Origin of the sequence: Citrobacter sp. CFNIH10, from assembly GCF_002934585.1 — a bacterium.
GTDB lineage: Bacteria > Pseudomonadota > Gammaproteobacteria > Enterobacterales > Enterobacteriaceae > Citrobacter_A > Citrobacter_A amalonaticus.
In genome coordinates this window covers 3,221,001-3,673,510 of the sequence record NZ_CP026216.1, presented here as the reverse complement: position 1 = coordinate 3,673,510, position 452,510 = coordinate 3,221,001, and the positions used below count along the sequence as shown (strand labels likewise).

Genomic DNA, 452,510 nt, shown 5'->3' with positions numbered 1-452,510 from the left:
GCCACCTCCTCCTCTGACAAAGAAAAGAAAGTCACCCGAATCCTCTATATTTCCCCGATAAAAGCCCTGGGTACGGATGTCCAGCGCAACCTGCAAATTCCCCTGCTGGGGATTAGCGAAGAACGGAAGAAATCCGGCGCGCCAGAGGTGGCTATTCGGGTTGGGATCCGCACCGGCGATACGTCGCCTCAGGAGCGTGCGAAGCTGAGTCGTCATCCGCCCGATATTCTGATCACCACGCCGGAGTCGCTTTATCTGATGCTCACCTCCCGCGCCAGAGAGACGCTGCGCGGCGTTGAAACGGTGATCGTCGATGAAGTACATGCGGTAGCTGGCACAAAACGCGGCGCGCATCTTGCGCTGAGTCTCGAACGTCTGGATACGCTTCTGGCAACGTCGGCGCAGCGCATTGGTTTGTCGGCGACCGTACGTTCGGTTACAGCCGTTGCCGCTTTTCTGGGCGGCGATCGTACGGTTACCGTTATCAATCCGCCTTCTACCCGTCACCCGGATATCCACATCGTCGCTCCAGCCGCCAATCTTGATGACGTCTTAGCGGACAATAGCGACAGCGGCGAGGCCATTCACAAGGGGCGAGAAGGTTCCATCTGGCCGCGCATTGAAGCCGGTATTCTCGATCAAATCCTTAGCCATCGTTCCACCATTGTTTTCACCAACTCGCGTGGGCTGGCGGAAAAGCTGACGGCCCGCCTGAATGAACTGTATCTTTCGCGACAACAAGCGTTGCCCCAACCGCAGGCAGAGCCGGTGCACTTTGACTCGCTAACCGGGTCCACCAGTAACCGGGCGCAGGACGCCGCAGAATACATTGCCCGTTCGCATCATGGTTCGGTGTCCAAAGAACAGCGTGCCGTCACCGAACATGCGCTGAAATCCGGCGAACTTCGCTGCGTGGTGGCGACCTCCAGTCTGGAGCTGGGGATCGACATGGGGGCGGTTGATCTGGTGATTCAGGTGGCGACGCCCCTTTCTGTCGCCAGCGGCCTGCAGCGCATCGGGCGCGCCAGTCACCAGGTCGGCGGGGTATCAAAGGGGCTGTTCTACCCCAGAACCCGTCGGGATCTGATTGACTCTGCCGTCATCGTCGAGTGTATGTACGCCGGACAACTGGAAACGCTGACGCCGCCACGCAACCCGCTGGATATTCTGGCGCAGCAAACCGTTGCTGCCGTATCAATGGATCCACTCAATGTTGATGACTGGTATGCCCTCGTCCGCCGGGCTTCACCGTGGCAGGATTTGCCGAGAAGCGCATTTGACGCCACGCTGGATATGCTGGCAGGGCGCTATCCCTCCGGCGATTTTGCCGTCTTCCGACCACGCATAATCTGGAACCGCGAAACTGGGTTATTAACGGCCCGTCCTGGCGCGCAGCTTCTGGCGGTAACCAGCGGTGGTACCATTCCGGACCGCGGCATGTTCAGCGTGCTGCTTCCCGAAGGGGATGAACAAGCCGGATCGCGTCGCGTAGGCGAACTGGATGAAGAAATGGTGTACGAGTCACGCGTCAACGACATCATCACGCTGGGTGCTACCTCGTGGCGAATTCAACAAATCACCCGCGATCAGGTTATCGTTGTCCCCGCGCCCGGACGCTCAGCCAGACTGCCGTTCTGGCGCGGCGAAGGCGTCGGACGCCCGGCGGAACTGGGAGAACGCATTGGTGATTTTATCCATACGATGTCCGATGACAACGCAGAACGCCGGCTCTCACCCCGACTGCGCGATGACAATGTTCTGTCAAATATCAAAGGGTTAATTGACGATCAAAAAAATGCCACGGGCGTGCTCCCCTGGAGTCGTCATCTGGTGCTTGAGCGCTGTCGCGATGAAATGGGTGACTGGCGGGTTATTCTGCATTCCCCTTATGGTCGTCGGGTACACGCGCCCTGGGCGCTGGCGATTGCCGGACGCCTCCATGCGCAGTGGGGGGCTGACGCGTCGATTGTTGCCAGTGATGATGGGATTGTCGCGCGCATACCGGACAGCGACGGGAAACTGCCCGATGCCGCTATTTTCCTGTTTGAACCGGAAAAACTGCTGCGCATTGTCCGGGAGGCCGTCAGCAGTACGGCGCTGTTTGCTGCCCGCTTCAGAGAATGCGCCGCCCGCGCCCTGCTGATGCCGGGCCGCACGCCAGGGCGTCGTTCGCCGCTCTGGCAGCAACGCCTGCGCGCCAGTCAGCTTCTGGAAATTGCGGCGGGCTATCCTGATTTCCCCATTATTCTGGAAACGGCTCGTGAGTGCCTGCAGGACGTTTACGATCTCGACGCACTTGAGCAGGTCATACGCCGGTTGAACACCGGCGAGATCCAGATGTCTGAAGTGACCACGCCAACCCCCTCACCCTTCGCCACCGATCTACTCTTCGGCTACGTCGCGGAATTTATGTACGCCACCGACGCGCCGTTGGCGGAACGTCGGGCTTCGGTACTCGCGCTGGACAGCGAACTGCTGGGCAACCTGTTAGGCCAGGGCGATCCACTGGAGTTGCTTGACCCGGAAATTATCCGCCAGGTTGAAGATGAACTTCAGCGGCGGGCGGCGGGCAGGAAAGCCCAGGGGATGGAAGGCGTTTACGATTTACTGCGCGAACTGGGACCAATGAGCGTCGACGAAATTGCCGCCAGACACGAAGGAACGCTCGCTGACATCAGGACGTGGCTTGATGAGCTGTCCGCTGAAAAACGTATCTTCCCGGTCGTTATCGCGGACACGGCGCAGATGGCCTGCATGGACGATGCAGCCAGACTTCGTGACGCGCTGGGAATTCGCCTGCCTGCGACGATTTCACCGGCGTGGCTGCATCCGGTGAACGCGCCGCTGCGCGATCTTTTCCTGCGCTTCAGCCGTACCCACACGTTGTTTACTCGCGCCCAGATTGCGCAAACGTTCGGGTTGGGGGTAGCCGTCGCCGGCGATCAACTGCGTCAATTGCGCGATGAGGGTGTCCTCATTCCGTTGCGTGCCGGTACTTCTTCCACGCCTGACGAAGCGTCAACGTGGGTGAATGAGGACGTATTTCATCGTCTTCGCATCCGCTCGCTGCATGCGGCAAGAGAGGCAACCCGTCCGGTTCCGGCAACGAGCTACACCCGACTGTTGCTGGAGCGTCAGGGACTTATTTCATCCGCCGACGGCAGCCCTGCGCGCCTACCGTCCTCCTCCACGGGTACGCTGGAAGGAAGTGACGGCGTCACGCGTGTTATTGAACAACTGGCCGGAGTCGGCCTGCCTGCCTCGTTGTGGGAAAGCCAGATTTTCCCTGCTCGTGTCCGTGATTATTCACCGGATATGCTCGATGAGTTGCTGGCGACGGGTGAAGTCATCTGGTCAGGACAAAAGAAACTGGGCGACGATGATGGACGGGTGGTACTGCATTTACGGGATTACCTTGCAGAAACGCTTTCCCCGCCATCCGGTGACAGCGAGGCGCTTTCAGACTTACAGCGCGCAATTTTGGACGTTCTTTCTGGTGGTGGCGCATGGTTTGCGCAGCAACTTAGCGCGTTGATTCAGACGCGTGCGGCAGACGCTGGCGGTGACGAATGGTTAACGCCAGCCACGCTGCATGAGGCACTTTGGGGTCTGGTCTGGCAAGGGTATATCACGACCGATATCTGGGCTCCGCTGCGTGGCCTGACGCGTACTGTCGCCGCATCGCGCCAGCCGTCACGACGTTCGCCGCGTATGCGTCGTGGACGCCCGGCTTATGCCGCGCCGCGCCTCTCGTCCATCGCTGTACCGGTTTCTTACACCACGCCTGCGCTGGCCGGTCGCTGGTCGCTGCTGCCGCGAGAGACGTTGAATGATACTGAAAGGATGCTGGCCTGTGCCGAGAATATGCTCGATCGCTACGGCGTAATTGGTCGCCAGGCCGTGATTGCCGAGAATGTGCCTGGCGGCTTTCCCGCCATGCAGACGCTGTGCCGAAGCATGGAAGATTCTGGGCGAATTCTGCGTGGGCGGTTCGTGGAGGGAATGGGCGGCGCGCAGTTTGCCGAGCGGGACACTGTCGATCGTCTGCGCGATCTGACGCCGTCGACGTCTGAACAACAGGCGTTTACGGCGGTGGCGCTATCTGCGAACGATCCCGCTAATCCCTGGGGAACGCTACTACCGTGGCCGACGCATCCGTCATCTCTGGTCCCCGGGCGGCGTAACGGCGCGTTTGTCGTGATTTCCGCTGGACAGTTGCGGCTGTACCTTGCTCAGGGAGGAAAAAAGATGATGATCTGGACAGAAAATGAGGAAATGCCTTCGCCGGAGATTTTCAGGGCGCTGACGAGCGCCTTACGCCGTGAACCGCGACTGCGTTTCACACTGTCGGAAGTTAACGATAAACCGGTACGGCAAACCCCTCTCTTTACCCTGCTACGGGAAGTCGGGTTTTCCAGTTCGCCGCAGGGGCTGGACTGGGGATAGGAAGCGCAGAAATGAAAAGGAGCTTAACCTGAGTCAGGAAAAGCTCCCCTTTAACCGTCAACTGATTACTCAGCGTCTGATTCTTCAGATTTGTATTTTGCAGCGGTCTCTTTGATCAACTGCTGCAGTTCGCCGCGCTGGTACATTTCGATCAAAATGTCGCAGCCGCCAACCAGTTCACCGTCAACCCACAGTTGTGGAAAGGTCGGCCAGTTTGCATATTTTGGCAGTTCTGCGCGAATATCCGGGTTTTGCAGAATATCCACATAGGCAAAACGCTCACCACAGGCGGAAAGTGCCTGCACAGCCTGGGCGGAGAAGCCGCAGCTTGGCAGTTTTGGAGAACCTTTCATATACAGGAGAATCGGGTTTTCAGCGATCTGGCGCTGGATTTTTTCGATAGTGGTGCTCATTGTCTTGCTTCCTTAACTTCTTTTACGGCAGTCGACTGACATTGTAGCGTTTCAGAGCGACATCGGAAAATAACATTTTCATTACGCTTTACTATTTTATCGTCTGAACGCATAAGTTGCATTCCCAATAATAGTTTCCTCAGTGCCTGTGTCGAAAGTGTGCGCTAAATAAGCAGATTTAGCTTTGGCTGCTGTTTTTTTTTGCACTCAATAGCGAAACCGTATTTTTAACAATAAAAGCTATTAACTTTATTCGTTTCTATAGATTAGAATCATCAGGTTTTGTAAATCACACGCAGGTATGATTGCGACCTGCCTTAACAGAGGAATGCTCAGTGGCGCGGATAAACCGACTTTCCCTCACGCTCTGTGCTTTGCTATTTACAACGATTCCCTTTATGCCGATGGCACATGCGTCCAAGCAAGCCAGGGATACGGCTGGTCTTACGGATAGTAAGAAAACCAGCAACAAAAAGAAAAGTACGGCAACAGCAAAAAAAACGAATAAAACCAATCAAAAAACCGCCAGGAAAACGACCAGCAAAACCAGCACGAAAACCGCCTCTTCTTCTAAGAAAAAAATCACCGCCTCTGCCAAAACCAGCAAAACAGCCAGTCGCAAAAGTAAAACCGTCGCTGCGAAAAAGACAGCCGCTGTCAGCTGGAGTGAAAAGTGCACCCCGCGTAAAGGACACAAGCCGACGTGTGTGAAAGTGAAGAACACGGCGTCAGGAAAGATTGCGGATGCCCATAAAGTGAAAGTGCAAAAAGCGACCAGCACGGCGATGAACAAATTAATGAGTCAGATTGGCAAGCCGTACCGCTGGGGTGGTACGTCTCCGCGCACCGGTTTCGATTGCAGCGGTCTGGTTTATTACGCTTATAAAGATCTGGTTAAATTCCGTATTCCGCGCACAGCAAATGAAATGTATCACCTGCGTGATGCCGCACCGATTGATCGTGGGGAATTGAAAAATGGCGATCTGGTGTTCTTCCGCACTCAGGGACGTGGTACTGCCGATCACGTCGGCGTTTATGTCGGCAACGGCAAATTTATTCAGTCACCGCGCAGCGGTCAGGAAATCCAGATCACATCGCTCAGCGAAGATTACTGGCAACGCCACTATGTCGGCGCTCGCCGGGTCATGACGCCCAAAACCATTCGTTAAAACTTTACCCTGTTGTTAACGCAACAGGGTAAGTTCATCTTTTGTCTCACCTTTCAATTTGCTACCCTATCCTTACGCACAATAAGGTTATTGCGCGAAATACTATTAATAATAAGGAGAGAAGCAATGTCGTTCGAATTACCTGCACTACCGTATGCCAAAGATGCGCTTGCGCCGCACATTTCCGCCGAGACGCTGGAATATCACTATGGCAAGCACCATCAGACCTATGTCACCAACCTGAACAACCTGATCAAAGGCACCGCCTTTGAAGGGAAATCACTGGAAGAGATCGTACGCAGTTCGGAAGGCGGCGTGTTCAATAACGCTGCTCAGGTCTGGAACCACACGTTCTACTGGAACTGCCTGGCACCGAATGCTGGTGGCGAGCCAACCGGCGAACTGGCTGACGCGATTGCCGCCTCTTTCGGCAGCTTTGCCGAGTTCAAAGCGCAATTTACCGACGCGGCGATCAAAAACTTCGGCTCTGGCTGGACCTGGCTGGTTAAAGGAAAAGAGGGCAAGCTGGCTATCGTTTCCACCTCCAACGCTGGCACGCCGTTGACCACCGACGCCACGCCGTTGATGACCGTCGACGTATGGGAGCATGCATACTACATTGACTACCGCAATGCGCGTCCTGGCTACCTGGAACACTTCTGGGCGCTGGTAAACTGGGAGTTTGTAGCGAAGAACTTCGCCGCGTAAAAAAGATAACGCAGAAGGGAATCCCTTCTGCGTTTTTGTCCTGCCGTTAACTGGCGACGCACACCTGTTCAGGTTGTTTTCTCGCCGAGATAAACACCAGCAACAGCGCCATACCCGCCACAATCGCCCCCATCACAGGAACAAAGCTGTAACCTAATCCGCCTGAAATGACGGCCCCGCCAGCCGCAGCGCCCAGCGCATTTCCAAGGTTAAACGCGCCAATGTTCACGGAAGATGAGAGACCCGGCGCTTCATGAGCCACACGCATGACGCGCATTTGTAACGGAGGGACGACCGCAAAGGTTGCCGCCCCCCAGACCACCATGCTGACCGCCGCGCCCAGTTCATTCTGCGCCAGGAAAGGGATCGCCAGCATAATTACCATCAGCAGCAGCAAAAAGCCCTTCAGCGTGCCGTTAACCGAGCGATCGGCCAGTTTCCCTCCGAGGTAGTTGCCAATGGAGAAGCCCACACCGATCAGAACCAGCATCCCGGTCACAAAGGCCGGTGTCGCATGGGTGATGCTTTGCAGAACAGGCGAAATATAGGTATAGAGCGTGAACATGGCGCCCGCTCCCAGTACGGTAGTCAGTAGCGCGGAGAGCACCTGAGGACGCATCAGCACCGCCAGCTCTTTTTTCACTTCCGGGCGCGCCCCGGCACCGCCTTTTGGCAATGATAAGAAGAGACTCAACATCGAGATAACCCCCAGCCCCGCTGTCGCCATAAACGACATTCGCCAGCCGATGGTTTCACCCAGCCAGGTCGCCGCCGGCACACCGCCGATATTGGCGATGGTCAGCCCCATAAACATGGTCGCAACGGCGCTCGCCTGTTTGTGCTTCGGCACCACGCTTGCCGCCACCACCGAGCCCAGGCCGAAGAATGCGCCGTGGTTAAGGCTGGTTAAAATACGTGACAACATCAGCGTGGTGTAATCCGGTGAAATCGCCGAGAGCACGTTACCGAGCGTAAAGATAGCCATCAGAAAAATGAGCGCATTACGGCGTCCGCGATGTGACAGCAACAGCGTCATCAACGGCGCGCCGACCATCACGCCGACCGCATAGGCACTAATCAGCATACCTGCCGCGGGAATAGACACATCAACGCCACGCGCGATGACGGGCAGCAGACCCATTGGCGAGAATTCGGTGGTACCGATGCCAAACGCACCAATGGCCAGCGCCAGTAACGGATAATTGATTTTCATGCAGTGATGACTCCGGCTCTTCGCGACAGGGCGCGATGCTTAACAAAGAGTCAAAAGCATGACATCAATCACAAAAAAAGAGAAGTTAACAAAAATACAAAAGACTTTTGCAAATTCAATAACAATATGGCGGGAGGTTCGAGGGAGCAGGAACTCCCCCGAGGGGATCAGTGCAGTGCCGCCGTCAGGCCGCCCGCAACGATTAAAGCCAGGACAATAAACGTGGTCACTAATGAAAATTTCAGATCGGTGCTCATCAACTTTTCTCCTTTTTATACCCACACAAAAAGTGATATAGCGCATTTTTACACACTTGAGTGTAAAAATCTCCCACGATTTAGAGTGATATGTGCTTTTAATACTTCCCCTTTTCGTAAAGATCAGACAAAATTCGACGCTTACTTGATTAGCGTACCGGCCATTGACCCCTTCCTGACGTTCCGTGTCGTTTCCCGGCGTGCCGCAGCCCTGACGTTGGGCACAGGATGAGTAAAGGCAAACGTTTACTTGGCGTAATTTAATGTTCAGGTTGGGTCTGGAGTGAGATTTAATGGCAACAATTAAAGATGTAGCGAAGCGCGCAAACGTTTCCACTACAACCGTGTCACACGTAATTAACAAAACGCGTTTCGTCGCTGAAGAAACACGCAATGCAGTGTGGGCGGCAATCAAAGAATTGCACTATTCCCCCAGCGCGGTTGCCCGTAGCCTGAAAGTTAACCATACCAAATCTATCGGTTTGCTGGCGACGAGCAGCGAAGCCCCCTATTTTGCTGAAATTATTGAAGCGGTTGAGAAGAACTGCTTCCAGAAGGGCTATACCCTGATCCTCGGCAACGTCTGGAACAACCTGGAAAAGCAGCGTGCCTATCTGTCGATGATGGCGCAAAAACGCGTTGATGGCCTGCTGGTAATGTGTTCCGAATACCCCGATCCCCTGCTCTCGATGCTGGAAGAATATCGTCATATCCCAATGGTGGTGATGGACTGGGGCGAAGCCAAAGCCGACTTCACTGATACGGTGATTGATAACGCCTTCGAGGGCGGCTACATGGCAGGCCGTTACCTCGTCGAGCGTGGACATCGCGAAATTGGCGTGATCCCAGGACTGATGGAGCGTAACACCGGCGCAGGCCGTTTGGCCGGATTTATGAAAGCGATGGATGAAGCGCTGATTAAAGTGCCTGAAAACTGGATTGTTCAAGGCGACTTCGAGCCGGAATCCGGCTACCGCGCCATGCAGCAAATTCTGTCGCAGGCGCATCGCCCAACGGCGGTCTTCTGTGGCGGCGATGTCATGGCGATGGGCGCCCTTTGCGCCGCTGATGAGATGGGTCTGCGCGTCCCGCAGGACGTGTCGCTGATTGGCTACGACAACGTGCGCAACGCCCGCTTCTTTACACCAGCGTTGACCACCATCCACCAGCCGAAAGATTCACTGGGTGAGACGGCCTTTAATATGTTACTGGACCGTATCGTCAATAAACGCGAAGAGTCGCAGTCTATTGAAGTCCACCCGCGCCTGGTGGAGCGCCGCTCCGTGGCGGATGGCCCGTTCCGCGACTACCGTCGTTAAGCCTCTTCTGCGGGAGTCTCATCGGGCTCCCGCAGCCACTCTTTGTTCAGCGTTTCACTGTCTCCCAGATAATCCAGCAGCCAGATCAGCGCAGGTGACATATCATTCTGCTGCCAGGTCAGGCAACAGGCCGCATCCGGGAAAGGATTCTCCAGATTTAACGCGACCCACTGCCCCTTGTTGAGATACGGCTTGGCGAAATGTGTCGGGACCATGCCGACACAGAGTCCGGCGCTGATACAAGTCGCGGAAGAATCCCAGTCCGGCACCACCACCCGCTTCTGATTGTCCAGCAGCCAGGTCACGCGTTTCGGCAGCGTGCGGGAGGTATCTTCCAGCACCAGCGACGGCCAGTTGCGCAACGTGTCATCGCTTAACGGCCCGCTCATGGCGGCCAGCGGATGCGTACTGGCAACGACACAACACCAGCTCAGCTTACCCATATCGCGGAAAGTGTATCGTCCGCCAACCGGGATCGCCTGGGTTGCCCCGATGGCGAGTTCGACCCGACCATCTGACAGCGCGTCCCACACGCCATTAAACACCTCCTGGAAGACCAGTAGTTCCACGTCATCAAAGTGGCGGTAGAAATCGACGATCAATTGCCGCGTGCGTTCCGGGCGCACGATATTGTCCACCGCAATGGGGAGTTGCCCACGCCAGCCGTTAGCGATCTGCTGACACTGTTGACGCGTGATCTGCATTTTTTTGATGACAGAGCGGCCTTCTTTCAAAAACCAGGCGCCCGCCGGGGTTAACACCACATCACGATGGCGACGTTCAAAAAGCGGGACGGCCAGCCACTCTTCCAGTTGGCGAACCGTATAGCTGACCGCTGAAGGCACCCGGTGCAACTCCTGGGCCGCGGAACTGAAGCTCCCGTTGCGTGCCACGGCATCGACCACTTCCAGCGCATATTCTGACCACATAATCTGCCTACAAAATTTTTGAATGCAATAAACAAATATTACCGTTTCACAAGCCCAAATTCACTCCCTACACTCTGCGCCAGTGTGATTAATCAAAATTAGAGTACAACTATGCAACCAGGAAAAGGGTTTTTAGTCTGGCTGGCAGGGCTCAGCGTGTTGGGTTTTCTGGCAACCGACATGTATTTGCCCGCTTTTGCCGCCATTCAATCTGACCTGCAAACACCGGCCTCTGCCGTCAGCGCCAGCCTGAGTCTGTTTTTAGCAGGCTTTGCCGTCGCCCAACTGCTGTGGGGACCCCTCTCTGACCGTTATGGCCGTAAACCGATCCTGTTGCTGGGTCTGTCTGTCTTCGCCCTCGGTAGCCTGGGTATGCTGTGGGTGGAGAGCGCAACGGGCCTGTTAGTACTGCGTTTTATTCAGGCCGTGGGAGTCTGCGCGGCGACCGTCATCTGGCAGGCGCTGGTTACCGATTACTATCCTTCTCATAAAATTAACCGCATTTTCGCGACCATCATGCCGCTGGTCGGGCTGTCTCCTGCACTGGCGCCGTTATTAGGCAGTTGGATTCTGACCCATCTTTCCTGGCAGGCGATCTTTGCCACGCTGTTTTTCATCACGCTGCTGCTGATGCTGCCCGCCCTGTTTTTAAAGCCCACCACCCGGGCTCGCGATGACAGCAAGGACAAACTGACGTTCACCACCCTGCTGCGTGCGAAAGCGTACCGCGGCAACGTCCTGATTTACGCCGCCTGTTCTGCCAGCTTCTTTGCGTGGTTGACCGGTTCCCCGTTTATTTTGAGTGAAATGGGCTACAGCCCGGCGGTGATTGGGCTGAGCTACGTACCGCAGACCATTGCTTTTCTGATTGGCGGCTATGGCTGTCGCGCCGCGTTGCAAAAATGGCAGGGACAACAGCTCCTGCCCTGGCTGCTGGTTATCTATGCGCTGAGCGTGGTGGCAACCTGGGCGGCAAGTTTTATCCATCACATCACGCTTGCAGAGATCCTGATCCCCTTCTGCATAATGGCGATTGCCAACGGGGCTATTTACCCGATTGTGGTTGCCCAGGCGCTGCGTCCATTCCCGCAGGCGACGGGTCGTGCCGCAGCCCTGCAAAATACCCTGCAGTTGGGTCTGTGCTTCCTGGCAAGCCTGGTCGTTTCCTGGCTTATCAGCACACCGCTGTTGACCACGACCAGCGTGATGTTGTCTACGGTGGTACTGGCTGGACTGGGCTATAAGATGCAACTGCATCCTTCTAACGACTGTGCGCAGCATGATAATTGCGGGATTGCCCACAGCGAATCCCATTGATATCACTCATAATCACCGTTAATTAGTCGGCTAACAATTTTTGGTTGTATCATCGTTTTTTGAGGCCTATACTAAATTTCGGTTGTTAAAAATTACGATAATTATTATGTGTTAACGGGAACCGGAGCGTTCCCGGTTCCCCATGGATGGCCTTTTCGGCAAGGGGTCCTCCCTTCCTCTGTTCTACGTCGGATAATAGACTCGCGGAATGTTTCCGTGAGATTTCTCACAAAGCCCAAAAAGCGTCTACGCTGTTTTAAGGTTCTGATCACCGACCAGTGATGGAGAAACTATGAGTTCATCGTGTATAGAAGAAGTCAGCGTACCGGATGACGACTGGTACCGTATCACTAACGAATTATTAAGCCGCGCGGGCATTGCCATCAACGGCTCTTCACCAGCAGATATACGCGTTAAAAACCCCGATTTTTTCAAACGCGTTTTACAAGAGGGGTCGCTCGGTCTGGGTGAGAGTTACATGGATGGCTGGTGGGAATGCGATCGGCTGGACCAGTTTTTTAGCAAAGTTCTGCGAGCAGGACTGGAAAACCAACTTCCCCATCATTTCAAAGATACCCTCCGCATCGCGGCCGCTCGCCTGTTCAATCTGCAAAGTAAAAAACGAGCGTGGATCGTCGGTAAAGAACATTACGATCTCGGCAACGATCTATTCAGCCGTATGCTCGACCCCTTTATGCAGTATTCCTGCGCGTACTGGAAAGACGCGGATACTCTGGAGGCGGCGCAGCAGGCCAAACTGCGGTTAATCTGCGAGAAATTGCAACTGCAACCCGGTATGCGTGTGCTGGATATTGGCTGCGGCTGGGGGGGGTTATCGCACTATATGGCGACGCATTACGGCGTCAGTGTGGTTGGCGTGACGATTTCAGCCGAGCAGCAGAAAATGGCTCAGGCCCGCTGTGCCGGGTTGGATGTGTCGATTCTGTTGCAGGATTATCGTGATTTGCACGATCAGTTTGACCGCATTGTCTCGGTAGGCATGTTTGAGCACGTCGGCCCTAAAAATTACGCGACCTATTTTGACGTGGTTGATCGCAATCTGAAACCCGAAGGGCTGTTCTTATTACATACCATCGGTTCGAAAAAAACCGACAATAATGTCGACCCGTGGATCAACAAGTATATCTTCCCGAATGGGTGCCTCCCGTCAGTACGTCAGATAGCCAACGCCAGTGAATCGCACTTTGTGATGGAAGACTGGCATAACTTCGGCGCGGATTACGACAAGACGCTGATGGCATGGTACGAGCGTTTTCTCGCTGCCTGGCCTGAAATTGCCGAGAACTATTCCGAGCGTTTTAAACGGATGTTCAGTTACTACCTCAACGCCTGCGCCGGCGCGTTTCGCGCCCGCGATATTCAGCTCTGGCAGGTGGTATTCTCGCGCGGCGTTGAAGACGGCCTCCGCGTAGCCCGCTAAACTTTCTTATGCCCCCGCCGTCTTGCGGGGGCTGGAGGGTTTTACGCTTCGCTGGCGGTTTTCGTTACCGCCGCTTCACGCGCAGCCAACACGCGTTCTACCGTATCCACCACCGCCTGCGTTTGCGGATCGATTTCGATATTGACGCGCGCGCCCAGTTTTTTCTTACCCAGCGTCGTGCGTTCCAGGGTTTCCGGAATGAGATGCACGCAAAAACGCGTCGCGGTGACTTCTCCGACGGTCAGGCTGATCCCATCAATCCCGATAAAACCTTTGTACAAGATGTATTTCATTAGCGTCGGATCCTGGACTTTGAACCAGATCTGACGGTTGTTTTCGGAGGTTAAAATCTTTGACACTTCCGCGGTGGTCATGATGTGACCGGACATCAGATGCCCGCCAATCTCATCGCTGAATTTTGCCGCACGCTCGACGTTAAGCAGGTCGCCCACCTTCAGATCGCCCAGATTGGTGATCCGCAGCGTTTCTTTCATCAAATCAAAACTAATGCGATTGCCGTTAATTTCTGTGACGGTCAGGCAGCAGCCGTTATGCGCCACCGACGCGCCCGTTTCCAGCGCGTCCAGCATGTATTCAGGTAATTCCACTACATGGGTGCGAAAATTGGGTTTTTCATCGATCGACACCAGTTTTGCGGTGCCCTGTACAATACCTGTAAACATACCTACAACTCCTGAATTCAGTTAAGCCATTTCTGCCTGCCACAATAGCAGTTGGAAAATCAGGTTGCCAGTGAAGTGCCCCTTGGCCTGTTTTTTTCACTGGTGAAATTAGCATTCATCGCTACAATAGACTGAAATTTCCCCTTACATCTTCTTCTTGCTGCCACCCGTGGCGGCTTTTTTAGTCTCTCAAATAAAAACAAAATGATAGGTGTACACGTGCAGAAGTATATCAGTGAAGCGCGTCAGTTATTGGCTCTGGCAATACCGGTGATTCTTGCGCAAATCGCCCAAACCGCAATGGGGTTCGTCGATACCGTGATGGCGGGTGGTTACAGCGCCACCGATATGGCGGCCGTCGCCATTGGGACCTCCATCTGGCTGCCCGCCATTCTGTTCGGCCACGGGTTGCTGCTGGCGCTGACTCCGGTGATTGCTCAGCTCAATGGTTCCGGACGCCGCGATCGCATTGCGCATCAGGTACGCCAGGGCTTCTGGCTCGCGGGTTTCGTCTCACTGCTGATTATGATTGTGCTGTGGAACGCCGGTTATATCATCCGCTCTATGCATAACATCGATCCGGCCCTGGCGGATAAAGCCGTCGGTTACCTTCGTGCATTGTTATGGGGCGCGCCGGGCTATCTGTTCTTCCAGGTTGCGCGTAACCAGTGTGAAGGTCTGGCGAAAACCAAACCCGGCATGGTGATGGGTTTTCTTGGCCTGCTGGTCAACATCCCGGTGAACTATATCTTTATCTATGGTCACTTCGGCATGCCGGAACTCGGCGGTGTCGGCTGCGGCGTGGCGACTGCGGCGGTCTATTGGGTGATGTTCAGCGCCATGCTCTGGTACGTGAAACATGCGCGTTCAATGCGCGATATCCGCAATGAACAGCGTTTCAGCAAGCCGGATAACGTGGTGATGAAGCGCCTGGTGCAACTGGGTCTGCCGATTGCGCTGGCACTGTTCTTTGAAGTCACATTATTCGCCGTGGTGGCGCTCCTGGTTTCACCGCTGGGTATTGTCGATGTCGCCGGTCACCAGATCGCCCTGAACTTCAGTTCGCTGATGTTTGTTTTGCCGATGTCACTGGCGGCGGCGGTCACTATTCGCGTGGGCTATCGTCTCGGACAAGGTTCAACGCTGGATGCGCAAACCGCCGCGCGTACCGGTTTAGGTGTTGGCGTCTGCATGGCGTGCCTGACGGCTATCTTTACCGTGACGCTGCGTGAGCACATCGCCCTGCTCTATAACGACAATCCTGAAGTGGTGACGCTGGCGGCGCAACTGATGCTGCTGGCGGCGGTTTATCAGATTTCGGACTCCATCCAGGTCATCGGCAGCGGGATCCTGCGTGGTTACAAAGATACGCGTTCGATTTTCTTTATCACCTTTACCGCCTACTGGGTGTTGGGATTACCGAGCGGTTATATTCTCGCCCTGACCGACCTGGTGGTGGACAGGATGGGGCCGGCTGGATTCTGGATGGGCTTTATCATCGGCCTGACGTCGGCGGCGGTTATGATGATGCTGCGAATGCGCTTCCTGCAACGTCTGCCTTCTACGGTAATTCTGCAGCGCGCTGCGCGATAAAACGACGATAGCCGCCAGCTGGCGGCTATTCTCTCGACATTTTGCGCACTTCCTCCGCAATCGAGTGAAATCCGGAAGAAAATTACCATTTCCCTCTTGCCACCTCCCGGCTCTGCCGCTAATATTCGTCCCCGTTGTCACACACAACGTTGCGTTCATAGCTCAGTTGGTTAGAGCACCACCTTGACATGGTGGGGGTCGTTGGTTCGAGTCCAATTGAACGCACCATTTTGCGTCCGTAGCTCAGTTGGTTAGAGCACCACCTTGACATGGTGGGGGTCGGTGGTTCGAGTCCACTCGGACGCACCATTTCACCGCCTGGTGATAGGGTGCCTGTTCTCTTTCCCTGCTTTCCTATTTTTCTCTGGTATTATTTCTCATCACTCAGTTTCGCGTAATAAAAATCAATAAATTACCCATTCATTGATTCATATTCCTGACTTGCGGGTGTGGGGGGAAGTCTTCGCTTACCTTCCCATTAACCGTGTTGTATTGATGCAGCTTATTAACTACTTTCACTCCTCGCTTGCCATGACCTCCACTGCAGCATGAATGGGGTTTGCGCGCCCTGATTCTGGTACACTCCCCGACATAGTGTCAGGGAGAAGAGTTCAGTTCATTGTCACTGTGAATGATCATTACGTCGTTGAATGGAGAATGGATATGCCGAAATTGTTACAACTTCACTTCGCTTTTACTGGCCCATTTGGCGCAGAAATGGCTGAGCAACTGCGTGGTCTGGCGGAGTCGATTAACCAGGAGCCGGGATTTATCTGGAAGGTGTGGACGGAGAGTGAGCAAAACAAGGAAGCGGGAGGGATCTATCTTTTCGAAAGCGAGGAGACCGCGCTGGCTTATCTGGATAAACATACCGCGCGTTTAAAAAACCTTGGCGTTGACGAAGTCATCGCGAAAGTGTTTGATGTGAATATTCCATTGAGCGAAATCAACAACGCCAGAGTGGGTTAATAATGCCGCAGAGGGGGATTTTCCCCCTCTGCGGATTTAACGTGACGCCAGGCTGGAGAGATATTTTTCCCCCGAGCGTTGCACGATTTGACTGGCATTGTGGGTAATATTCTGCCCTTCAAATGCCCCGTACAGACTGGAAAACGTCACCGTGTTTAACCGCTGGATGATCCCACCGACGGTTTTCGATGACAGCGGCAACATGTTCGGATAGCTCCACATAAACGACACCGCGTCAGCACCGGGAGTGACCTGCAAGATATCTCCGGCGAGGATCGTCCCTTCCCCCTCCTCCAGATACAGAACCGTTCCCCCCGCAAAATGGCCGCCCAGACGCAATAAGCTGACGCCAGGAAGCACGTTGTGTTCTTCCCCTTCCCATAGCCGAATCCAGGGGCTGTCGCGCATGATCCAGTCCCTGTCAGCCGCGTGGAGCCAGACGGGAGCGTCAAACGCCTCCGCCCAGTCCTGCATGGTGGTGTAGTAATGAGGATGCGAAATCGCGATGGCGCTCAATCCCCCCATAGCGCGGATGAGCGTTCGGGTTGCCGGATCCAGATTCGCAACGCAATCCCAAAGGATATTTCCCACCGGCGTCCTGAGCAGAAACGCCCGCTGGTTTATGGCAAAGGAAGGAACCGTTTTCAGACTGAAAAGTTGCGGCGTATGCTGCTGCCACTTATTGGTATGGCTGGCGATGAGCTCATCAAAGTCCATCCAGGCCTGCCCGGATACAGGGATATATTGCCGCTCATCGTCGCAGATTTTACAACGTTTAACGTTGCCGTGGTGGTTATCGTATGAGGTGCCACAGGCTTTACACAGCGTTATCATCGTCACTCCTTTCCTCACAATAAACACCGTTAAGTATGGCAGAGGACACCGCTCGTCAGGCACGTAAGCGATTCCAGACCGAAACATCCGGGCCTTCCTCAACTACACTGACATGATGTAACCGCAATCCCAGCGGCAAAATAAAAATAACAGGACGGACAGGAGTATGAAAAAAATCGCGATTATCGGAGCTGGCCCCACAGGCGTCTATACCTTTTTCTCATTACTAAAAGAGGAGCAGCCACTGGAGATCGTCGTTTTTGAACGCGGAAACCGGGCAGGAATTGGTATGCCTTACACCCATTCTGATAATAGTCCAATGATGTTGGCAAATATTGCCAGTATTGAGGTCCCACCTCTTTTTGACACCTGGCTTGAGTGGTTGCAAACCCAGGAAGCGCAGTACCTTGCACAGTTTGCCGTTAAGAAAGAAACGCTGCACCAGCGTCAGTTTCTGCCACGCATTCTGCTCGGCGACTATTTTCGCGCGCAGTTTTTGCAGGCCGTCCACCACGCAGAAAATCGAGGATTTAAGGTGAGGTTGTACGAATCCTGTGAAGTCACGGATGTCTCAGCTGTGTCCACTGGCGTACAACTCTGGACCGATCAACACACGGAGCCGCTGCATGTCGACTTAGCAGTGATTGCCACGGGACACGTCTGGCCGGACGATGACGAATCCACGCACGCATTTTATCCCAGCCCCTGGTCCGGCTTGATGGACGCGGACGTGCCCGCCGCCAGAGTGGGCATTCTTGGAACCTCATTGAGCGCTCTGGATGCCGCAATGGCGGTTGCGGTACAGCATGGAACCTTTCACGAAACAGAGGAACATCAGGTCAATTTCACACTGAATAAAGGCAGTGAAGCGCTGGAGATTACGCTGATGTCCCGTTCCGGCATTTTGCCGGAAGCCGACTTCTATTGTCCTATACCCTATGAACCGCTGGAGTACGTTACCGATGAGGCTATTCAGCGCGAAATCGCTGCCGGTTCAACAGAACTCCTCGATCGCGTTTTTAGACTGATGCAGCAAGAACTCGCCTTAGCCGATCCCAAATGGGCCAGGCAAATGTCGCTCTCCTCACTGGATGCGGATAGCTTTCCCGTCGCGGTGTTTGCCGACAGAGCGCGCAGCGATCCGTTCGAATGGGCGGCTGCAAATCTGAAAGAGGTCGACGAGAATAAGCGTAACAAACACACCGTTGCCTGGCGCTATACCTTGCTGCGTTTACATGAAAAGGTTCAGGAGATCGTTACGCACCTGAATGAACAGGATAGTGAACGATTTAACGTCGGTCTCGCTCGCGTATTTATTGATAATTATGCGGCGATCCCCTCAGAGTCAGTTCGCCGAATGCTGGCGTTGCACGCAGCCGGTATTCTGCGCATTCTCACGCTGGGACAGGATTACAGGAAGGAGATAAAAGCGGATCGTACTGAGATTACGACGCACAACGATCGCCTGTCCTTTGACGTATTCATCGATGCACGTGGCCAAAAACCCCTGAAGACCAAAGACTTACCGTTCCCGCGATTACGCCAGCAATTACTGTCGTGTGGAGATGCAATTCCGGACGTTGGCGATGATTACACGCTTCAGGCACCAGAGAACGTTCGCGGACGAATTGCCTTTGGTGCCTTGCCCTATTTAATGCACGATCGGCCCTTTATCCAGGGACTCGTCGCCTGCCAGGAAATTGGCAACGCGATGGCCAGGGCAGTATCAAAACCGGCTTCCCGCCTGCGCAGACGTTTATCGATTTACGATCGCTAACGCCGCACGCATTGTGGATGCATCCAGATTCCTATTTGCTCTATACTTGTCGGAAGTCAAAAACGAGCGAAGAAAGGTGAATAATGGAAATTGATCTCGATAATCTGGTCTTTAACGGACTGGAAGAGGCGCAGGAACGTAACGCTGAACGTCTGGACGATGCGGACAAAAAAGCAGAATCGGTGATTGCCGATGATGACTGCGGCGACGCCTGCAAAATCTGATTTGTTTCAGCCTACCGCGCAGTTCTGCGCGGTAGTTCCTTCAACGTCTTTTATTTCCTTTGCATCTCCGTGGTGAGTGCAGATTTCATTCCAGTACACCTCGCGCATCCGACGGTGTTCAGCGTGTTGTTTGATCACGAAACCACTCCGGGTCAATGTTAGCAATGTCCACGCCATACAGGCTGGCGACAGGAAGAATGGACTCCACAACGCGCTGCAGATTGACCTCTGCACCGGGCTGTCGGGTCCGCTTTGGCGTGATGGCAACTCGCATCCAACGACGCGCCATCTGCATGTTTACCTTCTCCATCTCCGGCTCCTCTGTTTTGTCAGGTGCTTTTCATTGCAGCGCAAACCGCACAAAAAATGAAATGCGAATTCTGCGCACCGTTATCTGTTTTTGTTCGTTAGTAACCCTTCGTTAACACACTGTTCACTAATAACTTTTTGCATATAAATAAGACTTTTTTCTTCTTTTGCTGCGGGTTCGGGTTGTGGGAGCGTAAAAGGACAAACCAATAATTTCAGGGATATCAAAGAAAATGATGGCAACGAAAACACAACGTACGAAAAAAACGATTCTCGCCCTCGGCGTCATGCTCGCCACGAGTTTTTTGAGCATTCAGGCGCAGGCCGATCAACTCGCTGATATCAAGGCCGCAGGCGTGGTCAAGGTTGCGACGTTTGACGCTAACCCGCCGTTTGGCTCCGTCGATGCGAAAACCCATCAGATCGTGGGTTACGATGTTGATTTCGCTCAGGCGCTGGCAGCATCGCTGGGTGTGAAACTGGAACTGGTCGCCACCAATCCCGCTAACCGTATTCCGCTGCTGCAATCGGGGAAAGCCGATCTGATCGTTGCTGATATTACGATCACCCCCGAGCGCGCCCAGGTCATCGACTTCTCTGTGCCCTACTTTGTCACCGGTCAGCAATTCCTGGTGCCTGCCTCGTCACCCGATAAGCTGGATGAGTACAGCCGCGCACGCATTGGCGCAGTGAAAGGAACCACCGGTGAGCAGGCGCTACATCAGCGGTTCCCGCAATCCCGTGTGCTGGCCTATGATGATATCCCGCTGGCGTTAACCGCCCTGCGCAACGGCAACGTGCAGGCTATCACTCAGGACTCCACTATCCTGGCAGGTTTGCTCAGTGGCGCACCGGACAAAGCGCAGTTTAAAATCCTGCCGGATTTACTCAGCAAAGAGGAAATCGGCGTGGGCGTGAAGAAAGGCGAACCGGCGTTGTTGAAAGCGGTTAACGATGAATTATTGCGACTCGAATCCAGTGGGCAGGCAGGCAAAATTTATGATGTCTGGTTTGGCCCGGAAACGAAAAATCCGCAGCCGCGCGCCTTTAAAATTGAGGCCAGATAAGATGCTGGCTGGTTTATTCACCCCGTCCGCAGCCGGAGCTGCGGATTTCCACACATTGCGCCAGGCGCGAGTTGAGTTACGCGACGTGGTGAAAGCGTACGGCGATCACCGGGTACTCAACGGCGTCAGTCTCACCGTCGAACCCGGTGAAGTTGTGACTATTCTTGGCCCCTCGGGATCGGGGAAATCGACCCTGATCCGCCTGATTAACCAACTGGAATCATTGAGTGGCGGCGATATCTTTATTGATGACAAACCGGTCGGTCAACTTAAGGGGGCCGCGCTGCGACAGCTGCGTAGCCGCATTGGTTTTGTATTCCAGCAGTTCAATCTGTATGCCCATCTGACGGCGCAGCAGAATATCACCCTCGCGCTGGAGTACGTCCACGGCTGGAATAAAACCGACGCCACACAACGCGCTTATGCCCTGCTGGAACAGGTTGGGCTGGAAGAGAAGGCTGGCGCTTATCCGGCACAGCTTTCCGGCGGTCAACAGCAGCGGGTGGCGATTGCCCGCGCGCTGGCCTCTTCGCCGCAAATTCTCCTGTTTGATGAGCCCACCTCTGCACTCGATCCGGAAATGATCGGTGAGGTGTTACAGGTCATGAAACGTCTGGCGCACAGCGGTATTACAATGATTGTGGTCACCCACGAGATGCATTTTGCTCGTGAAATCGCCGACCGGGTGGTGTTTATCGACGGCGGCGATATTCTCGAAATCGCCTCCCCGGAGGCCTTTTTTACCCGGCCGCAGCACCCGCGCACCCAGCGTTTTCTGCAAAAAGTGCTGGATCCGTTGCATCAGGAGTTATCACGATAATGCCGTCAATGGACTGGCAGGGAGTGCTCACCGGCCTGCCCCTGCAATGGATCCTCTCCGGATTTCTCACCACGCTGTGGGTCAGCGCCGCAGGCATTTTCCTCGCCACGCTGTTGGCCATTTTGCTGTTAGCCCTTCGTCTTTCCGGCCATCGCATGGGCCGTCGCCTGGTGGCTGGTTGGGTATCGCTGTTTCGTAACACCCCGCTGCTGGTCCAGTTGCTGTTCTGGTACTTCGCCGGCTGGAACCTGCTGCCGCGCAGTTTTATTACTTTTGTCAACGCAGAGCATGGCTGGTCAATCCTGCCCGGCAACGTCTGGTGGCTGACCCCCGAGTTTCTTTGCTCAGCGTGGGGACTCGGCGTCTTTACCTCGGCATTCCTGGTCGAAGAAGTCGCCTCCGGATTGCAGGCGGTCTCCGCCGGACAACGCGAAGCCGCGATCTCACAGGGATTTTCCTCATGGCAGACCTTCCGCCATATCCTGCTGCCGCAGGGACTAACCAATGCCTGGCAACCGGTGGTGGGGCAATATCTCAACCTGATGAAACTATCGTCATTAGCCAGCGGGATTGGCTTTGCGGAACTGACCTACCAGGTTCGCCAGATTGAAAGCTACAACGCCCATGCGCTGGAGGCCTTTGCCGTGGGCACTGCGCTTTATCTGTTCGCCGGCGTGGCGTTCGGTCTGCTGTTGACCCATCTGGGGCCCGCCCCCCGACTGGAAAAAAAGCCGCAACTCCGCCGGTTCCGGTTCAGGAGTCCCCAGCATGATCGCTAATATTGCGGTGATAACCGACAATCTGGATTATCTTCTGTGGGGACGACTGGCCGACGGTCAACCTGGCGGTGTATTGTTGACCCTGATGATGGCGCTGGGTGCGGCGGTGCTGGCCTTACCTGCCGGTATTGCCCTTGCCGCTCTCGCCTGGCGTTTTCCGGGCGTTATCCGTAAGGGATTATTCATCTGGGCAGAGCTCATACGCGGGATACCACTGATCTTCGTTATTTTCTGGATGTGGTATCTGCTCCCTATGCTTACCGGCAGCGATCTGCCCGGTGCGGCAACGGTGACGCTGGCGCTGGCCTGGTTTACCGCTGCGTCGGTGATGCATTCTGTGTACGCGGGACTCAACGCACTACCCGCCGGACAATATGATGCGGCAGTGGCGCAGGGTTTTAGCCCTGTTCAGGCATTAAGAAGGGTTCTGCTACCGCAGGTGTTACGCCATATCCTTCCCTCCCTGACCGGGATATGCATTGGTCTGCTGAAGGACACATCGCTGGCGTTTATCGTCAACGTGCCGGAACTGACGACGGTGGCGGGACAGGTTAACAGCCGGGAACAGATTTACCCGGCGGCTATCTTCATCTTTACGGGCCTGGTCTACTATCTGCTTTGCTACGGGCTGGAGAAAGCGACCCGGCGACGGTTTGCGCTTCGTTGAACGATCAGCACTCAACAAACTGGTGCGCGTCGTCGAGTCGGTATTTCACACCGGCGCGGATCCCGGCTTCACCTTCAACCGCGACGGCGAAACGCATGCGTTTGCCGTCATGATACGCCAGCGCCGCGCAGCCGCCCGGTCCCAGCACGACGGAATCCACCACCCCGGTACTGGCAACGATCGCGTTATCGCCGTTACAGATGATATGCACATTATCGCCGCTGTTAGCGATTTTCGCATTGGCGCCAAAGCTCACTATCTGGCTCAGGTCACCGTTACTGGCGACATGATTTCTTTCACCGAGCGAACTCACCCGCACACGCATCCCGCTGCTGGCGATCCGCGTTCCGTTACCGGCGCTGCTGATTCGCGTGGAGTTTCCTGCGGCGGCCAGCCGCGCGCGATCCCCGGAACTGCTGATATGGCTGTTGTAGCCAACGCTGCCAATGCGCACGCAGTATCCCGCACTGGCAATTTGTGACGCATAGCCTGCGCTGGCGATCTTCATGTTATCACCCGCACAGCCCAGATTCGCGTTATCATCCGCGTTCGCCACCTGCTGATCGCCCATTGAGATATCTGGCCGCGCCAGTCGCGACATGGCGGAGATATCCTGGCGGGCAAAATTTTCTTCATCCAGCCAGCGCGACCAGGCGTATTCCACCAGGCTGTTCGCCCAGTCGAGATAACCTTCGCGACTCAACGCCCGATGCACATCAGCGTAGTTGCCGCCTTCAGGAAAACGGCGCAGAAACCAGCGGTACATCACCGCGCCAACCCGCCAGTTGCGTATATCTTCTCGCGTGATCAGCATACGTTAATGCCGGTGATAGCCATCGACCATGCAGCGGAACGTTTCGCCAGGCGTGCGGCCCGTAGTGCACAGGTAGAGGTGACCAAAAATAAAGAACAGGCTGATGATTGCCAGCGCGAAATGCGCCTGCAACAACCAGTAGCGTACGCCGGGGAACAGGTCGCCCACGACCTGCGGATAGAGCGCCAACAATCCGCTCAGCAGCAACAATGGCAACAATCCGTACATCACCCCGACATAGGCCGCCTGCTGTAACGGATTAAACTTCGAACGCGGTGTTGCCGGGAACGGATGCGCTTCCCCCTGCATAATGCCAAACAGATAGAAACGGGTCTGTTTCATCGCTCGCGCCACCCAACCCTGGGGACGGATAATGTAATGATGACCGTTCCCGCCCAACGCATTGATCAGCACGAAACCGACCCAGCACGCCAGCAGCAAAAATCCGCAGACTTCGTGCACCGTCAGCAAGCTTTTCATTACCGCCGCGCTGACCAGAGAGAAATGGTTGATTAGCCCGCTACCGAGCAGGAGTAAAAACAGCAAGGCATTCGACCAGTGCCACAAGCGTACCGCGCGAGAATACAGGTAAACCTTCTCACCATGCCCGGCGGCTGCCTTGTTGGCCGCGCGAAAGCGAAGCCAGGCGTGTAACCCCAGCACCAGCCACATCGCCACCAGCAGAAGTCCGGCGATCACCAGCCAGACGGGCCAATACTCGGGAGAAAATACCGGCACATAATTTGCCAGTTGGGCCTGGAACTGTTCAGCATTCTGCGACGCGTTCATACATTATCCTTTTTAATCAAATGTTGACCGAACCGACGATACAGATGGGGTTTGCCCGCGCCCGGAAGTTGATACTGGTAATAGTTATTTTCCTGTAGCCAACGCTGGATGTCCGGGCTGTCTTCGCGTCCAAACAGCAGCGCATGTTCCGGGCAGGCGGTCACGCAAATGGGCGGAAAGCCTTTTGCCAGTCGCGACTCGGCGCAAAAATCGCATTTGTCCGCTACTTTGGTTTGCGGATTCAGGTAACGCACCTGATAGGGGCACGCGCCGATGCAGTAACTACAGCCAATGCAGCGCGAACTGTCGACACGAACGATCCCGTTTTCATCGCGCCACGACGCACCGGTCGGGCAAACCTCAATGCAGGGCGCATCATCGCAGTGCTGGCAGGACTGACGGAAGTAGTGATACAGCGTCTCGTTGTCATTATCTGAAACGGGAATATGCGCAATCGACAGGCGACTTCCCTGCGCGGGAACATGATTCGTTTTGCGACAGGCGCGGGTACAGATGTTACAGCCATTACATCGCGATTCATCATGGATCATGACGTAACGAACGGGGCCGCTGGCTGTTGTCTTCGCCAGCAGCGTCTGGCCGGGTCCGCTGAAGAAAATGACCGTTCCCATGCCAAGCACAAATTTTCGTCGAGTGAAGGACATCTTGTTATCCTCTAATGCTGTGGTCGCGCTCGTCCACGCTTTCCATGAATTCAGGGATTCTGAAACTGCTCAACTTCCAGCCATTCGCACAAGCCGTATGCTTTGCCGTAACTCATAAAGCGTTCGCTGAATAAATACGGCACGTCGTTCGACGACGAGACCGGGCGAATATCGGCATAGTCGGGGTGCGTTTCAATCGCGGCCAGCGCGGCTTCTATCTGCTCAGGCGCGAAACCGTAAGGCGATTGTTCCAGCATGGCGATTTTGTACGGACGCGGATAGGTCTGACAGTCAAAGCGCACCGCCAGTGCGATTGCCCGACAGATATCCTTTTCCACCACCTGAACACACATGCCGGCATAGTTGGCGGTCATGGTCTGGGTTGAGTAGTAATATTCATCCTGAGAGCCCTGCACACAGGCGATATCCTCGCCGGCGAGCCCCTCTTTGAGCGTGTCCAGTAGCGGTGTGAGCGCCGCCTCTTCTACGGAGTACGGCGGCTGCAAGAACAGCTCGCGCGCGACAAGCTGGCCGTTCGCCGAATGCTGGCGGATAAAATCCGCCATAATCTCAGCAGGGCTTTCTGCTACCGCCTGTTCATCCGCGCAGGCTATCGGCTCATGTCGCCCCTGCAACCACTGCCGCTTTTCGAGATCGACATCCGGCGCGATAAGTTGGCTCACTTCCTCTGGTTGGCTCATGTTTTTTCCTTACGCCGGCAACAGATTCTGCGCGGCCAGGTCATCGGCGACATCTTCCAGGCCGAGTCGATTCAACGTCTCACGTGTCGGGCAGCCCAATTCAGGGTGCCAGCCCATCTCTTTATAAAACAGCGTCAGGGATTCACGCATATCGTCGCGGTCCATCTTGTCGGTGCCTTCGCTAAAGACCGGAATCTTCGGATCCTTATCAAACACCCACGAGCAGATCAGATCGTGCGCATTGCGCATATCGTTGGTCTGCATCAGTTTCACCGTGTAGGCGCGATGTAGAGTGAAGATACGTTCTGCGGCTAAATCGAGACTGGCCTGAGTGGTTTCATCACCGGTTACGGCCTGAAAGAATTTGGCTTCCAGATCGAGATCCCCGCGATAGTTACGACTTTTCAGCGGCGACACGGTCATCGGCCAGACCCAGTTACACAGCGTGACGGCGTTATGCAGACACACTTTCAGCAACGTCCATTTGGCATATTTAATTTTTGCCGCGTTGATGGGCGTGTAATTTTTCGTTTCATCGTAGGCGTCTGGTGAACCAAACAGTTCCGCGGCGACTTCCCGCTGGAGTGTTAAAGGCAAACCCGAGCCGATGAAATTGATGTGGGTGTGGGTCATACAATCGCGGTTGAACATGCAGTTGGTGATGGCCCCCACCTGCGCCGAGGCTTCGTTGGCGTGGTGAACCGGAAAACCAAACGGTGACCACAGTTTATTTTTTTCATACGCCCAGTATTCATCACCCAGTTGCCAGCGCTCGGCAATGGCATACGACCCATCCGCCAGATGGCTAAGTTCACCCACGCGATGCGCCAGACGATAATAGAAATCCTTGATGAAATTCGGATCGCCCGCTTCCAGTTGATCCCAGCGGATCTGGGCATATTCTTCCGCCGGCAGCACGCGTTTAAACACCCCTTTGCTGTAGCAATACGTAAAGTCGCGGTGCAACTGGCCATAGTTACACCAGATGCCGTAGTCATCAAACAGATTCAGACCCACCAGGTTGCCGATGACCCGGCCATCGCCTTTGTCTTCAAAGTCCTTCGGACCGTTCGGGAAAATGGTGGTATGGACGAAGTTCGCCACGCAGGTATTCCCGCCGGTGCTCGGCACGCCAAAGTCCTTCACGCGAGGAATGTTCATCTGCGTCATGCAGCGAATCGGACAAGAATGGCAGCCGCTCATTTTCACCGTGTACTTTTCCGCTGCCGGACCTAAATCGAAGACCGATTTGTAGGTCCTGAAGCCGACGGTGTTCTGATTACCCGGCGGGATCTCGCCGGTCTCGATCGGCCCACCTTCCGCCGCGCCCCAGAACAACCCTTTGCGTGCGGTCCAGCGTGACGCGGGCGAGGAATATTCCGCCCATGCCTGCGGTGTGCTGGGCACAACATGGTTATTATTCGCGCCAATCAGCTCCGTCATCATGTAATCATTCAACCGCTTCATCTCTTTGCGATCGGCAATGTTGACGCCTTTGGTCCCTTCCACGGCGATGGCTTTCAGATTTTTCGACCCCATCACCGCGCCGGTCCCTGCGCCACCGCTGTGGTTGCGGCTATTGAGCATACAGGAGAGCGGCACAAGGTTTTCACCCGCCTGACCAATCGCCGCCACGCAGGTTTCTGGTGACGTCATCCGGCAAATTTCTTCCGTGGTTGCACGGGTGCCTTTCCCCCACAGAAAATCGGCTTTTTCAATCGTGACCTTGTCGTCTTTAATATTGAGCCAGACGGGGGATGCCGCCTTGCCTTCAATGATGATGGCGTCATAGCCGGCAAATTTCATTTGTGCGGCAAAAAAACCGCCCATATGTGCATCGACAACCAGATTGCCTTTTGTGAATGTAGAGAGCGACGTGATATTAACGCGAGAACTGCATGGAGCGCCGGATCCGGTAAGCGGTCCCGTCGCAAAAACTAATTTATTGCCTTCATCAAAGGGTTTAGTGCCAGCGGGAACTTCGTCGTACATAATTTTGTAGCCGAACCCCATACCGCCGACAAATTTTTTAAATTTACTGGAATCTTCAAGGGTAATATCGCCTGTTGTAAGATTGACCCGTAAAATATTACCTGTCCAACCGTTAGCCATAATGTTTTCCTTTGCAAGATTCAAACAGTAATATCTTTCCACTCGATGATTTTTAATGCCCCGGTCGGGCAGGCACTGGCACACTCACCGCATAACACACATTTTGATGATTTCTTCGTTTCGGTATTGACGGTGGCCATCATCCAGGGACACGCGGTAGTACAGGCGCTGCAACCGATACAACGTCGGTGGTCAACGGCAATGCAACCGTCTTCCTGGCTCCAGGTAATCGCCCCAATGGGGCACACCTTCATGCACTGCGGATCTTTGCACTGACGACAGGTGTCCGGGGTGTAGTTCAGATCGCCATACAGGCCGCCGCCGGAGCCTGGTCCCTTGTCGCCAAAGAAATAATGACGGTGAATTTTAATGCGGGAAAAGAAGGTGCCGACGGCACCATCATTGTAATTGGTACAAGAAATTTCACACCGATGGCAACCGGTACAGCGGGCGCGTTGGGTTACCAGCACCCCTTTCGGCGTGGAGATCAACCCCACGGTGCCGCTATCGATATCTTCTTGCTTACAGCCAAAAAGTGACAGTAACGCGGGCGCGATGGTTAACCCTGCCAGGCCTTTTCCTGATATACGCAGGAATTCCAGCCGCGTTAAGCCAGTATCTAATAATGGACGATCAACCTGGTTCATTTATTTTGCATCCTCTTCGCAAACGCAGTGCCGACAACACGTCCCAGGCTGATGCTAATTATGCTGAAACAGAGCCTCTGATGTTGCCTCCCACAGCTGAAGTTCTGCCATAACCGGATTGCATAAATAACGCAACTTAACGCAAATAAACTAATCCTTTAGGGTTAGGCGAAATAAATAATGGGAGTTATTGGTAGGTATGACTTTGATCATTATCAATTAAAAATGGGAAGGGAAATATTAAATGCGTAGTGATATTTATTATCATAAAGACAGTGAAACACTGTTCCACCAGATTACAAATAAATGTGAAATTGTTCCCAACTATAAATTAAAAAGCGGTCGTGATATATTAAAAAATATAGCGAATTAGCCAATAACGGTAATATTGCCCCTGAATAATTCGCGTTTCAGGAAATAAGGGATGCGTTCATCCCCTAATGCGGTTAGCTGGCCAGCGCTTTGATTACCGTTTCCATTGCCTGTTTTTCGAGGTCGCTACGCTGAATACGCTGGTTCGCCAGTGCGGTTCTCAGTACCCCGGCAATCACGATATGTTTGGGTTCCTGTCCCAGATCGCGCATTTCCAGCACCACTTTGCCAACCACTCTGCACATCTCACGGTACAGTTCATCGTCTTTTGTCAGGTTTCCCATTATTGTCTCTCATTGCTAGTCCAGTTAAACAGCATATATCAGACTGCAGGGGATGACAAAAAACAAAGAAAATCAAATAAATAACTCACGGTACTATTCAACGATATGCGTTTCTTTCAATTGTTGCCATTTGTTGACCAGTGCCGCCAGATTTGCCGCCTGCATTTTTTCCATCACCCTGGCGCGATGTACTTCTACCGTGCGTACCGCGATGTTCATCACCTGCGCAATCTCGCGGTTCATCAGTCCATTAACGACGAAACCTGCTAACTCACGTTCTTTTGCCGTAAGTGCGCGATAACAGGTGATGATCTGTTGTCGGGCTACGGCCTGTTCCGATACCACCAGCGCACGCTCCAGCGCCGTTTGCAGCGGTCTGGCACTGACCGGTTTTTGCAGAAAGTCTACCGCCCCCTGCTTCATCTGCTCGACGGCCATCGGCACGTCGCCATGTCCGGTCAGAAACACCACTGCCAGCGTACTTTCGCGCTGGCGCAACACCGCATGGACATGCTTACCATCCATGACCGGCATCCGCATATCCAGCAGCAGTACGCCCGTCTGATACAAATCGGCCTGCGCAAGAAAAACAGCCCCTTCTTCCCAGCACGTGACCGGATAGCCCAGGCTCTCCAGAAGAAAGGCGCAGGCATCGGTGACCGCCACATCATCATCCAGTAAATGAATTATCGTCATTGCCGCTCCTGTCCTCCCGTTGAGTAAAATCCAGTACAACCGCCACGCCAGGCAACCCGTCAGGCGCGGTCTGATTTCGCAGGTTAATCTCTCCCTGACCGTAACGTACCAGCCGCTGACAAATCACCAGCCCCAGTCCCATCCCCTCTTTCCGACTGGTTTTGAAGGGCTGAAAGGCTTGCTGCAATAAGGCATCGTTGATACCGCCGCCATTATCCTGCAACGTCATGTGCACGCCCTGTGTCGACGCTGAGGCGTCAATCCACAACGCGGTGGCACCCGCCTGCGCCGCGTTGAGGATCAGATTAGCCAGCACCTGCTCCAGCAAAACCGGCGGCAGCAACATCGTCAACGCGCGATCGATATTGCTGTGTAAAATTAACATCGGAAACTGCTGTGCCATGCGTAACAGTTGCCAGACATGTTGAACCGCCTCGCGAATGCTGATGTTCTCCCACTCTTCCGTGCGGATCGGGCTTCCCTGAGCCTGACTCACCCAGCGCCGCAAATTACGCAGCGTCTCGGCCCCGCGCTGCGCCTGCCGATCGATATGCTCGAGCGCAGGCAGTAACGCGTGCGCCGGATCCTGAGACTGCAGGCGAATCAGGCTGCCCTGCGCGTAATGGCGAATAGCCGACAGCGGTTGATTCAGTTCGTGCGCGAATCCGGAGGTCATTTCGCCGAGAACGCTCATCTGCCTGGCCGTTTCCAGCGCCTGCTCCTGCTGGCGCAACTGGACGCTGTTGCGTTCAAGTTGTTTACCACGGCGACGAACCAGCAGCATCACCCAGATGTAGTTCAGGGTCAGCAAAAGCAGGATCAGCGCAGTCCCGCCCATCAGCCACTGATGTTGTATCAGCCAGCTTTTCACATCCAGCCATAAGCGTCGCTGCTGTGGATGCTGCTGTACGTCGCGCAGTAACGCCTCCACCTGGCTGGTCGACGCCGGCGCTCCCCAATGGAACGCGGAGGTGTCAGGTGCAGCCAGCAGCGCGCGGGTGACGCGATCGGCCAGCGCATCACTGACCGCAGGCAACGCGGCAAACGACCAGTCAGGATAGAGCGGCGTACTGGCTAAACAGGCAATATTTCCGGGACGGTTGAGCACCGCGACAAAATCGGTTTTATCAACCAGTCCCTCTTCGTCCATTTTTTCCAGCAGGCAGACCGGAACAATCACCGCCTGCACCGCGTTTTCACGGAGTAAATAAAGAAGCGCATCGGCTGGAAAACCAGTAAAACGCAGGTTGAGGTCGCGCTCCGGGCGCAGGCCGGCGTCGCTCAACGCTTTGTATCCCAGCAGGTAGCCGCCGAACGCCTGAGGATCAATGGCCCCCACTGTTTTACCGATCAGATCGTGCACGCTGGTGATACCGCTGTCGCGCCGGGCAAGGATCGCACTACCAATGACGTTCCCCGTGCCGCGCGCAGAACGCAGAGACGCCAACCAGCGCAGCGGTGAATGGCTGTTCAGTTGCACAAACTGTGCCGGGTTGGTCACCACAAATTGTACGCTTGCGTTGTTGACCGCCGCCTGCATCTGGTGCAGATCCAGCGGCAGAATGTGGAACCGTTCTCCGGGAATCTGCTGATTAAGCTGCGTTTCCAGCGCCTGCCAGTGATTACGGGTGGAGACCTCACCCCGCATCGCCAGAATCCCGATATTCCATGCGCCCGCCAGCGAAGCGCCGCTGAACATTAAGGCCGACGCCAGCAGCGTCAGCCTCATCACCTTTTTACCTCTCACACCCTTATCCCCGTTGATTATGTTGTTTTAGATCAACAACCCGCCGGGTATGTGGTTAACCACAATAGAGCTGCCCCCGCCTCGATTTTTACACTGTAAATCATCGACATTCTTTATTCATCACACGCAACCCAATGGCGTGACAAATGTTTCGTTGTTGCCTTGAGACGGGAGAAAAAATGGACAGCAGTAAACGGCAGTTTCTCCAGCAACTGGGCGTCCTGACCGCAGGCGCGTCGCTGGTTCCACTGGCGCAGGCGAAATTTTCTTTTTCACCTGAACGCCACGGTGGTTCCACACAGCAGCGTTACGCGATGCTTGTCGATCTGCGCCGCTGCATCGGCTGTCAGGCCTGCACCGTCAGTTGTGCGATTGAAAACCAGACGCCGCAGGGCGAGTTCCGTACCCATGTGAATCAGTATCAGGTCCAGATGGCGGATGAGGTGACCAATGTGCTGTTACCGCGTCTGTGCAACCACTGCGACAATCCGCCCTGCGTACCGGTTTGTCCGGTGCAGGCCACCTTTCAACGCAAAGACGGTATCGTCGTGGTCGATAACACCCGCTGCGTCGGTTGTGCCTACTGTGTGCAGGCGTGTCCTTATGACGCCCGTTTTATCAATCATGAAACGCAGACCGCCGATAAATGCACGTTTTGCGTCCATCGTTTAGAGGCCGGACTTCTCCCCGCCTGCGTGGAGTCCTGTGTTGGCGGCGCGCGCATCATCGGCGATATCCGCGATCCGCAAAGCCGTATTTCGCAATTAATCCGCACCCATCATGACACCATCAAAGTGTTGAAACCGGAAAACAACACCGTGCCCCATGTCTTCTATCTGGGACTGGATGAGGCGTTTGTCTCCCCGTTGATGGGCCGCGCACAACCCGCACTCTGGCAGGAGGTCTGATAATGTCACCCTTAATCATTGAAGAGGTGCTGACCCGTCCACAGGCGGTGAGTTGGCTTCCCTGGGCAGTACAGTATTTCTTTTTCATCGGTATTGCCGCCTGCGGGGCGCTGTCTGGTGCCGTCCTGCACTGGCGGAAAAAGGATAATCCCGCCCTGGAAAACCTGACGCTGCTGATTACGCTAACCTGCGCAATCACCGCACCGCTGGCGCTAACCGCCGATCTCCACCAGACAGCCCGTGTCTGGCATTTCTATGCGTACCCTACGCCGTGGTCATGGATGCCGTGGGGCGCCCTGTTTTTGCCGCTGTTTACCGCGTTCCTCGGACTCTGGTTTCTGGCGCAGATTTACAGGCAACTCACTGGTAAAAGTTACGCTGTCACAAAATGGTTCGCGTGTGCCAGCGCGCTGACCGCGATAGGATTGTTGCTCTATACCGGGCGGGAAGTCTCTGTGGTGCAGGCTCGCCCCGTCTGGTTCAGTTATGCCTTTGTGCTGGTGATGTTCCTGAGTGCGCTACAAACCTTTTTAGCGTTGTTAATCGTCGGGCTGCGCGATGATTTTCCAACGCAAAAGCGCCTCGCGCTCGGACAACTGCTGACACTGCTCGCCCTTGCAGCCGTCATTATTTTCTGGATCTGCGGCGATACGCTTTCCGGTATGGCCATCCGCCAGTGGCTGGCAATCTCCGCATCGGCACGCCATTACGCCTCAGGCTGGCTGGCATTCTGGCTGATCTCATTGCTGTGTAGCGTTATCGCCCTGCGTCGTCCGCTGTCATTGCCTCTGCGTAGCCTGCTGGCGTTGAGCGCGATGGCGCTATGCTGGCTCATGCGCTGGACGCTGCTGATTCAGGGGCAGACGCTGCCGAAATTCAACGCCCAGTTCAACCCATACGCCTTGCCCGCCGGAACCGACGGTTGGCTTGCCATCCTCGGCACCTTCGGCCTGTGGATAGCGCTGCTTATTATTATTCGCGAAAGCGTGAACGGACTCGCAAGGAGACTGCAACATGGCTAATTTAACCCGTCGTCAGTGGCTCAAAGTCGGCCTGGCCGTCGGCGGTATGGCGACATTCGCCCTCAGCTATCGTGACGTCGCGAAGCGTGCCATTGACGGCTTGATCAACGGCACCTCGGGTAAAATCACCCGCGACCACATCATCGGTAACGCGCTGATCCCGGAAGCCAACGCGCACCCGCGCTGGCAGCAGAATACGCAGCAAACCATCGCCATGACCCAATGTTTCGGCTGCTGGACACAGTGCGGCGTCAGGGTACGCGTTGATCAACAAACCAACCGGGTGCTACGTATTGCCGGCAACCCATATCATCCGCTTTCTCATGAGCATCATATTGACGCGTCGGTGCCATTCAGTACGGCGATGGCGCAACTGGCGGGCGAGAACGGTCTTGATGCTCGCTCGACGGCCTGCGCCAGGGGCGCGACGCAACTGGAAGGCCTGTACAGCCCGTTGCGTATTCTTGAGCCGATGAAACGCGTCGGTAAACGCGGCGAAGGTAAATGGCAGCGCATCAGCTTTGAACAATTGATCAATGAAGTGGTGGAAGGCGGCGACCTGTTTGGCGAGGGTCACGTTGACGGCCTGCGCGCCATTTACGCCCCGTCGACCCCCATTGATCCGCAACATCCGGGGTTTGGTCCTAAATCCAACCAGCTTCTGGTCACCAATACCAGCGACGATGGGCGAGATACATTTTTACGCCGCTTTGCTCTCAACAGTTTCGGTAGCAAGAACTTTGGCGCGCATGGCTCCTATTGTGGACTGGCCTATCGCGCAGGTTCCGGCGCGCTGATGGGCGATCTCGATAAAAACACCCACGTAAAGCCCGACTGGGATAACGTCGAGTTCGCGCTGTTTATGGGCACCTCTCCCGCACAGTCGGGCAACCCGTTTAAACGCCAGGCCAGACAGCTTTCCAGCGCACGCCTGCGCGGTGATTTCAGCTATGTGGTCGTCGCCCCGGCGCTGCCGTTAACCACCGTGTTAGCTGACGATCACGGTCACTGGTTACCCGTGATCCCCGGCAGCGACTCTGCGCTGGCGATGGCAATGATCCGCTGGATTATCGAAAACCAACGCTACAACGCCGATTATCTGGCGCTGCCCGGCGCAAAGGCCATGCAACACGCTGACGAGAAGAGCTGGACCAACGCCACGCATCTGGTGATCGCCGACGATCTTCCCGGACTGGCGGGACAGCACTTAACGCGTCGCCATCTGGACCCTTCCGCGGCCAATGATCCACTGGTTGTTAATGAACACAACGAGCTGGCCCCCGCCAGTGATTGTCTGCACGCCACGCTGTTTGCCACGCGCCAGGTCACGCTCGCCGACGGACGTAGCGTGACGGTGAAGAGCAGCTTCCAGTGTCTGAAAGAATCGGCGGAAAAAATGACGCTCACGCAGTACAGCCAACAGTGCGGTGTGGCTGAGGACAACATCATCGCGCTAGCGGATGCCTTTACCCGTCACGGACGTAAAGCGGCGGTCGTCACCCACGGCGGCATGATGGCAGGAAATGGTTTCTATAATGCGTGGGCGGTGATGATGCTGAACGCGCTGATCGGCAACCTCAGTCTGGAAGGCGGCGTCTTTGTCGGCGGCGGAAAATTCAACGGCGCAACGGACGGCCCACGCTACAACATGGCGAGTTTTCAAGGAAAGGTGAAGCCTAAAGGGCTGAGCATCGCGCGAAGCAAAACGGCGTATGAATCTTCTGAAGAGTACCGTGACAAGGTCGCCGCCGGGCGTTCCCCCTTCCCGGCTAAAGCACCGTGGTATCCGTTTGTCGCCGGTCAACTGACTGAGTTGCTGAGTTCCGCGCTGGAGGGGTATCCGTACCCGCTGAAAGCGTGGATCTCCAACATGACCAATCCCTTGTATGGCATACCCGGTTTGCGCGCGGTGGCTGAAGAAAAGCTGAAAGATCCGGCACGGTTGCCGCTGTTTATTGCCATCGACGCGTATATGAACGAAACGACGGCCCTTGCGGATTACATCGTACCGGACACGCATAATTTCGAAAGCTGGGGATTCAGCGCGCCGTGGGCTGGCGTCGCCAGTAAAGCCACCACCGCTCGCTGGCCGATTGTTACCGCTGCCACCGCCACAACCGCCGACGGTCAGCCGGTTTCGATGGAGGCATTCTGCATCGCGGTGGCAAAGCAACTGCATCTGCCGGGGTTTGGCGACAATGCGATATCCGACAGCGCAGGGAACCATTATCCGCTCAACCGTGCCGAAGACTACTATCTGCGCGTTGCCGCCAATATCGCGTTTATGGGGAAGGCCCCGGTCGCCGAAGCGGTAACGGAAGATATTGAACTCACAGGCGTCCGCCGCATTATGCCCGTCATTCAACAGACACTGAAAGCGGAGGAAGTCCGTCGGGTGGCGTTTATCTATTCACGTGGCGGTCGGTTCGCACCGGACAAGAGCGGACGGGCAGAAAACCGGGTCGGCAACGCGTGGGAAAAACCGCTGCAAATCTGGAACGCCGAGGTTGCCGCTCATCGTCATGCTATCACTGGCGAGCGCTACAGCGGCTGTCCGGCGTGGTATCCGGCAAGGCTCTCTGACGGACGTTCGGTGGACGACCTGTTCCCGCTGGCACAGTGGCCGCTCAAACTTATCTCGTTTAAGTCCAATACCATGGCCAGTGCGTCTGCGGTGATCCCACGTTTGCACCACGTTAAACCGGTCAATCTGGTGGCGTTGAACCCGCAGGACGGTCAGCGTTTCGGGCTTTCCCATGGCGACACGGTGCGGATCACCACGCCGGGTGGACAGGTTGAGGCGCAAATTAGTTTGCTGCACGGCGTAATGCCTGGAGTCATCGCGATCGAGCACGGCTATGGGCATCGGGAGATGGGCGGTGCGCAACACACGCTGGACGGTGAACCGCTGCCGTTTGATGCGAAAGTGAAATCGGGGATTAGCCTGAATGACCTGGGGTTTGCCGATCCGACGCGAAAAATCAGTAACACCTGGCTGGACTGGGTGTCCGGCGCCGCGGTCCGTCAGGGGCTGCCAGCAAGAATTGAGCGGGTCTGACACTTGCACGGATGGCAATGCTCGCGCGTTTTACCCGGCCTACAGGACAACGTAGGCCGGGTAAGGCGAAGCCGTCTCCCGGCAAAAACGGATCAGTTATTCACCGGAATGACCGCACCTTTGTATTTGGTGCGGATCCACTCCTGAATCTCTTTTGAGTGCAGGACGTCAACCAGTGCGACGATATCCTTTTTCTTCTCGTCGCCACGATGCACAGTAATGATGTTGGCATACGGGTTGTTCTCACCGCTTTCCACCGCGATCGGGTCGTGTACCGGATCCAGACCAGCGTCGATAGCGTAGTTGGCGTTAATCACCACCGCATCACCTTCATCGTTGTTGTACATTTGCGGCAACAGCGCGGCTTCCACGTTAGGCAGGAACTTCAGCTTCTTCGGGTTATCCACGATGTCGCTGATGCGTGCGGTCACTTTGTCCACGCCCGGCTTCAGTTTGATTACGCCTTCTTTCTCGAAGATAGACAGAATACGCCCCTCTTCCGACACCGCATCACGCATGATGATTTTGCCGCCTTCCGGCAGATCCTTCAGTGATTTAACTTTTTTCGAATAGATGCCGATAGGCTCAATGTGGATGGCGCCCGCACTGACAAAATCGTAGGTCTTATCCCCGGCATGGTCTTTCAGCACACTGTTCAGATAGGGAATATGCTGGAAGTAGTTGGCATCAATCTCACGGCCCGCCAGCGCGGTGTTCGGCAGGATGTAGTCCTGGAACGGTTTAATCTCCAGATCGATCCCCTGTTTCGCCAGAATCGGTTTGGCCTGTTCGAGGATTTCGGCATGCGGTACGTTGGACGCGCCCACGGTCAGCGTGTCCGCCCAGGAGGCGAAGCTCAGGGCACTTAAGGTGGCTGCGGCGAGAAGTGTCAGTGATTTTTTCATGATAATGGTTTCCGTATTTTATTAGCGTTTATCTAACAGAGAAGTGATCACATCGCCGCAGAACTGGATAATGAAGACGATAACCAGAATGGTCACTGTCGCCACCAGCGTGACGTCGTTGTGGTTGCGCTGGAATCCTTCCAGATAAGCCAGATTCCCTAAACCACCTGCCCCGATCACCCCAGCCATCGCGCTGTAACTGACCAGCGCAATCAGCGTCACGGTGATACCGGACACCAGAGCGGGTGACGATTCAGGTAACAAAACCCGAAAAATTAAGGTGCTGAGACGAGCGCCCATTGAACGTGTGGCTTCAATGACGCCCTTATCCACTTCGCGCAGGGCGATCTCAACCAGGCGCGCGTAGAATGGCGCGGCACCGACAATCAGCGCCGGTAAGGCGGCATTCGCGCCAAGAATGGTGCCGACAATCGCTTTGGTAAACGGGATCAGTAAGACGATCAAAATAATGAACGGGATCGAGCGGAAAATATTCACCACCAGCGAAATGCCGCTGTACAGCACACGGTTCTGGAATAGCCCGCCGCGTGCGGTAAGAAACAGCGCCAGTCCGAGGACGATACCGAGAACAAAGGTCGCAATCCCGGAGAGCGCGGTCATGTACAGCGTCTCCTGAGTAGCGGCAAACAATTGATCCCATTTCAGATGGGGAAACAGACTCTCAGCCATGTTGAATCACCTCACCGTCAATGCCGCTTTTTTGCAGGTCGTCCAGAATGTTATTGAGTTGCTCTTCCGACGCCACCACGTGCAGCCACAGCTGGCCGAACACGCCATGCGCCGTCTGGGTCATTTTGCCGTGCAGGATATTGAATGGCAGACCGTAGCGCAGGGTCAGTTCGCCAACGATCGGCTGATGCGTGCTGTGCCCGGTAAAGGTTAATTTAATTACCGTGCCGCCCAGTTCGCTCGCCAGTTGTGGGTTAAAGGCTTCTTCATCAGCATACTGTCCCACCTGGCGGACAAACTGCCGGGTAATCGGCTGTTGCGGATGCGTGAAGACGCTCAAGACGTCGCCCTCTTCCACCACCTGACCGTTCTCCATCACTGCCACACGATCGCAGATTTTGCGCACCACGTGCATTTCATGGGTGATCAACACAATCGTCAGTTGGAAGCGGCGGTTGATATCAAGTAGCAGATCAAGAATTTGATCGGTTGTTTGCGGGTCCAGCGCCGACGTGGCTTCATCGCACAGCAATACATCCGGGCTGTTGGCCAGCGCGCGTGCAATCCCCACGCGCTGCTTTTGCCCGCCGCTCAGCTGTGACGGAAAGGCATTTTCGCGCCCCGTCAACCCTACCAGTTCAATCAGTTCCGCCACGCGAGCCTGAATTTTTGCTTTTGGCGCACCGGCGATTTGCATTGAAAAGGCGATGTTGTCGCGCACGGTGCGTGACCACAGCAGATTAAAATGCTGGAAGACCATGCTGATTTTCAGGCGCGCCTGACGCAGGGATTCGCCGCGAGCGGCAGAAATATCATGACCGTTGATGGTCACGCTGCCCGTGGTTGGTTTTTCCAGCCCGTTGAGCAGACGAATCAGGGTGCTTTTCCCGGCACCGCTGTAGCCAATAATTCCGTAAATCTGTCCCTGCTCCACGGTCAAATTGACATTATCAACCGCAGTAATGGATAGCCGGCCTGGCGTGAACACTTTCGAAATATTTTTCAGGACAATCATGTCGTTTGGGTATCCGCGGCTGCTTATTGTTATCCTGCCAGCGCTTTCAGCTATTTAGCAGTATGGATGTCCAAACGAGTGTAATCAGGGTAATTTAGATTTGAAATGATTTAAAAGTCATTTGTTATAACTTGAAGGAATAAGTTGGGTTGCGCAACACAGCCTGGTTTTTGCGTTTGCGCAATTGGCAGACACGACTTGTTTAATAACAATTTGTTGTGTAACTGCCTGGATGTATTCTGAAACACCGTTTCCATTTTCCTTTTGTGTCTGTTTCAGCGTATAATGCGTGACAATTGTCACTTGAATGGTTTCAGCACATTGACCTGTCATACTCAGAGACTACAAAACGTCCCTTTTTGTCGGGCTGAACGACGAGCACACATTCCTCTGCACGCTCTATCGATGTCACCTATCCTTAGTGCGAGGCATCACAACTTTCGTAATACAGGTTTAGCTTCCAGTCAGTGCGTTCCGGAAGCCGGCTTTCCATATCCTTCTCAACTTAAAGACTAAGACTGTCATGAAAAAGACGAAAATTGTTTGCACCATCGGTCCGAAAACCGAATCTGAAGAGATGTTAACCAAAATGCTGGACGCGGGCATGAACGTCATGCGTCTGAACTTCTCTCACGGTGACTATGCAGAACACGGTCAGCGTATCCAGAACCTGCGCAACGTGATGAGCAAAACCGGCAAGAAAGCGGCCATCCTGCTCGACACGAAAGGTCCGGAAATCCGTACCATCAAGCTGGAAGGCGGTAACGACGTTTCCCTGAAAGCGGGCCAGACCTTTACCTTCACCACCGATAAATCCGTGGTGGGGAATAACGAAATCGTTGCCGTGACCTACGAAGGTTTCACCTCCGATCTGTCCGTGGGTAATACCGTACTGGTCGACGATGGTCTGATCGGTATGGAAGTCACCGCGATCGAAGGCAACAAAGTCATCTGTAAAGTGCTGAACAACGGCGACCTCGGCGAAAACAAAGGCGTTAACCTGCCAGGCGTTTCTATCGCCCTGCCGGCGCTGGCAGAAAAAGACAAACAGGACCTGATCTTTGGTTGCGAACAAGGCGTTGACTTTGTTGCGGCCTCTTTTATCCGTAAGCGTTCTGACGTGGTTGAAATCCGTGAGCACCTGAAAGCGCACGGCGGCGAGAAGATCCAGATCATCTCCAAAATTGAAAACCAGGAAGGCCTGAACAACTTCGACGAAATCCTCGAAGCGTCTGACGGTATCATGGTTGCCCGTGGCGACCTGGGCGTTGAAATCCCGGTTGAAGAAGTGATCTTCGCGCAGAAGATGATGATCGAAAAATGTATCCGTGCGCGTAAAGTGGTTATCACTGCGACCCAGATGCTGGATTCCATGATCAAAAACCCGCGTCCGACTCGCGCTGAAGCAGGCGACGTGGCGAACGCCATCCTCGACGGCACCGATGCGGTGATGCTGTCAGGCGAATCAGCAAAAGGTAAATACCCGCTGGAAGCGGTCACCATCATGGCGACCATCTGTGAGCGTACCGACCGTGTGATGACCAGCCGTCTGGACTTCAACAATGACAGCCGCAAATTGCGCATCACTGAAGCCGTCTGCCGTGGCGCGGTGGAAACCGCGGAAAAACTGGAAGCACCGCTGATCGTGGTGGCCACTCAGGGCGGTAAATCCGCTCGCGCAGTGCGTAAATACTTCCCGGACGCCACCATTCTGGCGCTGACCACCAACGAAGTCACAGCCCGCCAGCTGGTGCTGAGCAAAGGCGTTGTGGCGCATCTGGTGAAAGAAATCGCGTCTACTGATGATTTTTACCGTCTGGGTAAAGAGGTTGCTCAGCAGAGCGGTCTGGCTCAGAAAGGTGACGTAGTGGTGATGGTTTCTGGTGCTCTGGTACCGAGCGGCACGACTAACACAGCATCTGTTCACGTACTGTAATAATTCTCGAGTGAATTAATTCGATTAAAAAGCGCCCTCGCGGCGCTTTTTTTATTTTTCCAATAGCCACTATTAATAAAAAAGCAAATCGGATTGAGCTATCTAATTACAGATTATCTAAGACGAATCCGATGGAAGCAGCCTGTTTTCACACGGTTTTTTAGCCGTTTTTGCGCATTTCGATGCTTCTTTGAGCGAACGATCAAAAATAAGCGTCTTCTCATCAAAAAAATATTCTCAACATAAAAAAGTTTGTGTAATACTTGTAACGCTACATGGAGATTAACTCAATCTAGAGGGTATTAATAATGAATCGTACTAAACTGGTACTGGGCGCGGTAATCCTGGGTTCTACTCTGCTGGCTGGTTGCTCCAGCAACGCTAAAATCGATCAGCTGTCTTCTGACGTTCAGACTCTGAACGCTAAAGTTGACCAGCTGAGCAACGACGTGAACGCAATGCGTTCCGACGTTCAGGCTGCTAAAGACGACGCAGCTCGCGCTAACCAGCGTCTGGACAACCAGGCTACTAAATACCGTAAGTAATAGTACCTGTGTAATAGAAATGGCGCACATTGTGCGCCATTTTTTTGTCTCGCGTTCTTCCTTCCCGCTACTCTCACTACTGCGTCTGCGTCTCTTCCTGTACTGATCCATTTTGCGCTGACTGAACAGCAGGTGTAGCTTCAACCGTTGGCGTTTGCCCGGCAGAGACCGCCACCGGATAACCCGCGCGACGATACAACGCTTTATCCACCAGAGCGTCATCCACCTCTTTCGTCGCCTTAAACTGGCTGAACCCGGCAGGCAGCACATACGGCATCGTCTGTACGTTTTGTTCTTCTTCCGGCGACAGTGGTCGGTGGACCTCAACGTAGCGCAGTCCGCTCGGCTCCACGGAATATTTCACCGGTTCATTAATCACTCTCACCGGCGTTCCCGTGCGAACCTGGGAGAACAGCGCTTTGATGTCCGGGGCATTCATCCGGATACAGCCGGAACTGACGCGCAGACCCACGCTGTCTGGTTGACTGGTGCCATGAATGAGATACTCGCCATTACCGTGCGCCAGACGAAGTGCAAAGAGCCCCAGCGGGTTATTCGGCCCGGCGGGGACCACCGGCGGCAACGTAATGCCTCGCTCCAGAGAGCGCTTACGGATGCCTGCCGTTGGCGTCCAGGTCGGATTCGGGATTTTCTGCCCAACGCGGGTTTCCATCACCGGCGTTTCCAGTCCCTGTAAGCCAATACCGATCGGATAGACCTGGACGATATTTTCGCCCGGCGGATAGTAGTACAGCCGCAGTTCAGCCAGATTAACGATGATGCCTTCTCGGGGCGCATCGGGCAGCAATAGCTGTGACGGGATCGTTACCAGGGTGCCCGGCTTTGGCACAGGCGCAATGGTATTATTTGCCTCCAGAATAAGCATCGCGGCAGTATCAAAACGACGGGCAATGGCCTGCAGGTTTTTATCGCCTTCCTGCACCGTATACGTTTGATTCTGTCCAACAAGGCGACTGCCTGCTGGCGGTAAGGGGTAATCCACCGCCCAGGCAGCCTGTATGGCGCTGTAAGCGCCGATAAGCATTAGAGTAATAAGAGACGCGCGTTTCATACCCAACCTCCTGTATTCACTGGCATGGCCAGAATGCTGATAATCCTGTAAGACAGCCGGCTGCCTTACCTGACAGGATGAAAGCTGTCTATTGAGTTTAGCTAAGCGTTGCTGCTTTGGTACGGATCGCGCGAATCATCGCTTCCAGACCCTGCGACCGAGACGGTGTGAGATGCTGCGCGAGCGCCATCTGTTCAAACCACGGCCGCACATCAAAATTCACGATATCCTGAGCCGTCATCTGGTGATACAGAATGAAGACGACCGCAATCAGCCCTTTCACAATGGCAGCATCACTGTCGCCCTGCAGCTCAATAACGCCTTGCGCATTCTGGCGCATCACTATCCAGACCTGACTCTGACATCCCTGAATCGTATTTTCAGGACAACGGTCCGCTGCGGATATTTCCGGCAATCGCTGTCCCAGCTCAATGATGTACAGATACTTCTCTTCCCAATTAGCGCAACGCTGAAAATTACGCAACAATTTTTCTCTATCCGGCAGCGCAGCCATAGTGCCTCCCTGTTACCCCAGTAAGCGATGAATTCGTTGCAAGCCTGTCACCAGGCGATCCACTTCTTCATGGGTGTTATACATTGCCAGCGACGCCCGGCACATCGCCGGCACCTGATAAAAAGCCATCAGCGGCATCGCGCAATGGTGTCCGGTCCGCACGGCGATCCCGTAATTATCGAGAAAACTGCCGACGTCATAGGCGTGATGTTTGCCGAGATTAAAGGCAATCACACCCAGACGGTCACTGGGGCCGTACAGCGTGAGATCCGGCACCGCCTTCAGTTGCTCCAGTGCATAGTGCATCAGGTTCTGTTCGTATTCGTTAATCGCCTCCAGTCCCAGCGCTGAAACATACTCCAGCGCGGCGCCAAAGCCGATAATCCCGCCGGTATTCGGCGTCCCCGCTTCGAAGCGCCACGGCGCTTTCGTCCAGGTCGTCCCCTGCGTCAGGCTGACGGTGGCGATCATCGACCCGCCCCCTTCCCAGGGCGGCATCTGTTGCAACAGCGCCTCTTTGACATAGAGCACACCAATACCGGTCGGGCCATACAGCTTGTGACCCGAGAAGACGTAAAAATCGCAGTCCAGCGCCTGAACGTCTACCGGGTGGTGCATCACCGCCTGCGCACCGTCCACCAGCACCTTTGCGCCATGCTGATGCGCCAGCGCGATCATTTCGGCGACAGGGTTTTCCGTACCCAGCACATTAGAGACGTGCGTTATCGCCAGCAGCCGGGTTTTCTCATCAAACAGGGTGGGTAGGATCTCCTGTTGCAGTGTACCGTCGGCGTTCAGCGGGATCACCCGCAGCTCAGCGCCCACCCGCGCGCACAGCATCTGCCACGGCACAATGTTGGCATGGTGCTCCATCTCACTGATGATGATGTTATCGCCCGCGTGGACGTTCTCTGGCCCCCAACTGTTGGCGACCAGGTTAATGCCTTCCGTTGTACCGCGCACAAACACCAGTTCTTCCGCAGAGCGTGCGTTAATAAACAGCGATGCCAGCTTGCGCACGTTCTCCATTTTTTCGGTGGCCTGAGCGCTGAGGGTGTGGATCCCCCGGTGCACCGCCGCATAACCATGACGATAAAACTCAGCTTCCGCGTCAATCACCTGCGCCGGTTTTTGCGCGCTGGCGGCGCTGTCGAGATACGCCAGCGGCAGACCATTCACTTCGCGCGTGAGGACTGGAAAATCCGCACGTACTGTGTCGATGGGAAATGTCATGCTACGCCTCCCGGCAGACGTTGGCCGATCCGCGCCAGCACCTGTTGTTTCAATGCCTCGTCGCTCAGCGCTTCCGTCAGTTCTGCGGCAAAGGCATAAAGGATCATCTGTTGTGCATCCCGTTGAGCAATCCCGCGCGAGCGCAGGTAGAACATCTGCTCATCGTCAATACGCCCTACCGTCGCCCCGTGACTACACTTCACGTCATCAGCGTAGATTTCCAGCTGCGGTTTGGTATCCACTTCTGCAAGCTTGCCGAGCAGCAGATTATTGTTCGTCATCTGCCCGTCCGTTTTGATCGCGTGTTGGGCAACGTTAATCAGCCCGTTAAATACCGCCCGCCCCTTATCGCTGACGATGGTTTTATGCAACTGTCGGCTGTTGCAATAGCCTTTGTTGTGCTCAAGCCATGTGCGGGTATCGCAGACCTCATTTTTCACCGGCATGGCCAGGCTGTTGATCCTGAGAGTCGTGTTCTCGCCGTTCAGTTGTGTGCTGGTGTTGTGACGCAACACCGCATCGCCGAGCAGAAAGCTGTGGCTGTGCGCCGACGCGTCTGCCGCCAACAAGATATCGTTATGGGCGAAGTGATGGCTGAGCGGGTTTTCAAATACCAGCTTGATGTGATGCAGGTGCGCGTTTGCCGCCACGTTCATGGTCAGGCGCGCGCCGGTGAAATGTCGGGCATCATTCAGACTGACGTAATGCTCGATAATCGTCGCCTCCGCCCCTTCCGCCAGATCAAGATGGTGACGATAGTGCGCCGTGTTCACCTCTTCTGCGGATACGCCCTGGGTGATGTGCATCAACAGCAGCGGTTTTGCCGGGCGCTGGTTACGCTTAACGCGAATATGGGTCACGCTACGCGCCAGGCTTTCGGTGAGATGCAAAAACACTTCCGGTTGTACCGCGACCGGCAGGGTCTGGCGCTCGTCGTTGATCGCCACCTCAAAACCGCTGTTCTCCCAACTGTCGCTGAGCGTCGGGTTGAACTGCCCGTCGACAAACACCAGTCGCAATGCCTCCACGTTAAGCGCTAACGCATCGCGCTGCGCCGGGGAAACATCGGCAGAACGACTGACGAACAAGCTGTTGCTGAGTCCTTCCAGCGGAGTGTATTTCCAGTTCTCATGTTTGCGCGTTGGCAGCCCCAGACGCAGAACCTGCTGGAGATGCTGTTGTGCCTGTTCAGAACGCGTCTCACCCTGTGCTTCAAACAGGTGATGCCATTGTTGCAGCGCATTACTGCTGTTCGGTAAGCCAGCCATATCCCTGCTCCTCCAGTTGTTTGACCAGCGTGAAATCGCCAGACTTCACAATCCGTCCCTGATACAGGACGTGGACAAAATCCGGCTTGATATAGTCAAGGATGCGCTGATAGTGGGTGACAATAATGAACGAGCGCTTACCGTCACGCAGTGAGTTGACCCCATCGGCAACCACTTTCAGGGCATCAATATCCAGCCCGGAGTCCGATTCATCGAGAATGCACAGTTCCGGCTCAAGCACCGCCATTTGCAGAATGTCATTCCGCTTCTTCTCGCCGCCGGAAAAACCGACGTTTACCGAGCGGGTTAGCAGATCTTCCGGCATCTTCAGCAGCGCGATTTTCTCTTCCATCAGATCCTGAAAATCGAAACGATCAAGCGATTCCTGGCCGCGATACGTACGCACCGCATTGAGCGCTGTTTGCAGGAAAAACTGATTGCTGACGCCGGGGATTTCCACCGGATACTGGAAGGCCATAAAGATACCTTCGCCTGCTCTTTCTTCCGGCGCCAGGTCGAGCAGGTCTTTCCCTTTAAACATCACCGACCCGCCGGTGACCTCGTAATCTTCACGCCCTGCCAGCGTCGCAGAAAGCGTACTTTTCCCGGAGCCGTTCGGTCCCATAATGGCATGCACTTCCCCCGGACGAACCTCAAGGTTCAACCCACGCAGGATGGCTTTTTCTTCCACACTGACCTGTAAATCTTTAATCGTTAACATGTTTCTTCCTTAACCGACGCTGTGTTCAAGGCTAATGGCTAAAAGTTTTTGTGCTTCGACGGCAAACTCCAGCGGCAACTCGGAGAACACGTCTTTACAGAACCCGTTGACGATCATTGAGATCGCATCTTCTTCGCTGATACCGCGCTGCAGACAATAGAACAGCTGATCTTCACCAATCCGTGAGGTGGTCGCTTCGTGCTCCAGCTGCGCGCTGTTGTTGCGGCATTCAACATACGGGAAGGTATGCGCTCCGCAGTCGGCGCCAATCAGCATCGAGTCGCACTGGGTAAAGTTACGGGCATTGGTGGCGGTCGGCATAATTTTGACCAGTCCGCGGTAGCTGTTCTGGCTGTGTCCGGCGGAAATCCCCTTCGAAATAATGGTCGAGCGGGTGTTCTTGCCGATGTGGATCATCTTGGTACCGGTGTCCGCCTGCTGATGACCGCTGGTTAACGCCACCGAATAAAATTCGCCGATCGAGTTGTCGCCGCGCAGAATACAGCTGGGGTATTTCCAGGTGATGGCTGACCCCGTTTCCGACTGGGTCCAGGACATTTTGCTGTTCTCGCCCTCACACAACGCGCGTTTGGTGACGAAGTTCAGAATGCCGCCGGTGTTGTTATCGCCAGGGAACCAGTTCTGGACGGTGGAGTATTTCACCTCGGCGTCTTTATGGATGATGACTTCCACGACCGCCGCGTGCAGCTGATAGCTGTCGCGCACTGGTGCAGAACAGCCTTCGATATAGCTTACATAGCTGCCTTCATCCGCTACCAGGATCGTGCGTTCAAACTGCCCGGTCTTTTCGGCGTTAATGCGAAAATAGGTTGAAAGCTCCATCGGGCAGCGCACGCCTTTCGGCACATAGATAAAAGTGCCATCAGAGGCGACTGCGGCATTCAACGCGGCGAAGAAGTTATCGTTGCCGGGCACGACGGTGCCAAGATACTGTTTCACCAGTTCGGGATGATCGTGTATCGCCTCACCAAAGGAGCAGAAAATGATCCCCTGCTCCGCCAGTTTTTCACGATAAGTGGTGGCAACAGAGACGGAGTCAAAAATGGCATCCACCGCGACTTCACGGCCTTCGCGTACCGGTACGCCAAGTTGTTCAAACGCGGCCTCAACTTCTTTGCTGAGAAAGGCGTTTGCCCCGGTTTGCTGGACCGCCCCCGGCTCAGAGGCGCAGGTCTCATCGCAATTCCCGCACGACGGCGCGGAATAGTAGCTGTAATCCTGATAATTCAGCTTCTCGTAGTGCGCCTTCAGCCAGTGCGGCTCCGGCATGTCGACCCACGCTCTGTACGCATTAAGGCGAAACTCCAGCATCCACTCCGGTTCATTACGTTTGGCCGAAATGGCGCGCACCACCTCTTCGTTGATCCCTTTCGCCAGCTCGTCTGTTTGCAGTTGGGTAAAGAAACCCTCTTTATAATTCAGGGGGCCGCCGGTCCAGGTTTTGACATCGTCAGTTGCTTCAGTATTACGAGACATAGTACCGCCTATACCCCAAAGCTTTCGCCACAGCCGCATTCGTTCTGGGCTTTCGGGTTATGAAATTTGAATAACTGGTTTAATCCTTCACGGACGTAATCCACTTCCGTGCCGTCGATAAACGGCATCGCCTGTAACGGGACATAGAGCTTCGCGCCTTCAACCTCAAACAGCAGATCGTCTTTTTCCGGATCGCTGACGGTATCCAGCACATAGCCAAAACCCGCGCATCCCGTCTGTTTAACGCCCAGGCGCACGCCCAGCATGCCCGGCTGCTTTGCGACCAATTCGCGAATATGGGCCGCTGCCGCCGGGGTTAGCGTCAATCCGCGCTAGGCAAAATCGTCCGGATTAAATGTTCCTGAATGCAATTCCATAGGGTTACCTCGCATAGTGAGCCATCAGGCTATAACACCATGTTAGTGATAACGATTCTCACTTCAACCCCTCAACAGCAGGGGCATTACGGTGTTTCACCTGTTTTGACCGCTTTTATTAAGCATAGACCCTGCCACGTGGGTTAAAAGGAATGGATGAATTTGTTCAATATACTGATTAATAATGACTTTATCGTCTGTCATCGACCGGACTGGTCAAAACAGTAAAGATGTATAGAAAATGACTATTTCAGGGATAGGAATGACGTGAGAAGCGTGAAAGCACAGAAAAACAAAACCCTTAAGGTTGTCAGTAACAGCCCTAAGGGTTCCGGCCCCATCCGGCGCTTATCTCCGGCACTCATGATGGCTTAGCTCTTGAAGGGGCGATAAGAATAGTCTCATATCGGCAAAGGTCATTTTTAACACAAATTGCTATCTGCTGTTTTATACGTCAGATCAATTCATGGATTTTACGGCATGGCGGTCTGGATCGCCTCCAGAAACAACCGAAGCCCGGCGGGCTGATGTTCACGGGAAAGATACAGGCCGTACACGGCAAGGCGTCGGGGTTGCAAGGTTGGTAGCAGGCGAACCAGTCGTCCCTGAGCCAGTCCGTCACGCGCTTCCTTTTCCGGCACCAGCGCTATCCCCATGCCTGCCAGCGCGGATTCACAAAGTAAAGACGAGATCCCGGCACTCAAATTCCCCTTGATCGCCACCGAGACCGCCTCGCCCTGCTCGTTGAGAAAGTGCCACGATTTTCCTGCAAACCCACTGTAATACAGACAGTTATGCTGAGTGAGATCCTCCAGCGTCTGTGGGGTGCCGTGCTGACGCAAATACGCCTCTGATGCGCAGAGAACCGATTCGCAATCGCCAAGCCGGCGGGCAATCGCGCCAGGCTCCGGGTTATCGGTAATGCGAATGGCGACATCAATACGTTCACCGACCAGACTAACTGGCTGATTGTTTATCTCAACTTCAATGCGCAGTTCGGGATAACGCGCTAAAAATCCCGGCAGCATCGGGGCGAGAATATGCATTGCCGTAAAGTGCGCGCAGGCGACGCGTAGCGTTCCGCTGGGAATGTCTGCCGCCGACGCCGCGCCAATCGCTTGTGAGAGTTGCGCCAGCGTTCGCGTCTTCACCAGCGCCTCCTCCCCGGCGGGGGTAATTGTCAGCCTGCGCGAGGTGCGATGAATCAGCCGCGCCCCGGCCCATTTCTCCATCTCATCAAGATAGCGGCTCACCATCGGCCTGGAGAGACCCAGTGCCCGCGCCGCCGCACTCAGACTGCCTAAATCGCAGATATGATTGAATACCGTCGCCGCCATCACTCTGTCCATCGCCACCCATCCGATCGTTTTATGAAACTCAGCATGTTCTGATACGGGAATTCTAACAGATCTCAATTCCCTTAAAATACAGACCACACACAAGACCATTTCATCTGCATAAGGCTATTCCTCATGAAAAGTAAACTGCTGGCCCTGCTGTTGCCTGCTGTCGCCTCCCCCCTGTTTGCCGCGCCGCTGCAACTTGACGTCTATAACCCGCAGGAGAACGCCATTTTCCCTGTCTCCTCAACGTTAGTATCCGGTCCGACGGAAGCGATATTGTTTGATGCGCAGTTCAGCACTAAAGACGGTGGAAAGCTGGTGGAGATGATTAAATCCCGTGGCAAGACGCTGAAAGCCATCGTGATTACCTCCGGCGATCCGGATTTCTATTTCGGCCTGCAGCCGATTGTGAAAGCCTTTCCTGACGCGAAGGTACTGGCCACGCCACGGGTCGTTGAGCATATTCGAGCCACCAAAGAGGCTAAGTTGCAGTACTGGGGACCCCAGATGAAAGAGGGTGCGCCAACGGCGCTGACCGTCCCGCAGGCAACCACAGAAACGCGTTTTCGCATCGATGGTGAAACGCTGGAACTGCGTCATCCCAGTGATTACGCGGCCTATGTTTGGGTGCCAGCGAACCGGACCATTCTCGGCGGCACGGGCGTGGCGTCAGGCATTCACGTCTGGACCGCTGACACCCAGACACCAGCGCAACGCGCATCATGGCGTCATGTTCTGACTGAAATGGATAGTCTAAAGCCTGCACAGGTTATTCCGGGTCATTACCTTGGTGAGCGCCCTGAAGGCGATCGGGCCATCCGCTTCACGCAGGATTATCTGCAATCGTTCGAACAGGCGCTGGCGGCGAAGCAAGGTTCGCCCTGGGTCATTAAAACGATGAAAGCGGCGTGGCCGGGACTGGCAGAGGAAAGTTCGCTGGAATTGAGCGCGAAAGTGAATTCGGGCGAGATGGCGTGGTAATACCGCCAGTGAGGAACAAAAAAACCCGACACGAATGTCGGGTTCTTTTTACGTTAACGATCGCTGAATCAATGAACGCCAAGGCGCCAGGCAAAGTAGATCTCTTCTTTTAATTCAGTGGAAGAGAGCGTCAGTAAATCGGCAAATTCCAGCTCAAGTTGTTTCAGTCTTTTGAGATACTGGGCTGGAGAAAGCTCTGTTTTATCACGACGTAAAAACTCAATTGCCAGTTGGGCCGGGTCTAGTTGGCTAGTCATATCATCCTCGCTTATGGTCAAAACCTGCACAGTATATCACCTTTCGCTGTGCAGATTATGACCAAAAGCAATACTGATCACACTTTTTTGGTGACAACGTCACACAACTGCCGTGGTCAGCCGCGAAGTACAGCACAGTCGCTGCTGCTCATCATAGATGTCAATCTGCCAGACCTGATGACGGGCGCCGGTATGAATCGCCTTACAGATCCCCTGCACGCGCCCTTCCCGCGCAGAGCGAACATGGTTAGCGTTAACTTCCAGCCCCACCACTTTCTGCTCGCCCTGGGTGCACAGATAACCGGCAACCGAGCCGATGCTTTCTGCCAGCACGACAGAAGCGCCGCCGTGCAGCAGACCGAACGGCTGCTTCGTGCGTCCGTCGACGGGCATTGACGCTTCAAGCGTATCGTCGCCGATATGCTCAAAGCGAATATCCAGCAGGCCGACCATATTGCCTTCACCCATCGCATTGAGGGCGTCGAGGGTCACTTCACGTTTCCAGATCATCCAATAATCTCCAGTAATGCCTGTACAGGATGACGCACGCCCGTGCCTTCAACCCGTTTCACCTGGCTACGACAGGAATATCCCGTTGCAAGGCAACGGCTACGCGGTAGCCGTTCCATCGCCTGATGCCATGACAGTTCATAAATGCCCAGCGAACTCGCATGGTTCTTCGCCTCATGACCGTAAGTACCGGCCATGCCGCAACAGCCCACGCTCACGTTTTCCAGCTTCGCGCCAACGCGGGCAAAGATCGACGCCCATTGCGCGGGCGCGCCGGGCAGCGCGGTCACTTCGGTACAATGGCCAAAGAAATACCAGGATTCGCCGCTAACCTCGCGCGGTTCCTGCGAAGCCAGCGCGGTTGCCAGCCACTCATTGGCGAGCTGGACGTGGAAATCGCCGCGCGCGTCGCCTAACGCCAGCTTGTACTCATCGCGATAACAGAGCACCAGCGCCGGATCAACACCGACCATCGGCATCCCCAGTTTTGCCACGCGGTTCAAAAACTCAGAGGTCTTTTTGGCGGTCTTCGCAAAGCGGGTCAGGAATCCTTTAATGTGCTGCGCTTTACCGTTTGGCGAGAACGGCAACAGAACCGGCTGCATCCCCAGCTTCTCAATCAAACGGACGAAATCAGCCACCACCTGCGCATCGTAATAGCTGGTGAACGGGTCCTGCACCACCAGCACCGTATTGGCTTTCTGCGCAGCCGACAACGCTTCAAGCTGTTCCAGCGTCATATTCGCCGATCGATGCCCGACCATCTGTTGTTGCAGCGACGGCGTCGAGAGCAATGGCAGATCGACCATGCCAATATGCTTTGCGGACAGCTTGCGCACCAGCGGCTGATTAATAAAGAAGTTAAAGGTTTTCGGCGCCCGGGCCATCAACGGCGCATAGGTTTCAACCGTCGCCACCAGATGGTCACGCAGCGGACGCAGGTAGCGGGTATGGTAAAGTTGCAGGAAACGCGAACGGAATTCCGGCACATCGATTTTGATCGGACACTGCGTCGAGCACGCCTTACAGGCCAGACAGCCGGACATCGCCTCTTTTACTTCATGCGAGAAATCATACTCGCCCTTGTTGGCGTGCCAGGTGTTACGAGTACGCGCGATCAGAGAACGCAGGCTGGGTCGTTTACTTGCCAGCGCATTTTCCAGTCGCACCGGATCGACACCGCGATCCGCCAACAAACGTAACCATTCGCGCACCAGCGTCGCACGCCCTTTGGGTGAGTGGATACGATTGAGGCTGATTTTCATCGATGGGCACATCGGGCTCTTCGCATCGAAATTAAAGCACAAACCGTTGCCGTTACATTCCAGCGCGCCGCGCCAGGTCTGGCGCACGGCCAACGGAATTTGCCGGTCCCAGGTGCCGCGTTTAACCGCGTCGACTTTCATCATCGGTGCGTCGATGCCTTCAGGCGGACATATTTTCCCCGGATTCAGCCGGTTTTGCGGATCGAACGCCGCTTTAATCTTCCGCAGTTCCGCGAAAAGTTCATCACCGAAAAACGCCGGGCTGTACTCAGCGCGGAAACCTTTGCCGTGTTCCCCCCACAGCAGACCGCCATATTTTGCCGTCAGCGCCACCACTTCATCGGAGATTTGCTTCATCAGCACCTCCTGCTGTGGATCGCACATATCCAGCGCAGGACGCACATGCAGCACCCCGGCGTCAACGTGACCGAACATGCCGTAGCTCAGACCGTGACCATCAAGCAGCGCGCGGAACTCCGCGATGTAATCAGCAAGATGTTCCGGCGGTACGCAGGTGTCCTCGGCAAAGGGAATCGGTTTTGCCGCCCCTTTCGCATTACCCAGCAGGCCCACCGCTTTTTTACGCATGGCATAGATACGCTCAACGCCCGCCAGTTCAGTGCATAGCTGCCAGCCAATCACGCCCGCCTCTTCACGGGCAATCAGTTCATCAAGCCGCTCGCACAGGGAAGCCACCTGCGCGTCGATAACCGTTTCATCATCCCCGGCGAATTCGACAATGTTCAGGCCGAGCATTTCTTTGTCCGGGACATCGGTAATCAATTCGCTCACTGAATGCCAGACGATGTCTTCACGCGCCAGGTTCAGCACTTTTGAATCAACCGTCTCCACCGACAGCGCGCGCGCGTCCACCATAAACGGCGCATTGCGCAGCGCGGAGTCAAAAGAGTCGTATTTCACGTTCACCAGTCGACGCACTTTCGGCAGCGGCGTAATGTCCAGTCGCGCTTCCGTAATGAACGCCAGCGTCCCTTCCGAGCCGGTGAGAATTCGGGTCAGATCGAATTCGCTCATGTCATCGTTAAACACATGACGCAAATCGTAGCCCGTCAGGAAGCGGTTCAGTTTGGGAAATTTATCAATAATTAACTGACGGTTATCGCGGCAGCGTTCAAACACAGTGCGATAGATACGGCCAATCGTGGTGTTGCTCTGACCGAGCGTTTCCGCCAGTGCGATCGGCAGCGGCTGCGTGTCGAGAATATCGCCGCCCAGCAGCACGGCCCGCACCCCCAGCACGTGATCGGATGTTTTCCCATAGACCAGAGAACCCTGTCCGGAGGCGTCGGTATTAATCATCCCGCCCAACGTTGCCCGGTTACTGGTGGACAATTCCGGGGCGAAAAAATAGCCGTATGGCTTCAGAAACTGGTTCAGTTGATCCTTGATCACCCCCGCTTCCACCCGCACCCAGCCCTCTTCCGGGTTGATTTCGATGATGCGGCTCATATAGCGGGACATATCGACAATGATGCCCTGATTGAGCGCCTGTCCGTTCGTGCCGGTACCGCCGCCGCGCGGTGTGAAAATCAGCGAGGCAAAGCGCGGCAGCGCCGCCAGGCGGGCAATGAGCGCCACATCAGCCGTTGAACGAGGGAAAACCACGGCATCGGGGAGAAGTTGATAGATACTATTATCTGTCGACATTGTCAGACGATCGGCATAACTGGTTGCCGTATCGCCGGTAAATCCTTGTTGCTCCAGCTCTTGCAAAAAATTGAGCACCAGCTGAACGACGCCGGGTGCCTGAGAAATTTGTGGAATCATTATCGTGACCCTTTCCTGCGGTCTGTGTGTTGTGGGAGTTAATCGTTTGCTTATTGTTGTATCACATTTTTTTCTAATACACCCAACAGAAATACTGGCAGAATCCGCCTGTCAAAAACCGCTGAAATTGCTCATCATTATGAGACGTGTTTCGAGCGGTCGCGTCGCGTCAACGATCTGACGCACTACATAGGTGAAAAGAGTTTATGGTCAATATTCGTCAGCCCAGGGATATCGCACAAGTGCTGCTGTCGGTGCTGTTTTTAGCCATCATGATTGTGGCGTGTCTCTGGATTGTTCAACCTTTTATTCTGGGCTTTGCCTGGGCCGGGACGATCGTCATTGCGACCTGGCCCGTTCTACTGCGCCTGCAAAAATTACTCTGGGGCCGCCGTTCGCTGGCGGTTCTGGTGATGACACTTTTATTAGTACTGCTGTTTGTGATCCCGATTGCCCTGCTGGTCAACAGTATCGTTGACGGCAGCGGACCGCTGATCCACGCCGTCACGAGCGGGGATATGACGTTGCCGGACCTGGCCTGGTTGAACAGCATTCCGCTGGTTGGCGCCAAACTGTATGCCGGCTGGCATAACCTGCTGGATATGGGCGGTACGGCGATTATGGCGAAGGTTCGCCCGTACATCGGTACCACAACAACCTGGTTTGTCGGTCAGGCCGCTCACATCGGTCGTTTTATGATGCACTGCAGCCTGATGCTGTTATTCAGCGCCCTGCTGTACTGGCGTGGAGAGACGGTGGCGTTGGGTATTCGTCATTTTGCCTACCGTCTGGCGGCAAAACGCGGAGACGCAGCGATGCTGCTGGCCGCCCAGGCGATCCGCGCGGTGGCGCTGGGCGTGGTTGTCACTGCCCTGGTGCAGGCGGTGCTGGGCGGCATCGGTCTGGCCGTGTCCGGCGTACCCTATGCCACACTGCTCTCCGTGGTGATGATCCTCTCCTGTCTGGTTCAACTGGGGCCGTTACCGGTATTGATTCCGGCTATTATCTGGCTTTACTGGAGTGGCGATACGACCTGGGGCAGCGTGCTGCTGGCCTGGAGTTGCGTGGTGGGCACACTGGATAACGTCATTCGCCCGATGCTGATTCGTATGGGCGCGGACTTGCCGCTGATCCTGATCCTCTCCGGCGTCATTGGCGGCCTGATTGCGTTTGGCATGATTGGGCTGTTTATCGGTCCGGTACTGCTGGCCGTTTCATGGCGACTGTTCTCGGCCTGGGTTAACGAAGCGCCTGTGCCGACCAGCGAACCTGAAGAGATCCTCGAAGAACTGGGTGAAATCGAAAACCTTAAAAAATAGCACGACAGCAGGCGACTGTGGTCGCCTGAATGTTTAGCACAGCTAATCAATAGTGTAGCGCGATGCCTCTGTCTTTCCTGTTCCCGCTTCGTTGTCCCTGATTTGTATCGCAAATTCTTTACAGTCTTTAAACTATTGAGACGAATCTGATCGACGCTAAAACACCCCATACCCTATTATTAGCTCACGGTTATAGATCAAGACATTGATTTATAAGTATGGAAATCCCCTGAGTGAAACAACGAATTGCTGTGTGTAGTCTTTGCCCATCTCCCACGATGGGCTTTTTTTTATCCTGACATGGCGGCTGTCTCACCGCAAAATAATCCTTCCCTCTGCCTTTATCCCTCTTTTTTTCATGGGAATTCCCCTTTTCACATGCCGATAACAAATAATATTGCACAAGATACTGCGACTCTCTTCACGCCGAAATCAGCCTGATAATGTTATTTATGCTTTACTGTTTTTTAATATGAGGTCATTCAATGATGAACGCTTATGAGCTACAGGCATTACGTCATGTTTTTGCAATGACCATTGAAGAGTGCGTATCGTGGATTGCGCCAGATTATAATGCCGCCGACTGGCAGCGGTGGGAAAATGGCGAATGTGAACTCCCTCCCGCCATTGTTGAAACGCTGCTGGAAATGCGTAGAAAAAGAAAATTACGTATTAATGCTATTATAGAGAAGATAAACAATCGCATTGGTAATAATACCATGCGTTTCTTTTCTGATTTAACCGATTTTCAGTCGGTCTATCGTGATGGCAGTTTTCTTGACTGGAAGATTTATCAATCCGTTGCTGCCGAACTCTATGCCCACGACCTGGAACGATTGTGTTAGACCACATATTTCCTGCCATTGGCGATTCATACTAAGAAACTTCAAATATAGAGACTCATTGTACTTTTAAGGCACGGGTATTTACCCCGTACCAGGGAAAATCATTAGCCATTTCGCTGAGCAGGCATCATGAAAAATCACTATTTCCCCACTGCGATGGGGCTGTATCTCAATTACCTGGTGCACGGTATGGGAGTCATCCTGATGAGTCTCAACATGGCATCGCTCGAACAACAGTGGCAGACCAATGCCGCTGGGGTGTCAGTCGTGATCTCCTCATTAGGCATCGGGCGCTTAAGCGTGCTGTTTTGCGCCGGATTATTATCCGATCGGTTTGGCCGCCGCCCCTTCATCATTCTGGGGATGCTTTGTTATGTGACGTTCTTTTTCGGTATTCTGACGACCCATAATATCATCATCGCTTATGCGTTCGGCGTCCTCGCGGGCATGGCGAACAGTTTCCTGGACGCCGGGACCTATCCCAGCCTGATGGAGGCCTTTCCCTCTTCGCCGAGCACCGCCAACATTCTGATTAAGGCGTTTGTCTCCGGCGGACAGTTTTTACTGCCCATCATCATCAGTCTGCTCGTCTGGGCAGAACTGTGGTTTGGCTGGTCATTTATCGTTGCCGCCGCCATCATGCTGGTTAACGGTCTGTTTTTACTGCGCTGCGCCTTTCCACCGCATCCTGGACGCCGCCTCGTGCCGGTCGCACCGACACACGAACCGCACCAGCGCCCGGCTGAAAGACATCGCTGCGCATTTATCGACCTTGCCAGCTATACGCTGTACGGCTACATCTCGATGGCGACGTTTTATCTCATCAGCCAGTGGCTGGCGCAGTATGGTCAGTTTGTCGCCGGGATGTCGTATACCCTGTCGATCAAACTGCTGAGTATCTACACCTGCGGTTCGCTGCTTTGCGTTTTGATTACCGCCCCGCTGGTGCGCAAAACGGTGCGTTCAACCACCTTGCTGATGCTGTACACTTTTGTTTCGTTTGTCGCGCTATTGACGGTGTGCCTGCATCCCACGATGTATGTCGTGATCGTCTTTGCCTTTGTGATCGGCTTTTCATCAGCCGGGGGCGTAGTGCAAATCGGTCTGACCCTGATGGCCGCCCGCTTTCCGCATGCCAAAGGGAAAGCCACCGGCATTTATTACAGTGCGGGCAGCATTGCTACCTTTACGATCCCGCTGGTCACGGCCCATCTCTCACAAAGGAGCATCGCCGATATTATGTGGTTCGATACCGGTATTGCCGCCGTGGGGTTCTTGTTGGCGCTATTTATTGGCTATCGCAGCCGTCTCGAAACGAAACGTCAATTGATGATGTCACCGGTGGCGGAATAAGGCTGAATCCGCCGAATGCAATATTCTTATCACTGACTGCAATATAGTTTGTATAACACCGTTATTAACAATAAAACGTCGCAGGATACGTGGGTTTTCACACTTTCGTCTGCAATATACCTGGTTACTAAAACGTCATGTTATGTAGTTCATGTCGTTTCACCATCGTATATTAATAAAAAATCGCCGGATATAAAAACGCTGGCGAAAGCAGAATTAAATTAACCGGCAAGGAGCTTTGAAAAAATGTCACAGAATAAGGCTTTCAGCACGCCATTTTTCCTGGCGGTCATCTGTATTTATCTCAGCTATTTTCTCCACGGTATTAGCGTCATTACGCTGGCGCAAAATATGACCTCACTCGCCGCGAAGTTTTCTACTGACAGCGCAGGGATCGCCTATTTAATTTCCGGCATCGGACTTGGTCGTCTGGTGAGTATTCTGTTTTTTGGCGTCCTGTCGGATAAATTCGGTCGTCGGGCGATCATTTTGTTGGGTGCCGCGTTATATATTCTCTTTTTCTTCGGCATCCCTGCCAGTCCTAACCTGATGGTGGCCTTTGTCCTCGCCGTCTGCGTTGGCGTGGCCAACTCTGCGCTTGATACCGGAGGCTACCCGGCACTGATGGAATGTTTCCCGAAAGCGTCAGGTTCCGCGGTGATCCTCGTCAAAGCAATGGTCTCCTTCGGACAGATGCTCTATCCGATGCTGGTCGGCTATATGCTGCTCAACAACATCTGGTACGGCTATGGCGTGATCATTCCTGGCATTCTGTTTGTACTGATCACCCTGATGTTACTGCGCAGTCAATTCCCCGGCCAGTTGGTGGATGCCAGCGTCGCTAAAGAGTTACCGCAGATGAACAGCAAACCGCTGGTCTGGCTGGAAGGAGTGGCTTCCGTCATGTTTGGCGTGGCGGCGTTTTCCACCTTTTACGTTATCGTGGTCTGGATGCCGAAATACGCCATGGCCTTCGCCGGAATGGAAGAAGCGGATGCGCTGAAAACCATCACGTATTACAGCCTGGGTTCGCTGGTCTGCGTCTTTATCTTTGCCGCACTGCTGAAAAAAATGGTTCGCCCCATCTGGGCTAACGTCTTTAATGCCGGACTGGCCACCGTTACCGCGGCCGTCATTTATCTCTGGCCGTCACCGCTGGTGTGTAACGCGGGCGCGTTTGTGATTGGCTTCTCTGCCGCGGGCGGGATTTTACAACTGGGCGTGTCGGTGATGTCGGAATTCTTTCCGAAGAGCAAAGCCAAAGTCACCAGCGTTTATATGATGATGGGCGGCCTCGCGAATTTTGTTATTCCGCTGATTACCGGTTACCTCTCCACCATCGGCCTGCAATACATCATTTTACTGGATTTCGCTTTTGCCCTGCTGGCCTTTATCACCGGCATTATCGTTTTTGTTCGCTATTACCGGGTCTTTAATATTCCACAAAACGATATCCGTCTGGGCGAACGTTATTTTTCAACAAAAAGTTAAGCGACAATTTAAGGAGTCATGTTATGGATGTAACCGCGAAATATGAACTGATCGGCTTAATGGCTTATCCCATCAGACACAGTTTGTCGCCTGAAATGCAAAATAAGGCGCTGGAGAAAGCCGGATTGCCGTTTACCTATATGGCCTTTGAGGTCGACAACAGCACCTTCGCTGGCGCTATCGAGGGGCTGAAAGCGTTAAAAATGCGCGGGACCGGCGTATCGATGCCCAATAAACAGCTGGCCTGTGAATTTGTTGATGAACTGACCCCGGCGGCGAAGCTGGTTGGCGCGATTAATACCATCGTCAATGATGACGGCTACCTGCGTGGTTACAATACCGACGGCACCGGTCACATTCGCGCAATTAAAGAGAGTGGTTTCGATATCAAGGGTAAAACCATGGTATTACTGGGTGCAGGTGGCGCCTCCACGGCCATTGGTGCGCAGGCAGCCATTGAGGGGATCAAAGCGATTAAACTCTTTAACCGCAATGATGAATTTTTCCAGAAAGCAGTGGACTTCGCTAAGCGGGTGAATGAAAACACCGACTGCGTGGTGACGGTGACAGACCTTGCTGACCAGCAGGCCTTCGCTGACGCGCTGGCGACAGCGGATATCCTGACCAATGGCACTAAAGTCGGCATGAAGCCGCTGGAAAATGAATCGATTGTCAGTGACGTGAGCCTGCTACGTCCGGAACTGCTGGTTACCGAATGCGTTTACAACCCGCATATGACGAAGTTATTGCAACAAGCGCAACAGGCCGGTTGCAAAACAATCGATGGTTACGGCATGTTGTTGTGGCAAGGCGCTGAACAGTTCAAACTGTGGACCGGCAAAGATTTTCCGCTGGAATACGTAAAACAGGTGATGGGGTTTGCGGCCTGACGGCCAGGAACTAAGACTGATAAAAGGTATTAAATGAAAACCGTAACCGTAAAAAACCTCGTGATTGGCGAAGGGGCTCCAAAAATAATCGTCTCGCTGATGGGCAAAGATATCGCCAGCGTCCGCGCAGAAGCGCAGGCCTATCGCGACGCGGATTTCGACATTCTGGAATGGCGCGTTGACCATTTCGCCGATGTCGCCTCTGCCGATGCCGTCCTGGAGGCTGTCCGCGCAATCCGCACTGAACTGCCCCAGACTCCCCTGCTGTTTACGTTCCGTAGTGCGAAGGAAGGGGGTGAACAGGCCATTTCAACCGACGCCTATCTCTCGCTGAATCGCGCGGCGGTCGATAGCGGCCTGGTGGATATGATCGATCTCGAACTGTTTACCGGTGATGAGCAGGTCAAGGCGACGGTAGACTACGCGCACAGCAAAAACGTCAGCGTGATCATGTCCAACCATGATTTCCACAAGACGCCAGCAGAAGAAGAGATCGTTGCACGGCTGCGCAAAATGCAGGAACTGGGTGCCGATATTCCGAAGATCGCCCTGATGCCGCAGAACCACAGCGATGTTCTGACGCTGCTTTCCGCTACGCTGAAAATGCAGGAACAGTACGCTGACCGTCCGGTGATCACCATGTCGATGTCCAAAACCGGTGTGATTTCGCGCCTGGCCGGTGAAGTCTTCGGCTCCGCGGCGACCTTTGGCGCGGTTAAAAAGGCTTCGGCACCGGGACAAATATCCGTTAGCGATCTGCGTACGGTATTAACGATATTACATCAGGCGTAATTAACGAAATAAAGGCGGGACAGATTCTCTCCCGCCATTAAATATATATTTTATTCCACAGTGAATATTCCACATGAATATTCAGCGGAGGCCTGCGCCTGAACACAGCGGCGTAGGGTTCTGCCGGGTATCCAGGAGTTTATATGAAACCTGAAAGACCACCACGCGTTAATGGTCGCGTGCCTGTGCTCTCGGCCCAGGACGCGGTAAATTATATTAAAGATGAAGATGTACTGTGTATATTAGGCGCAGGCGGCGGTATTCTGGAAGCCACCACCTTAATTACCGCTTTAGCCGATAAATATAAGCAAACGCAAACGCCACGGAATTTATCGATTATCAGTCCGACGGGTCTGGGCGATCGCGCCGATCGCGGAATCAGCCCGCTGGCCCAGGAAGGCCTGGTGAAATGGGCTCTGTGCGGGCACTGGGGGCAGTCGCCGCGTATTTCGGATTTAGCGGAACAAAATAAGATTGTCGCCTATAACTATCCACAAGGGGTGCTGACTCAGGCTCTGCGTGCGTCTGCCGCCCACCAGCCGGGGATCCTCAGCGATATCGGGATTGGCACCTTCGTCGACCCGCGCCAACAGGGGGGCAAGCTCAATGAGGTCACCAAAGAAGACCTCATCAAGCTGGTGGAGATTGATAACAAAGAATATCTCTACTACAAAGCGATTGCGCCTACCGTCGCGTTTATCCGCGCCACCACCTGCGACAGCGAAGGCTATGCCTCGTTTGAAGATGAGGTGATGTACCTCGACGCGCTGGTGCTGGCTCAGGCGGTGCACAACCACGGTGGCATCGTGATGATGCAGGTGCAGAAAATGGTCAAGAAAGCCACGCTGCATCCTAAATCCGTACGTATCCCCGGCTATCTGGTGGATATCGTGGTGGTCGACCCAGACCAGACGCAACTGTACGGCGGCGCGCCGGTGAACCGGTTTATCTCGGGCGATTTCACCCTCGACGACAGCACCCAGCTCTCTCTGCCCCTCAACCAACGCAAACTGGTTGCCCGTCGCGCCTTGTTTGAAATGCGTAAAGGTGCGGTCGGTAACGTTGGCGTCGGCATCGCGGATGGCATTGGACTGGTGGCCCGTGAGGAAGGCTGTGCAGATGACTTTGTACTGACCGTTGAAACCGGCCCCGTGGGTGGGATCACCTCCCAGGGTGTCGCTTTTGGCGCAAACGTCAACACTCGCGCCATTCTTGATATGACCTCACAGTTTGACTTCTACCATGGCGGTGGGCTGGACGTCTGCTATCTGAGCTTTGCGGAAGTTGACCGCCATGGCAACGTCGGGGTGCACAAATTTAACGGCAAAATCATGGGAACTGGCGGCTTTATCGATATCAGCGCGACCTCAAAGAAAATTGTTTTCTGCGGCACGCTAACCGCTGGCAGTCTGAAAACAGAAGTGGCCGACGGTAAATTAACCATCGTCCAGGAAGGCCGGGTGAATAAATTCATCAGCGAACTGCCGGAAATCACCTTTAGCGGAAAAATCGCCCTCGAGCGCGGTCTGGACGTGCGCTACATCACCGAACGCGCGGTATTTACGCTAAAAGAGGACGGTCTGCATCTTATTGAAATTGCCCCTGGAGTGGATCTGGAGCGCGATATTCTGGCGAAAATGGATTTCGCACCGGTTATTTCACCAGACCTGAAACTGATGGATGAAAGATTATTTATCGACGCCACCATGGGTTTTGAACTGCCGGAAGCGGCGAATTAAAAGGAGTATGATGATGGACTTTTCTTTAACCGAAGAGCAAGAGCTGCTGCTTGCCAGTATCCGGGAACTGATCACCAGTAATTTTCCAGAGGAGTATTTCCGCACCTGCGACCAGACGGCGACCTACCCCAGAGAGTTTATGCGTGCGCTGGCGGATAACGGGATTTCCATGCTGGGCGTACCGGAAGAGTTCGGCGGTATTCCGGCAGACTATGTCACCCAAATGCTGGCCCTGATGGAAGTGTCAAAATGCGGCGCCCCGGCCTTTCTGATCACCAACGGGCAGTGTATTCACAGCATGCGCCGTTTCGGCTCGCCAGAACAACTGCGGAAAACGGCGGAAAGCACGCTGGAGACCGGCGATCCGGCCTATGCCCTGGCGTTAACCGAGCCAGGTGCGGGTTCTGACAACAACAGCGCCACCACCAGCTACACGCGCAAAGACGGCAAGGTGTACCTGAACGGCCAGAAGACGTTTATTACCGGCGCCAAAGAGTACCCATACATGCTGGTGCTGGCGCGCGATCCCGAGCCAAAAGATCCGAAGAAAGCCTTTACCCTCTGGTGGGTGGAGTCCAACAAGCCTGGGATCAAAATCAATCCGCTGCACAAAATCGGCTGGCATATGCTCAGCACCTGCGAAGTCTATCTCGACAACGTTGAGGTGGATGAAAGCGACATGGTGGGCGAAGAAGGCATGGGCTTTCTCAACGTGATGTATAACTTTGAGATGGAACGTCTGATCAACGCTGCGCGCAGTACCGGCTTCGCCGAATGCGCCTTTGAGGATGCCGCACGTTATGCCAACCAGCGCATTGCGTTTGGCAAACCGATTGGACACAACCAGATGATCCAGGAAAAGCTGGCGCTGATGGCAATCAAAGTCGACAACATGCGCAATATGGTGCTGAAGGTGGCATGGCAGGCCGATCAGGAGCAGTCACTGCGTACCAGCGCCGCGCTGGCGAAACTGTATTGTGCCCGCACCGCGATGGAAGTGATTGACGATGCAATTCAGATTATGGGCGGGCTGGGTTATACCGACGAAGCGCGTGTCTCCCGATTCTGGCGCGATGTCCGTTGTGAACGGATTGGCGGCGGGACGGATGAGATCATGATTTATGTCGCAGGTCGGCAGATCCTGAAGGATTATCAGAACAAGTAAGCGACAGGCCGGATACGGTACTTGCATCGTATCCGGCCATTCAAACGCTTACCGATGATGACACATATACTCAGACGTCGGACAACAGGCAGGCCTGCTCTGTCAGGCTGTTTTTAAACTGTTTACGATAATCGCCTGGCGAACAGCCGACGTGGCGCAAAAAAAGCTTCGCGAAGTGGTCGACATTTTCATACCCGACGCGCCAGGAAATTTCGGCCTGTGAATAATCAGTATTGGTTAAGGCAAATTTCGCTTCGGTCATCCGCCGCTGAATCACATAATTAATCGGTGAAATATGGTACTCGCGGGTGAATTCGTGACAAATATAGCTGACGCTGGCACGAAATTTTTTTGATAACTGCTCAAGCGTAATTTTCTCCCGATAATTATTATTGAGATAGACCAGAATATCTTTAATCAGAACATCTTTTTTAATATGTCCTTGTTCCGAACGATATGCATTTTTAAAGTTCTCAAAGAAGAGCACCGTCAACGCATAGGCAAAAGCATCGCAGACGGACGACGTCAGGCCATTTTTACTTTGCGGCAGCATCACCCCGAGCTCATTAAAAATACTTTTGATCACTTCTTTTCCCTGGCCGACGGCAACCACCGGACAGGAATGCGATTGTAGCAGTTGGTTTTCCTCCCAGCCCTGAAAGCGAAAGCCATACAGCGCACAGGTGTAGGTGGTGGCTGGCGCGTTCACATCCGATGTCACGGCGTGTAACCGCCCCCGCTCCACCACGACAATATCATCTTCGTGAGCCACATAAAGGGAAGAGTCGATCGTTAATCTGACGATGCCTTTTTTGACATAAATCAGCTCGGTCTCATTGTCATGAACATGATGACCGGACTCCCAACGGGGATCATCACTAATGACAAATCGGGAAAATCGCGGGGTTTTGCCCTGGTCAAAAAGGCTTTCCATGGCATTATCAAAGCAGCGTTGATACATGACAACCTCCACAAGCAGAAATTTATCCTGAACAATATAATGAGGATAAAATAAAGCGAGTATGGCGGTTATACAACTGTATTTAGTAAGGGCAAAACAAGATTATTTCCCTCACCTGCAAGATAATACGTTTAATTTTCTCAAATGATTTTCTACTCATTTCTTTTGTACGAGCGATCCCACTTTTTTTGCAAGATACCTGGTAACGAAAACAGATTGCTCCGTCGATAAAAAGCCGCCGTCTGTCGCACACTATTTCCAGTCAATTTTCACTTTCCGCCGGGGTGGCCTGATTGTCACTGTCGGTATGCGACTCACAGGAGATGCCATGAAAATAATAACCTGCTTTAAGCTGGTGCCTGAAGAACAGGACATTGTTGTTACGCCCGAGCAAGCGCTGAGCTTTGACAATGCGGACGCCAAAATCAGTCAGTTCGATCTCAACGCCATTGAGGCCGCAACGCAGTTGGCCACCGAGGCAGAGGATGAGATCGCGGCACTGACGGTGGGCGGCTTATTATTGCAAAACTCTAAAGTGCGTAAGGATGTGCTCTCCCGCGGGCCACATGCACTGTATCTGATGCAGGATGCACAGCTGGAACACGCGCTGCCAAAAGACACGGCGCAGGCCATTGCCGCCACAGTGGAAAAAATCGGATTCGATCTGCTCCTGTTTGGTGAAGGGTCTGGGGACCTTTATGCACAACAGGTTGGTCTACTGGTCGGTGAGATCCTGCAACTGCCAACCCTTAACGCCGTCAGCAGCCTCCAGCGTCAGGGCGATAAGCTGCTTGTAGAACGTACGCTGGAAGAGGACGTTGAGGTGATAGAACTGACACTTCCGGCCGTTATCTGCGTGACATCGGATATTAACGTGCCACGCATCCCCTCAATGAAAGCCATTCTTGGCGCCGGGAAAAAGCCCGTACACACATGGCAGGCAAGCGACATCGGCTGGAGTCAGGGCGAGCTGCGAGCAGAACTGGTTGCCATTACTGTACCACCACAAACGGCGCGTAAGCACATCATTCTGGATAACGATTCGCCGGAAGCCATCGCCGAACTGGCTGAACACCTGAAAAAAGCCCTGAACTGAGCCCAACGGAGAACACAATCATGAGTCAATTAACCCACGTCTGGGTATTTAGCGATAACGTTGAACGCTACGCAGAGCTGATGGCTGGCGCACGTCAGTGGGGTCAACAGGTCTATGCCATTGTTCAGGGTTCTGAGCAGGCGGCGCAGGTTAAGCCGCTCGGTGCTGACGGCATCATCGTACTGGATAAACCCTCCGACCTACAGCGAATCGAAAATTACGCCGAAACGCTGGCCGCGCAAATCCGGGAAAAAGGCGACGGTCTGCTGCTGATGGCAGCAACCAAGCGCGGCAAAGCGCTGGGCGCGCGTCTGAGTATTCAGCTGGATGCGGCCATGGTTAACGATGCAACGGCAGTGAGCGTTGAAGAGAACGCGCTGTTTGCCGAGCATCGTATGTATGGCGGCCTGGCGTTTGGCAAAGAAAAACTGAACAGCCCGCTGGCCATTATCACTCTCGCCCCTGGTGTACTGGAGCCGATTGAGGCGGATCCCACGCATGACTGCCCGGTGGTTACCGCCGAGTGGGTGGCCCCGCGCCAGGAGATCTTGTGTCAGGAACGTCGCGCCAAATCGCTCAGCAGCGTTGATTTAAGCAAAGCAAAACGCGTGGTAGGCGTCGGTCGCGGCCTGGCGGCACAAGACGACCTGAACATGGTGCGCGAACTGGCCACCGTACTCGGCGCGGAAGTGGGCTGTTCACGCCCTATCGCCGAAGGGGAAAACTGGATGGAGCGCGAGCGTTACATCGGCGTTTCCGGCGTGCTGCTGAAGTCCGAACTGTATCTGACGCTGGGTATTTCCGGACAGATCCAGCATATGGTGGGCGGCAATGGCGCGAAAGTGATTGTCGCCGTGAACAAAGATAAAAACGCGCCAATCTTTAACTATGCCGATTACGGACTGGTGGGCGATATCTACAAAGTGGTCCCTGCCCTGATCGCGCAGTTGCGCTAATTCTCACCTTGACCCACATCTCCCGCTGTGCAAACGGCGGGAAGGGAGCTTTAAGCATGTCGGATGAAAAATTTGATGCCATCGTCGTCGGTGCTGGCGTAGCGGGCACGGTGGCGGCGTACATCATGGCAAAAGCCGGACTCGATGTTCTGGTCATCGAGCGCGGTAACAGCGCGGGCAGTAAAAATATGACCGGGGGGCGTCTCTACGCCCATGTGATTGAGCGGATTATGCCCGGATTTGGCGAGAAGGCGCCCGTTGAACGCAAAGTCACCCGCGAGAAAATCTCGTTTATGACGGAAGAAAGCGCGATCACGCTGGATTACCATCGCGAACAGCCGGATGTACCGACTCAGGCATCGTACAGCGTGTTGCGCAACCGTCTCGACCCGTGGCTGATGGAGCAAGCCGAAGCGGCTGGCGCACAATTTATCCCTGGCGTGCGCGTGGATGCGCTGATTCGTGAAGGCAACCAGGTCACAGGCGTACAGGCTGGCGACGATATTCTCGAAGCCAACGTGGTGATCCTCGCTGATGGCGTCAATTCAATGTTGGGCCGTTCGCTGGGCATGGTACCTGCCTCATCGGCGCACCATTACGCTGTCGGTGTGAAAGAGTTGATTGGCCTCTCCCCGGAACAAATCAACGACCGTTTTAATCTGTCCGGAAATGAAGGCGCGGCGTGGTTATTCGCAGGATCACCGTCAAACGGCCTGATGGGCGGCGGGTTCCTTTATACCAATCGCGATTCCGTCTCCCTCGGGCTGGTATGCGGGCTGGGCGACATGCCCCATGCGCAGAAAAGCGTACCGCAGATGCTGGAAGATTTTAAACAGCACCCTGCCGTTCGTCCGTTGATTCAGGGCGGCAAATTGCTGGAGTACTCGGCACATATGGTGCCAGAAGGCGGACTGGCGATGGTGCCGGAGCTGGTAGGCGACGGTGTGATGATTGTCGGTGACGCTGCGGGCTTTTGTCTGAACCTCGGTTTTACGGTACGCGGAATGGATTTAGCCATCGCCTCTGCCGAAGCGGCGGCACACGCCGCGATTGGGGCCAAAGAGCGCAAGGACTTCTCTGCCCGCACGCTTGCGCAATACAAACACGAGCTGGAGAAAGGGTGCGTTATGCGTGATATGCAGCATTTCCGTAAGATCCCGGCGCTGATGGAGAATCCGCGCCTGTTCACCCAGTACCCGCGAATGGTGGCGGACATCATGAATGACATATTCACCATTGATGGCAGCCCGAATCAGCCGATGCGCAAAATGATCCTGTCACATGCAAAACAGATCGGGCTGATGAATCTGCTCAAAGATGGCATTAAGGGAGTCACGGCGCTATGAGCCAGGAAAATCGCGTTAACGTCGACGTCAAACTGGGCGTCAATAAATTCCATGTTGATGAGGGCCATCCGCACATCATTCTGGCGGCGAACCCGGACAGCAAAGAGTTTCAAAAATTGCTGAATGCCTGCCCTGCCGGACTCTATAAGCAGGATGAGGCAGGTACGATTCACTTTGATTCCGCGGGCTGTCTGGAGTGCGGAACCTGCCGGGTGCTGTGTGGTGAGACGATCCTCGAAAAATGGGAGTACCCCGCAGGCACGTTTGGCGTGGATTTCCGCTACGGCTGAAACGACGGATGGGCACAAATGCCGGAGAGTGACGCCAGGCGTCTTATCCGGCCTGCAATCCCCTACTCCCCCCTTGATAGACCGGGAACCTCCGATGAGTGTCACATTAACGTTTGACGCCGGGCGGCGGGACGCATACCGCAAGCTTGGCTTTTGGGGCGATGCCTCGCTGGGAGACTACTGGCAACATACCGCACGCAGCGTGCCAGACAAAATCGCCGTCGTGGATAACCACGGTACGGAATTCACTTACGCCGCCCTCGACCACGCGGCAAGCTGTCTGGCGAGCTGGATGTTGGCGAACGGCATTCAGCCCGGCGACCGCGTCGCTTTTCAGCTTCCCGGCTGGTGCGAATTTACCGTTATCTATCTCGCCTGTCTGAAAACCGGCGCCGTATCCGTTCCCCTGCTGCCCGCCTGGCGCGAAGCCGAGCTGGTGTGGGTGCTGAACAAATGTCAGGCAAAACTGTTTTTCGCCCCAACCGTGTTTAAACAGACGCGCCCGGTCGATTTGATCTTGCCCCTGCAAAACCAGTTGCCACATCTGCAACACGTTATCGGCGTCGATAAACTGGCACCGGCGACAACCTCGCTCGCGCTCAGCCAGATCGTTGCGGACAACGCGCCACTTGCCTGTCATATTCAGGTTCACGGCGACGAGCTGGCCGCCGTGCTGTTTACCTCTGGCACCGAGGGACTGCCAAAAGGCGTCATGCTCAGCCACAACAATATTCTCGCCAGCGAGCGGGCCTACTGCGCGCGTCTGAATCTGACCTGGCTGGACGTCTTTCTGATGCCAGCGCCGCTGGGACACGCCACCGGTTTTTTACACGGCGTGACGGCACCGTTTCTGATCGGCGCGCGCAGCGTGCTACTGGATATTTTTACCCCAACGGCCTGCCTTGCGCTTCTGGAGCAACAGCGCTGTACCTGCGTCTTAGGGGCGACGCCGTTTGTGTACGACCTGCTCTGTACTGTGGAACGGCAGCCTGCCGATCTCTCTTCGCTGCGTTTCTTTTTGTGCGGAGGAACGACCATTCCGCAGCGCATTGCTCGCGACTGCCAGCAGCGCGGCATTAAACTGCTCAGCGTTTATGGTTCGACGGAAAGCTCGCCGCATGCGGTAGTGAATCTCGACGCCCCCCCTTCCCGTATGATGAATACCGATGGCTACGCGGCGGCAGGCGTGGAGATCAGAATTGTTGATGAGGCGCGTAATCCCGTGCCTCCGGGCGTTGAAGGGGAAGAGGCATCGCGTGGACCGAACGTCTTTATGGGCTATCTTGACGAGCCTGAGTTAACCGCCCGGGCGCTGGATAGCGAGGGCTGGTACTACAGTGGCGATCTCTGTCGGATGGACGAGGCGGGCTACATTCAGATAACCGGGCGCAAGAAAGATATTATCGTTCGGGGCGGAGAAAACATCAGCAGTCGCGAAGTGGAAGATATTCTGTTGCAGCACCCCCGCATTCACGATGCCTGTGTGGTTGCTATGCCGGACGAACGTTTAGGCGAGCGTTCCTGTGCCTACATCGTGCTGAAAGCGCCGCATCATTCACTGTCGCTGGAAGAAGTGGTTGCCTTCTTTAGCCGTAAACGGGTAGCGAAATATAAGTATCCAGAGCACATTGTGGTGGTCGAAAAGTTACCCAGAACGGCATCCGGGAAGATCCAAAAGTTCCTGTTACGCCAGGATATTATTCAGCGGTTAGCGTCGGAATGCCGTGAGGCATAAATTGCCGGATGGCGGCGCATCGCCATCCGGCTGTACCTTACTTCTTCAGTTCCGCCAGGCTCAGCCAGGTCTGGACAACGGTATCCGGGTTCAGCGACAGGCTGTCGATCCCCTCTTCCATCAGCCAGGCGGCAAAGTCTTCATGGTCAGACGGACCCTGACCGCAAATCCCGACGTATTTACCCTGTTTCTTCGCGGCGCGAATCGCCATCGACAGCAGCGCTTTCACCGCGTCGTTACGCTCATCAAACAGCTCTGATACCACACCAGAGTCACGATCCAGACCCAGCGCCAACTGTGTCATGTCGTTAGAACCGATCGAGAAGCCGTCAAAGTATTGCAGGAACTGTTCAGCCAGCAGGGCATTGGACGGGATCTCACACATCATGATGATCTTCAGACCATTTTCGCCGCGTTTCAGCCCCTGACGCGCCAGCTCTTCCACGACCGCTTTTGCCTGCTCAACGGTACGGACGAACGGGATCATGATTTCGACGTTAGTCAGTCCCATCTCATTACGCACGCGTTTCACCGCGTCGCATTCCAGCGCAAAGCAATCACGGAAGCTGTCCGACACATAGCGACCCGCGCCACGGAAGCCCAGCATCGGGTTCTCTTCCTCTGGCTCGTAGCGTTCACCACCCACCAGGTTTGCGTACTCATTCGACTTAAAGTCGGACAAACGCACAATCACGCGTTTCGGCCAGAACGCCGCGCCGAGGGTGGCGATCCCTTCCGTCAGGCGACCTACGTAAAATTCACGCGGAGAATCAAAGCCTTTCATCATCTCGCGGATTTCGTTTTGCAGTTTGGCATCTTGATCGTCAAACTCCAGCAGCGCACGCGGGTGGACGCCAATCATACGGTTGATGATAAATTCCAGACGCGCCAGGCCAACGCCTTCGTTTGGCAGACAGGCGAAGTCAAACGCCCGATCCGGGTTACCGACATTCATCATCACCTTCAGCGGCAGATCCGGCATCGTATCGACGCTGGAGCTCTTAACGCTGAAGTCGAGCATGTCGGCGTACACGTAGCCTGTATCGCCTTCTGCGCAGGAAACGGTGACCTTCTCGTCATCCTTCATGCGCTCAGTGGCATCGCCGCAGCCTACCACCGCCGGGATCCCCAGTTCACGCGCGATAATGGCCGCGTGACAGGTACGACCGCCACGGTTAGTGACAATCGCCGCCGCTTTTTTCATGATCGGTTCCCAGTCCGGGTCGGTCATGTCGGTGACCAGCACGTCGCCAGGCTCAATGCGGTTCATCTCGCTTATGTCGTGAATGACTTTTACCGGGCCTGCCCCGATGCGGTGACCGATAGCACGGCCTTCCGCAATGATTTTGCCCTGCGCGTGCAGCGTGTAACGCTCCATCACCTGGCCGCGAGAACGCACGGTTTCCGGACGTGCCTGGACGATGAACAGTTTGCCGGTATGGCCATCTTTCGCCCACTCGATGTCCATCGGACGACCGTAGTGTTTTTCAATCTGTACCGCCTGCTTCGCCAGTTCCTGCACTTCGTCGTTGGTGAGGGAGAAAATATCACGGCTTTCCTGCGGCACATCTTCAATGGTGACCTGTTTGCCGTGTTCCTGGGTCGGCGCATAGACCATGCGGATTTTTTTCGAGCCCATCGTGCGGCGCACAATAGACGGGCGATTGGCCGCCAGCGTCGGTTTATGGACATAGAACTCATCCGGGTTTACCGCGCCCTGCACCACCATCTCGCCCAGCCCCCACGCGGAGGTGATAAACACCACCTGGTCAAAGCCAGATTCAGTATCGATGGAGAACATCACGCCGGACGACGCCAGATCGGAACGCACCATCCGCTGGACACCCGCAGAGAGCGCCACGCCACGGTGGTCATAGCCCTGGTGAACGCGATAGGATATTGCGCGGTCGTTAAACAGCGAGGCAAACACGTGCTTCACGGCGACCAGTACGGCGTCAAAGCCCTGGACGTTGAGGAAGGTTTCCTGCTGCCCGGCAAAAGAGGCATCCGGCATATCTTCCGCAGTGGCAGATGAACGCACGGCGAAAGAAGCATGTTGATCGTCCGCGGAGAGTTGTGCGTAGGCATCGCGGATAGCATTTTCCAGCTCAGGCTGGAAAGGAGTGTCGATAATCCACTGGCGGATCTGCGCGCCGGCCTTCGCTAACGCGTTAACATCGTCAATATCCGTTTGATCCAGCAGTTCATAGATGCGCTGGTTTACACCGCTCTGGTCCAGAAACTGGTTAAACGCATCGGCGGTTGTGGCAAAACCATTCGGTACCGATACACCCATACCGGAAAGGTTAGTAATCATTTCACCCAGGGAGGCATTTTTGCCCCCAACTCTGTCTACATCATTCATGCCGAGTTGGTTATACCAAAGCACCAGCGGTGACGAGCCATTGTTGGACATCGAACAATCCTTTTGTGATAAATGAACGAGTTTAGGAAACGCTTAATTACGTATTTATCTTTGCATATTTAACCCGCTTAAAAAAACGGTGAATCGTTCAAGCAAATATATTTTTTATTTTTTCGGACAGTTTACCCATTTGCGCAAACCCGCGAATGGCGGGCGATCCCCACAAAATGTGTCGGTATAAACATCTGTTCCATAAAATGAAATGCACTTTTCATAAAATATAAAAATACCATTTCATTTTCAAAATAAGCGTTATTTTCTACGCTTCAGAGTAATTTTAATTTATGCTTTCAGAGAATTATGACTGACTTTCAGGGTGTGAAAATGGATAATGCTGTAGATCGTCACGTGTTTTATATTTCCGATGGAACAGCAATTACCGCTGAAGTGTTGGGCCATGCGGTGATGTCACAGTTCCCCGTCACTATCAGCAGTATTACGCTGCCGTTTGTTGAAAATGAGAACCGCGCCCGCGCCGTTAAAGACCAAATCGACGCCATTTATCAACAAACCGGCGTGCGCCCTTTGGTGTTCTATTCGATTGTATTACCGGAGATCCGTTCCATCATTCTGCAAAGCGAAGGCTTCTGTCAGGATATCGTGCAGGCGCTGATCACCCCGCTACAGCACGAGATGAAACTCTACCCCACGCCGATTGCTCACCGGACGCACGGGCTGAATCCGGGTAACCTGAACAAGTACGATGCGCGAATCGCCGCCATTGATTATACCCTTGCCCACGATGACGGCATTTCGTTGCGCAACCTGGACCAGGCGCAGGTGATTTTGTTAGGCGTCTCGCGCTGCGGCAAAACGCCCACCAGCCTCTACCTGGCAATGCAGTTTGGCATCCGCGCGGCAAACTATCCTTTTATTGCCGACGACATGGACAATCTGGTTCTGCCTGCATCGTTAAAACCCCTGCAACATAAGCTGTTTGGTCTGACGATTGACCCTGAACGTCTGGCCGCCATCCGCGAAGAGCGCCGGGAAAACAGTCGCTATGCCTCCCTGCGTCAGTGCCGTATGGAAGTGGCCGAAGTCGAGGCGCTCTACCGTAAGAACCAGATCCCGTGGTTGAACAGTACTAACTATTCAGTTGAAGAGATTGCCACCAAAATCCTCGATATCATGGGATTAAGTCGACGCATGTACTAATAAACTAGTTCACGAGTTCTGTTTTTTTGTTATCATACCGTTCTGCCGCGAGGTGTGACGCACCTCGCACTTGAAATCAGCAGGGATTGGTTTAAGGTTGTGCCCATCACTTCCCGGTACCTCTGCCGTAGAAGCCACAAATTTCTGAGAATTGTCATGAACAGAACCGATGAACTGCGTACCGCGCGTATAGACAGTCTGGTCACGCCCGCTGAACTTGCGCAACGGCATCCTGTGTCGACCGCCGTCGCCAGCCACGTCACCGACTCCCGACGCCGGATAGAAAGAATATTGAATGGTGAAGACCGCCGCTTGCTGGTTATTGTAGGTCCGTGCTCCATTCACGATCTCGATGCCGCGCTGGAGTATGCCACGCGTTTACAGGCGCTGCGCACGCAGCATCAGGCGCGCCTGGAAATCGTCATGCGCACCTATTTTGAAAAACCACGTACCGTTGTCGGCTGGAAGGGACTCATTTCCGACCCGGATCTCAACGGCAGCTATCGCGTGAATCACGGCATTGAACTGGCGCGTAAACTGCTGTTGCAGGTCAATGAACTGGGCATCCCAACCGCGACGGAATTTCTCGATATGGTGACCGGTCAATTTATTGCCGACTTGATCAGTTGGGGCGCCATTGGCGCGCGGACCACCGAAAGCCAGATCCACCGCGAAATGGCCTCGGCGCTCTCCTGCCCGGTCGGCTTTAAAAACGGGACCGACGGAAATACCCGTATCGCCGTTGACGCGATCCGCGCTTCCCGCGCCAGCCATATGTTCCTCTCACCCGATAAAACCGGTCAGATGACCATTTATCAGACCAGCGGCAACCCTTATGGCCATATCATTATGCGCGGTGGCAAAAAGCCGAACTACCATGCTGAAGATATTGCTGCAGCCTGCGATACGCTGCATGAATTTGATTTACCAGAACATCTGGTCGTCGATTTCAGCCACGGCAACTGCCAGAAGCAGCATCGCCGTCAACTGGATGTCTGTGATGATATTTGCCAGCAAATCCGTAACGGATCGACAGCCATCGCCGGCATTATGGCGGAAAGCTTCCTGCGTGAAGGTACGCAGAAAATTATCAGCGGGCAGCCGCTGGTTTATGGTCAGTCGATAACCGATCCTTGCCTTAATTGGGAAGACACTGAACTGCTGCTGAGCAAACTGGCCTCGGCGGTGGACAGCCGCTTCTGAACGTCCGCCCATCCGTACAGGGTGGGCATATTCTCTCCCCTTTTCGCAAACTACCACATTTAATACTTGTTGTTATCGTGCACTTTATTGATAATAAAAATCATTGTTACATTAATTATTATTAATAAATCGTGATACCCGTATGGATAACATTGAATCACCCCGCCTTAAGGAACGAGAAAACGCGGCTCTCCCACCTGCGCCCATCCGCAAGATCAGCAGTCAGAAACTGTTAGGTGATGACGGTAAAGTGATTATCGATCACAACGGTCAGGAATACCTGCTGCGTCAAACGCAGGCAGGTAAACTCTTGCTGACCAAATAGCGCTTCAGCTTGAACAGCTGACTTCCAGGCGTTTGCCCCAGTCCGGCGGACGCTGGCTGTAGTCATCATCGCGATCGCGGAAAGGCTCGCGCAATATGGCATGTAAGCGATGCAGTTCACTCATGTCGCCTTTCTCCGCCGCCGCAATCGCCCGCTGCGCCAGCCAGTTACGCAGCACCACCGCAGGATTGGCGCTCAGCATTAGCGACTGACGCGCAGCATCATCGACTGCATCGCGCTGCAAACGCGTTCTGTAACGTGTGAACCAGTCATCAAAGGCGTCGCGATCGATAAATTCGTCGCGCAGTGGAGAGGCGGCATTCTGCTGCTCTGTCATGCTTAGCATGCGGAAAGTACGGGTATAGTCACTGTGCTCGCGGGCCATCAGGCTGAACAATTCGTTCAACAGATCGTTGTCATCTTTTTGTTCGGTCATGAACCCCAGTTTCTGCCGCATCCGCTGACCGTAGCGCGTCAGTAGCGCCACCTGGTACCCGTCGAGGGCATCATTGAGCGCCTCAACGGTGATGAAGGGCGACAGACTTTGCGCAAGGCGCTGAAGATTCCACAAACCTACCGCCGGTTGATTGTCAAAGCTGTAGCGCCCCTGGTGGTCAGAATGGTTGCAAATGAAGCCCGGTTCATAGTCGTCCAGGAACCCAAACGGACCGTAGTCCATCGTCAGCCCGAGGATCGACATGTTATCGGTGTTCATCACCCCGTGCGCGAAACCCACGGTTTGCCAGTCGGCGATCAGTGACGCGGTCCGCGCGACCACGTCGCGAAACCAGAGAATGTACTTATCGGCGTCTTGCTGGAGATGCGGCCAGTAATGACGAATGGCGAAATCCGCCAGTTGCTGAACTTTTTCCGGCTCGCGACGGTAATAGAAATGCTCAAAATGACCGAAGCGCAAGTGGCTTTGCGCCAGTCGCATCAGCATCGCCCCCGCCTCCACCGTTTCGCGGTAAACCGGTGTTTCGCTGGTGACAATCGTCAGCGCCCGGGTCGTCGGTATCCCCAGGTAGTGCATCGCTTCACTGGCAAGGCTTTCACGGATCGTGGAGCGCAATACCGCACGACCATCACCCATGCGTGAATACGGCGTCAAACCCGCGCCTTTCAGGTGCCAGTCCATTGTGCTGCCATCGGCAAGCAACTGCTCACCGAGCAGAATGCCGCGCCCGTCACCCAGTTGACCCGCCCAGACGCCGAACTGATGACCGCTATAGACCTGCGCCAGCGGAGACATCCCCGGCAACAGCGCCTCGCCGCCCCAGACACCCACCGGGCTGTCAGGATGAAAAAGGGAATCGGGGATGCCCAGTTGTTCGGCAAGCGCATCGTTGTGCCAAATCAGTCGCGAGTGATTCAGCGGTGTTGGCGACAGAGCGGTAAATGTTGCTGGCAGTTCATCGCGCCAGCGGGTTGTAAAAGACAGGGTCATAGGGCCTCCTGCCTGTAGTGTAGACGGTTATTTCCGTCATAAACACCAGCAAACAGAAAGGTTATCCGTGGAGTAATTGGGTGACCTGACTGGCCGTGACGGCAGGCCACAGCCCGCCCTGCATACCGCTAAAACCGAATGGCGTCACGCGGGTCAACATCGCTTCGCTGTCGATACCGGCGATCATCAGCGATTCGCAATAAGGCGACACTTGCGAAAGGATGGCGCGCATGAACGGTTCGAAGGAAAGACGAGTGGCCCGACGATGGACAAAATTCCGGTCGAGGATAATTCGTTTAAATAATCCATCGAATATGGCTTTGTTGGCACTTTCCCCTGCGCCGAAATTGGCCAGTACCAGAGGAAAACGTTCAGCCAGCGCATGCAACGTTTTATTCTCTTTGCCTTCAGACAGTTCGGGAAAATTCTCATTTATCATGAGTTCGAGAAACGAAAACCGTTTAACGGCAGAAACGCACTCACTATTGGTTAATAATAACGGTACAACTGCCGGGGTTATATAAATCCAGGCGACAAGTTTATGTTGAATAAAAAAATGTTGGCACGTTTCGATCAGCGCCAGCTTTTCGATAAATAACTGGCACTGTTCTTCGGGAGAAAGTCGCGGAAGCACCAGTTCAGTTGGGATACGAACGTCACCGTCTTCACTGACAAAGTTTGCGATAACGCTTAAACCGATAAGTTTTCGTTGTACATTCCTGGCGGGCTGAAAATAGAGTTCAGAATGATACACATTATCCAGTGAAACATTCATCACGGCAGTCCCACATACAGGGAGTGATTCGGCAACCTATTACACAGGATGTCGTCATCCATCTTTTTTAATGCCAGAAGGAAAATGTTCATGTTGTCCTTTTCACCCGGAGCCCCGGTTCCTTAGTATTCAGCTTATCCTGATTATAAACGCTTATCCAGCATTGTTCTTTTTTCGACAATAAAAGCGAGGGACATCCTCAATCGAAATAACGCCCTACGACTAAATGCGTCTCGCCTGCCAAAAGTTTTTCCGCCAGTAGACATTATCCAGCGACGAACGCATCACACCACGACTGGTTGATGCATGAATAAACTGACCGTTAGTATCATAAATACCCACATGTAAACCGCTCTCTCCCGACCCGGTTTTGAAAAACACCAGATCGCCAGGCAACAAGTCGTCCTTATCGATTTCCGTCCCCAGTTTTGCCTGTTGACGGGTTTCGCGCGGCAGCTGCAAAGAGAACTGATCGCGCATGGTCATCAGCACAAAACCGGAACAATCCACACCACCGCGACTCATGCCGCCGTAACGATAGGGCGTCCCGCGCCAGGTCTGGAGTTGATCATTTAAGCCGGCAATCACGGTAATGGAATCAGAGAGCCGGGCATTGGGCGGCGGCGCTCGGTGGCTACTACATCCGGCCAACAACAGTGCTGTGCAAAAAAGAAACCAGAAACGCATTCAGGCGAATCCTCTGTATTTTTATTCTTCACCCCTTATAGCGGGTATTTACGCGGGTTTTCAAGAAACCATTTCGTTTAAGTGGTTGATATAATCATTCTGTGACCTTCGATGTCAAGACGCCGGAAGTGCAGACCATACGCCTGCGCTAAATGCGCTGGCGTCAGCACTTCATCACGTGGACCGCTGGCGAGCAGTTTCCCCTGTTTGAGCAACCACGCCCGGTGCGCGTGGCGCAAGGTATGATTCAGGTCGTGACTGCTCATCACGATGGCAATCCCCTGCTGGCACAGGCGGTGCAGAATGCGATCCAGCGCATTTTGCTGCGCGACATCAAGGCTGTTCATGGGCTCATCGAGGAGCAATAGCTGCCCCTGTGGGTTGGTCTCTGGCGCGATTTGCAGGATCACCGCGGCAAGACGGACGCGCTGCCATTCCCCACCTGAGAGCTCCTTCGCATTGCGTTCAAGTTTGTCCGCCAGCCCCAGCGACTCGGCCACCGCCATCAACTGGTCTGTGCGCGTTTTGTCTGGCTGATGTAGCGTCAGGAAGTGCCATACCGGCATCGCGAAGGGCGGATTTTGCTGCTGCGCCAGATAAGCACGATGGCGGGCAAGTTTAGCGGCGGGCCACAATGCCAGCTCAGTCCCCGCCAGAGCGATCGTTCCCGCCCCACTGGTTAACCCTGCCATCCGCGCCAGCAGCGTGCTCTTTCCGGCGCCGTTCGGCCCCACAAGATGCAGGATCTCCCCTGCCCGAATCTCGCCGGACAGAGGCCCTAACCGGGTCGATTCCGCCACATCCTGTAACTGCATCACTGAAGACATTATTTAGCCAACGCGAGTTTGATGCTTTCCATCACAATCGGATCTTCCGGCGTCATATCCGGAGAGAAACGCTGTATCACTTTGCCATCACGGCCTACGAGGAACTTCTCAAAGTTCCACAGGATATCGTCAGGATAGAGCGGCGCACGCCCTTTGCTGGCCATTCGCTCATAGAAACCACTCTCTTCAGGGGCTACAGCCGTCGGTGCCGCCTCAATCAGTTTCTGGTACAGCGGATGACGCCCCTCCCCGTTTACCTCAATCTTGCTGAACATCGGGAAGGTCACGCCCCAGGTCGTCGCGCACCAGGTTTTGATCTCGTCATCACTGCCAGGTTCCTGCCCAAGGAACTGATTGCAGGGAAAGCCCAGCACAATAAAGCCACGGTCGGCCCACGCTTTCTGAATATTTTCCAGTTGCTCATACTGTGGGGTAAGTCCGCATTTTGAAGCTACGTTAACAATCAGCAGAACATTACCTGTGTATTTCTCAAGCGTGGTCACTTCGCCATCAATCGTTGTCACTACCGTGTTCAGAATCGAGTCTTGCATAGCTTCTCCAGGATCGTGAGTGATTCAAATACCAGCTTCTAATCATAGACTGTCTTGTCGTACCTAACGTCCGGCTTTGAGTAACAGCCAGATAAAAACCGGTGCGCCGAGCGTCGCGGTGACCACGCCAATCGGCAATTCGGCGGAGGCCAGCGCCAGGCGAGCGACCACATCGGCCAGCAGCAGCGCAATGGCCCCCGCCAGCGCACAGGCAGGTAACAGCACGCGATGGTCCGTTAAGCCGCACAGGCGTAAAATATGGGGGATGACCAGGCCAATAAAACCAATGGCCCCGGCCAGCGCCACGCTGACACCGACCATCCATCCGGTGGCAACCACCAACAGATTTCGCCAGAACCACAAGGGGAGTCCCAGTTGTCGGGCAGAGGTTTCCCCCAACGCCAGCATGTTCATCGCCTGCGACTGGCAGCAGATCCACACCAGCACCGGAATCAGGGCCAGCATCAGCCAGGACTGCTCCCAGTTAACGCCACCGAATCCCCCCATCATCCAGTACATCAACTGACGCAGATCGAATGAGGTAGAAAAATAGATGGCCCAGGTCATCAGCGCACTACAGATAATCCCCAGCGCCACGCCGGCAAGCAGCAGGCGGCTGGTCGAAAGATGACGACGGGCAAAACGCAGGAGGATCAACGTGATGACCAGCGCACCGGCAATCGCGCACAGTCCAAGCGCCCAGTGCGGCAGTATACCCTTCCCCAGCAGCACGGCGGCGATCAGCCCCACGCCCGCACCGTTGGAGACGCCGAGCAACCCCGGCTCCGCGAGCGGGTTTTCAAACAGCGCCTGCATCACTGCGCCGGACAAAGCCAGCGCCGCGCCCACCAGCAGAACCGCCAGCGCGCGCGGAAGGCGAATTTGCCAGACAAAGAGTTCGCCACGCGGCGTCAGCCAGTCAGCGGGCGATATCCACTGCTCTCCGGCGCACAGGCTCAACCACAGTGTCAGTAACATCAGTACCGACAGACTCAGGATCCAGCGCACATGTTGTCGCTGTTGTTGACGGGCAAAAGTCAGCATGATTTCCGTTCAACTGAAAAGGATGTCATTGATTCTACGGTGCGATACCCCCGCAGAAAAGAAAAAAGGCCGCAAAAGCGGCCTTTTTGGTTAGATCTGATTACTCATCTTTGGGCGAAGCGTTTTCGACTCGGCTCTTTAACTTCTGTCCGGGTCTGAAGGTCACCACGCGCCGTGCTGTAATGGGAATATCTTCGCCCGTTTTCGGGTTACGTCCCGGACGTTGATTCTTATCACGCAGATCGAAGTTACCAAAACCAGAGAGTTTTACCTGCTCACCGTTTTCCAGAGCACGACGGATCTCTTCGAAAAACAGTTCGACCAGTTCTTTGGCATCCCGCTTGCTAAGCCCAAGCTTATCAAACAGATATTCTGACATTTCAGCTTTTGTAAGCGCCATAGGTTCAATCCCTCAATGATGCCTGGAATCGCTCTTTTAATGCCTCTACACATTTGGCGACGGTAGCGGCAATCTCCTCTTCTTCGAGTGTACGGCTGGTATCCTGAAGGATCAGGCTAATGGCGAGGCTCTTATACCCCTCCGCAACACCCTTACCACGGTACACGTCAAATAAGTTTACGCCAACTACCTGATTTACGCCAACTTTCTTACACTCGGATAAAATATCAGCAGCGGGAACGTTTTCGGCGACGACCACAGCGATGTCGCGACGGTTCGCCGGGAAGCGTGAAATCTCGCGCGCCTGAGGCACCACGCGGTCTGCGAGCTTGTTCCACTCCAGTTCGAACACCAGAGTACGGCCATTGAGATCCAGCTTACGTTCCAGCTCAGGATGAACAACACCAATGAAACCAATGCGTTCACCTTTCAGATAAATCGCGGCTGACTGTCCCGGATGCAGTGCCGGATTGGCTTCTGCTCTGAACTGAATGTCACCGAGTTTACCGGTCAGATCCAACACCGCTTCCAGATCGCCCTTCAAATCATAGAAATCAACGGTCTCTTTTGCCAGATCCCAGTGCTCATCATAGCGGTTACCGCAAATAACCCCCGCCAGCATCAGATCCTGACGAATGCCCAGATTGGCCTGGGTATCCGGCACAAAACGCAGCCCACTTTCAAAAATACGTACGCGGTTCTGTTGACGATTCTGGTTATAGACCACCGTTGCCAGTAACCCCGTCCACAACGACAGACGCATTGCCGACATTTCACTGGAGATCGGGCTTGGCAGCAGCAGCGCCTCTTCACCCGGATGGAGCAACTGCTGCACTTTCGGGTCGACAAAGCTGTAAGTTATGACTTCCTGGTAGCCTTTGTCATTCAACAGCGTTTTCACACGCTTCAGCGACAAATTCGCTTCACGGTGTGTCCCCATGATCAGACCCGCCTGGATCGGTTCATCAGGGATGTTGTCGTAGCCATACACGCGGGCGACTTCTTCAACCAGGTCTTCTTCAATTTCCATGTCGAAGCGCCAGCTTGGCGCAACGGCTTGCCACTCGCCTTGACCTTCGGTCACTTCACAGCCCAAACGGCGCAGGATATCGCTGACCTGTGCATCGGCAATGTGATGGCCAATCAGACGATCCAGCTTGCTGCGACGCAGCGTAATGGTCGCGCGCTTCGGCAGCGTGGTTTCATCCGTCACATCAATGATCGGACCAGCTTCGCCGCCGCAGATGTCAATCAGCAAACGGGTAGCACGTTCCATCGCTTTGTACTGCAGAGCCGGATCCACACCGCGCTCATAACGGTGAGACGCATCGGTATGCAGACCATGACGACGTGCGCGACCGGTAATTGACAGTGGGCTGAAGAAAGCGCATTCCAGCAGCACATTTTGCGTTTCATCATTCACGCCAGAATGCTCACCACCGAAGATACCGCCCATCGCCAGCGCTTTATGATGATCGGCAATTACCAACGTATCAGCGTTAAGCTTTGCTTCTGTGCCATCAAGCAGTACCAGCGTTTCGCCCTCTTTCGCCATGCGCACGACAATCCCGCCTTCAATGCGGTCTTTATCAAAGGCGTGCATCGGCTGACCCAGCTCAAGCAATACATAGTTGGTCACGTCAACCACGGCATCAATGGAGCGGATACCGCAACGGCGCAGTTTTTCTTTCATCCACAGCGGCGTTGGCGCTTTCACGTTGATGCCTTTGACGACACGCCCCAGATAGCGCGGGCAGGCGTCGGTGGCGTCTACGGTAATCGGCAGGACATCAGTGACGGTTGCTGCTACCGGCGTGATTTCCGGCTCAACCAGCGGCGCTTTGTTCAGCACAGCCACGTCACGGGCGACACCGATGATGCCTAAGCAGTCAGCACGGTTAGGGGTCACGCTGATCTCAATGGTGTTGTCATCAAGCTTCAGGTATTCGCGGATGTCGGTACCGATCGGCGCATCGGCCGGCAGTTCAATAATGCCGCTGTGATCGTCTGAAATCCCCAGCTCGGAGAAGGAGCACAGCATGCCTTCAGACGGCTCGCCACGCAGCTTAGCGGCTTTAATTTTGAAATCGCCCGGCAGAACGGCACCGATGGTAGCGACGGCCACCTTCAGGCCCTGACGGCAGTTTGGTGCGCCGCAGACGATGTCGAGCAGACGTTCGCCGCCCACGTTCACTTTCGTGACGCGCAGTTTGTCAGCGTTCGGATGCTGACCGCATTCAACCACTTCACCCACGACGACGCCATTAAATGCACCGGCGACCGCTTCAACACCGTCAACTTCCAGGCCTGCCATGGTGATTTGATTCGACAGCGCGTCGCTATCGATAGCCGGGTTAACCCACTCGCGTAACCACAGTTCACTGAATTTCATTGTTTTATCCTGCCTTTATTTAAACTGTTTGAGGAAACGCAGATCGTTTTCGAAGAACGCACGCAGGTCAGTCACACCGTAACGCAACATGGTCAGACGCTCCATCCCCATCCCAAATGCGAAACCTGAGTAGATTTCCGGGTCGATACCAACGTTACGCAGAACGTTCGGATGCACCATGCCGCAACCCAGCACTTCCAGCCATTTACCGTTTTTACCCATCACGTCCACTTCGGCAGACGGCTCAGTAAACGGGAAATAGGAAGGACGGAAACGAATCTGCAAATCTTCTTCAAAGAAGTTACGCAGGAAGTCATGCAGCGTCCCTTTCAGATTGGTAAAGCTGATGTTGGTATCCACAATCAGGCCTTCCATCTGGTGGAACATCGGGGTGTGCGTCTGATCGTAGTCGTTACGATACACGCGACCCGGCGCGATAATGCGAATCGGCGGCTGCTGATCTTTCATGGTACGGATCTGTACGCCGGATGTCTGGGTACGCAGCAGACGCGTTGCATCAAACCAGAAGGTGTCGTGATCGGCGCGAGCCGGGTGGTGACCAGGAATATTCAGCGCATCGAAGTTGTGGTAGTCATCTTCGATTTCCGGGCCGGTCGCCACGGTAAAGCCAAGCTCGCCAAAGAAGCTTTCAATGCGATCGATGGTACGGGTGACCGGATGCAGACCGCCATTTTCAATGCGACGCCCCGGCAAAGAAACGTCGATGGTTTCCGCTGCCAGACGCGCATTCAGCGCGGCGTTTTCCAGATCTGCCTTACGCGCGTTGAGTGCCTGCTGTACCTGCTCTTTCGCTTCGTTAATCACCGCACCGGCGGCAGGACGTTCTTCAGCTGGCAGCTCGCGCAGCGTCGTCATCTGAAGGGTCAGGTGCCCTTTTTTGCCCAAATATTCGACGCGCACATTGTCTAACGCGGCAACATCTGACGCCTGGTTAATGGCCGCCTTCGCACTGGCTACCAGTTCTGCGAGATGTGACATGGTTTTCCTCATTGTGTCGGTGAAGACACCGGTTCGTTGAACGTAATCTCTCGATTTCGGGCACAAAAAAAGCCTCCATCAGGAGGCTTTTTTGCGCTGTTTTTCGTTTCTTCTTTCACGCGCTAGCCTCCCGAAGTCAGGTGCTAAAGTAAAAAAAGAAGCGGAAAATAGCAGCATTCATGCTTGCGTTACCTTGTGTGGTAAAAACCGGAGAACCTTTATTGAAAAGGGTTACGGATCAATTGTCAACTTATTGACGGAACAACAAATAAAAGAGAGGGAGCCAGGCTCCCTCTTTTCACTGGCTTATGCCAGAGCTGCTTTCGCTTTTTCGACCAGAGCGGTGAACGCTACTTTGTCGAATACGGCGATGTCAGCCAGGATCTTACGGTCGATTTCAACAGAGGCTTTTTTCAGGCCGTTGATGAATTTGCTGTAAGAAATACCGTTCTGACGTGCTGCTGCGTTGATACGCGCAATCCACAGTTGACGGAACTGACGCTTACGTTGACGACGGTCACGGTAAGCATACTGACCTGCTTTGATGACGGCCTGGAAGGCAACGCGGTATACGCGAGAACGCGCACCGTAGTAACCTTTGGCTTGTTTCAAAATTTTCTTGTGACGTGCGCGTGCAATTACACCACGTTTTACGCGAGCCATAGTGCTCTCCTGTATCTATTCTGATTTGCCCCCCTTTCACCACAGTGAAATCGGTTGGGCATTAAAAATTTAAAAAAACGTTAACGGCTTATGCGTACGGCAGGCACGCGATAACCAGACCCAGATCGCCTTTAGAAACAAGGCCTTTTGGACGCAGGTGACGTTTACGCTTAGTTGATTTTTTGGTCAGAATATGACGCAGGTTTGCGTGCTTACGCTTAAATCCACCACCACCGGTTTTTTTGAAGCGCTTAGCAGCACCGCGTACGGTCTTAATTTTTGGCATTTTAATAACTTCCACTTCGCATTGTTAATAAATGAAACCCAGGCGAGCAAAACCTGTGAAGCCCAAAGGCTTCACAGGAAATACTACTTGAAGGCCTACTGTTTCTTCTTGGGAGCGAGCACCATGATCATCTGGCGGCCTTCGATCTTCGTTGGGAAGGATTCGACTACTGCCAGTTCACTCAGATCGTCACGAACGCGCGTCAGCACTTCCATACCAATCTGTTGGTGGGCCATCTCACGACCGCGGAAACGCAGTGTGATCTTGGCCTTATCGCCATCTTCCAGAAAGCGAATCAGGCTGCGGAGTTTTACCTGATAATCGCCATCGTCGGTACCAGGACGGAATTTAATTTCCTTAACCTGGATAACTTTTTGCTTTTTCTTCTGTTCCTTAGAAGACTTACTCTTTTCATAAAGGAACTTGCCGTAGTCCATGATACGACAAACTGGCGGTTCGGCGTTAGGGCTGATTTCAACTAAATCTACTCCAGCCTCTTCAGCTTTTTCGATTGCTTCTCTCAGACTCACAATACCCAGCTGCTCGCCTTCCAGACCTGTTAAGCGAACTTCTTGGGCGCGAATCTCGCCATTGATACGATTCGGACGTGCCGTTTGAACTCGTTTTCCGCCTTTAATACCTTATTCCTCCAGTTGTTGAAGACTGCGGCTGCGAATCTCTTGTTGCAGCTTCTCAATCACTTCACTTACGTCAAGGCTGCCCAGGTCTTTCCCGCGGCGAGTGCGAACGGCAACTTTGCCTGCTTCCACTTCTTTATCACCACAGACCAACATATAAGGGACACGACGTAAAGTGTGCTCGCGGATTTTAAAGCCTATCTTCTCATTTCTCAAGTCTGCTTTTACACGAATGCCCGCATTTTGAAGTTTCTGCGTCAATTCGTTAACGTATTCAGACTGTGAATCAGTAATGTTCATCACCACTACCTGAACCGGCGCAAGCCAGGTCGGGAAGAAGCCAGCGAACTCTTCAGTCAGGATACCGATAAAACGTTCCATAGACCCAAGAATTGCGCGGTGAATCATTACCGGTACCTGACGCTCATTGTTTTCGCCCACATAGGAGGCGCTCAGACGAGACGGCAGGGAGAAGTCCAGCTGTACTGTACCGCACTGCCATGCGCGATCGAGGCAGTCATACAGGGTAAATTCAATTTTCGGACCGTAGAAGGCGCCTTCACCCAGTTGATATTCAAATGGGATATTGTTTTCTTCCAGCGCAACGGCCAGGTCCGCCTCAGCACGATCCCACATTTCGTCGCTACCGATACGTTTTTCGGGGCGAGTGGAGAGTTTGACAACGATTTTCTCGAAGCCAAATGTGCTGTACATATCGTAGACCATACGGATGCAGGCGTTAACTTCATCGCGGATTTGCTCTTCAGTACAGAAGATATGCGCATCATCCTGGGTGAAGCCGCGTACACGCATCAGACCATGCAACGCGCCTGACGGCTCGTTACGGTGGCAGCTACCAAACTCTGCCATACGCAGCGGCAGGTCGCGGTAGGATTTCAGGCCCTGATTAAAGATCTGTACGTGACCCGGACAGTTCATCGGCTTGATGCAGTATTCACGGTTCTCTGAAGAGGTGGTGAACATCGCATCTTTGTAGTTGTCCCAGTGCCCGGTTTTTTCCCACAGCACGCGGTCCATCATGAACGGCCCTTTCACTTCCTGATACTGATACTCTTTGAGCTTGGAACGCACAAAGACTTCCAGTTCGCGGAAAATAGTCCAGCCGTCGTTATGCCAGAACACCATACCCGGCGCTTCTTCCTGCATGTGATACAGGTCAAGCTGCTTACCAATTTTACGGTGGTCACGTTTTGCCGCTTCTTCCAGACGTTGCAGATAAGCGCTGAGGGCCTTTTTATCTGCCCAGGCCGTTCCGTAGATACGCTGCAACATCTTATTGTCGCTGTCGCCGCGCCAGTACGCGCCTGCGGTTTTCATCAGTTTAAAGTGATGGCAGAAGCGCATATTCGGCACGTGCGGACCGCGGCACATGTCGACATATTCTTCATGATGATACAAACCAGGTTTGTCATCATGGGCAATGTTTTCATCAAGAATGGAGACTTTATAGATCTCGCCACGCTTCACGAAGGTTTCACGCGCTTCGTGCCAGCTGACTTTCTTCTTAATGACGTCGTAATTTTTCTCAGCGAGCTCGTGCATCCGCTTCTCGAGCGCATCGATATCTTCCTGGGTCAACGTACGGTCAAGGTCTACGTCATAGTAGAAGCCGTTGTCGACAACCGGACCGATAGCCATTTTGGTATTCGGCCAAAGTTGTTTGATCGCATGACCTAACAGGTGCGCGCAGGAGTGACGAATAATCTCCAGCCCTTCTTCATCTTTTGCGGTGATGATAGAGAGCGTCGCATCATTTTCGATCAGGTCAGAAGCATCAACCAGCTCGCCATTAACACGGCCAGCAAGGGTGGCTTTCGCCAGACCTGGACCAATGTCCAGCGCAACATCCATAGGGCTTACAGCGTGGTCGTAATGGCGTTGACTGCCATCAGGAAGAGTAATAACAGGCATGTTATGTCCTTATTTGCAGTGGTGACCCATACGCAAGATCACATACAAAGAGAAAATTTATTTGTTTACAGTTAGTTGTGCAGCCATCTAACCAACAATTGCTAAATTGGCGCACAATCTGGTACACATCCGCTTTCGCTACGCAAGCGCGGCAATGTGGTCGACCGATGGTAACACTAAAAAAAGGGAGAATGCACCCTTCTGTTTTATATTGGGCTGGATCATGACGTCAGCAAGCGTTTTTCGCCTCCTCCTCTCACCTGCCCTGAAGGATTGTCCTGGAGACAGAATGAATATCCATTCACTGACTGGCTGACAGTTTTGTTACACTAGGATTAACCGTCTGAAATCGACAGGATATAAATGATGCCATCAAATCGCTTCGCCAAAAAACACTGGAAAATGGTGGTCGTCCTGATCGTCATCTGTGGCGCAATGTTATTGCTACGCTGGGCGGCAATGATTTGGGGATAGCCGTGAAACGCTGCGCCGTCGTGATTCAGGCAGCGTGCACATTCTGGACAAAAGCGCTGACGGGTAAATCGACGTCAGACACCGTAAGAAAAAAGCCAGACTGGCGAACAGTCTGGCCTCAGTTTACATCCGGTAGCCCAGAGAGACGGTAGTACGTCTGTCCGTATGCTCCGGTGCCGTTTCCGGCGGTTCGGAGTTCCACGTCACGTTGTACGCCACCTTCAAACCAAAGTGCTCATTGATTGCCACATTCAGCGCCGTCTCGGAGTTCAGCGTCGTATCTTCAGCACCGAACACCGACACGCCTTGCGTAAATTTGGTGTTGTCTGATATCTGCCAGGCATACGCGCCAGAGGCATAGCCCAGCGGCTGCGTTTCCGTCGTGCCATCCGTATGTTCGTCGTACCGTACGCCCGGACCGAATTCAAAACGGAAACTGTGTACGGGACCGTTAAGGAACTGGCGACCATAACCGGCAGTGAACACGTCGCGCTCACGGTAGCCGTTATAACGGTCCGTCAGCCAACTCGCCTGGCCAAAAAGATAGTCATAATCGGTCACGTTGTAACGACTACGACCGCCAACCGCATATTTCTCTGAAGAGCGTTCATCATTGGAAGAAGTGTTGCTCGCGTTCCCCCACAGTGACCAGGCCGTTGTTTGGCCGTACCAGGTCATGGTCGTGTCCGCGGTCAAAGAAGAACTTTTCGTGTTGCCTGACTGCGCAAGATAACCGGCATTGAGATTGCCTTCGAAGGGTTTCTTCGCACTTGAGGGGTCATCCATGACAGTAAAAACGGAATCATCGGCAGTTGCATACATCGACGCAAACATGCCCCCCGCCAGCAGAACGGCAGCGGGAACTGTCTTTAAAAGCTTCATTTATAAAGAGTCCGTACAACAAAAAAAGAGACCATTACGGTCCCGGAAACTTTCAGAGGGATCAATGACAAACGCCCCAGGAAAGGTAACAAATTATAAAAAGGCTCGAATAACATAGCAATGAATTCTTATTTCATTTTTTGAATAAGAGAGCTCTCAAAACAATTAAATATTTATATATCTTTACGGTAAATTAAATAAATAAACTTTAATTAATCATATTGTTAATGACTTCACTTTAGGGCTATTCGGTGCCAGACTGAACATAGCCTAACAGGAGGTAACGATGGTACGTATCTATACGTTGACGCTTGCGCCCTCTCTCGATAGCGCAACGATCACTCCGCAAATCTATCCCGAAGGGAAACTCCGCTGTACTGCCCCGGTATTTGAGCCTGGCGGCGGTGGCATAAATGTCGCTCGCGCCATCGCCCATCTGGGCGGAACGGCAACCGCTATTTTCCCCGTCGGGGGGGCAACCGGTGAACACCTGGTGACCCTGCTCGCTGACGAAAACGTTCCGGTCGCAACCATTGATGCAAAAGACTGGACGCGTCAGAACCTGCACGTTCATGTCGAATCCAGCGGAGAACAGTATCGCTTTGTGATGCCCGGCGCGGCTCTGAATGACGATGAGTTTCGCCAGATAGAAGAGCAGGTTCTGGAGATCGAGTCCGGTGCCATTCTGGTGATCAGCGGTAGTCTGCCGCCAGGCGTTAACGTTGAAAAACTCAGCCAGTTAATTACCGCCGCGCAGAAACAGGGGATCCGTTGCATCATTGACAGCTCCGGCGAGGCGTTGACGGCCGCGTTAGCGATTGGCAATATCGAACTGGTTAAACCCAATCAGAAAGAACTCAGTGCCCTGGTTAATCGCGAACTGACGCAACCTGATGACGTGCGCAACGCGGCGCAGGAAATTGTCCGCAGCGGCAAGGCACAGCGCGTCGTCGTCTCGCTCGGTCCTCAGGGCGCACTGGGCGTGGACAGTAAAACCTGTGTACAGGTTGTGCCGCCGCCGGTCAAAAGCCAGAGCACCGTGGGCGCGGGCGACAGTATGGTGGGAGCAATGACCCTCAAACTGGCTGAAGGCGCCTCGCTTGACGATATGGTGCGCTTCGGCGTGGCGGCCGGTAGCGCCGCGACCCTCAACCAGGGAACACGCCTGTGTTCCCATGACGATACACAAAAAATCTACGCTTACCTTAGCCAGCCATAATGACCCCCCCTCTCTTCGAGGGGGAATTTTGCGTAAACCTGTCGGCTTACGCGTTCACCGTCTATGCTACAAACTCATGAGATTACAAAGGGGTGTCAAATGGCCAGTGGGGAAATCACCCGATATGTTGTTACTATCACGTTCCACGAGGACTCCTTAACGGAAATAAATGAACTGAATAATCATCTTACCCGTGCCGGTTTTCTACTCACTCTTACGGATGATGACGGTAATGTGCATGAACTGGGAACCAATACCTTTGGGTTGATTAGCGCCCAGAGTCCGGACGAGGTCAAAGCTCTGGCCGCGGGACTGGCTGAAAGTGCGTTAGATAAAATGCCGGAGGTCAGCGTGGTGACCTGGGACGAGTGGGATCTCAGCGGACAATAAATGCCATTACCATGAAAACACGTCCACGGTGTGCGTTAGTTCGTGTTTTTTTACCGCATCTTTGCGCTAACCTTATGATCTGGCAGACAACATGGGGAGAGACATCATGTGGCAGGCTATCAGTCGCCTTTTAAGCGAGCAACTCGGTGAAGGCGAAATCGAACTGCGTAACGAACTGCCTGGCGGAGAAATTCATGCCGCGTGGCATTTACGCTATGCGGGACGCGATTTCTTCGTTAAATGTGATGAGCGAGAACTGCTTCCAGGCTTCACGGCAGAAGCCGACCAATTAGAACTGTTATCACGCAGCCATACGGTGACGGTCCCCAAAGTGTGGGCGGTGGGTGCGGATCGTGATTACAGCTTTCTGGTGATGGATTATCTCCCTCCCCGCCCCCTGGATGCGCACAGTGCATTTATTCTGGGGCAGCAGCTTGCCCACCTGCATGAATGGAGCGATCAGCCGCAGTTTGGGCTGGACTTCGATAACGCGCTCTCGACCACGCCGCAACCCAATGCCTGGCAGCGCCGCTGGTCTACCTTCTTCGCCGAACAGCGCATTGGCTGGCAACTCGAACTGGCGGCGGAAAAAGGGATTGCCTTTGGTAATATCGACGCCATCGTCGAGCACGTGCAACAGCGTCTCGCCTCCCACCAGCCACAACCTTCTTTATTACATGGCGATCTGTGGTCCGGGAACTGCGCGCTCGGGCCAGACGGTCCGTATCTGTTTGACCCAGCCTGTTACTGGGGAGACAGAGAGTGTGACCTGGCGATGTTGCCGCTGCATACTGAACAGCCGCCGCAAATTTATGATGGTTATCAGTCAGTGTCGCCGCTGCCGTTAGATTTTCTCGACCGGCAACCGGTATATCAACTGTATACCTTGCTCAACCGGGCAAGACTGTTTGGCGGCCAGCACCTGGTGATTGCGCAGAAGGCAATGGACAGACTACTCGCGGCGTAATCATGGTTGACATCAATTGGCCGCCGGATGGCGGCCTTTCAGGCCGCTAACAAAGAAGGAAAAAACGTGGTTTTTCCTTTTTTGTGGTTATCAGCCGAAAATCAATGAATTGATTTTCCTCGTTTATAATCAGGCGCTCTCGGCTTGTCCGGTAACGGAACGAGGTTTGTCATCACTCTCAAAGACCGCCGGATGGCGGCCTTTTTGTTCAGACAAATCCCAGCAGGGAAAAAAACACATAGCCGGCAATGATGATAATCACCGGCAGGATGTAGAGCGGGAAAAACTGCAGAAAAATCGTGTGATGCGGCACCACGATCCGTGACTCGATCTGCTCGCGTGACAACCCTTCGCTGCCCTTGGCTTTCTCCAGAATCAACTGGTCTTCAACGCCTTCACGTAAAAACCGCGCCTGGCGGCTCATGCGCGCGCCGGAATCCTGCATCGCCAGCCCGATAAAAATCAGCGCAAAAATCAGCCAGAACAGAATGTTCAGGCTATTCTGGAAATCCGGCGTCGGCGAGTTGTACCAGAAGAGGTTCAGAAACGGGGTATTCACTCGCATCATGTCGATCATGACGTGGGCAAAATCGAGCATCACCGCGTTAATCCCTTCCTGCTTTTCGCTGTGCGCGTACATAAATTTCAGGGCTGAAATCAGCGTGGAGAGAAGCGCCGGGATAAATATCACCCATCCTAAGATCCTTTTTAACACTGCAATGCGTCCAGCTTGTTGATACGTCATGAGTTCCCCTTGATGAAGACGCGTCGTTTTGGCTTAAGTCTACCTGCTGATAACCCTTTTCGCCCGATCTTTAAAAACGTTATGATAGCGGCTAACGCTGAATACCCTACATTTAATGCTCAACAGGAGAGGTTGTAATGTCAACCCCGCGTCAAATTCTTGCGGCCATATTCGATATGGATGGATTGCTGATTGATTCCGAGCCGCTGTGGGATCGGGCTGAACTGGACGTGCTGTCCAGCATCGGCGTCGATATCACTCGTCGTCACGAACTCCCGGATACGCTGGGACTGCGCATCGATATGGTTGTCGATCTCTGGTTTGCTCAGCAGCCGTGGAACGGGCCGAGCCGCCAGGAGGTCACCGATCGCGTCATTACCCGTGCCATCACGCTGGTTGAAGAGACGCGTCCGCTATTACCGGGCGTCAAAGAAGCGGTCGCGTTGTGTAAAGCGCAAGGTTTGAAAGTCGGACTGGCGTCAGCATCCCCTCTGCATATGCTGGAAAAAGTACTGGCGATGTTCGACCTGCGGGAGAGCTTTGACGCTATCGCTTCAGCGGAGAAACTACCCTACAGCAAGCCACATCCCCAGGTTTACATCGACTGCGCGGCGAAACTGGGCGTCGACCCGTTATGTTGTGTAGCGCTGGAAGATTCCGTCAACGGTATGGTGGCATCGAAAGCCGCGCGGATGCGCTCTATCGTCGTACCGGACAAAGAGGTGCGACACGATCCGCGCTATATCCTCGCTGACGTCAGGCTCAACACACTCACGGAACTGACCATCGCCGATTTACTTGGCTAACCGGGATCGGGCAATGGCCACATTGCCCGTCTTGCCAACAGTCAAAATTAAAACGACGTTTCATTTTTATTGTATTCTTTCGGTTCCTCTCCTATCCTTCTTTCAGGCACATAACAGATAAAAACGGATAGCCGAGGTCATTATGATTCTGGATGCATTTCGTCTCACAGGTAAAGTCGCCATTGTCACCGGTTGTGATACCGGGCTCGGGCAAGGGATGACGGTTGCGCTGGCGCAAGCCGGTTGCGATATCATCGGCGTGAACCGCAAAGTCCCTCATGACACCGCCGCCAAAGTTGAAGCGCTGGGTCGCCGCTTTTTCGCCATACAGGCCGATCTAAGCCAACAGGAAGTCATCGCGGACGTTATCGCCCAGGCGGTAGAGAAATTCGGTCGCATCGACATTCTGGTGAATAACGCCGGGACCATTCGTCGCGAAGACGCACTCAGTTTTACTGAAAAGGACTGGGACGACGTGATGAACCTGAATCTCAAGTCGCTCTTCTTTCTCTCCCAGGCCGTTGCACGCCAGTTCATCGCCCAGGGCCAGGGCGGAAAAATCATCAACATCGCGTCAATGCTGTCGTTTCAGGGCGGTATTCGCGTCCCGTCCTATACGGCCTCAAAGAGCGGTGTTCTGGGCATTACCCGACTGTTAGCGAATGAGTGGGCGCAGCATCAGATTAACGTCAACGCTATCGCCCCCGGTTACATGGCAACCAACAACACCCAACAACTGCGGGAAGATGCTGAACGCAATAAAGAGATTGTCGATCGTATCCCGGCGGGCCGCTGGGGAACGCCAGACGATCTGCAGGGTCCGGTCGTTTTCCTCGCCTCGAAGGCAGCAGATTACATCAACGGTTATACGCTGGCCGTCGATGGCGGTTGGTTAGCGCGTTAAACGCGCATTATTGACAAAGAGTTACAACGTCACCACTTCCGCCCACTGTATAAAAATCCTATACTGTACGAATTCACAGTTTATCAGGTTTTATCATGACGGCGGAAGGTCACCTCCTCTTTTCCATTGCCTGCGCGGTGTTTGCTAAAAACGCGGAACTCACGCCCGTGCTCGCACAGGGTGACTGGTGGCATATTGTTCCTTCCGCTATTCTGACCTGTCTGTTACCGGATATTGATCACCCAAAGTCATTTCTCGGTCAGCGACTAAAATGGATTTCGAAACCGATCGCCCGTGCGTTCGGCCATCGCGGATTCACTCACAGTCTGCTGGCCGTCTTTGCGCTGCTGGCGACCTTCTACCTGAAAGTGCCGGAGAGCTGGGTTATCCCCGCCGATGCCTTGCAGGGTATGGTGATAGGCTATCTGAGCCATATCGCCGCCGATATGCTGACGCCAGCGGGCGTCCCCCTGCTCTGGCCCTGTCGCTGGCGCTTTCGCCTGCCGATTCTGGTCCCGCAGAAAGGTAATCAACTGGAGCGATTTCTCTGCATGGCGCTGTTTGCCTGGGCGGTATGGATGCCCCAGACCTTGCCCCAGAACAGTGCAGTTCGCTGGTCATCCGATATGATTAATACACTGCAATGGCAGTTCAATCGCTTTATAAAGCATCAAATCGACCAGTAAAGCAGCGAAATTATCGTTTTTGGCATAAACAATTCCATTTGAATATAAGAGCCAGGTCACAGTTCTGCTAACCTTGCGGCAACAGGATCGCTGTGACACAGCGGGACGAATAATAAAATCAGGAGAACGGGGATGAATTTTCCATTAATCGCGAACATTGTGGTGTTCGTCATTCTGCTGTTTGTGCTGGCGCAAGCCCGTCATAAACAGTGGAGTCTGGCAAAGAAAGTGCTGGTCGGTCTGGTCATGGGTGTGGTCTTTGGCCTTGCGCTGCACACCATCTATGGCTCTGATAGCCAGGTGCTGAAAGATTCCGTCCAGTGGTTCAACATTGTTGGTAACGGCTATGTTCAACTGCTGCAAATGATCGTCATGCCGCTGGTATTTGCCTCGATTCTGAGCGCGGTCGCCCGTCTGCATAACGCCTCACAGTTGGGGAAAATCAGCTTTCTGACCATCGGGACCCTGCTGTTTACCACATTGATTGCCGCACTGGTCGGTGTGCTGGTGACCAATCTGTTTGGCCTGACCGCTGAAGGTCTGGTTCAGGGCGGTGCCGAAACGGCGCGACTGAATGCCATTGAAACCAACTATGTCGGTAAAGTGGCCGATCTCAGTGTCCCGCAGTTGGTGCTCTCCTTTGTACCGAAAAACCCGTTTGCCGATCTGACCGGCGCGAACCCGACGTCCATTATTAGCGTGGTCATTTTTGCCGCCTTCCTCGGCGTCGCCGCGCTGAAACTGCTCAAAGATGACGCGCCGAAAGGTGAACGTGTGCTGACCGCAATCGACACCCTGCAAAGCTGGGTGATGAAACTGGTCCGCCTGGTCATGCAGTTAACGCCTTACGGCGTTCTGGCGCTGATGACTAAAGTGGTAGCGGGTTCTAACCTGCAGGACATCATTAAGCTGGGTAGCTTCGTCATTGCCTCGTATCTCGGTCTCGGCATTATGTTCGTTGTCCACGGCGTACTGCTGGGTGTTAACGGCGTGAGCCCGCTCAAGTACTTCCGCAAAGTGTGGCCGGTTCTGACCTTCGCGTTTACCAGCCGTTCCAGCGCCGCCTCTATCCCGCTGAACGTGGAAGCGCAAACCCGTCGTCTGGGCGTGCCGGAATCTATCGCGAGCTTCGCCGCCTCCTTTGGTGCGACGATTGGCCAGAATGGCTGTGCTGGTTTGTATCCGGCCATGCTGGCCGTTATGGTGGCGCCGACGGTCGGTATTAACCCGCTGGATCCTCTCTGGATTGCGACGCTGGTCGGCATTGTGACCGTCAGCTCTGCCGGGGTAGCCGGTGTCGGTGGCGGTGCCACGTTCGCCGCGCTGATCGTACTGCCCGCGATGGGGCTGCCTGTCACGCTGGTGGCGCTGCTCATCTCCGTTGAGCCGCTGATTGACATGGGCCGTACCGCGCTGAACGTCAGCGGGTCAATGACCGCCGGTACGCTGACCAGCCAGTGGCTGAAGCAAACCGATAAAACCATTCTGGACAGTGAAGACGACGCCGAACTGGCGCATCACTAAACGTCCCCAAAACAGAAAACCGCCCTTCGAGGCGGTTTTTTTATGCCGGAATTAATCCGCTATTTCGTTTTCCTGACGAATCTGATTTGCCCAGCGCTGGGCAGATTCCGCCTCGCTGAACGCCGGCGATCGCTGGAACGACTCCCCCATTAAGACAAACGCGACATACTTCCCGCGCAAGATCCACACGTCACGAAACGCGTCCATTTTTATTGCATGTTCGGGCGGTGCAGGTTCAACACGCGGAACATAACTAATAACCGGGCGATTTTGTTGGCGAAGAGGTTTCATCATTAATTGCTTCACTAAGACAAATTCAAAAATCAGAAAAGAACTATCTTAGCCGATTTTACCCCCGCCCGTCCTGCTCCTGGCGTGCGCTTTCCCCTGTCAACCAACGCTGTCATCCGCGTTCTGCCCGGCGGGATCACACGAGTGGACTATAGTTAGAGGGTTTTTGACAAAAAAATATCGACCCTTTCAGCAATGAAAAATGGAGACGAGTTCAATGTCGCATAATGAGAAAAATCCCCATCCACATCAATCACCGGTGCACGATCCGCGCGAAGCAAAACCGGGCCTGGACTCTCTGGCTCCTGATAATGAGTCGTATCGCCCTGTTCCTGAACCAACGCCTCCAGGCGCGCAACCTACCGCGCCCGGCAGTCTGAAAGCCCCGGATACCGGCAATAAAAAGCTGAGCGATCTGGAAACGGTACGCAAGGGCAGCGAGAATTTTGCCCTCACTACTAACCAGGGCGTACGCATTGCTGATGACCAGAATTCATTGCGTGCAGGCAGTCGTGGACCTACGCTGCTTGAAGATTTCATCCTGCGCGAAAAAATCACCCATTTTGACCACGAGCGCATTCCCGAGAGGATCGTCCATGCACGCGGCTCGGCAGCTCACGGCTATTTCCAGCCCTACAAAAATCTGAGCGACATCACCAAAGCCGACTTTCTCTCTGACCCGGATAAAATCACCCCGGTCTTCGTACGTTTTTCCACTGTTCAGGGCGGCGCAGGCTCGGCGGATACGGTGCGTGATATCCGTGGTTTTGCCACCAAGTTTTATACCGAAGAAGGCATTTTTGATCTGGTTGGCAATAATACCCCTGTCTTTTTTATTCAGGACGCGCATAAATTTCCTGACTTTGTCCATGCGGTAAAACCGGAGCCGCACTGGGCGATACCGCAGGGACAAAGTGCGCATGACACCTTCTGGGATTACGTGTCGTTACAGCCAGAAACCCTGCATAACGTCATGTGGGCTATGTCCGATCGTGGCATTCCGCGCAGTTATCGCACCATGGAAGGCTTTGGCATTCACACTTTTCGGCTGATCAACGCCGAGGGTAAGGCCACCTTCGTTCGTTTCCACTGGAAACCTCTGGCAGGTAAAGCCTCACTCGTATGGGATGAAGCGCAGAAGCTGACCGGTCGCGACCCGGACTTCCATCGCCGGGAACTGTGGGAAGCCATTGAAGCCGGTGATTTCCCGGAATATGAACTGGGACTGCAATTGATCCCGGAAGAGGACGAGTTGAAATTCGACTTTGACTTACTGGATCCGACCAAACTGATCCCCGAAGCGCTGGTTCCGGTGCAGCGCGTCGGTAAAATGGTACTCAACCGCAACCCCGATAATTTCTTCGCCGAAAACGAACAGGTCGCCTTTCATCCCGGCCATATCGTTCCCGGCATTGATTTCACGAACGATCCGCTGTTGCAGGGGCGTTTGTTCTCCTATACCGATACGCAGATTAGTCGTCTTGGCGGACCTAACTTCCACGAAATCCCAATCAACCGCCCGACCTGCCCGTATCACAACTTCCAGCGTGACGGCATGCACCGCCAGGATATTGATACCAACCCGGCAAACTATGAACCCAACTCCATCAATGACAACTGGCCGCGTGAAACGCCGCCGGGACCGAAACGCGGCGGCTTTGAGTCATATCAGGAACGCATCGAAGGTAACAAAATCCGTGAACGTAGCCCCTCGTTTGGTGAATACTACGCCCATCCGCGTCTGTTCTGGTCAAGCCAGACGCCCGTTGAGCAGTTGCATATCATCGATGCCTTCAGCTTTGAACTGAGTAAGGTCGTTCGTAGCTGGATCCGTGAACGGGTGGTCGACCAACTGGCGCATATCGACATTAACCTCGCACAGGCGGTCGGGAAGAATCTGGGGATCGCGTTAAGCGATGAACAGACACAAATTGCACCGCCGCCAGAGGTGAACGGACTGAAGAAAGATCCTTCACTCAGTCTGTATGCCGTGCCGGACGGCGATATCAAAGGCCGCGTCGTCGGGATTTTGCTCAACGGAAAAGTGAAATCCGCCGATCTGCTTTCAATACTCCAGGCGCTTAAGGCGAAAGGCGTCCACGCGAAACTGCTCTACTCCCGCATGGGCGAGGTGGTCGCAGATGATGGTTCAACGCTGACCATCGCCGCCACTTTTGCCGGAGCACCGTCTCTCACCGTGGATGCAGTCATTGTGCCGTGCGGTGACATCGCCGATATTGAGGACAACGGCGACGCGCAGTACTACCTGCTGGAAGCCTATAAGCATCTCAAACCTATTGCACTCGCCGGTGAAGCACGACGCTTTAAAGCGCGACTGCATATCGACAGTCAGGGAGAGGAAGGCGTTGTTGAAGGCGCTGATGCGGATAGCCGTTTTATGGATGAGCTGTTTACATTGATGGCAGCTCACCGTGTCTGGTCGCGCACGGCTAAAATCCCGGCCGTACCAGCCTGAGGCAAATCGCGGGCAAAAAAAGCGGCGCACCACGCGCCGCAAACTCAGGAGTCAGACATCAAGAAAACTGCCCAGACGGTAGCCACGTTCTGCAATCGCATACTTGAGCGAGGCCGACGTCAGCACGTCCAGTTCAGTCAAGCGGGGGTAACAATAGGCGCTCTGACGGATGATATTGTCAATAAACGCCGGGTGACACATCACTTCCAGTGAGGATTCTCCACGTTTTGCTGAAGCATCGAGAGCCTGCAGAAACAACGCTTCCGAAATCACTTCCCCGTAAAACTCACTGCTGAACCCTTGCGAGCTACGCAGCGTCGCCGGAAGATCGCCTGCCTGGAACACCGGCTGACGATCAATGCGCAGCGCAAGATTACGCTCTGCGGCAAATCGCGCGACAAGGGGGAAGATCTGCGGGAACATATGCACATGGTGATGACTATCCAGGTGTGTCGGCTCCCGTCCGAACAGGTCGATGAAACGCTGGTACTGACTGGCAAGCTCACGGGCGATTGCATCCAACGGCAGCGTATCTTCCTCTGCCATCTGCCAGATCCATTTTCCCAGACACCCTTCACGGGTTAATCCCGGCATCTCGGTCAGCGGTTTTCCCAGCGTCAGAACAAAGTGCATCCCTACCGCCAGCGTCGGCAGATCGCGGCTTAAGGCGACCGCATGCTCAATGGCATCACCGTTCACCAACGCCGTGGTCGAGGTCACCACGCCGTGGCGACAGGCCTCCACGATGCCGTAGTTTTGCCCTTTGCTCAGACCAAAATCATCCGCGTTTACAATCAATAAGCGTTCCATAGCCGACCTCTTTAGTGTTGTGCGTCTTTAAGCTTCGCAATGCACCCGGCAAAGTTTGGCAGCCACTTTTCGTGCGCCAGAATCAGTTCACGCGCCAGCCCTTCTGCGTCGTGGTCTGAGTGCACCAGCGGGCTCAGGTTCAGCGCCAGCAACACATCGTTAAACTCACCACTCAGCGCCGCGTTACTGGCAGCGACTTCAAAGCCTTTGATGGTATAGATCAATCCCAACACTTTCTCGTCAAAATGGGTGATACGCGGCGTCGGCGTTGCCCCATTGCGACCCAGCGTACAGGTCATCTCTACCGCCCAGTCGGCCGGAATGTTATCGACGTGGCCGTGATGCGGAATGTTGACGTAATGCTCGGTTTGCTTGTCATTAAAAATGGCATTAATGACTTCGCAGGCGGCGTCAGAGTAGTACGCGCCACCGCGCTGCTCCAGCTCCTTCGGCTTGACGTTCAGCTCCGGGTTCTTATACAGATCGAACAGCTGTTTCTCGACCTTCTGTACCACCTGAGCCCGCGCGCCCCCCTTGTAGTATTCGCCTATCTCGATCGCCAGCATCTCTTTTTGCTTGAAGTAGTACAACAAATACGAGCATGGCAGCAGATTCAGAGAGCGAATCAGCCCTTCGCTGAACGGCAGATCGAAAATGTTTTTCACCGTGGAGGCTTTAAGCTGGCCCGAGGCTACGCCATCCAGCAGTTCGGCAAAGCGTGACTGCCCGTTGACGATCACGTCTTTAATGAACACCATGTGGTTGAGACCAAACAGGTCGATCGACAGGTCATCACTCTCTTTCAGTGCCAGCACATCGTGGATGAACATCTTCATCCCGACCGGAATGTTGCACACGCCAATAAAGCGTTTGAAGTTCGTATGACGATAGACCGCTTCGGTCACCATACCTGCCGGGTTAGTAAAGTTGATCACCCAGGCATTCGGGCACAGTTCTTCCACATCGTTAATAATGTCGAAAATCACCGGGATCGTGCGCAGCCCTTTGAACAGACCACCGGCACCGTTGGTTTCCTGGCCCAGGTAGCCGTGACTCAACGGAATACGCTCATCCAGTTCACGCGCTTTCAACTGTCCTACGCGCAACTGCGTGGTTACGAAATCGGCATCTTTCAGTGCTTCGCGGCGATCCAGAGTTTTAAACACCTTCATCGGCACGCCTGCTTTTTCGATCATACGCTGGCAAAGTTGATAAATAATATCCAGTTTCTCTTCACCGCCTTCGACGTCAACCAGCCACAATTCGGAAACCGGCAGCTCGTGGTAGCGTTTAATAAATCCTTCCAGCAATTCCGGGGTATAGCTGCTGCCACCACCAATGGTGACGACTTTTAATTTCTGGCTCATCGTTTCTCCCTTCAGTGCTTAACACTGGCGTGAATGATGCTCTGCCCTTCTGTCAGATATGACGCAGACGTCCCGCGTCACTAATGGGCAAGCGTAAACCTGGTTGTTGAGTAAAATAATTACTGATTATATTGCGTGAGTTTTTTTCTGTAGCTATTAGGCGTAAATGACGTCATTTTTTTAAACGTCTTAATAAACAGACTTGGACTACTGTATCCCGCTTCATACGCAATATCTGTTACGGAGTAGTTAGTCATCTCCAGCTGTTTCTTGGCAAAGTTAATGCGAATTTCATTAATTAATTGCATCGGCGTTTTGCTGTAATAACGCTGGGTCGCTCGCGTCAGGTATTCCTGAGATTTTGCCGACAGGGAAACCATATTTTCCAGCGCGTTTTCACCAAACTGCGCTTTATCATGCATGGTTTCCACGGTGGCTTTCAGCCACTGCGGAATATCATCCAGAACCTGTTCTTCACGATAATGGCGCAGGCGGTTGATAATGTAGAAGGTGACCACTTCGACAAACTCTTCCAGCCCGGTATCACGAAAGTTGAGCGAGGCAATAACCGTTTCGACATAGGTTAAAAATGCGCTGTTGGTGCGATAGACCTGCGATGCCACGAAACAGAACGGCATGAGCGGGCTGTAGTGCTGTTCAAAAAAACGTTTACTGATGCCAACGTTGAGAATGCGCGTCGAGCCGAACTCGTAGAAGCTCTGATGGTGCGAACCGAGCGGAACAAACACAAAGTCACCCCGTTCCAGCAGCACGCGTTTACCGTTGATCTCCTGGTAATAGCGCCCCGTGAGCACCAGTGTAAACTCATAGTAATCGTGCTGATGCAGACCACAGGCGCTCTCTGTCTTGTTGTAGATAAAGACATGGAAATTTTTACCGTTAAACAACTGTTGTTCACGGGCAATGGTGATTTCCGGTGCGGTCGCCTGATGTTGCATCATCAACTCCTTACTATTTCAGCTTCTCGTGAAGCTCAATCAACTCTGCCACCAGTTCGCGTGCCAGCATTGACGTCATCAGGTGATCCTGTGCGTGAACCAGAACCAGACTGACTTTCATTTTACCTTCGCCCTGATCGCCTTCAATCAGTTTCGTCTGCACCAGATGGGCTTCGTTCAACGCCATGCGCGACTGCTCCATCATCGTTTTCGCGGCGTCGAAGTCGCCCTGCTTCGCCTGTTTTAAGGCCGCGTAGGCCAGGCTGCGCGCCTGTCCGGAGTTGATGATAAGCCCCATCACCACTTCTTCGAGCTCTTCGGCTTCGGTTTGGGTATCAGTAATATTCTCGAGATCCATCATAAATCATTCCTCTTTGACGGCCCGGCATGCGTTGCCACATGCCGGGTTAAACTTAGAATTTCAGTGCGTTAGCGATATCTTCTTCGCTCTCTTCTTTGTCGATTGCGTTTTGCGCTTTGTTCGCAACCACCACGAACGGCAGGTAAATCAGCGTCGCAATCCCTAAGTTGAACAAGGCGACCAGCAGAGCCGCAACGCTCCCGTTGGTGTTAAAGAACGCCCCCAGCCCGGTTGGCATGGTCCACGGTGCGATGTTCGTAATTGGTGGGATGATCCCCAGGTAATACGCTATCAGCGTGATCGCGGCCAGAATCGGCTGAACCAGAATGAACGGGATGAACATCACCGGATTCATGATGATCGGCAGACCAAACAGAATCGGTTCGTTAATCTGGAAGATACCTGATGGCAGAGCCAGTTTCGCCACCTGACGGTAATCCGCGCGGCGAGAGGCGATAAAGATAGCCAGGATCAGACCCAGCGTTGCACCACTACCGCCGAGGAAGATAAAGGAGTCGAGCATCGGCTTCGCCCAGACGTGGAACGTCTTACCGGCAGCCAGCGCGGCATCCACTGAACCGTACTGCTGATAGATAGCGATGTTTTCCAGCGCCCATGGGGTCATGATACCGCTGTCGAGCGCCGTCAGCGCCAGGGAACCGTGGATACCGAAGAACCACAGCAGCGGAACAAAGAGTACATACGCCCAGCCAACCACACTGCCCAGCGAAGCCAGCGGTGTCGAGATGGTGTCCATAATGATCTGGTGGAAGTTAGTTCCCCAGGTCGTCAGCGCCCAGGCGATGATCCCCATAATAGAGAGGATAATAAAGCCTGGAATCAATGCTGAGAATGAACGAGAGACAGATGCCGGTACGCTATCGGGTAATTTAATGACCCAGTTGCGATGGACAATAAAGGTAAACATTTCGGCGACCACCAGACCGATAATAATACCGGAAATGATATTCGCGCCGCCCAGCCAGTTCGCCCCAACCGCATAGGCTTCACCCACGCTATAAGGCGTGACGGTCATAAAGGCCGCGACCGCTAACAGGCCGGCCGCCAGGGCGTCGACTTTGCGCTCTTCCGCCAGCGCCATACCGATAAAGAATGGCGCCATCAGTGACATAATACCCAGCGTACCGTTATAGACGTTTCCGCCGATGCCCTTCAGACTATTGAGATTTTCAATGGTTGACGCATCCAGCCGAATACCGAGGGAATAAAAAAACGACCCCTCCCCAAAGCTCAGGAAAACGTTATTGATTAATACAAACATAGCCCCCGCGAGGGTTAATGGCATTAAACGAATAAAACCGTTTTTGATTGCATTAACGTGTGGCTGCTTTCCTATTTTGACAGCAAAAGGAAGGAGTACCTTTTCAAGTGAAGCAATGACGTTACTCATAGAAAAATACCCTTAAAAACCGCAATTAATTATTGCGGTATATGTAAATGAAATAACTCTTTGACGGGAAAATTTAAAATATTAATTTGCAGCGGCTTTTTTAATTGCTGCAACTGCAGCCTTAAGCACGCCTAAACCATCGACTTTGCCATACAGCAGCGAGTCAATCACTTCTACAGGTTTGTTCGGTAACAAACGCTGAATTTCGGGCAACATATAACCAATTTGTGGACCTAATAATACAACGTCAGCATTGGGTCCTTTTTCTCCGGCAAGGGTTTCCGGGAATGCTTCAATAATAACCGGGACTTCATACTTTTCCGCCTGCGCGCGCATCTTTGACACTAACAAAGAGGTAGACATACCCGCAGAGCAAAACAGATAAATGTGTTTCTTTTCCATTCAGACCTTCCTCATGTGCGATTATCTGTCAACCAGCCACGCCGCAAGTCTCTACCTGCTTCTATGCTCTGGATAACCTGCGTAACCGAAAACTTATTTCTGTGTCTGAAATGAGTATACGGCATCGCACCTGCTGATGGTATTTCCTTGACCAACTAAATTGTCTCTCATTGACCTGGCGTTATGACCCCCTTCACACTTCGGGTAAATAATTCGCATCAATAAATAAGATCATCTTCGTTACAAAAAAACCGGCCAGGGGCCGGTTCGTTGACTTGTACAGGCAGTAGACAGTTATTGTGACTTCGCTGCCTGCGGGTCGGTATCGTATTCAGCGCAGCTCTGGTAGCCTGAGTTGATCACATGACCGGTATCATCCAGCGCCACGAAATAGGTCTCTGCTTTACCATCACGTTGACCCAGGATGTAGGTCTGGCAGGTACCACGAGCATGGATCATGCTCACCTCAGACGACGGTTTTCCGGCAATCTGTGCAACCTGCGCGCGGCTCATGCCTTTTTTCACATCTTTGACCACAGGCTGGACAAATTGGTCTTTGGTACGGTCGTACGCCGTACACCCTGCCAGCATCGTTAATACAGCTGCTGCACTGAAAATTCCTGCAATAGTCCTGTTCATTTTCCGTCCTCTTGTTTATCAGCGTGTTATATAAGCCTGGAATACATTTTGACATTTTTCAAGCTAACGCTTAGCACGCGAATATTTTGCCAGATTCCGTTCAGACGGCAGGATGTCGTTTTAAGCGCCACTCAGCCTGCGTTCACTTGTCGTTTTCACAGCAAAGGGTTAGCTTTAACACAGTCTGATTTTATTCTTTATACATTGGGGAGGGGGTAAATGACTCTGCAACACGAGATCATCAAAGCGCTTGGTGCAAAACCGCACATTAATCCAGAAGAGGAAATTCGCCGCAGCGTGGATTTCCTGAAGGCATATCTGCAACGTTATCCCTTCCTGAAAAGTCTGGTGCTGGGTATCAGCGGAGGACAAGACTCGACGCTGGCAGGCAAACTTTGCCAGACCGCCATTAGCGAGTTGCGTGCTGAGACCGGTAACGACGCACTGCAGTTTATCGCCGTTCGCCTGCCTTATGGCGTTCAGGCTGATGAGCAGGATTGTCAGGACGCCATCGACTTTATCCAGCCGGACCGCGTGCTGACCGTCAATATCAAAGGTGCGGTACTGGCGAGCGAACAGGCTTTGCGTGAAGCCGGTATTGAACTGAGCGATTTCGTTCGTGGCAATGAAAAAGCCCGTGAGCGCATGAAAGCACAGTACAGTATCGCGGGTATGACCAGCGGCGTGGTGGTGGGTACCGATCATGCGGCGGAAGCCATTACCGGTTTCTTCACCAAATACGGAGACGGCGGTACGGATATTAACCCGCTGTTTCGCCTCAACAAGCGCCAGGGGAAACAACTACTGGCGGCATTAGGTTGCCCGGAGCACCTTTATAAGAAAGCGCCCACCGCCGATCTCGAAGACGATCGCCCTTCTCTGCCGGATGAAGCCGCGCTGGGCGTGACCTATGAGAATATTGATGACTATCTGGAAGGAAAAGCGGTGGATGCCGCTATCGCGAAAATCATTGAAGGCTGGTATCTGAAGACAGAGCATAAACGCCGTCCGCCGATTACCGTGTTTGATGACTTCTGGAAACAGTAAGCATAAACCGACCGGATGGCAACGCCATCCGGCTTTCGCGCCGCAGTCGCCCACGCCCTCTCTTTTTTCATCGTAATAGCACTGCTATACTGGATGCATAACCAGCATCCGGAGTTTACCGTGGCACGGCGTCAATCAGTTCCTCGTCTTGAGTTTGAAGCAGCAGCAGTTTACGAATATCCTGAACATCTGCGCCCTTTCCTGGAGTCGCTCCCGAGCGTGCCTGGTGTTTACCTGTTTCACAGCGAAAGCGACACCCTGCCACTTTACATTGGTAAAAGTGTCAATATCCGCAGTCGGGTACTGTCGCATTTACGCACGCCAGAAGAAGCCGCCATGCTGCGCCAGTCCAGGCGTATCTCCTGGATCGGTACCGCCGGTGAAATCGGCGCACTATTACTCGAGGCACGGCTGATTAAAGAGCAACAGCCGCTGTTTAATAAACGCCTGCGCCGCAACCGCCAACTCTGCGCATTAACGCTCCGGGATGGAAAAGTGGATGTCGTCTATTCGCGTGACGTTGATTTCTCCCACGCTCCGGATCTGTTCGGTCTTTTTGCCAACCGCCGCGCCGCGCTTGCCGCCTTACAGTCACTCGCTGACGAACAAAAATTGTGTTACGGGCGACTGGGTCTTGAACCCCTGAGCCGTGGCCGAGCCTGCTTTCGCGCTGCGCTAAAACGCTGCGCTGGCGTCTGCTGTAATAAAGAATCGCCACAGGAGCACGACGCCCGTTTGCAGGCATCGCTGGAAAAACTGCGCGTTATCTGCTGGCCGTGGAAAAACGCCATTGCGCTCAAAGAGAGTCGTGCGCAAATGACCCAGTATCACGTCATTAACAACTGGCTGTGGCTGGGAGCGGTCGATACGCTGGAGGATGCGGCGACGCTGGTCCAGACGCCAGCCGGTTTTGATCATGACGGTTACAAGATTCTCTGTAAGCCGCTCGTTGCCGGAACCTGTGAAATTATTGAACTGAATCCGGGGAATACCCCTGCAGCCAGGTGATCTCGCTGAATAACAGTTTCCCTTCTGCTTTCAACAGCCGTAGCGTATGTTTTCCGTCGTGCCAGCAGGCGCCCTGATCGGCAGTCAGGAGTTTATCGCCCAGTTGCCAGGCTCCGCTAATAACAAACACCACGCCGCCGCGTGAGCCAAACGTGGTAAAGGTTCGGTCGGCCACCCGCACTTTCGCCTGGCAGGAGTCACGCCGGGTCATGATATTAAAATCCATCGACATCTGCCCTTCCGTCAGTCTGGCCTTCACCACACGCTCGCCGGCAAAGGTAAACGGCTGGTGCTGCTTAAGGGTATGGCTGAAGGCGCCCTGACTTTCCAGCGTCACTTCGCTGCCTTCCAGCAGGGTAATCACCCGCTCGATACCAGGAAAGAGCGAAAACTCGCCATTACCGGCGATAGAAGCAATGCTGGCACGCCAGTGAAAATCGCGGGTCGCCGGAGGAAAACAGCAAATTTCACGCGTTTCACCAGCACCGTTGCGCCAGAGACTGACCGGCATCTTGCGGATATCAAAGTATTCCATCATCGCTCCTGATAAACATCATGCGGAATAATAAAGCACAACGTCGTTATCGGCAGCCATGATGATTTTCCATAGGGTATGAAAAAGAAAAAACCGCCGATCCTGTCCATCGCCTCAGTGGAGAGGATGGACAAGACCGGCGGTCTTCGAATAAGTCTGCTCAGCGATTACTCAGCAGGTACAGGCATTTTACCGTCACGCGCCGGACGTTCTGTCAGACGCTTCTCAAAATTGGCATTAAACTGTTTTTTCTGTTCCGGGGTCAGAATGTTGTAGATCTTATTCTGCGTTTCCATGTGTGCCAGCATGTTCGCTTTGCGCTGTTCTTCCATCTTCGTAATCTGCGCTTCTGCTTTCGCTTTATCGAAGGTATCGCTGGCAATGATGTCGTGCATTGCGCGGCGTTCTTCAACCGGCGGACGCTTCATCTGGTCACGCTTATCTTTCATGATGTCGCGAATCTGTTGTTTCTGAGCATCGGTCAGATTCAGGTCTTTAAACATCATGTCATGATGTGGGCCGAATTTACCTTTATGCTGCATCATCGGTTTGGCGTCTGCCGGTGCCGCGGTGGTGGTATCCGCTGCGTGAGCCAGGTTCGCAGCGCCCAGTGCCAGAGTTGAAGCCACAAACAGTGCAGTTAATTTACGCATAATCTTTATCCTTCCTTTCAGTTATTTTACGGCTTTCTTGTCACTTATGAAGAAGTACAGTGCCGTGTTGACGAGATTAACTTTAACGGCTTAATCGTCAATTAGTCAGAGCATCAGTAAAACAATGAAAGTGTAAAAAACATTTTTTCGCCAATTGTGGAGAAAAAAAGAAATTATTGCGAAGAGTTGAAAGAAAAAATGACAACAGCATGATTTTGCAGGGAATATGAAGAACTATACCTGAGCACTGATGATAAATAAAGCAGCTCTCCAGGAATAGTCCGGATTAATTTCCTGGCGCACGATAAATTAAAACCCACAGGCCCTCGCCTGCGGGTAACAGGTTAGCGCAATTTCTCCAGCATCAGGCCCGCACGTAATCCCGGCGCCACGCCAGGGTTGGGAAAAAGAACGTATTCCACGTCATGAGTGACGACAAAACGCTCGTCACCCTCTTCCGCCAGCAGCGTTCCGGCGGTAAAGGGAGTGAAGTTGAGCGTCTGGCTGTCCATGTGCAGTACAAATGCGTCGCTGCGTCGGGTGATCTGCGACGCCACCCGATAGCGGACTGGCGGAGTGCCGACTGCATGGTCAATTTGCCCCGACAGTAAACAGGTCAGCGCGGCAGACGTCGGCGCAAACTGGCGGAGATCGTTGTGACCGAATGGCAAGGCTTTGCCAAGCTCCAGGGTACAGGCGAGCGCACCGAAGTGTTGAGCACTAAAGTGCGTAAACGTGCCTCCCGGCGTTTGATGAAACACCAGCGCTTCCAGTCCTGCGGCACCCAGCCAGCCAAGAAACGTCTCATCCCAGGGGATGGGACGCTGTGGCAACACGCCGAAGCGCAAATGGTAAGAACCACGGATGGCGGTATGTAAATCGAGATGCCAGCGCACCGACTCCGTGCCCGTCGCATAAAAATTTTCCAGACACTGTTCCAGTTGACGTGCGCGCTGCGTCTCACCGCTTTCGGCAAACTGTTGCCAGCGCCCGCCAAACATCCGGTTCATATCGCTGTGGCAGTAGCGCTTCCCGGCAGCCAACGCCTGTGGGTTGCCGAGGATCACCAACAGCCGCCAGCGTAGCGTTATCTCCCCCTTAGACAACGCCAACAGCAGCGTATTGAGCATCTCCACCGGCGCGGTTTCGTTGCCATGAATACCGGCGGAGATCACCAGCGTACGGTCGGTCACCGTGACGGGGGTGAGTTCGAGAATACCGGCGTCAACCCAATGCCAGCGAAATCCCGCGCCTTCGCCTTCCCGAACCTCCGGCATCGTTCCCGCCAGCGTGGCGGCGAGGAAATCATCCATGCCCGCCTCCCGATTGCTGGAACGGATAGACAGAACCAAGCTGCAACAGTTGAGTCAGTGAATCCAGCGCTTCGCGCCCTTCACGCAGCAGTTGCGGGTCGGCGAGATCCGCGGCGGTCAGGCGGTCGCGATAGTAGCGATCCACCCAGTCGTTGAGCGTCGTAAACAGAACGTCATTCATTATTACCGCCGGATTGACCGCCTGGTATTCTTCTGCGGTCAACACCACCCGCAGCCGCAGGCAGGCTGGCCCACCGCCGTTTGACATGCTCTCGCGCAGGTCAAACACCCGCATGTCGCGGATCGGGTTATCGGCTTCCAGCAGGTTCGTCAGATAGCGCCATACGCCCGCGTGTTCGCGGCACTCCTGTGGCAGGACCAGCATCATCGAACCGTCATCGCGGCTCAACAATTGACTGTTAAACAGATACGTCGCGACCGCATCCGGCACCGACACGTCAGCTGCTGGCACCACAACAGGGGTAAAGCCGGGCACCCGGGCGCGCAGTTGATTCATAACCTCATGTTGTCTCGCAAAGGACTGTTCATGACAGAACAGCACCTCCCGGTTCGCGACCGCAATTACATCGTTATGAAACACACCAAGGTCGATGACATCCGGATGCTGCTGAGCAAAAATACACTGCTGTGGATTCACCTGATTCAGGCGAGCTACCGCCTCGCTGGCTTCACGGGTTTGACGCGCCGGATAGCGGGAAGGTCGCGTATTGCTCCCCTCTTCACGCCCGTAGACAAACAGCTGCATCCCCGGCTCGCCATACTCCCCGCCGAGGCGATTATGGTTAGCCGCCCCTTCATCGCCGAGCATCGCCACCTGCGGCAGCGCGGAATGCACGGCGAAATAACGTTCATCGCGGAAGATCGCCCGCAGCAACGCCTCCGTGGTGGGCGCCTCGAGTGAACGGTGGAATTTATTATTGAGGTTCGCGACCGTCAGGTGCACTTTGCCATCCAGCGTATCCGCCGACGGCGCCACCGTCGCCGCGTTGGCTACCCACATCGGCGACGCGGAGCTGACGCTGGAGAGCCAGTGCGGCGCCTGACGCGCCACTTTCTCAATCACCTGCTCATCGCTACCGCTAAATCCCAACTGGCGTAATGCAGGAATAAAAGGCCGCTCGTGCGGCGGAATCACCGCCTGCGGATATCCCGCATCCGCCAGCGCCTTCATTTTAAGCAGTCCCTGTTTCGCCGCCAGACGGGGATTTGAAACCTGATGACGATGCCGGGTGGACGCCTCGTTGCCGAACGACAGCCCGGCATAATGATGCGTCAGCCCTACCAGCCCATCGAAATTGACCTCACGTGCTTTCATACGGACTCCTCACGCGAAAAATCGAGGCCGGGGCTCAGCGTGGCTGGCAACGTCAGCGCCGGGGATTCCAGACTGGCCATCGGCCAAGCGCAATAATCGGCGGCATACCACGCGCTGGCGCGATGGTTTCCGGAAGCGCCTACGCCACCAAACGGCGCGGTGCTGGCAGCGCCGGTGAGCGGCTTGTTCCAGTTGACGATCCCCGCGCGCGCTTCCAACAGTAACTGGTCGAACTGCGCACGATCGGGCGAAACCAGTCCACAGGACAAACCAAAGCGGGTGTTATTGGCCATCGCGATCGCCTCGTCAAAGCGCTCATAGCGCCAGACGCCAAGCAGCGGACCGAAAACCTCTTCATCAGGCAGATTTGCCACGCCCGTCAGCTCAATAATGCCAGGTGACAGCAGTGAGGTACCGGCCTGTAACAAACGCGGCGCCAGCAGCGTCTGTCCGCCGAGAGATTCAAGCTGTTGCCAGGCATCAAACACATGACGCGCCGCCTGTTCGGTGATCAGACCGCCGATAAACGGCTGTGGCTCATCGTCCCAGCGACCTGGCTGGATACGCTGGCTGACGGCCACCAGCCGGGCGAGAAATGCGTCACCCTGCGCGCCTTTTTTTACCAGCAGGCGACGTGCGCAGGTACAGCGCTGTCCCGCCGTCACAAACGCGGACTGAATAGTCAGGTGCACCGCCGCATCGATATCCTCTGGATCCTCAATAATCAGCGGGTTGTTGCCGCCCATTTCGAGAGCAAGGATTTTTTCCGGTTGTCCGGCAAGCTGGCGATGCAGTTGATAGCCCGTATTCGCACTGCCGGTAAACAGCAGTCCGTCGAGAGCATCCAGCGCGCTCAGCGCCTGTCCTGTTTCCCGACAGCCCTGCAACAGATTCAGCACGCCATTCGGTAGACCGGCCTGTTCCCAGAGCCGCATCACCGCTTCTCCGGTCCACGGCGTCAGTTCGCTGGGCTTAAAGAGGATGGTGTTACCCGCCAGCAGTGCCGGCACAATGTGTCCGTTCGGCAGATGTCCCGGAAAGTTATAAGGGCCAAATACCGCCAGCACGCCATGCGGGCGGTGACGAAGCATCGCCGCGCCGTCGGGCAACTCACTCTGATGCTCGCCGGTGCGGGAGTGATAGGCCTTGATGGAAATCGCGATTTTGTTGATCATCGCCGTCACTTCCGTCGCCGCTTCCCAGCGTGGCTTGCCGGTTTCACGGGCGATAATGGCGGTCAGATCCGCTTTATTGCTCTCCAGCAGCCCGGCGAATTTTTCCGCAATCGCCTGCCGCTCGCTGAAGGGGCGTCTGGCCCAGGCCGGAAACGCGGTGCGGGCAGCACAAGCCGCCTGCATCACCTGCGCGGCATCGGCATCGTGACCTTCCCAGAGCACGTTGCCCTGCACAGGATCCTTCTTCACCCGACGTTCACCCTGACCGGTCACCCAGTCACCGTTAATCCATAAAGTCATACCGTTTTCTCCTCTGCGCAGAGACGGACAAAACGAACCCGATCGCCTGCGTGACATTTCAGGGCATCCAGCTGCGCGGCGGTCAGCACCAGCCTCTCTGTATGAGGATCGGCGCGCACCAACATGACGCGGAAGTGATGGTAGTTTTCATTCGCCACCAGGCAGGCCGGGAAATCACCGGTTGCGGGCTGCCCTTCGACGACTTCTATCAGCCGACTTTTGCGGATCGCCCGCACCCGGTCGATATCACACTCCAGCGTCGGGCCGCCGTCGAAAATGTCGATGTAGTTACGATAGCGAAACCCTTCTTTCTCCAGCACCGCGCGCGCCGGAGCGGTTTGCGGGTGCACTTCGCCAATGACTGCCTGCGCCTCGTCAGAGAGGAAGTGGGTATAAATCGGATGCTTGGGCATCAGTTCGGCGATAAACGCTTTCTGCCCGGTACCGCAGAGAAAATCAGCTCGCGTAAACTCCATCGAGAAAAAGCGTTTCCCCAGGCTTTGCCAGAACGGAGAATAGCCGTGCTCGTCGATCACGCCGCGCATTTCCGCGACCACTTTTTCATTAAAACGGTCGCGAAACGCGGCCATAAACATGAAGCGCGATTTCGACAGCAAATAGCCGTTGCCCTCTTTGCGCCAGTCGGGATCGAGGAACAGCGTGCACAGCTCACTGCTGCCGGTGTGATCGTTACTGAGAAACAGCGTCGGCAGCGCGTTATAAACGTTCAGCTCTTTTGAAGCATGCACCAGCGTCCCTACGCGATAGTTATACCAGGGGTCGTTAAGCCCCACGGCGACTTCAATCGCGCAAATCCCCGCCACAGTGCCGGTTTCCAGATCCTCCAGCACAAAGACATAGCCTTGTTCACTTTTCGGCAATTCGCCCCGCCAGGTTTTCAGGGAGCGATCAATACGCGCCGCCAGCGTGGCTTCATTCGCGGGTAATGAGGTCAGCCCACCACCGGTTTTACTGGCCAGTTGCATCAGCGCGCTAATATCAGCATGCTCAATGGGACGGATCACCATCATGATGAACCTCCGGCTTTAATCTGTTCGCAGGCCAGCGCAAAACGGTCGAGCCCGCTGGCGACCTCTTCCTGCGTGACGTTCAATGCCGGTGCAAAACGCACCACGTTGCCCCCGGCAATCAGCACCATTACGCCCGCGTTCGCCGCTTCCTGGGAAATCTGTTTAGCTTTTCCGGCGAACGTATCATTCAGCACGCAGCCAATCAGCAGTCCCAGACCGCGGATTTCACTGAACAGTCCGGTGTGCAGGTTAATGGCGTTCAGACGCTCCACAAACCAGTCATGGCGCTGTTTCACCCCGTTCAGCATCGCAGGCGTATTGATGATATCGAGTAATTTCCCGGCAACGGCAGTCGCCAGCGGATTACCGCCATAGGTTGTGCCGTGTGTCCCGACGGTCATCACGCTGGCACATTTTTCACTGGCCAACAGCGCGCCAATCGGGAACCCGCCGCCCAGCGCTTTGGCGGTAGTCAACAGATCCGGCGTCACGCCATAGTGCATGTAAGCGTACAGTTCGCCGGTGCGCCCCACGCCAGTCTGTACTTCATCAAAAATCAGCAACGCATTATGTCGATCGCACAGCTCGCGAAGCCCTTGCAGGAAGGCCTGGGTTGCAGGTACAACGCCCCCTTCCCCCTGCACCGGTTCGACGATGACCGCACAGGTGGTATCGTCAATCAGCGTGCTGGCAGAGTTAATGTCGTTGTAGACGGCGTGGCGGATATCCGGCGGCAGCGGCGCGAAATCCTGCGAATAGGCCGGTTGTCCTCCGGCGCTGACCGTGAACAGCGTACGACCGTGGAAGGCGTTCTTGAACGCGACAATGCCGCTCTTATTGCTGCCGTAGTGGTCGTGCGCATATTTGCGCGCCAGTTTCAGCGCCGCCTCGTTGGCCTCAGCCCCGGAGTTGCAAAAGAAGATGCGATCGGCAAAGGTGGCGTCGATTAGCTTTTTCGCCAGTCGTAACGCTGGCTCGTTGGTGTAGCCGTTGCCGGTGTGCCAGAATTTGCTCGCCTGCACATTCAGCGCTTCACGCAGTTCCGGATGCGCGTGTCCCAGGGCATTGACCGCAATGCCTCCCGCGAAGTCGATATACTCTTTACCCTGCTGATCCCACAAGCGTGAACCTTCGCCACGGACCGGAATAAAAGGCGTCGGTGCATAAACGGGCATCATCCATTCATCAAAATTTTCACGCGTAATTGACTGAGACATAGCGACCTCATCGGTAAATAAATAGTTATTTATATGTTAATAAAAAGTAGTGTTTGCGCTGTAAATGTAGATTGCAGTCTTCGTGCCAGCCAGTGGAAAAAATGCATAAACGGGTGTGTGGAACGGAAAATCAACGAGTTATAGCCCAGCGATATTCACTATATGTGCATAGAAAGTGAATATGTTTGCGTGAAAGAGGAATAAATAGAGGAAAAACCGCAATATTATGCACAGTCCAGATATAATTCTGGAAATGTGATCATCTACGAAATTTACAGGAAATTACTGCGCCATTTTGACGCAATCCGCCCTAAAACAGGGCAAGCATTGCCCCATTGTTAACACCATTCACACCCATTGCCGGAATCTCACCATTATGGGCAGTCAGTCTGCGGAAATTCTGCTACCATCCATGCACTATTCATCCCGTAAAATGGCAGCGACTATGAAATTTGTCTCTTTTAATATCAACGGCCTGCGCGCCAGACCACATCAACTGACAGCCATTGTCGAAAAACACCAACCCGATGTCATTGGCCTGCAGGAGACAAAAGTTCACGACGACATGTTCCCGCTCGAAGATGTCGCAAAACTCGGCTACAACGTTTTCTACCACGGGCAAAAAGGTCACTATGGCGTGGCGCTGCTGACCAAAGAGACCCCCATCGCCGTGCGCCGGGGTTTTCCCGATGATGGCGAAGAAGCGCAGCGCCGCATCATCATGGCGGAAATCCCCTCTCCGCTGGGCAACCTGACGGTAATCAACGGCTACTTCCCGCAGGGCGAAAGCCGCGACCATCCGATTAAATTCCCGGCCAAAGCGCAGTTTTATCAGAACTTACAAAACTATCTCGACAACCAACTGAAGCGCGACAATCCGGTACTGATCATGGGGGATATGAATATCAGTCCGTCCGATCGGGATATCGGCATTGGCGAAGAGAACCGCAAGCGCTGGCTGCGCACCGGCAAATGTTCGTTCCTGCCGGAAGAGCGTGAATGGATGGACCGCCTGCTGAACTGGGGCCTTGTTGACACCTTCCGCCACGCACACCCGGAAACCACCGACAAATTCTCGTGGTTTGATTACCGTTCGAAAGGGTTTGATGATAACCGCGGTCTGCGTATCGATTTGCTGCTGGCAAGCCAGCCGCTGGCGGACCGTTGTCTGGAAACCGGTATCGACTATGAAATTCGCAGCATGGAAAAACCGTCTGATCATGCGCCGGTATGGGCGAAATTTAAGGTCTGATGCTCAACCGTGAACGCCAGAAAAATAGGGCTTGCGGGCGCACTGATCCTCTGTCTTGCCGGGGTGCTCTGGGTGTTGCCCCCCGGCCTGCTCACGCTGGAGACGCTTAAGCGCGAACATTCACTGTTGGCGGACTGGCAACGCCTGTCCCCTTTTCTCAGTGCAAGCCTCTATTTTCTGCTCTATACCGTCGTCGCGGCGCTGTCGATTCCTGGCGCGGCGCTGCTGACGCTGCTTGGCGGCGCGCTGTTTGGCCTCTGGCAAGGCACGCTGCTGGTCTCTTTTGCCTCAACGCTGGGCGCCACGCTCGCCATGCTCACCAGTCGTTACCTGCTGCGTGACTGGGTAGCGCGGCGGTTTTCCCGGCATATGGCCACGGTGAATCACGGGATGGCGCGGGACGGCGTCTTTTATCTTTTTGCGCTACGCCTGATACCCTTGTTTCCATTTGTTGTCGTCAACCTGCTTGCAGGTCTCACCACCGTTGGCGTGCGCCGCTACTGGTGGGTCAGCCAGTTGGGGATGCTGCCTGCCACCGTGGTTTATCTGAATGCCGGACGCCAGTTAAGCCAGTTAACATCAATACGTGACATTATTTCTCCCGCTATGCTGACCGCTTTTGCTCTGTTAGGGCTATTACCACTGGCCTCCCGTTGGCTGGTCACACGTTTTTTTCAGGAGTAATTATGCGCTGGGGATTACTACTCGCGAGTCTGTTGCTGGCCGCTCCGGGACACGCCGAACAACGCTGGCAGCAGATCCAGAATGAGGCCAGAGGCCAGACTGTCTGGTTCAACGCCTGGGGCGGTGACAGCGCCGTTAACCAGTATCTTGACTGGGTCAGTGGCGAGATGAAAACCCACTATGCGGTCAATCTTAAAATCGTGCGTCTCGCCGATGCCGCTGATGCCGTGAAGCGCATCCAGACGGAAGCCGCCGCCGGGCGAAAGACCGGTGGTTCTGTCGATCTGTTGTGGGTTAACGGCGAAAATTTTCGCACGTTGAAAGAGGCTGGATTGCTGCAAACCCAGTGGGCGGAAACGCTGCCCAACTGGCGCTATGTTGATACGCAAAAACCGGTACGTGAAGATTTTTCAATTCCCACTGACGGGGCTGAGTCTCCGTGGGGAGGCGCGCAGTTGACGTTTATTGCAGATCGCGACGTGACGCCGCAGCCGCCTCAAAGTCCGCAGGCGCTGTTGGCATTTGCCCGGGCACATCCAGGCACCGTCAGTTACCCGCGACCGCCGGACTTTACCGGCACGGCGTTTCTGGAACAGTTATTAATCTCGCTGACTGACAATCCGCACGCGCTCACCGTCGCGCCAGACGCCGCCACCTTTGCCGATGTAACCGCGCCGCTGTGGCGCTATCTCGACGCGCTGCATCCGAGTCTGTGGCGAGAAGGGAAAGATTTCCCGCCATCTCCGGCGCGGATGGACGCGTTACTTAAGAGCGGGACGTTGCGCCTGTCGTTGACCTTTAACCCGGCGCACGCTCAGCAAAAGATCACCCGCGGTGAATTGCCAAAACACAGCTACAGCTTTGGTTTTACCGCAGGGATGATTGGCAACGTGCACTTTGTCGCCATTCCGGTTAACGCCCGTGCCAGCGCCGGAGCGAAACTGGTCGCCAACTTCCTGCTCTCTCCTGACGCACAGCTGCGTAAGGCCGATCCAACAGTCTGGGGCGATCCATCGGTGCTGGATGCGAAAAAAATGCCCGCCGCACAGCAGGCCGCGCTGGAAGCGCGCATTCCGGACGGGCTACCCGCCGTGCTGCCTGAACCTCATGCGGCCTGGGTTAACGCACTGGAGCAAGAATGGCTGCGCCGCTACGGATCGCGCTAATGTTTCTCGCCTGGCTGGGCATGGCGGCGATTTATGCGCCAATACTGCCTGCCGGTATGTTGCTGATCGCGCCCGCGCTGTCACTGGCAAACTGGCAGGCTCTTTTTACCGATCCGCAGTTACCGCAGGCGTTGCTGGCGACCGTGGTGTCGGTATTCATCGCCACCGCTGGCGCGCTGTTTATTGCGTTAACAATCGTGGTGGCGCTCTGGCCCGGCTTACGCTGGCGACGGTTGAGCACCCGCCTGCCGTGGTTGCTGGCGATTCCCCATGTCGCGTTTGCCAGCGCCGCGCTACTGCTTTTCGCTGAAGGCGGACTGCTCTGGCACGCCCTGCCGTTTCTCTCGCCTGCGATTGATCGCTACGGCATCGGGCTGGGCGTGACGCTGGCCGTGAAAGAGAGCGCTTTCGTGCTGTGGATTTTATCCATTTTACTGAGTGAGAAACGCCTCGCTCAGCAGGTCATCGTCCTGGATTCGCTGGGCTACAACCGCCGGCAGACGCTCTGCTGGTTGATCTTACCCACTATCGCCCCCGCACTGGGAGCCGTAATGCTGGCCGTGGTGGCGTGGACGATTTCGGCGGTGGATGTTGCCATCATCCTCGGCCCCGGCAATCCGCCGACACTGGCGGTCCTCTCCTGGCAATGGCTTAGTCAGGGAGACAGCGAACAGCAGATCAAAGGCGCGCTGGCTAGCCTGCTCTTGCTGGCGCTGCTCGCCCTCTTTGCACTCGCGGGTTATCAGCTCTGGCGTAGCTGGCGACGCACGCTTCCTGACGTCAGTGGCGTACGTCAACACCGCGTTTCGCACCTAACGGGGAAAACGCTGTCATTGTCGCTGCCCGCGACGGGAGTGCTCTGCACGGTATTACTGGCCTTTCTGGCGCAGCAATCTACGCTCAATCTCGACGCGTTAACCCACAGCGTAACAATCGGAGTGGCCGCCAGCGCGCTGGGACTGGTCATTTTGCTGCTATGGCTGGAATGGGGACCACAGCGCGGACATCGTTGGGTCTGGCTGCCAATCCTTCTTCCGGCGCTGCCGCTGGTGATGGGCCAATACGCGCTGGCGTTGCATCTTGAACTGGACGGTCAGTTTGCCTCGCTCATCTGGGGACATCTGCTGTGGGTGGTGCCGTGGATGTTGTTTGTCCTGAAACCGGCCTGGCAACGCATCGACCCTCGTCTGCTGCTGATTGCCCGGACGCTGGGCTGGTCACCGATGAAAATCTTTTGCTGCGTAAAATGTCCGCAGATTTTGCGTCCTGTACTCGTGACGCTGGCCGTCGGTTTCTCCGTCAGCATCGCGCAGTATATGCCGACCCTGTGGCTGGGCGCAGGCCGTTTCCCGACGCTGACGACGGAAGCGGTGGCCCTCAGCAGCGGCGGCAGTACCGGTATTCTGGCCGCGCAGGCGCTCTGGCAATTGCTGTTACCGCTGGTCGTGTTTACGCTAATGGCCGGACTCTCGTTATGGGTCGGCCACCGCCGACAAGGATTGCGCTAATGCTCACCGTTCGCCATCTTTCCCTGTTTCTCCACCAGACCCCGCTGTTTGGCCCGTTAACCTTCGAAGTGGCAAAAGGTGACATTGTCACATTAATGGGTCCCTCCGGCTGCGGCAAGTCTTCGCTGCTGGCCTGGATGGTGGGTGCGCTGACGCCACCGCTGCATGTCCGCGGTGAACTGTGGCTGGGTGAGCAGCGTCTGGATGCGCTCCCCACCGCCCGTCGGCAGATCGGTATTTTATTTCAGGATGCCCTGCTGTTTGATCACTTTACGGTGGGACAAAACCTGCTATTAGCGCTTCCTGCCAATCTGAAAGGCACAGCGCGGCAGGATGCGGTTCAGCACGCGCTTGACCGTGCGGGCATGGCGGGATTGTCTTCTCGCGATCCCGCCACGCTATCCGGTGGTCAGCGCGCACGGGTTGCGCTGCTTCGCGCCCTGCTGGCGCAGCCTAAAGCGTTGCTGCTGGATGAGCCGTTCAGCCGTCTTGATGCTGATCGTCGGGCAGACTTTCGTCAGTGGGTCTTTGATGAAGTGCGTCGGCTGGACATTCCCGTTGTTCAGGTCACCCATGACGCGCAGGATATTCCGCCGGGCGGTCACGTTTTGCCGTTATCTTCCGCCTTGTGAAACTGCTTACATACTGCGTTAACGCAAAGTTTTTCCGCTACCGCGAGCACAGAATGGCGCCTCCTTATCTCAACGTCGGGCAATTCGATGAAACGTGTTTCTCAAATGACCGCGCTGGCTCTGGCTTTAGGGCTCGCTTGCGCTTCCACCTGGGCTGCTGATATGGCGCAGGTACTTAACTTCCAACAACTGGCGCAAAAACAGGGTACGGCTATCGATACCCGTCCCTCCGCGTTTTATAATGGCTGGCCACAGTCACTAAACGGTCCGTCCGGACACGAACCTTCCGCCCTCAACCTCTCTGCCCGCTGGCTTGATACCATGAGCGACGAACAGCTCGCGACCTGGATCCAACAGCATCAACTGAAGGCCGACGCCCCTGTCGCGCTGTACGGCAACGACAGCGACGTGCAGGCGGTGAAAAACCGGCTGAAAAAGGCTGGACTGCAACAGGTTGCCACGCTGAGCGACGCGTTGCAGGATCCGGCGCGTCTGCAACGACTGCCGCATTTCGAGCAACTGGTTTATCCGCAGTGGCTGCATGACCTGCAACAGGGTAAAGCGGTCACCGCGAAACCGGCCGGCGACTGGAAAGTGATAGAAGCCGCCTGGGGTGCGCCGAAGTTTTATCTGCTCAGCCATATTCCAGGCGCGGATTACATCGACACCAACGAGGTGGAAAGTGAACCGCTGTGGAACAAAGTGCCTGATGACAGTCTGAAAGCGATGCTGGCGAAACACGGTATCCGTCATGACACGACGGTGATCCTGTACGGACGCGATGTTTACGCGGCCGCGCGGGTGGCGCAGATCATGCTGTATGCCGGAGTGAAAGACGTGCGTCTGCTCGATGGCGGCTGGCAGACCTGGTCCGACGCCGGGCTGCCGGTCGAGCGCGGCACGCCTGCGAAAGTTAAACCGGAGCCCGATTTTGGCGTGACCATTCCGGCGCAACCCCAGCTGATGCTTAATATGGAACAGGCGCGCGGACTGTTGCACCGTCAGGATGCGTCGCTGGTCAGTATTCGCTCCTGGCCAGAATTTATCGGCACCACCAGCGGCTACAGCTATATCAAGCCAAAAGGTGAAATTGCCGGGGCGCGCTGGGGACATGCCGGTAGCGACTCGACGCATATGGAAGATTTCCATAACCCGGACGGCACCATGCGCAGCGCAGATGACATCGCCAGCATGTGGAAGCAGTGGCACATTCTGCCGGATCAGCACGTCGCCTTTTACTGTGGCACCGGCTGGCGCGCGTCAGAGACGTTTATGTACGCCCGGGCGATGGGCTGGAAAAACGTCTCGGTTTATGACGGCGGATGGTACGAATGGAGCAAAGACCCGAAAAACCCGGTCTCCGCAGGTGAGCGCGGCCCGGACAGCAGTCTGTAATGGATTGCCGGATGGCGGCGCTTGCGCGCCATCCGGCGTTCACTGTTGTAACCCCTTCAGCGTCAGATAACCATTCCAGACGCGGGTCAACGTCGTCATCCAGCACAGTGTGCCGAAGATCCACGCCAGCACGGCAAACTTCTCCGGGAAAAGACACGCCAGTACAAACACCAGGATCGTTTCCGTTCCCTCGGTCAATCCCCCCAGATAATAAAACGATTTATGCGCATAGCCGGGGTTGTCGATATTGTGCTTCGCGGCCAGCGCGGCAAAGGCGAGAAAACTGCTGCCGGTGCCGATAAACGCAAACAACAGCCAGCCCCCCGCCAGCGCATTCTGCTGTGGGCCGGCCAGAATGAAGCCGAACGGCACCAGCGCGTAAAACAGAAAATCGAGAGAGATATCAAGAAAACCGCCCGCATCGGTAAGCCCTCGGCGTCGCGCCAGCGCGCCGTCAAGCCCGTCCAGCAGACGATTCAGGACAATCGCCACCAGCGCCGCCAGATACCAGCCCAGCGCCAGAAACGGCAACGCCAGTACGCCGAGGCCAAACCCAACCAGCGTCAGACCGTCCGGGGAAACCCCCGGCCTGTCGAGCACGCCTGCGCAACGGTGAAGCAGCGGTTTAAGCCGTGGATGCAGATGCCGGTCAAGCACGCGGCGCTCCTTTGAGACTGTCGCACAGTCCCTGCGAAGGAATATCCAGCGCGGCATTAAAACGCGCCGAGAGGTTCTGAAAAGCCAACAACGCGGTCATCTCGCTAATAACGTCATCGCTGAAATGCTGCTTCATTTGCGCTTTCAGGGCATCATCTACCCGCGGTGGCGTGGCGGTCACCGCGTCAGCATATGCCAGCGCAACGCGCTCTTCTGGTGTAAAAAGCGACGATGCCTGCCAGTCCGCCACGGCCAGCACTTTGTCCATCGCGCCGCTACGCTCTGCCAGTCGCAGGCTGTTGGCATCCACGCAGAATGCGCAGTGGCAGACCTGCGACACGCGCGTCATCAATAATGCCCGCATCACCGGCGTCAGACGCGCACGTTTACGCTCAAGAAACCCGACAAACAGCGCCACCAGCCAGAACAAAAACGGCATCCGCCCCCACCAGCGCGTCGGATGTAATACCTCTCCGTAGTGTTTTCTTTGCGTCATCACGAGAGGGTTGAGACTGGCGGGGAGACGGGTCAACGGCGTTACCCACGGTTGCGGATCGTTCAAGGCAGACTCCTGGGACTTCAGGTCAATCAAAGATGACGATAGTATGTCACTTTCTGCTGTTGAACATTGACGAATATGATGAAAACCCTCGACGTTGTTGCCGCGATTATTGAACGTGATGGCAAAATTTTGCTCGCCCAGCGCCCGCCGCAGGCGGATCAGGCAGGTTTATGGGAATTTGCCGGTGGCAAAGTGGAAGCGGGCGAAACGCAGCCGCAGGCGCTGGTCCGCGAACTGCGCGAAGAGTTAGGCATTGAGGCCACGGTGGGGCGCTATATTGCCAGCCACCAGCGTGAAGTCTCCGGGCGGTTGATTCATCTGCATGCCTGGCATGTCCCGGCGTTCAGCGGAGAAATAATGGCGCATGAGCATCAGCAACTGGTGTGGTGCGAGCCGCACGTCGCGCTGGACTATTCGCTCGCCCCCGCTGATATTCCGCTACTTAACGCCTTTATGGTTTTACGCGACGCCAGACCAGCGGATTCGTACTGAGCGTTTTCTCGTCGCGCTGGCACTGCAACAGCACGCCATCGGCTTTAATTACCGCCCCTTCTGAATAATTCTGATCCTGATAAATGCAGCACTGATTACAGGGCTGCGCGCGCTGTCCACCGGAACTGAAGACCTCCGGCGGCACGTTCACCTGCACATCCGGGCGAAGGTTTTGGTTCGCCAGGCTGGATAAAGAGAGTGTCATCAACGCTGCCGCCATCGCGATAAAACGCATAGGGTTTCCTTACTATTTCGGGTCTGTTCTTAGTATAACGGTAACCCGCGCGGGAAACTTTACTCTCTTCTGTCATCGTTTTTCGTTATGACAGCCGTCTGGTTATTAATTTGTCTGGCACCGGCATTTTTTTCTTGCTATCCGTCACATTCCTGATGGTATAGTCAAAAACTGCAAACACATATCCACAAAAAACACAATTACAACCACATTTAAATATAAGAGGTTTTTATATCTATGGATCAGACATGCTCTCTGGAATCATTCCTCAACCATGTACAAAAGCGCGACCCGAATCAAACCGAGTTCGCGCAAGCCGTCCGTGAAGTTATGACCACCCTGTGGCCATTCATTGAGCAAAACCCGCGCTATCGTGAAATGTCGTTGCTGGAACGGTTGGTTGAGCCAGAGCGTGTGATTCAGTTCCGTGTCGTGTGGCTGGACGATCGTAATCAGGTCCAGGTTAACCGCGCCTGGCGCGTGCAGTTCAACTCGGCGATTGGCCCGTACAAAGGCGGGATGCGCTTCCACCCTTCCGTTAACCTGTCGATCCTGAAGTTTCTCGGCTTTGAGCAAACCTTTAAAAACGCACTGACCACCCTGCCGATGGGCGGTGGTAAAGGCGGTAGCGATTTTGATCCGAAAGGCAAAAGTGAAGGCGAAGTGATGCGTTTCTGTCAGGCGCTGATGACGGAACTGTACCGTCATTTGGGTCCGGATACTGACGTTCCTGCCGGTGATATCGGCGTGGGTGGCCGTGAAGTGGGCTTTATGGCCGGGATGATGCGTAAGCTCTCCAACAACAGCGCCTGCGTGTTTACCGGCAAAGGGCTCTCCTTCGGCGGCAGTCTGATCCGTCCGGAAGCAACCGGTTACGGTCTGGTCTACTTCACCGAAGCGATGCTCAAGCGTCATGGTCTGGGCTTTGAAGGGATGCGCGTAGCGGTTTCCGGTTCCGGTAACGTGGCGCAGTTCGCCATTGAAAAAGCGATGGAATTTGGCGCTCGCGTGGTGACGGCCTCCGACTCCAGCGGCACCGTCGTGGATGAAAGCGGCTTTACGAAAGAGAAACTGGCGCGTCTGTGCGAAATTAAAGCCAGCCGTGACGGCCGCGTGGCGGACTACGCCCGTGAGTTTGGCCTGACCTATCTGGAAGGCAAACAGCCGTGGTCAGTGCCGGTCGATATCGCACTGCCGTGTGCCACACAGAACGAGCTCGACGTCGAAGCGGCTCGCGTGCTGATTGCTAACGGCGTGAAAGCGGTGGCGGAAGGGGCAAACATGCCAACCACCATCGAAGCGACCGATCTGTTCCTCGAAGCCGGCGTGCTGTTTGCACCGGGCAAAGCGGCGAACGCCGGTGGCGTTGCCACCTCCGGCCTGGAAATGGCACAGAACGCGGCGCGTCTGAGCTGGAAGGCGGAGAAAGTGGATGCCCGTCTGCACCACATCATGCTGGATATTCACCATGCCTGCGTCGAGTACGGCGGTGAAAGCAAACAGACCAACTATGTCCGTGGGGCGAACATCTCTGCCTTCGTGAAGATTGCCGACGCCATGTTTGGTCAGGGTGTGATTTAAGTCCCCCCAAACCGAATTACAGGCCCGCCTCTGCTGATGGCGGGCTTTTTTTCGCCGCACGTTTACGAGGCGCGCTCTTCTTCTTCTCTCCACCATCACCACCAGGCGCGACAATGCCACGGAAGCGACGCACCGGCGTACTGCGCGCCTGATCGATCAATTGATACAGCGTGCCCACCAGCGGCTGCATGAAATCCTGATAGCGGCACTGCTTTTCGCTGATTTGCGTCAGAATTGACTCCCAGTGGGCAGTCATGTCCGGACGGGTCGCCATCTCCGGCAGCGAGTGGAACAGCGCTTTCCCGGCATCGGTTGAGTGGATATAGCGCCCTTTTTTGACCAGAAAACCGCGCTTAAACAGCAGTTCGATGATCCCGGCGCGGGTGGCCTCGGTGCCCAGCCCGTCCGTTGCACGGAGGATCTTTTTCAGATCTTTATCCTGCACAAAGCGCGCAATCCCGGTCATCGCCGACAGCAGCGTGGCATCGGTAAAATGGCGTGGCGGCTGGGTCTGACGTTCAACCACTTCGCCCTTTTCACACAGCAGTTCATCGTCTTTCGCCACCACCGGCAGCGGCGTGCCGTCGTTCTCTTCATCCCGCTCTTTACTGCCCAGCAGCGTTCGCCAGCCCGCTTCGGCAAGGAATCGGGCCTTAGCGACGAATTTACCCTTCGCGATATCCAGTTCAATCACGCATTTACGGAATACCGCATCCGGGCAAAATTGCATCAGGTATTGACGGGCTACCAGGTTATACACCTTCGCTTCATTGTCCGTCAGAGTGATACTGTTGCTGCGCGCAGTAGGAATAATGGCGTGGTGAGCATCAACCTTTTTATCATCCCAGCAGCGATTACGGGTATCGGGATTTACCGCCGGTTGCGGCAGCAGATCCGGCGCATGCACGCCGATGGCGTTCATTACCGCATGCCGTCCAGCGAAGTGCTCTTCCGGCAGATAGCGACAGTCAGAACGCGGATAGGTAATCAGCTTGTGGGTTTCATACAGCTTCTGGCAGATGTCGAGCACGTTCTGCGCGCTCAGGCCAAAGCGTTTCGCCGCTTCAATCTGTAAAGCTGACAGCGAGAACGGCAACGGCGCAGATTCTGATTCCCGTTTATCGTTATAGCTGGTGACTATCGCCGGTTGGCCGTTGATGCGGTTGACCACATGCTCCGCCAGCGGACGGTGTAATAATCGTCCCTCTTCGTCCTGATACGGTTCGCACGCTTCGCTCGGCTGCCAGATCGCGGTGAAGCGTTCCTCCGCAGGGGTCACGATATGTGCTTTCACTTCAAAAAAATCTTTGGCAACGAAGTTTTCGATCTCTTCATCGCGTCGGACAACCAGCCCGAGTACCGGCGTTTGTACGCGCCCGACGGAGAGCACCCCCTGATAACCGGCGTTACGCCCGAGAATGGTATACGCACGGGTCATGTTGATGCCGTACAGCCAGTCCGCGCGGGCACGGGCCAGCGCCGACACGCATAACGGCACAAATTCGCTGTTTGAGCGCAGACGTTCAATCGCACGTTCAACGGCCTGTGGGTTGAGATCGTTAATCAGACAGCGCTGCACCTGCTGACGCTTTTCCGGCGCCAGTTGCAGGTAATCCAGCACCTCGTCCACCAGCAGTTGCCCCTCGCGATCCGGGTCTCCCGCATGGATAACCTCACTGGCCTCATGCAGAAAACGCTTAATCACGTTGAGCTGTTTGGTCACGGAAGGACGCGGCTGCAATTGCCACTTTTCCGGCACGATCGGCAGATCGGCCAGGTTCCAGCGCGCATAACGACTGTCATAGACATCAGGCTGCGCCTGTTCCAGCAGGTGACCAATACACCAGGTCACCACCTGGCCGTTACCGCATTCAATAAAGCCATCGCCCTTACGGTGCGGTTTAGGCAACACATCAGCAATGGCGCGCGCCAGACTCGGCTTTTCGGCAATAAACAACCGCATTGGGTTAACGGATCTCAACCATGGCGCGACCGCCACGGGCTTCAACCAGTTCACCGATCGCCGTCAGGTCAATGCCAAACTCGGCGGCGGTGGCTTTCACTTCTTCTTCGGCCTCTGGCGTTACCGCCAGCAGCAGACCACCGGAGGTTTGCGGATCGCACAGCAGGGAGCGCACCGCCTGCGGCATTTCCCCCATCAGGTGGCCGTAGCTGGCAAAGTTACGCTCGGTGCCACCCGGCACAGCCCCCAGGCGGATGTACTCTTCGACGCCCGGCAGTTTAGGGATGTCCTGATAGCGGATCTGCGCCTGGACGCCTGCCCCCTGGCACATCTCGCTGAGGTGGCCCAGCAGACCAAAGCCGGTGACATCGGTCATCGCTTTCACGCCGTCAATGTTGGCAAATGACGCTCCGGCAATGTTCATGCGACACATGACTTCCGTCGCCAGCCCCTGATGTTCAGGTTTTAGCAGCGACTTTTTCTCGGCGGTGGTCAACACGCCAATGCCTAGCGGTTTGGTCAGGAACAGTTTGCAACCGGCCTCGGCGGTGCTGTTTTTCTTCACCCGCTCAGTGGGGACAATACCGGTCACGGCCAGACCGAAGATCGGCTCCGGCGCGTCAATCGAGTGGCCGCCCGCCAGCGCAATGCCCGCCTGACGACAGGCAAAGCGTCCGCCTTCAGTCACCTCGCGGGCGATTTCCGGCGACAGCTTGCTGATAGGCCAGCCCAGGATCGCGATCGCCATAATCGGTTTGCCGCCCATCGCGAAAATATCGCTGATGGCGTTGGTCGCCGCAATGCGGCCAAAATCAAACGGATTATCGACAATCGGCATAAAGAAGTCGGTGGTACTGATGACGCTGGTACCATTGCCCAGATCGTACACCGCCGCGTCGTCACGGGTTTCATTTCCCACAAGCAGGTTCGGGTCGACAAACTTCGCCTGCTCGCTGTGCAGGATGGTTTCCAGCACTTTCGGGGAAATTTTACAACCGCAACCGGCTCCGTGGCTGTACTGCGTTAAACGAATAGCATGCTCGCTCATGGACATCTCCTGTCATTGCAATCGGGCTATGGTAGCGCTCATTCCATGACGTGATAAGAGAGAGTGTCCGAATTCCGGCGTCTTTGCTCAGAATCCAGACAGTTTTGCCTGATTAACTAAAATTTCGTCACGAAAGGTGCGGTATCCGGCACGCTAATGGTGGTGGAGGCTTTCAGTTGCGGTGTGCCGAGATAAAGAAATCCGACAATTTTATCCTGTGGGCGACAGTCAAACGCGTCGCGCACCACCGGACTGTCGGTTAAGGCCCCGCTACGCCAGATCCCGCCGAAGCCCTGTGCGATAGCCGCCATTTGCATCGCCATCACCGCGCAGCCTGCGGACATCTCCTGCTCCCAGACAGGGACCTTATGATTTTCATCACATTTTGCGACCACGGTGATGATAAGAGGGGCGCGAAACGGTGCGCTACGCGCTTTTTCGATCCCTTTTTCATCACTTCCGGCGGCAATCGCCCCCTTTTCCAGCACCGCGCTGAAGCGTTCGCGCCCCTCGCCTTCGATAACGAAGAAGTGCCACGGTTGCAGGGTCTTATGATCCGGCGCGCGCATGCCCGCACGGAGAATATTTTGCAGTTGCTCACCGGCAGGTGCAGGCTCGGCCAGGCGAGAAGCGCTACGGCGGTTAACAAGTAATTCAAGTGCATCCATTTGGTTAACTCCTGTCAGGGTGAATATTCACAAAATTAACACGAGAGCAGATTTTGTTACAGCGCCGACAGTGATTCCTGCTGACAAGAGACGGCAGGGTCATTAGGATAGCCACATCTCATACACCTGACTCAGGTGTAGTATTGGTAACGGTAGGGAGAATACATGCGAACCCTGTGGCGATTCATTGCCGGTTTTTTTAAATGGACGTGGCGACTGCTTAATTTTGTCCGCGAAATGGTGCTTAACCTGTTCTTTATCTTCCTTGTCCTGGTGGGTGTCGGGATCTGGATGCAGGTCAGCAGCAATAACACCAGCGATAAAGTCGGTCGCGGTGCCCTGATGTTAGATATTTCCGGGGTGATCGTCGATAAGCCGTCCAGTACCAGTCGTCTTGGCGCTCTTAGCCGTCAACTGCTCGGTGCCAGTTCCGACCGCTTACAGGAAAACTCCCTGTTCGATATCGTCAATACCATTCGTCAGGCCAAAGACGATCGCAATATCACCGGTATTGTGATGGACCTGAAGAACTTCGCCGGTGCCGATCAGCCGTCAATGCAGTATATCGGTAAAGCGCTGCGTGAATTCCGCGACAGCGGTAAGCCAGTCTATGCCGTTGGCGATAATTTTAGTCAGGGTCAGTATTACCTTGCCAGCTTCGCCAATAAAATCTGGCTTTCGCCGCAGGGTTCCGTTGATATCCACGGTTTTGCCACTAACGGACTGTATTACAAATCCCTGCTGGATAAGCTGAAAGTGTCGACGCATGTGTTCCGCGTGGGCACTTATAAATCTGCCGTCGAGCCGTTTATTCGTGACGACATGTCGCCTGCGGCGCGGGAAGCAGACAGCCGCTGGATTGGCGAGCTGTGGCAGAACTACCTGAATACCATTGCCGCCAACCGTCAAATCCCGGCAGAGCAGGTCTTCCCTGGCGCTCAGGGCGTGCTTGATGCGCTGACGAAAGCCGATGGCGATACGGCGAAGTATGCGCTCGACAGCAAACTGGTCGACGCCCTGCTTTCCAGTGCCGAAGTGGAAAAAGCGCTGACGAAACAGTTTGGCTGGAGTAAGGCAGAGAATAACTATCGCGCGATCAGCTACTACGATTACACGCTTAATCCGCCTGCGGATACGGGCAGCTCCATCGGCGTGGTCTTTGCCAACGGTGCCATCATGGATGGTGAAGAAACACCGGGGAACGTCGGCGGAGATACCACCGCTGCACAAATTCGTGATGCGCGCCTGGATCCGAAAGTGAAAGCCATCGTTCTGCGCGTCAACAGCCCTGGCGGTAGCGTGACGGCGTCGGAAGTGATTCGTTCGGAACTGGCCGCTGCACGTGCTGCCGGTAAACCGGTGGTCGTATCGATGGGCGGAATGGCCGCCTCTGGCGGCTACTGGATCTCTACGCCTGCCAGTTACATTGTGGCCAACCCGAGCACGCTGACCGGTTCGATTGGTATCTTCGGCGTGATTAATACCGTTGAGAACAGCCTTGACTCAATCGGCGTACACACCGACGGCGTTGCCACGTCACCGCTGGCCGATATTTCGCTGACTAAAGCCCTGCCGCCTGAAGCGCAGCAGATGATGCAGTTGAGCATTGAGAATGGTTATAAGCGCTTTATCACTCTGGTCGCGCAGGCGCGTAAATCCACGCCGGAACAGATTGATAAAATTGCCCAGGGCCACGTCTGGACCGGTCAGGATGCCAAAGCCAACGGTCTTGTCGACAGCCTGGGTGACTTCGACGACGCGGTCGCTAAAGCCGCTGAGCTGGCGAAACTCAAAGAGTGGCATATCGACTATTATCAGGATGAGCCAACCTTCTTTGATATGATCATGGACGGTATGTCAGGTTCTGTCCGCGCCATGCTGCCGCAGGCGATTCAGGCGATGCTCCCTGCGCCGCTGGCCTCAGCGGCCAGTACGGTCAAAGCGGAAGGCGATAAGCTCGCCGCGTTCAACGATCCGCAAAACCGTTATGCGTTCTGTCTGACCTGCGCGAACGTGCGTTAATCCTCACGCCCTCTTCCTGCGAAGAGGGCTTTTCTCTGAGCGACAAGATACTAGCCATGCAGAAGAAATCGATTTACGTTGCCTATACCGGCGGGACCATTGGTATGCAGCGCTCCGAACAGGGTTACATTCCGGTCTCCGGACACCTTCAGCGCCAGCTGGCGCTGATGCCTGAATTCCATCGTCCTGAAATGCCCGACTTCACCATTCATGAATATGCCCCGCTGATGGATTCGTCAGATATGACGCCGGAAGACTGGCAGCATATCGCCGATGACATCAAAACCCATTACGATGAGTACGATGGTTTTGTGATCCTACATGGTACCGACACCATGGCGTTTACCGCCTCTGCGCTCTCGTTCATGCTGGAGAATTTGGGTAAACCGGTGATTGTGACAGGGTCACAAATCCCGCTGGCGGAGCTGCGTTCTGACGGACAAATCAATCTTCTCAACGCACTTTACGTCGCGGCAAATTATCCGATCAACGAAGTCACGCTGTTTTTTAACAACCGTCTGTTTCGCGGCAACCGCACGACAAAAGCGCATGCCGACGGTTTTGACGCTTTCGCCTCCCCTAACCTCCAGCCGCTGCTGGAAGCGGGTATCCACATCCGCCGTCTGGGGACGCCGCTGGCTCCCCGTAGTGAAGGCGAGCTGATTGTTCACCCGATCACGCCACAACCCATTGGGGTCGTCACCATTTATCCGGGTATCTCCGCCGATGTGGTGCGCAACTTCCTGCGCCAGCCGGTAAAAGCGCTGATTCTGCGTTCCTACGGCGTCGGCAATGCGCCGCAGAATAAAGAGTTTCTGAAAGAACTTAGCGAAGCCAGCGAACGCGGCATCGTGGTTGTGAACCTCACGCAGTGCATGTCGGGGAAAGTGAACATGGGCGGTTATGCCACTGGCAATGCTCTGGCGCATGCTGGCGTCGTTGGCGGTGCTGATATGACCGTAGAAGCAACCCTGACCAAACTGCATTATCTGCTCAGCAAAGGGCTGGATACGGATGCGATTCGCGAGGCGATGACGCAAAACCTGCGTGGCGAACTCACGCCGGACGACTAAGGAGGATCGAATGACACACCGTGCGCTGTTACTGGTCGATTTACAAAACGATTTCTGCGCCGGCGGCGCGCTGGCGGTCCCGGAGGGCGACAGCACCGTTGATATCGCAAACCAGCTGATTGCAGGGTGCCAGACCCGCGGTGATGCGGTCATCGCAAGCCAGGACTGGCACCCTGCGAACCACGGGAGCTTCGCCAGTCAGCATCAGGCAGAACCTTACAGCCAGGGTCAACTCGACGGCTTGCCGCAAACCTTCTGGCCCGATCACTGCGTGCAGAATACGGACGGCGCGGCGTTTCATCCGTTGCTGAACCGCAAGGCAATAGAGGCCGTTTTTCATAAGGGCGAGAATCCGCTGGTCGACAGCTACAGCGCTTTTTTTGATAACGGACGTCGGCAGACAACCGGACTCGACGCGTGGCTTCGCCAGCATGACGTGCATGAACTGATCGTCATGGGGCTGGCCACCGACTATTGTGTCAGGTTTACGGTGCTGGATGCGCTGCAACTGGGCTATACGGTGAATGTCATTACCGATGGCTGTCGCGGCGTGAACATTCAGCCACAGGACAGTGCCCATGCCTTTATGGAGATGGCAGCAGCAGGCGCTACGTTGTATACCCTCGCTGACTGGGAAGAAACTCAGCGCTAAACCTCTCGCCGGATGACGACCTGCCTTGTCATCCGGCGAAAAATCTTTTCCCTTCCGTCACATAAAATAAACCGAAACCAGCAGTGACGCTGCGCAGGTGCTACGCTTTGATGGCTGTTTTTTCGCCACGCCATTTCCGTGGCGTGTTTGCTTTTCATTTTTTAATGTCAAAGAGGATTAGCCATGAAACGTTTGCCTTTGTTGGCAGCATTACCCTTGCTTTGCGCATCTGTCGCGTCTGCCAGTTCTATGATGTCCGTCGGCTACTTCAATGGCGGCGGAGATGTCACCGCCGGACCCGGTGGCGATATCAACACCCTGGATGTCCGCCAGATTACCCACCTGAACTACTCATTCGGCCTGATTTACAACGCTGAGAAAGACGAAACCAACGCCGCGCTGAAAGATACGACGAAATTGCATCAGATCTGGCTATCGCCAAAAGTGGAGTCTGACCTTGCCCTGATCCCGATACTGCGTAAACAGAACCCACAGTTGAAAGTCCTGCTTTCTGTTGGCGGCTGGGGCGCACGCGGATTCTCAGGCGCTGCCGCAACACCGGAAACGCGTGCGGTGTTTATTCAGTCTGCGCTGGAGATCATGCAGAAATACGGCCTCGACGGTATCGATCTGGACTGGGAATATCCGGTTAACGGCGCCTGGGGACTGGTCGCCAGTCAGCCAGCCGACCGCGAGAACTTCACGCTGCTGCTGAAAGAACTGCGTCAGGCAGTCGGCAATCAGAAACTGGTGACCATTGCCGTCGGGGCGAATGCGGAAAGCCCAAAAAGCTGGGTGGACGTAAAAGCGATTGCACCGCTGCTCGACTACATCAATCTGATGACCTATGACATGGCTTACGGAACGCAGTATTTCAACGCCAACCTGTATGATTCTAAAGACTGGCCAACCGTCGCGGCGGCCGATAAATACAGCGTCGACTTTGTGGTCAACAACTACCTCGCCGCCGGACTGAAGCCCCGGCAGATGAATCTGGGGATCGGTTTTTATGGCCGTGTTCCCAAACGTTCTGTCGAGCCTGGAATTGACTGGACAAAACCGGATGCGCAAAAAAATCCCGTCACGCAACCCTACTTTGGCGAGCAGGAAATCGCGCTGTTTAAATCACTGGGTGTCGATTTGACCAAGGACACCTACGTGAAATACCACGACATCGTCAAAACGTTTCTTAACGATCCGCAGAAACGGTTTACCGAGCACTGGGACGATCAGGCAAAAGTGCCATGGCTGTCCGTTCAGTCTGCTGACGGTAAGCGGCTGTTTGCCCTCTCGTATGAGAATCCCCGCTCGGTGGCAATCAAAGCAGATTACATCAAGAAGCGCGGACTGGCGGGCGCGATGTTCTGGGAATACGGCGCGGACGACCATAACCAGCTTGCAAAACAACTGGCGGAATCCTTAAGCATTGCGCACTAAGCCCCGTTCATGATTAAAAATGCCCTGCATGTCCGCATGGGGCATTTTTTTCGTAAGCGGTGGGATGAGGTGTGTCACACGAAACGGGATCGGTTATGATGGCCCCAACCCGTTGCGTCAGCGTTTGACGCATCGTTTCATTTTCAACTGGAGGCATGGGATTGTATGGCTTTTATCCCTAAAAATTACGCCCGTCTGGAAGTAGGTTACCGGGAAAAGGCGCTGAAACTTTTCCCGTGGGTCTGCGGCCGCTGCTCCCGCGAGTTTGTTTACTCAAACCTTCGCGAACTGACGGTGCACCATATCGATCATGATCATTCCAATAACCCGGAAGATGGCAGCAACTGGGAAATGTTGTGCCTGTACTGCCACGATCATGAGCATTCCAAATATACGGAAGCCGACCAGTATGGTTCCACGGTTGTAGCGGGCGAGGATGCGCAAAAGAGCGTCGGCGAAGCCACGTACAACCCTTTCGCAGACCTGAAAGCCATGCTGAATAAAAAATAATCCGCCGCGTTAGCCCAGCAGAGCTACAGAATGCCGGGCTTCCACGGTGCGCTATCAGGATTTGAACGTCGCAATTGGTTCTGGCGTGATGCCGAAATCCACTTTCAGCTGCTGTTTGCTCTTCATCACCATCTGCCCATTGGTGTCGATCGTCATATGTTGCGCATCCGTATTGTGGCGCGCCTGCCAGAGCATCACCAGTTGCAGACTATTATCTTTTTGCTCCGGGGTCAGCGCGACGCCGTCCGGCCATTTTCCCAGTTCAACGGCGGTGGATAAACGCTGATACACTTCCGGCGTCATGCTGTTAATTATCTCATCAAGATTCATGATAAGTCCGCTCCTATGGAATAATTTGCTGAATCGTTTTTTCAACCTTTCGTCTGGGCGCCGTTTTCGTCGTCGATGAAGCTCAGAGAAGCTGAATTGACACAGTAACGTTCGCCGGTGGGTTGCGGACCATCGGGGAAGACATGCCCCAGGTGCGCATCGCAGTTTCCACAGCGAATTTCAATGCGTTGCATACCGTGTGAAAAGTCCTTGATGTAACGAATCGACTCTTCACTTACCGGCTCGTAGAAGCTCGGCCAGCCACAGCCGGAATCGTATTTGGACTGGGAGGTAAATAGCGGCGCATCGCAGATCAAACAATGATAGACGCCGTCACGTTTGTTATGCAGTAACTGCCCGGTAAACGGCGGTTCTGTACCGTGATTCTGCGTCACGTAGAACTGCATTTCAGACAGGTTTTTTTTCAGATCTTCTGCAGAAGGTTTGTTCGCCATTTTGCTCACATCTCACTTTTCATGACGCTGACATTGCGCGACAGATTCTAACAAAACATTAACACCTGAGTGCAGACTTTTGTTCTAAACTTGATCCTTGCGAAATGGCAGCTTGTGAATCGTGATGCGAATCACATTTTTATCTCGATTGCCCTTTAAAATTCGGGGCACCGCCCCCATGTGGTTTCAAGCCCAATGGAAGAGTGAGGCGAGTCAGCCGTGCAAAGCTTGTACAGAGGATTGATTTGTCGCAATGATTGACACGATTCCGCTTGACGCTGCGTAAGGTTTTTGTAATTTTACAGGCAACCTTTTATTCACTAACAAATAGCTGGTGGAATATATGACTATCAAAGTAGGTATCAACGGTTTTGGCCGTATCGGTCGCATTGTTTTCCGTGCTGCTCAGAAACGTTCTGACATTGAGATCGTTGCAATCAACGACCTGTTAGACGCTGATTACATGGCTTACATGCTGAAATATGACTCCACTCACGGCCGTTTCGACGGTACCGTTGAAGTGAAAGACGGTCATCTGATCGTTAACGGTAAAAAAATCCGTGTTACCGCTGAACGCGATCCGGCTAACCTGAAATGGGACGAAGTTGGTGTTGACGTAGTAGCTGAAGCGACCGGTATCTTCCTGACCGACGAGACTGCTCGTAAGCACATCACTGCTGGCGCGAAAAAAGTCGTACTGACTGGTCCGTCCAAAGATAACACTCCGATGTTTGTTAAAGGCGCTAACTTTGACAAATATGCTGGCCAGGACATCGTTTCCAACGCATCCTGCACCACCAACTGCCTGGCTCCGCTGGCTAAAGTCATCAACGACAACTTCGGCATCATCGAAGGTCTGATGACCACTGTTCACGCAACCACCGCTACTCAGAAAACCGTTGATGGCCCGTCTCACAAAGACTGGCGTGGCGGCCGTGGCGCGGCTCAGAACATCATCCCGTCCTCTACCGGTGCAGCTAAAGCTGTAGGTAAAGTACTGCCAGAACTGAATGGCAAACTGACTGGTATGGCGTTCCGTGTTCCGACTCCGAACGTATCCGTTGTTGACCTGACCGTTCGTCTGGAAAAAGCGGCTTCTTACGAAGACATTAAGAAAGCCATCAAAGCAGCTTCCGAAGGCCCGATGAAAGGCGTTCTGGGTTACACCGAAGACGACGTTGTATCTACCGATTTCAACGGCGAAGTTTGCACTTCCGTGTTCGATGCTAAAGCAGGTATCGCTCTGAACGACAACTTCGTGAAACTGGTTTCCTGGTACGACAACGAAACTGGTTACTCAAACAAAGTTCTGGACCTGATCGCTCACATCTCCAAATAAGTTGAGATGAGAATCTGATCTAAAAAGGCGACTTCGGTCGCCTTTTTTTATGGCTTTTCGCTACGGTTGAATCAAGGATTGCATCATGATTAACAAAATTTTCGCTCTCCCTGTCGTTGAACAACTCACCCCTGTCCTCTCCCGTCGTCAGCTTGACGATCTGGAACTGATTGTCGTCGATCACCCACAGGCGAAAGCCTCTTTCGCTTTACAGGGGGCGCACCTGCTCTCCTGGAAACCAGCTGGCGAGGAAGAAGTTCTGTGGCTCAGCAACAATACCCCGTTTAAAACCGGTGTCGCACTGCGTGGCGGCGTGCCTGTCTGCTGGCCATGGTTTGGCCCGGCAGCACAGCAAGGACTGCCTTCTCACGGCTTTGCCCGTAACCTGCCGTGGACGCTGAAAGCACATAATGAAGACGACAACGGCGCAGTGCTGACGTTTGAACTGCAAAGCACTGAAGAGACACTGAAACTGTGGCCACATGATTTCACCCTGCTGGCGCGCTTTAAAGTAGGCAAAACCTGTGAGATTGAGCTTGAAGCGCACGGTGAATTTGAAACGACCTCTGCGCTGCATACCTATTTCAACGTTGGCGATATCGCGACGGTGAAAGTCAGCGGCCTGGGCGATCGTTTCATCGATAAAGTGAATGATGCGAAAGAAGACGCCCTGACTGATGGCGTACAGGCGTTTCCGGATCGTACTGACCGTGTCTATCTGAACCCGGAAGCCTGCAGCGTGATTCACGATGCCGCACTGAACCGTAACATCGACGTTGTACATCATCACCACCTCAACGTGGTCGGCTGGAACCCTGGCCCGGCGCTGTCTGTGAGCATGGGCGATATGCCGGATGATGGCTATAAAACCTTTGTGTGCGTAGAAACGGCGTATGCCACCGCCGCACAGAAGGCCACCGAAGAAAAACCTTCTCGCCTGGCGCAAACCATTCGCGTTGCGAAGCGCTAAGCATGATTGTGGTTGAGATGTCACAGGCCTGACAGGTCGTCATCTGGCATTGTTTGCCGGATGGCGATGCCAGCGCATCTTATCCGGCCAACGAGTCAAAACCTCATCAGACCATATCTAGCGCCGTTTTGCCTCTCGGCGCGGGATACGCCTTATCCAGTGCGGCGAGTTCCTGAGCGGAAAGCGTGATGCTCAGCGCCGCCGCATTTTGCTGTACATGCTCCACACTTGCCGCTTTTGGAATCGCCATCACTCCGTGATGACTGATGACCCACGCCAGCAGGATCTGCGCAACTGATGCATTGTGCGCATGCGCAATCTCATTGACCACCGGATGATTCAATAAACCGCTGCGTAAACGTCCGGCCTGCGCCAACGGGCTGTAAGCCATTACGGGAAGCTGATGTTGCTGACACCACGGTAATAAATCGTATTCAATGCCGCGTGAAGCCAGATGATACAGCACCTGATTGGTCGCACACTGCCTGCCGCCCGGAATCTGCCACAGCGCCTGCATATCGTCGACGTCAAGATTGGACACTCCCCAGCGACGAATTTTACCCTGAGCCATCAGAGTTTCCATCGCCTTGACCGTCTCGGCGAAGGAGAAATTGCCTGACCAGTGCAATAAATAGAGATCCAGATAGTCGGTTTTCAGACGACGCAGACTGGCCTCACAGGCGGCAATCGCTTTTTGCCCACCCGCGTTCCATGGGTAAACCTTCGACACCAGGAACACGTGTTCACGCAGTCCGTTGAGCGCCTCACCGACCACCTCTTCCGCTCCGCCATCGGCATACATTTCAGCGGTATCGATGAGCGTTAGCCCCAGATCCACGCCCGCGCGAAGTGCAGACACTTCCGCCCGGCGGTGACCGGCATTTTCACCCATGTACCATGTCCCCTGCCCGATCGCAGGTAGAACAACTCCACCAGCGAAGACAACCTGTTTATCTGTCATCACGTTCTCCTTAGTTGTGCACCACCGTAATGCAAAACAGGGCGCAAGTGCCCTGTTTTGATGCACAGATTGCACTCTCAGGGCTCAGTTAAAACTTAGGCATATTCACACTTCCAGGGAAGCGCAATTTATGTTGGACAATATTTTTCAGGAGCATCCCTATAATACCACCCGGCGCAAAATGACTAACCCTGCTAATTAATAAAGGTGTCTATTGGTTATTCCACATGTTTACTATGGATAATACTTTATGGGATGGAATACCAGGAATGCTGGAAACTGGGCAAAAAACCACGCCGAACCGGGTCCAACCAATAACTGCGCAACATACGTGCGTAGAGCAATTCAGGCGGGCGGAGTTATTGTGACCAATACACATAATGCTAAAGATGACGGCTCGATACTGGAGGCGGCTGGCTTTAGAAAAATTGCACCGACACACGACGTTGGCGTTATCCAGCCATAAAAAGGCGGACATGCCGCTGGCCACATGGCGATATTCGATGGTCAGGACTGGTACTCTGACTTCAAACAAAGGGACTTCTGGGGAGGACCTGGCTATCGCTCATCGAAACCGCCTTATCAAATGTACAGGAAAAAGTAATGCGCCTCTTTTTTGTCGTATCCATGGTGTATTTACTCGCGTCCTGCGTTTCAGGAGGCGATGATGCCGAAAAACGCGTAGCTAATTTTTATCGCTACTATTTACCTGTTTTTGCCAATAGCCCCGGCAAAATAAAGCCAGATCCAGAGAAAATGCATGATTACGTCTCCCGCGAAACGTTAATTCAACTTGATGTTATTTCACATATTTATGAACAAGAAATCATCGACACTGACTATTATACGTACGCGCAGGACTATTCGGTCGACTGGATCCCTTTATTGAAGGTGGGCAAAGCACAAGACGTTGACGGTAGTAAATACGTTACGGTTTGGCTTGGATGCGAAAACGACAGAACCTATCAGATAGGCGTCTATCTGAAGAAAGAAGACAGGAGATGGAAAATCTACAGAGTCAAAAACATCACCGATGGCTATGAGCACTTTATATTTGACAGGCAGTCTATTGAAAAAGCAAAGCAACATGCCAAAGAGGTCGAATGACTCTGTGACAAAAAAGCCCGCGCTGCGGGCTTTTATCGATTGCACTGTGATAACGCACAATCAGAACTTATAGGTGATTCCGGTAGAAATCAGACCAGTCCAGGATTTATCCACCATCGGGCTGTCGGTAATTTCATCAGACAGACGGGTGTAGCGTGCGGTACCGTAAACGCTCCAGTCACCGAGGAAGTTGTAGTTCGCGCTCAGTTCCAGGTACGGATTCCAGCTATCGTCCGGGTTGTAACCCCGCATACCACTGCGTGAGGATTCTTTACGTGACACGCCGTAGTAGTAGTCGTTCTGATTTTCACTGTTCCACTCCACACCGATACCCGGCGTCAGGGTCAGGCCGCCGTTGGTATAGCGGTACAGCCAGGCCAGATCCCAGACGATGCCGTTACTGTTGTCCAGCGTATCCCCGGCGAGCGCGGTGCGCAGGAAACCATATTCGGTATGGTGAGAGTATGATAAGCCCGCCATCATGGTGCTTTTACGCTTATCAAGACGACGCATCTGACGATCGTCGCTGTCACCCGGTTTGAAATACATCGGGGACCAGTAAGCGGTGATCGACAATTTGTCGGCGGCGTCGTTCCACAGGTAGTACCCACCACCCAGACCACGGAACCAGAAGTTATCGCCTTCGTAATTAATCACCGGAACCGGATAAACATCCGCGTCGTAATCTTTATATGGGTGTTCAACCACACCAACGCCAGCGCCAAGCGTCAGGTTGCTTTCAGCATGCACCACGGTAGCAGACGATGCGATTAACACGCCAAGTGCCAGAAGTTTGAGTTTGGTCACAATCCATCTTTCCTTTTTCAAATGTTCAGCGGCAAAAGTGTAACCGCCAATACGTTACAACCCAACCATTTTACAAATTAATGAAAGAATGTAACCGTCTAATTTTGCAGGCTGAGATGACACTTGGCTTACAGTACGGTGAAAACGGTGTGATCTTCCACTGCATTATTTACATTTGCTATGCACTTTTTGCGGATGAGTTATTGATATGCCATTGAAAATCATTTGCGGGTGCATGCAAGTTTTGCAAATGCCATCTACGCTTTAGTTTAGAAGTTGTATCGCCGGGCACGTTGGTCTCACGCGGTGAAAGCTGGCATGAGAGTTGCTGTTTTTTTGATACGAGACAGTAAATGACGTCGTTCAGTCTACCTCTTCCGGGAGCCTCTACTATTCATATGAACGGCTCTTAACCTGTGCTAAAAAACGAAAGGACGGCATATCATGAATATATTCGATCACTATCGCCAGCGTTATGAAGCTGCCAAGGACGAAGAGTTCACACTGCAGGAGTTTCTTACCACTTGTCGGCAAGATCGCAGTGCTTATGCCAACGCGGCAGAACGGCTATTGATGGCTATTGGTGAACCCGTCATGGTCGACACTGCCCAGGAACCCCGGCTTTCTCGCCTCTTCTCGAACCGGGTCATTGCACGTTACCCGGCATTTGAAGAGTTTTACGGCATGGAAGACGCGATCGAACAGATTGTCTCTTATCTGAAACACGCGGCTCAGGGGCTGGAAGAGAAGAAACAGATCCTGTATCTGTTGGGGCCTGTAGGGGGCGGGAAGTCATCGCTTGCCGAACGACTGAAATCGTTGATGCAGCGTGTCCCGATTTATGTGCTGAGCGCCAACGGTGAACGCAGCCCGGTGAACGATCATCCGTTGTGCCTGTTTAATCCGCAGGAAGATACCCAAATTCTGGAAAAAGAATACGGTATTCCGCGCCGTTATCTCGGCACCATTATGTCACCGTGGGCAGCCAAACGCCTGCATGAGTTTGGTGGGGATATCACCAAATTCCGCGTGGTGAAAGTGTGGCCGTCGATTCTTGCGCAAATCGCGATTGCCAAAACGGAACCGGGCGATGAGAACAACCAGGACATTTCCGCGCTGGTCGGGAAAGTGGATATTCGTAAACTCGAACACCACGCTCAGAACGATCCGGACGCGTATGGCTATTCCGGCGCATTGTGCCGGGCCAACCAGGGGATCATGGAATTCGTCGAGATGTTCAAAGCACCGATTAAAGTGCTGCATCCGCTGCTGACCGCCACTCAGGAAGGTAACTACAACGGCACTGAGGGGATCTCCGCCCTGCCGTTTAACGGCATCATTCTCGCCCACTCGAACGAATCGGAATGGGTGACGTTCCGTAACAACAAAAACAACGAAGCCTTCCTCGACCGTGTTTACATCGTGAAGGTACCGTACTGCTTACGCATTTCCGAAGAGATCAAAATCTACGAGAAATTGCTAAACCACAGCGAATTGACGCATGCGCCGTGCGCGCCGGGAACGCTGGAAACGCTGGCACGTTTCTCGATTCTCTCCCGCCTGAAAGATCCGGAAAACTCGAGTATCTATTCGAAAATGCGCGTCTATGATGGTGAGAGTCTGAAAGATACCGATCCGAAAGCGAAGTCGTATCAGGAATACCGCGACTACTCCGGCGTCGATGAAGGGATGAACGGTCTGTCGACCCGTTTCGCGTTTAAAATTCTCTCGCGCGTCTTTAACTTTGACCATGTCGAAGTCGCTGCGAACCCGGTTCATCTGTTCTATGTACTGGAACAGCAGATCGAGCGCGAACAGTTCCCGCAGGAGCAAGCTGAGCGTTATCTCGAGTTCCTGAAAGGCTATCTGATCCCGAAATACGCCGAGTTTATTGGTAAAGAGATCCAGACTGCCTATCTCGAATCCTACTCGGAATACGGACAGAATATTTTCGACCGTTATGTCACGTATGCCGACTTCTGGATTCAGGATCAGGAATACCGCGATCCGGATACCGGTCAGCTGTTTGACCGTGAATCGCTGAACGCGGAGCTGGAGAAAATTGAGAAACCGGCGGGGATCAGCAACCCGAAAGATTTCCGTAATGAAATCGTCAACTTTGTGCTGCGTGCGAGAGCGAACAACAGCGGACGAAATCCGAACTGGACCAGCTATGAAAAACTGCGCACGGTCATTGAGAAAAAAATGTTCTCCAATACCGAAGAGCTGCTGCCGGTCATTTCGTTCAATGCCAAAACCTCGACCGATGAGCAGAAGAAACACGACGACTTTGTCGACCGGATGATGGAGAAAGGCTACACCCGTAAACAGGTGCGTTTACTGTGCGAATGGTATCTGCGCGTACGTAAATCGTCTTAACAGCATAAATGACCCGGAAGATTTTCTCCGTTTACCGGGCAAATAGTTCGTTTGTACGCGAAATCATTCAAGGTGTATCAAGGCGGCAAATGAGTGAATCCCCAGGAGCGTACATAAGTACGTGACTGGGGTGAGCGAATGCAGCCACGCCGAGATAACGTGAAGGATGAAGCGTAAAGTTGGCAAATGCAGTACGGGGGACATATGACCTGGTTCATTGACCGACGACTTAACGGCAAAAATAAGAGCACGGTTAACCGCCAGCGCTTTTTACGCCGTTATAAAGCACAAATTAAACAGTCGATCTCCGAGGCCATTAACAAGCGTTCGGTGACCGATGTAGACAGCGGTGAATCTGTCTCCATTCCGACGGAAGATATCAGCGAACCGATGTTTCATCAGGGGCGCGGCGGCCTGCGCCATCGCGTTCACCCAGGTAACGACCATTTCGTACAAAATGACCGTATCGAGCGTCCGCAGGGCGGAGGCGGCGGTTCAGGTAGCGGACAGGGCCAGGCCAGTCAGGACGGTGAAGGCCAGGATGAATTCGTCTTTCAGATCTCTAAAGACGAATACCTTGATCTGCTTTTCGAAGACTTAGCGCTGCCTAACCTGAAGCAAAACCAGCAGCGCCAGCTTACTGAGTATAAAACGCACCGGGCGGGTTATACCGCCAACGGCGTTCCGGCTAATATCAGCGTCGTGCGTTCGCTGCAAAATTCTCTCGCCCGACGCACGGCCATGACGGCCGGCAAACGACGCGAGTTACACGCGCTGGAACAGGATCTCGACACCATCAGCAAAAGCGAACCGGCGCAACTGCTGGAGGAGGAACGATTACGCAAAGAGATTGCTGAGCTGCGGGCCAAGATAGAACGTGTGCCGTTTATCGACACCTTCGACTTGCGCTACAAAAATTACGAGAAGCGTCCCGATCCGTCCAGCCAGGCGGTGATGTTCTGCCTAATGGACGTCTCCGGCTCCATGGATCAGTCGACGAAAGACATGGCCAAACGCTTTTATATTCTGCTCTACCTGTTTTTGAGTCGAACCTATAAGAATGTGGAAGTGGTCTATATTCGTCACCACACCCAGGCAAAAGAGGTCGATGAGCATGAGTTCTTCTACTCTCAGGAAACCGGGGGAACCATTGTTTCCAGCGCCCTGAAGTTGATGGATGACGTTGTGAAAGAACGTTACGATCCTGCGCAGTGGAACATCTACGCCGCACAGGCATCGGATGGGGATAACTGGGCAGATGACTCTCCGCTGTGCCATGAGATTCTGGCGAAGAAACTGCTGCCGGTGGTTCGTTACTACAGTTATATCGAAATTACCCGCCGCGCACATCAAACCTTGTGGCGCGAATATGAACATCTGCAAGCCACGTTTGATAATTTTGCGATGCAACATATTCGCGATCAGGATGATATTTATCCGGTGTTCCGCGAACTTTTTCATAAACAAGGTGCCACCAGCACCAATTAAACGACAGCCAGCCAGGAAATAATCTCCTGGCTGGTTCATTTCATGTCTTTTTTGCACTCCATATCCCTGCTGGCCGGTAGGTTGCACCTGTGACGTGTGATAAAATAGATTATCTGACCTGGAGAGTTGTTGTTTATCATGAAATTGCCCCATAAAGCGCTCAGGCTCTTTATTTCCGCAAGCGTTGTCGTTTTGACATCTTCCTTTTTGATCTATGAACTTATTGCCAGCTATAAGTCAATGAATGGCTATATGCGCTATATCATCGAAAAAGCAGACTCCTCATTTCTGTATGATAAATACCAGAATCAGAGCATTGCCGCCCATCTGATGCGCACACTGGCAACACCTGAGAAAACGCTCCCGGCGGATACCCGCCATACCCTTTGTCAGTCGTTTGAAAGTATTAACTCGGTGTATGGTTTGAATCTGACGCAGCATAATTATCCCGCGCTCCATGGTACGTTACAAACCTCCATTGATGACTGTGCGCGTATCGCGGACGATGTGCTGTTGCTTCCTGCTTTTGATCAGGCCGTGAAGGTTAACCGGGAACAGATTGATTATGGAAAAGGTCTCGCCACGTCAGAAGAGAAATTTCATTATTATCTGGATTTACAAAATCAATATATTTATTTCTATGATCCGATCAATACGCGTCAGTTTGCCATGCATCACTGGGCTTTTTTACAGAAAGGCTCATTAGGTATTCATCAGGCCGATATTGATGAATTGTTTTCTGGACGTACTGTGCTGTCGAGTATCTATCAGGATGATCGTACCGAACTTAACGTGATGAGTTTTTTAACACCGGTCTATCTGCACGGTAAGTTAAAAGGCATCGTGATGGTGGATATTAATAAGCACAACTTGCAAAATATTGTTTTTACTCACGACCGCCCACTGGTCTGGCGTTATCTCAATGCCAGCGTCACCGATACCGACTCGGATAAGACGATTATTATTCATCAAAGCGAGAATAATCTTTTCCCGTACGTCAATTACATCAGCGATCTGCCTGGTGGTCTGCACGTCGAGCTGTCACTCGATATCTTGTATTTCATTGTCTCGTCCTGGAAGCTGTTTCTGTTTTACCTTCTGGCAACTGCCCTGCTCCTCAATATGGTCCGGCTGCATTTTCGCCTTTACCATAATGTTACCCGTGAAAATATCAGCGATGCGATGACAGGCCTGTATAACCGTAAAATTTTAACCCCGACGCTTGAGCAGCGATTACAGCGATTTGTCAGCACCGGAACGCCAGTAACCTTTATCGCTATCGATCTCGATAAGCTGAAGATGATTAACGATACGCAGGGACACCACGAGGGCGATCGGGCGATCACCTTGCTGGCAAAAGCGATTGAGGCGTCGGTGCGCAAAAGCGATTACGCCATCCGTCTGGGCGGCGATGAATTTTGCATCATTCTGGTGGACGCAGAGCCAGATATGGCGGCTCGTCTGCCGGAACGGATAGCCAACCACCTGCGGACCGTGGCACCTGAGAAGGATATTCGTTTTTCATCAGGCAGCTACAGCATGCAGCCGAACGATTCGCTGCATGATGCCTACACCGCTTCTGACGAGCAACTCTACCTCAACAAGCACCAAAATCGTCAGCGTTCATGATAATCTTTACCGTGTTTTTTCGCGCAAACAGGAGTAAAAAATGAGCGAAATGGAGAAAGGCAGCGAAACCCATCAGCGTTTACTCGATTTATTGTCTCTGGAGGGCGCCCGTTATCGCGTCGTCAGCCATGAGGCTGTTGGGAAATGCGAGGCCGTATCAGAAATTCGGGGCACCGCACTGGGTCAGGGAGCAAAGGCGCTGGTCTGCAAAGTTAAAGGGAATGGGGTAAATCAGCATGTACTGGCTATTTTACCTGCCGACCAACAGGCCGATCTTGGTCAACTGGCGACGTATCTTGGCGGTCTGCGTGCGTCCCTTGCCAGCCCGGCAGAAGTGGACGAGCTCACCGGTTGCGTATTTGGCGCGATCCCGCCTTTCAGTTTTCATCCACAGTTAATGCTGGTCGCCGATCCGCTGCTGTTCGAACGTTATCGTGAAATCGCCTTTAACGCCGGCGTGCTCACGAAATCGATTATTCTCAATACTGACGATTATCTGCGTATTGCCCGGCCAGAGTTGGTGGCTTTTCACCGCATATCGTAAGCGTTCAGCTACCACGTTCGAGAATTAAAACAGAAATCACGATAACGGCGGCGATGGCGAAAAAGGATGAACTAATAATGAGCGTTTCAATAAACATCTGATCGTTCATGGCTACACCTCAAAATGAGCGAGACCGGTTCATCTGCTATTGATAGTCCGCAATAATGGCAATTTGATGACAAAATAAAAAATTGCCTGTTTTTCGCCGTCAGGCATTTGCCCGAAATAGCCAGCAGATTCTAAAAAAGTCTGTTCTGCGTGGCGTTTGGGCGTAAAGTAAACAGGCTTAACTTTTTTGGCAAGGAAACCACGATGTTTGATGTCACTCTGCTGATCCTGCTCGGACTGGCAGCTCTGGGCTTTGTCAGCCATAACACCACTGTCGCCGTTTCAATTCTGGTGCTGATTATTGTCCGCGTTACCCCGCTCAATACCTTTTTCCCGTGGATTGAAAAACAGGGGCTGACCATCGGGATTATTATCCTGACCATCGGCGTCATGGCGCCTATCGCCAGCGGGACACTGCCACCTTCCACCTTGATCCACTCTTTCCTTAACTGGAAATCGCTGGTGGCGATTGTGGTTGGCGTGATGGTCTCCTGGCTCGGCGGCCGCGGCGTGACGCTGATGGGCAGCCAGCCACAGCTGGTCGCCGGTTTGCTGGTCGGCACCGTGCTTGGCGTGGCCCTGTTTCGCGGTGTACCTGTTGGTCCGCTTATCGCGGCCGGTCTGGTCTCGCTTATTGTGGGAAGGCAGTAGTCAATCCCGCCAGATAACGGCCTGGCGTCTGTCCCAGGCCTTTTTTGAACATGGTGATAAACGCCGTGGTCGAATCATACCCCAACAGTTGCGCCACCTGCTGCACGTTCTGCCCGCCGACCAGGGCCTGTAGGGCCAGAATGAGCTGTAGCTGATGTCGCCAGCGACGAAAGCTGAGCCCTGTCTCTTTCACCACCAGTCGGGCAAGGTTACGCTCGCTCATCGCAAATACGCTGGCCCACTGCCCCAGCGTTTGCCATTGCGCCGGTTCGCGCGCCATGGTGTCAACCATCCGGCGGATCTTCGGGTGCGCAGAAACCGGCAGCTGCATCTGCTCCTGCGGTTGTTGCGGAAGTTCATCAAATAAGACCTGCGTCAGGCGCTGCGTTTGCGGCTCTGCCCGCTGAGCGTCACAACGCCTCGCCAGCGAGAGGATCAGCTCGCGACAAAGCGGAGAAATTTTTAACGTACAGCAACGTCCCGGTAGTGTGACGGCCCCCGGTTCGATAAAGAGAAAGCAGAGCTCCGCGCCTGCCGTTACGTGATTGCTGTGGGGAACGCCGCCGGGGATCCAGACCGCGTACTGCGGTGGCACCATCCACATAGCGCACTCAACATCACAGGTGATAGCCCCATGCAGTGCCATAATCAGTTGCCCTTTACGATGCTGGTGCTGCGCGCTAAACAGCTCATCAGGGCGAGCGCGGATACGAAACGCCACGGCGGCGTCGTGGTGCAGATCGGGGTCATATCCGTCGAGTCGCAGGCTGTACATCATTTTGTCCGAATTTAGCGATAAACTGTCATTTTAGCTTGATTCACAACACAAATAAACGCGGTAAGGTACGGCCTCACCTGTTGATATGAGAGAACAATGACTTCTTCACCACCACGCGGCAACCACGGTGCCCTGCTGATTGCCGGTATCCTGATGATTGCCACCACGCTGCGCGTGACGTTTACCGGCGCCGCCCCTTTGCTGGAAGCGATTCGCACGGACTATGGTCTTACGACTGCCCAGACGGGATTATTAACCACCCTGCCGCTGCTGGCGTTTGCGCTGGTTTCTCCGCTTGCCGCCGGCATTGCCCGCCGTATTGGCATGGAACGCAGTCTCTTCGCGGCAATGCTGCTGATTTGCGCCGGGGTTGCCGTGCGCTCACTGCCGAACGCCTCTTTACTGTTTCTTGGCACTGCCATCATCGGCTGCGGTATCGCCCTCGGCAACGTGCTGCTGCCAGGGCTTATCAAACGCGATTTCTCGCAGCACGTCGCCAGACTGACCGGTGCTTATTCCCTGACGATGGGGGCTGCCGCCGCGTTGGGCTCCGCGCTGGTGGTTCCGCTGGCGCTAAGCGGGTTTGGCTGGCGCGGGGCGTTGCTGCTGTTGATGGTGTTTCCGCTACTGGCGTTGCTGATCTGGCTGCCGCAGTGGCGTCATGCCGCCCACGCGAACGTAACCACCTCGCGCACCCTGCACGCACGCGGCATCTGGCGTTCACCGCTGGCCTGGCAGGTGACGTTATTTCTTGGAATTAACTCGCTTATCTATTACGTGATTATCGGCTGGCTGCCAGCAATCTTAATCAGCCACGGCTACAGCGAGGCGCAGGCCGGTTCGCTGCATGGTTTGCTCCAGTTAGCAACCGCCTCTCCCGGTTTACTCATTCCGCTGGTGCTGCACCGTTTTCACGATCAGCGCTGCATCGCCGCACTGGTGTCGTTGATGTGCGCTGTGGGTGCCGCTGGCTTCTGGTTTATGCCGGATCAGGCGGTGCTATGGACGCTGCTGTTTGGATTCGGCTCCGGTGCAACGATGATTCTGGGGCTGACCTTTATCGGCCTGCGCGCCAGTTCTGCGCATCAGGCAGCAGCGCTTTCCGGCATGGCGCAATCCGTCGGTTATCTGTTAGCCGCTTGCGGGCCGCCGCTGATGGGCAGGATCCATGACGCCCAGGGAGACTGGCAGATCCCGCTGCTGACCGTTGCGGCGCTGGCGATAGCGATGGCGATATTCGGTTTCTATGCGGGACGAAATAAAGAGATTACCGCCTGATAAGCTCAGGGCAGACGTGATGTCTGCCCTACTGATTAGCCTCGCGCAGCGCGCAGCATCGCTTGCGCCAGGGGAACCGGTTTCCCCGCAAGAGCGCCACGTTCAGGCTGGAAAAGCGTGGCGACAAAGAACGGATGCGTCACCAATTCCACCGCCCGAATATCCCCGTTATCATCCCAGCCGGTCACCCGCAGATCACCGCTATCCAGTTCAGCCGCAAACGCCTCAGCAATGCCGTAGTTACACTGATAGCCCTCCGAAATCACCGGCTGACCATAGGCTTTAGCAATCAGCGTATTGGGCCGCAGTTCAACTTCGTCGGTTTTTTCCACCAGCGAACAGGCAAGTGGCGCAATAACCATCCGGCCCGTTGTGTCAGTTTCCGCATGGGCAGCATCTGACCAGCCCAGCACATTACGCGCATATTCAAGGATGGCGTGTTGAAAACCGCCACAGGTTCCCAGGAAAGGAATGCTGTTTTCGCGGGCATAACGGATGGCCGTCAACGCGCCTTCGGTATTTTTATAGGGGCTGCCAGGCACCACCCAGATGGCGTCATAGCCCACCAGATCTTCTGCACTGGTGATTTCAGTGCTGGACAGCCAGTCGTAATCCGCCAGCAGTTCCAGAACCGCAGCAGCGTCGTCGATGGCCAGAGGAATCGCCTGATGCGCCGTGATGCCAGCGTTGTAATCACCCACCAGCGCAATACGCAGCGTATCTTTTACAGGGGATATTTCCATGGAGAATTCCTTACGTCAGAACAATTGGGGACAACATAAGGAACCTCAGCCTACCGATCTTTTACTGCCATCACAATCCCTTAATTTAGGGATGAACGCGTGCGAAGTGATATAGTGATCGGGAGCAGTTTTTCTGCCGGACGAGGCAAATGCGATGAAAAGTAAGGTTTTAGTGAGCGCTTGCCTGATGGGGCTGAAGGTGCGTTATAACGGCAGCGAGAAAGCGCATCCCGCTGCGATACTGGCGCGTTTGCAGGCAGAACAGCGTCTGGTCATCCATTGCCCTGAACTGGCCGCAGGCTTGCCGACACCACGCCCATCGGCGGAAATTGTTCGGGCCGATGGCAACGATGTGATGTACGGGCGCGCATCCATTGTGGAAAAGAACGGTCAAGATGTCACCGGGCACTATCAGCTTGCCGCCTGGCTGGCGCTGCGCACGGCACAGGAGACCGGCTGTGACGTTGCGCTACTCACCGACGGTAGTCCGACATGCGGCAGTCAGTTTATCTACGATGGCAGCTTCAGCGGACAACGTCATCCCGGTATGGGAGTGGCCACCGCGCTGCTACGCCAGCACGGAATCACGGTTTTTTCCGACCAACAGCTCGATGAGTTTTGCGCCTGGATTGAGGAGAATGACAAACATGAATATTCAGTGTAAACGCGTCTACGACCCGGCAGAAGACAGCGACGGCTACCGGGTGCTGGTTGACCGACTGTGGCCACGCGGGATCAAAAAAGCGGATCTCGTGCTCAATGAGTGGGTCAAAGCGCTCGCTCCCTCGACAGAGCTGCGCAAAGCTTTTCACGCAGAAACGATCGATTTTCAGCATTTTACTGAGCAGTACCGCGCGGAACTTGTCACGCAGAAGAAGGAAGGCGAGCGGCTGGCGCAGATTGCCCGCCAGCAGACACTGACGCTGCTGTACGCCGCCAAAAACAGCGAACAAAATCACGCCCTTGTGCTGGCAGACTGGCTACGCGAGTTGTGATTCGCGGGTAACCGTCGATTCAGGCTGAATATCCGGCAACAGAGGCATCAAGTGTTCCGCTCTGACCCAGGCAAAACCCTGCTGCCAGTTTGCCGACACCACCTCCCCCGTCACCAGCCAGAGCGCACGTGGCGTCTCTTTCGGCAGCATGGTGGTAAATCCATTTATGGGATTAATAAATACCTCACCCGGCTGGCAGAGATGGAACAATTCCACCGTCTTGCCGATATTGCCGCGTCCGGCCGATGTTTTCGCACCAATAATCAGCGCCAGGGTGCCCGGCTTTAGCTGGAACATACTTCTCTCGTTGCGCGCTTGCGACTGTGTTTAAGATAATTCTGAGAAATAATAGCCTGCCGAAAGCGTACTTGTCACGTCCTGGCGACTCGCAGAATAAGCGAAAAGCGTGAGGACAACACCCCTTTTGTCACCCATTAACCCCTGTTATCCTTGCAGCTCTTTGCATAATTCAGACAGGTGATCGCATGAGACTGGGCATACTGTTTCCCGTCGTCATTTTTATTACGGCCGTGGTTTTTTTGGCCTGGTTTTTTATCGGTGGCTATGCCGCACCGGGGGCGTAAATCATGAAAAAAACGACGCTGATTATGATTGTCGTCGCGATAGTCGTGGTGCTGGGTACCGAACTGGGTTGGTGGTAACGCCAGGCCTGAAATGACAAAGGCCACCCTCAGGTCGCCTTTTGTCAGTCAATTATTGCGCCTTAGCTTTTGATTTTTCTGTAAATAAGCAGGACGACGATAGCACCAATAACCGCCACCACAAAGCTGCCGAAATTAAAACCATCGACTTTCCCAAAACCAAGCAGCGTACTGATCCAGCCGCCCACTACGGCACCGACGATCCCCAGGATGATCGTCATAAAGAATCCACCACCATCCTTACCAGGCATAATCCACTTCGCCAGAATACCTGCAATCAGACCAAAAATAATCCATGAAATAATGCCCATTTTTTCCTCACTTATCGATTTTACAGTAGCGGTTTATTCGCCGTTAAAAAGGATAGCACAATGTCAGGAAATTGAAGTTTGTGATGAACATCACTTAATTTAGCTTTCTGATTTCTCCCACAAAAGTTGGGGTTGCAAGTTTAGATGATAAAGATTATCTTTCTCATCACTGAATAGTTGAGTAAATAACTCGGGTATTCAGTACGACATTGCTCACATTGCTTCCAGTATGTCTTGCCCGCCTCTGTGCGGGCTTTTTTTTGACGTCCGTTCGTCATTTATGTCGAATCCGCTGTCATTTTTCCTGCAGCTTGTGCCTCGTTCCGCGTCAGCCCAGGCTTTGCCACTCTGGCACGTATTGTGCTTATCCCCTGCGTCATGACGACAACCCGAAGCTTCAGCGGCTCCGCTCAGGCTTCGTCACAATTCGCGCTATTTCAGCTTTTAACAGGTCTGTTATTGATGAAAAAAATCACCAGTGTCTGTCCCTACTGTGGGGCCGGGTGCAAGCTCAAGCTTGTTGTTGAAAATAACAAAATCATCCGTGCTGAAGCGGCTGAGGGGGTGACTAACCAGAACCAACTTTGTCTGAAAGGGTACTATGGTTGGGATTTCCTTAACGATACCCGCCTTTTGACCCCCCGCCTCACCCGCCCATTGATCCGCTACCAGAAAGGCGACAAATTTACCCCGGTCACCTGGGATGAAGCCATCCGCTATACCGCCCGACGTTTACTGGAAATCCGCGACAACGCGGGCCCTCGCGCCATTATGACAACCGGTTCTTCTCGCGGTACCGGCAATGAAACCAACTATGTGATGCAGAAATTCGCCCGCGCGGTTCTCAACACCAACAACGTGGACTGCTGCGCCCGCGTGTGTCACGGGCCTTCGGTCGCTGGCCTCCAGGAAACGCTGGGCAATGGTGCAATGAGTAATTCCATCAACGACATCGAAAACTCAAAATGTCTGCTGATCTTCGGTTATAACTGCGCAGACTCTCACCCAATTGTGGCGCGCCGGGTGATCAAAGCGCGGCAGAATGGCGCGAAGATCATCGTCTGCGATCCCCGCCGTATTGAAACCGCACGCATTGCTGACCAGCATCTGCAACTGAATAACGGGTGCAACATGGCGCTGGTGAATGCGTTTGGTTACGTCCTCATTGACGAACTGCTTTACGACAAGGAGTACGTGAATAAGCACACGCAGGGGCTGGATGCTTACTGGCAAACGGTTAAAGACTATGCGCCGGAAGCGGTCGAGCATTTAACCGGCGTTCCGGCGTCGCAAGTTCGTCAGGCGATGCGGACCTTTGCCGCCGCCCCTTCCGCGACAGTGATGTGGGGAATGGGCGTGACGCAGTTCGGTCAGGCCGTGGACGTGGTGCGTGGATTATCGAGCCTTGCCCTGCTGACCGGTAACCTGGGTCGTCCACACGTCGGCGTCGGCCCGGTTCGCGGGCAGAACAACGTCCAGGGTGCCTGCGACATGGGCGTATTACCGAATCTTTTTCCGGGATATCAGGATGTCACCGATGCGGCCGTCAGAGAGAAGTTCGCCACAGCCTGGGGCATTGACGCCAGCCGGATGGATGACAAGGTCGGCACACGCATTACCGAAGTCCCGCATCTGGCGCTGGAAGGGAAAATTAAAGCCTACTACATCATGGGGGAAGATCCGCTGCAAACGGAAGCCGATCTGGGGCTGGTGCGTGACGGTTTCGCGGCGCTGGATTTTGTCGTGGTGCAGGATATCTTTATGACCAAAACCGCCGAGATGGCTGACGTCATTTTACCCGCCACCTCCTGGGGCGAGCACGGCGGCGTATTCACCTGCGCCGATCGCGGCTTCCAGCGTTTCGAAAAGGCCGTCGACCCCACTGGCGACGTGAAGCGAGACTGGGAAATTATCAGCCTGCTCGCCAGTGAAATGGGCTATCCCATGCACTATGAAAACAATCAACAGATCTGGGATGAGATGCGTGAACTGTGTCCGCTGTTCTACGGCGTCACCTGGGAAAAGATGGGCGACCTGGGGCATATCCAGTGGCCCTGCCCCGACCTCGACCATCCCGGCACGCCCTATCTGTATGAAAACAGCCGCTTCGACACGCCAGACGGTAAAGGCAAGCTGTTTGCTGCACCGTGGCGCGCACCCGCGGAAGTGCCTGACGAGGCCTATCCGCTGGTTCTGTGTACGGTGCGCGAAGTCGGTCACTACTCCTGTCGTTCCATGACCGGCAACTGTGCCGCCCTGCAGGCGCTTGCCGATGAGCCAGGCTATGTGCAGATCAGCACGCAGGATGCGCAAAAGGCAGGAATTCGCCATCGCGACCTGGTGTGGGTCAGTTCACGTCGGGGAAAAGTGATCAGTCGGGCGGATGTCTCCGGGCGCATCAATCAGGGAGCGGTATACATGACCTATCAATGGTGGATTGGCGCGTGTAATGAACTCACGCAGGATAATCTCGACCCTATCTCAAAGACGCCGGAAACCAAGTATTGTGCGGTTAATATCGAGAAGATCGACGATCAGACGTGGGCTGAACGCTATGCCGCACAGGCCTATAGTGACATGAAGACGCGCCTTTGCGAGGCGATAGGATAGCGGAACGGACGTAATAACGGGAGCCTGATGGCTCCCGTTCACATACAACCCAGAATCTGGAGTACATGTTTTTGATGATCGCGTCTGCGGCTTCGAACTACTGTATGCGACGCATCAATTTTAGCAAAGCAGGAGACCTTGCTGGCATTGAATGGGGAGAAGGAACGCCGGCAATTTTCCATGAACAGAGGTTATTATCTGAGCGTCTGTACAAAGTACAGGGTTAGATATACAAAAACTACCTGGCCATAAAACGCATCAACAAACCGATCGTTATCACGATGACTGCGGCAAAGGATGGAGCAAAGTAACGTTGTGAAAATTTAAGCATCCCAACGCCACCTTGATTAAGGATAGCGTTGCATCGACCCATTGAACTCACAGCGAAAAACAGACATAGACTTATCCAGACTCCAAAGGGATTCAAATGTAGCCGATGTAGCTTTCTGGGATAATTACACATTAGCGACTGAATCGCCTCGAGTTTTAATCTTCGCACCACCTGAACATTCTGCACGTTTGTTCCAAACGTCACTTCCGTCATGAGAATAATTTTGCTGCCACCTCGATCGCAGTTATATTTCAGGACGTCAATGTATTGGTTCTCGGTTAAAACACGTATCGTATTGCAGTATTCCCAAAGGAGATGTGTTCTAAAATGCTTTCCATTCCCCACCTGAGATAATTATCTGACAACCAGAGGTCGTCATGCGCTGACTGCACCTAGTTTTCGCTACGCATGATTTATTTTCCAGTTCAGGAAAACCAGGAACATAAGGTCGGCAATAATCGACTGACCCAACGCTGAGCATTTAAATAGAGCAGAAAATTGACTTCCTCCGTTAAATACATCAAATATCGTCTATAGTATGTCCGACAACAATTTCCAGGGTTTTTCTTATCACATCTGCATGTACGATGTCATCCGTGACTTCCAGCGTTTGTATCAGAGATAAAATGATATTTTTGTTATTAATATGCTCACCCTTTATAAGAATATGGCGTATAGCTGCGCCCAAAACCATTGCTTCTTCAGCAAGGGCGTCGCCGGCATGACGAAAATAATCTGAAAGGACGTGATCAGGCAAAGCACTATAAATATCAGGTTGTTGTGTGATTGCTGTGTTCATCATTTTCACCATCATTAAAAGTTAAGCGTTTAGTGAATTTTTCCTTTTCCTGACTTCAGGGTTGTCCCTGAAAGTGAGCGGACGGTGTCCATTTGACCGCTATGTCTGGATGTCGGTGTTGACGTTGCTTTATCAGCTATCACCGCTTCAATGTAAGAAATAATTAGCGGAAATACCTCTCGACGACGGGCGTCCATTTCAGTTTCCTGCATAACGCGGAGTTGAGTGACCAGGGCCATTGAATTCACCGCCGCTTTACGTTTCAGCAGCGTCAACACTGCCTGGCCGATAAGTTCGTCTGTGAGTTGTTCAATGTCACTTCTGTTCATCATCATTCTCTCTTCTGCCGTGTTGCCAAGGACAGGAACACAGCATCATGTTGATTCACGATTTTAATACGAGGGCTCAGCGCTCAAAAAGCAAACCAATCAGCGCGTTATAATGACCCTCCTCTTCTACACAGGTCGCTTTTTCCAGACGACCAAGTAATTTTGTACACAGTGTCTTGCGATTCAGATTGCGCCCGTCCATTAGAATTTCCACCACAATCTGCCCCAATGTTTCCTGCTGAGTCGGCAAATTGGCCTTACTGAAATACTGCGCAATGGCGTTAGCTGTATCTGAAATGTAACCATTTTGCTGCATGAGTCTCTCCTGTGCGAATCAGTAAAAGGTTAATGCTGCGTTATTCAAAGTTAGAAAAATTGTACACAAAACCTGTACAAATGCATGATTTCATTTTTGACAAAAAGTGCTAATGATTTATTTTCAATAAGTTATAACTTATACATAGGTATTTTTCTGATAGTTATCTGTACACTACTTTGAGGCTCATTTTTTGGTGATGCCATCGCTATCCTCCACTTCCAACCCCACCTGCCACTTTTAAGTAAAACTTTCGTTAATTTAATGTGTTATATCTCCTCCGTTCTGTTAGGGTTAAACATCATTCCTCAATGCCGGAAAATCATGCTCACTACCATTATCTACCGCAGTCATCTCTGTGATGACGTCCCGGTGAAGGCGCTCGAAAGTATGGTCGCCGCCGCTAACCTTACAAATGGGCGTGCTGACGTGACAGGCATTTTGCTGTTTAACGGCACACATTTTTTTCAGCTGCTTGAAGGCCCTGATGAAAACGTAAGGGCTATTTATCAGGCGATTTGTGAAGACAAGCGCCACTATAATGTTGTCGAACTGCTGTGCGATCACGGTCCCTCCCGCCGCTTTGGGAAAGTGGGAATGGAGCTTTTTGATTTACGGGAACATGATCGGGAGGAGGTATTACAGACCATTCTCGACAAGGGCACATCCCGATACCAACTTACCTACAACGACCGTGCGCTGCAGTTCTTCCGCACCTTCGTGGAAGCCACTGAAAAAGAGAATTATTTTGAGATCCCTCCCTCTGACACGTGGGATTTTATTGCGACCGAATCCGCTCGCACGATTCCCCTGACGTCAGTCAGTGAGGAGGCCAATTGCAGCTTTGCTTTTCAGCCCATCATCGATCCTTTTGCTCAGGAAATTGTCTCTCTGGAAGCGCTGCTGCGTACCCGTTCGGGTGATTCGCCACAGCGCTATTTTGACAATATTAAGGGCGACGATATTTATCTGGCCGACCTGGAAAGTAAGAAAGTCGCTTTTACACTGGCGACCTCACTGGGTCTGCGCGATCAGGTTTTGTCCGTGAATCTGTTGCCCATGACGTTGGTGAAGGTGCCGGATGCAGCCAGCTATTTGCTCAATGCCATTGCTGACAGTGGTCTTGTTCCGGAACAGATCATCGTTGAGTTCACTGAACGCGAGGTTATCTCCGAGTTTGAAGCCTTTACGGAGACGGTGAGAACCCTGAAATCATCTGGGATCAGTATCGCCCTCGATCACTTTGGTGCCGGTTTTGGCGGTCTGCGGCTGCTGGCGCAGTTCCAACCCGATCGCATCAAAATTAATCGCGACCTCATTTGCGATGTTCATAAAAGCGGCCCACGACAGGCCATCATCCAGGCCATGATTAAGTGCTATGCGTCTCTGGAAATTGCGATATCAGCCGTCGGGGTTGAAAAGCCCGAAGAATGGATGTGGCTGGAATCGGCGGGTATTTCTCAGTTCCAGGGGCATCTTTTTGCCGCGCCTTGCTTCTGTGGAATTCCACCGGTTGCATGGCCTGAGAAAAAAACACCGCTGTAATCCTCTTATTTCACCTGCTGTATTCATGGCGGCAGGTGAACCTCGCTACACCATCAGGGGATGCTGTACACGTTTCCTGTCTCATCAGTGTTGTTTACCTGACGTTCATTATTTTTAGCTAGGCTTACTACGAGGCTGTTGTACAATAAACAATAAATTGTACAAACACGGCTGATTCGTTAGTTTGTAAGGAACGATTCGGTCCACGTATGAGGGACACTATGGGATTTTACAGCATAGGCGATGTCGCTGAACGATGCGGTATCAACCCCGTTACCCTGCGCGCCTGGCAACGGCGCTATGGATTGTTAAAGCCCCGGCGCAGCGAAGGCGGCCATCGTCAGTTTGATGAAGACGATATCCAGCGCATTGAAGAGATCAAGCGATGGATTAAAAGCGGTGTGCCGGTAAGCAAGGTCAAAGTGTTGCTGGAACAAAGCACTGTGGCAACCCATAATGACTGGACCACTTTGCAGGAAGAAATGATGGGCGTGCTGCGTTTTGCTCATCCGGACAGGTTACGGGCCAAAATCGGTGCTCTTGCCCGTGAGCATACTTCAGACGATCTTATCGATCACATTTTCGTTCCCGTACGCCAACGCCTTAGCCTCGACCATAATACAGCCCGCATCATGTGCAGCTTGCTTGATGGCGTGCTGATTGAATTTGTGACCGCCTGTATGTCCGAAGCCCGCAAAAAAGCAGGCAAAGATGCGTTGTTGATTGGCTGGGATACCGAAGACCGCGCACGTCTGTGGCTGGAAGCCTGGCGTTTGTCTCAGCAAGGCTGGCACATCGCCGTACTGGCTGAACCGCTGGATTCTCCACGTCCGGAACTCTTTCCTGGACAACAGTTGTTTGTCTGGACCGGCATCGAACCGACCCGCCGCCAGCAGGAATTGCTTCAGCATTGGCACGAGCAGGGTTATTCGCTGGTCTTTCACCATCCCTGATGCCATCACCGTTCGTCCATGATCTCACCCTGAGTGACGCTGTTCATACTCCAATCTCCTTAATGTGGGAGAGATGAGCAGGATTGTTCCTTATGAGCGAAAAACGGCCTAAAGTTGTTGTTTCAAACATGCGAAGATGACCGATCTCCTGCCTGGTTTCAAAAGGACGACAGACTGCCAGTCCTGCGGGGAAATGACTTCAGCTCAAGCGCCCTTGTACATGGGCAATAACGCGTTGATGAGCGTTTGCCGCCGTAGCTTCAGTGATTTGTTTCGCCATTTCAGGAACAGCCCCACCACATACGGAGTACCAGACCTCACAACCGGCATTTAATCCCAGCCCCGCATACGTATCGCCACTGATAGCGATGGTTACGCCAGCGCGCAGATGTTGACGTAACGCATTCACCCGCTCAGTCGCTGCAGCAGGGCTAACCGGGACGCCAGGGATCTTGACCGCGCGAACACCTCAAATGATGAGAGACGACCATGTAGTTCGCCCGAAAAGGTAAAATGCGTAATCCCATCTCTTTTTACCGTAAGGTTGGGTTTACCGAAGTGGGTGAACATATCTTCCAGGTTGGGCTGATCCGCAAAGAGATATCATTATGAAACGCTCAACTTGTGTTAGCTGAACAAACATTAAGACGCCCGCACCTGTCACAGAACGGACCTAACTATTAACGAGCATCCACCACCAAAACTGAGAAATGCCTAATGGGAACCGGGCAGTGGAGCTGTCATCTGATCGACCAGCCTCCCCCAGACTACCAGGGGGTTTTGATAACTAGTTTTGATAAAATTTTGATAACCGTTAGCAGACTAACAAAAAACAACGGGAGCGTTACGCTCCCGTTAATAGATTTAACAATTATCGCTATTACATATTCGCGATGATCGCGTCACCAAACTCTGAACATTTCAGCAGCTTAGCGCCTTCCATCAGACGTTCGAAGTCATAGGTCACGGTCTTCGCGGCGATCGCGCCTTCCATACCTTTAACAATCAGGTCTGCGGCTTCGAACCACTGCATGTGGCGCAGCATCATCTCAGCGGACAGGATGATAGAGCCCGGGTTCACTTTGTCCTGGCCGGCATATTTCGGCGCCGTACCGTGCGTTGCTTCAAACAGCGCACACTCGTCACCGATGTTAGCGCCAGGGGCGATACCAATACCGCCTACCTGTGCTGCCAGGGCGTCAGAAATGTAGTCACCGTTCAGGTTCATACAGGCAATCACATCGTATTCCGCCGGGCGCAGCAGGATCTGTTGCAGGAACGCATCAGCGATCACATCTTTGACCACGATCTCTTTGCCGGTATTTGGATTCTTGATTTTCATCCACGGGCCGCCATCGATCAGTTCAGCGCCGAATTCGTCACGCGCTAACTGGTAACCCCAGTCTTTGAACGCGCCTTCGGTGAACTTCATGATGTTGCCTTTATGCACCAGGGTCAGAGAGTCACGGTCGTTAGTGATTGCATATTCGATCGCCGCGCGAACCAGACGTTTGGTCCCTTCTTCGGAGCATGGTTTGATACCGATACCGCAGTGTTCAGGGAAGCGAATTTTCTTCACGCCCATCTCTTCACGCAGGAATTTGATCACTTTTTCCGCATCTGCAGAATCCGCTTTCCACTCAATACCGGCGTAAATGTCTTCTGAGTTTTCACGGAAGATAACCATGTCGGTCAGTTCCGGATGTTTAACCGGGCTTGGAGTGCCCTGATAGTAACGAACAGGACGCAGGCAGACGTACAGGTCAAGTTCCTGACGCAGCGCAACGTTCAGAGAGCGAATACCGCCACCGACTGGGGTAGTCAGCGGGCCTTTAATCGCCACGCGGTAGTCACGAATCAGATCCAGGGTTTCAGCTGGCAGCCAGACGTCCTGGCCGTATACCTGGGTAGATTTCTCACCGGTGTAAATTTCCATCCAGGAGATTTTACGCTCGCCTTTATAGGCTTTCTCGACAGCGGCATCGACCACTTTCAGCATGGCAGGGGTTACGTCAACACCGATACCGTCGCCTTCGATAAACGGGATAATCGGATTCTCAGGAACGTTGAGTTTGCCGTTTTGCAGGGTGATCTTCTTACCTTCCGCCGGAACAACTACTTTGCTTTCCATTCACCTCTCCTTCGAGCGCTTCTGGTTTGCTCGTCTGTCATCGCGCTGCATGTGCCTTTGCGTCCTGCTGCACGACTGCGTTAGAGCAATTTTTTGTTAATGTTTTGTAATGAGCATGTCAATACTACCCTAATGTTCGCTGCCATGAAAGACACTCGTTATTAGGCTATAATGCGGCAATTGATAAGATCTGAAAATACCATGCAAAAAACTTCTTTTAGAAATCACCGGGTTGAGCGATTCAGCCAACGACAAGTCACTAAGCCCCGGAAAGAAAACCAGCCAAAACGCGTGGTTTTGTTCAATAAACCTTACGATGTTTTGCCACAATTTACCGACGAGGCCGGACGCCGCACGTTAAAAGATTTTATTCCTGTGCAGGGCGTATATGCCGCAGGTCGTCTCGACAGAGACAGCGAAGGGTTGCTGGTGCTCACCAATGACGGCGCATTGCAGGCGCGTCTGACACAACCCGGCAAGCGCACCGGGAAAATTTACTATGTACAGGTGGAAGGCGAACCGACAGTGGAAGCGCTGGAAGCGTTGCGCAATGGCGTGACGCTGAACGATGGTCCTACCCTGCCCGCAGGAGTTGAGATCGTCGAGGAACCTGAGTGGCTGTGGCCGCGCAATCCGCCGATTCGCGAACGTAAAAGCATCCCCACCGCCTGGCTGAAAATGACCTTATATGAAGGGCGTAACCGCCAGGTGCGGAGAATGACCGCGCACGTTGGCTTCCCCACACTGCGCCTGATCCGCTATGCGATGGGTGATTACACCCTGGGAAACCTGAGCAACGGTGAATGGCGGGATGTCACTGATCAAAAGAAAGGATAAATCATGTTCAAACCGCACGTCACGGTCGCCTGCATCGTCCATGCAGAGGATAAGTTTTTAATTGTTGAAGAGACCATCAACGGTAAAGCGCTGTGGAACCAGCCCGCCGGACATCTGGAAGCCGACGAAACGTTAGTCCAGGCCGCCACGCGTGAACTGTGGGAAGAGACCGGCATCCAGGCGCAGCCTCAGCACTTCATTCGCATGCATCAGTGGATTGCGCCGGACAATACGCCGTTTTTGCGTTTCCTGTTTTCGATTGAACTTGCCAATATGTGCGACACCGAACCCCATGACAGCGATATCGACTGCTGCCGGTGGGTGAGCGCCGACACCATCCTTACCGCCCCAAACCTGCGTTCTCCGCTGGTTGCCGAAAGTGTTCGTTGCTATCAAAACGGCGTGCGTTACCCACTGGAGACGATCGGCGCATTTAACTGGCCGTTTACAGAGGGTGTCAACTAAAAGGGGTGCGTGATAGAATACGCCGCCTTGAAGTTCAATGTCGTGAGTATTCCAATGTCAGAAAGCCCAAAAAAAGTGATCGTCGGCATGTCCGGCGGTGTCGATTCCTCCGTTTCCGCCTGGCTGTTGCAACAACAGGGTTATCAGGTAGAAGGCCTGTTCATGAAGAACTGGGAAGAGGACGACGGTGAGGAATATTGCACAGCGGCCGCCGATCTGGCTGACGCTCAGGCCGTTTGCGACAAGCTCGGCATTGAACTGCATACCGTAAACTTTGCCGCAGAATACTGGGATAACGTCTTTGAGCTCTTTCTTGAAGAGTACAAAGCTGGCCGTACGCCGAATCCGGATATTCTGTGCAATAAAGAGATCAAATTTAAAGCCTTCCTGGAGTTCGCTGCAGAAGATCTGGGCGCTGATTATATCGCTACCGGGCATTATGTCCGCCGGGCAGATGTCGACGGCAAAAGTCGCCTGCTTCGCGGCTTAGATAGCAATAAAGATCAGAGCTACTTCCTCTACACGCTGGGCCATGAGCAGATCGCACAAAGTCTGTTCCCGGTCGGCGAACTGGAAAAACCGCAGGTGCGCAAAATTGCCGAAGACCTGGGACTGGTTACCGCGAAGAAAAAAGATTCTACCGGCATTTGCTTTATCGGCGAACGTAAGTTCCGCGAATTTCTGGGCCGTTATCTGCCAGCGCAGCCGGGTAAAATCATTACCGTGGACGGCGAAGAGATTGGTCAGCATCAGGGGCTGATGTACCACACGCTAGGTCAGCGTAAAGGTCTTGGCATCGGTGGCACCAAAGAGGGCACGGAAGATCCGTGGTATGTAGTGGATAAAGACGTTGAGAACAACATTCTGGTGGTCGCTCAGGGTCATGAGCATCCGCGTCTGATGTCCGTCGGCTTGATTGCGCAGCAACTACACTGGGTTGATCGCCTGCCGTTCACCGGCACAATGCGTTGCACAGTGAAAACCCGCTACCGCCAGACTGATATTCCGTGCACCGTCAAAGCGCTGGACGCCGAACGCGTAGAAGTGATGTTTGACGAGCCGATTGCCGCCGTCACGCCGGGCCAGTCAGCGGTCTTCTATAACGGCGAAGTGTGCCTCGGCGGCGGTATTATCGAGCAGCGACTGCCCCTGCCGGTATAATTATTCTTAACAGACTGATACAAGGAAGCAGTGACCGTGGCAAAGAATTATTATGACATCACCCTCGCACTGGCTGGGATCTGCCAGTCTGCACGCCTGGTGCAACAACTGGCGCACCAGGGACATTGTGATGCCGATGCGCTCCACGTCTCACTGAACAGCGTTATCGATATGAACCCCAGCTCAACGCTGGGCGTGTTCGGCGGCAGCGAGGCGAATCTGCGTCTCGGGCTGGAAACCCTGCTCGGCGTGTTGAATGCCAGCAGCCGTCAGGGGCTGAACGCGGAACTGACCCGCTACACGCTGAGTCTGATGGTACTCGAGCGTAAACTCACTGTCGCCAAAGGTGCTCTGGATACACTGGGCGAGCGGATCAACGGCCTGCAACGCCAGCTCGATCACTTTGATCTGCAATCCGAAACGCTGATGAGCGCGATGGCCGGAATTTATGTCGATGTCATCAGCCCGCTCGGTCCGCGCATTCAGGTGACCGGTTCCCCTGCTGTATTGCAGAGCCCGCAGGTACAGGCCAAGGTTCGCGCCTCGCTTCTGGCCGGCATTCGCGCTGCCGTGCTCTGGCACCAGGTTGGCGGTGGACGTCTGCAGCTCATGTTTTCTCGTAATCGCCTGACCACTCAGGCAAAACAAATTCTTGCTCATTTAACCCCGGAGTTGTGATCTATGGAATTATCCTCACTGACCGCCGTTTCCCCTGTCGATGGACGCTACGGCGATAAAGTCAGCGCGCTGCGCGGGATTTTCAGCGAATACGGTTTGCTGAAATACCGCGTACAGGTAGAAGTACGCTGGCTGCAAAAACTGGCCGCGCACGCAGCGATCAAGGAAGTTCCTGCTTTTGCTGCCGACGCAATCGGTTTCCTCGACGCTATCGTCGCGAACTTCAATGAAGAAGATGCCGCGCGTATTAAAACTATCGAGCGCACCACCAACCACGACGTCAAGGCGGTTGAGTATTTCCTGAAAGAAAAAGTGGCGAATGTGCCGGAACTGCATGCAGTATCCGAATTCATTCACTTTGCATGCACCTCGGAAGACATCAATAACCTGTCTCATGCGCTGATGCTGAAAACCGCCCGCGATGAAGTGGTGCTGCCTTACTGGCGTCAACTGATCGACGCGGTCAAAGATCTGTCCGTACAGTATCGCGACATTCCCCTGCTCTCCCGTACCCACGGCCAACCGGCTACGCCGTCAACGCTGGGTAAAGAGATGGCCAACGTCGCTTATCGTATGGAGCGTCAGTTCCGCCAGCTTAATCAGGTGGAAATTCTCGGTAAAATCAACGGTGCCGTCGGCAACTATAACGCCCACATCGCCGCTTACCCGGAAGTAGACTGGCATCAGTTCAGCGAAGAGTTCGTCACCTCGCTGGGTATCCAGTGGAACCCGTACACCACACAGATCGAGCCGCACGACTACATTGCCGAACTGTTTGACTGCATCGCCCGCTTTAACACCATTTTGATCGATTTCGATCGTGACGTCTGGGGCTACATCGCGCTGAACCACTTCAAACAGAAAACCATTGCCGGTGAGATTGGTTCTTCCACCATGCCGCACAAAGTGAACCCAATCGACTTCGAAAACTCCGAGGGCAACCTGGGTCTGTCTAATGCGGTATTGCAACATCTGGCGAGCAAACTGCCGGTTTCCCGCTGGCAGCGCGATCTGACGGACTCCACCGTTCTACGTAACCTGGGTGTGGGTATCAGCTATGCGCTGATCGCCTACCAGTCCACGTTGAAAGGGGTGAGCAAGCTGGAAGTGAACCGCGACCATCTGCTGGACGAACTGGATCATAACTGGGAAGTACTGGCAGAGCCGATCCAGACCGTGATGCGTCGTTACGGTATTGAAAAGCCGTACGAAAAGCTGAAAGAGTTAACCCGTGGTAAACGTGTCGACGCGGAAGGCATGAAGCAATTCATCGACAGCCTGCCGCTGCCGGATGACGAGAAAACCCGCCTGAAAGCCATGACTCCGGCCAATTATATTGGTCGAGCCATCGCCATGGTGGATGAGCTGAAATAATCACTTGCCCGGTGACACGACGTCACCGGGCCGACTTTCGCACATGGATCGCGCCGCCCCCGGCACGTCCCTTCCCCGGTTTACGAAATATTGATCCCCACAACACCATCATCAGCACAAACTACGCAGACAAAAAACAGTATCAAAACAAAACATTATATTAATACCGAGACATTAGAGAAGGATTTGCTCCCAAATCCTGCCCCAAAATGCACACCTGAAATTCCCAAAACTTCGCTTTTAAACGTTCACCTGTTTGCCACTACCGTTCTTAATCTCCCTATTCTCTACGAATTATATTTAACGGTTTACATCAGCCATCACTGCACATTGTGGAATACGTGCTGTCTGCACAATGTCAATAAAATGCTTTAATGGACACATACCCTCAGGATTTTTATCCTGACAAGAGGGCAACGTAAGCACAATCTTGTTTGGGAGAGACGAAGATGAAAAAGGTTTAAACTCACGCATTTGTTGGAGAGTCTGATAAACAAACGAAATTTGAATCCAGTCAGTGTTATCACTCACTCGCGTCCATCTTTCGAAAACCAGCTCCCCGCCAGGAGGTGTATTATCTGGCTGCCCAGGTAGAGACCAGTTAAGATCAAATACCCCACTGAGATTTGCAATATTGGTATCATGACCAGCAATAAACAATAATGAGACGGGTAATTTAATTCCGTAATGATTTTCTGTTGACCCATTACTCACTAATGCTTCGCTGATCAAATCGAGTAATGGTGTTGCTCTGCTGCGGGCAACTTCGGGAGTTCTTTGCAAAAGGTCAAACTGAGCATTATGCAGACTTAATAATGCTGTCCATTCTTTCTCCCCGTGAATTCGTCCCCACGCAACCTCTGGCATTCCCTGCGCCTCTTGCAATAGAAATATTTCCGTCAGCATGGAAGAAAGACTCCACGCGCCAGATAATGCAACGGTATCCGCAGAAACCCTGAGTTCTGAAGGTAAGGTTCCTGGTAGCGTACAACCAGACTGGCTGGTTGATCGGCATGCTGCTGACCGGGAGAAATTGAGAACCTGTTCCAGAGTACGGAATGCAGAGTCATAACGCTGAGTGTACCGTTCAATGTTTCCTTCGGCACGTGTCAGAATCGCTTCCTGAGTTTTTTGTACATTAAAAGCGCACACCCCCATTTTTACTGGATTAAAAAGAGGATCTTTTTTATCGTGCTCTTTTTGATAATGAACCTTATTTTTACATCCCGTCGCAAATCCAGCCAGAAATGCCTCACCGGTTTTACGAGTGCGCTGATCGGTATCGGCAATAACTGCCACCTGTTCTGGTGACGGACATACGTTACTTTCCAGAACGCCGTTATCGATTAATACTTTTTGTTGATATCGTCCCATTTCGGTGACGAGCTCACCACCCCGAGCCGTCAACCAGCCCAGCGGAACATCCCATTGCGGCCAATGGTAAGGTGTGATTTCCTGCATCAATGGGGTGAACTTTGTTGGTGCTCTTACACCGTGGCGACTTACTATCACAACTCGTTCAAGCTTCATGTCATCTGGCACTTCCGCCTGTAATGGGAAAGAACCAAACATGAATATAAACATTATTAATCGAAAAAGTAGCGTATTCATTGCCAGCCAACCTTATAGTTAATGAACCATAAATAGTTAACATAGGGATTACTGTATAATCATCTTATCACATAAACATTCATCCCACGCCACTATTCCAATGAACCTCATCGCATAAGAAAGAGAGACCACTACCAGGCCGACGCCGTTATTTTTCACTACGCGAAAGCCTTCTTCCATTAGCGCCCACGAGAGACATAACCACGACTTAATGTGATAACTGGCCTCCCATGTGCAACATAATTTGTACTAGTCATAAGAATCGACCTTCAACATACAGGCTGTATCACCATCTCTAAAGAAAAGGATAAGGCATGTCACTATGCACAATGACAAATAGGGGTATCACAGATTAAATAATTCCCTCTCACCCTGAAAAAATCCATGTTTATAATTTGACCACCAATTTTATAAAGACTTATAAAAAAGAAATACAAATATTAAAAAAGTGAAACAAAAAGATTCAACAAAAGATCGTTATAATAATAAAATCAATAACTCACGAACAAAAACACAATCAAAAAAATGATCTTTTTCAATGAGTTATCAAAAAACAACTACACTTTTCATCTATGAAAAATTGTCATTAGTAATGTTAAGGTCTCTAATATGGAATGGTTAGTTGTTGATACTGTTGTCTGTTCTTCGAGTGGAATTTCATTTTCAATCCTCTGGTGTAAAATAAAGCTTATTATATGGTATGAATCTGATGTTTTTCTTCCTCCAGGTTCCAGTGTCTCGCAGACTGACTCAGGGATTTACATTGACGGGAAATTTTTTCCATTGACAATTTATAACGTCACTCCCTTTAACAAGACCTTCTGGAAAATAATCGAGTGCAGCAATGAATGTCCTGGAAGGAAAAGCATTAAAGGAGCCCAATGTACAAGTGCTCTACACTGCAGAATAGCCATTTGTCCGTACGGATTGATAAAATAGTATGTTCTCATAGCCATGTTACACCCTATCATCACGCAAAAAAGAAACAAAATGATAATAATATGCAAAGATCAGCATAATTAGCCTATGACACATTGAATAAACCTTCGTTATTTATTACAGTGTTCTTGCGAAATTCAGATGTGTTTAATATTCTTCCCAATGGTTTACCGCATAGCAATATGCGGTTTTTTTTGCATAAAAAAGCATAACCAAAATGAACATATTCATTGCAGTAGAGTCGATGACATGCATCATATCCCGCGCTTCAGGACAGGAATAACACTCATTTATCTTTTTGTTTTACAGAAAAAAAACAATACCCCCCCCGCAAAAACGCACAACTCCATCAAGAACATCCCCTATATGCAATAAATGCTGAAGAGTTTTTCAAAAGTGCATGACTGTTAATATCCATCCCTCCTGAAAAAACTTTTACCACACATAAGCCATATAAAGCGATAAAAAAATAACACATTAACCACATTTTATTGCAGAAAGGAAGGTGTTTATTTTATGTTAATTTATGAAAGAAGTAATACCTGGCCGATTAAAAAAGGGAAATTCTCAGGAGGCTGCTTATGAATAAGTCATTAACCCGCATTGCGTTATTCACAATGTTTTTCATGACACCTGTTGTTCAGGCTGATAGCATCGCATTATCATTGTCAAATGATGACGCAGGTATCTTTCAGCCTGCGCTTAACAAAATTTATAGTCATAAAGATGAAGCTCGCGATGATTATACACAAGGTCTCTTCCTGGGTTATAGCCATGATGTTACAGACTCAAGCCAGTTATCGTTTCATATCGCACAAGATATTTACTCACCATCAGGAGACAACAAGCGGTTACCAACAGCAATAACCGGAGACAGAGCTTTTAGTGCCTTTCTGTACACGGGTGTTGAATGGAATTCTGTAGCAAATAGCTGGTTTCGCTATCGCCTGGGGACAGACGTCGGCGTGATTGGACCAGATGCTGGCGGTCAACAAGTCCAGAATAAAGCTCATCAAATGATTAATGCTGAAAAATATCAAGCATGGGATGATCAAATCGAAAATCGCTATGGGTATACGGTTAAAGGAATGCTATCACTGACTCCTGATGTGGATATCCTGGGAACGAATGTTGGTATTTATCCAGAAATATCCGCGGTAAGCGGAAATCTTTTTGAATATGTAGGATACGGTGCAACGCTTGCCATAGGCAATGACAAAATCCTGAACTCAGATAACGGGTATGGTCTGCTTGCGACTCGTGGGTTAATGCATACATCAAAAAATGATGGTTTAATATACAAGATATTTGCCGGGATGGAACGTCGGGAAGTTGACCGTAACTATACATTACAAGGAAAAACGCTTCAGACCCGAAATGAAACCGTCTCCCTTAATCATACCGTTGATGAATATCGCATCGGAGCCACTTTAGGTTATTCTCCGGTCGCTTTCACCTTATCTTTTAATCGTGTATCACCGGAGTTTAAAACTGGAAAAGATTATTCATTTGTCAATGGTTCTGTGACCTTCCTCTTTTAATCATCCGCCAAAACATAACGATAAGTATCTGCGGGGCTGTCGCTGATAAGTGGCAGTCCGCACACTTTTATATGCTTTCCGCCCTCACCGCGACCTATAATCCATGGAGATACAGGTGAGGTTTCCCGATAAGTTTCACTCCCTCAGTTATCTGTGAGAAAGATTAAGTGACCGCGAATACTATAACCTGACCGTACATTTCCCCGGACAGTCCAGTCCATCATGCCTGTCCGTCTGCATGGCAATATAGGGTAACCCTGCAATGCCAGAATTCATCAAAAAAGGTCGCTCCCCTTCAACAGTAAATAAACAAATGGCAGTTTTATCGTAAATGCTGAAGCTTGCGAACAGAAGTCAGTTTATATTACATGCACCTTATGAGGGGGTATCGAGGCTCCAGCTCGTTAAAGCAGATCCCGATCCACTTTTACTTCATGAGTATCAGGCGCTGATCTTGGCACTTCCCCACAAACTTGCCTTCATCATTATAGTGGCAACACACACGGGGATAAGACCAGGGGAAATATGTGCGCTGGCCTGGGAGGATGTAGACCTGAAAAAGGTGAGATCCATGTATCCAGAGACCAGACGAATAAACATTTGTGTGTTCCGCCCATAACGGTTGCTGGCATAAGAACGTCGCGTTGTCTTTATCCCCGGATCGGGTTCATATACTAAAGAAGGTTTCTTTCCCAAATACTCGATTTCCTGTGGCGGGAAACGTGGTACTAAACTTTCAGGTATCAGGCAGAGAAATGCCTGTCAGTCACGGCTTACTTATGCTGGCTGGATGCAGATAGCCGTAGCGAATCCTTCATTCATTGCCCGCCAGATGGGGCATGAAGATGCTCGCATGGTGTGTGAGGTTTATTCTACGTGGATTGGTGACATGACCCAGGACCAGGTCAGCCTGCGGAATAATCAAATGCCAACAGCATTGCTCCAGGGATTATCCCAAGGGCGGGGCCTGATAAAAAAGTCATTTAATTTCATTGTGCTGGTTTCAACTTACATAATCAGCGTTAAACTATTCATACCGTAAATAGAGTGAGAAAAGATGATGCGTGTACTGGTTGTTGAGGATAATGCGTTATTACGTCATCACCTGAAAGTTCAGCTTCAGGATGCCGGACATCAGGTTGACGACGCCGAAGATGCCAAAGAGGCCGATTATTACCTTAACGAACACTTGCCTGACATCGCTATCGTCGATTTGGGTCTTCCGGATGAAGATGGACTTTCACTGATCCGCCGCTGGCGGAGCAATGACGTTTCTCTCCCGGTTCTCGTCCTGACCGCCCGTGAAAGCTGGCAGGACAAAGTGGAAGTGCTGAGCGCAGGTGCAGATGACTACGTCACCAAGCCGTTCCATATTGAGGAAGTCGCCGCGCGGATGCAGGCGCTGATGCGCCGTAACAGCGGCCACGCTTCGCAGATTATCTCTATTCCGCCTTTTCAGGTTGATCTCTCGCGCCGCGAACTCTCGGTCAATGATGAAGTGATCAAACTGACCGCGTTTGAGTACACCATCATGGAAACGCTGATCCGCAATAATGGCAAAGTGGTCAGCAAAGACTCGCTGATGTTGCAGCTGTATCCGGACGCCGAGCTACGTGAAAGCCACACTATCGACGTGCTGATGGGCCGCCTGCGTAAAAAAATACAGGCGCAGTATCCGGATGAAGTCATTACCACTGTGCGGGGTCAGGGATATCTTTTTGAATTGCGCTGATGAATAAACTGTTGCGTCATCTTTTTCCGTTGTCACTGCGCCTGCGTTTTCTGCTGGCCACCGCAGGCGTAGTGCTGGTGCTTTCTCTGGCCTATGGCATGGTTGCGCTGGTCGGCTACAGCGTGAGTTTCGATAAGACCACGTTTCGTCTGCTGCGCGGCGAAAGTAATCTCTTTTATACGCTTGCAAAATGGGAAGGTAATAAGATCCACGTCGAACTTCCCGAGCACCTCGACATGCAGAGTCCCACGATGTCGTTGATCTATGATGAGAACGGCAAACTGCTGTGGGCCCAGCGTAACGTCCCCTGGCTGGTCAGACTGATTCAGCCCGACTGGCTGAAAAGTAATGGTTTTCATGAAATAGAAGCCGACATCAGCGCCAGCAGCTCGCTGCTCAATGACGATCACTCCGTTCAGGAACGATTGAAAGAGGTTCGGGAAGATGACGACGACGCCGAAATGACCCACTCGGTGGCGGTTAACGTCTACCCGGCTACCGCGCGCATGCCGCAACTGACGATTGTGGTGGTAGACACCATTCCGATTGAGCTTAAACGCTCGTATATGGTCTGGAGCTGGTTTATTTATGTGCTGGCTGCCAACCTGTTGCTGGTCATTCCCCTGCTCTGGGTGGCGGCCTGGTGGAGTTTGCGCCCCATTGAGGCACTGGCTCGTGAGGTGCGCGAACTGGAAGAACACCACCGCGAACAGCTTAACCCTGCAACGACGCGGGAATTGACCAGCCTGGTGCGTAACCTGAACCGCCTGTTGAAAAGCGAGCGCGAACGTTATGACAAATACCGCACCACGCTGACCGATCTCACCCACAGCCTGAAGACACCGCTCGCCGTGCTGCAAAGTACGTTGCGTTCGATGCGTAGCGATAAGATGAGCGTCAGCGAGGCAGAACCGGTAATGCTCGAACAGATCAGCCGGATTTCACAGCAAATCGGCTACTATCTGCATCGCGCCAGTATGCGCGGCGGGGGCGTCCTGCTGAGCCGCGAACTGCATCCGGTCGCACCGCTACTGGATAATCTCACCTCGGCGCTGAACAAAGTGTATCAGCGTAAAGGCGTGAACATTAGCCTCGATATCTCACCGGAAATCAGCTTTGTCGGCGAGCAGAACGATTTTGTCGAGGTGATGGGCAACGTGCTGGATAATGCCTGCAAGTACTGTCTCGAGTTTGTTGAGATTTCTGCCCGCCAGACCGACGATCATCTGTACATCGTGGTGGAAGATGACGGTCCAGGGATCCCACTCAGCAAGCGCGATCTGGTCTTTGACCGCGGTCAACGCGTGGATACGATGCGTCCGGGGCAAGGGGTCGGGTTGGCCGTGGCGCGAGAAATTACCGAGCAATACGATGGCAAAATCGTTGCCAGCGACAGCCTGCTCGGCGGTGCACGTATGGAAGTCATTTTTGGACATCAACAGCCGGGGCCGAAAGACGACTAAACCAAAATGTAATAAATATGAGCCAACTGCACGCATCTGGTTAAGCATCCGTTATAATCGGTGACAGATACCCGCCCCAGCCTGTGGAAGCTCAATATGGAATACCAATTAACACTCAACTGGCCCGAATTTCTTGAACGTCACTGGCAAAAGCGCCCAGTGGTGTTAAAACGCGGCTTTAATAACTTCATCGATCCCCTCTCCCCTGACGAACTGGCAGGGCTGGCGATGGAAAGTGAAGTCGATAGCCGCCTGGTAAGCCATCAGGATGGCAAATGGCAGGTAAGCCATGGTCCGTTCGAAAGCTATGACCATCTCGGCGAGAATAACTGGTCGTTACTGGTGCAGGCGGTGAACCACTGGCATGAGCCAACCGCCGCGCTGATGCGCCCCTTCCGCGCCCTGCCTGACTGGCGTATCGACGATCTGATGATCTCATTCTCGGTCCCTGGCGGCGGCGTAGGTCCCCATCTCGATCAGTATGATGTGTTTATCATTCAGGGAACCGGTCGTCGTCGCTGGCGCGTGGGTGAGAAGTTGCAGATGAAGCAGCACTGCCCGCATCCGGACCTGCTGCAGGTCGATCCTTTTGAAGCCATCATCGATGAAGAACTGGAGCCGGGCGATATTCTCTACATTCCGCCAGGATTCCCGCATGAAGGCTATGCGCTGGAAAACGCGATGAACTATTCCGTCGGTTTCCGCGCGCCAAACACCCGTGAACTGATCAGCGGTTTTGCCGACTACGTCCTGCAACGTGAGCTGGGCAGTACTTATTACAGCGACCCGGACATACCGTCGCGTGAGCATCCTGCTGACGTCCTGCCGCAGGAGATGGACAAACTGCGCACTATGATGCTGGATCTGATTAATCAGCCGGAGCATTTTAAACAGTGGTTTGGCGAGTTTATCTCCCAGTCGCGTCATGAACTGGATATTGCGCCGCCGGAGCCGCCATATCAGCCTGATGAAATCTACGATGCCCTGAAACAAGGCGATGTGCTGGTGCGTCTGGGGGGGTTACGGGTACTGCGTGTGGGTGATGACGTTTATGCCAACGGCGAGAGAATTGACTCTCCGCACCGTCCGGCGCTGGAAGCCCTTGCCAGCCATATCGTGCTGACTGCAGAGAACTTTGGTGACGCACTGGAAGATCCATCGTTCCTCGCGATGCTGGCAGCCCTGGTCAACAGCGGGTACTGGTTCTTCGAAGGATAACATTGAAACGATGCCGGATGGCGGCGCTAACGCGTCTTATCCGGCCTACGGTTCAGATGTCCTGTAGGCCAGATAAGCGTCGCGTCAACTGGCATCAACCACGCTACGACCGCTTCGCCGTTAATTCGGCAATCCGCACAATCACCTGCACCGCTTTTTCCATCCCTTCCAGCGTCACAAACTCATGCTTGCCATGATAGTTGTAGCCGCCGGTGAACAGATTCGGGCACGGTAATCCCATGAAAGAGAGCTGTGCGCCGTCGGTACCGCCGCGAATCGGCTTCATATCTGGTTGAATATCGCAGTCACGCATCGCCTGCTGTGCGATATCCAGAACATGCGGATGCTCAACCACTTTTTCGCGCATATTGTAATAACTGTCTTCAATCACCAGTTCAATATAGCAGTCCGGATGCAGCCCCTTCCCGACCTTCCTGGCAATCTCCATCATCTTACGTTTGCGCGCTTCAAACTGTTTGCGGTCGAAGTCGCGAATGATGTAGTGCATATCGGCGCGATCCACGGTGCCTTTCATGCTCGCCAGATGGTAGAAGCCCTCATATCCTTCGGTCATTTCCGGGCTTTCATCCGCAGGAACCTCGGCGTGAATACGCGCCGCCAGCGATAATGCGTTGACCATCACGCCTTTTGCCGTCCCCGGATGCACGTTATTGCCGACGATTTTGATATTCACCGAAGCGGCATTGAAGTTCTCAAACTCAAGTTCACCCACGCCGCCGCCGTCGACGGTATAGGCCCATTTGGCGTCAAAGGCTGCTACATCAAAGTGTTTCGCCCCTTTGCCCACCTCTTCGTCCGGTGTAAAAGCGACGCGAATATCGCCATGCGGAATATTTTTATGCTTCAGAACCGCCAGCGCGGTCATGATTTCCGCCACACCCGCTTTGTCGTCCGCCCCCAGCAGCGTTTTGCCGTCGGTGGTGATCAGCGTTTGACCAAGCAACTGATGCAGCACCGGGAACATCACCGGCGACAACACTTCATCACCAATGCCCAGCGCGATATCACCGCCGCGATAGTTCTCCACGATCTGCGGATTTACGTGCTTACCGCTGAAATCCGGTGAGGTATCCACATGGGAAATGAAGCCAATAGCAGGGATATCGCCAGGGACATTCGCCGGCAACGTTGCCATCAGCGTCCCTTTGTCACTTAACGTCACATTGACCAGCTCCATCTCTTCGAGCTGCTGTTTGAGCAAATTTAATAACTTCCACTGTCCCTCGGTACTGGGAACCTGTCTCACACCCGCTTTCGATTGGGTATCCAATGAAACGTAGTGTAAAAAACGCTCAAGTAGTTTATCCATGCAGTCACCCTCACTATTTGTGACAACATTATCAGTAAGCCACAAAAGACAAATATTGCGTCAGGTCACTTTTATCCCCGCAAACGAGAATATTTCGCTTCCGGACCCCTTTATTCAGGAAATATATCCACAAAAGCGTACAGGATGCATCGCGGCGGCAAGCGCATGAATCCCCAGGCGCGAACAAACCGTACGTGACTGGGGTATGTGAGTGCAGCCTACAAACAGGCAGTCTGAAAGATGAAGTGTAGAGTAATTAGCAACAAACATTGGCGATGACAACGGTTTGCCGTAGAATTACGGCCCTCATTAAGAGTCACCAAGGTGGTCAACCACAAACCCCGCATCGGTCAGCCATCCGTTGCGTCTACATGGGACAGAGTAAAAAATTGAATAAACAACCGCGTTCGCTTTCACCGCTGGTTCTTTTGTCAGGTATCAGCAAAAGCTTCGATGGAAAAGAGGTCATTTCTGAACTGGATTTGACAATCAATAATGGCGAGTTCCTCACGCTGCTTGGCCCTTCTGGCTGCGGTAAAACAACCGTTTTGCGCCTGATTGCTGGTCTGGAAACCGTAGATTCCGGGCACATCATGCTCGATAACGAGGATATCACTCACGTACCGGCAGAAAACCGTTATGTGAATACCGTCTTTCAAAGCTATGCGCTATTCCCCCACATGACTGTTTTTGAAAATGTGGCCTTCGGTTTGCGTATGCAGAAAACCCCTGCAGCCGACATCACGCCACGCGTACTGGAAGCCCTGCGGATGGTGCAACTGGAAGAGTTTGCACAGCGTAAACCACATCAACTTTCCGGCGGCCAACAGCAGCGCGTAGCGATTGCCCGTGCGGTGGTCAATAAACCCCGCCTGTTGCTGCTGGATGAATCCCTCTCCGCGCTGGACTATAAGCTGCGAAAGCAGATGCAGAACGAACTGAAAGCCTTGCAGCGTAAGCTCGGCATCACGTTCGTGTTCGTGACGCACGATCAGGAAGAAGCCCTGACCATGTCCGATCGCATCGTCGTGATGCGCGATGGGCGCATCGAACAGGACGGCACGCCGCGTGAAATTTACGAAGAGCCGAAAAACCTGTTCGTCGCCGGATTCATTGGCGAAATCAATATGTTTAACGCCACGGTGATCGAGCGTCTGGACGAACAGCGCGTTCGTGCTAACGTCGAAGGCCGTGAATGCAATATCTACGTCAACTTCGCCGTTGAGCCAGGACAGAAACTGCACGTTCTGTTACGCCCGGAAGATTTGCGCGTGGATGAAATCAACGATGACAACCACATTGACGGCCTGATCGGCTATGTCCGTGAACGTAACTATAAAGGTATGACGCTGGAGTCGGTGGTTGAACTGGAAAATGGCAAGATGGTGATGGTCAGCGAATTCTTCAACGAAGATGACCCGGACTTTGACCACTCTCTCGACCAGAAAATGGCCATTAACTGGGTAGAAAGCTGGGAGGTCGTACTGGCTGATGAAGAACACAAGTAAATTCCAGAATGTGGTGATTGTCACTATCGTCGGTTGGCTTGTGTTGTTTGTCTTTCTGCCCAACCTGATGATCATTGGTACCAGCTTTTTGACCCGCGACGATGCCAGCTTCGTCAAAATGGTCTTTACGCTGGACAACTACGCGCGCCTGCTCGATCCGCTCTATTTTGAAGTGCTGTTGCACTCGTTGAATATGGCGCTGATCGCCACCCTCGCCTGCCTCGTGCTCGGCTATCCATTTGCCTGGTTTCTGGCGCGACTGCCAGAGAAAGTCCGCCCACTGCTGCTATTTCTGCTGATTGTTCCCTTCTGGACCAACTCGCTGATCCGCATCTACGGGCTGAAAATTTTCCTTAGCACCAAGGGTTACCTGAACGAGTTTCTGCTTTGGCTCGGGGTGATCGATACGCCGATGCGCATTATGTTTACCCCGAGCGCAGTCATTATTGGTCTTGTGTATATCCTGCTGCCGTTTATGGTGATGCCACTGTATTCCAGCATTGAGAAACTCGACAGACCGTTGCTGGAAGCGGCAAAAGATCTGGGTGCCAGTAAATTGCAGACCTTTATTCGGATCATCATTCCGCTGACCATGCCAGGGATTATTGCGGGCTGCCTGCTGGTAATGCTGCCCGCGATGGGACTGTTCTACGTCTCCGATCTGATGGGCGGCGCGAAAAACCTGCTGATCGGTAACGTGATTAAAGTTCAGTTCCTCAATATCCGCGACTGGCCGTTTGGTGCCGCAACCAGCATTACCCTGACGATTGTGATGGGCCTGATGCTGCTGGTTTACTGGCGCGCCTCCCGATTGCTGAACAAAAAGGGAGAACTCGAATGATCGGTCGTCTGCTTCGCGGCGGTTTCATGACCGCTATCTACGCGTACCTGTATATTCCGATCATTATTTTGATTGTGAACTCCTTTAACAGCTCGCGCTTTGGCATTAACTGGCAGGGCTTTACCACCAAATGGTATGGCCTGCTGATGAACAACGATAGCCTGCTGCAGGCGGCGCAACATTCGCTGACGATGGCTATTTTTTCCGCAACGTTCGCCACCGCTATCGGGTCGTTAACGGCCGTGGCGCTGTATCGATACCGTTTTCGCGGCAAGCCGTTCGTCAGCGGGATGCTGTTTGTGGTCATGATGTCGCCGGATATCGTAATGGCGATTTCACTGCTGGTGCTGTTTATGCTGCTGGGCATTCAGTTGGGCTTCTGGTCACTACTGTTCTCACATATCACCTTTTGCCTGCCTTTCGTGGTTGTGACGGTCTATTCGCGGCTGAAGGGGTTTGACGTGCGGATGCTGGAAGCAGCAAAAGATCTGGGTGCCAGCGAAATGACTATCCTGCGTAAAATCATTCTGCCATTAGCGATGCCAGCAGTCGCCGCTGGCTGGTTGTTGAGCTTTACCCTGTCGATGGACGATGTGGTGGTTTCGTCGTTCGTCACCGGGCCGGGTTATGAAATTCTACCGTTGAAGATCTACTCAATGGTGAAAGTCGGCGTTTCACCGGAGGTGAATGCGCTGGCGACTATTCTGTTGGTGTTATCGCTGGTTCTGGTGATCGCCAGCCAACTTATTGCTCGTGATAAAACTAAAGTTCAGGGGACGTTAAAATGAAAAAATGGTCACGCCACCTGCTCGCGGCAGGCGCTCTCGTCATGGGAATCAGCGCTGCGCACGCGGACGACAGTAAAACACTCTATTTCTACAACTGGACCGAGTATGTTCCGCCAGGACTGCTGGAACAGTTCACTAAAGAGACCGGCATCAAGGTTATTTACTCGACCTACGAGTCGAATGAAACCATGTACGCCAAGCTCAAAACGTACAAAGACGGCGCATATGACCTGGTCGTGCCATCGACTTACTATGTCGATAAAATGCGTAAAGAAGGCATGATTCAGAAGATTGATAAGTCGAAGTTATCCAACTTCAACAATCTCGATCCGGAGATGCTGAACAAGCCGTTCGATCCCAACAACGACTACTCCATTCCGTACATCTGGGGCGCGACGGCCATTGGCGTGAACAGCGACAGCATCGACCCGAAAACCGTCACCCGTTGGGCTGACCTGTGGAAACCGGAATACAAAGGCAGTCTGCTGCTGACCGACGATGCGCGCGAAGTGTTCCAGATGGCGCTGCGTAAACTGGGCTATTCCGGCAACACCACCGATCCTAAAGAGATTGAAGCAGCCTATAACGAGCTGAAAAAGCTGATGCCTAACGTTGCCGCGTTTAACTCCGACAACCCGGCGAATCCGTATATGGAAGGCGAAGTGAATCTGGGGATGGTGTGGAACGGCTCTGCCTTCGTCGCCCGTCAGGCCGGTACGCCGCTGGAAGTAGTCTGGCCGAAAGAAGGCGGGATCTTCTGGATGGACAGCCTTTCAATTCCGGCAAACGCCAAAAACAAAGAAGGCGCGCTGAAGTTGATCAACTTCCTGCTGCGCCCCGACGTGGCGAAGGAAGTGGCGGAAACCATCGGCTATCCGACGCCAAACCTGGCGGCACGTAAGCTGTTAAGCCCGGAAATCGCCAACGATAAATCACTCTATCCGGATGCAGAAACCATCAGCAAAGGCGAATGGCAGAACGATGTAGGCTCCGCCAGCACGATCTACGAAGAGTATTATCAGAAGCTAAAAGCAGGACGCTAATCCAGCAAAAAGGCCCGGAAAATCCGGGCCTTTTTATTACAAACCTTTCAATAACTTCTCTACAAACTCAGGTACAACCTGGCTTGCCGGACCGTAATATTTCTCTTCAAACTCACTGCCGACCTGGCTTGGTTCCAGATTCAGCTCAACCGTATGCGCGCCATGCAGCTTCGCTTCGTGGACAAAACCAGCCGCCGGATAAACGTGTCCGGAGGTGCCGATGGCGATAAAAACATCCGCCATGGCCAGCGCCATATAGATTTCATCCATCCCGAGCGGCATCTCACCAAACCACACCACGTGCGGACGCAGCGGCGCAGGAAACTGGCAGCAGTGACATTTATCTTCCGGCGTCACATCGCCCGTCCACTCCAGAATTTGTCCGCTCTGCGAGCAGTGCACTTTCAACAGCTCGCCATGCATATGGATGATGTTCTGGTTACCCGCCCGCTCATGCAGGTTATCGATATTCTGTGTCACCAGCAAAAAGCGGTCGCCCAATGCCTCTTCCAGCTTTGCCAGCGCGATGTGCGCCGGATTAGGCTGGATTTCAGGCTGCTGCAATTGCCGACGGCGGGCATTATAGAATGACTGCACCAGCGCGGGATTACGGGCAAAGCCTTCCGGCGTCGCCACATCTTCAACCCGGTGTTCTTCCCACAGTCCATCAGCGGCGCGGAAGGTACGAATACCAGACTCCGCGGAGATCCCTGCCCCTGTAAGCACCAAAACTCTTGGTTTTTCCATCACTTCCGGTACCACTCTGTCTCTGAAAAAGATCCGTTGACGAAGGCGTTCGCGCAGATGGCGTTTGTTTTTCCGAAATCGACTTAACCGATGACCCCGACGCGACAGCATAGCAACCTCTTTTGATTAATCGGTAAGATGTAAGAAGGCAGCACCACGCATCCCACCGGCATCACCATGTCGTGCTCGCTCAATGCGGGGCACTCGTGCCACGGGAAGCAGATGACGCGGTAGTCTGTCCGCCAGATCGGTGGTAATGGCGGTAAAATTCGACAATCCGCCGCCGATGACGACCAAATCCGGATCGACAATAGTCAGGATATTTCCCAGACACACCGCCAGCAAATCCAGATAACGCTCAACATGCGCCCGCGCCTGTTCATCGCCTTGCTCCCACAGTGAAATGATTTCAGGCGCCTGTAACGGTTGATGATAATAATGCTGATACAACCAGGCAAATCCTCGCCCGGACAGATAATTTTCAATACAGCCGAGTTGACCGCAGCCACAGCGGCGCAACGGGAAATCGAGACCCATCAGGGTGAGCGCATCGACCGGCAGACGCATATGACCAAACTCGCCGGTAATGTAACTGCGCCCGGTAATCGGTTTTCCGTTGAGGATTAAACCGCCGCCCACCCCGGTGCCCAGAATCAAGCCCATCACCAGCGGATAGCGGGTGAATTCATCATCCCAGGCTTCAGACAGGGCAAAACAGTTTGCATCGTTGTCGAGACGAACGTCGCGATCAAGGCGCGCGCTAAGATCGGCGCGCAGGGGTTTGCCACTGGCAGCAGGGACATTCGCGGCGTACAGCGTGCCATCTTCGGTTTCCGGCATTCCGGGGATGCCAATGCCCACCGAACCTTTCACGCCAAAACGCTGATCGGCTTCCGCCACCAGCCCGCAAACAGCCTCTAAAAAAGCGTCATAGCTGTCGCGCGGCGTGGGAACACGCTTTTCCCACCGTAATTTCCGCTCGTTGTCAAAGACGCCTAGCGCAATTTTTGTCCCACCAATATCAAACCCGTAATACATTGCCGCTCCTTGTTTTATACACTTCATCCTTCAGGCGGCCGCTGTTCTGGTCACAGGGAGGTTGTTGTGTATCTCTCACGCAATTATGGTTACTGGCCGCTAAGTACTCTTGCAGGATCGATGTTACTGGCGCGCCGCGCCGGATACCAACTCGCCAACAAACTCAGCAACAGTGCGGTGACCAGCACATAAATCACATCCAGCCAGTGCAATTCGGATGGCAGGAAGTCGATAAAATAGATATCCCCGGAAAGGAACTGATGGCCGATCAGCGTTTCGATGCCGTTAATGATTGGCGTCAGCTGTAGCGAAACCACCACACCAATGACCACGCCGATCAGGCTGCCGAACAGTCCTGCCAGCAAACCGTACCAGACAAAAATGGCGCGGATCAGGCCATCTTTCGCCCCCAGCGTTCTTAATACCGCAATATCGCCACTCTTGTCTTTTACCGCCATCACTAATGTTGAGACAATGTTAAAACAGGCGACACCGATCACCAGCACCATCGCCAGATACATAATGGCGCGAATCATCTGGATATCGCGGTACATATAGCCATAGGTGCCAATCCAGCTCTTGATGTAAACATAGCTGTTGGTCACTTCACCAGCATCACGCACCAGTTTGTTGGCGTTGAAAACGTCGTTGACCTTCAGCGCGATGCCGGAAACCGTGTTGTTCATCTCCAGATACTGCTGGGCATCGGCCATCGGGATCATCGCGAAGCTGTGATCCAGTTGACCGCTTAACTGCAAAATGCCAGCAACGTGTAGCCGCACGCGTTTCGGCTGCATCAGCTTATGATCGGCATTTGAATTGGGGATCATGATGGAGACCCAATCTCCCTGCTTCACCTTCAGCGCGTCTGCGACGCCCTTACCGATAATGATTTGTTGTTCACCAGCTTTAAAATCAGCCCAGGCGTTATTCTGCACAAACGAGGGCAACGCGCTCAAACGCTGTTCCTGCTGCGGATCCACGCCTTTTACCTGAATAGCGCGCAAATTCGCCCCGCTCTCCACCAGTCCGGTAAAGTTGATGTACGGCGCTGCGGCGGTAATACCCGGCACTTTTTGAACCTTCTCCAGCGCGTCGCGCCAGTTGGTCCACGGTTGATTAACCGCTTCAATCTCGCCGTGCGGCACCACGGCCAGAATGCGGTTGTTCAGCTCACGCTCAAAGCCGTTCATCGCGCTCAGGCCGACGATCAGAACCGCCACCCCCAGCGCGATACCGATAGTCGAGATCACCGAAATCAGCGATACCATACCGCTGCGCCGCCGTCCCCGGCTAAAGCGCAGACCGATTAATAACGATAAAGGCGAGGCCATTACTCCGCCCCCATCAGGCTCAGTTCTGCCGTCAGGCGTCCGTCACGCATTTCCAGTTGGCGACTCATGCGCTTCGCCAGCTGCAGATCGTGAGTGACGACCAGAAACGCGGTGCCCTGCGAGCGGTTCAATTCGCCCAGAAGCTGGAAGATGCTGTCGGCGTTGCGCGCATCCAGATTACCGGTTGGTTCATCCGCCAGCACCAGTCGCGGGTTGTTGACCAGCGCGCGGGCAATCGCCACACGCTGACGCTCACCGCCAGACAGTTCAGACGGACGATGGCTGGCACGATGATCCAGCCCTACCGCTTTCAGCATTTCACGCGCCCGTGCGTTAATTTCAGCCGGTTTGTGTTTGCCAATCAGCAGCGGCATCGCCACGTTTTCCAGCGCGGTGAAATCCGGCAGCAGGTGGTGGAACTGATAAATAAAGCCGAGCTTCTGATTACGCAGCTCCGCTTTCGCCGCCGACGACAGTTTACTCATCGGCTGACCGCTAAAAATGACATCGCCGGAGGTCGGGGTATCCAGCCCGCCCAGCAGGTGCAACAACGTACTTTTGCCGGAGCCGGAGCTGCCGACAATCGCCATCATTTCGCCTTCGCCCACGCTGAAGCTGACATCGTGCAACACGTCGGTTTGCACGGAACCTTCCTGATAGCGTTTGCACAATTTGTCGCATTGCAACAGGATCTTATTCATAACGTAAAGCCTCAGCGGGTTGAGTGGCGGCAGCGCGCCAGGAAGGATAAAGCGTAGAAAGTAGCGCGATGGCCATTGCCACCAGCGCAATGACGATGACCTGCAGCGGCTCGATCGCCACCGGCAGCGCCGCACCGTCCAGCAGGATACCGATCACCGGCATCAGGGTATTGAGCTGACTGGCCAACAGCGCACCCAGCGCGGCACCCAGCAGTGCGCCAATAATCCCGGCGCTGGCCCCCTGCACCATAAAGACCATCATGATCTGTCGCGGCGTCAGCCCCTGCGTTTGCAAAATAGCTACTTCTCCCTGCTTCTCAATCACCATCAGACCCAACGAGGTAATAATATTGAACGCGGCAACCGCTACGATCAGGCTCAACAGCAGCCCCATCATGTTCTTTTCCATCCGCACGGCCTGGAACAGCTCGCCTTTACGCTCGCGCCAGTCCTGCCATTTCGTCCCTTCCGGCAACGTCTGCTGACTGAGCGAGTCCACCTTCAGCGGCTCATTCAGCCACAAACGCCAACCGGTGATATTCCCGGCCGGGTAGCGCATGATGCGCGAGGCGTCCTGAATATTGGTCAACATCTGGTAACCATCGACTTCACTGTTCGCTGCAAAGGTGCCGATCACGGTAAACAGACGCTGGCTTGGCAGACGGCCCATCGGCGTGAACTGACTGGCAGACGGCACCATCACGCGGATCTGATCGCCACGATTAACCCCCAACTGGCCTGCGAGCTGCTCACCGAGGATGACATTATACTTACCTGGCTGCAGATCGGTTTGCTTCACATTGACCAGATACGGCGTAAGCGGATCTTTTTGTGCCGGGTCGATACCCAACATCACCCCGACCGCCACGCTGCGCGCGCTTTGCAGCACGACATCGCCGGTTGTCAGCGGCGCAATACGATTGACACCGTTCAGTTTTACAGCGCTTTCCGGCAGTTGCTGTGGATTCAGAGAGCCTTGTTCCGCAGAAAGGATGGCCTGGGGCATCAACCCCAGGATGTTATTTTGCAGTTCACGTTCAAAACCGTTCATCACTGACAAAACCGTGACCAGCGCCATCACCCCAAGGGTAATGCCGATGGTGGAAAGCCAGGAGACAAAGCGACCGAAGCGATCTGCTGCACGCCCGCGCATGTAACGCAGGCCGATGAATAGAGCGACAGGTTGGTACATGAAATCCGTCTGGTTGCTGTTAGCAAAGTCACGAGTATATAAGCGAAAGCCGCATGGGTAAACGCCTGAACCGTAAGTGTTCGTCAGTACACAGATGAAAGGGATCCACCGCGTGACAAGCGCAGGATACCGTCCTCGCTGACCCTGATCCTTTTCTTAAAAAAATCAAAAACAGAATGTTACGCATTACAGCGCCAGAGTCACCCCGCAGGATCACAGGCTATGTTGAATAACGCGAGCGCGCTGTCCTGATGAAAAAGAAAGAACTATGGATTAATCAAATCAAAGGGTTATGTATCTGTCTGGTCGTCATCTATCACTCAGTCATCACCTTTTACCCGCATCTGACCCACTTCCAGTTGCCCCTTTCACAGCTGCTGTCGAAATGCTGGGTTTACTTTAATCTCTATCTCGCCCCGTTTCGCATGCCGGTATTTTTCTTTATCTCGGGCTTTTTGATTCGCCGCTACATCGACAGCGTGAGCTGGAAAGAAAGCGTTAATAAGCGAATCTGGAGTATTTTCTGGGTGCTGGCGCTGTGGGGTGTGGTCCAGTGGCTGGCGCTCAACGCCCTGAACAACTGGCTGGCGCCGTCACGCGATCTGCTTCATGCGTCCAACGCCGCTTACGCCAGTTCCGTTAGCCAGTTCCTTCACGGCATGCTGACTGCCAGCACCAGCCTGTGGTATCTGTATGCGCTCATTGTCTATTTCATAGTCTGTAAAGTGTTCAGCCGCTGGGCCGTGCCGCTGTTCGCCCTGTTTGTTGTACTGAGCGTGACGGTCAACTTTGCTGCCACCCCGTGGTGGGGAATGAACAGTGTGATCCGCAACCTGCCGTATTACAGCCTCGGTGCCTGGTTTGGCGTCCCGCTGATGGCAGGGATTAAAGAAGTGCCGTTGCGCCGATATGCGCTGCCCTGCGCAGCTGCCTTCGTGCTGGCTATCGCCGCATGGCTGTTTAACGTCTCATTGCTGCTGTCGTTGGTCTCTATTGTGCTGATCATGAAGCTGTTCTATCAGTATGAGCAGCGCTTCGGTATGCGTGAATCCAGTCTGCTTAACGTGATCGGTTCGAATACTATCGCGATTTATACTACGCATCGCATTCTGGTCGAGGCGTTCAGCCTGCTGCTGATCCCGCAAATCAATGCCGCCGTCTGGTCCCCCGAACTGGAACTGGCCCTGTTGTTGGTCTATCCGTTTGCCAGTCTGTTGGTGTGCACGCTGTTGGGTCTTGCCATGCGTAAAGTGTCGCAGGACCTGTTCGGCGATATCCTCTTCTCTCCCCCTTCTCGTCCGCAAACCGTTAGCTATTCCCGCTAAACTTTTCGCCCTCCGGTGAGGGCGATTCAATTTGCTAATGAGGAGCGATCACGGATAATAAAGGGCATTGCTTATCAGACGACTACCTAAAAGAGATTCTGACAACCGAATGCCTGAACAACAACGTTACACGCTGCCCGTGAAAGCGGGCGATCAGCGCCTGTTAGGTGAACTGACCGGGGCTGCCTGCGCCACACTGGTGGCGGAAATTGCCGAACGTCATGATGGTCCCGTCGTGCTCGTGGCGCCCGATATGCAAAACGCGCTGCGCCTGCATGATGAAATCCGTCAGTTTACCGATCAGATGGTCATGAGCCTCGCGGACTGGGAAACACTGCCCTACGACAGTTTCTCCCCGCATCAGGAAATTATCTCCTCACGTCTCTCCACGCTGTATCAGTTGCCGTCGATGCAGCGCGGCGTGCTGATCGTCCCGGTCAATACCCTGATGCAGCGCGTCTGCCCGCACAGCTATCTGCACGGTCATGCGCTGGTGATGAAAAAAGGCCAGCGTTTATCGCGCGATGCCCTGCGTTTACAGCTCGACAGCGCTGGTTACCGGCACGTTGATCAGGTCATGGAACATGGCGAATACGCTACCCGCGGCGCGCTGCTGGATTTGTACCCTATGGGCAGCGAACAGCCCTATCGTCTGGATTTCTTCGACGATGAAATTGACAGTCTGCGCCTGTTTGACGCGGACACCCAGCGCACGCTGGAAGAAGTCGACGCCATCAATCTGCTGCCCGCCCACGAGTTCCCAACCGACAAAACGGCGATCGAACTGTTTCGCAGCCAGTGGCGCGATACCTTCGAGGTGAAGCGCGACGCAGAGCATATTTATCAACAGGTCAGCAAAGGCACTTTGCCGGCTGGGATCGAATACTGGCAGCCGCTGTTTTTCAGCGAGCCGCTGCCGCCGCTGTTTAGCTATTTCCCGGCCAATACGCTGGTGGTCAATACTGGCGATTTAGAAAACAGCGCCGAGCGTTTCCAGGCCGATACGCTGGCGCGTTTCGAAAACCGTGGCGTGGATCCGATGCGTCCGCTGCTGCCACCGGAGTCCCTCTGGTTGCGTGTCGATGAGCTCTTTTCTGAACTCAAACGCTGGCCGCGCGTGCAGCTCAAAACCGACCACCTTCCCGCCAAGGCGGCTAATACCAACTTAGGCTTCCAGTCGCTACCGGATCTCGCGGTTCAGGCGCAGCAAAAATCACCACTGGATGCGCTGCGCAAATTCCTCGAGACCTTCAACGGGCCGGTGATTTTCTCGGTTGAGAGTGAAGGCCGCCGTGAATCTCTGGGTGAACTGCTCGCCAGAATCAAAGTCGCGCCGAAGCGCATTATGCGTCTGGATGAAGCGACGGAGGCTGGACGCTACCTGATGATTGGCGCTGCCGAGCACGGGTTTATCGATACGACGCGCCATCTGGCACTCATTTGTGAAAGCGACCTGCTGGGCGAGCGCGTGGCGCGCCGTCGTCAGGATTCGCGCCGCACGATTAACCCGGATACGCTGATCCGCAACCTGGCAGAGTTGCATCCGGGTCAACCCGTGGTGCATCTGGAGCACGGCGTTGGACGCTATGCCGGGATGACCACGCTGGAAGCGGGCGGGATCAAAGGTGAATATCTGATGCTCACCTACGCTAATGACGCCAAACTGTACGTCCCGGTCTCCTCTTTGCATCTGATCAGCCGTTACGCCGGAGGCGCAGAAGAGAACGCACCGCTGCATAAACTCGGCGGCGACGCCTGGTCACGCGCGCGACAAAAAGCGGCAGAGAAAGTGCGCGACGTGGCAGCCGAGTTGTTGGACATCTACGCCCAGCGCGCGGCAAAAGAGGGCTTCGCCTTCAAACACGATCGCGAGCAGTATCAACTGTTCTGCGACGGTTTCCCCTTTGAAACCACCCCCGACCAGGCGCAGGCGATTAACGCAGTACTTAGCGACATGTGTCAGCCGCTGGCGATGGACCGCCTGGTGTGTGGTGACGTTGGATTTGGTAAAACCGAAGTGGCGATGCGCGCCGCGTTTCTCGCGGTCGAAAACCACAAGCAGGTGGCGGTGCTGGTGCCAACCACTCTGCTCGCCCAGCAACACTTTGATAATTTCCGCGACCGTTTTGCCAACTGGCCGGTGCGCATCGAAATGCTTTCCCGCTTCCGTAGCGCCAAAGAACAGGCGCAGATCCTGGAACAGGTTGCCGAAGGGAAAATTGATATTCTGATCGGTACGCATAAACTGCTGCAAAGCGATGTGAAACTGAAAGATCTGGGGCTACTGATCGTCGATGAAGAGCACCGCTTCGGCGTGCGGCATAAAGAGCGGATCAAAGCGATGCGCGCCGATGTGGACATTCTGACGCTGACCGCCACGCCAATCCCGCGTACGCTGAACATGGCCATGAGCGGCATGCGCGATCTGTCGATTATCGCCACGCCGCCAGCGCGGCGTCTGGCGGTGAAAACGTTTGTTCGCGAGTACGATGCACTGGTGGTCCGTGAGGCAATTCTGCGCGAAGTGCTGCGCGGCGGGCAGGTCTACTATCTTTATAATGATGTCGAGAACATCCAGAAAGCCGCCGACAGGCTGGCGGAGCTGGTGCCGGAGGCGCGAATTGCCATTGGTCATGGGCAGATGCGCGAACGCGAACTGGAACGCGTGATGAACGACTTCCACCATCAGCGTTTTAACGTGCTGGTCTGTACCACCATTATCGAAACCGGGATTGATATCCCGACCGCCAACACGATTATTATCGAGCGTGCGGATCATTTCGGTCTGGCACAGTTACACCAGTTGCGCGGCCGCGTAGGACGTTCACACCATCAGGCGTATGCCTGGCTGCTGACGCCGCATCCCAAAGCGATGACCACCGACGCGCAAAAACGCCTGGAAGCGATTGCCTCGCTGGAAGACCTGGGGGCGGGCTTTGCGCTGGCGACTCACGATCTGGAGATCCGCGGCGCAGGTGAACTGCTCGGGGAAGAACAGAGCGGTTCGATGGAAACCATCGGCTTCTCGCTGTATATGGAGCTGCTGGAAAACGCCGTCGATGCCCTGAAGGCCGGACGCGAGCCATCGCTGGAAGATCTCACCAGCCAGCAAACTGAGGTCGAACTGCGTATGCCGTCGCTGCTGCCGGACGATTACATCCCGGACGTGAATACCCGCCTGTCGTTCTACAAGCGTATCGCCAGCGCGAAGAGCGAGAATGAACTGGAAGAGATCAAAGTGGAGCTGATCGACCGCTTCGGTCTGCTGCCCGATCCGGCGCGTACCCTGCTGGATATCGCCCGCTTGCGTCAACAGGCGCAGAAGCTGGGTATCCGCAAACTGGAAGGCAATGAGAAAGGCGGCACTATCGAATTCGCCGAGAAGAACCATGTTAACCCAGGCTGGCTGATTGGACTGCTGCAAAAACAGCCGCAGCACTTCCGTCTTGACGGGCCGACCCGACTGAAGTTCATCCAGGATCTGACCGAGCGGAAAACGCGGATGGACTGGGTGCGTCAGTTTATGCAGCAACTGGAAGAAAACGCCGTAGCGTGATTGAGTGGTGCCGGATGGCGGTTGCGCCTTATCCGGCCTACACATCGATTCCTGGCCGTAGGCCTGATAAGCGCCGCGCTATCAGGCAAGGTTCCGCGATCTTTACAACTCTTTGCACTTCCCTTGCATTTAAAGACACGCCGCCCCGCCATAATTATTATTGGATTCTTCTGGCATAATAACCCTTTGATTTGTGATGATAATGAACAAGATGCGACTTTCCCGCTGGCTGGCCTTTTTTGCGCTCGCCGCCAGCATTACGCTTGCGCTTCCCGCACAGGCGAATACCTGGCCTCTTCCTCCGCCTGGCAGCAAACTGGTTGGGGAAAATAAGTACCACGTTGTTGAAAATAACGGAGGTTCGCTGGAAGCCATCGCGAAAAAATATAACGTCGGTTTTCTCGCGCTGTTGCAGGCGAATCCCGGCGTGGATCCCTACGTTCCCCGCGCGGGCAGCGTGCTGACCATCCCCTTGCAGACGCTGCTACCGGATGCTCCGCGTGAAGGCATTGTTATCAACCTGGCTGAACTGCGTCTCTACTACTACCATCCGGGGAAAAATTCGGTCACCGTCTACCCTATCGGCATTGGCCAGTTGGGCGGTGATACCCTGACTCCAACGATGGTCACGACAGTCTCCGACAAGCGCGCCAACCCAACCTGGACGCCGACGGCGAATATCCGTGCCCGCTATAAAGCGCAAGGAATTATCCTTCCGGCGGTGGTGCCTGCCGGACCGGATAACCCGATGGGACACCATGCCATTCGCTTAGCGGCGTATGGTGGCGTCTATCTGCTGCATGGCACCAACGCTGATTTCGGTATCGGCATGCGCGTCAGTTCTGGCTGTATCCGCCTGCGTGATGGCGATATTGAGACCCTGTTCAGACAGGTTACACCGGGCACCAAAGTGAATATCATCAATACCCCGATCAAAGCCTCGGTTGAGCCGGACGGGACGCGGCTGGTCGAAGTCCACCAGCCGCTGTCGAAAAATATAGATGATGACCCGCAGGTTCTGCCTATCGTATTGAACAGCACTCTGCAATCGTTTAAAGATTCCGCACAGACGGACGCGGCGGTGATGCAGCATGTGATGGACGTTCGTTCCGGTATGCCGGTCGATGTCCGACGCCATCGCGAGGTGGATCAGCAGTCGATGTAACGATTCCGGACATGAAAAAGCCCCGCTGAAATACAATCAGCGGGGCTTTTTTTATCACGTTATTTTGCAGCAGCAGGCATCAATGAGGGTTAATGGTTATTTATAAATTACCGCGGTACCGTGCAGGTTGTTTGGACCCGTTACAGAAGTAATGCGGAATGATTTCGCCCCCATGGCATCCGCTTTCTGCGCCAGTTCGTCCTGCAATGAACTCAGGTTAGTCCCTGCATTTGCAGAGATGGTGCCGACTTTTTGCTGACCGGCAGGCGTGGACTGAACTTCTACAGCCGCGAAGCTTGCGAATGACAGTGAACTCAGAACAGCAGCAGCGATGAGGGTTTTTACGTTTTTCATAATAGTGACCTTTTGCAGATGATTGGGCGTCGTAAGCATTTACTTAACGATCGATAGATAAATGATAGATGTGATCCAGGTCACACGTCAACTCATTTTTTATAACGATCGTTATATAAAAACAAAAGCACTTATCTTTCATACAACTAAGCAGAAAAACTTTTTCTCACGAATGCGCTGGAGCCTGTGCGGGTTTATTTTTATAATGGTTGCTCACTAAGCCCATTAAGGTACAACGGCATCATGACAACTGAATCGACAGGTTGTGTTAAAAAAAGCCGTGGCCGACCAAAAGTGTTCGACAGGGAAGCCGCGCTTGATAAGGCCATGACACTCTTCTGGCAGCACGGTTATGAAGCAACATCGCTTTCTGACCTTGTTGAAGCGACGGGTGCGAAAGCGCCAACGCTGTATGCGGAATTCACCAATAAAGAGGGTCTGTTCCGCGCGGTGCTGGACAGATACATCGCCCGCTTCGCGGCAAAACATGAAGCGCAGTTATTCTGCGAAGAGAAAAGCGTTGAAGCGGCACTGGAGGATTACTTCACCGCAGTGGCAACCTGTTTCACCAGCAAAGACACCCCCGCTGGCTGCTTTATGATTAATACCTCCGCGACGCTTGCCGCCGCGTCACGCGATATTGCGCATACGGTGAAATCACGTCACGCCATGCAGGAACAAACCCTGACGCAATTTCTTCGTCAACGGCAGGAACGCGGCGAGATCCCGGCGCACTGCAATGTGCAACATCTTGCCGAGTATCTGAGCTGCATTTTGCAGGGGATGTCCATCAGCGCCCGGGAAGGCGCCAGTTTCGACAAGCTGCAGCAAATCACCCACACTACCCTACGCCTGTGGCCTGAACTGCTGAAGACCTGATCGCTTTGTTGACCGGGAAACGTCATTTCCCGGTCCTTCCACACCATGATTCCCGCATAATAACTAATGTTATCACTGAGTTAGGTTCACTTTTTTGTAAAAAAACATTGATAATAACAATTATTATCAGCAATATTCGCATTTGATTTTGTATCTGTTTCACAATGTAACAGCCGGCTACGACCGGTGAAAACCTTCACCTGCACAGATATTTTCAGAAAGGAATGCGAATGAATAAGCGTCTTTGGGTTCTCAACCCTGTCCTGTTAGCCCTGACTCTGCCCGCTGCGGCGGCGCAAACAGAAGAAGAAAACCTCATCGTCAGCGCTAACCGTAGCCAGAAAACTGTCGCCGAGATGGCACAGACCACCTGGGTCATTGAAGGCCAGGAGATTGAGCAACAGGTTCAGGGCGGCAAAGAGTTCAAAGACGTGTTGGCGCAACTGATTCCGGGCATCGATGTAAGCAGCCAGGGACGTACCAACTACGGAATGAACATGCGTGGTCGTGCGATTGTCGTGCTGATCGACGGCGTACGCCTGAATTCTTCACGTACCGACAGTCGTCAGCTGGATTCTATCGATCCCTTTAACATCGCCCACATTGAGGTCATTTCAGGCGCAACCTCGCTATATGGCGGCGGCAGTACCGGCGGCTTAATCAACGTTGTGACCAAAAAAGGCCAGCCGGACCGCCAGGTTGACCTTGAACTGGGCAGCAAATCGGGTTTTAACAACAGCAACGATCACGACGAGCGCGTTGCCGCTGCGGTCAGCGGTGGAACGGATCGCGCGTCTGGTCGACTGTCCGTAGCCTATCAGCGCTTTGGCGGCTGGTACGACGGTAACGGTGATGCCCTGATGCTCGACAACACGCAAACCGGCCTGCAGCACTCCGATCGTCTGGACGTAATGGGGACCGGCACCCTCGATATCGATGACAACCGCCAGATACAGTTGGTCACCCAGTACTACAAGAGTCAGGGCGATGAAGATTACGGGTTATACCTGGGCGAAAACATGTCCGCCGTTACCGGTAGCGGCACCGCCAGCACACGCAGCGGACTGAGTTCAGACCGTATTCCGGGGACGGAGCGCCATCTGATCAGCCTGCAATACTCTGACGCGGACTTCTTCGGCCAGAATCTGGTCAGCCAAATCTATTACCGCGACGAGTCGCTAAAGTTCTACCCCTTCCCGACGCTCAGCAAAGGTCAGGTGACCAGCTTCTCGGCGTCGCAGCAGGATACCGACCAGTTCGGCGCCAAAATCACTCTCAACAGTCAGTTGATGGACAACTGGGAGCTGACGTGGGGCGTCGATGCGGATCATGAAACCTTCGACTCCAACCAGAAGTTCTTCGATCTGGCCTGGTCTGTGCCGTCAGGCGGGATGGACAATCGCACGGCCTACACGACCGGACGTTATCCCGGTTACAGCATCACCAACTTCGCTCCGTTCCTGCAAAGCAGTTACGACATTAACGACATCTTCACTCTGAGCGGTGGCGTGCGCTATCAATGGACAGAAAACCGGGTTGATGATTTCGTGGGTTACGCGCAACAACAGGGGATTGCCAACGGTTTAGCAAGTTCAGCCGATGCTATCCCTGGCGGCAAAACCGATTACGACAATTTCTTGTTCAATGCCGGGCTGTTGGCGCATCTCACCGAACGCCAGCAGACATGGTTTAACTTCTCCCAGGGCGTTGAGCTACCGGATCCCGGGAAATACTACGGCAACGGCACTTACCAGTTGGTGGGCGATCATTATCAGCTCCAGCGCAGCGTGAACGTGGCGGATTCGCGTCTTGAAGGGATCAAGGTCAATTCGTATGAGCTGGGCTGGCGTTATACCGGCGATAATCTGCGTACCCAGCTGGCGGCGTACTATTCGACGTCCGATAAGTCGATTGTGATTAACCGCAGCGATATGACGATCCGCGTGGAACCTGACGATCGCCGGATTTACGGTGTGGAAGGCGCGGCGGATTACTTCATCCCTGACACTGACTGGAGTCTCGGTGCGAACTTTAACGTCCTGAAATCTGAAGTGAAAAAGAACGGAAAATGGGAAAAATGGGACGTAACGCTCGCGTCGCCGTCCAAAGCCACCGCCTGGGTCGGCTGGGCGCCCGAGCCGTGGTCGCTGCGGGTTCAGACCCAACAGTCGTTTGATCTCACCGATGCCAGCGGCAACAAGCTGGATGGCTATAACACCGTGGACTTTATTGGCAGCTATCAACTCCCGCTGGGCAAACTGACCTTCAGCATTGAAAACCTGCTGGATGAAGATTACACCACCCTGTGGGGACAGCGCGCGCCATTGCTGTACAGCCCAACCTATGGCAGTCCATCGCTGTACGAATATAAGGGCCGGGGTCGTACCTTTGGTCTGAACTACGCCTTAACTTTCTGATAAAAAAAAGCCCCTCAGCCTGAGCGAATGAGGGGCTAACTTACAGAGTACCGCTTTTTTACGCGTTGTTATTCAGAATCAGCTGGCCGTTATTATCCAGCGGGATCTGTGTGCCGGGATCTTTGTCCATGCGAATCTTGCCCTGCTGGTCGCCAATCTTATAGGTGACATCGTAACCAAGCATTTTTTCCGACTTGTCATAGACGGTTTTACAGCGCTGCTGCGTGGACGTATAGGTGTCGTTTTCCTGCATCGAGCCCTGGATCTGGTTACCGGCGTAACCGCCCCCCAACGCCCCGACCACCGTTGCCACATCCTTACCTCGTCCGCCGCCGAACTGATGACCAATCACGCCACCAGCAACCGCCCCCAGCACTGAACCGGTAATGCGGTTCTCATCCTGGACAGGCTTGCGATGCGTCACCGTCACGTTGCGACACTCCTGCCGCGGCGTCTTAATCGTCTCTTTGATAGGTGTTGCAGAAACCACCTGAGCATACTGTGGGCCACGATCAAACACGTTAAGACTGGCAACCGCCGCCACACCCAGCGCAGCAGCTACGCCAATCCCTATACCCGCCAACATCGATTTATTCACGGGAGATCCTCCTTCTTTGCTATTGGTTACAATTTTGCAACCAATGCAATAAGAAGCCCATCAGACTGCGGATGAAAATATCGTTGGTCGTCGTTAAAACAGGATGATTCAGAGAACTCTGAAGGAAGAGGCAGAACGGAGAAGGCACTCAGCACCGCCAACGGGCGATGCTGAGTCAGGCGGGATTAATGCAGTTTCAGACGCGGGCGGATCACACGGTTAATGCTGCCCACCAGCATCATCAGACCGGTTTTAAAATAGCCGTGCAGTGCGATCTGGTGCATACGGTACAGTGAGATGTAGACGAAACGAGCAATACGCCCTTCCACCATCATCGACCCTTTGGTCAGATTGCCCATCAGACTGCCGACGGTCGAGAAGTTGGAGAGCGACACCAGCGAGCCGTGGTCTTTGTACTGATACGCTTTCAGCGACTTACCGTTCATCTGTGCCAGAATATTGTTCATCGCACAGGTCGCCATCTGATGCGCAGCCTGAGCACGTGGCGGCACAAAGCCCCCTTCCGGACGCGCACAGGAAGCACAGTCGCCAATCGCGTAAACATCAGGATCGCGGGTGGTTTGCAACGTCGGTTCGACCACCAGTTGGTTAATCCGGTTGGTCTCCAGACCGCCAATCTCTTTCATAAAGTCCGGCGCTTTGATGCCCGCCGCCCAGACCATCAGATCGGCTTCAATATATTCACCGTCTTTAGTGTGCAGGCCGCCCGCATCCGCGCTGGTCACCATCGTCTGGGTCAGTACGCGAACGCCGAGTTTCGTTAATTCGTTATGCGCCGCCGAAGAAATACGCGGTGGCAGTGCAGGCAGAATACGTTCACCGGCTTCCACCAGCGTCACGTTCAGCGCGTCGTTGGTCAGTCCTTTGTAGCCGTAGCTGTGAAGCTGTTTCACTGCGTTATGCAATTCTGCCGACAGTTCTACGCCCGTCGCGCCGCCACCGACAATCGCAATATTCACCTTACCGTTCGCGCCCAGATTGGCGGAATACTTCAGGAACAGGTTCAGCATTTCCTGGTGGAAACGACGCGCCTGATGCGGGTTATCCAGGAAGATACAGTGTTCTTTCACGCCCGGCGTGTTGAAGTCGTTGGAGGTGCTACCCAGCGCCATCACCAGCGTGTCATAGGCAATTTTGCGTTCAGGCACCAGCAGCTCACCTTTCTCATCGCGCAGTTCTGCGATAGTGATGGTTTTCGCTTCGCGATCGATGTTCATCACCGAGCCCAACTGGAACTGGAAGCCATGGTTACGGGCATGCGCCAGATAGCTCAGCGCGTCCACGCCTTCATCCAGCGAACCGGTCGCCACTTCGTGCAGCAAGGGTTTCCACAGGTGGCTGTGGTTTCTGTCAACCAGCGTAATTTTCGCTTTTTTCTTGCGACCCAGCTTGTGTCCCAACTGCGTCGCCATTTCCAGCCCGCCAGCTCCCCCGCCGACAATCACGATCTTTTTCAATGGTGTAGTCAACGTGACCCCCTTAAAATGATTAACCAATTGTTAATTAAACGTTATAAACATAGCCTTTAATTAACAACAAGTTACGACAATGAAAATGTCCTTCGAGAGTGAGAATAACACATGCGGTGCATTGGTCATACCAAAATTGATGTGTATCAAGTTTTGCTGCTGAAAAGATAGACAACGCCAGAAAAACAGGCAAAAAAAACCAGCCCGAAGGCTGGCTTAATTCGACAATTCTGACAGACAAGGGGTCAACCCAGGGTCTTAAACGCTTTGATGCGCTGCAAGTGCGGCGAAATATTCTTAAACTTATGTGTCTGCTCTTCGTCCCACACGATCTCATAGAAATGGTGGAGCTCTTCTGACGACCGTTGGCTGTTCAGGGCTTCGTCATGACGCGAGAGAATAACCAGGCAACGATCGCGATTCTTCTCACGGAAGTTGGTCACGCACTTAGTGGCGATATCGGCATACTCTTCCGGACGATCGATCTTGCCTTCCATGTTCTCATACGGAAACAGGTTCGGATTAAACACCACCTGGCGAACATCGCAGAGAAAACCAATGCGTTCTGCCCAGTAGCCGCCGAGGCCAACGCCGCAAATCAACGGTCGCTCATCAACATTAAGCTGCAACATTTTGTCCACTTCTTTCAGCAGATGCTGCATGTCATGTTTCGGATGACGCGTGCTGTAGCTTATCAGTCTGACGTCCGGGTCGATAAACTGCAGCTGCAAGACTTTTTCGTGGTTTCCCGGACTGTTAGAGTCGAAACCGTGTAAATAGATAATCATCGCATCCTCACCAAACGTGCGTTAATGACCTGCTTTCTCTTCCTGCCAGCGTTCATGTAACTGGTTGAGCTGCGCGCTGACGGTTTTCCAGCGTGCCGAGTCCATCAGTTCCTGACGCGAAAATGAACCTTTATGATACAAACGTGTAACACGCTCTGCATTGATCGGCGACAGATTATCTAACACACTGACCGCCCCTTTACGATTATTGCAGACCAGAATCATATCACAACCCGCATCCAGCGATGCCTGCCCACGCTCAGCATAGCTGCCCATGATCGCGGCCCCTTCCATCGACAGATCATCAGAGAAAATGACGCCGTCAAAACCTAACTCCTGACGCAGAACTGTTTTCAGCCAGTGCGGAGAGCCGCTCGCCGGACGCGGATCAACGTCGCTGTAAATGACGTGCGCCGGCATGATAGCGTCCAGCTTGTTTTCGGTAATCAGCGTGCGGAACACGGACATATCTTTCGCCCGAATTTCCGCTTCCGGACGCGGATCGGTCGGCGTCTCTTTATGCGAATCGGCGGTTACCGCGCCGTGTCCAGGGAAATGTTTGCCGGTGGTTTTCATTCCTGCCGCGTGCATACCGTCAATAAAACGGGTCGCCATCGCCAGCGCTTTGATCGGGTCAGCATGATAGGAACGTTCGCCAATCGCGGCGCTGATATGCCCGACATCCAGTACCGGCGCAAAGCTGATATCAATATCCATCGCGATCATTTCACTGGCCATCAGCCATCCGGCCTCTTCCGCCAGTTTACCGCCTGTTTCCAGCCCGTGCAGCGCCGCAAAAGACTGTGCGGCGGGCAGTCGGGTGAATCCTTCCCGGAAACGCTGTACGCGCCCGCCTTCTTGATCGACGGCCACTACCAGATGGTTGCGCGACGCCGCACGGATCTGGCGCACCAGTTCACGTAACTGTTCCGGGTCGTGGTAATTGCGCGTAAACAGAATCAAACCGCCCACCAGCGGATGGGCCAGAATCTCACGCTCTTCCGCATCCAGCTCAAACCCTTCGACATTCAACATTACTGGACCCACACTGCTCTCCTTAATCCTTCGTTGCCAGCTGCCGCCAGGTTGCATCGGCCAGACTGATAAATTGTCGTTCGCCGGTCTGTTCCCAGCGGTATTCAAACCAACCGGCCTTCAGCATCAGTATCCACGGATACCAGCGTCTGACCTGTTGCCATAATTTGTGCCCGTCTATGCGTGCGCTAACGGCATACGCATCGACCAGTTGCCGGTGTTGCTCAACATCGTCCACCCACACCGCCGCCAGTTCAAGAGCGATATCACCGTCTCCGGCATATTCCCAGTCGATCAGCTGTAGCCCTGCCGGGCCATGAACGATGTTGGCGGCGTGGACATCCATATGCAGCGGCGCGAGGCGTAGCGGACGAGGCTCCCCTCGCTTGCGCAGGCGTTTTAACCCTCTGAGCCAGCGTGGTGTTCGCCGTGCCGGATCGCTTCCCTGCCAGTATTGTTCCAGCAGCGGTAGCAGACAGATACGCCAGCCAAAGCAGGGCTGCTGATGAAGATAATACAGTAACCTCGCCAGTTCGTCGGCTCCCGGCAGTCCGGATTTTATCTCACCCGGAACATAGTCCACCGCCATCCAGCCGTTCAGGTAAAAACGCGGCTTCGGCGCAAGGCTTTCAGGCAGCCGCGATAAAGCATGATACTGGCGTAAAAAATGCGCTTGCGGCGCATCGGGATCGTGATGGCGGCGAAGAACCAGCCGCTGGGTTGGACTTTCAATAATCACACTCCCACCGCTAAGACCGCTCTGGCCTTCAGCGACGGGACGATAGTGCGGAAAGTAGCGCGACAACACCGCGTCGCGCTCTGGGATATTATTGCTGCTGAACGGCACCTTTACCTGACCAGATTATCTCGCCAGTTTGTACCAGCATTAGTTGCATTTGCAGTGATGGCGCGTTGACGTTACCCGAGGCGCTGGAATAAAGCACATAGTGCGCGCCAACGTTACGGGCAATACCAATCGCTTTGCTACGCGTTCCCAGACTGTCCTGCGGCGACAGCCCTAACTGCTGTTTTGCCATCGACAACTGTTGCGCAGAGACCAGGGTAAATTTGCCATTGTTCGCCAACGCATTGCGCAGCGTTTCAGTGGCTTCACCCGCGTTCAGCGAACCGTTAGTACGGTTATTCACGCTATCGACCAGCAGTACGCTCCCCGCCGTCACGCCGTCGGCCTGCAACATTTTGCCCACCATCGGCTGCATCGCGCTATTCCAGTCGTAATGACGTATGCGCGGCGCCGGTGCCGCAGTCTGATCTTCATGTTCAATAGGCCCCGGCTGCCCCGGGATCGTGGGCACCGAAGGGACCCCAGGAGCAGGTTCTTGCGGCTGTGCGGGCTGTTCCGGCGTGGGTTTCACCTCTTCAACCGGAGCAGGTTCACGTTGCACCACACAACCGGACAGGAACATCGCCAGCGCGGCTATCAATGCGTAGCGACTCATTTTTGTCTTCAAGATTCACCCCTTACAAATAAAGATAAAGTCTGACTTTGTGCGCCCCCAGATAATTGGCGCTGCCATACAGCGTGACCGACGAATGCGCCGGAATCGTCACGCTGCGCGGCGCTTCCAGAGGATGCATTTCTAACCCCCTGGCGTCATACCAGTAAAAGCGATAATGAACGGTAACGGGTTTTTGCCTTTCGTTATACAGCGTTGAGGATGCAGAGGGCTGAATATCAGACGTGGTCAATGTCGGCGCTTGCGCGGTGATACCCGCTGCCAGCAGCGTCGACTCCATCACCAGCGACTGTTCATCGCTTACCGGGATCTCAGGATGAGAACGGCACCCGGCAAGTAAGAGCAGACCCAGTGACAGCGCAATGCATCCTCTGGTCATCATGACAGGCCTTTGTGCGCGAGCATAGGACCGAGCGCGCGACCGCCCAGCAGATGCATATGGATGTGATACACCTCCTGACCGCCATGACGATTGGTATTCATGATCAGGCGGTAGCCATCTTCGGCAATGCCTTCCTGCTCGGCAATTTTTGCCGCCACGGTAATCATCCGTCCCAGCGCCTGCTCATGCTCTGCGCTGACGTCATTGACCGTCGGGATCAGAACGTTGGGAATGATCAGGATGTGTGTAGGCGCCTGAGGTGAAATATCCCGGAATGCCGTCACCAGGTCATCCTGGTAAACGATATCGGAAGGGATTTCACGACGAATAATCTTGCTGAATATAGTCTCTTCTGCCACGACGTTTTCCTTTTCTAAAAATTGCCATGCGTGATGTCATGCTACGCTGAGCCACATTGCGAGTATAGAGTATGATCGACTTAAACCTGCTCTTTCAACCTTAACCCACGATTTCTTAAGCAAAAAACCATCACAATGGCGCTCTTATAACCATTTATCCCCTCTCCTGTGCCAAAAAGTAATGAAACAAGATTTCAGAAAGCAAGTTACATCTGTTTACAGAGTAAATATGAATGCGTATATTTCGCATTTGCATTTTCATGCGTATTAAATGGTTAGAAAAATAAAAAGGGGCTCATCGCCACCTTACACGGCCTGAGCCAGAGTTCGTTCACTATTAAGGGCTTTCTGATGTCTTTCACAACACACAACAAGGATGAACAATGCCAGGCTGGCGCAACACCCTCGTTGCTGGCAGCCTGCATCGCGATGGCATTGATACCATCCATGAGTTTCGCGGCGACCACACCGGAAGAGACCGTCATTGTTGACGGTTCTGCGCCAGCAACCTTTGCGGACAACGACGAACAGGATTACAGCGTCAAATCCACCACCGCCGGAACCAAAATGATGATGACCCAACGCGATATTCCGCAGTCGGTCAGCATCGTCAGCGAACAACGTATGGAAGACCAGCAGTTGCAAACGCTGGGCGACGTGATGGACAGCACGCTGGGGATCAGCAAAAGCCAGGCGGATTCTGACCGCGTCAGTTACTTCTCCCGTGGTTTCCAGATTGATAACTATATGGTTGATGGTATTCCGACCTGGTTCGAATCCCGCTGGAACCTGGGTGACGCCCTCACCGATATGGCGCTCTATGAGCGCGTGGAAGTGGTACGCGGTGCAAACGGTCTGATGACCGGCACCGGCAACCCGTCAGCCTCCATCAATATGATCCGCAAACACGCCACCAGCCGCGAGTTCAAAGGTAACGTCTCGGCGGAATATGGCAGCTGGAATAAACAGCGCTACGTGATGGATCTGCAAAGCCCGCTCACCGATGACGGTAATGTACGCGGCCGCATAGTGGCGGGTTATCAGGACAACGACTCCTGGCTCGATCGCTATCACAACGAGAAAAACTTCTTCTCTGGCATCATTGATGCTGACCTGGGTGAAACCACCAGCCTGGCCGCCGGGTATGAGTACCAAAAAATCAGAGTGGATAGCCCAACCTGGGGTGGCCTGCCGCGCTGGAACACCGATGGCAGCAAAAACAGCTATGACCGCGCCCGTAGCACCGCGCCAGACTGGGCGTATAACGATAAAGAGATCAATAAAGTCTTTGTCACGTTCAAACAGCGTTTTGCCGACACCTGGCAGGCGACGATGAATGCCACTCACTCGGAAATCAAGTTCGACAGTAAAACGATGTATGTCGATGCGTATGTGAATAAGGCAGATGGCATGCTGGTCGGTCCTTACAGCAACTATGGACCGGGGTTCGATTACGTGGGCGGTACGGGCTGGAACAGCGGCAAACGTAAAGTCGATGCGCTGGATCTTTTTGCTGACGGCAGCTATGACCTGTTTGGTCGTCAGCATAACCTGATGTTCGGCGGCAGCTACAGCAAACAGAACAACCGCTATTACAGCTCCTGGGCTAACGTCTTCCCGGATGAGATCGGCAGTTTCAATAACTTCAATGGCAATTTCCCGGAAACCGACTGGGCACCGCAATCACTGGCCCAGGACGACACCACGCACATGAAGTCGTTGTACGCCGCAACGCGCGTTTCACTGGCTGATCCGCTGCACTTGATCCTCGGCGCACGCTATACCAACTGGCGTATTGATACCCTGAGCTACAGCATGGAAAAAAACCACACTACGCCCTATGCCGGTCTGGTTTATGACATCAATGATAACTGGTCTACTTACGCCAGTTATACCTCCATCTTCCAGCCTCAGAATAAACGCGATAGCGGCGGAAAATACCTTACGCCCATCACCGGTAACAACTATGAGGTTGGCCTCAAGTCTGACTGGATGAACAGCCGACTGACCACCACCCTCGCCGTGTTCCGCATTGAGCAGGATAACGTTGCCCAGTCGACCGGTTCACCGATTCCGGGTAGCAATGGCGAAATCGCCTATAAAACAGCGAACGGGACCGTCAGTAAAGGGGTTGAGTTCGAAGTTAACGGCGCGATTACCGATAACTGGCAGATGACCTTTGGCGCGACGCGTTACGTCGCAGAAGACAATGAAGGCAACGCCGTTAATCCGAATCTGCCACGTACCAGCGTCAAGCTTTTCACCCGCTACCGTCTGCCGGTGATACCTGATTTGACCGTCGGCGGTGGCGTGAACTGGCAGAACCGCGTCTACACCGATACCGCGACGCCGTACGGTACCTTCCGTGCTGAGCAAGGCAGTTACGCGCTGGTGGATTTGTTCACCCGCTATCAGGTAACCAAAAACTTCTCCGTGCAGGGTAACGTCAATAACCTGTTCGATAAAACCTACGATACCAATGTTGAAGGGTCGATTGTTTATGGTGAGCCACGCAATGTGAGCATCACCGCAAACTATCAGTTCTGATTGTAGCCCGTAAAAAAGGCAGCCATTCGGCTGCCTTAGTTCTCCCCAACTTCTTAGGTCTTAGCTGTTACGGATGTATTCATCCATCTCAGTTTTCAGGTTATCGGATTTCGTACCGAAAATTGCCTGAACACCGGAACCAGCGACCACCACACCTGCGGCACCCAGTTTCTTCAGGCCAGCCTGATCCACTTTCGCCACGTCAGCCACGCTGACACGCAGACGGGTAATGCACGCATCCAGGTTAGTGATGTTTTCTTTACCACCAAATGCCGCAATCAGCGCAGGAGCCATTTCACTGGTCGCGCCCGCTTTCGCGTCATCGGTATTATCTTCACGACCCGGAGTCTTCAGATCCAGCGCTTTGATCAGCACGCGGAAGATGGTGTAGTAAACAATCGCGTAGCCCGCACCGACAATCGGGAACAGCCACAGCTTGCTGCTGTTACCGGACAGCACGATAAAGTCGATCAGACCGTGTGAGAACGACGTACCGTCACGCATACCCAGCAGGATACAGATTGGGAACGCCAGACCCGCCAGAATCGCGTGGATAACGTACAGGATCGGCGCAACGAACATGAAGGAGAATTCGATCGGTTCGGTGATACCGGTCAGGAACGAAGTCAGCGCCGCGGAGATCATGATGCCGCCCACTTTGGCGCGGTTTTCTGGTTTCGCAGAGTGCCAGATAGCGATCGCAGCCGCCGGCAGACCATACATTTTGAACAGGAAGCCGCCAGACAACATGCCCGCTGTCGGATCACCCGCCATGTAGCGAGGGATATCGCCGTGGAAAACCTGACCTGCCGCGTTGGTGTATTCGCCGATCTGCATCTGGAAAGGAACGTTCCAGATATGGTGCAGACCAAACGGTACCAGGCAGCGTTCAATGAAGCCGTAGATACCGAACGCCACAACCGGGTTCTGATACGCAGCCCACTGAGAGAATGTCTGGATTGCCGTACCGATTGGCGGCCAAATGAAGGACAGAACCACACCGGTAAAGATCGCCGCCAGACCAGAGATGATCGGCACGAAACGCTTACCAGCAAAGAAGCCCAGATACTCAGGCAGCTTGATACGGTAGAAGCGGTTAAACATGTATGCTGCAATCGCACCGGAGATAATCCCCCCGAGTACACCCGTATCCGCAAGGTGTTTTGCTGCGATTTCTTCAGCAGGTAAATGCAGAACCAGCGGCGCGACCACGGCCATGGTTTTCACCATGATGCCATAGGCGACAACCGAAGCCAGAGCCGAAACGCCATCGTTGTTGGTAAAGCCAAGCGCGACACCGATAGCGAAAATCAGCGGCATGTTTGCAAAAACAGAACCGCCGGCTTCTGCCATCACGTGCGATACAACGGCTGGCAGCCAGCTGAAGTTTGCGGACCCGACGCCCAGCAGGATACCTGCGATAGGCAATACGGATACCGGCAGCATCAGCGATTTACCGACCTTTTGCAGGTTAGCAAATGCATTCTTAAACATAATTGAGAGTGCTCCTGAGTATTTGTGCTTTCTACGTTCACACGCATTGGCGAGGGGGGAGAACCCCGCCGTGGACAGGGCATCTAAGTGCCCTTTATTTATTACACAGAGTAAAATAAATCGGCGAAATATAGTTTGACGGCTATCACGTTTCAACTCTGGACAGCGCGTTAAGTTGCACATTTTGACAAAAAAGGTATCAGAATGTGTCAGTTCGCTCATTCACCGCCCACTTTGTGGCGGTGAACTTTACTCGCTTTAGTTATTAATTACGAGCTTTAAAAAAACTCAACGACGAGGCTGACTGCAGGCGGGAAGCGTTGATATGGAACAGGCGGGCAAAGTTATCGGTGGTGATCTGCGCCAATTCTTCAACCGCCACACCTTTCAATACGGCCATGTATTCCGCCACATCGCGGACCATCGCTGGCTGATTCTCTTTACCCCGATGCGGTACCGGCGCGAGATACGGGGAATCCGTCTCCACCAGCAGTCGATCCAACGGCACATATCGCGCAGCGTCACGTAATTGTTCAGCATTACGGAAGGTCACTATGCCGGAAAAGGAGATATAAAAACCCAAATCCAGGAGTTTACCCGCCGTTTCTCTGTCTTCTGTAAAACAGTGTAGTACGCCGCCACAATCCGTCACGTTTTCATGACGAAGAATCGCCAGCGTATCGGCGCGGGCATCGCGCGTGTGGACGATCACCGGTTTGTTCAGTTCACGGCCGATCTGGATATGATGAATGAACGACGCCTGCTGGCGCACTTTTGTTTCGGGAGTATAAAAGTAGTCCAGTCCCGTCTCACCCATCGCCACCACGTCGTCATCAGCCGCCAGATGACGTAGTTCTTCCACGTCATACGGTTCGTCCTGATTGAGTGGATGTACGCCGCACGAGAAAACGACGTTATCGCGCTGGCCGACCAGTTCCCGCATACCGCGGTACCCTGGCAGCGTTGTCGCCACCGCCAGACAGAATTTCACATCGCGCGCAGCGGCTTTCGCCAGCACGTCATCCACATCCTTATGCAGAGATTGATAATCCAGGCCATCGAGATGGCAGTGCGAGTCGACTAAAAACATAATGTCTCTCTTACAGGTGGGGAACAGGCAACACAGTGCCTGGTTGCAGGTAATGCTCGATTTGCAGAAGAAGATCGGTTAACACCAGTTCACGGTTTATTCCGGTCACGTTAAGCAGTTGTTCGCGGCAGTGGCAGATGGCATTGAGGATTGCCTGAATACGCGTCTGAGAAAGCTGACCGGCAATCGTGGCGATCAGTTGCCCGGCATCCGCGTTGGTCATCACAGTGGCCCCATGCTGACGTTTAAGCGCATCCATCATTAACGTCGCCAGCCAGTGCAGTCTGGCAGGCGCCTGTTCATGGTTAAGCACCGTCAATAATGAGTACCAGTCACCAGCAGGAATGCTGCTCGCCAGCGCCTGACACAGCGCGTCACGTTGGGACCAGCTTTCGGACCCCAGGAGCGTCAGCGCCGCCCCCGGAGAACCGGCACTCAGGCGCAGCGCAGTCAATAACGCATCTTGTGACGCTGTCACTTCTCGTGCAAGCCACGATACCGCGTATGATTCACTCGGCGGCGCGAGATGATGTAAACGACACCGGCTGCGCAGCGTTGCCAGTAACCTCACGGGTTCACGGCTGGCGAGAAAGAACCAGGTTTGCGCGGGCGGTTCTTCCAGCGTTTTGAGCAGCGCATTGGCGGCGGCATCAGTCATCAGCGCCGCATCCGGGATCCAGACCACTTTGGCTCCGCCCAGTCGCGCACGCTCATACAGTTTTTCACTCACTTCACGCACAGCATCAATGCCCAGCGTGCTTTTCCCTTTTTCCGGGAACAGTGAATAGTAGTCCGGATGCGTTCCTGCCTGCATCAACTGGCAACCACGGCAGTGGCCACAGCTTTTATGTCCATCCGGTTGTTGACAAAGCAAGTAGCGGCTCAACGCATAGATCAAAGCATCGTCGCCCATCCCCGGTAGGGCCTGAATCAGTAACGCATGGTGACCCCTTCCCGCCTGATAGCTCGCTACCAGCTTCTCGAAGTCAGGTCGTAACCATGGATACCATTTCATTCTCCCTGCTCCTTCACCCACTCGGTGATGGTGGTACGGATATCGCTCATCACCGTATCCAGCGGCTGCGTCGCATCAATCGTACGGATACTGGCATCCTGAGCGGCAAGCTCGAGGTAACGAGCGCGAGTACGATTAAAGAAATCAAACGATTCCTGTTCGATGCGGTCCAGTTCGCCACGGGCGCGAGCGCGCTTCAGACCCACCTCTGGCGTGACGTCGAGGTACAGGGTTAAATCCGGGCGGAAATCCCCCAGTACCGCATCACGAAGCGTCGCCAGCATCTGCTGATCGACCCCGCGACCACCACCCTGATACGCCTGCGTGGACAGATCATGACGGTCGCCAATTACCCATTTACCTTCTGCAAGCGCAGGTTTAATGACCGTCTCAACCAACTGCACTCGCGCGGCATAGAACATCAGCACTTCGGCTTTTACGGTAATGGTTTCGTCACCGACCGAACGAATGTCCAGTACCAGGCTACGCAGTTTTTCTGCCAGCTGCGTACCGCCCGGCTCGCGGGTAAAAACCATCTCGCGAATACCGAGTTGTTCAAGCGTCTCAACCACAACATTCTTTGCAGTCGTTTTTCCGGCGCCTTCCAGCCCCTCGATGACGATATACTTACTGCGCATTTTTTTCCTTAAGCACTTTCAGATAGTCCTGCACTGACCGGTTATGGCTGGCAAGATTAGTATTAAAAGTATGACCGCCTTTACCATCGGCCACAAAATAGAGATACGGCGTTTTGGCCGGATGTGCCGCCGCTTTTAGCGAGGCTTCACCCGGCATCGCAATCGGTCCTGGCGGGAGTCCTGTTATCGTGTAGGTATTATAGGCCGTTGGCGTTTCCAGGTCCGCGCGCGAGATCTTGCCATTATAACGCTCCCCCATTCCGTAAATCACCGTTGGATCGGTCTGGAGACGCATCCCGATCCGCAGGCGGTTAATAAAGACAGAGGCGACCTGATCGCGCTCGCTGGCAATGGCCGTCTCTTTTTCAATAATCGAGGCCATCGTCACCAGTTGGTTTTGATCTTTATACGGCAGTCCTTCCGCACGCCCTTCCCAGACGCGCTCAACCGCCTTCACCATTTTCTGATGTGCGCGCTTAAGCAAGGCAACATCCGTGGTATTGGCGGTATACATCCAGGTATCGGGCCAGAACCAACCCTCCAGCCCATCCGTACTTTCAAGGCCCAGCGCTTTTGCAACGGTTTCGTAGCGATCGTCGCTCAGGGTATGCTTGATATACGGCGCATCACGCAGCTGTTTGAGATAGTCGCTTAAGCGCATACCTTCTACCAGCCGCAGTGGGAATTGCGCCTCTTTGCCACTTTCCAGCAGTTGCAGCATCTCGCGGACGCTCATACCCGGCGTTAAACGGTAGGTTCCGGCCTTAAAGTGGGAGAGTTCAGGCTCGACGCGCAGCAACCATTGAAACACGCGCGGGCGGTTAATCACCCGATCCGCATACAGCTGATCGCCCAGGGCCAGACGCCCGGTACCCGGCTTAAGGGTAAAAATGGTCTCTTCTTTGATCAGGATTTTACTGTCCGCCAGATGGCGAACCTTCCACATTCCCGCCCCTGCGGCAATGCCCAATACAACAACCAGTAAAAGGACAACACGAAACATTTTTTTCATGACTAATTCGGATGCTCACACAGTGGGGCCAGAAACTGAAATAATACACGTGAAGACAACGTGTTAGCGCCATAAGCCCGCACAGGTACAATCGGCATCAGCGCATTGCAGACCACCATTTCATCGGCATGTTGCAGCACTGCTTCGCGGGCATGGGTTTCGACAACCTGAAAAGACGATTGTGCCAGTTTCCGGATACAGAATTGTCGCATAATACCGTTCACTCCCGCCTGATCGAGGCGCGGCGTATAGACCACATTGTCTTTTCGCCAGAATAAATTAGCCGCACAGCATTCCGTAACCCAACCCTCACTGTCAAGAACCAACGCCTCTTCGGCGTCCGTCTGCTCAAGATGAGAACGGATCAGCACTTGTTCGAGCCGGTTCAGGTGCTTGATGCCCGCGAGCAAAGGGTTACGCCCCAGACGAACCGGGCTTAAGGCAAGCGTGATCCCCTGTTCGCGCCAGCGGTCATAATGCTGCGGATAGGCAGACACAGAGAGAATGCGGGTGCTGTCACGACACTGCGCGCCGCTGTATCCTCGTCCCCCACTTCCACGGCTGATAATCACCTTCAGTACCGCACGTGGATGGCCCGCGGCCAGCACGGTCATTTCGCGCTCAAGCACATCCCAGTCATCAAAGGCAATCAGCAACGTTGCGCAGGCCGCCTGCAAGCGCCGCAAATGCGCCGCCAGCAGCGATACGGTGCCGTCGAGAATGCACGCAGTGGTAAAGCAGCCATCGCCAAACTGGATGGCGCGATCGCTTGCGGGAAGAGATTCCTGTTCACGGCCATTGATCAAGAACATGGTGGCTCCTTAGGCATGGCCCGTTAGTGTCGCAGGATGGTTAGCGCAGGACAAGGGAAGAAAACGCAATAAAAAAGGCCCGACAAGCGGACCTTTTAACCAGGAAGGCAGAACGGCGGTCAGACCTTTTTAAAGATCAATGAACCGTTAGTCCCACCGAAACCGAAGGAGTTACACAGCGTGTACTCCATTCCGCTGACCTGACGCGCTTCGTGAGGAACGAAGTCCAGATCGCAACCTTCATCCGGGTTATCCAGGTTGATGGTTGGCGGAACAGCCTGATCGCGCAGCGCCAGGATAGAGTAAATCGACTCTACCGCGCCCGCTGCACCCAACAGGTGGCCGGTCATGGACTTGGTGGAACTCACCATCACACGGCTTGCCGCATCGCCAAAGACAGATTTAACAGCCTGCGCTTCAGCTTTATCGCCTGCCGGCGTGGACGTCCCATGGGCGTTAACGTAGCCAATCTGGCCAGGTTCAATCGCCGCATCACGCAATGCATTGACCATCGCCAGGGCAGCACCAGCGCCGTTTTCCGGCGGCGACGTCATGTGGTAAGCGTCACTGCTCATCCCGAAGCCAACGACTTCAGCATAAATTTTTGCGCCGCGCGCTTTAGCATGCTCGTACTCTTCCAGTACCACCATGCCTGCACCGTCGCCCAGAACAAAGCCATCTCGCTCTTTGTCCCACGGGCGGCTTGCCGCTTGCGGGTTATCGTTACGGGTAGACAACGCACGTGCTGCGCCAAAGCCGCCTACGCCCAGTGGCGTACTGGCTTTTTCAGCACCGCCCGCGACCATCGCGTCCGCATCGCCGTATGCAATGATACGCGCGGCATGACCGATGTTATGTACGCCTGAGGTGCAGGCGGTCGCGATAGAGATGCTTGGCCCACGCAGGCCATACATGATGGTCAGGTGACCCGCCACCATGTTAACAATCGTCGACGGAACGAAGAATGGGCTGATTTTACGCGGTCCACCGTTCACCAGAGAACTGTGGTTTTCTTCAATCAGTCCGAGACCGCCGATACCGGAGCCAATAGCGGCGCCAATACGGGATGCGTTCTCTTCCGTTACTTCAAGGCCAGAATCCTGCATGGCCTGAACGCCAGCGACAATTCCATATTGAATGAAGGCATCCATCTTGCGCTGTTCTTTGCGCGAGATAATGTCATCACAGTTAAAATCCTTTACTAAGCCAGCAAATTTCGTTGCATAGGCGCTAGTATCGAAATGGTCGATCAGGCTGATGCCACTCTGACCGGCAAGGAGAGCTTTCCAGGTAGACTCTACGGTATTGCCGACAGGAGACAACATGCCCAGTCCGGTCACAACTACACGACGCTTAGACACGGTTGTCCTCCAGGGAGGGATAATTGATTCAAGTGGGACAAAAAGATAAAACTCAGGCGGTCGAATGACCGCCTGGAGATGTTCACTTACGCCTGGTGGCCGTTGATGTAATCAATGGCAGCCTGAACGGTGGTGATTTTCTCAGCTTCTTCGTCCGGAATCTCAGTATCAAACTCTTCTTCCAGAGCCATTACCAGCTCAACGGTGTCAAGAGAATCTGCGCCCAGGTCTTCAACGAAAGAAGCATTGTTGGTAACTTCTTCCTGCTTAACGCCCAGCTGTTCGCCGATAATTTTCTTAACGCGTTCTTCGATAGTGCTCATACTCTTAAATTTCCTATCAAAACTCGCTTTCGCGATGGTTTTCGTAGTGTATAAAATGTTGAAAAATTTGCAACTAAATCCCGGCAGGTCTTACCACGATTTTACGTTATTTTGAGGCCAAGACCTATAATAACGCAAATATTTTTCTACGCTTTATCCTTCAAATTGTCTCTGTGTTGGCTGCATCCTCAAACTCTGGTCACATAGTCATCTATGCTCGCCGGCTTTTCGGTCTTGCCGCCTTGATACAATTTGGATGATTTTGCGTATCTCGTGGTTAAACCATATACATCCCGCCGTTGACGTGCAAAGTCTCACCCGTGATGTAACCTGCTTCGTCAGAGGCTAAAAATGCAACCGCACTGGCGATCTCTTTCGGATCGCCAAGACGACCTGCAGGAACTGCCGCCAACGTACCCGCACGCTGCTCATCAGTCAGCGCACGCGTCATGTCCGTTTCAATAAAGCCCGGAGCAACAACGTTCACTGTAATACCGCGGTACGCAACTTCGCGTGCCAGCGATTTACTGAAGCCGATCAGACCCGCTTTCGCCGCAGCGTAGTTTGTCTGACCCGCATTTCCCATGGTACCAACCACAGAACCGACAGTGATAATACGTCCATGACGCTTTTTCATCATAGCGCGCATTACCGCTTTTGACAGGCGGAAAACAGATGAAAGATTGGTTTCGAGAATATCGTTCCACTCATCATCTTTCATTCGCATCAGCAGGTTATCACGTGTGATACCGGCATTATTGACCAGGATATCCACTTCACCAAATTCTGCGCGAATTTTTTCCAGAACAGATTCGATAGATGCTGGATCAGTCACATTCAACATCAGACCTTTACCTTTAGCACCTAAGTAATCGCTGATGGCCTGAGCGCCACTTTCGCTGGTCGCGGTACCGATAACGGTCGCGCCACGGGCAACAAGCGTCTCTGCAATTGCGCGGCCAATGCCACGACTTGCACCGGTAACCAGCGCGATTTTTCCTTCAAAACTCATGGTGTTCCTCTTTTATTGCGCAAGTGCCGCCGACATTGCCGCCGGTTCGTTCAGAGCCGAGGCAGTCAGGGTATCAACAATACGTTTCGTCAGGCCCGTAAGCACTTTACCTGGTCCCACTTCATACAGGTGCTCGACACCCTGAGACGCCATTAATTCAACGCTCTTCGTCCACTGTACCGGACTGTACAACTGGCGCACCAACGCATCGCGAATGGCGTCTGCGTCAGTTTCACATTTCACGTCCACGTTGTTGATAACCGGTACAGATGGCGCGTTAAAGGTAATTTTCGCTAATTCTGCTGCCAGTTTTTCCGCTGCTGGCTTCATCAGCGCACAGTGAGACGGTACGCTCACCGGTAACGGCAGCGCACGTTTTGCACCGGCGGCTTTACAGGCGGCACCAGCACGCTCAACGGCTTCTTTATGCCCGGCGATAACGACCTGTCCCGGTGAGTTATAGTTCACCGGCGAGACCACCTGGCCTTCTGCGGCTTCTTCGCACGCTTTTGCAATGGACGCATCATCGAGACCGATGATAGCAGACATACCGCCTGTGCCTTCCGGAACGGCTTCCTGCATGAATTTACCACGCAGCTCAACCAGACGCACTGCGTCAGCAAAATTAATGACACCGGCGCAAACCAGCGCAGAGTATTCACCAAGGCTATGACCCGCCATCAGCACAGGCGCTTTACCGCCCTGCTGTTGCCAGACGCGATACAGCGCAACGGACGCGACTAACAGCGCAGGCTGCGTCTGCCAGGTCTTGTTCAGTTCTTCAGCCGGCCCCTGTTGAGTCAGCGCCCACAGGTCATAGCCCAGCGCCGCAGAAGCGTCGGCAAACGTCTCTTCGACGATGGGATAGCTTGCCGCCATATCGGCTAACATCCCAACGGTCTGGGAACCCTGTCCAGGGAACACAAATGCGAATTGCGTCATGTTTAAATCCTTATACTAGAAACGAACCAGCGCGGAGCCCCAGGTGAATCCACCGCCAAAGGCTTCAAGCAACACAAGCTGACCTTCTTTGATACGTCCGTCACGCACGGCTTCATCCAGCGCGCAAGGAACGGAGGCCGCAGACGTGTTGCCGTGTCTGTCCAGAGTCACCACCACATTGTCCATCGACATGCCCAGTTTTTTGGCCGTCGCGCTGATGATACGTAGGTTAGCCTGATGCGGAACCAGCCAGTCAAGTTCTGAACGATCCAGGTTATTGGCCGCCAGTGTCTCGTCGACAATGTGTGCAAGTTCGGTAACAGCCACTTTGAACACTTCGTTGCCTGCCATCGTCAAATGAATCGAATTTTCCGGATTCACGCGATCGGCATTCGGCAGCGTCAGCAGTTCGCCATAGCGGCCATCTGCATGCAGATGGGTAGAGATGATGCCCGGCTTGTCAGAGGCGCTCAGTACCACGGCACCGGCACCATCGCCAAAAATAATGATTGTGCCACGATCGGTTGGATCGCAGGTGCGGGCCAGAACATCGGAACCAACCACCAGCGCGTATTTGACCGCACCCGTTTTAACGTACATGTCGGCGACGCTTAATGCGTAAGTAAAGCCGGCACAGGCTGCGGCGACGTCAAACGCCGGGCAGCCTTTGATGCCCAGCATGTTCTGAATCTGGCATGCTGCGCTGGGGAATGCATGTGTCGCTGAGGTGGTCGCTACCACAATCAAGCCAATCTGTTCTTTATCAATGCCCGCCATTTCCAGCGCGCGTTGAGCCGCCGTAAAACCCATCGTTGAGACGGTTTCATTCGGCGCAGCAATATGGCGTTCACGAATACCTGTACGGGTGACAATCCACTCGTCAGACGTATCGACCATTTTTTCCAGATCGGCGTTAGTCCGCACCTGTTCAGGCAGATAGCTGCCAGTACCAATAATCTTTGTATACATGTACGCTCAGTCACTTTTTGGTTATATACCGCGCATCACAACGGCTAAGATGCTGGGGCTCTCACGCCACACCGTAATCAGTGTGGCTGCGATGTGTCGCCATTACCAGCATCCAGCATTGTAAATCCAGCTGGGTATACAGATTCCAGGCGAGCGGCAATTCGCTGAGGAACTTGTCGCTGCACCGCCTGCACTGCCTGTTCAATCGCGACGGTAAACGCTCGCTGATTGGCCGCACCATGACTTTTTATCACCGTGCCGCGCAATCCTAACAGACAGGCGCCATTATACTGGTCGGGGTTGAGGTGACTGAATCGCCTCGCCAGGCTTTTTTGTAACCAACGTTTTAATATCAGCAGCCACCACGACCGTTTTTTACCCTCACCCTGAGATTTCAGCAGTGAAAGGAACATTCTGACAACACCTTCCATCGTCTTTAATGTGACATTGCCTGTAAAACCGTCACATACCAGCACATCCGTTTTCCCCGTCAATAACTCATTGGCTTCAAGATAGCCGATGTAATTGATGGAAGGGATCGTTTTTAGCACCACAGAGGCATCCCGAATGCTGTCGAGCCCCTTGGTTTCTTCTTCACCAATGTTGAGCAGGGCCACACGAGGGTTGTTAATACCGACCACTTCTTCCGCAAGCACCGAGCCCATAATGGCAAATTGCACCAGCATCTTGCTGTCGCAATCGACGTTCGCCCCCAGATCGAGGACCACCGTCTTCCCTTTCTGCTGATGCGGCAAAACCGTCACCAGCGCAGGACGCTCAATACCGTCGAGCGGTTTGAGCAATAATTTTGCAAGTCCCATCAGCGCACCGGTATTTCCAGCGCTGATGCAGGCTTGTGCTCGCCCTTCCTTCACGAGTTCCAGCGCCACACGCATTGAGCTCCCGCGACTGGCGCGGATTGCCTGCGAAGGCCGGGCATCACTGGCGATAACTGACTGTGCAGGGATAATCTGCAGACGCGAACGTTGTTCAAAGTCAGCTTTAGCAAGTAATGGCGTGATAGTATCGGGATCCCCGACTAAAAGAAGTGTGAGTTGTGAATTAGAATTCAGTGCCTGCAATGCTGCAGGCACTGTCACGGAAGGGCCAAAATCACCCCCCATGACATCTAACGCCAAGGTTAGACGTGTCAAAGTCGTTTCGCCGCCTGGTTTGGTATTTCCCCGCAGCAACGGGGAATTTCCTCACTAAGCTTCATCACACGGTTTCTCTTCGTTTCTTACGCGAAAGAGGCATTAACAGCCTGCCTGCTACGTAAAATTCGTTGAGTAACGCGTGATTACTTAGCGATTACCTTGCGGCCACGGTAGTAACCGTCGGCGGTGATGTGGTGACGCAGGTGTTTTTCACCAGAAGTTTTGTCTACAGACAGGCTGGTGACTGCGGTCAGAGCGTCATGAGAACGACGCATGCCACGTTTGGAACGGGTTGGTTTATTCTGTTGTACGGCCATGGACCTTACTCCTCAATTACTTACGCTTTAAGCTGGCTAATACGGCAAATGGGTTTGGTTTTTGCGCTTCATCAGGCAGTTCACCAAAGACCATGTCCGCCTCGGACACTTCACAGTGTTCAGAATCATGCACCGGAACTACCGGCAAGGAGAGGATAATTTCATCTTCCACCATTGCAAGCAGATCGATTTCACCGAATTCGTTAACCTCAATCGGCTCATACGCTTCCGGGAGTGCTTCAGCCTGTTCGTCGGAACGAACCGGACTGAAACAATACGTTGTGTGGACATGATGAGGAAACGGCTTCCCGCAACGCTGACATGCGAGCGTTACCGAAACCTTCGCATCACCGGTAATCACGGCAAGACGTTGGTTATCGATAGCAAACGACATGGCGCATTCCACATCACTGTCCACACTGACTACAGAATCGGCGACGCGCTCTACCAGATCAGAAGTATAGATACCTTCATAATCGAGGCGTTTTTGAGCCGTACGAACCGGATCAAGAGTCAGGGGTAATTTTACCTTTTGCATAGGGCGCGCATATTAACTTTGTAACGTCATATAGTCAAAGAAAAAGGCAGCCTGCGGTTGCCTTTTGCCAATAATTCGCACACATTGCGGTTTACAGACTTATTTTCGCTCAGGAGACGCCACAACGGCACGCCTGAAGGACGAAGAGCATAGTTTAAAATGGCTCTCATCAATACGCTATATCTGGTGGAAAAAATATGCCTAATCTCATTCTTGCCTCCACATCTCCCTGGCGCCGCGCCCTGCTGGAAAAACTGGCGATGCCCTTTGAATGCGCGGCCCCTGAGGTTGACGAAACACCGATGCCCGGAGAGAGTCCTCGCCACTTAGTCAACCGACTGGCGCAAGAGAAAGCGCAATCGCTGGCTCACCGCTTTCCGTCTCATCTTATTATTGGTTCCGATCAGGTATGCGTACTGGATGGCGAAATCGCCGGTAAGCCCTTAACAGAAGAGAAAGCCTGCCAACAGTTAGCCAAAGCCAGCGGCAATATTATTACATTCTATACCGGTCTGGCGCTGTATAACTCCGCGACGGGACATTTACAGACCGAGGTGGAGCCCTTTGACGTTCACTTCCGCCATCTCAGTGAAACGGAAATTGAAGACTATGTGCGTAAAGAACGCCCGCTGCACTGCGCAGGGAGTTTTAAAAGCGAAGGTCTGGGGATTGCGCTCTTTGAGCGCTTAGAGGGGCGAGACCCGAACACGCTGATTGGTTTACCACTGATCGCACTGTGCCAGATGTTACGTCGGGAAGAGATGAACCCGCTGAAAACCTGATTAATGGCACTATCCAGTAGGCGGGAGAATGAGACCTGCCGGATGGCGACGTAAACGTCTTATCTGGCAGGTTTGGCGCGATAATAGAGCAATGCGCATCAGGCTGGCTTACGTAACACCTGTAAACAGCGCTTCAGTTGGTCGTCCATCGGCGCTTCAATGCGCAGCATCTCACCCGTACCCGGGTGGGTAAATTTCAATGCTGCTGCATGCAGGAACAGACGCGACAATCCGGTTCCTGCCAGTTGTTTATCGAAGTCGCGGTCGCCGTAGCGATCGTCAAAAGCAATCGGATGACCCGCGTACTGAGTGTGCACGCGAATCTGGTGTGTGCGGCCCGTCACCGGGCTACAGCGAACCAGCGTGGCGAACGCGTAACGTTCTTCCACCTTAAAACGCGTTTCCGACGGTTTGCCTTCCTGATTCACCCGCACAATACGCTCGCCGCTTTGCAGAATGTTCTTCAATAACGGTGCCTGTACCGTTTTGACATGCGACTGCCATTGCCCGCGCACCAGGGCGAGATAATCTTTTTGCATCCCCTTCTCGCGCAGTTGCTCATGTAGCGAACGCAGTGCTGAACGTTTCTTCGCGACCAACAGCACGCCCGACGTATCGCGGTCAAGACGGTGTACCAGCTCAAGAAAACGCGCCTCAGGACGCAGCGCACGTAACCCTTCAATCACGCCAAAGCTTAACCCGCTGCCGCCATGCACCGCGGTTCCCGACGGCTTGTTCAGCACCAGAATATGGTCGTCTTCATAAAGGATAACGTCCGCCAGCGCCGCCACTTTTTGCAGATGCGGCGAAACGGCCTCTTCTTCACGCTCCGCCACGCGAACCGGCGGAATGCGCACTTCATCACCCGCTTCCAGTTTGTATTCGGGTTTGATGCGTTTTTTATTCACCCGCACTTCGCCTTTACGCAAAATGCGATAAATCATACTTTTCGGCACACCTTTGAGCTGTGTGCGCAAAAAATTATCAATGCGTTGCCCCGCTTCGTCAGCAGTAATAGCAACAATTCTTACGGATGGAGTCTCTGTTTTCATGGGGGCCGATTCTAAATAGCCACAAGGATTAGCGCCACTCATTTTTCTATGCTTATATTTATCTTTATCCTTCGTCACTCACGTGTTTCATGACTGATTTGGTGGTTATTAAACCAATCACCGCGCATAAGTGAAAAAACTGTGAGTAAGCGGGTGATAAATGGTAAAAGTCATCTTGCTATAACAAGGTTAGCAGTGGAATAATGTCACCGCTTCCGTGCTGAATCTTGTTAAAACAAGGAATTTTACGGAAAGACCCAATTTTGTCCGGACGATCATCCACGCAGCAATGGCGTAAGACGTATTGATCTTTCAGACAGTTAGCGGGCTGCGGGTTGCAGTCCTTACCGGTAGATCGGATCTTCTCTGGAGAGTAATACCCAGGCGGTTCCCCTGATAATTGCGCTGCGTTTCCGTATGAAATGCAGGCAACCGACACTCTGCGCCTCTTTGAGCTGACGATAACCGTGAGGTTGGCGACGCGAATAGACACGAGGCCATCGGTTCACACCCGGAAAGGCAATACTCTGCCCGCAGCTTAGTCGTCAATGTAAGAATAATGAGTAAGTTACGATGAAAAGAATGTTAATCAACGCAACTCAGCAGGAAGAGTTGCGTGTTGCCCTTGTAGATGGGCAGCGTCTGTACGACCTGGATATTGAAAGTCCTGGACATGAACAGAAAAAAGCGAACATCTATAAAGGCAAAATTACCCGTATTGAACCGAGTCTGGAAGCGGCTTTTGTTGATTACGGCGCTGAACGTCACGGTTTCCTCCCGTTAAAAGAAATTGCCCGCGAATATTTCCCCGCTAATTACAACGCTCATGGTCGTCCAAACATCAAAGATGTGCTGCGCGAAGGCCAGGAAGTTATTGTTCAGATTGATAAAGAAGAACGTGGCAACAAAGGCGCTGCCCTGACCACTTTTATCAGCCTGGCGGGCAGCTATCTGGTTCTGATGCCAAACAACCCGCGTGCGGGGGGTATCTCTCGTCGCATCGAAGGCGACGACCGTACCGAGCTGAAAGAAGCGCTGGCAAGCCTTGAACTGCCTGATGGCATGGGCCTTATTGTACGTACTGCGGGCGTAGGCAAATCTGCCGAAGCGCTACAGTGGGACTTAAGCTTCCGTCTGAAACACTGGGAAGCCATTCAGAAAGCCGCGGAAAGCCGCCCTGCTCCGTTCCTGATCCATCAGGAGAGCAACGTGATTGTTCGCGCCTTCCGCGACTATCTGCGTCAGGATATCGGTGAAATCCTTATCGATAACCCGAAAGTGCTCGAACTGGCGCGCCAGCATATTGCGGCGTTAGGTCGTCCGGATTTCAGCAGCAAAATCAAACTTTACACCGGTGAAATCCCGCTGTTCAGCCACTATCAGATCGAGTCGCAGATTGAATCCGCGTTCCAGCGTGAAGTGCGTCTGCCTTCCGGCGGCTCTATCGTTATCGACAGCACCGAAGCGTTAACCGCCATCGACATTAACTCCGCTCGCGCAACCCGCGGCGGCGATATTGAAGAAACGGCGTTCAACACTAACCTGGAAGCGGCCGATGAGATCGCCCGTCAGTTGCGCCTGCGTGACCTCGGCGGCCTGATCGTTATCGACTTCATTGATATGACCCCGGTACGCCATCAGCGTGCGGTGGAAAACCGTCTGCGTGAAGCGGTCCGCCAGGATCGTGCGCGTATCCAGATCAGCCATATTTCACGCTTCGGCCTGCTGGAAATGTCCCGTCAGCGCCTGAGCCCGTCGCTGGGCGAGTCCAGCCATCACGTCTGCCCACGCTGTAGCGGTACCGGCACCGTGCGTGATAACGAGTCGCTGTCCCTGTCTATTCTGCGTCTGATTGAAGAAGAAGCGCTGAAAGAGAATACTCAGGAAGTCCACGCGATTGTCCCAGTGCCAATTGCCTCCTATCTGCTCAACGAAAAACGTACTGCCGTTAATGCGATTGAAACCCGACAGGATGGCGTGCGTTGCGTGATCGTACCTAACGATCAAATGGAGACGCCGCACTACTCCGTACTGCGCGTGCGTAAAGGTGAAGAGACGCCGACTCTGAGCTACATGCTGCCGAAGCTGCATGAAGAAGCGATGGCGTTACCGTCTGAAGAAGAGTTCGCCGAGCGTAAACGTCCTGAGCAGCCCGCTCTTGCCACCTTCGCGATGCCAGAAGTTCCGCCTGCGCCAACGCCTGCCGAACCGCCAGTGAAAGCCGCTGCGCCGAAGGCCGCCGTTGCGCCAGCCGCTCCGGCAGAGCCGGGGCTGCTGAGCCGTTTCTTTGGCGCACTGAAATCGCTGTTCAGCGGTAGTGAAGAAGTGAAACCTGCCGAGCAGCCAGCGCCGAAAGCCGCGGAGAAGCCGGAGCGTCAGCAGGATCGCCGTAAACGCCAGAACAACCGTCGTGACCGTAACGATCGCAACGAACGTCGTGACAACCGCGATAACCGTGGCGAACGTTCAGAAAATGGCGAGAACCGCGACGAGAATCGCCGTAACCGCCGTAATGCGCAGCAGAATGCCGAAAACCGTGATAACCGTCAGCAAGCGACCGACGTAGCGGATAAAGCAAAGTCTGGTGATGAGCAGCAGCAGCAGCCACGTCGCGAACGTAACCGCCGTCGCAGTGATGATAAACGTCAGGCTCAGCAGGAAGTAAAAGCGCTGAATCTTGATGAGCAGCAGACTCCAGAGACCGAACAGGAAGAGCGCGTTCGTCAGGCTCAGCCGCGCCGTAAACAGCGTCAGCTGAACCAGAAAGTTCGTTACCACGACCAGGCCTCAGAAGTGGCAGAGGTAGAAACCGCCACCACGGAAGAGAACGTTGTCGCACCAGTTGCAGCACAGGCTGCGCCAGCGCAAAGCACTGAACTGGTGAAAGTGCCGCTGCCTGTCGTGACAGAAGCAACCCCAGAGCAGGATGACAATGGTGAAGCACGTGATAACGCCGGTATGCCGCGTCGTTCGCGTCGTTCCCCACGTCATCTGCGTGTGAGCGGCCAGCGTCGTCGTCGTTATCGTGACGAACGTTACCCACTGCAGTCGCCGATGCCGCTGACTGTCGCCTGCGCCTCGCCAGAAATGGCGTCCGGCAAAGTGTGGATCCGCTACCCGGTAGCCCGTCCTCAGGATGCGCAGCCAGAAGCACAGGAAATCGAACAGGTACAGGCCCAGCCTGTTGTGACCGAACCGCAAGCCGTGGCAGCCGCCGTTGAAGCTGTTGCCGCAGTTGAACCCGCCGTTGAAACTGTCGTTGAAACGGTAGCAGAAGCGCCGGTTCAGGCTGAGGCCGTGGTTGAAACGACGCATCCGGAAGTTATTGCCGCCCCGGTGGTTGAACAGCCGCAGGTGATTGCCGACGCCGATGTGCCGGTCGCCGAAGAGGTTGCCGCTCAGGCAGAACCTGTCGCTGAAACGCAGGAAACTGCTCCGGTCGTTGAAGAGACACCAGACGTGGTTACGGTCGAGCCTGAAACAGTGACTGCCGTGCCTGACGTGGTTGCGGCTGAACCTGTCGCCGTTGAGCCTGAAGTGGTTGCGGAGCCTGAAGTCATTGCAGAACCGGTTGCAGCGCCAGTGATCGTTGAAGCCCCCACAGCGCCTGCGCCAGTATCCGAACCCGTTGTCGTTGCACCGATCGCAGAAGTCGCAGCGCCAGTCGTGGCAGAATCAGTTGCTGAGCACAGCCACGCAACCGCACCGATGACCCGTGCGCCAGCGCCGGAATATGTGCCTGAAGCGCCACGCCACAGTGACTGGCAGCGCCCTGCTTTCGCCTTTGATGGCAAAGGCGCCGCAGGTGGTCACACTGCCTCGCACAGTGCCTCTGCTGGACCGACTCGTCCTCAGCCTGTCGAGTAAAATCGATAGCGTAAAAAGCCGACCTCAGGGTCGGCTTTTTTATTCCCCTTCAGGTCGGCGCATTCCCGCCAGTTCCGGCATCACCTTTTTCATCAATTCCAGAAACTTACGCAGGCGAGTGGGATAATAACGCGCCCAGGGATAGACCAGGTGTACTGGCAAAGGTGCGGCCTGCCAGTCAGGAACCAGCTCGACGAGTCGTCCTTGCGCGATATCCTCGGTCACCGTCCAGCTTGACACCACCACCACGCCTAACCCCGCCAGCGCTGCATTGCGCGCTACGTAGATACTGTCGGTACTCAGTCGCGGCGTGATCGGAAAGGTCACCGGTTCCCGACTGTGCTGATGGCTAAGTGAGACGTTGTGTTGATAGAAGGTGTTGACGGCAATCCAGGGCAGCGACGATAGCTGTTCTGGCACCGCGATCGTTGCAAATTGCGCCAGCAGCGCCGGTGAAGCGACCACGCTACGCGGCACTTCCGCTAGCAGCACCGAAACCGTTGCCGGATCGACCTCCGCGCCCACGCGGATCGCGCAGTCGATATTGTCGCTGAGAAAATCGACCGTTTTATCGTTGAGCATCCACTCCACCGACAGATTGGGGTAGCGCGCTAAAAAGTGCAGTAACGGCGTGAGGAGCTGCTGCTGACCAAAAGCATGCGGAGCCCGCACCCGCAATGTCCCGACGGGCTCATCTTCCGTGACGTTGAGTCCGTCCTCCAGTGCCAGCCAGGCGTCAATGATATGTTTGGCGTGCTGGTATCCGCGCTCGCCGTCGTCCGTTAGCTTCATGGCGTGCGTGGTACGTAAGACCAGTTTCACCCCCAGCATCGCCTCCAGCGACTGCAACCGCCGACTGATTGTCGCCTGGGTCGTGTTCAACTGACGAGCGGCAGCTGACAACGATCCGGCCTCCACGATGCGCACAAACGTTCGCATCAGTTCCACCCTGTCTATACGCTAATTCTTTTTCATTCATTCGATGCTCATACGCTTTACGTATAATGGTTTTACCACTTCGCTGACTACCAGGCCACCGCCATTCAGAGAAAAATAGCCTCACACCTGTGATTGAGGATTTTGAAATGCACACACCGTCTCGTTGGCTGATCTTTGTTCTGGCGCTGGGCGCAGGCTTCAGCGTCGCCGCCATCTACTATGCACAACCGTTGTTACCGCTAATGGGGGCCGATTTGGCGCTCAGCATCACCGGCATGGGACTGGTGCCCACGTTAACGCAGGCCGGTTATGCGTTGGGGATCCTGTTCTTATTGCCGCTCGGCGACCGTTACGATCGGCGCCGGCTCATTCTGATGAAAAGCGCCGCGCTCGCCCTGTTGCTGCTGGCCTGTAGCGTCACAGGCCAGGTGTATTCTCTACTGACCGTAAGCCTGTTGCTGGGGATGGCCGCGACGATGGCGCAGGATATCGTCCCGGCGGCGGCGATTCTCGCCCCAGAGGGCAAACAGGGAAAAACGGTCGGGACAGTGATGACCGGCCTGCTGCTGGGCATTTTATTGTCACGCACCGTGAGTGGTCTGGTCGGAGAAGCCTTTGGCTGGCGGGCAATGTATCAACTCGCCGCGCTCAGTATTGCCCTTGTCGGCGTATTGCTGTGGAAAGTCCTGCCCGCATTTACAGCCCATTCCACGCTGAGTTATCCCGCACTGATGGTGAGCTTGGCGCAGTTATGGCGTCGCTACCCGGCACTACGTCGTGCCGCCCTGGCGCAAGGTTTTCTGTCCGTCGCGTTCAGCGCGTTCTGGTCAACGCTGGCCGTGATGCTGGCAGAAAACTATCAGATGGGCAGCGCCGCCGCGGGGGCATTTGGTATCGCCGGGGCTGCCGGAGCGCTGGCTGCACCGTTGGCCGGTCATCTGGCAGATAAGATAGGCGCAGAAAAAGTGACGCAACTGGGGGCATTGCTGGTGACCGTTTCTTTTGCGCTGATGTTCCTGTTACCCGCGTTGCCCGTGCACGCGCAGTGGTTGCTGATTGCGCTCTCCGCCGTCGGCTTTGACCTGGGACTGCAATCGAGCCTGGTGGCGCACCAGAATCTGGTCTATAGCCTCGAACCGCAGGCCAGGGGGCGTCTGAATGCACTACTGTTCAGCGTCATATTCATTGGCATGGCGCTGGGCTCGGTGCTCGGCAGTCAGGTGTATGCGCTGGCAAACTGGCAAGGCGTCGTCACGCTGGCCACCCTCAGTGGCACCCTTGCGCTGATCATCAGACTGGCGGGAAAGCGTTCCTCTGCCCCTCTGAGGGTTAGCGTGTAACCGACAAAAAAATGCCCGCTCCGGGGTGAGAGGGAGCGGGCAGATAAAACATACCCAGTTTCATGATATGTTTCAAATCGGTATTAGCGGTTGAGCTGGAATAGCGACATCCCCTGCATATCGGTAAAGGCTTTATAAGAGGCCTGGAGCGCCGCCTGCTGCATGACGTACGATGAAATGGCCGCGTTCCAGTCCACATCCACCAGATTACTCATCTGCTGCGTTTGTCCTAGTGCGCGATCGGTGCCCAGCGAGTCCAGACTCTCCAGTTCCTTCAGTTGCGTCCCCAGTTCCGCACGCACGCTCAGTACATTATTAAGCGAGTTTTTCAGACCACGGTTGGTTTTATCAATCACCGCTTTTGCCTGTTCTTTCAGCGTCGCATCGTCACCCACAGGGGAATTCAATGAGGCAATCGCCGAATCCAGCATTTTGAACAGGTTGGTTTCGGACGTGCCGTTGTTCGGTTCCGGAACCGCATTACTGGTGATCTTATCGAAAATTTTGTTGCCGGTGTGGCCGATGGTCATCGAACGGGAGGCATCCACCTGCTGAGTGATGTTCTCCGTACCGCCGTTGTAGGTACCGTCAGCCTGAGCAAACGGAGCCGTTTCCGTTTTATAACCGGCAAAAATATAGCGACCGTTACCGTCGGTACTGTTTGCCAGGTTCATCAACTGATCGCGGATACCCTGTAAGTCCGTCGCCAGCGAGGCGCGGTCATCATCACTCAGCGTTCCGTTACCGGCGCTGACGATTTTTTCTTGTGCGCTTTGTATCGCCGTCGTCACCTGGTTTAACACGTTCTCTTCCAGCGAAACCTTCTGCGTGGCGAAAGTCCTCGCCAGGGCGAACTGGCTGTTCTCCGACTGCGCCTGTGACAACACCACGGCCTGGGATGCGGCGATAGGATCGTCAGACGGATTAATTACCCGCTTCCCCGTCGACATCTGCTCACCGTATTTCATCCACTCCGCCTGGGAATTGGTGATACCACGCATGTTCTGCTGGTACATCATTTGGGTACTGATACGCATCGTTTCCTGCTCCCTTAGCGAATACTCAGCAGTGCATCAAACAGAGAGTTGGCGGTTTGCAACACCTGGGCATTGGCCAGATAATACTGCTGGAAGCGTTGCAGGTTGCCGTACTCTTCGTCAAGGTTAACGCCGGAAATGGACTGTTGCTGATTGCTCAACTGCGTCACCACGTTGCCCTGGGTGGTGCTGCTGGTTTTCAGCGTTGCGGTTTTGCTGCCCACGTTGCTGACCAGCGTAGCGTAGGCGTCGTTAAACGATTTTGAACCACCTACCGTTGTGCTGTCCTTTTGCAAATCCAGCAACGCCTGACCGTTACGGTTGTCGCTTTCACCGGTCGTTGCGTCCTTCGCCATCGCAATTTGCGATTCGTTGGTCACCAGAACGCCCATATTGATGATGGCGTCGCTGACCGGCTTGACGATGAAGCTGTCATTTTTAGCAGGGCCAACATCGATGTTAATCTCCAGGCCATCAAAGGTCAGTTTGCCCGCGTTTTCGGTCGCTTCAAAAGAGGTGTTATCCGCAAGACGCGTCACCTGCCATTTCGCTCCGTCATAAACCACTTTATAGTCAGTCGCCTGAACCTCTGAGGCGGTCTTAACGGTCGCGCTGATGCTGCCGGTATTCTTGCTATTTCCATACACAGCCGGGTCGCCGATGCTGAAGAAATCGACATTATTTTTGCCGTTCGCATCATACCCTTCGCGGTGCTGCTGGTTAAACGCATCGGCGAACGCCAGCGCCAGTTGTCCCAGCGTGTTGCGCGTCTGATCCAGATCCTGGGAACGGAAGGTCAGCAGACCACCGAGCGAACCGGTCGTGATCAGTTTTTCCGGAATTTCGATGTTGCCCGCGATGGAATCGACATAGGCAACGGTGATTCGTGAAGGGTCGGACTGCGACTGTACCGCCGCTAGCTGACGGGCATTACTTCCCTGCACCAGTGAATAGCCGTTCGCCATCGTGATGTTATAGGTGCCGCCGTCCTGAACGCTGACTTCCACGCCGACAATTTTGTTCAGCTCACTGACCAACTGGTCGCGCTGATCAAGCAGGTTATTCGGCGATGCCCCGGCACCCACACCGGTCAGACGCGAGATCTGGTCGTTCAGGCTGGCAATCTGCTTACTGTAGTTGTTGATCTGATCGACGCTGGAACCAATCGCGATATTGACCTGCTTGTCCTGATCGCGCAGATACTGGTCGGTCGTTTTAAACTGGTTAACCAGCCCATTGGCTTTGCCAATCAGCGTCTGGCGCGCCGCCGGGTCTTCGGCGTTACTCACCAGCGTTTGCAGGCTGGTGAAAAAATCCTGCATGGACGAGGAGACAGAGCTGGTTTTGCTGGCCAGCAGGTTGTCGATTTTGGACATCTGCTCATAACGGGTCGTCAACCCGCTACTCTGGTTCTGCGCCGCGCGCAGTTGATTGGTGATGAACGAATCATATTCGCGCTGTACACCGGAAACATAAACACCATTGCCCACCCAACCGCCGGCACCCAGCGTGCTATTGGCTTGCGCCATAATGGTCGTCTGACGGGTATAGCCCGCAACGTTATAGCTGGAAATGTTGTTACTGGCAGTATTCAGCGCCGCCTGAGCCGCGCTCAGCCCGCTCATGGCGTTATTAATCAAGCTGGACATGGAAGTTCCTTTTAATCCTTCAGTTACAGATTATTATCGGCAGCAGGTCACAGGACTTGAGCCATTTAGAAGAGATTGTCGAGATTCGTGTTGTAGGCGTTGCTCACCTTCTCGCTCATCGACTTCAGCTGTTGGATCATACTGGTCAATTTACGCGCATAGTTCGGGTCGGTGGCATAACCGGCGCTTTGCAGTGCCTGCGCGCCCTGTTCCGCGGTAACCGCCGTGGTCACCGCCGCATAGCGTGGATTGCGGGTCAGCAGACCGACGTAATCTGACAACGCTTCAAGGTACGAGCTGTACACGCGGAATTTGGCCTTCACCTTTTTCGCTTCGCCGTTTTCATATTCGGTCGTGGTGATTTCCGTCACCGGCCCCTTCCAGTTACCCGAGGCCTTCACGCCAAACAGGTTGAAACTCGGCTCGCCGTTTTCCCGGCGAATCTGCCGCTGCCCCCAGCCGGACTCCAGCGCCGCCTGCGCCAGAATCAGGTGATGCGGCACGCCGCTCTGCTCACTGGCCAGACGGGCCGGCAGCGACAGTTGCGCCAGGAAGTCTTTGCTGTCGCCGGAGAGCGGTTCGTCATTGCTCTGCGGTGTTTTCGGCATCGCTTTACGCACCAGTTGCGTCAGCGCCTGGTTCTGGTAACTGGTCACCGTTTCCAGCGGGAACTTCATCGGCACCTGCGGCGTTTCTTCCGTAGGCTGCGCCTGCCCTTGCGTCATCTGTTTGACCATCATTTCCGCCAGCCCCAGACCTTTTCCGGCGGTCATCTGCTGCGCAATCTGCTGGTCATACATGCTGGTATACAGACGCGTTTGATCGCTGCTGAAGACGCCATCTTTTGGCAGGGCTTCACGCATGCTTTTCAGCATCATCTGGACGAACATGCCTTCCACCTGGCGGGCCACCGGGCGGATATTCGCCGCCGGATCCTGACCGGCTTTCGCCTTCAATTCATTTAGCGATTGCGCATCCCAGGCGGCGCTGGCCATCAGTTTGCTGTCGCTAATCATCAGATGATTTCCAGTTTCGCGCGTAAGCAACCGGCGCTCTGCATCGACTGCAGAATTGACATCAGATCCATCGGCGTCGCCCCCAGCGCATTCAGCGCACGGACCACGTTGTTCAGATTGGCGCTGGAACGAACGCTTTGCAGCGAACCGCCGCTCTGACGCAGATCGATTTGCGTTTGCGGTGTCACTACCGTCTGCCCCCCGCCAAACGGCGTATCCGGTTGACTGACATTAGCCTGACGGTTAACGGTCACGGAGAGATTCCCCTGCGCTACAGCACAGCTATCCAGCGTCACTTCGCGGTTCATCACCACCGAACCGGTACGTGAGTTGATCACCACTTTTGCATCCTGTGGCGTCACGTTCACTTCCATGTTCTGAATATCCGCCAGGAAGCGCACCTGAGAGCTGTTGCCGCTCGGTACGCGGACCTGAATCGTGCGCGCATCCAGTGCGGTGGCGCTGCCAAAGCCGCGTGACCGGTTGATGGTGTCAGCAATCTGCTGCGCCATGGTGAAGTCTTCATTATTCAGTTGCAGGTTTAGCGTATTACCCGCGCCGAACTGGCTGGGCAACTCGCGCTCGATTGTCGCCCCGTTGGTGATCCGTCCGCCGTTAAGCTGGTTCACCTGCACGCTGCTGCCGCCCGCAGATGCCCCGGCGCCGCCAACTAAAATGTTGCCCTGCGCCAGCGCATACACCTGGCTGTCGACCCCTTTCAACGGCGTCATCAACAGCGTCCCCCCGCGCAGACTTTTCGCGTTCCCCAGCGAAGACACCACCACGTCGATGGTTTGTCCCTGACGACCAAAGGCCGGGAAGGAGGCGGTTACCATGACCGCCGCGACGTTTTTCAACTGCATGTTCGTCCCGGTCGGTACGGTAATACCCAACTGCGAGAGCATGTTGTTCAGGGTCTGGGTGGTAAATGGCGTCTGGGTGGTCTGGTCACCGGTCCCGTCCAGCCCCACCACCAGGCCGTAGCCAATGAGCGAGTTTTCGCGCACGCCCTGCACGCTGGTCAGATCGCGGATACGATCGGCATGCGCCAGCGTGGCGACGAGGACCAGAACCAGTCCAACTACAGATTTCAACATGGGAGACCTCGCTTACATCGGCGACAGGTTAAGGAAGAAACGCTGGAGCCAGCCCATATTTTGCGCTTCGTTGATGTAGCCGTTTCCGACATATTCAATACGTGCATCCGCCACCTGAGTTGACGGAACGGAGTTGCTGCCGCTGATGGTGCGCGGATTCACAACCCCGGAGAAGCGGATGAACTCAGTGCCCTGGTTGATGGCGATCTGTTTCTCACCCACGACATGTAAATTGCCGTTAACCAGCACCTGATCGACGGTCACGGTCAGCGTGCCGCTAAAGGTATTGCTGGCGTTGGCCCCGCCCTTACCGTTAAAGGTATTACCGCCGGACGCCTCGACGTCCGCTCGCGCATTGCCGAATAATCCTTGCAGATAGCGCGGTACGGTATCAAAGCCAAAGTTGGTTTTGCCGTCACGGCTGGCGTTGGCAGAAGAGCTTTTACTGGCGCTGACGTTTTCCTGCAGCACAATGGTCAGCGTATCGCCGATGTTGCGCGGACGACGGTCTTCAAACAGTGGCTGATAGCCATAGTTGATTGGCTGCGCGGACTGAAAAATCGAACCATTTGCCACCGGCGTCGGGCCAGGAACAGGCTGCGCCGTGGTCGCGCCCTGGACGAGCGGAGTGGAAGGAATCCAGGCACATCCTGACAGTGAAACCACCAGCAGGGCCATGATCGGGTAAGCGTGCGCAGCGTTTTTTTGCATTGCCTTTATCTTCTGAATCAGGGTGCCGGTGAGACAAATGCCTCACCGGACAACACCTTAGAGTTGCGTCAGTTTTTGCAGCATCTGATCGGTCGTTGAGACCGCTTTGCTGTTGATTTCGTAAGCGCGTTGAACCTGAATCATATTGACCAGCTCTTCCGCGACGTTGACGTTTGAGGTCTCGACATAGCCCTGGTACAACAGGCCCGCCCCGTTCAGACCCGGCGTGCTTTCATTCGGCGCACCGGAAGACTGGGTCTCGGTGTACAGGTTTTCACCAATGCTCTCCAGACCGGTATCGTTCATGAACGTGGTCAGATTAAGCTGCCCCACCTGCACGGGCGCCGCCTGTCCCTGTTGGGTCACGCTCACCACGCCGTCACGCCCGATGGTGATGCTCAGGGCGTTAGCCGGAATGGTAATCGCTGGCTGAACCTGGAAGCCGCCAGCCGTCACCAGTTGACCATTTTGATCGACCTGGAATGATCCATCGCGGGTATACGCAGAAGTACCATCCGGCAGCAGAACCTGGAAGAACCCCTGACCTTTAATGGCGACATCTTTACTGTTGTTGGTTTGCGACAGGTTGCCCTGGCTGTGCAGACGCTCGGTCGCCACCGGACGCACGCCGGTACCGATTTGCAGACCGGACGGCAGCGTGGTCTGCTCAGAAGACTGAGCGCCAGGCTGACGAATGGTCTGATAAAGCAGATCTTCAAACACCGCGCGCTGACGCTTAAAACCATTGGTGCTGACGTTTGCCAGGTTGTTGGCAATCACATCCATGTTGGTTTGCTGCGCGTCCAGGCCGGTTTTGGCGATCCATAATGAACTGATCATAAAGTGTCCTGTATTAAGTCATCGACAGCAGTTGGTTAGCGCGACCAGCGTTGTCATCCACGCTGCTGATAACCTTCATCTGCATTTCAAAACGGCGGGCGCTGGCAATCATGTCGCTCATCGCTGACACCGCATTGACGTTGCTCCCCTCCAGTACTCCCGACATCACGCGAATGGTCGGATCGGCCTGCAGCACCGGGCCACGGGTTGCCTGTGCGGCGGCGGTCAGACGGAACATTCCGTCGTCGCCACGTTGCACTTCGTTCCCCTCAGCCTTCACCAGTTTCAGACGTCCCACCGGCGCGATGGTGTTCGCCGGATCGCCGGGATTCAGCGCTGAGATGGTGCCGTCCGCCGCGATGGTGATTTCCGACCCTTCCGGCACCGCAATCGGCCCGGCTTCACCAATCACCGGGTGACCCTGAATGGTCAACTGTCCGGTCGGATCCACCTGAATGCTGCCGTTACGGGTATAGCCTTCGCTGCCGTTCGCGGTCTGTACCGCCAGCCAGCCATCCTGCTGTAACGCCACGTCCAGCGGACGCGAGGTGTAATCCATCTGGCCAGGCGTCATATCAGCCCCCGGCGTGGACGCCGTGACCAGCGTACGCGTCGGCAATGACAGCCCTTCGACGGGGACGGCGCGCAGCGCATTGAGCTGTGCACGGAATCCCGGCGTCGAGGCATTGGCCAGGTTGCTGGCCGTCACCGCCTGTTGGTTCAGCGTCTGACTGGCCGCCCCCATCGCGGTATAGATTGCGTGATCCATTACGTTATCCCGTCAGGCGCTTAGCGCAGGTTAACCAGCGTGTTGAGGATCTGATCCTGGGTCTTGATGGTCTGCGCGTTCGACTGATAGTTACGCTGGGCGACGATCATGTTCACCAGTTCTTTACTCAGATCCACGTTCGAAGACTCCAGCGCGCCGTTGGTCAGCTTACCGAAGTTACCCGTTCCCGCCGTTCCCAGCAGTTCCACACCGGACGCCTGCGTGGCGGCCCAGACGTTATCGCCCTGAGAGGCCAGACCTTCGTTGTTAGCGAAGTTCGCTAGCACGATCTGCCCCAGCACCTGCTTCTGTTCGTTGGAGTAGTTTCCGACGACGGTGCCATCGTCGTTAATCTGATAGCTGACCAAATCGCCCGGCTTGTAGCCGTTCTGCGTGGTGGCGATAACGGCGTTAGTCCCGGTATTCTGCTGCATGGAGTTTTGCAGGCTGAGGGTGAAGGTCGCAGGAACCGCGCCATTGACTGTACCGGTAGTAATGGAGAATGACGGTGTGGCATTTGCCGCGCCAAGCGTCCAGGTTGGTTCAGTGGCAGGTGGAACAGGCGCAACTTCAGTATATTCTTTTACGTTATCCAGACCGCCGTTCTTGTCGAATGTCATCTGCGCGGATTTCACCAACGGCGAGTTGGCAACGCTGGAATCCTGCGTCCAGATATCCCATGTGTTATCACCCGTTTTAACGTAAAACAGGTTGATGTCATGTTGATTACCCTGGCTGTCGAACACCGTCACGGGTGCACGTTTGTTGTAGCTGTCAGCATCGGTTGGTTTGAAAGGTGTGTTCGCCGGAATCTTGTCCGTCGAGTTCAGGTTGATCTGCATTGCCGCCGTGTCGGTGCTTTTCGCCCCCATCAGGGTATTCGGGATAGTGATCGGACCCGGATTTGCCCCTTGCTGAATGGTCGGCGGCGTACCCGTTGCCGGATAGCCGGTCAGTTGCATGCCCTGCATGTTGACCAGGTTACGGTTTTCATCCAGTTTGAACTGGCCGTTACGGCTGTAGAAAACTGAGCCATTGCTGTCGACCAGACGGAAAAAACCGTTCTGGCTGATAGCGACATCCAGACCGCGACCGGTGTTGGTGGTCGTACCATCAGTAAAGTCCTGAGTAATGCCAGCGACTTTTACGCCCAGACCGACTTTAGAACCGGCAAACATATCCGCAAAAGACGCCGCGCCGGATTTAAAACCATAGGTCGCGGAGTTGGCGATGTTGTTACCAATGACATCGAGGTTGGTGGCTGCGGCATTCAGGCCGCTAACCGCTTGTGAAAAAGCCATGATGACTCCTGATTAGTGTAAAGGCTTAGATTATCTGCCGTACTTCGTCGAGGGTGGTGGTTCCGTAAGTGCCCAGATCCAGGGTGTTACCGCCATTGCTGCGAATCACCCCTTGTACCAGCGCAAACTGCAAGGGTTGCGCCACCAGTTGCGTCGAGCCGTTGCTGGCGTGAATCGCCACGTTATACGAGCCGTTCACCGCCGTGGTGCCATCCGTCAGAGTGCCGTCCCAGGTAAAGGTATGGACACCCGCCTTCAGCGCGCCAATCTCAATTGTGCGCACCACTTTGCCGTCTTTGTCGGTAATGGTGGCGGTGACTTTGTCAGCCGGCTGTTGCAGCTCAACGCCAAACGGCGTGGTGGTGGTGGTGGCTCCCTCTTCGGTGCCTTTGCCCGCCAGAACGGTGGTACCCGGGATCATCACACCATGACCAATCAGCGTGCTGGCCTGTAGTGACTGATTGTTGTCGATCTGTCCGGAGATCGACCCCAGGGTCGTATTCAGTTTCTCAATACCGCTGACGGTACTGATCTGCGCGAGCTGTGTGGTCAACTCGTTGTTCTGCATCGGGTTGGTCGGGTCCTGGTTTTTCAGTTGCGCCACCAGCAGCGTCAGAAAGCTGCTTTGCAGATCGGCGGCATTGCTGCCCGACAGGGAACTCCCGTTGCTGCTGCTTTTCACACCGGTGTTTGTCGGATCGTTAACGTTTACCGCAATTGACATGGCTGCCTCCTTTTACTGGCCCAGTGTCAGCGTCTTAAGCATCATGCTTTTAACGGTGTTGAGGACTTCGACGTTCGCCTGATAGCTGCGGGAAGCTGACATGGTATTAACCATCTCACCGACCACATCGACGTTAGGCATCTTCACGTAGCCATTGGCATCGGCCAGCGGGTTACCGGGTTCATAGACCAGTTTGTCCGGCGCCTGGCTCTCAATGACGTCCGACACTTTCACGCCCCCCGTTACTGCACCGGGAGCGGCATCCACCTGGAAGACAACCTGCTTTGCGCGATACGGTTGACCATCCGGTCCCGTGACGCTGTCGGCGTTGGCCAGATTACTGGCGGCCACGTTAAGGCGCTTGGACTGCGCCGTTAATGCCGAACCGGCAATATCAAAAATATTCAGCAGCGCCACGGATTAGTTCCCCCCCTGTAGCACGTTCATCATGCCTTTAATCTGCCCACTCAAGGCAGTCAGGCTCATCTGGTACTTCAGGCTGTTATCCGCAAACTGCGTGCGCTCCCGGTCCATATCGACGGTATTGCCGTCGAGTGAAGGCTGGTCGGGAATGCGGTAGAGCAAATCCGTAGACGGTGCGGTGATGGCCTGGGCGGGAATATGCTGTGCGGAGGTTAATGCCAGCGACACACCGCTGGTTTCTTGCCGTCCGCGCACCATGACTTTTTTTAACTCACTGGCAAAATCCATGTCGCGCGCCTGATACCCCGGCGTATCGGCGTTCGCAATGTTAGCGGCCAACACCTCTTGCCGTTGGGCGCGCAGATTCAGCGCTTCCTGTTGAAAACGTAAGGCGGCGTCGAGCTTATCGAGCATATCTCCTCCGCAGATGACAAAATTCAGCCGACAGCTTAAATCCCATTACGCGCGCGTTATCGCTGGAATAAACGCAAAATGGGTCGCTATTTATTGCGTTGATGGTTGCGTCACACGGGTAGAATCCTGTCATTGCGAAAACGGCGGGAGGTGACGATGCAAACGTTAAAACGTGGATTAGCCATGCTGGCGCTGCTGTTCAGTCCCCTGACGCTGGCCCAGGATTTGAATGCGCAGTTGAACGACTGGTTCGGACAGCGTCTGGCCGGATTCAGCGATGATGTGGTCGTGACCGTGCGAACGCCCCCCAACCTGTTGCCGCATTGCGACACACCGGCGTTCAGCATGACCGGGGCAAAACTGTGGGGAAACGTGAATGTGCTGGCACGTTGCGCCAATGAAAAACGTTATCTGCAGGTCAACGTGCAGGCGACGGGAAACTACGTAGTCGCAGCCGCGTCCGTTGCGCGTGGCGGCACGCTTGGCCCGGCCAGCGTCACACTAAAACGCGGACGCCTTGATCAACTCCCCCCCCGTACCGTGCTGGATATCAGCCAGGTTCAGGATGCGGTGAGCTTGCGCGATCTCGCGCCGGGACAGGCCATCCAGCTCAATATGTTGCGCCAGGCGTGGCGCATTAAAGCCGGACAGCGCGTGCAGGTCGTTGCCAATGGCGATGGATTTAGCGTCAATGCGGAAGGTAAAGCGCTGAACAATGCGGCGGTCGCGCAGAACGCACGAGTGAGAATGTTATCGGGTCAGATTGTCAGTGGCATTGTCGATCCTGATGGGAATATTCTTATTAACCTATAATGAGTTAAAGATTTTGTTGCGGCTGCCGATAGTGATTACACATTCGATGATAGCTGGCCGCTACAGCATAACCCCTCGATGAGGATGATAAAAATGAGCATTGACCGTACCTCACCTTTGAAACCCGTTAGCACCGTTCAGGCGCGTGAAAATACGGATACACCGGTCCTCAAAGCGCGTCAGGAAAAAACCTCGACGGCAACCAGCACCAGCGTGACGTTAAGCGATGCTCAGGCAAAACTGATGCAGCCCGGCGTGAACGATATCAATATGGAACGTGTTGAAGCACTGAAAACCGCTATTCGTAACGGTGAGCTGAAGATGGACACGGGGAAAATCGCCGACTCGCTGATCCGCGAGACGCAGAGCTATCTCCAGAGTGAGTAACTGACCGTATGACGCGCTTGTCAGAAATACTCGATCAGATGACGGCTGTCCTGAATGACCTGAAAACGGTAATGGATGCCGAACAGCAACAACTTTCCGTTGGCCACATTAACGGTAGCCAGCTGCAGCGTATTACAGAAGAAAAGAGTTCTCTGCTGGCGACCCTGGATTATCTGGAACAGCAGCGACGGCTGGAACAAGACCCGCAGCATAGCGCGAATGATGACGTCGCCGAGCGCTGGAAAGCGATTACCGATAAAACGCAGCACTTACGCGATCTGAACCAGCACAACGGCTGGCTGCTGGAAGATCAGATTCAGCGCAATCAACAGGCGCTTGAGGTTTTAAAGCCCTATCAGGAACCGTCGCTGTACGGCGCGAACGGTCAACCCTCTTCTGCCTCTCGCGGCGGGAAAAAATTTTCTATTTGATGATTACCAGATGGCGGCGTTTCGCCTTATTCAGCCTACAGCGTTCTGTAGGCTGAATAAGCAAAGCGCCATCAGGCATCGTGATTACACCGTCCGGCGCGCAAACTCTTTCACTTTAAAGCCCATCATCGCCAGTGCGGCAAAGTAGGCGGCAATGCCGGCCACAACCACCGCCATCAGGCGAAGCAGACGCCACGGCATGGTCCCCAACGACCACTCCGGCATAATATGCAACATGCCAACCAGCACGGCTGACATCACCAGTACGGCGATAACGAGGCGAATCAGAAACCCCATCCAACCCGGCTGTGGGGTGAAAATGTTCTGCTTACGCAGTTGCCAGTACAGCAGTCCCGCGTTCAGACAGGCGGCAAGACCAATCGACAGCGACAGCCCGGCGTGCTTCAACGGTCCAATAAACGCAAGGTTCATCAACTGGGTCATGATAAGCGTCACAATGGCGATCTTAACCGGCGTTTTGATGTTCTGCCGCGAATAAAAGCCCGGTGCCAGCACTTTCACCACAATCAGCCCCATCAGCCCTACGGAATAAGCAATCAACGCACGCTGCGTCATCAGCGCATCGAAGGCCGTGAATTTACCGTACTGGAATAATGACGTAATCAAGGGGCCAGACAGGATCCCAATCGCCACCGCACTCGGCAGCGCCAGCAAAAAGCACAGACGCAATCCCCAGTCCATCAGGCGGCAATATTCGTCATGGTCGCCTTTTGCAAAGCTCTTCGACAGTGAAGGCAGCAGAATGGTCCCCAGCGCCACGCCCAGTACCCCCGACGGAAACTCCATCAGGCGATCCGCATAGTACATCCACGAAACGGAACCAGACGCGAGAAAAGAGGCGAAAATGGTGTTAATGATCAGTGAGATCTGGCTGACGGAGACGCCGAGTATCGCCGGGCCCATTTGCTTCACAACCCGCATCGCCCCCGCATCGCGGAAGTTAATCCGCGGCAGCACCAGCATGCCGATTTTCTTCAGATGCGGAAGCTGATACACCAGTTGCAGCACGCCGCCAACGGTTACCGCCCATGCCAGCGCCAGCACCGGTGGATTAAAATACGGCGCGGCGAACAGCGCGAAACCGATCATGCTGATGTTCAAAAACGTGGGGGCAAACGCCGGAATGGAGAAGCGGTTCCAGGTATTGAGGATCGCTCCGACCAGCGACGCCAGCGAGATCAGTAAGATGTATGGAAAGGTGATTTGCAGCAGTTTGGTGGTTAACGCGAATTTATCGGCGGTGTCGGCAAACCCCGGCGCCGTCACCATAATCACCCATGGGGCGGCCAGCATCCCGGCAACGGTGACCACAGCAAGCGCCAGCGTCAGCAGTCCCGACACGTAAGAGACAAACACGCGAGTGGCGTCTTCGCCCTGCTTGCTTTTATATTCCGCCAGAATAGGGACAAAGGCCTGAGAAAAAGCGCCCTCCGCAAATATGCGGCGTAGCAGGTTAGGTAATTTGAATGCCACAAAAAAGGCATCGGTTGCCATCCCGGCACCAAAGATTCTGGCGACAATCGCATCACGTGCAAAACCCAGCACACGTGAAAACATCGTCATTGAGCTGACGGCGGCCAGCGATTTTAATAGGTTCATTGCTTTTTTATTCCAGACCCTACGGCAAAACGCCTGCAGTGCAGGCGTTGGAAGAGGCGCTTAGTCTACCTGGATTACGGTGAATTACTACCGCCAGATGTTACAGGCGATTATTCGCTCATCGCCTCGCGCCACAGCTTTTCCACCACGCGCTGGGCAAGGATCGCCTGCTCGCCCGCGGTTTCCGGAACCGTCTGATTTTGTACACATTCCACAAAATGGCGTGCGCACCCCACGAATCCACGCTGTTCAAGCGTGGTTTGCCAGCCAGGAACCGGTTTGTGCAAGACACCCTGCCCGCGCTCTTCACGCCACTCGCGCATATCCGTCACGTCAATCAGCCCGCCATCGGTCACCGCCTGTACGCTCTCTCGCTGACTGCCCGCCCGGCGATGCATACTGGTGGTGATTTGCAACTGACTGGTCGCGAAATGGTGCTCTGCATACAGCATCTCGCCCGCGTCGTTGGTTTGTAGCGTCCCGCTGCTGAGCTGGGCGTTGCCGCCCGCCAGCCACAGTGCGGTGTCAACGACATGCAAATAATCATCCAGCAGCGTGAACCGCAGATCGTGAGGCCCCACGCTGTCGCTACGGTGTTTATCCATCCGCAGAGACGCCGCCGTCCCCAGTTCCGTCTTCAGCTCTCGGTACCGTGGCGCAAAGCGACGATTGAAACCGACCATCAGCGTCAGATTTTTCTTCGCCGCTAACGCCACCAGCCGCTCAGCATCACGTAAATTTTCCGCCAGCGGCTTATCAACGCAGACATGAACGCCGGCATTGAGTAGTTCACTGACGACGGCGTAATGGGTTGCCGTGCTGGAGTGGACAAACACCGCGTCGCAGCCCGCGGCAAGATCGGTCAGCGAACCGGCATACGGAATGCGCCAGGCTGCGCAGATTTTCTCCGCTTTTTCACGCGACGGCGACCAGGCGGCCTGTAGCGTCCAGTCGCTGGCGGCGCCAAGCACGGGTAACCAGGCCTTCTGGGCGATGCCCCCAAGCCCCACCACCCCGATACGTAATGTTGTCACGTTATTCTCCCAGATGTTCCAGTAGCGACTCGAGGCGCTGTTTCAGCGCGGCGACTTCGCTTTCCAGCACCTCGACGCGGGCCTGTAGATCTCCCGTCGCCGCCTGTGGCTCATCGGCCATGGCAACCGGCTCCTGCACGGCGCCACAGAACAGATGCATATAACGGCTTTCACGCTTACCCGGTTCGCGCGCCAGACGGACGACATAAGGGCCGTCTTCCCGCGTTGCCAGGCGTTCCAGCGTTGCCTCGACTTCCGCCATATCGCTGAACTCATACATTCGCGAGGCGCGGCTGCGCAATTCGCCCGGCGTCTGCGCACCGCGTAGCAGCAGTGTCGTAACCAGCGCCACCTCCGCGGAGCTCAATTTCAGGTTGCCAAACTCCGAGTTACATAAACGCTGCTCATACTTGGTGACGCGGCTACCAAAGCCGCTGACCGTGCGCAGAAAATGGCGCTTCACCAGATTGTCGAGGTGCTCCTGCACCTCGTGCTCCGCCATATTCATCACCGGTTCACGGTTGGTTTTCTGATTGCAGGCGGTGACCACGCCATTTACGGAGAGTGGATATTGCTCAGGCGTCGTGACCTGTTTTTCGAGCAGACAGCCAATCACACGGGCTTCAGCGGCAGTTAATGCATATTTCATAGGGTGTCCTCACCGACCTGCGGTCCATTCTGATGTCGTTAACGCCGTCAGCACGTGGTCGCGCCATTGCCCGTCAATCAACAGATAATCTTTTGCGTAGCCTTCTTTTTCAAAGCCAAGTCGCGCCAGTAAATCACCGCTGCGTTTATTGTGCGGCATGTAATTCGCCATAATGCGATGAATATGTTGCGTGCGTTGCATATAACGAATCGCGGCGGTCAGCGCTTCAAACATCAGCCCCTGCCCCTGCCATTTCTGCGCAATGGAATACCCCAGATAGCAGGCATGGAAAGACCCCCGCACCACGTTAGAAAAATTCGCTACCCCAATGACCTCTTTTTCATCCGGGTCCAGCAGCGCAAAGTAATAGGCGGAACCTTGCTTATGAAATTCGGCAATCATGCTCAGCCGCGCCTGCCAGCCGGAGGGATAGCAGTGGCTTTCATCACGAATCGGTTCCCAGGGTTTTAAGAAATGACGATTTTCCGCGTAATAATCTGCCAGACGCCAGGCATCACGCTCATGCACTAAACGCACGACCAGGCGGTCGGTGGTTAAGCGCACTTTTGGCACGTTACTGCGATAGCCAAACATATTTATTCCTACTCCTTCCCGAATCGCCGTTACACCCTGATTGACTTACTATACCTGTGCAAAACCACCCTGTGAAAAGTGCAATTTGCCATTTTTTGAATTATTCCGCCATTTTGATGAAAACTCTCTATCAAGATGGACTTTTGATAAAAAAATATTGTCCCGGCGAGGGTGGGCAAAAAGGCAGCAAAGCCGCAGAATAGGAGATACTTCGCTTTATCTACTCTCAATCATTCGAATGCCGCAAATTCCGCGCAACTCGAAGAGTGACGAGTGTTTCCCGGGAGGGGAAATGTCGCGTGTCTCGCAGGCCAGGAACCTGGGTAAAACTTTCCTGCTCATCGATAATATGCTGGTCGTGTTGGGCTTTTTCGTCGTGTTCCCGCTGATCTCAATTCGCTTCGTCGACCAAATGGGCTGGGCCGCCGTGATGGTCGGCATTGCGCTGGGTCTGCGTCAGTTTATTCAACAGGGACTGGGCATTTTTGGCGGCGCGATTGCCGACCGTTTTGGCGCGAAACCGATGATCGTCACCGGCATGCTGATGCGCGCTGCCGGGTTTGCCACCATGGGGATCGCCCATGAACCCTGGCTTTTGTGGTTCTCCTGTTTCCTGTCCGGTCTCGGCGGCACGCTTTTCGATCCGCCGCGCTCGGCATTGGTGGTGAAGCTGATTCGCCCGCATCAGCGGGGTCGCTTCTTCTCAATATTGATGATGCAGGACAGCGCAGGGGCGGTTATCGGCGCGCTGTTAGGCAGTTGGTTGTTGCAGTATGACTTCCGTCTGGTTTGCGCGACCGGGGCAATATTGTTCGTGCTCTGCGCAGCCTTTAACGCCTGGCTGCTGCCCGCGTGGAAACTCTCTACTGTGCGTATTCCGGTACGGGAAGGAATGAGTCGGGTGCTCAGTGATAAACGCTTCGTCACCTATGTGCTGACGCTGGCGGGCTATTACATGCTGGCGGTGCAGGTCATGCTGATGCTACCCATTATGGTCAATGACATCGCCGGTTCACCTTCCGCGGTGAAATGGATGTATGCCATTGAAGCCTGCCTTTCGCTGACGCTGCTCTACCCCATTGCGCGCTGGAGTGAGAAACGGTTTCGTCTTGAACATCGCCTGATGGCGGGCCTGCTGCTGATGTCACTGAGCATGTTACCCGTGGGGTTGGTGAGTGACTTGCAGCAGTTGTTCACGCTGATTTGCACTTTCTATATCGGTTCGATTATTGCTGAACCCGCCCGTGAAACGCTCAGCGCCTCGCTGTCGGATGCCCGTGCGCGCGGTAGCTATATGGGCTTTAGCCGTCTGGGGTTAGCCATAGGTGGTGCCATCGGGTATATCGGCGGCGGCTGGCTGTTTGATATGGGGAAACTGCTCCAGCAACCCGAGTTACCCTGGATGATGCTGGGGATCATTGGCTTCATCACTTTCCTGGCGCTGGGCTGGCAGTTTAGCCATAAACGCACGCCGCGCGGCATGCTGGAACCCGGCGCCTGATTTGATACCTGTGCGTGTCTCCTCCATACTGAAAGGGAACTGACAGTCAATGGAGGAGAAACGTGAAGCTTTATATTTACGATCACTGCCCTTTCTGCATCAAAGCCCGCATGATTTTTGGCCTCAAAAACATCCCCGTCGAACTGATTGTCCTGGCCAACGACGATGACGAAACCCCAACCCGAATGATTGGCCAGAAAATGGTGCCCATTCTGCAAAAAGACGACAGCCGCTATCTACCGGAAAGCATGGACATCGTCCATTACGTCGATCAACTGGATGGCAAACCGCTGCTCACCGGCAAGAAAAATCCTGCTATTGACGAGTGGCTGCGCAAAGTGAACAGCTACGCCAATCACCTGCTGCTGCCGCGTTTTGCAAAATCTGCGTTTGATGAGTTTTCCACCCCTTCGGCACGCAAATACTTTACTGAGAAAAAAGAGGCGATGATTGGCAGTTTTGCCGACCATCTTGCCCATTCCGCTGGCCTGACCAAAAAAATCAGTGAGGATTTGCGCACACTGGATAAGCGCATTGTGCAACCCAATGGTGTAAACGGTGAGCTTTCCGAAGACGACATCCAGTTATTTCCCCTGTTGCGTAATCTGACACTGGTGGCCGGTATCAACTGGCCGACACGGGTTGCTGACTATCGCGACAATATGGCGAAACAGACGCAGATCAATCTGTTATCATCAATGGCGATTTAACGTTTACCGGCGGTGGCTGAGTCATACAGGCTGCCGCTTTTTTCAGTTTTTTCTACTGGCGAAGTTCGCGCTGGTGACACATGCTGCGTTATGTCAGGATTAAGACGATCGCATCGTGTAGAGGAACCCCATGAAGAAGATTTTTTTTGCTGCCGCGTTGATAGTTGGCGGCCTGTTGACCGGCTGTAATCAGCTCACACAGTACACCGTAAGCGAACAAGAAATTAATCAGGCGCTCGAAAAACGCAACAACTTTGCCAAAGATATCGGGCTTCCGGGCGTTGCCGATGCGCATATCGTCCTCAATAACCTCTCCAGCCAGATCGGTCGTGAAGAACCGAACAAAGTGACGCTGACCGGCGATGCAAAGCTGGATATGAATTCGCTGTTTGGCAGTCAGAAAGCAACCATTAAGCTAAAACTGAAAGCGCTGCCAGTCTTTAATAAAGAAAAGGGGGCCATCTTCCTGCAGGAAATGGAAGTGGTGGATGCCACCGTGACGCCGGAAAAAATGCAGTCAGTGCTGCAAACCCTGATGCCTTATCTCAATCAATCACTGCGTAATTACTTTAACCAGCAGCCAGCGTATGTCCTGCGCGAAGACAGCAGCAAAGGCGAAGCGCTGGCGAAAAAGTACGCCAAAGGCATTGAGGTGAAGCCGGGCGAAATCATCATCCCGTTCACCGATTAAATGACAAAGGCGCTGCGGCGCCTTTTTTTACGTGCAAACGAAAACGTTTCCCCTTATCCTTTGTTTCCGGCAAAAATGACATCCCCCAGCCGGAGCATATTGATGACAGCACCCTCCCAGGTTTTAAAGATCCGCCGCCCAGATGACTGGCACCTTCACCTTCGCGACGGCGAAATGTTAAAAACGGTCGTGCCGTATACCAGCGATGTTTATGCACGTGCGATTGTGATGCCTAACCTGGCGCCGCCGATCACTACGGTAGATGCGGCAATTGCCTACCGCCAGCGCATCCTTGATGCGGTCCCTGCCGGACATTCCTTCACGCCGCTGATGACCTGCTATTTAACGGACACGTTGGATCCCGCTGAACTGGAACGCGGCTTTCGCGAAGGCGTGTTCACCGCTGCCAAACTCTATCCGGCAAACGCCACTACCAACTCCAGTCACGGGGTCACCTCCATTGATGCGATCATGCCAGTACTTGAACGCATGGAAAAACTCGGGATGCCGCTGCTGGTGCATGGCGAAGTCACCCACGCCGATATCGATATTTTTGACCGTGAAGCGCGCTTTATTGAGACGGTGATGGAGCCTCTGCGCCAGCGCCTGCCTGGGCTGAAAGTGGTCTTTGAGCACATCACTACCAAAGATGCGGCGGAGTATGTCCGTGACGGTAATGAATTATTGGCTGCGACGATTACACCGCAGCACCTGATGTTTAACCGTAACCATATGCTGGTTGGCGGTATTCGCCCACACCTCTACTGCCTGCCAATTCTGAAACGCAATGTCCACCAGCACGCTCTGCGTGAGCTGGTTGCCAGTGGCTTTGAGCGTGCCTTCCTCGGCACCGATTCGGCCCCACATGCCCGTCATCGTAAGGAATCGAGCTGTGGCTGCGCGGGATGTTTTAACGCGCCAACGGCACTGGCGAGTTACGCGAGCGTGTTTGAAGAGATGAATGCCCTGGCGCACTTTGAAGCGTTTTGTTCACTGAACGGTCCGCGATTCTACGGCCTGCCGGTCAATGACACTTTCGTTGAACTGGTACGTGAAGAGCAGCAGGTACCGGAGAGCATCGCGCTGACCGACGATACGCTGGTGCCGTTCCTCGGGGGCGAAACGGTACGCTGGACGATTAAAAAGTAAAAAAAATCGATGCCGCCTGTTGTAACCTGGCCAGGATAACTGTATAAATAACCAGTATATTCAACAGGGGGCCATTATGCGTATTGAAGTCACCATTGCTAAAACTTCACCTTTACCTGCCGGTGCTATTGACGCCCTGGCAGGTGAACTCTCCCGCCGTATTACTCACCACTTTCCCGATAACGGCGGTAACGTGACCGTTCGTTATGCCGCTGCGAATAATTTGTCCGTGATTGGCGCGACGAAAGAAGATAAAGAACGGATCAGCGAAATTCTTCAGGAAACCTGGGAAAGCGCTGACGACTGGTTCATTAAAGAATAAAAATGCTATGCCGTAGTCTCTTTGCCGGGTCGCCCCGGTTTTTTTCTCTCATCTTTAAGGCAATCTTTTTTGCGGCATCATTTAGTATTCTCCGTTGCCTTCGGAATTGATTATATTTTCACCAGTCACTCAAAATTATTGCACAACATACTTAAAAAGAATGAACAAGATGGTGATTAATTACTCACAAATTCTTAATTTGCAGAAATTTATGCTCCCCCCTCTTTAAAATCTCAGTGAATACCCTTATTTATTGATATACTGAAGTTGCTTCAGATAAAAACGCATTGAACCTCGAAAACCGTTGTCTTGTAACACGAATTAGGGGGCATGATGGAAAAGAATAATGAAGTCATTCAGACTCATCCGCTTGTGGGATGGGACATCAGCACCGTAGATAGCTATGACGCGCTGATGCTGCGTTTGCACTACCAGACTCCAAATCGTCCCGAAACCGATGGTACAGAGGTCGGTCAAACGCTCTGGTTAACCACCGATGTTGCCAGACAATTTATTTCGATATTAGAAGCCGGCATAGCCAAAATCGAATCCGGCGATTACCAGGCCAACGAATACCGTCGGCATTAACGAGACGGACATTCTCACTTAAAAAGGCACCTTCGGGGTGCCTTTGCTATTTCTGGGTTGTATTACGCATTTCACTTATTTACTCTGCATCAAACGCGACAGCAGAGAGAAACTGATGAAATACGACTTAATCATTATAGGCAGCGGGTCCGTTGGGGCAGCCGCAGGTTATTATGCCACTCGCGCCGGGTTAAACGTTCTGATGACCGACGCGCATATGCCACCGCATCAACAGGGTAGTCATCACGGCGACACCCGGTTGATCCGCCACGCCTATGGCGAAGGTGAAAAATACGTTCCGCTGGTGCTGCGTGCGCAGGCGCTATGGGACGAACTCTCCACGCAAAATGAAGAGCCGATTTTCGTCCGCTCCGGCGTTATCAATCTTGGCCCCGCCGGTTCGCCCTTCCTGGCAAACGTCGCGCACAGCGCAAAACAGTGGCAACTGAACGTTGAACAACTGGATGCCGCCGCCATCATGGCGCGCTGGCCCGAAATCCGCGTACCTGCAGACTACACCGGCCTGTTCGAAGCTGATTCCGGTTTTTTACGCAGTGAACTGGCGATCAAAACCTGGATCCGTCTGGCAGAAGAAGCAGGATGCGCTCAACTCTTCAACTGCCCGGTCACAGCCATTCACCATGATGATGACGGCGGGGTCACTGTGGAAACCGCTGACGGCGATTACAGCGCGAAGAAAGCGCTGGTGAGCGCCGGTACCTGGGTTCAGGCTTTGTTCCCCGAGCTTCCCATCCAGCCGGTACGAAAAGTGTTTGCCTGGTACCAGGCCGATGGCCGCTATAGCATCAAGAATAAGTTTCCTGCCTTCACCGGTGAGTTGCCCAACGGCGATCAATACTACGGCTTCCCGGCGGAGAACGACGAACTGAAAATCGGTAAGCACAACGGCGGGCAACTTATCCACGCCGAAGCTGAACGCAAACCGTTTGCCAGCGTCGCCAGCGATGGATCTGAAGCATTCCCGTTCCTGCGCAATATCCTTCCGGGAGTGGGTTGCTGTCTGCACGGTGCGGCCTGCACCTACGACAACTCGCCGGATGAAGATTTTATCATCGACACGCTGCCCGGCCATGACAACACGCTGATCGTGACCGGGCTGAGTGGTCACGGCTTTAAATTTGCCTCCGTATTGGGTGAAATTGCCGCTGACTTTGCCCAGGAAAAGCCATCCGCTTTTGACCTGACGCCGTTCAGACTCTCCCGATTTACGGCATAATCGTTAAATGGCCTCGTAATGAGGCCTTTTTAATGGTGATTACAATATGCGTCGTCTGTTTCTTTATCTGGTCAACAATATTCGCGAGCATTTTATGCTCTACGTTATTTTATGGTCGCTGCTGGCGATTCTTGATGTTATTTATATCCTGTGTTACTGAGCCATCGGCATTGACAAATACTGACAAAAACTGAAAGTTATCTAATTTTTGTTTTGTTTTTTTGAATGACAAAACCCATCCCCTACCCCCCCACAAACCGTCATAAATCGGTCATTTCTGACGAATCCGTTGAATCAAAATCTACACTTAATACAAAATTATTGAATCAACGTTAAATCTCTCTCCCGGTGTTATTTTTTAGTTGCATTTATGTCTCTGTCAGGCCATTTTCATTCAATCCTGAAATATGAAATGGAATTTTTATGCAATTTTCAAATACGCCTCAACGGTATGGTTTTATTTCCGCCATGCTTCACTGGCTAACCGCGTTGGTGGTCTACGGGATGTTTGCACTCGGTCTCTGGATGGTGACGTTGAGCTATTACGACGGCTGGTATCACCAGGGACCGGAATTGCACAAAAGCATCGGGATCCTGCTGATGATGGGCCTGGTCGTTCGGGTCATCTGGCGTCTGATCTCGCCACCGCCGAAAGCGCTGAAAAGCTATTCGGCCCTGACCCGTGCTGGCGCAGCGTTGGGCCATCTCGCGCTATATCTGCTGCTGTTTAGCATTGTCATCAGCGGTTATCTGATCTCGACGGCGGACGGTAAACCGATCAGCGTTTTCGGCTGGTTTGATGTCCCGGCCACCTTCGCGGATGCTGGCGTTCAGGCCGATCTCGCCGGAAGCGTACACCTGTGGCTGGCCTGGACCGTCGTTATTCTTTCCATTCTGCATGGCCTGATGGCCTTTAAACACCACTTTATCGATAAAGACGACACCCTGAATCGCATGTTGGGTAAGTCGTCATCTGACTATGGAGCTCAAAAATGAAAAAAAGCCTGCTGGGTTTAACTCTCGCCTCTCTGCTGTTCACCACCGGTTCTGCCATCGCGGCGGATTATAAAATTGACAAAGAAGGACAACATGCCTTTGTTAATTTCCGTATTCAGCACCTGGGATACAGCTGGTTGTACGGCACGTTCAAAGACTTCGACGGAACCTTTACCTTTGATGAAAAGGATCCCGCCGCCGATAAAGTGAATGTGACGATCAACACCAACAGCGTGGATACCAATCACGCCGAGCGTGATAAACACCTTCGCAGCGCTGATTTCCTCAATGTCGCGAAATTCCCGCAGGCGACATTCACCTCCACCAACGTGAAAAAAGACGGTGACGAACTGGATATCACCGGGAATCTGACGCTAAACGGCGTAACAAAGCCGGTGACGCTGGAAGCGAAGATGATCGGTCAGGGTGACGATCCGTGGGGGGGTAAACGCGCAGGCTTCGAAGCCGAAGGTAAAATCAAGCTGAAGGATTTCAACATCACCACCGATCTGGGTCCTGCCTCGCAGGAAGTGGAGTTGATTATCTCAGTTGAAGGCGTACAGCAGAAGTAAACGAGGAATGATGCCGGATGGCGATGTTGTCGCCGCCATCCGGCCACACCATTACTCGGCAGGATCCGGAATACCCAGTTTCGTATTCAGTCGTCCACGCGACTTGTTGAAGATTTTATTGCCGTTCTCGCGTCCTGCGCGCAGGCGACGTTGCTCTTCTTCAGGTAATGCGCTCTCTTCGCAACAGATCTCGCTACAGCAGCCGTTGTACTTTTGCGCACATGCCGGGCACTGAATAAACAGCAGATGGCAGCCGTCATTATTACAGTTGGTGTGGCTGTCGCACGGCGCACCACATTGATGACAATGCGCAATCACCTCATCTGAAATACGCTCACCCATGCGCTCATCAAACACAAAGTTTTTGCCGATGAAACGTACCGGTAACCCCTGCTCGCGGGCCTTGCGTGCATATTCAATGATACCGCCTTCAATGTGCCACACTTTACTGAAGCCATTGTGCTTCATCCAGGCGCTGGCTTTTTCGCAGCGAATACCACCGGTACAATACATCACTATCTTTTTATCTTTGTGTTCCTGCATCATTTCGACCGCTTTGGGTAACTGCTCGCGGAACGTGTCGGCCGGGATTTCCAGCGCGTTCTCAAAATGGCCCACTTCGTATTCGTAGTGGTTACGCATATCAATGAACAGCGCATCCGGGTCGTCGAGCATCGCGTTCACTTCCGCGGCCTTGAGATAGTCGCCGACATCGCTGGCATCAAAACTCGGGTCCTCAATGCCATCCGCCACAATCCGCTCACGCACTTTCATTCGCAGCACCCAGAAGGATTTCCCGTCATCTTCCAGCGCAATGTTCAGACGCACGCCGTCAAGTGCCGGATCAAAGGCGTACAGCTGCTGGCGGAACGTCTCTACCTGACTTTGCGGTACGCTGATTTGGGCGTTAATCCCTTCATGCGCCAGATAGATGCGACCGAAAACATTCAGCGCGGTTAACTTTTGATACAACGCATCGCGTGTGGCCTGCGGGTCTGCGATGGTAAAATATTTGTAGAACGAAATGGTCGTGCGCGGCTCAGTTTCAGCCAGCATCCGGGCTTTGAGGGCATCATTGGAAATACGGTTATGTAACACTGGCATGGTGTACGGGTCCTGCGGCAGGTGAAATCAGAATCGGCGGCATCATATAGCAATCCGCGCCAATTTACATCCATACATTTTGCGCTACATTTCTTTCTTCAAAGTAAAAAATTAACAACATTTGCTGAATTTATCGCCATTCCGGAGCCACAAATTTTTTCTGACGGCGAAAAAATGCAACAATACAGATAATTGCCCGTTTTAAGGTATACAACAGGAAAGACATGACGAATTTACCTAAGTTCTCCGCAGCACTACTGCATCCACGGTATTGGTTAACCTGGCTCGGTATTGGCGCACTTTGGTTGGTCGTGCAGTTGCCCTATCCGATACTCTATCGCCTTGGTCATATGATCGGTCACCTGGCGTATCGTCTGATGAAGCGGCGGACGAAAATTGCATATCGTAACCTCGAGCTTTGTTTCCCTGAAATGAGTGAGCGTGACCGCCATGCGATGGTGGTTAAAAATTTTGAATCCGTCGGTATGGGCCTGCTGGAAACCGGGATGGCCTGGTTCTGGTCCGATCGTCGCATTGCCCGCTGGACCGAAGTGATCGGCATGGAGCATATTCGTGACGTTCAGGCTCAGCAGCGCGGTATTTTGCTGGTGGGGCTGCACTTTTTAACCCTGGAACTCGGTGCGCGTCAGTTCGGTTTGCAGGAACCCGGCATCGGCGTTTATCGCCCGAATGATAATCCCTTGATCGACTGGCTCCAGACCTGGGGTCGTATGCGCTCAAACAAATCCATGCTCGATCGCAAGGATCTGAAAGGGATGATTAAGGCGCTAAAGAAAGGCGAAGTGGTCTGGTATGCGCCGGACCACGATTATGGCCCGCGCGCCAGCGTGTTCGTCCCGCTTTTTGCCGTTGAACAAGCAGCCACCACCTCCGGCACCTGGATGTTGGCGCGAATGTCTAATGCCTGCCTGGTGCCGTTTGTACCGCGTCGCAAGCCCGATGGCAAAGGCTACCAGCTGATTATGTTACCGCCAGAATGCTCACCGCCGCTGGATGACGCAGAGACCACCGCCGCCTGGATGAACAAGATTGTTGAGAAGTGCATCATGATGGCGCCAGAACAGTACATGTGGCTACATCGCCGCTTCAAAACACGTCCTGCTGGCGTACCTTCCCGTTATTAAATCCTGCATAGCAGCCCCTTTTGGGCTGCTTTCTCACCGTTTTTAGCGATAAAAGCTCCCCACATTGCGACCCTCTGCATCCAGGCGCATAATGAATATGCTTAATTTATATTCGTTTTTTGCCCGATCGCGCCAACAGCGCATCACACGCGGATCGCTATGTCACCCTCTGATACTCCCATAAACTGGAAACGTAATCTCACTGTCACCTGGCTCGGCTGTTTCTTAACCGGCGCCGCATTTAGCCTGGTGATGCCATTTTTACCACTTTATGTCGAACAACTCGGCGTAACGGGCCACAGTGCGCTCAACATGTGGTCCGGACTGGTCTTTAGTATTACGTTTCTTTTCTCTGCGATCGCCTCTCCCTTCTGGGGCGGGCTTGCCGACCGTAAAGGCAGAAAGATTATGCTGCTGCGCTCTGCGCTGGGGATGGCAATAGTGATGCTGCTAATGGGCCTTGCGCAGAATATCTGGCAGTTTCTGGTGCTGCGCGCGCTGCTCGGGTTGCTGGGCGGATTCATTCCCAACGCCAACGCCCTCATCGCCACCCAGGTCCCACGCAATAAAAGCGGTTGGGCGCTGGGAACGCTCTCTACCGGCGGCGTCAGCGGTGCATTACTCGGCCCGTTAGCGGGCGGCCTGCTCGCCGACCAGTACGGCCTGCGCCCGGTTTTCTTCATCACCGCGACGGTACTGCTGATCTGTTTCTTACTGACGCTGTTTTTTATTCGCGAAAACTTCAAACCCATCAGCAAGAAAGAGATGCTGCGCGTCCGGGAAGTGGTTGCTACACTTAAAAACCCGAAACTGGTGCTGAGCCTGTTCGTCACCACGCTGATCATTCAGGTCGCGACCGGTTCCATTGCACCGATTTTGACCCTCTATGTGCGGGAGCTGGCGGGTAACGTCAGCAATATTGCGTTTATTAGCGGGATGATTGCCTCCGTACCTGGCGTCGCCGCATTGCTCAGTGCGCCAAGATTAGGCAAGCTGGGCGACCGTATCGGACCGGAGAAAATCCTCATTGCGGCGCTAATCTTCTCCGTTCTGCTGCTGATCCCGATGTCTTCTGTGCAGACCCCGTGGCAACTGGCGGTACTGCGCTTTTTACTGGGCGCTGCCGACGGCGCGCTGCTGCCGGCGGTACAAACGCTGCTGGTCTATAACTCCACAAACCAAATCGCCGGGCGCATCTTTAGTTATAACCAGTCGTTCCGCGATATCGGCAACGTCACCGGCCCGCTCATGGGAGCAGCGATTTCCGCTAACTACGGCTTCCGTGCCGTCTTCCTGGTCACTGCCGGGGTGGTATTGTTTAACGCCATTTATTCCTGGAACAGCCTGCGCCGTCGTGCTCTCACGCGAACAGCGGGATGATTTTTCAGCATTCATACTTGCATAACCGGAGAATCAGCTATTCTTTCCCTGATTACCTCATCAAATCAAAGGGAGACTCAGATGACCATGTATGCAACGCTGGAAGAAGCCATTGACTCAGCCCGTGAAGAATTTATGGCGGACCATCCTGAGCTTGAACAGGACGAAGCCAATGTACAGCAGTTCAACGTGCAGAAGTACGTGCTACAGGATGGCGACATCATGTGGCAGGTCGAGTTTTTTGCCGATGAAGGCGAAGAAGGCGAGTGCCTGCCGATGCTCAGTGGCGAGGCCGCGCAAAGTGTCTTTGACGGCGACTATGATGAGATAGAGATCCGCCAGGAGTGGCTGGAAGAGAATACACTGCATGAATGGGATGAAGGCGAATTTCAGCTTGAGCCCCCGCTGGATACCGAAGAGGGTCAAACCGCAGCCGATGAATGGGATGAACGGTAATTACTCGTAAGGGCCGTGATGCATGTCCAGCGGCAACAGCAGCGTGTCAAACACCAGCGAGAACGGCAGATCGAGGATAGTGACATAACGCCATGCTGAATCCCGGACATCCCACTGCACTCCCGGATAGTACTGGTTGCCATGCCCCTGTCCGGGGATTGTCCGGCTGATAATGCTGCCGCACCCGCTTAACAGCATCACCATGATGCCCACCGCTACGATTCGCACGTGATACCTCATTAATCGTTTTCTTCAGTATAAAAAAATACCGGCGCAAGCCGGTATTTTTCAGATGATTTCGCCGGGTGGCGCTTACGGCGTCTTCAGCGTCTGTGGGTTCAGGGTGATACCCTGATAATAACTCACCCACGATGAATACTTCTCTGGCGAATTCCAGACACGATAGTGCAAACGCGCCATCGTCACCGGATCGCTTAGCAGTACCAGACGACGGTCGCGATTCAGTTTTTCCGGGGTCTCGTTCAGCGCCTGCTCAACGTGACGATCGCGGGCAATCTCCAGTACCTGGCTTGCACGGTGACGTGCCGTCGCCATCGCAGTGGCCAGCGCGTTAAACGATGGGTTAAACACCGCGTGCATGAAGCCATCGTCAAGCGAGCGGTTGCGGTTCATCACCAGATACTTGTCGGTATCCACCAGCACCTGCGGCGGCGAATATTCTTCCGGGATCAGGAACAGCTTCCAGCGTTTGGTACGCAAACCGACCGTTGAACGGCTGGAGATCACCGAAACAAACGGTGACAGGATCAGCGAGAAGACAATCGGTGCCAGCCAGAACAGGAAACGCAGATCCAGCCACGCCATACCGACCGCCCATACCAGACCCAGCAGCAGTTGCGAACCATGACGCATAAACGCTTCGCCCCACGGCGTAGAGTCATCGTCACGCTGCGGCGAGTTCCACACCACTTCCCAGCCCAGGAAGGCGCTCACCACGAAGACGGTGTGGAACAACATACGCACCGGCGCCAGCAAGACGGAGAACAACACCTCCAGCAGCAGCGACAGCGTCACGCGAATAAAACCACCGTACTCTTTGGTGCCTTTACACCAGATGAGCAGAATACTCAGCAACTTCGGCAGGAACAGCAGCACCATTGTCGAGGCAAACAGGGCTATTGCCAGTTCAGGACGCCACTGCGGCCAGACCGGGAACAGCTGGCGCGGTTGCAGGAAGTATTGCGGCTCGGTAAGCGCATGGACTACCTGCAGCGCAGTCGACAGCGCGAGGAACATAAACCACAGCGGCGCGGAGAGATAAGACATCACCCCGGTCAGGAACACGGCGCGGTGAACCGGATGCATCCCTTTTACAAGGAACAGACGGAAGTTCATCAGGTTGCCATGACACCAGCGCCGGTCACGCTTCAGCTCATCCAGCAGGTTCGGCGGAAGTTCTTCATAGGAACCGGGCAGATCGTAAGCAATCCACACGCCCCACCCGGCTCGACGCATTAATGCCGCTTCCACGAAGTCGTGCGACAGGATGGAACCGGCGAAAGAGCCTTCACCCGGCAGCGGCGCCAGCGCACAGTGTTCGATAAACGGCTTCACGCGGATGATGGCGTTGTGCCCCCAGTAATGGGACTCACCCAACTGCCAGAAGTGCAAACCCGCGGTGAACAGCGGTCCGTATACGCGCGTCGCAAACTGCTGACAGCGCGCATACAAGGTGTCCATGCCGGACGCCTTCGGCGATGACTGAATGATCCCGGCGTTCGGGTTCGCTTCCATCAGACGCACCAGACCACTCAGACACTCACCGGTCATCACCGAGTCAGCATCCAGCACCACCATGTAACTGTACTGGCTGCCCCAGCGACGGCAGAAGTCATCAATGTTACCGCTTTTACGCTTCACACGACGGCGACGACGGCGATAGAAAATCTGTCCTTCGCCCTGCACTTCAGCAATCAGCTCCATCCACGCCTTTTGTTCAGCAACGCAGATATCGGGGTTGTAGCTGTCGCTAAGAATATAGACATCGAAATGTTCGCCGTTGCCGGTCGCTTTTACTGATTCCCATGTCGCGCGCAGGCCAGCAAAAACACGATCAACGTCTTCATTACAGATAGGCATAATCAGCGCGGTACGGTGCTGCGGATTCAGCGGTTCGTCACCGACCGTTGACGCCGAAATACTGTACTTATCGCGACCAATCAGCAGTTGCAGGAAGCCCATCAACGCGGTCCAGAACCCGGCGGAAACCCAGCAGAACAGCATCGCAAAGAGGATCAAAATACCGGTTTGCAGCATGTACGGCAGCAACTGCATGAAGGAGACCCACAGGTCCTGCCCAACCATATCCGCCGGATTGATCAGCGCCCAGCCCTGATACGGCAGAATCGTCTTCATGTACCAGGTCGCGACGACCGTCTGCGCCAGCGTCAGCAGCAGCAGCGTATAGCGACGAAGGGTGCCAACGGTACGCCACTTCTGCTCGCTTTCCTGTTCTTCTTTCGTCAGACGCGCGAGATAGCGCGGCGTAACGTCACGTCCACGCAGACGATCCCAGAAACGCCCAACCGGGTTGGTGCGCCAGGGATCGGGAAACATCGAAGAACGTTTGGCTTTAGGCATTGCCTGAAGCTGATCGCGCCCTTCGTCATCTTTGATCAACTGCCCTTCGCCCAGCGAGTCTGGCCAGGCTTGTTGCAGACGCGCTTTGACAGAACCCTGCGGTGAATCGTCTTCTCGCGAGTAACGGCGATGCTCGGCATCCAGCGCTTCATGCACTGCGCGGATGTCAGTTGTCGGCAATGCCGCTTTCTCGATCTCCGAGAGCGGCATGGCGTCAATGTACTCAGTTGTCTTATTCATTGGCAGGTAACTGGTAGCTCCAGGTTTCACTCAACGTCTGATCGGCATTGACTAATGCCGCACGCATTTCAGTGGTTTTCTTCACATCTTTCACTTTCACGCGCATCGTCATACGCCAACCTTTGGTGATCGGGTTGTAACGGACTGTTGTTTCCACGATCTCGCCGTTGTCGCCAATGCTGGTTTGCGCGGTGACCGGGGTATCCTGCGGCAGTTTTTTCATGTCCGTGCCGGTGAAGTCCACCACGAAGGCGATCGTGCCGTCAGGCTGGCGAATGAGATTAGACTGTTTGACATCGCCGGTTGAACGACGCGTCTGCTGCACCCAGGCGTTATCCGGCGCATGAAGTTTGTCTTCATCGCGGCTGAACGTCAGGGTGTATTTAAAGTTCATCTCTTTGCCAGGCTCAGGCAGTTGATCCGGCGTCCAGTAAGCGACGATGTTATCGTTGGTTTCGTCATTGGTCGGGATTTCAACCAGTTCAATCTTACCCTTGCCCCACTCGCCTTTCGGTGTAATCCAGGCGCTTGGGCGCAGATCGTAACGGTCGTCGAGATCTTCAAAGCGAGAGAACTGACGGCCGCGCTGGAGCAGACCAAACCCTTGCGGGTTTTCCATCGCAAAACTGCTCACCGCGAGGTGTTTCGGGTTATTCAGCGGACGCCAGATCCATTCACCGTTGCCGGCATGAATCGACAAACCGTTGGAGTCATGCAGTTCCGGACGATAGTTCGTCGCCGGTGAAGGCTGATTTGGCCCATACAGGAACATACTGGTTAACGGCGCCACGCCCAGTTTACCCACCTTATCACGCAGGTAGACTTTCGACTGCACGTCGACAACGGTGTCACGCCCAGGAATTATCACAAAACGATAGGCCCCGGTCGCACGCGGAGAGTCCAGTAAGGCATAAATCGTCAGGCGCTTGTCAGTTGGTTTTGGACGTTCGATCCAGAACTCACGGAAGCGGGGAAATTCTTCACCTGAAGGCAGCGCGGTATCAATAGCCAGACCGCGCGCAGAAAGGCCATACACCTGACCGGCCCCCAGGACGCGGAAGTAGCTTGCGCCAAGCATGCTGACGATTTCATCGTTTTTGTCTTTGCTGTTGATCGGGTACAACACTTTGAAACCCGCAAAGCCGAGATCTTTTACCGTGTCTTTATCATGCTGAACGTCGCCGAAATTGAAGTAGTCCGGGCTGTATTTGATTCTTTTAACCGTAGTTGCCGTGACTTCATTGATTTTGACCGGCGTGTCGAAGTACATACCCTGGTGGTAGAACTCGAGCTTGAATGGGGTCTTAAGATTGCTCCAGTATGCTTTGTCGCGATTAAACTGGATCTGCTGATAGTCCGCATATTTCATGTCGCGGAAAACGGAGGGCAAGTTACTTTTTGGCGCCTCATAGCCTTTACCGGCTAAGGATTGAGCTTGCTTTGCAACATCATCGATGGAGAAGGCCCAGGCCGACGACGTGTACAGCGTTAACATAACTGCCGCACCCAACCAACGCATTTTCATCATTTGTGGTTTATGTTTCATAATTAGTAAGCACTTCCCCCTTTGTGTGCTTATATCGATCCGATCTATTTTAATGGATAATCAGGCATTAGGACAACTGAATCCCTGCATTGTTCAGCACGCTGGCTCATGGTTTAGACGCCTCGCCGGGCCCTTTTTCACTTTGCGTGCTTATCCTGGAGACAGGTTGTTGTACTTGGTGTAGGGTTGCCACCGACTGTAACGAGTAAACGCCTTACCGATAAGACGATTAGTCTGAGAATCTGAGAATACGAAAACCTTTATGAATCCCGTACCCGCACAGCGTGAATATTTTCTTGACTCCATCCGCGCCTGGCTGATGTTGTTGGGTATTCCCTTCCATATCTCATTGATCTATTCCGGCCATACCTGGCATGTGAACAGCGCCGAGCCCTCATGGTGGCTGACTCTGTTTAACGATTTTATCCATTCATTCCGGATGCAGGTCTTTTTCGTTATTTCCGGTTATTTTTCGTACATGTTATTCCTGCGTTATCCATTGAAACGCTGGTGGAAAGTACGCGTTGAGCGCGTAGGCATTCCGATGCTTACGGCTATTCCCCTGCTGACATTGCCGCAATTTATTATGCTGCAATACGTCAAAGGAAAAGCCGACAGTTGGCAGACGCTCTCACTGTATGAAAAATACAACACGCTGGCCTGGGAATTAATTTCTCATCTGTGGTTTTTACTGGTTCTGGTGGTATTAACAACCGTCAGTCTGTGGATATTTACCCGGATGCGAAAAAACCTGGAGAAAGCGGAAAAAAAACGGCTGGCCGCCGTGTCGATGGGCAAACTGACGCTCATCTTCTTCTTACTGGGTATTGGTTATGCGGTGATACGGCGGACGCTGTTCATTGTTTACCCACCCATTCTCAGCGACGGCTTGTTTAATTTCGTGGTGATGCAAACGCTTTTTTATGTGCCTTTCTTTATGCTGGGTGCGCTGGCCTTTATCTCACCCGAGCTTAAAGCGCTTTTCACCACCCCTTCCCGGGGATGTACGCTGGCGGCGGCTTTTGCTTTCATCGCCTATTTGCTGAATCAGCGCTACGGCAGTGGCGATGCATGGATGTACGAAACGGAATATGTCATCACCATGGTGCTAGGATTATGGATGGTCAATGTGGTGTTTTCTCTCGGCCACCGTTTACTCAATTTCCAGTCAGCCCGCGTCACCTATTTTGTGAATGCGTCACTGTTTATTTATCTGGTACACCATCCGTTAACACTGTTTTTCGGCGCCTATATTACGCCACATATTACCTCGAATCTGTTGGGCTTTATCTGCGGGCTGATCTTTGTGGTTGGCATCGCACTGGTATTGTATGAGATTCATTTGCGCATTCCGCTGCTTAAATTTCTGTTCTCCGGCAAACCGCCGGTCAGACAGGAACAAAGCAAAAAAGTGACCGGCTAATGCCCGCGACCACGTTAAAGCAGCCACTCGACAGGCAATAGCGTCGCCAGTCGCACCAGAACCCGCTTCCAGAATCCTGTGGCGGGTTCTTTTTTTAACACCAGTTCTTCGTCCTGTTGCCGATCCACCCAGTTAATTCGCCCCCAGCGATCGAGGCGTAATTGCCAGGCCGCATCGCGTTGACTCTCAATGAACCGGTTATGGATAAGCGTCGCCAGCGTCTCGCTTTCAATCACAAATCCCATTTCCGTGTTCAGCAACGTGGAACGGGGATCAAAATTCAGTGAACCAATAAACACCTTACGCCCGTCAATACTGAACGTTTTGGCATGCAGGCTGGAACCGGAGTTCCCCGTAAGCCCCCTGTCGTGCAGTACCACCTGACGTTCACGCGTCGGCTTCAGTTCATAGAGCTCGACACCATAACGCAGTAGTTTCTTCCGCCAGCGCGCATAACCGGCATGTACCACCGCGACATCATTGGCGGCTAATGAATTGGTGAGAATCGCAATTTTGACGCCTTTACGCACCAGTTTCAGCAACTGCGCGACGCCTGCACGGGTCGGGACAAAATAGGCAGAAATAATGTCAATCCGCTCCGTCGGCGACCCCATCACGTCAAACAGTCGTTGTGGCAGTAAAGAGTGGCGCTGCGCTTTCCCCTGGCCTTTTAAGGGATCGTCACTTAACAGCCGGGTCTTCGCCCAGATAAGCGGTAGCGTTCCGCGATCGAGATGGGTCATAAACGGGCTGGTTTTCAGTTTATGCTGATATCGACGGGTGATGGGATCGTTGTACCAGGCGTCGGGTAGCTCAATACGTTCGGTGATCTCTTGCTCGGAGAGTGCCAGTACCGATTTCAACGTCGAAACCGACGCGCAATGCCAGTAGCGTTCGAAATCCTCAGCAACCTCCCCGACGACGGGTCCGATGGCCATCACGTCCAGATCGGAGAACAGCGGCTCCTCGCCCGCTCCAAAATAGGCATCGCCAATGTTTCGCCCACCCACCAGGGTGACAACACCGTCTACGGTATAGCTTTTGTTATGCATCCGTCGGTTTAGCCTGGCGAAATCGGTCAGATAACCCAGCATCCGTAGCATGCGAAAAGAGAAAGGATTAAACAGGCGAACTTCAATGTTGGGATGGGCATCGAGCAGTTGCAGAGTGTCATCCAGCCCTGGCGTGTTGTTGTCATCAAGCAACAGGCGCACATGGACACCACGTTTCGCCGCCACCAGAAGAACAGCGAACAGCAGTCGCCCGGACATGTCGTCTTCCCAGATATAGTACTGAACATCCAGCGTGCGCTCCGCCATTTCCGCCAGCCGGTAACGGGCGGCAAAGGCGTCCAGACTGTTATCGAGCGCAAGAATGCCGCACTCTCCGGGGTGATTGTCGCACAGAGGACGCGTGGCGCTGGCGAGGCGAGTCAGCTCATTCATCGCCTTGTTGGGTAAGTAGACGCTGGTAGAGTCGGGTTGTTTCGTCATCATAACAGACAAAGTATATCTGCTCAGGCAAAGCGCGGCGGGTAATAAATTCCGAAACGGTTTTCAGCGCAATTTCAGCGGCGGCGGCTCGTGGATAGCCGTAAACTCCGGTACTGATTGCCGGAAAGGCAATGGACGCGTAGCCATTGGCCAGCGCCAGATTCAGGCTATTAACGTACGCATCCTGTAGCAGTTGCGCTTCGTTATGCTCGCCGCCACGCCAGATCGGGCCGACGGTATGAATGACCGCTTTAGCGGGGAGGTTTCCGGCAAGCGTGATCACCGCATGGCCCGTCGGGCACTCGCCCTGCTGCTGTCTGACTTTCATGCAGGCTTCCAGTAAGGCGGGGCCCGCAGCGCGATGGATTGCCCCATCAACACCTCCGCCCCCCATCAGCGAGGCGTTAGCGGCATTGACGATGACATCAACCGCGACCGTGGTGATATCCCCCTGGATAACATGAATACGCGATTCCATAGAACCTCCTTGCGTCACTCTATTCTGTAAGTGTACAGCAGGGGATACCCTGAAATCGCTTTTTTCGTCTGTTTGTCTGAATGACCTGTTTAGCGGTAGCTGATGTCCATCACCGCCAGTTTTTTCTTCTCATCCAGATAGTGCAAGTTAACTGCGGCGATCTGCTTGAAGTGTTGTGGTGCTTTTAGCAGTTCCTGGGGTGAGTAATAGCGGGTTTGCGTGCGCCCCGTGTTATAGCACGACATTGCAAGGCGTTGTTGCTCCAGACTCACATTGCAGGGCGGTTCTACGATTTGACCGGTGAAATGAATCACCCCGCCCTGTCCTCCCGCATCCGCCATTGCGGTAAAAGAAAACAGGGCAAGAAGCGCGAGCAGCGGAAGGCTTGTTTTACGCGTGACAGATAACAGCATGATGCTTTCCTCAATGAGTATTCATCCTTGAGGGGTGATGTATTCCCTGACGGCGACAGGCCCGGGAGTCACGCATTCCGCGTCACTCTATTCATAGTTCAGCCACCTCGCTTCTGCCAGCATCGACGCATTAATTGTCAGTCAGTTATGACGATTTCACAGAGGGCGGCCACTGTTGCGATAAATGCAGAGACTGGCCGTCAGAAACCGTAACCACGATTTTGACGGTGTCTTGTGCAGAGATATTTAAACTGAGTCTGGTCAAATCAATGGCCTGATTAGCGGGTAGAGACAGGGTCTTTTTCTGTCGTGACTGACTTTGCCCCGCCACACCGTCACGAAGGGCTAAAATCTGCACCTGGCACACACAGGGTTGTGTCAGGGTGACCTGCGGCGTAATCGTGTAAATGTCTCCTTGCTGGGTGGTTGCAAACGTTATCTGATTAGAGAGCGCCGCAAGGAGTAATAAGGTGTTCATGATGTCCTCCCGAAAAAAAACAGGGCTTTCGCCCTGTTTATCGTCAGCACATAAACTGAATTAGTACTGATTAGCGGTGGCGTTGTTGCCAAAACCAACCTGATGCACAAGAACGCTGGAATCGGACGCAGTCTGGTTCACCAGCGCGGCGTTATGTCCACCATACTGGCTCACAGTAATGTCCGAATTTTTGCCGTTCCACTGATCGATGGTGGCGTTGTTTTTGAAGCCGTTTTGAGTCAGATCGATGGTGCTGTTATCTGAGCCCTGGCCCACGTCGGCGCCGTTACCAAAGCCATTCTGATGAATGGTCGTATCAGATTTACGAGCGTCGCTTTGCAGCGCAAGCGCGGCGTTGTTGACCCCTGACTGATAAATGCTCAGGGTCGATTCCGGGCCGGAACTGCTCCCGCCGCCGCCACCACCGCCGCCGCCCCATTGCGGAACAGAACCAGCCAGAGCACTGCCAGAAACCACGATTGCTGCAAATGCTGCCACTTGTAAAAGTTTCATGGTAAACCCCCATCGGATTGATTTAAGCGTCGTCAATGGATTAGCGTTGAATAACGCGAATTGCCATTTGCGACTGTCTCTGCACTACAACTGCTGTTTTTTGCGTACCATACTGAGTAATATTTGCTTTATTTCCAGAACCTTTCTGGATAATCATCGCAGTATTACCGTAATTACTTTGCGATATACTGGCATCATTGGAATGACCCGACTGAGCAACATACGCAAAATTATAAGCTCCTGATTGGTCAACTTTGGCCCGGTTACTTCCACCTTCTTGTGAAACTACCGACAAAAGTTTAGAGCCCTCCTGGCGTATCTTTGCACTATTATTCGTGCCCACTTGACCAATAATGGCTGCCTGATTAAATGAAGACTTACTTAATTCATTTACCGCAAAGTTATATTCGGAATGCGCTAAATCATAACTTGTTGCGGAAGCAATTCCAGGCGCACCCAGTACTGTTAACATCATAAATAACAATTTGTTTTTCATGTTGTCACCCTGGACCTGGTCGCACATCGAGAAAATAACGTTCTCATCAATTTACCTGTTAACGCTAAACGTAATTTGTTAACGTCGCGTTACGATGAAGAGTATGTCTGCGGAAACATTTTAAATAACTCACCCGCCAGTGGTATTTTTATATTTTCGCTCACACCAAAGTACTAAACAGGGCAGGAATAGCCTGTTATTTGCGCTTATTTTATTTTCTTCACAATTATCGGTCGTGCTTTTTCTCGCCGTCAGTCAGCAGGCTGTAAAGTGGACTTTCCAGGCTATGTTGTACGTTCAAAGAAGAGAGAGATGAGCAAGTCGTGACAAGCCTCGTTTTTTTCGTCATCAAAATGCGCGACGCCGGCGAATGTCATCACTGAGCAATTCCCACACCGATGAAGTACCAGAGCGAATTGTGTTTATTACTTTAAATTCAATTAATTAATATAATTTGTATGATTTTTTAAATCTGTGCAATAACGGCTGGATGTACAACTTTACTATCAAATCTAAACTTAAAAAAAGCCTTAAGATAACAAATTAATATATATTTTTACATTCTGTTACATGTTTAACACTTGCTTTAAGATTTGTAATGGCTAGATTGAAATCAGTTGTAGTTCATTTGTATTAATATTTGCCCCGTTCGGGCTGATTCTTATTTTACTACACACAGCAGTGCAACATCTGTCAGTACTTCTGGTGCCTCATTTCTGCAGGCAACTGTCAGATGTGCGACTAAAAAAGTGGGGTTTCATCATGTTTAATGAATTCCATAGTATTCATGGTCATACATTATTGTTGATCACCAAACCATCCCTGCAAGCTACAGCATTATTGCAGCATTTAAAACAATCTCTGGCCCTCTCCGGAAAACTGCATAATATTCAGCGTTCTCTGGATGATATCTCCTCCAGCTGCATTGTTTTAGTCGATATGATGGAAGCGGATAAAAAGCTCATCCATTACTGGCAGGATAACTTAAGTAGGAAAAACAATAATTTAAAGACGTTATTGTTGAACACGCCCGATGATTATCCCTACCGGGATATTGAAAACTGGCCGCATATCAATGGCGTTTTTTACGTAGCGGATGACGAAGAGCGTGTCGTAAACGGTTTGCAAGGGATCCTGCGGGGAGAATGTTACTTCTCACAGAAACTGGCCAGTTATCTGATCACTCACTCAGGTAATTATCGCTACAACAGCAGTGAGTCAGCCCTCCTGACTCATCGCGAAAAAGAGATCCTGAATAAGCTGCGTATCGGCGCCTCTAATATCGAAATCGCACGTTCACTGTTTATCAGTGAAAACACGGTCAAAACGCATCTTTATAATCTTTTCAAAAAGATAGCTGTCAAAAACCGTACCCAGGCGGTTTCGTGGGCAAATGATAACCTCAGGCGATAACGCCATGAAACGCTATTTAACCTGGCTTGCAGCGGCGCAGTTGCTGTTCGCTGCCAGCACGACGCAGGCTGTAGAAGTTGAAGTTCCTGGGCTCTTAACTGACCACACGGTTTCGTCTATTGGCCACGATTTTTATCGTGCGTTTAGCGACAAATGGGAAAGTGATTATCCAGGCAATTTGACCATCAATGAGCGACCCAGTGCACGTTGGGGAAGTTGGATCACAATAACGGTTAATCAGGACGTTATATTCCAGACTTTTTTATTTCCAACGAAAAGAGACTTCGAAAAAACTGTTGTCTTCGCGCTGGCACAAACTGAGGATGCCTTAAACCGACGGCAAATAGATAAAACACTATTGAGCACCGGCGATTTAACGCATGACGAATTCTAAAAAGTGATTTTTGTCCGGAGGCTGTAATGCGTGTCAAACATGCAATAGTAGTACTCATGCTTATTTCGCCATTAAGTTGGGCCGGAAATATGACCTTCCAGTTCCGTAACCCTAACTTTGGTGGAAATCCCAATAACGGTTCTTTTTTACTGAATAGCGCCCAGGCGCAAAACTCTTATAAAGATCCCAGTTATAACGACGATTACGGAATTGAAACTCCCTCCGCGTTGGATAACTTCACTCAGGCCATTCAGTCACAAATATTAGGTGGGCTGTTGACCAATATTAACACGGGGAAACCCGGCAGGATGGTGACCAATGATTTCATTGTGGACATTACTAACCGGGATGGTCAGTTGCAGCTAAACGTCACGGACAGGAAAACGGGCAAAACATCGACGATCGAAGTGTCGGGTTTACAGTCGCAATCTACCGATTTCTAAGTACCGCCACGTAAGGACAATCATCATGCAGCGCTTACTTGTATTCGTCGCCGTCATTTTACTGAGCGGATGCTTAACCGCCCCGCCAAAAGAAGCCGCTAAACCGACCTTAATGCCCCGTGCGCAAAGTTATAAGGATTTAACGCATTTACCGATTCCAACGGGTAAAATTTTTGTCTCTGTGTATAACATTCAGGATGAAACCGGGCAGTTTAAACCCTACCCGGCCAGTAACTTCTCAACAGCCGTCCCACAAAGCGCCACTGCGATGCTGGTCACCGCGCTGAAAGATTCCCGCTGGTTTGTTCCACTGGAGCGCCAGGGACTGCAAAACTTGCTGAATGAACGTAAAATCATTCGTGCCGCTCAGGAAAATGGGACTGTCGCCATCAACAACCGAATCCCGCTACAGTCGCTGACGGCGGCAAACATCATGGTTGAAGGGTCGATTATCGGCTACGAAAGTAACGTGAAATCCGGCGGCGTCGGTGCGCGTTACTTCGGTATCGGCGCAGACACGCAATACCAGCTTGACCAGATTGCGGTGAACCTGCGCGTAGTCAACGTCAGCACCGGTGAGATCCTCTCCTCGGTCAACACCAGTAAAACCATTCTGTCTTATGAAGTGCAGGCTGGGGTGTTCCGCTTTATCGATTATCAGAGACTGTTGGAAGGTGAAATTGGCTACACCTCCAACGAACCGGTGATGTTGTGCCTGATGTCCGCCATTGAGACGGGCGTCATCTTCCTCATCAACGATGGTATCGATCGTGGGTTGTGGGATTTGCAGAATAAAGCCGATCGCCAGAACGACATTCTGGTGAAATATCGTCATATGTCGGTACCGCCGGAATCCTGATGATCAGGATAAAAAAAAGCGTGAGGATTTCCTCACGCTTTTTTATTTTCCGCAACGGTTCGCGTACTGTGTCTTTCTCGCCGGGCCGCCAGCCACAGTCCGCTGTTTTTCATGGCATAGCCAAAGAGCAAACCGACCGCCAGTGAAGGCAAGACCAGTTTCCAGTCCCCCTGCCCGGCAAACGTGGCGCATGCACCGATAAATGTGCCTGGCACAAATGACAGTAAAACTTGCTTTGCCTGAATACACATCAGGAAGGCCACCACGCCGGTAATCACATAACCCACCAGTTCGAGATGCGGCGTCAACGCGCTACCGTAAATAATGACCAACGCCCACACCACGCCGCTCAACAGCGTGGAGGCCGAAATGGCCAACCCCTTTAACCCACCCTGCGGACAGGCGAAATAGGCGGTACAGCCTAAAAAGCCAGCCCAACTGAGTAAGCCAAGAGACACGGCCACCCATACCCAGATACCGGAGAGAATGCCCGTTGTGATTGCAATGGAAAGAAGTATGTTCATGCCGCGCATGATAGCAGAAAACGACAATATGAATGAGATCACGCACACAATTTATGCAATGATTGAATCAAGTTGCATACAAAAGTGATATATATCACAATTATTCGTCAGTCTCTTCTTCCAGTTCATCCCACATTGCGCCAATGGCATCGCGTGTTAACGGCGCCATCGTTCGCCAGAAAGGGGTTGCGGCGTGCGCTTCCACTTTACCGAGGAAGGTATCGCACCACGGAATGATGTAGTCCGCGAACAGAGTTTCCTGCGCCTCGCTTTCATCCTCCGCAGACTGATCTTCCAGCCAGGAGGCGGCCAGCAGCAACGTACCAATATGATCGGCTGGCGTTTCGCCAAGCGGCATACCTCGTGCAGAAAGGAAGGAGCGCACTTCTGATTCTGTCGCCCCTTCCACCCACGCGCTGCGATACGGTGGCACCGCGCACTCCGCACCGACAAACAGCGCGTTGTAATCCGCCGCCAACGGGGTCATATCACAGCTTTTCTGCAGACGCGCTAACAGTTCATCTTGCTCAAGCGGCCAGCTCGCCTGGAGTTTACCTTCGCGAATCAGGGTAAAAAGCGGAACCAGCAAAGGATCCTGCGGTTGACGGTAATACAGCGATCCCAGTACGCGGCACAGGATTGAAAACTCGTTCATCAAAATATTCCAGCTCGTGGTAGTTAAAGTTCAGCAAATTCAGGAATCGGCGCCATTCCGCGTGATTCCAGGAAATTGAGTAATCGTTTCGGGGTCACGTTCAAAATACGATCTTCCGGGAAATTCACTTCTTCGATAATTTTCAGACACTCACCGAAATCGCCCATTGTAAAGGCGGTATGAGAATCTGAGCCCAACGCCACCCAGCCGCCAGCATCACGTACCGCTGCCGCTACCGCGCGACAGTTTGCTTCACTGCCTTTGCGTGAATGAAGGAAGGAAGAGTTGTTAATCTCCAGTGCAACATTGTATTTTGCCGCAGCCTCAGCAATTGCCGTGATATCAACGGGATACTTCGGGTTTCCAGGGTGGCTAATGATATGCACAACGCCGCTCGCCATGGTGGCGATCATCGCCTGCGTATTAGTGGCTTCATCGTGGGGGGCGAACACCGGCTCATGGAAGCCCGCGATGATCAGATCCAGTGAGGTGAGCATCGGCCCGGTACAGTCGATTTCACCTTCGATATTTTTGATATTTGCCTCAATGCCTCGCAGGATCCCGACCCCATCCACCACGCGCGGCCAGATACGCATATTGATGAAATGCCAGTGGTGTGGAGCATCCGCCATGTCCGGACCGTGATCGGTAATTGCGAACAGTTTCAGTCCCTGACGCTTCGCCTGGGCGATGTAATCGCTCAGAGTACTATAAGCATGGGTGCTGGCGACGGTATGCATATGCAGGTCAACGGGATACATGTCTCTCTCCTGTGGTCATTTTTCGACAAGGATAGCAGGAATCGCCTGCGTTTATTAGTCGAAACCCGGCAGATGCCGGGTTTCCCTTAGTAACCGCGCTGACGGTCAACCTGCCCGGTCACCGCTTCGCCGTTTTCCAGATGCGAAATCGTGCGGGAAATATAGGCGACGGCTTCAGCAGGACGCGTGACTGCCGCAATGTGCGGCGTCATCGCCACACGCGGATGTTTCCACAGCGGACTATCCGCAGGCAGCGGTTCACGACTGAAGACATCCAGCATCGCCCCTTTGAGTTTATTACTGTTCAGTGCGGCGAGCAGATCATCTTCATTAACGTGCACGCCACGCGCGAGATTCAGCAGATACGCCCCATCCTGCAGTTGGTCAAGCAGTTTGCCATTGATAATGCCGACCGTTTCCGCCGTATTGGGCAGCAGATTTATCAACACGCGAGTCTGGCTAAGGAATGCGCCTAACTCTTCAGTGCCTGCGAAACTCTCAACGCCAGGCCAGGTTTTACGACTGCGACTCCAGCAGCGCAGCGGGAAACCCCAGGCCTGCAAACTTTCAGCCACTTTCGCGCCCAGTACGCCAGCCCCCATAATTCCCACGGTAAACGCCTCGCGCGTATATTCCGGCAGCGGTCGCCATTGGCTCTCGTTTTTCAGCGCCTGGTAATCATCAAAACGGCGGAACCAGTGCAGCACCTGACTGACCGCGTATTCCTGCATCTGCAAGCCCATACCGGTATCTTCGAGACGAAAGAGAGGAATGGCAGGATCCAGCATCGTGGGATGGGCTTTCAGTTTGCTCAGGATCGAATCTACACCCGCCCCAAGTGCGAACACCGCCTTAAGTTTACGCCCTTCCAACATTTCTACCGGTGGATGCCAGACCAGCGCATAATCTGCCGGATCGGTATCGCCCTGCTTCCACTCCCGGACTCTGGCACCCGGAATAGCCTTTTCCAGGGCAGCGATCCACCAGGGGGTATCAAACGTAGGGTGATAGAAAATGATATCCATATTGACTCCTGCGGGTTGTTGTGCGGAATTTTTCGCACTTATTATCATCGTTTTCAAAGGGATCATCAGCATAGCAAATTCGCTGGCGCTGGCAAAAAAAGCAGTTTTCGCCTAATTAACCTACAGGTTGCTTGAAGTTTGTATAAACGCACGATTTTTTGGAAAAGTTGATTGACGCAGGCGGTGTATTTCCCTAAATTAGCGCCCGTTCCAGTCGTTGAGGAACAACAATATGGTGAGGTGTCCGAGTGGCTGAAGGAGCACGCCTGGAAAGTGTGTATACGGCAACGTATCGGGGGTTCGAATCCCCCCCTCACCGCCATATTTCAGATAAGAGCCGGTACTTATGTATCGGCTCTTTTCTTTTATATTCCTCAATGGGGGGGATGAGAATCCCCGACCGGGTTCGACAACGGGCGCAGCCCGTTGGACGGAATGGCCGCAGGCCATGACGCCCGCAGGGCGAGCGAAGCGAGTCAATCCCCCCCTCACCGCCATATTTCAGATGAGAGCCGGTACTTATGTATCGGCTCTTTTCTTTTATATTCCCCAATGGGGGGATGAGAATCCCCGACCGGGGGTCGACAACGAGCGAAGCCAGTCAATCCCCCTCACCACCCTATGTGACATTCGCCTAAAAAACAAAGCCCGGTTTTCCCGGGCTCTGAGCGCAAAGATTGCTAACTTAACTGTACGCATTCAGCGTTCGTTGGCAGAGCGCCGAGCGAACGCAATCATCTTTATTGAAGCGAACAATCCCTATCATTTCATCTTCTTTAAAGCGGGCCAGCGCGTCACTGAGCCCTGACTGAACATGAGGGGGTAAATCGCACTGGGTAATGTCCCCGTTGACGATAACCGTCACATTCTCCCCGAGGCGCGTTAAGAACATCTTCATTTGCGCAGCAGTGACGTTCTGAGCCTCGTCAAGAATGACCACTGCATTTTCAAATGTACGTCCGCGCATGTAGGCGAACGGCGCGATTTCCACCTTACCGATTTCAGGTCGCAGGCAATACTGCATAAAAGATGCCCCGAGTCGTTTAACCAGCACGTCATAAACCGGCCGGAAATAGGGAGCAAACTTCTCCGATACATCTCCAGGTAAGAAGCCGAGATCTTCATCAGCCTGCAGAACTGGACGGGTGACAATGATCCTGTCTACATCTTTATGTATCAGGGCCTCTGCTGCTTTTGCCGCACTGATCCAGGTTTTACCACACCCGGCTTCGCCCGTAGCGAAAATCAGTTGTTTACTCTCGATAGCATTCAGGTAGTGCGATTGAGCCTCATTGCGCGCCATGATTGGCGTGGCGTCGCGACTGTCGCGCGCCATGCCAATCGCTTCTACGCCACTCATCTGCACAAGCGAGGTGACCGATTCTTCTTCACGCTGTTTATGACTGCGTGAGTCCCGTCTCAGCACACGTTTTGCTTCACGACGAGCTTTGATCACTGCTTTTTGTCTTCCCATGGATAGCACCTTGAGTTGTTGGTATTCATCACACGCGCCGTTGGCAGCGCGATTATGCGCACGAACATCTGCGGGTTGGCTTCCTTGTAAGCCATTGCTTGCCTTTCGAATAGACGCCACACACGGCTACGCGCACCGAATATGGCGTCAGTAACACGAAGAAGAGGGGAAAATGAGAGAAATTTAGCGGTGACGAGATGGCTACCGGAGGAGAGACTTCCGCGTAATAGGCTGCAAAAACTGTCAGAAACGTGTCCACGAGAGGACTTTACCATTCGCGATCTCCATAGTGAATAACCATCACTGCCGGGAACTACCGCTATTACGTATAATTACATCAGAACTTAGCAATAACGCAACAATATTTTTACCTGACGTTAACTAAATTCTCATTTCTGTTGGCAACAGTCTCTTACGGAGATATTACAAAATTATTTCAAAAAACGGATCATATAAAAAAAGAATATTTTCAGCCGCGTGAGACGCAACATACCCCGCCCACAGACGGGGTATCACTTTCAGGCTTCAAGCAGAGACTGGCCCAGATAGCGATCGGCCTGCTTGATTCCCGGTAGCGCGAAGAAATAGCCGCCGCCAATCGGCTTAACGTACTCTTCCAGCGCTTCGCCGTTTAGCCGCTTCTGCACGGTCAGGAACCCTTTTTCCAGGTCGTGTTGATAGCAGACAAACAGCAATCCCATATCAAGCTGTCCGGATGGCGTCACGCCAAGGGAGTAGCTGTATCCACGACGCATCATCAGGCTCGACTGCGTCTGCGCCGTGCGTGGATTCGCCAGACGAATGTGGCTGTCCAGCGCAATGACGTTGCCGTCCGGGTCGCTGGCGTAATCCGGCACATCATGTTCGTGCTGCATCCCCAACGGAGCGCCGGTGTGCTTATCGCGGCCAAAAATGGTTTGCTGCTCTTTGAGCGGCGTGCGATCCCAGAATTCGACGCGAAACTGAATAAGACGAACAGCCTGATAAGATCCGCCAATGGCCCACGCCGGTTCCCCCTGCTCCGCCGTCACCCACACCACGTCCTGCATCAGCTTTACATCGCTGCTGTCCGGATTCGCCGTACCGTCTTTAAAGCCCAGTAAATTGACCGGAGTCTCTTTACCCTTACTGCGCGCCGCATGGTCGGATATAAACCCTTCTCGCTTCCAGCGAACGCTCAGCAAATCCGGCGTATGTTTGATGATATCGCGCAGGGCATGGATCACCGTGTCCTGGGTGTTAGCGCAAATCTGTAGTAACACATCGCCATGGCATAACGCCGCATCCAGAGAGTCATTCGGGAAACGGGTCATTTTCTGCAACGTCTTTGGCATCTGCGCCTGTAGGCCAAAGCGCGTATCGAACAGCGAATGCCCCACCGACAGCGTCATGGTCAGGTTATCCGGCGCGATGAAGGCGCCGAGGATCCCGGAGTCCATTGGTGGCATACGCGGGTTCGGCGTTTCCGGTGCCGGGCCGCCAGTGGTCAGGAAAGCAATACGTTTCGTCAGCAGGCGAAACAATCGTTCGAGCTCACCTTTATCCGATGCCAGAACGTCAAATGCCACCAGCATCATTGAAGCCTGCTGCGGCGTCAAAATACCCGCCTGATGGGGACCGTAAAAAGGCTGAGTCTCGCTACGAGCATCCGGCGACAAGGTTCCCGGCGCGCTTTGCGGCTTTTGCGCATGGGCGACCGGACAACCGCCGGCCAACGCCAGCGCGCCGCCGAGCGCGCCCATTCCTTTCAACAAACGTCTGCGTGACGGTTCGCTCACGCCGTTTTTATTATCATGCTGCATGGTGCTTAATCCAGACCCAGTACACCGCGTAATTGCGCGAGATCTTCCGCCAGCGTCGTAATCGGGCCTTTCAGCGCGTTGCGATCTGCATCGGTCAGTTTATCGTAAGTCTCAAAACCGTCTTTGGTGCGATATTTCGCGAGGATGGTATCCACTTTTTTGAAGTTCGCATCCACTTTTGCTAACAGCTCGCTGTTCTCTTTTTGCAGTTGCGGACGCAGCAGGTTTACGATCTTCTGCGCTCCGTCAACGTTCGCCTGGAAATCCCACAGATCGGTATGGCTGTAGCGATCTTCCTCGCCGCTGATTTTACTGGCCGCCACTTCTTCAATCAGTCCTGCTGCACCGCCAACCACTTTTGACGGTGGGAATGCCAATTCACTGATGCGTTTTTGCAGATCCAGAACGTCGGTATTTAACTGATCGGCGTAGTTCTCCATCCCTTTGACCGAGTTATCGCCAAACAGCGCTTTTTCCAGACGGTGGAAGCCGGTAAATTTCGGGTCGGCGGCTTTTTGTTCGTAATCGTCTTCACGGGCATCGATGCTGCCGTCAAGATCGGAGAATAGCTCAGCAATCGGCTCGATACGTTCGTAATGCTGACGGGTTGGCGCATACAGTGACTTCGCTTTCTCCAGATCGCCCGCCTTAATGGCATCGGTGAAGGCTTTAGTTCCCGCCACCAGTTGCGCGGTCTCTTCGGTCACATAGGCTTTATAGTTGGTGATAGCGCCACCCAGACTCAGTAAAGCGTCACTCTGCGCGGCATCGGCCGTCGCGCTGCCCTTAACAATCAACTTCCCTTTCGGGTTAGTCAGCAGGCCACAGGTCATGTCATATTCGCCCGGTTGCAGATTGGCAGTCATCTTCTGGCTGAATCCCGGCGCGATGTTTTCGCGTTCTTCAACCACCATCACCCCCTTCAGGATCTCCCATTCCAGCGCTTTCTGACTGTGGTTTTGAATGATGAACTGGGTTTTGCCGGCATTAACCGTAATGCTCATCGGCTCACATTGTTTATCCGTTACCGTGACGTTAACCTGCGGAATATCCGCAGCATGGGCAGTAAAAGCAGAAGCAAACAGTGCAGCCATGCCAAGCTGCAGCGCACTACGGCGAAAGTGATTCGTCATGACCATCCCTTTAAATAAGTATGTTGTAACTACATAAGAGTTTGCGTCGCGAAGCGTCAAGGCGCTGCGCGGGACGCGGTTGTGCCTGTGCGCGGCGGCGATGCAAACACCACCAGCGCCGGTATCAGATAGATAAACCAGACCGCAACTTCACTGACGCTCGGAGCTTCCTGGTAGCCAAAAATGCCTTCCATCAAAGTGCCAAACAGCGAGTGCGTCGAAAGAATAGCGCTCATATCAAATGCCACGTCCTGGAAGTGATTCCACAATCCCGCTTCGTGGAAGGCGCGAATCGCGCCTGCAGCAAGACCGGCCGCCACCAGCAAAATGAACAGGCTGGTCCACTTAAAGAAAGCACCCAGGTTCAGACGGATGCCGCCCCAGTAGAGTAAGAAACCAAGAACAACCGCAGTCGCCAGCCCCAGCATGGCCCCCACCGGCGGCCAGATCCCGACATCCTGTTGAAAGGCCGCCAGCAGGAAAAAAACGGATTCCAGCCCTTCACGCGCCACGGCGAAAAAGACCATCATAATCAGTGCCCAGCCGTGGTGATTACCGCGCTGTAATGCGCTGTCGACCGCCTGCTCCAGTTGGACTTTGACGTTGCGCGAAACCTTACGCATCCAGAACACCATCCAGGTGAGGATCACCACAGCAATCACCGCAACGATACCCTCAAACAGTTCCTGCTCCTTCTGCGGAAACTCACCGGTGGTCTCGTTGATGAAGATCCCAAGGCCCAGACACAGCGCCGCCGCCAGAAATACACCAATCCACATCACGCCAATCCAACGGCCTCGTTGGGTACGCTTCAGATAACTGGCTATCAGGCTGACTATCAGCGCGGCTTCCAGCCCTTCACGCAACATAATTAGAAACGGAACAAACATGCCAGACACCCTTAAACGTTATTCTTAGTCAACTGATGCAAAGAAAGGTAAATTACAGTGATAGTGATTATCATTACGGCAAGAGAAAACTCAAGCAGAATGTAATGATAATGATGTCAGAATGTAAACACTTAGCGGGTTAATGATTGTGGCAGGAAGCGATAGCTGAAAAAGACAAAAAAGCCCGCACGAAGCGGGCCTGATTAGTCAGTGAACTGAGACGTTAGCCTTCCTGCAAACGCGATGGCGGTGCGGAATGATAGTGCGCGTCAGCCTCAGCAAAGCGTTTGAGCATCGCCGATGATGGCGCTTTACCCAACAGACTGAAGACGACGATACCGACGCTGCCGAAGATAAAGCCCGGAATGATTTCGTACAGATCCAGCCAACCGAAATGTTTCCAGACGATCACCGTCACGGCACCGATAATCATCCCGGCCAGTGCGCCGTTGCGAGTCATACGCGACCACATCACCGAGAACAGTACCACCGGACCAAACGCGGCGCCGAAACCAGCCCAGGCGTAGCTCACCAGACCCAGCACCCGGTTATCCGGGTTCGCCGCCAGGGCGATCGCCACCAGCGCGACCACCAGCACCATAATGCGCCCTACCCAAACCAGCTCCTGTTGGCTGGCACCTTTGCGCAGGAACGCTTTGTACAGATCTTCGGTAATGGCGCTGGAACATACCAGCAACTGACAGCTCAGCGTTGACATTACCGCCGCGAGAATCGCAGACAGCAGGATACCGGCAATCCACGGGTTAAACAGGATTTGCGCCAGTTCGATGAACACGCGCTCCGCGTTCTGATTCACCGAACCCGCCAGCGCCGGATTGTTGTTGAAGTAAGCGATGCCGAAGAAACCGACCGCGACCGCACCTGCCAGACAGAGGATCATCCAGGCCATGCTGATACGGCGGGCATGAACGATGCTGTGGTGGGAATCCGCCGCCATAAAACGTGCCAGAATGTGTGGCTGACCGAAGTAGCCCAGGCCCCAGCCCATCAGGGAAATGATGGCGACGAAATTCAGCCCTTTGAGCATATCAACGTTCTCAATGCTCTTCTGTTTAATGACTTCCAGCGAATCGCCAAAGCCCCCAACGCTGATGATGACAATCACCGGCGTCAGGATCAGTGCAAAAATCATCAGACTGGCTTGTACGGTATCCGTCCAGCTTACCGCGAGGAATCCGCCAATAAAGGTATAGAGGATGGTGGCCGCCGCGCCTGCCCACAGTGCGGTTTCGTAGCTCATGCCAAAGGTGCTTTCAAACAGACGCGCCCCTGCCACGATGCCGGATGCACAATAAATAGTGAAGAACAGCAGAATTACCAGCGCGGAGATAATGCGCAGAACCCGGCTCTTGTCTTCAAAGCGCCCGGTGAAGTAGTCCGGCAGCGTCAGGGCGTTATTATTATGTTCGGTGTGCACGCGAAGGCGCCCGGCCACCAGTTTCCAGTTGATCCACGCCCCTAACGTCAGGCCGATGGCAATCCAGCTTTCTGAAATCCCGGAAATGAAAATCGCGCCCGGTAAGCCCATCAGCAGCCAGCCGCTCATATCCGACGCGCCCGCAGATAATGCGGTGACAAATGGCCCGAGACTGCGGCCCCCCAAAATATAATCATCAAAGTTCTTGGTTGAACGCCAGGCGATAAAACCAATCAGTATCATGCCAAAAATATAGACACAGAACGTCACCAGCATCGGTGTGCTAATTGCCATAAAATCTCCAGACTCTTCTGTTTTATTGCTCTGCCGGAACGTGGCAAAGCCTGTTGTATTTCCCGGGCGACCGTATCCTGCCGGAAGCGCGGTTTATTCACAATCGATTTAACACATCATTTACATCAAATTTAAATGCAGATGAACACTATTTTCTGGCAGGTTGCACTCTCTCACATTTTTCGCGGTTGCACCTTTTAAAAGTGTTAACTGCCGCAGAGAAAAAGATAGCGTTATTATTTTTCCCAACGTCATACATCTTTCTTTTATTAACATTTCATTCATTTTTAAGCTTGTTATACAGGTCACATTTAACGTGGTTGCACAAAGTTGCAACATAGTAGATATTTCTCGATAACGATAAGCAGTACCTCACCGAACAACAGGAGCAGATGGCATGGGAACCACCACGATGGGGGTTAAACTGGATGACGCAACGCGCGAGCGCATTAAGTCAGCGGCAACGCGAATTGATCGCACCCCGCACTGGTTGATTAAGCAGGCAATCTTTAATTACCTGGAAAAACTGGAAAACGATGACACGCTGCCAGAAATTCCTGCGCTATTGGCCGGAGCCGCCAACGAAGGCGATGAATCCACGGCACCGCAGGAAGAGATCCATCAACCTTTCCTGGAATTTGCCGAGCAGATCCTCCCACAGTCGGTCTCGCGTTCCGCCATTACCGCCGCGTATCGTCGCTCTGAAACTGACGCGGTCTCGATGCTGATGGAACAGGCGCGTCTGCCGCAGCCGGTAGCCGAACAGGCCCATAAGCTGGCTTATCAACTGGCGGATAAACTGCGTAATCAAAAAACAGCCAGCGGCCGTGCCGGTATGGTGCAAGGCTTGCTGCAGGAGTTTTCTCTCTCTTCGCAGGAAGGGGTGGCGCTGATGTGTCTGGCGGAAGCGCTGCTGCGTATTCCGGATAAAGCCACGCGCGATGCCTTAATCCGCGACAAAATCAGCAACGGTAACTGGCAGTCGCACATTGGTCGTAGTCCGTCGTTGTTCGTCAACGCGGCGACCTGGGGTCTGCTGTTCACCGGTCGTCTGGTCTCCACCCATAACGAAGCCAGCCTTTCTCGCTCTCTGAACCGCATTATCGGTAAGAGCGGTGAGCCGCTGATCCGTAAAGGCGTCGATATGGCGATGCGTCTGATGGGCGAACAGTTCGTGACCGGAGAAACCATTGCCGAAGCGCTGGCGAATGCCCGTAAGCTGGAAGAAAAAGGCTTCCGCTACTCTTACGATATGCTGGGTGAAGCCGCGCTGACCGCAGCCGATGCGCAGGCCTATATGGTCTCCTATCAGCAGGCAATTCATGCAATTGGTAAAGCGTCGAACGGACGCGGGATTTATGAAGGTCCGGGGATCTCTATCAAGCTCTCCGCCCTGCATCCGCGTTATAGCCGTGCCCAGTACGATCGTGTGATGGAAGAGCTCTATCCGCGCCTGAAGTCGTTGACGCTGCTGGCGCGCCAGTATGATATCGGCATCAATATCGATGCCGAAGAGGCCGACCGTCTGGAGATCTCCCTCGATCTGCTGGAAAAACTGTGTTTTGAACCTGAACTGGCTGGCTGGAACGGTATTGGTTTCGTCATTCAGGCGTACCAGAAACGTTGCCCGTTCGTCATCGATTACCTGATCGATCTGGCCACCCGCAGCCGTCGCCGCCTGATGATCCGCCTGGTCAAAGGCGCCTACTGGGATAGCGAGATCAAACGCGCCCAGATGGACGGTCTGGAAGGCTACCCGGTTTACACGCGCAAGGTCTACACCGATGTCTCTTATCTCGCCTGCGCGAAAAAGCTGCTCGCCGTACCGAATTTGATCTACCCACAATTTGCGACCCACAACGCCCATACGCTGGCAGCCATTTATCAGCTGGCCGGGCAGAACTACTATCCAGGTCAGTATGAGTTCCAGTGCCTGCACGGAATGGGTGAGCCGCTGTACGAACAGGTCACCGGTAAAGTGACGGATGGCAAACTTAACCGTCCGTGCCGCATTTATGCACCGGTTGGCACCCATGAAACGCTGCTGGCGTACCTGGTGCGTCGTCTGCTGGAAAACGGGGCGAACACCTCCTTTGTTAACCGTATCGCGGATACCACGCTGCCGCTGGACGAACTGGTGGCCGATCCGGTCGAGGCCGTTGAAAAACTGGCGCAGCAGGAAGGTCAGACCGGTCTGCCGCATCCGAAAATTCCGCTGCCGCGCGATTTGTACGGCAAAGGGCGCGAAAACTCTGCCGGTCTGGATCTTTCCAACGAACATCGTCTGGCCTCACTCTCCTCTGCCCTGCTCAACAGCGCGCTGCAAAAATGGCGAGCGTTGCCGATGCTCGAGACACCGGTTGCCGAGGGCGAAATGAACCCGGTGGTCAACCCGGCAGAACCGAAAGACATCGTCGGTTATGTCCGTGAAGCCAGTGAAACTGAAGTCGAACAGGCGCTGCAAAGCGCGGTGAACAATGCTCCTATCTGGTTTGCGACGCCGCCGCATGAACGTGCCGCCATCCTCCATCGCGCTGCCGTGTTGATGGAAGGCCAGATGCAACAGCTGATCGGCATTCTGGTGCGTGAAGCCGGTAAGAGCTTCGCCAACGCCATTGCCGAAGTGCGTGAAGCAGTAGACTTCCTGCATTATTACGCCGGTCAGGTGCGTGACGATTTTGATAATGAGACCCACCGCCCGCTCGGTCCGGTTGTTTGCATCAGCCCGTGGAACTTCCCGCTGGCCATTTTCAGCGGACAAATCGCCGCCGCGCTGGCTGCAGGCAACAGCGTACTGGCAAAACCCGCGGAACAGACGCCGCTTATCGCAGCCCAGGGCATTGCCATCTTGCTGGAAGCTGGCGTACCGCCGGGCGTGGTGCAACTGCTGCCTGGCCGGGGTGAAACGGTGGGCGCGCAATTGACCGCCGACAGCCGCGTGCGCGGCGTGATGTTTACCGGTTCTACCGAAGTGGCGACGCTGCTGCAACGTAACATCGCGACGCGTCTGGATGCACAGGGACGTCCGATTCCCCTGATCGCCGAAACGGGCGGCATGAACGCGATGATCGTTGACTCGTCTGCCCTCACCGAACAGGTGGTGGTCGACGTACTGTCCTCGGCATTTGACAGCGCCGGACAGCGCTGCTCCGCGCTGCGCATACTCTGTCTACAGGATGATATCGCCGACCACACGCTGAAAATGCTGCGCGGCGCGATGGCCGAATGCCGGATGGGCAACCCGGGGCGTCTGACCACCGATATCGGTCCGGTGATCGACAGTGAAGCCAAATCCAATATTGAACAGCATATTCAGGCTATGCGGGCGAAAGGTCGTCCGGTATTCCAGGCGGCGCGTGAAAACAGTGAAGATGTCCGTGAATGGCAAAGCGGTACATTCGTTGCGCCAACGCTGATCGAACTGGAAAGCATTGACGAGCTGCAAAAAGAGGTCTTTGGTCCGGTTCTGCACGTTGTACGCTACAACCGCAACAACCTGGACGCGCTGATTGACCAAATCAACGCCTCCGGCTACGGTCTGACGCTGGGCGTCCACACCCGTATTGATGAAACCATTGCCCAGGTCACCGGTTCGGCGCACGTAGGCAACCTGTACGTTAACCGGAATATGGTGGGGGCGGTCGTCGGCGTACAGCCGTTCGGCGGCGAAGGACTCTCGGGGACCGGCCCAAAAGCCGGTGGGCCGCTCTATCTCTACCGTCTGCTGGCAAATCGTCCGGAAAATGCGCTGGCCATCACTCTGGCGCGTCAGGATGCGGACTATCCGGTAGACGCCCAGTTGAAAGCCGCGCTGATCCAGCCGCTGGAAGCGCTCAGCGAGTGGGCGGCCGATCGCCCTGTGTTACGTCAACTTTGCCAACAGTTTGGCGAACTGGCGCAGGCCGGTACGCAGCGTCTGCTGCCTGGCCCTACCGGGGAGCGTAACACCTGGACACTGTTACCGCGTGAGCGCGTACTGTGTATCGCGGATGATGAACAGGATGCGCTGGTGCAACTTGCCGCCGTCACTTCGGTCGGGAGTCAGATTTTGTGGACTGACGATGCTTTCCACCGTGATCTGGCGAAACGCCTGCCGGCAGCGGTTGCTGCCCGCATTGCGTTTGCGAAAACCGACAGCCTGACAACGCAGCCTTTTGATGCGGTGATCTTCCACGGCGATTCCGATCAGCTTCGTGCCCTGTGTGAAGCGGTAGCAGCCCGTGAAGGCGCGATTGTCTCGGTACAAGGTTTCGCCCGTGGTGAAAGCAATATTCTGCTGGAGCGACTGTACGTCGAGCGTTCGTTAAGCGTGAACACGGCAGCCGCCGGAGGTAACGCAAGCCTGATGACAATTGGCTAAGGCTGTGGTTAATTAAGGCTCCGGAAACGGGGCCTTTTTTTATGGAGCCAGAGGGAATGATGAAACGAATACTACTCACCTGCGCTGCGCTGCTGCTCAGCGGTCAGGCGCTGGCCGATGACTGCGCAAATGCCAGCACGCAAGCGGAAATGAATACCTGTGCCGTCACCCAGTATCAGACGGCAGACAAAGAACTGAATGAAACGTATCAGAATGCGCTGAAACGCGCAGCCCCGCCACAGCAGGAACTGCTGAAAAAGGCGCAGACCGCGTGGATCGCCATGCGCGATGCCGACTGCGCGCTTATCAGCTCCGGCACCGAGGGGGGAAGTGCTCAGGTGATGATCGCCAATCAGTGTCTGGCGGATAAAACCGCCGAGCGTGAAGCGTTTCTCGCCTCGCTGCTACAATGCGAAGAAGGCGATATGAGCTGCCCACTGCCGCCTGCCAATTAACGAACGCGAATTCCCTCAATAATCATGCGTTGAACGTTTTCAACCGTCTGATTAAAAAAGGTTTCGTCACGCAGCGTTGCGCCCGTCACCGCCTCAACCTGAGGCGCAAAATCGGCGTAATGCTGTGTTGAAGCCCAAATCATGAAGATCAGATGATGCGGGTCGATCGGCGCCAGTTTGCCGCTCTTCACCCAACCGGCAATCAGGGCGGACTTTTCATCAATCAGCGTTTTCAGATCGCCGGTCAATTCATCCATCAACAGCGGCGCACCGGCCAGCATCTCCATGCAAAAAAGACGCGAGGCCTGCGGGTAATCACGGGACACTTCCAGCTTCAGCCGGATGTACTCTTTAATGGCAGCCAATGGCGCAAAATCTTCCCGAAACGCTTTTAAGGGCGCCAGCCAGATATCCAGAATTTGACGTAGCACGGCGACATACAGCGCCTCTTTTGACGGGTAGTAATAAAGAAGATTGGTTTTGGAGACGCCGGCCTGCTCGGCAATGTGTTCAATACGGGTGCCGTGAAAACCATATTGTGAAAACGTATTTAATGCGGCTGTCAGAATCGCTTCGCGTTTCGCGCTGACCGCCTGCGAGCGTTTACCTGTTTTTTTCTCAGCACGTTCGGCCATGCCCTTTCCTTGTTCGGTGAATCTGTCAGTGGCGCATAGTCTGCGTGGCGTTTCCTTTCAGTTCAACCTGACGGGCAAAAAAAACCGCCGGAGTATCCGGCGGCGGTGGCGTCATCACGCAGTAAGGGGAGGCTGAACATGATGATCGACAAGTGCGGCAATGCTAGCTGTTACGGCTACCACCACTGCTCTTGCCCCCTTTTTTACCTGCTTCAGAGGCACGCTGCGGGTCATTTTTAAAATTCCCCCCGCTGTGCTGACCACCTTTCTTACCTGCTTCTGATGCTCTTTCACGGTCTTCGGCAAAATTACCGGAACCGCCTCGATGGTTTGCCATTACTGACCTCCGTCATTGATTAGACATCATATTGCATAGGTACTGAGGAGTGACTCCTCACGCCACGGATGGCGGATGCCATTCACCTCGCGACGTGAAACTAAGCTTAGGCAATACAGAGCGTTCGGCCCGCCGCTGGTAATATCCTGCAACAGCTTAAGTCCGTGTTGAGAAATAATTGCCTCAGTTTATCAATAAGCCTTTCTTATGATTAGCAAAATTTAGCGGCGAGAAAATGTATCATTTTGCTACAAAACAGGCTGTCCTAAAATTTGTTATAAATCAAAGAAATGGTCGTGATATTTGCACTCTCAGCGCCACGTCATATCTTTAAAGAGGGTAGCGAATCGCTACAGACACGGTTAATACGAGGAGTAGTACAAATGGCTAAAGTTCTGGTGCTTTATTATTCCATGTACGGACACATCGAAACGATGGCGCACGCGGTAGCGGAAGGGGCAAACAAAGTGGACGGCGCAGAGGTCGTGATTAAGCGTGTACCGGAAACCATGCCAGCTGAAATTTTTGCCAAAGCCGGAGGCAAGACGCAAAACGCGCCCGTCGCCACCCCGCAAGAACTGGCGGATTACGACGCCATTATTTTTGGTACGCCAACGCGCTTTGGCAATATGTCAGGCCAGATGCGTACCTTCCTCGATCAGACGGGCGGATTGTGGGCGTCCGGCGCGCTGTATGGCAAACTCGCCAGCGTTTTCAGTTCTACCGGGACAGGCGGCGGTCAGGAACAAACGATTACGTCTACATGGACTACACTTGCCCATCATGGGATGGTGATTGTGCCCATCGGCTACGCCGCACAGGAACTGTTCGATGTTTCGCAAGTTCGCGGTGGTACGCCTTATGGCGCAACGACCATTGCCGGGGGTGACGGTTCACGCCAGCCCAGTCAGGAAGAACTCTCTATCGCACGTTATCAGGGCGAATACGTTGCCGGTCTGGCAGTGAAGCTCAACGGCTAATCTTCAACGGGAGGATAAGAATGCCAACTCAAGAAGCGAAGGCTCATCACGTCGGTGAGTGGGCAAGTCTGCGCAATACATCGCCGGAAATAGCCGAAGCCATATTTGAAGTTGCCGGATATGACGAAAAGCTGGCAGAAAAAATTTGGGAAGAAGGCAGCGATGAAGTGCTCATCAAAGCCTTTGATAAGACAGATAAAGACGCGCTCTTCTGGGGCGAACAGACCATCGAACGTAAAAACGTTTAAGCCGTTAAATCCCCCGCTTGCGCGGGGGAACCTCATTTATTTCGCCGCCTCATTCAGCAGCGCGTCAAACTTGTCGATCGGACAGAAACCGTTCGCATCAATCGGGCATCCTTTCAACTCCAGAGTCACGCGTTGCGCCGGGGCTTTCAGCGTCAGCACATCCGCATTACGCAGCTGCTCTGAACTCTGATACACATACTCAATTTTCATCAGATCGCGGTTGGCCTTCGTGTCATGCCAGCGCTGGAAGACAATTTTGCCGCCAATCGGCGTACGTTCGTTTTGATCATGTAACTGATAGGGTTTGAATTCCAGTGCGGTAAGCAGTGAGGCGATGTTTGAGTCATGCCCCACCAGCACGGTAATTTTCGGCGCTTTCGCCTGTTCGGTCACCAGCGCTTTGTCGATGTATTTCACCAGCGGTTTCGCCACGTTACGTGCGACCTCCGCAGAGGTAAACAGGCTGTCCTGATAGCCATTTTTCAGTTTCGACAACACCTTCCATTGCTGATCGGATTTAATTTCGCCCCAGGCCACCTGATCCATCGGGAATCCTTCGTAGTATTGCAGCGTGAAGGCGTCCACCAGCGAGTTCCCCACTTTCAGCGGTCCGGAGACACCGGGCTCCTGCTCATAGTTCGCGCTAAAGGTATCTTTAGCGTCAGTCAGCGAACACTGCTGTTTTTCCTTGCATGATGGCGAGTCTTTGTAGTTGATCATCTGTTCCAGCAACTTGTAGCTGTCATCAAGTTGCATCTGGCCGCGCTCTTTTTCCATCGCCTGTACGGCTTTCTCGCGGAAAGCCGCCGAATCATCGGTGATCACCGGGTTAAAGGTGGGGTCCATGGTGCCCATTTTTTCCTGGTGATGCACCGGAACATCGCAGCCAGGGAACGCACCGGTGATAAAGAACTGGGCGGTCGCGACCGTACGCTGCAGACTGTTGGCATAGGTATAGACCGTATCCGGTGCCGGGCACTCGCCGGATTTCACCATCCCCTGCTCTGCCAGCCATTCACGCATGTAATGGCCCATATACACTTCCAGCACGCCACCTTTGGTGGTGAGCTGTCCGCCCGGCACATCCCATTCAGGCCATTTATTCGGAGTGGACTGCTCCAGCACGCTGCCATTGTTCGCCAGCGGCGCACGTAAGTTATGTCGACTCATCATCAATACTTGCTGTAGCTGATAGCCTTCCGGCACCGTTTGTGCCTGCGCGGCAGAAGACACCATCACAACCCCTGCCACAGCGGCGGCAATTAACGATTTGTTCATCCCTACGACCTCGTGTTGTTATTCGTCATTCATAAGTGTGACAGATATATGACACATTTTTGGGAACGAGACCGCAAAAACAGGGATTCAGCGCATCATATTGATGCCAAATATCATTTGCAGCTTGCGGATCCCGGAGGGCGTGAAGGTGACCTGGCGGCTTCCCGGTGCTGTTTTGATCCACCGCTGCCCGGTAAGCCAGGTCAGTAGCGCCGCGCCAAGTACACCACCCAGATGATAACGTCGCTCGCTCCAGTCCAGACAGCCGCAACTAAATTTGCGTCGCGACACGCTGGCCTGTACGACAATGCCCAGATCCGCCAGTTTCTCCTCACCCAGAGGCGTCAGGGTTTCGCCATCTGCCGTCAGCCACTGTCGGGAAACCAGCGTATCAAACAGTCTCACCGCCACTTCTCCGGCCAGATGGTCATAACAGGTCCGCGCCTGACGCAAACTCAAAGGCGTAGTGATTTTCCGCGATGCCGTTGATGTCCAGGCGACGCCCATCAGGCGCTCCAGCAGTTCCGCAATGTCTGCGCTTGCAAGGCGAAAATAGCGGTGCCGCCCCTGGGCGAGAGAAACCACGAACCGCTGCTCGCACAGACGGGCCAGGTGCGCACTGGCGGTAGACGGCGAGATATCCGCCACCGCGCTCAGTTCCGTCGCCGTCCATGCCCGGCCATCCATCAGCGCACACAGCATCCGGGATCGCGATTTGTCCGCCATCACCGCCGCCGTCAGCGCCATTCGTGATTCGAGTTCGCCGTCTTCTTCATTTACGACTATTGACGTCATACTGACCTCTCAGCCTCGGGGAGGAGTTAACCATGGCACGATTTTGTCATTAAGTCACAGCACGGAGCATCATTTCGATACTTAGCCCCAGCAGACAAAACAGAAAGCAACGTTTAAAGACAACGGGTGAGATGACCCGTCGGATACGAGTGCCTGCCCACTGGCCGAGCAGCGCCGGAACGATGGCGAATGCCGATAAGCTCAGCGACTGCACGGGGAGCGCGTCGTGCCACCACAGACCCAGTGCTAACGCCAGCGTGGAAAAGGTAAAAGAGATACCGAGCGCCTGAACCAGTTCATCCTTCTCAAAGCCCAGCGACTGGATCCACGGCACCGCCGGCATCACAAAGACGCCCGTTCCGCCGGTCAACAAGCCGGTAGCGAATCCGACAACCAGTGAGAGCGGTTTTTCACGCCGCGGTGCGATCGCAATTCGTTTTCCCGCCAGGGTCCAGAGCGCATACACCATCAGCGCCAGCCCGAGCGCAAACTGTGTGCGGGAAGTCTCGCCACCGGTGATCCAGACGCTGGCCAACAGTGTGGCAATCACCACCGTTAGCAGCATAGGCCAGAGTCGCTTCAGCAACATCCGGGTATTTCCACCGCCGCCAAACTGAAACAGATTGCTGATAAGCGAAGGTAACAACAGCATAGCCGCCGCCGCAACCGGAGAGATCAGCGAGCCGAGGATCCCCATTGCCACAGTAGGCAGCCCCATGCCGGTGACGCCTTTCACCATCCCCGCAAGAACAAAGGTTAAGGCAATCATCACAACCTGGTCGGGGTCGAATGCAAAAAGAAGGGTCATGCTTCAGCGTCCTGTAAGGAGAAGATGACCTATCCTGAATGCTTGCGACGATGCTTGCTTCGTCAGCGAACGAAATGTGGTTTCCGCTATTCAGAGATAATGACTTCATGGCGGATGTTACGCGCGCAGTAGGCTGTCCCGTCTTTGAGATACAGTTCCTGAAAACGGCTGTTATCCATCGGTTGTTGCAGTCGCGTACGCTCGGTATCGACAAACTCTTTTTGCACGCGGTAATGCACCGCATCCTGTGTTTCGAACGCGATAAACTCGCGGGTGGCATAGGGCTTATGTTTCAGTTTGACATAGACGATGTACTGCACCGTGCTGAACGTAAGCCCGGTTCGCACGGCAATCTCCTTCATGGTCAGCGGTTCATCGGATTCATACAATGCCTGAACCTGTTGAATTCTCTTCTGGCTATACGCCGACACACGCAAACTGAGTTTCAGCCGGTAAGCCATATTGCGCACCACCGTCACATTGGTGCACAGCATCTGCGCAATGTGTTGCGTCGAGAGGACGCCCGCGTTTTCACGCAGGAGAGCCAGGCTCTCGTCGTTCCAGATAAATGCCATCAGCGGTATCCCTCCACCGAAAACTTATTGCCCCGCGAGACGGGCGAACGTGGCGGCTAATTCCGCCGGTTTACGCATTCCCTGATGCCACTCCAGCACCCGGCCTTGTGGATCAATCAGGACCGAGGTCGGTGTGCCGATGACCTGGTATCGTTCCTGAGTGATTTTCATCTGATCGCGAAGGACCGGATACGACACTTGGTGCTTCGCCAGAAGCGCATCCAGGTTGACCGTACCCGGATCGGTATTCACCGCCACCACTACCACGCTATCGCCCCATTTCTGGCTGAGCGTTTCCAGCGAATCCATCTCCGCCAGACAACCACCGCAGCCTGCCGACCAGAAATTGAGGTAGATGGATTTTCCCTGCCAGCGATCCAGTCCGGACTCCTGGCCTTGTAAATCGAAGGCCGCCAGCGCCGGAGCCGTTTCGCCGACAGCCAGCTTTTCCTCTTTACAGCCACTGAGCAATACCGCCAGTGAGAGAATGAAAACGTTAAGCCAGCGCATGTTGCATCGCCTCCTCTCCCAGATACTTTCCATGTTGCAGACGCAAAATGCGATCGGCAAACTGCCCAAGCGCCGGGTTATGCGTCACCATGACTATCGTGCGCCCCTGGCGGTGCAAATCGGTAAGCAAATTCAACACCCGCTGTTCATTCTCTTCATCGAGGTTGCCTGTCGGTTCATCCGCGAAAATGACCGGCGGCTCATTCACCAGCGCCCGCGCAATACAGACACGCTGCTGCTCCCCACCGGAAAGCTGGCTGGGTAAATGGGTGACGCGGTGCCCAAGGCCGACCTGTTCCAGTACTTTTCTGGCTGCTGCCTCGTCCACCACGCTGTGGTAGTGCTGCGCCAGCATGATATTTTCCAGCGCGGTTAAAAAGGGAATGAGATGGAATTGCTGGAACACCAGGCCAATCTTCTCGGCGCGAAAACGACGCCGTCCCTCTTCATCCAGCGCGGCGGCGTCCGTACCCTCAAGAAACACCTGACCTTCCGTTGCGGTATCCAGACAGGTGAGGATGTTCATCAGCGTCGTTTTCCCGGAGCCGGAGGCCCCCATGATGGCGACAAACTCCCCTTGCGTAATTCGCAGGTTAATATCATCCAGGGCGGTAACGTCGCCAAACCGTTTATAGAGGTGACGTGTTTCGATCGCCACCTGTGGAATCTGCGTCACGGACATGGCGCTACTCTCCTTTCAGCACGTTAGCGGGTTCGACGCTGACCGCACGCCGTACCGGAACAATCGCCGCCAGAATGGCGACCAGTAAAGACAATACGAGGGTGATGGGCAGCACCGGCAGACGCAGCGAGATCGCCGCGTTGAATACCGTCAGTCCCAACAGTTGCGCCAGCAAATACCCCAACAACCAGCCGCACACTACGGCCGCAAGGGCGATAATGCAGGTTTCCAGCAAGATTTGCCGTACGATGTCGCCATTGCTGGCACCCAGCGCTTTTTGCAGAGCGAACTCGCGGGCACGCTCGCCGACTATCGCCATCAGGGTGGTATTCACGCACAGGGAAGAGAGCGCCAGAATCACCAGCGATACCAGTCCCATCAGCCCTTTGATCTTATCCAGCACCTGTCCTTCTGAGGCGGAGACTTTACGCACCGGGCGAATCTCCAGATCCGGATACTGGCTTTGCAACCGGCTGGCATAGCGATCAACCTGGCCAACATCATTACTGACGCTCAACAGGCCGTGGCTGATTTTCCCCGGCTGATGCAGCCAGGCTTGCGCCACGTCGAGGCTGACGATCAGCATGTTGTCCGTGGCGTCACCGGCTTCAACAATGCCTTTAATCTGCAGGTTTTTCCGCTGGTTATGATCGACCAGCGTGACGTTATCGCCGGGCTGAACGTTGAGGCGCTCCGCCAGCTTGACGCCAATCATCGCGTTGCGATCGTCGAAGCTGACGCCAATCCAGCTCCCCTGGACCTGCCAGTAAGGCACCAGTTTTTGCAATGATTCAAACCAGACGCCGACGATCACCACTTTTTCCAGTTCGGTACGCGCCATGCCGTATAACCACGGACTGGCACCGTGAACCAGCCCCGCTGGCGCATCATCCAGAAGGGTCTGTAGCTCCCGCTGCGGCATACTCGCGCCGTGCCCCGGCCCGATGTAGAAGTTGGCGCCGAAGGTGCGTAACTCTTCACTCATTTTAGTATTGATGTCGAACCATACCGCGCTCAGCGCCGTCACGATGGTCGCCCCCACCATCAGCGCGGCAAAAACCACGCTGACCCGCTGAAAACGCAGGCGCAGCGCCCGCCACACCAGCAGCCAGAGCATTGTCCGTTTAGCGGCCATACAGCACCTCCACGGGATACAGTCGCGCAATGCGCCGCGCCGGGAACCAGGTTCCGATCAGGGCAATCAATATCGCAACCACCAGTACACACGGCACCACAATCCACGCGAATTCAAGCGGTGCGTCGAACAGCATCACGCCAATCGCTTTCGCCAGCCCCCATCCGGCAACGCATCCCAGCGCCCCGCCAGCCAGCCCACTGGAAGCGGCTTCGAGGTAGAACAGCAGCATGATCTGCCACTGACGCGCGCCAAGCGCCTTCATCAGACCGATCTCTTTGGCGCGTTCCATAATGGTGCTGGTCATCAGCGAGGCGATCCCCATTGCCGATGCCGCCAGCGCGGCAATCGTCACCACCGCCATCAGCAACTGAATTTTGTCAATCACCACCCCTTCAGAGGCGGCGACTTGCCAGACCGGGCGCACCTCCGCCCCGGAGATCGCCTCCTCCAGTTGGTGGGCGATAGAAGAAACATAAGCAGTGCAGTACCAGAGGTCGTACTCTTCCGCATTAAGCGCATCCAGATTTTCCCGCGCGCGACGTGAAAGCTCATTTTCCGGTACCGTCAGCGCCGAAACACGAATGGCCTGCACCTTGCCGGGCAACCCCAATAGCGTCTGCGCTATCGCGAGCGGCATCACCAGTTGGTTATCTTCCTCGCCGCCGCTGGAGAGGATCCCGCTGACGGTGACAGGCACTGTTGTATCCGCGTTGTTTAATACCAGCGTATCACCCGCTTTCCATCCTGTTTGTCGCGCCAGCGCATGCCCCACGAGCGTTTGCGGTGGACTGTTCTCGCCTTCCTGCGGCCAGTCGCCGGTCACCTGCCAGAACGGGCTAACCGTTTTCTGTCCGGTTTCATATCCCTCTTCATCCGGAATATCGACCGGTTGGCTGAAGAACGTCCCGAGAATGCGCACCGCGTTATCGTTCACGGTGACTTCACCGCCCAGCATCGGCGCAAAACCGACAATGTTATTGCGCCAGAAAATATCTTTGATATTCGGCAATTCAGCTTCATCAAGGAAATCCTGCCCAGAGAGCGGATTACTGCTTTCGCTAAACAGCGCAGGCAATGCCGCTTGTCCGGCAGGCTCAATCAGGATGTTTGCGCCGTAGGATTTGAGCTCCCTCGACATTTTGTCACCGATATCGATCGACACCGCCAGCAGCGCCGAGATCAGGCTGGCTGCAAGAAAGACCGTGATAATCGCCAGCCCTTTACGCCGCAGGTTGCGTCCCCAGGATTGTCGTAACATTCGCCACAGCATCGTTACTCCTCCCTCAGTTCAGCAGGAACAAACTGTTCCGGCGTTTGACGAAAACGGTCATAGTTCTCTTCGGAGGAAAAGAACCAGGTCTTACCGCCGTAGCTGTACTTGAAGTCCGCCGAAGTATTGGTCAGCGTTGAACCATCAACCGGATCGGTCACCTGAATGGTCATCACCGTCGAGAAGTAGTTCACGCCAGCGGCCAGTTCTTTACCGGGGATCACTAACTCTTTTTCATCGTTGTGCCAGTTTTCAATCGGTACCGGATTGCAACCGCCGGGTTTGCCAATGGAAGGGATAAAAATATGTACCCCACAGGCGACGCAAATGACCTGATTGCCTTCCATCACATAGCCCTGATCGCCGCACAATAGACAGGCATCAAACACCACGCCAAAGCGCAGTTTGTCGGGATAACGGTTGATGATGAAAAAGCGCACGGCTTTGCCATCGTCAGCCACCCAGACAAAGCGATGCAACTTACCGTCCCGCAGTTGTTCAACCGGCAGATGGACACTGCCGTCGCTGGCGAGCGTTACCGGGATGGCTTGCGAAAGCTGCGGCGGCTGAGACGCGACGTTGTCCCACCACAGTTGCCCGGCAATCACCACCACGGCACAGCCGAGGGTGACCAGCCAAAGCCGTAGCGCATTACGCCGCTGCGCCAGCGCCAGGCGATGTGCAATCGGTTCTTCTGTTGCCCGCGTCTGACGATGGGCGCTCAGCAACGACGGCAGCCAGCACAGCGCCAGGAGCAGCAGTAATCCCACCGCCATCCAGTTATAGGCTGGCGCATTATTGGTCACTTTCGCCACAAAGCTCAGCAGCGATTTCGCCAGCGGCAGTACCTGTAGCTTCATCAACAGCAACAGCAAATTACCGCTTAACGGCAGCCACAGCATGACCAGCAGAATGAGAGTGAATGGCCAGTACAGCACGCGGATTCGGCGCAGCAGCATGGCGCAAAGCACGCCAGCCAGACAAAGGATCGCGAAGGCGAGCACCACTGCCGTCAAATTCAGCAGCAGTTCAGTATTCAGGACATGCGTGCTGGTTAAGCCACCGAGATTCGGATCGAGCGCCCAGTGACGCGCTGCGCCAAAGACCAGAATCCCTTGCCACAAATAGCGCACACGGTTTCCCGCCCACCAGAAGCTGAGCACAAACAGCAACGTGACCATCACTTCCGTTCCGACCAGTAACAGCTGTACCGGTTGTGAACCGCGCAGCGTCAGTCCTGCCAGCACGCCGGCCGCCAGACCAATAAGCAGCGTCCAGCCCAGAGGGCGTAAGGAAGGGGGATCGTTTCGACTCCAGAGAACGCCGGAGAGTAACGCGATGCAGAAAAAGACCTGTAACGTGGTGACGAAAAAGTAACTCATGACATCGACTCAGAACAGCGGATTGACTCGGCCGGGATGAGTTAGCATCCCGGCGCATCGGTTTTCTTAGTTCAGACCGACGTATTTAAATTCGTAGCTCACATCAAACGGTTTCCACCAGCGACCGACACCAGTGTCACTGTCGGTGTGACGGTGCATCCCCGCTTTTGACGGCGGTTCAATGTGGTAAGTCACTTTGTAGTTGCCCACGCCCATCATCTTGACGTTCGCGCCATAGTGAGGGCCATCGCTGGCGACCATCGGCATAAACGTTCCTTCCTGTTTTTCACCGGTATCGCTGTTGACCAGGGTGTAGCTGATGGTCAGATAGGGGATCCACTCTCCTGCGCCAAAGCCGTTTTTGCTGCCTTCGACCGCGTGAATATCCGCCTCAAGGTGAATATCGGCTTTGGCTGCCGGTAAGCCCATGCCGCGCGGCTCCATATCAATCGGCTGCAGATAAACGGCGGCCAGCTCCATTTCATTCATCACGACAGGCTCGCCCGCCGGGTACTCTTTAAAGGCGAACGCTGCCGGTGCGGTGAAAATTCCGGCCATCACTGCGCTGGCAATCAGGGTTTTCTTCATGGTCATCAGACATATCCTCTCGTCTAAAATCACAACTACAGAGTGTTTTTTATTGTTTCCCCAGGAACGGCGCTTTTTCGCCGCATAACCCACAGCGCAACCAGCGCAGCGAGCAGCAATACGGCCTGCGGTAACAGCGTTTCCACATAGGGATAAATCCCCAGCCAGCTGATTTCCGGGAAACCGTTAATCAACGTTGGCTGGAACAGTTTGCCTTCCACCAGCTCCAGTACACCTTTGCCCGCAAACACGAAGGCCATCAGGTACATGAAACTGCCGGTAAACATAAAGAAGGGTTTCAGCGGCAAACGCACCACCGAATAACGCATGACCAGCCACGCCGCCAGTAACACGACACAGCCAATAACAAAGCCCGCGCCAATCGCCATGTGTCCGGCGACATCTTTGGCATCGCCGATCAGGGCGTAGTAGAACAGAACCGTTTCGGCGCCTTCGCGATAGACCGCGAGGAAACTAGTCAGCCACAGCCCCACCAGCGACCCTGTCGTCAGTGAGTGGGACAGCTTGCCTTCCAGCCAGGCCTTCCAGTGTCGGGCTTCCACTTTGGACAGCAGCCAGTAGCTCATGAAGAACAGCATCACGACCGCAATCAACATCGTGATGCCTTCCAGCAGTTCCCGACTGGCGCCCGAGTTGGTGAACAGCAACTGGAAAATCACTGCGGTGATTACGCTGGCGACCAGGGCTACGATCACTGACTGGCGAATCAGCGGCAGCTTATCCTGATGATTGTTTTTCACCATGTAGGCGACAATCGCCGCCACGATCAGCAGGGCTTCCAACCCTTCACGGACGATGATCATCAGGCTGTAAAGCAGCAGACTCCATTGCGTCTCTTCTCCTTCGCCAAGCATCGTCACCGCTTTTTGCAGATCCTGCTCGAGCGCGCTCGCTTCTGACTGGAGTCTTTCTGCCGGTTGACCAGCCTTCATCAAGCTGACCAGACGGGTGAAGTAGGCTTCCAGCGTGGTTTTGAACGCCGAATCACGGGAGCCGATTTTGTTTTCCATGCCGCTGGCTTCGAAGCGATCGAAATAGCTGTCCTGAACATCCAGAATGGCATTCTGCGTCTCGCCGCGTTGATACCGCGCAATAGCGTCCTGAATGCTCTGATTGATTCCGCCCGCCACTTCACCCCAGTTTGTCCGCGTACTCTCCTCCGCCGCCGGACCGTTGTCTGCGGTTTGTGGGGCTGCAATCAGCTGATCGTCGCGGGTTGTCGGTAAGCCTGGCAGAATATCCTCAATATCCTGTAAGAGCGTGGTGACCTGATAAGAGACGTCGTTGAGGCGATCGGGTTGAGCGGCAAGTGCAATCAGCGCGGAAAACTGTTGGTTGATGGCTGCGGCATCTTTGGCTGAGCGATTCTGCCTGACCGACATTTCCATCTCAGAGTTTTTGAATCCCTGATAGTGCGCCTGCTGGACATGCTGACTGGCCGTAGCGTAGTTCCCGGCCTGATAGTCATTCACCGCCTGGGCCAGCAGATCGTCGATAATACGGACGCTCTCTTGCCAGTGAACAGCGATATCCGTTCGGGTGAGCGCGCTGTGCTGCTCTTCCGCCACCAGTCGGTGTCCGCCGTCCAGCACCGGTTCGACTTCTCGTAGCGATGCCTTCAGCCAGTCGATTTTCGACTGCACATCAGCGAGCGGTTTTTTCTCGCCAATCATCCGCCGGATTTCACCGAAGGCGCTCTCCATTTCGTAACTTTTACTGGCGGAGATGTTGATGCGGATGGGGCCTTCGAGATTTTCAAACACCTCAAAGTAGGCCATTTGTACCGTGCGGCGCGCCTCATCGGTGCGCTGTTGAGAATAAAGTTCTGCTGTTTTATCAAGGCGTTGCTCAATATCCTCAATAAACGGAGCATAGTTTGTCGCGGCCCATACGCTAACGCTTATGAGCAGACTGAAGAGAGTTACCAGCAGTGAGAGGCAAAACTTACGCACGATACGCACCAAATAACACAAATGATAATTATTATCATTATCGATTTTTGCTGGCGTTGTACATGACCTGGATCATAAAAATGTCAACGGGTGACAAGTTATGTAAATTTATTTCATTGATATGTGATGGAGGGCGAAATCTGACGGCGGGTAATATACGCCCCCGACCGTCAGGAATTAAATGTTACGTTGCGTAAATCCGTAAAAAATGAGTGATACTGCGCCTACAGGCTTAAAGTAAATTATCCGCAGGTACACTTGATTCAGCGATACAACATCTCCGGGTCTTGTTTCAGTCGCTGCAAAAATGGGCCATAACCCTGCTCACTGATCCAGTAGTTAATACTCTTTTCAACGCCCATTGACGTCAGCGTCGCACCAGAAATACCATCAACGGTATATTCATTATACTTCCCTGATTTCTCCTGAACTATTTTCAACGCCGGCGTTCCATTATCATCAGCCACCTTTTTCCCCGGCCATTGTTGACGCCAGCTTTCATCTTTCACTCTGGCCCCCAGAAATGGCGTCTCCCGCTGCTGATAATAATACAGATTGTTCACCGTACGACCGTCCAGTCCCAAAGAGAGAAATGCATGCATCATCGATTTCGCTCCTTTGCCCGAAACAGGAATGATAACCTGCTGAATCTTATTATACTTATCTTTTACCAGATAAACTTCCGCCAGCGAACAGCGTTGACGAATCTGTGCAGGGTCCTGCTCCGGAGCGATTTTTTTACATCCTTGTGCGGCCGTTTTATCCGTCACCCACTCGCCGGAATCGAGATTCACCGTGCGCACGATAATCGCACGCTGATATAAACTCTCAATCGATTTTTTATCCTGAGCATCCGTCTTAAGTAAGCCCGCAGCCTGTAAAACAGCAGTTTTTTTTTCTTCTTCCGTCGGCGCCGTCATTTCCCCCTGAAACAACATAAACCAGGCGATCGCAATCAGAAAAATAAGGACACAAAGCACCATCATTGATGCAATAATAACTTTACCCTTGCGCATTTATTTATAATCCCTGTAAGCATTAACATCGTTATATCGCTATATGATATGCCATTACTCCTTGTCATTTGCAATGATAAAAACCGCGAAAATATAGATTCAACCCGTTTACTTTCTGCCTTAAATATTTAAGTCACATAGTGTTACGGCTATTTTATGGTGTAAAAAAACCGGGTTTCCCCGGTTTTGACTCAACTGATTTTCGCCCACCCTAGCCGCAGGCGCATCCCCCAGTAGCTGGTCCAGCCGCTGGTCGTAGAAACCACCTGCCCTTTTGACAACACAATCAGCGTGGGGGTGACGCTGATATCCCAACTGCGGGAAAGTGCGCCATTAGCATCGTTGACCACGGGAAAAGAGATCCCTTTACGCTCCAGCCAGCGCGCAATCGTCTGTTCATCTCCCGAACGCAGCGCGATGGTCAGCACCTTCTCCCCTTGAGCCTGCAAGCGGGCAACGTCCGGTGTGGTATAGCGGCAAACGCCACACCAGGTGGCCCAAAAATAGATCAGTAGCGGCTCTTCCTCACTTAATGCCGCCAGCGTTACCCGTTCGCCATCCAGCGTGTAAAGCGGTGTACTGTCGAAAGCCGTTGGTGCCTGTGGCGCGCGCCAGGCATCCATTAGCCACATTCCACCAGCCAACAGGAGCAAAAAAAACACACCTTCGCGCAGCCATCGCCGCAACTTACTGACCATTTGCCACCGCCAGTTTTTCTTTAACGACTTCTTCAAGCACCTCCCAGGAGACGGCCCCCGGGATCAGCTCATCACCAACGATCGTCGCGGGTGTTCCCTGAACGCCGACGAGTCGTGCCAGTTGCAGATTGGTACGTAGCGTTTCATTGCTTTTTTCACCCAGTATGACCGGGCTGGCCGCCGATTTTTCCTGCGCCTGTTTAATGCTGACGTCAGTGTGGTATCCCTTCTTTTGCATCAGCTTTTCATGCAACGCGAGGAACTGCTGTGGATGCTCACGCCAGGTGGTGAGCGCCGTCCGCGCAGAGAGCACCGAGCTTTCGCCTTTAAACGGCAGCGGTTTGATAATCACCGCCACGTCAGGGTATTTCGCCACCAGTTTTTCCAGCAGCGGATCAAGCTGTTTGCAGTACGGACAGTTGTAGTCGGTAAAATTCACCAGCGTCAGTTTTGCCTGTTTTGCGCCAAATCGCGGACTGGCCGGATCGTTAAACAACGCCTCCTGAATGAGGGCTTCGATCTGTTTTTCTTGCTCCGGGGTAAACGGCGCGACATCTTTGGCATGGCTGAACGCGCTGAACAGGGTAAATAACAGGATGATCAGGGATTTCATGGCGTTTCTCCTTTCGCTTTAGCCAGTGTTTCTAACAGACCGTCGCGCGTTAATAACGTCGGCAGCGCCTGACCTTTCGGTAAGCCGGGACCATAGATTTGGTTATACGGTACGGCAACCTGGCCGCGTGATTTCAGAAACGCCGTAATGTCATCAGACGGCAGCGTCCAGTCGCCGCGCAGGGCCACGACATCCGGTTGCTGTAGCGCCGCCTGCACCGCGTCGGTGTTCAGCACGTTATATTTATTGACCTTGCAGGTAATGCACCAGTCGGCGGTCACATCGATAAATACGCGCTTATTTTGCGCAAGCGCGTCGGTGATCGCCTGCTCGCTAAGCGGCTGCCAGCGGACACTCTCTTTCGCCGCACTGTGGGAGGTAAAACCCAGATGAGGCAGAAGTAGCGTTGCCAGCCAGAGGGCCGAACCGAGCATCATTAAGCCGAGCAAGCGTCGCAGTCCGTTCATCCAGCGTCCCGGTCGCGGCAGACGAAGCGCCAGACCCGGACGCAGGGCGACCAGCAACCACGGCAGACTCATCCCAACGCCGAGGGCGAAGAAAAGCCCCCACAGCACGGGCAGCGATGCCGTCAGCGCCACCGCCACGGCTGTACCGAGAAACGGTGCGCTGCACGGTGTCGCCAGCAGCGTGGCAAACGCGCCCTGCCAGAAATGTCCCGCCAGGCCGTTACCACCGTAAGTCGCCAGTCGGGTGGTCATTGATGACGGCAGGCGAAATTCAAACAGGCCGAACAGACTGGCGCTGAAGGTCAGCATCACCAGCACCATCGCGCCAATAAACCACGGATTCTGGAACTGGATACCCCAACCGAGCGCCTGATTGCTCAGTCTTAGCACGGTCATCAGTAATGCCAGCGCCATGAAGGAGATCAAAATCCCCCCGACCGACGCGAGGAACTGCCGTCGTATCTGGTGGCGGTTTTTCTCCTCAACGAGCAAAATCGAACCCAGCTTCATCCCCAGCACCAGCAATACGCAAGGCATCAGATTAAGGATCACGCCTCCCATCAGCGCCATAAGAACCACCTGCCAGAGCGGGAGTCTGGCGGATTCTGTCACCGGCGCATCACCCACGATAAGCTGGCTCTCCTGCGCCACACCGTTATCCGCCAGCACCAGCGTGAGCGATTTGCCGCGTAAATTCGGCGCCCCTTCCCCCCAGCTATCGTGAACCGGAACCGTCGCGTGCAATCTGTCGCCATCGACCCGGATCAGCGGTTTAGCAAAATCCGTGTCCTCTACGCTATCGAGGAACAGCTCGGGTGCGGTCCAGCCACCGCGGCGCTGCGCCTCGATCACCAACTCGCCGTCACGCGCACCAGCGATCAGGGTTTGAGTCAGCCCCTGCGCCAGGGGCACACGTCCCATCGCCTGAGCATAATCATGCGCAAACCCGGCATCCTGTTGAGAGGCCGTAAACGAAAACGGGTAGTCGGTCAGCAGACACACGTTGCTACAGGTAGAGAGCGTCAGCACACCGGCAATGCGGTCGGGAGTGTGTCCCCGGACGGCCAGCGGAAACGTGACCTGTTGGTGATAGCCCTGGGTGGTCATACCGGCGACGTCAAAACGGTCCGGTGTCGGCCAGAACCAGTCCACCACGGGCATCTCTCCTTGCCAGGCAATGGCAGGTGCAACGCCGCCTTCCCCCGGCGAACGCCAGTATGTCTTCCAGCCGTTTTCCAGTTTGACGTCGATCAGCAGACGGGTTTCCCCCTGTGCTGACGTATCGGCACGCAGTCGTACGCTGGCATGATCGTTCTGCGGGGAACGCAGCCAGCCGCTCTCTGCCGCCCACGATGCGGGCAGCCAGAGTAATAACAGGCAGATCAGTCCCTGCCTGAAGGCATACATCATAATTTTTCTCCATGAATGATTAACTTACTGTACGAAACAGCCGGTCTGTCATTCGCGGAAAACGCAGAATCTGAGATGGACCCGAAGTCTGGGGGGAGAAATAACACGTTGTGGGAAGAATGGTAAGCGTACCGTCCTGAACGGCGTTAACAAGGCAAGGAGTAAACAGAGCGCGAGGATCGCGCCTTCAAAAACGACCGGCGGCGCGGCAAGCAGCGATTTCGCACTGAGCTCGCACGGAGTCACGGGAGATGCTTCCTCTGTCACGGACGTCGGCGACGCCGTCGCCGCGATCGCGGTGGTCTCCATCTGCAACGCATGCAGGCCCGCCATGCGCTGCGCGGTACAGACCATCACCACGACACATGCCAGGCAGAGGAACCACCATCCCATCCGTTGACGTTTCGCCATCACACCCTCACTCATTGACGCGAGTTATCTTAGCGGCTGGCGTGTTTTACGCAACCTCTGGGCTGTAAAGATATGTTGTTTCGCTGGTTGGCATTCATCCTCGACAGGATTACCCTACACTTATCGATGACACCTTTTAAGGGATCCCTTTAGCCTGTATTGATTAACCCGAGAGAACGCTATGGAATTAAAGGATTATTACGCCATCATGGGCGTGAAACCGACGGACGATCTCAAGACTATCAAGACCGCTTACCGCCGACTGGCCCGCAAATATCATCCCGATGTCAGTAAAGAACCCGATGCTGAAGCCCGCTTTAAAGAGGTCGCTGAAGCCTGGGAAGTGCTGAGCGATGAGCAGCGACGCGCGGAGTACGATCAGCTCTGGCAACACCGCAATGACCCACAATTCAACCGTCAGTTCCAGCAGGGAGAGAACCAGAGTTACAACGCCGAAGACTTCGACGATATCTTCTCCTCTATTTTTGGTCAGCACGCGCGTCAGTCTCGCCAGCGCCATGCCAGCCGTGGACATGATATTAAAATTGAAGTCGCGGTTTTTCTTGAAGAAACACTCGCTGAACACAACCGGACCATTAGCTATAACCTGCCGGTCTACAATGCGTTTGGCATGATTGAACGTGAAACTCCAAAAACCCTGAACGTGAAAATTCCGGCGGGTGTCGGCAATGGTCAGCGTATTCGTCTGAAAGGCCAGGGGACGCCGGGTGAAAACGGCGGACCGAATGGCGATTTATGGCTGGTGATCCACATCGCACCACATCCCCTGTTTGATATCGTTAACCAGGATCTGGAAATTGTGGTCCCGCTCGCCCCATGGGAAGCCGCGCTGGGCGCAAAGATTGCCGTCCCCACGCTGAAAGAGAGCATTCTGGTCACCATTCCCCCCGGCAGCCAGGCCGGACAACGTTTACGCATCAAAGGTAAAGGTCTGGTCAGTAAAAAACAGACCGGTGATTTGTATGTCGTGCTGAAGATCGTGATGCCACCTAAACCGGATGAACGTGCGACTGCGCTGTGGCAGCAACTGGCAGAGGCACAGTCAGGATTTGATCCGCGCAAAGATTGGGGGAAAGCATAATGGCTAACGTCACCATCACTTTTACGGTTACCGAATTTTGCCTGCGCACCGGCGTGACGGAGGAAGACCTGAACGAGATCGTGGGTCTGGGCGTCATCGAACCTTACACCGAAACGGCGGACAGCTGGCAGTTCGACGATCATGCCGCCACTGTGGTACAGCGCGCCCTGCGGTTACGTGAAGAACTGGCGCTTGACTGGCCGGGGATCGCCGTGGCGCTCACGCTACTGGAAGAGAACGCACGTTTACGTCAGGAAAACCGCCTGCTACGACAGCGGCTCGCGCGTTTTATGACTCATCTATAAATATTGGGCAGCGTAAGCTGCCCAATTATCAGGCAATGATATAAATCAACGCTGGCTCAACGGGATAGCCGTACTATAGTGGCATTCAAAATGCCACTTTATGGACGTCAGAAGGCAATGAGCGAAAAAAGCAGAAAGCGCTGGCAACGCCGCCCCGGAACAACGGGCGGTAAACTGCCATGGAACGACTGGCGTAATGCCTCCACCTGGCGCAAAGCTACGCAGTGGCTGCTGATGGCGATCAATATTTATATTGGCGTGACGTTTTACTACTGGGTGCGTTATTACGAAACCGGCGGCACCAGTCTGTACGTTTCCCGACCTGGCGGCATTGAAGGTTGGCTGCCCATCGCAGGCCTGATGAACCTGCGCTATACGCTGGAAACCGGCATCCTTCCCCCTGTTCACGCCGCCGCCATGCTGCTGCTGGCCGCGTTTATGCTGGTAAGTCTGTTGCTCAAAAAGTCGTTCTGCTCGTGGCTGTGCCCGATAGGTACGTTGTCTGAACTCATCGCCGATGTGGGTAAGAGATTGTTTGGTCGCAATTTTACGTTGCCCCGTTGGCTGGATATCCCTCTGCGCAGCCTGAAATATCTGCTGCTGGCCTTTTTTCTCTACATTTCGCTGTCGATGCCAGCGCAGGGCATTCAGTATTTTTTAATGTCGGCCTACGGGATTATTATCGATGTGAAGATGCTCGATTTCTTTCGCAATATCGGCACGATCACCCTACTGAGCATCGCCCTTCTGGTGGTCATAAGCCTGTTCATTCGCAACGCGTGGTGCCGTTATCTGTGTCCCTATGGCGCCTTGCTCGGGCTGCTTTCCCTGCTCTCACCATTCAAAATCCGCCGCAATGCGCAAAGCTGTATTGATTGCGGGAAATGTGCCAAAAACTGCCCGTCGCAAATCCCGGTGGATAAGCTGATTCAGGTGCGAACGGTTGAATGCACTGGCTGTATGACCTGTGTGGAATCCTGTCCGGTGGCTTCAACGCTGACATTTTCCCTGCGGACACCAACGGGAAACGCTGAAATACGGCGAGGAACATTATCGGGTATGGCGATGACGCTGCTGGTACTCGGCATAATGTTTGCCCTTATCGCATTCGCGATGCTAATGGACGTCTGGAACAGCCCAGTGCCGGATCACCTCTACTTCCGGTTGATCCCGGAAGCGAGAATGATTGGTCATTAATGGATACCGGATGGGGCATCTGCCGCCATCCGGATTTGCATCACTCGGCTTTATTATCCTCAGCGATGCCATCCTCAATAAAATCTTTATCGAGTTCTTCGGTATTCCCCGCGTGATCGCGCCCGGAAAGAATGTTCCAGCAGGCGATAAACAGCGCGGCAACGAGTGGACCAATGACGAAACCATTGATGCCATAAATCTCCATTCCGCCCACCGTGGTGATAAGAATCAGGTAATCAGGCATTTTGGTATCTTTGCCGACCAGAATGGGGCGCAGAATATTATCCACCAGCCCTACCACCACCACGAAGAAACCGACGATGAAAAAGCCCTGCCACAGTTGCTGCGTCGAAAAAAGATAAATGGCGGCTGGCACCCAGACGATCGCGGAACCCACTGCCGGGATCAGGGACAGAAACGCCATCAGCGCCCCCCACAGAATGCTGCCATCAATCCCCACAATGTAAAACGCAATTCCGCCCAACGTCCCCTGCACGATCGCCACCACAACCGTGCCTTTTACCGTCGCCCGGGAGACCGCCGCAAACTTTGCAAACAGATGTTGCTTAACGAAATTCGACAACGGTAGCGAGTCGAGGATCTGCCGAACCAGAAACGGGCCATCCTTGAGCAGGAAAAAGAGCAGGTAGAGCATGATGCCGAAACTGATCGCGAAACCAAAGGTGCCTTTGCCAATCAGGAAGGCGCTCCCGGCCAGATATTGCCCGCCCTTTAGCACCACATCCGACAGCTTCTGCTGGATTTTTGCGGCGTTATCAAGGGAGTGATCGGCAAGAAACGAACGCGCCCACTCCGGCATATGCGCAAACAAGCTCGCCACCACTTCCGGGAACTGAGCGTCGTTATGCTGCAGCTTGGTGTACACCACATTCAGTTCAACGGCGAGTGAGGAGAGGATCAGCATTAACGGGATGAATACGATCAGGCAGATGATACCCAGCGTCAGCAGAGACGCTACCCCGTTACGCTCCCCTAACGCCGAACGCAGCCTATTTTTTACCGGGTAGAAGATAACCGTCAGAATCGCAGCCCATAAAATGGCGGAAAAGTATGGCGACAGCACGTCGAAGAAAGCCCATGTCACCATGGCGAGAAGAAAGAGGAAAAACCCTTTATTCAGTCCGTTAAAACGCATTAGAGGATCCTGTAAACAAAGAAACTCTGTGGACTATAGGACTGATTGCGGATTTTACAAAGCCGACAAGACGAAAACCGCCAGCCAATACTTCACATTCAAAATGTGATAGTGCTTATTGTTTCACCAAAAGGGTTGGCATTTCGCTCAAGGGTTGCTGAATGCGGCACACACGAAGGGAGTGCCGCTGTCTCCCCGTCTTTCTTGAATACACCTGTTTCGCCTCTCTGGACGGACGCCAGGTCAGTTTAGGGAAGCGTCTGCAACCGTCTGCCAGCAGGATGACCTATGGCAGACGTCGCGCGTTACTGATAACGCGCCACCAGGTCCTTAACCATTGCGGCATACGTTTGTTGCTTAAGTTGCACAATCTGCTGTTCCGTCACCGTCTCTACGGATGCCTTCTGTCCAGGCTGCGGGGTTAGTATTTTGGTCTCATAATTAAACGGTGACCAGGTCGCCCAATCGCCACTCGCGACATCCACCAGCGTGAAACGCACCAGATAGCGTAGCGATGTGCTGTCAGGCTGTTTCCCTGCTTTAAAATCCGACCAGACCATGCTTTTGGTCGCGGCATCAAATCTACCGGACTGCAACGTCTCCTGATAAACGATAATCGCTTTCTGATGCCCTTTCGCCGCAATGTAGCGTAGCGCCTGCATCCAGTTGGTATTCTCAGCAACCGCCGCGTCCTGGTTCTCGTCTTTGCTTTTGTCTTTACTACAGATCGCTTTTTTTTGTCTGTCCGGGATGCCAGAGAACGTCGCAACCGTGTAATAGCGACTCATTTCCTGCTGCATGACCGTCTCTGGCGCCCGATTGCCAGACTGTACCAGAATGACGGGTGAGTTCAGCGGTACGCGAAAATTGTCTTCTGCCAGTGCCGCCTGAATATCGTCTTCAGAGATCGCCAGCGTGGTTTCATTACCAAAAATATCTTTATCCGTCAGCCAGGAAGGTGACATCGTATTTCGGCCAGAACTCTCCACCTGCGATGTGGTTTTCTTCGCATCAATGGGGGAATGCGTGACACAACCCACCAAAATAGAGAGGGTTACACATGACAATATTACTGACCTGAAATCCATTTTACCCGGTTCCTTATCTAATCCGATATATTCCTGCATAGCAAAAATAATTATATACCTGAAGGAGCTCACCACAAAACAGGATTTACCCTTTTTCAATCATTCATAAAATAAATATTTATAAATCATTTATAGATTCCGTTTTTATATTGTTGAGAATATATGCAGATTCGCCTAATGACTCAATCGACACTCACTCCATTATTAAAACCAGAAAAGCATGCCTCTCCTTTCTAAATTATCGCCTACCCCGTTGAATTAGATAAAAATAATCATCCAAAAAATAATGCGATACGGATGTCATATCAAAAAAAGGTGATATTTCACTTTGCCCGAATCACGAAAGTCACTGATAATGCGCCCGTTCGTCTCTTCAAAATGGCGGTATATCCCCTATGCTACATTTATTTTCTGGTCTGGATTTATATACCGGCTTGATGCTTTTACTTGCGCTGGTCTTTGTCCTGTTTTACGAAGCCATAAACGGATTTCACGACACCGCCAATGCGGTCGCGACCGTCATTTATACCCGAGCCATGCAACCCCATCTGGCAGTGATGATGGCGGCGGTTTTCAACTTCTTTGGCGTCCTGCTGGGCGGACTCAGCGTTGCCTATGCCATTGTGCATATGCTACCCACGGATTTACTGCTCAATATGGGGTCGTCACGTGGCCTCGCGATGATTTTTTCCCTGTTACTGGCGGCGATTATCTGGAACCTTGGAACCTGGTATTTCGGGTTACCGGCCTCCAGTTCTCATACCCTAATAGGCGCAATTATTGGGATTGGACTCACCAACGCACTGATGAACGGGACTTCGGTAGTCGATGCGTTAAACATCCCGGCGGTGGTCAATATCTTTGCGTCGTTGATTGCGTCTCCCGTCGTCGGAATGGTGATCGCAGGCGGCCTGATCTTTCTGCTACGCCGCTACTGGAGCGGCACTAAAAAACGCGATCGCATCCACCGTCTTCCTGAAGAACGGAAAAAGAAAGGCGGTAAAAAGAAACCCCCATTCTGGACGCGTATTTCGCTCATCTCCTCAGCGGCGGGCGTGGCCTTCTCTCACGGCGCGAACGATGGTCAGAAAGGGATCGGCCTGGTGATGCTGGTACTGGTGGGGATTGCGCCTGCCGGTTTCGTGGTGAACATGAGCGCTTCAGGCTACGAAATCACCCGCACGCGTGATGCTGTCAGCAATCTTGAAATCTACTTTCAGCAGCACCCTGACGTGATAAAACAGGTAGTGGATAAGGCTCAACCGCTTACTGTACCGACAGCGAATTCCTCCTCAACCACCGAATTTCATTGCCATCCGGCGAATACGATGGATGCCCTGGGTCGCGTGAAAACACTGTTACCAGCAAACCTGGAGAGTTACGACACATTAAGCGTGCCGCAACGCGGTCAGTTACGACGCATCATGCTGTGCATCTCCGATACGGCAGATAAAGTGGCAAAACTAGCGGATATCAGTCGTAGCGACGTGCATCTGTTGAAAAAACTGAAAACCGACATGCTGAGCACCATTGAATATGCGCCGATCTGGATAATCATGGCGGTCGCGCTGGCGTTGGGCATGGGAACAATGATCGGTTGGCGGCGCGTGGCCACCACAATTGGCGAGAAGATTGGCAAAAAAGGGATGACCTATGCCCAGGGAATGTCCGCACAGATCACGGCGGCGATCTCCATTGGTCTTGCCAGCTATATCGGGATGCCGGTTTCTACTACGCATGTGCTCTCTTCCGCCGTCGCAGGAACGATGATCGTCGACGGCGGCGGATTACAGCGGAAAACCGTCACCAGCATCGCGATGGCCTGGGTATTCACGTTACCAGCGGCGATTTTGCTGTCCGGGTTTCTGTATTGGGCTTCTCTGCTACTTATCTAAGTCAACTGCCGGCTTAGCGAAACGGAATATACCTGAGAATGCCCAGTTCGCCAGACTGGGCATCAATACTTACTGAGGATGAAAGCTAACGGCGGGCTGATTACCGTCAGTGTGATGATAGCCACGAGCAGCCATAAACGCGGTTATCGCTTTTTCCGCATCCGCCAGCACTTCATCCAGCGGCTGATTAGCATCGATATCAACCAGAGGCGCGCCGCCAAAGGTCAGTTGTGGTGTTATCGCGATTTTTCTTGCCAGCGCTTCTCTACGGTGATCGGGTTTACGTGCACAAGCAACGTCGAGATCAACATTCAGTTTTATCACTAAATCCGGCTTATGGCTGGCCATCCAGTGAAACGCCGAGCGTTCTTGTTCGGCCAACCAACTCACGAAGCGACTCCCCTCTGTATTGACGGGAAATACGGTACCATCATAAGCGCCGGGGATTTGTATCTGAGGGTAGCGATCGGCTAACACAATGAGGCCCTGCCGACGACACGTCAGCATATGGCGAAACCGCAATAACCGACGCGCAACGAAAAACATAATCACTAATGCAGGTACCACTCCAGGTAATTTTTTTGCAGTTTTAACTTTATTACGTTCGATAACGTTACCTAATGAATTACCCATTAACGGTAATTTAACCACGGCGCGCCCTACATTTCCTGCCTGTTTACCCAGATGAACTTTTTCAGTCGGGCCATATTTCTGCAAACAGATAACAAGATGTTCGCAGACTGTTGTTTTCCCCGAGCCATCGCTGCCAATAACGGCTATTAGCGGAGGTTTAATTGATTGCATAAATACACCTTTAAACAAAAATACCCACCATGAATAATTTATTATCCGACTCTCCTTCCGGATATAATTGTTAATACTAAAACGACAATTACCCATTGTCACAACTTTATTGAACAGATATTCTTGGCACACAACCGCCGCTCTCAATTAATTATTTAAACTGGATCTTTCGTGAGTCAATATACTATTCCCACTATACCTCCCCCTTTCGCACGGGTGATTGCTATAGTCGGTTGCGATGGTTCAGGTAAATCAACCCTGGCAGCCAGCCTGACGTCGCATCTCGCCCTACAGTTGCCAACAAAACAGCTTTATCTCGGGCAGTCCTCTGGTCGTATTGGTGAATGGATTGAACATTTGCCTGTTGTCGGGGCGTTGTTGGGGCGTTATCTGCGAAAAAAAGCGGCACACGTACACCAGAGTCCTTCTGCACCGCCAGGAAACATCACGGCGCTGGTGATCTTCCTGCTCTCTTGCTGGAGAGCATACAAATTCCGCAGCATGCTAATTCAGAGTCGGCAAGGCACGCTGTTCATCGTCGATCGTTATCCCCAGGCGGAAGTGCCCGGTTTTCGCTTCGACGGGCCACAACTGGCCAAAACGGCTGGCGGTAATTGGTGGGTACGACTCCTGAAAGCCCGTGAACTCCAGTTGTACCAGTGGATGGCCTCCTGGCGGCCTCTGCTGTTGATCCGGCTGGATATCGATGAAGAAACCGCCTTCTCACGTAAGCCTGATCATCCCCTTGCCGTGCTCCACGAGAAGATCGCGGTCACGCCGCATCTGACGTTCAACGGAGCACCAATCCTCGAACTGAACGGTCGGGAGTCGGCGGATAAAATTCTTACTGAGTCATTACGCTCAATTCAGACCTCTCTTCGCGATCACCGGATCGGATTTGCGAGTCCTTTTTAAGACGGAACGACATGGACACAGAGAACTTAAGCCCCCAGAACGGGCCATTACCGGAATATATTCCGGGACTGATTGCCGTGGTGGGCTGTGATGGCACCGGTAAATCCACGCTGACGGCGGATTTGGTAAAAAACCTGCAGCAAAAGTGGGTAACTGAACGCCGCTATCTGGGACTTGTTTCCGGAGAAGATGGCGACAAAATCAAACGTCTGCCGCTTATCGGGACATGGCTTGAACGACGACTGGCGACCAAGTCGTCAAAAACGCAGAGCATGAGTACCCGGGCTCCCGCACTTTGGGCGGCGTTAATTATGTACGGGTTCTCGCTACGCCGGATGGCTAACTTACGCAAGGTCCGGCGACTAGCGCAAAGCGGCGTGCTGGTGATTAGCGATCGATACCCTCAGGCCGAAATTTCCGGTTTTCATTATGACGGACCGGGGATTGGCGTCGAACGCGCAACGGGCTGGGTGAAAACCCGCATGGCCAGGCGCGAATCCCGCCTGTATCAGGAAATGGCGTTATATCGTCCTGAACTCATCATTCGTCTTGATATCGATATTGGTACCGCATTTTCCCGTAAGCCCGACCACGACTACAACGAGTTGCGCGACAAAATCGACGTCATGATGAAGCTCACCTACAACGGCTCGAGAATTCTCGATCTGGATTCCAGAGCGCCCTACCGCGAGGTGCTGGAAAAAGCGCTGGCAGCCGCCTCCGTTACGGCCCGGGATTCTCAGCGCAGGCGCGTTTTATCACAACACGCCAGCGTCCTGCCCGAAATCGGGGAGCACCCATAGCAAAAGAATCTCTGAACTCAGGCACGTACGCGTCACTGGCCTGAGATTTTATGCTGGGCGGGTTTGCTCCTGCTGAGTGATCATTAACAGGTCTGGCGGGTTTTTATCCCATGAAAAAGTGGTTTGCTGATGGCGCGTTTCGCACCATCATTCGTAACAGCGCCTATTTAGGCTCTAGCAATGTGGTGAGCGCCCTGCTGGGGTTACTGGCGCTTTCCTGCGCCGGTAAAGGGATGACGCCTGCGATGTTCGGCGTGCTGGTCATTGTTCAGTCGTACACCAAAGCCATTAGCGATTTTGCCAAATTCCAGACCTGGCAACTGGTCGTTCAGTACGGCACACCCGCGCTGGAAAATAATAATCAGCAGCAGTTCCGAGATGTGATCTCTTTTTCCTTTAGCCTGGATATCGCCAGCGGTGCTGCGGCGATCCTTTGCGGGATGGGGTTACTGCCGTTTCTTTCGCATTCATTAGGCCTCGATGCCGACAGCTTTTGGCTGGCAATGCTGTACTGCACGCTGATCCCTTCAATGGCCTCATCAACCCCAACGGGGATTTTGCGGGCGGTAAACCGTTTTGATTTGATTGCCGTACAGCAGGCCACCAAACCTTTCCTGCGCGCGCTGGGCAGCGTTATCGCGTATTTCGGCGATTTTGGGTTTGCCGGTTTTGTGATCACCTGGTACGCCTCCAGCCTGGTCGGCGGCACAATGTACTGGTGGTTTGCCGCGCGCGAACTGCGTAGCCGGAATATTCACGGTGCGCTACGCCCACGACTGTTTGAGTCGGCGCGCCGCCTTGAAGGCGCATGGAATTTTGTCTGGGCAACCAACTTTGCCCACACGATCTGGTCTGCGAGAAACTCCTGCAGCACGGTATTGGTGGGTGTCGTTCTCGGCCCTGCCGCCGCCGGGCTGTTTAAAATTGCGATGACTTTCTTTGATGCGACAGGAACGCCAGCACAGCTGCTTGCAAAGAGCTTTTATCCCGAAGTGATGCGCTTAGATCCGCGCAGCAAAAAGCCGTGGCAGCTGGGAATGAAATCCGCGTTGCTGGCCGGCGGGATTGGAATCGTCGTAGCACTTGCGGTGGTGATTGTTGGTAAGCCGCTTATTTCGCTGGTTTTTGGCGTCAAATACCTCCAGGCGTATGACCTCATCCAGATTATGCTTGGTGCAATTATCGTCTCAATGTTGGGGTTTCCTCAGGAATCACTGCTGCTTATGTCCGGCAAACAGCGGGCTTTTCTGACCGCACAGACCCTGGCTTCTATCGCCTACATAGTCCTGCTACCAGGGCTGTCGCATCTCTTTGGCGTAATCGGCGCGGCATTTGCTTATTTCGCCGGACAATGCCTGGATGTGCTGCTTTCCCTGATCCCGACATTACACGCCTATCGCCATCGTCAGCGCTTGCCATTTACCGCAGACAAAGAGACTCACTCATGACACACGAAAAATTCTCGCCAGACGTTCTTCAACGCCTCTTTGCGGCGGTGGAAGAAGACGACATCGTTGATCGCCATGCCACGCTACCGGAACATATTCATACCTACTGCACCGAGGACAATATCCGTCGCTGTTATGATTTGTGCCTGCAGTTTTGGGAGGAGGGTTTTACCCGAACGGACTTACTGCATTTGGTGCTGAAACAATTACGCGGCGGCGAGCTGTCAGATAACGAACGGATGCAGTACAAATACATTCGCGCGCGTTATAAGCATTTACGTTTCGCGCTGCGTCTCTATCGCAAGAACCACCAGGCAGGCCGTTTATTTAGCAAAACCACCGTTTTTCTCGGCCACTTCCAGGACGGGTTTCGTAACGGAAATAAAACGATTATTGCCACCTATGGAAAGCGCTTGCGTCTTTTCCTGAGCCTTCCCGTCTGGTGGGTTGTCCAGTATTCCTTGCACCACAGTCAGCCAGAAACGGCCAACGGATTTACCACCTATTGTCAGGCGCAAATGCGCACGCTACGGGACCTGCTGGCCCAACCGCAACTGACAGGACGTGAATTCCACACTATGCGAAAAATCATCAGTCAGCAGGTTTCTTATTTCGATACGTTACGCTCTCTCGAACCTGACAATCACGATGCTCGCGCCATCTCCCGCTTTCTGGCTGCTATTAACGGTCTGATGGGAGACCGGCATGATGAGATGGTGGCCGATGCAATGGAAATGCGAACACCGTACGACGAGCCCTGCGCACTGAATGGCGATATTCGTGGCCGTATAGAGCAATGGCTCGCCCGTTATCCTCTGTAGATTGCCCGACACAGGATTCTCCATCCCGACTAAGCGAAATAAAGGATTTGCGATGCTGATACGTCGATTATTGATGATTTCACTTCTGCTCTCGCCATGGCTGGCGTCAGCACATAACTTTGTCGGTGGCCAGCCGGTTAAGCCCATTGTCATTACGGATCGCGGCGAATTACTGCTGGATAATCGCGATACGTTTAGCTACCGAACCTGGAATAGCGGTGAACTGGCAGGAAAGGTGCGCATTGTTCAGTATATTGCCGGGCGAAAATCGGCAAAAAAGAAAAACGCAATGTTGATAAAAGCCGTTAAGGCCGCCCATTTCCCTCTGGACCGCTTTCAACCGACCACCATCGTGAATACCGATGATGTGATCTTTGGTTCTGGTTTCTTTGTCCTCGGCAAGATAGAAAAAAACAAACGTCGCTACCCGTGGGCACAATTTATCATCGACAGCAGCGGACTGGGACGCAAAACCTGGCAACTCAATGAGATGAGTTCAACCATTCTGGTGCTGGATAAAGAGGGCCGCGTCTCGTGGGCTAAGGATGGTGATCTGACGCCGAAAGAGGTGCATCAGGTCATCGCGATGGTACAAAAGATGGTTAACGAATCGCCAGGCCTGTGATGAAATTAATTGAACACTACATCATGACAGGCATTTGTCGACTGGTGGTGACACTTGTGGGCTTTCTGATTTTTATTTTCGCCTGCTATTGCGCACAGCGCTACCTGACCGAAGCGGCCAACGGGACATTAGCCCTCGGCGTTGTGCTGAATGTTGTCTTCTATAAAGTTTTGATTGCGCTGGAGATGTTGCTTCCGGTCGGTCTGTATGTTTCCGTCGGCGTCACCCTTGGCCAGATGTATACCGATTCGGAAATGACGGCGATAGCCGCCGCTGGTGCCACGCCTTCACGTCTTTATCGCGCCGTGATGTTCCTCGCCATTCCATTGAGTATTCTGGTGTTGCTCCTGTCTCTGTACGGCAGACCCTGGGCTTACGCGCAAATTTATCAGTTAGAACAACAGTCGCAGTCAGAGCTGGATGTCCGTCACCTGCAGGCAAGAAAGTTTAACGTCAACAACAATGGACGGATGATCCTCGCCCGTCAGATTGACCCCGACGCAGCTCATTTGAATGATGCGCTGATTTACACCGCCTCTGCCAGTAAAACCAGTATCTTCAGGGCCAACAGCGTGGACGTTGTTGATCCCTCCTCCACGACGCCCTCAGTGATGTTGCACTCCGGTACCGGCTATGTCCTGGATCATCAGGGCAGTGATGATAACGAGCAAATTTTCCGCAATCTCAAACTGAATATGAAACCGTTCGACCAGAATGACGAGGTCAAACGCAAGGCGAAATCCATACAGACGCTCGCTCGTTCCTCTGCACCGGCGGATACCGCTGAACTGCAATGGCGGGAAAGTCGCGGAGTCTGCGCGTTACTCATGGGGCTGCTGGCAGTCCCGTTAAGCCGCGTCAGGCCACGCCAGGGACGGTTTTCCACACTGCTCCCGCTCACGCTCTTATTCGTCATCATTTTTTATGGCGGTAATATATGCCGTACGCTGGTTGCCAACGGTGCGTTGCCCGTCACGCCGGGACTATGGCTGGTCCCCCTGCTCATGCTGTCAGGTCTGGTGATTCTGTTGATTCGCGACGGCACGCTGCGATGGAAAACGTATAAATGAAAATCTTCAGTCGCTATATCATACGCAATCTCTTTTTAGGATTTGCGGCGGCTGCAGGGTTACTGCTTCCCCTGTTTACCACCTTTAATCTGATCGGCGAACTCGATGATGTGAGTCCAGACGGATACCGCTGGACGCAGGCGGTGATGGTCGTGTTGATGACATTGCCGAGGACCCTTATCGATCTTGGTCCGTTTATCGCTTTGCTCGGTGGCATTATCGGATTGGGACAGTTGTCGAAAAGCGGGGAATTAACCGCCATACGCACCACGGGATGCTCAATTTTCAAAATCGCCATAGTGACGCTAAGCGCGGGACTGATGCTAATCGTTGCCCTCGGCGTCATTGATGAATGGATTTCCTCGCCGATGCAACAACAGGCGTTGCAGATTAAAACGCGCTACAGCAATCACGATACGGCAGGAAACATTCTGTGGGCCCGGCGCGGCAATGTGTTTGTGACGGTAAAATCGCTGGATGCGCATCGCCAACCAGAAGGCATTGAGCTCTTTTACTACCGGGCGGACCACTCTCTGCAACGGTATATCTATGCGCGGACTGCCACCATTTCAGATAACGGCGTCTGGCGGCTTGAGGGCGTCAATCAAAAAGCGTGGGCCAACGGTAAGGAGACAACCGAGACGAAAGAGAACGTCGTGTGGTCATCTTTGTTCGGGGACATGAGTCTTGAGGAACTCACCCTGCCCAGCAGCAGTTTTTCAGTTAAACAACTCAGCCATTATATTTCCTACCTGAAGAGTACAGGTCAACCCAGTCTCGAATTTACGCTGGCGTTGTGGCTAAAGCTGGGACATCTGCTTTTAATCCTGGCGATGATTTTACTGGCGATCCCTTTCACCTTTAGCACCCCCCGCGCTCCCGGACTCGGGAGTCGACTGTCCGTCGGTGTGATCGTTGGTCTACTTACTTACGTCTGTGACCAGATCATCGTCAACCTGGGACTGCTCTATTCCCTGAACGTGCAAATGACAACGCTGGCACCGCCAATATTGCTCCTGGCGGTGGCATTAATACTGGTTTATCGATTCGATCGCCAACCCTGATATCGCAACATTCATCAGACGGCGTGATGGACAGGAGTAAGACATCGCAGCAGATATTCTCAGGAACAATATCTGCTGCGCAGAGCAGATTATTTTTTCAGCTGTGCAAATGCCTGAATAATCGCGTCAATCTGCTCGTAGGTATGCGCGGCATTAACACTGCAACGCAGCAACGTAATCCCGGCGGGGGCAGCCGGTGGCAAAATGAGATTAACATAAACGCCAGCGGCGATCAGTTCTCGCCAGATACGCAGTCCCTCTTCTTTTGCGCCAATAATCACCGGCACCACAGGGCTGATGTGCGAACTCAGCTCATAGCCCAGTTTCTCAAGCCCTTCATACAGTCGCGCTGCGTTATCCCACAGCTTTTGGCGCAGCTCCGGTTGTGTTGCGATCGTTTTCAACGCAGAGCGGACGGTTGCAATGCTCGATGGCGATGGGGATGCGGTAAAAATGTAGGGACGACTGGCGTAACGCAGGACATCCATGCCCTGATCGCCGACGGCAAAACCACCAATAGAAGCCAGGCTCTTACTGAAGGTTCCCACAATAATATCGACATCCTGCTCCACACCGGCGGCTTCCGCCAGTCCCCGTCCCTTCGCGCCCATCACGCCGAAGGAATGGGCTTCATCGACAATTAAAAAGCCACCCAACCGTTTTTTGATCTCGACAATATCGACCAGTGGCGCAATGTCGCCCAGCATGCTGTAAATGCCTTCGACAATGATGATCGCGTCTTTGGCGCGCTCACCAAGGCGCATCATGCGCCGCTCGAGATCTTTCGCGTCATTATGACGAAAGCGGATAATTTCAGCTCCACCTAACGCGCAGGCATCATAAATGCTGGCGTGGCTGTCAGCATCCAGCAATACCACGGCATTGTGACTGGCAAGCGTGCTGATTATCCCCAAATTCGCGGTATAGCCTGTGGAGAATACGATGGCTGATGGCCGCTCAAAAAACTCGGCAATCTCCTTTTCTAAGGCTAAATGTGGTCCATAGCTGCCATTCGCCATTCGTGAACCGGTCGTGCCTGTCCCCTGACTGGCTAAAGCGGCCTGCCCCTCGGCAATCGCCTGTGGATTAAAGGTGAGCCCCAGATAGTTATTCGTACCTGCCAGAATAATTTTTTGGTTGCCAATCCGTCCTTCCGTTGCGGAAAACACCTCATCGATACAGGTGCCAAATGGGTTAATTCCTGCCATGCTAAATTGTTCTCGCTCGCAGGCCAGGCGCGAAAATTTATCATAGAGACTCATTGATACTCTCCAGATAAGGGATTAACGCTTCCATTAATTGCGCCGGGGTTCTGACATCCAGCAAAATATTAATAGGGATGGAAATGTCGAATTTATCTTCCAGCAACATTAATAAATCCATAACTTTAATCGATTCCAGCCCAAGATCATTAACCAGATCGCTGTCAGGATGGATATCTACGCCGCTTTCGACCATACCCTGTAAACACTCAAGGGTGTAATCCATTACTTCTTCATGATTTAACATAGAAAATAACATACCTGTATTATAAATAATTAAAATAACCCCTGCCGTAACGCATATTCCAGGCTAACCCGGGGAAACTAATTTATTTTCTCGCACAGAGATTTATTATTTGCCGACCAGTCAGAGTGGATTAACTCACAAACTTTACTCCTGGTTAACATCGGTTCTTTTCCGGCAAACCGACTGATTAACGTACTCGCGTCGGCAAACAATGTGAGTAACGGTAACGGAATGGTTACGGTGCGAACCGGTCCGTTGCGCACTACGGCCGCAATTTCCTGAATGCGTTGCCAGTTGTAGCCACCGGCAACACCATCGCAGAGTTCATACGGATAGACCGGCGTCTGGTCGGCCATGAGCCATTGACTGACAGCCTGCGCTAAATCGCTCACGTGCAAAAATGACAAACGGGCTTCGGCAGCGCCAAAACGCGGAAGGTAACCGCGCAGCATCGCGCGAAACAGTGGTGTTAGCTCTTTGTCACCGGGTCCATACACTGCCGTAGGTCGAAAAATCCCCAGCGTAATTTCTGCGGCCATCGTCGTTAGCCGTTGTTCTGCGACATACTTGGAATTTGCATACCATGAGAGTTCCGGGTGCCGCGCGCCAATCAAATCGCGACACATTGACAAATAACATTGGATCGCCTGCGTGATCGTGATTTATATGTCAGACGCTGGAAACTTTTTATACAGCGTAGAAATTCCAACATCATAGATGATTGCTACACGCTGCCGCGTTTCTCCCGCAGCCAACAGTCTTCCTGCTTGCGCCCATTGTTCAGGCGTTAATTTTGGTCTCCTTCCACCTATTCGTCCTTTTTCGCGAGCTGCGGCAAGACCAGCAAGGGTTCTCTCGACAATAAGCTCACGCTCCATCTCTGCCAGTGCGGACATGATGTGGAAAATAAACCGTCCCATCGGACTCGATGTGTCGATGCTGTCTGTGAGACTGCGAAAGTGGATGCCGCGCTGCCGCAGCTCATCGACCAATAACACGAGGTTGCGCATACTCCGTCCCAACCGATCCAGTTTCCAGACTACGAGTGTATCTCCCTCTTTCAGAGTGCGCAGGAGCTTTTTTAGCGCTGGTCTATTAGCAATTGTTCCGCTCATTTTTTCCTCAAAAATCTGTTCACATCCTGACCGTTTAAGAGCTTCCCTCTGGAGATCAGTGTTTTGGTCATTTGTTGACACCCGTACGTAGCCAATTTGCATAAATTTTAATCACTCTGTCGTGTGTAGTAATGGTGATTTTATCGGCATATTAATGAGGCTCTAAAGCCTCTTAAACGTTCAATTGGGAGAAGCCGCGAAAAGAGATGTCGGCACTGGCGAAAATCAGATACCGGATATGTCCAGCTTTGGTGCTGGCTCAGGATGGAGCCAATTACCAAACGGGAAATTATTGCAGTGGGGGACTTACACTGGCTCTGCACCAACAGGGACCATAAATTTTCCGGTTCCTTTCCCGATTTCAGTAGGGCGAGTAATTATGTCTCTATCAGGGACCAGTGCTGATGCGGGATCTATTGCCTACGTTCTCCAGGACGATAACTCGTTATCAAAAACATCGTTTTTCTTTCGTCGTGCGGGTGCGCAGGTGCGATTTAACTGGTTCTGCATAGGTGAATAAAATGAATAAATATAAATGGTCAGCAAAATATAACGCGTTTTTCCCGATTGAAATACTCCCTGCTTATCAATCGTCATGGGATGACCTTAGTGATTTAATTGATATTGATGATTCTGTTGTGGCTGAATTTAACGGGAAGCCGCCTGAAGGCAAAGTGCGGGGTGTTGTTGATAACATGCCAGCATGGGTTGATATTCCTCTCCCAACATATGAGGAAAAAATAGCCGCCGCAGAAGCAATTAAGTTGAATCTGAAGGCTAACGCAGATTCTGAAATTGCCTGGCGACAGGATGCTGTTGACGCCGGTATTGCGACGGATGAGGAGACTAACGCGCTGGTTGACTGGAAAAAATATCGGGTCTTACTGATGCGTGTCGATACAGCAAAACCCGAATGGCCTACGCTTCCGGAGGATCTGGCCAGTTAGGATTGGCAGTATCAACAGAGTTCAGTGCATCAATATAGGCCAGCCAGGCTATCAGGCTGGTCTTCTCATCATCGCTGATGACTCCCAAGAGTAGTTTGCTCTGCCAGTTTATGATCGTGGCCTGTGCAGCAATCAGTAACTCTGATTTTTTCTGCTCTGCTGTCGCGATAGCTTCTTCTCGCGTTGGTAGTGGGAGATCAACCCATGCTGGCAAACCATCTATAGCCCCCAGCATCTTTCCTTCTGGTGGTGTCTGGGTGAAGGTGGCGAACGTCGCCTCATCCACCTCAACGGCATCACCTGGCCATGTCCCGGCATTTACGTATTTGCCTTTTTCATTACCCGGCATAAAGCCGTTTTCGCTTGGGCTGTAATAGTAAATTTTCATATCAGTTTCCTATGGCAAGAAATCGTCCACCCAGCGTCGGACTGGTATTACGTGATACAAACGAGCCGCGAACAGATGGATTAATTGCTGCGCCTATAGAAGACACTCCTGTTGTTCCTACCCCAGCGGTATACCCCGATGTCGCTAATACGGCAAAAATAGTTGTAGGGAAAAGAATAGGAAACGATGTTGATATATCACTGGCAGACGGCAGGATTGTCCCCCACTGCAATAAAATGCCATTCGGTAAGAATGTGTAGCCTGGCTGTCCAGCACCGGGGGTCAAATAACTAAAGGCCGACATATCAGGTATCTGGTTTTCCCCTGTTCCGACATCCCGCAGCGCCGCTGTTCCCAAACCAAGGTTTGAGAGAGCCGTTGCAATCGCCTCTGGACCATCCTGAGCGATGTCTCCGAATGGATTATTGCGTTGCAGGAACAACATGCCGAGTGCAGCCAGTAATTGCGTACTGTCCATTTTGTCAGGGGAAATCCCTGCGGTTCTGACAACATTAAGCAATTCGCTCTGAACGATGTTAAACCAGTCGGGGCCGGGGTACGTCGGAGGGGTTCCATTACCACCTTCAGTAAAGAACAGTTCAGCCTCACTGGTGACAGGGGACGGTTGTGGCATAACCGGAACACCGGTCGAATTATCTACGTGAAACATCAGTTATCTCCTGAAGAATAAAAATATTCGTATGCTGTACCGCCGAGGCGATATTTAGTCAGCACACACTCCAGCTCTCTGGCGCGTTCGCTAAGAAGTGGTGTCATGACATTATCGATACAGGTAAAGCGTCCACCTTTGATGTCGAGTACATCAATCTGTAAAGTCCAGCGATAACGGGCCGGGTAAAGGGGATACATGCAGCTACGCATGCAGTGATGAGGAAGAATGACGGTGACCCGGATAGTAAACCCAAGCGCTGCGGCTACCGCTTCAATCTGCCACGGGGCAAGCCCCCCTTTACGATGATATTTCTCCACAACAGCCCGACGTCGGTCTTCTACAGTTCCGCTTAACTGCCCACACTCTGGTAGTTCAAGGTATTTTTCCCATTCCTCCAGCAGCAGGAATGTTGTCTCTGGCCGCATCTCCGGAAGCAGGCTCTCTGCATCAAATTCCGTCTGACTTAAACGTCTGGCTAACGCCCGTAAAAAACGGTTTAAATCTCCGTCTTCATCCCGTGACCAGGCTTTACCACGCGGCATGATCTGCCATAAAGCACCCAGCCATTCATCTACGCTGTGGGCCATGTCAGTTCCCCGATAGTGATAAGTTCATTCTGATCGCAGGGAATGTCAGCAGTCAGATTCAGTGTGTAATCGGTCACACCAGATGCTGTGCCGATTGCAGTCCTGATTGCTGAAATGGGTAGCGTATGCCCAGGTTGCAGCGTCTTCTGGAGCGTCAACAGACGAGACTGGACAGCCTTACGCGTAGCGGGCGTATCCGGCGTTATGTCAATAATCATATCGACCGGGCGAAGTACCAGCTCAACGGGCCATACTTCTATTCCGCCTGGCTTGCCAACCCATACACCAGTCGCCGGGTCGGTATGACGGAAAAGATAATCCTCCATATTTTTCCGGTCCTGATATCCGGGGGTAATCACTGAACGAGCGTCATAAACCCATGCCAGCCCGATTGTGCATGGACCATGCCAGGCATCAAATGCCCATGCCCGACTTACGCCAGCCATTTCACGCGCCCAGATAACATAATCATGCACCGCGCCGCCAACGGGCGGATTGCGCTTACGAAATAAAAGCCGGTCAAGAAGTTCAGAGACAGGTTCAATATCTGCACCTCCGGTGATACCTCCCGTCCCCGTTGAACCTATGCTCTCCACACCGGGAACGGGGGACAGCAGTGTCAGACTCTCACCTTCAGGAAGGTTTCCGGATACGCCGGCATCGCTTGCCTGAATGGTTACTGTCATCACACCATCCACAGGAACGCCGGAAGCCGTCACGGCATAAACAACACCGGAAGCGGTCTGCATCTCCGCATCCTCCGGTAATGGCGTGGTCCCTTTAAATACAGCCGGCCCCTTCGCAAACGCGGACTGTTTTCTTATGACGCCTTCACTGGCCGCAGTTTCGATAATGGTTTCATCATCAGATTTAACGGACGGAATAATCTGGTCTTTGATCCAGCTCTGGTGGTCGTATAAATCACGCACCTGATTACTGAATGAGGTATTAAGTGCCTTCTCAACACCTACTGGTGGAAGTTTTTGCAGCCCCAGTTCAAAGGCAATATCTTTTTCGCCGTCAGTAATAAGTTTGCGCAGTGCGGGAACGTTATAAGTCATTAGCGGTGGACTCCCAGCGTTTACTTATTTCAATCCGGAGCGTTGTTTTATCCGGGCGGGTAAGGATGACAATAAAATTAATCCGATCACTGCCGCTTATCGTGGCCGTCACCGTTGCATTACGTGCATATCCGGAACGTAAAAGAGGCTGCATGGAGAGCAGCGCATAATCTTCCACTCGCATTCTGACGGTTTCCGTCAGTTTTTCGCGGTCCAGTAGCCAGAGTTTTGACCCCCACGGATAATCACTGAAGGTGTCACCGGGCCAGCCTCGCGGGTCAGATGAATTATCGGGGATAATGTCATCGGTATCAGCACGGACGTCTGTAAAAAGACAAATCAGAACCAGTGTGACCATACCTTCATCACGCGATAAACCATCATGGTTAATTGTCAGTTCACCTCTGGAGAGTTGATTATTCCAACTGATACCAATAGTCATTTCATCTCCGATGTTTTTTCGTCATCTCCGTCAATATGGAAATGCTCAAGCACAGATTTACCGGCAACCTGAATATCTTCTGTAAACTGGGTAGGGCCGTTAACTTTTAACTGTTTTGTAGTTATCTCAAACATATCGAGGACATCGTAATTAACCGATTTCCCTTTAACTTCGATAACGCCATTCTTTTTCAGGGTGATATATGACTGACCATCGCCGTGATATAACCTGACCTCTCCATCCTCCAGACCTTTAGGACGACAGCGCTTGTCTTCAACAGCGATTGCCACCAGTCCTTCTCGACGTCCCCCTACCGCCAGAATGAGTGCTTCTGAACCGACAGGCGGAACGGATGTCAGACCGTAATTCTGGAAACGCTCAACGTCATCATTGGTTGAGTCAGCCAGAGACTGGATCTGGAGATTCTGGCGACCAAGACTGTCGGTAACGATACGGACGACAGCTCTGTCAACGAGCAGCCGCAGCCGGCGTCCAATACCTTCAAGTGTGCGACCGATGTTTGCCGGATTCAGTCCCATGTTGCCACCGTCTTTGCCTTTGATTTTTTGCCTTTCTTACCCGTTTTCTTCGTGCCGGTTTCAGGCATGTCCATTGATTCAGGAGGAACCAGTGTCAGAACGCAGATACGCCCGTTATCACCTTCAGTGAACGTCACGCTCTTAATCAGCCACGTGGCCTTCAGGTTCTGTATCGGGTCATCAATATCGACGAGTCTGTTTTTTTGCCATAACGGGCTGTCATCGCCATTTTCGCGCCACCCAGCCAGCGTGATTTCGGTGCTGTTGGCTTCGCCCATCATCCGGGCTTTGTACCATTCACCACGTGTACTCGCACCGCCGACGGTCAGGCTGTCTTCATTCACCAGGATTTTCGGGCGGTAGCGGTTGATATCACCATCATCAACAATGGTCTGACGTCCACCTGTCACTTTCGCTGGCTGAGCGTCCCATGTGCTTCCACCGGCACTGGACGTGCCTTTTACGATGTACTGGCTGTTTCGCTCTCGCCAACTGAACCGGCCACGGGCGGCAAGAATATTGGTCCCGAAAATCAGAGGAACGCCGGCACGCTTTGTTGATGCACGGGTGATGATCAGATTACCCAGGCCATCAGCAGTAAGCAGAACGCCGCGTTGTTTAGCCAGGCGGTCAAGAAGATCGAAAGCGGTCTCTCCCTGTTCAAGCACCACGCTACCGAAGGTTTCACCAGTGTCAGTTTCACTGATAACACTGATGCCGTAGGGTTTGCAGATTTCCGTTGCCAGTTGCTCCAGTCGAACACCTTTCCACTGGCCGGACTTATGCACCACAGAGCTGTCAACAAGATCGCCGGTTTTATCCCGGCCCATGACGCGAATACTCATGTTCTCTGCGTCATAGCTGGGAATAAAATCATCGATATATCCTGTCAGAACCGTATCCTTTCCCAGCCTGACGATGCAGGGCATACCCTGCTTAATGATTCGCGGTGATGCTTCTGACCATTGCGTGGTGACAGTGAGATCAAATTCGCCGGCAACAGCCTCCAGTGAGGAAGTGATGGACATCTCGGTCCATCCGTCCCACTGCTGGCCGTCAACCTCAAGCACAACCATTTCCATTACTCTGTTACCTCGACAGGTTTACCTGGAAGAATGAAAGCCGGGTCACGCAGCCGGTTCCGTGTGGCAATGGCGTCACGGTTCTCTGTATTACCGGTCTCACGCCATGCAATCAGGGATACAGGGGATGTCGTAGTCAGGGTGACTATCCGGGCCTGTGGCAACTGAGCGCTCCTGACCCGCACGTCATTGACGACGGCAAAACGCAGCTCACGCAGGGCATGCCACAAATCCCGCTGGCCGTTTTCCACGGCGTACACCGCCTGTTCATTCAGTTGCTCAGCCAGCGTGTCGCCCGTACTGATGGCTTCCTCACTACTTCTGAACTCAGTGCTGGCAATGGTCTCTGCTTGTCCGATAAGACTGGCAACGACGATCAACTGACGAAAATCAGTGATGTTAGCCTGCATAGAATCCGTCAGTTCAGGAACGACATCAGGAAGGCTGCTGGCAAAGCCATAGGTCCCGTCAGTAACAGAACCCGGTGTAACTGACATGTACTTGGGTAACTGGTGAAGTGCAGCAGCTGTCGCACGGTCATTTGTATTTGTGACCGAATCAGGCGATGACCACGGCGAAGAAGATGAACCGGAAAACTGTTCTCCCTGCCACCGGCTGCGGAGCTGATCGTAAACCCGCATTGACCACAGAGGTTCGGTCACAGTCTCACGGACGCCGCTTACAAGGTTCAGAACATCATTGATAAATCCGGCAGGTTTCGCGACGGCCAGCTCAATTAACCCACGAAAACGCCCGAGGCGATCAGTCCATTCAGTAATCGCGGAGGGGAGCGTCAGCACACCCACCACCAGATTTTCCATATCGTCCATCCATGTATCGGCCATCTCACCAAGACCATCCAGCAGGGCAAAGACATCGCCGTTCGCCAGAGCGTCTTTGACCTTATCTGCCGCGCTCATTACCGTCAGACTGGTATTTTCAGCGGCGGATGGAAACAGACGTTCACCCGCTTCGAACACTTCAAAATCGACATAGGCAATGCCGCCTTCTTCTGTGCTCAGTCGGTGCGAAACCTTGCCAACCTGAACCTTCTGAATGCCGAACCACGGATGAATAAGTTCGCCAGGGCCTGGTGTGTTCAGGGCGCGGAGAAGTGCCTCCAGTTCGCTCTGGTAGTTCTTTCCAATCAGCTTGCCGTTGATTTGCTGTTGGGTCAGGACGGCACCATTATCCTCGGTCCAGCCCACTTCTTTTTTAGGGTAGGCCCGTGGGATGGCACGACGTCCGCCAGTGCCTTCGTTGTTCACCAGCCAGAACGCCACGCCACGAAATGAAGCATCGCGCAGGTCTTCCCATCGGGTAACGGCCATCAGCTTTGCTCCACGCTGGACACGCCAGCCGATGCGCTGAGTTTGATACCCGGCTGGTTCATGCTGACACTTTTAACGCGTCCGCCACCTTCGAGGATGACACGGATCTCACCCTGCATTTTTTGTACGGTTGTTGGCAATGCTGGTGGCTGAACTGGCTTATCGAATGCGTTTTTGTTTTCAATGGCGGCATTGGTGCCACGCAGGAAATCAACGATGACACCAAACAAAGAATGGTCATTCGTTTCAGGACGTGGTGTTTCTGCCGGGTGATTGTTTGACGCAGGAACGAACGGCGTCGCCGGCGTCAGTGATGCCCACGGGCGCGGATCAATAACCGGTTTCTCACTCGCTTTGCGATTAGCGCGATCCTTTGCCCACTGAACCATACTGTCCTTGTCGTCATCGGTCAGCGGCGGTTCTTCATAAAGGTATGGGATAGTTGACGCCAGCATTGTCGGACCAACCATCCAATTCAGCCCACCAAGACGTCTTGGGCCTTTAGGTTTGCGGGGATTTTTCCCGTCTGGTCCAGACGGGACCATATCACCCGGACCACCCATACCGCCTTTGCCCATGTTCACGACATAAACCGGCATGACGCCGGAGCCAAAAACATCGGAGACGCCTTTAGGGATACCTTTACCGCCTTTTTCTGGCTGAAGAAAATCCCATGCACCTTTACCGATTTTAAAAGCCTTACGTGCCGCGATGACTCCGGCAGTAGCAATAGCTATTTTCTTGCCGATTTCAAGCCAGTTCTGAACCGTCTTTTGATCAACGGAATTGATAGCATCAGCCAGTTCCTGTACAGGACCGGCAAGATTGTTGTTAGAAAATTTCTTCCATGTGACACTCAGACTGGTCAGCGCCGAAGTAAAATCCTTCGCCGCATATTCGGCGTCTTTCATGATGCCTGTACCGTCTCCGACAACTGACTGGTATCGCTTAAGATTTTCCGCCCCTTTGCCGGAGGTGACGCTACTGATAAGTAAAATACTGTCCTGATTAAAACCGGCTTCCAGAAGTCTTTTGTTCTGCTCTTGCGCCCCCTTGCTACCGGATGATTTCGCTACTTCAGCCAAGAGCACTGAAAGCGAACGCATCTTTCCGTCCTTGTCATAAACGTTAATCCCGGCTTTCTGCTTGAGGGTGTCAACGACCTTTGGTAATTGCAGATCTCGAATCAGGTTTTCAGTCGCCGTGGCTGCTGTATCGCGATCACCCGTAGCATCCCTTGCCGAGTTCAGAACCACCAGCCCCTGTTTGATTCCTTCGACGCCTTTCCCTCCAGCAGCTGCGTACATTGATAACGCCCTGGTTGCTTTCTCCGCTGCATCTTTCAGTTCGAATGCGCCTTCTTTGCCCAAGTTGTTGGCAATATCCATTGCCTGAAGGTTCTCTTGGGCATTCTTTGTCTGAAACTTCTGAAAAGTTGCAAACAATCCACCAATTGCTTGGCCGTCAGAACCCGATGCAGCGATAGAGGCAGCTATCATGTCCTTATTCTGAATACCAAAATCCAGATCACCGGTCGTTTTATTGACATTCTCCAGAGCCGCCAACACCTCCGAGTCATCGACACGGAATTTGATGGCTGTATCCTGGATACCCGCAAAAATATTGCGCATCTCATCGCGAGTTTTACCGGCAGCAATACCCAGACCTGTTAATTGTCTGTCTGTTTTAGCAAACTCTTTCAGTGCGGCACCACTGGCAAGGCCGGCAATCATCGTGGTGTAACGGTTGCTGAGCATATCCAGACCACGTCCCGCAGATTCCGACGCGGCTTTAACAACAGACATTGCTTTCTGGTTACGGCTGGCAAACTCGCTCATATTAGCGCCGTACTGGCGGGCTTTCGCCGTCAGGTTCCCGGCAAGGTTAATCAGAATTTCAGTGCTTAGGCGGTTTGTCATATTGCTTCCTCAGTTGCCTGACCTGAATAAGCAACTGCCGCAGGGGCAGTTGCTCAAGCCGGTTAACATCGAAACGCTGAGAGAGGTTAATCAGCAGTAGATTGAGTGCCGCTGCCATCGGCATCATGTCGCCCCCGTTCGGCAGTCTCCCCGAGCATGTCGTCCATTGCCTGACCCTTTTCTGTCAGCAACTTCAAATCTTCCGGATGCAGACCATAGATTTGATTCATGTCCAGCGGACCGGGGATTTCACCAATTTGCTTAATCTGCCGGCGCATCATCTCCAGCCCCATCATCACCTCAGAGCAGTACGCGACCGCCTTGCCGTGCTCACCGATAACAACGCGCTCAGAGGCCAGTTGCGATTCGATAACGTCACGGGATGTCAGTTCACGCAGTGTCACATCCTTGTGAAGCATTTCATCGGTGGTGCCTTTGCCGGTACGCAGACCGTGTTTCAGTGTGAATGTCAGTTCAGCCATGTCTTACACCTTCACACACTTGACGCCGATGAAGTTGGCCGAAACCGTACCCGCATCTTCGTCCAGTTCTGCCGGGTTATCGGTGGCCGCGCCGGTCATCATGTAATTGAGACCGTTGTCACCGTAGAACATGACGGTCACGTCCTCCCAGTTACTGATTTCAATCACATCGACGTCGCGATCCGCAGCAATGGTCAGCTTGATGGAAGGGGCGGCCATCTTGCGGGAATTACCCCAGACCTTGCCACCGCCCATATGTTGCTGGCGGGCATAGCCACCCGGATTCAGCACGGATTTCCCTTCAGTTTTGATTTCGCGGCCATTAACACGAATAGCCGCCATACCCAGAATATTTGCCATGCTGGCTCCTTAAAGTTTGAACTGGACGAGACCGGCCAGAACGCGCAGCTGGTTCACCAGATTCGGGTGGCAGATAAAGTTCAGGCGGTTCGGATCGTTGCTGTCGATGGTGACATCAAGCGTGTCTTTGTAGTCCTCGAAGTCCTCCACCAGTCCTGCCGGGATAAGCTCAGTCAGTGCAATATCCAGCAGTTCAGCGGTCGCAATCTTCGGTGTCATCACTGGTTGACCGGCATCGAGCAAATCGAGCACGTCATCACCCGCCAGCTTGTGCCGTGGGTAGCGACTGGTGAAACGGTTTTTGATGACATAACGGATGCGTCCAAGCGTTGCCGGCGACTGCACATCGAGATACGAAATATCGGTATCGCCATAACGGTTAACGCGATACATGGTGATTTCGCGATCAATACAGACGTTGTCGCCGGCATCAACAAAGTGCGTGGCGATACCATCATGCAGCAACAAATTACGCTCCGGCATGTCCCAGCGAATGCCGCTTTTCGGTGGCTTGATGCCGGTCAGCACCAGTGTCTGGAGAGGACGGGCCGGGTCAAGGGCAAGCTGGTAAGCTGCTGTCGCACCATAACTGGCAGCCCACAACCATGACGGTTCCGGCGCGATGTTGGTGCCGATACAGGAAATCAGCCAGTCATTACGGGTATTCCCAAACGTACCGCTCTGGGCATGCGTACCGCGAAAAGCCGTCCACAACTGAGCCTCCATCATCTTGAGTGGCCCCCAGCGCTCCAGCAGTTCGTCACGAATGGTGTTCAGACTTTGCGTGTCGTTGTACGGGAAAATGATATCCGTATACCAGTCATCACCCAGCGCGGCGACAACCGCCTGAATATCAGGTGTACCCGAACCGCCCGTAAAGGCTGTCAACGTGGCACTGATGCCTGTCGGTGTTTTTTCACCCGGATAAAAGTTCAGACGCACATCGCTGTCATTCCCCGTAACGCCTTTCCATTTAATGGTCAGCACGACGGTAGCGGTAGTCTCTGCTTTTAAAGTGGCGGTGACCTGCGTTGCAGGTTTTGCAGTTACTTCTGTGATGATATTGCTGGCAATGGTTTCGGCGTCATCACCGATGCTGACGCCCACCTGGACAGATACACCATTAATCATCAGTGCCAGCGTTCCCGACTGAGTGGCAGTGCCGAGCATCGTGACGGTGGCGCTCGCAGCCGCGCCCTGGTCAATGTCCTCCAGCCCCATCGCATACATCTCGGTGTAGCGGTTGGCCTTACGGACTGTCTTAGCCATTTCACCCAGCATGGAGCCACGACCATAAAGCTCATCGGCCATGCTGTCACCGGTAATGCGGCTCAGTATCAGTGCCTCAGCGGTTGCGCTGCCGAGTTGCTGACCGACCACCAGAATTTTACGGGACTGTGCCGGTGCGGCACTCATCGCCATAGAGTTATCGATATCGATCCAGACCAGCGGGACACGAATATCATCAGGAATATTACCGATGGACATCATGCCTCCTTATCGGTTTTAGGTGTGCGGGACTTAGGTAGCTCAGTGATGATCACATCGCCTTCTTTTTCGCGGCGCAGCCAGTAAGCATTTACCGGCAGTGCCTCACCAGCAGCATCAAGGTGACGGCCATCAGCCTTACGGACGAGCAGGTCCGCCTTCGATGGCTTAATCATTTTCTTACTCATCAGTCTGTCCTTCTCTTACGTTTATGATTTCCGGCTCATCGCTTACCGGCTGTCCGTTCACCACAATACTGGCCCCCAGTCGCAGGAATTCCGGCAGTGTGGACAGGTTGATCTCATCATCAAGCCGGAACTCCTGTTCCCATGTGACGGCCCACATGGTGATACCGAGATTTTCCAGCCCCCCCGACCAGAGATTTTCAGCGGAAATATTTTCGGCCATCCGCTCAGCCTTCATACCCGCAGCCGCTTCACGGCAACTGATACGACGGGCAAGTCGTCCGGCGATAACCTCACAGCGGGCATCGCGCGGGTATCCCCAGAAATCAGCCATCATGATGTAGGCCGCCCAGGTAACAAGGCCGGTCATACCGCGACGGTTCTGGATGTTTCTGACCCGCAGGGCGGCAATACGGATACTGCCGCCACGCCCGGACATATAGCTTTTGACCTGGTCCGGGGTATTAAACTGACCGATGTGACGTTCCACCTTTTCAACCCGGTCTGGTTGCTTTTCACCCTCCAGTTCAACTTTCAGCCAGTTAACAATATTCTCGGCGGCACTGACCGTGCTGCCCAGGGTGACGAACTCCGGACGCTCATTCATTGCAGAACCTCATTCCAGAAATCCCCGATGACGTGCAGCAGTTCCTGACTGTTCCCGGAGGACAGACCGAGGAATTCACGCTGCGGGATGTTTAACATACGTTTATGCGCCCCCACGGTTTGCCATACCCCGTGTTTAAGCGCCCGACCAAACGCCTGAGTGATGAGACGCTTATGGGCTGACACAGATACCGAGCCGGAAAATCCTTCGTTGTGCGTCCGGCCATAATCAAGCGGTGTACCCACACGAACGACTGAGCCACTGACCACATACTGGATACTGTCGAGCAGATCGCCGTTGCCCTGTAACAGACTCTGGTTGCTGTGTCGGGTTTTCGCGTAGCTGTCAGACCAGTCCTGCCACTTCTCACCGGCAGGGCCGGATTTTTCGCTGGCGATGCGACGGCGGGTTTGTGACTCCACCACAGCACCAATGCTCTCCAGTAGCTCCTGTTGCAGTGACTGGTCAGCCAGCCGCTCAATCGCGCGGCGAATGTCCTGAAGCTTCTGGTCGCCTCTGACCTCGACAGTAATTCCCATCACAGCACCCCTTTCAGGTTGTTACGGGTGAACAGACGGCGGTTTTCACTGACGATGATCAGCTTTCCGGTGTCGGTCTCAGGAACCGGGGTGTCAGACGGCACTCCGAGGTCACGGGTGCCGTTAGCAATTTCACGCAGGGTGCGAAGGGCTTCGTCGTAACGCTTCTGGATTTCATCGGTGATCTGATGGTCCCGTTCAGACAGCCAGTAAAACGCGATAGAAACCGCAGCACGGCGCAACGGACTCGGCAGGGTCGGAAGATTCAGCGGCAACTGGTAACGCTTCGCCAGAAAGGAATTAATTTCTGCATCAGTGTCATCAATCGCCCGCTGGATCTTTTCTTCGTCGAGCTGCTGCGTCTCTTTGTTGATTGCCATGTTCCAGACACGGTCACCATCGGTTGCCAGCAGGTCTTCACGCGTTACGTAAATGCCCATTATTCGCTCTCCGCAGCGGTTTCAGGTTCGGTAACAGCCTCCAGTTCGGTCACAACCAGCATCTTTTCAGCCTTCAGACGTCGGGCTGTATCGGTGCTAATCACGCAGCCATGCAGCGGTTTACCACCGGCATCCTCCAGAATCTGTTCATCCGGGTTGTCGCTGACGAAAACATTTACCGGATCGTGCGGCCAGAATCGGCCCGCGCGATGAAAGCCGTTTTCCGGAATGGCGCGGACCTCCAGCACCACGACATTTTCAGCAATGCGAACAGCTTCTGTATGGTCACGTTCCAGCATCTCCCGCCAGAGATGATTTCTCATCTCATCACCAGTGAGATTGCCCTTATCAACCTGTACAGTGATAAGGCCGGACGGTTCCGGAGTGACGGCTATTCCACCATCACCGGATGCAGGTTCCGGGTCAGATGTGACACCTGTAGCTGTAACCGCCGGTTGTGATGTCTGACCGTCATCAGTAATAACTGGTGCCATCGGTGCCGGTTGCGCCTGGACAGTCGTATCCTTCGTTGCTTTGTCGTCTTTCTTTTCCGTAGCGGTTCCGGTCTTGCCAGCGGCTGATTTATTAGCTTTTCCACTCACTTTTTAAACCTCGTTTACGGTACGTTTGAAGGAGGGATAACCCCTCCTTAATCCGGAGTTACGTCATTTATTACGTAACGACGTCACGCTTTGACGTAAGGCGAAACCAGCAGATCAACATCCTTGTAATAGATGTTCGAACCGCCACCATCAGCCATGACCGCTTCAATCAGCGCTTTAGCCGCGCCACGGTTATTTTTACCGACAACCAGCAACGTCGGATTCATGCCCAGTGGTTCGCCGTTAGAGTCAGTGATAGCCATCATCGCGGAGACGGCGGCTTCATAGTTCGCTTTGTTCAGCGCGGCTTTTGACCCGACACAGGTCTGCCAGAAGCCAAAGCCAACGTTGCTGCGGCCATCAGTCCCGTAGGCGAATTCGTTCTGAAGGAACACGCGCTCACTGGTGAGATCGTCGAGGGCGGTGAAATTAAACGGACGGCGCTCCTGGTAAATGATGGGCAGCAGCGCATGCGTGGCATCAATCAGGAACCACGGCTCGCCAGCATCTGTCGTCGGGTCGCCCACAACGTTCGATTTGGTGAGTGCACCAACAGGGTGATCGGTATCAAAGAAATACTGACCGTCCCAGCACAGCGTATTGAAGCCTTTGCACAGCAATTCAAACGACAGCTTGTCCGGGAAAATAGTGGTGTCGCGGCCAAGCTGTTCAGCAATCACGGAATACTGACCAATCTGGTCGTCTTCGATTTTTTCACGCTTAACCTTGACCGAGTTTTCCCAGGTTTTGTTGGTAATGACATACCCGGCCTGAGCCAGCTCTTTCAGTTGACGTTCCCCGATCCATTCCTTGATGGTCGGAAAGTCTTCAACCCAGCCATAAGTGTTAGATGCACCGGAACTGGGGATGACAGTGGCAATGGTTCGAAATTGTGGATTGACGCGCCCGACACCTTTGGTAAAGGCGGCGCTCAGAGCTGTCGTCAGCGCATGCAATACTTCAGCGGATACCTGCATGGATTATTTCTCCTGGTTACGAACGGAAAGGAATTCTTCCTGGCTGATGCCCATATGGCGGCACATCGCAAGGTCTTCGTCGGAAAGCGTGGCGTTGCCTTCGGTGCCTTCTTTTTTGGTCGTTGTGGTTTTGCTGACAATGACCGGTGCCGCTTTCACGAACTCAGCAAACTGCTTACGGCCTTCTTCTGAACGGCAGGTTGCGAGATACATTTCGCGGTTGGCCGGGGCGACCTTTCCGGCTTCAATGGCGCTGTCCACCAGTGCCTCTGATTCTTTGGTGGCAATCTCATTGAGTTTGGCTTCAGCGCTGTCCGCACGATTCAGTGCAAGCTGGTGCGTTTCAACGGGAATAAACTTCGTCAGGTCGGGATTCTCAGCACGGTTAAGCGCCACCTGCTCGGCGGTCTTAATCTGCTGAATGGCTTTTACTGCATCGTCTGCTGTGGCAGTGGCCGCAAGGCCAAGCACTGTCACAATCTGGACAGGTACTGTCATCGTGTTTTCCTCAGAGTTGAGTGCGGGTAAATCAAGGTTGGGTTTGTTGGTCAGCGCTGCGCTGGACAGGCGGGTCACCTGACCGTCAGCGGTGTATTTAAAGGCCGGACTGTAATAGAGGTATTTCTTGCCACGCAGCTGCGCCACACCATCATCAGTCCATTCAACATGCGCTTCCACCACGCCATTACTGACGCGATAGCCGTCAATCCAGCCGTAAGCCGGAGCTTCTTCACCCTTCGGACCTTTCAGCTCGGTTGCATGCTCGATATCAAACGGGAGTTTCGGATAGCTCATCGAGGCACGAATGATGGCTTCAGGATTGTTGTTCACCCACGAACGGCCATCACGCCCTGTAAAGGTTCCCGCCGGTATCATCGGCAGCCATTCCGGCAATGCATCATCAGTAAGGTCCGGAAGCTGAAAGCAAAGCGCCAGCAGTTCCGTATTGTTCGGGTTCATGGTGTTGTCCGGTCACGTTGTTTACTTCCGGACAGTGTGGAGGGGAACGGGTCAGAAGGTGGATTAACCGGCTTCACTGTAAACGCTGCATGAAACCGCGTTTAAAACACGTTTAAAAACGCTGTGGCGCGTTTAACGATTTTTTCACGTGTCATCATGACGCGATAATCGTTAATGCCGCCACGCGTATTATGGGATGGTTTTTATCTCTCTGGCGAATAACTGTTAAACGCATCCTGTTTTCTGCGTAGCTGTTCCTCCAGTTCGCGGGGTCGGGATATGCCGGGGTTATACGCCCAGCCTGGATCAATACCCTCCGGAATAGTCTCTTCCTCGCCAGTGCGTTTGTTAACCCACCTGACTGTACGGATTTCCGGTGCTTCAGTGTTGATGGTGCCGTTCGTTTTCATCTGCTCATACTCATACCGGCTGATTTGCCGCGTACCACATTTGCACCCCCAGCCGTTTGGCCCCATGTGTGTTCGCCAGAACGGATGATCAACAGGCAGACAGACATCCTTCCAGCGCAGATGCTCAGCGCGGTGCTCACGTGAAGGGCCGACGGTATAGACCAGATAAGGCATCGCCCGTTGTGTACGTTCAATTCGCTGCCATTGTCCCGCTGCACGGGCGGTTCGCATGTTGGTGTCATAGATAACGCGCATCCGGCGATCACTGCCGAGCTGGACAATACGGGTTTCACCAGTCAGTGGGTCATCCATCAGTTGCTGCCCCCACCATCCACGTTTCACCAGCAGGGGTTTAAGAGACTCGCGAAACTGCTCAAAGGTCTGGCCGTTCTCCAGTGCATCCTCCACGAGCTGGCGAACGTCAGCGAGCAAATCGAGTTGCGTCATCTTTGCCACAGTAAAGCCGATGCTGTGTTCTTCCATCCAGACATCGCGGTAATCAAATCCCGGCTTCAGCTTTTTCGCCTTCAGCCAGGTCAGCGCTTCCTGGGGAATAATGCTGTATTTATCGCTGACCGGCTTAGCCATCGTTTACATCTCCCAGCGACCGGGCTTTAAAACAGAGCATCGCCAGCTGCGTCGCGAACTCATCTGCATCAAGTTCTTTCTGAAGCGCCGGCAGGCCAGCGAGAAAAGATTCAAAGCTGTCAGATTTCTTCGCCAGTTCCAGTACCGGACTGGTGAACGCATCACCGGTACGCTGCCAGTCTTTCATGGCGTCATCGACCATCAGATCAAGGGTATCAGGCTGACTGCGGTTAAGCGCGGTATGCTCGCGGTTCATGGCAACGGATGGCTCAGCCATTTTCATCTCAGGCACCAGGATCTTTGCGCCTTTCTCCGGTTCAGACAGTCCGAATTTGTCTCGAATCTCTGACATCTGAACTTCCATCCCACGGTCAATCAGTGGCGACAGTGCATCTACCAGTACCTTGAGGTCTTCCGGCTTGCTGATGCGCAGAACGACACGGGGGTAATGCTCCTGTGGACCGTAATTCATATCCACATAGGGACGGACAAGGAACTCAGACAACGTGTTGGATAGCTGCCAGGCATCCCATTTTGCGATGTCCATACGGACACCATTATGGACTTCCGCCTGAGCGCGTGAACTGCCGTCATCGGTGGTCATGGTCTGCCCCAGAACGGCCTTACTAATCTGAGCGTCACACCATTCCGCCATCTCCTTAAAGAGTGTGCCACCGGTATTACGACTGGCCGCTTCCTGCATCTCCAGTTTCATGGAATCAGGAATTGCGCAGCCAGCATCGGAGGCCAGTGATGCAATCGCATCCAGCAGCGTCTGGATTTGTTCCGGGCTGGCGTTGTTACCGTATTTCCCCACCACAATCGGAATGCCAAATTTTTCAGCGAATGCCCACCAGTCCCGGACGGTGTAGGACTTGAGCATATACATGACGGCCACCAGACGCGCCAGACCATTACGCAGCGGCAGACCTGATTTCAGGCGTGGTTTATGGACGATAAATTTCCCCGGTGACAATGGCTCGCCGTCGATGGGATTTTTGTCTGTCAGCAATCTGAAATCACGCAGTGTTTCCCGGTCAGGTTTCAGAAAGCGTGGATCTACCCATTCGTAATCGCGGGGCTTCCAGAGTGTGGTGCTGGTATTCCAGAGGATTTCGCAGACACCGACACCTTTACCAAGACCATCAAGCAGATCGAACAGTAACTCGGGAACCTGCGGCTGTGACATCAGGTTACGGATATCATCCGCAATCTCAACGTCCCGTGGGGAATCACTCCCGGCCTCAACGGAAGGTTCAATCCCGGAAACGGTCAGCTTACGCGTACGTAAAACACTGGCATAGTGCAGATCACGTTCCTCCAGTTCTTCCGCCATGATGAAAAAATCACGGGCATGACCATCGGCGGCATTACGTAAAATCCCGGCAAGTCTGCCGGGACTCAGCGTACTGGCAACGCTGATGCCTGCCGAGGGTGAACGTACACTCATTACCGCCGCTGCGGATTGCGTCTGCCTGAGTTCGTCCTTGTTCACGGTGACCACTTCCCCCGTGGCAGGACTGAACAGCCGGCGAACGGCTCCGGATAATTGTTTAAACATCAGAGTAATCCCCGTTGGTTTTTAAGACCCCGCGTGATGCGAACCTGCCGGTGCTCGTTGCGCTCATCGGGGCGGGAGGGTTTCTTTAACTTATGGACTTCATAACGGCGGCAGTCCTCACGGCTGGCGAGGAAGCCCAGAAAGATAGCGATGGCGGAGTCACCATGACGCTTGCGACCATCGGTGCCGGTAGTTCGTGCATCATCAATACCTGGTACGCCGCGATAAAGCTGAATAGCGCCGAGGTCAGTGATCACATCTTCATGTTTTGGCAGTACCAGTTCATTGTCTTCAAATGCCGCACGGAACCGGGGCATGTTCTCCCGGTAGTACTTGACGGAAAGTTGCACCTGCTCAACTTCATCACCATATTTTTCCGCCGCCTGTTCTGCCAGGTACTGGCCGTTACCACGGGCATCAAGCTTTATGCCGTCGCGGCGGGGGAGACGATCGCAGATATAAAACAGCGCCTGTTCCTGCTGTTTAAACGGCACGTTGCTGAGTTCCACCAGAAACGGAACATTACGCGTCGTATCATCGTTGACCGTCATCGGCGCAAACACTGTCAGGTCACCGTTACGGGCAAAGTCTTCCCCCAGACAGTGTCGCAGGTTCTGCGGCAGTTTCTCCAGTTCGGGAAGAACAACGGTCTCCAGCCATTCCTGCATGTCCACACGGCGCAGCCCGTCTGGCATGGCGTTATAATCTGCCGTACCGGTAAAGCGAAGTACAACGGTCGGGCCTCTGGCCGCACGTTCGCGCAGAGAGCGGGCAATATACACACCGCCGCCGTTCTTCGGCTCGCAGTAGTATTCCTCGCGGGCATCTTCTTCAGTGGCTGTGTCGCTCAGAAGGTTAGCCAGCCATTCCGCCTCAGCCTCCACAGACCAGTCTTTTTTGGTGACCTGACAGATACGCTGATACAGCCCCTCAGCAATGGCCGTTTCAATATCCACGTGATGGACAGAGTAACGTTTTTTTCCGGCCCGGCTGTCGGTGATGATGGTATTGAACAGGTTATCGATACCGTTATGGGTGGAGATAAGACGGACATTATTCCCCCACATTGTCAGCGCCAGTGCCGCCTTGAGCACGGCGGCAAGGTCAGCCTGGAACGCGGCCTCATCAATGATGACGTTACCCTGCATACCGCGCAGGTTCGACGGATTGGATGACAGCGCCTTGATTTTATAGCCACTGGCGAACTGGATGACATAGACCAGAATGTCCTTGTCCTCATCCTTCAGCACTTCTTCACCAATGTCAGATGCGGCACGATCATAGGCTTTGGCCCACATGGCGCAGGCATCAATGAATTCACGCGCCATGTCTTTCGTCGTACCGACGTAAAACGTATCGCAACCGCCAGCCTCAACTGACATTGACCCGTTCAGCGCGGCGTCAGCAGCCTCTGCCCAGGTCAGACCGGTACGACGAGACTTCTCGGCAATCTTCAGTTGAGAGGTGTCAGCAATCCACCGCTTCTGATAAGGAAGCAGCAACTGGCTTTTGTCGAACGTACCCGACAGGATCGCCGCTGCGGACTGACTGGTGAGTGTTCTGGCCGTCGACATAGCTGTCATTCTGCAATCCCCAGAATCTGACGTTTGATATCGGCAGCCGTCTCAGCCGACAGTCCGGCAGAACGCGTGATTTTTTCCGCCTGCTCAGCGGCTTTCTTCGCGAACTCCTGCTGGATCTCTTTCTCACGTTTATGGCTTGCCATCGCAGCGGCTTCCAGTCGCTGGGCAACAAGCGCAAGCTGCCCCAGCGCTTTTGGCTCAACTGTCTTATCGCTGTTAGCCATATCCATTGAGGTTTCAAAGGCGAGCGTCTTGACGAACTCCAGCAAAAGTTTGCCGACATCGGACGTCGGTGCGGAACCAAGTTTTGACGCCCAGATTTCAGCCATCTCGCGGGATGCACGAATCTTTGCCCCGAACTCTTCCATGCGGCTTGCGTAACGGTTCAGACCGGTACGACTGAGCTGCATGTCTTCCGGAAGGTTATGCTCGTTAATCAGTTCATTAATGGCTTCACGTATTTCTTCCTGGGTATGCCGCTTGTCACGCAGCATCTGATGCAGTTGTTCACGAACCATATCCGGAAGCAGATCAATCTTTGACGGACGCCCGCGCGTCTGGCGTTCACTTGCCATTCTCCCTCCTGAGACGCTCAAGAAAGTCACGTTCGTGGCGGTTTTTGTCCTTCAGCAGCAACGTCCAGACACGTTTGTATTCCGGGTTGTTGTTGAGAAAGGTGTTCAGATATGACTGCGCTGATTTGGCGTCGTACTTTTTACCCGTCGATTTTTCAAACTGAGGCGCAATGGCCCTGGCTTCAATTTCTGCGCAGACAAGGATGGCAGCCATTTTTCTGATGATGTCACGCTGGCCGGTGCTCAGTGGTTTAATAGACATGGCCGGGGTTCTCCAGGTCGAAAATACGTGATGTCACGTCTTCAATAGCATCCGTAAAACCAAACGCGCTACTCCACTCCGGTGGTGCGCCTGTCACTGCTTCATACATGCTGTCCAGTGCGGCGATAACCTGATCACGCTCCGCAATCAACTGAGTTTCAGAGCGGTCCAGGCGTGCGATCCCTTCAATGGCGCGTTCAGTGGCATTACACAGTGCGTCAATCACCACGCCGGCCTGAAAGAGTGCAGGCCCGGACATCCCGATTTCACCAGACTCACGCAGGTCAGCCAGTCCGGCGAGACGACACAACTGCTCAGCCTGCTGGCGACAGTTGATCAGAACCCGGGTGATTTTTTCTTTTTCCATAATCATTCCCTCGCTCGTGGCTTTTTAACGCCCGGACAGCTCGCCATCCCGAGCGCTACATCTTCACCCCGGCCCTTGATTTCGGCGACATAACATCCGGATACATCGTTGAGACTGACCAGTCCCTGCTCACGCAGCCATGCAAGATGGGTACGAACCACATCCCGTGATACCCGGTGGCCGTAAGTCTGAAGACAGGTCTGGAGAATGGATTCATTTGCGCTGGCACCGCATTCCATCAGGGAACGCAGAATGACCAGACGCTGGTCGCTGTCGAGAATTTCACGCATGCTCATACTCCTTAACTCTTTTCCTTCAGTTCGTTTTCAAGCAACAGATCGCTGATACGGGCAGCCTGTCGCAGCGTTCCGGAAAACTCCCGTATTTCACCGCGCAGGTTGCTCATATCAAGTTGCAACTGGTGGAGTTCGTGCCGCGACGGCATACCGTCAATGGCCTTCTCCATTGCGCTCATACGGTTGTTTACTTTTTCCATCTCTTCACGACGGGCGTACGTTTTCCCCAGCAGCAGATGGATAATATTGATACCGGACATCAGGACGGCCCAGATGACAGCCCAGTTGCTTCTTACCGTCTCCCATTCCATTTATGCGGTCTCCCTGAGTGTCTGGCAGTCAATGCAGGTCACTGCATCCGGCATGGCCGCCAGACGTTTCGGGTCAATTTCATCACCGCAGTCGTTACAGAATCCGGGATGCTCAGGGCGTTCTTTAACCCGGTTTAACTGAGCATTTAACGCATGTTCACGCGTAGCCATCTCAAGGCCGCTGGCCTTGTCCAGTTCATCCGTCATTTACCTGCCGCCATCGTTTTGTGTTTACTGGATTTGCTGTACCGCGCGAACCCGTCAAGGGTACGAAAACCGAGATATCCGAGCGCCGGCGTTGCCAGCATCAGCGCGATATCCCAGTCCGGTGACGGCATGGAAAACGCATGGCCGAAGGCCGCAGAGACAGCACCGGCCTGCTGACCCAGGGACATCAGCATCACGTATGCAATACAGCTGTAGAGTGACAGGCGGGCCATCAGCGGGCGGGTCTGCCGGACATATTCATCCGTGGCGTTGTCACCGTTGCGAATAGTATCCTGTTGTTCATGGTGTGCCGCCTGACGGTCAGCCAGAACAGCCTTATCCCTTTCCATCTGAATCTGCTCAACCTGGACTTTCAGGGACTGGAGCTGGACGAACTGCTCTGGGGGAAGCGTGGCAAGTTTCTGCTCAAGCACCCGTTGCTGGTCCTGTGGATTAATGACGTTGTTGACGTTCTCAACAATCCCGGCCACAGAGTCTGCCGTTTTTGCCGTATCACCGCCAAACCACCCACCCACGGTTCGCAGCAGCGCTGGACCCGCTTTCATCAGAACGCTGGCAACGGTAGAGATGGTTACTGGATCCATGCAAGAAGCCCCTTACGTTTAACCCACATACAGATAAGACCGCCGGTAGCAGCACCAACTGGTGAAAGAAAAATCAGGTATAGCGGGCTGGCATAAAGCTGGCTCAGAAGGAGAAGAAAACCGCCAACAACCAAGATGACCCACGACCAGAAACGGGCATGCCGGCTGATATGCATCTCAGGTTTAAGAAGCCTGTACGGCAGATTGCCGAGAAAGATGCTGAATCCGATCAGTACCACACCGGAGAGTGCCAGCCACCAGACCATAAATGCCTGGCGACCTGTGAAACTACAGATGAACAGCGACAGGCCGACGAGAATGACAATGCTCCATCCGGAGCGCAAAACCTGTACCAGCGCCTGTTTTAACCAGTCGCAGCTAAACGATTTAAACATTATGTTTTTCCTTATATCGCTGGCACTGCCAGACGATGTCTCTGATATCGACGGATGACCAGCCGCGCATGTAGTAGCTGCCGTGCGTCCCGTCATGACCTTCATAACTTGTCGGTACAGGGACGGGACCACCGGCCATACGATGAAGAACTTCCTGCCGCAGTCGGTCACGTCGTCCCAATTTCAGCGAAGCGTCCCATCCCTTACCCATATCAGCTCCGGGCAACCGAATACTGGACGCCAGAAATCTCACGGCAGGCGTCAGCGAGATTATCCAGGCGGTTAAACCAGCCGTTGAGGAACTTACCCTGTGAAGGGTTTGATTTGATGATGTCGGCGTAATACCGGGAACGGCGCAGGTACAGCCGGTTCATCAGCCAGTCAGGGTCAGCACTTTCAACGGCAGCGCGGGTATTTTTACCGGCGATGCCGTCCACGCTTTTTCCTGTGAATCCGACAGCTTCCTGAAGCAACTGAACAGCCTTTTTTGCGCCGTGCTGGACGGAAGAATCAAAGACGAACAGGGCCACTTCATCCGGCCATAGCGGGCAATACGCGGGATACCAGTAGTCACGAAAGTAAATCTGTCCGGCCTGTTCAACGGTCAAATCACGAATGCGGGTATCAGGCTTCCCATCACCATCAACATCGGTCTTGCCATCGGCCACGCCGTCACGTTTATCTGAAATGCCGAGGTTGGTTTCGCCGCCACGGTCAGTGGGGTCGTTGACATATCCGCGCTCTGCGCTGAGCACGAATGTAAGAGCATTTCGGAATGCAGGAGAATCGGGGGTGTTGTTCATAAAACGGCACCTTTGGAAGTGGATTAGATTTCCCTTCCATCATGTGCCGGACGAAAAAAAAGCCGGATTAACCGGCTTCATTCAATAAATATAATTATCAAATCCACTCACTATGCTTTTCGTAAATCACAGGAGTAAGTTACTGACTCCATAATTTTTCGAATAGTTGCTCGTAATTCCATTCCAGATGCAAAACCTGATGCTGAGTAAGAATCGTCTTCTTTCCTGTTTGCCGTCGCTTTTGTAAAAATCTCAGCGACTTGATTGAGTGAAGTTTCTGGGTCTTTCTTTCCCGTCACCCCCTCCACAAGTTTTACACATTGATTAACGGCGGCCAGTGACTCACCGTCAATATCTTTACCACTTGAAATCACCATTGCTGTTACTGTATCTGCACCTAATGCCCAAACGGTACTTACAACGTTATCTTCAGTGGTCGCTGTATAACCCTGAACACCGTCAACGATGGCTCCTTTTTTCCAGTCTGTTTTTTTCAAGACTCCCATTTTATCAAATTGTGAAATAAGTTTTTCATTACCGGTGAGTTCATCTTTATCAAAAAAATAGTAATACCCCCCAACTAAAATAACAGCCAGTATTAATGCATCAGTAAATTTCATATTTCACTCCCAGCCAAATAAATCCAGTTGATGCTTGCGGTGCTCAAGTTTACGCATACGTCTTATGGCTTTATACACCGTTTTATAGGTAACACGGTAGCGCTCAACCAGCTCTGTGATGTTTCTGCCGTTGAAATCCCTCCAGATTTTCATATCACGAATCAGTGACTCAAGAGTCTGGCCGCGTGGGAAATAAATCTGCATGCCTCCTATCTGACAGCTAATCGCGTAAACCAATTCCAGAGAAATACGCGGATCAACCCCATGCTTTGTCAATTCCCCACGCAGTAGCGTATTCAGTTCTGTCAGCAATGCCGGGAAACGTACAGTCTCCGCCGAGGTATCATCGTCAAGATGTTCCAGAATGCTGTCGTCCTGGATATCACCAAACAGGTCATTCTGTTTTTCGCTCATATGATTACCTTTCTTACCTTACGGGAATACAGGCTGTTGATGGCGTCATAACCACGATTGTCCTGAAAAGCCAGGTCTCGTGGACTCAGCGCCTCCGTCATTTCTCTCAGATGCCACTGTTTGAGACTTTCCAGCACCGTCAGAAGATTGTTTCCACGACACCACGCCAGACTGGCTATACCTTTACCTTTGTTGGTTCTGACAGTCATCTTCGCAACGAACGCATCCAGTCCACTATCACTACCGTCATGGATGAACCCATCAAGATGCATCTGCCTCCAGATGCTGCGGACCTTTGCTGTTATATCCGTTTCACGATGACGACGGGCCGGAGAACGGGGGCGGGTGCGTTTGAATCCTTTATCTTCCAGCGTCTTCAGCACATCCTCCAGTTGCCCGATCCTCAGATCACGACAACTGAGTTTTCCTGTCACTCGCATCAGTACAGAACGATAAGTGTCGTCGTCCAGCTGTAGTTTGCGACGGGCAACATGGATTAGTTTTATCAGATTGGCACGGCTCATAACCCCCCCTCGTCACCAGCATCAATAAACGTTGTATCCTCGCTGCCCAGCACACCATTTTCTTTTATAGCGGTGAGCCTGCAAGCGGCGTCATATCGGTTTAGTGAGTAGAAAAAAGCGGTATTTCTGATGCCGTCGATCTCGAACTCAACAGCAGTGCGATACCACCACTGACCCAGCTCAAAAACCTTTTCAGGGAACTTGATCACCATTCTCATTCACTCCTGTGAATCCGGTAGGTTCGGTGTCCAGCGCCATCCGGATGGTATTTCCAGAAGGAGCGTGGCCGTGCGACAGGATTCCGGCGGTGTGAACCCTATGACCTGATCACCATCAGTGACCAGGCGAATCAACATAGCCAGGTTATCGATGAGTTCACCTTCAACATTCGCCCATGTCTCCCGGCCTTCGACATAATGAATTACGGCTTTGATCACTTCGCCGCTTTCCTCGGCAACTTTATTCAGCACATAGTTCGGCTGCGGATACTTACGCATTGCCTTTTCAGCCCGAAAACGCGCTGCGAAAACCAGTGATGCAAAGTAATCATCAGGGCCATCCATCGGTGATGCCTGTTTTCGCTTCAGTTCTTCGTTTTCTTCAACCAGGGAGCATGCCGCTTCATGGTCTACTGCGGCGGTGTGCGTAACAACTTTCAGTTCATCCAGCAGCGCTTCCACAATCTCTGGTGTGAAGCTGCGTTGCGTCTCCTGAACTATTTTGAGGCGGTCAATACAGGTATCAGGGCCAAACTCAGGCATCGCTTTACGTCTGGCAATATCATCATGAATCTGTTGGATATTGATGGTGCTATGGTTAGACATTTATTTAAACTCCTTCTTTGGCTGCCTGCGGGTGCACGAAGCCCCGGCAGGCATGCCGTATTAAAAAGTTGAGATTTAAAGAGAGTTAATTAATCAGTTACACTTTGTTCAAATGGGATTATTTCGAAATCCTCCACATCTGTTTTAATTGTTATTCCGGCGATACCTTTTACTTCATCTCGTGCCGCCAGAATTGCCTCCTTATTAATCTCCTCTTTATTGCGAAGAAATTTCCCCAGACTTAACTTCTTAAGCATCGCAATAACATCTTCAATCTTGCGAATACTGACGCTGGGCGGACGTGTACGCCAGCGAACTTCACCTGTCGTGAGGTTAGCCGTCTTGGTCTTGCCGTCTTTCGTCAGCTCAGCGCGGTTTGCTTCACACCATGTCTGGACGCCTTTTTGCAGACGCTCAAGCTCTTTTTTAAGCGCTTCAATACCAGGTGCAACATCATTCGTCAGCATGGCAATTTTGTCATTCAACTCCGTCTCGCGGCGCAGAATGACACGGGTAATATCGCCAATTTTACGGATGTCGCCAATTACGTCCTCTCGGGATTGAGGAACGTTCACAACCGCAACGGATTTTGCGCGAGTCTTTTTAGGTGCTTTCATATAAACCTCAGTGTTTAACAATCTTACGGTTATCCAGGTCAACCTTCTTTTTCGCAAACTCAGTGACCTGCTGGATAGCCATTGGAAAAATAGCCGACAGTCCTTCCGCAACCAGATATGAAAATGAACCATCATCATCGGCGTTGTTCAGGTGAAAACTAATTGCGAGTTTTCCGGAGTTCTCGTCGATTTTGACAATTTCCCCATCCTTAATTACGGCATCATCCTCAAGGATGATTGTGATTACTTGTTTTGCCATGTTTATCTCCAGATAATCCGGCAGCCTTCCAGACTGGCTACCCAGACGGAACGGGTGCCACCGTTGTGTGTTTCCGATATACGGGATGCACTGCGTACCAGTTCTGACGGCGGGCAGGTAATCTCCAGCAAAGGGCGACGCATGAAAACCCGAACGTCAGTGACACGGCTACCACGGGAGCGAAGCCAGCTTTGCGCCGCTTCAGCCATGCTGATGTGTTCCGCAATACGTTCAGTAATCATGATGTTATTCCTCACTCAGATTGCTGTGACCCAGCTCTAGCATTGCCGACTGGATGTGCGATGTGCCGATGGTTTCCCCCTTGCCCTGCGCGTAAATTCCGGCCAGCGGAAGTATGTGCGACAAAGAACGGAGAGCGCCGGGACGACGGGCGATCATCTTCAGCAGCTTCCGTTCCTCCTGTCCTCCGACTTGCCACGCATCACAGAAACTGTCCACGTCACCGGCAGATACGGTATTGATGACGTATTTTTTTGAGACTCGGGAGAACAGACGCGCGAAGTCAACACTGCGTTGTCCACCAGTCAGACGATCGTAGACTTTATGGTTTCCGACCAGAGCCAGACCAACACCGCATTCTTCCTGGAGAATACGCAGTTCTTCCACTGCATCCAGACTCAGCCAGTCGGCCTCATCCACGACTATCAGACCCCGTGTCTCCGGCAAACGCTGGCGCAACAGGCGGGACAACGCACCACGACGATATGGCGCATCAGCAATACCCATTTTCAGCGCCAGTTCGTACAGCGTTTCCAGTTCGTTACTGCGGGACTTGCTGGCGGTGATATGCCAGACATTATTGCCACTGGCTGCATACTGCCTGATGGCTTTGGTTTTACCCACGCCGGGGTTTCCATAAACCAGCACGATCGTCCCGGCAAGCTGCGCCCACGTCAGGGTCGCCAGTATTTTTTTGGCCGTTGGTGTTTCAACAAAGTCAGGGGCCACGGGTAATGTGGTACTGGCTGTATTATGATTTTCCAGCCATGTTGCCAGACTGGCGGCGACTGCATCATTGTCACCTTTGTATTTCTCATTCAGGAACTGAGAAACCGTCGCTGTGGATGTACCGATTTCACGTGCAAGAGCTGCACCGGTAATCACTTTATTGTCGATTAATACGCGGATGGAGTTACGCACGTCATTATGAGTAAATTGCGCCATGATTTTTTATCCTGTATGTTTAATTTGCTGTTCACGGTTTTTGATTAATTAAAAGGCGACGATTCCAACGTCGCTTTTTCATTTCCGCGACCGTTTCGCCTGATTAACGAATGTCTCAAAAATCACATCATTCTCATTCTGTGTATCCTGTATTTCCTCCACACGCCGGACGGTATTCCCCATATTGAACACGCGCTCCACAACATGGCGTTCTGGTTGTTCCGCATGCTCTGTTTTTGGCAGCAGGTCATTCACTTCAATCGCTGTCATGCGGTTGAGTGCCTTGGTCGCTTTCTTCGTACTGCGCATCATTTCACGGCGGGCACGGTTATGTTCACGACCAGCCTCGGTGTCGCCAAACGCCACTGCGGCGCGGCATTCCGCCATGCAGAGGAAACGGCCATCAAGGTCATAACAAGCCACTTCGCTGTGAAGGTTGCGCGGATCAAAACGGACTGTGATTTTGCGGCTGCGATGGCTGACAAGCTGCTCGCTCCAGTAGGTATTCTTACGGCCAAACAGGGAGCCGCCGCTTTCCATCGTAAATTCTCCTGTTGGTTTCACGCGAACAGACTCTGCTGGCAGCATGAACTGACGGATCTGTTCTTCTGTTAAACGGGTGATTACAGACTGGCTGTAACTCTTCTCGAAAGCCTGATCAAATGACAGTTCACCACGGCACATTTCCGTTTTGCGCTGAGTCTTCCTGTTAAACATGGCGACACCTTCACTGATAATTTCCATAAAGGTCTCAACATCAACAGCCCTGCTGCCATAGTTCTCTGGCTTGGAACTGACATTTTCACCGGCAAATGCGCCAGCCAGTGCCGGGTGTTTATCGATGTATTCCCCCAGGCCGCCCACACCGAAGGCTCGTTCAACGGGTTTGGCCTGGCCCCAGCCTTTACCACCAATAACGCCTGTCCAGTGCAGCTTGATACCCAGCAGTGGGATGATCCCCATCGGGTCATCTTCACGGACTTTGAAGCGATAGCGGTTAGGAACGCCACCTGACAGCCATTTGTTCGCCGCTGCACGTGTGTTGTCTATCGTTATGTGCTGTGGCTTCCCGTAGGTTTTCAGTGTATCCATGAGTGACAGACGGATACTGTCGCTGTTTTCTGATACATCAGCCCGCCAGCCAACAATTTTGCGGCTGTGGACGTCCTGCCAGAACCATGTTTTAGGGCGAATGATTTCACCGTTAAACCAGCGGACAAACACGTTGTGCTGATAGCCGTCACCGTTAATCCATTCCATCGCATGCAACTGTGCGACAGTGCGCTGTTGTGACGGATGCATCTGCGCCAGTGCGTTTTCACCTTCACGAGTGGCAACGACAATACGCGGGTCAACTTCACGTTCCAGTTTACGGCGCAGGGTGCGTTCGGCAGGAATGGTCCAGCCATGTGTTTCTGCGGCGATTTCCAGGCGCTCATAACATTTGGAGAAAAATGGCGCTTCATTACGCAGGTAATCCCCCAGGAGGAACTGCCAGGCATCATCAGAGATTTCAGCAGAACGCCCTGTAACGCGTTTTTCGCGAACCCGGCGATCAAGCAGAACCGGTCCCCAGAGGTCGGGACTGAAGTCCTTCACTTTGTAGTACAGGTTGCGCAGTGTTCCCTCACTGATTTGCAGTTGCTTTGCTGCAAGGGTAATTGCCTTGCGATTGCCAATGCCCGACGCCATCAGCTCAGCCACCAGCGCGGCAGCTTTAGTGCGACGTTCTGCATGCAGTCTCTGTTCGCCAGTCGCTTTTTCCCATGCTGACCAGAGACGCTGACGATTAAGGTCATCGGCAGCAACACGTTCAGGCTCTTGCGGTAAAGTAATGAGTCCGGATGAGGTTTCAATCAGCCCACAGGTAGCCAGCAATTCAGCACGAACTTCCGGTGGTAAAACTGATATGTGGTATTCAAATGCTTTGGTGCCGGCACGTTTACGGCGTAGCTCGCTGCGACCTGCGACCAAAGCTTCAAGACGATTACGGATACCTGGCTCAGTGGTAGGCATCGAGGATAACTCCATACTTTCTTTTACTGTAATCCACAGTTCATTCATTTACGCCACCGCCTTTTGAATCGTACTTTCATAGCGACTCGGCCATATATCACTGGCCTTGAGCCCTAAGAATTCTGCAATTATCTTTTCTCCTTTAGGCCAATGATTGCGGAATACATTACGAAGTGTTGATTCCGCTAACCCATTCATTCGAGACAACTGACTAGTCGTCATGCCTCGTTTTCTAATCGCTGCTTTGATGTCTTCTGGGTGCCAGTCTTGGCTTTTGGTCACCATTCTGCGATCCTTAAATGTTTACACACTCCGTTTAACCGGATGGTTAAACGCTACGTGTAACAGAATGGCACACAAAAGAAAGCGTGTAAAGTAAGTCACTTTCTTTGTGTGTTTGGGTGTGGGAGTGCATTTCATTGTTAATGCGTTGATTTTAAATAAAAAATTCAAAAGAAAACAAATAAAAAGTTGTTTTCTTTTTTCTTACACAAAAAGAAAGGATGGCGTTATGGCAAAAGAATGGGTGACTGTCCAAGAGTGTATGGGGATTCCAGGGTTTCCTAACACCGCTCCTGCTGTACGAAAACGACTGGAAGATTTAGCCTCTGGGATTGAGGGGAGTAAGAGGAAAAAACCTGGTTCAAAAGCATTTGAGTACAGCACAAAAATACTTCCGAGATATGCGAGAAGTGTTTTTGATAACAGCTTGGAAGTTGATGAGAATGATGCCAGTGATGATATTTATCGTACTGATTTACTTGAGTTTTGGATAATGATTTTTAAACTATTGACACCTAGACAACAAAAAGAGTGCATCGAACTTTTTAAAAATCGGGGCATTCAAGCATTGCTACCCGCGATCTTAAATTCAGATGATAACAAAGAGATTTTTGAACAATGTGATTCAGATGGACAGGTTCAGGTCGCGCCAGGGCTGAGCACGCATAATAAAGCCGGCTGATTGCGGCGGTGCTCAATTGGCGGGCTTTATCTTCGCACCTCCTGTGGGTATGTTTTAAGCTACTTTTAAATCCCGTTAAATGCTTTAAAATTATCCGCAATGCGATCCAAATCTATATGACACAAAACTGTTATTACTATCTGATGATCTAATGTTGACGATCTGTCTGATTTTCAACTCATCGAATAGCCCATTGCTGTGCGAAGCCTCACAACTCAAGACTTCCTCCCGCTTATTCTCATGAATTCCCGGTTGTTTCCGGGTTCTCAGTTTGATCCATACATCACTGTCACTACTCACCGGGTGACGTGCTGCAAGCGACGAGATAAACAGAAAGCGTCGACAGCTGCCGCTCTCTTTCGCGGCCTGCATCAGCCGTTGGCTGCCTTCAACATTGCAGCGGGTGAAGATCGCTTCTGTGTGTCCGCGAACCTGCCCTGCACAGTGGATGACATGTTCCGCCCCGGCGACCAGTTGCGCCAGTGCCTCACTGTCTTCCAGCGCCCCCCTGATCCAGACAAGATTATCGCGCACGTCGTGGCGAATCGTTCGGGTTAACACCCGAACGGCAAAACCGCGGGACAGCAGGTCATCAATAATATGCTTCCCGATAAAGCCGGTTCCACCTGTCACCGCAACCGTGATGCTCATTGCAAGTATCCCGGCATAGGGATCGGTGAGTTAAGCGACTCAGCAAAGAGATTCAGGTAGCGTTTTTTTGCTTCCGCACGCGCTGGTTTCCCGGATGATGTCCGTGGAATACTGTGCGGCGGCAAGAGTTCGATGCTGACAGAAACCCCAAACTCGCTTTGTACCCGTGCGGTCAGGCTATGGACGATCTGCGCCCGACGTTCTTCACAACTGACCCGGCACTGGATCTGTAAAATAATCCGTTCCTGAGACGTCACAAATGCTATCGCATCGCCGGAATGTATTTCCGGTTCCTGTTCTGCAATATACTCAATATCCTGTGGCCAGATATTCCGACCGCGAATAATGATCAGATCTTTTATACGTCCCGTCACGTACAGGTAGCCATCCAGAAGATAGCCCAGATCCCCGGTATCCAACCATCCCGTTGACTGGATATCCTTCTGCGAAACCGGATCCTGAAAATAACCACTCATCAGACTCGGACCGGAAATGCAGATATGGCCAACGTCTCTTTCAGGCAATGGGCTCCCAACTTCGTTACGAATTTCAATGCGGTGGCCGGGAAGCGCTTTACCGCAATTCACGAAGGTAGATATCGCCCGGGTACTTTTCGTCGGCGCAACCGCTTTACCCTGGCATTCGAGTACGTCGCGATCGACATCGTTCACCTGTGAGCCGGAGGCTTCATCAGAAAAGCTCACCGCCAGCGCATTTTCAGCCAAACCATAGCACGGCATGAATGCTTTGCTGTCAAATCCCGCGCGCTTGAAACATTCGCCAAACTGATTCAGTTGTCCGGCGGAAATGGGTTCTGCCCCCACTCCGGCTACGCGCCAGCAGGAGAGATCCAACCCGGCAAGTTCGTTGTCATTGATACGACGCAGGCATAAATCGTAACCGAAAGGCGGCGCAACGGAGACGGTGCAGCGGTTCTGACTGATTAATTTCAGCCACTGCAGCGGGCGCATAGCAAAATCCTGGGTGCGCAGATAGTCAACGGATAGTTGAGTCGCCACAGGCGTAAGCAGAAAGCCCACCAGCCCCATATCATGATAAAAAGGCAGCCAGGATACGCAACGGTCACTGTCTCGCAATTTGATTCCATCATGGCTAATCACATGCAGATTCGCCATAACTTCACGGTGAGTAATAATGACGCCACGAGGAAAACGCGTGCTGCCTGAGGTGTACTGAAGGTAAGCAATATCGTCTGGCGACGGTAATGGCAACTCAATATCCTTTTCCGGCAGCGCATTAAATTGCGCATTGCTGAGAATGCGGATTGCCGAACCATGCTCGTTGACCACATTTATCAGCGACAACCATTGGTCACTGCTGATGATGGCCGCAGGCTGACAACTGGTGAGCAGGCCCTGCAATTTCGCGGAATAAGAATCGCGTTGTCCAACCCCCATAGGAATGGCCAGCGGTACCGCCACCAACCCCGCATACTGACACGCAAAAAAGGCTTCGACAAAACCGACGCTGGTTTCCGCAATCAGCGCGACGCGATCGCCCTTATTGAGATTCAATGAAAGCAACCGTCGGGCTCCGGCTTTAGCCCGCATTTTTAGCTCTCGGTATTCCAGTACTGCTTCAGGCTGAATGCGTCGATCATAAAAATTCATTCCTGCATTTCCCAAAGCGGCATAGTCCAGAGCTTCCACCAGGGTTGAAAAGTCAGCATAACGCATAGGAAGAGAATGAGTTGAGATTCTATTGGACATATACACCATGAAAATGTTTGAATTTAAAATCGATGGATATACAAAACAAATAATCGGCGGGTGATAATATAAATTAAATAGTCATTAAACAGTATCTCTTTTTTGGCTAAAAGATCATCAGCAAAATAAATGTTTTTCTGCATTTCAATTTCAATAATTATGATATTACCCAGCTAAATATTTTATTTCATTCTCCGAAGGGAGAGTTATCATTAAACACCCTGTCCGCCTCCAGCCTTACGTTTTACCGTCCTGTTTTATCACCAACCGCATTAAGTGGTAAAAGAGAGAAAGAAACATTCAGTAATTTATTTCGTTTCGACTGACAACATAGCAGTCAGTGTAATTATGTTTATTTCTGTACTTTTTATTTAAGGCTGTTTATGATTCAGATACAAAAAGTCATGAATAAACATGACCTCAACACGTTTATCTCTTTCCCTTCTTCACTTTATTGCGCCGACGACAGCTGGATCGACCCCTTGCACCTTGAACGCGCAGAGCATCTGTCCGCGAAAAATCCGGGTTCTGAACATATTCGTTGGCAGGCATGGATCGCTAAAAAAGCAGGACGGGTCGTCGGACGCATCACGGCACAAATTGAAACCCTGCATCGCAAACGGTATGGCAACGACACGGGTCATTTTGGCATGCTCGATGCCATCGACGACCCTGAGGTCTTTAGCGCACTGTTTGCCGCCGCCGAATCATGGCTGAAATCCGCCGGGGCACAAAAAATCACCGGACCTTTTAGCCTGAACATTAACCAGGAAAGCGGCCTGCTGGTTGATGGCTTTGAGACGCCGCCCTGCGCGCTGATGCCACACGGGAAACCCTATTATGGCGCTCACGTGGAACAACTGGGATACACCAAAGGAATCGATCTGCTTGCCTATTGGATGCAGCGCACAGATTTATCTTTCTCACCGTCGCTGGTCCGACTGATGGATCAGGTGCGTCAAAAGGTCACCATTCGCAGCATCAACCGTAAGCGGTTTAGTGAAGAAATGCAGATTCTGCGTGAAATTTTCAACTCCGGATGGCAGCACAACTGGGGATTTGTCCCCTTCACGGAACACGAATTCGCCTCCATGGGCGAGCAGCTCAAATTCCTTGTTCCGGACGATATGATTCACATTGCTGAAATAGATTCGGTGCCTTGCGCCTTTATCGTTGGCCTGCCGAATATTAATGAGGCGATCGCCGATCTCAACGGTCGGCTGTTGCCTTTCGGCTGGGCCAAACTGCTCTGGCGACTAAAAGTGAGCGGCGTACGCACCGCGCGGGTGCCTCTGATGGGCGTTCGTCAGGAATATCAGTTCAGCCGCATTGGCCCGGTCATGGCTCTGCTGTTAATAGAGGCATTACGCGACCCGTTTGCCAGACACCATATTGACGCGCTGGAGATGTCCTGGATTCTGGAGTCTAATAGCGGGATGCGCACAATCCTGGAACGCATCGGCGGAGTTGCCTATAAGCGCTATCGCCTGTACGAAAAACAACTCTGACTGCGGTCTGAAGAAGCAAACGCGGGTATCAGTAAGTTCCCTCTCTAAAGCAGGTCTTAGCCCATAACGTATGTTTTTCTGCTAACAGGCGTCGCAGTAAATGTTCGGTTTTAATGGCCCACATCAGGTATGCCAAAGCCATTCAATTCACGAACGTCAATCCTGACGTAACCCGGAAGGGCTTATCATCTGTATAGAATATCAGTCTGATGCGGCAAGGGGTGCCCCCTGCCGGATCTCCCTTGCCATAGACGTGCTGAACAGGACACGCGAAAAAGGAATCCGTAAGGATTCCCTTTTCTGTTACGTTTCAGTGCCCGTTGATCGTTTCATTCACTTCTGAGCCTGGTGGAAAATCCGCCACAGAAAGGACAATATTCAGGCCCTGAGGCCGGAATGTTGTTGAATGAATCAACATATATTTATACCAGCGAAAAAATAACCGCTTATCCCTTACGTTAATACGTTCAAGAATACTGTACAACCTTGAGTATATCGACTTCTGGCTCAACCCCAGATATTGCGAAGCGTCAGCATAGGTATCCAGACAAACAATCGCATTGAGCGTGTGTTTATCCGCCCGATTCATCCTCGCCATAAACTGGCAGAACTCACACGTCTGCTCCCCACTGTTAGCCTGCGCATCCTTAAGTTTTTCAATAATCAGACTAATAGAATCACTATAGTTTATATGTTGTTTCAGGAACAAATTATCTTGTTTATCTGAAATACTCACTAATGTATATTCAGCGACTATGGCGCAACAGCATCGTGTTTGTACCCACATTGCAGGAAGAAAGCAGAATGGTTTCCGATCTGATGGCCTCGCTGCCCAATTTTTTATTTCACTCAGCGCAAGAGCGATCAGTGGAGAAATTTTATCATCGACAACCACGTTATCCCTCCTTGTATCGCTATTCGCAAATATACACTTAACTTAAAAAAACTGCCAAATGATATAACTGTTCAATCTAATACATCATGATAGGAAAAAACTATCACTATTCTTATTTCTATCGTCACACCAGATCGGAATATTAACAAAAACCAACATATTTATATAAATATCAATTTGTTACAAAAAACAAAAAAGTCATATGGTGTAACAATGCAGAAAACAAACAGAAACAATAAATCAACACAACAACGTGTTAAATCATAAAAAAACCAGGATTATTTAATCGCCATCCAGGAAAATAAATAAATATCAGCATCAATCTTAGGAATTATCAAAAATACATTTTAAGAATCTTCTGAAAATACTGAATTATCCTACAAACACAAGAGAAGAGAATGTTAATTATTAACAAGAAATTATTTAACGTATTTAAAAACAGGCCCTAACCTTTTATGGATTATTAAATAATTATTATAACCGCGTCACAGAAACAATCCATTTTCGCTTTTTTAACGATTAATTGTGGACGCACCTGGCCGGACGTCTTTGTGAGACAGAAAGGAAGAAGGTTTCAGGTGTGATAATTATTTAATACGGTCGTTGCTTTCGCCACGACGCTTCTCTTCTGGAGAGAATACGACATAGCCCTCAGGCTATGCCGCATTACTTACTTTATCGTGCGATTAACGCAAATACGCCCCAACCGAAGTATTCCCGGGTGTAGGTGACATGGCGTTCAGGCGCTATCGTCAACTCCGCGCGAACCTCATCGGCAAAATCATCCTCTGCATTAGCTTCTAACCAACGGCGCATTGTCAGCCATTTCGCCGCTTCATATCGGTCCCAGCCCTCCTGGTCTGCCAGCACCATTTCAACAACGTCATAGCCGAGTTCGTTGAAAGAAGAGACGAGCCCAGGAAGGGTGAGAAAATCAACCTTCGACGAAACACCACAGGCCTGGGCGATCTCTTCCGTTGCGGGAACCTGACGCCAGTAAGGTTCACCGATCAGTATCATTCCGCCTGGCTTGAGGCTTTTTGCCAACAGCCCGACGCTTCCGGCTACGCCACCGGCAATCCAGGTCGCGCCAACACAGGCCGCCACGTCGCATTTTTCGTCCGTGACGTAACCCGCCGCGTCGTTATGAATAAAATGGACGCGTTCGCTGACGCCAAGCTCTTCAGCACGCTGTTTTGCCTGGGCGGTAAAAAGCTGGCTCATGTCGATACCGGTACCGTTAATGCCGTGATCGCGCGCCCAGGTGCAGAGCATCTCACCAGAACCACTGCCGAGATCAAGAATGCGCGCTCCCGGCTTCATGCGTAACACCCGGCCCAATGTGGCATACTTTTCCGGCGTAAACGGGTTATGAATGCGATGTTCGCTTTCGCTAATCGTAAAAATACGTGGGATATCCATTAGTTAATTCCTTTCATTGCGTTACGAGTAACAGAGCGTTCAGTCTGATTGTTATTCACGCCAGTGCTCCGGTTTCATTAAGGCCTGCGCACATTGGATGTCGCCGGCACGATCAAAGGGTTGTGCGGAGAGGGACTGCATCATCCAGCAGGCCTTATGTTCCTCCGCAATGGGGTAAGGCGCGGGAAAGCCTTTGTCTCCTGCACAGGGTTCAAATCCATGTCGCGGATAGTAAGTGGCATGACCGAGAACAAAAACGCACTGGCATCCCATCGAGCGTAAGTGTTCTATACCGGTACGAATCAATAATCCGCCCACGCCCCTCCCCTGGTATTCAGGGATGACCGCCAGGGGAGCAAGGATATGCATCAGAGGGGAATCCATTTCTCCTTTGAATGTCGCCCGGGTAAACAGGATATGCCCGACGGCGTTACCTTCCTGTCTGGCCAGCAACGATAACGTTGGACGCGCAGTGTCGTCCTCGAGCAAAGAAGCCACCAGGCAGGCCTCTTTACTGTAGCCAAAGGCGCGGGTTTCGACTTCCCGGATGTCGTTGGTATCACTTTCATCGGTAATATGAATAGTGAAGTTGCGTGTTGTCATAACGCTCTCCTTAGCGGTTATCTGGCTGAGCACGCACGTTGTTCAGCCCGGTGGTATTAATGCGGTACGGCTGACCATTGACGGATTTGATCAGCTTTTTGGTTTTGAGTTTTTTGAAGACGGCAAGTGTACAGTCGGCGAGCAGCAGCCCTTCGCGGCTGTAGCATTCAACGGCGGTGACGCGGCCTGACGCATCGCGGACGTGCGCAATACGTCCACCTTTGGCGAGAACGTGTAAGGTACGTTGTTCCTGACGGGATAAATTCATACTGGAAAACCTGTTTAATCATCATGTGCAAAACGTGCAAACACACAGCGGTGTCCGCATTCGATTTCGGCGCATTGATAATCAGTCCGGCCTGAAAAGGTCGGGGAAACTGATTATCAGATGATTACATTCTCCAGCATCAAAGCCTCGGGTTGAGTTGTAAGGTATTTACGAGATGAATGGTAACACGTAATTTCAGCAGGGATATGCGCAGGTCGGAAAAATGTGATCGCCGTCGAAATCACGCCCGTCGTCGCAGACATTGCCTCATTTACCATCCCAGGCCATATTTGCGAAGATGAGGATGACGGAATTGATCGCCAGATTCAGGGTCGCGTCACCCATTGCCTGCCGCTACCGACAGGCAATAGAAACGTACTTACTGCTGACGCGTTGCCGCTTTCATGCTCATCACAAATGCCTTTAACTCAGCCAGCATCGTTTCCTCATAATCTCTGTTTTTCTCAATGATCCTGACGATGGCAGAGCCTGAAATGGCCCCCGTCGCACCAGCGCTAATTGCATCCGCCACCTGATCGGGCGTGGAAACATCAAACCCCTGCAGTGTTGGTGGAGCCTGTTGCATAAGATATGTTCAGCATTCGTCTGCATAGTAGACAAACGCCAGCTTATTGCCGTCGGGATCTCTGACATAGGCGCTATGAAAGCCTTGTCCATACTGTGGTCTGTGACCCGGCGCGCCTTCATCCGCGCCGCCCAGGCGAAGAGCGAGCGCGTGAAGTTGTTGGATATGTTCGACGGATCGGGCATTCAGCGCCACCATCGTGCCATTACCGACACCTGCGGCCTGGCCATCAAAGGGTTTGCCAACGCACAATCCTGTGGTGTGGTTTTCACTGAACATCCCCCATGATGCGCCCTCTTCGCCGCGGCCTGCTTTCGGGTGCCCAAGCAGCTCCATTAACGGATCGTAGAAACCGATCGCACGTGGCAGATCGTTCGTACCCAGCATGATGTAAGAAAACATACTCCCTCCTCATTTGATGTCGCAGGGATTATCCGCTTGATCCCCCTGCGGGCGTCACTGTCAGGTTACGTGTGACTAACATACCGAACGGCAGCGAGTCGTTAAGCGCGTCAGATCAATAGAACAGACCTATACCATAATGAAAATTGATTGAACTTATATCCCCGGCGATCGCCGTTTTGCTGGTTTCAACGTATCTCTTGGCCGGTGAGCAGGATGGCAACGCTGGAATTTTTTTTCATGTCCCTTTTCCGCTCAGTACGCCATCCAGTATGTATGGATAAAATAAGATGGATGAGAATGCGGTTCTGACATTGCTCAATGAGCGGGGTATGTATTTGCCGATCGGATTTATTACGGCTGTTGGCTTTTTACGGTCATTTTCCGACAGACATTCAATCTGATGACATACTCCGGTTTAAGCATGATGCGCCTTCATCCTGACTTTGTGAGTTTTGTAGTGACTGGTATCAGTGCTATCTAGCGCAACACAACTTTACCCAGCAGATACGTGGTTGCCTGTCCGCCGATATGTACACGCTCCCCGGCACTCTGACAGCGTAGCTCCCCACCGCGTTCGGCCCCCTGATACGCCAGCATCTCCGTTTTGTTCAGTTTTTCCGCCCAGTAAGGAATGAGCATGCTATGCGCTGAACCGGTAACGGGATCTTCCGCTACGGCTTCTCCTGGACAGAAGAAACGGCTGACAAAATCGTATTTCCCTTCACCCGGTGCGGTGACGCAAACCATTTTCCCTAAAGGGATCATCGCGTGGATATTCGGGTGCAGCACGTCAACCTGCTGCTGATTATCCAGCACCACCATATAATCCCGCCCGACGCGCATGTCTTTGTATTCCGTGATACCCAACGCCTCCAGCAGAAGAGACGGCGGCGTGACGGACTCGGTTCCCCAGGCAGGAAAATCCAGCGTCAACCATTCACCGCTACGTGCAACAGTCAGCGGGCCAACAAATCGGGTAGTAAAATGGATACTGTCGCGCGGATAATCCAGATGTTCAAAGATGACATGAGCTGCCGCCAGCGTGGCATGCCCACACAGATTGATTTCTCCCTGCGTGGTAAACCAGCGCAGCTCAAAGCCGTTTTCAGCAGGGACAAAATAGGCCGTTTCTGACTGGTTATGTTGTTTAGACATCTTCAGTAACGTCTCATCAGGCAACCATTCGGTTAGCGGACAGACTGCTGCGGCATTGCCGCCAAACGTCGTGGTACTGAAGGCATCAACCATGTAAAAATCAATTTGTTGCATCGCGCAAACCTCGAATGTTCTTTGTGCAATTTACACTTTATCATGCCATGACGACCTGTCGTCTTTCATTTTCAGGTATTCATATTCAGCGTACTGGCAGTGCGATAATTCTGCTATTAAAACTGCGTACAAGATCACATTTAATCATCGCATTACGGTTCAGCATGTTGAACAAGGCATATTTTCAACTGTGCAATGCCGATATTATTTATTCTAACCACAGGAGGGAGCCAGTATGGTTCGCAAAGGGTGTAATTCATTAGTCCGTGCCGAAAAAATATTAACCCATATTGCATGGGTAGGCGTGGCGAGTTATATGGAGCTATTAAAAGAATTCCAGTATCCCAAAAGCAGCCTGCTTAATTTATTAAATGTGATGGTGGAGTGCGGCTTCTTAATTAAAAACAAAAATGGCCATTATTCGCTGGGAATAAAAAACTACGAACTGGGTTGTCAGGCACTACACCGCCAAAATATCTTTGAGGTGACGAAACGGCCTATGCAGGAGCTGTCGCTGAAAAGCGGCCTGGTTTGTCACCTGGGGGCAATGGAGCGCTATTCTGCTATCTATCTCGACAAGGTTGAAAGCCCGGAATCAGTGCCAACGAGTAAAAGCTGGATTGGCAAAAAACTGGAATTACACATTACCGCGCTGGGTAAAGCGTTATTAGCCTGGAAAACACGGGAAGAACTGGATTATTTTTTAGATGCGATCACGTTAACGCCGCATACGCGCAATACGTTAACCGATAAAAAGTTATTTCTGGAGGAGTTGCAAAAAACACGACTTCGGGGATGGGCCATAGACAGTGAAGAATCAACCTATGGCGCGGTATGTTTAAGTATGCCGGTATTCAATATGTATAACCGGGTCAACTATGCGATCTCGCTGTCAGGCGATCCTGTGGTTTATTCAGGAAATAAGATCGACGGCTATCTGGAACTGCTCCGCAAATGTGCCGGGCAAATATCTTATGGGCTGGGCTACAGAAACGAAAATGAGTATTTACGAAAAGGAAACTGAGGTAATGAGAAAATTCAGCGGCATTATTCCACCGGTATCCAGCACGTTTCATCGTGACGGGACCATTGATAAAACAGCAATGCGTCAGGTTGCCGACTTCCTGATCAATAAGGGAGTCGACGGGCTGTTTTACCTTGGCACCGGGGGTGAATTTAGCCAGATGAATACCGCCCAGCGAATGGCGTTCGCCGAAGAAGCCGTTGCCGTTGTCGGTGGTCGGGTTCCGGTCCTGATTGGTGTCGGTTCGCCTTCTACTGATGAAGCGGTCAAACTGGCACAACATGCCCAGGCCTGCGGCGCTGACGGCGTCGTCGCAATTAACCCCTACTACTGGAAAGTCGCGTCACGCAATCTTGACGACTATTACCAGCAGATCGCCCGTAGCGTCACGCTGCCGGTGATCCTGTACAACTTTCCGGATCTGACCGGTCAGGACTTAACCCCAGAGACCGTGAAACGTCTGGCGCTGCAAAATGAGAACATCGTCGGGATCAAAGACACTATCGACAGCGTCGGCCATCTGCGCACGATGATTAACACCGTTAAGTCAGTGCGCCCGTCATTTTCGGTCTTCTGCGGCTACGACGACCATTTACTCAACACCCTGCTGCTGGGCGGCGATGGCGCAATATCCGCCAGCGCGAACTTTGCTCCGGAGCTCTCTGTCGGTATCTACCACGCCTGGCGCGAGGGCGATCTGGCAACCGCCGCCACCCTGAATCAAAAGCTGCTGCAACTGCCGGCGATTTACGCCCTGGAAACGCCGTTTGTCTCACTGATCAAATACAGCATGCAGTGCGTGGGATTGCCGGTGGAGACGTATTGCTTGCCGCCGATTCTCGATGTGTCAGAAGAAGCCAAAGAAAAAGTCCATGCGCTGCTGGTCGCGCAGGGAATTATATCGCTCTGAGGAGAAGATCATGTCTGTTCGCTCTATTTTTGCTGACGAGAGTCACGATATCTACACCGTCAGAACGCACGCCGATGGGCCTGACGGTGAACTGCCGCTGACGGCGGAGATGCTCATCAACCGCCCGAGCGGGGATCTGTTCGGGATGACGATGAATGCCGGAATGGGCTGGTCTCCGGATGAGCTGGATCGCGACGGCATTTTACTGCTCAGCACGCTGGGAGGGTTACGCGGGGAAGACGGTAAGCCCATCGCACTGGCGCTGCACCAGGGTCACTACGAGCTGGATATCCAGATGAAAGCGGCAGCAGAGGTGATCAAAGCGAACCGCGCCCTACCCTATGCCGTGTATGTTTCCGATCCCTGCGACGGACGAACACAGGGTACAACGGGCATGTTTGATTCACTGCCATACCGTAATGACGCCTCAATGGTGATGCGCCGCCTGATCCGCTCCTTGCCCGATGCGAAAGCCGTTATTGGCGTGGCGAGCTGTGATAAGGGACTCCCGGCCACCATGATGGCCCTCGCCGCGCAGCATGACAAAGCGACAGTGCTGGTGCCTGGTGGCGCGACTCTGCCCGCGAAGGATGGAGAAGATAACGGCAAAGTGCAGACCATCGGCGCACGCTTCGCCAATGGCGAGTTATCGCTACAGGACGCTCGTCGTGCTGGCTGTAAGGCCTGTGCCTCCTCTGGCGGCGGCTGTCAATTTCTGGGTACCGCCGGGACATCGCAGGTGGTGGCCGAAGGTCTTGGGCTGGCGATCCCGCACTCTGCGCTAGCCTCTTCCGGTGAGCCGGTATGGCAAGAGATCGCCAGAGCATCCGCGCGGGCAGCGTTGAACTTATGTAAAAAAGGTATCACTACCCGGGAAATCCTTACCGACAAAGCGATTGAGAATGCGATGACGGTTCATGCAGCGTTCGGCGGTTCAACAAACCTGCTGCTGCACATCCCGGCGATTGCCCATCAGGCAGGCTGCCATGTCCCGACCGTTGACGACTGGATCCGCATCAATAAGCGTGTGCCCCGACTGGTGAGCGTGCTCCCGAATGGTCCGGTTTATCACCCGACAGTGAATGCATTCATGGCAGGCGGTGTGCCGGAAGTGATGTTGCATCTTCGCAGTCTTGGATTGCTGCATGAAGACGTGATGACCGTAACCGGCAGCACACTGAAGGAGAACCTCGACTGGTGGGAACATTCCGAGCGGCGGCAGCGATTCAAACAGCTGCTGCGCGACCAGGAACAGATCGACGCCGACGAGGTGATCATGTCACCGCAACGCGCGCGGGAGCGTGGCCTGACTTCAACGATCACCTTCCCGGTTGGCAATATTGCTCCGGAAGGATCGGTGATCAAGTCCACCGCCATTGACCCCTCGGTAATTGATGATCAAGGCATCTATTACCATAAAGGGGTGGCGAAGGTTTATCTGTCCGAGAAAACAGCAATTTACGATATCAAGCACGACAAAATTAAAGCAGGCGATATTCTGGTCATTATCGGCGTTGGCCCTTCCGGTACCGGGATGGAAGAAACCTACCAGGTCACCAGCGCCCTGAAACATCTGTCTTATGGTAAGCATGTCTCCCTGATCACGGATGCGCGTTTCTCGGGCGTTTCCACTGGCGCGTGCATTGGTCACGTGGGACCGGAAGCCCTCGCCGGGGGGCCAATCAGTAAATTACGCACCGGGGATATTATTGAAATCAAAATTGATTGCCGCGAACTTCAGGGCGAAGTCAATTTCCTCGGAACCCGTAACGATGAAAAATTACCCTCACGGGAGGAGGCTACCGCAATATTGAACGCCAGACCCAGCCATCAGGATTTACTTCCTGATCCGGAACTGCCAGACGATACCCGGCTTTGGGCGATGCTTCAGGCAGTGAGCGGTGGGACATGGACGGGCTGTGTTTACGATGTGAATAAAATCGGTGCGGCCCTGAACGATTATATGAATAACACCTTAAAGCAAAAATAATAATATCCTGACCGCTAAATAACCCGGCTACACATTATTAAAACATTGTGTAGTCGGACTATGACCGGTCGCAACCCTACAATGAGAGGACGTTATGCCACTAATTATCGTTGTGGCAGGGATTGCTTTACTCCTGCTTTTAACCATTAAAATTAAACTCAATACGTTTGTTTCCTTAATTATTGTCTCGATTGTTGTCGCCATTGCCAGTGGAATGGATCTGAATAAAGTCGTCACGTCGGTCGAATCCGGCCTTGGCGGTACGCTGGGCCATATTGGTTTAATCTTCGGCTTCGGCGTGATGCTCGGTCGCTTACTGGCTGACGCGGGTGGCGCACAGCGAATCGCCCTGACCATGCTGAATTATTTCGGTAAAAAGCGGCTTGACTGGGCGGTAGTCTGTTCAGCCTTTATCGTCGGTATCGCACTCTTTTTCGAAGTTGGCTTAATTCTTCTGGTGCCTATTTTATTCGCCATCGCCCGTGAAGCGAAAATATCGCCGATGTTTATGTGTGTGCCCATGCTTTCCGGTTTGCTGGTCGCGCACGGTTTTTTACCCCCGCATCCCGGCCCAACCGTTATTGCCCGTGAATATGGCGCAGATGTGGGACTGGTACTGATCTACGGCATTATTGTCGGCATTCCGACCTTTATTCTTTGCGGGCCGATATTGAACAAATTCTGTCAGCGGATTATTCCTGACGCGTTTAAAAAAGAGGGGAATATTGCCTCCCTCGGTGCGACCCGCCGGTTCAGCGAAAACGAAATGCCCGGCTTTGGCATCAGCTTTCTCACCGCGATGCTGCCGGTGATCCTGATGGCGGTAGTGACAATTATCCAGATGACCCATGCTAAAAACGCCTCGGAGTCAGGCACGTTCTATAACGTATTACTGTTCTTAGGTAACTCGACGATTGCAATGCTGATCTCGTTGCTGTTCGCGATTTATACCATGGGTCTGGGTCGCGGAAAGACAATCCCTGAACTGATGGACTCCTGCGGCAAAGCCATTGCCGGTATCGCAGGACTGTTGCTGATTATCGGCGGTGGTGGCGCATTCAAGCAGGTGCTCATCGATTCTGGCGTGGGTCAGTACATTTCTACTCTGGTCTCAGGCATGGATATTAATCCGATTCTGATGGCCTGGGGCGTTGCCGCGTTCCTGCGTATTTGCCTGGGTTCTGCCACCGTAGCAGCGATCTCGACTGCCGGACTGGTTATCCCGCTGCTGGCGGTACATCCCAACACTAACCTGGCGTTGATTACGCTGGCCACTGGAGCAGGTTCCTGTATCTGCTCCCACGTCAACGATGCCAGCTTCTGGATGATTAAAGACTTCTTCGGCCTGACAACCAAAGAGACGCTGCTGTCCTGGACGCTGATGTCAACGCTGTTATCCATCTGCGGACTGATATTTATCCTGCTCGCCAGCATGGTTCTTTAATTCTCCTCTCGCCAGTGGATCGCGTTGTCGATTCACTGGCGCCCCTCCCTTCACGTGGTATCAGAAAACAACTGTTAACAGCTTACAAACGTCAGCAATGGGCCGAGCAGCAGTATTGTTACTTTTGTATTCTGTTAACGCGAACCACAAGCGGTTGCGTTTTGGTGTCCAGACTGCCGTTAATACTGATCATTTGATCGGGTTTTACCGTGCGACCATCAAAGACAGAGAGTGGAATCAGCGTATGGATACTGCCGGTTTTATCGCGAAAAACAAATTTATCATCGCCCAGATCGTCAATCAGATTACCACGCAGAGAGATGGTTGCGCCGTCATGCATGGTTTTAGCTTGTTGAACCGTCATGGTTCTCGCATCTTCAACACCACGATACCCCTCATCCAGGGCGTGAGGCGGCGGCGGTGCCGTATCTTTTTTCAGCCCACCATTATCGTCAGCAAACACTGTCGGGATTAAAAAACAACATAGTAATGGTGCCACGGATAATTTCATTTCACCCTCATCTCATTGTCGACTTGACTTATTAAGTCTGATTGCTATTCCTTAATCTGGCAAACTGGAAGAGTCTTAAAAGGTAATAGTGTTACGAATCAGATAACTGACGGGATACAAGCGAAACGGTGAGGTTAAAGATGCCCAGAGAAAACATGAAAGTCCCCGGCATTGAAGAGAGTCAGCGTTTTCTGAATTTTGAAGCGAGATTTCATAAGATTGGGTTTGTTGTTTTACTGTGTATTATTTCCCTGGCCATAGTCGGTGTTTTTTCTGGTGGTTATTTCAGTGATTCGGTGAAGAGGAATACTACCGGGGAGGTGACATTAAATTTTGAACGGTTTGGTCGATTGCAAACAGAATTTAAATTAAAAATCTCTGCTACAGACCAACGATCCGGGAAGAATATTTATCGCATTGGTGGAGATTTCAATTCTTTTTATGAGACAGCGAATATCTGGCCTCAACCTGACAGCATGTACAGCAAGGGAGAGGAGCTGTACCTGGTGTATAACACACATGAAAATCAGCAAGATACCTCTATCTGGTTACTCGTTACCCCCGTAAAGCCTGGCAGCGCAAAAAGTGTTATTCAATTAAACTCCGGCCCTGAAATCGATTTCAGGCAATTTATTTATCCGTAGGAGGTCTGTATGGAAATGGTGCTGAGGGCCTTAGCCATTTATCTTATTTTACTGGTCGTGTTTAAGATTGCTGGACGCCGGGCGTTATTACAAATGACCAGTTTCGACCTGATTTTGCTGTTGATTATTAGCGAAGCCACACAGCAGGCATTATTAGGCAATGATTTCTCCGTTACCGGAGCAATGCTCACCATTGTCACGTTGGTGACAATCGACATATTGTTCGGATTCATTAAAAAACAGATGCATGGGGCTGAATCTGCTCTCGATGGATCACCGGTTATTCTGCTGGAACACGGCGAACCATTAATGGAAAAGATGAAAATGGTAGATGTCTCTCTCGACGATATCTTAGTGGCTGCCCGGCAGAGCCAGGGCATTACGGAGCCGGGTAAAATTAAATACGCCATTCTGGAGCGTAATGGGCATATTTCAATTATTCCTGATGAGGATTAAGGAAAAAGAGAATGAAAAAATCGGCATATAACGAAGCGAAAACCGCTGGCGTGTTAACGAAACAGTTCGCGAAGACGTTTATTGCCAAGGGCTTATCCTCGACCACAGCTGAATCGACATCTGGCTACCGCACTTTGCGCTGAGGCAGATATGGCTGTATTTATGATGCTTCGAATTCATTAAATTTGTTCTACGCTTATTTATGCTTGTCAGAAAGATAGACTGAGGTGAATGAATGGCTAATAAATATAATGAAAAACAGGTGGCTATTATGACAAAGACAGAGCGTTTTCCTGCTCGCCTTGTCCACACCCACAAAAACGCTTTGTGGAGCTTGTCGGAAAAAAGCAACCACGTCCCGCTGCCCCGATCGTAGTGAAGAAAGCTATCCGGGATAGTGGTCGACTTTTTGGCAGCAAAAAGCAACCTTCAAGACCCATGTCTACTCAATATTATGGATGACCAAAGCGGCGATCGTTGCTTTTACAAAATCGCAGGCAAAGCGACTGGCGCTGATAAATGCTGTTACTGGACGGTTTTACAATGTTGTGGAGACCAACCACAGGAGAACGACTGATGAAAGTACTGACCTGTCAGCGCTCTCAACATGTCAACATCGATACACTCGCGGCGGACGATATCGTTGCTCTGGCTGAATATTTATCCACCCAGGGTTCATATAACCTTGATGTTATACGTATTTAGTTTGAATCCTCTATTCCCAGATACCCAGGAGATTACATGGCTGACGTAAATGAACGCATTGAAATCCTCGAGAAAAACCTTAATGATCTGAGCCTCGATCTGCACGCATCAAAGGTTGCTATTAACGTTTTATCTACGGTGGTAAACACCCTAAGTGGTGAACCTGGTTTACTTGAGAGATCATATGAGCAAACCAGAAGTTCTGCTCCACTTGTAAAGTTCAATCACCCGGTAGAGGAAGGTTATGAGGATAAACTTACGGAGAGAATATTGAATTTACTCTCGACTACCCAACACGAGCTTTAATAATCCACAGCTTCCTCAGAGGATAAGCGGAATATCCTCTCGGGAGGATCGCATCCCGGGTTCCCCAGCCAGGGACAAATCTGCCCCGGAGCGGGTGTTCCGATATGCACACTATTCCCCTCAATGGAAAACCTGGGCGCAGTAGTGACGTACGCACTGTCTGCCCATGGCATAGCGTGGACAAGCTGGCAAAACTTTGAACAAAGAGTAGATGTTTATGTCCATCATCACCGCTGAAGGACGCATAGCATATGGGGTATATCAATCAACGGGGAGTCACTCAACTTAAGCAGGTACATTTGTTTTGTATTAAGATGCTTATCCGGCAGGTGCTTTAAGATCAAGTCCCAGGATCAAGATGGATTTTTCAACATGACCAGAACAGAAAGGCTTCTCGAATTATTACAGATATTAAGGGCACAACGATATCCGATCACAGCTTCCGCTCTCTCAGATCGATTAGGCATAAGTGTACGCTCCCTTTACAGAGATATTAAAACGCTACAACACCAGGGCGTGTCCATTGAAGGAGGCGCAGGAATTGGATATATCATCAGGTCTGACTTTCATTTACCTCCCTTAAATCTTTCACATGAAGAAATCAATGCTATTATACTTGGGTTAAATTGGGTTTCTCATAATACGGATTATGATTTCAAAAACACCGCAAGGAATGCGCTTGCCAAAATACATGCCGTTATCCCCGGTGAATTAAAAAATCTTATTGAGAGTCAATCCTATCTGACCGGCCCTTCAGAAAAGAATGAGTTATTTTTCGAAGACATTCGTAGTGCTATTAAAAATCAAAAAAGAATCAACATAACGTATCGTGACAAGAAAGATGTTTACTCTTCTCGGGTCATATGGCCCATCGCGTTGATATATATGGAATCATGCTGGCTTTTGGTTGCATGGTGTGAGATGAGAAATGATTTTCGTCATTTCAGAACTGACCAAATCGAAGAGATTGTGCAACTGGATTCCACGTACAGGGAAAGCAGAACGACTTTATTGAAAAAATGGAGAATTAAAGAAGGGATCTGCGTGGGGAAAGAGTACTGACAAAAACTGTCACAGCGAGTTTGTATACTACCCCAGCAGTAAGACTCAATCCTACTTCATAGGGGAAATTATGGATTTTCAGAATAAAGTAGCTGTGATAACAGGAAGTACTACAGGTATAGGTGAAGCCGTCGCAGAGCAATTACACAAACAGGGTGCGAAGGTCGTCATTATATCCCGCTCATCAGAGCAGGCTAAACAAAAAGCGAAACGGTTATCTTCACAGGGACAACAAGCAATAGGGATCGGATGTGATGTGTCGCAGCCTGAACAAGTACGGAAAATGATAGATGACGTTATCAAACATTTTGGCAGGCTTGATTATGCTGTAAATAATGCAGGCTTAACAGGAGAGCATGATAAAAATATTACAGAGCAGACAGTTGAAAACTGGGATAAGGTCATTGCTACCTCATTGAGCGGCATTTTTTACTGCTTAAAATACGAGATACCTCAGATGATAAAGTCTGGTGGCTCTATTGTTAATTTATCTGCAGTAAATGGACTGGTTGGCATTCCTGGGTTGGCACCTTATACCGCGGCTAAGCATGGTATAATCGGCTTAACCCAAACCGCAGCGCTTGAGTTTGCATGTCAAGGCATTCGAATCAATGCGGTCGCGCCGGGCTATGTCCAGACCCCACGAATGAGTGAATTCCCTGAAAATATCGTACGTAGTTTCGCAAATAGTCACCCAATGAAAAGGATGGCAAGAATGCAAGAAATAGCAGACTTCATATTGTTTTTGCTATCAGACAATTCAGCGTTTTGTACCGGAGGCGTTTATCCCATTGATGGTGGTTATTTAGCTGAGTAAAATTCACTTAACCCTTTTAAATGATAATAATTACCTCACCTGTGTGGTTGGCTAAACGGGAGCGACAGAACACCTGTCGTTCGCGCTTCCGTTGTAGGGCCAATAATAGACACATTATTCGCATGGATTGTCTGCTCTCCATTGGTCATACATGTGCCATTAACCCTATCTGCGTCTGGCATAACGCGAGCAGAATAAAAGATCATTAAGTCTGTTGTGCGCAAGAAGCAGAAATAATGAGCAACGCTATTGTTTATAGCAGCGCAGGCTTGATGCAGGATATCGTCGATAGCGCTATTGTGCTTAACGTGCACGAGATAAACACACTCTACAGGCAAAAAAATTCTCGCCATGCTGTGGACATGTTCCATTCGGACAGACTGACCGCACCCTTGACGTTTAAACAGAAATAGAAGCGATATGCATTTAAAACGATAAAAATCGTTGGCAAACGTTATTCGCCTGAGCACCAGGATCGCACAATGATAAGAAAAGATGACGGATATTATTGCCGTATGGGGAAATATACCAAGTGATTATACCCACACTATACCAACCGCAAAAAAAAGGGGTTACCTTTCGGTAACCCCTTTTTTTAATCTGGCGGAAGCGCAGAGATTCGAACTCTGGAACCCTTTCGGGTCGCCGGTTTTCAAGACCGAACGCATTTTTTATTTTTCAATAAGTTGTACAATTTATTGATAATATCGTTTAAATTTTGCACTCATAAAATCAATTAGTTAAGTACATCTATAGAGTTAGTATTCCAACACTTTCACGCTACATAGACGAGCTATTACTGAACATAGTAGTCGGTTATTGTATGCTTAGATGGTTAATTAAATTACAGGACTGCCATAAATACTTAATTACCCATTTCCTATGGCAACCGCCAGTTCACTACAAAACCATCACACACCGAAGTAAATGAATCGACAATCAGAAACTCCTATCCCTTATCACTGTTTTACATTATATGGCAAACACCTAAGTATAGACATACTGAAAACATCTGAAAATATGAGCGAAGGATGATTTATGCTTGAATTTTTAGAATGAAAACTTGAGAGTAGTAATATAAAATTAAAAAATTATAGAGTGTAATTTATATTCTTTGTCCCTCCGACTCTACCGGAGGTTTTTTTAGTTATTATCTCTGATAGCGAGTTATTTTTTCGTACCTATACAAACCAAAACCAGTAACAGGTACGTTTTATTCCAGGCTCATCTCAGGACGATACAGTCTTGTCCTGCCATTTTGTTTTTTGGTGAAACGGTAAAACAAGTTAGGTTCACTCACAATATACAAATTAGCTTCGTCATCAAGAGCAAGCCCTTCTGCCTGGGGAATATCCTCTGCCAGACCTGCCCATCCGGCATTCAGATACAGGCGATCAGTCACCAGCCCTTCACTGTTTATTTCCAGTACTTTGTTTGATTCATCAGAGAGTACCAGGAGGGAGGCCGTTGGGGAGTGGTAATGCAACCCCGACACGTCCCTGACTGATGATGTGACAGACGCCGGTAACGTGGAGACACTGCTTTCTTCACGCTGGACGTCCACCCGGCTTATGATTACCGGCTTTTTCTCTTTTGCCGCAAACAGCACCTGGTTCTCTTTATCCCAGGCAAGTCCTTCCAGACCGTTATTGCCGGGTCGGGTGTAGCCTTCTAGCGGTATATTAGAAAGAAGCTGGTAGTTTCCTTTTAGGATGTCTATGTTTACCAACCAGGCGCTCCCATCTTTCTCACTGCCTACCCGGAACAGGTTATCTCCCATCCACTCCACAGCTTCCGGATCCGTAATTTCAGGTATGGGCAGACTGCCAGCCCGCTCACCATCAGATGTCAGCCAGACCACTTCCGGCGGTTTATTAACCACAGCAAAAAGCAGTCTGTGTTTATCTGACCAGGTCAGCCCCGATAAATTATCCTTAACGCCTTTAACCTCTTTTCCTTCAATGTCTGCCACATATGCACGTAGATTCAGCGCTGAAGGCTTGTCGTTATATCTTTCATATAACCGGTAAAGGTAACGGATATCTTCTTTGATATAAAACAAAACAGCAAAAATAACCACCCCAAATATTATTGCACGTCTTAAATATATAAAAGTCATTTTTATTACAAAAAATAATCACAGTAAATGGGTAATGTAAATAATGAACCAATATCAGAACCACACAGAAGTGTGCGTTATTACGGACACCATTCAAAAAAAATAACACTGGTGCAACCTGAACATCAGAAATAAATATAAATAGCGTTCGTCACACGCTCCCTTAGCCGGGCATCATAGATTTATGACCGGGTTACACACGGTCCGGTAACCGTAATGGCGGGGGAAGTTTTTCACCAGCCCACGCCATTCACCGTTTAATGTCCGTGTTCAGGACATAACTCAGAAGTTAATACGGAACCCGACGCTGCTCGTTACCGGTGACTCGGTATGTCTGTCGTTCTCGTAACGCGCCTCAACCCACACGCCTGCATTCGGCGTCAGCTGCGCACTGACTCCCAGGCCATATTTACCTGTTGTCCGCGAAAGGTCATTACGGAAGTCGTACCTGTCATTAATCCGGACCTTATTGTTGTCCGCAAATTCATGACTCACTGCCGCCGTCAGGTACGGCTTCACCACCGTCCCGCCCACATCCAGGTTCATCCCGTTATCCAGCCGGATATCCTTTCCGTCCGCACTGAATGCCGTACCGCGGACATAAGGTTCAGCCCAGACAGTCTCATTCACACGGAAGGTCTTACCCACCTCCAGACTGACACCATATCCGTTCTGGCTGTAGTCTCCATACACCGGTGTGCCATCGCTCATCTGTGTCTGCAGTGTGTTGCTGAAGTGGTTAAATTTGACCACCCCGTCCGCATACAGCCCGCCGCCGCTATGAACCACACGCAGTGGCTCACCCGGGGAGACCGGCTCCTGACCGGTGTTCTTAATTCCCAGATTAAAGTGACCACTGGCATTACCGGTGACATTCAGCAGGTCACCTGACCAGGCCGCAATGTCCGTGTTCATCAGGAAAGTCCCGGTGCCGGACAGCGTGCGGGCCGTCAGGGTCACTGCCTGCGCCACCGGCGTCAGCCGGGTGGTGAGACCGCCATGGAAATTCACCGTTCCGGCATTCAGGGTCAGGGCGCCCACGGCAGAATCGCCGGTCAGCCGCCAGACGGAAGGACCGGTAACTGTCACATCCCCGCCCCCGGTTCCGTCATCCAGAATGCGCCCGGTCAGGGTACTGCCGCTCATCAGGTTCAGGGTGGTACCGGACTGTGCCGTCACATCCACCCGGGTCAACACTAAAATGAATATTTAAAACCAATAACCGCTGAGGTATCAGAGTATCCATCATTTCCAATCTGTTGATTAACAAACCCTGTGATATTAAATTCTGGTGACATGCGGCCTTCAACGCCCAGTTTTAATTCTCCAACGTTACGCGTACCGGACTGATTAACGCTTACTCCATCCATAACAACACCTCGATTATGCATGTTATGAAGCCAGTTTGCTTCAACAAAGGGTTTAAAATTACGTTCTTTCTGGTTATCAATTGCATTATGCCCTTTGATGAACATTTTCAAACCAAGGCTGGTAGTTAGATTATTATCACCTTCCGTTTTCACCACCGTGCCGTTTGCTTCTTTTAAATCCTTTGATTTTATACCTGACCAGAGAATTTTTGCTTGCGGTTGAACAAACCATGCAACCGATTTAGCGTCATTACTCATAGGAAATACATAACCGGACTCAAGAGAGGCGCTAAATCCTTTAGAACTATATTTTTCTTCTTCCAGAAGTTGTCCATTCACACGGTTGTTAAACCAGCTATGCTGTAAAACACCGTCGATGTATGCACCTTGCTCGCTATCTCCATCAGCATACCAGGTGGCATAAAGTCCAGTCGTATAGCCATTAACGGACCCTTTCGCATGATATCTCGATAAACTGGACTGGGTATTGCTATGATTATACCCGTAGCCAGCAAGTGCCCCGAAACGAAAAGCACCGCCTCCTTCAGTGAAAGCTGTAGCAAAATCACCGCCCAGCATCAGCACATAGCGGTTACTTTTCGTTTTGAGCTGTCCGGTAGAATCATTTATACGGCTATGACCTCCGGTATTTTTCATCCACAGGCTGGTCAATTTACGCTCCCCCGTCATCATGTCGGTGTATTCAGTCTCTCCCAGACGATCTGAAAGCGTAGTGTTGAACATAGTATCAGCAGCATAAGCGTTAGCAGAATAAGCACCGGCCTCAGGCCTCAGGACATTGATTTCGTTACCATTGTTACCTTCGCCGCTATTATCAGGCTGTGTTTCAACAAACGTACTGGATAGATACCAGTTAGCTTTATTAGCATCCAGACCACGTGCAAGTTTATATTCCCAGGCACCAGCAACAATACGTCCTTGCTGGACAAAATCCCCGTCTGAAGCACCACCGACGCTGATTATTTCAATACCATTAAGCGTTGATGCTCCAGTACCGCCAAGATTCGCAATGGCGACCTTGCTGTCTCCTGATGTGTTGCCAGTTATAATAACTTTATCCGTTAAAGAATTATCGTCATCCAGACGCGTCCCCAAGCTGATAAGCCCCCCTTCGCCGATATAATCGCCATTAATGGTCAAAACAGTACCAGGTTGCCCACCACTTAAGTTGATTGTTCCACTGTTGGATACACTACTTATTGTCTGGTTAAAGCCATTTAGATCGAGCAAAGCACCATCAGCAATATTGTAGGTCGCGTTGTGGCTAAATGTGTTTACAGCTCCTGCTTTAAGGATACCTGCGTTTAAATTTGCTGTCCCACTCCAGGAGTTTTGTGCGGTTAATATAGTTTGGCCGCTATTAACTTCAACGGTACCAGTCCCCTGAATCAGGTTTTCAAATATGTAACCATTGTTCAAGTGGTTGAAATTTAGGATAGCATTTCCTTCACCAAAATTAATATTTGTCGTCGGAGTGATATAACCTGCAAACGTTGCCGCTTCATCGGAGGCAGCACCAATATTGAGTATCCCAATTGCCCCCGCTTTAGCTGCGAGTATGATATCTTCAGTCAGCAGTTCGCCATTTTCCATGATGGTTAGGATCCCTACCCCCTTATTGCCAATGATGGTGCGCCCACCATTGGTGTTAATCACTGAGTTTGAACCAGTAACAACAACGCTTCCCGTCGTATTTTCCGATAATCGCCCTAACTCCAGCGACTCTCCAATGGTAGAACTGCCTGATAACGACGTATTTAACGTCGCCCCCTTAGAAACTGTAACTACCCCGCTACCCAGAGTGTTGGAGCCAACGTGTATATGATCGAGACTGCTATAGATCGTTCCAGGACCAGAGAGATGAAGTTCACCCTTTCCATTTATATTGCCTAGCACCGTAAATGTGTTAGTTACCAGGCTGCCATTGGTGACGTTCATAACTCCAGTGCCATTATTACCAATAACAGTGTAACTGGACGATGCCAACATCCCGTTATCAATATTTACTACCCCCTGAGAGTTTGCATAGCGCCCCACCCAAAACTCGGTGGAATTTGCGGAAGCATTCTGGTTAATATTTAATATACCACTTCCGTTTTCACCGACATTAAGTGCACCGTTGCTGTTCCATACAGAACCTTGACCGGAAATATTTACAAGCCCACTAGCATTTTGCATGTACCCAATACTTCCCGCACCAGATCCGGAGGATGAGGTTGTTAAGGATGCACCATTCAGAATATCCAGTCGACCATAAGAATCACTCGCTAGCGAAACAATAATATTCTTATCCAAAGTCAGCGAAGTGCCCGCATCAGAAAGAGTGACCAGGCCTGAGGTGCCCGATGCGTTTCCAATGTAAAGACTATTGTCTCCGCTCATTTGACTGCCACTGTTAACCAGCAACGTACCAGCCGGGGCTTCAGGTGATCCATCAGTATCCGTTCTTCCTATAAATATATTCCCTGTATAGGATGTTAATGAGTTGCCGTTGTTCGTTTTTTCTGTATCGCCAGTAAAGGTGATATCTGCCGAGGCATTGAATGTTGCTACAATAAGTATGGCTAAACATTTCTTTCTAAATAATCCGTTCATATAACTTTCCATTTATGCTTAAAACAGCACTCAAAAAGAGTAAGTAAAGAAATTTTAAAAACCAAAACAATTTTTCATTCCATACAACCCTAAAATTAATTTTCTTGATAAATTACACACAAAATCATGCCAAATATTTTTTGATACATCTCAATGACGATTGATGAATGCAACCTGCCAGTCAGATAGACTTGAAAATATATTTGCAGTTTGTTTGGTTCACTTGTCAATTAAGTGAGTCGACATTACCAATAGGTCACGACATATTAATACACCTACGGAATTACATTTTGTGAGTCCATATTCTTGTAACACATCACGCTTTATCCGGTAGATTGACTTTGTCGTTAATCCTGGTGGTCCTGTTATTTCCGGTATTTTTCCTCCATAACAAAGTTGAGTAAATATATTCACCGCGCGTAGTGACGTTATTTTACGTCGAAGAGGAATGTTTTCTGCGTCATCCAGTAACTCGATGAATTCCTTCCTTCTTATTTTTTTCGATAATAAACAAGGAAAAGAACAACGTGTTTCCCCTGGAGTTAAAGGGATGTCAACGAGGACAATCAATTTGGTTGATAACAACACCGGTTTTTTAAGCAAGCAACTGCGAAGATGGTTGTTATCTACAGCAACAACAACAGCATCCTTTGCATTAGGTTTTATTCCTGCCCATTCCTTATTCAAATCGATGAACGCTACTTCTTGATATCGCTCCCCAATTATCAACTGAAGTGATTTAAGAAAGAAAACATCATCAGAAATAAACCAGTACTTCATAGTCACCTCATAATCCTTTTAATGATGTATTTAAATTAATTTCCCTTTGACTAAGATCATCTTACCGGAGTTTTTTTTAAAATGTTTAATCGTTTTGTTTTTTTACTATCCCCTTTTTTGATAGGCAAAAGCTATCAAAATAAAAGCATTTAGCAACATTATCCACAGTTAATATTACTAACATATTCAGTGGATTGAGTATAATTACGGTTGCATTAACTGAAATAACTCATTAATAAATAAAACAATAACAAACAAAACCATACATAAATTGTATAAAATGACAATTACTCAAGATAAAATGCTGTTAAGGAAAACATTATCAACTGTTAAGATGGGGAGGAATCTTAGTGCATGTTTCATAATTACATTAAACATCTATTAAACGAGACACGTTAAGTTGACTTTAGCATCTACTCATAAGCACTCATTATTAATTCGAGAAATTTCTGAATTATTAGGTGATTTTTCCTAAATATACCTCCTGCAAAATGACATTTTCACCGAGTATTAATCTTCATAGTTCTTAAGACCTAAGAATAATCCCGAAAATAAAAGTTTTGATTATGCGATCTTGATCACTATTATTGTTAACAATATTAACATAACAAGGAATAATCTCAAAAAAGTAACTTTTACAGAATGAAGAATTAACTTAACCTTATTTTAATAAATGAATAAATCAGAATTTTTTAGACTGTTTCGAGCCTCATAGATCAGGCACCATCATAAAAAGTAGAAGGTTGTTCTACACAAGCACGGTGGTACCGTCTTCATTAAGAAACATATCTAAATAATCAAAGATATCCTCGGTCTGGGCCTGACTTTCACAGCATCCTACATAGCAGGCAAATGTAGACAGGATTTACGATATGAGTTGTTGTTCTGACCTTTTAACATTTCTTATTTTGATCCCAGCGTTTCAGAGAGCGGAGAGTAAAGCCTGATTGGAAGTTGGTACTGATACAATAATATCGCTATTGCTCTTTACCACACTTATTCGTGCTGAGTGAGGGTACTGTAAACAAGAATTTCCGACTGATCCGTTCAGACCAGTAGAGTTTGCACTTTTCGCATTCACCGCTGTTTAGATCTTTGCAATTCAGATTATCTTCAGATTCTTGTAGTTACACAGTATGGGTAAAATGCTTCAGAAAATAGGCTTCCTGATTGTACCCAAGCCTGTACTTGAGCACTGATGACCTCATATCATGTCTCTGTAAGACAGCTTCCTTGCTGCTTGGCTTAGCGCATTGGGAATGATCATTTTTTAAGGCAATCTTCTCGCGATGACCTCTGCATCGAAATGAATAACCTGGCGGTCACTGGTATCCCGCGACCGCCAGGTTTAAAAACCACAGCGAAACAAAAAGCGACCTCAATATCAATTCGTCGCGGCAACCCCAACCCTCTCAAGACTGTTTATATAAGGGTCTTCCCCGATCATGGTGGGAAGGCTCAGAACGCCATATTCAGCTTTCCGTAGTGGAACATCACCCCCAGTTTAAAGCGCTCCCGGTTTCGGTATCCCCTGGCTTTTATCCTCAGCAGCCTGATCTTGCTGTTAAGTGCCTCCGCATTTCCGTTTGAGACACTGTGTCGCATCGCATTCAGGATCCCGTACAGCCTTTTTCCTATCGTTTTCGCGGCATTTTTCATCATGGGAACGTCACTGTTAGCCGCCAGCGCCAACCATCTCTGCCAGTCACTCCGTCTTTCCTCGCTCCATGGCCTGTTCCAGATATCCTTTGCCAGCTCTTTCAGCGCCCAGCACTGGCTCGTCAGCTTCATCTGTGCACGCAGCCACATCAGCTTTTCCTGCCGGGATTCGGTCATCCACTTATCGCTGTACTGCCACAGGAAGCGGGTTCCTTTTGCCTGGTGTCGGCTTTCAACAGGGAGGTGCGGATGTTCATTCTGACGGGTTTTATCAACTACCTCGCCCAGTTGCTTCGCCACATGGAAGCGGTCAAAGGCGATTTTCTCAACCGCACTGGGTAAGTGGATACGCGCTGCTCTTATATAGCCCGCGTTCATGTCCATTGAGAGCGTTTTGATAGCCAGCAACTGCCCATCAGTGAGCGTGCGAAGATAGCCGGCAAGACTCTCTGTGCCGCGATCATCCGTTAAGGCCAGCGCCCGACCATCGCGATCGGAGATCACCGTTATGTAACGATGTCCTTTTTTAAAGGCGACCTCATCCACATTCATATGACGGGCGGATAATGGCTTTTTTATCCGGGCAAGACCTCGCTTAACTGCCCGGGTCATAATGCCGTCAACCGCATTCCAACTGAGCTTAAGTTGCTTCCTGACAGCATCAACGGTGCTGATTTTCAGCCATGAGAGAACGAACGATTCGAATAGCAACGTATACCGGCTTCCGGGGCCAGCCCACGGAACAGGCAACGTCAGGCAGCCATGCTCCGGACACATAATTCGTGGAACATCGGCTTCAACAATAGTGGTGAACTGGCAGGTATCAAGATGGCGCCATTTACGATGACGGTGATCGTGAACAGAACAGGATTTACCGCAGGTCGGACAGGCTAGCCGGGTGTTTTCAGCGATCTCAATAGTGACAGTAACAGAACCGGCATTTTCATCGAGAGAAAGGGACTTTACCTGCCACGGATCGGACAGGTTGAGAATATGAGCGTAGAGGGACTTTTCGTCCATGGCGGTGACCTCTGGCGATTAAATACACCATTATCATGCCTTCAGCCACCACAACAAGGGAAGACCCTTATATAAACAGTTTTTTCTTAATGGTCGGATCAAGAAGGTTTTTGACAGGAGTTAACATCATTATGAATTTCAGAGAAAAAATTTCCAGTTTTCCCTGCCTTTTACGGTGTTTCAGGCCAGACCGGTTTTGAAGGATCAACACGGCTTAGTTCAACCGAATAGAATTCCCATAATTCCAATTTAGCCACCTCATCACTTGTAGCTATGCCATGCTTCACAGCCCTCTCAAGCGGCAAAATCACGCGTTCTGCATCTGACATCAACCGCGCTTTCTCGGCTTCAGCCTGTGCAACGACTAATTCTCGATCCTCTTCAGGCTGGACATAATCAGCAATAACCCCAGCCTGCTCGGTAATGCACCAGTCAAAAATAAAACGGCCATTATCATCTGAATCGTCTACTAACGCCGTGTATGGTACCGAGAAATTCATTTCTTTGAACTTCACCATACAGTCAATCGCGGTTTTCTCCGCATTAGCCCACACAGGAGCGCTGATTTCCTGAATTTCCATGCTGACTCCCGTCTATGCAATTCGCTGGAAAAGACCGGCGTATAATGTCCATGAACCAGTCAAACCTTCAGTTGATATGAGGCTACAAGCTCGCCATGTTCCGGGTAATGTATAAGGTCCCAGCGTTTCTCTGCCGCTAAGCCCTTTGATTACAAACGATGCCCTGCGTTCAGAATCGACGACAATGGCGCACGACTTAAGGCTACTTCCTGAGTAGTTTGTGCCGGGAACGGCGATTGTGGAACCCGACAGGGTTAAGTGCGCCAATGCAAATGCCCCAACCGCATTCAGAGCTCCCGCTGGCGCTCCCGCTGGCCCCTGCGCACCTGTTGCTCCCGTTGCACCTTTGTCTCCTTTGTCTCCTTTGTCTCCTTTGTCTCCTTTTGCACCGGTTGCACCCACCGGTCCCTGTGGACCGATGTCGCCTTTATCTCCCTTGTCACCCTTCGCACCGGTTGCACCCACCGGTCCCTGTGGACCGATGTCGCCTTTATCTCCCTTGTCACCCTTCGCACCGGTTGCACCCACCGGTCCCTGTGGACCGATGCCGCTGCGGCTTTTGCACTGGCACTGGCGAAACGTGCAGACTGCTCAGACTGCGTTGTGTTCATGCTGACGTCTGCGGCCAGCCGGCTGACCTCATCAACCATGGCCTCAAACCGTTTCAGCGCTTCAGGCCGGACATCGTTTTCTGTCGCGGTGCCAAGGAAATCATTCAGGGTGCCGGCGACTGAGTCTTCCCACACTTCGATGTCACCGGCAGACGACGGCGGATAAGGCAGCAATTTCACAGTTCATTAAACGCTGGATGGAAAATCCTCGTAAGCGTGAAGAAATGCTGCCGGAAAATACCGCATTGGATAATGATGGTGTCAACAATGACAGTAACAAAGTAGCACCACAGCGCGGATATAAGCATTCTTATGCCACACTGGATCAGGAGATTGCCCTCGCCCTTCTCCCGATTAATTTCACAGAAACAGTATCAGTTCGTGCGCTACGAGCTGCTGAACACATCATTGAAGAAGACCGAGAAGATTTCAAACGCTGGTCAGCGGCACTACGTACGACAGAGCAGATCCTGAAGTATGACCGCCCTAGTGTTTTTGGCGTTATTCAGAATGCACCTGCTAAAGATACATACCATTTCCCTGAGTCACTGCGGCGCCATATTGATTCCTGGCTGGCTGAAAATGGTCAGTTCGAGTGTGCTGGTACTGATGCGGAGAGAACCGGCAAACTGCTTGCGGCAGAGCGCGGCGAGTACGTCGAAGGTATCAGCGATCCTAACGATCCTAAATGGGTTAAAACAGATTCCCAACCTCAGGTATCAAACCTCGGCAATGGAATGTTCTCTGTTGATAATCTGATGCCTGAAACCGCCTCAATTGAAGGTGAAAAAACGGAAGTGACCGCACAAGGAACTGTTACAGAAGACCAGGCAACGCAGGCCCGTGAAACGTTGAATAGCATGGGTTACGGAGTTTATGCAACGAACCATGACGAAACTGACCAGCAGGAAGAAAAGCTGAGCGATAAAGTAAAAACTCTCGTTCAGGATGCGGATCAACTAGTCGAGCGCGTTAAACGTGAAGAGCAGCTCCCGCAGGCAACTGAACTGGTTCAGAGCATCAACCAAATGCAGTCTACTGAACGCGACAACCTGGAATTGTGGAAAGAGGTCTTCAAAACAGATGAGCGTTTTACTACTGCGCTCTCTGTGAATGGCGGCGGAACCTCAATTAATGGCACCTACATGACCATGATCGCTACCCGCGAATTCGGTCCGAAAGGTATCGGCTGGGGTGTCGATATTCTGGAAGAACGCTTTGACGATGGCGCACCAATTACTCGCACAGTCAAAGGCACCGACGGTAACAACACGTGGGAACTTATCCCCAACGGGGTCGGCGGCGTCCTGACAGAGAAACATCACGTTATCAAAATCAGACTTTGGTACACCCGCAATGGTGTACGCGGTGAGGAGATTTCTTTCGGGTGTACCCCATATATTTACGGCAGCAAATACGACCCTATTTGCGATGGTGAAGCGACAAAAAAATCACTGACTGACGCAACCAAAAAAGCGCTGTCTGCGCTTGGTTTCTGCGCTGATATTTTCATGGGCCTGTACGATAACCCGGAATATCGCCAGAAAAACAAAGCAGAATTCGCGCTCAAAAACGCCAGCGAAAACGCCGAGGATGCCGCCCGCGTACGTCAGGAACTGGACGACAAACTGACCCGAGTCGCTAACACCATTGCATCTGCTGTATCAGAGCACGAGATCAACAAGGTCTATTCTTCGATTGCTCGCGAAGCGGAGGTTCATCGCAAGGATGCAGAGGCGAAAGGTGACACACAGCATGCCCGTTACTTAGGTGGGCGTCTGCGTCGCCTGACAACTATCAAAGATGGACGTATCGCCGAACTGAAAAAAGTACAGGAGAAAGCATAATGACTACTGCTATCGCGTTAGCTGCCGACTATACCAACCTTCTGCAATTGCTGGAAAGCTCTGATGAACTGACTCCAGAAATGATCGCCGATACTCTGGAAGGCATTGAAGGAGAACTGGCGGATAAGCTGGATGCCATCATGGTAATAGCCCGCAATAATCTCGGACATGCCAAAACCTGTGATGAGGAAATGAAGCGCCTGGCAGAGCGCAAAAAGTCTTTCGAAAATAAAGATAAAACGCTCAGGAAATATATTCTGTCGTGCCTTATGGCCGCGAATCTGGATAAGCTCAAGACACCTAAAAACACTTTCACTGCCCGTAAAGGAAGCATCAGCGTTGTGATCGATAACGAAAAGCTATTGCCTGATGATCTGGTAACTGTTCAGACGATTATCGCCCCGGACAAAAAAGCCATCAAAGAGGCAATCGAGGCTGCGGAAGCTGCCGCAGCTCAAATCACCGCTGATGGCGGTGAAGTACCTGCCGAACTGTTAAACCCGGTACCGGGCGCCCATCTTGAGATCGGCGAACGTTCATTGCAGGTGCGCTGATATGCTGAAACTATCCCTCAAACGTGGCGATGCGGTACATGTCGTTTTCCCTGACGGTAGTAACGGCATTATTGAAGCCCGCAGCCGTTGTGAACTAGGTATGCATCTGCCGAAAAACGTGAAGGTTACGCGTGAAAAAGGCGCATTCCTCCCTGCAAACCTGATTAAGCGTAATCAGAAATAAAACCCCGCTACCGCTAGCATTGCGGCCTCACTATTCACAGGAGGTCGCAATGCTGCGATGGCAACCCGGAGCTACTCTGCTCACAGATTTCGATATAAAGATTGGCCGGTTATCGGCAAGCGTACGAAAGAAGACACTGACCCAGTCCGACATCGAACGCGCCTGCAGTGATGCTGACGACGCTGTGTACCGGATGATGAGGAAAGACCAACATGACCAGAGAAAACGATCTGCTAACAGACGCTGAACTGATTGAGTTTACCGGCTATCAGAAACCATCCAAACAACGGGAAATACTGGACCGTGGCGGCGTTTCGTACATTCCCGACCGGGAAGGGCGCCCGATGGTTACCTGGACACATATCAATGCTGTACTGAACGGACAGATCACCGTGCAGACCAGTACAGAAGAGAAACCCGATTTTGGAGCTATTTAAATGGGGCGCAGAAGAAAGGATCCGGGTGATAACAAGCTCCCCCCGCGCGTATCAAAAACCAGAACGCGTTACTACTACAAACCCACCTCGCGGGAAACCGTGACGCTTGGGCCAATCACCCTCACCATGTCAGCGTTATGGAAACGGTATGAGGAAGAGCGACGAAATTATTCAGATGTGATGACGTTCGAAAAGCTCTGGAAGATGTTTCTTAAAAGCGCCTACTACACCGAGCTTGCAATACGAACCCAGCGGGATTACCTGCAACATCAGAAAAAACTACTTGCCGTATTCGGTAAAGTTAAAGCTGACTTAATCAAACCGGAAGACGTTCGTCAGTTTATGGATCGTCGTGGCCTGCAAAGTAAAAATCAGGCCAATCAGGAAATGAGCAGTATGTCGCGTGTTTACCGTTGGGGATATGAGCGTGGTTACGTTAAGGGAAATCCGTGCACCGGCGTCAGTAAATTTTCTCTCAAGGCTCGCGAGCAATACATCACCGACGAAGACTACCTGGCGATTTATAAACATGCAGATCACGTCGTCAGGGCAGCAATGGAAATATCGTACCTGTGCGCAGCCCGGCAAGCTGATGTACTCGCTCTGCGCTGGATGCAGATATCTGACAAGGGGATTTTTATCCAGCAGGGTAAGACAGGGAAAAAGCAAATTAAGGTGTGGACGCCCCGCCTTCGGCAAGCTCTGGAAACGGCACAGACAGAATGCCCGAGGCTCTCACCTGACGCACTGGTCATCTATAACAACGATCGTGGTCAGTTCATCCGCAAGACATTCAATAATCGCTGGCTAAAGGCCGTACGTGCCGCACAAAGCGAACTGGGCCGGCAACTGGATTACACGTTTCACGATATCAAGGCAAAAGCCATTTCTGATTTTGAGGGGAGTAGCAGGGATAAGCAGATTTTTAGCGGTCACAAAACAGAAAGTCAGGTGCTTATCTACGACAGAAAGGTGCAAATCAGCCCGACGCTGGATCGTCCGGTTATTGGGGAAAAGTGAATTTTTATGCTTATGGAGGGATGGGATATTCTCCGGGAATATTCTTTTTTTATTCTTCGCCTCAAAAACAAAGGGGCTAGCTTATTGCTAACCCCTTGTTTAATCTGGCGGAAGCGCAGAGATTCGAACTCTGGAACCCTTTCGGGTCGCCGGTTTTCAAGACCGGTGCCTTCAACCGCTCGGCCACACTTCCGGAATGAGGCGCACTATAAACATCCCGATGCGCCGTGTAAAGCCCGAATGTGTTCGTTTGCCTGAAAAACAGTCAAAATGTTGTTAATAGCCTGAAATAACAACAGATTGACCATTTATTCAGCACAATACTCATGCTTTATCAGCTATTCACTGTCATCCACGATGAAACCTGATTTAGATCAAATGAGTAAAGATGGGTAAAAGCGCTGTGTCGTCGTCTGTGTTTTCATTATCCTCCATCATTAATTACATCTGTCATAAGAGAGTGACTCATGGATCGTATTGTTAGTTCATCACATGACCGTACATCGCTACTTAGCACGCACAAAGTACTGCGTAATACCTATTTTCTGCTGAGCCTGACGCTGGCATTTTCGGCGATCACCGCCACCGCCAGCACCGTGCTGATGCTGCCTTCTCCGGGTCTGATTCTGACGCTGGTGGGGATGTACGGGCTGATGTTCCTGACCTATAAAACGGCGAACAAGCCAAGCGGTATTATTTCCGCGTTTGCCTTCACTGGTTTCCTCGGTTATATCCTTGGGCCGATTCTGAACGCTTACCTGTCCGCTGGAATGGGCGACGTGATCGGTATGGCGCTGGGCGGCACCGCGCTGGTGTTTTTCTGCTGCTCTGCCTACGTGCTGACCACCCGCAAAGACATGTCCTTCCTCGGCGGCATGCTGATGGCCGGTATTGTGGTGGTACTGATTGGTATGGTTGCTAACATCTTCCTGCAACTGCCAGCGCTGCACCTGGCGATCAGCGCGGTGTTTATCCTGATTTCTTCAGGCGCAATCCTGTTTGAAACCAGCAACATCATCCGTGGCGGTGAAACCAACTATATCCGCGCAACGGTTAGCCTCTACGTTTCGCTGTACAACATCTTTGTCAGCCTGCTCAGCATTTTGGGCTTCGCCAGCCGCGATTAACGGCAATCAGGCATGACACCCGGCCCCGCTTATGCGGGGCTGAGACTACTGACAAAGAAGGAAAAAACGTGGTTTTTCCTTCTTTGTGGTTATCAGCCGAAAATCAATGAATTGATTTTCCAGGTTTTTAATGAGGTGATCTCTGCTTGTCCGGTATTGTGATGAGGCCTGTCATCCCTCACGGCCCCGCTTATGCGGGGCTTTGTATTTTGGTAAACTGCCGCCAGGTTGTCTAACGCAGTGAAGAATTATGTTGATCTTTGAAGGTAAAGAAATCGCTACCGACGCCGACGGCTATCTGAAAGATAGCGCGCAGTGGAGCGAGCCGATGGCGGTGGTCATTGCTGAAAACGAGGGAATTATCCTCTCCCCGGAACACTGGGAAGTGGTGCGTTTTGTGCGCGACTTTTATCTGGAGTTTAATACCTCGCCTGCGATTCGTATGTTAGTCAAAGCGATGGCGAATAAGTTTGGCGAGGAGAAAGGCAACAGCCGTTATCTGTATCGTCTGTTTCCAAAAGGCCCGGCAAAACAGGCCACTAAAATTGCTGGCCTGCCAAAACCGGTGAAGTGTATTTAATAACGAATACTAAAACCGGTAAACGCCTCTCGAGGACGGTGCGGCTCACTCAGGACTCTGTCTACCCGGGCAGAACGCGGGCCGCCGTCCTTGAGCCATTTCAGTAATTTGTCGACCTGCTCCGCTTCGCCGCTGGCAACAACCTCCACGCTGCCATCATCCCTGTTCCTGGCGTAACCGGTTAAGCTCAGACGCCGTGCCTCCTGCTGCGTGGTATAACGAAATCCCACGCCCTGAACCCGGCCATAAACCCACGCGATAATGCAGACTCTCGACATTGTTATTCTCCTTCACATCCTCGGGCGCGTTGCAAATCCGGGTAAAACTCAGGACAATGGCGCCCATTTCTTTGATTCGACAGAACCGTTAATTATGAGTGTACGTTTAGTGTTAGCCAAAGGGCGCGAAAAATCATTACTTCGCCGCCATCCGTGGGTCTTTTCTGGTGCCGTTGCCCGTATGGAAGGTAAAGCCAACCTCGGTGAAACCATCGACATTGTTGACCATCAGGGTAAATGGTTAGCCCGTGGCGCCTTTTCCCCGGCGTCGCAAATCCGCGCACGCGTCTGGACCTTCGACAAGAACGAGTCTGTCGATATCGCCTTCTTCACCCGCCGTCTGCAACAGGCGCAGCAATGGCGCGACTGGCTGGCGAAAAAAGATGGTCTGGACAGCTATCGTTTGATCGCCGGAGAATCCGACGGCTTGCCGGGCATAACCATCGACCGCTTCGGTCATTTCCTGGTGCTGCAACTGCTCAGCGCTGGCGCGGAATATCAGCGTGCCGCATTGATTAGCGCGCTGCAAGCGCTCTACCCGGAATGTGCGATTTATGACCGTAGCGATGTCGCGGTACGTAAAAAAGAGGGGATGGAGCTGACGCAAGGCCCGGTCACCGGTGAGATCCCCCCTGCACTGCTGCCAATTGAAGAGCACGGTATGAAGCTGCTGGTGGATATTCAGGGCGGTCACAAAACCGGTTATTACCTCGATCAGCGTGACAGCCGTCTGGCGACGCGCCGTTATGTCGAAAACCAGCGGGTGCTCAATTGTTTCTCCTACACCGGAGGTTTTGCTGTTTCTGCACTGATGGGCGGTTGCCGTCAGGTGATCAGCGTCGATACCTCCCAGGAAGCGCTGGATATTGCGAAACAGAACGTTGAACTCAACAAACTCGGTCTCAGCAAGGCAGAATTTGTCCGTGACGATGTCTTTAAACTGTTACGAACCTATCGCGATCGTGGCGAAAAGTTTGATGTCATCGTGATGGATCCGCCGAAGTTTGTCGAAAACAAAAGCCAGTTGATGGGGGCATGTCGGGGTTACAAGGATATCAACATGCTGGCGATCCAGTTGCTGAATCCGGGCGGCGTGCTGTTGACGTTCTCCTGTTCCGGCCTGATGACAACAGATTTATTTCAGAAAATCATCTCCGATGCCGCAATTGATGCAGGGCGTGATGTACAATTTATAGAGCAGTTCCGTCAGGCCGCCGATCATCCCGTGATCGCTACCTACCCGGAAGGGCTGTATCTGAAAGGGTTTGCCTGTCGCGTCATGTAACTTGAAAAGTGGAATTTTACCCTCATATCGAGAGTAATGATTTCCCGGGAGGTGACTATGATTGCCAGCAAATTCGGTATCGGCCAGCAGGTCCGCCATTCCCTGTTAGGATATCTCGGAGTGGTCGTGGATATCGACCCGGTCTATTCGCTTGCAGAGCCGTCACCTGATGAGTTGGCGGTCAACGACGAGCTTCGCGCCGCTCCGTGGTATCACGTGGTGATGGAAGATGATGACGGTCGTCCAGTGCATACCTATCTTGCCGAAGCGCAGCTAAGCAGCGAAACGCAGGACGAGCATCCTGAACAGCCTTCGATGGATGAGCTTGCTCAGACCATTCGTAAACAGTTGCAGGCCCCTCGCCTGCGTAACTGATCCTTACCAGGGCCCGATGGCGCATTGCTTCTCGGGCCTGTCTTCTTTCGGCCGCCAGACTCGTCGACTTACTTCGTTAACCCCAGTCGTGGGATCTCAATCGCCGGGCAGCGATCCATCACCACCATCAATCCCGCTTCGCGCGCCAGCACCGCAGCCTGCTCATTAATCACGCCCAATTGCATCCACAGCGTTTTCGCGCCAATCGCAATCGCTTCCTGAGCGACGCCCCATGCCGCTTCTGAATTACGGAACACATCCACCATATCCACTTTTTCCGGCACGTCCGCCAGCGTCGCGTAGCCCTTCTGCCCTAACAAGGTTTTACCGGCAACCTTCGGGGAAACCGGAATCACGTGATAGCCCTGATCGAGTAAATACTTCATCACGCGGTAGCTTGGACGGTCAGGCTTATCGCTTGCGCCAACCAATGCAATGGTTCGGGTCGAGGTTAAAATGCCAGCAATATCGGTCTCTTTCATCATCATTCTCCAGGCTGTTTTGCAAAGTGTACGACAATCCTGACAACCCAACCATGCGTCCCACCCGTAAGTATGAGAGCAAAACGCCAAAATATGTCTATATGTTAGTAAACATGATTATCGAAAAATTTTGATACATTCTTACCCGGCGGTCCTTGGACAGGAGAACCCTATGAAAACCGGCACTGTGACCCTGATGATAGCCCTCTGCTTGCCGGTCACGGTTTTCGCTACCACTCTTCGTCTTTCAACCGACATTGACCTGCTGGTACTGGACGGCAAAAAAGTCTCCAGTTCACTCCTGCGCGGCGCGGACAGCATTGAGCTCGATAATGGGCCCCATCAACTTGTTTTTCGGGTTGAGAAGACAATCCGCCTCCCCAGCCATGCAGAACAGCTCTACATTTCCCCGCCGCTGGTGATCAGTTTTGACACTCAGCGCGTGGAGCAGGTTAATTTTCACCTTCCGCGCCTGGAAAGCGACCGCGACGCCAGCCATTTTGACGTGGCGCCACGGCTGGAATTACTGGATGGCAATGCGATGCCGATCCCGGTACAACTGGATATCCTCGCCATTACCTCAAAAACTAAAGCCATTGATTTTGAGGCAGAAACGGAGCGCTACAATAAATCGGCAAAACGTGCTTCCTTACCCCAGTTCGCGACGATGATGGCCGACGACAGCACTCTGCTTTCGGGGGTCTCAGAACTGGATACCATCCCGCCGCAATCTCAGACGCTCACAGAACAGCGTCTGAAATACTGGTTTCGCCAGGCGGACCCGCAAACGCGTAATAGCTTTCTGCAATGGGCGGAGAAACAGCCCTCGTCCTGATGTTTTGTTCCGTCCGGCTTTTTTTTCGTCTTTCTCTTGCAGCATCAGGCACATTCAGTACTCTGTAGCAAAACCCACAATGGAACTGAATGATGGAACTGACGACTCGCACTTTGCCGGCGCGTAAGCACATTGCGCTGGTTGCACACGATCACTGCAAAAAGATGTTGATGAGCTGGGTAGAACGCCACCAGCCGTTGCTGGAAAAACATGTGCTCTACGCCACCGGGACGACCGGAAATCTTATTCAACGCGCGACGGGTATGGACGTTAACGCCATGCTGAGCGGTCCGATGGGCGGCGATCAGCAGGTTGGCGCGTTGATTTCTGAAGGGAAAATTGATGTGCTGATTTTCTTCTGGGATCCGCTTAACGCGGTTCCGCACGATCCGGATGTGAAAGCGTTGCTGCGCCTGGCGACCGTCTGGAATATCCCTGTCGCCACCAACGTCGCCACGGCGGATTTCATTATCCAGTCGCCACACTTCAATGATGCCGTTGACGTGCTCATTCCGGACTATCCGCGTTATCTGGCTGAACGCCTCAAGTAATCCCGCGCAGGCGACGGGCGTCGCCTGTTGCTTACGGTTTTCTTACCACCGGCACGTCCAGGTCTTTGAGATCCTCCACGAAGCGTGAGGGGGTCGCTTTGTTGTACAGCAGCCAGACCCGATGGCGGGCGCGGGTCAGGGCAACGTAAAGCAACCGCCGCTCTTCCGCATCCGGAAAATCTTCCACGACCGGCAGCAACGCCTCTTCCATGATGGATTCACGCGCCGGTGCCGGGAAACCATCGCTCCCTTCCTGTAGCCCGACAATGATAACGTAATCCGCCTGTTGCCCCTTGCTGGCGTGGATGGTCATGAAATCAAGTTGCAGCTTAGGCCAACGGGTTGCCGCCTTTTCGAGACTGGCCGGTTTCAGATGGTGATAACGCGCCAGCACCAGAATCCGCTCGTCGGCTTTCGCATAACCGGAAAGCTTATCCAACAACGCATCAAGCTGCGTGTCATCCAGCAACGTAACGGCTTTCTTATCTCCCGTCGTCAGACTATTAAGCGGTTTCTTGAGCTGATGTGGGTTCTGCTGAATAAAGCGGTTAGCGATTTCGCCAATGCGGTTGTTGAAACGGTAGGTGGTGTCGAGATCGCAACGGTCACCGTCGCCGAAGGTCTGATGAAACGCAGTCGTTAAGGAAAGCTGCGCACCGCTAAAACGGTAAATAGCCTGCCAGTCATCCCCGACGGCGAACAACGTGGTATGGCTATTTTGCTTACGCAATGCAGCCAGCAGCGCGGCACGCTGCGGGGAGATATCCTGAAATTCATCCACCAGAATATGCTTCCACGGACTGACAAAACGCCCTTTTTCCAGAATCACAATGGCCTGATGAATCAGACCTGAAAAATCGACGGCGTTTTCCGCTTTCAGCGCACTTTTCCAGGCTTTCAGCAATGGCGCCATCAGCTTCACACGCTTTCCAAACAGAGCCCGAATCTCCTCCGGTGCGCTGGCAATCATCTCCGCCTGGGCTCCGCCATGCATGCGCATCAGGCTCACCCAGCGATCCAGACGCGAGGCAAGACGCCGCTGTAGTTTTTCATCGTCCCAGAAATTGCCTTCCGGCACCGTCCACGCCATCTCCTCTTCCAGCCACTGTCGCCAGCCCTTCGCCTGCGCTTTTTTCTCGCTGCATTGTTGACGCCAGGTGCTGATGAATAGTTTATTTCGCGCGGCGGTGTCATTTTCAAGCTTACTGATGGTCGGTACTTTTTTGCTGCCCTGTTGAATGATATGCAGCGCCAGGGCATGGAACGTCCGCGCCGTTATCTCCTCGGTATGAAGCCGCTCACGAATACGCTCATCCATCTCCTGCGCCGCTTTGCGACCAAAAGCCAGTAGCAGGATCTGTTCTGCGGCCGCTTCGCCCCGCGCCAACAGCCAACCCGCCCGCGCCACCAGCACGGATGTTTTACCGCTACCGGCCCCAGCCAGCACCAGCAAAGAATGTTCGCCATTGACGACCGCTCTGGCCTGAGCCGGATTGAGCGGTGACGATTCCACCTGCTGGAAAAAATCGGCGTATTCCGTCAACATCGTTTCGGTATACGCCTGGTTATGCTGCAGGCGACATGCCTCGATATCTTTCAGCCACGCCTGGCACTGTCGCAGCGCATCGCGACAGTTATCAAACTCTTCCAGCCGATTAACCGGTAACGGCAGCGCAGCAAACGCCCGCAGGATCTGTTGCTGTAATCCCGTCGTCTGCTCGCGCGTCAGCCAGGCATTTTGCCCGGTTCGGGCTGCAATCAAATCCAGTTGCTCCTGCAGTACGCCAGCCGCAACTTCACTCATCTCCTGGCTCCACTGCTGCCAGCGGCTATTCAGATGGTGATGGAAGCGCTGAGTTTCTGCCCACTCGGTGCCATGCAGTCGCACCACTTTTTCGTCCGGCAGCACAAATTCCAGCTCACCCCACACCAGCCCGCGCTTACAATGAATCGCCAGTAACTGATTGAAGGGAATGAGATATTCATGGCGATCGCCCGATACCTTAATGCCGGCATTAAGGATCACCGCCCGATCATACGGGTGTTGCGCCAGACGTTTACCAATAGACGTTGCTTTCAGTTCCATGACTCAGCCGATCCAGACAAAGCGTATTTCTTCTCAGTGTAACCGCCAGAGAATACGTGCTCCAGCCCAAAAAAACGTTACAATTGCCGGAAATCACAGAAAACCAGAATCAATCGAGGGTTTATGCGTACCGTTCTGAATATTTTGAATTTTGTGTTGGGGGGTTTTGCCACCACGCTGTCCTGGTTCCTGGCAACGCTGGTCAGTATAGTGCTGATCTTCACCCTGCCGCTCACCCGCTCATGCTGGGAAATCACCAGGTTGTCGCTGCTGCCTTACGGAAACGAAGCGGTTCATGTTGATGAACTGGATCCGGCGGGTAAAAGTGTGCTGATGAATACGGGCGGGACGCTGCTGAATATTTTCTGGCTGATCTTCTTCGGCTGGTGGCTGTGTCTGATGCACATCGCCGCAGGTATCACCCAGTGCATCACGATCATTGGTATTCCGGTTGGCATTGCGAACTTTAAGATAGCCGCGATTGCACTCTGGCCAGTGGGACGTCGGGTTGTCTCCGTAGAAGTCGCACGTGCAGCACGCGAAGCGAACGCCCGTCGCCGTTTTGAGTCATCAGGACGCTAAGTCAGTATGTTAAGTCCCCTGCTTCGCCGCTATACCTGGAACAGCACCTGGCTGTATTACGTGCGTATTTTTATCGCCCTCTGCGGAACAACAGCGCTGCCCTGGTGGTTGGGTGATGTCAAACTGACCATCCCCCTGACGCTGGGGATGGTGGCAGCGGCGCTGACCGATCTGGACGATCGTCTCGCGGGTCGTCTGCGCAACCTGATCATTACGCTAATCTGCTTTTTTATCGCCTCTGCGTCAGTCGAGCTACTGTTTCCTTACCCATGGCTGTTCGCCATCGGACTGACGCTCTCTACCAGCGGTTTTATCCTGCTCGGCGGTTTAGGGCAGCGTTATGCGACGATTGCCTTTGGCGCATTGCTGATCGCCATTTACACCATGCTTGGGGCGTCGTTGTACGCACAATGGTATCAGCAACCGCTTCTGCTGCTGGCGGGCGCTATCTGGTACAACGGGCTGACGCTTATCGGCCATTTGCTGTTCCCGATTCGTCCCTTGCAGGACAATCTGGCACGCAGCTATGAACAACTGGCGCACTATCTGGAGCTGAAGTCACGGCTTTTTGACCCGGATATTGAAAATGAAAGCCAGGCACCGCTTTATGACTTAGCGCTGGCCAACGGCCAACTGATGGCGACACTGAATCAGACGAAAGTGTCCCTGTTGACTCGCCTGCGCGGCGACCGGGGGCAGCGCGGCACGCGGCGAACTCTGCATTACTACTTTGTGGCGCAGGATATTCATGAGCGCGCCAGCTCCTCGCATATTCAATACCAGACGCTACGTGACCATTTCCGTCACAGCGACGTGATGTTCCGCTTTCAACGCCTGATGTCGATGCAGGGCCAGGCCTGTCTGCAACTGTCGCGCTGTATTTTGTTGCGCGTCCCCTATCAGCACGATCCGCATTTTGAACGCGCCTTCACGCATCTCGACGCCGCGCTTGAGCGAATGCGGGCAAACGGCGCCTCCGCCGATCTGCTGAAAACGCTGGGATTTTTACTGGCTAATTTGCGCGCCATCGATGCACAACTGGCAACAATTGAATCAGAACAGGCGCAGGCTATGCCGCGTAACGAATCGGAGAGCCAGCTCGCCGATGACAGTCCGCACGGGTTCAGCGATATCTGGCTGCGTCTGAGTCGTAACTTTACTCCCGAATCGGCGCTGTTTCGCCATGCGGTCAGGATGTCTCTGGTTCTGTGCGTCGGCTACGCGATCATTCAGATAACCGGTATGCATCACGGTTACTGGATCCTGCTGACCAGCCTGTTTGTTTGTCAGCCAAACTACAACGCCACGCGGCACCGCCTGGCGCTGAGGATTATCGGTACCCTGGTCGGGGTGGCGATTGGTATCCCGATTTTATGGTTTGTTCCGTCGCTGGAAGGTCAGCTTATTTTACTGGTGATCACCGGCGTTCTGTTCTTTGCCTTTCGCAACGTCCAGTATGCCCACGCCACTATGTTTATCACGCTGCTGGTTCTGCTGTGCTTCAACTTGCTCGGCGAAGGGTTTGAAGTCGCCCTCCCCAGGGTGATTGATACGCTCATCGGCTGCGCCATCGCCTGGGCGGCAGTGAGCTTTATCTGGCCGGACTGGCGTTTCCGAAACCTCCCGCGAGTGATGGAAAGAGCGACCGATGCAAACTGTCGCTATCTTGACGCCATCCTGGAGCAGTACCATCAGGGACGCGATAATCGACTGGCATATCGGATTGCCCGTCGCGATGCCCATAACCGCGATGCTGAGCTGGCCTCCGTGGTGTCGAATATGTCCAGCGAGCCCGACGTGACGGCACAAACACGTGAGGCCGCGTTCCGTTTGCTCTGCCTCAATCATACATTCACCAGTTATATTTCTGCTTTAGGTGCGCATCGTGAGCAACTCACCAACCCCGACGTGCTGGCTTTGCTGGACGATGCGGTCTGTTATGTTGATGATGCGCTACATCATCTCCCGGCCGACGAAGCGCGCGTGCAGCAAGCTCTCGCCGAACTGAAACAGCGCATTCAGCAGCTTGAGCCACGTCCGGACAGCAAAGAACCACTGGTGATTCAGCAGGTCGGTTTACTGGTGGCCCTGCTGCCGGAAATGGGGCGGCTACAGCGGCAAATCACTCACTCTTCTCCACCGACATCGGCACCGGTGAAAGCGACTTAACCCACAGAGCAAGCTCCTGGCGGCGTATCGCCGGGAGCGCCGCTTCATGGATACCATAAATAGCCCCTTCAAGATTAAACAGCACCTTGTCAGTGATGGATTTGTTCATTTGTCGCAGTCGCAACCAGCACATTTTAGCGCCCAGCATTCGCAGGGTGGCGACGTCGTAGATCCCCGCTTCATTCAGCAAACTCTCCAGATGAAAGGTCATATTGGGGAGATCCTTAAGCCGCTGCTGAGAACTGCGGGACAACTTCTCCTGCAACGCGGCATCCAGCGAAAACTTCGACAACTGGATCAACTGTTGCTGGTCGCGCCAAAGAGTGTCATCAACCTGATAATAATTAAGCATGACCGGACGCCCGCGTTTAAGAAACGTCAGCCAGACCGGGGAATGTTGCACGCAATACTGTACGCTTTGCTCACAGGCACGCAGATAGAGCTCCCCATTGGCAACCATCGCAAAGACGGTATTCCTGATTGTCAGACTGTAACTGCCAAACAGTGAGCGGAAGTGGATCGTCCCCAGAGAAGATAAATATTCCTGTGATTTATAGATCCTGTCATAGGAGTGAATTTTCATAAAATTCCCTTTTAAATCATAAACTAAAAGAATGATTTGCCGTCACGAATCCGTTAATGACGAAAATAGGCAACTTATTCTCAAGGGGCAAGCTGAATTTCGTTTTTACCGCTACCATGAATAAAAATTGCGAGTCTCTTTCCGAAAATAAAGTTGATCTTTCACGACATCAGGGTTACTGTACATCCATACAGTAACTCACAGGGCTGGATTGATTATGTACACTTCAGGCTACGCAAATCGTTCTCCGTCATTCTCTTCCACATCGAACACGATGGCGCGCGTCTCTTCCGAGAAAGTGTCCACCGGGCTTATCAGCGAAGTGGTCTACCGCGAAGACCAGCCCATGATGACGCAGTTACTGCTGTTACCGCTTCTTCAGCAGCTAGGACAGCAATCGCGCTGGCAGCTCTGGCTGACGCCACAGCAGAAGCTGAGCCGTGAATGGGTTCAGTCTGCCGGGCTTCCGCTGACTAAAGTGATGCAAATTAACCAACTGTCCCCCTGCCATACGCTGGAATCAATGGTTCGTGCATTGCGCACGGGCAACTACAGCGTGGTAATTGGCTGGCTAACAGAAGAATTAACAGAAGAAGAACATGCTGAATTGGTTAAGGCGGCAGATGAAGGAAATGCGATGGGATTTATCATGCGTCCCGTGAATGCACACACCCATGCCACGAGACAGCAAACCGGGCTAAAAATTCACTCAAATTTGTATCATTGAGTAAATTTAGGATTTATCCTGGAATTTTTTTTCCTCCTCGACCTTCACATTGAGGACTAACGTTTTTTTTCTGTGAACGCTTGGCGCACGCGGTTCCCGCGAAATCTGGCGATAAATTCTGATGCGCCAAATGTTAAATATTATGTATACAAGCTTTTTTTTTTCATATGCCTGACAGAGTTCACACTTGTAAGTTTTCAACTACGTTGTAGACTTTACATCGCCAGGGGTGCTCGGCGTAAGCCGCAGATATCGGTAGAGTAACTATTGAACTACTCCCCCGGTGAAGGATTTAACCGTGTTATCTCGTTGGAGATATTCATGGCGTATTTTGGATGATAACGAGGCGCAAAAAATGAAAAAGACAGCTATCGCGATTGCAGTGGCACTGGCTGGTTTCGCTACCGTAGCGCAGGCCGCTCCGAAAGATAACACCTGGTACACTGGTGCTAAACTGGGCTGGTCCCAGTACCATGACACTGGTTTCATCAACAACAACGGTCCGACCCACGAAAACCAACTGGGTGCCGGTGCGTTCGGTGGTTACCAGGTTAACCCGTATGTTGGCTTTGAAATGGGTTACGACTGGTTAGGTCGTATGCCGTACAAAGGCGACAACATCAACGGCGCTTACAAAGCTCAGGGCGTTCAGCTGACCGCTAAACTGGGTTACCCAATCACTGACGATCTGGACATCTACACTCGTCTGGGTGGTATGGTATGGCGTGCAGACACCAAGGCTAACGAACCTGGTGGCGCTTCCTTTAAAGACCACGATACTGGCGTATCCCCAGTATTCGCAGGTGGTGTTGAGTACGCAATTACTCCTGAAATCGCTACCCGTCTGGAATACCAGTGGACCAACAACATCGGTGACGCTAACACCATCGGTACTCGTCCAGACAACGGTCTGCTGAGCGTAGGTGTTTCTTACCGTTTCGGTCAGCAGGAACAAGCTGCTCCGATCGTAGCGCCGGCGCCGGCTCCGGCTCCTGAAGTACAGACCAAACACTTCACTCTGAAGTCTGACGTTCTGTTCAACTTCAACAAAGCAACTCTGAAACCAGAAGGCCAGCAGGCTCTGGATCAGATGTACAGCCAGCTGAGCAACCTGGATCCGAAAGACGGTTCCGTAGTGGTTCTGGGCTTCACGGACCGCATCGGTTCTGACGCTTACAACCAGGGTCTGTCTGAGAAACGTGCTCAGTCTGTTGTTGATTACCTGATCTCTAAGGGTATCCCGGCTGACAAGATCTCCGCACGTGGTATGGGCGAATCCAACCCGGTTACTGGCAACACCTGTGACAACGTGAAAGCTCGCGCTGCACTGATCGACTGCCTGGCCCCGGATCGTCGCGTTGAGATCGAAGTTAAAGGCATCAAAGACGTTGTAACTCAGCCGCAGGCTTAAGTTTCCGTCTCATGAAAAAACCCCGCGCTGCGGGGTTTTTTTTAGCTGTCAGCAAAACAGCTTTAATGAATACCAGTCACTCTTTGCCTAACAACGCCTGCAGATCCTGCTTTAGCGAAGACATCTTGTTAGCGTACTTCTCTTTATTCTCTGCATCTTCAATCAGCTGCACTACGGTCTCTGATAGCGTTTTGCCTCGCCGCTGTGCCAGCCCTGCCAGTCTCTGCCAGACAATAAATTCCAGATCGATAGATTTCTTTCGCGTGTGCTGATGCTCAGCATTGAAATGACGTTTACGCCGCGCGCGTATCGTCTGTTTCATGCGGTTTTGCAGCGCGGGACTCATATGTTCGTCAATCCAGAGATTGACCCGCACCGGTTCATTTTCCAGCGTAAGCAACAAATCCACGGCCTCCTGGGCTGCACTGGCCTCCACATAACGGGTTATTAATTCCCCTTCGCGATGCTTCTTCACCAGGTACTTCCACTTCCAACCGCTTTCAAGATTCTCAAGTTGTTGATATTTCATGGCGATCTCAATGTTACCGTGTCACTCTTATCAGAATATCAGCTTTTTTAGCATCTGAAGAAAAGAATCTTCAGGCTGTGAGCCACTCTGCAGCCTCCTGTGCGTTTGCCATCGCATTCCACGTGTGAAGCGCGGACGGTTACGCTATAATCGCGTCTTTTACAACAGACTAAAAAACATCAACTTTGACCATTACGAAACTTGCATGGCGTGACCTTGTCCCTGATACCGAAAGCTATCAGGAGATTTTTGCACAGCCACATGTCACTGAAGAAAACGACACATTACTGAGTGATACTCAACCACGTTTGCAATTTGCCCTGGAGCAATTGTTACAGCCCAGAGCCTCATCCCCTTTCATGCTGGCCAAAGCCCCCGAAGAGCTTGAGTATCTTAATCTTCTTGCCGATGCCGCACGTGCCTTGCAGCACAATGCCGGTCACCTGACGGGAGGTCATTACGAGATCTCTGGTCATACGATTCGCTATCGTGACGCTGAGCGGGAAGAGGATAATTTTTCTACCTTATCTCAGGTGGTGATTGCCGACTGGGTTGAGGCAGAGCAACTGTTTGGCTGCCTGCGTCAATTCAATGGCGACATCACGTTACAACCGGGACTGGTTCACCAGGCCAATGGCGGCGTGCTGGTTATCTCGCTGCGCACTCTGCTTGCACAACCGCTACTGTGGATGCGCCTGAAAGCGATTGTCAGCCGCGAACGCTTTGACTGGGTAGCCTTTGATGAATCACGTCCGCTACCAGTCTCTGTGCCGTCTATGCCGCTTAAACTGAAGGTGCTGTTAGTCGGTGAGCGCGAATCGCTGGCGGACTTCCAGGAGATGGAGCCCGAACTGGCCGAGCAGGCGATTTATAGCGAATTCGAAGATAACCTGCAGATTGTGGATGCAGAATCCATGACGCAGTGGTGCCAGTGGGTAACGTGGACCGCGAGACATAATCAGTTGCCTTACCCGGCACCCGACGCCTGGGAAGTGCTGGTTCGCGAAGCGGTGCGCTATACCGGCGAACAGGATACGTTACCGCTCAATCCGCTGTGGATCATCAGGCAGTTCACGGAAGTCGCGCCGCTGTGCGAAAGCGAAACCTGCAGCGGTGAACAACTTAGCCTGATGCTTGCTCAGAGAGCGTGGCGTGAAGGGTTCCTGGCTGAACGCATGCAGGATGAGATCCTCCAGGAACAGATTCTGATCGAAACCGAGGGTGAGCGCGTGGGTCAGATCAACGCCCTGTCGGTGATTGAGTTTCCGGGTCACCCTCGCGCCTTCGGTGAACCTTCTCGCATTAGTTGCGTCGTGCACATCGGCGATGGCGAGTTCACGGACATTGAGCGGAAAGCAGAACTTGGCGGTAATATTCATGCTAAGGGGATGATGATCATGCAGGCGTTCCTGATGTCGGAACTCCAGCTCGAACAACAGCTCCCCTTCTCGGCTTCACTCACGTTTGAACAGTCCTACAGTGAAGTCGATGGCGACAGCGCGTCCATGGCGGAACTTTGTGCACTCATCAGCGCCCTGTCAGATGTGCCGGTAAATCAGAACATCGCTGTTACCGGGTCGGTCGATCAGTTCGGTCGAGCCCAGCCGGTTGGTGGTTTAAATGAAAAAATTGAAGGCTTCTTCGCGATTTGCCAACAGCGTGAACTGACGGGTAAGCAAGGGGTGATTATCCCTTCTTCTAACGTCAGACACCTGAGCCTGCAACCCGCACTGTTACAGGCCGTTGAAGAAGAGAAGTTCACTATCTGGGCGGTAGATGACGTGACCGACGCATTACCGCTGCTGTTAAATCTGGTGTGGGATGGCGAAGGCCAGATGACGCTGATGCAGACTATCCAGGAGCGTATCGCCCAGGCGACGCAACAGGAAGGACGTCACCGTTTTCCATGGCCGCTGCGTTGGCTGAACGTTTTTTTTCCTAACTGATCGGACTTGTTCAGCGTACACGTGTTAGCTATCCTGCGTGCTTCAATAAAATAAGGCTTACAGAGAACATGGTAGATAAACGCGAATCCTATACAAAAGAAGACCTTCTTGCCTCTGGTCGCGGTGAGCTGTTTGGTGCGAAAGGCCCGCAGTTGCCTGCTCCTAACATGCTGATGATGGACCGTGTCGTCAAAATGACCGAAACGGGCGGCAACTTCGACAAAGGTTATGTTGAGGCAGAGCTGGATATTAATCCTGATCTTTGGTTCTTCGGATGCCACTTCATCGGTGATCCGGTCATGCCGGGTTGCCTGGGACTGGACGCCATGTGGCAGTTGGTTGGATTCTACCTCGGCTGGCTCGGCGGTGAAGGCAAAGGCCGCGCGCTGGGCGTAGGCGAAGTGAAGTTCACCGGTCAGGTGTTGCCTTCTGCGAAGAAAGTGACCTACCGTATCCACTTCAAGCGCATCGTAAATCGCCGCCTGATCATGGGTCTGGCAGATGGTGAAGTGCTGGTGGATGGTCGTCTGATTTATACCGCAAACGATCTGAAAGTCGGGCTGTTCCAGGACACCTCTGCGTTCTGATGCCAACCGGGTGAATGACCAGATAGCGTCATTTATCACAGGTCATAAAAGGCGAAACCTCCGCACTGCGGAGGTTTCTTTTTAAAGAGACAGAATCAGGCCATTACCACCCTGTCAGCCATGGCTTCTCGCCAGCCTCCTAGCCAGTACGACCTCTGATTCAGCGTCTGATAGGGACACATTTCTTTTGAGCGTCCGGCAATACCGGCCTGATAACCACGTTGATGTGCCCGTTCCAGGCGATCTCGTTTTTGTCTCTTCATGCCTCGTTTCCCTCATATTTAATATCTGGTGGAAAAGATAACAGTGATTACGAAGTGTGCAATCACACTAAACGAATACCGCGAATCCCCGGTTCCGTCAATGCGCAAAATTCACACAGGTGTCATATTTGTGAGCTAGTGAAAAACTCGGTTGTACAAAAAATGTGAACCGGAACAAGTTCCTGGACCCTCTCTACGGCCAAAAAAAACCGCCTCAAACGCACGGTCTGAGACGGTTTTATTTACAAAATTTTAAACTATGGGATGCGCTTCAGCTCCTGAGCAATCGCCGCTGCTTCCTGGCTCCAGACGTTCGCCAGCACTTTCACCATTTCATCGTAACCGTCCTGTGTCTGTACGGCTTCAATGTGGAACGGACGCTTAATGAGACGTCCCTGATGGTTTAGCAGCCACTCACCACTGACCACCACTTTGCCATCATAACGACCGTGGAAGCCGGTGACCGTCACGTTGAGCGTGTCCTGCACGCTGCCTAACGGTTGAGACGCCACCACCCAACCCGGCAATTGTGTACTCAGATTGGCAACCAGCGTATTGCGCAACTGTTGATCCAGCGGACTGGCCCACAGATTATTATTGGCGATCACGTACTGTACATCGCTGGTCTGATAGACCACGCCATTGCCGGCCAGATAATCCGGCACTGCAACTTGCTCGACCCACAGCAGACGGTTCCCCTGGCTTGCGGTACTCTGCACGCCACCTTGCGCAACAGGAAGCTGGTAATAGCTTTTGTTATCTCCACTGGTACTGCATGATGTCAGCCAGAACGCCATCGCCACCACTAGCCACTTTTTCATTGTTTCGCCCTCTTCGGCTCTGGATCTTTCTTGTCCTTCGCTTCAAACACCAGCGCGTTACTCTTGTCATTCAGCGTTTTCAGCACCGGCTGTAGCTCGCGGAGCACCTGATCAAGACGTTGCATATCGGCCACCATCTTGTTGTAGGCTGCCGAACCCGGCTGGAAGCCCTGCATGCTGCGATTCAGTTCACGCAGAGTATTCTGCATATCTGCCGGCAGTTGTTGCATAGACTGACTGGACGTAATCTTGTTCATGTTATCCAGTGTCGTTTGCAGATGTTTCATCGTGCGCTGGCTTTCACTCAACGTATTGGTGGCCTGCTCAATCATCGGGTTCAGCGGCAGATTGTTGATCTTATCCAGCGCTTCCATCAGCCGCTGCTGAATTTGTGCCAGACCGCCGCTCACCGTCGGGATGATCTGATAACCGTTAAACTCGCGAATGCCAGTAATCGGCGGCTCTTTCGGATAGAAGTCCAGATCGACATACAACGCCCCGGTCACCAGGTTCCCGGTTTTCAGCGAGCCGCGTAAGCCCCGCTTCAGCAGGTCGGCCAGATGAGCGCCCACGTCGGTATCTTCACCCAACTGCGCTTTCAGACGCTCGGGTTCAATGCGCACCAGCACAGGAATACGGTAATCGTTGTTAAACACCTGACGCATATTTGGCGCAAAGAACGGCACTTTACTCACCGTCCCCAGACGAATACCGCGGAACTCCAGCGGCGCTCCCGGTTGCAGACCGCGGATCGAATCTTTGAAGAACATCAGGTAATCGATGTGCTCGGTGAACAGCGAATCCTGGATGCTTTTCTGATCGTCATACAGGCTAAAGGCGGCCTTCTCGGCAACCGGCTGACCCTGCTCAAGCCCTTCAGGTACGTCAAAACTAACACCTCCGCCAAATAACGTCGTCAGCGAGCCCATTTCTACCCGCATGCCTGCGGACGTCAGATCCACGGCAATCCCGCTGTCTTTCCAGAAACGGACGTTGCTGGTGACCAGGCGATCGTTAGGTGCATTGATAAACAGCTGATAGCTGATGCTGCGTTTTTGTGGATCAAAAGTACTGGTTTCCACCGATCCGACGCGATAGCCACGGAACAGAACCGGATCGCCGGGACTAAGCTGACCGGCTTTTTTACTGTCGAGCACCACGCGGATCCCCTTGGCATCAGGCGGCGCCAGCGGCGGCGAATCCAGCAGATCATACTTTTCCAGTTTGTTACCTTTATTACCCGGCTGCAGTTCGATATAAGCGCCAGAAAGCAGCGTCCCTAAGCCGCTGATCCCTTCACGTCCAACCTGTGGCTTCACCACCCAAAACACGGAGTCTTTGTGCAGCAGTTTTTCCATACCGGCGTTCAGGCGCGCTTTGATTTCAACATGCGTCAGATCGTCGGTCAGCGTGGCGCTTTCGACAACACCCACGTCAACGCTGCGGCTTTTGATAGTGGTTTTTCCGCCCTCGATGCCCTCGGCATTGGTGGTAATCAGGGTCACAACCGGTCCCTGATGGCTGTAGTGATAGAACAGAACCCATGCCCCAATCAGCGCAGTGACGATGGGAAAAATCCACACGGGAGACCAGTTTTTTACCTTCTGGATTTTGGCTTCCCCACTTTTAGATTCCATGTTATCAGGACTCCTCATGGCCTGGTTCTGGTTCACGATCCCACGACAGACGCGGATCAAATGTCATCGCAGAAAACATTGTCATAATGACGACTAAAGCAAACATTAATGCACCCATTGCTGGATAAATATTCATCAAACCTCCCATGCGCACCAGCGCAGAGAGCACGGCGATAACAAACACATCAATCATTGACCAGCGACCTACAAACTCCACCACTTCATAAATCAGGTGCATGCGTTCACTGTCACGCTTGCCATGCCCTTTGGCGTCCCAGCACAGCCAGGCAATGGCGATCATTTTTAGCGTCGGCACCATAATACTGGCGATAAAGATCACCGCCGCGACCGGATAAGAGCCTTCACTCCAGATTAAAACCACCCCTTCAAGAATGGTGGAAGGCAGTTTCGACCCCAGTAAATCGGTGATCATGATCGGCAAAATATTCGCTGGAAGATACAGCATGATCGACGTGAACAGTAATGCCAGCGTCCATTGCAGGCTGTTTCTGCGGCGCACATACCCTTTCGTTTCGCAGCGCGGGCAAAGATGCTCATCCGCCGGAAGGATCGCCGTACAGCAGGAACAAGAGCGTAATCCCTGACGAATGCCGGGAACGCCAGGTGTTAACGTCTGTTTAATCACGGGCATAGGGGCGATATCGTCCCACAGCCAGCGACGGTCAACACACTGAAACGCGCGGAGTTGCAGAATGCAGAAGAAGCACCAGGGGATAAAGCTGCTGCCGACGCCGATATCGCCGTATGCCATCAGTTTGACGAAACTTACCAGCACGCCCGCGAGAAAAATTTCCGCCATTCCCCAGCTCTTTAGCTGAAACAGAATGCGAGCCAGTTGGGCTTTGAGCCTTGCGGGCATTTGTACCCGATTCACCAACAACAGAATGGTTAACAGGCAAAATGCGGGAACCAGTTGAACGAAGAGTAAAAAGAACGTACCGAGACTGGCGTAATTTTCCGAAAACAGGACACCAGGGATTTGCATCAGGGTCACTTCACTGCTCACCCCAGCGACATTCATATTCACAAAAGGGAACAGATTCGATAAAAGCAACATAAACAGCGCAACTAACGCATAAGCAGTGGGACGCTGTCTCGGCGCGTCCCACATCACCGTCAATGTTGTGCCACATCTCGGGCATGCCGCTTTCTGCCCATGCTCAAGGTGGGGCAATGCCACCAGCATGTCACACTGCGAGCACAAAATGTGCTTTGCGGCATGATGATGTTCGCACATGGTGTGCTCCTTAATTATGCACCATTCTTTAACGCTTCAAGATACTCCCAGCGCTCAAAGGCCTGCTCAAGTTCTTGCTCTGCTTTTGCCAGATCGGCCAAAACCTGTTGTGTGTGCTCATGAGGCTGGCTGAAAAACGCGGCGTCGGCAACCTGTGCCTGCAGGGCTTCCAGCTTCGCTTCCAGTTCTTCCAGCAGTTGCGGTAACTGTTCCAGTTCGCGCTGCAGTTTATAGCTTAGTTTGCTACTGGCGCGTTTTACAATTTCTGCTTTCGGGGCAACCACTTCCTCAGTTTTTTTCGCCGCTGGCTGTTTAAACGCCAGATGCTGTTCCTGTTGACTGCGTGCATCATGATAGCCGCCGACATAACGGCCGATTTTCCCGTTGCCTTCGAAAATCCAGCACTCGGTCACCGTATTGTCGACAAACTGACGATCGTGGCTCACCAGTAACACGGTGCCCTGATAACCATCAATCAGCTCTTCCAGCAACTCCAGCGTTTCGACGTCGAGATCGTTAGTTGGTTCATCGAGAATCAACAGATTGCTGGGTTTCAGAAAAAGACGCGCCAACAGCAGACGATTTCGCTCACCGCCAGACAGTGCGCGTACCGGGGTCATCGCCCGTTTCGGATGGAACAAGAAGTCCTGCAAATAGCCGAGCACATGGCGCGGTTTGCCGTTAACCATCACTTCCTGCTTACCTTCGGCGAGGTTGTCCATCACCGTCTTGTCTGGATCCAGTTCGGCGCGGTGCTGGTCGAAATAAGCGACTTCCAGTTTCGTACCGACGTGAATACGACCGCTGTCCGGCGGCAACTGGCCTAACATCAGCTTCAGCAGCGTGGTCTTACCGCAGCCGTTAGGACCGATCAGGGCAATTTTATCGCAGCGCTGTACCTGAGCTGAAAAGTCTTTCACCAGCTGTTTGCCGTCGACCTGGTAATCCACGTTCTCCATTTCGAAGACGATCTTACCAGAGCGGGTCGCCTCTTCGACCTGCATCTTCGCGGTGCCCATCACTTCGCGGCGTTCGCTGCGTTCGCGGCGCATCGCTTTCAGCGCCCTCACGCGGCCTTCATTACGGGTACGACGGGCTTTAATGCCCTGGCGGATCCACACCTCTTCCTGCGCCAGCTTGCGATCGAACTCGGCGTTCTGGAGTTCTTCGACGCGCAGCGCCTCTTCTTTCTCCACCAGGTATTGATCGTAATTCCCCGGGTAGGTCACCAGCTTGCCACGATCGAGATCGACAATGCGGGTCGCCATATTGCGAATAAAAGAACGGTCGTGGGAGATAAAAATAATCGTCCCATTGAACGACTTCAGGAACCCTTCCAGCCAGTCAATGGTTTCAATATCGAGGTGGTTGGTCGGTTCATCCAGCAGCAGAACGCGCGGATTACTGACCAGTGCACGACCCAGCGCGGCTTTACGCAGCCAACCACCGGACAGCGACGACAACGCGGCATTAGGATCCAGTCCTAACTGCGCCAGCACCTCATTGATGCGGTTTTCCAGTTGCCACAGATTGTGGTGATCGAGCTGCTCCTGCACTTTTGCCAGCTCATTTAAGTTTCTGTCGCTCGGATCGGTCATCACCAGACGCGAAATTTCGTGATATCGCTTAAGGTAGACCGCCTGTTCTTCGATGCCTTCCGCGACAAAATCGTAAACGGTGCCTTCAATATTGCGCGGAGGATCCTGTTGCAAACGGGCAACGATCAGATCCTGCTCATAAATAATGCGCCCATCGTCCAGACCCTGCTCACGATTGAGGATCTTCATTAACGTTGATTTGCCGGCGCCGTTACGGCCCACCAGACAGACGCGTTCGTTATCTTCGATATGCAGTTCTGCATTATCAAGAAGCGGCGCGTCGCTGAACGACAGCCATGCGCCATGCATACTGATTAATGACATTTACTTATCCTTTCAGGCCGCGGTAATCAACCAGCAGTTGTGGATTTGACGGTTACGGGCAAAGTCCTGGGAAAGCGTTTTTTGGGTGATTTCTTGTGCTTTCAGCCCCAGCGCCGCCAGTCCGTCAAGATCCATACGGAATCCGCGTTTATTGTTGGAGAACATGATCGTGCCGCCTTTACGCAGCAGACGTTTCAGATCTTTCATCAGCGCCAGGTGATCGCGCTGAACGTCAAAGGCATCCTCCATCCGTTTCGAGTTGGAGAACGTCGGGGGATCGATAAAAATCAGATCAAACTGTTCATTAGCTTCACGCAGCCAGGCCAGACAGTCGGCCTGGATCAGGCGATGCGCGCGTCCGCTCAAGCCATTCAGACGCAGGTTGCGCTCTGCCCACTCAAGATAGGTACGCGACATATCGACCGTCGTGGTGCTGCGCGCGCCGCCTAAACCTGCGTGCACACTGGCGCTGCCGGTGTAGGAAAACAGGTTAAGGAAGTCTTTGCCGTTGCTCATCTGCCCCAGCATCCGTCGCGCAATACGGTGATCGAGGAACAGTCCGGTATCCAGGTAATCGGTCAGGTTCACCCACAGGCGAGCGTTGTATTCGCTTACCTCGATGAATTCCCCCTTCTCGTTCATCTTCTGATACTGGTTTTTCCCTTTCTGCCGTTCACGGGTTTTCAGCACCAGCTTGTTCGGCGCAATCTCCAGCACCGACAAGGTGGCGGCGATGATGTCGAACAGTCGCTGACGCGCTTTCTGCGCATCGACAGTTTTCGGCGGAGCGTACTCCTGAATCACGACCCAGTCAGCGTAGCGATCGACCGCTACGTTGTATTCAGGCAGATCGGCATCGTACAGGCGGTAGCATTCAATCCCTTCCTGACGCGCCCATTTTTCCAGTTTCTTGATGTTTTTACGCAGACGGTTGGCATAGTCTTCCGCCACCGTTGCCGGTTTGCTGTCCGGCGTGCTTTCCGCTACATGGTAGTTTTTCTGCACACAGTCCAGCGGGCCGTTTTTCGCTTTGAATTGTTTGTCCGCGCGCAGTTGCAGGCTGCTTAGCAAATCCGGTGAGGCGCTGAACAAAGAGAGATTCCAGCCGCCGAACTGGTTCTTCATGGTGCGTCCCAGCAGGCTGTGCAGCGCAATCAGCGCCGGCTCGCTGTCCAGACGTTCGCCGTAAGGCGGGTTGCTGATCACCGTCCCGTAAGGACCTTTCGGCAGCGGATTGCTCAGCTTCGCCACGTCTTTGACTTCGAAGGTAATCAGTTCGCCAATCCCTGCGCGACGGGCGTTGCTGCGCGCGCGTTCGATCACTCGGGCATCACTGTCAGAGCCGTAAAAACGCGAGGTATATTCAGCCAGACCTTTGCGGGCGCGGGTTTGCGCTTCCGCCTTCACGTCCTGCCAGATAGCGTCATCATGCTGCGCCCAGCCGCTAAAGCCCCAACGCCCACGGTGTAAGCCCGGTGCGCGATCGGTTGCCCACATCGCCGCCTCAATCAATAGCGTGCCCGAACCGCACATCGGGTCGAGCAATGGAGTTCCCGGCTGCCAGCCAGAGCGCATCACAATCGCCGCCGCCAGCGTCTCTTTGATCGGTGCCAGACCAGTGCGATCGCGATAGCCGCGCAGATGCAGACCGTCACCGCTTAAATCCAGCGCAATGCTGGCCGTGTCTTTATTCAGCCAGACGTTTACGCGGATGTCTGGCGATTCGCGATCGACATTCGGACGCGGCAGTTTTTTACGCGTGAAGGCGTCAACAATCGCATCCTTGACTTTCATCGCGCCGTACTGGCTATTGCGAATGGTGTCGTTCAGCCCGCTGAAGTGGACAGCAAAGGTCGCACCCGGATTAAACATTGCCGTCCAGTCGATGGCCTGCACACCAAGGTAAAGGTCTAAGTCACTGTAAACTTTGCACTCACCCAACGGTAAAATAATGCGCGAGGCCAGGCGACTCCACATCAGGCTCTGGTAAACAAGCCGGGTGTCGCCCTGGAAATGGACCCCACCCTGAACCACCTGACACTCCACGGCGCCGAGGCTTTCCAGTTCAGTTTTTAACAGCTCTTCCAGCCCACGGGCCGTACTGGCAAACAAAGAATTCATAGCGTCACTTATACTCGAAGAAAATTGCTGCGCATTATAGCTAATATGGGCGCTATGTCATAAAGTTGAAGGCTTATTTCTTTCGAGGGACTGTACCGTGTTGACGTTATCCAGACTTTTCATCCACCCCGTCAAATCAATGCGTGGCATTGGGCTGACCCACGCTCTGGCAGACGTCAGCGGTCTGGCTTTTGATCGTATTTTTATGGTTACCGAAGCCGATGGCACCTTCATCACAGCGCGTCAGTTTCCACAAATGGTGCGCTTTACCCCCTCGCCCCTGCACGATGGCCTGCATTTGACCGCGCCTGACGGCAGCAGCGCGCTGGTGCGGTTTGCTGATTTTGCCGCCCAGGATGCGCCGACGGAAGTCTGGGGCAACCATTTTACCGCGCGAGTCGCCCCCGATGCGATTAATCAGTGGCTTAGCGGCTTCTTCTCCCGCAGCGTGCAACTGCGTTGGGTGGGACCACAGTTGACCCGGCGGGTTAAACGCCACGCGGGCGTGCCGCTCTCTTTTGCCGATGGTTTCCCGTATCTGCTGGTGAATGACGCTTCGTTGCGCGATCTGCAGCAGCGCTGCCCGGCGGGGGTGCAGGTTGAACAGTTCCGCCCCAATATCGTGGTCTCTGGTGCTACGGCATGGGAAGAAGATAGCTGGAAAGTGATCCGTATTGGTGAGGTCATTTTTGACGTGGCGAAACCGTGCAGCCGCTGTATTTTTACCACGGTCAGTCCGGAAAAAGGGCAAAAGCATCCCTCCGGTGAGCCGCTGGCAACGCTGCAAACCTTCCGTACCGCGCCGGACAATGGCGATGTCGATTTTGGGCTGAACCTGATCGCCCGTAATAGCGGCGTGATTCGCGTGGGCGATGAAGTGGAGGTTTTATCGACCGGTCCGGCTCGCGTTTATGGCGCCGCCGACACCGGGGAGACGGTTGAAGTCGCGCAGCAACCGAATGCGACGGTCACCATCGACTGGCAGGGACAGGCGTTTCAGGGGAACAATCAACAGGTATTGCTTGAGCAACTGGAAAACCAGGGGATCCGGGTACCCTATTCGTGTCGGGCGGGAATTTGCGGCTGCTGTCGTATCAAACTGCTGGAAGGCGAAGTGAACCCGCTGAAGAGATCGGCACTTGGCGATGATGGCACCATCCTCAGCTGTAGCTGCGTGCCAAAAACCGCGCTGAAGCTGGCGCGTTAAACCGCCTGTTCCAGGCTGAAGCTGTGCGGACGAAACGACGGCTTCAGTCGGTCATTCATTATTTTAATCGCATCACCAAGCTGCATCGTCCGCCCGGCCACAACCACCCCGGGTTGCGCCAGCAGGCACAGCGCCGCATTTTCGCCAGGCTCTACCACTAACAGATTGATTTGTTCCTGGGTATCGCTCAGCCAGACACAAGCCGCATCGCCAGTGCCGGGTACCCAGTTTTCGCCGTGCGCCACAAAGTGCCAGCTTTTCGGCATTTGGGGTTTCAGATAGCGAATGGCCACCAGCGCATTGAGCACCAGCTCAGCTTTCTGGTCTTTAGAGAGCTCAAGGTCGCGGCACTTTTCTTCAAAGGAGAAGTACAGCGCGGCATCGTCAACGCAAAAACCGGACGGTGAGAATGCATCCGGGGTGAGCATTTTGCGGGCAAAACGCGAGCGAAATAACATGCCATTGGCTAAATCGAGCATCATTCGGTCATGCTCTTCGTCATAATACCAGCGCCAGTTATCGTCAGGTTTAATTCGCATTGTTTTCTCTCCCCTCTCCATCGCCCCGTTGCAAAATTGTCCTTTTTCGCCGCTTCGTTTATTACCTTAATAAGCAAAGCTTAAAATGTTTAAATAAGCAACAGTGAAAGAATATAAAACAACCAGGGGAGGAAATAAACCCCTGGTTGTCTGATATTCTGATAAAGAGAGAGAAAAAATCAAATATGGGTAACGATTTCTTTAATCAGTGGCGGACCTTTAAAAATAAAACCAGAATAAATCTGAACCAGCGACGCCCCGGCAGCCATCTTCTCGCGCGCGGCAATCACTGAGTCGATACCGCCAACGCCAATAACAGGCAACTGACCTTTTAATTCCTGAGACAGACGGCGGATAATTTCTGTACTTTTTAATTGCAGCGGACGACCACTTAAGCCACCCATTTGATCGCAATTTTTCATTCCCTGAACCAAAGAACGATCGAGTGTTGTATTGGTGGCAATAACACCATCAATATTATGGCGTACTAAACTATCGGCAACCTGGATCAGTTCTTCCTCAGAAAGATCCGGCGCGATCTTTACAGCGATCGGAACATATTTCTGGTGGATCTTTTGCAGATCGTTTTGTTTATTTTTAATCGCCGTAAGCAAATCATCCAGCGCGTCGCCATATTGTAATGAACGTAATCCCGGCGTATTTGGCGAGGAGATATTAATGGCAATATAACCGGCATAGGCATAGATTTTTTCCATACAAATCAGATAGTCATCTTTACCCTGCTCAACCGGCGTATCTTTATTTTTGCCGATATTAATTCCGAGCACCCCGTCATAATGGGCCTTTTTAACGTTCTCGACCAGGTTATCAACGCCGTGGTTATTAAAGCCCATACGGTTGATCAAACCTTCGGCATCGACCAGGCGGAACAGTCTTGGCTTATCATTGCCGGGCTGTGGACGCGGGGTCACGGTGCCGATCTCGATCGAGCCAAATCCCATCGCGCCCAGGGCATCAATACACTCCCCGTCCTTGTCCAGACCAGCAGCCAGACCAAGCGGATTTTTAAAGGTTAATCCCATACAGGTGACCGGTTTCGCCGGTACCTTCTGGCGGATCAACGCTTCTAGAGGCGTTCCCGTCACACGACGTAATTGCTGAAAAGTTAATTCATGAGCGCGCTCTGGATCGAGCTGGAAAAGGGCTTTACGAACGAAGGGGTAGTACATGAACTCTCCTGGATTCCCGGTGTGCAAACCGGGGGCGTATTATGGGTGATATCGAACAAAAAGGGAATTGACCTGCGGCAATAAAAAGCAAACGTTTTCCCTGGCAGCTTCTTTTTATGCAATTTTCAGCTTTTCAATTCCGCATAAATCATTTCGATTCCCGATTCCCCTCTGTCAGACTGCAAAAATTGTTATCAATGTTAAATAAAAGCGAACAATTGGTTATAAGGGGAGAATGCAATTATGCGCGTCATCACTTTGGCGGGAAGCCCACGCTTTCCCTCTCGATCCAGTGCTTTACTGGAATATGCCCGGGAAAAATTGAACGGTCAGGACGTTGAGGTGTACCACTGGAATCTGCACAACTTCGAGCCTGAAGATCTGCTGTATGCCCGTTTCGACAGCCCGGCATTGAAAACACTGGTCGCACAACTGAAAGAGGCGGACGGCCTGATCGTTGCCACGCCGGTTTATAAAGCCGCCTATTCCGGGGCGCTAAAAACGCTGCTCGATCTGCTCCCCGAACGGGCGCTGGAAGGTAAAGTCGTCCTGCCTCTGGCGACAGGCGGCACCGTTGCACATCTGCTTGCCGTCGATTACGCGCTGAAACCGGTGCTCAGCGCCCTGAAGGCGCAGGAGATTTTACACGGCGTCTTTGCCGATGACTCCCAGGTGATCGACTATCAGCATAAGCCGCATTTCACGCCCAATTTACAGCTGCGTCTTGATAAAGCGCTGGAAACGTTCTGGCACGCCCTGCACCGCCGCGACGTTAAGGTTCCTGCTTTTGATACTGTGCGAGGTGCGGCCCATGCGTAATCTTCTCAAAGCTCGTACGGCATGGCTGGCATTCGCCGGACTGCTGGCCTTTTGCGGACTGACACAGGCGGCGGAGCCCTCACCTGATGCCCTGCGTATAGGCTATCAGAAAGGCAGCATCAGTATGGTCCTGGCGAAAAGCCACCAGCTGCTGGAAACACGTTATCCCGGAACCAAAATATCCTGGATTGAATTTCCCGCCGGACCGCAAATGCTGGAAGCCCTGAACGTCGGCAGTATTGATCTGGGCAGCACCGGCGATATTCCGCCCATTTTCGCCCAGGCCGCTGGCGCAGATTTAGTGTACGTCGGCGTAGAACCGGCGAAACCGAAAGCCGAAGTGATTCTGGTGCCGGAAAACAGCCCCATCAAAACGGTGGCGGAACTGAAAGGCCATAAAGTGGCGTTCCAGAAAGGATCCAGCTCGCACAACCTGCTGCTGCGCGCCCTGCAACAGGCCGGGCTGAAATTTACCGATATCCAGCCGACGTATCTTACCCCTGCCGATGCCCGAGCGGCGTTCCAGCAGGGTAACGTTGATGCATGGGCCATCTGGGATCCTTACTATTCCGCTGCATTATTGCAGGGCGGTGTGCGCGTACTGAAAGACGGCAGCGATTTGAAGCAAACGGGATCGTTCTATCTCGCCGCGCGACCGTACGCTGAGAAGAACGGCGCGTTCATTCAGGGCGTGCTGGATACCTTCAGTCAGGCAGATGCGTTAACCCTCAGCCAGCGGCAGGAAAGCATTGCCCTGCTGGCGAAAACAATGGGACTGCCAGAGCCCGTGATTGCGTCATATCTCGATCATCGCCCGCCGACCCGCATTTCACCGGTCAGTGACGCTGTAGCCGCGTTGCAACAACAAACCGCAGATCTGTTTTACGACAACCGCCTGGTACCGAAAAAAATCGATATCCGCCAGCGCATCTGGCACCCCACTCAACAGGAAGGAAAATCATTATGAGTCTGAATATGTTCTGGTTTTTACCGACGCACGGTGACGGTCACTATCTGGGGACGGAGGAAGGCTCGCGTCCGGTGGATCATGGCTATTTACAGCAGATTGCGCAGGCGGCGGATCGTCTGGGATTCACCGGTGTGTTGATCCCCACCGGGCGATCCTGTGAAGACGCGTGGCTGGTCGCGGCATCAATGATCCCGGTAACTCAGCGACTCAAATTCCTGGTCGCATTGCGCCCGAGCGTCACTTCACCGACAGTCGCCGCACGGCAGGCCGCTACGCTTGACCGCCTCTCCAACGGTCGCGCGCTGTTTAACCTGGTCACCGGCAGCGATCCACAGGAACTGGCGGGCGACGGTGTGTTTCTCGATCACAGTGAACGTTACGAGGCCTCTTCGGAGTTCACCCAGGTCTGGCGTCGTTTATTGCAGGGTGAAACCGTCGACTTCAACGGTAAGCACATTCACGTTCGCGGAGCGAAACTGTTCTTCCCGCCCATCCAGCAACCCTATCCCCCACTTTACTTCGGCGGCTCTTCAGATGTCGCCCAGGATCTGGCCGCTGAACAGGTCGATCTGTACCTCACCTGGGGCGAACCGCCTGAGCTGGTGAAAGAGAAGATAGCCCAGGTACGAGCCAAAGCGGCGGCGCGTGGGCGTAACATTCGTTTTGGCATTCGCCTGCACGTCATTGTCCGTGAAACCAACGAAGAAGCATGGCGAGCCGCGGACCGGCTGATCGCTCACCTTGATGACGACACGATCGCGAAGGCGCAAGCGGCGTTTGCCCGGACGGATTCTGTCGGTCAGCACCGAATGGCGGCGCTGCATAACGGCAAGCGCGACCAACTGGAGATCAGCCCGAATTTGTGGGCCGGTGTGGGTCTGGTGCGCGGTGGCGCCGGGACCGCGCTGGTCGGCGACGGACCGACGGTGGCGGCGCGCATCAACGAGTATGCCGCGCTGGGCATCGACAGCTTTGTCCTTTCCGGCTACCCACATCTGGAAGAGGCGTACCGGGTCGGCGAACTGTTGTTCCCGCATCTGGACGTCGCGATCCCGGAAGTCCCACAACCGCAACGCCAGCATCAGCAGGGTGAAGCGGTGGCGAATGAATTTATCCCGCGTAAGGTTGCGCAAAGCTGAGGAGAACCGTGATGGCAACGCCAACGAAAAAGTGGTTGTTACGCGTTGCCCCCTGGTTTTTACCGGTGGGCATCGTCGCCGTCTGGCAACTGGCCTCCTCCATGGGCTGGCTCTCCGGGCGTATTTTACCCTCACCGGAAGGGGTGATCATCGCCTTCTGGACGCTCTCCGCCAGCGGCGAACTCTGGCAGCATCTGGCCATCAGTTCCTGGCGTGCGCTGATCGGCTTTTCGATCGGCGGTTCGATTGGCCTGACGCTGGGGCTGATCAGCGGCTTATCGCGCTGGGGAGAACGCCTGCTGGATACCTCCATTCAGATGCTGCGCAACGTTCCACATCTGGCACTCATCCCGTTAGTGATCTTGTGGTTCGGCATTGATGAAACCGCGAAGATTTTTCTGGTCGCGCTGGGGACGCTCTTTCCTGTCTACATCAATACCTGGCACGGGATCCGCAACATCGATCGCGGCCTGGTGGAGATGGCGCGTAGCTACGGATTATCCGGCTTTTCGCTGTTTATCCATGTGATCCTGCCCGGCGCCCTGCCCTCGATCATGGTCGGCGTGCGCTTTGCGCTGGGGCTGATGTGGCTGACGCTGATCGTCGCGGAGACCATTTCAGCCAATTCAGGAATCGGTTATCTGGCGATGAACGCTCGCGAATTCCTGCAAACGGATATCGTGGTTGTCGCCATTATTCTCTACGCCCTGCTCGGTAAACTGGCCGACGTCAGCGCTCAACTGCTGGAACGCGTCTGGTTGCGCTGGAACCCGGCTTATCATGTGAAGGAGACCACCGTATGAATACCGCCCGTCTGAACCAGGGTACACCGCTCCTGCTGAATGCGGTAACGAAAAAGTACGCGGGTAACATCGTACTGAATCAGCTTGATCTCCATATCCCGGCAGGCCAGTTTGTCGCCATCGTCGGGCGTAGCGGTGGGGGAAAAAGCACCCTGCTACGCCTGCTGGCGGGGCTGGAATCGCCAAACGCCGGTGAACTGCTGGCGGGAACCACGCCGCTTCGCGATAGTCAGGACGACACCCGCATGATGTTTCAGGATGCCCGACTTTTGCCGTGGAAATCGGTGATCGACAACGTGGGACTGGGTCTGAAGGGCCACTGGCGGGACGCTGCGCGTCAGGCGCTGGCGGCGGTTGGGCTGGAAGAGCGGGCGAGCGAATGGCCAGCAGCGCTTTCCGGCGGACAAAAACAGCGTGTTGCCCTTGCGCGGGCGCTAATCCACCGGCCGGGCCTGCTGTTGCTTGACGAACCGCTTGGCGCGCTGGATGCGTTAACACGTCTGGAGATGCAAGATCTCATTGTTTCGCTGTGGCAGGAGCATGGTTTTACCGTGCTGCTGGTGACACATGACGTCAGCGAAGCCGTGGCGATGGCCGATCGGGTGTTGCTGATTGAGGATGGTAAGATTGGACTGGATTTGACGGTCGACATTGCACGCCCCCGCCGCCTGGGATCGGTGCGTTTAGCGGAGCTGGAGGCCAACGTATTGAGTCGGGTGATGCAGCGTGGGGTAACGGAACAGCCGATCCGTCGGCATGGATAAGTATTCAGGACGTTGTAGGCCCGGTGAGCATGAGCGCCACCGGGCATTTTGCCGGATAGCGGCGTTACCGCCTTATCCGGCCTACAAAAACGACAGGTCAACGTCTCAGGCTAACGCTTTGGTTACCTTCTCGTACAGATCGCCGGAAAGATTCTCCAGCCCTTTCAATTGTTCCAGCGCGGCACGCATTTTTTGCTGACGCTTCACATCGTAACGTTTCAGACGGATCAAGGGTTCGATCAGACGTGACGCCACCTGCGGGTTACGGCTGTTAAGCTCGGTCAACATCTCAACCAGGAACTGATATCCGCTGCCATCTTCCGCATGGAACGCCGCCGGGTTACTGCCGGCAAACGCACCAATCAGCGAACGAATACGGTTCGGGTTGCTCAGGCTGAACGAACGATGTTTCAACAGACCACGTACCGTATCCAGCACGTTATCCGCCGGGCTGGTAGCCTGCAGGATAAACCATTTGTCCATCACCAGACCGTCCTGATGCCAATTGTCGTCATACTCCTGCATCAGCGCATCACGGCACGGCAGTTGCGCCGCTACGGCCGCAGACAGCGCCGCCAGCGCATCGGTCATGTTGTTAGCTTCACGATACTGCTTACTTACCAGCGTGTCCGCCAGCGTCGTTTCACCAAAGGCCAGGAAGCGCAGGCAGGCGTTACGCAGCGTACGTTTACCGATGTCCGCATGCTCAACACGATACTCCTCCAGCCGGTTGGCGTTGTAGATCGCCAGGAACTCATCCGCCAGTTCGGTCGCCAGCGTACGCGTTAACGCTTCGCGAACTTCAGCGATCGCCAGCGGATCGATGATATCAAACAGCTCAGCCATTTCTGTTGCCGTCGGCAGCGTCAGGATCTCCGCCGCCAGCGCCGGATCGATCTTCTCATCCAGCAGCACCGCGCGGAACGCATCCGCCACATGCACCGGCAGAGAAAGCGGTTGTCCTTGTTGATGGCGCGCCACGTTCAGCTTGATATACGTTGCCAGGAGGCTTTGCGCTGCGTCCCAACGGGAGAAGTCATTGCGCGCATGACGCATCAGGAACGTCAGTTGCTGATCGCTCCACTTATACTCCAGTTTCACCGGAGCTGAAAACTCGCACAACAGCGCCGGTACCGGCTGGAAGTAAACGTTATCAAAGACAAACGTCTGCTCCGCCTGGGTGAAATTCAGTACCGAATTCACCGGGTGACCGCCTTTTTGCAGCGGGATCACTTTACCTTCGTTGTCATACAGTTCGATGGCAAACGGAATATGCAGCGGCAGTTTTTCCGCCTGATCCGGTGTTGGCGGCGTGCGCTGGCTGAGAGTCAGCGTGTATTGTTCGGTTTCCGGGTTGTAGTCATCTTTAACGGTGACAATTGGCGTGCCGGACTGGCTGTACCAGCGGCGGAAGTGGGAAAGGTCGACGTTGGAGGCATCTTCCATGGCCTGAACGAAGTCATCGCAGGTCGCCGCGCTGCCGTCGTGACGTTCAAAGTACAGTTGCATCCCTTTCTGGAAATTTGCCTCACCCAGCAGGGTGTGGATCATGCGAATCACTTCTGCGCCCTTTTCATACACGGTCAGGGTGTAGAAGTTGTTCATTTCAATGACCATGTCCGGGCGGATCGGATGCGCCATCGGACTGGCATCTTCTGCAAACTGCAGGCCGCGCATGGTGCGCACGTTGCTGATCCGGTTAACGGCACGGGAACCGAGATCCGAACTGAACTCCTGATCGCGGAAAACGGTCAAGCCCTCTTTCAGGCTCAACTGGAACCAGTCGCGGCAGGTAACGCGGTTACCGGTCCAGTTGTGGAAATATTCATGGCCGATCACGCGCTCAATATCGAGATAGTCTTTGTCGGTGGCGGTATCGGTACGCGCCAGCACATATTTGGAGTTAAAGATATTAAGCCCTTTATTCTCCATCGCGCCCATATTAAAGAAGTCGACAGCGACGATCATATAGATGTCGAGATCGTACTCCAGGCCGAAGCGCTCTTCGTCCCACTTCATTGAGTTCTGTAACGAGGTCATCGCCCACCGCGCACGGTCGAGATTGCCGCGATCCACGTACAGCTCCAGCGCGACTTCGCGCCCGGAACGGGTCGTAAAGGTGTCGCGCAGCACGTCGAAATCACCGGCAACCAGCGCAAACAGATAGCACGGCTTCGGGAACGGATCCTGCCACTGAACCCAGTGACGACCGTTTTCCAGTTCCCCCTCGCCGGTGCGGTTACCGTTGGAGAGCAGGAACGGATATTGACTCTTATCGGCAATAATTTTGGTGGTAAAACGCGCCAGCACGTCAGGGCGGTCGAGATACCAGGTAATATGGCGGAAGCCTTCCGCTTCGCACTGAGTGCAGAGTGCATCGCCCGATTGATACAGGCCTTCCAGCGCGGTATTCCGGGCCGGGCTGATTTCATTCACAATACGCAGCGTAAAACGCTCGGGCAGATTGCTGATCACCAGCGCACCCGCTTCTTCTTTATAAGCGGTCCACGGTTCATCGTTGACGTGGAGAGAGACCAGCGTCAGATCTTCTCCATCCAGTTTCAGCGGGGCATCCGATGCGCCATGACGAACAGCCTGGCTCACTGCCGTGACCACGGTTTTTTCAGCATCCAGGTCAAAGGTCAAGTCAATATCAGTAATCTGGTAATCCGGCGCACGGTAGTCGTGGCGGTATTTGGCTTGTGGCTGTTGTGTCATAAAAAAACCTTTAGCATCTTTTGAAGAGTCTCGACTCCAGTCTATTCCTGTTGCGGAAATCGCGCTACGCAGAATGTTTATCTTTTCAGGCACAAACACTCTTTTCGCTACATTTTTATAATATGAACTCATAAATTTTAAAATCGATAAAGATCGTCCAGGAGCGCATAAAACAAGGGATGAGCGATATCAGGAGAAAACCGAATTAACGAACTTTAACGAACTTCATGATGCGGTTTTGCCCCATCCATGCCCCACAACCAATTTCACCCCATATCAGGCGACATCTGGCATGCAGGTCAATTCGTTGATAAAAATCGAACAGATACAGCCCAAAAACCTAATCATACCCACGCAATCGGCCTTGACAGATTTAAATGCCACTGTATAAATACTGTATATCCAACCAGTAAAGGGAGAAGGTAAAAATGTTTGTTGAGCTGGTTTATGACAAGAGAAACGTTGCCGGGTTGCCAGGTGCAAGTAATATCATTCTGGCCGAATTGACGAAGCGGGTGCACCGGATTTTTCCCGATGCTGAGGTGAGGGTGAAGCCAATGCAGGCTAACGCCTTAAACAGCGACTGCACCAAAACTGAGAAAGAACGGCTGAACCGCATGCTGGAAGAAATGTTTGAAGAGTCTGATATGTGGCTGGTTTCAGATTAAACGCATTGATTTGTCATATTGCATATGTAGAATCCGCGGCGGCTGACAATCATTCAATACTCGCACTATCGGACGTTCGTCAGTCAGCCGCAACCCACTCTTGCATACGGTGTGGTTGCGGCTATTTCATCATAAATGAAGTTCTGGCCATTGGATGTTGTCAGGCGAGTCTGTTTCAATAGCTAATACCTCGTCTGTGTAGTCCAGAACCGCATTCAACTTCCATTTTTCCTTATCGCTTAACGCTCTTCCCATCTGTATCTTCAACTGAATAGTGCCAATAGATTGCATGGCGTTGTCTATCAGCTGCTGACGGCAGGCTTCAGCTTTCGCTACAGCGGCTGTATGTGCTGCCACTTCATCAGTTACCCACATAACCCCATCCCATAAATCAAATTCTGTTTGCGGTTTTACCAGGGTATATGCATCCGGAACTTCACCTGCTTCTTTGATTTCCATTGTTCCGCTGCCGTCTTTCGCATACGCAGTTTGTCCCCGGTAGTCTGGCAGAACAAGCCAATGGTGACCGTCAGAACTGCGCATAACCACTTCACTGTCGCCGGCCGTTGGCGGCAAATCTGTATATGAGTGCGCAGGTAGTGACGTTCCCTCGCTGATCTGCGCCACCGCCTCACCAACCAGAAAGCCGCGATCGTCGGTGACATATACTTTTAGTTGTCCATCTGCTGTAGCCAGCCCTGCATTATCGAACTGAATCATTACGTTGCCCTCACAATCATATTCCATGCCATGTTACGCATGCGGGTTTCTGTCGCTGTTCTCGCAACGTTTTCTGCGGAGAATGAAAGCACATCCATTGCTGTTGATGATGTAGCTCCCGTCGCACCAAGAACCGAAGCACCTGTACCCGATGACAAACTGAAAGCTCCGGATGCTGAAAAAAGCAAGCCGGTTGACATTCCAGGCATTCCGCGTACATTCAGCGTTGCTGTTATATTCTGGATTGCATCAGCCTGCTCTGAAAGGAGCGCTCGTCCCTGATCAATACCCCTGCCATCATCATACCCTCGTGGTGCATCGCCCCGCATATCGGGTAAAACACCGGAGGTGTAAATATCCCCGAGCTTCGGATAAAGCGTTTTACTGAATGATGCCCCATTAAGACGCAGGTATTTAACGCCAAGAGCTGTGTTATCCGGTAGAACTACAGAAGGCCAATTAATCATCATGCCTACCGGACATATAGCATCAATTAAAGATCGCACCTCATCAATCGTGATAACACTGCTGATCAATTTTTTTGCAGAGGGTCCGGTTATCTGGCTATTATCCGGAAGAGTAATGGTTACATCACCTTCTGCCGTAAAAAACTGCTGCCAGTTTTGTTTGTCGTAGTTCAGCCCACGCAATGCCTCGGTGCTTTGTACCACCAGCGCTGCTGTAACCTGGTTCTGCGTGTCACGTGATACTGCATTCCATGCCACCCCGGACTGTGTCGGGCCGGTGTATTTGTTGACAAGCGTAACTGATGTTGAATTGTTGACACTTTTCACAGGTAGCGTGTAAGGAACCCCGCCGACCCTCGCGACTATAAAAGCGCCTGAAGCCAGTTCGGTGATAAATGCTGTTCCATTACCCGTTACAGTCTCTGAGTTATTCGTCAGTGTTAACGTTCCTGCTGACATGGGGTTTCCTCAATACATGTTAGGAATGATAAGAAGCGGCATGCTGATATTCTGGTTAAATGTGGCATCCCAGCCGCTAACGTTGTAGTTACCGAAAACACGGTTATATGCTGAACGTATGCTTCCACCAGACATGACGATCCCTTTAGTACGCACATTGGCGACCCCGTTAACCATTCTGGTTTGCGTCCCGGTATTGGTAAGATGGCAGTACCCACCACCAATACTCTGGAAGGAGTCAGTTATCTGAATGGTACGGTCATAGACCATTGGTCGCTTTTGTGTTGAAAACGTCACTTGACCTGCTGGATTTGTCATAGTGATGCCATCACCACCGACCGGCGCAGTCTGATTAAATATTGCAAGGTCAATTGTGACGGATGCTGTGACATCATCCGTTCCGCTATAAGAGATACTCCGTACAATGATATTGGTACCGTCAAATGCAACAGAAACATTTGGATTATCCCATTTGCCAAATGGAATACCTGAGACGGGTAGCGCCGCACTCCCGTTTACAGTAATTCGGCCTGTATAGGCACAGGTCATCAATAGTGAGCGATTCGAAATAGCGGTAAAATCCGTTGAACTGGCGACCAGAATCCCTTCGTTATATGTAGCGGCAGGGAGTATTTCGAGAAATGTTGCGTCAAAATCGACCTTCTCGCCATTCCTGAACCCTTTTTTACCAAAGTTAATATTTACCGATGAATTTCCATTCCTTGTTACGGAAGACATAAAATAAATATTTGGAGGATTTGTAAAATCCTGAATTACAACTGGCCTTCGTGCAATGGTGACAAGCTCTGAACCAGCAGTCATGGTAACAGGGACACTGTAACTGGAACCTCCCCCATCTCCATATTGCCCGGATGTTGCGCCACAATATGACGGGGCACGAAGCCCCGCAGTAATCGCCATCACTGGCCTGCCATCGTTATAATCAATCAGAATACCTTCCGGCATAATTCACCTACCATTTACCAACAACGACTCGCCCACCGCCAGACAGATTGACAGTAATTCCATTGCCGTTAATAACGACCGTATTATTCACACCGTTAAATGCAAACTGGCCGCTGGTCGCATACAGTTTCCCATGGAATTCACAGTCACCACTCTTATCAATATTCCAGCCACGTGTTCCGGCGAGAAAATTATTGGATCGGATATAGCTGCCAATTTTAGCGTTGGTGATACTGGCATCCTGAATAAGAGCATCGCGGATAAATACCTGTCCGTTATAGACGAAGAAGGCGGCGGTGTAATTTCCCGGATCGCTACCAGAATAAATGCCGAACTGATCAGCAGCAAAAACCACTGTGGATTTATATGTGCTGCCCGAAGGCTCGATGGACATGCCAAACCCGGTGTTATATTTCACACCGTTTCTGACAATCCCAAGGTTCAGGGTGTACGACGCTTTCGCAGTGCCATCGTTTTTCACTTCGGCTGTTAATTTCTGATTTACAGCCGCCATCAGTTCCCCATCCGGCCCGATCTGCGCCTGAACATAATCAGCCAGTTCAGCGAATGCGCCATCCAGATTTGCAACCGTAGTGGTCACCGTCATCACTTCGGCTTTGACTTCGCCGTACTGCTCAAACTGACGCTGAACTGTGCCGTGATTGGCGAGGGCATTTTCCATTATGCCTTCAAGGTTTGTATCAACCCCGCCTTTAACGTTCTGGAATGCTTCGGAATTCTGAACTGAATCATCAATAAGGTCGATCAGGCTTCCTGTATCCATTGAGCACAGAGCTGGAACTTCGATAAATGCAGAAGCACCGAATGCGTTAATGGTCCTGATATACCAGTAATAGGTATGCCCGACCTGCAACTGATTGCTGGTCCATGTGGTACCCATCCCCTCTCTGCTGGCGTTGCCCTCAACGATCTCAGTTGAGGTGCCCGACAGTTGCGTCTCACCTGATGTCCAGAAGTCGAACTGGGTGGAAACGTTGGTGATAGCAGCAAGGCGGGGGATCATCGTCACCGCAAAGAAACCCTGCTCAATATCAACATGCGAGGGCGGCGGCGGCGCTTCAACACTGAACTCAAGATAAGCTTCCGGCGATTCAGCCCCCATCTGGTTTACTGCGGAAACATGCGCGGTGTAAGTATTCCTTGGCAACCCAGTCAGACGAGTGAAAGCCCCCGGCACCTGAGCAGAAAGCACCATCTGGCCATTTCGACGAATGACGACTTTGTTATAGACAACCTGCCCGATATTTTCCCAGGACAGTATCCCCTGGACCACCTGGCCGATTTCTTCAACGGTGTACTTCATGTTCTGCGGCTGGGCAACACCACCGGACGGTAACTGAGTGAATGGAGGACGCTCAATAGGCTTGCCAACAGCATCCCCCCATACATCAGCCGTTTCCTGTTTCAGTGTCAGTTGCACGCCGTTCTGTACACCGAATTTCCAGTCCGTCACCCGCATCTCAACGTTCACAATGCCGATAGACGGGAAATTGACTTTCACGTACATCCCAGGGCGATATCGGTAGCCGCTGAGATTCAGCGTAACGTTCATCGTTCTGGCAATACGGGTACGCTTTAACTTCACATCAGCCAGGCGCTGCGCCTGAAACTCACTCGTCACAAATCGCAGTTTCATATCCTGCGAGATTTCGACGCCGTCCTCCGCCACCCACTCGCTTACCGATACGGATGGGAAGTCAGCCTCAGTAAACCCCTGCAGCGGATCGACGAAGGTTCCCTTGATAGTGTTTACACGCTCCGACTGGGAGACTTCCGGCATGATTTCGATATCACCGGCCAGCTGGCTTTCGGTGATCACTTCCGTTGCCGGGCCATAGTACGCGCCAACCAGCAAACCATGCTTACCGGCAATATAGGTCACGTCACCCGCACAGGCCGCAAGCATCCCCTCCAGAATGCTCACCTTGTTTTCGCTGAGGTCAAACTCACCGTTGATCGTGTAGCGTCTTTCGACGGTATTGCCGCCGGTGATCACATCCTCATCGCAGATGTTGGCGGCTTCCTGAAACTGATCCCAGTTGATGTCTGAATCAGGAACCTTCAGGTAGTTACGGTAATAGTCCAGGATAACCAGCGCCGCGTTGTTACTGTATCCGGTCAGGCCTGTTCTCGGGTCGTATACGACGTGCCCAAACTTCTCTACCTTGATATTGGGAATACCGGACGGGAATTTCTCTGCGCTGAATTTCAGGGAGACACGAAGCCATGTGATCCCCTTACCGATCATGTCATTTTTCCATGACGGGCAGTTCGACAGCATGAACGGATCTACAGTCTGCCGGTTCGTGTGTAACTGGAATGATGCATGCTCGGGATAACTGCTGATGGGTTCGTCGCCGAGCCATACCGTTCCGATGCTGGATAATGAATGCCCTGCGAGAGCAACGGCCAGGTGCAACATTTCACCATCATCCTGCTGGCCGGGCTGTTCTTCTGAAAAGAACAACGTACCGGCGGCAGTGGTACGTCCATACACAACCGTTTTGGCGCTGGCCGCTGCACGAAGAACCTGTTTACGTTCTGATGTGTCACGGTATGAATCGATGGATGGTTTTTTGGTGAGTGCCTGAGTTGCAACCTGGGCGGCAACAGTGATCGCCATTGCGATCCCGTAATACTGATATGAAGCAGCAGCACCTGCTGCAACGGTCGCAATGATAGGAATAGCAGCAGGCATTAACGAACCCTCCAGACGCTCAGCGGTTTTACCCGTAAACTCACCAGACCATTTTCACCAGGCACCCAGACCGAACCGGAATACACCACACCAGCGCACTTCGCCCCACCGTTCTCGACGATGGCGATGTCACCACGCTGAGCCAGTTTCACCGGAACCTCGTCAAGGTATTTGCCGATCACTTTTTCCAGCGTCCCGCCACCTGTAAGAATCGCTTTCTTTGCCCCGGTTTCACTGTCATAAGTTCCACGCCAGTCTGCCGCATAGTCATCGCCACACATGGCCTGTGCGCAGTCAGCCGCAAACAGGCAACAGTCATGTTTGCCCCATGAAAAAGGCCGCTCAATGGCGGCCTTCATCACTGCATTTAATCTGTTTTGCCAGTCAGGGTGCTTCATGCTTCCTCACTTATAAGTAAACCCAGGCGCATCCTTTTTGTTGCCCCAGAAAATGGAACGCTCAGCCATCTGCGCCACATAGCGGAATATGCGGTCGCCAGAATAAGAGGCTTGCTGTGATTCGTCGGTATAGCGATCCGGGAAAGGTCGTTGCCAGTCTTCAAAAATATTACTGATAGTGTATTGAAGAGCGTTGGTTTCCCCGGCTGTGGCCCCGGTACCCGATACCTTCCCTTTAAACAGAAGATCGGCAACCTGCACCACACCGTTATCGTTCATCGCAACCAGATAGATTTCAGCATTGCGACCAACGCAGCGTTCATTAAGTGTTTTGGCGAACAGTGACAGGTCAAGCCCGGAAAGTGTCATCTTCACCTGCGTCGGGCTGGTCGTGTTCGTCTCGGTAGCATCATCAATCGAGCCCATGCGCCCCATGCCGTAATAAACATAACCACCCAGCACGATCGTGCCGGTACCGGAATGCACATACACAGTGCCGGATTCAAACTGAATACTGGCAGCGATCACCACTGTCACCCGGTCGCGGGAAAGCCAGTCAACCATTGCGTCAGAAAATGGTGAATACAACATTAAAACGCCTCCTCAAGCTCCAGCGTGTAACTGGTGAACACACCCGGCACCCGGTTCCCCGCCCCTTGCTGGTTATCCTTCAGTTTGAAAATGCCGTAAGGTTTCGCCACCTCAATCGCAGCATTAGCAGGCGGGGAACTACGAAGCATTGGCGCAAACGTAATCATGGCTGTCCCGTTCGCAGCACTCGTCACGTCGGCAGTGATCATCTTCAGTTCATCGTTCACTGTGATGTAGTCGCCTTGTTTCAAAATCATTACGCCAGGAGTCCATCCGAGCGTCTGCAATTGTGTCCCTGTCTGACTGGCACCATTCACAACCGGAACACCTGCCGGGGTTCTTCCTCCCCGCCCCCAGTCGTGGATTTTCACCCTGCCATACTCACCATCGAGCTCAGCAATTAGCGCATCAATACGTCGCGATTTCTCATCTGAAAGATTGTTGAAAGTCAGGGAACACATCCAGCGGGTACCGGGGAAACGAACAGTCTGTGATGCCCCGTTGAAGGGAGAACGAAAAGTTTTTGTGTTGCTTTCAGGTCGCCACGACAAAGACGCCGGACAGACATCATCCGGCCATTCAAGTGCAGCCATAGTTAACTCCTGTCTTATACGCCGAGCAATCGCCTCGCCTGACCTCTATTAGAGAAATCTTGCAAGATATCTTGCCGCGCCTGTTTAGCGCCGTCATTGGCCCCTTGACGGGCGGCTTCCTGCATAGCCTGTTTAAGTGCCGCGTCTCCGTTACCGGAGATGGAAAAATGCTGCTGAATGGTTTGTTGAACCTGGGCTCCACCGCCGCCAACAGAAGAAACTGTATCATCCACCATACGGACGCCAAGATTACCGTCAGCGGTTCTGGTTAATGGCATGATGGCTTCATATCCAGCCTCCCCCATAAGTCCCGCACCTTTAGCGAAAGCAAACATTGTCGGACTGTTGACTATGCCGTTGCTGAATTTGCTCAGGTCAGGCGAGTCATAAACTCCACCTTTAGCGTTAAGTGTTAAGCCATCGTATAGGCCTGAAGGGGTGCTACCTCCGGCAGAAGAACCACCAAACATCCCACCAAGAGAACCAAACCAGCCGCTCTCACCAGCAGATTTAAGGCTATTTACCATGATTGCCCTGAGCAGAACTTTCTGGAGTTCGCTGAGCACGCTGTTTGCCCAACTTGCCCAGTCGGCTTTATTTCCGCTTAGCGCATCGGCCATGTTATCCACCAGCCCATCAAGCGTGTTACCGACTAAATCAGATACCTGAGTGTAATAATCACTGGAAGTATCTACCCAGTTAGCCAGGCCATTCTGCGCACCGGCGATCCAGTTACCTTCAAGCTCATCTCGTTTTTTGTAGTGGTCTTCCAGCAATTCAAGCCGTTGTTGCAGAGCATCGCTAAGCGCCGCAGTTTCTCTGTCGTAAACGTTCTGGCTAATTTCATTGCTCTGTCGACGTTTCTGTAGGTCACTCTGTTGGTCAAGGAACTCACGCTCAATGGCAAGGCGCTCACGTAAGCGTTCACGCTCTTTGTCCCCCAACCCGGCACCGGCTATTTCTGCATTCATAGAAGCTGCTGCGTTAGCATTCTGCGCCTGGAGTGTTGCGACAAATTCAGCGACCTTTAAGTTCTCCTCATTAGCCTTTTTAACAGAATTGAGGCGATCTACCTCTGTTGCCAATTGTTCAAGGCGTTGCTTCTGGGCTTCATTAAGCCCGGTTAGCTTTCCACTGGCGATATCAAACTGTAGCTTTTGTTGTTCAGTTACTTCGGCGCTTTTCTTTCCCGTGGTGTCGATGAGAGCTATCTGACGAAGATAACTTGTCTCCATTGATTTAAATGCAGATTCAAGTTTATTTGCAGATGAATTGGTTTTTGTCTTTCCGTTCGATTCGCCAGGATCTTTATTATAGCTTTTTGTTTTATCATTTAAGTTACCGACAAATGCCGGGGTAAGGGGAAGATTGTTTGCAGTGCCAAGAATTAAAAGCCTCTGTGTTAATTGTTCTCTTTCTTTCCTTTTACTATTTACATCCATACCAATTCTGTTTACGCTCGCAAGAAAACCTTCATCATCAAGATCGGCAGTAAGGTTCCTTATTCTGCGCTCAATTTCTTCTTTAGATGCACTTTCTCCTACTGAGCTACCGCCTTTGTAGAGGTCAATGAGTTTTCCGGCTTCCGCTCCAACCTTAACAAGCCAGGTAGCAAGGTCAACCACTCCACTAACAAGGTCGGTGATACCTTTAATAACTTCAGGGTCTTTAAATACATCCCCCATGTCGCTAATTGATTTCTGAAGGCTTGTAAGGTCAACCTTTGCTAAGGAAGGTGCGAACAAGTTCCTGATATGAGATCATCATATTCATCCGGAGCGCATCCCAGAGGGACATCATGAGCCATCAACTCACCTTCGCCGATAGTGAATTCAGCACTAAGCGCCGTCAGACCCGAAAAGAGATTTTCCTCTCCCGCATGGAGCAGATTCTGCCATGGCAGAATATGACCGCTGTCATCGAGCCGTTTTATCCCAAGGCGGGCAATGGCCGACGGCCCTATCCGCTGGAGACCATGCTGCGTATTCACTGCATGCAGCATTGGTACAACCTGAGCGACGGTGCCATGGAAGATGCCCTGTACGAAATCGCCTCCATGCGCCTGTTTGCCCGATTATCCCTGGATAGCGCCCTGCCGGATCGCACCACCATCATGAATTTCCGCCACCTGCTCGAGCAGCATCAACTGGCCCGTCAATTGTTCAAGACCATCAATCGCTGGCTGGCCGAAGCAGGCGTCATGATGACCCAAGGCACTTTGGTGGATGCCACCATCATTGAGGCACCCAGCTCTACCAAGAACAAAGAGCAGCAACGCGATCCGGAGATGCATCAGACCAAGAAAGGCAATCAGTGGCACTTTGGCATGAAGGCCCACATTGGTGTCGATGCCAAGAGTGGCCTGACCCACAGCCTGGTCACCACCGCGGCCAACGAGCATGACCTCAATCAGCTGGGTAATCTGCTTCATGGAGAGGAGCAATTTGTCTCAGCCGATGCCGGCTACCAAGGAGCGCCACAGCGCGAGGAGCTGGCCGAGGTGGATGTGGACTGGCTGATCGCCGGGCGTCCCGGCAGGGTAAAAACCTTGAAGCAGCATCCGCGCAAGAACAAAACGGCCATCAACATCGAATACATGAAAGCCAGCATCCGTGCCAGGGTGGAGCACCCGTTTCGCATCATCAAGCGGCAGTTCGGCTTCGTGAAAGCCAGATACAAGGGGCTGCTGAAAAACGATAACCAACTGGCGATGTTATTCACCCTGGCCAACCTGTTTCGGGTGGACCAAATGATACGTCAGTGGGAGAGATCTCAGTAAAAACCGGAAATAACGCCAGAAATGGTGGAAAAAATAGCCTAAATAGGCTGATTCGATGTGTTTGCGGGAAAAAAATCGGCCCAGATCCGCGAAATTTTAATCAGCGAGTCAGCTTGGGAAGAAATGACCTACTTATTCGCACCTTCCCTAATCCAGTAGCCAATTCAATCTTAACCCCATTAATTTGGGTTTCCATATCTTCAAAGATTGAATTTACTTTAACAAGGCTTTCAATATCAGCATCATCAGGTGCAACACCGAAATCCTTCGCGGCCTTAAGATATTTCTGTAACTTATCACCGCCTTGGTCAAGCAAAGGAAGCAGTTTAGAAAGATCGTTGCCCAAGCTTTCGAGTATCGTGGTTTTTTCAGCGTTTGTTTTTATCTTTCCTAGCGCATTACTTATGGCTAGAAGTTGTTTATCTGGGGATTCACCTGCTAATTTTTTAGCTGATAGACCAAGTGCATCCAAAGCGTCTACAGCCTCACCAGATTTGTTAAGTACAGCATCTCCAATTTTATCGCCAATATCCTTGAAGATATCGGCCATCTGGTCGCCAGATACACCTGCCTTCTCAGCCGCATACTGCCATGATAGTAAAGACTGCGTCGACATATTAAGAGACTTAGCCCAACGGTCAGACTCGGTAATCTGTTTTGACGTGTTTTTTAATAAATTATAGCCAGCAACACCAACGCCAACAGCGGCTGCACTGGCAGCGGTTGCAAACCCGGTAAACGCAACCGCTGCCGCTTTTGCATCTTCCTGTACCTGTTTACGCCATTTTTGTGATGACCTTTCTGCCTGGCTTAGGCCGGAAACAAAACCACCTACCTTAGCAATAAGATCAATGGTCAGCGTACCGAGTGATTTTCCGGCCATAGCCCCTCCAAAATAAAAAAAGCTCGCTAGTGCGAGCTTTTAGGTTCACATTTAATCATTTTTTATTGAAATATAACTCAAATTCTTTTGCGTCAATACATCTTTGTTCTTTAGTGACATCATGGCCTTTTTTACTCCACTCGTCACATAAATATGAAATTTTACCTTGATCTATAGCAGTTGATATTAGATTTTTAATGTACTGTGAGCAAACCTTATCTCGCTCGCCACCAGTATTGTTGCAAACTAATTTGATGCCATCATCGAATTCTTTTGTATTTGCAAAAGATATACTTTGAAAAAGCGATAAAAAAAACATGACACAATATATTATCCGTTTCATAACAGCGCCCTTTGAAATTTAAGCACATTGATAGTATCAAGCAAAAATTCAGACGCAAGTTTTGCTGTTATCCCCAGGTCCTCATCGCCTCCTGAAGGCTGATTGGTTCGTTAGCGGCGGCGCGCTCTGCTGCTGCAATGTGCGGGGCGAAGTCTGCTACCCGAAAGGGTGGCGTGTTTTTACTACGGTTAACGTTTGCCAGCACAGAAGAAACAAGAGCAGCCCCCCATTCAGTCCTCATCATAGGGTTAAGACTTCCGTACTTATGACGGTACTGAACCCACTGTTGGAACTCAAGAAAGCTGAGACATTCCTGTGCCTCTGAAATTGTACGCCCACCAATTCCATTAAGAACTAGTTCGCACCAGATTTCATCTTCTGCGCTGAGTCCGTCTTTCCCAAATCGTTAACTTCCTGAATTGCCAACAGCAAAGCTACCGTAAGGTTTCCATCCAGCGCGCCACGCTCTGGATCAGCTTCACCAGTTACATCAGACACGGTAAACACCTGATGCCCATTCTCATCACAAATGGACGCAGCAATGCGACCAGCCACGCCATCAATCTTGCCTAAGCCAGCGAGAACATCAGACGTTGCAGTATGGTAACCAAGCGGACGAATATATGTTGTAGCAATGTGTTCTTTCCCGTCAGCACCTTTCCATTTAATTTCTTTCTCAACAGGACGGCCTGTGAAAGCACCTGTTTTTTTAAGTGTATCAAGAGTCAGTTTCATGAAATTTCCCGGTATCAGCATCGATGGGGCGGGGAATACTCCCCGCGCTTAATTAACTGCCTGGTTGCTCTTTCGGAATCCATCCGCCCTGACCGGAACGCTGGATAGTTGCGGATGTCTGCACGACGGTATTCCCCTGGAAATCAAACGGGAAGTCGGAAACGTATCCTTTGAAAACATACCAGGTTCGGTCAGATGGCAGGGACAGGCCGTCAACTGCATCCGGATCACTTTCCGGCGCGACGGTTGGTAATGATTCGCCATCGGACCAACCGATCGCAAACGTTACGTCACTCTGGTCGTTAGACTCAGCCATATTACTGAGCATGAGGTGGCTGGCGTTCTGAGGATCGGCATTGAGTGTGGCTGTAGCCTGCCCTGGTGTACGTAATCCCTTTTTATATTTACGGGTGTTTCGTTCACTCAGACAGGTATCGTCAATCTGATCTGCCGGGCTTCCACCTGGTGAAAATGCCGTGATACATTCGATTTCGCTCACGACACCATTCGCGAGCACAAAAAGTTGAGTGCCTTGAGTCACTACTGACATAGTCATCTCCGGATATAAAAAAACCGGCTTTTAGCCGGTGTGATGTGAGTGGTTTGAGCTATCGGTTGACCAGCCAGTCAACGTCAAAGGAATAGCGGTATTTGAGGGTTGATGGGTCGCGACCCTGTGCGTTCCAGCGGGTTATGTAGGCCTTACTCTGAATGGCATCGCGTAGCGCTCGTGCCACAGCAATAGCATCTTCGTCGGTGTCCCCATACACATCCACCTGGATTGAATAACGGTCAATATCAGGATTCTGTTTCAGATAATTTTCTGGCTCACCATCAATGTTTTGCCAGACCGCGTATGGATACACCAGGTCATCATCATGCATGCCAAACGGATAAAGCCTCACCGGATCATCGCCCAGCAACTCCTTTACTTTCAGGTCCGCCGAGCAGACGGCAAAAACTGGCGCAATCATGCTTTTATTCCTTTTTTGGTAGCCTGACGAACGGCACGATCAATAGCCTTTTCCATTTCCTCAGCGAAAATACTGATAACCGCATTATCAACGCCATTCATGGCAGGTCGCAGTACAGGCTTTGCAGCGGCGTGTTCAGTTCCGAATTCCAGAAAACGCCAGTACCAGGTGTCGCCACCAGGATTCCCTTTGTCGCCTGCTGTCTTGTATGTCCTACCTGCTCTGCCTTTCCTGACGTTTGCCTTTGTATTTGCATACTGCCTGGCACCGCCCATTACCCCAACACGGAATGCCAGATCACCTGTCCTGCGGAATTGCTTGCTGCTGAAGCTGGCGACGATATTTTTGTGGATCGCTTCTTTAGTCAGAGGATCATCAACTCGTGACGCGTTGCTTCTGGCCCGATCCCTTATAATGTTTGCCGCCTTACGCAATGCAAACCGACCGGCTTTATTACGGGTGACTTCTGATACGGCCTCCATTTTCCCAAGAAGTGATTCAAGCCCGGTAAGACTTACCTCAACACTATCAGCCATCATTAACCCCCTCAGAACAGGGAAGCGTCAGGTATTCACGTCCGCTTTTTGGATCGGGTAGAACACCATGGATGTTATACACAGCCCCACGAAATAAGATGCGATGTTTTCTGGTAACCCCGGCACGGTAGCGAATAACAATACGGGTGGTTATTTCACCCTGAGAAGCCTGCGCAGCAATAAATTCACGCGCTGACAATGGGGAAACTTCGGCCCAGACAGTCGCAACATCCCGCCAGGTGTTATTGATCGAACCGGTTTCAGGATTCTGAATCTTTACCGGTTCCTGTATCGTTACCCGATGCCGTAATTTCCCAGCTTGCATGTTACCCCCGAGCTTTTTGGCTTAGATACTGCGGAGTGATATCGTTAACGGTAGTAATATCAACTCTGTCTTCATCAGCCATCGCCTGAATAATGACGTCGCATAAAGCTACGTTTGATTCAGCCAGACGGTTTATCGCTTCCGTCTGTTCTTTCTGTGCTGCTGTCTGTTCCCGCAGTGCCACCATCAGTTCGTTTACCAGTTGCTCGTTCATAAGCAATTCTCGCCCACTTTTTTATCCACTCGCGACGTTGCGCGCATCCTGAACAGGACATGTTTACACCCCATAAATACGGTAAGGTTGCAACAATGCCTCAACGGCGAAAGGAACTTCTGCAACGGTTTGCCCGATGGACACGGATTCCCGGTTTGCATACCAGTGACCGATAAGCAGTAGCATGGCTGCCTTAACATCATCATTGAGCAGTATCGGGTCCGGATCGTCAGCGTAGCCAGGGCTGTTTTCCTTTTCATAGAGCGTTCGCCGTGTCCATGTCTGGACGTACCGGGCCGCTGCACCTGTGTAAATCTCCAGCAGAGCATCATCACCCGTAAAGTCGGTATCAATGCGGCAATGCTGTTTCACCACATTTTGATCAAGCATTTGTTTGCCCCGAAAAAAGCGGCCCGAAGGCCGCAGTATTTATCAGCTACCAGCACCAGAGAAAGCACCAAAGACAAATGCTTCAGGACGTTTAACAGCCAGTGCCAGACGTTCTTCGCAACGAATGGTGATCATGTTTTTCTCGAAGTCGTCGGCGTTTTCGGTAGAAATAACCACATTCGTTTCTTCACGATCGAAGATTTGCGCACCGGCATTAAATGCCCCTGTCAGGAATTTACCCAGGAACTGAGCAGCCTCGGTCGCAACCACTGGCAGACCCCACAGAGTCGGACCAGTCAGCGCCGCCGGGTTCGCCAGAATGTAGCGACCCAGGCTGTCTTTGGTCAGTTCGATTTTCGCCCAGTCAATAAAGTGCATGACATGTCCTGATGCAGGGAAGCGCGCCAGCTGCGCCTGCAGCATTGCAAGACGGAGATCGTCAATCCCGTTCTGCTGCTCAACCTGGAAAGCCGGATTGAATGCAGACGCCTGCGGGACAATCCCGTCAAGATGGGCACCAGTTCCGTCACCAAAGAGGATTTCCTGCTCTTCAACGAACTTCAGTCCATAACGCATTTCAGCATCAATGGTGGACTGCAGCTGTGCGAAGTCATCCAGGATCTGCTTGGATGCTTTAAACAGATGCGCGACGGTGGTCACTGGCGTGATCTTCGTTGCGAACTGAATGTCGCTGTAGGGCTTCTGGGTATTTTCAGGAACTACCGAGGCATTGTTGGTGAAGCCCGTCTGCTGCACCCAGAAAATAGCCGGTGAGGAAGTACGGCCCGGTGCAATCAGATCGCGGATAAACAGGCGCTGTTTTGGTGCCACATCGATACCAGGCAGGCGCTGCGGCTCCACAACACCATCAGGAATGTCAGTAGAAATGGTGGCGGCTTTTACCGGAATGCTGACGCGCTTACCGCCATCAATGCTTGCAGCGAATGTTTTCAGCGCCTCAGCAGAGATCACCTGATGACCGACAGTTTCAACAACCTGTTTCGCGTTAGCCAGCGGCATTTGCGCAACGTGTTGCTCCAGTTCACCAACGGCGGCTTTCAGCGTTTTTTCGGCTTCACGGAGGGCATTGAACTCAGAAGCCATTTTATCAACGGCTGCCTTTGTTTCTTCTGACAGCTTGCCGGACTTTTGCGCCTCTTTCAGAGCGTCTTCTGCCTTCGCATTAAACTTACCGGTTGCCTCTTCAATGCTGGCAGTGACTTTTTTCAGAATTTCATTTACTTCAGACATAAAGGGTCCTTATTTGACTAACGCCGCCAGGGCGCTTTCAAGTGAATTGATGGTTTCAGGTTTGATGTCTTCGGCAGCGCCCGGCGTACCGTCGTTGGTGGTGACAGCGCCAGGCATGCCACCGGATAAGGCTTTAATGAGTTTTCTGCGCTCAGAGCGCGGGGTATTGGTTTTAGCCAGCAGCGCATCCAGTTTGCGAAGCGCGGCCGCGGGTGATTCATCCCCGTCGCTGACCGCATCAGCAGAAAGCAGGCTGTCTGCCAGCCCCTTCGCCACAGCATCACTGCCACCGATATAACTTTCGCCGTCCATCAGTTTCTGAACGGCTGCCATATCAAGGCCGGAACGCGCCGCGTAGATGTCTGCCATAGCGGTATCGAAGGGCTCCAGAGACTGCGACAGTTCAGCAAAGTCATGGCGGTTTCCCATCGCGTATACCCAGCAGTTGTGGATCATCAGGAAGGCACCGCGGCCAATCTGAATGTCATCCCCGGCCATCGCAATTATCGAGGCAGCACTGGCGGCAATGCCCAGCACCTTCACCGTTACACGGCCTTCGTATTCGCGGAGCAGGTTATAAATAGCCAGACCTTCGAACATATCGCCGCCCGGTGAGTTGATATTCACCGTAACGTCGGCACCGTTCATCGCCCGAAGCGCACCGGCAATACGTTTAGCTGTTACCCCTTCGCCCCAGTAGTCCTGCCCGATAACATCGAAAACAGAAATGCTGTTATCGTCGGTGGCCGCCGCTTTGATCCCGCCGTCCCAGCGGTCCAGTGCGGACGGTAATGTTTCACAGGTAACGCGCGCGCAGGGGCGACCCGCCGGTGCTACCGGAAGTTGTTTTTTGCTCATCAGGAAAGTGCTCCTAAGCGGCCTGTTTCAGCGGAGATTGTTCAAAGGAAATATCGGGGAATACGTGGTTATGCAGCTCTCGCAGGGCCAGAGCCTGAACGGCAGGGTTGCTGCTTTCGAGATTTTTCAGTTGCGTCAGGTTGAGCTGAACGGTGTAAATATCGCCCCCTTCAATTGGCGGCATGTTCTCAAGACGACGAACGTCATTACGGGACATCCAGCCATTTTGAAGCGCGCTTGTATAGTATGCCGCGCGACCGGCACTATCGGCTCGCAGTAGACCTTCAACAGAGAATTCTGCAAACACTTCATCATCGCTGTCGAGTAAGCACCGGCCAATTTCCTGCTCAATATTCACCAGCAGCGGTCGAAGTGTATGAGTCAGAAACTGCAGGTTCATACCTTCCAGGCTGGATGCCCAGCTGCTTTGTTTCGTGGTATGACCAACCATGAAAGGCGGCACGCGAAACCAGCGGCAGATCTCCTCAATGCTAAATGCGCGGCTTTCGAGCATCTGAGCATCTTCCGGGTTCATGGTCACGCCCTGGTACTTCAACCCCCCCTCAAGAACCATGATTTTCCCGGCGTTTTTCGAACCTGTAAACGCCGCCATGTAACCGCGAAGTTTTTCACGTTGAGTATCATCCAGAGCTTTATCAGAAGAGAGGAATCCTGAACTCTGCAGGCCCTGTTCGAAGATTTTCGCCGCGGACTCTTCAACCGCCATTGCTGAACCGATCACATCCCGGCCAGTCTTCATCGGCATCATGCCGCAAACACCGTCCAGACCGAACCCGCGAATGTGCATGATGTTTTTGACCGGAATGACGCGCTCGTTTCCGTTTTCAGTGTATTTGTATTCCAGCGCCCCGGTAGTGAGACGTTTAACCACCATGTTCTGTGGCAGTAAAGGCACCAGCGAAACCAGGCGGTTTGCGATGAATTTCTTCTCAATGAAGGCGTTCCCGCGCAGGCAAATACTGGCGACCACCATCAACATAAAGCGTGATGGTGTCATTTCTGAATTGGGTCGGCGGCACAGTATCGAATAGGCCGGATGATCAGTTGCCGCTTTACGCGAACCGTCAGGCTGTCGAACGTATATTTTCAGCGGAAGGGTTGATATAGACTCGCTTAACAGTCTTACGCATGCCCACACAGCCGATAGCTGGATGGCTTTATCGGCCGTGACCACCTTCCCGCTGCTGCTGGTGCCAAACCATTCCTCCCAGAACGTGCCGGTAGTCAGGCTGATAGGCACACCGAGCCAGTTAAGCAGAGCGCTTTTCACCCTGCCTGGCTGTTTGTTTTTTTTCATCAGAAACCTACCATGATGGGATTATTGAAGAATCCGGAGAGATCCTGCTGGTCGTTACCACCGTTAACCAGAACGCGGCTCATTGCTGTGAACAATGCCGCCGGACCATCAATCTTGGCCTCTGGTGTGGACTTGTTCGGGAAAATGTTCTCGTTCCGGTCAGGTTTGACGGTTACGTTGGACATCATCCAGTTCATTACCGGGTGATCGCTGTGATGGAAGCGGCCACCGTATACCAGTGCTTCGACCTCTTTCATCGCCTCAGAGAAATTGCGAACCGTCTGCGGTACCTCCACCAGCGGCAGCCCTTCTTCTGCCAGCGCAAGGCTGAACTGCGTCGCACTCCACGGGTCGAAGCCAATTTCTTTCAGACTCTCGCCAGCAACCCACACCTGCAGCTCTTCCTTAATCTGAGCATGGTCGATTACATCTCCGTCGGTAAGGATCAGCTTGTCCATCTCGGCCCACTTACGATAGAGCTCTGCCATCTGGCGTGAACACTTCTCAAGGCGTCCCTCCGGAAGCCAGAATTTAAAATCCGCATGGACGTGGCCACCTGGCGCGCGCCAGACTTTAGCGGCCGCACAGATATCAATTTTGTTTGACAGGTCAACGCCCACCCAGGAGGGATAGGTTTTAAGTTCGTGCTGCGGGGCGATAAACTCGCATTTCTCCCATTTCATCATGTCCATCCAGGCTGACTCAGCGGTAACCCAGATATTCATGTGCTTGGTGAAAAAGTTAATTCTGGCCGAAACCTGCTCTTTCGCCTTTTTAGCCAGGCGGCGCAGGTCATCCCAGCGCTTACAGATACCCAGCCCCGGATTCGCCTTCTGCCAGACTTTTTCATCAAAGGGATCGTCACCTTCATCTAAGGTGTAGATGATGGCAAAAAACGTATCGTCTTTTACCAGCCCACGCAGCACCTTGATGGCGTAATCACGCAATTCGTAGCAGATGCCTTCTTTGTTGAAACCGGCGGTGGTGATACCGAAAAGCAGCGATTGCAGACGTGCGCCGGTTGCCGTCTCCAGAACGTCCCAGACGTCACGGGTTTTGTGAGCATGCAGCTCGTCGACGATGGCACAGTGGATGTTCAGGCCGTCGAGGTTGTTCGCATCTGATGATAAAGGCTCGAATTTGGAGGCCGTTTGCTCCTGGTAGATAGCGAGCTTGTTGAATTCGAAGATCCGCCCAAGAGTGGCTTTCGCCTTCTTGACCATATTCTTCGCGTCTTCAAAAACAATGCGTGCCTGGTCACGGGTGGTTGCAGCGGAATAAACCTCCGCACCGCCCTCGCCGTCGGCACCAGCCATATAAAGCCCCACGCCGGAGCAAAGCGTTGATTTGGCATTTTTACGGGCCACCTCAACATCTGCTGTACGGAAGCGCCGAACCATTACTGGACGACCGCTGCCGTCGTTACGCAAAACGGTTTCTCCCGTTTCCTCGTTAACCAGCGGGATCACGAAACCAAAAATATTAATCAGGATGAAAACGTGCCAGTCCATCAGCTCAATAGGCTGCCCTGCCAGTGCGCCTTTTACGTGAGGTACAAAATTATAGAAATTCAGAATGTGCTGCGCGCGCGGTTCACTGAAGAAAATACCGCGCTCTTCGCCGTGTGCCAGATCGTCAAGAAAACGCTGACAGGCAAGGCGCACATACTCACAGGCAATAATTTCCCCCGCCACTACCCTCTCGGCGTAGCGGATGCCTTCCGCAACCTTAGCCATTAATCCCTCGCTTTCATAAACTCGGCCAGCGGATCAACCGCTTCAGGACCTTTTGCATTCACTTTCGATCGGCTGGCTGGAGTCATGCCGAACTCACCAAGCATGGCGCGCAGACGTTTCCAGGCATCAGCTTTCATGACAGCTGCCGGGTGAGCCTTGATCATGCGAATCTCTCGCTCTTTGCCTTCGTCTGGCTCTTCGTCGCTATAAACGGCGTAGGTGTAGCCTTCTCTCTCCAGCGTATCGCAGTGATGCCGGTACTCGGTGTAAACCTCAACCAGAAGCTCAAGTGCTCTCGCGTCCAGTTGCGACATGACGCCAAGCGCATCTAGCTCGTCGGCCATCCGCTTAAACCAGTATTTCCCCTGCTTGTCGAAATGCTTCGGCGTTGGGGGTACCCCTGCGGCTGGCTTTGGTTCGTTTTCATTAATCGGGCGTTTTGATGGGTTACCCCTCACCAAACGTAGATGGGTCGGGGTTTTCGGTGGTCCAGACATAATCGAAAACTCCTATTAATCATCGAGTTGGGGACCCCATAAAAAAGTTTTCTAACCTGCGGCGATGTGAAAAGAGGTTAGGCGGCGGTCCTTTAGGGTGATTTCCCTGAGGTTTTTACCCGCCCTCCCCCAGACCGCGCAAATGAGAGCAGATATCATTTAACCGACTCATGCACGATTTTCGCCAGTTTCCGGCTCGGGGGACCACTGTTACAAATGCGAGGGCTGAACACCTTACTGATGTCCCAACCTGCCTTCAGTCGATACTCAATGGAGTTTCTCGAAATACCCAGGTAATCCGCCCATTCGTTAAGACACATCGTCTTGCCGTGAGCGGTATATCTGCGGTCGGAGTTCTCTCGCATTGTCTTTCTCATCTTGTCTACGCCTCGCTTCTGATTGCACACAGGGCAACTTGGCACAAGATTGTCAGGCTCGTTATTGGTCTTACAGTCATCGAGGTGGTCGATGTGAAGGGTGTCCCAGCCAACGGTTTTTGCACACCAGTGACAACGGAACGGTCCAGCCCCATGTTTGTCGTAATAGACTTTCCGGTGCTCGTAAACACGAGGACTCCCACATGCCAAAGGATGATCGGGCGCATACACCAGCAGATATCCGCCAGTGTGCTCCAGCTTGCCATCCTTTCTTGTGCTGAGCTTCTCTGTCGTTCCATGACGCCGGACGCGCATGTAATGCTTTTCACAGTAGTGGCTGTTACGGGATCGTACCGATAATTCGCATCCATCCACAATGCAGGCAGCATGGGCGTGCGGAAGCCCTGAACCATGTTTCGATTCAGTCATCTTCACCTCGTTACTTAATTTCTGTTCAGGCGCTCGCGTGCTGTCTTAGCTTTATGGCAGCCGCGGCAAATTGATTCCAGATTAGAAAGATCGTCAGTGCCACCGTGAGCTTTCGGCTTTATGTGGTCCACCGTCTCAGCGGGTGTATACCTTCCATTTCGCAGGCATTCCTGACAAAGGTGTTTGTCTCTGTCGAGAACGATTGGGCGCAGCCTGTCCCATTTGCTGCCATAACCTCGCTGATGTCTGCTCTGTCCTCGCTGATGCTGCTGCCAGCCTTCGTTAAGGTGCTGGGGACAATAGCCTGAGCGGTCAGTGGTTGTGCCAGGGCAGCCACGCTTGCGGCATGCTCTCGGTATTAACGCAGGCATCAGGCTAACCTCCACGCCCTGCGGCGTTCTGTGCGTGGCGCTGAGTCAGGGTGACGTTCAACCGGTTCACCATCTGCATGGTCCACCAGCGAGTAACACGGATAGATCACTGAGCCACCCCATGCATCACCCACAGCGTAATCGGCGGGCTTGCTGTTATCCCAGCGGGATAGCACGCGCTGCACATGCTCAGGCGGGACGCTGTAGCAAACGCCGTGAATGAGTCTCGACAGCGTGATGTAATCAGCGCGAGTCTTATCAGCCACTATTAGCCGCTCAGCAATCTGCATCTGATATTGTGGCGGCCGCCCAGTACCGAGGTAAAAACTCAGCATGTGACACGGGAACCTCGCCAGCCAGACAGCAACCTGATCCATAAACCCACGGACTGGCAGGGCATCGTCCTCCAGCACCACTACCCGGCAAGGTTGCTCAGCAGCCCATTCAATAGCACGACGATGATTCCAGTTCGCACCGTGATTCCCTTCATCGATAAGCAGGTGTGAGCCAAGTTCATCAGCCAGTAATGCGGCTGAGGCAAGGCGGGAATGATGACCAACCACAACAAACTTCACTTGTGTTTCCAAAAGGCGTACTCCTTACCGACACCATCAGACTTGAACACGGTGTGGATACGCGGACCGGTTACTATCCGATCGCCGAAAGACTTCGCCACTATGCCGAATGCCAGCATGTCACCCACTGCGGCGCCAGCCTGTTCTTTCTTCCAGAAACGATAACTCTCGATCCGGTAATAAAGACGGATAATGCCATGAGCGAACGCCATTACTTCAGCGCGCGTACTGCCCAGCAGCCCGGCATTAAGCATCACATCGTTACGGTGCTGTTCGATAAACTCCTGATAGATACTCTCTGGGTGATTCTGCTTTGCCCATGCGTCAGCGTAGGTTTTCGGCTCCGAGCCAACGTAGAGTTTTCCGGCCTCCATCTCTTCCCACGGTGCGCAAAGCATTTCGACATCAGTACCATCGGTACACCAGACGAACCGGTATTCAGGATGATTACGAAGGTGCTGCCAGATATGCAGCCAGCGCCGGAAATAGACGTTCATTGCGACATGAGGAACTGTCACCAGTTGAGCGCCATCAGGAGCGGAGGTTAGTTGATCGGCCAGCACTACGGCATCGGCACCCCGGATTGATTTAGCCCAGGTGGTCAGCGCCGCCGGGTCAGGATGCATTCGGCTACTGCGCTGCGGATCTGGCTGACTGGTAAGCAACGTTGTGATTACCACGTCGCGCTGCTGCCGGTATTCGACATAGCCGGTATACCCCGTATCGCGCCGCTCGTTGTGGATCTTCACGTTGAGATCCACCAGCGCTTTCCTGGCTGCCGTTGGCACCGAACGGTCTACGGCTTCATGCTCATCGAGCGAATGAATCAACTTATCTGAGCCGATTACATCGGCATATGCCCAGGTAGTCAGGCCTGCGTTATGGATGCGCAGGGCAAGGTCGCTGTGTTCGTACATGCCGCGCCCGTAAATCCAGTCAAAGCCACCGACACGCTCGATAGCGCTGCGGCGGTAATACAACATCACGCCACGCTGTCCCGTGTACGCCACATGCTTATCGTCGCTATAAAGCACAGCGAGATCGTTAAGCTTGCGCGGCCCGGCAAGGTCGAGAAACTGGTAAGCCAGGTGCGGCTCTGGTGATTCGATATACGGAAGATGCCAGCCATCGGCAATCGGCCATGCGTCATCGTCCCACAGGAAAAGGTGTTCGCATCCGGCATCCATCAGCGCGGTCAGACTGGCGTTCTTCGATGCAACAATGCCGAGTGATGTTTCCTGGCGAACCAGTTGCACACCAGCAGGAACCACGGCCGCAGGCTTTGATCCGTCATCGACAACAACCACCAGCGCGCCAGCAGGTAAAAACTTCATGTGCTGAGTCAGGGCGCGGCTCAGAACGTCAGCACGATTGTGCGTTGAGATTGCTATTCCGATACGGGCAGAAGAATTGCAGACAGGCGCATACGGGACATTATCAATAATGACCTGCATATTTTCTCCAGGAGGAAAACTACTGACGTTTGATGATGACTTTCCCGAAAAGCGTTTGCCGCTTCACTTCGCCGTTTTCTGTTACCACGTAACCACGCTCATCGTGAACAGCAGCAATTACTTCGCCCTTCTCATCGTCTGCGGTGTAAACGTGCTTAACCTCTACGCCGTCGAGATAGACGGTGTACCGTTCAACACCGGGATTAATCTTCCTGCCTGGATCGCCATCTAATACAGTGAGACGCATATAACCTCCTGCTATTTAAATCCCGAGAAGGCGACGGAGTTTACCGTTACATCTGAAATCTCTTTCTACTGCCTCTAAAGCCTGCTGTACGCCTTCGCTAGCAGCGTCCTTCATAGCCTTTCGCAGACGCTCGATTTCTTCGTGGGCAGCCAGAGCATTCCGCAGAAGGTCTTCAACATTTACATGGATATCAATTCCATCGTCGCTAAAGTCTGCCTTTTCTGATTTATTGCGACTGACACCAAGGTTGATGTTGTAGATATTGGTCACCGGCTGAGGTGTTTCGATTGCCGCTGCGTGGATAACACCACTGGCGATGAATGCATGGCTGTTGCGGGTTTTGTCGTCCGCGGGAGCTGGCGGCCGATTGTTTACCGAGATAGAGGAGGGAAAGTACTCAGGGATGCCATTCACTTTACAACGTACGCCCCACGCATCATATTTTGCCGTGCCCGCAGCGCTTTGCAGTTCGATACCTTCATCGGTTTCGACAATGTGAAGGCTACTCATTGCATCTTTTAGGCTTAACGGTTTTTTAATCATTATTTATTTCCTTTTAGAAAGTGAGTCTGTCGCTGGTCCCGTGATTTTCGTGATATTGCAACTGCATCTCGGCAGCCTTTCTTGCTTTCACCGCTTCACGGAAATCATCGAAGTAACCAATATGCTTCACCTTTCCAGAGACGTTTATCTTTGCTCTCCACTTTCCTCGTGCTTTATACCAACCTACTCCGGGGACACCGGTTTTATTTGTGGAGTAAAGGCGCAAATTCTTGTTATTGGCTGCCGAAGTTACTGATCGCAAGTTGTGTATGCGGTTATCACTCCTATCGCCTGAAATGTGATCAATCTCTTGCTCAGGCCAATAGCCATAATATAAAGCCCAGGCGACACGATGAGATCTATATAACCGACCATCTATCCCGATGCGCAAATATCCATCATTATCACGTGCGCCTGCTATCTTTCCGGCAAAATTGGCATTGGTCGCCCGCCAAGAATTATCGTTCTTAAAGTGAGTTTTGGGGCGCTGCTTCCAACGGATAACACCAGACTCTGGTGTGTATTCCAGTGCTTCTTTCAGATATTCGATAGAAATATCATTCATCGGAGTTACCTTTTAGTGATGAACCTTGTCGCACAGGAGATCCAGCCCTCAGAAGGCTCCGACGCCAGCCGGTTCCTCAAGGGTCATCCTGAAAGGTTCTGAGTGTTTTTGCGCGTGCGATGCGCTTCGGTGTTACTACCAGGAGTGTTCGTATGCGATGTTGGTCAGTTCATCAGACAGTTCACTGATGGTGTAGGCTATAGCCATTTTCTGTTCTCTGTTGAACGATGGCCACAACTGACGCAAAGGATCGCTTAGGTGGGTTTGCCAGTGTTCACCGGCACTAAGCTCCTCCCAACCAGTGGGCAGAAGGTAAAGACCGCGTCCATATTTTTCTTCATCTGGTGTTAGAGGTGGTAATGGATTTACCGCCGCACTGGTGTCGTTACCCCATGCACCAACGACAACACGCCCACCGCCAGCAAGGTGAACCGTTACGCCCTTTTCACCAATTTCAACAGCATTGTTCATCAGTAACCTCCATGAATCATGCGTTATCGCAGGTACTCAGTGAATACCTGCTGTGATGATTACTGCTGCACTGTGTGTTCGTAACAGGAAATGGTCTTACCATTAGCGTTCATCACATAGGCAACGTCACCCAGCTTCAGGAACACGCTCTGGTCCATTCCCGAGACTGCAATACTCTGCTGGACAGGGTTAAAGCCAACACTTAGCCCACAATGGATTTCTTCTCCACCACCGGGTGACATCACTTTTACTGTTAACATGTTTCTTCTCCTGCTTCTTCTCGTCGTAAAAAAGCCCCGCATGTGCGAGGCGTAACAAAAAGCCGCTATTTAGTGGCTCGCTGGTTTCTTTTTGGGAGTCCCGTACCGTGCACGCATTTCCCGACAAGACATAAACGTCGGTTGCGCCCCGTTTGAAGCGATCATCAACACAACAGGCAAGCCTATGACGATGATGATCAATAAGCCATTCCAGATGTAATAGAGCATCATCCCTCCCCTTAGTTTATCGGGCGACTACCGGAGGCGGCGGTGGCGGCTTTGGTCTTACGAAATTCTTTGGCGGGGGATTAGGTAATTTTCTACTCATTTAATAATTCCCAATAAAAAGCCCCGCTATTGCGAGGCCTGTGATTGGTTGTTTGACTCTCTCACCGAGTCGTAAATACGCTCGCACGTCATTCCGGCGTTGTAGCGTTCGTCAGCGATTGCAGAATAACGTTTAGCTTCTGCTGCAATATCTCCGAGCATGTCGGCGAGCATTCCGGCGTCGGCGCTGGCTGTTTTGCTTCTGACGGCAGCGGCAAGATCTGCGGTGTACTTTGCGGCGTCCAGGCGGGTGGCAAGTTTTGTTGCTTCGGTGCGCAACTGGTTAACAGTGGCAGACAGGCCAGCAGCAGTGGCAGCAGCTTTGGCGGCATTCGCTTGTGCATCTTTAACAGCCTCATCCCGGGCAATAATGCGCCCTTGTTCAATCATCCGGGCGGCAGTCTGCGCGTTTGCTGTCTGTGAAGCCTCTGCGCCGTCACGTTCTGCCCACTTCTTTTCCCAGCCCCGATCACTCCAGACATTTCCGGCAATGAATGCGGCGGGCACCAGCAACATCATCACCAGTAGTTTCCAGTATTTCTCCAGGATGCCCATCATGACAGGAACACATCACGCTCAGCCTTGCGGCGATTCGTGAGCCCCGGCATAACTTTTCCACCAGCTTTATTCCAGCGCAGAAACTCATCAGCAGCGCCTTTGATATCGCCAGCGTTCAACTTCTTCAACAGCGTGGATGTTGATAGCGCACGCGAGCCGACGTTGTAAGCGAACGATACCAGCGCATCAAACTGGCCTTGTGTCAGTTTCACTCTGACCAGTTTCAACACATCGTTTTCATAACTCACCAGCCCCGTTTTCAGCAGCCGATCAGCAGTGGTCTGGTCGATAGTCATTCCAGGCTTTACTGGCTTGCCATCTACCGGGTAGGTCCAGCCGTAGCCAATCGTCCACGGTGCGCCGCCTGTTCCCGGATCTGGATAGGCGGTCAGCCGGCAACCTTCGAATTTTTTAATCAGCGCAATGCCGTCAGGACTGGTTTGCATCGTCAACTCCCGCCTTTTTGGCTGCGAATTTTTTAATCAGATTGCCGATCGAATCGGTGCCGATGTATCCAATAAAGACGCTGGCAATGTATGCGAGGTTGCTACTCAATCCGGAGAAGTCGAGCAGGTCACGAATAAACCAGGCAATCATCGCGCACATCAGCGCATCAATTAGCGTTTTTGTTACCGCGCCGCCGTTATAGCGACCACGCAGGTACGCCATGATAAAAGCCAGCATTGCACCAATACCCTGCTCCTTGGCGGCAAGTAGCGCAGCGATGAAATCTTGTTTGTATGGCATTTTCATAGGCCTCACCTCCGATAGTTCGGATGGCGCTGTGTTTGAAAGGGTCAGGCTTCACGGGCTGGATTTATCAACAAAGCACGTAGTGATTGATTCCCGTGAGCCTGAAAATGAAAAAGGCCACGCAAATGCGCAGCCTGTGAATGGTTGCCGCTGACTAGCGGCGCATTTCCCCGTTTGATATTGTTGATTCGCCAAAACCACAATATCAAACGGGGTAAAAATGAGTAATTACTCAGACCTTTTCCAAATCATCAAGACCAGGGTTTGTCATAGTAACAGTTTCCCGGTCTCTTCACTTTCGGGAGCGAACAGCTATCGGGCCAGCCAGGTGTGGTATCGGATCGGCCAGATATTCACTCTTGAATGCGTCCTCTTTGAGTACAGAAAATGCCAGTCATCTGACTATTACTTGCTGGACAACAAAAAGGCGCTTCATCACCTGATTTTTCAAATCACAAAGTGGAAACTGGAGGATATCAGAAGCCTGTCTCTTAATGACAGTCTGTTTATTATTTCAGACAGGTTAAAGCCTGATTACATGTCTGAAAAAGCTGCGGAATTTCTCCGCTCGCAAAAACTGCCAGTCAGTCACTACCCGGTTGATGATTTCTCAGAAGAGGACTGGGATCCCAAGGAAAACTCAGTTTTCCTTCAAGACAATCAGTAGGCATCCGTTCAATTTCTGCCGAAATCTCACTGAGCCGTTCTTCAAGAGCGGCTTTTTCTTTCACCAGGCGGTTGAAGTGAGTGAGATGAAGTTTTTGTTGCCCCAGCCAGTCTTCAAGCTGCTCGGACGTCATGCCCGGGTTAAAAAAATAGGGTTGCTGCTTTTCGTCTCGCATTGTAGACCTCCAGAAAAGCAAAAACCCCGCCGACTGGCAGGGTTCATAATCAGTTTCATTTGGATGTATGTATCCATGATTAGAAGCATACAGGACGATTTTATGCAAAGTCAATGCTAACGTGTAAAAAATCGTCCCTATCTGTTCCGATCGTATTAATAACTTGTCGCCTTCTCGAATTCTGATGCTGCATGGCGTTCTCCTTTGTGCAGTACATCCACCAGCATTTTATATAACGGCTTCCAGTTACGGGACCACGACGACTGATGGAGGTCCGGTAGACGTTTGAGGATAGCGCGGTGAACGGTCGCAGAAGACACTCTCAAATACCCTTCACCACCACAACGCTCACAGATTTTAAACACCGGCGCCCCATGCTCTTTCGTGGCCCTGCGATCGAGCACCTCCCCTTTACCGCCGCAACGGCAACGAGCACTGATAATTCCCTTGCCTTCGCAAACATCGCAGACTGCCGGTACAACCTCTGTTACCTCTGTCCAGTGCTCCCAGTCAGACGGACGAACGGCACGAGAACGGCTAGCCCAGTATGGTGCCTTACCCCACGGGTACGAAACCTTTCTGGTAACCTGCTCGCGAGTTGTTCGTCCGGTACCACCACAGTTGTGACACGTCACGCTTGTAGCCGCCGAACGGGAGTAATCAGCAAAGGCAAACTGAGCCAGTACCAGCATGCTCCAGCCAAATTCACCACCAGCGGCTTTGCGCACATTTTTCGGTGCAACGTCCATCGCGTGACGCGCCAGCGCCTGAACCGCCAGTTGCTCATCCGTCTTACTGATCCCCGCCTTACCGAAGAAAGCAGCCAGTCCGAACCGTGCGCGGCTGCTGGTCGTGCCGATGGCCGCCATGACATCAGTGCCGGTTATCCGATCCGGGGAAGTTCCTTTCACACTGTCGCTGATGTGCATACCCTGAGGGCTGAAATGTTTTAGCGATGCTTCCAGTTTCATTATGCGGCCCTCTCGATCGAAGAAATTAAAATCTGCCCGGTTTCGCCCCAGACCTTAGTGACGCGAAAGTCCCAGATATGCGCATCATCAGCGAATAAGGCATCCATCAGCGCTTTGATCATGTTGTCGGCGTCTGGTTTATGCTGGTGGGCCTGCCCTTTCATGGTGGCGCGTTTCTTCTGGCTCCAGCTTTTTGGCATTGGCAGAACGAATGTGATGTGGCTACCCGCTTCCGGCATAACAACCTTGTTCAGCCTAACCTCATCGCAGAACGCCCGGTAACGCATAACTGCTGGTCGCGTTTTCCATTTGTCGGCCCGGGTCATTCGTGGCTTACCCATTGGGGTAATATTAAAAATCTGCATGGCCAGTCTGATTACCTTTTGAATAGCGTCGTGGTTGTGATTTAGGCATCGGTGCTGATTTTCGTTTTGCTTCTTCCTGGTCGATCGGCAGGAAATGCCCGTTGTAGAAGCGCCGATATACCGTGCCAAGAACACCATTTCGCTGTTTGGTGATGTTAATTTCCGCGATCCCTTTTGCCGGTGATTCGGGGTTATACACGTCATCGCGATAGAGCATCATGATGATGTCAGCATCCGCCTCAATTTCGCCGGAGTTCTTCAGGTCCGAATTCATTGGGCGCTTATTCGGTCGGGATTCCACGCCTCTCGAAAGCTGGCTCAGCGCCAGAACGGGAGTGCGGTTTGTTTTGGCGAGACGCTTTAACCCCTTCGACAATTCACCCACCGCGAGGTCATAGCGTGCCGTGCTCTGGATCTTAATGAGTAACAGATAATCGATAACCACCAGCGCGGTTTCTGGATGAGCAATCTGATGACTGGTTGCCGTTTGCTGGATCTGCTCAAGCGTCAGATCTGTAGCATCGACCATCCAGATATTGCGCCCGGTAAGATGCCCGATACCTGTAGATAACCGTGCCCAGTCTTCATCTTCAAACTTCGCGGCCGCTTTGAGCCTGGACACTGACATACCACCAGCAGCAGATACCATTCGCTCGCCAATCTGGATGTTGGGCATCTCCATGCTGAAAAACAGTACGCCACGCCCCTGCTCTGATACCTTATCGATAATATCCAGGGCTAGTTCGGTTTTCCCCATCGACGGACGAGCCGCGATGAAGACCAGATCTGTCGGTTCAATGCCACCGGTTTTTTCGTCCAGTTCTTCAATGCCGGTCATCAGAGGTTTGGCCTCTTCCTGCCCCTGATTTCTTGCGTCTACCCGGTCAATTACTGCAGGTAAGATTTCATCAATATGCACAGGTTGAACGGTATCAGGAGTGAGTGAAATTGAAGCGATGGCCTCCTGCGCGACTTTCAACGCTTCGACTGCGTTTTCACCATTGGCAGCATTGCGAATGCCAGCCAACGCTGTCTCGATTACAGCCTCGGCATCACGAACGGCAGCATTACGTTCCAGTGTGGAAACGTAATACGTCAGAGCTGATTTAGCCCATGCGATACGGCTTGACTCGAGTATCGTTGCGCTGTGTTCTGGCATGGTCTCACACAGCAACAGCGGATCTATCACTCCGGTCCCGCGAGCCTGACGACAAATGCCGGAATAAATTTCACGGTACTGACGGACGGAAAATACACTCGCCGGCATACGGGAAAGAATGCCCAGAACCTCAGGGTCGGTATTGCGCAGAAAAATCGCGCCAATTACCGCACCTTCCAGATCATTATTTTTCCATACCGGAGTTATCATGCGGTTACCCCTGCAGCAATTGCGCGATAGCTTTCCCAGCCAAACGCCAGGCGGTTTCGTCCACCATCGGTAACCCTGTCCACGATGCGCTCACCAATGGACTCTTTCAGTTGCTCAAAGGTCAGGTTGCTGATCAGGATGGTCGGGAGTACGCTCTCGTAACGGGCATTGATAACCTCCTGCAGGATGGTCATTTCCGTCGGACTACCGAATTGCACGCCCACCTCATCGATAATCAGCAGATCCAGTGATGCGAAACGCTCGATAACGTCTTCTTCGGTACTGTCAGCACCGTGGCGCCACGTGTTTTTCACAGCCCGGGTCAAGCGCATAACATCGGTGATTTTCACACTGGCCAGATACTCACGAACAATGCTCTTTGCCATCGATACCGCCAGATGGTTCTTTCCTGTCCCGCAGTTCCCGGTCATCACCAGCCCCGTTCCTGCGTTAAGACGCTCCGACCAACTGTTGACGTAGCGCTGGCATGCTGCAAGGTTTTTTGCGGCACCCTGATTAACCGCTTGATAATTACTAAACTCACAGCCCTCAAATCGGCGGGCGATCCCGACGTTGTCCAGCAGGTCAGATACCTGCAACGCACGCAGCCCGGCATCGACTGCCGCCAGCTCATCGCGCACGCACCCCGGGCACAGGGAATGTTTAACATTTTCGGTACCACGAAACGCTTTACCAGTGAGCGACATGCGCTCATAGTCGCCATGTTTTTCGCACACTACGGTGTGGACTTCGCCTGACTCCCAACTTCCCCACTGCCACGGTTTTTTATGTTCTACAGCGAACGCCAGTTCTTCGCGAAATCCTTCGCGTTTCGCCAGCAGTGAATCCCTTTCTTCGCGTTGTTTGATGTTCAGCATTGTGTTTCCCCTTATCACCAGTTGCAGTCTGTTTGTCCGTAATCCTGTTCACTGAAGCCAGATACCGGAAGCACATTGCGACGCCCACCTCCAGGAGCGGACGGAGTCTGCCAGGACTCTTCGAAGTGGCGATCGGGACCGAAGAACGTTGCAGCCTGCTTAACGAACTGTGTGCCTGTATTACCGGTCGTCCGGCAGTATGCCGCGTAGCGCTTGACGCCTTCCAGCATGCCCTCAGGCTTAACACCGTCTTTCAGGCGGGATTTCCAGGCTTTCCAGGCCGCTGTCTTGGAATTGCCACCAGCACGTTTTGGATATGCCTGCCAGGCTGTTTCAAATTCAGGTGAATAATCCTGCTTTGCGGAACGTGCCGGTGCAGAAGCGTTAGCGGATGCGCCAGTTTGTTTTAAAGGATCATTGACTGATTCTTTGACTGGTTCAAAAGAGTGACTGATTCTGGGTGCAGCTCCTGCACTACCCCCTGGTGAATCTCCTGCACTACCTGGTGAATTTCCTGCACCATGTAGTGAAGGATTTGCACTACCCCCTGGTGAATCTCCTGCACTACTAAAATCAAGGCGATAAACGTTGCTTGAATTACCTTTTGGCCCAGTACGAAGTTCCTTTTTTACCAGTCCACATTCGCAAAGGGCCTCAATGTGATTCATCACCGACCGCTTGCTGATCTCGCACTGATCAGCAATATGTTGGTACGAAGGCCAGCACTCCCCCAGATCGCTGGCGTTGTCAGCTAGCTTAAGCAGAACAAGCTTACGCAGTGGATTGCCGACCTGAACTTTCATTGCTTTGACCATCAGTTCCATGCTCATGCTGCACCTGCCAATTCTTTGTCATGGGTAAACCCACCGTTCCAATTCTTTTTCATCGGAAGGTGGCCTTTGAGATAGTGTCGATAAATCCATACCGCGCCTTTGCGCAGCAGGATTGGTTTGAAGGTGTCACGCATCTCACCGTCGTCCTGTTCCACCTGCCCTGGACGCTCGCTGAGGTACCGATCGCGCGCATAGTGATGAACCCGCCATAGTGGACGTCTGGCCTTTGGCTGGTCGTCGTAAAGCCAGCTGTGATCAGCCAGAAATGCGTTAACCTGCTGGACGTTGACACCGTTCAGTTGCTTACAGAACTGGCAAGGGGACATTCCCGGTTGAAAGAGATTTTCAAGATGCTCAATGTACTGCGCCTGCCTGTGGACGTAGGTGATCGCCTTGGTCTTGGCCTCGTACTCATCAGCCCATGCGCGGGCAGATGCGGCCGGGTCATTGAAGTCCGGTAGACTGCTGCTGACTGGCACCAGCTTGCCGGTGCGGAAGTCGAGAAAGGTCTGGTTAACCTGCAAACGAAACGACGGTGAGATCCACCCGGCGTACTCGATGGCCAGCAGTTCGTGGGCAAAAGTGCCAGGATTGATGCCACCTTTAACCGTTTTGATTACTTCCTGACCTAAGCAAGAATTCCTGCTTAGCTCTTCAATCAAGTCCTGCGCCTGTTTGTTGACCAACCAAAGGGATGGTCGCTTTCCATTATCTCCGCCGCTCGCGCGGTGCAAAGCATTCAGGTTAAATCGCCCAGCGGCATCCGTAGTGATTTCAACGCCTGCAATAACGGGCAGTCTTTCAACATTAACGCTTGAAACGTTCGGATGTTTATTGGTATTGTTTTTCATGGAATGATTCCTCGCAGTGTTATTCCGCAGATATGCAGGCAAAGTCAGAACAGGCCGGGCGGAGCCACTTCTCTTCCCGGCTTTTTCTTGCGCACTTTCCTCTCTGCTGTAGTCGTCCGTCCTTCAGCCCACTGGCGCGCGTAGTGGAGGCAATCGTCATATGCTCTACCTTTACGGGTTGCCTGCGACATCCGGCGGTAGTGGTCAACTCCGACCAGCCCCCCCTAAAGCCACCTGCTCAGAAAACCCCTCAGCCGCCAACTGTGCGGCGATATTCTTGCGAATAAAATCTACCGGATTCATACTGTTATCCCCTCCAGAAAATCAAACGAGACAGGACATGGAAAACCCGATCGCTAAACTTGCGCTTAACTACTGGTATAAAGTGCTTATCGCTGGTGGATTCTTTGTGTTCCTGGTTAACGGAACCGGGTTGCTCAGTGCGTACCCAACCGCCGCAACCGGATTTATCTCTCTCGGCTGTGCTTTGTGGGGGATTGGTGAGTGGATTAACCATCCCTACAAGGAGATCATTATTCCCGGCGTTTTCGGTCCTAGCGGTAAGATCTCCGGATACCCGAGATCGGCGAAGCCTGCAGGAATCGCGTTTGATGTTGTTGGTGGCGTTCTTATCGCTCTCGGGATCATTAAACTGCTCTAGCCGCCAGCCAATGAGCGCCACGGAATCTGTGGCTTCATCGATCACAACTGAGCCTGGATGCTGACGATCCAAGTCGCACAACGCCGCCATCAATGATTTGAGGTCTGAATGTTGTTGTGACATGTCACACCCCATTACCCGGGGGCGGGAAAAGCTTTGGCTTATCGGGTCTCAACTCATGAGCGGGAATCCCAGTCAAAGCTGCAACATCAGGGACATGATCCACCCCAACAACACCAACCTTCCTCCAGCGAGAAACAGATGGTTGTTTGATACCGATTGCGCGGGCTAAAGCATTAACCCCGCCAGCAGCATCAATAGCTCTCTCGATTGCTGATTTCATTTTTTTACCCATTTCATTTGATTGCTATCGACAAATAATAGCAATTGCTATTTGAATGAGCAATAGACTTGTTTATCATGCGAGGCTAAAATGTGATAGCGGAGGCTATAAAAATGCAAGAGAGTAAACTTAAGACACTAGCTGACAGACTTAACTACGCAATGAGTGAGATGGGTATGAGCCAAGGGCAATTAGCCAAAGCAGCTGATATGGCGCAACCAACCATATGGCGCATAACATCAGGCAATGCCAGAGGAACAACAAAAATAGTTGAAATAGCGAATGCTTTGGGTGTTCGCTCGGAGTGGTTGTCAAACGGAACTGGGCCGATGAGAGCCGATGCCCAACAACCGACCTCCGTAATTACCAACAAAACAGACCCAAACATCTTCAGAGTTGACGTACTTGACCTCACGGTTAGTGCAGGGCCTGGAATAATTAACAGCGAATTCGTGGAGGTGTTACGCTCCGTGGAATACTCGGTTGAAGATGCGCGCCAAATGTTTAATGGCCGAAAACAGGAACAGATACGCATCATCAACGTTCGTGGAGATAGCATGTCTGGAACAATTGAGCCTGGAGATCTACTTTTCGTCGATATAAGCGTTCAGCACTTTGACGGTGACGGCATTTACGCGTTCATATACGACGATACGTCGCATGTTAAGCGTTTGCAAAAGATGAAAGATAAGCTATTGGTTATCTCTGACAACCATACCTATCGCCCATGGGACCCGATCGAGAAAGAAGAGATGAACAAAATATTCATATTTGGAAAGGTGATCGGCAGCATGCCACAGACGTACAGAAAGCATGGGTAATCCAGCGGAAGGGCAATGAATCTTCCAGTGAATAGTTTCCAACCCGGCCACCGTTCCGGGTTTTATTTACCTCCCTCGCAGTCTCTCCGGCATCCCATAGTTATTGTTTTGAATGATATGAACAATAGTTCTGGGCGTGGAATCCAGACAACTTATAATCGCATCATTACCCTCTCTTTGGTTGTCAGGATTAATCCCAGTACTTTCACAGCATTGTGCGCACATTGCAATTCACAAGGGACTAATAGCTGTTTTTTTATTTTCATATCAATAACATAAAAAATAATAGCATCACAAATAGAATTACCTATTGCAATAACCAATAGCACCCTCTATCATTCAACTATCAAGTTAACGTAGAGGTGATAGAAAATGGTTGAACCGATAAAAACATTTAAGGGGTTGTCCATCCGCCCATGCGATGCTTTCAAGAATATATCCTTAATCACTGAAACTGCTAGCTTGCTATCTGCTGTTGACGATGATGGGTATCGTGAAATCAGCGACGTTCTCTTTGCGTTTGTTTGCAATTATGCAGATGAGGCCCGCAAGAACGAATCGGAGAAACTCAAATGAAAACTCCATTAGAAATGCTTAATGACATTGCCGCTCAGATTTCCGAAGGCAGTACTCTTCTGGAAATGATTTATAAAAACACCGAAGAAATGAATGAGGAAACTGATTGCGGCTTAGCCTGCCTCATTCGCTCTTTCGATAAGACCCGTGAAACAGCTTACACATATATCGAAGAGTTAGCAAAAGGCGAAAAGGCAGTTCAGCCCCCCCCCATCGGGAATAGCGATGATATTGCCGATGATATTTTTTATGCCACAGTCAGCGCTGCAAAACTCAGGGAACTGGCTCACGTATATAACGAATCATATTTTTCAGGAAAAGACAGTGATGACGCCGATTGCCTGATGGCATCACTTATTTTCGATAATACGATTAAAGTACATGACTTACTGAAAAGCATCGAAACAAAATTAAATTAATTAATAAGTAGTTTAAATCACACCATCCCTGGTGGGGATACGTGCAACCAAATTTCAGCGAGGTGATATTTATGTTATTCGTTAAGGATAAAGCAGCACACAAGACTGCGCGGTTAATTGCCTCTTACGGTGGTAGCTATCTGCATATTGCCAACCTCTTTCTGCGCAAAGCATATGGGAGGTAAATATGTGGGACCCATCAACAGATGACAGCATTGAAGATGTAGCTAATTCATCCATAAATCTTAATGAACTATTGGACCTGATGCATCTTTGTTTTAAGGAAATGAACCCTCTCCAGACTGAGCAGTTGCTTGGTCTTGCTTTGAACATCTCATCAGATATCGATATCTGGGTGAAGGCAGAGGAAAAACGACGTGAAAAATAACACCATTGAAATTTATCGCCGTCGCATTGCTATTGCAGCATTAAGCCGAATGAAGCGCAAGACTGGCGGTTATTGCCTGTCCGTTAATATGCCTGATGGAAATATTCAGGTTATCGAGATTAACGAAGAATCAATGTCAAAACTTTTGCAGCGCTTCGAAAAACAGGCGCGGACTGAATTTGCAGCAGAGGCGGAAACCTTTATTCGCCAGACATATATAAAAAGTGTCGATATCAATGGACACGCCGAATATCTGACCGAAACCGGGAAGATGATTGTTGACGAGATTTTTGCGGAATTAATTAAACACGCGAAAGAGAAATACGTATGTGGAGGAATTAACTGATGACCTCACAACAAACAATTATGCACGGGATTCAGATCCCCCCCCCCCCCAGTCATCAACGTGGATCTGCATGTTCTTCCGGACTTCACCGGGCGCATTGTTCTTTATATCGAAAACGGTCGTGTCACATGCGATCGCCGACTTTTTGAAGACGAACACATTTGCGCTCTGGACACTTTTATCGAAATGGCTCGCGAAATGGAGCTACGCATTGAAGAGGTTACTGGTGGCACTGACAGCAATTCGAATACCTGAACGCGTACACCTGCAGGCAATGCAGGTCCTGCTGCGATACCGGCGAAAGCGAATCTATGCGCGACGTATGCGAAGGACCGGGTATCTCAGCCTGAAGGTTAATCCGCGCTGGAGGCTGTTATCGAAAGACGATGGCCGGAACTGGGAAGTAATGACGCATGAACGATACAACAAAGTTAAGGATCGGAAATGAACGATAAACGCATCAACACTACCTCAATTGACAGCGCTTTTGCCAAAGAGTTGCAGCCCGTTTATGTCGTTTCAAGGCACGGGTATTCGCGCCGTTTCCTCAGCAGAAGGGCAGCGCTCAACAACCTTGCTCACTACATGGTAACCAAAACATTTTGGCGGGCTGGATTGAATACCAACGAACCAGATGAGCCTGCTTTCAGCAATGGTGTCCTCGTGAATCGTATGGGCCAACACACACAGCAATATCTTTTTGCACATAACCGCTGCGTTCGTCGTCTGCGCCGCATCCTGGCTCGTAAGCGCGATATGCAGAAGTGGTGCGAGAAATGGGACGCCATGCATGACCGCTACGTGAAAGAGCGCGAAGAACTTCAGTCCAGCAAGCCGGAGGGTGTTCGATGAGCAGTAAATACGACATTCCAGAAGCTACGCCAAACGGCATCAAAATCGGGAACCGTGTAATTGGCTGGTCTGGCGCGGTTAAACAGTTCGATGGTCCGCGCTTTGACTCCCGGCCATCGGAAGGGTTGCGTTGGTTAGCCTGCATTATGGATGCCTTTGCTTCTGGCTGGGTAGCTTTGGGCGTCAGAAAGGAACTCATCCTGTGGCGCTGGCTTGTGGCAACGGTGTTCATCAACGAGGAGAGGGATAGGAACGGCACTATTGATATCCCTAATGAGTCTGGAGGTGTCGACACCGCAGTTATTTATTCTGGTAAGAAAGGCGATCTGAGTATCTATCCTGGCCCACTGCGCTTTTCTCTTGCCAACCACGTAGAAAGTATCGCGATTGAGAAATACGGAGTGGAGAAGGGTTCAATGATGGCCCTTCGCATGTACCAGAACATGGTAATAGCAGATCCAGAAGACGGATTCAGGATGTCACCCTTTGGACGAGAGGGGCTTGAGATGCTTCACGATGACTACATCGGAATGATTAAAACCAGCGGCATGCCAGAAATGCCAGTTATGCACTGAGGGAACTGATGATGAATAACCAGCTGATGACATTTAGTTCAGAAGAGCTCGATTTTTCGATGAGTGGGGTCCTCTACGAAGGAAAACCAGCATTTGACGCAGTTGAATTGGCTAAGTCGCTTGGGTATACGAACCCAGCAAAAGCACTGAAAGACCATTGTAAGTATCTGATTAAACTTAATTATAACGAATCGTTAGAATTGGGATTTGGTGAAAAACCACGTGGCACTCAACTTGCCGGTCAGGCTGATTTGTTCCGACTGATCCTGCGTAGCCAGCTCCCATCCGCTGAACGTGTGCAGGACTGGGTTTGTGAGGATGTACTCCCTGCCATCATGACTACGGGCACATACAGCAAAGAAATGCCAGTAACTAAATCACACCAGCAGGGGAGCTGCATGAATAACGATATTCTTTCGTTGGCCCGAGTGGTTGCCGAAGCAACCGCATCAGCGACGATGAAAGCGGTAATGGAAGTCAGCGGTACCAGCCTGGTTGCTGCTGCGACCGTATCTCCCGCAGTGCCACAGCAACGCATCAGTTCGACTGAATTCGTGAATACCGATGCTGAGTTCGTTCCGGTGCATAAGATTTCGTGGGAAACCGGTCTGTCCGATCCTTCCTGCCGTCGCCTCGTTCGGTTCGCAAACCTGCCATCCAGGCAATTACCAGGCGTTCGCGGTCTGTGCGTGCATCGTGAATCATTCATGCACGCCTTCCAGGTTCTGCTGGAAGAATCCACTCCCCCGGGCGGTAAGCGCAAGCGCTGGCAGCATACGGAGTTTGGCGGATTCGTTCTGCGTAAGGCACCAGTAAACGCGAATGATGAGAGTGCTGTATGAAGATCCAATATCAGGACTACGGCGCCGCAGCGAACATCGTGATCACCAGTACCGTGTTTGAGTTCCGGAAGCATAACCGCGTGGTTGATGCCACTCTGTTCTGCACGCCAGGCATCATTGCAACCCGTAGCGGCGTGCTTTTCATGAAGTCGGTTTTGTCCGGTAAATCTCTCGACATGTTGCGAGCCTACAAGACAATCCAGCGAGAGGCGACACGATGAGCAAAATTCAGAACCCTGTCGTGCTTAT

At 52.9% G+C, this 452,510-nt stretch carries 472 protein-coding genes, 4 tRNA genes, 2 other RNA genes, 9 pseudogenes and 1 other annotated feature (1 of these 488 only partly in view); of the genes and pseudogenes, 195 read left to right on the top strand and 292 right to left on the bottom strand.

Annotated elements, in window-relative coordinates; genetic code table 11:
* Positions 1–4,446, top strand: partial view of an ATP-dependent helicase gene (locus C2U53_RS21555; protein WP_104446422.1) — the 3' portion only. It extends 228 nt beyond the left edge of the window; 4,446 of the gene's 4,674 nt are visible here — the last part of the coding sequence; its start codon lies beyond the left edge, outside the window; it ends in the stop codon at positions 4,444–4,446.
* A 65-nt stretch (positions 4,447–4,511) separates the two neighbouring features.
* On the opposite strand, the gene grxD is transcribed toward C2U53_RS21555, so the two are convergent.
* Positions 4,512–4,859: a monothiol glutaredoxin 4 gene (gene grxD / locus C2U53_RS21550; RefSeq protein WP_042319226.1), complete on the bottom strand. Its 348-nt coding sequence runs from the start codon at positions 4,857–4,859 to the stop codon at positions 4,512–4,514.
* A gap of 335 nt (positions 4,860–5,194) precedes the next feature.
* Between grxD and C2U53_RS21545 the strand changes: the two genes are divergently transcribed.
* Complete coding sequence (locus C2U53_RS21545; RefSeq protein WP_043000810.1) at positions 5,195–6,028, top strand: C40 family peptidase; 834 nt, start codon at positions 5,195–5,197, stop codon at positions 6,026–6,028.
* Between the two features lie 126 nt (positions 6,029–6,154).
* Complete coding sequence (gene sodB / locus C2U53_RS21540; protein WP_044254680.1) at positions 6,155–6,736, top strand: superoxide dismutase [Fe]; 582 nt, start codon at positions 6,155–6,157, stop codon at positions 6,734–6,736.
* Between the two features lie 46 nt (positions 6,737–6,782).
* Here sodB and C2U53_RS21535 read toward each other — a convergent pair whose 3' ends face one another.
* A complete protein-coding gene (locus tag C2U53_RS21535; RefSeq protein ID WP_044265379.1) occupies positions 6,783–7,949 on the bottom strand; it encodes an MFS transporter in 1,167 nt (388 codons plus the stop codon).
* 167 nt (positions 7,950–8,116) lie between these two features.
* The gene (locus C2U53_RS21530) at positions 8,117–8,206 is read right to left on the bottom strand and encodes a YnhF family membrane protein (RefSeq protein WP_086512609.1); all 90 of its coding nucleotides are present in this window, start codon (positions 8,204–8,206) and stop codon (positions 8,117–8,119) included.
* Between the two features lie 293 nt (positions 8,207–8,499).
* On the opposite strand from C2U53_RS21530, the gene purR reads away from it, so the two are divergent.
* A complete protein-coding gene (gene purR, locus C2U53_RS21525) occupies positions 8,500–9,525 on the top strand; it encodes an HTH-type transcriptional repressor PurR (RefSeq protein WP_044265381.1) in 1,026 nt (341 codons plus the stop codon).
* Here the strand turns inward: purR and punR are convergent.
* Positions 9,522–10,454 (bottom strand): DNA-binding transcriptional activator PunR, encoded by a 933-nt coding sequence (gene punR, locus C2U53_RS21520; RefSeq protein ID WP_043000814.1) that lies wholly within the window; start codon positions 10,452–10,454, stop codon positions 9,522–9,524. The genes purR and punR overlap by 4 nt on opposite strands.
* A 111-nt stretch (positions 10,455–10,565) precedes the next feature.
* On the opposite strand from punR, the gene punC reads away from it, so the two are divergent.
* Both punC and cfa read left to right on the top strand, forming a co-directional pair.
* On the top strand, positions 10,566–11,771 hold the full coding sequence (punC, locus tag C2U53_RS21515) for a purine nucleoside transporter PunC (protein ID WP_044254694.1): 1,206 nt from the start codon (positions 10,566–10,568) through the stop codon (positions 11,769–11,771).
* A 292-nt stretch (positions 11,772–12,063) separates the two neighbouring features.
* Entirely contained in the window at positions 12,064–13,212 is a 1,149-nt protein-coding gene (cfa, locus tag C2U53_RS21510; protein ID WP_043000816.1) for a cyclopropane fatty acyl phospholipid synthase, read from the top strand.
* Between the two features lie 41 nt (positions 13,213–13,253).
* On the opposite strand, the gene C2U53_RS21505 is transcribed toward cfa, so the two are convergent.
* Positions 13,254–13,895 (bottom strand): riboflavin synthase, encoded by a 642-nt coding sequence (locus C2U53_RS21505; RefSeq protein WP_043000817.1) that lies wholly within the window; start codon positions 13,893–13,895, stop codon positions 13,254–13,256.
* A gap of 219 nt (positions 13,896–14,114) precedes the next feature.
* On the opposite strand from C2U53_RS21505, the gene mdtK reads away from it, so the two are divergent.
* From mdtK to C2U53_RS21485, 4 genes are all read left to right on the top strand, one after another.
* The gene (mdtK, locus tag C2U53_RS21500; protein ID WP_043001940.1) at positions 14,115–15,488 is read left to right on the top strand and encodes a multidrug efflux MATE transporter MdtK; all 1,374 of its coding nucleotides are present in this window, start codon (positions 14,115–14,117) and stop codon (positions 15,486–15,488) included.
* Positions 15,489–15,639: 151 nt separating this feature from the next.
* Positions 15,640–15,716, top strand: a tRNA-Val gene (locus C2U53_RS21495).
* Positions 15,717–15,720: 4 nt separating this feature from the next.
* Positions 15,721–15,797, top strand: a tRNA-Val gene (locus tag C2U53_RS21490).
* Positions 15,798–16,151: 354 nt separating this feature from the next.
* Positions 16,152–16,457, top strand: coding sequence for a monooxygenase (locus tag C2U53_RS21485; protein ID WP_104446421.1), 306 nt, complete (start codon positions 16,152–16,154; stop codon positions 16,455–16,457).
* Positions 16,458–16,493: 36 nt separating this feature from the next.
* On the opposite strand, the gene C2U53_RS21480 is transcribed toward C2U53_RS21485, so the two are convergent.
* Positions 16,494–17,291, bottom strand: a complete 798-nt coding sequence (locus tag C2U53_RS21480) for an MBL fold metallo-hydrolase (protein ID WP_043000819.1) — start codon at positions 17,289–17,291, stop codon at positions 16,494–16,496.
* 166 nt (positions 17,292–17,457) lie between these two features.
* Between C2U53_RS21480 and C2U53_RS21475 the strand changes: the two genes are divergently transcribed.
* Both C2U53_RS21475 and C2U53_RS21470 read left to right on the top strand, forming a co-directional pair.
* Positions 17,458–19,068 (top strand): FAD-NAD(P)-binding protein, encoded by a 1,611-nt coding sequence (locus tag C2U53_RS21475; protein WP_090050041.1) that lies wholly within the window; start codon positions 17,458–17,460, stop codon positions 19,066–19,068.
* Between the two features lie 83 nt (positions 19,069–19,151).
* Positions 19,152–19,292, top strand: a complete 141-nt coding sequence (locus C2U53_RS21470) for a hypothetical protein (RefSeq protein WP_090050030.1) — start codon at positions 19,152–19,154, stop codon at positions 19,290–19,292.
* A 118-nt stretch (positions 19,293–19,410) separates the two neighbouring features.
* Here the strand turns inward: C2U53_RS21470 and C2U53_RS21465 are convergent, their stop codons facing one another.
* Positions 19,411–19,602, bottom strand: a complete 192-nt coding sequence (locus tag C2U53_RS21465) for a hypothetical protein (protein ID WP_044265393.1) — start codon at positions 19,600–19,602, stop codon at positions 19,411–19,413.
* A 232-nt stretch (positions 19,603–19,834) separates the two neighbouring features.
* On the opposite strand from C2U53_RS21465, the gene C2U53_RS21460 reads away from it, so the two are divergent.
* The 4 genes from C2U53_RS21460 to C2U53_RS21445 are packed head-to-tail and all read left to right on the top strand — an operon-like array spanning position 19,835 to position 22,934.
* Positions 19,835–20,668 (top strand): ABC transporter substrate-binding protein, encoded by an 834-nt coding sequence (locus tag C2U53_RS21460; RefSeq protein WP_043000822.1) that lies wholly within the window; start codon positions 19,835–19,837, stop codon positions 20,666–20,668.
* Between the two features lies 1 nt (position 20,669).
* Entirely contained in the window at positions 20,670–21,488 is an 819-nt protein-coding gene (locus tag C2U53_RS21455) for an amino acid ABC transporter ATP-binding protein (RefSeq protein ID WP_043000823.1), read from the top strand.
* Positions 21,485–22,267, top strand: a complete 783-nt coding sequence (locus C2U53_RS21450; RefSeq protein ID WP_172740614.1) for an amino acid ABC transporter permease — start codon at positions 21,485–21,487, stop codon at positions 22,265–22,267. The genes C2U53_RS21455 and C2U53_RS21450 overlap by 4 nt, the downstream gene beginning before the upstream one ends.
* On the top strand, positions 22,257–22,934 hold the full coding sequence (locus C2U53_RS21445) for an amino acid ABC transporter permease (RefSeq protein ID WP_090050025.1): 678 nt from the start codon (positions 22,257–22,259) through the stop codon (positions 22,932–22,934). The genes C2U53_RS21450 and C2U53_RS21445 overlap by 11 nt, the downstream gene beginning before the upstream one ends.
* Before the next feature lie 4 nt (positions 22,935–22,938).
* Here the strand turns inward: C2U53_RS21445 and ydhT are convergent, their stop codons facing one another.
* The 9 genes from ydhT to ttrS all read right to left on the bottom strand — a co-directional run bounded on the left by ydhT (position 22,939) and on the right by ttrS (position 31,761).
* Positions 22,939–23,748 (bottom strand): protein YdhT, encoded by an 810-nt coding sequence (ydhT, locus tag C2U53_RS21440; protein WP_104446420.1) that lies wholly within the window; start codon positions 23,746–23,748, stop codon positions 22,939–22,941.
* Positions 23,749–23,751: 3 nt separating this feature from the next.
* Positions 23,752–24,537 carry a thiosulfate reductase cytochrome B subunit gene (gene phsC / locus C2U53_RS21435; RefSeq protein WP_044254716.1) on the bottom strand — a complete coding sequence of 262 codons (786 nt, stop codon included), beginning with the start codon at positions 24,535–24,537 and terminating at the stop codon, positions 23,752–23,754.
* Positions 24,534–25,202, bottom strand: coding sequence for a 4Fe-4S dicluster domain-containing protein (locus C2U53_RS21430; RefSeq protein ID WP_044326967.1), 669 nt, complete (start codon positions 25,200–25,202; stop codon positions 24,534–24,536). Before C2U53_RS21430 ends, phsC begins: the two co-directional genes overlap by 4 nt.
* Before the next feature lie 50 nt (positions 25,203–25,252).
* On the bottom strand, positions 25,253–25,903 hold the full coding sequence (locus tag C2U53_RS21425; RefSeq protein ID WP_044254721.1) for a YdhW family putative oxidoreductase system protein: 651 nt from the start codon (positions 25,901–25,903) through the stop codon (positions 25,253–25,255).
* 9 nt (positions 25,904–25,912) lie between these two features.
* The gene (locus C2U53_RS21420; RefSeq protein ID WP_043000828.1) at positions 25,913–28,015 is read right to left on the bottom strand and encodes an aldehyde ferredoxin oxidoreductase; all 2,103 of its coding nucleotides are present in this window, start codon (positions 28,013–28,015) and stop codon (positions 25,913–25,915) included.
* A gap of 20 nt (positions 28,016–28,035) precedes the next feature.
* A complete protein-coding gene (locus tag C2U53_RS21415) occupies positions 28,036–28,662 on the bottom strand; it encodes a ferredoxin-like protein (protein WP_043000829.1) in 627 nt (208 codons plus the stop codon).
* A 446-nt stretch (positions 28,663–29,108) separates the two neighbouring features.
* A complete protein-coding gene (fumD, locus tag C2U53_RS21410) occupies positions 29,109–29,318 on the bottom strand; it encodes a fumarate hydratase FumD (protein ID WP_044254724.1) in 210 nt (69 codons plus the stop codon).
* Positions 29,319–29,411: 93 nt separating this feature from the next.
* Positions 29,412–30,014: a tetrathionate respiration response regulator TtrR gene (gene ttrR, locus C2U53_RS21405; RefSeq protein WP_043000831.1), complete on the bottom strand. Its 603-nt coding sequence runs from the start codon at positions 30,012–30,014 to the stop codon at positions 29,412–29,414.
* The gene (gene ttrS, locus C2U53_RS21400) at positions 29,989–31,761 is read right to left on the bottom strand and encodes a tetrathionate respiration histidine kinase TtrS (RefSeq protein ID WP_090050018.1); all 1,773 of its coding nucleotides are present in this window, start codon (positions 31,759–31,761) and stop codon (positions 29,989–29,991) included. Before ttrS ends, ttrR begins: the two co-directional genes overlap by 26 nt.
* Before the next feature lie 179 nt (positions 31,762–31,940).
* Here ttrS and ttrB point away from each other — a divergent pair, with 179 nt between their 5' ends.
* The 3 genes from ttrB to ttrA are packed head-to-tail and all read left to right on the top strand — an operon-like array spanning position 31,941 to position 36,749.
* Complete coding sequence (gene ttrB / locus C2U53_RS21395; protein WP_104446419.1) at positions 31,941–32,669, top strand: tetrathionate reductase subunit TtrB; 729 nt, start codon at positions 31,941–31,943, stop codon at positions 32,667–32,669.
* Positions 32,669–33,691 carry a tetrathionate reductase subunit TtrC gene (gene ttrC / locus C2U53_RS21390; protein WP_104446418.1) on the top strand — a complete coding sequence of 341 codons (1,023 nt, stop codon included), beginning with the start codon at positions 32,669–32,671 and terminating at the stop codon, positions 33,689–33,691. Before ttrB ends, ttrC begins: the two co-directional genes overlap by 1 nt.
* A complete protein-coding gene (gene ttrA / locus C2U53_RS21385; RefSeq protein WP_104446417.1) occupies positions 33,684–36,749 on the top strand; it encodes a tetrathionate reductase subunit TtrA in 3,066 nt (1,021 codons plus the stop codon). The genes ttrC and ttrA overlap by 8 nt, the downstream gene beginning before the upstream one ends.
* A gap of 92 nt (positions 36,750–36,841) precedes the next feature.
* On the opposite strand, the gene C2U53_RS21380 is transcribed toward ttrA, so the two are convergent.
* From C2U53_RS21380 to C2U53_RS21370, 3 genes are read right to left on the bottom strand one after another with little or no spacing between them, the layout of a single operon-like run.
* The gene (locus tag C2U53_RS21380) at positions 36,842–37,654 is read right to left on the bottom strand and encodes a MetQ/NlpA family ABC transporter substrate-binding protein (RefSeq protein WP_044265416.1); all 813 of its coding nucleotides are present in this window, start codon (positions 37,652–37,654) and stop codon (positions 36,842–36,844) included.
* Positions 37,655–37,675: 21 nt separating this feature from the next.
* Positions 37,676–38,344: a methionine ABC transporter permease gene (locus C2U53_RS21375; protein WP_104446416.1), complete on the bottom strand. Its 669-nt coding sequence runs from the start codon at positions 38,342–38,344 to the stop codon at positions 37,676–37,678.
* Positions 38,337–39,359 carry a methionine ABC transporter ATP-binding protein gene (locus C2U53_RS21370; RefSeq protein ID WP_044265420.1) on the bottom strand — a complete coding sequence of 341 codons (1,023 nt, stop codon included), beginning with the start codon at positions 39,357–39,359 and terminating at the stop codon, positions 38,337–38,339. Before C2U53_RS21370 ends, C2U53_RS21375 begins: the two co-directional genes overlap by 8 nt.
* A gap of 523 nt (positions 39,360–39,882) precedes the next feature.
* On the opposite strand from C2U53_RS21370, the gene pykF reads away from it, so the two are divergent.
* Both pykF and lpp read left to right on the top strand, forming a co-directional pair.
* The gene (gene pykF, locus C2U53_RS21360) at positions 39,883–41,295 is read left to right on the top strand and encodes a pyruvate kinase PykF (protein ID WP_043000839.1); all 1,413 of its coding nucleotides are present in this window, start codon (positions 39,883–39,885) and stop codon (positions 41,293–41,295) included.
* A 308-nt stretch (positions 41,296–41,603) separates the two neighbouring features.
* Entirely contained in the window at positions 41,604–41,840 is a 237-nt protein-coding gene (gene lpp / locus C2U53_RS21355; RefSeq protein WP_001082307.1) for a murein lipoprotein Lpp, read from the top strand.
* A gap of 76 nt (positions 41,841–41,916) precedes the next feature.
* Here lpp and C2U53_RS21350 read toward each other — a convergent pair whose 3' ends face one another.
* The 8 genes from C2U53_RS21350 to C2U53_RS21315 all read right to left on the bottom strand — a co-directional run bounded on the left by C2U53_RS21350 (position 41,917) and on the right by C2U53_RS21315 (position 49,871).
* Complete coding sequence (locus C2U53_RS21350) at positions 41,917–42,912, bottom strand: L,D-transpeptidase family protein (protein ID WP_043000840.1); 996 nt, start codon at positions 42,910–42,912, stop codon at positions 41,917–41,919.
* A gap of 97 nt (positions 42,913–43,009) precedes the next feature.
* Positions 43,010–43,426, bottom strand: a complete 417-nt coding sequence (sufE, locus tag C2U53_RS21345) for a cysteine desulfuration protein SufE (protein WP_043000841.1) — start codon at positions 43,424–43,426, stop codon at positions 43,010–43,012.
* A 12-nt stretch (positions 43,427–43,438) separates the two neighbouring features.
* Positions 43,439–44,659: a cysteine desulfurase SufS gene (gene sufS, locus C2U53_RS21340; RefSeq protein WP_043000842.1), complete on the bottom strand. Its 1,221-nt coding sequence runs from the start codon at positions 44,657–44,659 to the stop codon at positions 43,439–43,441.
* Complete coding sequence (gene sufD, locus C2U53_RS21335) at positions 44,656–45,927, bottom strand: Fe-S cluster assembly protein SufD (protein ID WP_104446415.1); 1,272 nt, start codon at positions 45,925–45,927, stop codon at positions 44,656–44,658. Before sufD ends, sufS begins: the two co-directional genes overlap by 4 nt.
* A complete protein-coding gene (sufC, locus tag C2U53_RS21330; protein WP_043000844.1) occupies positions 45,902–46,648 on the bottom strand; it encodes a Fe-S cluster assembly ATPase SufC in 747 nt (248 codons plus the stop codon). The genes sufD and sufC overlap by 26 nt, the downstream gene beginning before the upstream one ends.
* A 9-nt stretch (positions 46,649–46,657) precedes the next feature.
* Complete coding sequence (gene sufB, locus C2U53_RS21325) at positions 46,658–48,145, bottom strand: Fe-S cluster assembly protein SufB (protein ID WP_044254746.1); 1,488 nt, start codon at positions 48,143–48,145, stop codon at positions 46,658–46,660.
* 8 nt (positions 48,146–48,153) lie between these two features.
* Positions 48,154–48,471 (bottom strand): Fe-S cluster assembly scaffold SufA, encoded by a 318-nt coding sequence (gene sufA, locus C2U53_RS21320; protein WP_246876132.1) that lies wholly within the window; start codon positions 48,469–48,471, stop codon positions 48,154–48,156.
* A gap of 524 nt (positions 48,472–48,995) precedes the next feature.
* A complete protein-coding gene (locus C2U53_RS21315; protein WP_043000847.1) occupies positions 48,996–49,871 on the bottom strand; it encodes a LysR family transcriptional regulator in 876 nt (291 codons plus the stop codon).
* Positions 49,872–49,994: 123 nt separating this feature from the next.
* Here C2U53_RS21315 and C2U53_RS21310 point away from each other — a divergent pair, with 123 nt between their 5' ends.
* Positions 49,995–50,846, top strand: a complete 852-nt coding sequence (locus C2U53_RS21310) for a Vmh family MBL fold metallo-hydrolase (protein WP_044254752.1) — start codon at positions 49,995–49,997, stop codon at positions 50,844–50,846.
* 68 nt (positions 50,847–50,914) lie between these two features.
* On the opposite strand, the gene C2U53_RS21305 is transcribed toward C2U53_RS21310, so the two are convergent.
* The 3 genes from C2U53_RS21305 to C2U53_RS21295 all read right to left on the bottom strand — a co-directional run bounded on the left by C2U53_RS21305 (position 50,915) and on the right by C2U53_RS21295 (position 54,666).
* A complete protein-coding gene (locus tag C2U53_RS21305) occupies positions 50,915–51,103 on the bottom strand; it encodes a YdiH family protein (protein ID WP_042282711.1) in 189 nt (62 codons plus the stop codon).
* 99 nt (positions 51,104–51,202) lie between these two features.
* The gene (menI, locus tag C2U53_RS21300) at positions 51,203–51,613 is read right to left on the bottom strand and encodes a 1,4-dihydroxy-2-naphthoyl-CoA hydrolase (protein ID WP_044265430.1); all 411 of its coding nucleotides are present in this window, start codon (positions 51,611–51,613) and stop codon (positions 51,203–51,205) included.
* The gene (locus C2U53_RS21295) at positions 51,610–54,666 is read right to left on the bottom strand and encodes an FAD-binding and (Fe-S)-binding domain-containing protein (RefSeq protein ID WP_044265432.1); all 3,057 of its coding nucleotides are present in this window, start codon (positions 54,664–54,666) and stop codon (positions 51,610–51,612) included. Before C2U53_RS21295 ends, menI begins: the two co-directional genes overlap by 4 nt.
* A gap of 206 nt (positions 54,667–54,872) precedes the next feature.
* Here C2U53_RS21295 and ydiK point away from each other — a divergent pair, with 206 nt between their 5' ends.
* The 9 genes from ydiK to C2U53_RS21250 all read left to right on the top strand — a co-directional run bounded on the left by ydiK (position 54,873) and on the right by C2U53_RS21250 (position 64,260).
* Positions 54,873–55,985, top strand: coding sequence for an AI-2E family transporter YdiK (gene ydiK, locus C2U53_RS21290; protein ID WP_043000851.1), 1,113 nt, complete (start codon positions 54,873–54,875; stop codon positions 55,983–55,985).
* 186 nt (positions 55,986–56,171) lie between these two features.
* Positions 56,172–56,279: antisense sRNA RprA (gene rprA, locus C2U53_RS21285), an RNA gene on the top strand.
* 194 nt (positions 56,280–56,473) lie between these two features.
* The gene (locus C2U53_RS21280; RefSeq protein WP_044254942.1) at positions 56,474–56,830 is read left to right on the top strand and encodes a YdiL family protein; all 357 of its coding nucleotides are present in this window, start codon (positions 56,474–56,476) and stop codon (positions 56,828–56,830) included.
* A gap of 129 nt (positions 56,831–56,959) precedes the next feature.
* A complete protein-coding gene (locus C2U53_RS21275) occupies positions 56,960–58,183 on the top strand; it encodes an MFS transporter (RefSeq protein WP_104446414.1) in 1,224 nt (407 codons plus the stop codon).
* 246 nt (positions 58,184–58,429) lie between these two features.
* Positions 58,430–59,674 (top strand): MFS transporter, encoded by a 1,245-nt coding sequence (locus C2U53_RS21270; RefSeq protein ID WP_043000853.1) that lies wholly within the window; start codon positions 58,430–58,432, stop codon positions 59,672–59,674.
* A gap of 23 nt (positions 59,675–59,697) precedes the next feature.
* On the top strand, positions 59,698–60,564 hold the full coding sequence (gene ydiB / locus C2U53_RS21265) for a quinate/shikimate dehydrogenase (RefSeq protein ID WP_090050002.1): 867 nt from the start codon (positions 59,698–59,700) through the stop codon (positions 60,562–60,564).
* A 33-nt stretch (positions 60,565–60,597) separates the two neighbouring features.
* Positions 60,598–61,356 carry a type I 3-dehydroquinate dehydratase gene (aroD, locus tag C2U53_RS21260; protein WP_044254765.1) on the top strand — a complete coding sequence of 253 codons (759 nt, stop codon included), beginning with the start codon at positions 60,598–60,600 and terminating at the stop codon, positions 61,354–61,356.
* A 143-nt stretch (positions 61,357–61,499) separates the two neighbouring features.
* Positions 61,500–63,095 (top strand): acyl CoA:acetate/3-ketoacid CoA transferase, encoded by a 1,596-nt coding sequence (locus tag C2U53_RS21255; RefSeq protein WP_044254768.1) that lies wholly within the window; start codon positions 61,500–61,502, stop codon positions 63,093–63,095.
* 13 nt (positions 63,096–63,108) lie between these two features.
* Entirely contained in the window at positions 63,109–64,260 is a 1,152-nt protein-coding gene (locus C2U53_RS21250) for an acyl-CoA dehydrogenase (RefSeq protein WP_042319326.1), read from the top strand.
* Positions 64,261–64,330: 70 nt separating this feature from the next.
* On the opposite strand, the gene C2U53_RS21245 is transcribed toward C2U53_RS21250, so the two are convergent.
* On the bottom strand, positions 64,331–65,221 hold the full coding sequence (locus C2U53_RS21245; RefSeq protein ID WP_044254771.1) for an AraC family transcriptional regulator: 891 nt from the start codon (positions 65,219–65,221) through the stop codon (positions 64,331–64,333).
* A 328-nt stretch (positions 65,222–65,549) separates the two neighbouring features.
* Here C2U53_RS21245 and C2U53_RS21240 point away from each other — a divergent pair, with 328 nt between their 5' ends.
* The 5 genes from C2U53_RS21240 to fadK all read left to right on the top strand — a co-directional run bounded on the left by C2U53_RS21240 (position 65,550) and on the right by fadK (position 70,644).
* Entirely contained in the window at positions 65,550–66,317 is a 768-nt protein-coding gene (locus tag C2U53_RS21240; RefSeq protein WP_090049998.1) for an electron transfer flavoprotein, read from the top strand.
* Positions 66,318–66,337: 20 nt separating this feature from the next.
* Positions 66,338–67,273, top strand: a complete 936-nt coding sequence (locus C2U53_RS21235; protein ID WP_044265441.1) for an electron transfer flavoprotein subunit alpha — start codon at positions 66,338–66,340, stop codon at positions 67,271–67,273.
* A 56-nt stretch (positions 67,274–67,329) separates the two neighbouring features.
* Positions 67,330–68,619 carry an FAD-dependent oxidoreductase gene (locus C2U53_RS21230; protein ID WP_104446413.1) on the top strand — a complete coding sequence of 430 codons (1,290 nt, stop codon included), beginning with the start codon at positions 67,330–67,332 and terminating at the stop codon, positions 68,617–68,619.
* Complete coding sequence (locus C2U53_RS21225) at positions 68,616–68,909, top strand: ferredoxin family protein (RefSeq protein WP_043000861.1); 294 nt, start codon at positions 68,616–68,618, stop codon at positions 68,907–68,909. Before C2U53_RS21230 ends, C2U53_RS21225 begins: the two co-directional genes overlap by 4 nt.
* Before the next feature lie 94 nt (positions 68,910–69,003).
* On the top strand, positions 69,004–70,644 hold the full coding sequence (gene fadK / locus C2U53_RS21220; protein WP_104446412.1) for a medium-chain fatty-acid--CoA ligase: 1,641 nt from the start codon (positions 69,004–69,006) through the stop codon (positions 70,642–70,644).
* A gap of 37 nt (positions 70,645–70,681) precedes the next feature.
* Here the strand turns inward: fadK and ppsA are convergent, their stop codons facing one another.
* Positions 70,682–73,060, bottom strand: a complete 2,379-nt coding sequence (gene ppsA, locus C2U53_RS21215; protein WP_043000863.1) for a phosphoenolpyruvate synthase — start codon at positions 73,058–73,060, stop codon at positions 70,682–70,684.
* 333 nt (positions 73,061–73,393) lie between these two features.
* Here ppsA and ppsR point away from each other — a divergent pair, with 333 nt between their 5' ends.
* The 3 genes from ppsR to hemP all read left to right on the top strand — a co-directional run bounded on the left by ppsR (position 73,394) and on the right by hemP (position 75,755).
* Positions 73,394–74,227, top strand: coding sequence for a posphoenolpyruvate synthetase regulatory kinase/phosphorylase PpsR (gene ppsR / locus C2U53_RS21210; protein WP_043000864.1), 834 nt, complete (start codon positions 73,394–73,396; stop codon positions 74,225–74,227).
* 156 nt (positions 74,228–74,383) lie between these two features.
* Positions 74,384–75,430 carry a 3-deoxy-7-phosphoheptulonate synthase AroH gene (aroH, locus tag C2U53_RS21205; protein ID WP_104446411.1) on the top strand — a complete coding sequence of 349 codons (1,047 nt, stop codon included), beginning with the start codon at positions 74,384–74,386 and terminating at the stop codon, positions 75,428–75,430.
* 142 nt (positions 75,431–75,572) lie between these two features.
* On the top strand, positions 75,573–75,755 hold the full coding sequence (gene hemP, locus C2U53_RS21200; RefSeq protein ID WP_044254783.1) for a hemin uptake protein HemP: 183 nt from the start codon (positions 75,573–75,575) through the stop codon (positions 75,753–75,755).
* Positions 75,756–75,759: 4 nt separating this feature from the next.
* On the opposite strand, the gene selO is transcribed toward hemP, so the two are convergent.
* From selO to thrS, 14 genes are all read right to left on the bottom strand, one after another.
* Entirely contained in the window at positions 75,760–77,202 is a 1,443-nt protein-coding gene (selO, locus tag C2U53_RS21195) for a protein adenylyltransferase SelO (protein WP_104446410.1), read from the bottom strand.
* Positions 77,203–77,263: 61 nt separating this feature from the next.
* Entirely contained in the window at positions 77,264–77,977 is a 714-nt protein-coding gene (locus C2U53_RS21190; RefSeq protein WP_104446409.1) for an EAL domain-containing protein, read from the bottom strand.
* Positions 77,978–78,199: 222 nt separating this feature from the next.
* Positions 78,200–78,664, bottom strand: a complete 465-nt coding sequence (locus C2U53_RS21185; RefSeq protein WP_043000869.1) for a C40 family peptidase — start codon at positions 78,662–78,664, stop codon at positions 78,200–78,202.
* 77 nt (positions 78,665–78,741) lie between these two features.
* Positions 78,742–79,491: a vitamin B12 ABC transporter ATP-binding protein BtuD gene (gene btuD, locus C2U53_RS21180; RefSeq protein ID WP_044254789.1), complete on the bottom strand. Its 750-nt coding sequence runs from the start codon at positions 79,489–79,491 to the stop codon at positions 78,742–78,744.
* Positions 79,491–80,042, bottom strand: a complete 552-nt coding sequence (locus C2U53_RS21175; RefSeq protein WP_044254791.1) for a glutathione peroxidase — start codon at positions 80,040–80,042, stop codon at positions 79,491–79,493. Before C2U53_RS21175 ends, btuD begins: the two co-directional genes overlap by 1 nt.
* 63 nt (positions 80,043–80,105) lie before the next feature.
* A complete protein-coding gene (btuC, locus tag C2U53_RS21170; RefSeq protein ID WP_043000872.1) occupies positions 80,106–81,086 on the bottom strand; it encodes a vitamin B12 ABC transporter permease BtuC in 981 nt (326 codons plus the stop codon).
* Positions 81,087–81,186: 100 nt separating this feature from the next.
* Positions 81,187–81,486, bottom strand: a complete 300-nt coding sequence (ihfA, locus tag C2U53_RS21165) for an integration host factor subunit alpha (protein WP_001229265.1) — start codon at positions 81,484–81,486, stop codon at positions 81,187–81,189.
* 4 nt (positions 81,487–81,490) lie between these two features.
* The gene (gene pheT / locus C2U53_RS21160; RefSeq protein WP_104446408.1) at positions 81,491–83,878 is read right to left on the bottom strand and encodes a phenylalanine--tRNA ligase subunit beta; all 2,388 of its coding nucleotides are present in this window, start codon (positions 83,876–83,878) and stop codon (positions 81,491–81,493) included.
* 15 nt (positions 83,879–83,893) lie between these two features.
* Positions 83,894–84,877: a phenylalanine--tRNA ligase subunit alpha gene (gene pheS / locus C2U53_RS21155; protein WP_044265459.1), complete on the bottom strand. Its 984-nt coding sequence runs from the start codon at positions 84,875–84,877 to the stop codon at positions 83,894–83,896.
* Between the two features lie 62 nt (positions 84,878–84,939).
* Positions 84,940–85,063 (bottom strand) — a sequence feature (Phe leader region).
* On the bottom strand, positions 85,014–85,058 hold the full coding sequence (gene pheM / locus C2U53_RS21150) for a pheST operon leader peptide PheM (RefSeq protein WP_001386830.1): 45 nt from the start codon (positions 85,056–85,058) through the stop codon (positions 85,014–85,016). (Overlaps the previous feature by 45 nt.)
* 120 nt (positions 85,064–85,183) lie before the next feature.
* A complete protein-coding gene (gene rplT, locus C2U53_RS21145; protein WP_000124850.1) occupies positions 85,184–85,540 on the bottom strand; it encodes a 50S ribosomal protein L20 in 357 nt (118 codons plus the stop codon).
* Between the two features lie 88 nt (positions 85,541–85,628).
* The gene (gene rpmI / locus C2U53_RS21140) at positions 85,629–85,826 is read right to left on the bottom strand and encodes a 50S ribosomal protein L35 (RefSeq protein WP_003030583.1); all 198 of its coding nucleotides are present in this window, start codon (positions 85,824–85,826) and stop codon (positions 85,629–85,631) included.
* 95 nt (positions 85,827–85,921) lie between these two features.
* Positions 85,922–86,464, bottom strand: a complete 543-nt coding sequence (infC, locus tag C2U53_RS21135; RefSeq protein WP_043000875.1) for a translation initiation factor IF-3 — start codon at positions 86,462–86,464, stop codon at positions 85,922–85,924.
* A gap of 3 nt (positions 86,465–86,467) precedes the next feature.
* Entirely contained in the window at positions 86,468–88,396 is a 1,929-nt protein-coding gene (gene thrS / locus C2U53_RS21130; RefSeq protein ID WP_043000876.1) for a threonine--tRNA ligase, read from the bottom strand.
* A gap of 366 nt (positions 88,397–88,762) precedes the next feature.
* On the opposite strand from thrS, the gene yniD reads away from it, so the two are divergent.
* Positions 88,763–88,870, top strand: a complete 108-nt coding sequence (gene yniD / locus C2U53_RS21125; RefSeq protein WP_086512613.1) for a small membrane protein YniD — start codon at positions 88,763–88,765, stop codon at positions 88,868–88,870.
* 123 nt (positions 88,871–88,993) lie between these two features.
* Here yniD and C2U53_RS21120 read toward each other — a convergent pair whose 3' ends face one another.
* The gene (locus tag C2U53_RS21120; RefSeq protein ID WP_043000877.1) at positions 88,994–89,752 is read right to left on the bottom strand and encodes a YdiY family protein; all 759 of its coding nucleotides are present in this window, start codon (positions 89,750–89,752) and stop codon (positions 88,994–88,996) included.
* 286 nt (positions 89,753–90,038) lie between these two features.
* Between C2U53_RS21120 and pfkB the strand changes: the two genes are divergently transcribed.
* From pfkB to C2U53_RS21105, 3 genes are all read left to right on the top strand, one after another.
* Entirely contained in the window at positions 90,039–90,971 is a 933-nt protein-coding gene (pfkB, locus tag C2U53_RS21115) for a 6-phosphofructokinase II (protein WP_043000878.1), read from the top strand.
* 99 nt (positions 90,972–91,070) lie between these two features.
* The gene (gene ghoS / locus C2U53_RS21110) at positions 91,071–91,361 is read left to right on the top strand and encodes a type V toxin-antitoxin system endoribonuclease antitoxin GhoS (RefSeq protein ID WP_043000879.1); all 291 of its coding nucleotides are present in this window, start codon (positions 91,071–91,073) and stop codon (positions 91,359–91,361) included.
* Between the two features lie 106 nt (positions 91,362–91,467).
* Entirely contained in the window at positions 91,468–92,328 is an 861-nt protein-coding gene (locus C2U53_RS21105) for a fructosamine kinase family protein (protein ID WP_043000880.1), read from the top strand.
* Between the two features lie 208 nt (positions 92,329–92,536).
* Here the strand turns inward: C2U53_RS21105 and C2U53_RS21100 are convergent, their stop codons facing one another.
* On the bottom strand, positions 92,537–93,073 hold the full coding sequence (locus tag C2U53_RS21100) for a YniB family protein (RefSeq protein WP_043000881.1): 537 nt from the start codon (positions 93,071–93,073) through the stop codon (positions 92,537–92,539).
* A gap of 137 nt (positions 93,074–93,210) precedes the next feature.
* On the opposite strand from C2U53_RS21100, the gene hxpB reads away from it, so the two are divergent.
* The 4 genes from hxpB to tcyP all read left to right on the top strand — a co-directional run bounded on the left by hxpB (position 93,211) and on the right by tcyP (position 96,993).
* Complete coding sequence (hxpB, locus tag C2U53_RS21095; RefSeq protein WP_043000882.1) at positions 93,211–93,879, top strand: hexitol phosphatase HxpB; 669 nt, start codon at positions 93,211–93,213, stop codon at positions 93,877–93,879.
* 142 nt (positions 93,880–94,021) lie between these two features.
* Positions 94,022–94,783: a 2-dehydro-3-deoxy-D-gluconate 5-dehydrogenase KduD gene (gene kduD, locus C2U53_RS21090; RefSeq protein ID WP_043000883.1), complete on the top strand. Its 762-nt coding sequence runs from the start codon at positions 94,022–94,024 to the stop codon at positions 94,781–94,783.
* A gap of 95 nt (positions 94,784–94,878) precedes the next feature.
* Positions 94,879–95,469: a metal-dependent hydrolase gene (locus C2U53_RS21085; RefSeq protein ID WP_043000884.1), complete on the top strand. Its 591-nt coding sequence runs from the start codon at positions 94,879–94,881 to the stop codon at positions 95,467–95,469.
* Between the two features lie 132 nt (positions 95,470–95,601).
* On the top strand, positions 95,602–96,993 hold the full coding sequence (gene tcyP / locus C2U53_RS21080) for a cystine/sulfocysteine:cation symporter (RefSeq protein WP_054176635.1): 1,392 nt from the start codon (positions 95,602–95,604) through the stop codon (positions 96,991–96,993).
* A gap of 51 nt (positions 96,994–97,044) precedes the next feature.
* Here tcyP and cedA read toward each other — a convergent pair whose 3' ends face one another.
* Positions 97,045–97,299, bottom strand: coding sequence for a cell division activator CedA (cedA, locus tag C2U53_RS21075; RefSeq protein ID WP_071888400.1), 255 nt, complete (start codon positions 97,297–97,299; stop codon positions 97,045–97,047).
* Between the two features lie 202 nt (positions 97,300–97,501).
* Between cedA and katE the strand changes: the two genes are divergently transcribed.
* Positions 97,502–99,760 (top strand): catalase HPII, encoded by a 2,259-nt coding sequence (gene katE, locus C2U53_RS21070; RefSeq protein WP_044265464.1) that lies wholly within the window; start codon positions 97,502–97,504, stop codon positions 99,758–99,760.
* A 51-nt stretch (positions 99,761–99,811) separates the two neighbouring features.
* Here the strand turns inward: katE and chbG are convergent, their stop codons facing one another.
* The 7 genes from chbG to osmE form a co-directional block, all read right to left on the bottom strand.
* On the bottom strand, positions 99,812–100,570 hold the full coding sequence (gene chbG / locus C2U53_RS21065; protein ID WP_104446407.1) for a chitin disaccharide deacetylase: 759 nt from the start codon (positions 100,568–100,570) through the stop codon (positions 99,812–99,814).
* Positions 100,571–100,581: 11 nt separating this feature from the next.
* The gene (locus tag C2U53_RS21060) at positions 100,582–101,937 is read right to left on the bottom strand and encodes a 6-phospho-beta-glucosidase (RefSeq protein ID WP_043000889.1); all 1,356 of its coding nucleotides are present in this window, start codon (positions 101,935–101,937) and stop codon (positions 100,582–100,584) included.
* A 119-nt stretch (positions 101,938–102,056) separates the two neighbouring features.
* A complete protein-coding gene (gene chbR / locus C2U53_RS21055) occupies positions 102,057–102,899 on the bottom strand; it encodes a transcriptional regulator ChbR (RefSeq protein WP_080343308.1) in 843 nt (280 codons plus the stop codon).
* 10 nt (positions 102,900–102,909) lie between these two features.
* Positions 102,910–103,257, bottom strand: a complete 348-nt coding sequence (gene chbA, locus C2U53_RS21050; protein WP_043000891.1) for a PTS N,N'-diacetylchitobiose transporter subunit IIA — start codon at positions 103,255–103,257, stop codon at positions 102,910–102,912.
* A 52-nt stretch (positions 103,258–103,309) separates the two neighbouring features.
* Complete coding sequence (chbC, locus tag C2U53_RS21045) at positions 103,310–104,668, bottom strand: PTS N,N'-diacetylchitobiose transporter subunit IIC (RefSeq protein ID WP_043000892.1); 1,359 nt, start codon at positions 104,666–104,668, stop codon at positions 103,310–103,312.
* 81 nt (positions 104,669–104,749) lie between these two features.
* Positions 104,750–105,070, bottom strand: coding sequence for a PTS N,N'-diacetylchitobiose transporter subunit IIB (gene chbB, locus C2U53_RS21040; RefSeq protein WP_042319411.1), 321 nt, complete (start codon positions 105,068–105,070; stop codon positions 104,750–104,752).
* Positions 105,071–105,364: 294 nt separating this feature from the next.
* Positions 105,365–105,709, bottom strand: a complete 345-nt coding sequence (gene osmE, locus C2U53_RS21035; protein WP_043000893.1) for an osmotically-inducible lipoprotein OsmE — start codon at positions 105,707–105,709, stop codon at positions 105,365–105,367.
* Between the two features lie 219 nt (positions 105,710–105,928).
* Here osmE and nadE point away from each other — a divergent pair, with 219 nt between their 5' ends.
* Positions 105,929–106,756 (top strand): ammonia-dependent NAD(+) synthetase, encoded by an 828-nt coding sequence (gene nadE, locus C2U53_RS21030; protein ID WP_043000894.1) that lies wholly within the window; start codon positions 105,929–105,931, stop codon positions 106,754–106,756.
* A gap of 93 nt (positions 106,757–106,849) precedes the next feature.
* The gene (gene cho / locus C2U53_RS21025; RefSeq protein ID WP_080721763.1) at positions 106,850–107,764 is read left to right on the top strand and encodes an excinuclease Cho; all 915 of its coding nucleotides are present in this window, start codon (positions 106,850–106,852) and stop codon (positions 107,762–107,764) included.
* Here the strand turns inward: cho and ves are convergent.
* The 7 genes from ves to C2U53_RS20990 all read right to left on the bottom strand — a co-directional run bounded on the left by ves (position 107,724) and on the right by C2U53_RS20990 (position 115,324).
* Positions 107,724–108,299 carry an environmental stress-induced protein Ves gene (gene ves / locus C2U53_RS21020; RefSeq protein ID WP_043000895.1) on the bottom strand — a complete coding sequence of 192 codons (576 nt, stop codon included), beginning with the start codon at positions 108,297–108,299 and terminating at the stop codon, positions 107,724–107,726. The genes cho and ves overlap by 41 nt on opposite strands.
* 167 nt (positions 108,300–108,466) lie before the next feature.
* Positions 108,467–108,952 carry an ATP-independent periplasmic protein-refolding chaperone Spy gene (gene spy / locus C2U53_RS21015; RefSeq protein ID WP_043000896.1) on the bottom strand — a complete coding sequence of 162 codons (486 nt, stop codon included), beginning with the start codon at positions 108,950–108,952 and terminating at the stop codon, positions 108,467–108,469.
* Positions 108,953–109,296: 344 nt separating this feature from the next.
* The gene (astE, locus tag C2U53_RS21010; RefSeq protein ID WP_061070198.1) at positions 109,297–110,265 is read right to left on the bottom strand and encodes a succinylglutamate desuccinylase; all 969 of its coding nucleotides are present in this window, start codon (positions 110,263–110,265) and stop codon (positions 109,297–109,299) included.
* Positions 110,258–111,601, bottom strand: a complete 1,344-nt coding sequence (gene astB / locus C2U53_RS21005) for an N-succinylarginine dihydrolase (RefSeq protein WP_061070199.1) — start codon at positions 111,599–111,601, stop codon at positions 110,258–110,260. Before astB ends, astE begins: the two co-directional genes overlap by 8 nt.
* Positions 111,598–113,076, bottom strand: a complete 1,479-nt coding sequence (gene astD, locus C2U53_RS21000; RefSeq protein ID WP_104446406.1) for a succinylglutamate-semialdehyde dehydrogenase — start codon at positions 113,074–113,076, stop codon at positions 111,598–111,600. The genes astB and astD overlap by 4 nt, the downstream gene beginning before the upstream one ends.
* Positions 113,073–114,107, bottom strand: coding sequence for an arginine N-succinyltransferase (astA, locus tag C2U53_RS20995; RefSeq protein ID WP_043000900.1), 1,035 nt, complete (start codon positions 114,105–114,107; stop codon positions 113,073–113,075). The genes astD and astA overlap by 4 nt, the downstream gene beginning before the upstream one ends.
* The gene (locus tag C2U53_RS20990; RefSeq protein ID WP_104446405.1) at positions 114,104–115,324 is read right to left on the bottom strand and encodes an aspartate aminotransferase family protein; all 1,221 of its coding nucleotides are present in this window, start codon (positions 115,322–115,324) and stop codon (positions 114,104–114,106) included. The genes astA and C2U53_RS20990 overlap by 4 nt, the downstream gene beginning before the upstream one ends.
* A 445-nt stretch (positions 115,325–115,769) precedes the next feature.
* Here C2U53_RS20990 and xthA point away from each other — a divergent pair, with 445 nt between their 5' ends.
* From xthA to C2U53_RS20960, 6 genes are all read left to right on the top strand, one after another.
* A complete protein-coding gene (gene xthA / locus C2U53_RS20985; protein ID WP_043001945.1) occupies positions 115,770–116,576 on the top strand; it encodes an exodeoxyribonuclease III in 807 nt (268 codons plus the stop codon).
* 9 nt (positions 116,577–116,585) lie between these two features.
* On the top strand, positions 116,586–117,260 hold the full coding sequence (locus C2U53_RS20980; RefSeq protein WP_104446404.1) for a TVP38/TMEM64 family protein: 675 nt from the start codon (positions 116,586–116,588) through the stop codon (positions 117,258–117,260).
* Positions 117,261–117,262: 2 nt separating this feature from the next.
* Positions 117,263–118,426 carry an ABC transporter substrate-binding protein gene (locus tag C2U53_RS20975; RefSeq protein WP_104446403.1) on the top strand — a complete coding sequence of 388 codons (1,164 nt, stop codon included), beginning with the start codon at positions 117,263–117,265 and terminating at the stop codon, positions 118,424–118,426.
* Entirely contained in the window at positions 118,399–119,934 is a 1,536-nt protein-coding gene (locus tag C2U53_RS20970; RefSeq protein ID WP_104446402.1) for an ABC transporter permease subunit, read from the top strand. The genes C2U53_RS20975 and C2U53_RS20970 overlap by 28 nt, the downstream gene beginning before the upstream one ends.
* Positions 119,934–120,566, top strand: a complete 633-nt coding sequence (locus C2U53_RS20965) for an ATP-binding cassette domain-containing protein (protein WP_104446401.1) — start codon at positions 119,934–119,936, stop codon at positions 120,564–120,566. The genes C2U53_RS20970 and C2U53_RS20965 overlap by 1 nt, the downstream gene beginning before the upstream one ends.
* A gap of 87 nt (positions 120,567–120,653) precedes the next feature.
* Positions 120,654–121,961 (top strand): rhodanese-like domain-containing protein, encoded by a 1,308-nt coding sequence (locus C2U53_RS20960; RefSeq protein WP_054176627.1) that lies wholly within the window; start codon positions 120,654–120,656, stop codon positions 121,959–121,961.
* A gap of 39 nt (positions 121,962–122,000) precedes the next feature.
* Here the strand turns inward: C2U53_RS20960 and C2U53_RS20955 are convergent, their stop codons facing one another.
* Positions 122,001–122,618, bottom strand: coding sequence for a CDP-alcohol phosphatidyltransferase family protein (locus tag C2U53_RS20955; RefSeq protein WP_104446400.1), 618 nt, complete (start codon positions 122,616–122,618; stop codon positions 122,001–122,003).
* Positions 122,611–123,180: a carboxymuconolactone decarboxylase family protein gene (locus C2U53_RS20950; RefSeq protein ID WP_044254855.1), complete on the bottom strand. Its 570-nt coding sequence runs from the start codon at positions 123,178–123,180 to the stop codon at positions 122,611–122,613. Before C2U53_RS20950 ends, C2U53_RS20955 begins: the two co-directional genes overlap by 8 nt.
* Positions 123,181–123,258: 78 nt before the next feature.
* Here C2U53_RS20950 and C2U53_RS20945 point away from each other — a divergent pair, with 78 nt between their 5' ends.
* The gene (locus tag C2U53_RS20945; RefSeq protein ID WP_172740613.1) at positions 123,259–123,672 is read left to right on the top strand and encodes a pyrimidine (deoxy)nucleoside triphosphate diphosphatase; all 414 of its coding nucleotides are present in this window, start codon (positions 123,259–123,261) and stop codon (positions 123,670–123,672) included.
* Here C2U53_RS20945 and C2U53_RS20940 read toward each other — a convergent pair.
* Positions 123,632–123,892 (bottom strand): YnjH family protein, encoded by a 261-nt coding sequence (locus C2U53_RS20940; RefSeq protein WP_172961335.1) that lies wholly within the window; start codon positions 123,890–123,892, stop codon positions 123,632–123,634. The genes C2U53_RS20945 and C2U53_RS20940 overlap by 41 nt on opposite strands.
* 252 nt (positions 123,893–124,144) lie before the next feature.
* Between C2U53_RS20940 and gdhA the strand changes: the two genes are divergently transcribed.
* The gene (gene gdhA, locus C2U53_RS20935; protein ID WP_043000911.1) at positions 124,145–125,488 is read left to right on the top strand and encodes an NADP-specific glutamate dehydrogenase; all 1,344 of its coding nucleotides are present in this window, start codon (positions 124,145–124,147) and stop codon (positions 125,486–125,488) included.
* A 16-nt stretch (positions 125,489–125,504) separates the two neighbouring features.
* Here the strand turns inward: gdhA and topB are convergent, their stop codons facing one another.
* From topB to C2U53_RS20920, 3 genes are all read right to left on the bottom strand, one after another.
* Positions 125,505–127,451 (bottom strand): DNA topoisomerase III, encoded by a 1,947-nt coding sequence (gene topB, locus C2U53_RS20930; RefSeq protein WP_043000912.1) that lies wholly within the window; start codon positions 127,449–127,451, stop codon positions 125,505–125,507.
* 4 nt (positions 127,452–127,455) lie between these two features.
* A complete protein-coding gene (gene selD, locus C2U53_RS20925) occupies positions 127,456–128,499 on the bottom strand; it encodes a selenide, water dikinase SelD (RefSeq protein WP_043000913.1) in 1,044 nt (347 codons plus the stop codon).
* A 116-nt stretch (positions 128,500–128,615) separates the two neighbouring features.
* The gene (locus tag C2U53_RS20920) at positions 128,616–129,167 is read right to left on the bottom strand and encodes an NAD(P)H nitroreductase (RefSeq protein ID WP_043000914.1); all 552 of its coding nucleotides are present in this window, start codon (positions 129,165–129,167) and stop codon (positions 128,616–128,618) included.
* Positions 129,168–129,332: 165 nt separating this feature from the next.
* On the opposite strand from C2U53_RS20920, the gene sppA reads away from it, so the two are divergent.
* The 5 genes from sppA to yajD all read left to right on the top strand — a co-directional run bounded on the left by sppA (position 129,333) and on the right by yajD (position 134,861).
* Entirely contained in the window at positions 129,333–131,189 is a 1,857-nt protein-coding gene (gene sppA / locus C2U53_RS20915; protein ID WP_044254861.1) for a signal peptide peptidase SppA, read from the top strand.
* 56 nt (positions 131,190–131,245) lie between these two features.
* Complete coding sequence (gene ansA, locus C2U53_RS20910; protein ID WP_043000916.1) at positions 131,246–132,262, top strand: asparaginase; 1,017 nt, start codon at positions 131,246–131,248, stop codon at positions 132,260–132,262.
* A gap of 10 nt (positions 132,263–132,272) precedes the next feature.
* Positions 132,273–132,914 carry a bifunctional nicotinamidase/pyrazinamidase gene (gene pncA, locus C2U53_RS20905; protein ID WP_044254864.1) on the top strand — a complete coding sequence of 214 codons (642 nt, stop codon included), beginning with the start codon at positions 132,273–132,275 and terminating at the stop codon, positions 132,912–132,914.
* A 183-nt stretch (positions 132,915–133,097) separates the two neighbouring features.
* Positions 133,098–134,351, top strand: coding sequence for a glycoside hydrolase family 18 protein (locus C2U53_RS20900; protein ID WP_043000918.1), 1,254 nt, complete (start codon positions 133,098–133,100; stop codon positions 134,349–134,351).
* Between the two features lie 165 nt (positions 134,352–134,516).
* Positions 134,517–134,861, top strand: a complete 345-nt coding sequence (gene yajD, locus C2U53_RS20895; protein ID WP_042319478.1) for an HNH nuclease YajD — start codon at positions 134,517–134,519, stop codon at positions 134,859–134,861.
* 54 nt (positions 134,862–134,915) lie between these two features.
* Here yajD and C2U53_RS20890 read toward each other — a convergent pair whose 3' ends face one another.
* Both C2U53_RS20890 and msrB read right to left on the bottom strand, forming a co-directional pair.
* The gene (locus C2U53_RS20890; RefSeq protein WP_043000919.1) at positions 134,916–135,191 is read right to left on the bottom strand and encodes a YeaC family protein; all 276 of its coding nucleotides are present in this window, start codon (positions 135,189–135,191) and stop codon (positions 134,916–134,918) included.
* Positions 135,192–135,232: 41 nt separating this feature from the next.
* Positions 135,233–135,646: a peptide-methionine (R)-S-oxide reductase MsrB gene (gene msrB, locus C2U53_RS20885; RefSeq protein WP_043000920.1), complete on the bottom strand. Its 414-nt coding sequence runs from the start codon at positions 135,644–135,646 to the stop codon at positions 135,233–135,235.
* A 343-nt stretch (positions 135,647–135,989) separates the two neighbouring features.
* Here msrB and gapA point away from each other — a divergent pair, with 343 nt between their 5' ends.
* Positions 135,990–136,985 carry a glyceraldehyde-3-phosphate dehydrogenase gene (gene gapA, locus C2U53_RS20880; RefSeq protein ID WP_043000921.1) on the top strand — a complete coding sequence of 332 codons (996 nt, stop codon included), beginning with the start codon at positions 135,990–135,992 and terminating at the stop codon, positions 136,983–136,985.
* Positions 136,986–137,070: 85 nt separating this feature from the next.
* Entirely contained in the window at positions 137,071–137,955 is an 885-nt protein-coding gene (locus C2U53_RS20875; protein ID WP_104446398.1) for a D-hexose-6-phosphate mutarotase, read from the top strand.
* A gap of 106 nt (positions 137,956–138,061) precedes the next feature.
* On the opposite strand, the gene C2U53_RS20870 is transcribed toward C2U53_RS20875, so the two are convergent.
* Entirely contained in the window at positions 138,062–138,916 is an 855-nt protein-coding gene (locus C2U53_RS20870; RefSeq protein ID WP_044265497.1) for an aldo/keto reductase, read from the bottom strand.
* 250 nt (positions 138,917–139,166) lie between these two features.
* Between C2U53_RS20870 and C2U53_RS30405 the strand changes: the two are divergent.
* Positions 139,167–139,520, top strand: a pseudogene (locus C2U53_RS30405) (hypothetical protein).
* Positions 139,520–140,023, top strand: a complete 504-nt coding sequence (locus C2U53_RS20860) for a YbjP/YqhG family protein (protein WP_104446397.1) — start codon at positions 139,520–139,522, stop codon at positions 140,021–140,023. Before C2U53_RS30405 ends, C2U53_RS20860 begins: the two are co-directional and overlap by 1 nt.
* A gap of 60 nt (positions 140,024–140,083) precedes the next feature.
* Here C2U53_RS20860 and C2U53_RS20855 read toward each other — a convergent pair whose 3' ends face one another.
* On the bottom strand, positions 140,084–140,830 hold the full coding sequence (locus C2U53_RS20855) for a MipA/OmpV family protein (protein ID WP_104446396.1): 747 nt from the start codon (positions 140,828–140,830) through the stop codon (positions 140,084–140,086).
* 444 nt (positions 140,831–141,274) lie between these two features.
* Here C2U53_RS20855 and yeaG point away from each other — a divergent pair, with 444 nt between their 5' ends.
* The 4 genes from yeaG to C2U53_RS20835 all read left to right on the top strand — a co-directional run bounded on the left by yeaG (position 141,275) and on the right by C2U53_RS20835 (position 146,870).
* Positions 141,275–143,209 carry a protein kinase YeaG gene (gene yeaG, locus C2U53_RS20850; protein ID WP_043000926.1) on the top strand — a complete coding sequence of 645 codons (1,935 nt, stop codon included), beginning with the start codon at positions 141,275–141,277 and terminating at the stop codon, positions 143,207–143,209.
* A 204-nt stretch (positions 143,210–143,413) separates the two neighbouring features.
* Positions 143,414–144,697 (top strand): YeaH/YhbH family protein, encoded by a 1,284-nt coding sequence (locus C2U53_RS20845; RefSeq protein ID WP_043000927.1) that lies wholly within the window; start codon positions 143,414–143,416, stop codon positions 144,695–144,697.
* A gap of 138 nt (positions 144,698–144,835) precedes the next feature.
* Positions 144,836–146,326, top strand: coding sequence for a diguanylate cyclase DgcJ (gene dgcJ / locus C2U53_RS20840; protein ID WP_104446907.1), 1,491 nt, complete (start codon positions 144,836–144,838; stop codon positions 146,324–146,326).
* Between the two features lie 40 nt (positions 146,327–146,366).
* Complete coding sequence (locus C2U53_RS20835; RefSeq protein ID WP_043000928.1) at positions 146,367–146,870, top strand: YbaK/prolyl-tRNA synthetase associated domain-containing protein; 504 nt, start codon at positions 146,367–146,369, stop codon at positions 146,868–146,870.
* A 4-nt stretch (positions 146,871–146,874) separates the two neighbouring features.
* Here C2U53_RS20835 and yoaI read toward each other — a convergent pair whose 3' ends face one another.
* Positions 146,875–146,979: a small membrane protein YoaI gene (yoaI, locus tag C2U53_RS20830; RefSeq protein WP_086512617.1), complete on the bottom strand. Its 105-nt coding sequence runs from the start codon at positions 146,977–146,979 to the stop codon at positions 146,875–146,877.
* A 203-nt stretch (positions 146,980–147,182) separates the two neighbouring features.
* Between yoaI and C2U53_RS20825 the strand changes: the two genes are divergently transcribed.
* Positions 147,183–147,629 (top strand): DUF441 domain-containing protein, encoded by a 447-nt coding sequence (locus tag C2U53_RS20825; protein ID WP_104446395.1) that lies wholly within the window; start codon positions 147,183–147,185, stop codon positions 147,627–147,629.
* On the opposite strand, the gene C2U53_RS20820 is transcribed toward C2U53_RS20825, so the two are convergent.
* Entirely contained in the window at positions 147,610–148,404 is a 795-nt protein-coding gene (locus C2U53_RS20820) for a helix-turn-helix transcriptional regulator (protein WP_043000930.1), read from the bottom strand. The two genes, C2U53_RS20825 and C2U53_RS20820, sit on opposite strands and share 20 nt — an antisense overlap.
* A 99-nt stretch (positions 148,405–148,503) precedes the next feature.
* On the opposite strand from C2U53_RS20820, the gene C2U53_RS20815 reads away from it, so the two are divergent.
* On the top strand, positions 148,504–149,685 hold the full coding sequence (locus C2U53_RS20815; RefSeq protein WP_043000931.1) for a CynX/NimT family MFS transporter: 1,182 nt from the start codon (positions 148,504–148,506) through the stop codon (positions 149,683–149,685).
* Between the two features lie 35 nt (positions 149,686–149,720).
* Here C2U53_RS20815 and C2U53_RS20810 read toward each other — a convergent pair whose 3' ends face one another.
* Positions 149,721–150,428: a CTP synthase gene (locus C2U53_RS20810; RefSeq protein WP_043000932.1), complete on the bottom strand. Its 708-nt coding sequence runs from the start codon at positions 150,426–150,428 to the stop codon at positions 149,721–149,723.
* 154 nt (positions 150,429–150,582) lie between these two features.
* On the opposite strand from C2U53_RS20810, the gene C2U53_RS20805 reads away from it, so the two are divergent.
* Both C2U53_RS20805 and C2U53_RS20800 read left to right on the top strand, forming a co-directional pair.
* Positions 150,583–151,092, top strand: a complete 510-nt coding sequence (locus C2U53_RS20805; protein WP_044265507.1) for a DUF523 domain-containing protein — start codon at positions 150,583–150,585, stop codon at positions 151,090–151,092.
* Positions 151,076–151,423: a DUF488 domain-containing protein gene (locus tag C2U53_RS20800; RefSeq protein ID WP_043000934.1), complete on the top strand. Its 348-nt coding sequence runs from the start codon at positions 151,076–151,078 to the stop codon at positions 151,421–151,423. Before C2U53_RS20805 ends, C2U53_RS20800 begins: the two co-directional genes overlap by 17 nt.
* Here the strand turns inward: C2U53_RS20800 and C2U53_RS20795 are convergent.
* On the bottom strand, positions 151,409–151,720 hold the full coding sequence (locus C2U53_RS20795; protein WP_104446394.1) for a hypothetical protein: 312 nt from the start codon (positions 151,718–151,720) through the stop codon (positions 151,409–151,411). The genes C2U53_RS20800 and C2U53_RS20795 overlap by 15 nt on opposite strands.
* Positions 151,721–151,908: 188 nt before the next feature.
* On the opposite strand from C2U53_RS20795, the gene C2U53_RS20790 reads away from it, so the two are divergent.
* Together C2U53_RS20790 and yoaJ are read left to right on the top strand one after the other, a co-directional pair.
* Positions 151,909–152,007, top strand: coding sequence for a YoaK family small membrane protein (locus C2U53_RS20790; protein ID WP_042287604.1), 99 nt, complete (start codon positions 151,909–151,911; stop codon positions 152,005–152,007).
* A 3-nt stretch (positions 152,008–152,010) separates the two neighbouring features.
* On the top strand, positions 152,011–152,085 hold the full coding sequence (gene yoaJ / locus C2U53_RS20785) for a protein YoaJ (protein ID WP_086513017.1): 75 nt from the start codon (positions 152,011–152,013) through the stop codon (positions 152,083–152,085).
* A gap of 62 nt (positions 152,086–152,147) precedes the next feature.
* Here yoaJ and C2U53_RS20780 read toward each other — a convergent pair whose 3' ends face one another.
* Positions 152,148–152,396 (bottom strand): GlsB/YeaQ/YmgE family stress response membrane protein, encoded by a 249-nt coding sequence (locus C2U53_RS20780; RefSeq protein ID WP_043000937.1) that lies wholly within the window; start codon positions 152,394–152,396, stop codon positions 152,148–152,150.
* A 462-nt stretch (positions 152,397–152,858) separates the two neighbouring features.
* On the opposite strand from C2U53_RS20780, the gene fdhF reads away from it, so the two are divergent.
* Together fdhF and C2U53_RS20770 are read left to right on the top strand one after the other, a co-directional pair.
* Positions 152,859–155,006, top strand: coding sequence for a formate dehydrogenase subunit alpha (fdhF, locus tag C2U53_RS20775; RefSeq protein ID WP_104446393.1), 2,148 nt, complete (start codon positions 152,859–152,861; stop codon positions 155,004–155,006).
* A 113-nt stretch (positions 155,007–155,119) separates the two neighbouring features.
* A pseudogene (locus C2U53_RS20770) lies at positions 155,120–155,325 on the top strand (integrase); the annotation flags it as partial.
* A gap of 532 nt (positions 155,326–155,857) precedes the next feature.
* Here the strand turns inward: C2U53_RS20770 and C2U53_RS20765 are convergent.
* The 3 genes from C2U53_RS20765 to ycgZ form a co-directional block, all read right to left on the bottom strand.
* Positions 155,858–156,124: a biofilm development regulator YmgB/AriR family protein gene (locus C2U53_RS20765; protein WP_043001947.1), complete on the bottom strand. Its 267-nt coding sequence runs from the start codon at positions 156,122–156,124 to the stop codon at positions 155,858–155,860.
* Positions 156,125–156,165: 41 nt separating this feature from the next.
* A complete protein-coding gene (locus C2U53_RS20760; RefSeq protein ID WP_104446392.1) occupies positions 156,166–156,471 on the bottom strand; it encodes a hypothetical protein in 306 nt (101 codons plus the stop codon).
* 70 nt (positions 156,472–156,541) lie between these two features.
* Positions 156,542–156,781, bottom strand: coding sequence for a regulatory protein YcgZ (gene ycgZ / locus C2U53_RS20755; RefSeq protein WP_043000940.1), 240 nt, complete (start codon positions 156,779–156,781; stop codon positions 156,542–156,544).
* 324 nt (positions 156,782–157,105) lie between these two features.
* Here ycgZ and C2U53_RS20750 point away from each other — a divergent pair, with 324 nt between their 5' ends.
* Entirely contained in the window at positions 157,106–158,326 is a 1,221-nt protein-coding gene (locus tag C2U53_RS20750; RefSeq protein WP_104446391.1) for a diguanylate phosphodiesterase, read from the top strand.
* Positions 158,327–158,547: 221 nt separating this feature from the next.
* Positions 158,548–159,279 carry a MerR family transcriptional regulator gene (locus C2U53_RS20745; RefSeq protein WP_043000942.1) on the top strand — a complete coding sequence of 244 codons (732 nt, stop codon included), beginning with the start codon at positions 158,548–158,550 and terminating at the stop codon, positions 159,277–159,279.
* Between the two features lie 199 nt (positions 159,280–159,478).
* On the opposite strand, the gene C2U53_RS30400 is transcribed toward C2U53_RS20745, so the two are convergent.
* Both C2U53_RS30400 and icd read right to left on the bottom strand, forming a co-directional pair.
* Positions 159,479–159,688: a hypothetical protein gene (locus tag C2U53_RS30400; RefSeq protein ID WP_228530480.1), complete on the bottom strand. Its 210-nt coding sequence runs from the start codon at positions 159,686–159,688 to the stop codon at positions 159,479–159,481.
* Between the two features lie 471 nt (positions 159,689–160,159).
* On the bottom strand, positions 160,160–161,410 hold the full coding sequence (icd, locus tag C2U53_RS20730; protein WP_043000943.1) for an NADP-dependent isocitrate dehydrogenase: 1,251 nt from the start codon (positions 161,408–161,410) through the stop codon (positions 160,160–160,162).
* Between the two features lie 171 nt (positions 161,411–161,581).
* Between icd and rluE the strand changes: the two genes are divergently transcribed.
* From rluE to purB, 5 genes are read left to right on the top strand one after another with little or no spacing between them, the layout of a single operon-like run.
* Complete coding sequence (gene rluE, locus C2U53_RS20725; protein ID WP_104446390.1) at positions 161,582–162,247, top strand: 23S rRNA pseudouridine(2457) synthase RluE; 666 nt, start codon at positions 161,582–161,584, stop codon at positions 162,245–162,247.
* A 3-nt stretch (positions 162,248–162,250) separates the two neighbouring features.
* On the top strand, positions 162,251–162,712 hold the full coding sequence (locus C2U53_RS20720) for an NUDIX hydrolase (protein ID WP_044265517.1): 462 nt from the start codon (positions 162,251–162,253) through the stop codon (positions 162,710–162,712).
* 54 nt (positions 162,713–162,766) lie between these two features.
* Positions 162,767–163,873, top strand: coding sequence for a tRNA 2-thiouridine(34) synthase MnmA (gene mnmA / locus C2U53_RS20715; RefSeq protein WP_090049949.1), 1,107 nt, complete (start codon positions 162,767–162,769; stop codon positions 163,871–163,873).
* Between the two features lie 36 nt (positions 163,874–163,909).
* Positions 163,910–164,551, top strand: coding sequence for a high frequency lysogenization protein HflD (gene hflD, locus C2U53_RS20710; RefSeq protein ID WP_104446906.1), 642 nt, complete (start codon positions 163,910–163,912; stop codon positions 164,549–164,551).
* Between the two features lie 3 nt (positions 164,552–164,554).
* Positions 164,555–165,925: an adenylosuccinate lyase gene (gene purB / locus C2U53_RS20705; protein ID WP_104446389.1), complete on the top strand. Its 1,371-nt coding sequence runs from the start codon at positions 164,555–164,557 to the stop codon at positions 165,923–165,925.
* A 300-nt stretch (positions 165,926–166,225) separates the two neighbouring features.
* On the opposite strand, the gene C2U53_RS20700 is transcribed toward purB, so the two are convergent.
* Entirely contained in the window at positions 166,226–167,536 is a 1,311-nt protein-coding gene (locus C2U53_RS20700; RefSeq protein ID WP_104446388.1) for an AppA family phytase/histidine-type acid phosphatase, read from the bottom strand.
* A gap of 609 nt (positions 167,537–168,145) precedes the next feature.
* On the opposite strand from C2U53_RS20700, the gene iraM reads away from it, so the two are divergent.
* From iraM to roxA, 5 genes are all read left to right on the top strand, one after another.
* On the top strand, positions 168,146–168,475 hold the full coding sequence (gene iraM / locus C2U53_RS20695; RefSeq protein WP_043000949.1) for an anti-adapter protein IraM: 330 nt from the start codon (positions 168,146–168,148) through the stop codon (positions 168,473–168,475).
* A 617-nt stretch (positions 168,476–169,092) separates the two neighbouring features.
* Positions 169,093–170,016, top strand: a complete 924-nt coding sequence (locus C2U53_RS20690; protein WP_225738973.1) for a lipid A deacylase LpxR family protein — start codon at positions 169,093–169,095, stop codon at positions 170,014–170,016.
* Between the two features lie 1,060 nt (positions 170,017–171,076).
* Entirely contained in the window at positions 171,077–171,748 is a 672-nt protein-coding gene (gene phoP, locus C2U53_RS20680; RefSeq protein ID WP_043000951.1) for a two-component system response regulator PhoP, read from the top strand.
* Positions 171,748–173,211: a two-component system sensor histidine kinase PhoQ gene (phoQ, locus tag C2U53_RS20675; RefSeq protein WP_043000952.1), complete on the top strand. Its 1,464-nt coding sequence runs from the start codon at positions 171,748–171,750 to the stop codon at positions 173,209–173,211. The genes phoP and phoQ overlap by 1 nt, the downstream gene beginning before the upstream one ends.
* A gap of 96 nt (positions 173,212–173,307) precedes the next feature.
* The gene (roxA, locus tag C2U53_RS20670) at positions 173,308–174,429 is read left to right on the top strand and encodes a [50S ribosomal protein L16]-arginine 3-hydroxylase (protein WP_043000953.1); all 1,122 of its coding nucleotides are present in this window, start codon (positions 173,308–173,310) and stop codon (positions 174,427–174,429) included.
* A 103-nt stretch (positions 174,430–174,532) separates the two neighbouring features.
* On the opposite strand, the gene pepT is transcribed toward roxA, so the two are convergent.
* A complete protein-coding gene (gene pepT / locus C2U53_RS20665) occupies positions 174,533–175,759 on the bottom strand; it encodes a peptidase T (protein ID WP_043000954.1) in 1,227 nt (408 codons plus the stop codon).
* Between the two features lie 371 nt (positions 175,760–176,130).
* On the opposite strand from pepT, the gene potA reads away from it, so the two are divergent.
* The 4 genes from potA to potD are packed head-to-tail and all read left to right on the top strand — an operon-like array spanning position 176,131 to position 179,939.
* Complete coding sequence (potA, locus tag C2U53_RS20660; protein WP_043000955.1) at positions 176,131–177,267, top strand: spermidine/putrescine ABC transporter ATP-binding protein PotA; 1,137 nt, start codon at positions 176,131–176,133, stop codon at positions 177,265–177,267.
* A complete protein-coding gene (gene potB, locus C2U53_RS20655; RefSeq protein WP_043000956.1) occupies positions 177,251–178,108 on the top strand; it encodes a spermidine/putrescine ABC transporter permease PotB in 858 nt (285 codons plus the stop codon). Before potA ends, potB begins: the two co-directional genes overlap by 17 nt.
* Entirely contained in the window at positions 178,105–178,896 is a 792-nt protein-coding gene (gene potC, locus C2U53_RS20650) for a spermidine/putrescine ABC transporter permease PotC (protein WP_054176609.1), read from the top strand. The genes potB and potC overlap by 4 nt, the downstream gene beginning before the upstream one ends.
* Positions 178,893–179,939 carry a spermidine/putrescine ABC transporter substrate-binding protein PotD gene (gene potD / locus C2U53_RS20645; protein ID WP_044254924.1) on the top strand — a complete coding sequence of 349 codons (1,047 nt, stop codon included), beginning with the start codon at positions 178,893–178,895 and terminating at the stop codon, positions 179,937–179,939. The genes potC and potD overlap by 4 nt, the downstream gene beginning before the upstream one ends.
* 36 nt (positions 179,940–179,975) lie before the next feature.
* Here potD and cobB read toward each other — a convergent pair whose 3' ends face one another.
* From cobB to lolC, 5 genes are all read right to left on the bottom strand, one after another.
* Positions 179,976–180,797, bottom strand: coding sequence for a Sir2 family NAD+-dependent deacetylase (gene cobB, locus C2U53_RS20640; protein WP_043000959.1), 822 nt, complete (start codon positions 180,795–180,797; stop codon positions 179,976–179,978).
* Positions 180,798–180,812: 15 nt separating this feature from the next.
* On the bottom strand, positions 180,813–181,724 hold the full coding sequence (gene nagK, locus C2U53_RS20635; RefSeq protein ID WP_043000960.1) for an N-acetylglucosamine kinase: 912 nt from the start codon (positions 181,722–181,724) through the stop codon (positions 180,813–180,815).
* Between the two features lie 89 nt (positions 181,725–181,813).
* Positions 181,814–183,058, bottom strand: a complete 1,245-nt coding sequence (lolE, locus tag C2U53_RS20630) for a lipoprotein-releasing ABC transporter permease subunit LolE (protein WP_043000961.1) — start codon at positions 183,056–183,058, stop codon at positions 181,814–181,816.
* On the bottom strand, positions 183,058–183,759 hold the full coding sequence (lolD, locus tag C2U53_RS20625; RefSeq protein ID WP_043000962.1) for a lipoprotein-releasing ABC transporter ATP-binding protein LolD: 702 nt from the start codon (positions 183,757–183,759) through the stop codon (positions 183,058–183,060). Before lolD ends, lolE begins: the two co-directional genes overlap by 1 nt.
* Entirely contained in the window at positions 183,752–184,951 is a 1,200-nt protein-coding gene (gene lolC / locus C2U53_RS20620; RefSeq protein WP_104446387.1) for a lipoprotein-releasing ABC transporter permease subunit LolC, read from the bottom strand. The genes lolD and lolC overlap by 8 nt, the downstream gene beginning before the upstream one ends.
* A gap of 251 nt (positions 184,952–185,202) precedes the next feature.
* On the opposite strand from lolC, the gene C2U53_RS20615 reads away from it, so the two are divergent.
* The 3 genes from C2U53_RS20615 (at position 185,203) to C2U53_RS20605 (ending at position 190,997) form a co-directional block, all read left to right on the top strand.
* Positions 185,203–186,276, top strand: a complete 1,074-nt coding sequence (locus C2U53_RS20615) for an acyltransferase family protein (protein ID WP_043000964.1) — start codon at positions 185,203–185,205, stop codon at positions 186,274–186,276.
* 109 nt (positions 186,277–186,385) lie between these two features.
* Positions 186,386–189,832: a transcription-repair coupling factor gene (mfd, locus tag C2U53_RS20610; RefSeq protein WP_043000965.1), complete on the top strand. Its 3,447-nt coding sequence runs from the start codon at positions 186,386–186,388 to the stop codon at positions 189,830–189,832.
* A gap of 199 nt (positions 189,833–190,031) precedes the next feature.
* Entirely contained in the window at positions 190,032–190,997 is a 966-nt protein-coding gene (locus C2U53_RS20605; protein WP_044254958.1) for a L,D-transpeptidase family protein, read from the top strand.
* Between the two features lie 96 nt (positions 190,998–191,093).
* Here C2U53_RS20605 and bhsA read toward each other — a convergent pair whose 3' ends face one another.
* Positions 191,094–191,351 (bottom strand): multiple stress resistance protein BhsA, encoded by a 258-nt coding sequence (bhsA, locus tag C2U53_RS20600; RefSeq protein WP_043001950.1) that lies wholly within the window; start codon positions 191,349–191,351, stop codon positions 191,094–191,096.
* Between the two features lie 243 nt (positions 191,352–191,594).
* Here bhsA and comR point away from each other — a divergent pair, with 243 nt between their 5' ends.
* Together comR and C2U53_RS20590 are read left to right on the top strand one after the other, a co-directional pair.
* Positions 191,595–192,230, top strand: a complete 636-nt coding sequence (gene comR / locus C2U53_RS20595) for a TetR family copper-responsive transcriptional repressor ComR (RefSeq protein WP_090049936.1) — start codon at positions 191,595–191,597, stop codon at positions 192,228–192,230.
* Between the two features lie 230 nt (positions 192,231–192,460).
* Positions 192,461–194,647 carry a TonB-dependent siderophore receptor gene (locus C2U53_RS20590; RefSeq protein WP_044327002.1) on the top strand — a complete coding sequence of 729 codons (2,187 nt, stop codon included), beginning with the start codon at positions 192,461–192,463 and terminating at the stop codon, positions 194,645–194,647.
* 58 nt (positions 194,648–194,705) lie between these two features.
* On the opposite strand, the gene C2U53_RS20585 is transcribed toward C2U53_RS20590, so the two are convergent.
* From C2U53_RS20585 to hinT, 8 genes are all read right to left on the bottom strand, one after another.
* Complete coding sequence (locus C2U53_RS20585; protein WP_043000968.1) at positions 194,706–195,245, bottom strand: glycine zipper 2TM domain-containing protein; 540 nt, start codon at positions 195,243–195,245, stop codon at positions 194,706–194,708.
* Between the two features lie 185 nt (positions 195,246–195,430).
* Positions 195,431–196,735 (bottom strand): NADH-quinone dehydrogenase, encoded by a 1,305-nt coding sequence (gene ndh, locus C2U53_RS20580; RefSeq protein WP_104446386.1) that lies wholly within the window; start codon positions 196,733–196,735, stop codon positions 195,431–195,433.
* A gap of 245 nt (positions 196,736–196,980) precedes the next feature.
* A complete protein-coding gene (gene ycfP, locus C2U53_RS20570) occupies positions 196,981–197,523 on the bottom strand; it encodes an alpha/beta hydrolase YcfP (protein WP_043000970.1) in 543 nt (180 codons plus the stop codon).
* Between the two features lie 21 nt (positions 197,524–197,544).
* Positions 197,545–198,570, bottom strand: a complete 1,026-nt coding sequence (gene nagZ / locus C2U53_RS20565) for a beta-N-acetylhexosaminidase (RefSeq protein ID WP_043000971.1) — start codon at positions 198,568–198,570, stop codon at positions 197,545–197,547.
* A gap of 10 nt (positions 198,571–198,580) precedes the next feature.
* Complete coding sequence (thiK, locus tag C2U53_RS20560) at positions 198,581–199,405, bottom strand: thiamine kinase (RefSeq protein WP_099433464.1); 825 nt, start codon at positions 199,403–199,405, stop codon at positions 198,581–198,583.
* Positions 199,386–200,018 carry a penicillin-binding protein activator LpoB gene (lpoB, locus tag C2U53_RS20555; protein ID WP_043000973.1) on the bottom strand — a complete coding sequence of 211 codons (633 nt, stop codon included), beginning with the start codon at positions 200,016–200,018 and terminating at the stop codon, positions 199,386–199,388. Before lpoB ends, thiK begins: the two co-directional genes overlap by 20 nt.
* A gap of 22 nt (positions 200,019–200,040) precedes the next feature.
* Positions 200,041–200,415, bottom strand: a complete 375-nt coding sequence (locus C2U53_RS20550) for a YcfL family protein (RefSeq protein ID WP_043000974.1) — start codon at positions 200,413–200,415, stop codon at positions 200,041–200,043.
* On the bottom strand, positions 200,415–200,777 hold the full coding sequence (gene hinT / locus C2U53_RS20545; protein WP_043000975.1) for a purine nucleoside phosphoramidase: 363 nt from the start codon (positions 200,775–200,777) through the stop codon (positions 200,415–200,417). Before hinT ends, C2U53_RS20550 begins: the two co-directional genes overlap by 1 nt.
* 351 nt (positions 200,778–201,128) lie before the next feature.
* Between hinT and fhuE the strand changes: the two genes are divergently transcribed.
* Entirely contained in the window at positions 201,129–203,324 is a 2,196-nt protein-coding gene (gene fhuE, locus C2U53_RS20540; protein WP_044267519.1) for a ferric-rhodotorulic acid/ferric-coprogen receptor FhuE, read from the top strand.
* A gap of 60 nt (positions 203,325–203,384) precedes the next feature.
* Here the strand turns inward: fhuE and ptsG are convergent, their stop codons facing one another.
* From ptsG to yceD, 14 genes are all read right to left on the bottom strand, one after another.
* The gene (gene ptsG / locus C2U53_RS20535) at positions 203,385–204,818 is read right to left on the bottom strand and encodes a PTS glucose transporter subunit IIBC (RefSeq protein WP_042319612.1); all 1,434 of its coding nucleotides are present in this window, start codon (positions 204,816–204,818) and stop codon (positions 203,385–203,387) included.
* A 265-nt stretch (positions 204,819–205,083) separates the two neighbouring features.
* A complete protein-coding gene (locus C2U53_RS20530; RefSeq protein WP_043000978.1) occupies positions 205,084–205,908 on the bottom strand; it encodes a metal-dependent hydrolase in 825 nt (274 codons plus the stop codon).
* 10 nt (positions 205,909–205,918) lie between these two features.
* Positions 205,919–206,923, bottom strand: a complete 1,005-nt coding sequence (gene holB, locus C2U53_RS20525) for a DNA polymerase III subunit delta' (RefSeq protein WP_061070237.1) — start codon at positions 206,921–206,923, stop codon at positions 205,919–205,921.
* Positions 206,920–207,561 carry a dTMP kinase gene (tmk, locus tag C2U53_RS20520; RefSeq protein WP_043000980.1) on the bottom strand — a complete coding sequence of 214 codons (642 nt, stop codon included), beginning with the start codon at positions 207,559–207,561 and terminating at the stop codon, positions 206,920–206,922. The genes holB and tmk overlap by 4 nt, the downstream gene beginning before the upstream one ends.
* Complete coding sequence (gene yceG / locus C2U53_RS20515; RefSeq protein ID WP_044257997.1) at positions 207,551–208,573, bottom strand: cell division protein YceG; 1,023 nt, start codon at positions 208,571–208,573, stop codon at positions 207,551–207,553. Before yceG ends, tmk begins: the two co-directional genes overlap by 11 nt.
* A 2-nt stretch (positions 208,574–208,575) precedes the next feature.
* Positions 208,576–209,385 (bottom strand): aminodeoxychorismate lyase, encoded by an 810-nt coding sequence (gene pabC, locus C2U53_RS20510; protein WP_104446385.1) that lies wholly within the window; start codon positions 209,383–209,385, stop codon positions 208,576–208,578.
* Between the two features lie 119 nt (positions 209,386–209,504).
* Complete coding sequence (gene fabF, locus C2U53_RS20505) at positions 209,505–210,746, bottom strand: beta-ketoacyl-ACP synthase II (protein ID WP_043000983.1); 1,242 nt, start codon at positions 210,744–210,746, stop codon at positions 209,505–209,507.
* A gap of 86 nt (positions 210,747–210,832) precedes the next feature.
* Positions 210,833–211,069 carry an acyl carrier protein gene (gene acpP / locus C2U53_RS20500; protein ID WP_000103754.1) on the bottom strand — a complete coding sequence of 79 codons (237 nt, stop codon included), beginning with the start codon at positions 211,067–211,069 and terminating at the stop codon, positions 210,833–210,835.
* A 277-nt stretch (positions 211,070–211,346) separates the two neighbouring features.
* Positions 211,347–212,081: a 3-oxoacyl-ACP reductase FabG gene (fabG, locus tag C2U53_RS20495; protein ID WP_104446384.1), complete on the bottom strand. Its 735-nt coding sequence runs from the start codon at positions 212,079–212,081 to the stop codon at positions 211,347–211,349.
* Between the two features lie 12 nt (positions 212,082–212,093).
* Complete coding sequence (fabD, locus tag C2U53_RS20490) at positions 212,094–213,023, bottom strand: ACP S-malonyltransferase (RefSeq protein WP_104446383.1); 930 nt, start codon at positions 213,021–213,023, stop codon at positions 212,094–212,096.
* Between the two features lie 15 nt (positions 213,024–213,038).
* On the bottom strand, positions 213,039–213,992 hold the full coding sequence (gene fabH / locus C2U53_RS20485) for a beta-ketoacyl-ACP synthase III (RefSeq protein ID WP_043000985.1): 954 nt from the start codon (positions 213,990–213,992) through the stop codon (positions 213,039–213,041).
* 77 nt (positions 213,993–214,069) lie between these two features.
* The gene (gene plsX, locus C2U53_RS20480; protein WP_046402096.1) at positions 214,070–215,146 is read right to left on the bottom strand and encodes a phosphate acyltransferase PlsX; all 1,077 of its coding nucleotides are present in this window, start codon (positions 215,144–215,146) and stop codon (positions 214,070–214,072) included.
* Positions 215,147–215,292: 146 nt separating this feature from the next.
* Positions 215,293–215,466, bottom strand: a complete 174-nt coding sequence (gene rpmF, locus C2U53_RS20475) for a 50S ribosomal protein L32 (RefSeq protein WP_000290727.1) — start codon at positions 215,464–215,466, stop codon at positions 215,293–215,295.
* 16 nt (positions 215,467–215,482) lie between these two features.
* On the bottom strand, positions 215,483–216,004 hold the full coding sequence (gene yceD / locus C2U53_RS20470) for a 23S rRNA accumulation protein YceD (protein WP_043000987.1): 522 nt from the start codon (positions 216,002–216,004) through the stop codon (positions 215,483–215,485).
* 197 nt (positions 216,005–216,201) lie between these two features.
* Here yceD and C2U53_RS20465 point away from each other — a divergent pair, with 197 nt between their 5' ends.
* The gene (locus tag C2U53_RS20465) at positions 216,202–216,786 is read left to right on the top strand and encodes a nucleoside triphosphate pyrophosphatase (RefSeq protein ID WP_061077176.1); all 585 of its coding nucleotides are present in this window, start codon (positions 216,202–216,204) and stop codon (positions 216,784–216,786) included.
* Positions 216,787–216,884: 98 nt separating this feature from the next.
* On the opposite strand, the gene rluC is transcribed toward C2U53_RS20465, so the two are convergent.
* Positions 216,885–217,838 carry a 23S rRNA pseudouridine(955/2504/2580) synthase RluC gene (gene rluC, locus C2U53_RS20460; protein ID WP_104446382.1) on the bottom strand — a complete coding sequence of 318 codons (954 nt, stop codon included), beginning with the start codon at positions 217,836–217,838 and terminating at the stop codon, positions 216,885–216,887.
* A gap of 573 nt (positions 217,839–218,411) precedes the next feature.
* Here rluC and rne point away from each other — a divergent pair.
* Positions 218,412–221,705, top strand: coding sequence for a ribonuclease E (rne, locus tag C2U53_RS20450; RefSeq protein ID WP_104446381.1), 3,294 nt, complete (start codon positions 218,412–218,414; stop codon positions 221,703–221,705).
* A gap of 39 nt (positions 221,706–221,744) precedes the next feature.
* Here the strand turns inward: rne and C2U53_RS20445 are convergent, their stop codons facing one another.
* A complete protein-coding gene (locus C2U53_RS20445) occupies positions 221,745–222,644 on the bottom strand; it encodes a LysR family transcriptional regulator (protein WP_104446380.1) in 900 nt (299 codons plus the stop codon).
* A 146-nt stretch (positions 222,645–222,790) separates the two neighbouring features.
* Between C2U53_RS20445 and C2U53_RS20440 the strand changes: the two genes are divergently transcribed.
* Entirely contained in the window at positions 222,791–223,984 is a 1,194-nt protein-coding gene (locus C2U53_RS20440) for an MFS transporter (protein WP_104446379.1), read from the top strand.
* Between the two features lie 83 nt (positions 223,985–224,067).
* On the opposite strand, the gene flgL is transcribed toward C2U53_RS20440, so the two are convergent.
* The 11 genes from flgL to flgB all read right to left on the bottom strand — a co-directional run bounded on the left by flgL (position 224,068) and on the right by flgB (position 233,965).
* A complete protein-coding gene (gene flgL, locus C2U53_RS20435; RefSeq protein ID WP_043000994.1) occupies positions 224,068–225,021 on the bottom strand; it encodes a flagellar hook-associated protein FlgL in 954 nt (317 codons plus the stop codon).
* Positions 225,022–225,035: 14 nt separating this feature from the next.
* Positions 225,036–226,670: a flagellar hook-associated protein FlgK gene (gene flgK / locus C2U53_RS20430; RefSeq protein WP_104446378.1), complete on the bottom strand. Its 1,635-nt coding sequence runs from the start codon at positions 226,668–226,670 to the stop codon at positions 225,036–225,038.
* 65 nt (positions 226,671–226,735) lie between these two features.
* Positions 226,736–227,686 carry a flagellar assembly peptidoglycan hydrolase FlgJ gene (gene flgJ / locus C2U53_RS20425; RefSeq protein ID WP_044258015.1) on the bottom strand — a complete coding sequence of 317 codons (951 nt, stop codon included), beginning with the start codon at positions 227,684–227,686 and terminating at the stop codon, positions 226,736–226,738.
* Positions 227,686–228,783 (bottom strand): flagellar basal body P-ring protein FlgI, encoded by a 1,098-nt coding sequence (locus C2U53_RS20420; protein ID WP_043000997.1) that lies wholly within the window; start codon positions 228,781–228,783, stop codon positions 227,686–227,688. The genes flgJ and C2U53_RS20420 overlap by 1 nt, the downstream gene beginning before the upstream one ends.
* A 12-nt stretch (positions 228,784–228,795) precedes the next feature.
* Positions 228,796–229,494 (bottom strand): flagellar basal body L-ring protein FlgH, encoded by a 699-nt coding sequence (gene flgH / locus C2U53_RS20415; RefSeq protein WP_042319652.1) that lies wholly within the window; start codon positions 229,492–229,494, stop codon positions 228,796–228,798.
* Positions 229,495–229,551: 57 nt separating this feature from the next.
* Positions 229,552–230,334 carry a flagellar basal-body rod protein FlgG gene (gene flgG, locus C2U53_RS20410; RefSeq protein WP_042319653.1) on the bottom strand — a complete coding sequence of 261 codons (783 nt, stop codon included), beginning with the start codon at positions 230,332–230,334 and terminating at the stop codon, positions 229,552–229,554.
* 13 nt (positions 230,335–230,347) lie between these two features.
* On the bottom strand, positions 230,348–231,103 hold the full coding sequence (gene flgF / locus C2U53_RS20405; protein WP_044258017.1) for a flagellar basal-body rod protein FlgF: 756 nt from the start codon (positions 231,101–231,103) through the stop codon (positions 230,348–230,350).
* 20 nt (positions 231,104–231,123) lie between these two features.
* Positions 231,124–232,404, bottom strand: a complete 1,281-nt coding sequence (flgE, locus tag C2U53_RS20400) for a flagellar hook protein FlgE (protein ID WP_043000999.1) — start codon at positions 232,402–232,404, stop codon at positions 231,124–231,126.
* Between the two features lie 25 nt (positions 232,405–232,429).
* On the bottom strand, positions 232,430–233,128 hold the full coding sequence (gene flgD / locus C2U53_RS20395) for a flagellar hook assembly protein FlgD (protein WP_043001000.1): 699 nt from the start codon (positions 233,126–233,128) through the stop codon (positions 232,430–232,432).
* Between the two features lie 12 nt (positions 233,129–233,140).
* On the bottom strand, positions 233,141–233,545 hold the full coding sequence (gene flgC / locus C2U53_RS20390; protein ID WP_043001001.1) for a flagellar basal body rod protein FlgC: 405 nt from the start codon (positions 233,543–233,545) through the stop codon (positions 233,141–233,143).
* Positions 233,546–233,548: 3 nt separating this feature from the next.
* Positions 233,549–233,965 carry a flagellar basal body rod protein FlgB gene (gene flgB / locus C2U53_RS20385; protein ID WP_042319669.1) on the bottom strand — a complete coding sequence of 139 codons (417 nt, stop codon included), beginning with the start codon at positions 233,963–233,965 and terminating at the stop codon, positions 233,549–233,551.
* A 156-nt stretch (positions 233,966–234,121) separates the two neighbouring features.
* Between flgB and flgA the strand changes: the two genes are divergently transcribed.
* From flgA to flgN, 3 genes are all read left to right on the top strand, one after another.
* Positions 234,122–234,778, top strand: a complete 657-nt coding sequence (gene flgA, locus C2U53_RS20375; protein WP_043001002.1) for a flagellar basal body P-ring formation chaperone FlgA — start codon at positions 234,122–234,124, stop codon at positions 234,776–234,778.
* A gap of 93 nt (positions 234,779–234,871) precedes the next feature.
* Entirely contained in the window at positions 234,872–235,165 is a 294-nt protein-coding gene (flgM, locus tag C2U53_RS20370) for a flagellar biosynthesis anti-sigma factor FlgM (RefSeq protein WP_043001003.1), read from the top strand.
* A gap of 8 nt (positions 235,166–235,173) precedes the next feature.
* Entirely contained in the window at positions 235,174–235,596 is a 423-nt protein-coding gene (gene flgN / locus C2U53_RS20365; RefSeq protein ID WP_043001004.1) for a flagella biosynthesis chaperone FlgN, read from the top strand.
* Between the two features lie 84 nt (positions 235,597–235,680).
* Here the strand turns inward: flgN and murJ are convergent, their stop codons facing one another.
* From murJ to rimJ, 4 genes are all read right to left on the bottom strand, one after another.
* Complete coding sequence (gene murJ / locus C2U53_RS20360; RefSeq protein WP_043001005.1) at positions 235,681–237,216, bottom strand: murein biosynthesis integral membrane protein MurJ; 1,536 nt, start codon at positions 237,214–237,216, stop codon at positions 235,681–235,683.
* Between the two features lie 110 nt (positions 237,217–237,326).
* Positions 237,327–238,250 carry a Gfo/Idh/MocA family protein gene (locus tag C2U53_RS20355; RefSeq protein ID WP_043001006.1) on the bottom strand — a complete coding sequence of 308 codons (924 nt, stop codon included), beginning with the start codon at positions 238,248–238,250 and terminating at the stop codon, positions 237,327–237,329.
* Position 238,251: 1 nt separating this feature from the next.
* The gene (locus C2U53_RS20350) at positions 238,252–238,899 is read right to left on the bottom strand and encodes a YceH family protein (protein ID WP_104446377.1); all 648 of its coding nucleotides are present in this window, start codon (positions 238,897–238,899) and stop codon (positions 238,252–238,254) included.
* A 9-nt stretch (positions 238,900–238,908) separates the two neighbouring features.
* Positions 238,909–239,493 carry a ribosomal protein S5-alanine N-acetyltransferase gene (gene rimJ / locus C2U53_RS20345; RefSeq protein WP_043001008.1) on the bottom strand — a complete coding sequence of 195 codons (585 nt, stop codon included), beginning with the start codon at positions 239,491–239,493 and terminating at the stop codon, positions 238,909–238,911.
* A 292-nt stretch (positions 239,494–239,785) separates the two neighbouring features.
* Here rimJ and mdtH point away from each other — a divergent pair, with 292 nt between their 5' ends.
* The 10 genes from mdtH to C2U53_RS20295 all read left to right on the top strand — a co-directional run bounded on the left by mdtH (position 239,786) and on the right by C2U53_RS20295 (position 247,259).
* Positions 239,786–240,994: a multidrug efflux MFS transporter MdtH gene (mdtH, locus tag C2U53_RS20340; RefSeq protein ID WP_044258032.1), complete on the top strand. Its 1,209-nt coding sequence runs from the start codon at positions 239,786–239,788 to the stop codon at positions 240,992–240,994.
* A 62-nt stretch (positions 240,995–241,056) separates the two neighbouring features.
* A complete protein-coding gene (gene grxB / locus C2U53_RS20335) occupies positions 241,057–241,704 on the top strand; it encodes a glutaredoxin 2 (RefSeq protein ID WP_043001010.1) in 648 nt (215 codons plus the stop codon).
* Positions 241,705–241,834: 130 nt separating this feature from the next.
* Positions 241,835–242,395 carry a lipoprotein gene (locus C2U53_RS20330; RefSeq protein ID WP_043001011.1) on the top strand — a complete coding sequence of 187 codons (561 nt, stop codon included), beginning with the start codon at positions 241,835–241,837 and terminating at the stop codon, positions 242,393–242,395.
* Positions 242,396–242,497: 102 nt separating this feature from the next.
* Positions 242,498–243,544, top strand: a complete 1,047-nt coding sequence (gene pyrC / locus C2U53_RS20325; protein ID WP_043001012.1) for a dihydroorotase — start codon at positions 242,498–242,500, stop codon at positions 243,542–243,544.
* A 76-nt stretch (positions 243,545–243,620) separates the two neighbouring features.
* Positions 243,621–243,866 (top strand): DNA damage-inducible protein I, encoded by a 246-nt coding sequence (gene dinI, locus C2U53_RS20320; RefSeq protein ID WP_054176593.1) that lies wholly within the window; start codon positions 243,621–243,623, stop codon positions 243,864–243,866.
* A gap of 333 nt (positions 243,867–244,199) precedes the next feature.
* Positions 244,200–244,454, top strand: coding sequence for a biofilm formation regulator BssS (gene bssS, locus C2U53_RS20315; protein ID WP_043001951.1), 255 nt, complete (start codon positions 244,200–244,202; stop codon positions 244,452–244,454).
* A 115-nt stretch (positions 244,455–244,569) separates the two neighbouring features.
* A complete protein-coding gene (gene solA / locus C2U53_RS20310) occupies positions 244,570–245,691 on the top strand; it encodes an N-methyl-L-tryptophan oxidase (protein WP_054176592.1) in 1,122 nt (373 codons plus the stop codon).
* 46 nt (positions 245,692–245,737) lie between these two features.
* On the top strand, positions 245,738–245,851 hold the full coding sequence (locus tag C2U53_RS20305) for a YceO family protein (RefSeq protein WP_044258036.1): 114 nt from the start codon (positions 245,738–245,740) through the stop codon (positions 245,849–245,851).
* 263 nt (positions 245,852–246,114) lie between these two features.
* Positions 246,115–246,687, top strand: a complete 573-nt coding sequence (locus C2U53_RS20300) for a cytochrome b (protein ID WP_044258037.1) — start codon at positions 246,115–246,117, stop codon at positions 246,685–246,687.
* The gene (locus tag C2U53_RS20295; RefSeq protein ID WP_044258038.1) at positions 246,684–247,259 is read left to right on the top strand and encodes a YceI family protein; all 576 of its coding nucleotides are present in this window, start codon (positions 246,684–246,686) and stop codon (positions 247,257–247,259) included. The genes C2U53_RS20300 and C2U53_RS20295 overlap by 4 nt, the downstream gene beginning before the upstream one ends.
* 51 nt (positions 247,260–247,310) lie before the next feature.
* Here C2U53_RS20295 and C2U53_RS20290 read toward each other — a convergent pair whose 3' ends face one another.
* The gene (locus tag C2U53_RS20290; protein ID WP_061070247.1) at positions 247,311–248,363 is read right to left on the bottom strand and encodes a rhodanese-related sulfurtransferase; all 1,053 of its coding nucleotides are present in this window, start codon (positions 248,361–248,363) and stop codon (positions 247,311–247,313) included.
* 224 nt (positions 248,364–248,587) lie between these two features.
* Between C2U53_RS20290 and C2U53_RS20285 the strand changes: the two genes are divergently transcribed.
* From C2U53_RS20285 to C2U53_RS20275, 3 genes are all read left to right on the top strand, one after another.
* Positions 248,588–249,508 (top strand): Kdo(2)-lipid IV(A) acyltransferase, encoded by a 921-nt coding sequence (locus C2U53_RS20285; protein ID WP_044258041.1) that lies wholly within the window; start codon positions 248,588–248,590, stop codon positions 249,506–249,508.
* A gap of 159 nt (positions 249,509–249,667) precedes the next feature.
* Positions 249,668–250,888 carry a multidrug efflux MFS transporter MdtG gene (gene mdtG / locus C2U53_RS20280; protein WP_104446376.1) on the top strand — a complete coding sequence of 407 codons (1,221 nt, stop codon included), beginning with the start codon at positions 249,668–249,670 and terminating at the stop codon, positions 250,886–250,888.
* 81 nt (positions 250,889–250,969) lie between these two features.
* Positions 250,970–251,344, top strand: coding sequence for a MysB family protein (locus tag C2U53_RS20275; protein ID WP_043001020.1), 375 nt, complete (start codon positions 250,970–250,972; stop codon positions 251,342–251,344).
* Here C2U53_RS20275 and C2U53_RS20270 read toward each other — a convergent pair whose 3' ends face one another.
* From C2U53_RS20270 to mdoG, 3 genes are all read right to left on the bottom strand, one after another.
* Positions 251,345–251,584, bottom strand: a complete 240-nt coding sequence (locus tag C2U53_RS20270; RefSeq protein ID WP_192927005.1) for a YceK/YidQ family lipoprotein — start codon at positions 251,582–251,584, stop codon at positions 251,345–251,347. It abuts the gene before it with no gap.
* Positions 251,585–251,656: 72 nt separating this feature from the next.
* The gene (gene mdoH / locus C2U53_RS20265; RefSeq protein ID WP_104446375.1) at positions 251,657–254,185 is read right to left on the bottom strand and encodes a glucans biosynthesis glucosyltransferase MdoH; all 2,529 of its coding nucleotides are present in this window, start codon (positions 254,183–254,185) and stop codon (positions 251,657–251,659) included.
* Complete coding sequence (mdoG, locus tag C2U53_RS20260) at positions 254,178–255,713, bottom strand: glucans biosynthesis protein MdoG (protein ID WP_080343312.1); 1,536 nt, start codon at positions 255,711–255,713, stop codon at positions 254,178–254,180. The genes mdoH and mdoG overlap by 8 nt, the downstream gene beginning before the upstream one ends.
* Positions 255,714–255,993: 280 nt before the next feature.
* Between mdoG and mdoC the strand changes: the two genes are divergently transcribed.
* Positions 255,994–257,154 carry a glucans biosynthesis protein MdoC gene (mdoC, locus tag C2U53_RS20255; protein WP_043001023.1) on the top strand — a complete coding sequence of 387 codons (1,161 nt, stop codon included), beginning with the start codon at positions 255,994–255,996 and terminating at the stop codon, positions 257,152–257,154.
* A gap of 14 nt (positions 257,155–257,168) precedes the next feature.
* Here mdoC and C2U53_RS20250 read toward each other — a convergent pair whose 3' ends face one another.
* The 6 genes from C2U53_RS20250 to csgB form a co-directional block, all read right to left on the bottom strand.
* Positions 257,169–258,650 (bottom strand): phospholipase D family protein, encoded by a 1,482-nt coding sequence (locus tag C2U53_RS20250; protein ID WP_051642344.1) that lies wholly within the window; start codon positions 258,648–258,650, stop codon positions 257,169–257,171.
* On the bottom strand, positions 258,592–259,125 hold the full coding sequence (gene ymdB, locus C2U53_RS20245) for an O-acetyl-ADP-ribose deacetylase (RefSeq protein ID WP_043001024.1): 534 nt from the start codon (positions 259,123–259,125) through the stop codon (positions 258,592–258,594). Before ymdB ends, C2U53_RS20250 begins: the two co-directional genes overlap by 59 nt.
* 89 nt (positions 259,126–259,214) lie before the next feature.
* Positions 259,215–259,538, bottom strand: a complete 324-nt coding sequence (locus C2U53_RS20240) for a type 1 fimbrial protein (protein ID WP_043001025.1) — start codon at positions 259,536–259,538, stop codon at positions 259,215–259,217.
* A gap of 145 nt (positions 259,539–259,683) precedes the next feature.
* The gene (gene csgC, locus C2U53_RS20235) at positions 259,684–260,016 is read right to left on the bottom strand and encodes a curli assembly chaperone CsgC (RefSeq protein WP_043001026.1); all 333 of its coding nucleotides are present in this window, start codon (positions 260,014–260,016) and stop codon (positions 259,684–259,686) included.
* A 60-nt stretch (positions 260,017–260,076) separates the two neighbouring features.
* Complete coding sequence (gene csgA / locus C2U53_RS20230) at positions 260,077–260,529, bottom strand: curli major subunit CsgA (RefSeq protein ID WP_044258048.1); 453 nt, start codon at positions 260,527–260,529, stop codon at positions 260,077–260,079.
* A gap of 40 nt (positions 260,530–260,569) precedes the next feature.
* The gene (csgB, locus tag C2U53_RS20225; RefSeq protein WP_043001954.1) at positions 260,570–261,025 is read right to left on the bottom strand and encodes a curli minor subunit CsgB; all 456 of its coding nucleotides are present in this window, start codon (positions 261,023–261,025) and stop codon (positions 260,570–260,572) included.
* Positions 261,026–261,787: 762 nt separating this feature from the next.
* On the opposite strand from csgB, the gene csgD reads away from it, so the two are divergent.
* The 4 genes from csgD to csgG are packed head-to-tail and all read left to right on the top strand — an operon-like array spanning position 261,788 to position 264,134.
* Positions 261,788–262,438 (top strand): biofilm master transcriptional regulator CsgD, encoded by a 651-nt coding sequence (gene csgD, locus C2U53_RS20220; protein WP_043001028.1) that lies wholly within the window; start codon positions 261,788–261,790, stop codon positions 262,436–262,438.
* Between the two features lie 4 nt (positions 262,439–262,442).
* Entirely contained in the window at positions 262,443–262,832 is a 390-nt protein-coding gene (gene csgE / locus C2U53_RS20215; protein ID WP_043001029.1) for a curli production assembly/transport protein CsgE, read from the top strand.
* 26 nt (positions 262,833–262,858) lie between these two features.
* The gene (csgF, locus tag C2U53_RS20210; protein ID WP_104446374.1) at positions 262,859–263,275 is read left to right on the top strand and encodes a curli production assembly/transport protein CsgF; all 417 of its coding nucleotides are present in this window, start codon (positions 262,859–262,861) and stop codon (positions 263,273–263,275) included.
* 25 nt (positions 263,276–263,300) lie between these two features.
* Entirely contained in the window at positions 263,301–264,134 is an 834-nt protein-coding gene (gene csgG, locus C2U53_RS20205; RefSeq protein ID WP_044258051.1) for a curli production assembly/transport protein CsgG, read from the top strand.
* Positions 264,135–264,166: 32 nt separating this feature from the next.
* Here csgG and C2U53_RS20200 read toward each other — a convergent pair whose 3' ends face one another.
* From C2U53_RS20200 to ghrA, 4 genes are all read right to left on the bottom strand, one after another.
* Positions 264,167–264,658, bottom strand: a complete 492-nt coding sequence (locus C2U53_RS20200; RefSeq protein WP_172740585.1) for a DUF1097 domain-containing protein — start codon at positions 264,656–264,658, stop codon at positions 264,167–264,169.
* Positions 264,659–264,758: 100 nt separating this feature from the next.
* On the bottom strand, positions 264,759–265,313 hold the full coding sequence (locus tag C2U53_RS20195; protein ID WP_043001033.1) for a molecular chaperone: 555 nt from the start codon (positions 265,311–265,313) through the stop codon (positions 264,759–264,761).
* 23 nt (positions 265,314–265,336) lie between these two features.
* Positions 265,337–266,074: a phosphatase gene (locus tag C2U53_RS20190; RefSeq protein ID WP_043001034.1), complete on the bottom strand. Its 738-nt coding sequence runs from the start codon at positions 266,072–266,074 to the stop codon at positions 265,337–265,339.
* An 86-nt stretch (positions 266,075–266,160) separates the two neighbouring features.
* A complete protein-coding gene (ghrA, locus tag C2U53_RS20185; RefSeq protein ID WP_044268767.1) occupies positions 266,161–267,099 on the bottom strand; it encodes a glyoxylate/hydroxypyruvate reductase GhrA in 939 nt (312 codons plus the stop codon).
* A 234-nt stretch (positions 267,100–267,333) separates the two neighbouring features.
* Here ghrA and C2U53_RS20180 point away from each other — a divergent pair.
* Both C2U53_RS20180 and C2U53_RS20175 read left to right on the top strand, forming a co-directional pair.
* Positions 267,334–267,421, top strand: a tRNA-Ser gene (locus C2U53_RS20180).
* 43 nt (positions 267,422–267,464) lie between these two features.
* A non-coding RNA gene (locus tag C2U53_RS20175) (RtT sRNA) lies at positions 267,465–267,596 on the top strand.
* Between the two features lie 188 nt (positions 267,597–267,784).
* Here C2U53_RS20175 and phoH read toward each other — a convergent pair.
* The 5 genes from phoH to putP form a co-directional block, all read right to left on the bottom strand.
* Positions 267,785–268,573: a phosphate starvation-inducible protein PhoH gene (gene phoH, locus C2U53_RS20170; RefSeq protein WP_043001036.1), complete on the bottom strand. Its 789-nt coding sequence runs from the start codon at positions 268,571–268,573 to the stop codon at positions 267,785–267,787.
* Between the two features lie 518 nt (positions 268,574–269,091).
* Positions 269,092–270,375: an iron uptake transporter deferrochelatase/peroxidase subunit gene (gene efeB / locus C2U53_RS20165; protein ID WP_043001038.1), complete on the bottom strand. Its 1,284-nt coding sequence runs from the start codon at positions 270,373–270,375 to the stop codon at positions 269,092–269,094.
* Between the two features lie 5 nt (positions 270,376–270,380).
* Positions 270,381–271,508, bottom strand: coding sequence for an iron uptake system protein EfeO (gene efeO, locus C2U53_RS20160; protein WP_043001039.1), 1,128 nt, complete (start codon positions 271,506–271,508; stop codon positions 270,381–270,383).
* 56 nt (positions 271,509–271,564) lie between these two features.
* Complete coding sequence (gene efeU, locus C2U53_RS20155) at positions 271,565–272,398, bottom strand: iron uptake transporter permease EfeU (RefSeq protein ID WP_104446372.1); 834 nt, start codon at positions 272,396–272,398, stop codon at positions 271,565–271,567.
* 223 nt (positions 272,399–272,621) lie between these two features.
* Entirely contained in the window at positions 272,622–274,130 is a 1,509-nt protein-coding gene (gene putP, locus C2U53_RS20150) for a sodium/proline symporter PutP (protein ID WP_043001041.1), read from the bottom strand.
* 397 nt (positions 274,131–274,527) lie between these two features.
* On the opposite strand from putP, the gene putA reads away from it, so the two are divergent.
* Positions 274,528–278,490 carry a trifunctional transcriptional regulator/proline dehydrogenase/L-glutamate gamma-semialdehyde dehydrogenase gene (putA, locus tag C2U53_RS20140; protein WP_104446371.1) on the top strand — a complete coding sequence of 1,321 codons (3,963 nt, stop codon included), beginning with the start codon at positions 274,528–274,530 and terminating at the stop codon, positions 278,488–278,490.
* A 59-nt stretch (positions 278,491–278,549) separates the two neighbouring features.
* The gene (locus C2U53_RS20135; RefSeq protein WP_043001955.1) at positions 278,550–278,945 is read left to right on the top strand and encodes a lysozyme inhibitor LprI family protein; all 396 of its coding nucleotides are present in this window, start codon (positions 278,550–278,552) and stop codon (positions 278,943–278,945) included.
* Here the strand turns inward: C2U53_RS20135 and rutR are convergent.
* Positions 278,942–279,580 carry an HTH-type transcriptional regulator RutR gene (gene rutR, locus C2U53_RS20130; protein WP_044258058.1) on the bottom strand — a complete coding sequence of 213 codons (639 nt, stop codon included), beginning with the start codon at positions 279,578–279,580 and terminating at the stop codon, positions 278,942–278,944. The genes C2U53_RS20135 and rutR overlap by 4 nt on opposite strands.
* Positions 279,581–279,743: 163 nt before the next feature.
* Entirely contained in the window at positions 279,744–279,917 is a 174-nt protein-coding gene (locus C2U53_RS20125) for a general stress protein (RefSeq protein WP_043001044.1), read from the bottom strand.
* 383 nt (positions 279,918–280,300) lie between these two features.
* Here C2U53_RS20125 and wrbA point away from each other — a divergent pair, with 383 nt between their 5' ends.
* Entirely contained in the window at positions 280,301–280,897 is a 597-nt protein-coding gene (gene wrbA / locus C2U53_RS20120) for an NAD(P)H:quinone oxidoreductase (protein WP_043001045.1), read from the top strand.
* Positions 280,898–280,917: 20 nt separating this feature from the next.
* A complete protein-coding gene (locus C2U53_RS20115) occupies positions 280,918–281,145 on the top strand; it encodes a YccJ family protein (protein ID WP_042319758.1) in 228 nt (75 codons plus the stop codon).
* Between the two features lie 36 nt (positions 281,146–281,181).
* Here C2U53_RS20115 and agp read toward each other — a convergent pair whose 3' ends face one another.
* From agp to C2U53_RS20035, 16 genes are all read right to left on the bottom strand, one after another.
* The gene (agp, locus tag C2U53_RS20110; protein ID WP_104446370.1) at positions 281,182–282,423 is read right to left on the bottom strand and encodes a bifunctional glucose-1-phosphatase/inositol phosphatase; all 1,242 of its coding nucleotides are present in this window, start codon (positions 282,421–282,423) and stop codon (positions 281,182–281,184) included.
* An 87-nt stretch (positions 282,424–282,510) separates the two neighbouring features.
* The gene (locus C2U53_RS20105) at positions 282,511–283,218 is read right to left on the bottom strand and encodes a helix-turn-helix transcriptional regulator (protein WP_044258062.1); all 708 of its coding nucleotides are present in this window, start codon (positions 283,216–283,218) and stop codon (positions 282,511–282,513) included.
* A gap of 49 nt (positions 283,219–283,267) precedes the next feature.
* Positions 283,268–284,026 carry a sulfite exporter TauE/SafE family protein gene (locus C2U53_RS20100; protein ID WP_043001048.1) on the bottom strand — a complete coding sequence of 253 codons (759 nt, stop codon included), beginning with the start codon at positions 284,024–284,026 and terminating at the stop codon, positions 283,268–283,270.
* An 86-nt stretch (positions 284,027–284,112) separates the two neighbouring features.
* Positions 284,113–284,601: a MarR family transcriptional regulator gene (locus C2U53_RS20095; RefSeq protein WP_044327672.1), complete on the bottom strand. Its 489-nt coding sequence runs from the start codon at positions 284,599–284,601 to the stop codon at positions 284,113–284,115.
* Positions 284,602–284,625: 24 nt separating this feature from the next.
* Positions 284,626–285,111, bottom strand: a complete 486-nt coding sequence (locus tag C2U53_RS20090) for a TlpA disulfide reductase family protein (protein WP_043001050.1) — start codon at positions 285,109–285,111, stop codon at positions 284,626–284,628.
* A complete protein-coding gene (locus C2U53_RS20085) occupies positions 285,098–285,793 on the bottom strand; it encodes an ABC transporter ATP-binding protein (protein WP_104446368.1) in 696 nt (231 codons plus the stop codon). The genes C2U53_RS20090 and C2U53_RS20085 overlap by 14 nt, the downstream gene beginning before the upstream one ends.
* Positions 285,794–285,797: 4 nt before the next feature.
* Positions 285,798–286,928: an FtsX-like permease family protein gene (locus C2U53_RS20080; protein WP_043001052.1), complete on the bottom strand. Its 1,131-nt coding sequence runs from the start codon at positions 286,926–286,928 to the stop codon at positions 285,798–285,800.
* On the bottom strand, positions 286,918–288,201 hold the full coding sequence (locus C2U53_RS20075) for an ABC transporter permease (RefSeq protein WP_104446367.1): 1,284 nt from the start codon (positions 288,199–288,201) through the stop codon (positions 286,918–286,920). The genes C2U53_RS20080 and C2U53_RS20075 overlap by 11 nt, the downstream gene beginning before the upstream one ends.
* 2 nt (positions 288,202–288,203) lie before the next feature.
* Positions 288,204–289,583, bottom strand: coding sequence for a Fe-S-containing protein (locus tag C2U53_RS20070; protein ID WP_044264180.1), 1,380 nt, complete (start codon positions 289,581–289,583; stop codon positions 288,204–288,206).
* 66 nt (positions 289,584–289,649) lie between these two features.
* Entirely contained in the window at positions 289,650–290,177 is a 528-nt protein-coding gene (locus tag C2U53_RS20065) for an iron transporter (protein WP_042319779.1), read from the bottom strand.
* A gap of 29 nt (positions 290,178–290,206) precedes the next feature.
* Positions 290,207–292,144: an FTR1 family protein gene (locus tag C2U53_RS20060; protein ID WP_054177336.1), complete on the bottom strand. Its 1,938-nt coding sequence runs from the start codon at positions 292,142–292,144 to the stop codon at positions 290,207–290,209.
* 263 nt (positions 292,145–292,407) lie between these two features.
* Entirely contained in the window at positions 292,408–293,160 is a 753-nt protein-coding gene (gene nqrC / locus C2U53_RS20055; protein ID WP_099433442.1) for an NADH:ubiquinone reductase (Na(+)-transporting) subunit C, read from the bottom strand.
* Positions 293,161–293,351: 191 nt separating this feature from the next.
* The gene (locus C2U53_RS20050; protein WP_043001056.1) at positions 293,352–293,858 is read right to left on the bottom strand and encodes a protein disulfide oxidoreductase; all 507 of its coding nucleotides are present in this window, start codon (positions 293,856–293,858) and stop codon (positions 293,352–293,354) included.
* Positions 293,848–294,471, bottom strand: a complete 624-nt coding sequence (locus tag C2U53_RS20045; protein ID WP_043001057.1) for a DsbA family protein — start codon at positions 294,469–294,471, stop codon at positions 293,848–293,850. Before C2U53_RS20045 ends, C2U53_RS20050 begins: the two co-directional genes overlap by 11 nt.
* Entirely contained in the window at positions 294,468–296,348 is a 1,881-nt protein-coding gene (locus tag C2U53_RS20040) for a protein-disulfide reductase DsbD domain-containing protein (RefSeq protein WP_104446366.1), read from the bottom strand. Before C2U53_RS20040 ends, C2U53_RS20045 begins: the two co-directional genes overlap by 4 nt.
* Positions 296,349–296,396: 48 nt before the next feature.
* Positions 296,397–296,759, bottom strand: coding sequence for a hypothetical protein (locus tag C2U53_RS20035; RefSeq protein ID WP_043001957.1), 363 nt, complete (start codon positions 296,757–296,759; stop codon positions 296,397–296,399).
* A 181-nt stretch (positions 296,760–296,940) separates the two neighbouring features.
* Between C2U53_RS20035 and cbpA the strand changes: the two genes are divergently transcribed.
* The 3 genes from cbpA to C2U53_RS20020 all read left to right on the top strand — a co-directional run bounded on the left by cbpA (position 296,941) and on the right by C2U53_RS20020 (position 299,363).
* A complete protein-coding gene (gene cbpA / locus C2U53_RS20030; RefSeq protein ID WP_104446365.1) occupies positions 296,941–297,861 on the top strand; it encodes a curved DNA-binding protein in 921 nt (306 codons plus the stop codon).
* Positions 297,861–298,166, top strand: coding sequence for a chaperone modulator CbpM (gene cbpM, locus C2U53_RS20025; RefSeq protein WP_043001060.1), 306 nt, complete (start codon positions 297,861–297,863; stop codon positions 298,164–298,166). Before cbpA ends, cbpM begins: the two co-directional genes overlap by 1 nt.
* A 117-nt stretch (positions 298,167–298,283) precedes the next feature.
* The gene (locus C2U53_RS20020; protein ID WP_043001061.1) at positions 298,284–299,363 is read left to right on the top strand and encodes a 4Fe-4S binding protein; all 1,080 of its coding nucleotides are present in this window, start codon (positions 298,284–298,286) and stop codon (positions 299,361–299,363) included.
* 40 nt (positions 299,364–299,403) lie between these two features.
* Here the strand turns inward: C2U53_RS20020 and C2U53_RS20015 are convergent, their stop codons facing one another.
* Both C2U53_RS20015 and C2U53_RS20010 read right to left on the bottom strand, forming a co-directional pair.
* On the bottom strand, positions 299,404–300,519 hold the full coding sequence (locus tag C2U53_RS20015) for an AI-2E family transporter (protein WP_043001062.1): 1,116 nt from the start codon (positions 300,517–300,519) through the stop codon (positions 299,404–299,406).
* Positions 300,520–300,824: 305 nt separating this feature from the next.
* On the bottom strand, positions 300,825–301,607 hold the full coding sequence (locus tag C2U53_RS20010; RefSeq protein WP_043001958.1) for a hypothetical protein: 783 nt from the start codon (positions 301,605–301,607) through the stop codon (positions 300,825–300,827).
* A gap of 395 nt (positions 301,608–302,002) precedes the next feature.
* Here C2U53_RS20010 and pitA point away from each other — a divergent pair, with 395 nt between their 5' ends.
* A complete protein-coding gene (gene pitA, locus C2U53_RS20005; RefSeq protein ID WP_044264045.1) occupies positions 302,003–303,502 on the top strand; it encodes an inorganic phosphate transporter PitA in 1,500 nt (499 codons plus the stop codon).
* A gap of 69 nt (positions 303,503–303,571) precedes the next feature.
* Here the strand turns inward: pitA and C2U53_RS20000 are convergent, their stop codons facing one another.
* The gene (locus C2U53_RS20000; RefSeq protein WP_044264042.1) at positions 303,572–304,306 is read right to left on the bottom strand and encodes a dTMP kinase; all 735 of its coding nucleotides are present in this window, start codon (positions 304,304–304,306) and stop codon (positions 303,572–303,574) included.
* A 171-nt stretch (positions 304,307–304,477) separates the two neighbouring features.
* On the opposite strand from C2U53_RS20000, the gene C2U53_RS19995 reads away from it, so the two are divergent.
* The 7 genes from C2U53_RS19995 to lptG all read left to right on the top strand — a co-directional run bounded on the left by C2U53_RS19995 (position 304,478) and on the right by lptG (position 311,052).
* The gene (locus C2U53_RS19995) at positions 304,478–305,221 is read left to right on the top strand and encodes a hypothetical protein (RefSeq protein ID WP_051642345.1); all 744 of its coding nucleotides are present in this window, start codon (positions 304,478–304,480) and stop codon (positions 305,219–305,221) included.
* 11 nt (positions 305,222–305,232) lie between these two features.
* Entirely contained in the window at positions 305,233–306,024 is a 792-nt protein-coding gene (locus tag C2U53_RS19990) for a hypothetical protein (protein WP_044258098.1), read from the top strand.
* Positions 306,025–306,134: 110 nt separating this feature from the next.
* Complete coding sequence (locus C2U53_RS19985; protein ID WP_043001065.1) at positions 306,135–307,472, top strand: lipopolysaccharide biosynthesis protein; 1,338 nt, start codon at positions 306,135–306,137, stop codon at positions 307,470–307,472.
* Positions 307,469–308,293 (top strand): hypothetical protein, encoded by an 825-nt coding sequence (locus C2U53_RS19980; protein WP_043001066.1) that lies wholly within the window; start codon positions 307,469–307,471, stop codon positions 308,291–308,293. Before C2U53_RS19985 ends, C2U53_RS19980 begins: the two co-directional genes overlap by 4 nt.
* Positions 308,294–308,345: 52 nt before the next feature.
* Positions 308,346–308,918 carry a YtfJ family protein gene (locus C2U53_RS19975; protein ID WP_043001067.1) on the top strand — a complete coding sequence of 191 codons (573 nt, stop codon included), beginning with the start codon at positions 308,346–308,348 and terminating at the stop codon, positions 308,916–308,918.
* A complete protein-coding gene (gene lptF / locus C2U53_RS19970; RefSeq protein WP_104446364.1) occupies positions 308,918–309,988 on the top strand; it encodes an LPS export ABC transporter permease LptF in 1,071 nt (356 codons plus the stop codon). The genes C2U53_RS19975 and lptF overlap by 1 nt, the downstream gene beginning before the upstream one ends.
* The gene (gene lptG, locus C2U53_RS19965; protein WP_104446363.1) at positions 309,985–311,052 is read left to right on the top strand and encodes an LPS export ABC transporter permease LptG; all 1,068 of its coding nucleotides are present in this window, start codon (positions 309,985–309,987) and stop codon (positions 311,050–311,052) included. Before lptF ends, lptG begins: the two co-directional genes overlap by 4 nt.
* A gap of 89 nt (positions 311,053–311,141) precedes the next feature.
* On the opposite strand, the gene C2U53_RS19960 is transcribed toward lptG, so the two are convergent.
* The 4 genes and pseudogenes from C2U53_RS19960 to C2U53_RS19945 form a co-directional block, all read right to left on the bottom strand.
* Entirely contained in the window at positions 311,142–312,314 is a 1,173-nt protein-coding gene (locus C2U53_RS19960) for an aminotransferase class I/II-fold pyridoxal phosphate-dependent enzyme (protein ID WP_043001070.1), read from the bottom strand.
* A complete protein-coding gene (locus tag C2U53_RS19955; protein WP_043001963.1) occupies positions 312,301–312,561 on the bottom strand; it encodes an acyl carrier protein in 261 nt (86 codons plus the stop codon). Before C2U53_RS19955 ends, C2U53_RS19960 begins: the two co-directional genes overlap by 14 nt.
* Positions 312,562–312,638: 77 nt before the next feature.
* Positions 312,639–313,172: pseudogene (locus C2U53_RS19950) on the bottom strand (NAD-dependent epimerase/dehydratase family protein); the annotation flags it as partial.
* A gap of 51 nt (positions 313,173–313,223) precedes the next feature.
* Positions 313,224–313,778 carry a recombinase family protein gene (locus tag C2U53_RS19945; protein ID WP_094465479.1) on the bottom strand — a complete coding sequence of 185 codons (555 nt, stop codon included), beginning with the start codon at positions 313,776–313,778 and terminating at the stop codon, positions 313,224–313,226.
* A 136-nt stretch (positions 313,779–313,914) separates the two neighbouring features.
* Between C2U53_RS19945 and C2U53_RS30775 the strand changes: the two genes are divergently transcribed.
* Positions 313,915–314,196, top strand: a complete 282-nt coding sequence (locus tag C2U53_RS30775) for a hypothetical protein (RefSeq protein ID WP_371415044.1) — start codon at positions 313,915–313,917, stop codon at positions 314,194–314,196.
* A gap of 1 nt (position 314,197) precedes the next feature.
* The gene (locus C2U53_RS19935) at positions 314,198–314,623 is read left to right on the top strand and encodes a tail fiber assembly protein (protein ID WP_104446362.1); all 426 of its coding nucleotides are present in this window, start codon (positions 314,198–314,200) and stop codon (positions 314,621–314,623) included.
* On the opposite strand, the gene C2U53_RS19930 is transcribed toward C2U53_RS19935, so the two are convergent.
* From C2U53_RS19930 to C2U53_RS19720, 43 genes are all read right to left on the bottom strand, one after another.
* Positions 314,595–315,011, bottom strand: coding sequence for a tail fiber assembly protein (locus C2U53_RS19930; protein ID WP_104446361.1), 417 nt, complete (start codon positions 315,009–315,011; stop codon positions 314,595–314,597). The two genes, C2U53_RS19935 and C2U53_RS19930, sit on opposite strands and share 29 nt — an antisense overlap.
* Before the next feature lies 1 nt (position 315,012).
* Positions 315,013–315,681, bottom strand: a complete 669-nt coding sequence (locus tag C2U53_RS30395) for a hypothetical protein (RefSeq protein WP_246876131.1) — start codon at positions 315,679–315,681, stop codon at positions 315,013–315,015.
* Positions 315,681–316,271 carry a YmfQ family protein gene (locus C2U53_RS19920; RefSeq protein ID WP_104446360.1) on the bottom strand — a complete coding sequence of 197 codons (591 nt, stop codon included), beginning with the start codon at positions 316,269–316,271 and terminating at the stop codon, positions 315,681–315,683. The genes C2U53_RS30395 and C2U53_RS19920 overlap by 1 nt, the downstream gene beginning before the upstream one ends.
* Positions 316,256–317,332, bottom strand: coding sequence for a baseplate J/gp47 family protein (locus tag C2U53_RS19915; RefSeq protein WP_104446359.1), 1,077 nt, complete (start codon positions 317,330–317,332; stop codon positions 316,256–316,258). The genes C2U53_RS19920 and C2U53_RS19915 overlap by 16 nt, the downstream gene beginning before the upstream one ends.
* On the bottom strand, positions 317,322–317,774 hold the full coding sequence (locus tag C2U53_RS19910; protein WP_104446358.1) for a phage GP46 family protein: 453 nt from the start codon (positions 317,772–317,774) through the stop codon (positions 317,322–317,324). The genes C2U53_RS19915 and C2U53_RS19910 overlap by 11 nt, the downstream gene beginning before the upstream one ends.
* Complete coding sequence (locus C2U53_RS19905) at positions 317,771–318,313, bottom strand: phage baseplate assembly protein V (RefSeq protein ID WP_104446357.1); 543 nt, start codon at positions 318,311–318,313, stop codon at positions 317,771–317,773. The genes C2U53_RS19910 and C2U53_RS19905 overlap by 4 nt, the downstream gene beginning before the upstream one ends.
* Positions 318,304–319,395, bottom strand: a complete 1,092-nt coding sequence (locus C2U53_RS19900; RefSeq protein ID WP_104446356.1) for a phage baseplate assembly protein — start codon at positions 319,393–319,395, stop codon at positions 318,304–318,306. Before C2U53_RS19900 ends, C2U53_RS19905 begins: the two co-directional genes overlap by 10 nt.
* Positions 319,395–320,726, bottom strand: coding sequence for a DNA circularization protein (locus C2U53_RS19895; RefSeq protein WP_104446355.1), 1,332 nt, complete (start codon positions 320,724–320,726; stop codon positions 319,395–319,397). Before C2U53_RS19895 ends, C2U53_RS19900 begins: the two co-directional genes overlap by 1 nt.
* Positions 320,726–322,645 carry a phage tail tape measure protein gene (locus tag C2U53_RS19890; RefSeq protein WP_104446354.1) on the bottom strand — a complete coding sequence of 640 codons (1,920 nt, stop codon included), beginning with the start codon at positions 322,643–322,645 and terminating at the stop codon, positions 320,726–320,728. Before C2U53_RS19890 ends, C2U53_RS19895 begins: the two co-directional genes overlap by 1 nt.
* 86 nt (positions 322,646–322,731) lie before the next feature.
* Positions 322,732–323,127 (bottom strand): phage tail assembly protein, encoded by a 396-nt coding sequence (locus tag C2U53_RS19885; RefSeq protein ID WP_104446353.1) that lies wholly within the window; start codon positions 323,125–323,127, stop codon positions 322,732–322,734.
* A 3-nt stretch (positions 323,128–323,130) separates the two neighbouring features.
* Entirely contained in the window at positions 323,131–323,487 is a 357-nt protein-coding gene (locus tag C2U53_RS19880; protein ID WP_058587158.1) for a phage tail tube protein, read from the bottom strand.
* 9 nt (positions 323,488–323,496) lie between these two features.
* On the bottom strand, positions 323,497–324,975 hold the full coding sequence (locus C2U53_RS19875) for a phage tail sheath subtilisin-like domain-containing protein (RefSeq protein ID WP_104446352.1): 1,479 nt from the start codon (positions 324,973–324,975) through the stop codon (positions 323,497–323,499).
* Entirely contained in the window at positions 324,975–325,163 is a 189-nt protein-coding gene (locus tag C2U53_RS19870) for a DUF2635 domain-containing protein (RefSeq protein WP_104446351.1), read from the bottom strand. Before C2U53_RS19870 ends, C2U53_RS19875 begins: the two co-directional genes overlap by 1 nt.
* Positions 325,156–325,767 carry a hypothetical protein gene (locus tag C2U53_RS19865; RefSeq protein ID WP_104446350.1) on the bottom strand — a complete coding sequence of 204 codons (612 nt, stop codon included), beginning with the start codon at positions 325,765–325,767 and terminating at the stop codon, positions 325,156–325,158. Before C2U53_RS19865 ends, C2U53_RS19870 begins: the two co-directional genes overlap by 8 nt.
* A complete protein-coding gene (locus C2U53_RS19860; protein WP_104446349.1) occupies positions 325,764–326,306 on the bottom strand; it encodes a phage virion morphogenesis protein in 543 nt (180 codons plus the stop codon). The genes C2U53_RS19865 and C2U53_RS19860 overlap by 4 nt, the downstream gene beginning before the upstream one ends.
* Positions 326,306–326,746 carry a gp436 family protein gene (locus C2U53_RS19855; RefSeq protein ID WP_058587163.1) on the bottom strand — a complete coding sequence of 147 codons (441 nt, stop codon included), beginning with the start codon at positions 326,744–326,746 and terminating at the stop codon, positions 326,306–326,308. Before C2U53_RS19855 ends, C2U53_RS19860 begins: the two co-directional genes overlap by 1 nt.
* A complete protein-coding gene (locus C2U53_RS19850; RefSeq protein ID WP_104446348.1) occupies positions 326,746–327,348 on the bottom strand; it encodes a hypothetical protein in 603 nt (200 codons plus the stop codon). Before C2U53_RS19850 ends, C2U53_RS19855 begins: the two co-directional genes overlap by 1 nt.
* Before the next feature lie 83 nt (positions 327,349–327,431).
* Positions 327,432–328,325, bottom strand: a complete 894-nt coding sequence (locus C2U53_RS19845) for a Mu-like prophage major head subunit gpT family protein (protein WP_104446347.1) — start codon at positions 328,323–328,325, stop codon at positions 327,432–327,434.
* Positions 328,326–328,328: 3 nt separating this feature from the next.
* Entirely contained in the window at positions 328,329–329,285 is a 957-nt protein-coding gene (locus tag C2U53_RS19840; protein ID WP_104446346.1) for a phage protease, read from the bottom strand.
* Between the two features lie 203 nt (positions 329,286–329,488).
* Positions 329,489–330,283: a phage minor head protein gene (locus tag C2U53_RS19835; protein ID WP_104446345.1), complete on the bottom strand. Its 795-nt coding sequence runs from the start codon at positions 330,281–330,283 to the stop codon at positions 329,489–329,491.
* Positions 330,276–331,844, bottom strand: coding sequence for a DUF935 domain-containing protein (locus C2U53_RS19830; protein WP_104446344.1), 1,569 nt, complete (start codon positions 331,842–331,844; stop codon positions 330,276–330,278). The genes C2U53_RS19835 and C2U53_RS19830 overlap by 8 nt, the downstream gene beginning before the upstream one ends.
* Positions 331,844–333,427: a terminase large subunit domain-containing protein gene (locus C2U53_RS19825; RefSeq protein ID WP_104446343.1), complete on the bottom strand. Its 1,584-nt coding sequence runs from the start codon at positions 333,425–333,427 to the stop codon at positions 331,844–331,846. Before C2U53_RS19825 ends, C2U53_RS19830 begins: the two co-directional genes overlap by 1 nt.
* On the bottom strand, positions 333,424–334,002 hold the full coding sequence (locus tag C2U53_RS19820; RefSeq protein ID WP_104446342.1) for a DUF3486 family protein: 579 nt from the start codon (positions 334,000–334,002) through the stop codon (positions 333,424–333,426). Before C2U53_RS19820 ends, C2U53_RS19825 begins: the two co-directional genes overlap by 4 nt.
* Positions 333,992–334,264: a hypothetical protein gene (locus C2U53_RS19815; protein WP_104446341.1), complete on the bottom strand. Its 273-nt coding sequence runs from the start codon at positions 334,262–334,264 to the stop codon at positions 333,992–333,994. Before C2U53_RS19815 ends, C2U53_RS19820 begins: the two co-directional genes overlap by 11 nt.
* Positions 334,254–334,631, bottom strand: coding sequence for a hypothetical protein (locus C2U53_RS19810; protein WP_104446340.1), 378 nt, complete (start codon positions 334,629–334,631; stop codon positions 334,254–334,256). The genes C2U53_RS19815 and C2U53_RS19810 overlap by 11 nt, the downstream gene beginning before the upstream one ends.
* Positions 334,632–334,633: 2 nt before the next feature.
* Entirely contained in the window at positions 334,634–334,921 is a 288-nt protein-coding gene (locus C2U53_RS19805; RefSeq protein ID WP_058587173.1) for a hypothetical protein, read from the bottom strand.
* 11 nt (positions 334,922–334,932) lie between these two features.
* Complete coding sequence (locus tag C2U53_RS19800; RefSeq protein ID WP_058587174.1) at positions 334,933–335,238, bottom strand: DUF2730 family protein; 306 nt, start codon at positions 335,236–335,238, stop codon at positions 334,933–334,935.
* Complete coding sequence (locus tag C2U53_RS19795; RefSeq protein ID WP_058587175.1) at positions 335,239–335,445, bottom strand: TraR/DksA C4-type zinc finger protein; 207 nt, start codon at positions 335,443–335,445, stop codon at positions 335,239–335,241.
* Positions 335,442–336,050, bottom strand: coding sequence for a hypothetical protein (locus tag C2U53_RS19790; RefSeq protein ID WP_058587176.1), 609 nt, complete (start codon positions 336,048–336,050; stop codon positions 335,442–335,444). The genes C2U53_RS19795 and C2U53_RS19790 overlap by 4 nt, the downstream gene beginning before the upstream one ends.
* Positions 336,038–336,445, bottom strand: coding sequence for a hypothetical protein (locus tag C2U53_RS19785; protein WP_104446339.1), 408 nt, complete (start codon positions 336,443–336,445; stop codon positions 336,038–336,040). The genes C2U53_RS19790 and C2U53_RS19785 overlap by 13 nt, the downstream gene beginning before the upstream one ends.
* A complete protein-coding gene (locus tag C2U53_RS19780; RefSeq protein WP_058587178.1) occupies positions 336,438–336,656 on the bottom strand; it encodes a hypothetical protein in 219 nt (72 codons plus the stop codon). Before C2U53_RS19780 ends, C2U53_RS19785 begins: the two co-directional genes overlap by 8 nt.
* Position 336,657: 1 nt before the next feature.
* Entirely contained in the window at positions 336,658–337,248 is a 591-nt protein-coding gene (locus C2U53_RS19775; RefSeq protein ID WP_104446338.1) for a glycoside hydrolase family 108 protein, read from the bottom strand.
* A gap of 110 nt (positions 337,249–337,358) precedes the next feature.
* On the bottom strand, positions 337,359–337,868 hold the full coding sequence (locus tag C2U53_RS19770) for a hypothetical protein (protein ID WP_104446337.1): 510 nt from the start codon (positions 337,866–337,868) through the stop codon (positions 337,359–337,361).
* A 3-nt stretch (positions 337,869–337,871) separates the two neighbouring features.
* The gene (locus C2U53_RS19765) at positions 337,872–338,282 is read right to left on the bottom strand and encodes a Mor transcription activator family protein (RefSeq protein ID WP_104446336.1); all 411 of its coding nucleotides are present in this window, start codon (positions 338,280–338,282) and stop codon (positions 337,872–337,874) included.
* Entirely contained in the window at positions 338,279–338,806 is a 528-nt protein-coding gene (locus C2U53_RS19760; protein ID WP_104446335.1) for a gp16 family protein, read from the bottom strand. Before C2U53_RS19760 ends, C2U53_RS19765 begins: the two co-directional genes overlap by 4 nt.
* Positions 338,803–339,018: a hypothetical protein gene (locus C2U53_RS19755; RefSeq protein WP_152405432.1), complete on the bottom strand. Its 216-nt coding sequence runs from the start codon at positions 339,016–339,018 to the stop codon at positions 338,803–338,805. The genes C2U53_RS19760 and C2U53_RS19755 overlap by 4 nt, the downstream gene beginning before the upstream one ends.
* 6 nt (positions 339,019–339,024) lie before the next feature.
* A complete protein-coding gene (locus C2U53_RS30390; protein WP_235922343.1) occupies positions 339,025–339,630 on the bottom strand; it encodes a MazG-like family protein in 606 nt (201 codons plus the stop codon).
* An 89-nt stretch (positions 339,631–339,719) separates the two neighbouring features.
* On the bottom strand, positions 339,720–340,247 hold the full coding sequence (locus C2U53_RS19745) for a host-nuclease inhibitor Gam family protein (protein WP_058587185.1): 528 nt from the start codon (positions 340,245–340,247) through the stop codon (positions 339,720–339,722).
* Positions 340,248–340,254: 7 nt separating this feature from the next.
* On the bottom strand, positions 340,255–340,506 hold the full coding sequence (locus C2U53_RS19740) for a hypothetical protein (RefSeq protein ID WP_104446333.1): 252 nt from the start codon (positions 340,504–340,506) through the stop codon (positions 340,255–340,257).
* Between the two features lie 2 nt (positions 340,507–340,508).
* The gene (locus C2U53_RS19735; RefSeq protein WP_058587187.1) at positions 340,509–340,748 is read right to left on the bottom strand and encodes a hypothetical protein; all 240 of its coding nucleotides are present in this window, start codon (positions 340,746–340,748) and stop codon (positions 340,509–340,511) included.
* Between the two features lie 4 nt (positions 340,749–340,752).
* A complete protein-coding gene (locus tag C2U53_RS19730; protein WP_104446332.1) occupies positions 340,753–341,691 on the bottom strand; it encodes an AAA family ATPase in 939 nt (312 codons plus the stop codon).
* 78 nt (positions 341,692–341,769) lie between these two features.
* A complete protein-coding gene (locus tag C2U53_RS19725; protein WP_235922344.1) occupies positions 341,770–343,707 on the bottom strand; it encodes a transposase domain-containing protein in 1,938 nt (645 codons plus the stop codon).
* 48 nt (positions 343,708–343,755) lie between these two features.
* Complete coding sequence (locus C2U53_RS19720; RefSeq protein ID WP_104446330.1) at positions 343,756–343,992, bottom strand: helix-turn-helix transcriptional regulator; 237 nt, start codon at positions 343,990–343,992, stop codon at positions 343,756–343,758.
* Positions 343,993–344,218: 226 nt separating this feature from the next.
* Here C2U53_RS19720 and C2U53_RS19715 point away from each other — a divergent pair, with 226 nt between their 5' ends.
* Entirely contained in the window at positions 344,219–344,671 is a 453-nt protein-coding gene (locus tag C2U53_RS19715; protein ID WP_104446329.1) for a DNA-binding protein, read from the top strand.
* Positions 344,672–344,761: 90 nt separating this feature from the next.
* Here C2U53_RS19715 and C2U53_RS19710 read toward each other — a convergent pair whose 3' ends face one another.
* Both C2U53_RS19710 and C2U53_RS19705 read right to left on the bottom strand, forming a co-directional pair.
* On the bottom strand, positions 344,762–345,322 hold the full coding sequence (locus tag C2U53_RS19710) for an NAD(P)-dependent oxidoreductase (protein WP_104446328.1): 561 nt from the start codon (positions 345,320–345,322) through the stop codon (positions 344,762–344,764).
* On the bottom strand, positions 345,319–347,052 hold the full coding sequence (locus tag C2U53_RS19705) for a fatty acyl-AMP ligase (RefSeq protein ID WP_210437014.1): 1,734 nt from the start codon (positions 347,050–347,052) through the stop codon (positions 345,319–345,321). Before C2U53_RS19705 ends, C2U53_RS19710 begins: the two co-directional genes overlap by 4 nt.
* Before the next feature lie 383 nt (positions 347,053–347,435).
* Here C2U53_RS19705 and C2U53_RS19700 point away from each other — a divergent pair, with 383 nt between their 5' ends.
* Positions 347,436–348,560, top strand: coding sequence for an N-acetyltransferase (locus C2U53_RS19700; RefSeq protein WP_104446326.1), 1,125 nt, complete (start codon positions 347,436–347,438; stop codon positions 348,558–348,560).
* A 310-nt stretch (positions 348,561–348,870) separates the two neighbouring features.
* Here C2U53_RS19700 and C2U53_RS19695 read toward each other — a convergent pair whose 3' ends face one another.
* From C2U53_RS19695 to C2U53_RS19660, 7 genes and pseudogenes are all read right to left on the bottom strand, one after another.
* Positions 348,871–349,455, bottom strand: a complete 585-nt coding sequence (locus C2U53_RS19695) for a hypothetical protein (protein WP_044264020.1) — start codon at positions 349,453–349,455, stop codon at positions 348,871–348,873.
* A 675-nt stretch (positions 349,456–350,130) separates the two neighbouring features.
* On the bottom strand, positions 350,131–350,877 hold the full coding sequence (locus C2U53_RS19690) for a cyclopropane-fatty-acyl-phospholipid synthase family protein (RefSeq protein ID WP_054177314.1): 747 nt from the start codon (positions 350,875–350,877) through the stop codon (positions 350,131–350,133).
* Between the two features lie 55 nt (positions 350,878–350,932).
* A pseudogene (locus C2U53_RS19685) lies at positions 350,933–351,480 on the bottom strand (GNAT family N-acetyltransferase).
* A gap of 10 nt (positions 351,481–351,490) precedes the next feature.
* Positions 351,491–351,748 carry a YjhX family toxin gene (locus C2U53_RS19680; protein WP_043001077.1) on the bottom strand — a complete coding sequence of 86 codons (258 nt, stop codon included), beginning with the start codon at positions 351,746–351,748 and terminating at the stop codon, positions 351,491–351,493.
* A 379-nt stretch (positions 351,749–352,127) separates the two neighbouring features.
* Positions 352,128–352,325: pseudogene (locus C2U53_RS19670) on the bottom strand (tryptophan synthase subunit alpha); the annotation flags it as partial.
* Between the two features lie 18 nt (positions 352,326–352,343).
* Complete coding sequence (locus tag C2U53_RS19665) at positions 352,344–352,736, bottom strand: VOC family protein (protein WP_043001079.1); 393 nt, start codon at positions 352,734–352,736, stop codon at positions 352,344–352,346.
* A 480-nt stretch (positions 352,737–353,216) separates the two neighbouring features.
* Complete coding sequence (locus tag C2U53_RS19660) at positions 353,217–354,008, bottom strand: PhzF family phenazine biosynthesis protein (protein ID WP_043001080.1); 792 nt, start codon at positions 354,006–354,008, stop codon at positions 353,217–353,219.
* A gap of 235 nt (positions 354,009–354,243) precedes the next feature.
* Between C2U53_RS19660 and C2U53_RS19655 the strand changes: the two genes are divergently transcribed.
* The 4 genes from C2U53_RS19655 to C2U53_RS19640 all read left to right on the top strand — a co-directional run bounded on the left by C2U53_RS19655 (position 354,244) and on the right by C2U53_RS19640 (position 359,376).
* Positions 354,244–355,032 carry an IclR family transcriptional regulator gene (locus C2U53_RS19655; RefSeq protein ID WP_043001081.1) on the top strand — a complete coding sequence of 263 codons (789 nt, stop codon included), beginning with the start codon at positions 354,244–354,246 and terminating at the stop codon, positions 355,030–355,032.
* A 4-nt stretch (positions 355,033–355,036) separates the two neighbouring features.
* Complete coding sequence (locus C2U53_RS19650; protein ID WP_043001082.1) at positions 355,037–355,942, top strand: dihydrodipicolinate synthase family protein; 906 nt, start codon at positions 355,037–355,039, stop codon at positions 355,940–355,942.
* 10 nt (positions 355,943–355,952) lie between these two features.
* Positions 355,953–357,932, top strand: a complete 1,980-nt coding sequence (yjhG, locus tag C2U53_RS19645; protein WP_104446325.1) for a xylonate dehydratase YjhG — start codon at positions 355,953–355,955, stop codon at positions 357,930–357,932.
* A gap of 94 nt (positions 357,933–358,026) precedes the next feature.
* The gene (locus C2U53_RS19640) at positions 358,027–359,376 is read left to right on the top strand and encodes a GntP family permease (protein ID WP_043001084.1); all 1,350 of its coding nucleotides are present in this window, start codon (positions 358,027–358,029) and stop codon (positions 359,374–359,376) included.
* 118 nt (positions 359,377–359,494) lie between these two features.
* Here the strand turns inward: C2U53_RS19640 and C2U53_RS19635 are convergent, their stop codons facing one another.
* Positions 359,495–359,887, bottom strand: a complete 393-nt coding sequence (locus tag C2U53_RS19635; RefSeq protein WP_043001085.1) for a YdeI family stress tolerance OB fold protein — start codon at positions 359,885–359,887, stop codon at positions 359,495–359,497.
* Between the two features lie 155 nt (positions 359,888–360,042).
* Between C2U53_RS19635 and C2U53_RS19630 the strand changes: the two genes are divergently transcribed.
* From C2U53_RS19630 to C2U53_RS19610, 7 genes are all read left to right on the top strand, one after another.
* Positions 360,043–360,531, top strand: coding sequence for a hypothetical protein (locus tag C2U53_RS19630; protein ID WP_229233667.1), 489 nt, complete (start codon positions 360,043–360,045; stop codon positions 360,529–360,531).
* Positions 360,532–360,540: 9 nt separating this feature from the next.
* Complete coding sequence (locus C2U53_RS19625) at positions 360,541–360,987, top strand: DUF421 domain-containing protein (protein ID WP_043001087.1); 447 nt, start codon at positions 360,541–360,543, stop codon at positions 360,985–360,987.
* Positions 360,988–360,998: 11 nt separating this feature from the next.
* Positions 360,999–361,130 carry a hypothetical protein gene (locus C2U53_RS30585; RefSeq protein WP_256387523.1) on the top strand — a complete coding sequence of 44 codons (132 nt, stop codon included), beginning with the start codon at positions 360,999–361,001 and terminating at the stop codon, positions 361,128–361,130.
* Between the two features lie 433 nt (positions 361,131–361,563).
* On the top strand, positions 361,564–361,692 hold the full coding sequence (locus tag C2U53_RS30580; protein WP_255347751.1) for a hypothetical protein: 129 nt from the start codon (positions 361,564–361,566) through the stop codon (positions 361,690–361,692).
* A gap of 36 nt (positions 361,693–361,728) precedes the next feature.
* Positions 361,729–361,998 carry a hypothetical protein gene (locus tag C2U53_RS19620; RefSeq protein WP_044258129.1) on the top strand — a complete coding sequence of 90 codons (270 nt, stop codon included), beginning with the start codon at positions 361,729–361,731 and terminating at the stop codon, positions 361,996–361,998.
* Between the two features lie 372 nt (positions 361,999–362,370).
* On the top strand, positions 362,371–363,060 hold the full coding sequence (locus C2U53_RS19615; protein ID WP_044258130.1) for a YafY family protein: 690 nt from the start codon (positions 362,371–362,373) through the stop codon (positions 363,058–363,060).
* Positions 363,061–363,130: 70 nt separating this feature from the next.
* A complete protein-coding gene (locus tag C2U53_RS19610) occupies positions 363,131–363,877 on the top strand; it encodes an SDR family NAD(P)-dependent oxidoreductase (RefSeq protein ID WP_090050582.1) in 747 nt (248 codons plus the stop codon).
* A gap of 1,213 nt (positions 363,878–365,090) precedes the next feature.
* Here C2U53_RS19610 and C2U53_RS19605 read toward each other — a convergent pair.
* From C2U53_RS19605 to C2U53_RS30615, 8 genes and pseudogenes are all read right to left on the bottom strand, one after another.
* Positions 365,091–365,996, bottom strand: a complete 906-nt coding sequence (locus tag C2U53_RS19605; protein ID WP_371415043.1) for an SdiA-regulated domain-containing protein — start codon at positions 365,994–365,996, stop codon at positions 365,091–365,093.
* A 282-nt stretch (positions 365,997–366,278) separates the two neighbouring features.
* A complete protein-coding gene (locus C2U53_RS19600) occupies positions 366,279–367,175 on the bottom strand; it encodes an autotransporter outer membrane beta-barrel domain-containing protein (RefSeq protein ID WP_052517394.1) in 897 nt (298 codons plus the stop codon).
* A 17-nt stretch (positions 367,176–367,192) separates the two neighbouring features.
* Positions 367,193–369,982 carry an autotransporter outer membrane beta-barrel domain-containing protein gene (locus C2U53_RS19595; RefSeq protein WP_172740583.1) on the bottom strand — a complete coding sequence of 930 codons (2,790 nt, stop codon included), beginning with the start codon at positions 369,980–369,982 and terminating at the stop codon, positions 367,193–367,195.
* Between the two features lie 219 nt (positions 369,983–370,201).
* On the bottom strand, positions 370,202–370,768 hold the full coding sequence (locus C2U53_RS19590; RefSeq protein ID WP_143089782.1) for a hypothetical protein: 567 nt from the start codon (positions 370,766–370,768) through the stop codon (positions 370,202–370,204).
* Positions 370,769–372,220: 1,452 nt separating this feature from the next.
* Positions 372,221–373,441, bottom strand: a complete 1,221-nt coding sequence (locus C2U53_RS19585; protein WP_000343760.1) for an ISL3-like element ISKox3 family transposase — start codon at positions 373,439–373,441, stop codon at positions 372,221–372,223.
* Positions 373,442–373,611: 170 nt separating this feature from the next.
* Complete coding sequence (locus C2U53_RS19580; RefSeq protein ID WP_052517396.1) at positions 373,612–374,022, bottom strand: tail fiber assembly protein; 411 nt, start codon at positions 374,020–374,022, stop codon at positions 373,612–373,614.
* Positions 374,023–374,034: 12 nt separating this feature from the next.
* On the bottom strand, positions 374,035–374,550 hold the full coding sequence (locus tag C2U53_RS19575) for a collagen-like protein (protein ID WP_246876170.1): 516 nt from the start codon (positions 374,548–374,550) through the stop codon (positions 374,035–374,037).
* Between the two features lie 20 nt (positions 374,551–374,570).
* Positions 374,571–374,798: pseudogene (locus C2U53_RS30615) on the bottom strand (prophage tail fiber N-terminal domain-containing protein); the annotation flags it as partial.
* Here C2U53_RS30615 and C2U53_RS30125 point away from each other — a divergent pair.
* The 5 genes and pseudogenes from C2U53_RS30125 to C2U53_RS19540 form a co-directional block, all read left to right on the top strand.
* A pseudogene (locus tag C2U53_RS30125) lies at positions 374,789–376,480 on the top strand (hypothetical protein); the annotation flags it as partial. The pseudogenes C2U53_RS30615 and C2U53_RS30125 overlap by 10 nt on opposite strands.
* Positions 376,480–377,034: a siphovirus Gp157 family protein gene (locus C2U53_RS19560; RefSeq protein WP_090050588.1), complete on the top strand. Its 555-nt coding sequence runs from the start codon at positions 376,480–376,482 to the stop codon at positions 377,032–377,034. The pseudogene C2U53_RS30125 and the gene C2U53_RS19560, both read left to right, overlap by 1 nt.
* Before the next feature lies 1 nt (position 377,035).
* Positions 377,036–377,218: a hypothetical protein gene (locus C2U53_RS19555; RefSeq protein WP_044265724.1), complete on the top strand. Its 183-nt coding sequence runs from the start codon at positions 377,036–377,038 to the stop codon at positions 377,216–377,218.
* 212 nt (positions 377,219–377,430) lie between these two features.
* Positions 377,431–377,655 (top strand): DUF4224 domain-containing protein, encoded by a 225-nt coding sequence (locus C2U53_RS19545; RefSeq protein WP_001643772.1) that lies wholly within the window; start codon positions 377,431–377,433, stop codon positions 377,653–377,655.
* Positions 377,656–378,675, top strand: a complete 1,020-nt coding sequence (locus C2U53_RS19540) for a tyrosine-type recombinase/integrase (RefSeq protein ID WP_090050589.1) — start codon at positions 377,656–377,658, stop codon at positions 378,673–378,675.
* Positions 378,676–378,780: 105 nt separating this feature from the next.
* On the opposite strand, the gene C2U53_RS19535 is transcribed toward C2U53_RS19540, so the two are convergent.
* Positions 378,781–378,868: transfer RNA gene (locus C2U53_RS19535), tRNA-Ser, on the bottom strand.
* A 274-nt stretch (positions 378,869–379,142) separates the two neighbouring features.
* Between C2U53_RS19535 and yccA the strand changes: the two genes are divergently transcribed.
* Both yccA and tusE read left to right on the top strand, forming a co-directional pair.
* A complete protein-coding gene (yccA, locus tag C2U53_RS19530) occupies positions 379,143–379,802 on the top strand; it encodes an FtsH protease modulator YccA (RefSeq protein WP_012905355.1) in 660 nt (219 codons plus the stop codon).
* A gap of 250 nt (positions 379,803–380,052) precedes the next feature.
* The gene (gene tusE / locus C2U53_RS19525; RefSeq protein ID WP_043001148.1) at positions 380,053–380,382 is read left to right on the top strand and encodes a sulfurtransferase TusE; all 330 of its coding nucleotides are present in this window, start codon (positions 380,053–380,055) and stop codon (positions 380,380–380,382) included.
* Here the strand turns inward: tusE and yccX are convergent.
* Entirely contained in the window at positions 380,379–380,660 is a 282-nt protein-coding gene (yccX, locus tag C2U53_RS19520) for an acylphosphatase (RefSeq protein ID WP_043001149.1), read from the bottom strand. The two genes, tusE and yccX, sit on opposite strands and share 4 nt — an antisense overlap.
* A gap of 94 nt (positions 380,661–380,754) precedes the next feature.
* Here yccX and rlmI point away from each other — a divergent pair, with 94 nt between their 5' ends.
* Both rlmI and hspQ read left to right on the top strand, forming a co-directional pair.
* Complete coding sequence (gene rlmI / locus C2U53_RS19515; RefSeq protein WP_104446323.1) at positions 380,755–381,945, top strand: 23S rRNA (cytosine(1962)-C(5))-methyltransferase RlmI; 1,191 nt, start codon at positions 380,755–380,757, stop codon at positions 381,943–381,945.
* 57 nt (positions 381,946–382,002) lie between these two features.
* Positions 382,003–382,320 carry a heat shock protein HspQ gene (gene hspQ / locus C2U53_RS19510; protein WP_042319966.1) on the top strand — a complete coding sequence of 106 codons (318 nt, stop codon included), beginning with the start codon at positions 382,003–382,005 and terminating at the stop codon, positions 382,318–382,320.
* A gap of 68 nt (positions 382,321–382,388) precedes the next feature.
* Here hspQ and C2U53_RS19505 read toward each other — a convergent pair whose 3' ends face one another.
* On the bottom strand, positions 382,389–382,802 hold the full coding sequence (locus C2U53_RS19505; RefSeq protein ID WP_044256299.1) for a CoA-binding protein: 414 nt from the start codon (positions 382,800–382,802) through the stop codon (positions 382,389–382,391).
* A 172-nt stretch (positions 382,803–382,974) separates the two neighbouring features.
* On the opposite strand from C2U53_RS19505, the gene C2U53_RS19500 reads away from it, so the two are divergent.
* Positions 382,975–383,637: a DUF2057 family protein gene (locus C2U53_RS19500; RefSeq protein WP_043001152.1), complete on the top strand. Its 663-nt coding sequence runs from the start codon at positions 382,975–382,977 to the stop codon at positions 383,635–383,637.
* 92 nt (positions 383,638–383,729) lie between these two features.
* Positions 383,730–384,188 (top strand): methylglyoxal synthase, encoded by a 459-nt coding sequence (gene mgsA / locus C2U53_RS19495; RefSeq protein ID WP_044256300.1) that lies wholly within the window; start codon positions 383,730–383,732, stop codon positions 384,186–384,188.
* Between the two features lie 31 nt (positions 384,189–384,219).
* Here the strand turns inward: mgsA and helD are convergent, their stop codons facing one another.
* Entirely contained in the window at positions 384,220–386,274 is a 2,055-nt protein-coding gene (gene helD / locus C2U53_RS19490) for a DNA helicase IV (protein ID WP_104446322.1), read from the bottom strand.
* A gap of 123 nt (positions 386,275–386,397) precedes the next feature.
* Here helD and C2U53_RS19485 point away from each other — a divergent pair, with 123 nt between their 5' ends.
* Complete coding sequence (locus tag C2U53_RS19485) at positions 386,398–386,856, top strand: YccF domain-containing protein (RefSeq protein ID WP_043001155.1); 459 nt, start codon at positions 386,398–386,400, stop codon at positions 386,854–386,856.
* A 6-nt stretch (positions 386,857–386,862) separates the two neighbouring features.
* On the top strand, positions 386,863–389,025 hold the full coding sequence (gene yccS / locus C2U53_RS19480) for a YccS family putative transporter (protein WP_043001156.1): 2,163 nt from the start codon (positions 386,863–386,865) through the stop codon (positions 389,023–389,025).
* Here yccS and C2U53_RS19475 read toward each other — a convergent pair.
* Positions 388,979–389,608 (bottom strand): TfoX/Sxy family DNA transformation protein, encoded by a 630-nt coding sequence (locus C2U53_RS19475; RefSeq protein ID WP_043001157.1) that lies wholly within the window; start codon positions 389,606–389,608, stop codon positions 388,979–388,981. The two genes, yccS and C2U53_RS19475, sit on opposite strands and share 47 nt — an antisense overlap.
* 217 nt (positions 389,609–389,825) lie before the next feature.
* Here C2U53_RS19475 and sulA point away from each other — a divergent pair, with 217 nt between their 5' ends.
* Positions 389,826–390,335, top strand: a complete 510-nt coding sequence (sulA, locus tag C2U53_RS19470; RefSeq protein WP_043001158.1) for an SOS-induced cell division inhibitor SulA — start codon at positions 389,826–389,828, stop codon at positions 390,333–390,335.
* Positions 390,336–390,690: 355 nt separating this feature from the next.
* Positions 390,691–391,746: a porin OmpA gene (gene ompA / locus C2U53_RS19465; RefSeq protein ID WP_043001975.1), complete on the top strand. Its 1,056-nt coding sequence runs from the start codon at positions 390,691–390,693 to the stop codon at positions 391,744–391,746.
* A 76-nt stretch (positions 391,747–391,822) separates the two neighbouring features.
* Here ompA and matP read toward each other — a convergent pair whose 3' ends face one another.
* On the bottom strand, positions 391,823–392,275 hold the full coding sequence (matP, locus tag C2U53_RS19460; protein WP_043001159.1) for a macrodomain Ter protein MatP: 453 nt from the start codon (positions 392,273–392,275) through the stop codon (positions 391,823–391,825).
* Positions 392,276–392,460: 185 nt separating this feature from the next.
* On the opposite strand from matP, the gene C2U53_RS19455 reads away from it, so the two are divergent.
* Together C2U53_RS19455 and fabA are read left to right on the top strand one after the other, a co-directional pair.
* The gene (locus C2U53_RS19455; protein ID WP_104446321.1) at positions 392,461–394,221 is read left to right on the top strand and encodes a Lon protease family protein; all 1,761 of its coding nucleotides are present in this window, start codon (positions 392,461–392,463) and stop codon (positions 394,219–394,221) included.
* 68 nt (positions 394,222–394,289) lie between these two features.
* Complete coding sequence (gene fabA / locus C2U53_RS19450) at positions 394,290–394,808, top strand: bifunctional 3-hydroxydecanoyl-ACP dehydratase/trans-2-decenoyl-ACP isomerase (protein ID WP_013097260.1); 519 nt, start codon at positions 394,290–394,292, stop codon at positions 394,806–394,808.
* A gap of 95 nt (positions 394,809–394,903) precedes the next feature.
* Here fabA and rmf read toward each other — a convergent pair whose 3' ends face one another.
* From rmf to rlmKL, 6 genes are all read right to left on the bottom strand, one after another.
* Positions 394,904–395,071 (bottom strand): ribosome modulation factor, encoded by a 168-nt coding sequence (rmf, locus tag C2U53_RS19445; protein WP_042320000.1) that lies wholly within the window; start codon positions 395,069–395,071, stop codon positions 394,904–394,906.
* A 257-nt stretch (positions 395,072–395,328) separates the two neighbouring features.
* The gene (gene pqiC / locus C2U53_RS19440) at positions 395,329–395,892 is read right to left on the bottom strand and encodes a membrane integrity-associated transporter subunit PqiC (protein ID WP_043001161.1); all 564 of its coding nucleotides are present in this window, start codon (positions 395,890–395,892) and stop codon (positions 395,329–395,331) included.
* Positions 395,889–397,529, bottom strand: a complete 1,641-nt coding sequence (gene pqiB, locus C2U53_RS19435) for an intermembrane transport protein PqiB (RefSeq protein ID WP_044256306.1) — start codon at positions 397,527–397,529, stop codon at positions 395,889–395,891. The genes pqiC and pqiB overlap by 4 nt, the downstream gene beginning before the upstream one ends.
* Before the next feature lie 4 nt (positions 397,530–397,533).
* A complete protein-coding gene (pqiA, locus tag C2U53_RS19430) occupies positions 397,534–398,787 on the bottom strand; it encodes a membrane integrity-associated transporter subunit PqiA (RefSeq protein WP_043001163.1) in 1,254 nt (417 codons plus the stop codon).
* A gap of 14 nt (positions 398,788–398,801) precedes the next feature.
* The gene (locus tag C2U53_RS19425; protein WP_043001164.1) at positions 398,802–400,709 is read right to left on the bottom strand and encodes an ABC transporter ATP-binding protein; all 1,908 of its coding nucleotides are present in this window, start codon (positions 400,707–400,709) and stop codon (positions 398,802–398,804) included.
* A gap of 12 nt (positions 400,710–400,721) precedes the next feature.
* Positions 400,722–402,830 (bottom strand): bifunctional 23S rRNA (guanine(2069)-N(7))-methyltransferase RlmK/23S rRNA (guanine(2445)-N(2))-methyltransferase RlmL, encoded by a 2,109-nt coding sequence (gene rlmKL, locus C2U53_RS19420; protein ID WP_104446320.1) that lies wholly within the window; start codon positions 402,828–402,830, stop codon positions 400,722–400,724.
* 97 nt (positions 402,831–402,927) lie between these two features.
* Between rlmKL and C2U53_RS19415 the strand changes: the two genes are divergently transcribed.
* Entirely contained in the window at positions 402,928–404,037 is a 1,110-nt protein-coding gene (locus C2U53_RS19415; RefSeq protein ID WP_043001166.1) for a YcbX family protein, read from the top strand.
* Here C2U53_RS19415 and zapC read toward each other — a convergent pair.
* Together zapC and pyrD are read right to left on the bottom strand one after the other, a co-directional pair.
* Entirely contained in the window at positions 404,034–404,576 is a 543-nt protein-coding gene (gene zapC, locus C2U53_RS19410; protein ID WP_043001167.1) for a cell division protein ZapC, read from the bottom strand. The genes C2U53_RS19415 and zapC overlap by 4 nt on opposite strands.
* 179 nt (positions 404,577–404,755) lie before the next feature.
* Entirely contained in the window at positions 404,756–405,766 is a 1,011-nt protein-coding gene (gene pyrD, locus C2U53_RS19405) for a quinone-dependent dihydroorotate dehydrogenase (protein ID WP_043001168.1), read from the bottom strand.
* Between the two features lie 243 nt (positions 405,767–406,009).
* Between pyrD and ssuE the strand changes: the two genes are divergently transcribed.
* Genes ssuE through ssuB form a run of 5 tightly spaced genes read left to right on the top strand, consistent with a single transcriptional unit; the run spans position 406,010 to position 410,261 of the window.
* Positions 406,010–406,585, top strand: a complete 576-nt coding sequence (gene ssuE, locus C2U53_RS19395) for an NADPH-dependent FMN reductase (RefSeq protein ID WP_043001169.1) — start codon at positions 406,010–406,012, stop codon at positions 406,583–406,585.
* Entirely contained in the window at positions 406,578–407,552 is a 975-nt protein-coding gene (locus tag C2U53_RS19390; protein ID WP_043001170.1) for a sulfonate ABC transporter substrate-binding protein, read from the top strand. The genes ssuE and C2U53_RS19390 overlap by 8 nt, the downstream gene beginning before the upstream one ends.
* Positions 407,549–408,694, top strand: a complete 1,146-nt coding sequence (gene ssuD, locus C2U53_RS19385) for an FMNH2-dependent alkanesulfonate monooxygenase (RefSeq protein ID WP_043001171.1) — start codon at positions 407,549–407,551, stop codon at positions 408,692–408,694. Before C2U53_RS19390 ends, ssuD begins: the two co-directional genes overlap by 4 nt.
* 11 nt (positions 408,695–408,705) lie before the next feature.
* The gene (gene ssuC / locus C2U53_RS19380) at positions 408,706–409,497 is read left to right on the top strand and encodes an aliphatic sulfonate ABC transporter permease SsuC (RefSeq protein ID WP_104446319.1); all 792 of its coding nucleotides are present in this window, start codon (positions 408,706–408,708) and stop codon (positions 409,495–409,497) included.
* Positions 409,494–410,261, top strand: coding sequence for an aliphatic sulfonates ABC transporter ATP-binding protein (gene ssuB / locus C2U53_RS19375; RefSeq protein WP_043001173.1), 768 nt, complete (start codon positions 409,494–409,496; stop codon positions 410,259–410,261). Before ssuC ends, ssuB begins: the two co-directional genes overlap by 4 nt.
* A 105-nt stretch (positions 410,262–410,366) precedes the next feature.
* Here ssuB and pepN read toward each other — a convergent pair whose 3' ends face one another.
* Complete coding sequence (gene pepN / locus C2U53_RS19370) at positions 410,367–412,979, bottom strand: aminopeptidase N (RefSeq protein WP_043001174.1); 2,613 nt, start codon at positions 412,977–412,979, stop codon at positions 410,367–410,369.
* A 428-nt stretch (positions 412,980–413,407) separates the two neighbouring features.
* On the opposite strand from pepN, the gene C2U53_RS19365 reads away from it, so the two are divergent.
* Positions 413,408–413,647, top strand: a complete 240-nt coding sequence (locus C2U53_RS19365) for a DinI family protein (protein ID WP_104446318.1) — start codon at positions 413,408–413,410, stop codon at positions 413,645–413,647.
* A 129-nt stretch (positions 413,648–413,776) separates the two neighbouring features.
* Here C2U53_RS19365 and C2U53_RS19360 read toward each other — a convergent pair whose 3' ends face one another.
* The 8 genes and pseudogenes from C2U53_RS19360 to C2U53_RS19325 form a co-directional block, all read right to left on the bottom strand.
* Positions 413,777–414,367 (bottom strand): tail fiber assembly protein, encoded by a 591-nt coding sequence (locus tag C2U53_RS19360; RefSeq protein WP_172740582.1) that lies wholly within the window; start codon positions 414,365–414,367, stop codon positions 413,777–413,779.
* A 545-nt stretch (positions 414,368–414,912) separates the two neighbouring features.
* A pseudogene (locus tag C2U53_RS19355) lies at positions 414,913–415,293 on the bottom strand (hypothetical protein); the annotation flags it as partial.
* 9 nt (positions 415,294–415,302) lie between these two features.
* The gene (locus tag C2U53_RS19350) at positions 415,303–416,259 is read right to left on the bottom strand and encodes a DUF6453 family protein (protein WP_104446316.1); all 957 of its coding nucleotides are present in this window, start codon (positions 416,257–416,259) and stop codon (positions 415,303–415,305) included.
* Between the two features lie 7 nt (positions 416,260–416,266).
* Positions 416,267–418,978, bottom strand: coding sequence for a DUF1983 domain-containing protein (locus C2U53_RS19345; protein ID WP_104446315.1), 2,712 nt, complete (start codon positions 418,976–418,978; stop codon positions 416,267–416,269).
* On the bottom strand, positions 418,978–419,376 hold the full coding sequence (locus C2U53_RS19340; RefSeq protein WP_044257088.1) for a hypothetical protein: 399 nt from the start codon (positions 419,374–419,376) through the stop codon (positions 418,978–418,980). Before C2U53_RS19340 ends, C2U53_RS19345 begins: the two co-directional genes overlap by 1 nt.
* A 6-nt stretch (positions 419,377–419,382) precedes the next feature.
* Positions 419,383–419,967 (bottom strand): hypothetical protein, encoded by a 585-nt coding sequence (locus C2U53_RS19335; protein WP_104446314.1) that lies wholly within the window; start codon positions 419,965–419,967, stop codon positions 419,383–419,385.
* Positions 419,967–420,560 carry a hypothetical protein gene (locus C2U53_RS19330; protein ID WP_104446313.1) on the bottom strand — a complete coding sequence of 198 codons (594 nt, stop codon included), beginning with the start codon at positions 420,558–420,560 and terminating at the stop codon, positions 419,967–419,969. The genes C2U53_RS19335 and C2U53_RS19330 overlap by 1 nt, the downstream gene beginning before the upstream one ends.
* Positions 420,561–420,574: 14 nt before the next feature.
* Positions 420,575–422,245: a phage tail tape measure protein gene (locus tag C2U53_RS19325; RefSeq protein ID WP_246876127.1), complete on the bottom strand. Its 1,671-nt coding sequence runs from the start codon at positions 422,243–422,245 to the stop codon at positions 420,575–420,577.
* 113 nt (positions 422,246–422,358) lie between these two features.
* Here C2U53_RS19325 and C2U53_RS19320 point away from each other — a divergent pair, with 113 nt between their 5' ends.
* The gene (locus tag C2U53_RS19320; RefSeq protein ID WP_086550188.1) at positions 422,359–423,339 is read left to right on the top strand and encodes an IS5-like element ISKpn26 family transposase; all 981 of its coding nucleotides are present in this window, start codon (positions 422,359–422,361) and stop codon (positions 423,337–423,339) included.
* Positions 423,340–423,469: 130 nt separating this feature from the next.
* Here C2U53_RS19320 and C2U53_RS19310 read toward each other — a convergent pair.
* The 26 genes and pseudogenes from C2U53_RS19310 to C2U53_RS19180 all read right to left on the bottom strand — a co-directional run.
* A pseudogene (locus C2U53_RS19310) lies at positions 423,470–424,222 on the bottom strand (phage tail tape measure protein); the annotation flags it as partial.
* A 55-nt stretch (positions 424,223–424,277) separates the two neighbouring features.
* Positions 424,278–424,565, bottom strand: a complete 288-nt coding sequence (locus C2U53_RS19305; protein ID WP_104446312.1) for a hypothetical protein — start codon at positions 424,563–424,565, stop codon at positions 424,278–424,280.
* 67 nt (positions 424,566–424,632) lie between these two features.
* A complete protein-coding gene (locus C2U53_RS30120; RefSeq protein WP_210437013.1) occupies positions 424,633–424,809 on the bottom strand; it encodes a hypothetical protein in 177 nt (58 codons plus the stop codon).
* Between the two features lie 110 nt (positions 424,810–424,919).
* The gene (locus tag C2U53_RS19295; RefSeq protein WP_104446310.1) at positions 424,920–425,300 is read right to left on the bottom strand and encodes a phage tail assembly chaperone family protein, TAC; all 381 of its coding nucleotides are present in this window, start codon (positions 425,298–425,300) and stop codon (positions 424,920–424,922) included.
* A 52-nt stretch (positions 425,301–425,352) separates the two neighbouring features.
* On the bottom strand, positions 425,353–425,850 hold the full coding sequence (locus tag C2U53_RS19290; RefSeq protein WP_104446309.1) for a phage tail tube protein: 498 nt from the start codon (positions 425,848–425,850) through the stop codon (positions 425,353–425,355).
* A 58-nt stretch (positions 425,851–425,908) separates the two neighbouring features.
* Positions 425,909–426,274 (bottom strand): DUF3168 domain-containing protein, encoded by a 366-nt coding sequence (locus tag C2U53_RS19285; protein WP_104446308.1) that lies wholly within the window; start codon positions 426,272–426,274, stop codon positions 425,909–425,911.
* Entirely contained in the window at positions 426,271–426,810 is a 540-nt protein-coding gene (locus C2U53_RS19280) for an HK97-gp10 family putative phage morphogenesis protein (protein ID WP_104446307.1), read from the bottom strand. The genes C2U53_RS19285 and C2U53_RS19280 overlap by 4 nt, the downstream gene beginning before the upstream one ends.
* Complete coding sequence (locus C2U53_RS19275) at positions 426,803–427,135, bottom strand: phage head closure protein (RefSeq protein ID WP_104446306.1); 333 nt, start codon at positions 427,133–427,135, stop codon at positions 426,803–426,805. The genes C2U53_RS19280 and C2U53_RS19275 overlap by 8 nt, the downstream gene beginning before the upstream one ends.
* 1 nt (position 427,136) lies before the next feature.
* Positions 427,137–427,349, bottom strand: coding sequence for a hypothetical protein (locus tag C2U53_RS19270; protein WP_104446305.1), 213 nt, complete (start codon positions 427,347–427,349; stop codon positions 427,137–427,139).
* Positions 427,350–427,412: 63 nt separating this feature from the next.
* Complete coding sequence (locus C2U53_RS19265) at positions 427,413–427,739, bottom strand: head-tail connector protein (RefSeq protein WP_104446304.1); 327 nt, start codon at positions 427,737–427,739, stop codon at positions 427,413–427,415.
* Positions 427,740–427,781: 42 nt separating this feature from the next.
* The gene (locus C2U53_RS19260) at positions 427,782–428,990 is read right to left on the bottom strand and encodes a phage major capsid protein (protein WP_104446303.1); all 1,209 of its coding nucleotides are present in this window, start codon (positions 428,988–428,990) and stop codon (positions 427,782–427,784) included.
* 9 nt (positions 428,991–428,999) lie between these two features.
* Positions 429,000–429,848, bottom strand: a complete 849-nt coding sequence (locus C2U53_RS19255) for a head maturation protease, ClpP-related (RefSeq protein WP_104446302.1) — start codon at positions 429,846–429,848, stop codon at positions 429,000–429,002.
* A 13-nt stretch (positions 429,849–429,861) separates the two neighbouring features.
* Positions 429,862–431,166, bottom strand: coding sequence for a phage portal protein (locus tag C2U53_RS19250; protein WP_104446301.1), 1,305 nt, complete (start codon positions 431,164–431,166; stop codon positions 429,862–429,864).
* Positions 431,166–432,902, bottom strand: a complete 1,737-nt coding sequence (locus C2U53_RS19245; RefSeq protein ID WP_042889604.1) for a terminase large subunit — start codon at positions 432,900–432,902, stop codon at positions 431,166–431,168. The genes C2U53_RS19250 and C2U53_RS19245 overlap by 1 nt, the downstream gene beginning before the upstream one ends.
* Complete coding sequence (locus C2U53_RS19240; RefSeq protein WP_104446300.1) at positions 432,902–433,399, bottom strand: phage terminase small subunit P27 family; 498 nt, start codon at positions 433,397–433,399, stop codon at positions 432,902–432,904. Before C2U53_RS19240 ends, C2U53_RS19245 begins: the two co-directional genes overlap by 1 nt.
* A gap of 820 nt (positions 433,400–434,219) precedes the next feature.
* Entirely contained in the window at positions 434,220–434,576 is a 357-nt protein-coding gene (locus tag C2U53_RS19230; protein WP_045338895.1) for an HNH endonuclease, read from the bottom strand.
* Positions 434,576–435,163, bottom strand: coding sequence for a hypothetical protein (locus tag C2U53_RS19225; protein ID WP_104446298.1), 588 nt, complete (start codon positions 435,161–435,163; stop codon positions 434,576–434,578). Before C2U53_RS19225 ends, C2U53_RS19230 begins: the two co-directional genes overlap by 1 nt.
* Positions 435,148–436,605, bottom strand: coding sequence for a glycosyltransferase family 2 protein (locus C2U53_RS19220; protein ID WP_104446297.1), 1,458 nt, complete (start codon positions 436,603–436,605; stop codon positions 435,148–435,150). The genes C2U53_RS19225 and C2U53_RS19220 overlap by 16 nt, the downstream gene beginning before the upstream one ends.
* Positions 436,606–436,624: 19 nt before the next feature.
* Positions 436,625–436,852: a hypothetical protein gene (locus C2U53_RS19215; protein WP_104446296.1), complete on the bottom strand. Its 228-nt coding sequence runs from the start codon at positions 436,850–436,852 to the stop codon at positions 436,625–436,627.
* 15 nt (positions 436,853–436,867) lie between these two features.
* Entirely contained in the window at positions 436,868–437,395 is a 528-nt protein-coding gene (locus C2U53_RS19210; RefSeq protein ID WP_104446295.1) for a hypothetical protein, read from the bottom strand.
* A gap of 13 nt (positions 437,396–437,408) precedes the next feature.
* Entirely contained in the window at positions 437,409–437,960 is a 552-nt protein-coding gene (locus tag C2U53_RS19205) for an HNH endonuclease signature motif containing protein (RefSeq protein ID WP_044257050.1), read from the bottom strand.
* Positions 437,961–438,095: 135 nt separating this feature from the next.
* Positions 438,096–438,431: a hypothetical protein gene (locus C2U53_RS19200; RefSeq protein WP_104446294.1), complete on the bottom strand. Its 336-nt coding sequence runs from the start codon at positions 438,429–438,431 to the stop codon at positions 438,096–438,098.
* A gap of 59 nt (positions 438,432–438,490) precedes the next feature.
* The gene (locus C2U53_RS19195; RefSeq protein WP_104446293.1) at positions 438,491–438,691 is read right to left on the bottom strand and encodes a hypothetical protein; all 201 of its coding nucleotides are present in this window, start codon (positions 438,689–438,691) and stop codon (positions 438,491–438,493) included.
* A 354-nt stretch (positions 438,692–439,045) separates the two neighbouring features.
* A complete protein-coding gene (locus C2U53_RS19190) occupies positions 439,046–439,576 on the bottom strand; it encodes a DUF2514 domain-containing protein (RefSeq protein WP_104446292.1) in 531 nt (176 codons plus the stop codon).
* Positions 439,573–440,022, bottom strand: coding sequence for a lysozyme (locus C2U53_RS19185; protein ID WP_058588187.1), 450 nt, complete (start codon positions 440,020–440,022; stop codon positions 439,573–439,575). The genes C2U53_RS19190 and C2U53_RS19185 overlap by 4 nt, the downstream gene beginning before the upstream one ends.
* Entirely contained in the window at positions 440,006–440,329 is a 324-nt protein-coding gene (locus C2U53_RS19180) for a phage holin, lambda family (RefSeq protein ID WP_058588188.1), read from the bottom strand. The genes C2U53_RS19185 and C2U53_RS19180 overlap by 17 nt, the downstream gene beginning before the upstream one ends.
* A 220-nt stretch (positions 440,330–440,549) precedes the next feature.
* Between C2U53_RS19180 and C2U53_RS19175 the strand changes: the two genes are divergently transcribed.
* A complete protein-coding gene (locus C2U53_RS19175; protein ID WP_099433523.1) occupies positions 440,550–440,996 on the top strand; it encodes a hypothetical protein in 447 nt (148 codons plus the stop codon).
* On the opposite strand, the gene C2U53_RS19170 is transcribed toward C2U53_RS19175, so the two are convergent.
* The 7 genes from C2U53_RS19170 to C2U53_RS19140 all read right to left on the bottom strand — a co-directional run bounded on the left by C2U53_RS19170 (position 440,914) and on the right by C2U53_RS19140 (position 446,438).
* Entirely contained in the window at positions 440,914–441,171 is a 258-nt protein-coding gene (locus C2U53_RS19170) for a hypothetical protein (RefSeq protein ID WP_099433524.1), read from the bottom strand. The two genes, C2U53_RS19175 and C2U53_RS19170, sit on opposite strands and share 83 nt — an antisense overlap.
* A gap of 155 nt (positions 441,172–441,326) precedes the next feature.
* The gene (locus C2U53_RS19165) at positions 441,327–442,142 is read right to left on the bottom strand and encodes an antitermination protein (protein WP_099433525.1); all 816 of its coding nucleotides are present in this window, start codon (positions 442,140–442,142) and stop codon (positions 441,327–441,329) included.
* Positions 442,142–442,507: a RusA family crossover junction endodeoxyribonuclease gene (locus C2U53_RS19160; protein ID WP_099433526.1), complete on the bottom strand. Its 366-nt coding sequence runs from the start codon at positions 442,505–442,507 to the stop codon at positions 442,142–442,144. The genes C2U53_RS19165 and C2U53_RS19160 overlap by 1 nt, the downstream gene beginning before the upstream one ends.
* The gene (locus tag C2U53_RS19155; protein WP_104446291.1) at positions 442,494–443,876 is read right to left on the bottom strand and encodes a replicative DNA helicase; all 1,383 of its coding nucleotides are present in this window, start codon (positions 443,874–443,876) and stop codon (positions 442,494–442,496) included. Before C2U53_RS19155 ends, C2U53_RS19160 begins: the two co-directional genes overlap by 14 nt.
* On the bottom strand, positions 443,873–444,754 hold the full coding sequence (locus C2U53_RS19150) for an ATP-binding protein (RefSeq protein ID WP_104446290.1): 882 nt from the start codon (positions 444,752–444,754) through the stop codon (positions 443,873–443,875). Before C2U53_RS19150 ends, C2U53_RS19155 begins: the two co-directional genes overlap by 4 nt.
* A gap of 14 nt (positions 444,755–444,768) precedes the next feature.
* Complete coding sequence (locus C2U53_RS19145) at positions 444,769–445,584, bottom strand: helix-turn-helix domain-containing protein (RefSeq protein WP_104446289.1); 816 nt, start codon at positions 445,582–445,584, stop codon at positions 444,769–444,771.
* Positions 445,581–446,438 carry a KilA-N domain-containing protein gene (locus tag C2U53_RS19140; protein WP_104446288.1) on the bottom strand — a complete coding sequence of 286 codons (858 nt, stop codon included), beginning with the start codon at positions 446,436–446,438 and terminating at the stop codon, positions 445,581–445,583. The genes C2U53_RS19145 and C2U53_RS19140 overlap by 4 nt, the downstream gene beginning before the upstream one ends.
* A 340-nt stretch (positions 446,439–446,778) precedes the next feature.
* On the opposite strand from C2U53_RS19140, the gene C2U53_RS19130 reads away from it, so the two are divergent.
* Positions 446,779–447,099, top strand: coding sequence for a hypothetical protein (locus tag C2U53_RS19130; RefSeq protein ID WP_104446287.1), 321 nt, complete (start codon positions 446,779–446,781; stop codon positions 447,097–447,099).
* Between the two features lie 124 nt (positions 447,100–447,223).
* Here the strand turns inward: C2U53_RS19130 and C2U53_RS19125 are convergent, their stop codons facing one another.
* The gene (locus tag C2U53_RS19125; RefSeq protein WP_046481457.1) at positions 447,224–447,442 is read right to left on the bottom strand and encodes a carph-isopro domain-containing protein; all 219 of its coding nucleotides are present in this window, start codon (positions 447,440–447,442) and stop codon (positions 447,224–447,226) included.
* A 113-nt stretch (positions 447,443–447,555) separates the two neighbouring features.
* Here C2U53_RS19125 and C2U53_RS19120 point away from each other — a divergent pair, with 113 nt between their 5' ends.
* From C2U53_RS19120 to C2U53_RS19075, 11 genes are all read left to right on the top strand, one after another.
* Positions 447,556–448,263, top strand: coding sequence for a helix-turn-helix transcriptional regulator (locus C2U53_RS19120; RefSeq protein ID WP_046481458.1), 708 nt, complete (start codon positions 447,556–447,558; stop codon positions 448,261–448,263).
* Between the two features lie 372 nt (positions 448,264–448,635).
* Complete coding sequence (locus C2U53_RS19115) at positions 448,636–448,839, top strand: hypothetical protein (protein WP_046481459.1); 204 nt, start codon at positions 448,636–448,638, stop codon at positions 448,837–448,839.
* Positions 448,836–449,258 (top strand): hypothetical protein, encoded by a 423-nt coding sequence (locus C2U53_RS19110; RefSeq protein WP_104446286.1) that lies wholly within the window; start codon positions 448,836–448,838, stop codon positions 449,256–449,258. The genes C2U53_RS19115 and C2U53_RS19110 overlap by 4 nt, the downstream gene beginning before the upstream one ends.
* Before the next feature lie 187 nt (positions 449,259–449,445).
* Positions 449,446–449,646 carry a hypothetical protein gene (locus C2U53_RS19105; protein ID WP_104446285.1) on the top strand — a complete coding sequence of 67 codons (201 nt, stop codon included), beginning with the start codon at positions 449,446–449,448 and terminating at the stop codon, positions 449,644–449,646.
* The gene (locus C2U53_RS19100; protein ID WP_046481462.1) at positions 449,636–449,992 is read left to right on the top strand and encodes a hypothetical protein; all 357 of its coding nucleotides are present in this window, start codon (positions 449,636–449,638) and stop codon (positions 449,990–449,992) included. Before C2U53_RS19105 ends, C2U53_RS19100 begins: the two co-directional genes overlap by 11 nt.
* Before the next feature lie 54 nt (positions 449,993–450,046).
* A complete protein-coding gene (locus tag C2U53_RS19095; protein ID WP_099433262.1) occupies positions 450,047–450,247 on the top strand; it encodes a hypothetical protein in 201 nt (66 codons plus the stop codon).
* Positions 450,219–450,440 carry a hypothetical protein gene (locus C2U53_RS30375; RefSeq protein WP_227657190.1) on the top strand — a complete coding sequence of 74 codons (222 nt, stop codon included), beginning with the start codon at positions 450,219–450,221 and terminating at the stop codon, positions 450,438–450,440. Before C2U53_RS19095 ends, C2U53_RS30375 begins: the two co-directional genes overlap by 29 nt.
* Positions 450,437–450,844: a hypothetical protein gene (locus C2U53_RS19090; RefSeq protein WP_058588201.1), complete on the top strand. Its 408-nt coding sequence runs from the start codon at positions 450,437–450,439 to the stop codon at positions 450,842–450,844. The genes C2U53_RS30375 and C2U53_RS19090 overlap by 4 nt, the downstream gene beginning before the upstream one ends.
* A complete protein-coding gene (locus C2U53_RS19085) occupies positions 450,841–451,419 on the top strand; it encodes a hypothetical protein (RefSeq protein WP_104446284.1) in 579 nt (192 codons plus the stop codon). The genes C2U53_RS19090 and C2U53_RS19085 overlap by 4 nt, the downstream gene beginning before the upstream one ends.
* Positions 451,420–451,430: 11 nt before the next feature.
* Positions 451,431–452,261: a BRO family protein gene (locus C2U53_RS19080; RefSeq protein WP_104446283.1), complete on the top strand. Its 831-nt coding sequence runs from the start codon at positions 451,431–451,433 to the stop codon at positions 452,259–452,261.
* Complete coding sequence (locus tag C2U53_RS19075) at positions 452,258–452,482, top strand: hypothetical protein (RefSeq protein WP_099433265.1); 225 nt, start codon at positions 452,258–452,260, stop codon at positions 452,480–452,482. The genes C2U53_RS19080 and C2U53_RS19075 overlap by 4 nt, the downstream gene beginning before the upstream one ends.
* The last annotated feature ends 28 nt before the right edge of the window (positions 452,483–452,510 follow it).

What these genes read in the sequence shown, in the direction of transcription:
- sufD (WP_104446415.1), bottom strand. Translation starts at nt 45,927, where the DNA reads ATGGCTGGCTTACCGAACAGCAGTAATGCGCTGCAACAATGGCATCAC.
- katE (WP_044265464.1), top strand. Translation starts at nt 97,502, where the DNA reads ATGTCGCATAATGAGAAAAATCCCCATCCACATCAATCACCGGTGCAC.
- bssS (WP_043001951.1), top strand. Translation starts at nt 244,200, where the DNA reads ATGGAAAAGAATAATGAAGTCATTCAGACTCATCCGCTTGTGGGATGG.
- C2U53_RS19120 (WP_046481458.1), top strand. Translation starts at nt 447,556, where the DNA reads ATGCAAGAGAGTAAACTTAAGACACTAGCTGACAGACTTAACTACGCA.
- punR (WP_043000814.1), bottom strand. Translation starts at nt 10,454, where the DNA reads ATGTGGTCAGAATATGCGCTGGAAGTGGTCGATGCCGTGGCACGCAAC.
- ptsG (WP_042319612.1), bottom strand. Translation starts at nt 204,818, where the DNA reads ATGTTTAAGAATGCATTTGCTAACCTGCAAAAGGTCGGTAAATCGCTG.
- C2U53_RS20115 (WP_042319758.1), top strand. Translation starts at nt 280,918, where the DNA reads ATGCCAACTCAAGAAGCGAAGGCTCATCACGTCGGTGAGTGGGCAAGT.
- C2U53_RS20065 (WP_042319779.1), bottom strand. Translation starts at nt 290,177, where the DNA reads ATGACCATGAAGAAAACCCTGATTGCCAGCGCAGTGATGGCCGGAATT.
- tcyP (WP_054176635.1), top strand. Translation starts at nt 95,602, where the DNA reads ATGAATTTTCCATTAATCGCGAACATTGTGGTGTTCGTCATTCTGCTG.
- yniD (WP_086512613.1), top strand. Translation starts at nt 88,763, where the DNA reads ATGCCATCAAATCGCTTCGCCAAAAAACACTGGAAAATGGTGGTCGTC.
- C2U53_RS21485 (WP_104446421.1), top strand. Translation starts at nt 16,152, where the DNA reads ATGCCGAAATTGTTACAACTTCACTTCGCTTTTACTGGCCCATTTGGC.
- flgB (WP_042319669.1), bottom strand. Translation starts at nt 233,965, where the DNA reads ATGCTCGATAAGCTCGACGCCGCCTTACGTTTTCAACAGGAAGCGCTG.
- C2U53_RS20790 (WP_042287604.1), top strand. Translation starts at nt 151,909, where the DNA reads ATGAGACTGGGCATACTGTTTCCCGTCGTCATTTTTATTACGGCCGTG.
- C2U53_RS19795 (WP_058587175.1), bottom strand. Translation starts at nt 335,445, where the DNA reads ATGACGGATGAACTGGACAAGGCCAGCGGCCTTGAGATGGCTACGCGT.
- C2U53_RS21535 (WP_044265379.1), bottom strand. Translation starts at nt 7,949, where the DNA reads ATGAAAATCAATTATCCGTTACTGGCGCTGGCCATTGGTGCGTTTGGC.
- C2U53_RS21185 (WP_043000869.1), bottom strand. Translation starts at nt 78,664, where the DNA reads ATGCGTTTCTGGTTTCTTTTTTGCACAGCACTGTTGTTGGCCGGATGT.
- C2U53_RS19820 (WP_104446342.1), bottom strand. Translation starts at nt 334,002, where the DNA reads ATGGCAAGTGAACGCCAGACGCGCGGGCGTCCGTCAAAGATTGATCTG.
- fumD (WP_044254724.1), bottom strand. Translation starts at nt 29,318, where the DNA reads ATGGGAAACCTGACAAAAGACGATGAACTGTACCGTGAGATGTGCAGA.
- phoP (WP_043000951.1), top strand. Translation starts at nt 171,077, where the DNA reads ATGCGTGTACTGGTTGTTGAGGATAATGCGTTATTACGTCATCACCTG.
- C2U53_RS21085 (WP_043000884.1), top strand. Translation starts at nt 94,879, where the DNA reads ATGACGGCGGAAGGTCACCTCCTCTTTTCCATTGCCTGCGCGGTGTTT.
- C2U53_RS20330 (WP_043001011.1), top strand. Translation starts at nt 241,835, where the DNA reads ATGAAGAAGATTTTTTTTGCTGCCGCGTTGATAGTTGGCGGCCTGTTG.
- C2U53_RS19780 (WP_058587178.1), bottom strand. Translation starts at nt 336,656, where the DNA reads ATGGGTAAGGGATGGGACGCTTCGCTGAAATTGGGACGACGTGACCGA.
- ydiK (WP_043000851.1), top strand. Translation starts at nt 54,873, where the DNA reads ATGGTCAATATTCGTCAGCCCAGGGATATCGCACAAGTGCTGCTGTCG.
- C2U53_RS20700 (WP_104446388.1), bottom strand. Translation starts at nt 167,536, where the DNA reads ATGAATACGCTACTTTTTCGATTAATAATGTTTATATTCATGTTTGGT.
- C2U53_RS19860 (WP_104446349.1), bottom strand. Translation starts at nt 326,306, where the DNA reads ATGGGAATTACTGTCGAGGTCAGAGGCGACCAGAAGCTTCAGGACATT.
- C2U53_RS21120 (WP_043000877.1), bottom strand. Translation starts at nt 89,752, where the DNA reads ATGAAGCTTTTAAAGACAGTTCCCGCTGCCGTTCTGCTGGCGGGGGGC.
- pepN (WP_043001174.1), bottom strand. Translation starts at nt 412,979, where the DNA reads ATGACACAACAGCCACAAGCCAAATACCGCCACGACTACCGTGCGCCG.
- C2U53_RS19210 (WP_104446295.1), bottom strand. Translation starts at nt 437,395, where the DNA reads ATGATTAAAAAACCGTTAAGCCTAAAAGATGCAATGAGTAGCCTTCAC.
- C2U53_RS19900 (WP_104446356.1), bottom strand. Translation starts at nt 319,395, where the DNA reads ATGGAAATGGTTGTGCTTGAGGTTGACGGCCAGCAGTGGGACGGATGG.
- mdtH (WP_044258032.1), top strand. Translation starts at nt 239,786, where the DNA reads ATGTCGCGTGTCTCGCAGGCCAGGAACCTGGGTAAAACTTTCCTGCTC.
- C2U53_RS21370 (WP_044265420.1), bottom strand. Translation starts at nt 39,359, where the DNA reads ATGATTGTCCTGAAAAATATTTCGAAAGTGTTCACGCCAGGCCGGCTA.
- C2U53_RS21280 (WP_044254942.1), top strand. Translation starts at nt 56,474, where the DNA reads ATGAACGCTTATGAGCTACAGGCATTACGTCATGTTTTTGCAATGACC.
- C2U53_RS19145 (WP_104446289.1), bottom strand. Translation starts at nt 445,584, where the DNA reads ATGAGCATGGAACTGATGGTCAAAGCAATGAAAGTTCAGGTCGGCAAT.
- lolC (WP_104446387.1), bottom strand. Translation starts at nt 184,951, where the DNA reads ATGTACCAACCTGTCGCTCTATTCATCGGCCTGCGTTACATGCGCGGG.
- C2U53_RS20010 (WP_043001958.1), bottom strand. Translation starts at nt 301,607, where the DNA reads ATGGATTTCAGGTCAGTAATATTGTCATGTGTAACCCTCTCTATTTTG.
- flgA (WP_043001002.1), top strand. Translation starts at nt 234,122, where the DNA reads ATGCAAACGTTAAAACGTGGATTAGCCATGCTGGCGCTGCTGTTCAGT.
- C2U53_RS20990 (WP_104446405.1), bottom strand. Translation starts at nt 115,324, where the DNA reads ATGTCTCAGTCAATTACGCGTGAAAATTTTGATGAATGGATGATGCCC.
- C2U53_RS19765 (WP_104446336.1), bottom strand. Translation starts at nt 338,282, where the DNA reads ATGAGCGAAAAACAGAATGACCTGTTTGGTGATATCCAGGACGACAGC.
- chbB (WP_042319411.1), bottom strand. Translation starts at nt 105,070, where the DNA reads ATGGAAAAGAAACACATTTATCTGTTTTGCTCTGCGGGTATGTCTACC.
- rlmKL (WP_104446320.1), bottom strand. Translation starts at nt 402,830, where the DNA reads ATGAATTCTTTGTTTGCCAGTACGGCCCGTGGGCTGGAAGAGCTGTTA.
- ydhT (WP_104446420.1), bottom strand. Translation starts at nt 23,748, where the DNA reads ATGCTGATCACGCGAGAAGATATACGCAACTGGCGGGTTGGCGCGGTG.
- C2U53_RS19620 (WP_044258129.1), top strand. Translation starts at nt 361,729, where the DNA reads ATGGCTGACGTAAATGAACGCATTGAAATCCTCGAGAAAAACCTTAAT.
- C2U53_RS19335 (WP_104446314.1), bottom strand. Translation starts at nt 419,967, where the DNA reads ATGTTGTATTCACCATTTTCTGACGCAATGGTTGACTGGCTTTCCCGC.
- gapA (WP_043000921.1), top strand. Translation starts at nt 135,990, where the DNA reads ATGACTATCAAAGTAGGTATCAACGGTTTTGGCCGTATCGGTCGCATT.
- C2U53_RS19810 (WP_104446340.1), bottom strand. Translation starts at nt 334,631, where the DNA reads ATGGAAAAAGAAAAAATCACCCGGGTTCTGATCAACTGTCGCCAGCAG.
- C2U53_RS21105 (WP_043000880.1), top strand. Translation starts at nt 91,468, where the DNA reads ATGTGGCAGGCTATCAGTCGCCTTTTAAGCGAGCAACTCGGTGAAGGC.
- mdtG (WP_104446376.1), top strand. Translation starts at nt 249,668, where the DNA reads ATGTCACCCTCTGATACTCCCATAAACTGGAAACGTAATCTCACTGTC.
- yccX (WP_043001149.1), bottom strand. Translation starts at nt 380,660, where the DNA reads ATGTCGAGAGTCTGCATTATCGCGTGGGTTTATGGCCGGGTTCAGGGC.
- C2U53_RS19115 (WP_046481459.1), top strand. Translation starts at nt 448,636, where the DNA reads ATGGTTGAACCGATAAAAACATTTAAGGGGTTGTCCATCCGCCCATGC.
- mdoC (WP_043001023.1), top strand. Translation starts at nt 255,994, where the DNA reads ATGAATCCCGTACCCGCACAGCGTGAATATTTTCTTGACTCCATCCGC.
- rluE (WP_104446390.1), top strand. Translation starts at nt 161,582, where the DNA reads ATGCGGCAATTGATAAGATCTGAAAATACCATGCAAAAAACTTCTTTT.
- C2U53_RS19090 (WP_058588201.1), top strand. Translation starts at nt 450,437, where the DNA reads ATGAACGATAAACGCATCAACACTACCTCAATTGACAGCGCTTTTGCC.
- selO (WP_104446410.1), bottom strand. Translation starts at nt 77,202, where the DNA reads ATGACCCTGTCTTTTACAACCCGCTGGCGCGATGAACTGCCAGCAACA.
- pfkB (WP_043000878.1), top strand. Translation starts at nt 90,039, where the DNA reads ATGGTACGTATCTATACGTTGACGCTTGCGCCCTCTCTCGATAGCGCA.
- murJ (WP_043001005.1), bottom strand. Translation starts at nt 237,216, where the DNA reads ATGAACCTATTAAAATCGCTGGCCGCCGTCAGCTCAATGACGATGTTT.
- C2U53_RS19295 (WP_104446310.1), bottom strand. Translation starts at nt 425,300, where the DNA reads ATGAAACTGACTCTTGATACACTTAAAAAAACAGGTGCTTTCACAGGC.
- C2U53_RS19390 (WP_043001170.1), top strand. Translation starts at nt 406,578, where the DNA reads ATGCGTAATCTTCTCAAAGCTCGTACGGCATGGCTGGCATTCGCCGGA.
- chbR (WP_080343308.1), bottom strand. Translation starts at nt 102,899, where the DNA reads ATGATGCAACATCAGGCGACCGCACCGGAAATCACCATTGCCCGTGAA.
- ycfP (WP_043000970.1), bottom strand. Translation starts at nt 197,523, where the DNA reads ATGATTATCTATTTACACGGTTTCGACTCTAACAGTCCGGGAAACCAC.
- C2U53_RS19975 (WP_043001067.1), top strand. Translation starts at nt 308,346, where the DNA reads ATGCTGATACGTCGATTATTGATGATTTCACTTCTGCTCTCGCCATGG.
- pqiA (WP_043001163.1), bottom strand. Translation starts at nt 398,787, where the DNA reads ATGTGCGAACATCATCATGCCGCAAAGCACATTTTGTGCTCGCAGTGT.
- C2U53_RS19250 (WP_104446301.1), bottom strand. Translation starts at nt 431,166, where the DNA reads ATGAAAAAAAACAAACAGCCAGGCAGGGTGAAAAGCGCTCTGCTTAAC.
- C2U53_RS19915 (WP_104446359.1), bottom strand. Translation starts at nt 317,332, where the DNA reads ATGACTTATAACGTTCCCGCACTGCGCAAACTTATTACTGACGGCGAA.
- thrS (WP_043000876.1), bottom strand. Translation starts at nt 88,396, where the DNA reads ATGCCTGTTATTACTCTTCCTGATGGCAGTCAACGCCATTACGACCAC.
- C2U53_RS19835 (WP_104446345.1), bottom strand. Translation starts at nt 330,283, where the DNA reads ATGGCTAAGCCGGTCAGCGATAAATACAGCATTATTCCCCAGGAAGCG.
- C2U53_RS19910 (WP_104446358.1), bottom strand. Translation starts at nt 317,774, where the DNA reads ATGACTATTGGTATCAGTTGGAATAATCAACTCTCCAGAGGTGAACTG.
- ttrA (WP_104446417.1), top strand. Translation starts at nt 33,684, where the DNA reads ATGGCTAATTTAACCCGTCGTCAGTGGCTCAAAGTCGGCCTGGCCGTC.
- C2U53_RS19585 (WP_000343760.1), bottom strand. Translation starts at nt 373,441, where the DNA reads ATGGACGAAAAGTCCCTCTACGCTCATATTCTCAACCTGTCCGATCCG.
- C2U53_RS21255 (WP_044254768.1), top strand. Translation starts at nt 61,500, where the DNA reads ATGAAACCTGAAAGACCACCACGCGTTAATGGTCGCGTGCCTGTGCTC.
- C2U53_RS20135 (WP_043001955.1), top strand. Translation starts at nt 278,550, where the DNA reads ATGAAACGAATACTACTCACCTGCGCTGCGCTGCTGCTCAGCGGTCAG.
- C2U53_RS21190 (WP_104446409.1), bottom strand. Translation starts at nt 77,977, where the DNA reads ATGAATGTTTCACTGGATAATGTGTATCATTCTGAACTCTATTTTCAG.
- ssuE (WP_043001169.1), top strand. Translation starts at nt 406,010, where the DNA reads ATGCGCGTCATCACTTTGGCGGGAAGCCCACGCTTTCCCTCTCGATCC.
- cbpA (WP_104446365.1), top strand. Translation starts at nt 296,941, where the DNA reads ATGGAATTAAAGGATTATTACGCCATCATGGGCGTGAAACCGACGGAC.
- C2U53_RS19205 (WP_044257050.1), bottom strand. Translation starts at nt 437,960, where the DNA reads ATGAATGATATTTCTATCGAATATCTGAAAGAAGCACTGGAATACACA.
- flgM (WP_043001003.1), top strand. Translation starts at nt 234,872, where the DNA reads ATGAGCATTGACCGTACCTCACCTTTGAAACCCGTTAGCACCGTTCAG.
- C2U53_RS19230 (WP_045338895.1), bottom strand. Translation starts at nt 434,576, where the DNA reads ATGCCTGCGTTAATACCGAGAGCATGCCGCAAGCGTGGCTGCCCTGGC.
- ssuD (WP_043001171.1), top strand. Translation starts at nt 407,549, where the DNA reads ATGAGTCTGAATATGTTCTGGTTTTTACCGACGCACGGTGACGGTCAC.
- C2U53_RS19150 (WP_104446290.1), bottom strand. Translation starts at nt 444,754, where the DNA reads ATGCTGAACATCAAACAACGCGAAGAAAGGGATTCACTGCTGGCGAAA.
- yeaG (WP_043000926.1), top strand. Translation starts at nt 141,275, where the DNA reads ATGAATATATTCGATCACTATCGCCAGCGTTATGAAGCTGCCAAGGAC.
- flgG (WP_042319653.1), bottom strand. Translation starts at nt 230,334, where the DNA reads ATGATCAGTTCATTATGGATCGCCAAAACCGGCCTGGACGCGCAGCAA.
- flgN (WP_043001004.1), top strand. Translation starts at nt 235,174, where the DNA reads ATGACGCGCTTGTCAGAAATACTCGATCAGATGACGGCTGTCCTGAAT.
- C2U53_RS20090 (WP_043001050.1), bottom strand. Translation starts at nt 285,111, where the DNA reads ATGCGCTGGCTTAACGTTTTCATTCTCTCACTGGCGGTATTGCTCAGT.
- astB (WP_061070199.1), bottom strand. Translation starts at nt 111,601, where the DNA reads ATGAAAGCACGTGAGGTCAATTTCGATGGGCTGGTAGGGCTGACGCAT.
- C2U53_RS19285 (WP_104446308.1), bottom strand. Translation starts at nt 426,274, where the DNA reads ATGATTGCGCCAGTTTTTGCCGTCTGCTCGGCGGACCTGAAAGTAAAG.
- C2U53_RS21175 (WP_044254791.1), bottom strand. Translation starts at nt 80,042, where the DNA reads ATGCAAGACTCGATTCTGAACACGGTAGTGACAACGATTGATGGCGAA.
- putP (WP_043001041.1), bottom strand. Translation starts at nt 274,130, where the DNA reads ATGGCAATTAGCACACCGATGCTGGTGACGTTCTGTGTCTATATTTTT.
- ssuB (WP_043001173.1), top strand. Translation starts at nt 409,494, where the DNA reads ATGAATACCGCCCGTCTGAACCAGGGTACACCGCTCCTGCTGAATGCG.
- phoH (WP_043001036.1), bottom strand. Translation starts at nt 268,573, where the DNA reads ATGGGAAGACAAAAAGCAGTGATCAAAGCTCGTCGTGAAGCAAAACGT.
- astD (WP_104446406.1), bottom strand. Translation starts at nt 113,076, where the DNA reads ATGACTTTATGGATTAACGGTGACTGGGTGACCGGTCAGGGTGAACGT.
- topB (WP_043000912.1), bottom strand. Translation starts at nt 127,451, where the DNA reads ATGCGGTTGTTTATTGCCGAAAAGCCGAGTCTGGCGCGCGCCATTGCT.
- flgL (WP_043000994.1), bottom strand. Translation starts at nt 225,021, where the DNA reads ATGCGTATCAGTACCCAAATGATGTACCAGCAGAACATGCGTGGTATC.
- C2U53_RS19635 (WP_043001085.1), bottom strand. Translation starts at nt 359,887, where the DNA reads ATGAAATTATCCGTGGCACCATTACTATGTTGTTTTTTAATCCCGACA.
- C2U53_RS21270 (WP_043000853.1), top strand. Translation starts at nt 58,430, where the DNA reads ATGTCACAGAATAAGGCTTTCAGCACGCCATTTTTCCTGGCGGTCATC.
- C2U53_RS30585 (WP_256387523.1), top strand. Translation starts at nt 360,999, where the DNA reads ATGAAAAAATCGGCATATAACGAAGCGAAAACCGCTGGCGTGTTAACG.
- pqiB (WP_044256306.1), bottom strand. Translation starts at nt 397,529, where the DNA reads ATGGAATCTAAAAGTGGGGAAGCCAAAATCCAGAAGGTAAAAAACTGG.
- putA (WP_104446371.1), top strand. Translation starts at nt 274,528, where the DNA reads ATGGGAACCACCACGATGGGGGTTAAACTGGATGACGCAACGCGCGAG.
- aroD (WP_044254765.1), top strand. Translation starts at nt 60,598, where the DNA reads ATGAAAACCGTAACCGTAAAAAACCTCGTGATTGGCGAAGGGGCTCCA.
- C2U53_RS19340 (WP_044257088.1), bottom strand. Translation starts at nt 419,376, where the DNA reads ATGAAGCACCCTGACTGGCAAAACAGATTAAATGCAGTGATGAAGGCC.
- efeU (WP_104446372.1), bottom strand. Translation starts at nt 272,398, where the DNA reads ATGTTTGTTCCGTTTCTAATTATGTTGCGTGAAGGGCTGGAAGCCGCG.
- C2U53_RS19800 (WP_058587174.1), bottom strand. Translation starts at nt 335,238, where the DNA reads ATGGAATGGGAGACGGTAAGAAGCAACTGGGCTGTCATCTGGGCCGTC.
- helD (WP_104446322.1), bottom strand. Translation starts at nt 386,274, where the DNA reads ATGGAACTGAAAGCAACGTCTATTGGTAAACGTCTGGCGCAACACCCG.
- C2U53_RS20750 (WP_104446391.1), top strand. Translation starts at nt 157,106, where the DNA reads ATGCTCACTACCATTATCTACCGCAGTCATCTCTGTGATGACGTCCCG.
- lpoB (WP_043000973.1), bottom strand. Translation starts at nt 200,018, where the DNA reads ATGAGTCGCTACGCATTGATAGCCGCGCTGGCGATGTTCCTGTCCGGT.
- C2U53_RS19625 (WP_043001087.1), top strand. Translation starts at nt 360,541, where the DNA reads ATGGAAATGGTGCTGAGGGCCTTAGCCATTTATCTTATTTTACTGGTC.
- sufB (WP_044254746.1), bottom strand. Translation starts at nt 48,145, where the DNA reads ATGTCTCGTAATACTGAAGCAACTGACGATGTCAAAACCTGGACCGGC.
- C2U53_RS19255 (WP_104446302.1), bottom strand. Translation starts at nt 429,848, where the DNA reads ATGAGCAAAAAACAACTTCCGGTAGCACCGGCGGGTCGCCCCTGCGCG.
- fabH (WP_043000985.1), bottom strand. Translation starts at nt 213,992, where the DNA reads ATGTATACAAAGATTATTGGTACTGGCAGCTATCTGCCTGAACAGGTG.
- nadE (WP_043000894.1), top strand. Translation starts at nt 105,929, where the DNA reads ATGACTCTGCAACACGAGATCATCAAAGCGCTTGGTGCAAAACCGCAC.
- C2U53_RS19305 (WP_104446312.1), bottom strand. Translation starts at nt 424,565, where the DNA reads ATGAAACGGATAATATATTGTGTCATGTTTTTTTTATCGCTTTTTCAA.
- C2U53_RS19155 (WP_104446291.1), bottom strand. Translation starts at nt 443,876, where the DNA reads ATGATAACTCCGGTATGGAAAAATAATGATCTGGAAGGTGCGGTAATT.
- ves (WP_043000895.1), bottom strand. Translation starts at nt 108,299, where the DNA reads ATGGAATACTTTGATATCCGCAAGATGCCGGTCAGTCTCTGGCGCAAC.
- C2U53_RS21530 (WP_086512609.1), bottom strand. Translation starts at nt 8,206, where the DNA reads ATGAGCACCGATCTGAAATTTTCATTAGTGACCACGTTTATTGTCCTG.
- C2U53_RS20200 (WP_172740585.1), bottom strand. Translation starts at nt 264,658, where the DNA reads ATGAACATACTTCTTTCCATTGCAATCACAACGGGCATTCTCTCCGGT.
- C2U53_RS19345 (WP_104446315.1), bottom strand. Translation starts at nt 418,978, where the DNA reads ATGCCTGCTGCTATTCCTATCATTGCGACCGTTGCAGCAGGTGCTGCT.
- C2U53_RS30580 (WP_255347751.1), top strand. Translation starts at nt 361,564, where the DNA reads ATGAAAGTACTGACCTGTCAGCGCTCTCAACATGTCAACATCGATACA.
- C2U53_RS21250 (WP_042319326.1), top strand. Translation starts at nt 63,109, where the DNA reads ATGGACTTTTCTTTAACCGAAGAGCAAGAGCTGCTGCTTGCCAGTATC.
- pepT (WP_043000954.1), bottom strand. Translation starts at nt 175,759, where the DNA reads ATGGATAAACTACTTGAGCGTTTTTTACACTACGTTTCATTGGATACC.
- C2U53_RS21245 (WP_044254771.1), bottom strand. Translation starts at nt 65,221, where the DNA reads ATGTATCAACGCTGCTTTGATAATGCCATGGAAAGCCTTTTTGACCAG.
- cho (WP_080721763.1), top strand. Translation starts at nt 106,850, where the DNA reads ATGCATAACCAGCATCCGGAGTTTACCGTGGCACGGCGTCAATCAGTT.
- C2U53_RS20085 (WP_104446368.1), bottom strand. Translation starts at nt 285,793, where the DNA reads ATGTCCGTGACGCAGATTCCACAGGTGGCGATCGAAACACGTCACCTC.
- C2U53_RS19130 (WP_104446287.1), top strand. Translation starts at nt 446,779, where the DNA reads ATGGAAAACCCGATCGCTAAACTTGCGCTTAACTACTGGTATAAAGTG.
- C2U53_RS20445 (WP_104446380.1), bottom strand. Translation starts at nt 222,644, where the DNA reads ATGCGAACGTTTGTGCGCATCGTGGAGGCCGGATCGTTGTCAGCTGCC.
- C2U53_RS20095 (WP_044327672.1), bottom strand. Translation starts at nt 284,601, where the DNA reads ATGGCATTTATCTGGAACGACGAGAGCCTGGCTCTCCTGCGTGAAAAC.
- C2U53_RS19350 (WP_104446316.1), bottom strand. Translation starts at nt 416,259, where the DNA reads ATGCCGGAAGGTATTCTGATTGATTATAACGATGGCAGGCCAGTGATG.
- tusE (WP_043001148.1), top strand. Translation starts at nt 380,053, where the DNA reads ATGTTGATCTTTGAAGGTAAAGAAATCGCTACCGACGCCGACGGCTAT.
- C2U53_RS19165 (WP_099433525.1), bottom strand. Translation starts at nt 442,142, where the DNA reads ATGAAACTGGAAGCATCGCTAAAACATTTCAGCCCTCAGGGTATGCAC.
- C2U53_RS20100 (WP_043001048.1), bottom strand. Translation starts at nt 284,026, where the DNA reads ATGACCCTTCTTTTTGCATTCGACCCCGACCAGGTTGTGATGATTGCC.
- C2U53_RS20275 (WP_043001020.1), top strand. Translation starts at nt 250,970, where the DNA reads ATGACCATGTATGCAACGCTGGAAGAAGCCATTGACTCAGCCCGTGAA.
- C2U53_RS21505 (WP_043000817.1), bottom strand. Translation starts at nt 13,895, where the DNA reads ATGTTTACAGGTATTGTACAGGGCACCGCAAAACTGGTGTCGATCGAT.
- ydiB (WP_090050002.1), top strand. Translation starts at nt 59,698, where the DNA reads ATGGATGTAACCGCGAAATATGAACTGATCGGCTTAATGGCTTATCCC.
- pheS (WP_044265459.1), bottom strand. Translation starts at nt 84,877, where the DNA reads ATGTCACATCTCGCAGAACTGGTAGCCAGTGCGAAGGCGGCCATTAAC.
- C2U53_RS19960 (WP_043001070.1), bottom strand. Translation starts at nt 312,314, where the DNA reads ATGAGTCTCTATGATAAATTTTCGCGCCTGGCCTGCGAGCGAGAACAA.
- zapC (WP_043001167.1), bottom strand. Translation starts at nt 404,576, where the DNA reads ATGCGAATTAAACCTGACGATAACTGGCGCTGGTATTATGACGAAGAG.
- C2U53_RS19830 (WP_104446344.1), bottom strand. Translation starts at nt 331,844, where the DNA reads ATGTTTAAACAATTATCCGGAGCCGTTCGCCGGCTGTTCAGTCCTGCC.
- C2U53_RS19180 (WP_058588188.1), bottom strand. Translation starts at nt 440,329, where the DNA reads ATGAAAATGCCATACAAACAAGATTTCATCGCTGCGCTACTTGCCGCC.
- C2U53_RS20780 (WP_043000937.1), bottom strand. Translation starts at nt 152,396, where the DNA reads ATGGGCATTATTTCATGGATTATTTTTGGTCTGATTGCAGGTATTCTG.
- C2U53_RS19185 (WP_058588187.1), bottom strand. Translation starts at nt 440,022, where the DNA reads ATGCAAACCAGTCCTGACGGCATTGCGCTGATTAAAAAATTCGAAGGT.
- pheT (WP_104446408.1), bottom strand. Translation starts at nt 83,878, where the DNA reads ATGAAATTCAGTGAACTGTGGTTACGCGAGTGGGTTAACCCGGCTATC.
- hemP (WP_044254783.1), top strand. Translation starts at nt 75,573, where the DNA reads ATGGATAACATTGAATCACCCCGCCTTAAGGAACGAGAAAACGCGGCT.
- yceD (WP_043000987.1), bottom strand. Translation starts at nt 216,004, where the DNA reads ATGCAAAAGGTAAAATTACCCCTGACTCTTGATCCGGTTCGTACGGCT.
- C2U53_RS20440 (WP_104446379.1), top strand. Translation starts at nt 222,791, where the DNA reads ATGCACACACCGTCTCGTTGGCTGATCTTTGTTCTGGCGCTGGGCGCA.
- phsC (WP_044254716.1), bottom strand. Translation starts at nt 24,537, where the DNA reads ATGAACGCGTCGCAGAATGCTGAACAGTTCCAGGCCCAACTGGCAAAT.
- C2U53_RS21225 (WP_043000861.1), top strand. Translation starts at nt 68,616, where the DNA reads ATGAGCCAGGAAAATCGCGTTAACGTCGACGTCAAACTGGGCGTCAAT.
- C2U53_RS19125 (WP_046481457.1), bottom strand. Translation starts at nt 447,442, where the DNA reads ATGAAATCAGCAATCGAGAGAGCTATTGATGCTGCTGGCGGGGTTAAT.
- kduD (WP_043000883.1), top strand. Translation starts at nt 94,022, where the DNA reads ATGATTCTGGATGCATTTCGTCTCACAGGTAAAGTCGCCATTGTCACC.
- C2U53_RS21230 (WP_104446413.1), top strand. Translation starts at nt 67,330, where the DNA reads ATGTCGGATGAAAAATTTGATGCCATCGTCGTCGGTGCTGGCGTAGCG.
- rne (WP_104446381.1), top strand. Translation starts at nt 218,412, where the DNA reads ATGAAAAGAATGTTAATCAACGCAACTCAGCAGGAAGAGTTGCGTGTT.
- C2U53_RS19740 (WP_104446333.1), bottom strand. Translation starts at nt 340,506, where the DNA reads ATGGCAAAACAAGTAATCACAATCATCCTTGAGGATGATGCCGTAATT.
- ssuC (WP_104446319.1), top strand. Translation starts at nt 408,706, where the DNA reads ATGGCAACGCCAACGAAAAAGTGGTTGTTACGCGTTGCCCCCTGGTTT.
- C2U53_RS20240 (WP_043001025.1), bottom strand. Translation starts at nt 259,538, where the DNA reads ATGCTGTTATCTGTCACGCGTAAAACAAGCCTTCCGCTGCTCGCGCTT.
- C2U53_RS19425 (WP_043001164.1), bottom strand. Translation starts at nt 400,709, where the DNA reads ATGTCATTAATCAGTATGCATGGCGCATGGCTGTCGTTCAGCGACGCG.
- C2U53_RS20250 (WP_051642344.1), bottom strand. Translation starts at nt 258,650, where the DNA reads ATGATGACGAAACAACCCGACTCTACCAGCGTCTACTTACCCAACAAG.
- csgC (WP_043001026.1), bottom strand. Translation starts at nt 260,016, where the DNA reads ATGAACACCTTATTACTCCTTGCGGCGCTCTCTAATCAGATAACGTTT.
- selD (WP_043000913.1), bottom strand. Translation starts at nt 128,499, where the DNA reads ATGAGCGAGCATGCTATTCGTTTAACGCAGTACAGCCACGGAGCCGGT.
- bhsA (WP_043001950.1), bottom strand. Translation starts at nt 191,351, where the DNA reads ATGAAAAACGTAAAAACCCTCATCGCTGCTGCTGTTCTGAGTTCACTG.
- C2U53_RS19790 (WP_058587176.1), bottom strand. Translation starts at nt 336,050, where the DNA reads ATGGATCCAGTAACCATCTCTACCGTTGCCAGCGTTCTGATGAAAGCG.
- rplT (WP_000124850.1), bottom strand. Translation starts at nt 85,540, where the DNA reads ATGGCTCGCGTAAAACGTGGTGTAATTGCACGCGCACGTCACAAGAAA.
- C2U53_RS19110 (WP_104446286.1), top strand. Translation starts at nt 448,836, where the DNA reads ATGAAAACTCCATTAGAAATGCTTAATGACATTGCCGCTCAGATTTCC.
- C2U53_RS20890 (WP_043000919.1), bottom strand. Translation starts at nt 135,191, where the DNA reads ATGAATCTTGATGAGATAATTAACAGCATGACGCCGGAAGTGTATCAG.
- C2U53_RS19980 (WP_043001066.1), top strand. Translation starts at nt 307,469, where the DNA reads ATGACACACGAAAAATTCTCGCCAGACGTTCTTCAACGCCTCTTTGCG.
- C2U53_RS19605 (WP_371415043.1), bottom strand. Translation starts at nt 365,996, where the DNA reads ATGACTTTTATATATTTAAGACGTGCAATAATATTTGGGGTGGTTATT.
- C2U53_RS19945 (WP_094465479.1), bottom strand. Translation starts at nt 313,778, where the DNA reads ATGCAAATTGGCTACGTACGGGTGTCAACAAATGACCAAAACACTGAT.
- C2U53_RS20860 (WP_104446397.1), top strand. Translation starts at nt 139,520, where the DNA reads ATGCGCCTCTTTTTTGTCGTATCCATGGTGTATTTACTCGCGTCCTGC.
- rmf (WP_042320000.1), bottom strand. Translation starts at nt 395,071, where the DNA reads ATGAAGAGACAAAAACGAGATCGCCTGGAACGGGCACATCAACGTGGT.
- C2U53_RS20590 (WP_044327002.1), top strand. Translation starts at nt 192,461, where the DNA reads ATGAATAAGCGTCTTTGGGTTCTCAACCCTGTCCTGTTAGCCCTGACT.
- C2U53_RS20760 (WP_104446392.1), bottom strand. Translation starts at nt 156,471, where the DNA reads ATGATGATGAACAGAAGTGACATTGAACAACTCACAGACGAACTTATC.
- csgB (WP_043001954.1), bottom strand. Translation starts at nt 261,025, where the DNA reads ATGAAAAACAAATTGTTATTTATGATGTTAACAGTACTGGGTGCGCCT.
- C2U53_RS30390 (WP_235922343.1), bottom strand. Translation starts at nt 339,630, where the DNA reads ATGTCTAACCATAGCACCATCAATATCCAACAGATTCATGATGATATT.
- C2U53_RS19955 (WP_043001963.1), bottom strand. Translation starts at nt 312,561, where the DNA reads ATGTTAAATCATGAAGAAGTAATGGATTACACCCTTGAGTGTTTACAG.
- C2U53_RS19720 (WP_104446330.1), bottom strand. Translation starts at nt 343,992, where the DNA reads ATGGTGACCAAAAGCCAAGACTGGCACCCAGAAGACATCAAAGCAGCG.
- C2U53_RS19540 (WP_090050589.1), top strand. Translation starts at nt 377,656, where the DNA reads ATGGGGCGCAGAAGAAAGGATCCGGGTGATAACAAGCTCCCCCCGCGC.
- C2U53_RS19485 (WP_043001155.1), top strand. Translation starts at nt 386,398, where the DNA reads ATGCGTACCGTTCTGAATATTTTGAATTTTGTGTTGGGGGGTTTTGCC.
- C2U53_RS19890 (WP_104446354.1), bottom strand. Translation starts at nt 322,645, where the DNA reads ATGACAAACCGCCTAAGCACTGAAATTCTGATTAACCTTGCCGGGAAC.
- potA (WP_043000955.1), top strand. Translation starts at nt 176,131, where the DNA reads ATGGGACAGAGTAAAAAATTGAATAAACAACCGCGTTCGCTTTCACCG.
- msrB (WP_043000920.1), bottom strand. Translation starts at nt 135,646, where the DNA reads ATGGCGAACAAACCTTCTGCAGAAGATCTGAAAAAAAACCTGTCTGAA.
- C2U53_RS21305 (WP_042282711.1), bottom strand. Translation starts at nt 51,103, where the DNA reads ATGACTAGCCAACTAGACCCGGCCCAACTGGCAATTGAGTTTTTACGT.
- C2U53_RS20550 (WP_043000974.1), bottom strand. Translation starts at nt 200,415, where the DNA reads ATGACCAGAGGATGCATTGCGCTGTCACTGGGTCTGCTCTTACTTGCC.
- C2U53_RS19190 (WP_104446292.1), bottom strand. Translation starts at nt 439,576, where the DNA reads ATGATGGGCATCCTGGAGAAATACTGGAAACTACTGGTGATGATGTTG.
- C2U53_RS20105 (WP_044258062.1), bottom strand. Translation starts at nt 283,218, where the DNA reads ATGACGTCAATAGTCGTAAATGAAGAAGACGGCGAACTCGAATCACGA.
- yoaI (WP_086512617.1), bottom strand. Translation starts at nt 146,979, where the DNA reads ATGAACGATCAGATGTTTATTGAAACGCTCATTATTAGTTCATCCTTT.
- btuD (WP_044254789.1), bottom strand. Translation starts at nt 79,491, where the DNA reads ATGTCTTCAGTGATGCAGTTACAGGATGTGGCGGAATCGACCCGGTTA.
- ghrA (WP_044268767.1), bottom strand. Translation starts at nt 267,099, where the DNA reads ATGGATATCATTTTCTATCACCCTACGTTTGATACCCCCTGGTGGATC.
- C2U53_RS19545 (WP_001643772.1), top strand. Translation starts at nt 377,431, where the DNA reads ATGACCAGAGAAAACGATCTGCTAACAGACGCTGAACTGATTGAGTTT.
- rpmI (WP_003030583.1), bottom strand. Translation starts at nt 85,826, where the DNA reads ATGCCAAAAATTAAGACCGTACGCGGTGCTGCTAAGCGCTTCAAAAAA.
- C2U53_RS19865 (WP_104446350.1), bottom strand. Translation starts at nt 325,767, where the DNA reads ATGAATGAGCGTCCGGAGTTCGTCACCCTGGGCAGCACGGTCAGTGCC.
- hxpB (WP_043000882.1), top strand. Translation starts at nt 93,211, where the DNA reads ATGTCAACCCCGCGTCAAATTCTTGCGGCCATATTCGATATGGATGGA.
- C2U53_RS19555 (WP_044265724.1), top strand. Translation starts at nt 377,036, where the DNA reads ATGCTGAAACTATCCCTCAAACGTGGCGATGCGGTACATGTCGTTTTC.
- C2U53_RS19505 (WP_044256299.1), bottom strand. Translation starts at nt 382,802, where the DNA reads ATGAAAGAGACCGATATTGCTGGCATTTTAACCTCGACCCGAACCATT.
- C2U53_RS21460 (WP_043000822.1), top strand. Translation starts at nt 19,835, where the DNA reads ATGATGGCAACGAAAACACAACGTACGAAAAAAACGATTCTCGCCCTC.
- lolE (WP_043000961.1), bottom strand. Translation starts at nt 183,058, where the DNA reads ATGGCCTCGCCTTTATCGTTATTAATCGGTCTGCGCTTTAGCCGGGGA.
- flgJ (WP_044258015.1), bottom strand. Translation starts at nt 227,686, where the DNA reads ATGATTAGCGACAGCAAACTGATGGCCAGCGCCGCCTGGGATGCGCAA.
- C2U53_RS19710 (WP_104446328.1), bottom strand. Translation starts at nt 345,322, where the DNA reads ATGAGCATCACGGTTGCGGTGACAGGTGGAACCGGCTTTATCGGGAAG.
- C2U53_RS19655 (WP_043001081.1), top strand. Translation starts at nt 354,244, where the DNA reads ATGGTTCGCAAAGGGTGTAATTCATTAGTCCGTGCCGAAAAAATATTA.
- C2U53_RS19815 (WP_104446341.1), bottom strand. Translation starts at nt 334,264, where the DNA reads ATGTCTATTAAACCACTGAGCACCGGCCAGCGTGACATCATCAGAAAA.
- purB (WP_104446389.1), top strand. Translation starts at nt 164,555, where the DNA reads ATGGAATTATCCTCACTGACCGCCGTTTCCCCTGTCGATGGACGCTAC.
- potD (WP_044254924.1), top strand. Translation starts at nt 178,893, where the DNA reads ATGAAAAAATGGTCACGCCACCTGCTCGCGGCAGGCGCTCTCGTCATG.
- C2U53_RS21375 (WP_104446416.1), bottom strand. Translation starts at nt 38,344, where the DNA reads ATGGCTGAGAGTCTGTTTCCCCATCTGAAATGGGATCAATTGTTTGCC.
- C2U53_RS19365 (WP_104446318.1), top strand. Translation starts at nt 413,408, where the DNA reads ATGTTTGTTGAGCTGGTTTATGACAAGAGAAACGTTGCCGGGTTGCCA.
- C2U53_RS21480 (WP_043000819.1), bottom strand. Translation starts at nt 17,291, where the DNA reads ATGATAACGCTGTGTAAAGCCTGTGGCACCTCATACGATAACCACCAC.
- C2U53_RS19845 (WP_104446347.1), bottom strand. Translation starts at nt 328,325, where the DNA reads ATGCAGGTATCCGCTGAAGTATTGCATGCGCTGACGACAGCTCTGAGC.
- C2U53_RS20350 (WP_104446377.1), bottom strand. Translation starts at nt 238,899, where the DNA reads ATGAAATATGCATTAACTGCCGCTGAAGCCCGTGTGATTGGCTGTCTG.
- C2U53_RS21415 (WP_043000829.1), bottom strand. Translation starts at nt 28,662, where the DNA reads ATGAACCAGGTTGATCGTCCATTATTAGATACTGGCTTAACGCGGCTG.
- C2U53_RS21310 (WP_044254752.1), top strand. Translation starts at nt 49,995, where the DNA reads ATGAAAAGTAAACTGCTGGCCCTGCTGTTGCCTGCTGTCGCCTCCCCC.
- C2U53_RS20020 (WP_043001061.1), top strand. Translation starts at nt 298,284, where the DNA reads ATGAGCGAAAAAAGCAGAAAGCGCTGGCAACGCCGCCCCGGAACAACG.
- C2U53_RS19270 (WP_104446305.1), bottom strand. Translation starts at nt 427,349, where the DNA reads ATGAACGAGCAACTGGTAAACGAACTGATGGTGGCACTGCGGGAACAG.
- solA (WP_054176592.1), top strand. Translation starts at nt 244,570, where the DNA reads ATGAAATACGACTTAATCATTATAGGCAGCGGGTCCGTTGGGGCAGCC.
- icd (WP_043000943.1), bottom strand. Translation starts at nt 161,410, where the DNA reads ATGGAAAGCAAAGTAGTTGTTCCGGCGGAAGGTAAGAAGATCACCCTG.
- C2U53_RS19760 (WP_104446335.1), bottom strand. Translation starts at nt 338,806, where the DNA reads ATGAGCCGTGCCAATCTGATAAAACTAATCCATGTTGCCCGTCGCAAA.
- flgE (WP_043000999.1), bottom strand. Translation starts at nt 232,404, where the DNA reads ATGGCTTTTTCACAAGCGGTTAGCGGCCTGAATGCCGCAGCCACCAAC.
- tmk (WP_043000980.1), bottom strand. Translation starts at nt 207,561, where the DNA reads ATGCGCAGTAAGTATATCGTCATCGAGGGGCTGGAAGGCGCCGGAAAA.
- yccS (WP_043001156.1), top strand. Translation starts at nt 386,863, where the DNA reads ATGTTAAGTCCCCTGCTTCGCCGCTATACCTGGAACAGCACCTGGCTG.
- roxA (WP_043000953.1), top strand. Translation starts at nt 173,308, where the DNA reads ATGGAATACCAATTAACACTCAACTGGCCCGAATTTCTTGAACGTCAC.
- yjhG (WP_104446325.1), top strand. Translation starts at nt 355,953, where the DNA reads ATGTCTGTTCGCTCTATTTTTGCTGACGAGAGTCACGATATCTACACC.
- fabG (WP_104446384.1), bottom strand. Translation starts at nt 212,081, where the DNA reads ATGAGTTTTGAAGGAAAAATCGCGCTGGTTACCGGTGCAAGTCGTGGC.
- C2U53_RS20195 (WP_043001033.1), bottom strand. Translation starts at nt 265,313, where the DNA reads ATGAACGAGTTTTCAATCCTGTGCCGCGTACTGGGATCGCTGTATTAC.
- sulA (WP_043001158.1), top strand. Translation starts at nt 389,826, where the DNA reads ATGTACACTTCAGGCTACGCAAATCGTTCTCCGTCATTCTCTTCCACA.
- iraM (WP_043000949.1), top strand. Translation starts at nt 168,146, where the DNA reads ATGGAATGGTTAGTTGTTGATACTGTTGTCTGTTCTTCGAGTGGAATT.
- C2U53_RS20050 (WP_043001056.1), bottom strand. Translation starts at nt 293,858, where the DNA reads ATGGTCAGTAAGTTGCGGCGATGGCTGCGCGAAGGTGTGTTTTTTTTG.
- C2U53_RS20800 (WP_043000934.1), top strand. Translation starts at nt 151,076, where the DNA reads ATGAATATTCAGTGTAAACGCGTCTACGACCCGGCAGAAGACAGCGAC.
- C2U53_RS19805 (WP_058587173.1), bottom strand. Translation starts at nt 334,921, where the DNA reads ATGCGTGAAATTCTCGACAGCGACCAGCGTCTGGTCATTCTGCGTTCC.
- mgsA (WP_044256300.1), top strand. Translation starts at nt 383,730, where the DNA reads ATGGAACTGACGACTCGCACTTTGCCGGCGCGTAAGCACATTGCGCTG.
- matP (WP_043001159.1), bottom strand. Translation starts at nt 392,275, where the DNA reads ATGAAATATCAACAACTTGAGAATCTTGAAAGCGGTTGGAAGTGGAAG.
- rlmI (WP_104446323.1), top strand. Translation starts at nt 380,755, where the DNA reads ATGAGTGTACGTTTAGTGTTAGCCAAAGGGCGCGAAAAATCATTACTT.
- C2U53_RS19630 (WP_229233667.1), top strand. Translation starts at nt 360,043, where the DNA reads ATGAAAGTCCCCGGCATTGAAGAGAGTCAGCGTTTTCTGAATTTTGAA.
- C2U53_RS19930 (WP_104446361.1), bottom strand. Translation starts at nt 315,011, where the DNA reads ATGAAAATTTACTATTACAGCCCAAGCGAAAACGGCTTTATGCCGGGT.
- spy (WP_043000896.1), bottom strand. Translation starts at nt 108,952, where the DNA reads ATGCGTAAATTAACTGCACTGTTTGTGGCTTCAACTCTGGCACTGGGC.
- C2U53_RS20945 (WP_172740613.1), top strand. Translation starts at nt 123,259, where the DNA reads ATGAAAACCCTCGACGTTGTTGCCGCGATTATTGAACGTGATGGCAAA.
- ycgZ (WP_043000940.1), bottom strand. Translation starts at nt 156,781, where the DNA reads ATGCAGCAAAATGGTTACATTTCAGATACAGCTAACGCCATTGCGCAG.
- pyrD (WP_043001168.1), bottom strand. Translation starts at nt 405,766, where the DNA reads ATGTACTACCCCTTCGTTCGTAAAGCCCTTTTCCAGCTCGATCCAGAG.
- C2U53_RS21430 (WP_044326967.1), bottom strand. Translation starts at nt 25,202, where the DNA reads ATGTCCTTCACTCGACGAAAATTTGTGCTTGGCATGGGAACGGTCATT.
- sufC (WP_043000844.1), bottom strand. Translation starts at nt 46,648, where the DNA reads ATGTTAACGATTAAAGATTTACAGGTCAGTGTGGAAGAAAAAGCCATC.
- gdhA (WP_043000911.1), top strand. Translation starts at nt 124,145, where the DNA reads ATGGATCAGACATGCTCTCTGGAATCATTCCTCAACCATGTACAAAAG.
- C2U53_RS19075 (WP_099433265.1), top strand. Translation starts at nt 452,258, where the DNA reads ATGAAGATCCAATATCAGGACTACGGCGCCGCAGCGAACATCGTGATC.
- C2U53_RS21420 (WP_043000828.1), bottom strand. Translation starts at nt 28,015, where the DNA reads ATGGCTAACGGTTGGACAGGTAATATTTTACGGGTCAATCTTACAACA.
- C2U53_RS20015 (WP_043001062.1), bottom strand. Translation starts at nt 300,519, where the DNA reads ATGCGTTTTAACGGACTGAATAAAGGGTTTTTCCTCTTTCTTCTCGCC.
- C2U53_RS19195 (WP_104446293.1), bottom strand. Translation starts at nt 438,691, where the DNA reads ATGTTAACAGTAAAAGTGATGTCACCCGGTGGTGGAGAAGAAATCCAT.
- nagK (WP_043000960.1), bottom strand. Translation starts at nt 181,724, where the DNA reads ATGTATTACGGGTTTGATATTGGTGGGACAAAAATTGCGCTAGGCGTC.
- C2U53_RS19895 (WP_104446355.1), bottom strand. Translation starts at nt 320,726, where the DNA reads ATGGCCGTTACCCGATGGGAAGACCTGCGCGATGCTTCATTTCGTGGC.
- sufS (WP_043000842.1), bottom strand. Translation starts at nt 44,659, where the DNA reads ATGACATTTCCCATCGACACAGTACGTGCGGATTTTCCAGTCCTCACG.
- cbpM (WP_043001060.1), top strand. Translation starts at nt 297,861, where the DNA reads ATGGCTAACGTCACCATCACTTTTACGGTTACCGAATTTTGCCTGCGC.
- C2U53_RS19580 (WP_052517396.1), bottom strand. Translation starts at nt 374,022, where the DNA reads ATGGAAATTCAGGAAATCAGCGCTCCTGTGTGGGCTAATGCGGAGAAA.
- C2U53_RS20305 (WP_044258036.1), top strand. Translation starts at nt 245,738, where the DNA reads ATGCGTCGTCTGTTTCTTTATCTGGTCAACAATATTCGCGAGCATTTT.
- C2U53_RS20820 (WP_043000930.1), bottom strand. Translation starts at nt 148,404, where the DNA reads ATGTACAGCCTGCGACTCGACGGATATGACCCCGATCTGCACCACGAC.
- C2U53_RS19200 (WP_104446294.1), bottom strand. Translation starts at nt 438,431, where the DNA reads ATGAACAATGCTGTTGAAATTGGTGAAAAGGGCGTAACGGTTCACCTT.
- rimJ (WP_043001008.1), bottom strand. Translation starts at nt 239,493, where the DNA reads ATGTTTGGCTATCGCAGTAACGTGCCAAAAGTGCGCTTAACCACCGAC.
- C2U53_RS20190 (WP_043001034.1), bottom strand. Translation starts at nt 266,074, where the DNA reads ATGTATCCCGTTGACCTGCATATGCATACCGTCGCCAGCACCCATGCT.
- C2U53_RS19360 (WP_172740582.1), bottom strand. Translation starts at nt 414,367, where the DNA reads ATGATTCAGTTCGATAATGCAGGGCTGGCTACAGCAGATGGACAACTA.
- C2U53_RS19280 (WP_104446307.1), bottom strand. Translation starts at nt 426,810, where the DNA reads ATGGCTGATAGTGTTGAGGTAAGTCTTACCGGGCTTGAATCACTTCTT.
- C2U53_RS21465 (WP_044265393.1), bottom strand. Translation starts at nt 19,602, where the DNA reads ATGGAGAAGGTAAACATGCAGATGGCGCGTCGTTGGATGCGAGTTGCC.
- C2U53_RS19160 (WP_099433526.1), bottom strand. Translation starts at nt 442,507, where the DNA reads ATGCAGATTTTTAATATTACCCCAATGGGTAAGCCACGAATGACCCGG.
- C2U53_RS20845 (WP_043000927.1), top strand. Translation starts at nt 143,414, where the DNA reads ATGACCTGGTTCATTGACCGACGACTTAACGGCAAAAATAAGAGCACG.
- C2U53_RS19610 (WP_090050582.1), top strand. Translation starts at nt 363,131, where the DNA reads ATGGATTTTCAGAATAAAGTAGCTGTGATAACAGGAAGTACTACAGGT.
- agp (WP_104446370.1), bottom strand. Translation starts at nt 282,423, where the DNA reads ATGAACAAATCGTTAATTGCCGCCGCTGTGGCAGGGGTTGTGATGGTG.
- ihfA (WP_001229265.1), bottom strand. Translation starts at nt 81,486, where the DNA reads ATGGCGCTTACAAAAGCTGAAATGTCAGAATATCTGTTTGATAAGCTT.
- C2U53_RS21295 (WP_044265432.1), bottom strand. Translation starts at nt 54,666, where the DNA reads ATGATTCCACAAATTTCTCAGGCACCCGGCGTCGTTCAGCTGGTGCTC.
- chbA (WP_043000891.1), bottom strand. Translation starts at nt 103,257, where the DNA reads ATGATGGATCTCGAGAATATTACTGATACCCAAACCGAAGCCGAAGAG.
- wrbA (WP_043001045.1), top strand. Translation starts at nt 280,301, where the DNA reads ATGGCTAAAGTTCTGGTGCTTTATTATTCCATGTACGGACACATCGAA.
- C2U53_RS20290 (WP_061070247.1), bottom strand. Translation starts at nt 248,363, where the DNA reads ATGCCAGTGTTACATAACCGTATTTCCAATGATGCCCTCAAAGCCCGG.
- C2U53_RS19755 (WP_152405432.1), bottom strand. Translation starts at nt 339,018, where the DNA reads ATGGTGATCAAGTTCCCTGAAAAGGTTTTTGAGCTGGGTCAGTGGTGG.
- C2U53_RS19615 (WP_044258130.1), top strand. Translation starts at nt 362,371, where the DNA reads ATGACCAGAACAGAAAGGCTTCTCGAATTATTACAGATATTAAGGGCA.
- C2U53_RS20070 (WP_044264180.1), bottom strand. Translation starts at nt 289,583, where the DNA reads ATGAGTTACTTTTTCGTCACCACGTTACAGGTCTTTTTCTGCATCGCG.
- nqrC (WP_099433442.1), bottom strand. Translation starts at nt 293,160, where the DNA reads ATGCGCAAGGGTAAAGTTATTATTGCATCAATGATGGTGCTTTGTGTC.
- C2U53_RS20900 (WP_043000918.1), top strand. Translation starts at nt 133,098, where the DNA reads ATGAAACGTTTGCCTTTGTTGGCAGCATTACCCTTGCTTTGCGCATCT.
- flgD (WP_043001000.1), bottom strand. Translation starts at nt 233,128, where the DNA reads ATGTCAATTGCGGTAAACGTTAACGATCCGACAAACACCGGTGTGAAA.
- xthA (WP_043001945.1), top strand. Translation starts at nt 115,770, where the DNA reads ATGAAATTTGTCTCTTTTAATATCAACGGCCTGCGCGCCAGACCACAT.
- C2U53_RS20530 (WP_043000978.1), bottom strand. Translation starts at nt 205,908, where the DNA reads ATGTTTTTAGTCGACTCGCACTGCCATCTCGATGGCCTGGATTATCAA.
- C2U53_RS19560 (WP_090050588.1), top strand. Translation starts at nt 376,480, where the DNA reads ATGACTACTGCTATCGCGTTAGCTGCCGACTATACCAACCTTCTGCAA.
- C2U53_RS20795 (WP_104446394.1), bottom strand. Translation starts at nt 151,720, where the DNA reads ATGTTCCAGCTAAAGCCGGGCACCCTGGCGCTGATTATTGGTGCGAAA.
- aroH (WP_104446411.1), top strand. Translation starts at nt 74,384, where the DNA reads ATGAACAGAACCGATGAACTGCGTACCGCGCGTATAGACAGTCTGGTC.
- C2U53_RS19320 (WP_086550188.1), top strand. Translation starts at nt 422,359, where the DNA reads ATGAGCCATCAACTCACCTTCGCCGATAGTGAATTCAGCACTAAGCGC.
- pykF (WP_043000839.1), top strand. Translation starts at nt 39,883, where the DNA reads ATGAAAAAGACGAAAATTGTTTGCACCATCGGTCCGAAAACCGAATCT.
- ppsA (WP_043000863.1), bottom strand. Translation starts at nt 73,060, where the DNA reads ATGTCCAACAATGGCTCGTCACCGCTGGTGCTTTGGTATAACCAACTC.
- C2U53_RS19840 (WP_104446346.1), bottom strand. Translation starts at nt 329,285, where the DNA reads ATGAACCCGAACAATACGGAACTGCTGGCGCTTTGCTTTCAGCTTCCG.
- C2U53_RS19885 (WP_104446353.1), bottom strand. Translation starts at nt 323,127, where the DNA reads ATGGCTGAACTGACATTCACACTGAAACACGGTCTGCGTACCGGCAAA.
- C2U53_RS20080 (WP_043001052.1), bottom strand. Translation starts at nt 286,928, where the DNA reads ATGGCCGCTAAACGGACAATGCTCTGGCTGCTGGTGTGGCGGGCGCTG.
- C2U53_RS20875 (WP_104446398.1), top strand. Translation starts at nt 137,071, where the DNA reads ATGATTAACAAAATTTTCGCTCTCCCTGTCGTTGAACAACTCACCCCT.
- C2U53_RS20045 (WP_043001057.1), bottom strand. Translation starts at nt 294,471, where the DNA reads ATGAAATCCCTGATCATCCTGTTATTTACCCTGTTCAGCGCGTTCAGC.
- C2U53_RS21425 (WP_044254721.1), bottom strand. Translation starts at nt 25,903, where the DNA reads ATGAGCCAACCAGAGGAAGTGAGCCAACTTATCGCGCCGGATGTCGAT.
- ppsR (WP_043000864.1), top strand. Translation starts at nt 73,394, where the DNA reads ATGGATAATGCTGTAGATCGTCACGTGTTTTATATTTCCGATGGAACA.
- lpp (WP_001082307.1), top strand. Translation starts at nt 41,604, where the DNA reads ATGAATCGTACTAAACTGGTACTGGGCGCGGTAATCCTGGGTTCTACT.
- comR (WP_090049936.1), top strand. Translation starts at nt 191,595, where the DNA reads ATGACAACTGAATCGACAGGTTGTGTTAAAAAAAGCCGTGGCCGACCA.
- C2U53_RS19245 (WP_042889604.1), bottom strand. Translation starts at nt 432,902, where the DNA reads ATGGCTAAGGTTGCGGAAGGCATCCGCTACGCCGAGAGGGTAGTGGCG.
- C2U53_RS20300 (WP_044258037.1), top strand. Translation starts at nt 246,115, where the DNA reads ATGCAATTTTCAAATACGCCTCAACGGTATGGTTTTATTTCCGCCATG.
- C2U53_RS19140 (WP_104446288.1), bottom strand. Translation starts at nt 446,438, where the DNA reads ATGAAAAACAATACCAATAAACATCCGAACGTTTCAAGCGTTAATGTT.
- dgcJ (WP_104446907.1), top strand. Translation starts at nt 144,836, where the DNA reads ATGAAATTGCCCCATAAAGCGCTCAGGCTCTTTATTTCCGCAAGCGTT.
- ttrR (WP_043000831.1), bottom strand. Translation starts at nt 30,014, where the DNA reads ATGACGATAATTCATTTACTGGATGATGATGTGGCGGTCACCGATGCC.
- flgK (WP_104446378.1), bottom strand. Translation starts at nt 226,670, where the DNA reads ATGTCCAGCTTGATTAATAACGCCATGAGCGGGCTGAGCGCGGCTCAG.
- potC (WP_054176609.1), top strand. Translation starts at nt 178,105, where the DNA reads ATGATCGGTCGTCTGCTTCGCGGCGGTTTCATGACCGCTATCTACGCG.
- purR (WP_044265381.1), top strand. Translation starts at nt 8,500, where the DNA reads ATGGCAACAATTAAAGATGTAGCGAAGCGCGCAAACGTTTCCACTACA.
- csgE (WP_043001029.1), top strand. Translation starts at nt 262,443, where the DNA reads ATGAAACGCTATTTAACCTGGCTTGCAGCGGCGCAGTTGCTGTTCGCT.
- C2U53_RS19500 (WP_043001152.1), top strand. Translation starts at nt 382,975, where the DNA reads ATGAAAACCGGCACTGTGACCCTGATGATAGCCCTCTGCTTGCCGGTC.
- C2U53_RS19260 (WP_104446303.1), bottom strand. Translation starts at nt 428,990, where the DNA reads ATGTCTGAAGTAAATGAAATTCTGAAAAAAGTCACTGCCAGCATTGAA.
- rpmF (WP_000290727.1), bottom strand. Translation starts at nt 215,466, where the DNA reads ATGGCCGTACAACAGAATAAACCAACCCGTTCCAAACGTGGCATGCGT.
- C2U53_RS21315 (WP_043000847.1), bottom strand. Translation starts at nt 49,871, where the DNA reads ATGGACAGAGTGATGGCGGCGACGGTATTCAATCATATCTGCGATTTA.
- C2U53_RS19875 (WP_104446352.1), bottom strand. Translation starts at nt 324,975, where the DNA reads ATGTCCATCGGTAATATTCCTGATGATATTCGTGTCCCGCTGGTCTGG.
- C2U53_RS20295 (WP_044258038.1), top strand. Translation starts at nt 246,684, where the DNA reads ATGAAAAAAAGCCTGCTGGGTTTAACTCTCGCCTCTCTGCTGTTCACC.
- menI (WP_044265430.1), bottom strand. Translation starts at nt 51,613, where the DNA reads ATGATCTGGAAACGTGAAGTGACCCTCGACGCCCTCAATGCGATGGGT.
- C2U53_RS19650 (WP_043001082.1), top strand. Translation starts at nt 355,037, where the DNA reads ATGAGAAAATTCAGCGGCATTATTCCACCGGTATCCAGCACGTTTCAT.
- ghoS (WP_043000879.1), top strand. Translation starts at nt 91,071, where the DNA reads ATGGCCAGTGGGGAAATCACCCGATATGTTGTTACTATCACGTTCCAC.
- yceG (WP_044257997.1), bottom strand. Translation starts at nt 208,573, where the DNA reads ATGAAAAAAATGTTTCGTGTTGTCCTTTTACTGGTTGTTGTATTGGGC.
- C2U53_RS19475 (WP_043001157.1), bottom strand. Translation starts at nt 389,608, where the DNA reads ATGAAAATTCACTCCTATGACAGGATCTATAAATCACAGGAATATTTA.
- C2U53_RS20745 (WP_043000942.1), top strand. Translation starts at nt 158,548, where the DNA reads ATGGGATTTTACAGCATAGGCGATGTCGCTGAACGATGCGGTATCAAC.
- yajD (WP_042319478.1), top strand. Translation starts at nt 134,517, where the DNA reads ATGGCTTTTATCCCTAAAAATTACGCCCGTCTGGAAGTAGGTTACCGG.
- lptG (WP_104446363.1), top strand. Translation starts at nt 309,985, where the DNA reads ATGAAAATCTTCAGTCGCTATATCATACGCAATCTCTTTTTAGGATTT.
- C2U53_RS20285 (WP_044258041.1), top strand. Translation starts at nt 248,588, where the DNA reads ATGACGAATTTACCTAAGTTCTCCGCAGCACTACTGCATCCACGGTAT.
- C2U53_RS21350 (WP_043000840.1), bottom strand. Translation starts at nt 42,912, where the DNA reads ATGAAACGCGCGTCTCTTATTACTCTAATGCTTATCGGCGCTTACAGC.
- csgA (WP_044258048.1), bottom strand. Translation starts at nt 260,529, where the DNA reads ATGAAACTTTTACAAGTGGCAGCATTTGCAGCAATCGTGGTTTCTGGC.
- C2U53_RS20810 (WP_043000932.1), bottom strand. Translation starts at nt 150,428, where the DNA reads ATGGAAATATCCCCTGTAAAAGATACGCTGCGTATTGCGCTGGTGGGT.
- ompA (WP_043001975.1), top strand. Translation starts at nt 390,691, where the DNA reads ATGAAAAAGACAGCTATCGCGATTGCAGTGGCACTGGCTGGTTTCGCT.
- C2U53_RS20825 (WP_104446395.1), top strand. Translation starts at nt 147,183, where the DNA reads ATGTTTGATGTCACTCTGCTGATCCTGCTCGGACTGGCAGCTCTGGGC.
- C2U53_RS19175 (WP_099433523.1), top strand. Translation starts at nt 440,550, where the DNA reads ATGAGTAATTACTCAGACCTTTTCCAAATCATCAAGACCAGGGTTTGT.
- punC (WP_044254694.1), top strand. Translation starts at nt 10,566, where the DNA reads ATGCAACCAGGAAAAGGGTTTTTAGTCTGGCTGGCAGGGCTCAGCGTG.
- mnmA (WP_090049949.1), top strand. Translation starts at nt 162,767, where the DNA reads ATGTCAGAAAGCCCAAAAAAAGTGATCGTCGGCATGTCCGGCGGTGTC.
- C2U53_RS19680 (WP_043001077.1), bottom strand. Translation starts at nt 351,748, where the DNA reads ATGAATTTATCCCGTCAGGAACAACGTACCTTACACGTTCTCGCCAAA.
- sppA (WP_044254861.1), top strand. Translation starts at nt 129,333, where the DNA reads ATGCGAACCCTGTGGCGATTCATTGCCGGTTTTTTTAAATGGACGTGG.
- C2U53_RS21240 (WP_090049998.1), top strand. Translation starts at nt 65,550, where the DNA reads ATGAAAATAATAACCTGCTTTAAGCTGGTGCCTGAAGAACAGGACATT.
- C2U53_RS19990 (WP_044258098.1), top strand. Translation starts at nt 305,233, where the DNA reads ATGGACACAGAGAACTTAAGCCCCCAGAACGGGCCATTACCGGAATAT.
- potB (WP_043000956.1), top strand. Translation starts at nt 177,251, where the DNA reads ATGAAGAACACAAGTAAATTCCAGAATGTGGTGATTGTCACTATCGTC.
- pncA (WP_044254864.1), top strand. Translation starts at nt 132,273, where the DNA reads ATGACACACCGTGCGCTGTTACTGGTCGATTTACAAAACGATTTCTGC.
- C2U53_RS19775 (WP_104446338.1), bottom strand. Translation starts at nt 337,248, where the DNA reads ATGAACAACACCCCCGATTCTCCTGCATTCCGAAATGCTCTTACATTC.
- dinI (WP_054176593.1), top strand. Translation starts at nt 243,621, where the DNA reads ATGCGTATTGAAGTCACCATTGCTAAAACTTCACCTTTACCTGCCGGT.
- cfa (WP_043000816.1), top strand. Translation starts at nt 12,064, where the DNA reads ATGAGTTCATCGTGTATAGAAGAAGTCAGCGTACCGGATGACGACTGG.
- C2U53_RS20815 (WP_043000931.1), top strand. Translation starts at nt 148,504, where the DNA reads ATGACTTCTTCACCACCACGCGGCAACCACGGTGCCCTGCTGATTGCC.
- C2U53_RS19240 (WP_104446300.1), bottom strand. Translation starts at nt 433,399, where the DNA reads ATGTCTGGACCACCGAAAACCCCGACCCATCTACGTTTGGTGAGGGGT.
- C2U53_RS20690 (WP_225738973.1), top strand. Translation starts at nt 169,093, where the DNA reads ATGTTTTTCATGACACCTGTTGTTCAGGCTGATAGCATCGCATTATCA.
- C2U53_RS21475 (WP_090050041.1), top strand. Translation starts at nt 17,458, where the DNA reads ATGAAAAAAATCGCGATTATCGGAGCTGGCCCCACAGGCGTCTATACC.
- C2U53_RS21380 (WP_044265416.1), bottom strand. Translation starts at nt 37,654, where the DNA reads ATGAAAAAATCACTGACACTTCTCGCCGCAGCCACCTTAAGTGCCCTG.
- yccA (WP_012905355.1), top strand. Translation starts at nt 379,143, where the DNA reads ATGGATCGTATTGTTAGTTCATCACATGACCGTACATCGCTACTTAGC.
- C2U53_RS19715 (WP_104446329.1), top strand. Translation starts at nt 344,219, where the DNA reads ATGGCAAAAGAATGGGTGACTGTCCAAGAGTGTATGGGGATTCCAGGG.
- osmE (WP_043000893.1), bottom strand. Translation starts at nt 105,709, where the DNA reads ATGAACAGGACTATTGCAGGAATTTTCAGTGCAGCAGCTGTATTAACG.
- chbC (WP_043000892.1), bottom strand. Translation starts at nt 104,668, where the DNA reads ATGAGTAACGTCATTGCTTCACTTGAAAAGGTACTCCTTCCTTTTGCT.
- C2U53_RS21060 (WP_043000889.1), bottom strand. Translation starts at nt 101,937, where the DNA reads ATGAGCCAGAAATTAAAAGTCGTCACCATTGGTGGTGGCAGCAGCTAT.
- hspQ (WP_042319966.1), top strand. Translation starts at nt 382,003, where the DNA reads ATGATTGCCAGCAAATTCGGTATCGGCCAGCAGGTCCGCCATTCCCTG.
- acpP (WP_000103754.1), bottom strand. Translation starts at nt 211,069, where the DNA reads ATGAGCACTATCGAAGAACGCGTTAAGAAAATTATCGGCGAACAGCTG.
- C2U53_RS19725 (WP_235922344.1), bottom strand. Translation starts at nt 343,707, where the DNA reads ATGCCTACCACTGAGCCAGGTATCCGTAATCGTCTTGAAGCTTTGGTC.
- C2U53_RS19220 (WP_104446297.1), bottom strand. Translation starts at nt 436,605, where the DNA reads ATGCAGGTCATTATTGATAATGTCCCGTATGCGCCTGTCTGCAATTCT.
- C2U53_RS19595 (WP_172740583.1), bottom strand. Translation starts at nt 369,982, where the DNA reads ATGAACGGATTATTTAGAAAGAAATGTTTAGCCATACTTATTGTAGCA.
- ansA (WP_043000916.1), top strand. Translation starts at nt 131,246, where the DNA reads ATGCAGAAGAAATCGATTTACGTTGCCTATACCGGCGGGACCATTGGT.
- rutR (WP_044258058.1), bottom strand. Translation starts at nt 279,580, where the DNA reads ATGGCCGAACGTGCTGAGAAAAAAACAGGTAAACGCTCGCAGGCGGTC.
- C2U53_RS19825 (WP_104446343.1), bottom strand. Translation starts at nt 333,427, where the DNA reads ATGACAGCTATGTCGACGGCCAGAACACTCACCAGTCAGTCCGCAGCG.
- C2U53_RS19290 (WP_104446309.1), bottom strand. Translation starts at nt 425,850, where the DNA reads ATGTCAGTAGTGACTCAAGGCACTCAACTTTTTGTGCTCGCGAATGGT.
- C2U53_RS20420 (WP_043000997.1), bottom strand. Translation starts at nt 228,783, where the DNA reads ATGTTGAAATCTGTAGTTGGACTGGTTCTGGTCCTCGTCGCCACGCTG.
- pyrC (WP_043001012.1), top strand. Translation starts at nt 242,498, where the DNA reads ATGACAGCACCCTCCCAGGTTTTAAAGATCCGCCGCCCAGATGACTGG.
- holB (WP_061070237.1), bottom strand. Translation starts at nt 206,923, where the DNA reads ATGAAATGGTATCCATGGTTACGACCTGACTTCGAGAAGCTGGTAGCG.
- C2U53_RS19330 (WP_104446313.1), bottom strand. Translation starts at nt 420,560, where the DNA reads ATGGCTGCACTTGAATGGCCGGATGATGTCTGTCCGGCGTCTTTGTCG.
- C2U53_RS20615 (WP_043000964.1), top strand. Translation starts at nt 185,203, where the DNA reads ATGAAAAAGAAAGAACTATGGATTAATCAAATCAAAGGGTTATGTATC.
- rluC (WP_104446382.1), bottom strand. Translation starts at nt 217,838, where the DNA reads ATGAAAACAGAGACTCCATCCGTAAGAATTGTTGCTATTACTGCTGAC.
- C2U53_RS19745 (WP_058587185.1), bottom strand. Translation starts at nt 340,247, where the DNA reads ATGAAAGCACCTAAAAAGACTCGCGCAAAATCCGTTGCGGTTGTGAAC.
- pqiC (WP_043001161.1), bottom strand. Translation starts at nt 395,892, where the DNA reads ATGAAAAAGTGGCTAGTGGTGGCGATGGCGTTCTGGCTGACATCATGC.
- btuC (WP_043000872.1), bottom strand. Translation starts at nt 81,086, where the DNA reads ATGCTGACTTTTGCCCGTCAACAACAGCGACAACATGTGCGCTGGATC.
- cobB (WP_043000959.1), bottom strand. Translation starts at nt 180,797, where the DNA reads ATGCTGTCGCGTCGGGGTCATCGGTTAAGTCGATTTCGGAAAAACAAA.
- C2U53_RS19705 (WP_210437014.1), bottom strand. Translation starts at nt 347,052, where the DNA reads ATGTCCAATAGAATCTCAACTCATTCTCTTCCTATGCGTTATGCTGAC.
- C2U53_RS20270 (WP_192927005.1), bottom strand. Translation starts at nt 251,584, where the DNA reads ATGAGGTATCACGTGCGAATCGTAGCGGTGGGCATCATGGTGATGCTG.
- fabD (WP_104446383.1), bottom strand. Translation starts at nt 213,023, where the DNA reads ATGACGCAATTCGCATTTGTGTTCCCTGGACAGGGTTCCCAGACCGTT.
- fadK (WP_104446412.1), top strand. Translation starts at nt 69,004, where the DNA reads ATGAGTGTCACATTAACGTTTGACGCCGGGCGGCGGGACGCATACCGC.
- csgD (WP_043001028.1), top strand. Translation starts at nt 261,788, where the DNA reads ATGTTTAATGAATTCCATAGTATTCATGGTCATACATTATTGTTGATC.
- grxD (WP_042319226.1), bottom strand. Translation starts at nt 4,859, where the DNA reads ATGAGCACCACTATCGAAAAAATCCAGCGCCAGATCGCTGAAAACCCG.
- C2U53_RS20970 (WP_104446402.1), top strand. Translation starts at nt 118,399, where the DNA reads ATGGCTGCGCCGCTACGGATCGCGCTAATGTTTCTCGCCTGGCTGGGC.
- C2U53_RS20035 (WP_043001957.1), bottom strand. Translation starts at nt 296,759, where the DNA reads ATGGCGAAACGTCAACGGATGGGATGGTGGTTCCTCTGCCTGGCATGT.
- phoQ (WP_043000952.1), top strand. Translation starts at nt 171,748, where the DNA reads ATGAATAAACTGTTGCGTCATCTTTTTCCGTTGTCACTGCGCCTGCGT.
- C2U53_RS20040 (WP_104446366.1), bottom strand. Translation starts at nt 296,348, where the DNA reads ATGATGTATGCCTTCAGGCAGGGACTGATCTGCCTGTTATTACTCTGG.
- C2U53_RS19785 (WP_104446339.1), bottom strand. Translation starts at nt 336,445, where the DNA reads ATGTTTAAATCGTTTAGCTGCGACTGGTTAAAACAGGCGCTGGTACAG.
- fdhF (WP_104446393.1), top strand. Translation starts at nt 152,859, where the DNA reads ATGAAAAAAATCACCAGTGTCTGTCCCTACTGTGGGGCCGGGTGCAAG.
- C2U53_RS19935 (WP_104446362.1), top strand. Translation starts at nt 314,198, where the DNA reads ATGAATAAATATAAATGGTCAGCAAAATATAACGCGTTTTTCCCGATT.
- C2U53_RS19855 (WP_058587163.1), bottom strand. Translation starts at nt 326,746, where the DNA reads ATGGGCATTTACGTAACGCGTGAAGACCTGCTGGCAACCGATGGTGAC.
- C2U53_RS19085 (WP_104446284.1), top strand. Translation starts at nt 450,841, where the DNA reads ATGAGCAGTAAATACGACATTCCAGAAGCTACGCCAAACGGCATCAAA.
- ymdB (WP_043001024.1), bottom strand. Translation starts at nt 259,125, where the DNA reads ATGGAATCGCGTATTCATGTTATCCAGGGGGATATCACCACGGTCGCG.
- C2U53_RS21455 (WP_043000823.1), top strand. Translation starts at nt 20,670, where the DNA reads ATGCTGGCTGGTTTATTCACCCCGTCCGCAGCCGGAGCTGCGGATTTC.
- C2U53_RS19660 (WP_043001080.1), bottom strand. Translation starts at nt 354,008, where the DNA reads ATGCAACAAATTGATTTTTACATGGTTGATGCCTTCAGTACCACGACG.
- C2U53_RS20835 (WP_043000928.1), top strand. Translation starts at nt 146,367, where the DNA reads ATGAGCGAAATGGAGAAAGGCAGCGAAACCCATCAGCGTTTACTCGAT.
- C2U53_RS30775 (WP_371415044.1), top strand. Translation starts at nt 313,915, where the DNA reads ATGTCCAGCTTTGGTGCTGGCTCAGGATGGAGCCAATTACCAAACGGG.
- ttrB (WP_104446419.1), top strand. Translation starts at nt 31,941, where the DNA reads ATGGACAGCAGTAAACGGCAGTTTCTCCAGCAACTGGGCGTCCTGACC.
- C2U53_RS19920 (WP_104446360.1), bottom strand. Translation starts at nt 316,271, where the DNA reads ATGGCCCACAGCGTAGATGAATGGCTGGGTGCTTTATGGCAGATCATG.
- C2U53_RS19730 (WP_104446332.1), bottom strand. Translation starts at nt 341,691, where the DNA reads ATGGCGCAATTTACTCATAATGACGTGCGTAACTCCATCCGCGTATTA.
- C2U53_RS19870 (WP_104446351.1), bottom strand. Translation starts at nt 325,163, where the DNA reads ATGAGTAAGAAAATGATTAAGCCATCGAAGGCGGACCTGCTCGTCCGT.
- astE (WP_061070198.1), bottom strand. Translation starts at nt 110,265, where the DNA reads ATGGATGATTTCCTCGCCGCCACGCTGGCGGGAACGATGCCGGAGGTT.
- C2U53_RS19905 (WP_104446357.1), bottom strand. Translation starts at nt 318,313, where the DNA reads ATGGGACTGAATCCGGCAAACATCGGTCGCACACTTGAAGGTATTGGA.
- flgH (WP_042319652.1), bottom strand. Translation starts at nt 229,494, where the DNA reads ATGCAAAAAAACGCTGCGCACGCTTACCCGATCATGGCCCTGCTGGTG.
- C2U53_RS20805 (WP_044265507.1), top strand. Translation starts at nt 150,583, where the DNA reads ATGAAAAGTAAGGTTTTAGTGAGCGCTTGCCTGATGGGGCTGAAGGTG.
- C2U53_RS20940 (WP_172961335.1), bottom strand. Translation starts at nt 123,892, where the DNA reads ATGGCGGCAGCGTTGATGACACTCTCTTTATCCAGCCTGGCGAACCAA.
- C2U53_RS21235 (WP_044265441.1), top strand. Translation starts at nt 66,338, where the DNA reads ATGAGTCAATTAACCCACGTCTGGGTATTTAGCGATAACGTTGAACGC.
- C2U53_RS19265 (WP_104446304.1), bottom strand. Translation starts at nt 427,739, where the DNA reads ATGCTTGATCAAAATGTGGTGAAACAGCATTGCCGCATTGATACCGAC.
- C2U53_RS19080 (WP_104446283.1), top strand. Translation starts at nt 451,431, where the DNA reads ATGAATAACCAGCTGATGACATTTAGTTCAGAAGAGCTCGATTTTTCG.
- sodB (WP_044254680.1), top strand. Translation starts at nt 6,155, where the DNA reads ATGTCGTTCGAATTACCTGCACTACCGTATGCCAAAGATGCGCTTGCG.
- mfd (WP_043000965.1), top strand. Translation starts at nt 186,386, where the DNA reads ATGCCTGAACAACAACGTTACACGCTGCCCGTGAAAGCGGGCGATCAG.
- C2U53_RS30120 (WP_210437013.1), bottom strand. Translation starts at nt 424,809, where the DNA reads ATGATGAGGACTGAATGGGGGGCTGCTCTTGTTTCTTCTGTGCTGGCA.
- C2U53_RS20465 (WP_061077176.1), top strand. Translation starts at nt 216,202, where the DNA reads ATGCCTAATCTCATTCTTGCCTCCACATCTCCCTGGCGCCGCGCCCTG.
- fabA (WP_013097260.1), top strand. Translation starts at nt 394,290, where the DNA reads ATGGTAGATAAACGCGAATCCTATACAAAAGAAGACCTTCTTGCCTCT.
- efeB (WP_043001038.1), bottom strand. Translation starts at nt 270,375, where the DNA reads ATGCAGCATGATAATAAAAACGGCGTGAGCGAACCGTCACGCAGACGT.
- C2U53_RS19325 (WP_246876127.1), bottom strand. Translation starts at nt 422,245, where the DNA reads ATGGGGGATGTATTTAAAGACCCTGAAGTTATTAAAGGTATCACCGAC.
- pitA (WP_044264045.1), top strand. Translation starts at nt 302,003, where the DNA reads ATGCTACATTTATTTTCTGGTCTGGATTTATATACCGGCTTGATGCTT.
- C2U53_RS19880 (WP_058587158.1), bottom strand. Translation starts at nt 323,487, where the DNA reads ATGGCAAATATTCTGGGTATGGCGGCTATTCGTGTTAATGGCCGCGAA.
- C2U53_RS20720 (WP_044265517.1), top strand. Translation starts at nt 162,251, where the DNA reads ATGTTCAAACCGCACGTCACGGTCGCCTGCATCGTCCATGCAGAGGAT.
- fhuE (WP_044267519.1), top strand. Translation starts at nt 201,129, where the DNA reads ATGTCTTTCACAACACACAACAAGGATGAACAATGCCAGGCTGGCGCA.
- C2U53_RS20870 (WP_044265497.1), bottom strand. Translation starts at nt 138,916, where the DNA reads ATGACAGATAAACAGGTTGTCTTCGCTGGTGGAGTTGTTCTACCTGCG.
- C2U53_RS19985 (WP_043001065.1), top strand. Translation starts at nt 306,135, where the DNA reads ATGAAAAAGTGGTTTGCTGATGGCGCGTTTCGCACCATCATTCGTAAC.
- efeO (WP_043001039.1), bottom strand. Translation starts at nt 271,508, where the DNA reads ATGACGAATCACTTTCGCCGTAGTGCGCTGCAGCTTGGCATGGCTGCA.
- C2U53_RS20075 (WP_104446367.1), bottom strand. Translation starts at nt 288,201, where the DNA reads ATGCTGTGGCGAATGTTACGACAATCCTGGGGACGCAACCTGCGGCGT.
- C2U53_RS21275 (WP_104446414.1), top strand. Translation starts at nt 56,960, where the DNA reads ATGAAAAATCACTATTTCCCCACTGCGATGGGGCTGTATCTCAATTAC.
- C2U53_RS21470 (WP_090050030.1), top strand. Translation starts at nt 19,152, where the DNA reads ATGGAAATTGATCTCGATAATCTGGTCTTTAACGGACTGGAAGAGGCG.
- C2U53_RS20920 (WP_043000914.1), bottom strand. Translation starts at nt 129,167, where the DNA reads ATGGATGCACTTGAATTACTTGTTAACCGCCGTAGCGCTTCTCGCCTG.
- lptF (WP_104446364.1), top strand. Translation starts at nt 308,918, where the DNA reads ATGAAATTAATTGAACACTACATCATGACAGGCATTTGTCGACTGGTG.
- mdoH (WP_104446375.1), bottom strand. Translation starts at nt 254,185, where the DNA reads ATGAATAAGACAACTGAGTACATTGACGCCATGCCGCTCTCGGAGATC.
- C2U53_RS19700 (WP_104446326.1), top strand. Translation starts at nt 347,436, where the DNA reads ATGATTCAGATACAAAAAGTCATGAATAAACATGACCTCAACACGTTT.
- C2U53_RS19770 (WP_104446337.1), bottom strand. Translation starts at nt 337,868, where the DNA reads ATGAAATTTACTGATGCATTAATACTGGCTGTTATTTTAGTTGGGGGG.
- C2U53_RS19690 (WP_054177314.1), bottom strand. Translation starts at nt 350,877, where the DNA reads ATGGATATCCCACGTATTTTTACGATTAGCGAAAGCGAACATCGCATT.
- C2U53_RS21100 (WP_043000881.1), bottom strand. Translation starts at nt 93,073, where the DNA reads ATGACGTATCAACAAGCTGGACGCATTGCAGTGTTAAAAAGGATCTTA.
- C2U53_RS20125 (WP_043001044.1), bottom strand. Translation starts at nt 279,917, where the DNA reads ATGGCAAACCATCGAGGCGGTTCCGGTAATTTTGCCGAAGACCGTGAA.
- C2U53_RS19665 (WP_043001079.1), bottom strand. Translation starts at nt 352,736, where the DNA reads ATGTTTTCTTACATCATGCTGGGTACGAACGATCTGCCACGTGCGATC.
- flgF (WP_044258017.1), bottom strand. Translation starts at nt 231,103, where the DNA reads ATGGATCACGCAATCTATACCGCGATGGGGGCGGCCAGTCAGACGCTG.
- C2U53_RS30395 (WP_246876131.1), bottom strand. Translation starts at nt 315,681, where the DNA reads ATGTTTCACGTAGATAATTCGACCGGTGTTCCGGTTATGCCACAACCG.
- csgG (WP_044258051.1), top strand. Translation starts at nt 263,301, where the DNA reads ATGCAGCGCTTACTTGTATTCGTCGCCGTCATTTTACTGAGCGGATGC.
- pabC (WP_104446385.1), bottom strand. Translation starts at nt 209,385, where the DNA reads ATGTTCTTGATCAATGGCCGTGAACAGGAATCTCTTCCCGCAAGCGAT.
- csgF (WP_104446374.1), top strand. Translation starts at nt 262,859, where the DNA reads ATGCGTGTCAAACATGCAATAGTAGTACTCATGCTTATTTCGCCATTA.
- C2U53_RS20965 (WP_104446401.1), top strand. Translation starts at nt 119,934, where the DNA reads ATGCTCACCGTTCGCCATCTTTCCCTGTTTCTCCACCAGACCCCGCTG.
- mdoG (WP_080343312.1), bottom strand. Translation starts at nt 255,713, where the DNA reads ATGATGAAAATGCGTTGGTTGGGTGCGGCAGTTATGTTAACGCTGTAC.
- chbG (WP_104446407.1), bottom strand. Translation starts at nt 100,570, where the DNA reads ATGGAACGCTTATTGATTGTAAACGCGGATGATTTTGGTCTGAGCAAA.
- lolD (WP_043000962.1), bottom strand. Translation starts at nt 183,759, where the DNA reads ATGAATAAGATCCTGTTGCAATGCGACAAATTGTGCAAACGCTATCAG.
- C2U53_RS19170 (WP_099433524.1), bottom strand. Translation starts at nt 441,171, where the DNA reads ATGCGAGACGAAAAGCAGCAACCCTATTTTTTTAACCCGGGCATGACG.
- C2U53_RS19735 (WP_058587187.1), bottom strand. Translation starts at nt 340,748, where the DNA reads ATGATTACTGAACGTATTGCGGAACACATCAGCATGGCTGAAGCGGCG.
- C2U53_RS19640 (WP_043001084.1), top strand. Translation starts at nt 358,027, where the DNA reads ATGCCACTAATTATCGTTGTGGCAGGGATTGCTTTACTCCTGCTTTTA.
- sufE (WP_043000841.1), bottom strand. Translation starts at nt 43,426, where the DNA reads ATGGCTGCGCTGCCGGATAGAGAAAAATTGTTGCGTAATTTTCAGCGT.
- astA (WP_043000900.1), bottom strand. Translation starts at nt 114,107, where the DNA reads ATGATGGTGATCCGTCCCATTGAGCATGCTGATATTAGCGCGCTGATG.
- C2U53_RS20960 (WP_054176627.1), top strand. Translation starts at nt 120,654, where the DNA reads ATGAAACGTGTTTCTCAAATGACCGCGCTGGCTCTGGCTTTAGGGCTC.
- C2U53_RS21445 (WP_090050025.1), top strand. Translation starts at nt 22,257, where the DNA reads ATGATCGCTAATATTGCGGTGATAACCGACAATCTGGATTATCTTCTG.
- C2U53_RS19275 (WP_104446306.1), bottom strand. Translation starts at nt 427,135, where the DNA reads ATGCAAGCTGGGAAATTACGGCATCGGGTAACGATACAGGAACCGGTA.
- C2U53_RS19215 (WP_104446296.1), bottom strand. Translation starts at nt 436,852, where the DNA reads ATGCGTCTCACTGTATTAGATGGCGATCCAGGCAGGAAGATTAATCCC.
- C2U53_RS20975 (WP_104446403.1), top strand. Translation starts at nt 117,263, where the DNA reads ATGCGCTGGGGATTACTACTCGCGAGTCTGTTGCTGGCCGCTCCGGGA.
- C2U53_RS19105 (WP_104446285.1), top strand. Translation starts at nt 449,446, where the DNA reads ATGTGGGACCCATCAACAGATGACAGCATTGAAGATGTAGCTAATTCA.
- C2U53_RS20000 (WP_044264042.1), bottom strand. Translation starts at nt 304,306, where the DNA reads ATGCAATCAATTAAACCTCCGCTAATAGCCGTTATTGGCAGCGATGGC.